The sequence below is a fragment of the Bifidobacterium sp. ESL1130 genome, assembly GCF_058507935.1.
This window is the reverse complement of record NZ_CP196379.1, coordinates 634,385-1,095,757: the sequence shown is the minus strand read 5'-3', so window position 1 is coordinate 1,095,757 and position 461,373 is coordinate 634,385. Positions and strand designations below refer to the sequence as shown.

General features: G+C 57.7%; 348 protein-coding genes, 7 tRNA genes, 9 pseudogenes, 1 CRISPR repeat array and 1 riboswitch (1 of these 366 running past the window's edge). Of the genes and pseudogenes, 100 read left to right on the top strand and 264 right to left on the bottom strand.

Features of this window, described 5'->3' with window-relative positions; all coding sequences use genetic code 11:
* From ACSYSO_RS04235 to uvrA, 6 genes and pseudogenes are all read right to left on the bottom strand, one after another.
* Positions 1-839, bottom strand: partial view of a phosphoglycerate kinase gene (locus tag ACSYSO_RS04235; RefSeq protein WP_489798318.1) — the 5' portion only. The gene continues 367 nt to the left of window position 1, outside the view; 839 of the gene's 1,206 nt are visible here — the first part of the coding sequence; its start codon is at positions 837-839; its stop codon lies beyond the left edge, outside the window.
* Between the two features lie 275 nt (positions 840-1,114).
* A complete protein-coding gene (gene whiA / locus ACSYSO_RS04230) occupies positions 1,115-2,065 on the bottom strand; it encodes a DNA-binding protein WhiA (protein ID WP_489798319.1) in 951 nt (316 codons plus the stop codon).
* Between the two features lie 151 nt (positions 2,066-2,216).
* Positions 2,217-3,080: pseudogene (gene rapZ, locus ACSYSO_RS04225) on the bottom strand (RNase adapter RapZ); the annotation flags it as partial.
* 146 nt (positions 3,081-3,226) lie between these two features.
* On the bottom strand, positions 3,227-4,261 hold the full coding sequence (locus tag ACSYSO_RS04220) for a shikimate dehydrogenase family protein (protein ID WP_491701548.1): 1,035 nt from the start codon (positions 4,259-4,261) through the stop codon (positions 3,227-3,229).
* Between the two features lie 42 nt (positions 4,262-4,303).
* The gene (uvrC, locus tag ACSYSO_RS04215; protein ID WP_491701547.1) at positions 4,304-6,628 is read right to left on the bottom strand and encodes an excinuclease ABC subunit UvrC; all 2,325 of its coding nucleotides are present in this window, start codon (positions 6,626-6,628) and stop codon (positions 4,304-4,306) included.
* Between the two features lie 35 nt (positions 6,629-6,663).
* Complete coding sequence (gene uvrA / locus ACSYSO_RS04210; protein WP_491702059.1) at positions 6,664-9,609, bottom strand: excinuclease ABC subunit UvrA; 2,946 nt, start codon at positions 9,607-9,609, stop codon at positions 6,664-6,666.
* A gap of 232 nt (positions 9,610-9,841) precedes the next feature.
* Between uvrA and ACSYSO_RS04205 the strand changes: the two genes are divergently transcribed.
* The 4 genes from ACSYSO_RS04205 to ACSYSO_RS04190 all read left to right on the top strand — a co-directional run bounded on the left by ACSYSO_RS04205 (position 9,842) and on the right by ACSYSO_RS04190 (position 15,158).
* On the top strand, positions 9,842-11,443 hold the full coding sequence (locus tag ACSYSO_RS04205) for an ABC-F family ATP-binding cassette domain-containing protein (RefSeq protein ID WP_491701546.1): 1,602 nt from the start codon (positions 9,842-9,844) through the stop codon (positions 11,441-11,443).
* Positions 11,444-11,533: 90 nt separating this feature from the next.
* Positions 11,534-13,423 (top strand): bifunctional ADP-dependent NAD(P)H-hydrate dehydratase/NAD(P)H-hydrate epimerase, encoded by a 1,890-nt coding sequence (locus ACSYSO_RS04200; RefSeq protein WP_491701545.1) that lies wholly within the window; start codon positions 11,534-11,536, stop codon positions 13,421-13,423.
* A 21-nt stretch (positions 13,424-13,444) separates the two neighbouring features.
* Positions 13,445-14,137 (top strand): HAD family hydrolase, encoded by a 693-nt coding sequence (locus ACSYSO_RS04195; protein WP_491701544.1) that lies wholly within the window; start codon positions 13,445-13,447, stop codon positions 14,135-14,137.
* A 97-nt stretch (positions 14,138-14,234) separates the two neighbouring features.
* A complete protein-coding gene (locus ACSYSO_RS04190; RefSeq protein WP_491701543.1) occupies positions 14,235-15,158 on the top strand; it encodes a LysR family transcriptional regulator in 924 nt (307 codons plus the stop codon).
* A 216-nt stretch (positions 15,159-15,374) separates the two neighbouring features.
* Here the strand turns inward: ACSYSO_RS04190 and pyrE are convergent, their stop codons facing one another.
* The 10 genes from pyrE to ACSYSO_RS04140 form a co-directional block, all read right to left on the bottom strand.
* Positions 15,375-16,100 carry an orotate phosphoribosyltransferase gene (pyrE, locus tag ACSYSO_RS04185; protein ID WP_491702058.1) on the bottom strand — a complete coding sequence of 242 codons (726 nt, stop codon included), beginning with the start codon at positions 16,098-16,100 and terminating at the stop codon, positions 15,375-15,377.
* Between the two features lie 204 nt (positions 16,101-16,304).
* Positions 16,305-17,240, bottom strand: coding sequence for a dihydroorotate dehydrogenase (locus tag ACSYSO_RS04180; protein WP_491701542.1), 936 nt, complete (start codon positions 17,238-17,240; stop codon positions 16,305-16,307).
* Positions 17,237-18,073: a dihydroorotate dehydrogenase electron transfer subunit gene (locus ACSYSO_RS04175; RefSeq protein WP_491702057.1), complete on the bottom strand. Its 837-nt coding sequence runs from the start codon at positions 18,071-18,073 to the stop codon at positions 17,237-17,239. The genes ACSYSO_RS04180 and ACSYSO_RS04175 overlap by 4 nt, the downstream gene beginning before the upstream one ends.
* A 163-nt stretch (positions 18,074-18,236) precedes the next feature.
* On the bottom strand, positions 18,237-19,304 hold the full coding sequence (gene pyrF / locus ACSYSO_RS04170; protein WP_489798335.1) for an orotidine-5'-phosphate decarboxylase: 1,068 nt from the start codon (positions 19,302-19,304) through the stop codon (positions 18,237-18,239).
* Positions 19,305-19,418: 114 nt separating this feature from the next.
* The gene (locus ACSYSO_RS04165; RefSeq protein WP_489798337.1) at positions 19,419-20,933 is read right to left on the bottom strand and encodes a dihydroorotase; all 1,515 of its coding nucleotides are present in this window, start codon (positions 20,931-20,933) and stop codon (positions 19,419-19,421) included.
* Entirely contained in the window at positions 20,927-22,087 is a 1,161-nt protein-coding gene (gene pyrB, locus ACSYSO_RS04160; protein WP_489798521.1) for an aspartate carbamoyltransferase, read from the bottom strand. Before pyrB ends, ACSYSO_RS04165 begins: the two co-directional genes overlap by 7 nt.
* 203 nt (positions 22,088-22,290) lie before the next feature.
* On the bottom strand, positions 22,291-25,407 hold the full coding sequence (locus ACSYSO_RS04155; RefSeq protein ID WP_489798339.1) for a bifunctional [glutamine synthetase] adenylyltransferase/[glutamine synthetase]-adenylyl-L-tyrosine phosphorylase: 3,117 nt from the start codon (positions 25,405-25,407) through the stop codon (positions 22,291-22,293).
* Positions 25,408-25,501: 94 nt separating this feature from the next.
* Positions 25,502-26,185, bottom strand: coding sequence for a trimeric intracellular cation channel family protein (locus ACSYSO_RS04150; protein ID WP_489798522.1), 684 nt, complete (start codon positions 26,183-26,185; stop codon positions 25,502-25,504).
* A 164-nt stretch (positions 26,186-26,349) separates the two neighbouring features.
* Entirely contained in the window at positions 26,350-27,477 is a 1,128-nt protein-coding gene (locus ACSYSO_RS04145; RefSeq protein ID WP_489798341.1) for a branched-chain amino acid aminotransferase, read from the bottom strand.
* 264 nt (positions 27,478-27,741) lie between these two features.
* Positions 27,742-28,371, bottom strand: coding sequence for a 50S ribosomal protein L25/general stress protein Ctc (locus ACSYSO_RS04140; RefSeq protein WP_489798342.1), 630 nt, complete (start codon positions 28,369-28,371; stop codon positions 27,742-27,744).
* A gap of 310 nt (positions 28,372-28,681) precedes the next feature.
* Between ACSYSO_RS04140 and ACSYSO_RS04135 the strand changes: the two genes are divergently transcribed.
* A complete protein-coding gene (locus ACSYSO_RS04135) occupies positions 28,682-30,694 on the top strand; it encodes an AMP-dependent synthetase/ligase (protein ID WP_491701541.1) in 2,013 nt (670 codons plus the stop codon).
* A gap of 128 nt (positions 30,695-30,822) precedes the next feature.
* Here ACSYSO_RS04135 and era read toward each other — a convergent pair whose 3' ends face one another.
* From era to ACSYSO_RS04105, 6 genes are all read right to left on the bottom strand, one after another.
* Positions 30,823-31,821: a GTPase Era gene (gene era / locus ACSYSO_RS04130; RefSeq protein ID WP_491701540.1), complete on the bottom strand. Its 999-nt coding sequence runs from the start codon at positions 31,819-31,821 to the stop codon at positions 30,823-30,825.
* A 76-nt stretch (positions 31,822-31,897) separates the two neighbouring features.
* Complete coding sequence (locus ACSYSO_RS04125) at positions 31,898-33,283, bottom strand: hemolysin family protein (RefSeq protein WP_489798348.1); 1,386 nt, start codon at positions 33,281-33,283, stop codon at positions 31,898-31,900.
* Complete coding sequence (gene ybeY, locus ACSYSO_RS04120) at positions 33,280-33,843, bottom strand: rRNA maturation RNase YbeY (protein ID WP_491701539.1); 564 nt, start codon at positions 33,841-33,843, stop codon at positions 33,280-33,282. The genes ACSYSO_RS04125 and ybeY overlap by 4 nt, the downstream gene beginning before the upstream one ends.
* Entirely contained in the window at positions 33,840-35,012 is a 1,173-nt protein-coding gene (locus ACSYSO_RS04115; RefSeq protein ID WP_491701538.1) for a PhoH family protein, read from the bottom strand. Before ACSYSO_RS04115 ends, ybeY begins: the two co-directional genes overlap by 4 nt.
* A 7-nt stretch (positions 35,013-35,019) precedes the next feature.
* Positions 35,020-35,352 carry a histidine triad nucleotide-binding protein gene (locus ACSYSO_RS04110; RefSeq protein ID WP_491701537.1) on the bottom strand — a complete coding sequence of 111 codons (333 nt, stop codon included), beginning with the start codon at positions 35,350-35,352 and terminating at the stop codon, positions 35,020-35,022.
* 102 nt (positions 35,353-35,454) lie between these two features.
* Positions 35,455-36,252, bottom strand: coding sequence for a 16S rRNA (uracil(1498)-N(3))-methyltransferase (locus ACSYSO_RS04105; RefSeq protein ID WP_489798355.1), 798 nt, complete (start codon positions 36,250-36,252; stop codon positions 35,455-35,457).
* A gap of 102 nt (positions 36,253-36,354) precedes the next feature.
* Between ACSYSO_RS04105 and ACSYSO_RS04100 the strand changes: the two genes are divergently transcribed.
* Positions 36,355-36,441, top strand: a tRNA-Leu gene (locus tag ACSYSO_RS04100).
* A 64-nt stretch (positions 36,442-36,505) separates the two neighbouring features.
* Entirely contained in the window at positions 36,506-37,399 is an 894-nt protein-coding gene (locus ACSYSO_RS04095) for a TrmH family RNA methyltransferase (RefSeq protein ID WP_491701536.1), read from the top strand.
* Positions 37,400-37,417: 18 nt separating this feature from the next.
* Here the strand turns inward: ACSYSO_RS04095 and ACSYSO_RS04090 are convergent, their stop codons facing one another.
* The 4 genes from ACSYSO_RS04090 to ACSYSO_RS04075 form a co-directional block, all read right to left on the bottom strand.
* The gene (locus tag ACSYSO_RS04090; protein WP_491701535.1) at positions 37,418-38,098 is read right to left on the bottom strand and encodes an ABC transporter ATP-binding protein; all 681 of its coding nucleotides are present in this window, start codon (positions 38,096-38,098) and stop codon (positions 37,418-37,420) included.
* Positions 38,099-38,253: 155 nt separating this feature from the next.
* Positions 38,254-38,913: a hypothetical protein gene (locus tag ACSYSO_RS04085; RefSeq protein WP_491701534.1), complete on the bottom strand. Its 660-nt coding sequence runs from the start codon at positions 38,911-38,913 to the stop codon at positions 38,254-38,256.
* Positions 38,910-39,575: a hypothetical protein gene (locus tag ACSYSO_RS04080; protein WP_491701533.1), complete on the bottom strand. Its 666-nt coding sequence runs from the start codon at positions 39,573-39,575 to the stop codon at positions 38,910-38,912. Before ACSYSO_RS04080 ends, ACSYSO_RS04085 begins: the two co-directional genes overlap by 4 nt.
* A 22-nt stretch (positions 39,576-39,597) precedes the next feature.
* On the bottom strand, positions 39,598-40,440 hold the full coding sequence (locus ACSYSO_RS04075) for a hypothetical protein (RefSeq protein WP_491701532.1): 843 nt from the start codon (positions 40,438-40,440) through the stop codon (positions 39,598-39,600).
* A 157-nt stretch (positions 40,441-40,597) separates the two neighbouring features.
* Between ACSYSO_RS04075 and ACSYSO_RS04070 the strand changes: the two genes are divergently transcribed.
* Complete coding sequence (locus ACSYSO_RS04070) at positions 40,598-41,011, top strand: DUF2712 domain-containing protein (protein ID WP_491701531.1); 414 nt, start codon at positions 40,598-40,600, stop codon at positions 41,009-41,011.
* Positions 41,012-41,212: 201 nt separating this feature from the next.
* Here ACSYSO_RS04070 and ACSYSO_RS04065 read toward each other — a convergent pair whose 3' ends face one another.
* From ACSYSO_RS04065 to aroC, 10 genes are all read right to left on the bottom strand, one after another.
* Positions 41,213-41,857 (bottom strand): metal-sulfur cluster assembly factor, encoded by a 645-nt coding sequence (locus ACSYSO_RS04065; protein WP_491701530.1) that lies wholly within the window; start codon positions 41,855-41,857, stop codon positions 41,213-41,215.
* A gap of 57 nt (positions 41,858-41,914) precedes the next feature.
* The gene (sufU, locus tag ACSYSO_RS04060) at positions 41,915-42,490 is read right to left on the bottom strand and encodes a Fe-S cluster assembly sulfur transfer protein SufU (protein WP_491701529.1); all 576 of its coding nucleotides are present in this window, start codon (positions 42,488-42,490) and stop codon (positions 41,915-41,917) included.
* 2 nt (positions 42,491-42,492) lie between these two features.
* Positions 42,493-43,764, bottom strand: coding sequence for a SufS family cysteine desulfurase (locus ACSYSO_RS04055; RefSeq protein WP_491701528.1), 1,272 nt, complete (start codon positions 43,762-43,764; stop codon positions 42,493-42,495).
* Between the two features lie 186 nt (positions 43,765-43,950).
* Entirely contained in the window at positions 43,951-44,730 is a 780-nt protein-coding gene (gene sufC / locus ACSYSO_RS04050) for a Fe-S cluster assembly ATPase SufC (protein WP_491701527.1), read from the bottom strand.
* 2 nt (positions 44,731-44,732) lie between these two features.
* Entirely contained in the window at positions 44,733-45,959 is a 1,227-nt protein-coding gene (gene sufD, locus ACSYSO_RS04045) for a Fe-S cluster assembly protein SufD (RefSeq protein ID WP_489798365.1), read from the bottom strand.
* A 4-nt stretch (positions 45,960-45,963) separates the two neighbouring features.
* Positions 45,964-47,481: a Fe-S cluster assembly protein SufB gene (sufB, locus tag ACSYSO_RS04040; RefSeq protein WP_489798367.1), complete on the bottom strand. Its 1,518-nt coding sequence runs from the start codon at positions 47,479-47,481 to the stop codon at positions 45,964-45,966.
* A gap of 133 nt (positions 47,482-47,614) precedes the next feature.
* Entirely contained in the window at positions 47,615-49,282 is a 1,668-nt protein-coding gene (gene pyrG / locus ACSYSO_RS04035) for a CTP synthase (RefSeq protein WP_489798369.1), read from the bottom strand.
* 22 nt (positions 49,283-49,304) lie between these two features.
* Complete coding sequence (locus ACSYSO_RS04030) at positions 49,305-49,775, bottom strand: type II 3-dehydroquinate dehydratase (RefSeq protein WP_489798371.1); 471 nt, start codon at positions 49,773-49,775, stop codon at positions 49,305-49,307.
* 11 nt (positions 49,776-49,786) lie between these two features.
* The gene (locus ACSYSO_RS04025; protein ID WP_491701526.1) at positions 49,787-51,403 is read right to left on the bottom strand and encodes a bifunctional shikimate kinase/3-dehydroquinate synthase; all 1,617 of its coding nucleotides are present in this window, start codon (positions 51,401-51,403) and stop codon (positions 49,787-49,789) included.
* Between the two features lie 37 nt (positions 51,404-51,440).
* Positions 51,441-52,628 (bottom strand): chorismate synthase, encoded by a 1,188-nt coding sequence (gene aroC / locus ACSYSO_RS04020; RefSeq protein ID WP_491701525.1) that lies wholly within the window; start codon positions 52,626-52,628, stop codon positions 51,441-51,443.
* A gap of 47 nt (positions 52,629-52,675) precedes the next feature.
* On the opposite strand from aroC, the gene ACSYSO_RS04015 reads away from it, so the two are divergent.
* Positions 52,676-53,191: a peptidase A24 gene (locus ACSYSO_RS04015; RefSeq protein ID WP_489760803.1), complete on the top strand. Its 516-nt coding sequence runs from the start codon at positions 52,676-52,678 to the stop codon at positions 53,189-53,191.
* A gap of 70 nt (positions 53,192-53,261) precedes the next feature.
* On the opposite strand, the gene mltG is transcribed toward ACSYSO_RS04015, so the two are convergent.
* The 6 genes from mltG to ACSYSO_RS03985 all read right to left on the bottom strand — a co-directional run bounded on the left by mltG (position 53,262) and on the right by ACSYSO_RS03985 (position 59,162).
* Positions 53,262-54,485, bottom strand: a complete 1,224-nt coding sequence (gene mltG, locus ACSYSO_RS04010; RefSeq protein ID WP_489760802.1) for an endolytic transglycosylase MltG — start codon at positions 54,483-54,485, stop codon at positions 53,262-53,264.
* Complete coding sequence (gene ruvX / locus ACSYSO_RS04005; protein WP_489760801.1) at positions 54,482-54,952, bottom strand: Holliday junction resolvase RuvX; 471 nt, start codon at positions 54,950-54,952, stop codon at positions 54,482-54,484. The genes mltG and ruvX overlap by 4 nt, the downstream gene beginning before the upstream one ends.
* A gap of 3 nt (positions 54,953-54,955) precedes the next feature.
* Complete coding sequence (gene alaS, locus ACSYSO_RS04000) at positions 54,956-57,628, bottom strand: alanine--tRNA ligase (RefSeq protein WP_489760800.1); 2,673 nt, start codon at positions 57,626-57,628, stop codon at positions 54,956-54,958.
* Positions 57,629-57,744: 116 nt separating this feature from the next.
* Complete coding sequence (locus ACSYSO_RS03995; protein WP_489760799.1) at positions 57,745-57,984, bottom strand: hypothetical protein; 240 nt, start codon at positions 57,982-57,984, stop codon at positions 57,745-57,747.
* Positions 57,985-58,389 carry a DUF948 domain-containing protein gene (locus ACSYSO_RS03990; protein WP_489760798.1) on the bottom strand — a complete coding sequence of 135 codons (405 nt, stop codon included), beginning with the start codon at positions 58,387-58,389 and terminating at the stop codon, positions 57,985-57,987.
* Positions 58,390-58,487: 98 nt separating this feature from the next.
* The gene (locus tag ACSYSO_RS03985; RefSeq protein WP_489760797.1) at positions 58,488-59,162 is read right to left on the bottom strand and encodes a histidine phosphatase family protein; all 675 of its coding nucleotides are present in this window, start codon (positions 59,160-59,162) and stop codon (positions 58,488-58,490) included.
* 80 nt (positions 59,163-59,242) lie between these two features.
* Here ACSYSO_RS03985 and ACSYSO_RS03980 point away from each other — a divergent pair, with 80 nt between their 5' ends.
* Positions 59,243-59,608 (top strand): phage holin family protein, encoded by a 366-nt coding sequence (locus tag ACSYSO_RS03980; protein WP_489760796.1) that lies wholly within the window; start codon positions 59,243-59,245, stop codon positions 59,606-59,608.
* Between the two features lie 210 nt (positions 59,609-59,818).
* Here ACSYSO_RS03980 and rpsD read toward each other — a convergent pair whose 3' ends face one another.
* The 6 genes from rpsD to gtfA form a co-directional block, all read right to left on the bottom strand.
* On the bottom strand, positions 59,819-60,445 hold the full coding sequence (gene rpsD / locus ACSYSO_RS03975) for a 30S ribosomal protein S4 (RefSeq protein WP_489760795.1): 627 nt from the start codon (positions 60,443-60,445) through the stop codon (positions 59,819-59,821).
* A 394-nt stretch (positions 60,446-60,839) separates the two neighbouring features.
* Positions 60,840-61,589, bottom strand: coding sequence for a class I SAM-dependent methyltransferase (locus ACSYSO_RS03970; RefSeq protein WP_489760794.1), 750 nt, complete (start codon positions 61,587-61,589; stop codon positions 60,840-60,842).
* 140 nt (positions 61,590-61,729) lie between these two features.
* Entirely contained in the window at positions 61,730-64,495 is a 2,766-nt protein-coding gene (locus ACSYSO_RS03965; RefSeq protein WP_491702056.1) for an ATP-dependent helicase, read from the bottom strand.
* A 285-nt stretch (positions 64,496-64,780) separates the two neighbouring features.
* Positions 64,781-65,824 (bottom strand): LacI family DNA-binding transcriptional regulator, encoded by a 1,044-nt coding sequence (locus tag ACSYSO_RS03960; protein WP_491701524.1) that lies wholly within the window; start codon positions 65,822-65,824, stop codon positions 64,781-64,783.
* Positions 65,825-65,940: 116 nt separating this feature from the next.
* Positions 65,941-67,716, bottom strand: coding sequence for a glycoside hydrolase family 13 protein (locus tag ACSYSO_RS03955; protein WP_489798386.1), 1,776 nt, complete (start codon positions 67,714-67,716; stop codon positions 65,941-65,943).
* A gap of 51 nt (positions 67,717-67,767) precedes the next feature.
* Positions 67,768-69,279, bottom strand: a complete 1,512-nt coding sequence (gtfA, locus tag ACSYSO_RS03950) for a sucrose phosphorylase (protein ID WP_489760792.1) — start codon at positions 69,277-69,279, stop codon at positions 67,768-67,770.
* 213 nt (positions 69,280-69,492) lie between these two features.
* On the opposite strand from gtfA, the gene ACSYSO_RS03945 reads away from it, so the two are divergent.
* From ACSYSO_RS03945 to ACSYSO_RS03930, 4 genes are all read left to right on the top strand, one after another.
* A complete protein-coding gene (locus tag ACSYSO_RS03945) occupies positions 69,493-70,821 on the top strand; it encodes an ABC transporter substrate-binding protein (protein ID WP_489760791.1) in 1,329 nt (442 codons plus the stop codon).
* Positions 70,822-70,965: 144 nt separating this feature from the next.
* Positions 70,966-71,817, top strand: coding sequence for a carbohydrate ABC transporter permease (locus tag ACSYSO_RS03940; RefSeq protein ID WP_489760808.1), 852 nt, complete (start codon positions 70,966-70,968; stop codon positions 71,815-71,817).
* Between the two features lie 5 nt (positions 71,818-71,822).
* The gene (locus tag ACSYSO_RS03935; RefSeq protein WP_489760807.1) at positions 71,823-72,647 is read left to right on the top strand and encodes a carbohydrate ABC transporter permease; all 825 of its coding nucleotides are present in this window, start codon (positions 71,823-71,825) and stop codon (positions 72,645-72,647) included.
* 120 nt (positions 72,648-72,767) lie between these two features.
* A complete protein-coding gene (locus tag ACSYSO_RS03930; protein ID WP_489760790.1) occupies positions 72,768-73,595 on the top strand; it encodes an alpha/beta hydrolase in 828 nt (275 codons plus the stop codon).
* Between the two features lie 16 nt (positions 73,596-73,611).
* On the opposite strand, the gene ACSYSO_RS03925 is transcribed toward ACSYSO_RS03930, so the two are convergent.
* From ACSYSO_RS03925 to ACSYSO_RS03880, 10 genes are all read right to left on the bottom strand, one after another.
* On the bottom strand, positions 73,612-74,757 hold the full coding sequence (locus ACSYSO_RS03925) for a LacI family DNA-binding transcriptional regulator (RefSeq protein WP_489760806.1): 1,146 nt from the start codon (positions 74,755-74,757) through the stop codon (positions 73,612-73,614).
* 176 nt (positions 74,758-74,933) lie between these two features.
* Complete coding sequence (locus ACSYSO_RS03920) at positions 74,934-75,617, bottom strand: isochorismatase family protein (protein ID WP_489760789.1); 684 nt, start codon at positions 75,615-75,617, stop codon at positions 74,934-74,936.
* Between the two features lie 71 nt (positions 75,618-75,688).
* Positions 75,689-77,314 carry a phosphoenolpyruvate--protein phosphotransferase gene (gene ptsP / locus ACSYSO_RS03915; protein ID WP_489760805.1) on the bottom strand — a complete coding sequence of 542 codons (1,626 nt, stop codon included), beginning with the start codon at positions 77,312-77,314 and terminating at the stop codon, positions 75,689-75,691.
* Positions 77,314-77,574, bottom strand: a complete 261-nt coding sequence (locus tag ACSYSO_RS03910; RefSeq protein WP_489760788.1) for an HPr family phosphocarrier protein — start codon at positions 77,572-77,574, stop codon at positions 77,314-77,316. Before ACSYSO_RS03910 ends, ptsP begins: the two co-directional genes overlap by 1 nt.
* Before the next feature lie 177 nt (positions 77,575-77,751).
* Positions 77,752-78,489 carry a D-allulose 6-phosphate 3-epimerase gene (gene alsE / locus ACSYSO_RS03905; protein WP_489760787.1) on the bottom strand — a complete coding sequence of 246 codons (738 nt, stop codon included), beginning with the start codon at positions 78,487-78,489 and terminating at the stop codon, positions 77,752-77,754.
* Positions 78,490-78,603: 114 nt separating this feature from the next.
* On the bottom strand, positions 78,604-79,722 hold the full coding sequence (locus tag ACSYSO_RS03900; protein WP_489760786.1) for a PTS fructose transporter subunit IIC: 1,119 nt from the start codon (positions 79,720-79,722) through the stop codon (positions 78,604-78,606).
* 45 nt (positions 79,723-79,767) lie between these two features.
* Entirely contained in the window at positions 79,768-80,079 is a 312-nt protein-coding gene (locus ACSYSO_RS03895; protein ID WP_489760785.1) for a PTS fructose transporter subunit IIB, read from the bottom strand.
* A 117-nt stretch (positions 80,080-80,196) separates the two neighbouring features.
* The gene (locus ACSYSO_RS03890) at positions 80,197-80,679 is read right to left on the bottom strand and encodes a PTS sugar transporter subunit IIA (protein WP_489760784.1); all 483 of its coding nucleotides are present in this window, start codon (positions 80,677-80,679) and stop codon (positions 80,197-80,199) included.
* Positions 80,676-81,113, bottom strand: coding sequence for a hypothetical protein (locus ACSYSO_RS03885; RefSeq protein ID WP_489760783.1), 438 nt, complete (start codon positions 81,111-81,113; stop codon positions 80,676-80,678). The genes ACSYSO_RS03890 and ACSYSO_RS03885 overlap by 4 nt, the downstream gene beginning before the upstream one ends.
* The gene (locus ACSYSO_RS03880; protein ID WP_489760782.1) at positions 81,110-82,762 is read right to left on the bottom strand and encodes a BglG family transcription antiterminator; all 1,653 of its coding nucleotides are present in this window, start codon (positions 82,760-82,762) and stop codon (positions 81,110-81,112) included. Before ACSYSO_RS03880 ends, ACSYSO_RS03885 begins: the two co-directional genes overlap by 4 nt.
* Before the next feature lie 432 nt (positions 82,763-83,194).
* On the opposite strand from ACSYSO_RS03880, the gene ACSYSO_RS03875 reads away from it, so the two are divergent.
* The 8 genes from ACSYSO_RS03875 (at position 83,195) to ACSYSO_RS03840 (ending at position 98,177) form a co-directional block, all read left to right on the top strand.
* On the top strand, positions 83,195-84,751 hold the full coding sequence (locus tag ACSYSO_RS03875; protein WP_489760781.1) for a DUF2130 domain-containing protein: 1,557 nt from the start codon (positions 83,195-83,197) through the stop codon (positions 84,749-84,751).
* A gap of 102 nt (positions 84,752-84,853) precedes the next feature.
* Complete coding sequence (locus ACSYSO_RS03870; protein ID WP_489760780.1) at positions 84,854-87,229, top strand: AAA family ATPase; 2,376 nt, start codon at positions 84,854-84,856, stop codon at positions 87,227-87,229.
* Positions 87,230-87,295: 66 nt separating this feature from the next.
* The gene (locus ACSYSO_RS03865) at positions 87,296-90,670 is read left to right on the top strand and encodes a helicase-related protein (RefSeq protein ID WP_489760779.1); all 3,375 of its coding nucleotides are present in this window, start codon (positions 87,296-87,298) and stop codon (positions 90,668-90,670) included.
* 50 nt (positions 90,671-90,720) lie between these two features.
* On the top strand, positions 90,721-91,386 hold the full coding sequence (locus ACSYSO_RS03860; RefSeq protein ID WP_491701523.1) for a DUF4391 domain-containing protein: 666 nt from the start codon (positions 90,721-90,723) through the stop codon (positions 91,384-91,386).
* A complete protein-coding gene (locus tag ACSYSO_RS03855) occupies positions 91,383-93,314 on the top strand; it encodes a site-specific DNA-methyltransferase (protein WP_489760777.1) in 1,932 nt (643 codons plus the stop codon). The genes ACSYSO_RS03860 and ACSYSO_RS03855 overlap by 4 nt, the downstream gene beginning before the upstream one ends.
* A gap of 13 nt (positions 93,315-93,327) precedes the next feature.
* Positions 93,328-96,540, top strand: coding sequence for a restriction endonuclease (locus tag ACSYSO_RS03850; protein WP_489760776.1), 3,213 nt, complete (start codon positions 93,328-93,330; stop codon positions 96,538-96,540).
* Positions 96,541-96,586: 46 nt separating this feature from the next.
* A complete protein-coding gene (locus ACSYSO_RS03845; protein WP_491701522.1) occupies positions 96,587-97,540 on the top strand; it encodes a 5'-nucleotidase in 954 nt (317 codons plus the stop codon).
* 280 nt (positions 97,541-97,820) lie between these two features.
* Positions 97,821-98,177 carry a hypothetical protein gene (locus tag ACSYSO_RS03840; RefSeq protein WP_491701521.1) on the top strand — a complete coding sequence of 119 codons (357 nt, stop codon included), beginning with the start codon at positions 97,821-97,823 and terminating at the stop codon, positions 98,175-98,177.
* Between the two features lie 78 nt (positions 98,178-98,255).
* Here the strand turns inward: ACSYSO_RS03840 and ACSYSO_RS03835 are convergent, their stop codons facing one another.
* The 21 genes and pseudogenes from ACSYSO_RS03835 to ACSYSO_RS03735 all read right to left on the bottom strand — a co-directional run bounded on the left by ACSYSO_RS03835 (position 98,256) and on the right by ACSYSO_RS03735 (position 119,598).
* Positions 98,256-98,531, bottom strand: a complete 276-nt coding sequence (locus tag ACSYSO_RS03835) for a hypothetical protein (RefSeq protein WP_491701520.1) — start codon at positions 98,529-98,531, stop codon at positions 98,256-98,258.
* A gap of 2 nt (positions 98,532-98,533) precedes the next feature.
* Complete coding sequence (locus ACSYSO_RS03830) at positions 98,534-98,803, bottom strand: hypothetical protein (RefSeq protein WP_489798416.1); 270 nt, start codon at positions 98,801-98,803, stop codon at positions 98,534-98,536.
* Between the two features lie 98 nt (positions 98,804-98,901).
* A complete protein-coding gene (locus tag ACSYSO_RS03825; protein ID WP_491701519.1) occupies positions 98,902-99,246 on the bottom strand; it encodes a nucleotide pyrophosphohydrolase in 345 nt (114 codons plus the stop codon).
* Positions 99,247-99,368: 122 nt separating this feature from the next.
* On the bottom strand, positions 99,369-100,784 hold the full coding sequence (locus ACSYSO_RS03820) for a hypothetical protein (RefSeq protein ID WP_491701518.1): 1,416 nt from the start codon (positions 100,782-100,784) through the stop codon (positions 99,369-99,371).
* 234 nt (positions 100,785-101,018) lie between these two features.
* Positions 101,019-101,966, bottom strand: a complete 948-nt coding sequence (locus ACSYSO_RS03815; RefSeq protein ID WP_491701517.1) for a hypothetical protein — start codon at positions 101,964-101,966, stop codon at positions 101,019-101,021.
* 69 nt (positions 101,967-102,035) lie between these two features.
* Positions 102,036-102,368 carry a branched-chain amino acid transporter permease gene (locus ACSYSO_RS03810; protein ID WP_491701516.1) on the bottom strand — a complete coding sequence of 111 codons (333 nt, stop codon included), beginning with the start codon at positions 102,366-102,368 and terminating at the stop codon, positions 102,036-102,038.
* 159 nt (positions 102,369-102,527) lie between these two features.
* Positions 102,528-103,241 (bottom strand): AzlC family ABC transporter permease, encoded by a 714-nt coding sequence (locus ACSYSO_RS03805; protein ID WP_491702034.1) that lies wholly within the window; start codon positions 103,239-103,241, stop codon positions 102,528-102,530.
* Positions 103,242-103,512: 271 nt separating this feature from the next.
* Positions 103,513-103,585, bottom strand: a tRNA-Asn gene (locus ACSYSO_RS03800).
* Positions 103,586-103,700: 115 nt separating this feature from the next.
* Positions 103,701-104,744, bottom strand: a complete 1,044-nt coding sequence (tsaD, locus tag ACSYSO_RS03795; protein ID WP_491702033.1) for a tRNA (adenosine(37)-N6)-threonylcarbamoyltransferase complex transferase subunit TsaD — start codon at positions 104,742-104,744, stop codon at positions 103,701-103,703.
* A 167-nt stretch (positions 104,745-104,911) separates the two neighbouring features.
* Positions 104,912-105,394, bottom strand: a pseudogene (gene rimI, locus ACSYSO_RS03790) (ribosomal protein S18-alanine N-acetyltransferase); the annotation flags it as partial.
* Entirely contained in the window at positions 105,391-106,293 is a 903-nt protein-coding gene (tsaB, locus tag ACSYSO_RS03785; protein WP_491702032.1) for a tRNA (adenosine(37)-N6)-threonylcarbamoyltransferase complex dimerization subunit type 1 TsaB, read from the bottom strand. The pseudogene rimI and the gene tsaB, both read right to left, overlap by 4 nt.
* A gap of 85 nt (positions 106,294-106,378) precedes the next feature.
* Positions 106,379-107,023, bottom strand: coding sequence for a tRNA (adenosine(37)-N6)-threonylcarbamoyltransferase complex ATPase subunit type 1 TsaE (gene tsaE, locus ACSYSO_RS03780; RefSeq protein ID WP_489798526.1), 645 nt, complete (start codon positions 107,021-107,023; stop codon positions 106,379-106,381).
* Between the two features lie 5 nt (positions 107,024-107,028).
* Complete coding sequence (holA, locus tag ACSYSO_RS03775) at positions 107,029-107,997, bottom strand: DNA polymerase III subunit delta (RefSeq protein WP_489798527.1); 969 nt, start codon at positions 107,995-107,997, stop codon at positions 107,029-107,031.
* A 29-nt stretch (positions 107,998-108,026) separates the two neighbouring features.
* Positions 108,027-110,048, bottom strand: coding sequence for a ComEC/Rec2 family competence protein (locus ACSYSO_RS03770; RefSeq protein WP_491702031.1), 2,022 nt, complete (start codon positions 110,046-110,048; stop codon positions 108,027-108,029).
* Positions 110,049-110,050: 2 nt separating this feature from the next.
* Positions 110,051-110,974: a ComEA family DNA-binding protein gene (locus ACSYSO_RS03765; protein WP_491702030.1), complete on the bottom strand. Its 924-nt coding sequence runs from the start codon at positions 110,972-110,974 to the stop codon at positions 110,051-110,053.
* Between the two features lie 167 nt (positions 110,975-111,141).
* The gene (gene leuS, locus ACSYSO_RS03760) at positions 111,142-114,108 is read right to left on the bottom strand and encodes a leucine--tRNA ligase (protein WP_491702029.1); all 2,967 of its coding nucleotides are present in this window, start codon (positions 114,106-114,108) and stop codon (positions 111,142-111,144) included.
* A 17-nt stretch (positions 114,109-114,125) separates the two neighbouring features.
* Entirely contained in the window at positions 114,126-115,007 is an 882-nt protein-coding gene (locus ACSYSO_RS03755) for a transporter substrate-binding domain-containing protein (RefSeq protein ID WP_491702028.1), read from the bottom strand.
* 131 nt (positions 115,008-115,138) lie between these two features.
* Positions 115,139-116,089, bottom strand: coding sequence for a magnesium transporter CorA family protein (locus tag ACSYSO_RS03750; protein ID WP_491702027.1), 951 nt, complete (start codon positions 116,087-116,089; stop codon positions 115,139-115,141).
* Positions 116,090-116,205: 116 nt separating this feature from the next.
* Entirely contained in the window at positions 116,206-117,030 is an 825-nt protein-coding gene (locus ACSYSO_RS03745) for a histidine phosphatase family protein (protein WP_491702026.1), read from the bottom strand.
* A 127-nt stretch (positions 117,031-117,157) separates the two neighbouring features.
* The gene (locus ACSYSO_RS03740) at positions 117,158-118,051 is read right to left on the bottom strand and encodes a YdcF family protein (protein WP_491702025.1); all 894 of its coding nucleotides are present in this window, start codon (positions 118,049-118,051) and stop codon (positions 117,158-117,160) included.
* 113 nt (positions 118,052-118,164) lie between these two features.
* Positions 118,165-119,598, bottom strand: a complete 1,434-nt coding sequence (locus tag ACSYSO_RS03735; RefSeq protein ID WP_491702024.1) for a class C sortase — start codon at positions 119,596-119,598, stop codon at positions 118,165-118,167.
* A 696-nt stretch (positions 119,599-120,294) separates the two neighbouring features.
* On the opposite strand from ACSYSO_RS03735, the gene ACSYSO_RS03730 reads away from it, so the two are divergent.
* Entirely contained in the window at positions 120,295-120,525 is a 231-nt protein-coding gene (locus ACSYSO_RS03730; RefSeq protein WP_489798444.1) for a hypothetical protein, read from the top strand.
* 591 nt (positions 120,526-121,116) lie between these two features.
* Positions 121,117-122,439: direct repeats of the CRISPR family, unit length 31 nt; unit sequence ATTTCAATCCACACCCCCGTGAGGGGGTGAC.
* Positions 122,440-122,714: 275 nt separating this feature from the next.
* Here the strand turns inward: ACSYSO_RS03730 and cas2 are convergent.
* The 10 genes from cas2 to ACSYSO_RS03680 all read right to left on the bottom strand — a co-directional run bounded on the left by cas2 (position 122,715) and on the right by ACSYSO_RS03680 (position 134,266).
* A complete protein-coding gene (gene cas2 / locus ACSYSO_RS03725; RefSeq protein ID WP_491702055.1) occupies positions 122,715-123,002 on the bottom strand; it encodes a CRISPR-associated endonuclease Cas2 in 288 nt (95 codons plus the stop codon).
* 127 nt (positions 123,003-123,129) lie between these two features.
* On the bottom strand, positions 123,130-124,161 hold the full coding sequence (gene cas1c / locus ACSYSO_RS03720; protein ID WP_491702023.1) for a type I-C CRISPR-associated endonuclease Cas1c: 1,032 nt from the start codon (positions 124,159-124,161) through the stop codon (positions 123,130-123,132).
* Positions 124,162-124,178: 17 nt separating this feature from the next.
* The gene (gene cas4 / locus ACSYSO_RS03715) at positions 124,179-124,886 is read right to left on the bottom strand and encodes a CRISPR-associated protein Cas4 (RefSeq protein ID WP_491702022.1); all 708 of its coding nucleotides are present in this window, start codon (positions 124,884-124,886) and stop codon (positions 124,179-124,181) included.
* Between the two features lie 52 nt (positions 124,887-124,938).
* Entirely contained in the window at positions 124,939-125,862 is a 924-nt protein-coding gene (cas7c, locus tag ACSYSO_RS03710; protein ID WP_489798449.1) for a type I-C CRISPR-associated protein Cas7/Csd2, read from the bottom strand.
* A 9-nt stretch (positions 125,863-125,871) separates the two neighbouring features.
* Positions 125,872-127,665 (bottom strand): type I-C CRISPR-associated protein Cas8c/Csd1, encoded by a 1,794-nt coding sequence (gene cas8c, locus ACSYSO_RS03705; RefSeq protein WP_489798451.1) that lies wholly within the window; start codon positions 127,663-127,665, stop codon positions 125,872-125,874.
* Positions 127,662-128,312 (bottom strand): type I-C CRISPR-associated protein Cas5c, encoded by a 651-nt coding sequence (gene cas5c / locus ACSYSO_RS03700; protein ID WP_489798453.1) that lies wholly within the window; start codon positions 128,310-128,312, stop codon positions 127,662-127,664. The genes cas8c and cas5c overlap by 4 nt, the downstream gene beginning before the upstream one ends.
* Before the next feature lie 188 nt (positions 128,313-128,500).
* Positions 128,501-130,834, bottom strand: a complete 2,334-nt coding sequence (gene cas3, locus ACSYSO_RS03695) for a CRISPR-associated helicase Cas3' (protein ID WP_489798454.1) — start codon at positions 130,832-130,834, stop codon at positions 128,501-128,503.
* A 267-nt stretch (positions 130,835-131,101) separates the two neighbouring features.
* Entirely contained in the window at positions 131,102-132,643 is a 1,542-nt protein-coding gene (locus ACSYSO_RS03690; protein WP_489798456.1) for an MDR family MFS transporter, read from the bottom strand.
* Positions 132,644-132,801: 158 nt separating this feature from the next.
* Positions 132,802-133,254, bottom strand: a complete 453-nt coding sequence (locus ACSYSO_RS03685; RefSeq protein ID WP_491702021.1) for a MarR family winged helix-turn-helix transcriptional regulator — start codon at positions 133,252-133,254, stop codon at positions 132,802-132,804.
* A gap of 211 nt (positions 133,255-133,465) precedes the next feature.
* The gene (locus ACSYSO_RS03680) at positions 133,466-134,266 is read right to left on the bottom strand and encodes a YaaA family protein (protein WP_491702020.1); all 801 of its coding nucleotides are present in this window, start codon (positions 134,264-134,266) and stop codon (positions 133,466-133,468) included.
* Between the two features lie 183 nt (positions 134,267-134,449).
* Here ACSYSO_RS03680 and ACSYSO_RS03675 point away from each other — a divergent pair, with 183 nt between their 5' ends.
* Together ACSYSO_RS03675 and ACSYSO_RS03670 are read left to right on the top strand one after the other, a co-directional pair.
* Positions 134,450-135,028 (top strand): xanthine phosphoribosyltransferase, encoded by a 579-nt coding sequence (locus ACSYSO_RS03675; protein WP_489798539.1) that lies wholly within the window; start codon positions 134,450-134,452, stop codon positions 135,026-135,028.
* Positions 135,029-135,253: 225 nt separating this feature from the next.
* Complete coding sequence (locus ACSYSO_RS03670) at positions 135,254-136,561, top strand: nucleobase:cation symporter-2 family protein (protein WP_491702054.1); 1,308 nt, start codon at positions 135,254-135,256, stop codon at positions 136,559-136,561.
* 91 nt (positions 136,562-136,652) lie between these two features.
* On the opposite strand, the gene ACSYSO_RS03665 is transcribed toward ACSYSO_RS03670, so the two are convergent.
* The 4 genes from ACSYSO_RS03665 to guaA all read right to left on the bottom strand — a co-directional run bounded on the left by ACSYSO_RS03665 (position 136,653) and on the right by guaA (position 142,367).
* A complete protein-coding gene (locus tag ACSYSO_RS03665) occupies positions 136,653-137,954 on the bottom strand; it encodes an MFS transporter (protein WP_491702019.1) in 1,302 nt (433 codons plus the stop codon).
* Positions 137,955-138,121: 167 nt separating this feature from the next.
* Complete coding sequence (locus ACSYSO_RS03660) at positions 138,122-139,306, bottom strand: ArgE/DapE family deacylase (RefSeq protein WP_489760342.1); 1,185 nt, start codon at positions 139,304-139,306, stop codon at positions 138,122-138,124.
* 85 nt (positions 139,307-139,391) lie between these two features.
* Complete coding sequence (locus ACSYSO_RS03655) at positions 139,392-140,675, bottom strand: MFS transporter (protein WP_489760343.1); 1,284 nt, start codon at positions 140,673-140,675, stop codon at positions 139,392-139,394.
* A gap of 129 nt (positions 140,676-140,804) precedes the next feature.
* Positions 140,805-142,367: a glutamine-hydrolyzing GMP synthase gene (guaA, locus tag ACSYSO_RS03650; protein WP_489760344.1), complete on the bottom strand. Its 1,563-nt coding sequence runs from the start codon at positions 142,365-142,367 to the stop codon at positions 140,805-140,807.
* Between the two features lie 27 nt (positions 142,368-142,394).
* Between guaA and ACSYSO_RS03645 the strand changes: the two genes are divergently transcribed.
* From ACSYSO_RS03645 to ACSYSO_RS03630, 4 genes are all read left to right on the top strand, one after another.
* Positions 142,395-142,667: a hypothetical protein gene (locus ACSYSO_RS03645; RefSeq protein ID WP_491702018.1), complete on the top strand. Its 273-nt coding sequence runs from the start codon at positions 142,395-142,397 to the stop codon at positions 142,665-142,667.
* A 147-nt stretch (positions 142,668-142,814) separates the two neighbouring features.
* Entirely contained in the window at positions 142,815-145,292 is a 2,478-nt protein-coding gene (locus ACSYSO_RS03640) for a phosphoketolase (protein ID WP_489760346.1), read from the top strand.
* Between the two features lie 317 nt (positions 145,293-145,609).
* Positions 145,610-147,289 carry a phosphate acetyltransferase gene (pta, locus tag ACSYSO_RS03635; RefSeq protein ID WP_491702017.1) on the top strand — a complete coding sequence of 560 codons (1,680 nt, stop codon included), beginning with the start codon at positions 145,610-145,612 and terminating at the stop codon, positions 147,287-147,289.
* A gap of 229 nt (positions 147,290-147,518) precedes the next feature.
* Positions 147,519-148,748, top strand: a complete 1,230-nt coding sequence (locus tag ACSYSO_RS03630) for an acetate/propionate family kinase (RefSeq protein ID WP_491702016.1) — start codon at positions 147,519-147,521, stop codon at positions 148,746-148,748.
* A 778-nt stretch (positions 148,749-149,526) separates the two neighbouring features.
* Here the strand turns inward: ACSYSO_RS03630 and ACSYSO_RS03625 are convergent.
* From ACSYSO_RS03625 to aroA, 3 genes are all read right to left on the bottom strand, one after another.
* Positions 149,527-151,116, bottom strand: coding sequence for an InlB B-repeat-containing protein (locus ACSYSO_RS03625; RefSeq protein ID WP_491702015.1), 1,590 nt, complete (start codon positions 151,114-151,116; stop codon positions 149,527-149,529).
* Between the two features lie 202 nt (positions 151,117-151,318).
* Positions 151,319-151,456 carry a hypothetical protein gene (locus tag ACSYSO_RS03620; protein WP_489798554.1) on the bottom strand — a complete coding sequence of 46 codons (138 nt, stop codon included), beginning with the start codon at positions 151,454-151,456 and terminating at the stop codon, positions 151,319-151,321.
* 194 nt (positions 151,457-151,650) lie between these two features.
* Positions 151,651-153,129 carry a 3-phosphoshikimate 1-carboxyvinyltransferase gene (gene aroA / locus ACSYSO_RS03615; protein ID WP_491702014.1) on the bottom strand — a complete coding sequence of 493 codons (1,479 nt, stop codon included), beginning with the start codon at positions 153,127-153,129 and terminating at the stop codon, positions 151,651-151,653.
* Positions 153,130-153,427: 298 nt separating this feature from the next.
* On the opposite strand from aroA, the gene ACSYSO_RS03610 reads away from it, so the two are divergent.
* Positions 153,428-154,171: an OmpH family outer membrane protein gene (locus ACSYSO_RS03610; RefSeq protein ID WP_491702013.1), complete on the top strand. Its 744-nt coding sequence runs from the start codon at positions 153,428-153,430 to the stop codon at positions 154,169-154,171.
* Positions 154,172-154,195: 24 nt separating this feature from the next.
* On the opposite strand, the gene ACSYSO_RS03605 is transcribed toward ACSYSO_RS03610, so the two are convergent.
* From ACSYSO_RS03605 to ACSYSO_RS03555, 11 genes are all read right to left on the bottom strand, one after another.
* Positions 154,196-154,272 (bottom strand) — tRNA-Pro (locus tag ACSYSO_RS03605).
* Between the two features lie 121 nt (positions 154,273-154,393).
* Complete coding sequence (locus ACSYSO_RS03600; RefSeq protein ID WP_491702012.1) at positions 154,394-155,320, bottom strand: Nif3-like dinuclear metal center hexameric protein; 927 nt, start codon at positions 155,318-155,320, stop codon at positions 154,394-154,396.
* 99 nt (positions 155,321-155,419) lie between these two features.
* Positions 155,420-158,254, bottom strand: a complete 2,835-nt coding sequence (gene polA, locus ACSYSO_RS03595; protein ID WP_491702053.1) for a DNA polymerase I — start codon at positions 158,252-158,254, stop codon at positions 155,420-155,422.
* 65 nt (positions 158,255-158,319) lie between these two features.
* Positions 158,320-159,105, bottom strand: a complete 786-nt coding sequence (locus ACSYSO_RS03590; RefSeq protein ID WP_491702011.1) for an ANTAR domain-containing response regulator — start codon at positions 159,103-159,105, stop codon at positions 158,320-158,322.
* A gap of 87 nt (positions 159,106-159,192) precedes the next feature.
* Positions 159,193-159,266 (bottom strand) — tRNA-Leu (locus ACSYSO_RS03585).
* Between the two features lie 236 nt (positions 159,267-159,502).
* On the bottom strand, positions 159,503-160,945 hold the full coding sequence (gene pyk / locus ACSYSO_RS03580; RefSeq protein WP_489798564.1) for a pyruvate kinase: 1,443 nt from the start codon (positions 160,943-160,945) through the stop codon (positions 159,503-159,505).
* Positions 160,946-161,065: 120 nt separating this feature from the next.
* Complete coding sequence (locus tag ACSYSO_RS03575; RefSeq protein WP_489798566.1) at positions 161,066-162,082, bottom strand: TerC family protein; 1,017 nt, start codon at positions 162,080-162,082, stop codon at positions 161,066-161,068.
* 47 nt (positions 162,083-162,129) lie between these two features.
* Positions 162,130-164,241 (bottom strand): excinuclease ABC subunit UvrB, encoded by a 2,112-nt coding sequence (gene uvrB / locus ACSYSO_RS03570; protein ID WP_489798568.1) that lies wholly within the window; start codon positions 164,239-164,241, stop codon positions 162,130-162,132.
* Positions 164,242-164,244: 3 nt separating this feature from the next.
* Positions 164,245-164,940 (bottom strand): dephospho-CoA kinase, encoded by a 696-nt coding sequence (coaE, locus tag ACSYSO_RS03565; RefSeq protein WP_489798569.1) that lies wholly within the window; start codon positions 164,938-164,940, stop codon positions 164,245-164,247.
* 201 nt (positions 164,941-165,141) lie between these two features.
* The gene (rpsA, locus tag ACSYSO_RS03560; protein WP_491702010.1) at positions 165,142-166,623 is read right to left on the bottom strand and encodes a 30S ribosomal protein S1; all 1,482 of its coding nucleotides are present in this window, start codon (positions 166,621-166,623) and stop codon (positions 165,142-165,144) included.
* 134 nt (positions 166,624-166,757) lie between these two features.
* Entirely contained in the window at positions 166,758-167,675 is a 918-nt protein-coding gene (locus ACSYSO_RS03555; protein WP_489798573.1) for a bifunctional methylenetetrahydrofolate dehydrogenase/methenyltetrahydrofolate cyclohydrolase, read from the bottom strand.
* A gap of 139 nt (positions 167,676-167,814) precedes the next feature.
* Here ACSYSO_RS03555 and ACSYSO_RS03550 point away from each other — a divergent pair, with 139 nt between their 5' ends.
* The 3 genes from ACSYSO_RS03550 to ACSYSO_RS03540 all read left to right on the top strand — a co-directional run bounded on the left by ACSYSO_RS03550 (position 167,815) and on the right by ACSYSO_RS03540 (position 170,800).
* A complete protein-coding gene (locus ACSYSO_RS03550) occupies positions 167,815-168,918 on the top strand; it encodes a metal ABC transporter solute-binding protein, Zn/Mn family (protein ID WP_489798575.1) in 1,104 nt (367 codons plus the stop codon).
* 206 nt (positions 168,919-169,124) lie between these two features.
* Complete coding sequence (locus ACSYSO_RS03545; protein WP_489798929.1) at positions 169,125-169,967, top strand: ATP-binding cassette domain-containing protein; 843 nt, start codon at positions 169,125-169,127, stop codon at positions 169,965-169,967.
* Positions 169,964-170,800 (top strand): metal ABC transporter permease, encoded by an 837-nt coding sequence (locus ACSYSO_RS03540; protein ID WP_489798577.1) that lies wholly within the window; start codon positions 169,964-169,966, stop codon positions 170,798-170,800. Before ACSYSO_RS03545 ends, ACSYSO_RS03540 begins: the two co-directional genes overlap by 4 nt.
* 185 nt (positions 170,801-170,985) lie before the next feature.
* Here ACSYSO_RS03540 and ACSYSO_RS03535 read toward each other — a convergent pair whose 3' ends face one another.
* Entirely contained in the window at positions 170,986-171,603 is a 618-nt protein-coding gene (locus ACSYSO_RS03535; RefSeq protein WP_489798579.1) for a CarD family transcriptional regulator, read from the bottom strand.
* A gap of 187 nt (positions 171,604-171,790) precedes the next feature.
* On the opposite strand from ACSYSO_RS03535, the pseudogene ACSYSO_RS03530 reads away from it, so the two are divergent.
* From ACSYSO_RS03530 to ACSYSO_RS03515, 4 genes and pseudogenes are all read left to right on the top strand, one after another.
* Positions 171,791-172,501, top strand: a pseudogene (locus tag ACSYSO_RS03530) (response regulator transcription factor); the annotation flags it as partial.
* 233 nt (positions 172,502-172,734) lie between these two features.
* Positions 172,735-173,724, top strand: coding sequence for a sensor histidine kinase (locus ACSYSO_RS03525; protein ID WP_491702052.1), 990 nt, complete (start codon positions 172,735-172,737; stop codon positions 173,722-173,724).
* A 73-nt stretch (positions 173,725-173,797) separates the two neighbouring features.
* Entirely contained in the window at positions 173,798-174,388 is a 591-nt protein-coding gene (locus ACSYSO_RS03520; protein WP_491702009.1) for a LexA family protein, read from the top strand.
* Positions 174,385-175,725: a Y-family DNA polymerase gene (locus ACSYSO_RS03515; RefSeq protein WP_491702008.1), complete on the top strand. Its 1,341-nt coding sequence runs from the start codon at positions 174,385-174,387 to the stop codon at positions 175,723-175,725. Before ACSYSO_RS03520 ends, ACSYSO_RS03515 begins: the two co-directional genes overlap by 4 nt.
* A gap of 72 nt (positions 175,726-175,797) precedes the next feature.
* Here the strand turns inward: ACSYSO_RS03515 and ACSYSO_RS03510 are convergent, their stop codons facing one another.
* Positions 175,798-176,304 (bottom strand): ComF family protein, encoded by a 507-nt coding sequence (locus tag ACSYSO_RS03510; RefSeq protein WP_491702007.1) that lies wholly within the window; start codon positions 176,302-176,304, stop codon positions 175,798-175,800.
* Positions 176,305-176,673: 369 nt separating this feature from the next.
* Positions 176,674-177,510, bottom strand: a complete 837-nt coding sequence (locus tag ACSYSO_RS03505; RefSeq protein ID WP_491702006.1) for an HAD-IIB family hydrolase — start codon at positions 177,508-177,510, stop codon at positions 176,674-176,676.
* 108 nt (positions 177,511-177,618) lie between these two features.
* Here ACSYSO_RS03505 and ACSYSO_RS03500 point away from each other — a divergent pair, with 108 nt between their 5' ends.
* A complete protein-coding gene (locus ACSYSO_RS03500; RefSeq protein ID WP_489798586.1) occupies positions 177,619-178,056 on the top strand; it encodes a metallopeptidase family protein in 438 nt (145 codons plus the stop codon).
* Positions 178,057-178,060: 4 nt separating this feature from the next.
* Here ACSYSO_RS03500 and ACSYSO_RS03495 read toward each other — a convergent pair whose 3' ends face one another.
* On the bottom strand, positions 178,061-179,770 hold the full coding sequence (locus ACSYSO_RS03495; RefSeq protein ID WP_491702005.1) for a DUF5719 family protein: 1,710 nt from the start codon (positions 179,768-179,770) through the stop codon (positions 178,061-178,063).
* Positions 179,767-182,922, bottom strand: coding sequence for a glycosyltransferase family 2 protein (locus ACSYSO_RS03490; protein WP_491702004.1), 3,156 nt, complete (start codon positions 182,920-182,922; stop codon positions 179,767-179,769). Before ACSYSO_RS03490 ends, ACSYSO_RS03495 begins: the two co-directional genes overlap by 4 nt.
* A gap of 158 nt (positions 182,923-183,080) precedes the next feature.
* On the opposite strand from ACSYSO_RS03490, the gene ACSYSO_RS03485 reads away from it, so the two are divergent.
* Positions 183,081-184,451 (top strand): LCP family protein, encoded by a 1,371-nt coding sequence (locus tag ACSYSO_RS03485; protein WP_491702003.1) that lies wholly within the window; start codon positions 183,081-183,083, stop codon positions 184,449-184,451.
* A 248-nt stretch (positions 184,452-184,699) separates the two neighbouring features.
* Here ACSYSO_RS03485 and ACSYSO_RS03480 read toward each other — a convergent pair whose 3' ends face one another.
* Entirely contained in the window at positions 184,700-184,837 is a 138-nt protein-coding gene (locus ACSYSO_RS03480) for a hypothetical protein (RefSeq protein ID WP_491702002.1), read from the bottom strand.
* A gap of 148 nt (positions 184,838-184,985) precedes the next feature.
* On the opposite strand from ACSYSO_RS03480, the gene ACSYSO_RS03475 reads away from it, so the two are divergent.
* Together ACSYSO_RS03475 and ACSYSO_RS03470 are read left to right on the top strand one after the other, a co-directional pair.
* Entirely contained in the window at positions 184,986-185,921 is a 936-nt protein-coding gene (locus ACSYSO_RS03475) for an LCP family protein (protein WP_491702001.1), read from the top strand.
* Positions 185,922-186,054: 133 nt separating this feature from the next.
* Positions 186,055-186,333 carry a WhiB family transcriptional regulator gene (locus tag ACSYSO_RS03470; protein ID WP_489798593.1) on the top strand — a complete coding sequence of 93 codons (279 nt, stop codon included), beginning with the start codon at positions 186,055-186,057 and terminating at the stop codon, positions 186,331-186,333.
* 319 nt (positions 186,334-186,652) lie between these two features.
* On the opposite strand, the gene ACSYSO_RS03465 is transcribed toward ACSYSO_RS03470, so the two are convergent.
* Positions 186,653-187,420: a Fic family protein gene (locus ACSYSO_RS03465; RefSeq protein WP_489798595.1), complete on the bottom strand. Its 768-nt coding sequence runs from the start codon at positions 187,418-187,420 to the stop codon at positions 186,653-186,655.
* Between the two features lie 30 nt (positions 187,421-187,450).
* Positions 187,451-188,539, bottom strand: a complete 1,089-nt coding sequence (gene ychF / locus ACSYSO_RS03460; RefSeq protein WP_489798597.1) for a redox-regulated ATPase YchF — start codon at positions 188,537-188,539, stop codon at positions 187,451-187,453.
* Between the two features lie 152 nt (positions 188,540-188,691).
* Between ychF and ACSYSO_RS03455 the strand changes: the two genes are divergently transcribed.
* Positions 188,692-188,901: a hypothetical protein gene (locus ACSYSO_RS03455; protein ID WP_489760641.1), complete on the top strand. Its 210-nt coding sequence runs from the start codon at positions 188,692-188,694 to the stop codon at positions 188,899-188,901.
* On the opposite strand, the gene ACSYSO_RS03450 is transcribed toward ACSYSO_RS03455, so the two are convergent.
* The gene (locus tag ACSYSO_RS03450) at positions 188,812-189,798 is read right to left on the bottom strand and encodes a GMP reductase (protein WP_489760619.1); all 987 of its coding nucleotides are present in this window, start codon (positions 189,796-189,798) and stop codon (positions 188,812-188,814) included. The genes ACSYSO_RS03455 and ACSYSO_RS03450 overlap by 90 nt on opposite strands.
* Before the next feature lie 225 nt (positions 189,799-190,023).
* Positions 190,024-190,210: riboswitch (Lysine riboswitch) on the top strand.
* A gap of 111 nt (positions 190,211-190,321) precedes the next feature.
* Here ACSYSO_RS03450 and ACSYSO_RS03445 point away from each other — a divergent pair.
* Entirely contained in the window at positions 190,322-191,848 is a 1,527-nt protein-coding gene (locus ACSYSO_RS03445) for an amino acid permease (RefSeq protein ID WP_489760620.1), read from the top strand.
* Positions 191,849-191,942: 94 nt separating this feature from the next.
* On the opposite strand, the gene ACSYSO_RS03440 is transcribed toward ACSYSO_RS03445, so the two are convergent.
* The 3 genes from ACSYSO_RS03440 to ACSYSO_RS03430 all read right to left on the bottom strand — a co-directional run bounded on the left by ACSYSO_RS03440 (position 191,943) and on the right by ACSYSO_RS03430 (position 194,869).
* Positions 191,943-192,521: a Type 1 glutamine amidotransferase-like domain-containing protein gene (locus ACSYSO_RS03440; RefSeq protein ID WP_489760621.1), complete on the bottom strand. Its 579-nt coding sequence runs from the start codon at positions 192,519-192,521 to the stop codon at positions 191,943-191,945.
* Between the two features lie 65 nt (positions 192,522-192,586).
* Positions 192,587-193,393 carry a pyrroline-5-carboxylate reductase gene (gene proC, locus ACSYSO_RS03435; protein ID WP_489760622.1) on the bottom strand — a complete coding sequence of 269 codons (807 nt, stop codon included), beginning with the start codon at positions 193,391-193,393 and terminating at the stop codon, positions 192,587-192,589.
* A gap of 117 nt (positions 193,394-193,510) precedes the next feature.
* A complete protein-coding gene (locus ACSYSO_RS03430; protein ID WP_489760623.1) occupies positions 193,511-194,869 on the bottom strand; it encodes an alpha/beta fold hydrolase in 1,359 nt (452 codons plus the stop codon).
* A 207-nt stretch (positions 194,870-195,076) separates the two neighbouring features.
* Between ACSYSO_RS03430 and ACSYSO_RS03425 the strand changes: the two genes are divergently transcribed.
* The gene (locus ACSYSO_RS03425; RefSeq protein WP_489760624.1) at positions 195,077-197,536 is read left to right on the top strand and encodes a sensor histidine kinase; all 2,460 of its coding nucleotides are present in this window, start codon (positions 195,077-195,079) and stop codon (positions 197,534-197,536) included.
* Positions 197,537-197,574: 38 nt separating this feature from the next.
* On the top strand, positions 197,575-198,390 hold the full coding sequence (locus tag ACSYSO_RS03420; RefSeq protein WP_489760625.1) for a response regulator: 816 nt from the start codon (positions 197,575-197,577) through the stop codon (positions 198,388-198,390).
* Positions 198,391-198,583: 193 nt separating this feature from the next.
* On the opposite strand, the gene ACSYSO_RS03415 is transcribed toward ACSYSO_RS03420, so the two are convergent.
* Positions 198,584-201,274: an ABC transporter permease gene (locus ACSYSO_RS03415; RefSeq protein ID WP_489760626.1), complete on the bottom strand. Its 2,691-nt coding sequence runs from the start codon at positions 201,272-201,274 to the stop codon at positions 198,584-198,586.
* 61 nt (positions 201,275-201,335) lie between these two features.
* The gene (locus tag ACSYSO_RS03410) at positions 201,336-202,202 is read right to left on the bottom strand and encodes an ABC transporter ATP-binding protein (RefSeq protein ID WP_489760642.1); all 867 of its coding nucleotides are present in this window, start codon (positions 202,200-202,202) and stop codon (positions 201,336-201,338) included.
* 59 nt (positions 202,203-202,261) lie between these two features.
* On the opposite strand from ACSYSO_RS03410, the gene ACSYSO_RS03405 reads away from it, so the two are divergent.
* The 5 genes from ACSYSO_RS03405 (at position 202,262) to ACSYSO_RS03385 (ending at position 207,279) form a co-directional block, all read left to right on the top strand.
* The gene (locus ACSYSO_RS03405; RefSeq protein WP_489760627.1) at positions 202,262-202,411 is read left to right on the top strand and encodes a hypothetical protein; all 150 of its coding nucleotides are present in this window, start codon (positions 202,262-202,264) and stop codon (positions 202,409-202,411) included.
* 42 nt (positions 202,412-202,453) lie between these two features.
* Entirely contained in the window at positions 202,454-203,323 is an 870-nt protein-coding gene (locus tag ACSYSO_RS03400; RefSeq protein WP_489760628.1) for a pyridoxamine kinase, read from the top strand.
* Between the two features lie 485 nt (positions 203,324-203,808).
* Positions 203,809-204,234, top strand: a complete 426-nt coding sequence (locus ACSYSO_RS03395; protein ID WP_489760629.1) for a YraN family protein — start codon at positions 203,809-203,811, stop codon at positions 204,232-204,234.
* Complete coding sequence (locus ACSYSO_RS03390; RefSeq protein WP_491702000.1) at positions 204,234-205,760, top strand: YifB family Mg chelatase-like AAA ATPase; 1,527 nt, start codon at positions 204,234-204,236, stop codon at positions 205,758-205,760. The genes ACSYSO_RS03395 and ACSYSO_RS03390 overlap by 1 nt, the downstream gene beginning before the upstream one ends.
* A gap of 1 nt (position 205,761) precedes the next feature.
* Positions 205,762-207,279 carry a DNA-processing protein DprA gene (locus tag ACSYSO_RS03385; RefSeq protein ID WP_489760630.1) on the top strand — a complete coding sequence of 506 codons (1,518 nt, stop codon included), beginning with the start codon at positions 205,762-205,764 and terminating at the stop codon, positions 207,277-207,279.
* On the opposite strand, the gene ACSYSO_RS03380 is transcribed toward ACSYSO_RS03385, so the two are convergent.
* Positions 207,197-207,541 (bottom strand): MGMT family protein, encoded by a 345-nt coding sequence (locus tag ACSYSO_RS03380; protein WP_489760631.1) that lies wholly within the window; start codon positions 207,539-207,541, stop codon positions 207,197-207,199. The genes ACSYSO_RS03385 and ACSYSO_RS03380 overlap by 83 nt on opposite strands.
* A 136-nt stretch (positions 207,542-207,677) precedes the next feature.
* Between ACSYSO_RS03380 and ACSYSO_RS03375 the strand changes: the two genes are divergently transcribed.
* The 5 genes from ACSYSO_RS03375 to ACSYSO_RS03355 all read left to right on the top strand — a co-directional run bounded on the left by ACSYSO_RS03375 (position 207,678) and on the right by ACSYSO_RS03355 (position 213,961).
* Positions 207,678-209,636 (top strand): FAD-binding protein, encoded by a 1,959-nt coding sequence (locus ACSYSO_RS03375; RefSeq protein ID WP_489760643.1) that lies wholly within the window; start codon positions 207,678-207,680, stop codon positions 209,634-209,636.
* A 212-nt stretch (positions 209,637-209,848) separates the two neighbouring features.
* Positions 209,849-210,826 (top strand): succinate dehydrogenase/fumarate reductase iron-sulfur subunit, encoded by a 978-nt coding sequence (locus ACSYSO_RS03370; RefSeq protein ID WP_489760632.1) that lies wholly within the window; start codon positions 209,849-209,851, stop codon positions 210,824-210,826.
* A gap of 35 nt (positions 210,827-210,861) precedes the next feature.
* Complete coding sequence (locus tag ACSYSO_RS03365; protein ID WP_489760633.1) at positions 210,862-211,641, top strand: O-methyltransferase; 780 nt, start codon at positions 210,862-210,864, stop codon at positions 211,639-211,641.
* Positions 211,642-211,968: 327 nt separating this feature from the next.
* Entirely contained in the window at positions 211,969-212,202 is a 234-nt protein-coding gene (locus tag ACSYSO_RS03360; protein WP_491701999.1) for a hypothetical protein, read from the top strand.
* A gap of 127 nt (positions 212,203-212,329) precedes the next feature.
* Complete coding sequence (locus ACSYSO_RS03355; protein ID WP_491701998.1) at positions 212,330-213,961, top strand: mucin-binding protein; 1,632 nt, start codon at positions 212,330-212,332, stop codon at positions 213,959-213,961.
* 298 nt (positions 213,962-214,259) lie between these two features.
* On the opposite strand, the gene ACSYSO_RS03350 is transcribed toward ACSYSO_RS03355, so the two are convergent.
* The 12 genes from ACSYSO_RS03350 to ACSYSO_RS03295 form a co-directional block, all read right to left on the bottom strand.
* Positions 214,260-214,421 carry a hypothetical protein gene (locus ACSYSO_RS03350; protein WP_489760635.1) on the bottom strand — a complete coding sequence of 54 codons (162 nt, stop codon included), beginning with the start codon at positions 214,419-214,421 and terminating at the stop codon, positions 214,260-214,262.
* Positions 214,422-215,014: 593 nt separating this feature from the next.
* Positions 215,015-215,088: transfer RNA gene (locus ACSYSO_RS03345), tRNA-Arg, on the bottom strand.
* A gap of 340 nt (positions 215,089-215,428) precedes the next feature.
* Complete coding sequence (gene clpX, locus ACSYSO_RS03340) at positions 215,429-216,952, bottom strand: ATP-dependent Clp protease ATP-binding subunit ClpX (RefSeq protein WP_489760636.1); 1,524 nt, start codon at positions 216,950-216,952, stop codon at positions 215,429-215,431.
* A 178-nt stretch (positions 216,953-217,130) separates the two neighbouring features.
* The gene (locus ACSYSO_RS03335; RefSeq protein ID WP_489760637.1) at positions 217,131-217,802 is read right to left on the bottom strand and encodes an ATP-dependent Clp protease proteolytic subunit; all 672 of its coding nucleotides are present in this window, start codon (positions 217,800-217,802) and stop codon (positions 217,131-217,133) included.
* 3 nt (positions 217,803-217,805) lie between these two features.
* Positions 217,806-218,411 (bottom strand): ATP-dependent Clp protease proteolytic subunit, encoded by a 606-nt coding sequence (locus ACSYSO_RS03330; RefSeq protein WP_489798939.1) that lies wholly within the window; start codon positions 218,409-218,411, stop codon positions 217,806-217,808.
* Between the two features lie 144 nt (positions 218,412-218,555).
* Positions 218,556-219,839 carry a chloride channel protein gene (locus ACSYSO_RS03325; protein WP_489798623.1) on the bottom strand — a complete coding sequence of 428 codons (1,284 nt, stop codon included), beginning with the start codon at positions 219,837-219,839 and terminating at the stop codon, positions 218,556-218,558.
* 279 nt (positions 219,840-220,118) lie between these two features.
* Positions 220,119-221,504, bottom strand: a complete 1,386-nt coding sequence (gene tig, locus ACSYSO_RS03320) for a trigger factor (protein WP_491701997.1) — start codon at positions 221,502-221,504, stop codon at positions 220,119-220,121.
* A 49-nt stretch (positions 221,505-221,553) separates the two neighbouring features.
* Entirely contained in the window at positions 221,554-222,852 is a 1,299-nt protein-coding gene (locus ACSYSO_RS03315; protein ID WP_491701996.1) for an HRDC domain-containing protein, read from the bottom strand.
* A 165-nt stretch (positions 222,853-223,017) separates the two neighbouring features.
* Entirely contained in the window at positions 223,018-223,935 is a 918-nt protein-coding gene (pflA, locus tag ACSYSO_RS03310) for a pyruvate formate-lyase-activating protein (RefSeq protein ID WP_489760644.1), read from the bottom strand.
* Between the two features lie 104 nt (positions 223,936-224,039).
* Positions 224,040-226,415 (bottom strand): formate C-acetyltransferase, encoded by a 2,376-nt coding sequence (gene pflB, locus ACSYSO_RS03305; RefSeq protein WP_489798627.1) that lies wholly within the window; start codon positions 226,413-226,415, stop codon positions 224,040-224,042.
* A gap of 272 nt (positions 226,416-226,687) precedes the next feature.
* Positions 226,688-227,719 (bottom strand): endonuclease/exonuclease/phosphatase family protein, encoded by a 1,032-nt coding sequence (locus tag ACSYSO_RS03300; protein WP_491701995.1) that lies wholly within the window; start codon positions 227,717-227,719, stop codon positions 226,688-226,690.
* Positions 227,720-227,903: 184 nt separating this feature from the next.
* Positions 227,904-229,550, bottom strand: coding sequence for a peptide ABC transporter substrate-binding protein (locus ACSYSO_RS03295; RefSeq protein ID WP_491701994.1), 1,647 nt, complete (start codon positions 229,548-229,550; stop codon positions 227,904-227,906).
* A gap of 416 nt (positions 229,551-229,966) precedes the next feature.
* Here ACSYSO_RS03295 and ACSYSO_RS03290 point away from each other — a divergent pair, with 416 nt between their 5' ends.
* The gene (locus ACSYSO_RS03290; protein ID WP_489798633.1) at positions 229,967-230,899 is read left to right on the top strand and encodes an isoaspartyl peptidase/L-asparaginase family protein; all 933 of its coding nucleotides are present in this window, start codon (positions 229,967-229,969) and stop codon (positions 230,897-230,899) included.
* Between the two features lie 200 nt (positions 230,900-231,099).
* Here the strand turns inward: ACSYSO_RS03290 and ACSYSO_RS03285 are convergent, their stop codons facing one another.
* Together ACSYSO_RS03285 and ACSYSO_RS03280 are read right to left on the bottom strand one after the other, a co-directional pair.
* On the bottom strand, positions 231,100-232,746 hold the full coding sequence (locus ACSYSO_RS03285) for a peptide ABC transporter substrate-binding protein (RefSeq protein WP_489798635.1): 1,647 nt from the start codon (positions 232,744-232,746) through the stop codon (positions 231,100-231,102).
* A gap of 252 nt (positions 232,747-232,998) precedes the next feature.
* Positions 232,999-233,071, bottom strand: a tRNA-Arg gene (locus ACSYSO_RS03280).
* 137 nt (positions 233,072-233,208) lie between these two features.
* On the opposite strand from ACSYSO_RS03280, the gene ACSYSO_RS03275 reads away from it, so the two are divergent.
* From ACSYSO_RS03275 to ACSYSO_RS03250, 6 genes are all read left to right on the top strand, one after another.
* Positions 233,209-233,649: a DUF6978 family protein gene (locus ACSYSO_RS03275; RefSeq protein WP_491701993.1), complete on the top strand. Its 441-nt coding sequence runs from the start codon at positions 233,209-233,211 to the stop codon at positions 233,647-233,649.
* On the top strand, positions 233,646-234,419 hold the full coding sequence (locus tag ACSYSO_RS03270) for a DUF1828 domain-containing protein (protein WP_491701992.1): 774 nt from the start codon (positions 233,646-233,648) through the stop codon (positions 234,417-234,419). The genes ACSYSO_RS03275 and ACSYSO_RS03270 overlap by 4 nt, the downstream gene beginning before the upstream one ends.
* Before the next feature lie 165 nt (positions 234,420-234,584).
* On the top strand, positions 234,585-234,800 hold the full coding sequence (locus ACSYSO_RS03265) for a hypothetical protein (RefSeq protein ID WP_489798641.1): 216 nt from the start codon (positions 234,585-234,587) through the stop codon (positions 234,798-234,800).
* A 412-nt stretch (positions 234,801-235,212) separates the two neighbouring features.
* Complete coding sequence (locus tag ACSYSO_RS03260) at positions 235,213-236,487, top strand: mucin-binding protein (protein WP_489798642.1); 1,275 nt, start codon at positions 235,213-235,215, stop codon at positions 236,485-236,487.
* 258 nt (positions 236,488-236,745) lie between these two features.
* Entirely contained in the window at positions 236,746-237,792 is a 1,047-nt protein-coding gene (locus tag ACSYSO_RS03255; RefSeq protein WP_489798644.1) for a bile acid:sodium symporter family protein, read from the top strand.
* A gap of 65 nt (positions 237,793-237,857) precedes the next feature.
* Positions 237,858-238,925: a Gfo/Idh/MocA family protein gene (locus tag ACSYSO_RS03250; protein WP_489798646.1), complete on the top strand. Its 1,068-nt coding sequence runs from the start codon at positions 237,858-237,860 to the stop codon at positions 238,923-238,925.
* Between the two features lie 119 nt (positions 238,926-239,044).
* Here ACSYSO_RS03250 and ACSYSO_RS03245 read toward each other — a convergent pair whose 3' ends face one another.
* Positions 239,045-239,701 (bottom strand): peptide deformylase, encoded by a 657-nt coding sequence (locus ACSYSO_RS03245; protein ID WP_489798648.1) that lies wholly within the window; start codon positions 239,699-239,701, stop codon positions 239,045-239,047.
* Between the two features lies 1 nt (position 239,702).
* The gene (gene glmM, locus ACSYSO_RS03240; protein WP_489798650.1) at positions 239,703-241,091 is read right to left on the bottom strand and encodes a phosphoglucosamine mutase; all 1,389 of its coding nucleotides are present in this window, start codon (positions 241,089-241,091) and stop codon (positions 239,703-239,705) included.
* A gap of 249 nt (positions 241,092-241,340) precedes the next feature.
* Here glmM and ACSYSO_RS03235 point away from each other — a divergent pair, with 249 nt between their 5' ends.
* The 7 genes from ACSYSO_RS03235 (at position 241,341) to ACSYSO_RS03205 (ending at position 247,853) form a co-directional block, all read left to right on the top strand.
* Complete coding sequence (locus ACSYSO_RS03235; protein WP_489798651.1) at positions 241,341-241,649, top strand: hypothetical protein; 309 nt, start codon at positions 241,341-241,343, stop codon at positions 241,647-241,649.
* Positions 241,650-241,673: 24 nt separating this feature from the next.
* Positions 241,674-242,420: a hypothetical protein gene (locus tag ACSYSO_RS03230; protein ID WP_489798653.1), complete on the top strand. Its 747-nt coding sequence runs from the start codon at positions 241,674-241,676 to the stop codon at positions 242,418-242,420.
* Between the two features lie 12 nt (positions 242,421-242,432).
* Positions 242,433-243,488 (top strand): hypothetical protein, encoded by a 1,056-nt coding sequence (locus tag ACSYSO_RS03225; protein ID WP_489798655.1) that lies wholly within the window; start codon positions 242,433-242,435, stop codon positions 243,486-243,488.
* Positions 243,479-244,186: an ABC transporter ATP-binding protein gene (locus ACSYSO_RS03220; RefSeq protein ID WP_489798657.1), complete on the top strand. Its 708-nt coding sequence runs from the start codon at positions 243,479-243,481 to the stop codon at positions 244,184-244,186. The genes ACSYSO_RS03225 and ACSYSO_RS03220 overlap by 10 nt, the downstream gene beginning before the upstream one ends.
* A 68-nt stretch (positions 244,187-244,254) precedes the next feature.
* Positions 244,255-245,337: a hypothetical protein gene (locus tag ACSYSO_RS03215; RefSeq protein ID WP_489798659.1), complete on the top strand. Its 1,083-nt coding sequence runs from the start codon at positions 244,255-244,257 to the stop codon at positions 245,335-245,337.
* Positions 245,338-245,709: 372 nt separating this feature from the next.
* Complete coding sequence (gene uhpT, locus ACSYSO_RS03210) at positions 245,710-247,122, top strand: hexose-6-phosphate:phosphate antiporter UhpT (protein WP_491701991.1); 1,413 nt, start codon at positions 245,710-245,712, stop codon at positions 247,120-247,122.
* Positions 247,119-247,853: a histidine phosphatase family protein gene (locus tag ACSYSO_RS03205; protein ID WP_491701990.1), complete on the top strand. Its 735-nt coding sequence runs from the start codon at positions 247,119-247,121 to the stop codon at positions 247,851-247,853. Before uhpT ends, ACSYSO_RS03205 begins: the two co-directional genes overlap by 4 nt.
* Positions 247,854-247,952: 99 nt before the next feature.
* On the opposite strand, the gene pepN is transcribed toward ACSYSO_RS03205, so the two are convergent.
* Entirely contained in the window at positions 247,953-250,556 is a 2,604-nt protein-coding gene (pepN, locus tag ACSYSO_RS03200; protein WP_491701989.1) for an aminopeptidase N, read from the bottom strand.
* Positions 250,557-250,935: 379 nt separating this feature from the next.
* On the opposite strand from pepN, the gene ACSYSO_RS03195 reads away from it, so the two are divergent.
* A complete protein-coding gene (locus tag ACSYSO_RS03195) occupies positions 250,936-252,177 on the top strand; it encodes a Fic family protein (RefSeq protein WP_489798665.1) in 1,242 nt (413 codons plus the stop codon).
* Between the two features lie 118 nt (positions 252,178-252,295).
* Here ACSYSO_RS03195 and ACSYSO_RS03190 read toward each other — a convergent pair whose 3' ends face one another.
* The 14 genes from ACSYSO_RS03190 to ACSYSO_RS03125 form a co-directional block, all read right to left on the bottom strand.
* Positions 252,296-254,305 (bottom strand): ribonuclease J, encoded by a 2,010-nt coding sequence (locus ACSYSO_RS03190; protein WP_489798667.1) that lies wholly within the window; start codon positions 254,303-254,305, stop codon positions 252,296-252,298.
* 75 nt (positions 254,306-254,380) lie between these two features.
* The gene (dapA, locus tag ACSYSO_RS03185; RefSeq protein WP_489798668.1) at positions 254,381-255,295 is read right to left on the bottom strand and encodes a 4-hydroxy-tetrahydrodipicolinate synthase; all 915 of its coding nucleotides are present in this window, start codon (positions 255,293-255,295) and stop codon (positions 254,381-254,383) included.
* A gap of 46 nt (positions 255,296-255,341) precedes the next feature.
* The gene (dapB, locus tag ACSYSO_RS03180) at positions 255,342-256,100 is read right to left on the bottom strand and encodes a 4-hydroxy-tetrahydrodipicolinate reductase (RefSeq protein ID WP_491701988.1); all 759 of its coding nucleotides are present in this window, start codon (positions 256,098-256,100) and stop codon (positions 255,342-255,344) included.
* A gap of 132 nt (positions 256,101-256,232) precedes the next feature.
* Positions 256,233-257,444: an MFS transporter gene (locus ACSYSO_RS03175; protein ID WP_489798942.1), complete on the bottom strand. Its 1,212-nt coding sequence runs from the start codon at positions 257,442-257,444 to the stop codon at positions 256,233-256,235.
* 304 nt (positions 257,445-257,748) lie between these two features.
* The gene (locus ACSYSO_RS03170) at positions 257,749-258,441 is read right to left on the bottom strand and encodes a GNAT family N-acetyltransferase (RefSeq protein ID WP_489798672.1); all 693 of its coding nucleotides are present in this window, start codon (positions 258,439-258,441) and stop codon (positions 257,749-257,751) included.
* Positions 258,442-258,507: 66 nt separating this feature from the next.
* Complete coding sequence (locus tag ACSYSO_RS03165) at positions 258,508-262,548, bottom strand: ATP-dependent DNA helicase (protein ID WP_491701987.1); 4,041 nt, start codon at positions 262,546-262,548, stop codon at positions 258,508-258,510.
* A complete protein-coding gene (locus ACSYSO_RS03160; RefSeq protein ID WP_491701986.1) occupies positions 262,491-266,951 on the bottom strand; it encodes a PD-(D/E)XK nuclease family protein in 4,461 nt (1,486 codons plus the stop codon). The genes ACSYSO_RS03165 and ACSYSO_RS03160 overlap by 58 nt, the downstream gene beginning before the upstream one ends.
* Before the next feature lie 116 nt (positions 266,952-267,067).
* Positions 267,068-271,210, bottom strand: coding sequence for a DNA-directed RNA polymerase subunit beta' (locus tag ACSYSO_RS03155; RefSeq protein WP_491701985.1), 4,143 nt, complete (start codon positions 271,208-271,210; stop codon positions 267,068-267,070).
* A gap of 90 nt (positions 271,211-271,300) precedes the next feature.
* On the bottom strand, positions 271,301-274,867 hold the full coding sequence (gene rpoB / locus ACSYSO_RS03150) for a DNA-directed RNA polymerase subunit beta (protein ID WP_489798678.1): 3,567 nt from the start codon (positions 274,865-274,867) through the stop codon (positions 271,301-271,303).
* Between the two features lie 219 nt (positions 274,868-275,086).
* The gene (locus ACSYSO_RS03145; RefSeq protein WP_489798680.1) at positions 275,087-275,833 is read right to left on the bottom strand and encodes a hypothetical protein; all 747 of its coding nucleotides are present in this window, start codon (positions 275,831-275,833) and stop codon (positions 275,087-275,089) included.
* A 39-nt stretch (positions 275,834-275,872) separates the two neighbouring features.
* Complete coding sequence (locus ACSYSO_RS03140; RefSeq protein WP_491701984.1) at positions 275,873-277,402, bottom strand: hypothetical protein; 1,530 nt, start codon at positions 277,400-277,402, stop codon at positions 275,873-275,875.
* A 50-nt stretch (positions 277,403-277,452) separates the two neighbouring features.
* Positions 277,453-278,211 (bottom strand): ABC transporter ATP-binding protein, encoded by a 759-nt coding sequence (locus tag ACSYSO_RS03135; protein WP_489798684.1) that lies wholly within the window; start codon positions 278,209-278,211, stop codon positions 277,453-277,455.
* A 285-nt stretch (positions 278,212-278,496) separates the two neighbouring features.
* A complete protein-coding gene (locus tag ACSYSO_RS03130; protein ID WP_489798686.1) occupies positions 278,497-279,246 on the bottom strand; it encodes a hypothetical protein in 750 nt (249 codons plus the stop codon).
* Between the two features lie 85 nt (positions 279,247-279,331).
* A complete protein-coding gene (locus tag ACSYSO_RS03125) occupies positions 279,332-280,441 on the bottom strand; it encodes an HhH-GPD family protein (protein ID WP_489798946.1) in 1,110 nt (369 codons plus the stop codon).
* Between the two features lie 1,232 nt (positions 280,442-281,673).
* Between ACSYSO_RS03125 and ACSYSO_RS03120 the strand changes: the two genes are divergently transcribed.
* Positions 281,674-282,273: a tRNA (cytidine(34)-2'-O)-methyltransferase gene (locus ACSYSO_RS03120; protein ID WP_489798948.1), complete on the top strand. Its 600-nt coding sequence runs from the start codon at positions 281,674-281,676 to the stop codon at positions 282,271-282,273.
* A gap of 464 nt (positions 282,274-282,737) precedes the next feature.
* Here ACSYSO_RS03120 and ACSYSO_RS03115 read toward each other — a convergent pair whose 3' ends face one another.
* From ACSYSO_RS03115 to mraZ, 12 genes and pseudogenes are all read right to left on the bottom strand, one after another.
* Positions 282,738-283,910, bottom strand: a complete 1,173-nt coding sequence (locus tag ACSYSO_RS03115; protein WP_491701983.1) for a cell division protein FtsQ/DivIB — start codon at positions 283,908-283,910, stop codon at positions 282,738-282,740.
* A gap of 116 nt (positions 283,911-284,026) precedes the next feature.
* Positions 284,027-285,760: pseudogene (gene murC / locus ACSYSO_RS03110) on the bottom strand (UDP-N-acetylmuramate--L-alanine ligase); the annotation flags it as partial.
* Positions 285,734-286,888 (bottom strand): annotated as a pseudogene (locus tag ACSYSO_RS03105) (UDP-N-acetylglucosamine--N-acetylmuramyl-(pentapeptide) pyrophosphoryl-undecaprenol N-acetylglucosamine transferase); the annotation flags it as partial. The pseudogenes murC and ACSYSO_RS03105, both read right to left, overlap by 27 nt.
* A 138-nt stretch (positions 286,889-287,026) precedes the next feature.
* Positions 287,027-288,319, bottom strand: coding sequence for a putative lipid II flippase FtsW (gene ftsW, locus ACSYSO_RS03100; protein WP_491701982.1), 1,293 nt, complete (start codon positions 288,317-288,319; stop codon positions 287,027-287,029).
* Positions 288,312-289,835 (bottom strand): UDP-N-acetylmuramoyl-L-alanine--D-glutamate ligase, encoded by a 1,524-nt coding sequence (gene murD, locus ACSYSO_RS03095; RefSeq protein ID WP_491701981.1) that lies wholly within the window; start codon positions 289,833-289,835, stop codon positions 288,312-288,314. The genes ftsW and murD overlap by 8 nt, the downstream gene beginning before the upstream one ends.
* 55 nt (positions 289,836-289,890) lie before the next feature.
* Entirely contained in the window at positions 289,891-290,997 is a 1,107-nt protein-coding gene (gene mraY, locus ACSYSO_RS03090; RefSeq protein ID WP_489798694.1) for a phospho-N-acetylmuramoyl-pentapeptide-transferase, read from the bottom strand.
* A gap of 19 nt (positions 290,998-291,016) precedes the next feature.
* Positions 291,017-292,642: a UDP-N-acetylmuramoyl-tripeptide--D-alanyl-D-alanine ligase gene (locus ACSYSO_RS03085; RefSeq protein WP_489798696.1), complete on the bottom strand. Its 1,626-nt coding sequence runs from the start codon at positions 292,640-292,642 to the stop codon at positions 291,017-291,019.
* Between the two features lie 26 nt (positions 292,643-292,668).
* Positions 292,669-293,556: a UDP-N-acetylmuramyl peptide synthase gene (locus tag ACSYSO_RS03080; protein WP_491701980.1), complete on the bottom strand. Its 888-nt coding sequence runs from the start codon at positions 293,554-293,556 to the stop codon at positions 292,669-292,671.
* A gap of 24 nt (positions 293,557-293,580) precedes the next feature.
* Positions 293,581-295,374 (bottom strand): peptidoglycan D,D-transpeptidase FtsI family protein, encoded by a 1,794-nt coding sequence (locus tag ACSYSO_RS03075; RefSeq protein WP_491701979.1) that lies wholly within the window; start codon positions 295,372-295,374, stop codon positions 293,581-293,583.
* Complete coding sequence (ftsL, locus tag ACSYSO_RS03070; protein WP_491701978.1) at positions 295,374-295,940, bottom strand: cell division protein FtsL; 567 nt, start codon at positions 295,938-295,940, stop codon at positions 295,374-295,376. The genes ACSYSO_RS03075 and ftsL overlap by 1 nt, the downstream gene beginning before the upstream one ends.
* Complete coding sequence (rsmH, locus tag ACSYSO_RS03065; protein WP_491701977.1) at positions 295,941-296,951, bottom strand: 16S rRNA (cytosine(1402)-N(4))-methyltransferase RsmH; 1,011 nt, start codon at positions 296,949-296,951, stop codon at positions 295,941-295,943. It lies immediately after the preceding gene.
* 4 nt (positions 296,952-296,955) lie between these two features.
* Positions 296,956-297,396, bottom strand: coding sequence for a division/cell wall cluster transcriptional repressor MraZ (gene mraZ, locus ACSYSO_RS03060; protein ID WP_489798950.1), 441 nt, complete (start codon positions 297,394-297,396; stop codon positions 296,956-296,958).
* 482 nt (positions 297,397-297,878) lie between these two features.
* Here mraZ and ACSYSO_RS03055 point away from each other — a divergent pair, with 482 nt between their 5' ends.
* Complete coding sequence (locus tag ACSYSO_RS03055; RefSeq protein ID WP_489798704.1) at positions 297,879-300,119, top strand: HelD family protein; 2,241 nt, start codon at positions 297,879-297,881, stop codon at positions 300,117-300,119.
* A 142-nt stretch (positions 300,120-300,261) separates the two neighbouring features.
* Here ACSYSO_RS03055 and nrdR read toward each other — a convergent pair whose 3' ends face one another.
* Both nrdR and ACSYSO_RS03045 read right to left on the bottom strand, forming a co-directional pair.
* Positions 300,262-300,705: a transcriptional regulator NrdR gene (gene nrdR, locus ACSYSO_RS03050; protein WP_489798706.1), complete on the bottom strand. Its 444-nt coding sequence runs from the start codon at positions 300,703-300,705 to the stop codon at positions 300,262-300,264.
* A gap of 262 nt (positions 300,706-300,967) precedes the next feature.
* Positions 300,968-301,297, bottom strand: coding sequence for a LysM peptidoglycan-binding domain-containing protein (locus ACSYSO_RS03045; RefSeq protein WP_489798707.1), 330 nt, complete (start codon positions 301,295-301,297; stop codon positions 300,968-300,970).
* Between the two features lie 258 nt (positions 301,298-301,555).
* Here ACSYSO_RS03045 and lexA point away from each other — a divergent pair, with 258 nt between their 5' ends.
* Complete coding sequence (lexA, locus tag ACSYSO_RS03040; RefSeq protein ID WP_491702051.1) at positions 301,556-302,437, top strand: transcriptional repressor LexA; 882 nt, start codon at positions 301,556-301,558, stop codon at positions 302,435-302,437.
* A gap of 209 nt (positions 302,438-302,646) precedes the next feature.
* Here lexA and ACSYSO_RS03035 read toward each other — a convergent pair whose 3' ends face one another.
* Positions 302,647-303,609: an L-lactate dehydrogenase gene (locus ACSYSO_RS03035; protein ID WP_489798708.1), complete on the bottom strand. Its 963-nt coding sequence runs from the start codon at positions 303,607-303,609 to the stop codon at positions 302,647-302,649.
* A gap of 211 nt (positions 303,610-303,820) precedes the next feature.
* A complete protein-coding gene (gene hflX / locus ACSYSO_RS03030) occupies positions 303,821-305,344 on the bottom strand; it encodes a GTPase HflX (protein ID WP_491702050.1) in 1,524 nt (507 codons plus the stop codon).
* 229 nt (positions 305,345-305,573) lie between these two features.
* On the opposite strand from hflX, the gene ACSYSO_RS03025 reads away from it, so the two are divergent.
* The 5 genes and pseudogenes from ACSYSO_RS03025 (at position 305,574) to ACSYSO_RS03005 (ending at position 313,494) form a co-directional block, all read left to right on the top strand.
* Complete coding sequence (locus ACSYSO_RS03025; RefSeq protein ID WP_491701976.1) at positions 305,574-306,275, top strand: class I SAM-dependent methyltransferase; 702 nt, start codon at positions 305,574-305,576, stop codon at positions 306,273-306,275.
* Positions 306,272-306,923: pseudogene (locus ACSYSO_RS03020) on the top strand (DEAD/DEAH box helicase); the annotation flags it as partial. The gene ACSYSO_RS03025 and the pseudogene ACSYSO_RS03020, both read left to right, overlap by 4 nt.
* Before the next feature lie 77 nt (positions 306,924-307,000).
* A pseudogene (locus ACSYSO_RS03015) lies at positions 307,001-310,489 on the top strand (DUF3418 domain-containing protein); the annotation flags it as partial.
* 198 nt (positions 310,490-310,687) lie between these two features.
* A complete protein-coding gene (locus ACSYSO_RS03010; protein WP_489798711.1) occupies positions 310,688-310,939 on the top strand; it encodes a hypothetical protein in 252 nt (83 codons plus the stop codon).
* A 557-nt stretch (positions 310,940-311,496) separates the two neighbouring features.
* On the top strand, positions 311,497-313,494 hold the full coding sequence (locus tag ACSYSO_RS03005; protein ID WP_491701975.1) for a mucin-binding protein: 1,998 nt from the start codon (positions 311,497-311,499) through the stop codon (positions 313,492-313,494).
* Between the two features lie 234 nt (positions 313,495-313,728).
* On the opposite strand, the gene ACSYSO_RS03000 is transcribed toward ACSYSO_RS03005, so the two are convergent.
* The 4 genes from ACSYSO_RS03000 to ACSYSO_RS02985 form a co-directional block, all read right to left on the bottom strand.
* Entirely contained in the window at positions 313,729-313,911 is a 183-nt protein-coding gene (locus ACSYSO_RS03000; RefSeq protein WP_489798715.1) for a hypothetical protein, read from the bottom strand.
* 3 nt (positions 313,912-313,914) lie between these two features.
* Complete coding sequence (locus tag ACSYSO_RS02995; RefSeq protein ID WP_491701974.1) at positions 313,915-316,488, bottom strand: DNA gyrase/topoisomerase IV subunit B; 2,574 nt, start codon at positions 316,486-316,488, stop codon at positions 313,915-313,917.
* A gap of 42 nt (positions 316,489-316,530) precedes the next feature.
* A complete protein-coding gene (locus ACSYSO_RS02990) occupies positions 316,531-317,937 on the bottom strand; it encodes an RNA polymerase sigma factor (protein WP_489798718.1) in 1,407 nt (468 codons plus the stop codon).
* Positions 317,938-318,096: 159 nt separating this feature from the next.
* Positions 318,097-318,645 (bottom strand): DUF4192 family protein, encoded by a 549-nt coding sequence (locus ACSYSO_RS02985; RefSeq protein WP_491701973.1) that lies wholly within the window; start codon positions 318,643-318,645, stop codon positions 318,097-318,099.
* Between the two features lie 398 nt (positions 318,646-319,043).
* Here ACSYSO_RS02985 and ACSYSO_RS02980 point away from each other — a divergent pair, with 398 nt between their 5' ends.
* Positions 319,044-320,225 (top strand): polyprenyl synthetase family protein, encoded by a 1,182-nt coding sequence (locus ACSYSO_RS02980; RefSeq protein ID WP_491701972.1) that lies wholly within the window; start codon positions 319,044-319,046, stop codon positions 320,223-320,225.
* A 96-nt stretch (positions 320,226-320,321) separates the two neighbouring features.
* Positions 320,322-322,388, top strand: a complete 2,067-nt coding sequence (locus ACSYSO_RS02975) for a Stk1 family PASTA domain-containing Ser/Thr kinase (RefSeq protein ID WP_489798723.1) — start codon at positions 320,322-320,324, stop codon at positions 322,386-322,388.
* A 151-nt stretch (positions 322,389-322,539) separates the two neighbouring features.
* On the opposite strand, the gene ACSYSO_RS02970 is transcribed toward ACSYSO_RS02975, so the two are convergent.
* Positions 322,540-323,253, bottom strand: coding sequence for a lysophospholipid acyltransferase family protein (locus tag ACSYSO_RS02970; protein ID WP_489798956.1), 714 nt, complete (start codon positions 323,251-323,253; stop codon positions 322,540-322,542).
* Positions 323,254-323,308: 55 nt separating this feature from the next.
* Here ACSYSO_RS02970 and ACSYSO_RS02965 point away from each other — a divergent pair, with 55 nt between their 5' ends.
* Positions 323,309-323,926 carry a hypothetical protein gene (locus tag ACSYSO_RS02965; protein ID WP_489798725.1) on the top strand — a complete coding sequence of 206 codons (618 nt, stop codon included), beginning with the start codon at positions 323,309-323,311 and terminating at the stop codon, positions 323,924-323,926.
* A 15-nt stretch (positions 323,927-323,941) separates the two neighbouring features.
* Here ACSYSO_RS02965 and trpD read toward each other — a convergent pair whose 3' ends face one another.
* The 6 genes from trpD to ACSYSO_RS02935 form a co-directional block, all read right to left on the bottom strand.
* Complete coding sequence (trpD, locus tag ACSYSO_RS02960) at positions 323,942-324,991, bottom strand: anthranilate phosphoribosyltransferase (RefSeq protein ID WP_489798727.1); 1,050 nt, start codon at positions 324,989-324,991, stop codon at positions 323,942-323,944.
* Positions 324,992-325,350: 359 nt separating this feature from the next.
* Positions 325,351-328,224 carry a preprotein translocase subunit SecA gene (gene secA / locus ACSYSO_RS02955; protein WP_491701971.1) on the bottom strand — a complete coding sequence of 958 codons (2,874 nt, stop codon included), beginning with the start codon at positions 328,222-328,224 and terminating at the stop codon, positions 325,351-325,353.
* Between the two features lie 204 nt (positions 328,225-328,428).
* Positions 328,429-329,106 carry a ribosome hibernation-promoting factor, HPF/YfiA family gene (hpf, locus tag ACSYSO_RS02950; protein WP_491701970.1) on the bottom strand — a complete coding sequence of 226 codons (678 nt, stop codon included), beginning with the start codon at positions 329,104-329,106 and terminating at the stop codon, positions 328,429-328,431.
* 133 nt (positions 329,107-329,239) lie between these two features.
* On the bottom strand, positions 329,240-329,632 hold the full coding sequence (locus ACSYSO_RS02945) for a fluoride efflux transporter FluC (RefSeq protein ID WP_491701969.1): 393 nt from the start codon (positions 329,630-329,632) through the stop codon (positions 329,240-329,242).
* Position 329,633: 1 nt separating this feature from the next.
* Positions 329,634-330,125, bottom strand: coding sequence for a fluoride efflux transporter FluC (locus ACSYSO_RS02940; RefSeq protein ID WP_491701968.1), 492 nt, complete (start codon positions 330,123-330,125; stop codon positions 329,634-329,636).
* Between the two features lie 39 nt (positions 330,126-330,164).
* A complete protein-coding gene (locus ACSYSO_RS02935) occupies positions 330,165-332,729 on the bottom strand; it encodes an ABC transporter ATP-binding protein/permease (protein ID WP_491701967.1) in 2,565 nt (854 codons plus the stop codon).
* Between the two features lie 365 nt (positions 332,730-333,094).
* On the opposite strand from ACSYSO_RS02935, the gene ACSYSO_RS02930 reads away from it, so the two are divergent.
* Together ACSYSO_RS02930 and ACSYSO_RS02925 are read left to right on the top strand one after the other, a co-directional pair.
* Complete coding sequence (locus tag ACSYSO_RS02930; RefSeq protein WP_489798736.1) at positions 333,095-333,718, top strand: NAD(P)-dependent oxidoreductase; 624 nt, start codon at positions 333,095-333,097, stop codon at positions 333,716-333,718.
* Between the two features lie 84 nt (positions 333,719-333,802).
* Positions 333,803-334,144 carry a metal-sensitive transcriptional regulator gene (locus ACSYSO_RS02925; RefSeq protein WP_489798959.1) on the top strand — a complete coding sequence of 114 codons (342 nt, stop codon included), beginning with the start codon at positions 333,803-333,805 and terminating at the stop codon, positions 334,142-334,144.
* Between the two features lie 5 nt (positions 334,145-334,149).
* Here ACSYSO_RS02925 and ACSYSO_RS02920 read toward each other — a convergent pair whose 3' ends face one another.
* Both ACSYSO_RS02920 and ACSYSO_RS02915 read right to left on the bottom strand, forming a co-directional pair.
* Positions 334,150-336,180, bottom strand: a complete 2,031-nt coding sequence (locus tag ACSYSO_RS02920) for an ABC transporter ATP-binding protein (RefSeq protein WP_491701966.1) — start codon at positions 336,178-336,180, stop codon at positions 334,150-334,152.
* Positions 336,173-337,936, bottom strand: a complete 1,764-nt coding sequence (locus ACSYSO_RS02915) for an ABC transporter ATP-binding protein (protein ID WP_489798963.1) — start codon at positions 337,934-337,936, stop codon at positions 336,173-336,175. The genes ACSYSO_RS02920 and ACSYSO_RS02915 overlap by 8 nt, the downstream gene beginning before the upstream one ends.
* A 327-nt stretch (positions 337,937-338,263) precedes the next feature.
* Here ACSYSO_RS02915 and ACSYSO_RS02910 point away from each other — a divergent pair, with 327 nt between their 5' ends.
* Positions 338,264-339,532, top strand: a complete 1,269-nt coding sequence (locus ACSYSO_RS02910) for an MFS transporter (RefSeq protein WP_489798738.1) — start codon at positions 338,264-338,266, stop codon at positions 339,530-339,532.
* A gap of 161 nt (positions 339,533-339,693) precedes the next feature.
* Entirely contained in the window at positions 339,694-340,293 is a 600-nt protein-coding gene (locus ACSYSO_RS02905) for a TetR/AcrR family transcriptional regulator (RefSeq protein ID WP_489798740.1), read from the top strand.
* A 146-nt stretch (positions 340,294-340,439) separates the two neighbouring features.
* Here ACSYSO_RS02905 and ACSYSO_RS02900 read toward each other — a convergent pair whose 3' ends face one another.
* The 3 genes from ACSYSO_RS02900 to nrdD all read right to left on the bottom strand — a co-directional run bounded on the left by ACSYSO_RS02900 (position 340,440) and on the right by nrdD (position 348,939).
* Positions 340,440-345,473 (bottom strand): acyl-CoA dehydratase activase-related protein, encoded by a 5,034-nt coding sequence (locus ACSYSO_RS02900; protein ID WP_489798742.1) that lies wholly within the window; start codon positions 345,471-345,473, stop codon positions 340,440-340,442.
* Between the two features lie 380 nt (positions 345,474-345,853).
* Entirely contained in the window at positions 345,854-346,546 is a 693-nt protein-coding gene (gene nrdG / locus ACSYSO_RS02895; protein WP_491701965.1) for an anaerobic ribonucleoside-triphosphate reductase activating protein, read from the bottom strand.
* Entirely contained in the window at positions 346,546-348,939 is a 2,394-nt protein-coding gene (nrdD, locus tag ACSYSO_RS02890) for an anaerobic ribonucleoside-triphosphate reductase (RefSeq protein ID WP_489798746.1), read from the bottom strand. Before nrdD ends, nrdG begins: the two co-directional genes overlap by 1 nt.
* Positions 348,940-349,253: 314 nt before the next feature.
* Between nrdD and xseA the strand changes: the two genes are divergently transcribed.
* From xseA to msrA, 3 genes are all read left to right on the top strand, one after another.
* Entirely contained in the window at positions 349,254-350,576 is a 1,323-nt protein-coding gene (gene xseA / locus ACSYSO_RS02885) for an exodeoxyribonuclease VII large subunit (RefSeq protein WP_491702049.1), read from the top strand.
* A gap of 243 nt (positions 350,577-350,819) precedes the next feature.
* Entirely contained in the window at positions 350,820-351,074 is a 255-nt protein-coding gene (locus ACSYSO_RS02880) for an exodeoxyribonuclease VII small subunit (protein WP_491702048.1), read from the top strand.
* Positions 351,075-351,184: 110 nt separating this feature from the next.
* A complete protein-coding gene (gene msrA / locus ACSYSO_RS02875) occupies positions 351,185-352,300 on the top strand; it encodes a peptide-methionine (S)-S-oxide reductase MsrA (protein WP_489798748.1) in 1,116 nt (371 codons plus the stop codon).
* Positions 352,301-352,459: 159 nt separating this feature from the next.
* Here msrA and ACSYSO_RS02870 read toward each other — a convergent pair whose 3' ends face one another.
* The 4 genes from ACSYSO_RS02870 to ACSYSO_RS02855 form a co-directional block, all read right to left on the bottom strand.
* Positions 352,460-354,427 (bottom strand): DEAD/DEAH box helicase, encoded by a 1,968-nt coding sequence (locus ACSYSO_RS02870; RefSeq protein WP_489798750.1) that lies wholly within the window; start codon positions 354,425-354,427, stop codon positions 352,460-352,462.
* A 104-nt stretch (positions 354,428-354,531) separates the two neighbouring features.
* Positions 354,532-355,344 (bottom strand): dioxygenase, encoded by an 813-nt coding sequence (locus ACSYSO_RS02865; protein WP_489798752.1) that lies wholly within the window; start codon positions 355,342-355,344, stop codon positions 354,532-354,534.
* A 154-nt stretch (positions 355,345-355,498) separates the two neighbouring features.
* Positions 355,499-356,062 (bottom strand): NAD(P)H-dependent oxidoreductase, encoded by a 564-nt coding sequence (locus tag ACSYSO_RS02860; protein WP_491701964.1) that lies wholly within the window; start codon positions 356,060-356,062, stop codon positions 355,499-355,501.
* Between the two features lie 260 nt (positions 356,063-356,322).
* Complete coding sequence (locus tag ACSYSO_RS02855) at positions 356,323-356,799, bottom strand: MarR family winged helix-turn-helix transcriptional regulator (protein ID WP_489798755.1); 477 nt, start codon at positions 356,797-356,799, stop codon at positions 356,323-356,325.
* A 179-nt stretch (positions 356,800-356,978) separates the two neighbouring features.
* On the opposite strand from ACSYSO_RS02855, the gene ettA reads away from it, so the two are divergent.
* Both ettA and ACSYSO_RS02845 read left to right on the top strand, forming a co-directional pair.
* Entirely contained in the window at positions 356,979-358,655 is a 1,677-nt protein-coding gene (ettA, locus tag ACSYSO_RS02850) for an energy-dependent translational throttle protein EttA (protein ID WP_489798757.1), read from the top strand.
* 203 nt (positions 358,656-358,858) lie between these two features.
* A complete protein-coding gene (locus tag ACSYSO_RS02845; RefSeq protein WP_489798759.1) occupies positions 358,859-359,770 on the top strand; it encodes an acyl-CoA thioesterase in 912 nt (303 codons plus the stop codon).
* A gap of 84 nt (positions 359,771-359,854) precedes the next feature.
* Here ACSYSO_RS02845 and ACSYSO_RS02840 read toward each other — a convergent pair whose 3' ends face one another.
* The 8 genes and pseudogenes from ACSYSO_RS02840 to ACSYSO_RS02805 form a co-directional block, all read right to left on the bottom strand.
* The gene (locus tag ACSYSO_RS02840; RefSeq protein WP_489798761.1) at positions 359,855-360,409 is read right to left on the bottom strand and encodes a DUF3180 domain-containing protein; all 555 of its coding nucleotides are present in this window, start codon (positions 360,407-360,409) and stop codon (positions 359,855-359,857) included.
* The gene (locus ACSYSO_RS02835) at positions 360,406-361,215 is read right to left on the bottom strand and encodes a hypothetical protein (RefSeq protein ID WP_489798762.1); all 810 of its coding nucleotides are present in this window, start codon (positions 361,213-361,215) and stop codon (positions 360,406-360,408) included. The genes ACSYSO_RS02840 and ACSYSO_RS02835 overlap by 4 nt, the downstream gene beginning before the upstream one ends.
* A 2-nt stretch (positions 361,216-361,217) precedes the next feature.
* Positions 361,218-363,098: pseudogene (gene ftsH / locus ACSYSO_RS02830) on the bottom strand (ATP-dependent zinc metalloprotease FtsH); the annotation flags it as partial.
* 605 nt (positions 363,099-363,703) lie between these two features.
* Entirely contained in the window at positions 363,704-364,267 is a 564-nt protein-coding gene (hpt, locus tag ACSYSO_RS02825; protein ID WP_489798766.1) for a hypoxanthine phosphoribosyltransferase, read from the bottom strand.
* The gene (tilS, locus tag ACSYSO_RS02820) at positions 364,254-365,351 is read right to left on the bottom strand and encodes a tRNA lysidine(34) synthetase TilS (RefSeq protein ID WP_491701963.1); all 1,098 of its coding nucleotides are present in this window, start codon (positions 365,349-365,351) and stop codon (positions 364,254-364,256) included. Before tilS ends, hpt begins: the two co-directional genes overlap by 14 nt.
* 137 nt (positions 365,352-365,488) lie before the next feature.
* Entirely contained in the window at positions 365,489-367,123 is a 1,635-nt protein-coding gene (locus ACSYSO_RS02815) for a D-alanyl-D-alanine carboxypeptidase (RefSeq protein ID WP_489798770.1), read from the bottom strand.
* The gene (locus ACSYSO_RS02810; protein ID WP_491701962.1) at positions 367,120-368,472 is read right to left on the bottom strand and encodes a glycosyltransferase family 2 protein; all 1,353 of its coding nucleotides are present in this window, start codon (positions 368,470-368,472) and stop codon (positions 367,120-367,122) included. The genes ACSYSO_RS02815 and ACSYSO_RS02810 overlap by 4 nt, the downstream gene beginning before the upstream one ends.
* Positions 368,473-370,110: an AI-2E family transporter gene (locus ACSYSO_RS02805; protein WP_491701961.1), complete on the bottom strand. Its 1,638-nt coding sequence runs from the start codon at positions 370,108-370,110 to the stop codon at positions 368,473-368,475.
* A 135-nt stretch (positions 370,111-370,245) separates the two neighbouring features.
* On the opposite strand from ACSYSO_RS02805, the gene ACSYSO_RS02800 reads away from it, so the two are divergent.
* From ACSYSO_RS02800 to ACSYSO_RS02780, 5 genes are all read left to right on the top strand, one after another.
* Positions 370,246-371,136 (top strand): glycosyltransferase family 2 protein, encoded by an 891-nt coding sequence (locus tag ACSYSO_RS02800; RefSeq protein ID WP_489760772.1) that lies wholly within the window; start codon positions 370,246-370,248, stop codon positions 371,134-371,136.
* 32 nt (positions 371,137-371,168) lie between these two features.
* Positions 371,169-371,897 (top strand): MgtC/SapB family protein, encoded by a 729-nt coding sequence (locus ACSYSO_RS02795; RefSeq protein WP_489760771.1) that lies wholly within the window; start codon positions 371,169-371,171, stop codon positions 371,895-371,897.
* 186 nt (positions 371,898-372,083) lie between these two features.
* Entirely contained in the window at positions 372,084-373,133 is a 1,050-nt protein-coding gene (locus tag ACSYSO_RS02790; RefSeq protein ID WP_491701960.1) for a polyprenyl synthetase family protein, read from the top strand.
* Positions 373,134-373,404: 271 nt separating this feature from the next.
* Complete coding sequence (locus ACSYSO_RS02785; RefSeq protein ID WP_489760769.1) at positions 373,405-373,623, top strand: hypothetical protein; 219 nt, start codon at positions 373,405-373,407, stop codon at positions 373,621-373,623.
* A 244-nt stretch (positions 373,624-373,867) separates the two neighbouring features.
* Complete coding sequence (locus tag ACSYSO_RS02780) at positions 373,868-375,310, top strand: mucin-binding protein (protein WP_491701959.1); 1,443 nt, start codon at positions 373,868-373,870, stop codon at positions 375,308-375,310.
* A 677-nt stretch (positions 375,311-375,987) separates the two neighbouring features.
* Here ACSYSO_RS02780 and ACSYSO_RS02775 read toward each other — a convergent pair.
* From ACSYSO_RS02775 to ACSYSO_RS02690, 18 genes are all read right to left on the bottom strand, one after another.
* Positions 375,988-376,061 (bottom strand) — tRNA-Arg (locus ACSYSO_RS02775).
* Between the two features lie 533 nt (positions 376,062-376,594).
* Positions 376,595-377,920 (bottom strand): serine hydroxymethyltransferase, encoded by a 1,326-nt coding sequence (gene glyA / locus ACSYSO_RS02770; protein ID WP_489760767.1) that lies wholly within the window; start codon positions 377,918-377,920, stop codon positions 376,595-376,597.
* 59 nt (positions 377,921-377,979) lie between these two features.
* Positions 377,980-378,297, bottom strand: coding sequence for a hypothetical protein (locus tag ACSYSO_RS02765; RefSeq protein WP_491701958.1), 318 nt, complete (start codon positions 378,295-378,297; stop codon positions 377,980-377,982).
* 120 nt (positions 378,298-378,417) lie between these two features.
* The gene (ileS, locus tag ACSYSO_RS02760; protein WP_489760765.1) at positions 378,418-381,777 is read right to left on the bottom strand and encodes an isoleucine--tRNA ligase; all 3,360 of its coding nucleotides are present in this window, start codon (positions 381,775-381,777) and stop codon (positions 378,418-378,420) included.
* Between the two features lie 317 nt (positions 381,778-382,094).
* A complete protein-coding gene (locus tag ACSYSO_RS02755; protein WP_489760764.1) occupies positions 382,095-382,244 on the bottom strand; it encodes a hypothetical protein in 150 nt (49 codons plus the stop codon).
* A 203-nt stretch (positions 382,245-382,447) separates the two neighbouring features.
* A complete protein-coding gene (locus ACSYSO_RS02750; RefSeq protein WP_489760763.1) occupies positions 382,448-383,347 on the bottom strand; it encodes an AAC(3) family N-acetyltransferase in 900 nt (299 codons plus the stop codon).
* A gap of 554 nt (positions 383,348-383,901) precedes the next feature.
* Positions 383,902-384,252, bottom strand: a complete 351-nt coding sequence (locus ACSYSO_RS02745) for a hypothetical protein (RefSeq protein WP_489760762.1) — start codon at positions 384,250-384,252, stop codon at positions 383,902-383,904.
* 45 nt (positions 384,253-384,297) lie between these two features.
* The gene (locus tag ACSYSO_RS02740; RefSeq protein WP_491701957.1) at positions 384,298-385,392 is read right to left on the bottom strand and encodes a hypothetical protein; all 1,095 of its coding nucleotides are present in this window, start codon (positions 385,390-385,392) and stop codon (positions 384,298-384,300) included.
* A gap of 10 nt (positions 385,393-385,402) precedes the next feature.
* Positions 385,403-386,044, bottom strand: coding sequence for an ATP-binding cassette domain-containing protein (locus tag ACSYSO_RS02735; protein WP_491701956.1), 642 nt, complete (start codon positions 386,042-386,044; stop codon positions 385,403-385,405).
* Positions 386,044-387,099 (bottom strand): peptidoglycan-binding domain-containing protein, encoded by a 1,056-nt coding sequence (locus ACSYSO_RS02730; RefSeq protein ID WP_491701955.1) that lies wholly within the window; start codon positions 387,097-387,099, stop codon positions 386,044-386,046. Before ACSYSO_RS02730 ends, ACSYSO_RS02735 begins: the two co-directional genes overlap by 1 nt.
* A 93-nt stretch (positions 387,100-387,192) precedes the next feature.
* The gene (locus ACSYSO_RS02725; protein WP_489760760.1) at positions 387,193-387,918 is read right to left on the bottom strand and encodes a hypothetical protein; all 726 of its coding nucleotides are present in this window, start codon (positions 387,916-387,918) and stop codon (positions 387,193-387,195) included.
* A 378-nt stretch (positions 387,919-388,296) separates the two neighbouring features.
* Positions 388,297-388,599: a hypothetical protein gene (locus ACSYSO_RS02720; RefSeq protein WP_489760759.1), complete on the bottom strand. Its 303-nt coding sequence runs from the start codon at positions 388,597-388,599 to the stop codon at positions 388,297-388,299.
* Positions 388,600-388,708: 109 nt separating this feature from the next.
* Positions 388,709-389,242: a TetR family transcriptional regulator gene (locus tag ACSYSO_RS02715; protein ID WP_489760758.1), complete on the bottom strand. Its 534-nt coding sequence runs from the start codon at positions 389,240-389,242 to the stop codon at positions 388,709-388,711.
* A gap of 96 nt (positions 389,243-389,338) precedes the next feature.
* The gene (locus tag ACSYSO_RS02710; RefSeq protein ID WP_491701954.1) at positions 389,339-390,916 is read right to left on the bottom strand and encodes a sensor histidine kinase; all 1,578 of its coding nucleotides are present in this window, start codon (positions 390,914-390,916) and stop codon (positions 389,339-389,341) included.
* On the bottom strand, positions 390,913-391,572 hold the full coding sequence (locus tag ACSYSO_RS02705) for a response regulator transcription factor (RefSeq protein ID WP_491701953.1): 660 nt from the start codon (positions 391,570-391,572) through the stop codon (positions 390,913-390,915). Before ACSYSO_RS02705 ends, ACSYSO_RS02710 begins: the two co-directional genes overlap by 4 nt.
* Before the next feature lie 181 nt (positions 391,573-391,753).
* Complete coding sequence (locus tag ACSYSO_RS02700; protein WP_491701952.1) at positions 391,754-393,025, bottom strand: MFS transporter; 1,272 nt, start codon at positions 393,023-393,025, stop codon at positions 391,754-391,756.
* 195 nt (positions 393,026-393,220) lie between these two features.
* Positions 393,221-395,743, bottom strand: coding sequence for a heavy metal translocating P-type ATPase (locus ACSYSO_RS02695; protein WP_491701951.1), 2,523 nt, complete (start codon positions 395,741-395,743; stop codon positions 393,221-393,223).
* A 99-nt stretch (positions 395,744-395,842) separates the two neighbouring features.
* The gene (locus ACSYSO_RS02690; RefSeq protein WP_491701950.1) at positions 395,843-396,232 is read right to left on the bottom strand and encodes a cupredoxin domain-containing protein; all 390 of its coding nucleotides are present in this window, start codon (positions 396,230-396,232) and stop codon (positions 395,843-395,845) included.
* A gap of 159 nt (positions 396,233-396,391) precedes the next feature.
* On the opposite strand from ACSYSO_RS02690, the gene ilvD reads away from it, so the two are divergent.
* The gene (ilvD, locus tag ACSYSO_RS02685; protein ID WP_489798802.1) at positions 396,392-398,251 is read left to right on the top strand and encodes a dihydroxy-acid dehydratase; all 1,860 of its coding nucleotides are present in this window, start codon (positions 396,392-396,394) and stop codon (positions 398,249-398,251) included.
* A 211-nt stretch (positions 398,252-398,462) separates the two neighbouring features.
* Here ilvD and gmk read toward each other — a convergent pair whose 3' ends face one another.
* On the bottom strand, positions 398,463-399,086 hold the full coding sequence (gene gmk / locus ACSYSO_RS02680; protein WP_491702047.1) for a guanylate kinase: 624 nt from the start codon (positions 399,084-399,086) through the stop codon (positions 398,463-398,465).
* Positions 399,087-399,332: 246 nt separating this feature from the next.
* Between gmk and ACSYSO_RS02675 the strand changes: the two genes are divergently transcribed.
* A complete protein-coding gene (locus tag ACSYSO_RS02675) occupies positions 399,333-399,968 on the top strand; it encodes an NAD(P)H-binding protein (RefSeq protein WP_491701949.1) in 636 nt (211 codons plus the stop codon).
* 390 nt (positions 399,969-400,358) lie between these two features.
* On the opposite strand, the gene carB is transcribed toward ACSYSO_RS02675, so the two are convergent.
* The 16 genes from carB to miaA all read right to left on the bottom strand — a co-directional run bounded on the left by carB (position 400,359) and on the right by miaA (position 419,891).
* Complete coding sequence (gene carB / locus ACSYSO_RS02670) at positions 400,359-403,730, bottom strand: carbamoyl-phosphate synthase large subunit (RefSeq protein WP_491701948.1); 3,372 nt, start codon at positions 403,728-403,730, stop codon at positions 400,359-400,361.
* 2 nt (positions 403,731-403,732) lie between these two features.
* Entirely contained in the window at positions 403,733-404,965 is a 1,233-nt protein-coding gene (gene carA, locus ACSYSO_RS02665) for a glutamine-hydrolyzing carbamoyl-phosphate synthase small subunit (RefSeq protein WP_489798807.1), read from the bottom strand.
* Positions 404,966-405,040: 75 nt separating this feature from the next.
* A complete protein-coding gene (gene nusB, locus ACSYSO_RS02660; protein ID WP_489798809.1) occupies positions 405,041-405,619 on the bottom strand; it encodes a transcription antitermination factor NusB in 579 nt (192 codons plus the stop codon).
* Positions 405,620-405,883: 264 nt separating this feature from the next.
* Entirely contained in the window at positions 405,884-406,450 is a 567-nt protein-coding gene (gene efp / locus ACSYSO_RS02655; RefSeq protein ID WP_489798811.1) for an elongation factor P, read from the bottom strand.
* Positions 406,451-406,619: 169 nt separating this feature from the next.
* Complete coding sequence (tuf, locus tag ACSYSO_RS02650; protein ID WP_489798813.1) at positions 406,620-407,819, bottom strand: elongation factor Tu; 1,200 nt, start codon at positions 407,817-407,819, stop codon at positions 406,620-406,622.
* Positions 407,820-407,983: 164 nt separating this feature from the next.
* Positions 407,984-410,113: an elongation factor G gene (fusA, locus tag ACSYSO_RS02645; protein WP_491701947.1), complete on the bottom strand. Its 2,130-nt coding sequence runs from the start codon at positions 410,111-410,113 to the stop codon at positions 407,984-407,986.
* Between the two features lie 29 nt (positions 410,114-410,142).
* Positions 410,143-410,613 (bottom strand): 30S ribosomal protein S7, encoded by a 471-nt coding sequence (rpsG, locus tag ACSYSO_RS02640; protein ID WP_489798817.1) that lies wholly within the window; start codon positions 410,611-410,613, stop codon positions 410,143-410,145.
* Positions 410,614-410,616: 3 nt separating this feature from the next.
* The gene (gene rpsL / locus ACSYSO_RS02635) at positions 410,617-410,988 is read right to left on the bottom strand and encodes a 30S ribosomal protein S12 (protein WP_489798818.1); all 372 of its coding nucleotides are present in this window, start codon (positions 410,986-410,988) and stop codon (positions 410,617-410,619) included.
* 317 nt (positions 410,989-411,305) lie between these two features.
* Entirely contained in the window at positions 411,306-412,094 is a 789-nt protein-coding gene (locus ACSYSO_RS02630) for a regulatory protein RecX (RefSeq protein WP_489798820.1), read from the bottom strand.
* Positions 412,091-413,245, bottom strand: a complete 1,155-nt coding sequence (gene recA / locus ACSYSO_RS02625; protein WP_489798821.1) for a recombinase RecA — start codon at positions 413,243-413,245, stop codon at positions 412,091-412,093. Before recA ends, ACSYSO_RS02630 begins: the two co-directional genes overlap by 4 nt.
* Positions 413,246-413,492: 247 nt before the next feature.
* Entirely contained in the window at positions 413,493-413,726 is a 234-nt protein-coding gene (locus ACSYSO_RS02620; protein ID WP_489798823.1) for a DUF3046 domain-containing protein, read from the bottom strand.
* Between the two features lie 206 nt (positions 413,727-413,932).
* The gene (locus ACSYSO_RS02615; protein WP_489798968.1) at positions 413,933-414,445 is read right to left on the bottom strand and encodes a helix-turn-helix domain-containing protein; all 513 of its coding nucleotides are present in this window, start codon (positions 414,443-414,445) and stop codon (positions 413,933-413,935) included.
* 84 nt (positions 414,446-414,529) lie between these two features.
* Positions 414,530-415,048, bottom strand: a complete 519-nt coding sequence (locus ACSYSO_RS02610) for a CinA family protein (RefSeq protein WP_489798824.1) — start codon at positions 415,046-415,048, stop codon at positions 414,530-414,532.
* Complete coding sequence (gene pgsA, locus ACSYSO_RS02605; protein ID WP_489798826.1) at positions 415,045-415,701, bottom strand: CDP-diacylglycerol--glycerol-3-phosphate 3-phosphatidyltransferase; 657 nt, start codon at positions 415,699-415,701, stop codon at positions 415,045-415,047. The genes ACSYSO_RS02610 and pgsA overlap by 4 nt, the downstream gene beginning before the upstream one ends.
* A 57-nt stretch (positions 415,702-415,758) precedes the next feature.
* A complete protein-coding gene (locus tag ACSYSO_RS02600; RefSeq protein ID WP_491701946.1) occupies positions 415,759-418,845 on the bottom strand; it encodes an FtsK/SpoIIIE family DNA translocase in 3,087 nt (1,028 codons plus the stop codon).
* 56 nt (positions 418,846-418,901) lie between these two features.
* Complete coding sequence (miaA, locus tag ACSYSO_RS02595) at positions 418,902-419,891, bottom strand: tRNA (adenosine(37)-N6)-dimethylallyltransferase MiaA (RefSeq protein WP_491701945.1); 990 nt, start codon at positions 419,889-419,891, stop codon at positions 418,902-418,904.
* Between the two features lie 93 nt (positions 419,892-419,984).
* Between miaA and ACSYSO_RS02590 the strand changes: the two genes are divergently transcribed.
* Positions 419,985-420,743, top strand: a complete 759-nt coding sequence (locus ACSYSO_RS02590; RefSeq protein ID WP_491701944.1) for a GTP pyrophosphokinase — start codon at positions 419,985-419,987, stop codon at positions 420,741-420,743.
* Between the two features lie 137 nt (positions 420,744-420,880).
* The gene (locus ACSYSO_RS02585) at positions 420,881-421,813 is read left to right on the top strand and encodes a Bax inhibitor-1/YccA family protein (protein ID WP_491701943.1); all 933 of its coding nucleotides are present in this window, start codon (positions 420,881-420,883) and stop codon (positions 421,811-421,813) included.
* 904 nt (positions 421,814-422,717) lie between these two features.
* Here ACSYSO_RS02585 and ACSYSO_RS02580 read toward each other — a convergent pair.
* The 16 genes from ACSYSO_RS02580 to ACSYSO_RS02505 all read right to left on the bottom strand — a co-directional run bounded on the left by ACSYSO_RS02580 (position 422,718) and on the right by ACSYSO_RS02505 (position 440,897).
* Entirely contained in the window at positions 422,718-425,267 is a 2,550-nt protein-coding gene (locus tag ACSYSO_RS02580; protein ID WP_491701942.1) for an HAD-IC family P-type ATPase, read from the bottom strand.
* 79 nt (positions 425,268-425,346) lie between these two features.
* On the bottom strand, positions 425,347-425,886 hold the full coding sequence (locus tag ACSYSO_RS02575; RefSeq protein WP_491701941.1) for a hypothetical protein: 540 nt from the start codon (positions 425,884-425,886) through the stop codon (positions 425,347-425,349).
* 215 nt (positions 425,887-426,101) lie between these two features.
* Positions 426,102-427,403, bottom strand: coding sequence for a class I SAM-dependent RNA methyltransferase (locus tag ACSYSO_RS02570; RefSeq protein ID WP_491702046.1), 1,302 nt, complete (start codon positions 427,401-427,403; stop codon positions 426,102-426,104).
* 111 nt (positions 427,404-427,514) lie between these two features.
* Positions 427,515-428,279, bottom strand: coding sequence for a DUF3159 domain-containing protein (locus tag ACSYSO_RS02565; RefSeq protein WP_491701940.1), 765 nt, complete (start codon positions 428,277-428,279; stop codon positions 427,515-427,517).
* 81 nt (positions 428,280-428,360) lie between these two features.
* Complete coding sequence (locus tag ACSYSO_RS02560; RefSeq protein ID WP_491701939.1) at positions 428,361-429,248, bottom strand: DUF3710 domain-containing protein; 888 nt, start codon at positions 429,246-429,248, stop codon at positions 428,361-428,363.
* Between the two features lie 108 nt (positions 429,249-429,356).
* Positions 429,357-430,220 (bottom strand): exodeoxyribonuclease III, encoded by an 864-nt coding sequence (locus ACSYSO_RS02555; protein ID WP_491701938.1) that lies wholly within the window; start codon positions 430,218-430,220, stop codon positions 429,357-429,359.
* Positions 430,221-430,340: 120 nt separating this feature from the next.
* Positions 430,341-430,751: a hypothetical protein gene (locus ACSYSO_RS02550; protein WP_491701937.1), complete on the bottom strand. Its 411-nt coding sequence runs from the start codon at positions 430,749-430,751 to the stop codon at positions 430,341-430,343.
* Between the two features lie 27 nt (positions 430,752-430,778).
* Positions 430,779-431,048 (bottom strand): amidase domain-containing protein, encoded by a 270-nt coding sequence (locus ACSYSO_RS02545; RefSeq protein WP_491701936.1) that lies wholly within the window; start codon positions 431,046-431,048, stop codon positions 430,779-430,781.
* 1,110 nt (positions 431,049-432,158) lie between these two features.
* Entirely contained in the window at positions 432,159-434,177 is a 2,019-nt protein-coding gene (locus ACSYSO_RS02540) for a dipeptide ABC transporter ATP-binding protein (protein WP_491701935.1), read from the bottom strand.
* Positions 434,178-434,192: 15 nt separating this feature from the next.
* Complete coding sequence (locus tag ACSYSO_RS02535) at positions 434,193-435,158, bottom strand: ABC transporter permease (RefSeq protein WP_489798851.1); 966 nt, start codon at positions 435,156-435,158, stop codon at positions 434,193-434,195.
* Positions 435,159-435,171: 13 nt separating this feature from the next.
* Complete coding sequence (locus ACSYSO_RS02530) at positions 435,172-436,098, bottom strand: ABC transporter permease (protein WP_489798853.1); 927 nt, start codon at positions 436,096-436,098, stop codon at positions 435,172-435,174.
* A 268-nt stretch (positions 436,099-436,366) separates the two neighbouring features.
* Entirely contained in the window at positions 436,367-438,013 is a 1,647-nt protein-coding gene (locus tag ACSYSO_RS02525) for a peptide ABC transporter substrate-binding protein (protein ID WP_491701934.1), read from the bottom strand.
* 427 nt (positions 438,014-438,440) lie between these two features.
* Positions 438,441-438,851, bottom strand: a complete 411-nt coding sequence (locus ACSYSO_RS02520; RefSeq protein WP_491701933.1) for a hypothetical protein — start codon at positions 438,849-438,851, stop codon at positions 438,441-438,443.
* Positions 438,844-439,245 (bottom strand): hypothetical protein, encoded by a 402-nt coding sequence (locus tag ACSYSO_RS02515; RefSeq protein ID WP_491701932.1) that lies wholly within the window; start codon positions 439,243-439,245, stop codon positions 438,844-438,846. Before ACSYSO_RS02515 ends, ACSYSO_RS02520 begins: the two co-directional genes overlap by 8 nt.
* Positions 439,246-439,277: 32 nt before the next feature.
* Positions 439,278-439,703 carry a hypothetical protein gene (locus ACSYSO_RS02510; RefSeq protein WP_491701931.1) on the bottom strand — a complete coding sequence of 142 codons (426 nt, stop codon included), beginning with the start codon at positions 439,701-439,703 and terminating at the stop codon, positions 439,278-439,280.
* A gap of 210 nt (positions 439,704-439,913) precedes the next feature.
* On the bottom strand, positions 439,914-440,897 hold the full coding sequence (locus ACSYSO_RS02505) for a tyrosine recombinase XerC (protein WP_489798857.1): 984 nt from the start codon (positions 440,895-440,897) through the stop codon (positions 439,914-439,916).
* Positions 440,898-440,967: 70 nt separating this feature from the next.
* Here ACSYSO_RS02505 and ACSYSO_RS02500 point away from each other — a divergent pair, with 70 nt between their 5' ends.
* Positions 440,968-441,246 carry a DUF6725 family protein gene (locus ACSYSO_RS02500; protein ID WP_489798859.1) on the top strand — a complete coding sequence of 93 codons (279 nt, stop codon included), beginning with the start codon at positions 440,968-440,970 and terminating at the stop codon, positions 441,244-441,246.
* A 63-nt stretch (positions 441,247-441,309) separates the two neighbouring features.
* On the opposite strand, the gene ACSYSO_RS02495 is transcribed toward ACSYSO_RS02500, so the two are convergent.
* From ACSYSO_RS02495 to infC, 16 genes and pseudogenes are all read right to left on the bottom strand, one after another.
* On the bottom strand, positions 441,310-442,323 hold the full coding sequence (locus ACSYSO_RS02495; protein WP_489798861.1) for a prephenate dehydrogenase: 1,014 nt from the start codon (positions 442,321-442,323) through the stop codon (positions 441,310-441,312).
* The gene (locus ACSYSO_RS02490; protein ID WP_491701930.1) at positions 442,317-443,498 is read right to left on the bottom strand and encodes a prephenate dehydratase; all 1,182 of its coding nucleotides are present in this window, start codon (positions 443,496-443,498) and stop codon (positions 442,317-442,319) included. The genes ACSYSO_RS02495 and ACSYSO_RS02490 overlap by 7 nt, the downstream gene beginning before the upstream one ends.
* A gap of 21 nt (positions 443,499-443,519) precedes the next feature.
* On the bottom strand, positions 443,520-443,993 hold the full coding sequence (locus tag ACSYSO_RS02485) for an alcohol dehydrogenase (RefSeq protein ID WP_491701929.1): 474 nt from the start codon (positions 443,991-443,993) through the stop codon (positions 443,520-443,522).
* Positions 443,994-444,116: 123 nt separating this feature from the next.
* On the bottom strand, positions 444,117-445,094 hold the full coding sequence (locus tag ACSYSO_RS02480; RefSeq protein WP_491701928.1) for a sortase: 978 nt from the start codon (positions 445,092-445,094) through the stop codon (positions 444,117-444,119).
* 20 nt (positions 445,095-445,114) lie between these two features.
* Complete coding sequence (locus tag ACSYSO_RS02475) at positions 445,115-446,797, bottom strand: hypothetical protein (RefSeq protein WP_491701927.1); 1,683 nt, start codon at positions 446,795-446,797, stop codon at positions 445,115-445,117.
* Between the two features lie 434 nt (positions 446,798-447,231).
* The gene (gene typA / locus ACSYSO_RS02470) at positions 447,232-449,160 is read right to left on the bottom strand and encodes a translational GTPase TypA (protein WP_489798869.1); all 1,929 of its coding nucleotides are present in this window, start codon (positions 449,158-449,160) and stop codon (positions 447,232-447,234) included.
* Between the two features lie 117 nt (positions 449,161-449,277).
* Positions 449,278-449,850, bottom strand: coding sequence for an SMC-Scp complex subunit ScpB (gene scpB / locus ACSYSO_RS02465; RefSeq protein ID WP_489798973.1), 573 nt, complete (start codon positions 449,848-449,850; stop codon positions 449,278-449,280).
* 224 nt (positions 449,851-450,074) lie between these two features.
* Positions 450,075-450,947: a segregation and condensation protein A gene (locus tag ACSYSO_RS02460; protein WP_489798871.1), complete on the bottom strand. Its 873-nt coding sequence runs from the start codon at positions 450,945-450,947 to the stop codon at positions 450,075-450,077.
* Positions 450,948-450,967: 20 nt separating this feature from the next.
* Positions 450,968-451,807: a ParA family protein gene (locus ACSYSO_RS02455; protein ID WP_489798873.1), complete on the bottom strand. Its 840-nt coding sequence runs from the start codon at positions 451,805-451,807 to the stop codon at positions 450,968-450,970.
* A 91-nt stretch (positions 451,808-451,898) separates the two neighbouring features.
* Complete coding sequence (gene xerD / locus ACSYSO_RS02450; protein WP_489798875.1) at positions 451,899-452,828, bottom strand: site-specific tyrosine recombinase XerD; 930 nt, start codon at positions 452,826-452,828, stop codon at positions 451,899-451,901.
* A 130-nt stretch (positions 452,829-452,958) separates the two neighbouring features.
* A complete protein-coding gene (locus ACSYSO_RS02445; RefSeq protein ID WP_489798876.1) occupies positions 452,959-454,842 on the bottom strand; it encodes an isopeptide-forming domain-containing fimbrial protein in 1,884 nt (627 codons plus the stop codon).
* Between the two features lie 125 nt (positions 454,843-454,967).
* Positions 454,968-457,664, bottom strand: coding sequence for a hypothetical protein (locus ACSYSO_RS02440; RefSeq protein WP_491701926.1), 2,697 nt, complete (start codon positions 457,662-457,664; stop codon positions 454,968-454,970).
* 476 nt (positions 457,665-458,140) lie between these two features.
* Positions 458,141-459,217 carry a class C sortase gene (locus tag ACSYSO_RS02435; protein ID WP_489798879.1) on the bottom strand — a complete coding sequence of 359 codons (1,077 nt, stop codon included), beginning with the start codon at positions 459,215-459,217 and terminating at the stop codon, positions 458,141-458,143.
* 101 nt (positions 459,218-459,318) lie between these two features.
* A complete protein-coding gene (gene rplT / locus ACSYSO_RS02430) occupies positions 459,319-459,702 on the bottom strand; it encodes a 50S ribosomal protein L20 (protein ID WP_489798881.1) in 384 nt (127 codons plus the stop codon).
* Between the two features lie 51 nt (positions 459,703-459,753).
* Positions 459,754-459,948, bottom strand: a complete 195-nt coding sequence (rpmI, locus tag ACSYSO_RS02425) for a 50S ribosomal protein L35 (protein WP_489798882.1) — start codon at positions 459,946-459,948, stop codon at positions 459,754-459,756.
* Positions 459,949-460,163: 215 nt separating this feature from the next.
* Positions 460,164-460,836 (bottom strand): annotated as a pseudogene (infC, locus tag ACSYSO_RS02420) (translation initiation factor IF-3); the annotation flags it as partial.
* Between the last annotated feature and the right edge of the window lie 537 nt (positions 460,837-461,373).

The following is a 461,373-nucleotide window of genomic DNA, read 5'->3' as shown; positions in this document are numbered from 1 at the left end:
GTGTCTCCTGCCGGGAACCCTGCGTTGACGACCACGTCGGTCGGCAGCACCAGCTCGACGCCATTGGCCTCGGCGGTCTTGATGTAGCCCTTGACCTTCTCGACCTGATCCTCTTCGAGCAGTGAAGTGCCGACCTCATAGCCTTGCGCCTTGAGGAAGGTGAACACCATGCCGCCGCCAATGACAAGACGGTCGGCCTTGTCGAGCAGGTTCTCGATGACACCAAGCTTGTCAGATACCTTGGAACCGCCGAGCACAACCGTGAAGGGGCGCTCAGGAGACTGAGTGGCGCGAGACAGTGCGTTCACTTCCTTCTCGATGAGTTTGCCGGCGGCGCTGGGCAGGAACGAAGCAACATCGTAATCGGAACCCTGTGCGCGGTGCACCACGCCGAATCCGTCGGAGACGAACACATCGCCCAGATCAGCGATCTTCTTGGCATATGCCGCACGCTCATCGGCATCCTTGCTGGTTTCTTCGGGGTTGAAGCGCACGTTCTGAAGCATGACCACGTCACCGTCGTTCATGGCAGCGACCTTGGCTTGGGCATCGGCACCGTAAGTGTCGTCGGCAAGGGTGACGTCCGCACCGAGCAGTTCACCGAGGCGCTTGGCCACAGGAGCGAGCGAGAGCTCGGGAACGACTGAACCCTTCGGGCGGCCGAGGTGCGCCATCAGGATGACCTTGGCACCTTGGTTACGCAGCTCTTCGATGGTCGGCAGAGCTGCCTTGATGCGGCCGTCATCGGTGATGGTAGTACCGTCGAGCGGCACGTTGAAGTCGGCGCGCACCAGCACCTTCTTGCCCGTCAGGTCTCCAAGATCATTCAGCGTTTTCATGAGTTTCCTTTCCCTAAGGCCTCGCCCAGCCACTACCGCCGAGCAGAGATAAAGAGTACTGCCGCAAAGCGCGCATTACCTTAGAGTGTACAAGGGCGAACGAACAAAAACTTCACCCGCGCTGCCTCTATAGGCAAGTACGGGTGAAGTGAACAGACAAGGCAATGCGCTTCGTCTAGTTAGAGCAACTGTAGCATGCATCTCTTATGCGTTGACGCTATGCCACCATCTATTGCAACAAATCTTCGCGATGAATCTACTCTTGCATCCCTCGATTACTCAGCATCCTGCTTACGCGCAGCTTCAACCTTGTCCGCCAACTGCAGCAACCGGCGTATGCGGCCTGCAATGGCATCCTTGGTGATTGGCGGATCGGCGAGCCGTCCCAATTCCTCCAAGCTGGCATCTGTATGGTTGAGGCGCAGCTCACCAGCGGCTTTCAGGTTGTCTGGAACTTCATCGCCCAAAATCTCGAAGGCATGATGAACCTTCTGCGTGGCCTCAGCTGCAGCCTTGGCACTGCGACGCATATTCGCATCATCGAAGTTCGCCAGACGATTCGCTTTACCTCTGGCCTCGCCATCGGAACGTTTACCGGTCCATTCCCTAGCCGAACGTGGTGCGCCCATCAGATTGAGCATGCGCTCAATGGCATCGGGATCACGCAGCGTCACCCTCTCCGAGCTGCGCAACCGGCGTGTCTGGGCAGTAATGCCAAGCCTCCTTGCAGCGCCTTGCAGCGCCTTGGCTGCTTCGGGAGTCGGGCACACGATTTCCAGATAACTGGCTTTGCCTGGATCGGAGATGGTGCCACGAGCCAGGAAAGCACCTCGCCATGCAGCTTTGATCTGAGCGATGTTGCCGCTCACCACTTCTGCTGGAAGACCCTTGACCAAATGCATGCGACGATCAAGCAGACCGGTCTGCAAAGCGAGAGCCGTGGCTCCACGTTCCACAATCAAATCGAAGCGCTGCACCACACCGTTAGGTGTTTGCCTGGAAATCCGGTTGAGGTTGGCCTCACGTCCAAAGGCACTGCTGATGACGGTTCTCAGCCATTCCGCCGCTTCCAATGAGTCAAACTGGGCTCTGATAACCGCTTGGTTGTTGACTGGACGCAACCCTCCGCCGAATCGCATCATCGCTGCGGCCTGCGCGATAGTCGCAGCCGGCAGTTCGGCTTGAATCGATGCCAGTTCAGTTTTGACGTCTGTGAGAAGAGCCAAAGCCCAACCTCCTACTTCCCAAATTGCTCACTTATTGACCGGCTACCGAATGAGTCCACTCATGTTCTGCCACGATTCTCTGTGATACAGAATGACTTGGACAAAATTACGCGTTCTGACCAAATTTGCAAAGCCTCGTACAAATTGCGCATTACCGATTGATCTTGTGCAGTTCACGTGCCGATACGGTAACGGAAAGCCCTCTTGCTCTCAACCGTTGCGCCAGAGCCTCGCTCATCGCCACAGAACGATGCTGTCCGCCCGTGCAACCTACAGCAATAGTAACAAAATGCTTGTCTTCACGTGCATAACCGTTAATGGCCACCATCATCGCTTGCTCGTACGCATCCAAGAACTTTTCGGCACTTTCGTCACCGAGAACATAATCACTCACGGGAGTATCAAGACCGGTCAATTCTCGCAAACTCGGCACCCAATACGGGTTAGGCAAAAACCTCACATCTGCCACAAAATCAGCATCCAGCGGAATCCCATATTTGAACCCGAAGCTGAAAATGTGAACGGCTACGGTGGATGGCCCCTCCCCCAGCAATGCTTCGTACAATTGGGTAGAAAGCTGGTGAATGCTGAGATTTGAGGTATCGATAACCGTGTCGGCACGCTTCTCCAGACTGGCCAACAAATCGCGTTCCTCTAAAATGCCATCGATAAGACGGTTCCCGTGCTGCAACGGGTGTGGTCGGCGCACTGATTCGTAACGTTTCACCAGCACCTCGTTACTGGCATCAAGGAACAGAATGCGCGTGCGCACGCCCAGGTCGTCAAGATGGCTGATCACTGCGGAAAGATCGTCGAAGTAGCTGCGGGACCGCACGTCTATGACCGCCGCCAGCTTATGCACTTTCGAACCCGATGAGGTCATCATGTCCACCAACGGCACCAGCAGCTTGGGCGGCAGATTGTCGACCACATACCAGCCCATGTCCTCTACACAATCGGCTGCATGAGAACGACCGGCACCACTCATACCGGTAATGAGCATCACCTCGAATTCGCTCGAAGACTGGTGATCTTCGCGATGAATCTGAGCTGCTGAAGGAAAATCCTCATGACCAGCCAAGCCATCGCCTTGCACTCTTACACCGCTATTGTCACCGTTATCGCCCGGTGCTTGGCGCACTGCCATCTGGTTCTGATCGTTCATATACTCTCCTCAAGTGCTCGGCGCATGGCTCGCTCCAACCTTGCCGTGTAAGACGAACCGCAAGCCGTCATCAGTGCCACCTGTTCCAGCGCCTGGTACAGTAGCATCTCTTGGCCGCCAATGCTATACCCATCCAGTTTACCCCATGATTGCAGCAGCAAACTTGGGTTCGGCTTATAAACTACGTCCAGCAACGCCGCAGGTACGTCTCTACCCCTTGCGCCAACAGGCCGATCAGCTTGTAGTAAATCCACAGCCAAGTCGTCTGCCGCATGGGCGGGCAGCGTGCTGATGACGATATCCGCACGCAGTAAAGCGGGAATCGCGTCGTTCAAGGGGATACACCGATAGCGCAGCTGATGCTCGGATTGGAGCGCCAGTTGTTCCAACGCATCACCGGTTTTAGGCCGGCGCGCGCAGACCGTGACTTGGTCAACCGGACCAATACCAGGAATCTGCAACTGAGTGCAGGCCGCCAGAGCCGAAAGCGCGGTGTTCCCGTTGCCCAGTATCACAGCATGGGCACCGTCTCTTCCCGGGGTGCGTGTCTCGTTGCCTTGTACGCATTCGTTGCCGGCAGAGTAGCTGAAGTCTGCCGAATTCGACGATTTCTCATCTTGCTGTTTGCAATGAGATGACCGTAGGACTGCACCGCACTCAGACCATGCGTGACGAAACGCCATTACAATGCCGTTGACATCAGTGTTATAGAGATCAACACTGGGCATTTTCGATTGCTGCGACCAGTTTAATATCGCTGTATTAGAAACCATAAGCTTTTTTGACCACTCGTCTTGTGGTGCGCCATATGGTTGAATCGTCCGTTTGAGCGGCATGGTGAGGCTGAGGCCGCGCCATGAAGAATCCAAGCCGTTCAAGAACCTTTCGAGATCGCGTTCATCAACCTCTTGACGCGTGTACTCCCAGTCGTCAAGGCCAAGCTCACGATATGCCGCCATGTGCAGCACCGGCGATAACGAATGCGAAATCGGCTTGCCCAATACCGCGCAATGATGATGTACGCCTGTCATTCTCACTCCATTCTCTACGGCCATACTAGCCGACGCGACGCATCACCCCTGTGGAGCAGCCTCGTCGCCGCTGTGCAGCGCTTCAAAAATAGCTTCGGCCTTGTGCTCTCCGACACCCTTCACCTGCTGGAGTTCCTCCACGCTCGCTGCTCGAATGGCTTTGAGGGAACCGAATTTGGACAGCAACCGTTTCTGGAATGCTTCACCCACGCCGGGAATGTCATCGAGTGCTGAACGCAATGCTCCCTTTCTTCTGGAATTACGATGATAGGTAATGGCGAAACGATGGGATTCGTCACGTACTCGTTGCAGTAAGTACATGCCTTCGGACTGCCGTTTGAGGATGATGGGATAGTCATCGTCCGGCACCCATACCTCCTCGAGACGTTTAGCCAGACCGCAGACCGCCACATCGTCCACGCCGCAGTCGTGCAGTGCGCGCGCTACCGCCTCAACCTGCGGTTTGCCGCCATCGACCACGATGAGGTTGGGCTTATAGGCAAAATGATGCGATGTGGTGTTCTGCTGCACGATCTGTGTCTCGTCGATTTCCGTTGACGACGCGACACGACTGTCGGCACTCGCGGTTTTTTCATGCCGCGCGTCCCCGCTGGGCTTGTCTTCGGCACTCGTCGATATCAAGGATGTTTGAGACTCCCGTGCTGCCTGAATACGCCGCTCGTTGTCGATGCTTTCTCCAGAGTCACCGGCGATGTTGCCGTGTTTGAAACGCCTGGTCAACGTCTCATACACCGCACTCAGATCGTCGAGCGCCCCCTTGCCGTCGTTGCCGCGGATGGCAAAACGTCGGTATTCTGACTTTTTGGCGATGCCGTCCTCGAATACAACCATGGATGCCACCTGGTAGATGCCTCCGATGGTGTTGGAGATGTCGTAACCTTCGATGCGCAGCGGCGCTTCGCTCAACCCCAGTGCCTTGGCGACATCGTTCATGGCCTGTGTGCGAGCCCCTATGTCGCTGATACGGCTCATTTTGCTACGTTGCAACGCCAGTTTGGCGTTGTTGTTCGCGCGCTCCTGCAAAGTCCGCTTCTCGCCGCGACTGGGGACGCGGATGGTGACGGCGGCACCGCGCAGACCTGACAACCACGTTTCAAGCTCGTTTTTGCGATCCGGTTCGATGGGAACCAGCACTTCGCGAGGTATCGGCGCAACAGGCGCCAGAAGGTCTCCACGGCCGGTCTGCACTTGTCGTTCACGACGTTCACGCGTGGCTTGGGCTCTTGAAACGCTGTCGGTGGCGGTCAGATGCTGCGTATGGGCGATGGCATCGCGTTTCTCTTCTATGGACACGGCATCGTCAAAGGAGTGTACGTCTTTTGCCTGTTCGTCGTGAGACTGATTCATCACATCCGAATACACTTGAACGATGAGGTCTGCGATGAGGCTGGCATCGTCGATATCTTCCACACGTTCCACGCTCCAGTTACGCTCTCCTCGGATGGAACCTGCACGCACGAAGAATGCATGTACGGACGCTTCGAGTTCGTCTGCCTCAAAGCCAAACACGTCAGCATCGGTATCTTGTTCCAAGACCACCGCGTTCTGTTCGGAGACCGTCTTGAGCATGGCTATCTGGTCGCGCAACCGAGCCGCCTTCTCGAACTCCATCTCATTGCTGGCCTGTTTCATCTCCCGTGTGAGACCGGCAATATAGGTTTTGCCGAGCCGCCCAGTGAGTACACCAACCAGCTGCTCGCACATGCGCCGATGCTCTTGCTCATCGATTCTGGCCACGCATGGCGCAGAACATTTGCCGATGGAAGCCAGCAGGCACGGCCTATTCGTCATCTGCGCCCGGTGAAAAGCATTTGGCGAACAGGTGCGTACAGGAAAGGTCTTGAGCAGCTTGTCAAGGCTGTGCCGCAAATCCCACACCTTTGCGTAGGGGCCGAAATACCTTGTGTCACGCCGTTTGCGGTTACGGGTGATCCATACGCGCGGCACCTTTTCTCCGAGTGACACCGCTAAGTAAGGATATGTTTTGTCATCTTTGAATACAACGTTGAATCGTGGGTCGAATTCCTTGATCCATGTGTATTCGAGCGTGAGCGCTTCGAGTTCAGTACCCACCACCGTCCATTCGAGACTGCGTGCGGTAAGTACCATGTTCTGCGTGCGCGGGTGAAGCTGGGACAGCGGCTGAAAATAGAATGTAAGCCTGTTGCGCAGGTTCTTAGCCTTACCTACATAAATGACGCGTCCGTTGCCATCACGCCATTTGTATACACCGGGATCGGTGGGAATGTCACTGGTTCGGGGACGGAACAGGTCGCGAGAGTCCCCCAGCTGGCGTTGTGTCTTGCGCCACTGCCCCGAGTCTCTTTCCTGTCCCGTCTCTACCATGTCTTACCGCTCTCCTGTCTCTGCCACCGTCACTGTCACCGTTGAGGTTCCAACAGTGGTTTCAAATATTTGCCGGTCCAGCTCGCCTCATTCTTGGACACCTTCTCCGGGGTACCTTGCGCCACAATAGTACCGCCGCCTTCACCGCCTTCGGGACCGAGGTCAATGATCCAATCAGCGGCTTTCACCACATCCAGATTGTGCTCGATAACAATGACCGTGTTCCCCTTGTCCACCAAGCTTTGCAGCACCTGCAACAGTTTGCGAACATCCTCGAAGTGTAGACCGGTGGTCGGCTCGTCGAGAATGTACACCGTTTTCCCGGTGGAGCGGCGTTGCAGTTCGGTGGCCAGTTTGACGCGCTGGGACTCACCGCCGGAGAGCGTGGTGGCAGGCTGCCCCAGGCGAATATAACCCAATCCGACATCGACCAAGGTGTTGAGGTACCGGGAGATGGAAGTGTAGGCCTTGAAGAACTCGGCTGCCTCTTCGATGGGCATGTTGAGCACGTCCGCCACGGTTTTCCCGTTGTACTTGACTTCCAGCGTCTCACGGTTGTAACGCTGACCATGGCATTCCTCGCACTGCACGTACACATCCGGCAGGAAGTTCATTTCGATTTTGATCGTGCCGTCACCATGGCATGCCTCACAACGCCCGCCTTTGACATTGAAGGAAAAGCGTCCGGGCCCATAGCCTCGCACTTGGGCTTCGGGAGTTTTGGCGAACAGTTGACGAATCTTGTCCCACACACCGGTGTAGGTGGCCGGATTGGAACGCGGGGTGCGGCCGATCGGATTCTGGTCGACGTGAATCACCTTGTCGCACTGGTCAATGCCTTCGATGCGGGTGTGCTTGCCGGGCACAATACGGGCGCCGTTAAGCTTGTCTGCCAACGATGGATACAGAATCTGATTGATCAGCGTTGACTTGCCGGAACCGGACACACCGGTAATGCAGGTCATCACACCAAGCGGTATAGACACGTTGAGGTTCTTGAGGTTGTTCTCCCTAGCGCCCACGATTTTCAGTTCACGCGTCTTATCGATGCTGCGTCGCTGCTCCGGAACGGCTATCTGGCGACGACCGGCTATGTAGTCTCCGGTAACCGAACGGGAAGCATCTACGATGTGCGCGGCCGGGCCGGAGTAGATGACCTCTCCGCCGCTTTCACCGGCGCCCGGACCAATATCAACCAGCCAGTCGGCTTTTTCGATGGTCTCCTGATCATGCTCGACTACGATAAGTGTATTGCCCAAGTCACGCAGGTGGTGAAGCGTCTTGATGAGACGTTCGTTGTCACGCTGATGCAAACCGATGGAAGGCTCGTCGAGTACATACATGACGCCCACCAGGCCGGAACCGATTTGCGTTGCCAGACGAATACGCTGCGCTTCACCGCCTGAAAGCGTTTTCGCAGCTCGCGAGAGTGTCAGATAGTTCAAACCGACATCGTTGAGGAAGCCAAGACGTGCACGAATCTCTTTGAGCACTTCTCCTGCAATCTGCGCGGCGGCACCTTCGAGATTGAGGTTCTTGACCCACTCCAGGCTCGTGTGCACCGACATGTCACACACGTCGGCGATGGACTTGTCGTTTACCGTGACGGCAAGCACTTCCGGCCGTAGACGCTTGCCCGCGCAGGCCTGACACGGCACCTCACGCATATAGGACTCGTAGTAGAGCTTCATCTGATCGGATTCGGTTTCGTCGTGGCGACGCTTGAGCGTACGTACCACCCCTTCGAACCCGGTGCTGTATTCGCGCATACGGCCCCATCGGTTACGATACGACACCTGCACTTCAAAATCATGACCGTACATCACGGCATGGCGTACGTCCTCGGACAAGTCTTTCCAAGGGGTGTCAAGGCTAAAGTCCATCTCTTTGGCCAGACCTTCGAGCACGTGCCGATAATAGTCACCGGTGCCTTTGGTCATACCCCACGGCTCGATGGCGTTGTCGTTGAGCGACTTGCTTGGGTCCGGAATCACGAGTTCGGGATCGATTTCCAAGCTGTAACCGATGCCGGTGCAGTCAGGGCAAGCACCATATGGAGCGTTGAAGGAGAATGTGCGAGGCTCGATCTCATCGAGTTCCAGCTGGTGCCCGTTGGGGCAGGAACGCTTCTCGGAGAACGGCTGTCGACGCTGTGGGTCTTTGTCGTCCTTATCTACGTAGTCGATGACCACAATGCCTTTGGCCAAGCGCAGTGCTGTCTCGATGGAATCGGTGAGACGCTGACGCATACCTTCCTTGACCGCCAGACGATCAACCACCACCTCTATGGTGTGCTTTTTCTGCTTGGTCAGCTTGATTTCGTCGGAAAGCTGCCTCATCTCACCGTCGATGAGGGCACGCGCATAGCCGTCGCCACGCAGCAGTTCCAGCAAGTCCTCGAATTCCCCCTTACGGCCACGAACAACTGGTGCCAACACCTGGAATCGCGTCTTTTCCGGATTCTTCATGAGCGCATCGACCATCTGCTGAGGCGTCTGAGCACTGACGCGTGCACCGCATTCAGGGCAGTGCGGCACACCGGTGCGAGCAAACAGCAGACGCAGGTAGTCATAAATCTCCGTGATGGTTCCCACCGTCGAACGCGGATTGCGATTCGTGGTCTTCTGGTCGATTGAGACCGCTGGGCTCAGACCTTCGATAAAGTCCACATCAGGCTTGTCCATCTGCCCCAGGAACTGACGGGCGTAGGCGCTCAATGACTCAACATAGCGCCGCTGCCCTTCGGCGAACAGCGTGTCGAACGCCAGTGACGATTTGCCGGAACCAGACAGACCGGTGAACACGACCATACGACTGCGCGGAACAGCGATGTTGACATTCTTCAGATTGTGCTCGCGAGCGCCTTGGATGGTGATTTTCAGGTCGCTGGGTATGTGGGAGATGTCCGCCACGAGCGAACCGTTCTGCGAGCGCAGGGGGGCTTTGGCGATTTCTTGTGACAGGAAGGTGTCGCCGTCCATGATTTTGCGCGCTGCAGCTTCGCTTGTGCCGCGTTCGGTGAGTTCCGTTGAATCCGTTGCCATGCCGTCCTCCGGACGTTTGAGTGTTCCGTTGAGGGTTTCAGTATAGCGAATGGGTTCGAACAATTGTTCGATTTCGGTACACGTGTCGCTATGATGGGGTGACAACCATAACCATTTCAACGCTGGGTGTATTGCCCGGCTTTTAGCGATATTGATGAGGGCGGAGCGCATGGCAATCGAGGGGCAGCAGTTGGAGATTCAGATCGGGGCGCGCACGCTGCTTAACCCCACTGACTTCCATGTGGCCAAGGGTGACAAGATTGGTTTGGTGGGACGTAACGGTGCCGGCAAAACCACGCTGACACGTGTCATTACCGGAGATTTGCTGCCTTCCGGCGGCAAGGTACGCATCACTGGCGGGTTGGGGTATTTGCCACAGGACACGCATGCGGCCGACCCCGAGCAGTCTGCGTTGGACCGCATGATGAGTGCGCGGGATATTGCCAGCATCATCAAACGTATGCGTAAGGCCGAGAAGGATATGACCAGTCCTGACGTGAAGGTCATGGAAAAGGCAATGGACAAGTATGACAAGGTCATGCAGGCGTTTGACAAGGCCGGCGGTTATGCGGCACAGTCCGAAGCCATCTCCATGGCGTCGAGCTTGGGGCTGCCACAGGAGGTGATGCAGCAGCCGCTGGGCACACTTTCTGGTGGGCAGCGCCGCCGTATCGAACTGGCTCGTATCCTGTTCTCCGATGCCGACACGTTGATTCTTGATGAGCCTACGAATCATTTGGATGCCGATTCCATTGAATGGCTGCGCAGCTATCTGAAGCGTTTCGAGGGTGGGTTCCTGGTGATCTCCCACTCCACGGAGCTGCTGGACGAAGTGGTGAACAAGGTGTGGCATTTGGACGCGCAGACCGGCCAGATAGACATGTATTCGTTGGGTTGGAAAGCATATCTGCACCAGCGTGTTGTGGATGAGGAACGTCGCCGCCGCGAACGCGAGGTTGCGCAGAAGAAAGCCGACCGCCTTATGAAGCAGGGCATTCGTTTGCACGCCAAGGCCACCAAGGCAGTGGCCGCTCAGAATATGATGCGCCGTGCGGAACGTTTGTTGGAGAACACGAGCGAGGCTCAGACACAGGAGAAGGTGGCCGATATTCGTTTCCCCGAGCCGGCCCCATGCGGACGCACTCCCATCATGGCCAAGGGCATTTCCAAGGCATATGGCTCGAACATCATTTTCTCGGGCATTGACTTGGCGATAGATAAAGGGTCACGTGTGGTTATCCTGGGCTATAACGGTGCCGGCAAGACCACCACACTGCGTATTCTCGCCGGTGAGGAGCAGGCCGATACCGGTGAGGTGGAGTACGGGCATGGCTGCAAGATCGGTTATTTTGCCCAGGAACACGATACGTTGGATCTCGAATCGAGCGTATTGGAGAATCTGCAGCATGTGGCCCCCGATTTGGACGATACGCACGCTCGTTCCATCTTGGGCAGTTTCCTCTTCTCCGGCGACGATGCGATGAAACCGGCAAAGGTGCTTTCCGGCGGCGAGAAGACGCGTCTGGCTTTGGCCACGCTGGTTACCTCACGTGCCAATGTGCTGCTGTTGGACGAACCGACAAACAACCTTGATCCGGCTTCGCGAGACGAGATTTTGAAGGCCATAGCCAAGTATGAGGGAGCTATCATCCTGGTTACTCACGATGAAGGCGCGGTGGAGGCGCTGAACCCGGAGCGTGTGCTGCTTATGCCTGACGGTGACGAGGATTTGTGGAACGACGAATATCTTGAATTGGTTGCTGAAGAGTAGACGCACACCCTGCTGCACAAGCGTCGACACTATAGGTGGCACTGCAGCAAGACGCTGATGCTCTCAGTATGACGGCAAAAGGAGGGGCATATGGATCTGCAATCGGTGCATGATCGCGCAGATGGGCAGCGCACGGATGCGCTGCGCCACCGCGCATACACCTCGCACACGGTGAGACGTATGGAACAGCCCCTACTGGAACGCGGCGTGCCGTTGATGCGCATGGCTGCATCGACGGTTGCCCGCGTAGCCGCACAGATGCTGTCCGAACGCAATGTGGTGCCCGAGCGCGCCAATATCGTGGTATTGGCCGGTGCTGGAGACAACGGGGGCGACGGCCTGTTCGCAGGCGCTCAATTGGCGCGGCAGGGCGCTGCTGTCACCACTATTGCCACAGGCCGCTCTTTGCATATGGCAGGCTTGCTGGCATTCACCCATGCCGGAGGCCAACTGCTGGTGCTAGACGCGCAATCCACGATTCCCGGAGCAGCAAGTGGATTCAGTGCCGGTGAAGCCGGCGAGCGCTTGGAAATGGCCTTGGACATGATGATGCATGCCGATATGGTGATCGATGCCATGACGGGAATCGGCGCTCGCGGTGCGTTGCGGGGAGTGGCGGCAACACTGTCCCGCGGCATGCTTCAGCACCTTGGCGAAGCACAGGGTGGCACGGATCAGCGGCATTCGCCATCCGTTCGCCCTGGCCGACGTTCACTTTCGTCAGTCAAGGGCTCCTCGCCGTTGATCTTGGCGGTCGATGTGCCTTCCGGCGTTGGCGTTGACGACGGTACGCTGCCGGGAGACTACATGCCTGCCGACGTGACGGTCATGTGCGGCGCCATGAAACCGTGTGCGGTGCTGCCACCCGCGTCTGGAGCATGCGGCACTTTGGTGCTGGCCGATTTTGGCTTTGATGTGGATGCCGTGCCGTGTGCCGTAACCGTGATGAACGATGATTTGCTGTCACAGGTGTTACGCCGGCCGTTTGCCTCGGACTCCAAATACAGCCGAGGTGCTGCTGGGATGATGACCGGTTCGCAACGTTACCCCGGTGCCGCCGTGCTGGGTTGCCGCGCAGCAGCGGCTTCCAACATAGGCATGGTGCGCTATGTGGGACCGTCTTCTGTGGCCGAACGCGTGTTGGACGCATTGCCCGAGGCAGTGGTCGGCAAAGGACATGTGCAGGCATGGGTGGCCGGTTCCGGTGTACCTGACGCCGAGCATGCGCAGGGCATGGAGCCTGAGCGTGTGACTCTTGCGGCATTGCTGAAGCATTACGATGTGTCCGCCGGCTCACCACACGTGCAGGAAGCATATGCCATGCCGGCTTTGGTGGTGGATGCCGGAGCGTTGGATTTGCTGCCCGACCGTGTACCGCCCCAAGTCGTGCTGACCCCGCATACCGGCGAACTGGCGCGATTGCTGTCTCTTCGCGGAGAATCGGCAGGCGTGGACGACATCATTGCCCGGCCATGGTATTGGGCACGTAAAGCTCAGGTGCTGACTGGTGCCACAGTACTTCTGAAGGGGGCGATTACCGTAGTCGTCGGGCCGACTACAGAGCGCAACGTCCCTTCAGACCTCAACGTCCAGTCTGACGCAGCTGGCGAGAATACGACTGATGATGCAGGCACGGTGACGCTTACTGCAGGCAACGGTCCGGCTTGGCTGGCAACGGCTGGTTCAGGCGATGTGCTGGCGGGTATCCTCGGCGCATTGCTGGCACAGCAGGATGAGGCAGCATGGCGTGACCATCCAGAGCATATCGCCCTTGTCACTGCTGCCGCCAGCCGACTCCACGGGCTGGCAGCCGGGCAGGCCAGCGGTGGCAATCAATGCGGCTGGCGGCCGCCGCTCGTCGTGAGCGCCCAATCTCCAGAGCCGCAGGATCTACACCACTCAGGACCGCTGGGACATCCCATCACAGCATCCGACCTGATTGCCCCCATCCCCCACATCATCGGCTCTCTGTTGCATTGAACGCTCGTTGAAAGGACCATCATGGCAACACCATCGTCACTACACTCGCTTCACAGCAATACCCCCACTCCACCGTCGCACACCGAACCGCACGCGCCGGTCAACGATGTGATTTTCGACTTCGGCGGCGTGCTCATACACATCGACTATCGGGCGTGCCTGGAGGGTCATTGCCCGCCCGAGGTGCTGGACCGTCTCGGCACCGAGCATAACGCGTACGGATTCTACGAGTATGAGGACCGCATGGACGCCGGCGAACTCATCGCCGATGTGCTCAAGGACTACCGTGCCGAGTTCGGTGCCGAGATGGCCGAGGTGTTCCGCTACTACGTCGAACATTACGATGACGCCATGGCAGGTATGGTGGACGGCATGGAACAACTGGTGCGCGATCTCAAAGCGGCCGGATACGGGGTGTGGGGCTTGACGAACTGGTCGAGCGAGACATTCCACTACGTGCATGAGAAGTTCCCGCAGATCGAGGAGCTGCTGGACGGAACAGTGGTTTCCGGCGTCGAGCATATGCACAAGCCAAACGCCGACATCTTCGAACTGGCACTGTCCCGGTACGGTCTCACGGCCGGCGGCACCGCGTTTCTCGACGACAACGCGAACAATGTCGGTGCCGCTTCGGCGCTCGGCATCCACGCCCGCCTCTTCACCTCGCAACCGCAGGCCAGGACGGCATTGCATGACATGGGTCTTGAGTTCTGACAGGATATAACTCATATCTATAGGGCAGACGGTGCAAAAGCGTTCATAAACGGCGGTTTGGCGCCCAAGGTTGCTTCTGATGCTATAGAATCCAGTTATGACTCTGCTGCAACTCAAATATATCGTCACCATCGCCGAATGCGGTTCCATGAACGAAGCGTCCCACGAGCTCTACATCTCCCAGCCGGCGTTGAGCTCGTCGGTGCGCGAACTCGAGCACGAGATGGGCATAGAGATCTTCACCCGTTCTTCTCAAGGCATCTCCCTTACCGACGACGGGGCCGAATTCCTCACCTACGCTCGCCAAGTGCTCGACCAGGCCGCTCTGATGGACGACAGGTATAAGCACGTCAAACCTCGCAAGCAGCTGTGCAGCGTCTCCACGCAGCATTACATGTTCGCTGTGGAAGCATTCGTGGCCATGATCGATTCCATTCAATCGCAGGAATACGAATTTACCTTGCGTGAGACAGGAACTCGAGACATCATTGAACGGGTATCCACGCTACGCTCGGAGATCGGCATCCTCTACCTGTCCGATTTCAACAAGGATGTGATCGGCAAATTCATGCGCGTCAAGCATGTGCAGTTCCACCCGCTCTTCCGCGCCCCGCTGCACGTTTTCATTTCACGCGACAACCCGCTGGCAAGCAAGGAGCGCGTGACCATGGACGATTTGCAGCCTTACCCGTTCCTGCAGTATGAACAGGGAAACAATGACAGTTTCTACTTTGCCGAAGAGGCGGTTCGTCCCGATTACTCCCCCAAACGCATTGACGTGACCGACCGCGCCACCATGCTCAATTTCATCATCGGGCTCAATGCCTATACGGTGTGCAGCGGCATCGACAATGGCGATTTGAACAACGAGAAGATTGTCACCGTGCCCTTGGAGAGCGACGAGACCATGCTGGTAGGGTGGATCACCAATGAGCGTGCCAGCCTTTCCCCAGCCGCTCAATCATATTTGGAAAAGCTGCGGCAAGTGTTGCAACAGCACGGATATGCAATCATTGAATAACGAATATAGATACTTCTTGAATACTAGATGAATATTTATTCACCACATATTCATCTAGTATTCAGAACTTATGCATGTATATACGCGCATATATGATATATGCGTCGCTTCCTCATCAGAGCAGCCACATCAACAATCCAGGTGCACCGTCAACCCCATGGTCAACCAGCAGAATACACGACCGATGGCATTCAACGCCATTTTCGGCACTAGGTATCAAGCGCCGTAGCGTTGCAGGTAGGAGCGGGCAGCTTCACTTGTCTTGTCCGTGAGCAGCGGGGTGCCATCCGCAGCGGTCATGCCACTTGCAGCGGCGAAAAGTTCGCGCACATTGGCAATGGCACGCACCGGGAAGCCGAACTCCTGTTCCACCGCGGCAACGGCGGATATATCCGAGTCCCCGGTTTTTTCCATGCGATCCACACTGAGTACCAGACCCACCACCTCAACGTCGGCCGCGGTCGCAATCTTCGCCATGACCTCGTGTACGGCGGTGCCAGCTGTCATCACATCGTCGACGAGCAACACCTTCATGCCGTCCTTCAGCGGCGTGCCAACGAAGAGGCCCCCGTCACCATGATCCTTGGCTTCCTTGCGGTCAAACGTGTAGCCGATGGGCATACCGTGCGCATCCATTGCCATTGCCGTGGACACAGCCAGAGGAATACCTTTATATGCAGGTCCAAATACGGTGTCGATGCCTCCGGGCAGCGTACCATCAGCAACGCACTGTGCGATTTTCTCAGCGTAGAATACGCCGAGAGTGGCGATTTTGCTGCCGTCGTCAAAGGCACCGGCATTGATGAAATACGGCGACTGGCGACCGGATTTCAGTGTGAAGTCACCAAATTTCAACGCACCGGAGCGCAGCAGAAACTCGGTGAACCGAGCGTCGATCGAAACCGGAGAGGAAGTTCCGGCACCGGGTGTGCTGTTGTACATCACATCATCATTCATCATATATCCTTTTCTTCTGTATATATTTCATATTTTGAGTACTGTTCCGGTCACAGGCTTCAGCCAACACTCCCGTCCAGCATTCACCGCCTGCCGCCATGCGCGTCGCTTTCCTGACACACAGATGCCGAGAACCAGCGCTCTGCGGCCAGTCCATGACGAATAACTGCATATGCCGCAGTCGAGCGATCACCGCCACGTTTTGCCGCTGGCCAACCGTTGCGCCAATTCCGGACGCTCATCGAGCAATGCCTCCAACTCTCGCGCCACACGCATGGGTGCCGCCGGATCCCACAACGCCGCAGCACCGACCTGCACTGCATTGGCACCGGCATACAGGTATTCGAGCGCCTTCTCCCCCGAGTCAATGCCACCGATGCCGATGATGGGAATCTGCGGCAATGCCTGGCGCACACGCCACACAAAGCTCAGCGCGATGGGAAATATCGCCGGGCCGGAAACCCCTCCGGTAACGTTGGCGAGAATCGGCTCTCCGGAACGTACATCAATGCGCATGCCCACCAACGTGTTGATGAGGCTCAGCGCATCGGCACCGGCGTCGACGGCCGCCTTCGCCACAGTGACAATGTCGGTGACGTTGGGCGACAACTTAACCACCATGGGTTTGTCGGTCAGCGCACGCAAATGGGCGATAAGCGCGGACAGCACCGCAGGGTCGGTGCCTACACTCATGCCACCGTGGCTCACATTCGGGCAGCTCACGTTGATTTCGAGCATGTCGGCATCACTGCCATCAAGCCGTTCCACTACCTGCGCATAATCGCCGTCGCTATGCCCGGCCACGTTGGCCACCACTGTGGCACCCAGCGATTTGAGAGCCGGCAGCTCGTCGGCAAGATAGTGGTCGACGCCCGGGTTCTGCAGTCCGACGGCGTTGATCATGCCGGCCGGGCTTTCGGCCGCACGCGGGCCGGGGTTGCCTTCCCAAGGCACCGGAGAGACGCCCTTGGTGCCCACGGAGCCAAGCTGGGACGGGTCGTAATAGTCACGGCAAGCCGCCAGCTGGAACGTGCCTGACGCCGTACCGACCGGGTTCTTCCAAGGCACTCCGGCGACTACGGTGGGATGTTGCCATCGCATCTCTGTGTTTTCCGCTGTGTTCATGCCGTCCACCCCAATTCTTCAGGACTAAATACCGGACCATCCGTACACACCTTGCGCCGGCCTTGTGCGGTTTCGACCACACACGCCACGCAGGCGCCAAACCCACATCCCATGCGAGCCTCCAAACTCAGCTGGGAGGGAATGTCACGTACACTCGCCCACTGCGCCACCGCTCGCATCATCGGGGTCGGCCCGCAGGAGAGGATGACAGGACGCAGCACGTTGCCATCGCCATCATTCACCTCGAGTTCGGGTTCCATGCGCTCCAGCAGATCAATCACATTGCCTTCATCATTGCTGATGGCATGCATACGTCCGACCGGTACGAACCGCTGCGTCAAACCGTCTGCGAAGTGCATGTCCCGGTAACCGAACGCAGTGGTCACCCGCACGTCGTTTCTGGCGCTGAGTTTCTGTGCGGCATACAGCAGTGGCGGCACACCGAGACCACCGCCGACAAGCACGTAGTTCGCGCTCGCATCCACATTGAACGGATTGCCGAGCGGCCCTAACACATCTACCGTATCGCCAGCGCTTAGCGTACTGAATTCGCGGGTGCCTTCGCCGACGATCTGATAGATGAGCGCCACATCGTCTCCGCTGACATACGCCACTCCAAACGGTCTGGGAAGCAGGGTCATGGCGTTGGACGGGTACAGATTCACAAATTGTGCCGGTTGGGCATGCTTGGCAGTGTAGGCGTCACGCACCACCAGCTCATAGACGCCTTGACGATCGTCCAGCACCCGCTGGGAGATAACCGGTACGGTTCGTCGTCCAGGTTTGTTGCCACCTTCGCCATTGCGAGCGCCAACACGTTCGCCGGGCACCATCGGAGCACCTCCAAAGCCGGCATCATTCGCCGCGCCTCCTGCAGGGGCACGATTGCCGGTGGTCATAAACGGTGAAACAGTCATTGCTCTCCTCGATCGTAGCTGAAATGATGAGCATCGAAACGTTCTACTGAACGAATACGGCTTTCGGATTGCGCTGCCATCAGCGGTCCTTTATGGCTTGGTTGAGGTCATCACGCATGGTGACGGCGGCCGTGGCCGCACTACTGGACACCAGGTCGAGCGCTTCTTGGACACTCATGTCATCGCTGTAGGCGCCAGCTGTGCGCCATGCACCGATGATGCCGCGCGAGGAGTTGACTATGGCACCGGAACCGTGGGCATCGAACATGCCGGCCACGTCGGCAGCCGTGCCGCCTTGTGCTCCGTAGCCTGGTACCAGGAAAAACGTGTGCGGCATCCGTTCGCGCAATGCGCGGCCTTGTTCGGGATGTGTGGCGCCTACCACCGCGCCCAATCGGGAGTAACCGTATTCACCGATGCTGTCGGCACCCCAGTGTTCCACCAAGTCGGCTACGTGTTCATAGAGGTGTTCGCCGCCGGTTAGTTCCAGTTCCTGAATTTCACGGCTGGACGGATTCGAGGTGCGTACCAAGGCGAATACGTCCTTGTCGGTGGCCGCTGCCGCATCGGTGAATGGTGTGACACCGTCGCTGCCGAGATAGGGATTGACGGTGACTGCATCTTCCATCCATGGCCGACCGTCGCAATTCCCCGGCTGAGTGGCATCTGGCCGAGCGGCAACGCCGGTGAGATGTCTGGCGTAGGCGGACGCGGTGGAACCGATGTCGCCGCGCTTGATGTCGCCAAGCACATACAGGCCCCGTTCGTGCGCATACGCGCAAGTACGATGGTAGACGTCGATTCCTGCTGCACCATACGCTTCATACATGGCAATCTGCGGTTTTACGGCCGGTACGATGCCGGCTACCGCGTCGATGATGGCACGGTTGAACAGGTAAAATGCCGACATCACACGGGACGTATGGTCCTCTCCAACCGTTTCCTCATTCGCCGGGTATACATCGCAAGCACTCTCATCTGAAGCCTGCTCTTGTGCCGGCACCTGTTGTGCGCCTTTGCCCAGATCACCGTTACTTGCCGAACACATGGACGTGATGATTTGCTTCGGTACGAGCGCTTCGGTCGGGTCAAGCCCGACGATGCTGGGATTGTGTGTGGCTGCTATGACTTCGATCAGACGATCCATATATTCCTCCCGATCCGCGGTTCTTGGGTTTCCGCTGAGTTGTGCATGGCGTTTCCTGCCATGCCAAACCGCATGTGCAGGGTGCTGTTCTTTACGTTCTGTATAGGGTTTCGTCTAGCTGTTTGTCTCGAGTCGAGCGTGAGGGATGCGGCTCATCACCAACCTCCCGTCCAGCACCGTGGCCAGTGGCAGACCGGTGAGTTCCCACCCGGCGAACGGGGTATTGCGCGCCTTGGAATGGAAGCGTTGAGGCTCCACCGTCCAGTGGCGTTTGGTGTCCAGCAGCACCAGGTTTGCCGGCGGCAGGCCACTGGTGTTGCGCAAATCCAAAACTCGTCGGGGCGCGCTCTGCGGCACCGCCGCTGGAGACGCGCCGTCAAGCATTGCGGTAATGTCTGTTGCCGTAACTCCCATGAGATTCATCGGGCGCACCGACATGAGTTCGATGAGCCGTTTTTCGTCGATGAGTTTGGAGTCCACAAGTGCGCGATGGCACACGCCGTATGCGGTTTCCAGACCGATGATGCCGTTGGGAGCAGCCTGCAGTCCGGCTTGCTTGTCACTGATGGTGTGCGGTGCATGGTCGGTGGCAATCATGTCTACCGTGCCGTCCGTCACTGCCTCAAGCGTGGCCTGCCGGTCGACGCGCGAGCGCAACGGCGGGTTCATTTTGGCCATGGCACCCAGCTCCCGCACATCCTCGTCGCACAATGCCAGATAGTGCGGGGCGGTTTCGCAGGTTACCGGCAGCCCCTCGGCCTTTGCCTGCCGGATGGCGTCGAAGGCTGTTGCCGTGCTGACGTGTTGGAAGTGGACGGCCACACCGGTGCGGCGTACCGCCTCGATGTCTCGGCTCACCACCGCCAGTTCGGTAGCGGCGGGAACTCCTGGCACGCCCAGTTCCCGACTGACGGCCCCCTCATTGATAACTCCCCGGTCATGGTGTTCGCAATGTTCAAGCACGGGCAGACCGGTGACTTGAGCGGTGTGCAGCACCTGGTCGAGGATGCCCGGCTCAATGGCCGATCCGTCGTCGCTGATGGCAGCCAAACGATGCTGTAAAGAGCTCAGGCGTGCGATGTCTTCCGCACTGGTGGCAAGAGCACCTTCTCGACGGCGTGAGGCACATATGGAGAGCATGTAGTGCACCGGCAAGGATGTGCCGTGCGTATGCTCGTACCGGTCAAGGTAATCCAGCACACTGGTGGCACCACACTGGCGCAACTCATCCGCTCCTGGCTCGCTCGCGCCGATATATTCCCCGCCGACATGCTCCTTGCTCATGCTGCCAGCGTCACCGTTCTCATCTGGAGAGAAGCTTCTTCCATCAGCGGCAGGAATCGTATTGGGCATGATGAGCACATCGGTATAACCGCCCGATGCGGCCGCCCGAGCACCGGACAGCATATCTTCCTTCTCGCGCTGCCCGGGGTCGCGGAAGTGAACATGCGGGTCGGCGAATCCCGGGGCGAGCGTGAGTCCTGAACCGTCCACCACGCCTTCGTTCACCACTCCGGGTTCGATAATCGCCTCTGGCGAGCGAGGCGTGTCTGCAGATGGTGCGGTACGTGCGATAACGTCGATGTGCTCGTCGGTGTCCCAAACCTGCACGTTTCGTATAGTCAGCATGTTGGCACCTGTACTTTCTCGTCGCAATACCTACACCTCGCTGCGCCGTCATCGGCCCGGTAGAACCGCGGAGCCGCGTATGGTTCGCATCCGCTCATGCATCGCGGGTTGCCACAGACCAGATTCGTCTGCTGTATCTCCACAACTTCTCGAGGACGCATTGCCTCGCCTTCTGCGCCGGCACCGTTTTCCATGCCGTCGCCCGTGTTCGAGGAGACATACCCCGGCAGGTCGTCACCCAGCACGGAGCTCAGCAGGGCCATGCGCATCAGCATACCGTACTTGGTTTGTTCGAAGTAAGCGGCTCTGGGGTCGCGGTCCACGTCGGCCGCAATCTCGTTGACCCTGGGCAACGGGTGAAGGATTGCCATATCGGTTTTGGCGGCGCACAGCTTGGCGGCATCCAGGATATAGGTGTCCCGCAGCCGCAGATAGTCGGCTTCGTTGTCAAAACGTTCCTGCTGGACTCGAGTCATGTACAGCGCGTCAAGCTCGCCGATGGCATCGGCAAGATCGGTCACTTGCGTGTAGGAGCAGGTGGGGTTCGCTTCGATGCAGTCGAGCACGTAGCGCGGCAGACGCAACTCGTCGGGGCTGATGAGCACGAAACGCACATGCCCGAAACGGCACAGGGTTTGGATGAGCGAGTGCACGGTACGCCCGAATTTCAGGTCGCCGCACAGACCGAGGGTGAAGTGTTCGAGTCGGCCAAGCCGGGCATGAAGCGTGGCTAGGTCGGCCAGTGTTTGGGTGGGATGCATATGACCGCCGTCACCCGCATTGATGACGGGTATGCTGGCCGCCTCGGCCGCCACCAGTGCGGCACCATCCTTGGGGTGCCGTATCGCGGCCACGTCGGCGTAATTTGACATTACGAAAAGTGTGTCAGCCACCGTCTCGCCTTTGCTGGCCGACGAGGAGCCGGCACCAGCAAAGCCGACTACCTGACCGCCAAGTCGCAACATGGCGGTTTCAAAGCTCAGGCGAGTGCGAGTGCTGGGCTCATAAAACAAAGTGGCCAACACTCTGCCGGAACAGGTGTCAGCCACTGCTGTGCGATGGGAATCGATGTAGCGCGCCTTGGCTATCAATTCACGTATCGACGAAACGGGTATATCGTCCAACGTCACCACGCTGGAACCCGTCAAAGAAATATCGAATCCGCCTAGGGCACTCTGCGCGGCTCCCGACGGCGATGCATGCGTTAGTGACATGACCCACCTCTATATCCAAGGTGGTCACCCTGTGTGACCGGATTCACCATACTCGCCCTCGGCGACAGGACACCTGCAAAACGTCCTGCGCCACTTCCCCACAGCACTGCGCAAACACGGATACGAGCCAGCCACGGCGCGTGTCATGCTTCGTAGAACAACCGTTGTACCACGTCACGGCAACGCCGCATCACTGATTTGACATCGTTGTTGAAATACTGCCCTTGGTTCGCGTCGTACCCCAAAAACACAGCCACACCTCCCAAGGATTCGCTGTCGCTGGGCAGCACATCCGCCTGCCCGACTCGACCCGACCACAGGTAGTTGCCGTTGCGCGCCCCGGTACACATCCACCAAGCCTGACGCAACACGGCGGCATCCTCTGCACTCACCACGCCCTCCTGCTCCAATGCCGACAACGCATCCATGGTCGAGGTGGTGCGCAGCATCGAGTTCGCGCCGGCATGTTGCAATTGCAGCAACTGGACCGTCCATTCCACATCCGACAGTCCCCCGGCACCAAGTTTGAGATGCTGCTCTCGGCTCACACCACGCGGCAGACGTTCGGCTTCCATACGCGATTTGAGCATGCGAATCTCACCGACCTGCTCCTCGCCGAGCGGTTGACTCGGATAGCGCAGCGGGTCGGCAAGATTGGCGAGGAAATCTTCCGCCAGCGCATGATCGCCGGCTGCAGGTCGAGCACGAAGCAGCGCCTGACGCTCCCATGTGCTGAACCACCGGGTGTAATACGTTTCGCAGGAATCATATGAACGTATCACCGGACCGTTCTTGCCTTCCGGCCGCAGCCCCAAATCCAAGTCGATTCCCGGTTCCGCACTTACCGGCCCGAGGAGCACCTGTCTCAACTGTTCGGCCACAGCCTGAGCGAACCGCGCCGCTTCCGCGCTGTCCGCCGCGTCGAGACAGGGACGGTAGACGAGGATCGCATCGGCGTCAGAGCAGAAGTTCACTTCCCTGCCGCCGTACCGTCCCATCGCGATCACCGCAATCGCCGCTGGAGCCCGGTCAAGTTCAAACGCATGCGTCTGCACGAGAACGGACCATTGCAACGCCGCCTCAATCGCAGCATCGACCACATCGGTCATGGACTGCAGGCACGTGCCCTGGTCCATGACCCCACTCATCCAAGCCAACCCGATGCGCTCGATTTCATGACGTCTCATGGCACGCAATGATGTCGCGAATTCAGTGATGCGCTCAGGTGAGGAGTAACGTCGAGCGGTAGCCGAGCATTGTGCGTCAAGACTTGCACGACTGCGCGCCTGCAGCTTGCTGTCATCGCCAAGCCAAGTCACCGACTCCACCGAACGGCGCAGCGCTTCGCCCAACAGTCTCGAATTGGAAAGCACATGGCACAGGCGTTGAGCCGCTTGCGTTGAATCGCGAAGAAAACCAAGATATCCGCTATTGTCCCCGAATTGTTCTTCGAGTCTGCGCCAGGCAAGCAATCCCATGTCGGGGTTCTGTCCTTCAGAAAGCCATTTGAGTACCGCCGGCAGCAGAATACGGTTGATTTTCGCCGCGCGCGAGACACCCGAAGTCAGTGCGGCGACATGGCGCATGGCTTGGTCAGGGTCGGCAAAACCGATGGATTGGAACCGATCGCGTGTGGCACGCTCGTCGAGCGTGACCTGGTCTTCACTCAACTGCGCGCTGATGGGCAGCATGGGTCGGTAGTAGATGTCGGCATGCAGCCGTCGCACTTCACGACGTACGCTGTCGTACCGATTCACCAGCTCGTCGCCTAGCAAGCCGAACGCTCTGGACAAACGAGAGAGTTCCGGATTGTCGTTCAGCGCCGCATCACTGACACGACCTGAGGCGGCTCCGCCCAGCTCCGCCATGCCGCAGTCCGGAAACAGATGCGTACGCCGCAGCTGCCACATCTGCTGGCGATGCTCGAGCACTCGCTCGAATCGATAATCCTGGGACATGCGTTGTGACTGGCCTCGGGAAACGTAGCCTCCTTGCGTGAGCGCCGTCAACGCGTCCAGAGTGGAACGTCGGCGCAACGTCTCGTCGTAGCGGCCATGCACCAGCTGGAGCATCTGCACGGTGAACTCCACGTCGCGCAGTCCTCCTTTGCCGAGTTTGATCTCGCGTCCGCGCAGTTCGGGGGCAATATGCTCTTCGACTCGGGTACGCATCTTCTGGCAGTCGTTGACGAAGTTGTCGCGCGTGGACGCGCGCCATACCAACGGTTGAACCATGCTGATATACGCGTCGCCCAGGGCTTCGTCGCCTGCCGCGGCACGAGCTTTGAGCAGGGCCTGAAATTCCCAGTTCTTGGCCCATTTGGCATAATATCCCTCGTGTGAGGCAAGGCGCCTCACCAGCGGCCCGTCCTTGCCTTCCGGACGCAGCGCCGTGTCGATGGGCCATAGCGCAGGCTCCTGGACACCCGGCATGGCCGACCCGCAGATACGTGGCAGCATCGAGGCGATGCGTGTGCCCACACGGGTAAGTTCCGCAACATCAGGAGCATTGTTCGCTTGTGCTGGTTCCACCACATAAATCAAATCAACGTCGGACACATAGTTGAGCTCTTGAGCACCGAGTTTGCCCATGGCGATGATGGCAAACCTGCAACGCTCACTGCCTTCCACCGCGGCTTTGGCGATGGCGAGCGCCCCTTCCAGCGTGGCGTCCGCCAAATCGGAGAGCGCACGGCTGACGACCGGCTGTATTTCCAGTGGATCGGCTGCAGTTACGTCCATGGACATGATGGCTGCCAGCTGGTGGTGGTAGGTGCGTCGCAATGCCGATACGGCCTGTGGTTGGGGCATCGCCGATACCGGTGCCCCATCATGGTCTTGCGCGTTCACCGCTTTGAGCATGTGGTTCACGCGCCGCTCTCGGCTCCAGCGCGCCGACCCGCACTCGTCCAGCGCAGCGGCGCGTACCAGCGAGGGGCGGGTGCGCATGAGCTTGCCCATCTCGTCCGAGGCACCCAGCACTCCCATCAGCGCGAAGGCAGCGTTTCTGTTGTCCCATAGCTCGGACAGCTCTGTTGACATCTTGCCTTCAACTGCTCCATGCTGTGCAATACCGACGAGATTGCGCAGCGCGGTGTCTGGGTCCGCGCAGCGTCTGAGTGCCTCCATCAGCATTTCCACGCCTTGACTGCCGACACCGAGCGCAGTGAGTTGTGCGAACTGTTCCTTGGCTTCATCCAGATTACGCAATCCGGAACGGATCAGTTCGCGTGCGGATACTCCTGCCGACCGTGTGTTCATGGCTCCACTCTACTCGGGCGACAAACCATACGGGACGGCCGACCCTTCTTGTAATGACAACACGCAATGCACAGCAATCTCGCCTCTCGGAACGCTATTCACCGTCGTCACTGCGTATACCGCGACCACGTTTGATGGCCCGTGGCATCTGCCAGTCAAATATCACCGAAGCCAGGCGCATCGCCACCACCAGAGCTACCACCAGCAGGTCGAGTATCACTTCAGTGGCGAAGTTGATGTGGTGCGCCTCGAACGCTTTGGTCACCAACACCGCTAATATGCTGCCCACCGCAGCAGGGAAAGCATACCAGTGCCGATCACGCACGATAGAAGGCACGATGTTGAGCAATACATCTCGAATCAGACCGCCCCCCAGTGCCGTAAACAGCCCCATGAAGCAGGCCGTCATGCCCGAAGTCCCCATCATCAGCGCCTTCTGTGTGCCGTTGACCGCATACAATCCCAGCGCCAACGCATCCAGACTCAGCATGGTCCACTTGAGCCTATCTGCTTCCGGATACAGCACCGCCACTGCAGCGCTGGAAGCAAGGCAGGTGAGCACCAAGCCTTTGTCGGAGACACCCACGGGCGGCAGCGCACCAAGCAGCACGTCCCTGATGATGCCTCCGCCCAGTCCCGTCAGCCAGGCGGTAAGCATGATGGCCACAACATCGTAGCCTTTCTTGACCGCACACAGTCCACCGAGCAGCGCACAACAGAAGGTGGCCATATATTCCACCGCCAGGAAGAACACATTGCTTTCCAACGCCAGTTGCATGTCCACAGCCTTTCCGCATGCCGCCAGTGATTTCAGCCTATATTGTCTCCGGCGTTTTGGACAGTTTGCGGCCACAACACGCGGAGTCCACCCGCGATAAGCGAATGGACCCCGAGAGTCGGCAGACCGTCGCATGCATGCGTCAGCATGCCGCCATGTCTAACTCAGCACACCTTCCACATCCAGTTGTGCGGATCGTCAATCTCACCGAGCTGAATGCCAAGCAGTTCGTCACGCAGCTCGCAGGTGAACTTGCCGGACTGCCCGCCGCCGACCTCGACGTCGAACCGGTCGGACTTGAACCGCCCTATGGGGGTCACAATGGCTGCGGTACCACAGGCGAAGACCTCCGTCACTTCGCCGGACTTGATGTCCGCAAGCAAGTCGTCGAGCTTGATCATGGTCTCCACCACGTCCAGGCCGCGGTCATGCACCAGTTGGATGATCGAACGCCGCGTCACTCCGGGCAGAATGGTGCCGGTGAGCGAGGGCGTCTCCAGATGACCGTCCTTGTGGACGACGAACATGTTCATGCCGCCCAGCTCCTCCAAGTAGGTCTTCGTGGCCGCGTCCACGAAGCACACCTGTTCGCAGCCGTTGTCCTTGCCACGATATTCGCCGATCATCGAGGCGGCGTAGTTGCCACCGCACTTCGCGAAACCGGTGCCGCCGGGGCCTGTGCGGAACCACTTGTCCTCCACCCAAATGCTCACCGGTTTTACGCCGCCCGGGAAGTAGGGGCCGGAAGGCGAGGCAATGACGCAATAATCCACCTGCGCAGGGGCTCGCACACCGAGGAACGCCTCGGAGGCGAACATGAAGGGACGCAGATACAGCGTGTATTCGCGACGGCTCGGCACCCAGTTCACATCGGCGTTCACCAACGCACCCAGCGAACCAAGGAAGTCATCGGTGGACACCTCGGGCAGTTTCATACGTTTTGCCGAGTTCTGGAAACGTTCCGCATTGGCGTCGGGTCGGAACATCCACGTACTGCCATCGGCATGACGATAGGCCTTCAGCCCTTCGAAACACTCCTGTGCATAGTGCAGCACGGAGGCGCCTGGGTTCATCGGGATGGGGCCGAAGGGTTCCACGCGGCGGTCGGACCAGCCCTCACCGGCATTCCACTGCATGCGTGCCATGGAGTCCGAGAACACCTGTCCGAACGCCGGCTTGTCAATCATCTGCGCCCGCGTCTCCTCGGGAATCAGATGGTCGTTGGGCTCAACCGAAAACGCCTGGGACAGCGCGTTCAATGCCGCTGGGTCATGGTGAGATTGCTCAGTCATATGTCTCTTCCTCGCTCCGCCGCCGCGCGGCATCTCGAACTTGTGGCGCATTCGCGTCGTGCCAGCAGTTGTATCATGCCAGCAGACCCAATGCATGATTTTGCTCACCATATGGGCAGATTCGCGAACGAACATACGTCGCGCACCCCAAAAAGCATCACCCACCGGGTTGCAGCGCGGCATAGATATGAAAAGGCGACCAGCCCGAAGACCGGTCGCCTCTGCACTACACAGCATTCATCCAATGATGCCGCGACGTGTGACTCACTCGCTCTTGGCGGCCTCGCCCTCAGCGGCGGCCTCACCCTCGCCAGCGGCTGCACCCTCACCCTCGGCGGTGGTAGCGGTGGCGTCAGCAGGCACCACGACGCTGACCACGGATTCTTCGGGGTCGGTGTTCACCAGCTCGGAGCCCTCGGGCAGTTCGATGTCCTTGGCGAACACCTTGTCGCCGTCAGACATGCCATCGACGTTCACGGTGACGCGCTCGGGCAGGTTGGAGACGTCGGCGCGCATGGCCAGGTTCTGGATGTCGACGAACGCCACAGCGGCACCCTTCGGCGTACCTTCCACGAAGACAGGCACCTCGACCTCGATCTTCTCGCCGGCCTTGACCTCGAGGAAGTCGATGTGCTCAACGATGCGCTTGACAGGGTTGCGCTGCACGTCCTTGACGACCGCCATCTTCGACTCGCCGCCGAAGTTGATGGTGAACAGGGCGTTGGCACGACGCAGAGCCAAGGTCGCGTCGCGCATCGGCAGCTTGACGAAGGCGGGATCGTTGCCGCCGGCATAGATGGTGGCGGGAATCTGCTCAGCCACGCGCATACGGCGCGCAGCGCCCTTGCCGAATTCGTCGCGGACTTCGCCATCGATGGTAATGGTGTTTGCCATAGTCATAACTCCTTGAGTTCTCTTTGATGCCACTCGGGCGCTCCGATGCGCCGAAAGCGGCCTGAAACCCAAGCCGAATCAGCCCAGTCGATTACGGGAACCTGTCCCCTCGCCAGAGCCGGCAAGCACGGCCGACGCATTGTGCGCCATTCCTCAGCTTGCCAAATCATGGGCATTATAGCATCACGACAGCGACAAGCACAGTGCATGCCTAGAGAACATTGACGTTCTTACGCTACCGTAAGGTGACGGAACGAGAAAAACGCTCTAGAATACTTACAGAGAACCGTCACAAATCGAGGAGTAGTCCGTGTCAGCTTTTGCGTCACTCAGTACATCAGCCCAGAAGATTCTGCATCCGTTTGGAAAAGACGACGGTGCCAAAACCTCTGGCCATGAAGGCTCCGGCACCGCCAACGTCGTCGCCCCTAGCCTCGACACCAGCCATCTGCCCACGAACCACGAATGGGGCCCCGGTTACCCGACCCGCACGTTCATCGACGAGCGCACCGGGCTGCTGACCACCACCACTGCCGGCAACGAACCCATCGACGAGGGTATGTCAATCTATGACCTGTACGTGGACCGTGCCAAGCGCATGGGCGACGATCCGCTCTATACCTATCGTTCCGGCGACTCGTGGGAGACGAAAAGCGCGAACGAGTTCCTTGCGGATGTGCGCGCCGTGGCCAAAGGCCTCATGCATTACGGTCTGGGCAAGGGAGATGCGGTGGCGTTCATGAGCCGCACATCCTACGACTGGGATGTGGTCGATGCCGCCGTCATGGCGTGCGGCGGCGTGCTTGCCACCATCTACGAAACCGACTCGGCCGAGCAGATTCGCAATATCGTCAACAACTCCGACGCCCGTCTGCTCATCGTTGAAACGCGTGCCATGCAAGAGTCCGCAGACGGCACCGTGGAGGACTGCCCGAGTTTGGAGAAGGTGTACTGCCTGGAGATGGGCGCACTCGATGAGCTCAAGGCTTATGGCACATCCATTGACGACACGACGCTCGACGAGCGCATCGATTCGATCAGGAAGACTGACCTGTGCTCCATCGTCTACACGTCAGGTTCCACAGCCGCTCCCAAGGGCGTGGAGATGACACACGAACACTACTGCACCACCGCTCTCAACCTGCGTGACTACATGCCACGCCTGTTGCATCAGCGAGACAAGTCCGTGCTGCTCTTCCTCCCCCAAGCGCATACATTCGCCAGAGCCGTCAACTACATCGTCGTGGCCAGCGATCTGCACATCTACATATCCCAGGGCACCAAAACGCTGTTGAATGACCTGCAGGTGGCACGCCCCAGCGTCACCATCCTGGTGCCACGCGTGCTGGAGAAGGTCTACAACGCCGCTTCTCAAAAGGCCGGCAACGGCTTGAAGGGGCGCACATTCGCCGCAGCGGTCTCTACAGCGCAGCGCTACATGGCCGAGCAGCAGACCGGCACCATCAGTTTCACCACCCGGGCGAAGCGCAAAACCTATGATCCGTTGGTCTACAAGTCACTGCGCGAAGTGCTGGGCGGTCGTGCCGAATGGTTCGTCACCGGTGGCGCCCCGCTCGACCCTGAGCTTATCGCCTTCTTCCGTGGCGCCGACATTCCGGCCTATGAGGGATATGGTCTGACGGAGACCACCGCACCATGCGCGTTCAACCCTAAGGGGACACCGTTCCATGCCGGTTCAGTCGGCATACCCTACCCCGGCTTCTCCATTCGTCTGGCCGCTGACGGCGAGGTGCAGATCAAAGGCACCTGCGTGTTCAACCGGTACCACAAGAACGATGAGGCCACCGAGTTGGCGTTCACGGACGACGGCTGGTACACCACCGGAGACCTGGGGCAAATAGATGAGAACGGGTTCCTGTACATCACCGGGCGCAAGAAGGATCTCATCATCACCGCAGGCGGCAAGAATATGGCCCCCGGCCCGGTCGAAGAGATTATCCAGCGATGCGATTTGGTCTCGCAGGCATTGGTGTTGGGAGACAAGCGTCCCTTTATCTCCGCTCTCATCACGCTGAACGAGGATGCCGTTCGCTCCTGGCTTGACGCGCAGCGTCTCGACCGCAATATGCCGATGGAGGAGGTCGCCACCAACGCGGTGGTGCGTGCCGAAATTCAAAAGTATGTGGATCAGGCCAACGAGGGGGTCTCCCGAGCCGAGTCGGTGCGTAAGTTCATCATCCTTCCCGAGGAGTTCAGCCAGGAGAACGGCCTGCTTACCGGATCGATGAAGGTCAAGCGTTCCGCAGTCATCGAGCGTTACACCAACGTGCTGAACACGCAGATGTACACCTCGCGCAAGTAGTCCCAGACAACGCACAGCGGAATCAATACAGGCGGTGCCCCGACTTACCTATGGTAACTTACCTATGGTCGTGGGCACCGCCTGTTGCGTATGTTTATGGTTTGTTCCCTTCACAAACCGATTCGTTCCTAGAACCCGAGTCGCTCAAGCTGCTTGGGGTCGGACTGCCAGCCTTTGGCCACTTTGACATGTAGGTCAAGCTTGGCTTTCTGCCCTACAATGCGGTTGATGGGAGTGCGCAGGCGCTTCTTGACCTGCACCAGGTGCTCGGCCTTGTGCCCGATGATGATGGGTTTTTGCGAGTCACGCTCAACGTACACCGAAACCAGTACGCGTGCTTTGCCGTCAGCGGTCTGCGGGTCATCGCTTTGCCCGGGGCGTTCGATGGAATCCACCACCACAGCCAAGGAATGAGGCAGCTCATCGTCCAGCTCCTCAAGGAACGCGCCACGAATCAACTCGGCGATGGTGTCTTCCGGAGCTTCCTCGCTCACCTGGTTTTCAGGGTACATTTGCGGACCTTCAGGCATGTTGTCGATGAGCACAGATTTGACTTCGTCCACATTGTCTTTCTCGAGCGCACTCACCGGCACGATGTCAGAGAAATCAGCGAACTGGGTGATCTCCATAAGCTTGGCCATCAGCTCTTTGTGGCTCAGTTCGTCGATTTTGGTCACCACTGCCACGAGCGGTACCTTCCACTCGAACGTTCCGTCGTCACGCTTACGGGCGAATGACTGGCGCAAACGGCTGAGGATGCGCTTGTCTCCCGGCCCGATCTCCTGATCTGCGGGGAGCAGGAACGCGATTTCGTCCACGTCGGAGAGCGATTCATCCACGATATCGTTGAGACGCTGACCAAGCAACGTACGTGGACGGTGAATGCCTGGAGTGTCCACCAACACCAGCTGAGCATCCTGCTGCGTCAGGATGCCGCGGATGGCCTTACGTGTGGTTTCCGGGCGCGAGGAGGCAATGGCGATCTGCGTGCCGATAAGCGCGTTGATGAGTGTGGACTTGCCTACGTTGGGGCGGCCTACCACGGCGACGAACCCGGAACGGTAGAGTCGCTCACCCTCCCGGCTTGGGGCAGTCGCGAAATGGTTTGATGGTGTTACGTCTTGCACGATGTTCCTTTACTTGGGGTACTGCTGATAAGAATGATTGCTGATGCTTTGACTGTAGATAGAGGTGCTGCTGCGCCTAGTCCTCATGCATACCGCTGTCATGCTCCGGCTCTTCGCCGCTGTCCGGCGGTTCAGCGCTTTGGTGTTCCGGCTCGACAACAATGGTGGATACTTTTTTGCGCCGTCCTGCCGAATCGACAGCGGTCAGCTTCAGTCCATGAGTGCATGCGCTCATGCCTACAATGGGCACGCGGCCAAGCAGTTTGGTGAGCAGCCCATAGACGGTGTCCACGTCATCCTCGTCAATGCTGACTTCAAAAATCGATTCCAGATCCGTAATGGGCGCTCGTGCCGGCATACGCCATGTGCGCGCACCTACCTGCTCTGGATTCTGCCGCTGGGTATGGTCGTGCTCGTCTTCCAGCTCGCCCACAATCTGCTCGATGGCATCCTCGATGGTCACCATGCCGGCGATGCCGCCGTACTCGTCAGCCACCACAGCCACATGCTGACGGGTGCGCTGCATCTCGTGGAACAAATCGTCCACAGGTTTGGATTCAGGCACCAGCGTGGGGTCGCGCACAATGGAGCTGACCGGCCGTTCCGTCGCCGAAGCGTTGAAAGCCACGGCCCTCACCGCATCCTTGAGATATGCCACGCCTTTGAGATCGTCGATGTCTTCTCCGATCACAGGAATGCGAGAATACCCGGAACGAGAGCACAGTTGGAGGAAGCCGCCCAAAGTTTCATCTTGGCCGGCACAGATCATATCGGTGCGCGGCACCATGATCTCACGGGTGAGTGTCTCACTCAACGTCAGCACATTGCCCAACATTTCCCCGACCTCAGGGTCGAAGTCTCCCGTCTCCACCAGTTGTTCGACCATCATGCGGCTCTGCTCACGCTGCAGACGCTCCAGCTGTTCGTCAGCAGAGAGTTCCGCACCGTGCCGTTCGCGCCCTTCTTTGCCTATTTCTCGGGCGAACGGAGTCAGTGCCGTGCATACCGTCAGCAGACGAGCCGAGGCGAGCATGGTATCGACCGGCCGCAACAGCCCGGGTGAATGCCGGCGAACCAGCACCGAAATCAGGGCCACAAGCACGGTGAAGACAAGGCCGACAATCAGAGTTGCCCATACCGGAGCGTCTAGCAAGGAGGCGATGACGGCAACAATGACGCCGCTCATCACGTTGCAGCATATGCGGAAGAACGCGCATGAGCTCGCGGTGCCTGAGCGGTCGGCGACCAGTCGCTGCACGCGGTGAATGCGATCGATCTTCTTGTGCTGCGCGAGTTTGCCCATCTCGCTGTCGGTCTGCACCTGCAGAATCCTGTTGTTCAGGCTCGATCGGGTCACACGGGTCACCGCAAACTCGTTCGACGCCATGCGTAGCGACAGCCATACCAGCAGTATCACCACGACGGACAGCACCGCCACCTCTATCATGGTCGTCACGCTCATGAGCGGTCCGCCCCCTTGTGCGAGGCATGGTCTCCGTCTGCATGTTCGTCATCCCACTGGCTCAGCAGATCTTTGGACCCAGCAGGAAGTGAGGCTACCTCCAGCGGTTCGCTGCGCACCGCAATGAACGTGAGCAGCAGTTGGCGCTGCAGACCGAACATCTGCCGTTCCTCCTCAGGTGTGGCATGATCGTATCCGAGTAAGTGGAGTACGCCGTGAATGGTAAGGAGCATCATCTCCTCCATGACGGTGTGACCTGCAGCCAAAGCCTGCTGTGCCGCCACCCACGGGCAGATCACGATGTCTCCAAGCACTCCTTCCATCACGTCGTTCCCATTGCCGGGGCGCAACTCGTCCATAGGGAAGCTCATCACGTCGGTAGGGCCTTCAAGCTGCATCCAGCGCATGTGCAGCTGGGCAATCGGATCCGGGTCGACAAACAGAACCGTCAGGTCGGACTCCACACTCACCCGCATTTGGCTCATCACCCACAACCCCAACTCGGAGAATATCTTGGGGTTGATGTCCCACACAGTTTCGTTGGTGACTTCCACACTCATTGACGCGCCTCCCGCGCTTTGCTATGACGCCCTGCAGCACGGTTGCGCTGAGCAGCACGCTCATCGTAGGCTTCGACGATACGGCCAACCAGTTCGTGACGCACCACATCCCCGGCACCCAAATGAGCAAAAGCGATGTCGTCTATGCCACCGAGGATATGTTCGATGGTGGCCAGGCCAGAATGAGGCACTTGCAAATCCACTTGGGTCACGTCTCCGGTAATCACCATTTTCGTGTTGAAACCCAAACGCGTGAGGAACATCTTCATCTGCTGTTCGGTGGTGTTCTGCGCCTCGTCAAGGATAACGAATGCGTCGTTGAGCGTACGTCCACGCATGTAGGCCAGCGGCGCGACCTCGATGGTGCCGTCAACCATGTAGCGGTGCAGTTGCGCTGCACCGAGCATGTCGGAGAGTGCGTCATACAGCGGTCGCAGGTACGGATCGACTTTGTCGTTGAGCGTGCCCGGCAAAAAGCCGAGACTCTCCCCCGCCTCCACTGCAGGCCGGGTGAGAATGATGCGACTGACCAGACCATCCTCGAATGCCCGCACTGCCTTGGCAACTGCCAAATAGGTTTTGCCGGTACCTGCCGGTCCGATGGCAAACGTAATGGTGTGTTCCTCTATGGCACCCACGTATACCACTTGACCGGCTGTTTTGGCACGCACCGGTTCACCGGCCGCGACTGTAATGACGCCGGGTACACGAGACCGCCGGCGCTCTGCTCTGGAGCGTGCAGGCTGCACATCCTCGTCTGTATTTTCATAAGGACCAGAGAACTGCCTGTGGCGTGCAGCAGACCGCGCACTATGTTGCGGTTGCCTGCCGGACAGCGATTCCCGACCAGTGGCATATTCGTGCTCGTCCGGCATCTCCCGCCCGGGGTGGCGTATTGCTTGGCGGTCCAGCGCCCGTCTGACGGAATCCGCTTCCACCGGTGCGCTGTGTGCGGCCTCGATGATGTCTTGGATTATGCCTGCAGCCTGACCGGCCTGCGCGTCATCGCGGGCTGAATACGCCTGCACCTCAATGCGATTGCCACGCACCAGAATGTCGACCTGTGGGAAGTTCTTCTCAACTTCAGCCAGCACACTATCCCCTGGTCCCAAGGCCGCTACAGGGTTAAGTTCTTCTGGAATGGTGATGACTCGTTTCGTTACCGCCACTGCTCTCCTACTCGTCCAACGTCTCGCCGGTCAACACGTGAACATGCACGTGGAATACGGTCTGGCCGGCGTCTTCACCAGTATTGAAGATCAACCGGTAGGCGCCGTGGAAATGCTCGTCGGCTATGTCCTGCGCCACTTCGACGATGTGTGCCAGAAGAGCGGGATCTGCCTTTGCCAATTCAGCGACGTTGGCGTAATGCTGTTTCGGCACCACCAGAGCATGCACTTTGGCTTTAGGATTCAGGTCGGCGAAGGCATAGGTGGTGTCATCCTCACGAATGCGCGTGCTAGGCACTTCTCCCGACACGATCTTGCAGAACAGGCAATCGTCACTCATAGTGCTCCTTAACGGCCTGCGCCAAGGCGCCGACACACAGTTTTCCCACAGTTTGCTATATGTCTCTATGGTATTGCGGCTCCCCGATAATCCTCGGGCAGCTCAAGCAAACCGTCCTAACGCCCGGGCCAACAGCGAGAGCGCCACCGGGCCTGCGGTGGAGGCACGCATGATATTGGATCCCAGCACGCAGACCATGGCACCTGCATCGGCGAACATCTCCGCCTCTTTCTCACTGACACCACCTTCCGGCCCCACCACCACACTCACGGTGCGCGGTTTGCCGTCAGACAGGCAACGCTGCTCCATCTGCTCAACCCGACTCTCCACCCCATTCCAGGTTGAGGTGGCATCTTGATGCAGCACGACCACTAGGTCCCCGTGCACACAAGCGCGGCGGCACATCGCCACAATCTCTTTGCTGGGCACGCACTCACCGAGTTCCGGCTCCCATGAACGGCGAGACTGCTCCGTCGCCGCAACAAGCGTCTGACGCCATTTCCTATCGGTACGCCCGGGCTTCCATTTGGCTATGGAACGGTCGGCCTGCCAAGGCACTACTTCGTCCACACCAATCTGTGTGGCCATATCGATGGCTTGTTCGTCGTGGCCGGTTTTGGCCAGCGCCTGAACCAGACGCAGACGCGTCATGGGACGCTCGTCGGTGGTAAAACCAACCACTTGCGCCAGCCCTTCCTGTGCATCCACGATGCTTGCCTCAATGCGCAACCCTTTGCCATCGCTGAGTTGCAGGGTATCGCCCTCGCTCAAACGCATGGCAGCGATGGCGTGACGTTTCACGTCCGCAGGAAGCTTCACCGTCCACCCCTCTCGCAACTCATCGCGAGTGATGGGAGTATCGTCATGGTCAGTGTCGATAACGAAGAGAGGTGCGGTCATAAGTCCTCAGCCTATCCGCTTCCCTTGTCCGCGCGACACACCGGTATGGTCAAAACGCAACCCATGGTGTATAGTTTCTTCTGTTGCTTTTCAACGACACCTGCCCAGGTGGCGGAATGGTAGACGCGCAAGCTTGAGGTGCTTGTGCCTAATTTTACGGGCGTACGGGTTCAACTCCCGTCCTGGGCACCGCATCACCCTTGAGATTTCTCAAGGGTTTTTGTTTATCCTGTCATTACCGAAGAAGGCCTGCATGCGTTTCATCACCATCGATTCCGTCAACGACGAACGCGTGGCAGCATACACCAGCCTTACCGAGCTGCAACTGCGTAACCGGCTGGAACCGGAAAAGGGCTTGTTCATCGCCGAGTCCCCCAAAGTAATAGAGCGGGCCATCGCTGCGGGGCGGGAACCGATATCACTGCTGGTGGAGCGCACTTGGATCGACGGCATGAGCGACATGTTCGCGCGCATCGAGGAACGTTGGGGCCAGGACGTGCCGATGTATGTCGCTTCCCCTGAACTGTTGCACAGTCTGACCGGATACCCGCTGCATCGTGGAGCGATGGCTGCGATGCGTCGTTGGCCGCTGCCGAGCGTGGAAGAGATATGCCGGGATGCGCGCCGAGTGGCGGTGATGGAGAACATCGTAGACCATACCAACGTTGGTGCACTCATGCGCTCGGCTGCGGCACTTGACGTGGATGCCGTGCTCGTCTCCCCCTCATGTGGCGACCCGCTGTATCGCCGTGCCGCACGCGTTTCCATGGGCACGGTATTCCAAGTGCCATGGACGCGGCTAGTGCCACCCAAGCCCTTCACCCATGAGGACGAGAACCGATGGTGGCCCAAAGAAGGACTGCGGCAACTGCACGACTTGGGCTTCACCACGGTGGCAATGGCGTTGCGCGACGACTCGGTAAGCCTGGACGAGCTCACCCGCAGACTCAACAACAATGAGAGCGAGCCTGACCATATTGCCAAACTCGCTCTCATTTTCGGCACCGAAGGCGATGGACTCAACCCTCGCACCATCGCCGGTGCCGATCTGACGGTGCGCATACCGATGAGCCACAATGTGGATAGCCTGAACGTAGCCGCATCCAGCGCGGTGGCTTTCTACGCCACGCGCATGCCGCAACAGTGATTATTCGCTGAACAGCAGTCATTCGCTTCCGTTGCCCAGCATGTCGCCGTTGCTCCGCACGCACACTTCCACATCGTCGACGCGGCCGTCAGCGATGCGTACGATGCAGTCCGATATACAGCTGATTTCATCATCGTGATGTGAAGCCACAAGGATAGTTTTGCCTTGTTCCCGCTGGTGTCGCATCTCCGTCAGGAATGTTTCAACGGATTTCTTGTCAAGACCATTCGTAGGTTCGTCAAGCAGAATCAAGTTCTGGTGTTCCATCAACGCCTGAACCACCGCAAGTTTCTGCCGCATGCCCAAGGAATATGATTTGACCTTCTCTTCTCGATGCTCATACAAGCCGAAGAGATGCAGCAGACGCACGGTTTCCTCCTCGTCATACTTCCCATCCAGCCCGCCAAGGTAGCGCAGATTATCCATAGCGGTCTTGCTATCTACAAATCCTGGCGTTTCAATAATGACACCGATGTTTTCGGGAAGAGCGTCATTGAATACCACCGGTTTACCGTCAATGGTCACTTCGCCGGAATCAAGTTTGATAAACCCGCAGATGGCGCGCAGCAGCATCGTTTTGCCGGAACCGTTGGGACCTACGATGCCGTATATCCTGCCCCGCTCAAAGTTTACGCTCACATCGCGCAAAACAGGCTTCTTCTTGATGGTCTTGGAAACATTCTTTACTTCAACATACATAATAAACTCCTTGATATTTATATTGTTTATAACGTGTGGCTCATCAATGATGGACGATAGATTGATGTCGTTAAGGCCTGTTTGTTAGCAAGACCTCTGCATTGGCGCAATTGTTTGAACTTGTATTCATGACCGTGTGACAGACTTTCTCAAGTTCATAACACTTCGGCTCGAATAAATAATCTGTAGTTAACCAAGAACAGCAAAGCTGTAATTACAGCGTTGATATATACCCAAGTCGGCAGTACAAACCAAGTCGCATTAAGCCATATCTGCACATCGCTAGAGGCTGCGCACAGGTATTCAAAAAGTACTACCACTGCATACCCTGCGTACCGATAGCCGATGAGATATCCAACGTTGGCAGTGCATAGGAACATAAGAAGAGTCAATACCGCATACACCGCACTTGCGAGCATCTTCCCTACGTCGGCGACATCTATAACCAACCAAGATACAACCAGCTGCGGCAGCGTAAACGCACTAGCGTAACCCAGCAAAATGCCTATGTATCTGACAAATTGACGCCATCCCCTGTGCTTGCGGATAAAGACCAGGGAATCCGGCCTCACCAAGTATTCAGAAGGCTGCTCCATAGCCAACAGCAGTCCAAATGCCATGAACGCGACTGAGGGTAAATTATAAGCGATGGTGGATTCCCCCGCATATTTTGGTGTTCGAAACATGCCTATAAACACAGAAGCATCTGGATTATCAGACAAGTAATATGCAAGTAAACTCACATATATAAGACCAAACGCCGCCCGATATGGCAGTTTATCTCGAACCCAACTGGGCAATGAATGAACATTCATCGCTCCCCCAATCGGTCCCTGCGTGAATATGCTAGCCAGTTCACCGCAAGCAGCACGATCAACGTCGAAATGAAGGGGAAGACCTTGTTCATTACGATTACTGGAACTTCAAATCCGACCGGATCTAAAAAGTAATATCCCACATCAAGCACCCATGTATTCCATGTGGCGAAAATGAAGTTGGACATAAACAGAATTCCGAGGAACGGAGGCAATGCATGCCCCCACCGTAAACCCATATTTACCAGTAGCGTTTGTATCAGGGAAAGAAAAACCGCTTCCATGAACACGTGCAACACGATGAGTAATACTGCGTGAACGGTAGCTCCAGGTCCTGTTTTCTTTAAGACCACGAACTCAAATATGCTATAAAATAAAGCAGTGACAGCCGTAACCAGGACTGCGCACATGAACAACCAGACCATATTCGAGCGAAACTCGCGACTCGCACTTGAACGAACACGTTCAAAATCAGTATGGCTGCTCCACCCGAAAGCCAAGGTGCATAATAAGAGAGGTGCCACCATCCAATCGAAGGAATTCGGTCCGAGCATATTCAATATCTCATCACCAGGATGTTCTGACCCCGAAACATAATATGCAGCAGAACCCAAAGAACTGGCCAAGCATATCATGAGAACAACTGCATTCCACAATTTCATTCGCTTAAGACGATCGTATAGATCAGAGAACATCACGGCGCCTTTCCATTCGATACATCAACAGAACCATAAGCACAAGAATCGGTAACGTAACTGCTGCGCCAAGTACTGAGTAAGCTCCTGCTGTAGCTCGTATATCCAAGAACGAGGGGATGGAGAACCCATACCACTGCAAAGATTCAGTTGCCATCCATGTCAAGAATTCAAGTAAAAATGGCATCAAAACCTCGATATACTTAACCTTCGTAAAGTACGAAACCGAAACAGCCACGTCCGCCATTAAACCCGACAAGATAAACACATAGGCAAGGGTCAATACAAGCAACAGCACCTGATTGCGTTCATACAACCCATATACCCAAGAACGTTCACCAATAAGTACGGAGTCCGTACCGCTGAGGACCAAGCCATCAGAGTTAACCACAGTACGAGCATTAATAAAGTGCATGTGCGGTTCCCTTATCAAGCCGACACCTAAACTGATCCACAATGGAAGAGAACCTGCAACTCCACCACCGAGAAAAGCCGAAAGCAAAGAACTTCCCATGACCTCTTTTCGAGAAATTCTTGTATACATCGGGAGTTCTCGTCGTGAGAGTTTTTCCGTAGAATATATGCTCCCTGCTGCTAAAGCAGCAAGGAAAGGAAGCAAGATAAGATACAACTGGCTTCCGAGACCGTACTGATTAAAGAGAAGAGCATAATTTAGAAAAGTATGCAACTCTGGAAGAACCCATACTGATCGAAATGCAGTTTTATATTGCACGACCAAAATAGCAATGCTCAATGCAATCACAGCTACGAAGCGAACATTACAAAATGTATCGCGTAATTGTCGTTTTACCAAAGGAATAGAGATGTGCATGTACCGAGCACCTCATTTCAAAGTGTACGTATATGTTCGTCCCTAGAGTAAATGAGATTGAAAATTATCACAACACGGCGTGTCGCGGTTGCAAATGAAATTCAAATGCCGTAGCATGCTAAATGCAGTCATCTGCCTAAAATTAAGGAATCACAATATGATTACTAAGAAGTTCAAGCACCTGACTGCAGTTGTAATATTGGCTGCATCATTATTCGGGTTTGCGACCCCCGCTATGGCGAACAACCACGGTGATACAGGTTGGGGGTTCACGCTCGAACCTTACAACAAAATCGGGAGAACATCTCCTCGCCAAAAACAAGATCGTAGCTCTAGCTATGTTCGTTTGTACAACAAGTCAGATGGAGGACGTATGTGGGCGTGGATTGAGCGCACATACGGTAACCCTGATGTCAGCTCTCGCATCGTCGGATTATATCCCTGGCAAGCTGCTTACATAAGCCAGTACGCGTATGAGAAATACGGTCGCGTTCAGGTTTCCGCATGCGTACAAAGTGAAGTAAACAGACGCGTCACTCTTAACGGTGTTTGGAGTCCTGACTCTGTCTGATGCATAACGCGTCACGTTACTACTTATAGGATATCGCAAGTGGTGGTCGATAGCAACACTGTTATCGACCACCACTTCATAAATAATGTCACTCCACCCAATCCATTATAGCTCTCGTAGAGTTACGAATCTCTTCATCTAGTGCATGGGCTTATGCAACGTGTTTATTGACATCACTGGGTACACGGTCAAATACTGTGCCTAGTACTTCGGCATGTTGTCGAAGTTGAAGCCGATGGCAGCCAGCTGTTCTCTACCTTCCGGGCGAATCTTATCGATGCTCCACTGCGGCTGCCACGTCCAATCGATGCGGAACTCCTCCACCAGACCAGCCAATACGCTGGCGCACTGATCTTCGATGAGCTCAGTAAGCGGACATGCCGGAGTAGTCAGTGTCATGGTGATGATGGCTCGATTCTGGCTGTCAATCTCAATGCCGTACACCAAGCCCAAATCAACCACGTCAATGCCCAGTTCAGGATCAATCACCTGATGCAGAGCCTCGCGCACATCGGCGGCAGTCGCCTGCCCGATGCTGTCCACTGCAATGAGAGGGATATCAGCCTGGCTTTCAGCATTATTATCCGTGGCCGTACCCGCATCTGCACGAACGGAAGTGCTGTCATCCAACAGTGCCGCGCCACCATCTTGAGCAGCGCGACCAGCCTCCTGCGACTCAGCGCGGTCTACCGACTCCGCTCGCTGTTCGGCTGCCTGCGCGATGGAATTGACCGATTGAGGCGAGGCCACTGCCTGACGCGCCGCATCCTCGTCCCCTAGCGCTGCGCTGGCGGACGCAAGAATTGACGACTGCGGTTCGGGTACCAGATTGCTTGTATCACTCATATTCCATCTTCCCTCTATATATTCCTTCATACTTTGCGATATATGCATATCAAAGCATTATTGTGCACGAGGTGCGCTGTCAGCGTCCGCAAGCGCCTTGGCCAGCGCATCCTTTAAACCGGCCCAACCCAACAGCGCGCACTTGATGCGCATCGGATACTTTGAAACACCTTGGAACACTACTGCATCTCCCAGAGCTTCCTCCTGTGCTTCATCGTCAAGGCCGGCGCCACGCGAGTTCATAAGCGTTTGGAACGCAGCTTCCAGCTCCATCGCCTCGTCCACGGTTTTACCGTCCACGAGATCGACCATCACCGAGAGGCTGGCTTGCGAGATGGAACATCCGCTGCCATCCCAAACCAGCCGCTCAATGCGCCGCGGCTCACTGCGAGACACCTCCACATGCACCGTGACCTGATCACCGCAAGTAGGGTTGAACTGGTGCGACTCCCCTGGCGTGCAATACTCGTGCGTGGCACGCACCGTGGTATCTGCTGCCGAAGTAGCACTGTCCGGCTCATGGGTCAAGTCCGCTGCAAAATGTTCACGACCATGAGGATGTTTCGACGCATCAAGAATGACTTCCTGATACATCTGCTCAAGCTCACTGCCGCTCATACCAAAGTCTTCCATACCTACACCTTAAAGAACGCGCGGACTTTGCCCACTGTCTCCACCAGGGCGCGCGCCTCGTCGAGCGTAGTGTACACGCCGGTCGAAGCACGGTTCGAAGCGTAGACACCGAAGTGACGATGCACCGGTTGGGCGCAATGATGCCCTACCCGAATCGCAATGCCTTGCGCATCCACAAACTGCCCCACATCATGCGGGTGCACTCCGTCCAAGTCGAACGCCACCGTACCGATACGGCGCTCATTGCATGTCGGTCCCAGCACACGAACCCCTTCGATGTCTGCAAGTTTCAACAATTCTGCGGTAATGGCGTGCTCGTGCTCCTCTACGTTGCTCATACCGATCTCACGCAGCCAGTCAGCCGCCACACCTGCAGCGACCACTTGAGCCACCGGCTGGGTTCCGGCTTCAAATTTGGCAGGAGGCGCCATATATTGCGCCGACTGATCCATCCAAGCCAGTTCTACCATCGAACCGCCAAAGCTGGCCGGAGGTAACGCCTCAAGAAGCTCGCGTTTGCCATAGAGGAAGCCGACACCAGTGGGACCATACATCTTGTGTGCACTCCACGCGGCGAAGTCAACATCTAGCTGATGGAAATCCACCGCCATGTGTGGCACAGATTGGCATGCATCGAGCACTACCAAAGCCCCTACTTCGTGGGCACGACGCACGATGGGTGCCAGATCGGTAATGGCACCGGTCACGTTGCTCACCTGCGTGACCGCCACCACTTTGGTGCGTTCAGTAATCACTTCATCGGCACTGCCGGCAAGAATGCGCCCGTCGTCGCTTAGCTCGAACCATTTCAACGTGGCACCAGTGCGCGCAGCCAGCTCTTGGAATGGCAGCAGTACCGAATGGTGCTCTGCCTTGGAGACTACAATCTCGTCTCCTGGCCCCAAAGCGAAACGCTGAGCGGCCGCTCCCCCGCGACCTTGCGATGCATTGCCGAAGGCGGTGGCCAAGAGGTTCAAACCGGCAGTAGCTCCGGCGGTAACCACGATTTCTTCTTCACCTTCGCGGCTTTGAGCTCCCACCAGTCGAGCCACTTTGCCACGCGCTTCCTCGAACGCTACCGTGCTCTGCGCGGCCAGTTCGTGGGCGCCGCGATGCACACCGGCGTTGATGGTCTCGTAGAATCGTGTTTCCGCATCGATCACACATTGTGGTTTCTGCGCTGTGGCTGCAGAGTCGAGGTAGACCAGAGGGTGGCCATGAATTTCTTGGTTCAGTATCGGAAACTGAGCGCGGATCGTTTCAGTATCAAGCATCCCAACGTCCCTTTCATCTGCCGTTTCCTGCCATTTGTGCCGCATATGTGTGGTCGGCATATAGCTACCACACTAGCAAACATCACCGATGCTAATGATATGCAAGAAAACGAATATCTACATGTATATCAGTATCGGTGATGTATTTGCCTGTTCTGTTACTCGCGTTCAATCACACGCTGAGCATCATGCCAAAGCGGATTCCGAGTCCGAACCTTCCGGCAGATACTGGTCATATCCGGATTCTTCCAGCTCATCGGCCAGCTCGGGGCCGCCGGTCTTCACAAACTTGCCACCGGCGAACACGTGCACGATATCAGGCTTGATGTACTTGAGAATGCGCGTATAGTGCGTCACCATCAAAATACCCAAACCGGTGTTCTCCTTGGCACGGTTCACGCCTTCGGAGACGATGCGCAACGCATCGACGTCAAGACCGGAATCAGTCTCATCCATGATGGCGAACTTGGGTTTGAGCAGCTCAAGCTGCAGCACTTCGGCGCGCTTCTTCTCACCGCCCGAGAAGCCCTCGTTCACGGAACGCGAGGCAAATTTGGGATCCATGCGCAGCTTCTTCATCGCTTCACTCAGCTCCTTGCCCCAAGTGCGCAACGCAGGAGCCTGCCCATCGACCTCAGTCTTGGCGGTACGCAGGAAGTTCGTCATCGAGACGCCCGGCACCTCGACGGGGTACTGCATAGCCAAGAAAAGACCCTTCTTGGCACGCTCGTCCACAGTCATCTTGAGCAAGTCCTCGCCGTCGAGGAGTACCTCGCCGGAATCCACGAAATACTTGGGGTGGCCTGCGATGGTGTACGCCAACGTGGACTTGCCGGAACCGTTGGGTCCCATGATGGCGTGAGTCTCATTCGAATTCACCGTCAAGTTGGCACCTTTGAGAATCTGCTTGCGCCCTTCTTTGGTTTCCACCGAGGCGTACAGGTCTTTGATCTCCAATGTCGACATAGTTACTTCTCCTCCAATACGGCCTGCATTTGCGCGGACTCACCACGGGCCAGACGACGGTCAATCACGTTCATAAGATGTTCGGAAATAGCTGGGATACCAATCTGCTCCACCAGTTCACCAAAGAAACCACGCACCACCAGTTTGCGCGCATCCACCTCGGATACGCCACGGGACTGCAGGTAGAACAGCTGTTCGTCGTCGAAACGACCGACCGAGCTGGCATGACCGGCACCGACGATATCACCGTTTTCAATCTCCAGATTCGGTTCGGAATCGGCGATGGCGCCGTGCGTGAGCACCAGATTGCGGTTGAGCTCGTAGGAGTCCGTGCCTGGCGCTGTCGGTTCGATGAGCGCGTTGCCCACCCAAGTGGAGTGCGCGCCCTCACCGTCGAGCGCACCCTTGTACACCACGCGGGACTTGCAGTCGGGATGGTTGTGCACCACCATGGTGCGGTGCTCGATATGCTCGCCCGGATCCACGAAGTAGATGCCGAGCATGTTCAGATCGCCCTGCTCTCCGCCGAAGTCCTGATCCATACGAATACGCACCACATCGCCGCCAAGTGTGACCACGGAGTGACGCAGTGTGGCGCCTGCACCCACATGGATGCGATGGTTGCCGACTTGTTTGGAACCTTTGTCCCATTCCTGAACGAAGGTGGTCGAGACCTTGGAGTTCTGCCCCGTCTCGATTTCCACACCTTCTGCCAGGCGAGCCTTGCCTTGATGCTCCACCACGATATCGGCGGTGCAGCCGTCGTCGACCTTAAGCACCAAGTGCAGAGAATCCAAATCGAGTCCTGCACCATTGACTTTGACCAGTACCGGCTGGGTCAGGTCAGCGGTAACGTGCACAAGTGTGGACTCAGTGCCGACGTTCCACTCCACAGCAGAGACGCGGTCGTTGGGTTTCATCACCGTTCCTGAAGGAGCGGTGGCGCGCGCAATACGTTCCACACGTACCACAGTCTCGTCAAGAGCGGTACCGTCGATGTTGGAGACACTCACCTCGGTTTCGGAACTTGGTTGGAACACGTCGAAGAATTCTTCGAGACGTTCCACAGGGGTGTAGCGCCAGTCTTCCTGACGACGAGTGGGAACCGCAAATGCGTCAACGCTGAACGAGCGTGGCGCGCGGTCAGCGCTGGACGGCATGGCCGCAGGCACCGCATACGGGTCGTTGGGGTCCGCCACTGGAATGTTGATTTCTGTTGTATCTGCCATCGAATCAGCCCACCGATCCTTCCATCTGTAGCTCGACAAGTCTATTGAGTTCCAAGGCGTATTCCATCGGCAGCTCGCGGCTAATGGGCTCCACAAACCCGCGCACAATCATGCCCATGGCCTCCTCCTGCGCCAGACCTCGGCTCATCAGGTAGAAGAGCTGGTCTTCGGAGACCTTGGAGACCGTGGCCTCGTGGGCCATGGAGACGTCGTCCTCGCGTACATCCACATGCGGATAGGTGTCGGAACGGGAATAGTCATCCACCAGCAGTGCGTCGCACACCACCGAGGAACTTGAATCGTAGGCACCATCAACCACCTTCACCAAGCCGCGGTAAGCCGCTCGCCCGCCTGCGCGAGAGATGGACTTCGACACGATGGTGGAGCTGGTGTGAGGGGCCAGGTGAATCATCTTGGCACCGGTGTCCTGGTATTGCCCTTCACCTGCAAAGCCCAAGGAGAGCGTTTCCGCTTTGGCATACGGCTCAGCCAAGATGCACGCCGGGTATTTCATGGTGGCCTTGGAACCGATGTTGCCGTCCACCCATTCCATGGTGCCGCCCTCCTTGACGTAGGAGCGCTGGGTGACTAGGTTGTAGACGTTGTTCGACCAATTCTGCACGGTAGTGTAGCGCACGCGGGCATGCTTTTCGACAACGATTTCCACGTTGGCCGCATGCAGCGAGTCAGTGGCGTAGATGGGTGCGGTGCAGCCTTCCACATAGTGCACGTACGAGCCTTCGTCAGCGATGATGAGCGTGCGCTCGAACTGCCCCATGTTGGGTGTGTTGATGCGGAAGTACGCCTGCAACGGAATCTCGACGTGTACTCCCTTGGGAACATACACGAACGAACCGCCTGACCATGCCGCTGTGTTCAGTGCGGCGAACTTGTTGTCGTCCGGCGGGATGACAGTCGCGAAGTATTTCTTGACCAATTCGGGATACTCGCGCACTGCGGTGTCGGTGTCCACAAAGATGACGCCTTGCTTGGCCAGATCATCCTGAATGGAATTGTAAATCACTTCGGACTCGTACTGTGCTGCCACGCCGGAAACGAGCCGGTTCTTCTCTGCGTCGGGGATGCCAAGCTTGTCGTAGGTGTTGCGGATGTCATCGGGCAGATCATCCCACGTGGCGGCCTGCTTGTCAACCGGCTTGACGTAATACTTGAAGTCGTCAGCGTTGAAATCGGTCAGATCCACACCCCACTGGGGCATCGGCTTCTCCAAGAAGGCACGGTAACCCTGCAACCGATAGTCGAGCATCCACTCCGGCTCGTTCTTATCGGCGGAAATGGCGCGAATCACATCCTCATCGATGCCCTTTTTTGCCGCCTCGCCTGCAGCATCGGAGTCATGCCAGCCGTAGTTGTAATCTCCGAACTGGTCGATGATCTCGTCATCCTGTTTGATTTTATCCTCGTTGACGCGTTCTCGATCGGCCACATACTGGCTCATCTCCGCATCGGACGCGGTACCTGGGGCTGTCTGTTGTGTCACCTCGCGGCGCCTCCCCTCCATTGATTGAACATAGAATTCACGCCCTAATCTATCAGAAGCAGAGGGGAAGCGCCAAAGTGGTGAGCGCCCTGTCAGCGAAAAGTAACATACATCACGTTTTGCATGTTACTTTTCACAAACACAACTCACTGCATCACGCGTTCTCGCGAGCTGCCTGATGGTCGAGCGCCGCCTTGACAAGACCCTTGAAGAGCGGATGCGGCTTGGTGGGACGGGACTTGAACTCGGGATGTGCTTGGGTACCCACATAGAAGGGATGCACGTCCTGAGGCAGCTCGACGAATTCGGTAAGCTCACCATCCGGGCTCTGTCCACTGATTACCAGACCGGCTTCGCGCAGACGATCCTTGTAAGCCACGTTCACCTCGTAGCGGTGGCGATGACGCTCGGTAACGTCGGTGCGTCCGTACAGCTGTGCAACCAGTGAGCCTTCCTCAAGCGTCGCCGGGTAGGAGCCCAAGCGCATGGTGTGCCCCATGTCGCCGTTGGCAAGGATGTCCTTCTGCTCTTCCATGGTGGCGATGACCGGATTCTTGCAGTCTGTTTCGAACTCAGAAGAACCAGCATCCTCAAGGTGCAGCACATCGCGCGCATATTCGATGACAATGGATTGCAATCCCAAGCACAGGCCAAGTGCCGGCAGCTTGTGCTCACGCGCATACCGCAGGGCGCCAATCTTGCCTTCGATGCCTCGAATACCGAAACCGCCGGGGATGACGATACCGTCCATCTCACGCAGTTCCGCTTCGGCGCCGGCTTCGCTCTCACACAGGTCGGCAGCCACCAGTTTGACATTAACCTTGGCCCAGTTGCCGAAACCGCCGGCCTTCACCGCCTCGATGACCGACAGGTAGGCATCAGGCAGATCGATGTACTTGCCCACCACAGCGATGTTCACCTCATGCTTGGGGTGGTGCACGCGCTCCAGCAAATCGTCCCATTCTGCCCAATCCACGTCGTGGAAGGCCAGCTTGAGTTTACGGACCACATATGTGTCGAGCCCTTCATTGAACAGGATCTTCGGCACGTCGTAGATGGAGTCCGCATCCACGCAGTTGACGACGCCCTCAGCGTCCACGTCGCACATCAGCGCGATTTTGTCTTTGATGGAATCCGCCAACGGCCTGTCGCTACGCAGCACCAGTGCGTCGGGTGTGATGCCGAGCTGGCGCAAGCTCATCACCGAATGCTGGGTGGGCTTGGTTTTCAGTTCGTGAGCCGCCGGCAGGTACGGCACCAGGGAGACATGCACGAACATGCAGTTCTCAGGCCCCAGTTCGCGGCGCACCTCACGTGCGGCTTCCATGAAGGGCTGTGATTCGATGTCTCCGACGGTACCGCCGATTTCGGTGATGATGACGTCGACGTCAGGGCCTGCCTGCGCACGCATGCGGCTCTTGATCTCGTTGGTGACGTGCGGAATCACCTGCACGCACTGGCCGAGATACTTGCCGGCACGCTCTTTTTCGAGCACCGACTGATAAATCTGACCGGTGGTGACATTGGCCTTCTGGGACAGGAACACATCGAGGAAACGCTCGTAGTGGCCGATGTCCAGATCGGTCTCAGCACCATCTTCGGTGACGTATACCTCACCATGTTGGAAGGGGTTCATGGTTCCCGGATCCACATTGATATAGGGATCGAGCTTTTGCTGCAGAACGTGGATGCCTCGGCTGCGCAGCAGGCGTCCGAGCGAGGAAGCCGTCAGACCTTTACCTAAGGATGAAACGACGCCACCAGTGACAAAAATGTGCTTGGTTACATGGGCTTTGGGATTATCGTGATTGCTACTTGCCATGGGACTCCAATTTATCATGTCTCTACGACTCGGCGTTTCGCTCTGAGCCGTCCGCCATGAGGTGCGCCACTGCCTCAAGAGCGAGATAGTACCCGAAGAAGCCCATACCGGTTATGGTTCCAGTGGCCACGGGGCTGATCACACTGTGCTTGCGGAACGTGTCACGGGCCGAAGGGTTGGAGATATGCACTTCCATCAGCGGCAGGCCTGCGTCGGTGACCATGTGCGCCGCGTCCGCCAAACCGTAGCTGTAATGGGTGAATGCCGCCGGGTTCATGACCACCGGCGTGCCCTCATCCACTGCCTGGTGCATCCACCCGATGACTTCAGCTTCGTCATCAGACTGGCGCACTTCCACGTCCAGACCGAACGTGCGCCCCCACTCCCCGCAGTCGCGGCGTAAGGTGTCCAGATTTTGATCGCCGTAAATATCCGGCTCGCGTACACCGAGACGACCTAGATTAGGGCCATTAACCACTATTACTCTTTGCATATATACACCTCTTATGGACGGATGCGACGGAATGCTTCTTCAAGAATGTCTTCGGGGGGACCTTCGACAACCATGGGATCGCCAAGACCCCGCAGCACCACAAACCGCAGCGTATTGCCCCGGGTTTTCTTATCGCGATGCATGAGCTTGAGCACACGGTTCCATGAACCGCCGCCCCACTGCACCGGCAGCCCCAAAGATTGCAGAAGGTTTCGGTGCAGCGCCACCTCATCCTCATCCAGATAGCCGAGCAGACCTGAGAGTTCGGCGGCGAATACGCAACCGACCGCCACAGCATTGCCATGACGCCAACGGAAGTGCTCGATTTGCTCGATGGCATGGCCCAACGTGTGCCCGTAGTTGAGGAATTCGCGCAGTCCCGCCTCTCGCAGATCGCTGGAGACATGATGTGCTTTCACTCTCACGGTGCGCTCGATCAGCTCACCGACCACGGGTTCAAGCGACGAGCCCAAGAACGACGCACCGTCAAAACCTCGCAGTTCAGCGGCATGGTCCTCGAGAATGTTAAGAATCTCACCATCGCGAATAAAGCCCGACTTGGCCACTTCCCCGAGTCCCTCAGTAAAAATATCCGCAGGCAGGGTCTGCAGTGTGCGAGTGTCCGCCAGCACAGCGGCGGGCGTATAGAACGAACCTACCAGGTTCTTGCCTTCCGCGGTGTTGATGCCGGTTTTACCGCCTGTTGACGCATCTACCATGGCCAGCAGCGACGTGGGACAGTTCACGTAACGGATGCCACGCATCCATGTGGCGGCGATGAATCCAGCAACATCGGTGGCCGCTCCCCCGCCAAGCCCCACGATGGCATCGGAACGAGTAAAGCCGGTGGCCCCCAGCCGCTGCCACACACTGGATGCCACATCTATGGTTTTGCCGTCCTCGGCATCGGGAATGACGATGTCACTCACCTCGTACCCGGCCCGGCGCAAGGCAGTACGCGCCAAATCGCTGTGCCGCCCCACACTTGCCGTATGAATCAATGCCACACGCAAGGCATGCTGCCCCACTGCGTCAGCCAGTGCGTTCATTGCACCCTCGCCAATGCTCACATCATATGGCTCAATGCCTGCACCGTCGACGTGTACCATTCGTGTCTCTATCATGTTCTTCAACTTTCTCGCAGCGCCTCTCGGCGTGGAACCGTGCGTGCGGACGGTACAATTAGCAATCGTGCGGAACACCGGGTCGCGTTGTTCAAACAGCCTCTCCCAGTTGGCTTGAGCATCACCGTTGAGCATGGGACGACCACCCGCTTTGGTGGCTCGGGTCATGGCCTCGGTTTTATCCGCCTCAAGGTAGATGAGTTTGCCGCCACGCCGCACATATCGTTCCAGCTCATCGCGCACGCCTGGGGTCATGGGCGCGCCACCACCCAATGCCACCACACCGCTTCTCTCAGCGAGCAGATCGGTCACGGTCTGCTCTTCGACCTCACGGAACCGGCGTTCACCATAACGCTTGAAATAAGCGGGAATGGGCATGCCTTCACGCCGTTCGATGGCATGGTCGGCATCGGTGAAATCCACACCGAGCATATGTGCGGCCTCGCGCCCCACACGCGTTTTCCCAGCTCCGGGCATCCCGATGATCACCGCTAACGGTTGCATGCCTGACTCCTCTACCACTGTCTGACCATCACGCGCATCAGCGCATGTGTTCGCTCCATGAATCGAGATAGGATTGAGCGTTACGGCGAATCTCGGCCACACTGTCTCCACCGAACTTGTCCAACGCGAACTGCGCCAACGTCAGACGCACCATCGCTTCTGCCACTACTGCGGCAGCCGGCACAGCGGTACTGTCGGAACGCTGGTTAATGGCTTTGGCAGCCTCACCGGTAGTGGTGTCCACTGTGCGCAAGGCCTTGGGGATCGAAGGAATCGGCTTCATGGCCACACGCACACGAATGGGCTGACCGTTCGACATGCCCCCTTCGATACCTCCGGCACGGTTGCTCAATCGCTCTATACGACCATCTTCCCCTGGCATCATCTCATCATGGGCTTGAGAGCCGGGGCGCGCCGCTTCGAGGAACCCGTCGCCTATCTCCACGCCCTTCATGGCCTGAATACCCATCAATGCCGATGCCAATGCCGCGTCCAGCCTGCGGTCCGATTCCACATAGGTGCCCAATCCGGCGGGCACTCCATACGCGATGACCTCCACCACGCCACCCAAAGTGTCGGCCTGCGCCTTGGCTTCATCAATACGCGCCACCATGCGCGCTTCGGCATCTTTGTCAAGCGTACGCACCGGGGAAGCATCGAGAGCCTCCAAGTCTTCCGGCACCGGCAACTTTGCTTCCGCAGAGACACTCTCGCCACCCAAGGCGACAACGTGAGCCACGGTGCGGACGCCAAGAGCCTGTTCAAGGAAGTGTGCCGCCACCTCGCCCAAAGCGACCCGAGAGGCGGTCTCCCTGGCGCTGGAACGTTCCAAGACATTGCGCGCCGCATCAAAGCCGTATTTGCGCATACCAGTCAAATCGGCATGCCCGGGGCGTGGCCGGGTCAACGGCTCATTGCGTCCGGTGGGCGGCAGCTCGTGGTCAAGCGGGTCGGCGCTCATGACCTCGGTCCACTTCGGCCACTCCGTGTTGCCGATCTCGATGGCGACCGGGGAACCCAACGTCAGGCCATGCCGCACGCCGGTGAGCAGACGCACCTGATCCTGCTCAAACTTCATTCTCGCCCCACGCCCATAGCCGAGCCGGCGACGAGCCAGCGCATCGACCACATCCTGCGTGGTTATCTCCACACCGGCCGGCAGGCCCTCAATCATGGCCACAAGCGCCTGTCCGTGCGATTCCCCCGCTGTCTGCCAACGCAACATACGTGTTCCCCCGTTCGATTCTCTGTATCTATGACTATCTTACTGGTATGTCATACCTACTCGCCTTGCCTGGCTTGCTCTGTGGACTTGCCCTGTGCGCGCACGACCTGAACCGCCGCACTGTGCCGCGCCTATGGGTATTGGCGGGCATCAGTCTGCAACTCCTGGCGCTCGCGATGCGCGCTACTGTGATCGGCGATTGGTCCCTGGTGTTGCTGCCCGCAGCATATGGTCTGGCGGCGGGAACGATTCAGTTCCTGCTTTCCTACGTCGCTCCCGGTTCGCTGGGGTTCGGGGATGTAACATGCTCCTGCATGATGGGCATCACCGTCGGGCTGTTTGGACTCGATACGTTCCTGCTGTGGTGGTTGGCCATGGGACTCGTAGGATGCCTATGGATTGCGGTGTGGCCGCGTCTTCAGCGACCACACCACCCATTACCGGCCGATTCCGATGACGGTGCCAACGAACCAATCCAAGAAGGCATGTCATCAGGCACCCGCAAAGTGCCGTTCGTACCGGTCATCGTCATCGCAGCGATGGCGGCAATCGCACTCTCATAAAGCCTTGTATACAGGTGGATACCTACGAAGACACCCCATACGTGCTGGCGCGGCGAGACCTGCGAACGGATTAGTTCGCGTTGGCGTTCGACCGCTTGTATTCGTCTCGCAGCTTCATGAACTCCGTGTCAGAGCTGGTGAACTTGGTCTCGCCGGTCTTCAGATTCGTCGTAACGAAATAGAGCCAATCCCCCTGCTCAGGGTTCATCGCCGCCTGAAGCGCGTTGTCTCCGGGGCTGCTGATGGGAGTCGGCGGCAAACCACGGTTGATGCGTGTGTTGTACCGGTTCGAACTGTCGGAGAGCATAGCGTCGGTCAGCGCGTTCGGTTTGACTCCGGCTCCATAGGCGACCGTGGAATCCATGCCCAACGGCATGTTGATGTTCAGCCGGTTGAGGATGACCCGAGACACCTTGCCGTAGTAAGCCTGTGAATTCACCTCAGATTCGGCGATTGAGGCAATAATCAGCATGCGTTCGCGTTCGGCTCCAGTCGGCGCCTTCATCTCGTCCAATTTGGCGATTCGCTTGTCCACCATGGGTTTGAGCACTTCGGCAGCGCTCTTCTTGCCTTTGACGATGTAGGAACCGGGCTCGAACCATCCTTCAAAACTGCCGTTGGCCTCAGGAGGAAGAATGCCATCTCCGCCTGCCTGGCTCAGCGCGCTGAATTGCGCCTGGTCAATGCCGGACACTGCGGATGCTTCGGCAAATACCTGACTGATGCGTTCCCCTGCACGCACCTGCACGATGCCGCCCGCCTTGGTGGGATCGGAAAGCACGTTGACGGCCTGCGCGCTCGACATACGCTTCTTGAGCGTATAGGAACCGGGATATAGCGTGCTGTTATTGGCTCCCACCGAACTGGCGAAAGCATCCGCCGATTTCACCACATCGAGCTTTTGCAGCCTTGAGGCGATGGAGGTGACGGATTCGCCGCTATCGATGTTGAATTGCACTTCTCCCGTACCGGGGCCTGGATAATCGATTTCGACTTTACTGTTCTCGTTGCGTTTGGCAATGGCTCCGGAGACGGCACGAGCACCGCAATACCCGCCGACAACCAACAATACCAATGCCAACACAAGGATGATGCCGATCACCATACGCCGTCGATTACGGCGTTGCTCCATCTCACGGCGTTGCCTTCTGCTTATACGAGGGGAGTAATCGTCATCATTGGGATAAAAATCACCGTTCGGAGGCATGGGTGGCTGAGAGAATCCGGCATCGTTCTCAGTCGAACCATCCCACGACGGTTGCTCGTCGAAGATGTCATAAAAGTCGTCACTCATTGTGCCTCGTTTCTGGGGCGCAGCCTATCCATTGCCGACTGCAAAATCAACACTGCGGACTGCCGATCGACTTTGGGGCGGTGATCACGATTGTTCACCCCGGTCTGGCTGAGTTGGCGGTGTGCGCTCACTGTGGTCAGGCGTTCGTCTTCCATAATGATTTGCGGCAGACTGGTTGACGCAATACGCCCATCCTCAGCAGCCATATGCAAACGTTTATCCAGATTGGCGGCCCAGCGTCGAGCTTTCTTGGCGCTTTTGCCTTCTTCACCGCTGAGCAGCAACGGCAATCCCACCACAACGCATTCGGCATGGTGTTCAATGACCATATCGACCACGTCGTCCAACACTCGGAACGTGTCCCCACCCGCATAGAGGTTATCCTCGGGGTGCGCCAAGGTGAGCTCGGGGTCAGACATCGCCATGCCGACCCGAGCCTCCCCCAGATCCACTCCGATCCATACCATGCGTCAGGCCTTCGTCACCGTGCTGCGCACAGCGTCAAGAGCCTCATTAATCTTTGCAGCATCCGCTCCGCCACCTTGGGCGAAGTCAGGCTTGCCGCCGCCACCACCGCCGAGGGTCTTGGCCGCCACTCGTACCAAGTCTCCGGCTTTGAGACCTGCCTGGCGTGCAGCCTCGTTGGTGGCTGCCGCCAGCATAGGCTTGTCCTCGCCGCTGACACCGGCCAGCACCACTACTGCGGGCTGGTCGTCACCGATGCGAGAACGGATGTCGAGCACCGTCTTGCGCAATGCTTCGAACGAGCCGAAGCTGCCCACATTGGCAGCCACCAGCATGGTTTGGCCTGCACGCTGTGCCCCATCGACAAGTGCGGGCACGGTCGCGGCCAATTGTGCCTCGTAGACTTGCGCCAGCTTGCGGTCGGCTTCACGTCCCTTGTCCATCAGAGCCTCAATGCGGGCACTGAGCTCATCAGGGCGAACGTTGAGCGCATCGGCAAGGCTGGAGAGCGTGGTGTGGGTGTTCGCATTGAACTCATAGGCCTTCTTGCCCATGTAGGCTTCGATACGACGCACGCCGGAGCCGACCGACGACTCGGAAGTGATGACGAACTCGCCAATCTTGCCAGTGGCGTTCAGATGGGTACCACCGCACAGTTCACGGCTCCAACCGTCTTCTCCAATCGATGCCACACGCACGCGGTCGGTATATTTCTCACCGAAGAGATGCATGGCGCCCATGTCGAGCGCATCCTGGTAGTCCATCTCCTCCATGGTGACCGGTAGATCGTCCTGCACTCGCTCAACCACGCGCGCTTCAATCTGCGCAATCTGTTCTTTGGTGGGAGCTGCGGACGTCTGGAAGTCGAAATGCAGGTAATCCGGTGCCACCAACGAGCCGCGCTGGGTGGCCTGATCCCCCATCACTTCGCGAATCACCTTGTGCAGCACATGCGTGGCGGTGTGGGAGCGTCCCAGCGCCTTGCGGCGTTCCACGTCGATGCTGGCATTGACCGTGTCACCGACATGCAGCGTGCCGTCGGTAATGCGGCAGCTGTGCACGATCAAGTCCTTGATCGGCTTCTGCACGTCGTCGACTTCCAGCACGGCTCCGTTGTCTGAGACGATCTCGCCTTCATCTGCCAACTGTCCACCTTGCTCCGCATAGAACGGTGTGCGGTCAAGGATGACCTCCACTTCCGCCGCGCCGCTGATGCTTTCCACCAAGCCTTGCTTGGCATCGACGATGCCCAACACAGTTGCTTTGCTGGAGTATTCCTTATATCCAAGGAACTCTATGGGATGCGCCAACGTCTTCTTGAAGTCGTCATAGACGCTCAGATCCACATTGTGACGCTTCTTGAGCGCATCGGCACGGGCACGAGACTTCTGCTCGGCCATCAAGGCTTTGAAGCCGTCCTCATCCACGCTCACACCTTGTTCGCCGGCCATTTCAAGCGTCAACTCAATGGGGAAACCATAGGTATCGTGCAGAGTGAAGGCATCGTCGCCGGAGACTGATTTGCCGTCAGCTTTGGCCTTGCTCACAGCCACGTCGAGAATGGTCGTGCCGTTTTCCAGCGTGCGGCGGAATGCATCTTCCTCACCATAGGCAGACTCGGACACGTCGTGGAACACATCGTTCAGCTCCGGGTAGCTCGCCACCATGGCATCTTTGGAAACCGGGAACAGCGTGGGCAGCACGGCGTCATTAACACCGAGCATCTTCATGGAGCGCACGGTGCGGCGCAGCAGGCGGCGCAGGACGTAGCCTCGGCCCACGTTGCTCGGACGTACACCATCGCTCATGATCATCAAAGCCGAGCGCACATGGTCTGCAACCACACGGAAGCGCACATCGTCCGACTCGTTCTCACCGTAACGATGCCCCGACAGCTTCTCGGCCGCCTCGATGACCGGGTACACCTCGTCGGTCTCGTAGATGTTCTGCTTGCCTTGCATGAGGTAAGCCAGACGCTCCAGGCCGGCACCGGTATCGATGTTCTTGTTCTGCAGCTCACCTACGATGTGCAGGTCGGTCTTGGATTTGACGTTGTCGACTTCATAGTTCTCGAACACCAAATCCCAGATTTCGATATACCTGTTCTCATCGGCGCTGGGGCCGCCTTCTTTGCCGTATTCAGGGCCGCGATCCACATAAATCTCGGAGCACGGGCCGCCGGGACCGGGGCCTCCAGTGGTCCAGAAGTTGTCCTCCATACCGAGAATTTCCATGTGCTCGGGGTTGAAACCCTCGTTCTTCCACAGGCTACGTGCCTCATCGTCATCGGTATAGGTGGTGACCCACAGGGTGTCTGGATCGAAGCCGTATCCGCCTTCGCTTTGCGGGCTGGTCAGCAGCTCCCAGGCATAGTGAATGGCTTCTTCCTTGAAGTAGTCGCCGAACGAGAAGTTGCCGAGCATTTGGAAGAACGTGCCGTGACGTGTGGTCTTACCGACCTCATCGATATCCAAGGTGCGCACGCACTTTTGATTCGATGTGACGCGCTTTGAGGGCGGGGTTTGCTCACCGAGCAGGTACGGGATGAAGGGCACCATGCCGGCTATGGTGAACAGCGTGGTCGGGTTGGGTGAAATCAGCGAGGCTGAAGGAAGCACCAGATGGCCCTTGCTTTCGAAATACCGTTGGAAGCGGTTGGCGATCTCCGAAGTGCGCATTCGCATTGCTCCTTATATTGCGTGCCTGACAGCACGTCCGTTATATGTCATGTCCACGTGCAGTACCTGCACGAATCGGTAAAATCAGAAAACGACGAGCGATACTCGGCGGCTCATCACTCGCCTGTGCGCTCCTCGTACTTGCGGTTGAGCTCATCCTCACGCATGGCTCGTGTGGCATTGAATTCGTCCAACAGACCCTTCAACGTTCGTGCCGACACGTTGTCTTGATCCGGCCCCAAGATGAACTGTCTGGCCCCATCAGGAGTGTTGGCGCGAACGTACGCCTGCGCCTTGGAGACTGCGACCACTCCCAAGCCCATGCCCAGAGCCACCCAGAAAATTCGTTTGAACATCTACTGCTCCTTTACCGACACGGTTGTGGTGGATCTGCTTGAAGCGTTGCCCTTGCCATTCATGAATGACTTGAAGGTTGACTTCAGCGCATACCCGGCAGAGGCGATTTTGATAATCGGCTTACCTAAGAAGGAGCTGTACAAGTCCGTCAACGCTCCGATGTTGTCTGCCGTTGTAGAGGCAGCCTCGGAAATGCGGTTGACGTCCTCAAGCGACTTGTTGACCTGCTTGACAGTGGACACGCCTTCATCAAGTGCTGGAATGGCATGCTCACCTGAATCCTTGACGGTTTGGGCAAGCTGGTCGAACAGTTTGCCCAAACGGATGAGTGGGTAGATCATGAACCCGACCAGCACGGTGAACGCGATGGCGGCGACCAGACCTGCAATGTCTCCGATACTCATCTTGAGCCTCTCTCTTCTCTCGGCATGAACCTCACAGTGCGCCTGCACTGAGCTGCGCACAATACTGTGCCTAAGGGTATCCAACGCCCCAGACGCGTTCAAAGGTTGTAACGGCGAACACTCACCGCTTGCGCGAAGGGCACCGACGTGTCGAAATCAAGCTCGGTGACGCTCCCATTCGCGGGCCGTTGAGACAGGTCGTACCCTGGACCCGCGAACCGGTGCATAAGACTGAGCAAGGTGTTGCCGTGCGAGATGAGGAGAACGTGATCATGATCATGCAACGATGGATTTGCTGCAATGAGTGCGAATCCGCCTTCTATTCGTTCCCAGTATTCATCGTCTGATTCAGCGTCGTGGAACGGGTCAGCCTCTTTGAGAAAGTCCCTGGTGGCCTTGAGCCCATACTGTTCCACGATGCTGTTATAGGTATTCGCGCCATGTGGTGCGCCGGCTGCCCACCATGCCGAATTCATGTCCTGACCCTCAAAATAGCCGTAGAACTGTTCGCGAAAGTGCATGTCGGCAATCAGTTGGGGGCGCTGGTGCCCTGCTTGTTCATTTGCATCGAGAATACGCAGGGCCGTCTGCTGAGCACGTGTGGTATCCGAGCAGAACGCCGCTGCAAACGTCCTATCTGAGAGTTTGGCGGCAGCTTTGTCGGCATCGGCCAGACCGTCTTCGGTCAGCGGAGAGTTTGACCACCCCTGCAGGCGGTTGTAACGGTTGAAATAGGTCTGCCCGTGGCGGACCAAGTGTACATGCAGCATCATACGCCTATTATCTCACGCTGCATTCGCCGCGCATAGCGTAAGCCTGCGAGAGTATGCGCGAATATGCAATAATGGCGAATATGACACGTTTTCTTTCACGCTGGTTCGTACTCACCATCGCTGCGGGAGTGATGGTGGCTCTCATCCCCGGCATGCGGCCGATCGGCCATCCCGCCATCGTCGGCGTGGCCGCGTTTGCCCTGTTCACGGCACTTATCAACGCGTCCATCAAGCCGGTCATGCAGTTGTTCTCGCTGCCGTTCTCTATCCTTACGTTCGGCTTCGGCTCGCTTGTCGTGAACTGGCTGTGCATGTGCCTGGCATCATGGCTGGCGCTTGCCCTGTTCGGCACCGGAGTGGTGATCAGCGGTTTCTGGGTGTCGGTGCTCGGCTCGTTCATCATGATGTTGGTCAGCTGGCTAGTCGAGTCCGTCATCGGGCTGTAGGCTTGCTAATCCTAGCACTGTCAAGACTATATGTCGTGTCTCGAGTCTTGACAGCGTGCAGCCGAAGAAACAGGCCGATTCCCCCACCGTCACTCCTTCTGCATTTGCATGACGTACGCGGTGCGCGAATAAGTTGAGACCCCGCGACTCATTCGAGCGCGGGGCCTCAACTTGTATGTATGTCCCTAAAACTTTAGGTGGATTCAGACCTTAGCGAGCGTAGTACTCGACCACGTACTGAATGTTGACCTCAACCGGAATCTCAGAAGTCTCCGGCTTGCGGGTAAGCGTTGCCTTGAGCGAAGCCAGGTTCACATCCAAGTAACCGGGAACTGCGGGGAGCACATCGCGGTGCACGCCCTCAGCAGCCATCTGGAAGGGAACGGTGGTCTGGCTCTTGGGCTTGACCTGAATGGTCTGGCCGGGCTTGACGCGGTAGGACGGACGGTCCACCACATTGCCGTCGACCATGATGTGACGGTGCACCACGAACTGACGTGCCTGAGCGGTAGTGCGGGCGATGCCTGCACGCAGCACCAGGGCGTCGAGACGGGTCTCAAGATCGGTGAGCATAGCGTCGCCGGTCTGACCCTTGGTGTGGGTACCCTTCTCATAAGCGGCGCGAAGCTGCTTCTCGGAGAGACCGTACTGGGCGCGCAGACGCTGCTTTTCGCGCAGACGAACCGCATAATCGGATTCGGTGCGGCGGCGGGTGCGGCCGTGCTCACCAGGAGCATACGGGCGCTTCTCGAAGATGCGCTGAGCCTTGGGGGTCAGTGCGATGCCGAGGGCGCGCGAAAGACGCACCTGACGGCGAGAACGCTGAACGTTAGTCATTCTGTATTCCTTTATTCTGTCGTTATCTGAACGGAACGTAGCAACCTTGCGGAAGCTACGCTGAGCCGGGCCTCTCCAGTGCTTCAATCGTGCCGAAGCACGAACGGTTCAAATACATCCGCTTGCACGTCTGACCTTCGAACCGCCGACCCACTGATGGGCTAAGACTCCAGATAGCACCTGTCATTGCGGCAGATACAGTCCTCCATGCTACACGCACGTTAGGATAGTGGCGTGCCTGTCGAGGTTGTCTCGTTTGCCGGCCCAACATCTCTCCGCACAGTAGTACCGGCCAATCCGTCCATAGTCGTCCGCCTGCGCAACTACCGCGGTAGCATATCGAATGGGTACAATTCGGACATCGCGAGCGAACTACGCTGCTTCCCGCATTACATCAGCGTTCGGGCTTGCGCGCCACGATGGAGAACATGAGCGGAATGCGCGGAGCACCTGCCGGCATATGCCACGAATCGCGCTCTTTGCTGTATTCGAGCAATGGTGTGGATTTCCAGTCGCTCTCCTCATGTTCGACAAGGGCGCGAATCTCGAGACCTGCGTCCAGCAGCACGCGCGTCATTTCAGAGAAGTCATGCGCCCAGTTATGGTTGCGGGTGTGCGTAATGTGCACCGATGCCTCGCGCGTCTTGCCGGAGCTGTCAGCAGACATGATGTACGTCTCGTTGCTCTCCCATGAATCCTCAGTGCCTGAGCAATAGTCGGTGCCGATAGCCAGACCGGAATCGTCAAGTGCAAACAGTAACGGATGCGTGTCACGAATCATGAACACACCGCCCGGCTTGAGCAGCATGGCGATGGAATGTGCCCAGTCCTCTAAATCCGGCAGCCACGTGACCGTGCCAACGCTCGTGACGATAACATCGAAATGTTTGCCAGGCATAACCGCTGCAGATTGACGCGCATCCCCCGACACATAGGTGATGTCGTGACCGGCTCGCGCCGCCAGACTTCTTGCGTGCTCCAATGACTGTTCGGAAAAGTCCAAACCATGCACGTCGAGCGCCCCGAGCCTAGCCCAGCTGAGCGTGTCGGTACCGATATGGCATTGCAGGTGGAGCAGGCTCAAGCCGTTGACAGACCCGTTCGGCACATGCGGCGCAAGCACTTCCATATCGCGACTGACCACACTGTGATGGCAGATTTATCGGCTGCGAAAGCCTCCAAATCACCGTATCCTCCCGCGGCGTGCACATCGGCTCTGTCGTTCCAGTTCTTCTGATTGTCGAGTACATCAGCAGTTACGTCGCCCATACCTAAGCCCTCTCGTTACAGCTTTTCAATCGGAGCGACTCGCAACATGAGGCGTTTGACGCCACCGGATCCAAAGTCGACTGTAATGATGGAGTTGCGGCCTTTGTCTTGCGTGTCGATCACCTTGCCCAAGCCGAACTGGTCGTGTGTCACCTTGTCGCCGACAGCGAAGTCCGCTATGGACAGGTTGTTGTCTTTGCTCAGGCTGGACGCCGGAACCGCTTTCGCCGCCGTGGGTTTGACACGACGAGTGGAGACTTTGCCGCCACGGGTGCCGGATGACGACCCAGAACGCGAACCGTAGCCGGACCCGGACCGGGAGCCGGAGGTCGAGCCGGAGCGCCCAGACCCGTACGACGAACCGCCATAAGACTTGCCCGAACCATACGAACCGCCGTACCCCGAGCCGGAGCCTGAACGCGAGCCATAGCTGGATCTGGAGCCATATGCGCCGGAAGAGCCGGATGAGCTGCCACGCCCTGAGCCATAAGCTGAGCGAGATCCGTAGGAAGATTGAGACCCATAAGACGAGCCTGAACCTCCGAACGTGCTGCCGGAAGAGAACCCGTCCTCATCATCCCAGCCGCCGAACTCATCGTCACCGAACTCATCACCGTCAGATCCGCCCCAGCCTGAACGCATACGCTCCACACCGGCTTCGCGTCTCTTCCACTCAAGCAGATCATCAGGGATTTCGTCGAGGAACTGGCTGGGCAGCATCTCAGCGGCCTGCCCCCACTGGGCACGAACCGCAGCACGTGTGACGTAAAGTCTCTGCTTGGCTCGGGTGATGCCCACGTAAGCCAGCCGACGCTCCTCGGACAGCTCCTTCTCATCCTCCAACGAACGCGAATGCGGGAACGTGCCCTGTTCCATACCGGTGAGGAACACAACCGGGTATTCCAAGCCTTTGGCGGTGTGCAGCGTCATCAGCGTGACCTTGCCGCTGTCTTCACCTTCGCTGGGCAGTTGGTCGGAATCCGCCACGAGAGCCGTGGTTTCCAAGAAGGCGGCGAGCGTGGCGTCCGGGGTTTTCTGTTCGAACTCGGCGGCCACTGACTGCAGCTGCGAGAGGTTCTCCACTCGCGACTCATCCTGTGGATCGTTGGAACGGCGCAGTTCCTCCAGCAGTCCCGATTCATTCAGCACCTCGGCCACTACTTGGGAGGGCTGCGCATCATGGTCTTGCGCGAACTGCGTGAGACCGGTCATGGTATCACGGAACTTGGTGAGCATGGTGCGCGTGCGGGTGGGCAGGTCAGGAATGTCCTCCAAGCGAGCGATGCCTTCCCAGAACGGCACATTGTGTTCGTCGGCATATTGAGCCACAATCGCCTCGGCCCGGGCACCCAAGCCGCGCTTGGGCACATTGAGGATACGACGCATGTTCACACTGTCCGCAGGGTTGGTGATGGCTTGCAGATAGGCCATGGCATCCTTGACTTCGCGCCGCTCATAGAACTTGGTCCCGCCTACCAGCTGGTACGGTATGCCGGCATTGATGAGAGCCTCCTCCAACGCTCTCGACTGGGCGTTGGCGCGGTACATAATGGCCATGTCGCTGTATGCAATGTCATGCTCAGCACGCAGGTTGGCGATTTCGTTGGCGATCCAGCCGGCCTCCTGCTGGGCATTGTCGGCAGCATACCCCACGATCGGTTCACCTTTGCCAAGTGCCGTCCAGAGCTTCTTGGGCTTACGCCCCTCGTTTTTGGCGATCACAGCGTTGGCCGCATCAAGGATGGTTTGTGTGGAGCGGTAGTTCTGCTCAAGCATGATGGTTTTGGCTCCAGGGAAATCCTTTTCGAAATCCTGGATGTTGCTGATATCAGCACCGCGGAACGCATAGATGGACTGGTCGGAGTCCCCCACCACCGTCACCCATGCCGGGCCTGTTTTGCCTGCAAAGCGCGCTGTGGGGCTGGGCTGCTCCCCCGCGTCTACACCTGCAAGCTCTCGGATAAGCACATATTGGGCGTGGTTGGTGTCCTGATACTCGTCCACCAGAATGTAGCGGAACTTGTGATGATAATACTCAGCCACTTGCGGCCGGTCACGCAGCAGCTCAACAGTACGCACGATGAGGTCGTCGAAGTCCACTGCGTTGGCGGCGGCCAAGCGGTATTCATACTCGGCGAAGACGACGGCGTACAGTTCCTCCACGTTGTCATATCGCCCCAGCTGGTAGCCACGCTGCCCAGGCTTATAGCCGGGAGCATACTGCTGTAGGAGGCTTTGCCAACTGGTCAGGCCATTCTTGTAGTCAGAGATCTTGGCGAGAATCGACTTGGGGGTATATCGCTTGACATCAATGTTGAGGTCGGCGCAGATGAGTTTGATGAGACGCTGGCAATCGGCCGTATCGTAGATGGAAAAGCCTGACTTGAGACCGATTTCCTTGCCGTCGCGGCGCAGAATACGCACACAGGCGGAGTGGAAGGTGGAAATCCACATGCGCCCTGCCACCGGGCCGATGAGTGTGCCGAGGCGTTCCCGCATCTCGGCGGCGGCCTTGTTGGTGAACGTGATTGCAAGAACCTGGCTGGGCCACGCGCCGAACTGGCTCAGAATCCAAGCCACGCGCCGTGTCAACACGCGGGTTTTACCTGATCCGGCGCCTGCTCCGATAAGTAGGGCCGGCGCAGTGGACTGCACCGCTTCGGACTGCTGCGGATTGAGGCCGCCGACCAGCTCTTCTGCAGTTCGGGCAATGACTTCCGGCTCCTCATAGCGTGCCTGCGGCTTTGTGAATGCTGGCTGGGCGGCTTGTTCCGCCGCCATTTGCCGGTTCAGCTCTTCCTGCTCCCACGCGGTGGGCCGCATGCCTTCCGGATCGGGTTCTGGTTCGCTTTCCATACCCAAATCCACCGGTTCCGCGCCAGGCTCCCACCCCGGCTCCTGCACGCCGTCCGACTGTTGGCCCCACATCGGCTCCTGTCCCCAGCCTGACCCTTGCTCCACGACTGTCCCCTTTTCTCGCTATCTCGACCACACTGACAACACCCACACAATCGCGAGCGCAACTTCTCCCATATCTACCACATTGACGGGTCAACGACAGGCGGTTCACGAGAGCGAATCAGGCAGCGCCGCGTCATTCCTTCCCGGCGCGCTCGTCTCGCCGGCACGCATGGTAACGGGGATGATGATTTGAGCATCCGACAATGGCTGTTGGTTGATCAGCTTCAATGCCATGCTGGCTGCCAACCGTCCCATGTCGCGAGCAGGCTGCGATACGGTGCTCAGTCCAATATCGCTGGCAACATCGGACCCGTCGAAACCGAAGACGGATATGTCCTGCGGCACTCGCACCCCGGCCAGCCTGAGTTCATGCAGGATGCGCAGCGCGTAATAGTCCGACCATACGCAGATGGCAGTTGGCGGTTCCGGCAAGGACAATATCGACGATACTGTCTTTCGTGCGGAATCTTCCACACTTGAGTCGACGAAAAACTTGCCGCAATTGGTCAGCCCCAGTTCGGCGATGGCATCTTGATACCCATGGGATCGCAGGTCATAACCCCATTGGGATCCGGTCAACGGGTCGGTTCTGCCGACGTAAGCGAAGCGTCGGTGCCCGATGGAAGCGAGATACCGTACGACCTCCGCTTCAGCCTTTTCATCATCAATGGCGATCAGCCCTTGAGCCGACTCAAAATTGGGTGAGTTGACGCACAGTATGGGAACCTCCATCTTGGCGAGGACTTCGCTTTCCTGGCGCGTTGTTGAAAATCCGGTGACGATGAGGGCATCGGCGTTCTTATTGGTCGGCAGCCGGTCGAAGAATGCCGAACGTTCCTGTTCATTGCCGGCCCGGTATACGGTGATGTCGTAGTCTTCGGGGCGGAGCACGTCATATAAGCCATCGAGCAGTTCACCGATGAACCAACCGGAAAGACTGTCTCGCGATAGCAGTGCTATACGTTTGGTCTTCCCGCTCGCCAGCGATGAAGCCGAGGTTGAAGGCACATAGTTGAGTTCCTGAGCTGCGGCAATGACTTTTCCTCTGGTCTTTGAGGCTACATGTTCCTTACCTCGCAATGCGCGCGATACGGTGAATGTAGAGACGCCGGCGGCTTTGGCCACATCGGCGATCGTAGCATTATGCATCTGTAGTCCCTTCCCCGGCGCAGGGTGCTCCAAATACGTTCCCGAATCATTACCTTCGCGCTTCACTGGCCAGCATAAATCAACTGTACAGGTAAGGGCTAAAGAACGCTACGCTCCTACTCCAAGACCACCCATGCCGTGGTATCCGAAGGCAGACGTGCATCGTCGATCGGACTTGATGACAGCATTATGGTGCCGCCTGGCAAGTCGATCGGCGTGCGTTTAAAATTGGTAATGCATGCCATGCGTTTTCCTTGATATGCTTGTTCTCTCTGCGACGTTGCACACACACGGGTGAACGCTATGACTGACTCGTCGTATCCATCAAGCCACTGCAGATCGTCGCTTACCGTCCGACTCAGCATTTCCTTACGTACACGCAGCACGTCTCGATAGAGGTTGAGCATGGAATCTGCATTCACCCGTTCACGGTCCACGCAATAGTCTTTGAACCAGAGCGGCTGCGGCAGATGCGGATCGGCGCTGGGCTTCCCGTCTGCACGCATGGCCGGCGAAAAACCAAAACTGGCGCCGGACCCGAAGTCCGGATTCCATGAGGCCGGTTCCGGGCAATCCTTGCTGTTCCACGGGAGAGGCACCCTGCATCCGTCGCGCCCTTTCTCCTTGAGCGCGTCGGCGGTGCCGAATGCTGTGGGATCTTCGAGTCTTGTCCAAGGAATATCGGCCACTTCAAACAATCCCAGCTCCTCACCTTGATACAAGTAGGTGGAACCCGGCAGAGCCAGTTCGAGCATGATGGCGGCACGGGCACGCCTCTGACCTAGGTCACGGTCTTCCCGGTAGCATGATCCGTCACGCAGCAGCCAGTCTTTGGCGAATTGGTTCATGGTGAGCGACGGCACTTGGGGCAGTGCGAATCTGCTGGCTTGACGAATCCGATCATGGTTGCCAAGAGTCCATGTGGTCGTAGAGCCTGAGGATTGCGCGGCTTCGAGACCAGCATGTATGGCGGCGCGCATCTCGTGAGCATCCCAATTGGCATCGGTGAAGGCAAAGTTGAAAACCTGCCCGAGTTCATTTGCGGATGCGTAGAGTTTCTGCTGTTCGGGAGGTGCCGACGCCTCCGCTACAGCGAAACGTGGCGGATCATATTCGTTGAACACCTCTCGCCATTCACGGTAGATGTCATGCACTGCCAAACGATCCCACACCGGGTTGCTGCCATCGGGCGAGGCGCCGTGTTGGATGCTGTCGACGGGGAATTCATCGAGAGGTCGGGAATCGAGATCTTTGGACAGCGCATTGGCGGCATCGACTCTGAATCCGTCCACACCATGGTCCGACCAGAAACGCAGGGTGGTTTTGAAGTCCTCGTGAACCTCTTCATTATGCCAGTTGAAGTCAGGCTGCTCTTTGGCAAACATGTGCAGATACCACTGCCCGTCTTCGACACGCGTCCACGCCGACCCGCCAAAACCACAGATCCAATCGTTGGGGGCAATCTCTCCGTGTTCGCCTCGCCCTTCTCTGAAGATGTAGCGCTCTCGGGCACGAGATCCTCGACCCTCACGCAGAGCTTCCTGGAACCAGGCATGCTGATTTGAGCTGTGGTTGGCAACGATATCGACGATGATTTTGATGCCCCGCCCATGCGCTGCGGCCACCATCGCATCGAACTCGCCCATGGTTCCGAGCTCGGGTGCCACATTGCGGTAATCGATCACGTCATAACCGCCATCGGCCAATTCGGACGGATAGAATGGCGAAAGCCATAGCGCGTCTACACCCAGGTCCTGCAGATATCCCATCTTCTCGGTGATGCCACCGATATCACCGAGCCCGTTGCCGTCGGTATCTTTGAAACTTCTGGGATACACTTGGTAAACGACCGCTTGTTTCCACCAATCTGCGGACATATTGTTGTCTGTCATCATTCCTCATTGCATTTCGTCGGTACTGTTGCTTGTCGCCTCGTAAAATTCTCACTCGACATATTTGGGCAGTTCCATCAAATCGTCGACAACATGTTCCCCACGTTCGTCGTTCCAAGACAGCGAGGCAATGGGCGTCTCGTCGTGAGCATCTGTGCTGAGACTCGGTGTGAAACGCAAAGCGGTATGGCTGGTCTTGCTCTGCCAATCGAATATTATGGTGCGGTTTTCAGTATGGGAGGAAAACTCACCGTCGAATGCGGGAAGACTGTTACGCAACGTGCACAACGCGTTGAGCGCACGTACCACAGGTCTGGCAAGATTCTCATCGATCTCTTTGGCGGAATAGTAATGACGGTTGATATCACGTCCATTGTTCGTGCGCCTGAGAAGATCCATGTCATTACGCCCGGCCAGTGCTCCCACGTAGTAGACCTGCGGCACTCCGGGGAGGAAGAACTGGACGGCACGAGCGGCAAGATAGTGCTGATCGTTGCAGCCCAAAGCCGAATAGTACGTGGAATTAACCTGGTACAGGTCGAGATTGCTTGAGGCCTCCCCTGTCGCCGCCCGTGATTCACCGTTGGTGTTGGCATGAATGGTCTCTACGATGCGGTCCACTTCAATGTCATCGATGAGACCTTTGAGCGAGCGATCGTCTTGGTCTGAGCCAATATCAATGACACCGATGCCATCATGCGTGTCGAGAACAGTGACCGCGTTCCGGGGACGCACGTCGACCCAATGCGCAAGAGCGTCGATATCCCCGGTAAACACACTGTGCAGGAGCAGCGGAGGCAGCGCAAAATCGTACACACGATCCACTTTTGAGGCAATGCTGATCTGCTTGGCATAATACGAATGCACCTCAATGAGGGTCTCAAGACCACGCTGCTGCGCAGCCTTCTTGATGCGTTCGATGAGTGCGAATGTCTTAGGCGTCATGAAGCTGCTGGTGTGCGCCTGCTTGGCTCCATACCCGACCGCGTCGAGGCGCACGGATGAAACGTGGCTCTGGGCAAGACGGTCCAAAATGGAGAGAATATAGTTCCATCCTTCATCCGAATCGGTATTGATATCAACCTGCTGTGGGGTGAAGGTGGTCCATACCAAGCGTGTTGTGCCATTCCACGAGTAGGGAGTGAACGGCAGACCTGGGCGCGGACGATAGATACCGGTCAGGTCGGCTTCGGTGGCACCGTCGGGAAATACGCTCGACATGGTGAGGAACAGTTCATAGTGCGGGCTCTGCTCGCCATGAGCTTGGACATCTTTGAACTGCGCCGATTGGCAGGACATATGGTTAACGATGGCATCGACCATGACGCTATGGCTGAGGCTCAGTTCAGTGACGTCTTCCCACGAGCCCAAGCGAGGATCGACGCTCGTATGGTCGATAGGGTCAAATCCAGCGTCCGCACCATCGAAGGGCGTGAAGAACGGCAAAATGTGCACGCCGGTGTAGACACCTGAGAATCGAGTGCGAAGAATATCGGTCAGTGATTGCAGCGTGCCATCGCCAAATCGGTCAGCATAGGCAATAAGTTGTACTTGGTTGTTCATGACGCTCTCCTTTGGCGGTGTCAATGGCCGTTACGCGGGTCGTCGTCGAAAGACGCGTAAATCGAACCGGTTTGATAATAACTCACGCTCTCGGCATCCGCAAATTGACAAACCGGTTCGACATGTCTTAGACTAGGTACTAAGCGCTTAGCTAAATTGGATTATCGAAGTTGATATCAGTTTCAGCTCTCTAAGCGCGAGAAAGGAAATACCATGTCATTCGCAACATACTTCAAACGAGGTCTGGCAGGGGTTGTCTCCCTGACGGCTTTGCTCTCCATGGCCGCTTGCGGCCCCGGATCGTCAAACGATGCGAGCGAAAACAACGAGCAAGTCAGCACCGACGTCAGCAAAGGTGATTATGAGTTGCGCCTTTGGGACGGATCGGGGTTGAAAGTCCTGGACGACTCACTGATTGCCGCGTTCCAAAAGAAATATCCGAACATCAAAATCAAAGCCACCTATGACCCCGACAATATGACGCGCACCAACGGACCGAAAATCATTTCCTCCTCCGATGTGCCGGACATCGCGCGAATCACCGACGTGGCCTCGGCGGTCAAAGGTGGGCACGTTACCGACCTGACCCCCTACTCCAAGGCGTACGGGTGGAAACTTCCCGACTTCCAGACTCGCTTCTACAGCGCGAACAAGAACGGCGAACTCGCCAAAGGCGACCTGTACAGCATGCCTGTAGGACTTTCCTTCACCGGCGTGTACTGGAACAAAGAGCTTGGTGCCAAAATCGGCATGACCCAGGCCCCCAAAACCATAGACGAGTTCTACTCAGACATGGATAAGGCCAAAGACGCCGGCATTCTGCCGGTCATGGTGAACGGCAAAGACGGAGGAACCTCGTTTATCTTCCAAAGTCTGATGATGAGCCGATACGGCAAAGACGAATTGGAGCAATGGGTGCTGCAGCGCGACGGCGCCACATTCGACACCGAACATGCTCGCAAAACCGCCGAAGAACTGCAGGCATGGCCCGGCAAGGGGTACTTGCCCAATGGAGTCAACGCCATCGACGGCACAACGGCTTTGGGCCGCTTCGCAAATGGCGAAGGACTCTTCTTCTTCCAAGGCGGCTGGTCGGTTTCGGACTTGGCCAAGACCGCGGATGACCACACAGGCTTCTTCGCCTTCCCCGGAGAGACAGAAACCTCACCCGTGGTGGGCGCTTTGAACGCCACCACACTAGGCATTCCCGCAAAAGCCAAGAACAAGAACGCCGCGGCTGCGTTCCTGAACTTCGTCGTCTCCAAAGAGGGACGCGAAGTCACGGCAAAGAGCAGCTATGTACCTTCCGGCACCGGCGACCTGCCAAGCGTACAAGGCGGCATCAAATCCGATCTGTTCACGGCATATGACGGCATTCTCAAGAACGGTGAGACCACGAACTTCATTTCGGACGCCACTGCCGGCATGCAGCAAAGCGGTTTGGAACCCAATGCCCAGCAGCTACTGGACGGCACCATGAAACCAGCGGATTTCACCAAGGCCGTGCAGAACGAGTATGAATCGGAATTGGGAAGGGACTGACGGATGAGAGCCGGAAGTCACAGTAGCGCCACGCTCGGCAACGGGCGTGGCGGTGCGCCCAGCGCGCAGCCGCAGTCAGGACCTGCCAACATCCGCAAACCCCTCTTTACACGACGTGCGAGAACGAAGGGAAACTCCTCGCTTATGGGGTTGCTGTTCTTGGCTCCCGGCTTGGTGTTTTATCTCGTCTTCGTCATTGTGCCGATTGTGGAGGCGGCATGGTACTCGATGTACGACTGGAACGGCATCGACCAAAGCAAGTGGGTGGGGCTGAACAATTACATCAAAGTCTTTACCGACCCACAGTTGTTGGGCAGTATCGGCCATTCGTTCTTCCTGATCATCTTTTTCTCGTTCATGCCCATTCTCATCGGTTTGATGATTGCCGCATTGATCAAGGATATGAAATCTCAGAAAATGCGGAGTTTCGCGCAAGTCTGCCTGTTCCTGCCCAGAATCATTCCCGGTGCCGCTGCCGCGGTGGCATGGAGCTGGATGCTTGCCGACAACGGCACAGTCAACCAGTTGCTGAAGTTCGCCGGCCTGGGCAGCCTGTCGCATGTGTGGCTCGGCGAACAGAAGACAGCACTGGCATCAGTTGGCCTCATCGGTTTCTGGCTGCAACTTGGATTCTGCATCATCCTGCTGCTTTCGGGTATGGGTGCCATCGACCAGGAATTATATGAGGCGGCCGCACTGGATGGAGCCGGCTGGTGGAAGCAACTGTTCTCAGTCACGCTTCCCGGACTGCGCGGACAGTTGAGCGTATGCCTGACCATGACCATCGTTGCCGCTTTGGCCAGCTTCGATGTGGTGTTCATGTCTACGCAAGGCGGACCAGGTACCTCGACCATGGTTCCCGGAGTGCAGGTGTACCGATTGGCATTCACCCAAAGCCGGGTAGGGCTGGCATCCGCTCTAGCGACGGTGCTCATGGTACTGGTGCTCTTGGTGGTCGGGCCGCTGCAAGCCTTGATTAAAGGAAAGGATGAGTGAGGACAGTGAAGCAATCACGCACCGTACGCGTCATGGGCAGCCTTATGCTGGCTTTGACGATTTTGTTCTCGATCATACCGTTCATCAGTATGTTTTCGGCAGCTTTGCAGCCGCAAGGCACGCTCCCCTCCGGCATCCAGTTCACCGCACACCCTCACTGGGAGAATTTTGCGGCGGCGTGGACGGCGGCCAATATCACTCCCCTGCTCAAGTCCAGTCTTATCTTAGTGATTGGCGTAGTGCCTGCTGTCGTACTGTTTTCCGCGATGGGAGGCTATGCCCTGGCTCAGCTGAGAGTTCCCTGCAAGGGGCTGTTGTACGGCCTGTTCATGGTGGGACTGACCGTCCCCTTTGAAGTGCTGGTGACGCCGTTGTACTACGAAATCAACGACATGGGGCTGCTGAACACGCGTTGGGCGGTTATCTTGCCTATGATCGGCCTGAATATGTCGTTTGGCATCGTATGGATGAGGTCCAATTTCGAGCAGATGCCCCGTGACCTGATTGAAGCGGCGAGCATAGATGGTGCCAGCCATTGGAGGATCTTCCGCTCGATTGAGCTGCCTTTGGCCATACCATCGCTCTCCTCGCTGGGCATCCTGACCTTCCTCTCCACGTGGAATCAGTTCCTGTTGCCGATTGTGTTGATCAACGATCCCGACAAACGCACCATGGCCGGAGCCCTGCAATCCTTCGTAGGACAGTATTCAACGGATGTGGTGCTCCTGAATGCCGGTTCAATCCTGATCATGGCGCCAACGGTAATCCTGTTCCTCTTCCTGCAACGCTACTTCATCAAAGCCATGCTTGCAGGTTCCGTCAAAGGCTGATCAGCCAATACCCCACCCATTGCGGTTCATGGCTTCATGAGAGTTCGACATTGAGCCTTGAACCGCAATGGAACCGTATCTGTCATGCCCAAGCGAGAGCATGTATATATAAGGAGTTTTATGCAGTACATCAACGAAGATATCGAAGGAATCGACGGCTCGACGGCACGGTTCAGTGGCTACGTCATAGACAACAGTCCAGAAATCGTAGAGCATCGCGTCCGCCCTGCGGTGCTCATTCTTCCGGGAGGCGGCTACGAAATGACCTCCGACCGTGAAGCTGAACCTGTGGCGCTCAACATGGTAGGCCGCGGATTCCATGCGTTCGTCCTGCGCTACGCAACCTGGCCTTCGCAGTACCCCGTGTCCCTGATCCAGGCAGCAGCGGCAATGAGCTTGATTCGTGCGCACGCCGACGAATGGCATGTCGATCCGAACTCCATCATCGTGATGGGCTTTTCCGCAGGAGGCCACTTGGCCGGCAATCTTGCCACGACCGCAAGCGACGAGGTGATTCGAGCCCACGGGTATGACCCCGACGCGGTCCGCCCCAACGGGATGATGCTTGGCTACCCGGTCATCAGCTCCGGACAATACGGCCACCGCGGCAGTTTCGAGCATTTGCTTGGAGACCGTTGCCACGACGAAGCAACGCTGGACGAAGTTTCCATCGAAAAGCACATAGACGGCAAGACTCCCCCGACGTTTTTATGGTGCACCTACACCGACGAGATTCTGCCCATACAAAATAGCCTGATGCTCACCGACACATACTCAAAAGCCGGGGTGAATATGGAAATCCACATATTCTCCAACGGCATTCACGGTCTTTCCCTCGGCACCGAAGAAACGGCCTGGCAAGGGGTCAAAGGTGTGGAGGATTGCGTCCAGACATGGCCCGATCTCTTCGCCGCATGGATGCGACGGACGTTCATGCACAACGCCTGAACCGCTCCTGCCACGGTCAACGCTTCGTGGTCTGGCCGCTCACCAAAGAGACCGGAACAACGACATCAAGGTCTTGGACGACGTTCGAAGGGTCGTCCAAGACCTTTCCGGAAGATACAGGTCCAGAACCTTTCACAGACGGCACCTCACGTCGCGGACTTCGCGGCAACGAATGAATCTGCTCGACGATCAACGAACCGATATGCCGGGCGATGGTCCGGCAATCCTGACTGATAGTTGTCATAACCTTCCCGGCGGCTTGCGTCAAGTAGGTTCCGTCGTAGGCAATGACCTGCACTTGCCCGGGAATGGACATCCGCCTCCGTCCAGCCTCACGCACGCAGTGTGCGGCAATCAGGTCAGAGCCGACGATGGCGTCAACGTCCGGGAACCGTTCGAAAATCATGCGTGCGACATCAGGATAATTCTTCCAGTCATACACCTCGCCGGCATCCACATAATCGTAACGTATGTTCGCAGCGGCAAGCTCACGCTCCAAAATCATGTGGTACCGTACCGTCGGAAAACTCGATTCCTTCCCTTGATCATTACAGTTGGCTTGATCAGTATCGCTCTGACTCGTCCCGCCATCTTCCAAATCATGGAATTGGTTGACCGGACCCCCTACACTGACCACGTGCTTGGCATGCGTTCGTATGAGCTGCTGTGCTATGAGTCTGCCGCCTTGAGGGTGATCCGATCTGACCGACGGTATACCAGCGCCCAGGTAACGGTCGAATGCCACAATGGGACGTTGTATGGAAGTCCAATAGTCGGCTGCGTGGGATGTGTGAGCCGCCATGACGATGCCGTCCATCATATGGCGGCGCAACATGTCCACATATTGCGCCTCACCGCCCTTGGCATCAACCGTCGAACACAGCAACGTGCTGAAGCCCAGACCGGCAAGCTCCTTCTGGAGGGAAGCGGTAAATGAGGCGAAGAACGGGTGGTTGATGGTCGGGACGATGATGCCGATGATGTTGGTACGGTCGCGGTAGAAGTTCCTGGCCAACTCATTGGGCACGTAACCCAACTCGTCCATTGCCTGCTGAACACGTTCACGCATGGCGTCTGAAATGTATCCCGTGTTGTTGACCACCAAGGAGACTGTGCTCAGTGAAACCCCGGCCGCTTTGGCGACATCCCGCATTCCTACCAAGTGCATTCCTCCTTCTCACCGGCGTAAGTGGCAATACATATGGCACCATTTTATCAAGTTGATAAACCGGTTCGCTGCGAGCGCCTGCACAGTCTTGGGTGAATGCTGGTGTGGCGCGCACGCAGATGACAACAGTGTTCCGTCAGGACAGCACAACCACCACCCGACACAATTAATCACACGAGTCGTACACCGGCTTTGCGCATTGCTGCACGAGCAGCCACACCTTGTTCCTCACTCACCGGTGCTGTCAGGTCTTCGACTACCGAGACGTCATAACCCAGGTTGCACGCGTCGATCGCCGTGTCTTTGACGCAGTGCGATTCAGCCAGTCCCACCACATCCACATGGGTGATGCCGGCCTGTCTCAATGCCTGAGCGAGCGTCTTGCCTTGCGCTTGAAGCTGTGCAAACTCTTCGTGGGTCTGCACACGCTCGGAATTGTCTTCGATGCCTTCAAAACCGGTGTACGAAGGCGCATACTGTCCTTTTTTGAAGTGATGCTCCACGTTCAGCGCTTTAAGCTGCGGCATCAGTGCCGCATTCGCAGTGCCGGCCAAGCCGTGTTTGGGCCAGGAATCCACAAAGTCCGGAGTGTCGGAGAAGTGGGAACCAGGCTCGATGTGCCAGTCCTGCGTGGTGGCGATGTAGGCGTATTCGCCGCGATGGGCGTTGACATAGCTCGCGATGCGATCCGCTACAGCAGTGCCGCCCTCCACGCCAAGCTCACCGCCCTCACAGAATGTGGGTTGCACGTCTACGATGATGAGCGCCTTGTGCGACTCACTAGCCGTTTCACCGTCTTTGTCCTGCGTCTCGCTGTTGTTCGTTGTGCAACCGTTTACCATGATATCTCCCATGCAATTGTGTACTACCGACTTACATGGTTTCAATTCTAGCCGCCTACATCACTAGAAGACAATCAAGACAACTACTGTTCACGCACCGCCGCTCGCACTGCTAACACACTCGATGGCGTGACCGATAGCTCATCGATCCCGTATTGCAGGAATGTGGCGGTCAGTTCGCGATCAGCTCCCAGCTCTCCGCAGATGCCGCACCAAATGCCGGCATCATGTGCAGCCTTGGCGGTCATTTCAATCATGCGAAGCACAGCCGGCGAGTGCGGATCGGCAAAACGTCCTAGATTGGGATTCTGCCGATCGCATGCCAACGTATACTGCGTCAAATCATTGGTACCGATCGAGAAGAAATCGACTTCTTGCGCCAATTCCGGCGCCATCACCACCGAAGCAGGCGTTTCCACCATAATGCCGACAGCGATGTGCTCGTCGAAGTCGACATGCTCGTCCATAAGTTCGCTTTTGGCTTGCTCAATGAGCGCCTTGGCCTGGCGCACTTCACTCACAGCGGTGATCATGGGCAGCATGATGGACACGTCGCCGAATGCCGAGGCACGCAGAATGGCGCGCAGCTGCACTTTGAATATGTCGGGTCGGGTCAGGCAGATGCGAATCGCGCGGTAGCCGAGCGCCGGGTTGGCCTCATGATCGAGATTGAAATAGTCGACCTGTTTATCGGCGCCGATGTCAAGCGTACGTATCACCACCGGTTTGCCGTTCATGCGTTGCGCCACCTCGCGATACGCTTCGAACTGAAACTCTTCCGTAGGGTAGTCGCTGCTGTCGAGGTAGAGGAACTCGCTGCGGAACAGGCCGATACCTTCCGCATCATTGGCAAGCACATCGTCCACGTCAGAGGGGCGCCCGATGTTGGCATACAATTTCACCTTCTGTCCTGTGGTGCTCTGGGTGGGTTTGCCCTTCAGCTCTTGCAGCAGGCGCTGGTGTTCCTCCCAGTCGCTGCGCTGCTTGCGGTATTGCTCAAGACTTGCCTGGTCCGGGTCAATAAGCACAGTGCCGCCGGTACCGTCCACGATGGCCTCATGACCATCATCGCGAACATCGAATGCATTACCTATGCCGATTACCGCAGGCAATCCCATCGTTCGGGCCAGAATTGCGGTATGCGCGTTGCTGGACCCTTTGGCTGTGACCAGAGCGAGAATTTTAGTACGGTCAAGCTGCGCTGTCTGGCTTGGCGTGAGATCGTCGGCGACAATGATGACTGGTTCATCGCCACCGGCAACAGCGCCACTATCTCCCGACTCCCCCGTCAGCACCGATATCAGGCGCTGTGAGACATCGTGCACATCTGCAGCGCGCGCACGCATATAGTCGTTGTCCATCGCCTTGAACATGTCTTCAAACGTCCTCGAGGCAGTTTCGACGGCGTACTCGGCATTAACCCCCTCGCCGCTGATGGATTGTTCGATGCAGCTGACATACTCCGGGTCCTGCAATATCAGCTTGTGCGCGTCGAACAGCTGTGCCTCGTTCTCGCTCAGGGATGCCGCTGTGCTGATGCGCAGTGCGTCCAACTGTTCTTCAGCACGGGTTTGCGCTGCGTGGAAACGTTCCAGTTCAGCATCGCGGTCCTGCACGTCGTGACGTTCAACGGCGTTCTTTTCTCTGAACACTGAGATATGCCCCAGAATGACACCTGCCGATACTCCAGTGCCTTGAATGTTCCTCATCACAGATTCTCCTTAAAGAACGTCTCCAATTGCGCTGCCGCAGCCTGCTCGTCGTCTCCGTCAACGCTTACGTTCAAGGTGTCACCGTTCCTGGCTCCAAGTCCCATCACCGCAAGGATGCTCTTGGCGTCAGCCTCATGCCCGGCAAGAGCCAAATGCACTGTTGATGAGAACGTCTGGCATTTCGCCACCAGCTCACTGGCCGGGCGCGCGTGGATGCCGTCGGGATCGGTAACCGTAAAAGTAAATGATTGTGCCATATTGTTCCTCTATCGTGCGTAAGTACCGGCATGATTGTCATCGATCAATGCCATGTGATTCATAGTGATTCGTATTCGTTGTGCGGCTGGCAGATATGCCCACCTGCCGCACAACGAATACGGTTGCAACACCCTCGCCATGATGGCAAGAATTGCAGCTCCTGATGCTCATGCGTTTCATTGCATACGACCGGTATCGAAGCGATACCCGGTGGTCTCCTCGTATTCGTCCACCATCTGGTTCCAGGAGTCCTGGATGTTGTCGGTGAGGCCGAAGAGACCGGAGCGGCCGATAACGTACACGTCGGGGTTCGCGTCCGAGATCATCTTCCAATGCTTACGGTTGGTGGACCCGTCCATCTCGATGCGATACGTGTAGCCGTGCCTTTCGCGCAGCTCGCGCAGCTCGGTGATCTTGTCGAGGCACACCTGAAGGAAGCGCTGACCGGCAAATCCGGGGTCGATCGTCATGACCATGACGCTGTCGAGCAGGTCGATGTAGGGCATGAGTGCGCTCACCGGGGTCTCGGGGTTCATCACCATGCCGGCCTTGAGCCCTGCGTCGTGAATCTGGTCGATGAGTCGGAACGCCACGCCGTTGGTCACTTCGGCGGGCATGCTGATCTCCTCGCACTTGATGTCGATGAGCTGCTGCACCCAGAAGGGAGCGTCGGTCACCATCAAGTGGGCACTCATGGGCACGTTCGAGATCTTGCGCGTCTGCTCGATGAACCAGGGAGAAAGCGTGATGTTCGGCACGAAATGGCCGTCCATGATGTCGATGTGGTACATGTTGACGCGCGGGTTGAGAAACTCGATCTGTTCCTTAAACTGGTCGAGATCCATCGTCATCAACGATGGGGCGAGCTGGATGGGACGACCAGCTTTAAGGTCTGCGGTGGAAGTTGTCGTCATTGTGGTCCTTTCGTTCGTACGCTCCTGCCGTGCCGTTGCGGCGTTGCGGCAGGAGCATCATGTGGACGGGGATGCCGCCGCGCGAGGATAGGCAATGTGCGGCGGCAAGTGTGGTTACATGACCTGGATGTCGTCCAGATCCAGATCGTCCTCATCCTCGGCGCTGGCGGCCTTGCCTTCCAGCTCCTCGGCGGGGATGTTCTTCTTGATGATGGCGTAGACGATGCCGGTCACCACGATGTTGGCAGCGATGGCCAGCAGGCCGACCCACCACAGCCCGCCCATGGTGGGCAGCATGAGGAAGCCGCCGAAGGGCACGGTCGCACCCTTGCCGCCTGTCAGGGACATGAGGATCGCGCCTTCGACCACGCCACCGCAGGCGGCAGCGATGACGCCACGCACGATGTCGTTCATGACAATCGGGATGGAGCCTTCGACGATGTTGACCACGCCCATCGGCACCGCGGACTTCAGGGTCTCCACCTCTTCGTTGGTGTAGATGCGCTTACGCAGCAGCTTGGCAACGAGGTAGGCGAAGCCGAAACCGATCGGGGTGGCGGTGTTCGTCAGCTGCAGCGCGGTGACGGGGCCGTTGATGCCCTGGGCCTGCAGGGTGAGGGCGAACGCGAAGACGGTCTTGTTGATCGGGCCGCCGAAATCGACGATGCTCAGCCCGCCGATGACGCCGCCGAGCACTAGGTTGGAGGTGCCGTTGAGGCTGGTGAGCAAGTTGGTGAGCCAGTTGGTGAACCACGAGACCGGCGTGCCGATGATATAGACCATGATCAGGCCGCTGACCAGCGAGGCGCAGAACGGGACGATCAACGTGGGCATGAGGCCTTTCGCCCAACTCGGCACCTTGAAATACTTGAGCACGGCGAAGGCGAGCCAGCCGGCGATATAGCCGCCCAAGATGCCGCCGATGAAGCCGGCGCTGATCGAAACGGCTGCCAGACCGGTCACGAAACCGGGAGCGATGCCGGGCTTGCCGGCAATCGAGAAGGCGATGCCGGTGGCAATGATGACCGGCAGCAGACCCAAGGCTTTGCCGCCGAGGGTGGCGAGCGCCTGCCAGAAGTCAAACTTGCCCATGACAAGCGAGTCCTGGCTCTTGCCGCCGAACGCCATGCCTATGGCGATGATGAAGCCGGCTCCGCACACAATCGGGATCATGTACGAGATGGCCGTGAGTAGATGGCCCTTAAAGTTTGCTTGCTTCCAGAAATTCTTCATTGAACTTCTCCTTTCCTTTCGTTATATGTGGTGTTGCCTTACGGTTTATTTCTCGGCGATTTCGTGAAGTTTGGCGATGAGTTTGTTCGGGGATTTGATGGCGGTGTCAGTGGAGACCTTGACCACTTTCTTGCCCTCGAACCTGCCCTCGTCGGCGATTTTGACGTCGACCGCCAAGATCACCACGTCTGCGGCGGCAATGTCTTCGGCGGTCAACGCGTTCTCGATGCCGATGGTGCCTTGGGTTTCGATCTTTATGTTGTCTCCGTTGGCTTTCGCGGCATCCTCGAGCTTTTGCTGCGCCAGATAGGTGTGCGCGATGCCGATGGTGCATGCGGTGATTCCTACGATGTTCATCTGGTTCTCCTTGTGTTTGGTTGGTATCTTGTTGTGTTGAGCTTTCGCCAGGCGCGCCCAAACGTGTTATGTCACTGCGACGCTATGACGCTGAGACCTGTACAGGTCACGCGCACGTCACTGCCCAAGCAGTGCGTGCCTGACGTCGCCCACACTGTCGGCCGCTGTCAGCGCGGCGACCACGTCGGCTTTGGCGAGTCTGCGCGCGAAGAGCGAAAGCAGTCGCAGGTGCCGTTTCGAATCCGCGTCGTCGGAGCCGACGGCGAAGAGCACGACCACTTTGGCACCGGTGTCGTCCAAGGATTCCCATGCCACTTCGTTGCGCAGAACGGCGATGGCGATGCCGTTACGCACGACGGTATCGCTGCGACCGTGCGGAATGGCCACATGGTCGCCGATGCCGGTGGCGCCTTGCCGTTCACGCTCGTGAACAGCTTCGATGAACGCATCGGCATCGCTGATGTACCCGGCGTCAAGAAGACGCTTGGTGAGGTCTTGGAACACCTCATCTTTGCCATACGCCTCCAGACCCGCTACGATCGTTCTCTCATCAAGCACCTCGGCCAGCGCCGACGTGTCAGTTTCGCTCGGTTCGGTCATGATTCCCCTTCCTCCAGTACCAGCGACCGGATTTCTTGTTCTGTTCCGTTGGCCAGATGCGCCAACATGGTCTCGTCAGCCAAAGCGCGATACCAGGCTTTCATCTCCTGCACGTCCTCGGCGTCGGGGCGTTCGGGCAGCAGCGTCACCATCATGCGGTTGAACCCACGGGTTCGCGGCCGCGCTTCACCACCGAAATTGATGTATATCAACGCGCTGTGTTTCACGCACGAACTCTTGGCGTGCGGATTGACCAGACCGGCGGCGAGCATCACGTCTCCCACGGACACGCGCTCGCGCAGTGCGGCGGCGAGCGCGGCCTGGTCGCCCGTCAACCCTTGACGCTGCGCATAGACGGCCACCGTTTCCAACGCATGCGGCATGTCTTGGCACCTTTGCATCTCGGTATCGTTCCAGTTCACGAGTCGCTTCATTGTTCACCCCCTGCGTCCCGGGCCAAGCGCTCGGAACGAATGGCGTCCGCCTGCCGTTCCAGACGCTGCTGGTCTTCGATGGTGAGCATGGCGCTCACCACCAGAACCGGCGCTTTGATGTCGTGCGGCAACGCCACTGTGGAGACCACGAGATCGACCTCTGGGTGTTGCGCCAACACATGGCGCAAATCTTTGGAGGCCACCGTGCTCACGATGTTGAATTCGGAGAACCTGCGCTCGATTTTGCCTTGCAGCAGCTGAGCGGTACCCATGCCGGTGGTGCACACCAGCAGCATATTGACCTTGGGGCGCACCGTGTCGAATGCATTGGCAAAATACACGGCAATGAATCCCACTTCTTCGTCGTCCACTTGAGGCAATCCGAACCGTTCCGCCGTGCGTGCCACCGCCTCTTTCACCGTTTGGAACAGGTCGGGATATTCGAGGATGATCTGACCGAGCAGGTTGTTGTTGACGCGAATCTTGTTCTGCAGCCGGTTGATGAGCGGTTTCATGTGTTTCGCCAGGCTCACGAACAACTCGTCGCCATCGATGTCACGGTATCGCGGTGCGGCAAGCACCTCGGCGATAAGACAGTGCGTCACTTCGCCCACCAGCTGCGGCATCTCCTGTGATTGGGATTGCGGCAGAGCGGTGTCAATGCGCGAGGATGAGAGGTACTGGTAGAGGTAGTACGTTTCGATTTCGGGCAGGGACGTGTCAAGATACGCGTTGACGTTGTGGATGATGGACCGGCATACCGCCAGCCAGCCGGGGTGACGCTCGAGGTCCGCGCGCGCTTCGGCGGGAATGTTCTCCGCGGGCAGCACCCCCACCTCACGGTAACGTTCGATGAGAATGTAGAGGTGCGTGAACAAGTTCACGCTGTATGGATAGGTGATGTTGGCGCCGGTGAGCTGTTCGATGTGCTCGAGCTGGCGCTGTACGAACGCAGCGTCACGGCGCTGCACCAGCTGATCGGTTTTGAGAAACCGTCCGGTTTTCACCACGTCAGAGCTGGAGAGCAGGTCGCAAATGGCCTTGCGAATGCCGGACTCCGGGCCGGCGGCCCACACCATGTCACCGCTGCGCTCCACGGTACAGTCGTAGCCGGCGAGCATGTCGCGCAACTTGCGCACATCCATGGCGATGGCGGAATCACTGATGAAATATCTGCCCCACAAGTCCGTGACCCGGTGATGCTGAGGCGCGGTCATGAGCAATGTTTTCAACACTTCGCTGCGGCGTTCCACGGACGTCAGGCCGCCCATGCGCTCTCTGCCGGCTGTGTCGCCGCTGGAACCGTTGGTGCTGTTGCTGGAGCGGCTGGAACTGTTTCCTCTGTTACTGCTGCCGTTGCCATTACTGTTACCGCTGCCACTGCCATCTCGCCACGATGATGCCACCACGGCGTCAACCGGCAAGGCGAACGGGTCGGCGCTCGGAGCCGCGTAGGAATCGGAAACACGGTATCCCCTGCCCCGGCGGGAAAGAATGGGGGCCGCTCCGGGGTTCGAAGCGTTGATATGCTTAACGGCTCGCTCCACCGTGCGTGCAGAAACATTAAGCGCCTCAGCCAAGTCGGCAGCCGGCACAAAATCACGCCTGTTCGACAGATAATCCATCACGGATTGCTCATGAAACGCCATCGTCAACCTCCTTGTCAATATTCAGAATATGGCGCAGCGGCAGGCGAAACGCCACATTCAGAACACGGTTACGGCGGTTGGCAACCGACATGAAGGGGTGGGGTTGTGGTGCGTTTGGGAAAATTTGCAAAAGCGAATAGTACATACGTCACGTGAGCGAATGCTTGTGCTGATGGACACTAATTACGTGACTTATGATTCGTATTCACACGTCATTGATGCACTTCAATCAAAGTAAATGTTCATACTTACACAATCCCGGCCTTGTATAAATCTCGAAAGCCACAGAATAGACAAAGCTGTCACATACCTCACGCTTACCCATCTTCACTGGGTTCGAATCATATTCATGCAACATAGTATATTATGTACAAAAGCTTGCGTGGGATACCTCAAATATCCGAAGCATGCAATGAAGCATCGGAGGACGCAATGCATGAAATCAAATGCCCGAAGTGCGGAGCGATGTTCACAGTGGACGAAGCGGGCTACGCCGACATCGTCAAGCAGGTGCGCGATAAGGAGTTCGACAAGCAGCTGCACGAGCGGCTGGAAGCGGCGGAAGACGCGAGGCAGAAAGAGCTGGAGCTCGCCAAGGCCGAGGCTGCAGGCGAACTGCAGAAGACGGCCGCCGGCAAGGATGCCGAAATTGCGGAGCTCCGGGCACAGCTGGATACCAAAGCCCAGGAACTCAAGGCACAGCTGGATGGCGAGGAGTCCGCGCGCAAGCTCGCGGTGAACGATGCACTCAAGCCGTTGGAAGAGCAGGTCAGCTCCCTAACGGCGCAGCTTGACCAGGCCGAGCATGAGCGGCAGGCGGCGCTTGACTTGGCGCAAAGCCAGGCCACCGGAAAATTCAACGAGGCAATCGCAAAGAAGGACGCAGAGATCAGCTCGCTTAAGAACGAACTGGACGGCGCGCAGAGCGCCAAACAGCATGAGATAACCGATGCCGTGAGCGCCGTAGAGAAGGAGCGCGACCAGCTCAAGAATGATTTGGAACGAGCGAATAGTGAGAAGGCAGCCGCAGCCAAACTCGCCGAAGCTGAGCGCAAGGCCGCACTACAGGAGGCGGCCGCAAAGAAGGACGGCACGATAGTTGAGCTGCAGCACAGCCTGGACGAAGCGAAACTCAAGAACAGTCTTGAGGCGAAGTCGCTCAAGGAAAAGTACGAGACGCAGATCCAGGATCGGGACGACCAGATAGAGCGGCTGCGCGACATGAAGTCGAAACTGAGCACAAAGGAGATCGGCGAGTCGCTCGAGCAGTATTGCCAGAGCGAATTCAACAAGATCCGCGCCGCCGCCTTCCCCACCGCCTATTTCGAGAAGGATAACGACACGAGCGTCGGCGGCACCAAGGGCGACTTCATCTTCCGGGAAAGCGACGAAGCTGGCACCGAGGTCATCTCAATCATGTTCGAGATGAAGAACCAGAACGACGAGGACACGCTTTCCAAGAAGCACCGCAATGAGGACTTCTTCAAGAAGCTTAACAAGGACCGGCGCGACAAGAGCTGCGAATACGCCGTGCTGGTGACGCTGCTGGAGCCGGAGAGCGAGCTGTACAACGCGGGCATTGTGGACGTCTCGTACAAGTATGAGAAGATGTACGTGGTGCGGCCGCAGTTCTTCATACCGATTATCACATTGCTGCGCAATGCCGCACTCGGGTCGATGCAATACAAGAAGGAGCTGGCCGCCGAGCGGGCGCAAAACGTCGACATCACGAACTTCGAGGAAAAGTTAAGTGAGTTCAAGGATGCGTTTGGACGCAACTACGAGCTTGCAGCACGCCGCTTCGGCACCGCTATCACGGAAATCGACAAGTCCATCGATCACCTCAACAAGATCAAAGATGCCCTCACCGGCTCCCAGCGCAACCTGCGCCTCGCCAATGACAAGGCTCAGGACGTAACCATCCGCAAGCTCACGCGGGGAAACGAAACCATGAAGAGAAAGTTTGAGGAGGCTCAAGACGGAAAATAGCCGATAACTGTTGCAATTTGCCAACAATTGAATCTGAACCACAATCATAAAACAGCAGAACTAAACAGACAGACCGCAGTAAGTACCCAAAGGAGACAGGACATGCTTACAGGCATCCCACAAATTGCAAATATTGGACTGCTTCAAAACGTTAAAACAGATGATGACTCTTTCGGTAAGTTCACGCGCGTCTACGCAGAAAACGGCCATGGCAAAACAACGCTATGCGCAATCTTTCGTAGCTTAAATAATAATGACCCAGATATTCTGAATCGCCGACAGACAGTCGATCAAAAAGGCAAGCCCCTCAAAGTCATCATGAGATTTAATAAAGGCGAAGCAACTTTTGAAAACGGGAAATGGGCAGGCGATGCACACGCCAATGCCTTTGAAATCTACGATTCTTATTTCATTAAAAATAATGTGTACACAGGATCAACTGTCATGTCTTCTCAGCGGCAAAATTTGCTCTCCTTCGCACTAGGAGAACAGTCCGTCAATGAAGCGGAAAAGCAGAACGCTTTAAAGCAACAACGTAAGCAAAAAAATGACGACCTCAAAGAGTGCGAATCACAAATACAGCAAATCTGCGGAAGTGGCTGCTCTATCAATGATTTCGAAAAGCTACAATCCCGCGAACGAGATAAACAATTTGAAGTAGAGCTGTCAACCTTGCAAAGAAAATTGTCAGACTCTCGTAATGCGGCTAAAATCCAGCGGAAGCCAGAAATAGCTACCCTGAAATCACCATTCCCTACCGTAAGCATCTCTAACCTAAAAGAGGTTCTTCACTCATCTATCGAATCATTAAGTGAAGAAGCTACCGCCAAGCTTGATGAACTGACACACGGTAAACCCCACTATGCAGAATGGCTCAAAAACGGTCTCGAGTACATGGACACTTCTCAATGCCCATTCTGCATGCAGGAAACTTCAAACGCAGAAATCATAGAAATCTACCGTGAATATTTCAGCAAAGCGTACAATAATTTGCTAGCACAGATACACAATCTCGTGCGCGATGCAGACGCATTCAGCAATAACTCAATCATAGAACAATTTGTAAGCGAGCTCGATACCATATCGGCAGGAATTGCGAACTGGAACGACTTGACAGAAGTGCAAGAAATACAATTCGACACAGCAAGCATTTTATCAGATATTAGCCTATTAGCAGCACAATTTCACGATGCCCTCCGCTCTAAAAGCTCCAACCCACTTACTCCCATAGAGACTGTTAACAGCAGCGACAAGCAGTATGCAGTAAGCCCCGTGGGCAAACTGGAATTTACGTGGAAAAAAGTATCAAGCCTAATTCAAGACCTCAACGCAAAAATCAAAGATGCGAACACAGCCATCACGCAATACAAAACAACTATTGCAGAGCAAAGCACAGAAAGCATCTCACAGCAAATACAGAAGCTTGAAATCGAAGCTAAGCGCGGCGAACAAACGACGATAAAGTTGTTTAGGAAGCGAGCAGAACTAGCAGCGCAAGAATCTTCATTAGCGCAGGCGCTCAAACAGTCAAATGACGATTATAAGAAACAGATGAACGATATTATATCAAATTATAAAGAGGCGATCAATCGAATCCTAAAAACGTTCGGAGTTTCCTTTCGTATTTCTGACATGCACAGCAATCTTCGAAGCAGCGACCCGCAAGCAGATTACACGATTGAAATGCGCAATTGCCCCGTCAGTCTTCAAGTCGGCAAAGCACCTTCGTTTGAGGAGGCACTCAGTGAAGGCGATAAAAGCACCCTCGCACTCGCGTTCTTTTTGGCAAAAGTGGAAAGCGACCCTAATCTATCGAGCAAAATAATTGTTGTGGATGATCCCATATCCAGCGTGGACCGCGGACGACGCGAAAACACAGAAATGCACCTAGCTCAAATATCGGCATCTGCAAATCAGATGATTCTGCTTAGTCATGATCCTTACTTCCTGGATGAGATGCAAACCTCAATCACAAAACGCTACGGAAATGCTTTCCAAGTTGAAGATTGGAAAACGCTTGAAATAACATCTCAAGAGAAAGATGAGGATGAACACGACACAGGGAGCAGCAATGATTCGTATTCGATAATTGAACCATGCAGCATTCAAGAAATCTGCACTTCAGAGTACTCAAGAATGGTCAAACAACTGGATGCCTACTTGCACCATACTCGTATCGGGCAAAAACGAGTTGATTTTCGTGATATCGCAAGAAATCTACGCATTATCGTTGAGACATATCTAAAAAGAAGGTATCCTCTATTCCTTGAGAACAACTGTGATATGCTTGGCGGCATCCAATCCACTCTTGCAAAGAAGTACCCCTCCTCTGAACCTATTTTGTCCCAGATTCGCGAGGCAAGAATATTTGGAAATTCACAAGAACACGCCGGAAACATCGAGATTGCCTCCCCGATTCTCACAGACGCAAGTGTGAGAGCACAAGCTACAGCCGTATGGGAACTGCTAAGGTCGTAATAATGATTCATGTAAGTAGATTCTGTTTGCCCAAAAGCATTCAGAAATCAAGCTATACTGGTACCTATGCCTTCAGGATTTATTGATAACCGGACCGAGCTGGTCAAGGACGATTTGGTGCGCACCATCAAGAGCGGCGACAAGGTGTCGATTGCCTCGTCGCTGTTCTCGATGTATGCGTACCGCGAGCTTAAGGATCAGCTGGAGCAGCTTGATGAGTTTCGGTTCATCTTCACTTCCAAGACATTTACTAAAGACACTCAGAAGAAGGAACAGCGGGAGTTCTACATTCCGCAGCTCAACCGCGAGCAGGGGCTATACGGCACCGAGCTGGAAATCAAGCTACGAAATGAACTGACACAGAAGGCCATCGCCTCTGAATGTGCCGACTGGATCCGGAGGTCTCACGCTCGATTCATGTCTCCGCAAGACGAGCAGTTCAACTTGCCTTCTTTTCTTAGCATAGAACACGCCAACACTGGCGACGGTCTCACACCAAATCAATCAGTCATTACCAATGCGGTTAACCGGGATGAAAATGACTCAGTTGCACCTGAGCAGACTGTCGGATACATGCCATTCGCAGAGTTCTCCACAGTTCAACTTGGTACCAGCCGCCATACCGCCTCCAACCCAATAGTCGCTAGGCTGGATATATCGCAAACTGAAGGGTTTTTGAATTCCTTCAATCAGGCTTGGGATTCGGGTCAGCTGCACGACGTGACTGACACCGTAATTAGCAACATCGAGCAGATGTACCAAGAGAACGCTCCCGAGCTTATCTACTACATGGCGCTCTACCGCATCTTCAACGATTTCCTTCTGGATACCAGCGAAGATGTACTGGTAAAAGAAGGCACCGGCTTCAAGAACAGCAAAATCTGGAATATGCTCTATGACTTCCAGCAAGACGCTGCAATCGCTATCATCAACAAACTCAATTCGTTCCACGGGTGCATTCTCGCGGACTCTGTAGGGTTGGGCAAAACATTCACGGCCTTGGCTGTTATCAAGTACTTCGAATCTTGCAATCGTAACGTTCTGGTGCTGTGCCCGAAAAAGCTCAGCGACAACTGGATGACATACAAGTCCAACGTCTTGAACAACCCCATCGCCGACGATCGCCTGCGCTATGACGTACTGTTCCACACAGATCTCAGCCGCGAGTACGGCCGCTCTGCCACCGGCATTCGTCTCGACCAAATCAACTGGGGTAACTACGACCTCGTGGTCATCGACGAATCCCATAATTTTCGCAATGGCAGCGACTCCGCAGCCAAGGCCGGCGGTAAGGAGAACCGTTACAACAAACTGCTCAACAAGGTTATCCGCAGCGGCGTTCCTACCAAAGTGTTAATGCTCTCTGCCACCCCGGTCAACAACCGGTTCCGTGATTTGCAAAGCCAACTTGCCCTGGCATACGAAGGCAATAACGATAACTGGCGGGAGAAGTTCGGGCTGCACGCTGACATCGACTCCGTCTTCCACAAAGCTCAGAAAGTCTACTCCGCTTGGATGAAACTTGACGTAGAGGAGAGAACAACCAAGCGCCTCATGGACATGTTGGACTATGACTTCTTCACCATTCTCGATCAAGTCACCGTGGCGCGAAGCCGCAAACATATCCAGAAATATTATGATATGAACGCCATCGGCGCGTTCCCAAAACGGAATGCGCCTATCAACAAGCGGCCGCCGCTTTCCACTGACCCTAACTCTGTGGATTACAACAAAATCTATGCCGAAATCGAGAAGCTTAAACTCGCTCTCTACACACCATCGGAATTTATATTAGACTCGCGAAAACCCAAGTATTTTGATGAGGAAGAGATTCAAGGCCTGGAACTGACAACAACTGGCCGCGAAAACGGCATCCGTAAGCTGATGGCCACCAACCTCCTCAAACGCTTCGAAAGCAGTGTGAACTCATTCCGCATGACACTCTCGCGAATCAGCGAAGCCATGACCGCTACAGTGAGCAAAATCAACGAGTATGAGCAATCAATAGCCCACGGACAAGCAGCTGACGAAACAGTATCGCAGCAGCTCGGCGAAGCCCTTGATCTGGATCAGGACGATGTTGAGATGACCGACGACCTTGACTTCACCACCAGCGGTAAAAGACAGTTTGCCATCGCCGATATGGATTGGAAGTCCTGGCGCGATCTCATCCAGGCTGACATTAAGATAATTGACAACCTTCTCAAGATGATTACCGATATCGACCCGGCCCATGATGCCAAGCTCCAAGAGCTCTTCAGCATCATCAAAGACAAGCAGGTCAACCCCATCAACGCCGGCAACAAGAAGATCCTCATCTTTACCGCATTTGCAGACACTGCCGACTACCTGTACGATAATGTCCGTCAATACGCTCAGAACCTTGGTCTTCAGGCTGCGGAGATAACCGGAACCAGAGCCGGGCAGTGCGCCATCAAGCGAGTCGGCGGCGACATGACGAACATTCTCACCTGCTTCTCCCCCGTCTCCAAGGAACGCAACGTAGTCGCCCCACACTTGGAGGATTGCAACATCGACATTCTCATCGCCACAGACTGCATCTCCGAGGGGCAGAACCTGCAGGACTGCGACATGATGGTCGACTACGACATCCACTGGAACCCTGTTCGTATCATTCAGCGGTTCGGTCGTATCGACCGTATCGGCTCAAAAAATGACCGCATCCAACTGGTCAATTTCTGGCCGAACATCAAGCTTGACAGCTATCTGAAACTCAAGGAGCGCGTAGAAGCCCGCATGCGCATCGCAGTCATGACAAGCACCGGCGATGACGACCTCATCAACAAAGACGAAAATGGCGACCTAGAGTATCGCGCTAAGCAGCTTCAGCAGATGCAGGACGAAGTGCCAGACCTTGAAGACGTGGATGGTGGTATCAGCATCACCGATCTGGGACTCAACGAGTTTCGCATGGACTTGGTTGAGTACCACAAAAACAATCCCAACATCGAACACACACCTACCGGCATCAATGCTGTTGTTCGCGGAGAAGAACCTGGAATCCTGTTCGTGCTCCGCAACATCAACAAAGAACTGAACCAGAAGAAATCGAAAGCGGACAAAAACCGCATCTACCCCTTCTATCTTGTCTATGTAAAAAGCAATGGCGAGATTCTACACACCTACCTTGAACCGAAAGCCTGCTTGGACCTCATGCGTTCGTTGTGCAAGGGGAAAACCGCGCCGGACAACGACCTTTGCAAGATATACAACCGCGAGACAAACAATGGCAAAGACATGCGCAAAGCCTCAAATCTACTCGACATGGCTATAAGCAGCATCATTGAGCAGGACGCTCAGTCGGCGCAAAACAGCTTCTTCTCCAGCGGTACCACAAGCTTCCTGGATGCCGGCGTGCAAGGTCTCGATGATTTCGAACTCATCTGCTTCCTTGTGGTGAAGCCGGAGGACGGCGAATGATGATATATAGCGCAGCTTCATGTGGGTCGGTAACGGCTCTGACTCTTGGCTTGCCAAGTACTACAACCGTGCCGAGCAACAGGGCGAATCTCACGAAGGAAGAGTTCTACAACAACACCCACGTCTCCAAACGTCTACGCAGGCATTTCGTTGACGACATCGACACCATCACCATGCTTGCCGTGATTCAAGAGGCAAAGACCGGAATCGCGAGCGGGAAAACGACACAAGAAATTGAAGTCATCGGCCTGCTTATGAAGACCGACTCTCTGCCGCTTGAAGTCATGGATCATATCGCCAGAACCCGCGACGACGTATCGAATCACACAAGCCATGTATTCTTCGTCTGCGTATTCGGCAACGAATGCACTCTTGCGGTATTTCGGAATGCGAACGTTGCTGAGGGTCTGGCATTCGCAGATTTATACACTGGAACAACCACCCCCGCTGCTGCAATTCGGCTGTCGCTTCAAGGAAACAATCTCGACGTTGCATGGGATTCGCTGTGTTCGCAGGTCATCTTCCACAACGCTCGACCGGAACACGTCGACCGCCGGATTGTGCGTCGCAAGCGGATAATGGAGCTTATAACAGAAAAAGAACGGCTAAGCAAGGCACACGCCAAAACGGATCAGATCGCCAAACGCAATGAGCTTTGGCCCAAGATTCAACAGGTCGAAGCAGAACTCAAGGAACTACAAGGAGCAGAGCAATGAGCGACATCAAGCATATCAGCGCTTCCACACCGAATCTCACCGATGAGAATATTCAGAAGCTCATCGAGCTCTTCCCTGATGTAGCCACCGAAGTTCAGGATCCGAAAACCGGCGAAACCAAACAGACCATCGATTTCGATGCGCTACGCGAAGACTTGGGCGACGTGGTCGAAGGCAAGCGCGAGCGCTATCAGTTCACTTGGCCCGGCAAGCAGGCAGCCAAAGCGGAAGCTCGCACGTCTATTGCCAAAACGCTGCGCCCAGTCAAAGAACGCAGCAAGGATTGGGACACCACCAAGAATCTCTACATCGAAGGCGACAACCTCGATGCCTTGAAGATTCTTCGCGAAACTTATGCCGGCAAAGTCAAACTCATTTACATCGATCCGCCATACAACACTGGCCATGACTTCATATACAACGACCACTTCTCCAAGAGCGCCGATGAAGACCGAGCCGAGAGCGGCGATTATGACGAAGAAGGCAGACAGCTAGTTCCTAACCCAGAGAGCAACGGACGGTTCCACTCTGACTGGTGTTCGATGATTTATCCCCGACTACTGCTCGCAAGAGATTTATTGACTCACGATGGCATCATCGCCGTAAGCATAGATGATAATGAGCTCGATAATCTTAAGAAAATACTTGACCTCACTTTTGGTGAAGATAATTTTGTCGGCCGCATCGCAATCTCAAAAGGCACTACTACCGGGCAAGATGCAAAAGATATTGGGAGCAGCATAGACTACCTCTTGCTATACGCAAACCATAAGACAGCTGTAATCTTGCATGGTCTACCGCTATCAGAGAAAGACATTGCCCGATTCAACATGTCTGACGAACACGGTCGCTATAGTATTTTGCAATTTCGCAAGACAGGTTCGAACGATAGGCGCGAGAATAGGCCGAATCTCTATTATTCCTTAACCGCGCCAGACGGCTCAACTGTTTATCCAATAGGTCCAGGCGGCTATGAAAGTCGCTGGAGGGGGTCACGAGAACAATTCACCAAATGGGACATGGAAGACTACGTTGTATGGAAACAGGACCCGGACGGAAATTACAAACCTTACATAAAATACTATCTGGAAAACCGCACAAAACAAGTATCTAATTATTGGAACGACATCGAGGGGAATAAGAAAGCCAGCAACACTCTGAAAGAATTACTCGGCAAAAGCATATTCGACAATCCCAAGCCTGTCGGGCTCGTGAAGAAAATTCTGCAAATAATCACTTCCGATGATGATTTAGTGCTCGACTTTTTCTCGGGCTCAGCGACAACAGCTCATGCTGTGATAAAAAAGAATGCCGAAGATGGTGGCTCTCGACCATTTATTCTTGTACAGCTTCCCGAGAAGACCAGCGGAGAATATACAAACATTTGTGAAATTGGCGAAGAACGCATTAGACGTGCCGGCGAGAAGATTAAAGCTGAGATTGAAAAGAAGAGTGCACAGCCATCGTTAGACGGCGAACCTCAGCAAGTACCAGATATCGGTTTTCGCGTGCTTCGTGTGGACTCTTCGAATTACGCGGAGCTGCATAAGGAACCGAACCAATACTCGCAGGATACGCTTGACCTAGATGTAGACAACACTAAAGGCGAGCGCTCGTCGCTTGACCTGCTCTTTGAAGCGTTGCCGACCTTCCAGCTCGGTTATGATTCCTCCATCGAAACATTGCAAAGCGAAGAGTTTGCTGGATACACTGTGTACAGCGTAAACGGTGGGCAGCTGCTGGCATGTTTCGACGCGGACATTCCCGAATCGCTCATTCGCGCGATGGCGAATCAAGAGCCTCGTCCTTCGTACGTAGTCGTGGCCGAAAAGAGCCTGCCCAACAGCGCCGCTCGCACGAACTTCGCGGAAATCTTCAAGCAGACCGCCAATGCCATTGACGGTCAGACCAAGATTCGCATCATCTGAAAGACACAGTGCTATGAAATTCCAGTTCTCTCAGTACCAATACCAGACCGACGCTGCCAACGCCGTATGTGATGCATTCGAGGGCCAGCCCAAGCAGGCGCCGGTCAGTTATATCCGAGACGTCGGCACGCAGAAAGCCGATGTTCTTCAAGATGCCGCAAACCGCGGAACTTCCCTCTTTACAGGTTCGGATTTGGATGACGACACCGGATACCACAATGCCGACGTGCAGCTGAATGCCGAACAGCTGTTACAGAACATTCAGGGGATACAACGTCATAGCAACTTGGTCGAATCGCAGCAACTCGGAGAAGAAAAGGCCGACCAGAATCTGGGTGCCGCGACACTCAAGGTCGAGATGGAGACCGGAACAGGCAAGACATTCGTCTACACGAAGACCATGTTCGAACTCAACCGCCGATACGGCTGGACGAAGTTCATCATCGTGGTCCCGTCCATTGCTATCCGCGAAGGCGTGGCCAAATCACTGGACACGACGCAAGATTACTTCTACACGTCCGGGCAAGACGGCACCGAGGGCTACGAGAAGAAACTCAACTGGTTCATCTACGATTCCAACAATCTCAATGAGCTTGACAAATATGCCCAGTCCCAAGATATCTCAGTCATGATTATCAACATGCAAGCGTTCAATACGTCCATGAAGGAAGATGCCCACAACAAGCAATCCCGCATCATCTTCTCCGAGCGCGATGAGTTCGGATCACGCAAGCCTATCGACGTCATCGCCGCAGTACGTCCCATCATCATTCGCGACGAACCTCAAAAACTCAGCGGTAGCGCGACCCTTAAAGGCCTCAAACGGTTCAAGCCTCTGTTCATGCTCGACTACTCCGCAACCCATGACAACCCGCACAATATCATCTATTCTCTCGACTCTCTTGATGCTTATAACCAACACTTGGTCAAACGCATCGAAGTCAAAGGCTTCGAGCTGAACAATATGCGCGGCACCGACGGATACCTCTACCTCCAAGACATCATCGTCAGCAAGAATAGGCCACCGCAAGCCCGTATCGAATACAAGAAGCTTTCCTCTTCAGGCTCTGTAACCACCGGCATCAGCACGTTCGATGAAAACGACAATCTCTACACCGCTTCAGGCGAATTGGAAGCATACCGCGATGGCTGGGTAATCGCCCCGGACGGCATCGTTCCAGATCAGGACGACCAGCTCGGATACGTACGCTTCATGAACGGGGAGACGCTCCAAAAAGGCCAAGTACTCAACGACGGGACGGAGGAAGACCTTCGCCGTATCCAGATACGCGAGACTATTCTCTCCCACCTCAACAAAGAAGAACAGCTGCGGGCACGAGGCATCAAATGCCTGAGCCTCTTCTTCATCGATCATGTCAACAAGTACCGCCAGTACGACGATAATGGCGAAGCAGTCAACGGCGAGTACGCGAACATCTTCGAGGAAGAATATGACAGGTGCGTTTCCAGGTTCCTCGACGGGCGCTTGGACGACGGACATGGATACCATGACTTCCTGCGCCACACTTGGGGCAAAGACGTGCATCAGGGGTACTTCAGCATCGACAAGAAAGGCCACTCCATCGACTCAAAAACTTCGCGGAACTCAGACGAAAGCGACGATACCAGCGCATATGACCTCATCCTCAAGAACAAGGAGCAGCTGCTCAGCCTCAACGAACCAACGCGATTCATCTTCAGCCACTCGGCGCTCCGTGAAGGTTGGGACAACCCCAACGTGTTTCAAATCTGCACCCTCAAGCACTCGGACAACGAAGTCGGCAAACGCCAGGAGGTAGGTCGCGGTCTGCGCCTGTGCGTGAACAAGGACGGCGTGCGCCAAGACGCGACAGTTCTCGGAGACGGATTGGTCCAGCAGGTTAATCTGCTCACCGTCATCGCCTCCGAAAGCTACGAGAAGTTTGCCCAAACTTTGCAGAAAGACATGACTTCTAAACTCCGCGAGCGCCCGGCCGTCATCGATAATGCTCTTCTGACACATGTATGTATCCCGGCCGAAAATCTTGGGCCCGAACATGCTGGAGAACCTGACATCACGTTCAATGAACACGAAGCATCAGATATCATCTATTCGCTGATATTCTGTGGCTTGCTCGGGCGCGACGGTAAGCCAACCGCTAAATACAAAGACGAAGGCTTCACGAAAGAGTCCATTGCTACGCTGCCTGACGAGCTGCAGGAAAAGGCACCTGCCATCAGTCTGGTTATGAACTCCGTATTGGAAGGCATCACGTCGATGTTCATCGGCAATGCTCTGAAAAGCCAAATCGAGCAGAATCCTTTGAACGACAACTGGGAGAAGAAAGAGTTCCAAGACCTGTGGAAGCGAATCAACCACAAATATGCCTATACTGTGGATTTTGACGATGCTGAACTGATTCGTAACGCAGTCCAAGCAATCAACTCAACGCTGACTGTATCCAAACTGTCGTATACCGTAACGAAGGGCACTCAAAGAGAAACAGGCTCTCGCATTGAACTAGCGGCTGGCACACATTTCGAACGAAGCGAGACACGAACTTCTAATCTGGAAGTCGATGCCGCAAACGGCGTCACTTATGACCTGCTCGGCGAAATCTCACAAGCTGCACTCATCACTCGCAAATGCGCAGCGCAGATTCTGAAGTCAATCAACCGCGGCAAGTTCCTCATGTTCCGTGACAATCCTGAACAATTCATCGCGAGAGTCGGTAAGATCATCATCGAGCAGAAGGCAGCGATGGTGGTGGACCACATCAGCTACGACCGCATCGAAGGCGAATACGAATCCGACATCTTCACTCGCAACAGCGGCGTTCACTACGAGACCGACGCCTACCGAGCCGACAAGTGCGTGCAGGACTGGGTCTTCCCTGACGGCAGCGCGCACGAAAGCGTGGAACGCCGTTTCGCAGAGAATCTCGATGCTGCAGAGGAAGTGGCGGTCTACGCCAAGCTCCCGCGCGGCTTCCAGATTCCCACACCAGTCGGCGGCTACGCGCCAGACTGGGCGGTGGCTTTCCGTGAAGGAAACGGCCTCAAGCACCTGTACTTCGTCGCCGAGACCAAAGGCTCGATGGACACTTTCCAGTTACGCGCCATCGAAGACAGCAAGATCAAGTGCGCCGACCAGCTCTTCAACAAGCTCCACCTCGCCGAAGATGTCCACTACGAGAAGGTGGATACCTACGCGCACCTGCTCGATAAGGTGAAGGAGTTGCAATGATAACATACGAATATCAGCTGGTAAATTCACGGAATAAGGAATGGCAATGGAGCAACAGACAGAAGAAAAACTGAAGCAAAAAGACCTGGTCATAGGAATCGCCTCCAGTGCTCTATTCGACCTTTCTGAGAGCGATAAGGTGTATAGAGAGCAAGGCGTTAAAGCTTACGCGGACTACCAAAATGAACACAGTGAAGAGCCCTTATCAGAAGGGCCTGCATTCCCCTTTATCTCGCGCCTGCTGGAATTCAACCAATTCTTCCAAGATAGCGATACTGGTGGCGTGGAGGTTATCGTGATGTCACGAAACAGTCCACAAACAGGGCTTCGTGTAATGAAGAGCATCGAGCATCACAATCTGGGAATTTCACGAGCCATATTCCGAAGTGGAAAGGCTTCCTCGGAGTTTATGAAAGTTCTCAACATGTCATTGTTCCTTTCTGGGAATGCCGATGATGTGGAAGCTGCAATGTCAAATGGAGACACTGCCGGATACGTTCTCCCGAAAGAAAATATCCCTCCTGCCGCTATTCATGATTTATGCGTGGCCTTCGATTTTGATGGCGTGCTTGCAGGCGACTCCGCGGACAGAAAGTTTGCCGAGATGCAGGAATCGAACCCCAATAGCGCACTTGCCGATTATCAACAATCCGAGAAGGAACTAGCCAAACAGCCTATAGAGCTCGGACCACTAGCCCCACTGCTTCGAGGTCTGAACAAGTTACAGAAAGCTGCGCGAAGCAACACCGGGATAGATCTTGACCTGAGAATATCACTAGTCACTGCACGAAATGGCTACGCGAGCGAAAGGGCCGTTCGCACGCTGGAACATTGGGGATTAACGGTAGATGACGCGTTCTTCCTCGGCGGACTCGACAAAACACCGATACTCAATCAGCTGAAGCCAGACATCTTCTTCGATAATGAGATGAAAAATCTCCAAAACGATAAATCACTCGTGCCGCTTGTCTATATACCTTTTGGGAATGGATTAGAATAGACTACACACCTAATCCGGAACCATCTGAAAATAGGCACGCTCTCAGGGTGCGGTGGAATACTTGGACACCTGGCAGGGGCTCTGGTTTATGGCGTATCCGTGGAGTTGCGTGATGCCGGAGTTTAGGAGCTGCACTTAGGTACAGTCTTAGCTGCGTAGCAGCGACTTTCATGCCAAAGAGCACTGGCTGGCTGGTTTGCTACACAGCGAAGACATTTTCGACTACATTCCGCCGCAGAGGACGAATCAAATCTTTACGCCTCGGGCCGTTGTCAATGACATGGTGGACCGGCTGGAACGGGAGAACCCGAGGTGTTTTGACAATCCGGACGCCACTTTTGCTGATCTGTACATGAAATCCGGCATGTATGTTGCTGAAATCGTGCGGCGCCTGTTCCGTAGCCGCCGCATGCGAGCGCTTTACCCGAACGACGCGGCGCGGCTGAACCATATCTTCGCCGAGCAGGTGTACGGCTGCGCGCCCACGGAAATCATCTACCAGATCTGCCGGCGCTATATCCTCGGGTTTAGCAGCGAAATACGCATCGAAACGGACAACATCAAACTCTGCGACACGCTCCAACCCGCGAAAACCGGCAGGCTGGAGCAGGCCCTAATAGAGGTTTTCGAGTTATAGCGAAATTCGACTCAAACGACCCTCAATCACCACGTTGACCTCCCTATGCCCGGGGTTGCTTCACGTATGAGAAATAGGTCACCGTGCGGCTACGGCGTTGGTGAGGGCTTGGCGGGTCCAGTCGCTGACGCTGGTGTGCTCCGCGGCCGCATCCTTCTTGATGAGGTTCCAGAGTGTGTCGCTCACGCGGATGGTTCGCGGTTTGAGCGGCTCCGTTTCGACTTCCCAGGCTCGCCCCTTGAACGGGGTTATGGTGGCACCCGGGAACCCCGCTTCGGCTTCCTGCGCCCATTGGTCAATCATTTCCTCGGTAACGACCGTGCCGTTGTCCGCAATAAATTGCTCCTTGTTCATGTTCATTTCCTTCCTGTTCGTATTTCGCCTGCAAACCCTTGCGTCAGATAATTCGCGTGGATGATGAGCACTGCGTTGTCGTTGCCTCTGATAAACACAAGTTCAATGGCCCGCCCCTGCGCGTCGAAGCCTACGGTCGCCCATCGCTGCGGCTCGCTGGCGCGGTCGCGGTAGCGTATAGTCGCCCCGTTCGAGCCGGTCTCAAATGCCTCTTGCACTTGCCCTGGCGTGAGACCGTGAGCAAGGGCGTGAGCGTGGATGATAATGCGCATACGCTCCAGCATACTACAGCGCATGCGGTGTGTCCAGCCACAATATGTGGCGGACTGTGTTTGGTTATTTGTTGGGCTTGAAAAGATAAGCTAACTGTCTATCGAGCATCCCCGTGCAACTCTCGGTACTGGCCGAAGCTGCCTTTGACGGCCTTTGCTGGGTACTTGACTTTGTTCTTGGCGAGTTTGCTGAGGATTACGTCGTCCAGGTCCCAGCCGTAGGCGTCGGCTAGGTCGATGCAGTAGATGAGGACGTCGGCGAGTTCCTCCTTGACGTGCTCCGTGTCGGGGTCTGCGGCATCCGGGGCCCACTGGAAGCACTCGAGCAGCTCGCCGGACTCGATGCTGATGGAGCGCGCCAAAGCGTCGGGAGTGTTGTACTTACCCCAGCCACGCTCTGCGACGAAATCACGTAGGTCTTGCAAAGTGGATTCGCTAATCATGTTTGTGAATATACGCTTCTACAATGGCATTCATGAGCAGCAACGCGGTCAACCCCATCGTCCTCGATCTTCCGTACGAGGAATACAGCACGGACATATTCGAAGAGGCATTGCAACTGCGACTAACCTATCTGTGTCACTTGGAGAGCAATGTCCCTAGGATTACCAACAGGAACAGCTTGAGCACCTATTGCGCTATATTTATGAACTCTCTTCCCAACTGAATCTGGACGAGTAATTACGATAGGCCCTTTCTGTTGCAGAATTCTATCGGCGCGTTCGACATCAAGCAACTCGTCGCTTTCATAATAACGCTCCTCACTATTCCCGTCATAAATACTGTCCCCAGGAGAGATTGCACTGATATTACCGGGATCGACGTAATCTCCTGGAACTAACTTTGAATCCTGAATCTTAAGGGTTTTAAACCGCGGGTAAGCAGATAATTGAGCATCGTGCGCCATCAACAGTACGCCGGAATAAGAATTCCCACTCAACAACTCCTTCAATGGTAAATTGCTTGCCAGTCTCTTCACACGTTCGTTAACGAAATGTTCAAAACACTTACGCCCACCATATTCACGCGTCTTTGATCGATTAATACCTGTAGCACGCCTCGCTCGTTTACTTAACGAGTCTTTATTGCCCTTAGTTGGATTTAAATCAACTGTGTTAAGCGACGCATTGGTCGGATCTACAGCGGATAGCAAATCCACCGTAACCGAATCTGTTTTCGGAAGAGAATACCCCATCAATGTAATCGATGAGGCATTTCTAATCGCATCATACGCATCCCTCCATAGGGAACGAGTTAGATATGGATGATAGTACTTAGATTTTTCGGAAACCGGAGGAATAAGAAACCTGTCTAGTCCTTGAACCGAATAATCTTCCGTTACACCCAAATTTCTGACAGGAACCCTTCTCAAAGAAGAACCCAATGCATCATCTGCAGCCCAGTACCAGTTTAATGAACCATGCAATTTCAGAATTTGCATAGATTCCAAAAAGGGAGCTTCAGTATCAAAACCAATGGCCGAGCCATCTCTTTCGGCATTCGGCCTAGGAAAAACCAACTGGTCAGCGCACATTGCAGTTACTTGGTTGCTCTCGACAATAAGAGGCCGAACTCTATTAATGGCCTGTTCGAGCAAAATATCATAATTGAACGTTATAACCTTCGCATGCTCCACATTCCACACATCTATAAGTTGACACAACCAAAGAGGAAGCTTAAAGGAATCTCCGTCGCCGATAACCTTATCGAGCTCCTCAGCTATCAAGGACACCAAAAACTCTGCATCCGCTGCACGCTGAAGATTCTCATAACTCTTCATAAACGGCATATCTACCGAAGCTAAAGAAAGCCACGCTTCAAAAGACTGCCCATGCTGATACCCGACTTCTCGACCCGTCTTTTCTCTGAATTTAGCGGCAACTGCCTCACCAAGCTCGTTCATTAAAGGCATAGAATCATTTATTGCCTTTGAAAAACCTGCACCGAGAATGTAGACCGGTGTGTCTTGTAAAGTATCCATAACACTATATTATCGTTATTCGGAATGCCTTAATCCCCAGGTTCAATGAAGATGATATAAATAATATGGAAACCGCAAATGGAGCTCACCTAACATAGCCCTCCAACGCGAAGAGTACAAATACGCTCTAGACTAATCAGGAAAGACACTAACGAGACAGGACGACATCCTCATCAGAAAACCAAGATGTTCACATCATCTTTCGAACTACATGCCATACCTATGCAACGTCTCCTAGTCCAATTCACGTTTCCGAGTTGCATACTGAATTAGGCAGATAACGTCAGCGAATAGTAGACTCATCACCCATGTTAATCTAAGAGTACCTGATATGAGTTGTATAAAAACTCGTGCTAAATCATCTGATTGAACAAATAACTTGATAAAAAGAGTACTAACTTCCCAAATATAAAATACTCCGACAAAACATACAGCAGCTATTCCTCCACGAACCCCCGCGTGCTGCCCTATTTTTGAACTATTCACTAGCATGCTAAAACTCTCGCGTAATTGGCAATAAGCTCCTGACACAAGTTCATAATTGCTTGATTGTTGCTGTACCCTGAGAAATTCAGGCTTAATATACTTATTGTAGCCAACCTTGATAAGCCTACTTCTCCAGATATATACATTCAGCATTCGAAAACTTGAACCTATTCCAATCAGCACAACAGGAAGTAAAAGCACCGATAGAGTCGATACAATTCTTTCCGACGAAAGTTCTCTCTCCAAATACTCCACCGGAAATTTTCCTGAAAATGTGAGCAGGATATACCCCAGAAGCATAAGAGACTTTACGAAGATAACAATCAAACTAGGAATTTCAAACAGCCATTGAAACAGCCGATCCCTAAATTGAAAGCCTCCTGTGAGCTTAAATCCTTCGCTTTCTTTCGAATTTTTAATAGAAACACGCTCCTTTACATATCGTGCAAAATGCTTACGCAACAATAAAAGCGCATATTCGTTCTCTGCATCCCGTTTCTCGCCCTCTACAATATTTGACACTTTCCCAGATGCACTGGGAATAACAGAGTTCAAGTCTGCAATCAGACTACGCTCCTGATTATGATTTTTGTACGCGATGCCGGCGCCAATCGCAGAAAGGACTGCGGTGATTGCAGTGACTACACCGGAAGCTGTCTGAATACACTGTAAAACAAGTCCCCACATCTCGTTCACGAAACCCCATCTCAAAATTGTGACACTACCCAGCACATATCCTATCAAGTATCATATTCTTTCCCCTCCTCACACCACCGCCAACAGCACCATGTACACTGCCGTACCGCCGGCGATTGAGACGAGCATGTTGCGCTTCCACAGGTGCAGCCCTGCGGTCACGGCGATGCCGATCAGCTCGGGCAGACCATGCGTACCGGAGAGGAAGTCGACGTTGCGCAGGCAGTAGACGACCAGCATCGCAAAAACAGCGGCAGGGAGGGCACGGCCTAGGTAGGTGACGTACGAGGGCACAGGTTTCTTGCCGCCGAACAGCAGGAACGGCAGGAAACGCGTTGCCATCGTGCCTAGTGCGCATAGGGCGATCGTAATGATTTGTTGTGCTACAGTCATGCCGAACATCCTTTCCAATGTTGCTCGATCTGATGTTGCTTAGTCCGATTCTGATCAATCCGGTGTTGCTCAATCCGATACTGTTTAATCCGGTGTTGCTCGATGCCGCTCAAGCCATCGCCCGTCTTCTTGCCGCCTTTATCATCCGCTCGCACTGCTTCTCCCCCATCAATCCAACCATCCCTTCTGCTCCATCGGAGCCCTCAGCACGGTGAAGACCACCAGCAGACCGACCAATATCGGCAGCATGAACGAGTCCGCGCCGAACGCCGCCAGGCATGCAATCGAGACAACCCCACCGATGAAGGCGCTGGCGTGATGTTTGTCGGTTTGCCATTGATTGATGAAAATCACGGTGAACAGAGCCGTCATAACGAACGAAAGCCCTCGAATCTGGACGTGCAGCATGCCGCCTACCAGACCGCCGATGGCGGCACCGGAAACCCAATACACTTGATTGAGCAGCGTGACGAAGAACATAAACCAACGGCGGTCTATGCCTTTGGGTGGGTCCGTGGTGTAGAGAATCGAGAAGGTTTCGTCGCACATGCCAAAGATAAGGTACGGTTTCATCCATCCGGTTCCGGAGAATTTCTTAAGCATGGAAATACCGTAGAACAGGTGCCGTGCCTGCACGATGAACGCCACGATAAGCGCGGTGAGCGGGTCAAATGCCAGAGGCAGCATGTCGGCCACCACAAATTCTAGGGAGCCTCCGAAAATAACAGCAGCCATCACTGTGGGATATACCCATGAAAATCCCAATGAATGCATATATACACCGTAGGTGATTCCCAAAAACCAGAACCCAGCAAAAATGGGTACGGTGTACGGGAACGCCGCCTTGAACGCCATCAGCACATGCTTGTCATCGTTTTTCATAGCCACCGCAGAATTCGTCCGTCTCGTTTACACCGTCTACTCTATTCGCCGGTTCAGAAGTATTGCAGGTTTGCCGCAAGCCGGAACGATATCGTCTATGAGAGCTAAAGCAACACGTTCAGTTCCTATAGATCTGGATTCTAAAACACCGCGTTCAGTTCCTATAGCTCCAAATCTAACTGAGATTGCACGATCGTGTCCAATCCTGTCTGGGATAAAGAAACGGCGGAAATCCGAAAGGCTTAAACCTTGGATTTCCGCCGTTTATCGGCTCCCGCAGCTGGGCTTGAACCAGCGACATTCTGATTAACAGTCAGACGCTCTGCCAACTGAGCTATGCGGGAATGTCCTGCTGTGCGTTGTTATCACCACCGCACAAGACATAGATACTACATGACTTCACTCCAAATGCCAACTCTGGCGTGTCGCACCAAGCCTAACGTTCATCGAACCATTCACTCAGACGCTCACTACGTTCATCGGCATCGCCGAATCAATGGAAAAATCAGGATTGGACGGCTTCACCCCGGCCTCCACCAGGTTCGAGCCGAGCATGGCCACCATCGCACCATTGTCGGTGCACAGCTTGAGTTCCGGAATACGCACCTGCACCCCATGCCGCTCCCCTTCTTCGAGCAGTTTTGCGCGCAGCTGCGAATTCGCCGAGAACCCTCCGCCAACAATCAGCGTGTTCGAACCGTACTCTTCGCACCCTTTCATCGCCTTGCTAGCCAGAACGCTGGCCACCGAGTCGGCAAGGGATGCGCACACGTCATCCACCGGCACATCCAGCCCCTGGTCTCGTCGTCCCTCAACCCAGCGAGCCACTGCGGTCTTGACGCCCGAGAAACTGAAATCATACGGGTGCTCCTTACCGGAACGCCCTTGGGTGAGCCCTTGCGGCACCTTGAGCGCGTGCGGGTCGCCAAGCCGGGCATGCCGGTCGATGTGAGGGCCGCCCGGGTAGGGGAAGCCCAGCAGGCGCGCCACTTTGTCGAAGCACTCCCCTGCGGCGTCGTCAAGCGTGGTGCCGACCACGTCCACGTGCCGAGCCACGTCCTGCACATGCAGCAGCGAGGTGTGACCGCCTGAAACGATGAGGGCTAACGTGTCCGGCGGGAAAGAACCGAACTGAAGCTGGGTGACTGCAATGTGCCCGATGACGTGGTTGACGCCGTAAATCGGCTTGTTGGCAGCCCAGGCGAGCGCCTTGGCGCCCGAAACTCCCACCGCCAGGCATCCAGCCAGCCCAGGGCCTGCGGAGACCGCTATGGCGTCGATATCGCTGAGTTCCATATTGGCGTCGGCGAGCGCTTTGGATACTACCGGCACGAAGGCTTCCGCGTGGGCTCGTGAGGCGATTTCCGGAATCACCCCGCCGTATCTGGCGTGTTCTTCCATGGATGAGGCGACTTGGTTGGAGAGCAGCGTGCGGCCTTGTACAACGGCGGCTGCGGTTTCATCGCAGGTGGATTCGATGCCCAGTACGATTGGTTCACTCATCGTGTTGTTCTGCTTTCTCGTTGTTTCGGTTCGGTGGTGTTGTCACCGTTAGCGGGCTCTGTCATGTCGGTGGCAGGAGTGCTTTCAGTAAGGCCGCCCGCGGTGTCTTGTATTGGTTTCGTATGATTGTCTGCCGATTGCCCCAGCGGTGTGGCGTGCGCGGGCTGTGCAGCCGTTGCTGAAGCGAAACCGGCGATGTGCGGCTGTAGATCGAGACTCATGGTGTAGGCGTCGATGCCTTGCGGCTGGTAGTACCGTTTGCGCAGGCCAAGCGTGCGGAATCCGAACTTTTGGTACAGGCCGATGGCGGAATTGTTGTCGACACGCACTTCGAGCAGCATGCGTCGCGCGCCTTGCCGCTGTGCGTCTTCTATGAGGTGACTCATCAGCCGGGATGCAACACCCTGCCGTTGCGCGGACTGTTTGACTCCTATGGTCATGATCTCCGCATCGTCGCCGTCATACCAGAAGCCGGCATATCCGCGCAGTTCGCTCCCGTCCACATCGAACAGATACGTTCGTGCAGGTGCGCTCAGCTCTTGTGCCACGGCGGTTTCGCTCCATGCTCCAATGCCGAACAGCTCACTCTCCAGCCGCGCCATTTCGCGTTCCACCCAGGTGCGTTCCAACGATTCGAGAGGAGTGATCATTGCTCACCTCTGGTGGCGCCGTCGTGGTGCAGTACGTGTTTGAGCGGGTTTGGTACGGAAACATCGGGACGGCGCAGATAGAGCGGTTCCACGGCTTGCGCATCGTCATTATCGTTGTTCTGTCCTCGGTCATGTTGTGCGCAGCGTGCGACGAGTTCCAGACCGTCCGCCCCCAGGTCAAACACCGAGTGGTCCACAACGGTTCCCAAAGCGTTCATGCCTTCCCAAGCAGAAGCGTAAGAGCCGGTGCCATGGCCGGCAATATCCACCACCACTGCTGTTCCCAACTGTTCGGAGAGTGCCTTCACACGTTCGTTGACCCGTTGAACGATGGCATCCGGGTAGTCGATGTCCATATCCATCAGTGTGACGGGAGCCGCAAGTGGCCGTGATTCGGACATCAGAGCGTGTTGGGTTTGGGCTGCATCTGCATCTGCATCACCGTAGAGGGCGAAGTACAGTTGCTTGCGTCTCGCATCGTTCACCGCCAACGTCACATGAACCGGTGCGTCAGGCAGGTTCCGCTCGTTGATTGCGCTGGCGTGCAGCTCCGTGAGTGCATTGTGCTTCGCAGCAAATTCGGCATCGATACATGCCAGTTGCAGCATCAGCGCTTGTGGCGCGAGCGCATCCTGCCCTATCAATGCCGCTCCTGTGGCATAGGCCAGTGCTTTGGCGGTGACCAGTCCGGCACGCAGACCGGTGAACGGGGCCGGGCCCACACCCACGATGATGGCATCGATGTCGGCCGATGTCAGGCCGGCCTGGCTGACTGCCATGCCGATGTTGGCTTGCAATCGTTCGACGTGCGTGCGCGAATCGGTTTGCACTACCGGCTCATACCCTACTATGCCCACTGTCGAGCCGTACGACGTATCGATCACGAGTGTGTGTGCCAATGTCTCCTCCATCCCCCATGCGCCATATCTCTTGAACGCATGCTCCTGTTACTGTATCGCCGTCTTCGAACCGTTATGCTTAAGGTTACGCCTGCAATGTATGCTGTTCTTCCATACGCCGCATCCAACGATCGCCGACCGGTCGCATCTCCACCACTCTGGTGCCGTCACTGGTCAGCGCTTCTTCAGAGGACTCTTGTGGACGCACCGTTGCGGGACGTTCGATATGCACCTCGAGGCGTTCGGGTGCGAGCGCCGAGACCATCTGCTCCCCCCATTCCATGAGGATGACGGTGTGTTCGTCCGGGTCTTCGAGCGTTTCATCCAATCCGAGAGATTCAAGCTCGTCGAGCAAGCGGTCGGCGGTGTCTTGCCCCGGAGCGTAATCGTTGCCGCCGAGACGGTAGGCGTCGACATGCACGAGATGTGCGGGATCGCCGTTGGGGAACGTTCCGTTTAGCTCCCTTGCAATAGTGAACGTGGGCGAGACGATTGGTTCTGCAATACCCAATCCTGCTCCGAACCCTTGCGCCAAGGTGGTTTTCCCTGCACCGAGCGGACCGGAGAGCAGGAGTACGTCACCGCCGCGTACCTGGTGTGCCAGACGTCTCCCTAACGCGTGCATGGATTCGCGTGTGGGCACTTGCACACGCACCTTCCCCTGTTCATATGCCGCTGATAGTGATTGTTCTGCCTCGTCGGCAGCGGTGCCTGCTGCTTCTATTTCCATGCCGTTCATGCTACGCGTCCTTTCCTGCCCATCAGGCCGATGGTGCGTTCCAAGGCAAATACCGGGTCTCCGCCGTTGGTTTTGCTGGCTTCGTCGGCTTGTGCCAGCGATTGGATGCAGGCCGACAATCCTGCCGAGGTCCACCCACTGAGCTGGCGTGAGGCATTGCGCAGCATCCATGGCGCCATGCCTGCCTGACCTTGTGAGATACTGCCGTTCTTTACCGCTGCGGCTTTTGCCAAGGTGCGCAGTTTCATGGCGAGCGCTCCCACGAGCGCCACCGGTTCGATGCCTTGCTCGATGGCTGCACGCATGGAGACGATGGCACCTGCTGTATTGCCGGCGATCGCCGCGTCAGCTACGGCAAATCCGGTGACTTCCGGATTGGCGTCAAGGTATTGGTTGACCCGGTCAATGCCGATGGGATCGTCGTCGAAATCAAAGCATAGCTGGTCGCACATGGCCGCAAGTTCGCCCGTACGTTCTCCCAGCACCGCCACGAGCTGCTGGGCGGCTGCCGGATCCACACGCCGGTTGCGCCTCTCGAACTGTGCGAGCACAAAGTTGAGTTTGGCATCGGCGCGTTTAAGATCGGGAATCTGCTCTTTCTTAGCTCCGGCTTTGACAAGGCGATCAATATGCTTGCGCCCTTTGGGCCCGCCGTCGTGACGCATGATGAGCACAGTGCCTTCATCGTCACCTGCAGTGCAGTAGGAGACCATGGCGTCGACGAGTTCGACGCTCGCTTCCTGCATATGCTGGACAATCACGATGGAGCTGGAACTCAACAGCGAGGGACTCACCGCCTCGTCGAAATCGTAGGGTCCGGCTTGGCTAGCATCCAATTCCATGACTTCCGCTTCGGGATGTGCACGGCATGCGGCATCCTGCAGGTCGCGCACGGCCTGGTGAGCCAAGTAGTCGTCACCGCCCACTATGAGGGTGCATCTCGTAAGGGTAAGTCGTTGAGCCATACTACTCAATCTCGCCGCATCGGTGGACATCATGACACCCATCCTCTCTGTTCAAGCATGACGCGCGTCTGCACGCACCAACCTCTCAGTTTTTCAACCGCTCCTATATGCAGCCGCTCACCGGTATCCCAAACTTCGTCGCTCAGTACAGATGTCGGAACCGTACCGTCCCTCGCCGTACTCATCACCGGTGTCCTGCCGCTGTCCGTTTTGATCATACCGGCAGGCGGGTCGAACGGTTCCCAAGCGGATTCGCCTACCAGCGGCAGGTTCGCAGTTTTCTTTCGCTGCATCACGGCACGGCACATAGCAGCACACTTGATGCACACGTTCCACCACAGCACCACCGCACATTCCAAAGCCAGCACCAGCAATGCTCCACGGCCTCCCTCCGGCCACGGGACGACCGCCATCTGTGAAGCCCCTACCGTATCCGCACACCATTGCATGACCGCCGTACCGCAGCTCGACACCCATGCCAGAGCGAACCCCAACGGCATGCAGCACCATGCACAAGCCAAGGAAGCCAACCCCGTCATTGTGGCGAAATCAACGAATGGGGCGACAATCAGGTTCGCCACTACCGAAAGCAACGGCACCTGAGGCGTCATCATGACCTGCACCGGCAAGGAAAAACATTGCGCCGCCACCGTGGTGGCGCTCGCTTCTGCCAGCACGGCAGGCATGATGTTCCCAAGATGACGCGCCAGCGGCTGCCCGAGCATCGAGATGCCCAATACCGACGCGCAGGAAAGCGCGAAACCGAAACTACGCGCCATGGGAGGGTCAGCGAAAAGCACCGCGATGACCGTCAATCCCAATGCGCTCACCGTTTGCGAACGTCGCCCCACCGCCGTGGCCAATGCTTCCACCAACCCCATGATCAAGGCTCGCCGTACAGAATCCGAGGGATACACCATCATTGCCAACATGCCGTACGCACATGCGCAGCACAACGCCACCAGCACCCGGGGCAACAACAGGCGCGCACACCAGCGGCGCACCAATCCCAGCACCAGAGCAAAATGACCTCCCGAAACAGCCATGAGATGCATGATGCCCGAACTTTTGAAATGCTCTTCCAGCATCGCCGCGAACGTAGCATTCACCGACTCACCATGTTTGTCGTCCGTCCGGCCGATGAAGTCCTGCCCCAGCACACCGATGGTGAGCCCCGGCACCAGCACCCGGCCTTGCGGGGAAAGCCCGGATGACGCTTCGCTGAAAGCCTGTTGCATCGCGTTGATTCCTCTGCGCCACAAGGGAGCTTCACGTATCACGTGCACTGCTGCAGTGTCGTCGGCACGTATCCATATGGGTTCGGCACCATATTGTGCCCGTTGCAGCGAACCGGAAACCGCCACACGTTCTCCCCAGCTCACTGTTGTGCACGCATCACCGCTCATATAGAGTGTGGCCGGCATAGCACTGTTGGACTGCACGCCGTCATCCACCTGCTCCAGCCTGGTCTTTGCCTGACAGTCCGCCTGCCGTGATTTGGAAGCGACCACAGGTGCTTCGACGCGCGCCACCACCCGCATGCTCCCACTGCCCGCGTCCTGCGCATCGGCTGCGATGATGGCAGGATCGCGCTCACGGACCGTGGTGTCAAGCGCCACCGCAAGCACACCGCTTCCATTGGAGAACATCAGGACCAAAACCCAGAGCGCAGCACGCAATCGGCCGTGCTGCATAAACGCCGCTGCTGGCCGCCGTTGCACGGTACGCATGACAGACCGGCAGTGGCGCCAAGGCCGAATATGACGTAGGAGCGCCTGCTTGCATGCGACTGACTGCCCACCCGCATACATGCAGTATGCCAATACCAAACCGGTCACCAGTGCGGCCAATATCACCGGTGCGAGCCATGTCGGTACTCCGTCTCCTGTTTGGCTGCCCACTGCCGCGCGTACACCGTCGTGTGGATGCAGCCGTTCATGCATCTCATATGCGGCGAGCATGGAACCCCATACGCTTCCGGCGACGATAAGCATGCGCCAGTCACGACTCCCCTGTTCCCTGGCGTTGTATCCATCTATGCTCACGCTCATGGCTAGACCGTCACTTGTGAGCGAAGCTTATCGAATATTTTTGGCCCGATCCCAGTCACTGATTTCAGCTGATCGACGCTAGAGAAGCGCCCGATGGTGGCTCGGTAGTCGATGATGCGCTGTGCCATGACCGGCCCTACGCCGTTGAGACGCTGCAATTGGCCGACATCTGCGTTGTTGAGGTTCACCAGCCCCGATGCCTCACGTGCAGCACCTGTCGGCGGTGCTCCGGTATGCGCGGATTCGGAGCCTGCTGCCGCAGGCGAGTTTGCGGCAGCCCCGGGTGCGGCGTCACCAGGTGCAGCATGTTCCCCAGCATTCCCGCCATGCGCACCACTGGTAGTTGATTGGTCAGCCGCATCCCTTCTTCCAGCAGAAGAGCCTGATGAGGTGCCGTGACGTTGTTGACCGGACGCTTCTCTCCCCACCGCGGCAGTGCCGGGAACCGACTGTTTGGCATAGTTAACCGTTTGTTGCACAAGCATGGTCAAACTGGCACATAACGCCACGGTAAGCAGTAGAACCGCCACCACGGCGTGCAACGGCGTCAGCGAAAGCCGAGGCAGAGAGCGCGCCGGCCCTTCCCTGTCCGATAAGGCCCGCGTCTGCTGACGCGTATCGGCATCACGCAGTCTGCACATCGTAGCGTCTTCGGAGCTGACTCCGGCAAGCTCACTGAGGCTCGCACCTGTGCGATGCCGGGAAACATCCTTCTTCTCTCCTACCGCAATCGCAATGCCAGACGCATGCCGTCGTTCGTGTGTACCTCCGGAGTGCACCTGCCGTGGGCGCACACCATTCGCATCGAGTCTGCGGTTCGGAGGGTTGAGTCGTCGTAGTCTTGGTTGCCGCACGCTTGCAGATGCAGTGCCTCGCAACGCACCCAGCCTGCTGTTTGCCTGTATTGTCCTGCTGTATTCTGTCATGCTCTCATCATGCACGTTCAACGCTGATAATCTGCATGCCAATGGGTGCATGTGGACGAATACTCAGCCGATAATACAAGAACGCGGCGTGTTGACCAATATAACAAGTCAACACACCGCGCTTTGTCTAGCACGCCGGCACACCGGCACGTACCGGCAGGTGTCCGCTATTCCGCGGGGACGATCGAGACGATCTTCGGTGCTTTTACAATAACCTTGCGTGGCTTCTTGCCACCCAGACGAGCCTCAACGGCATCGAGCGCCATGGCCTCGAGTTCGTCCGCACTGATGTCGGGGCTAACCTCCAGCTTGGCACGCACCTTGCCTTTGATCTGCACCACGGCCGTCACGGATTCTTGCCCCACATACCTGCTATCTGCCTGCGGCCAAGGCTCGTAGGTCAGGGACTCGTCGTGCCCCAAGCGGTTCCACAGTTCCTCGCAGATATGCGGGGCAATGGGAGCGAGCATGAGGATCAGCGGTTCCACCGCGGCACGCGGCACCGATGGAAGCGATGTCAGATGGTTGTTGAGCACGATGAGCTTGGCGATGGTGGTGTTGGGGCGCATGCCTTCCATCTCGACCGTCACGTCGGCGATGGTGTTGTTGAGCAGCTTGAGCGTCTTGATGTCAGGCGCTTCTTCGCTGACCACCGTTTCGCCGGTCGTCTCGTCTACCACATTGCGCCACAGCCTTTGCAGGAAGCGCATGCCGCCCACCACATTGCGGTCGTTCCACGGGCGTGATTCGTCGAGCGGCCCCATGCTCATCTCGTACAGGCGGAACGTGTCGGCTCCGTAGCTCTCGTACATGTCATCGGGGGTGATGATGTTCTTCAGGCTCTTGCCCATCTTGCCGAACTCGCGGTTCGCCTTCTCCCCGTTCCAGGTGAATGTCGGCTCTCCGGAAGCGTCTGCCGCGCCTTCTTCTACCTCTGCGGCCGGCACATACTGGCCACGCTCGTCGGTGTACGCATACGCTTGAATCATGCCTTGGTTGAAGAGCTTGTGGAACGGTTCCGGGCCGGAGACATAGCCCAGGTCGAACAGTACCTTGTGCCAGAACCGGGAGTACAGCAGGTGCAGCACCGCATGTTCCACACCGCCCACATACAGATCCACGCCGCCGGCCTTGCCTGCGGTGGCATTGTGTTCGGGGCCCATCCAGTAGTCGTATTCGGCGCTGTCTACCATGTGCTCTGTGTTGTTGGGATCCAGGTAGCGCATGTAGTACCAGCATGACCCGGCCCAGTTGGGCATGGTATTGGTGTCCCGGTAGTACGTCTTGGGGCCGTCACCCAAGTCAAGCGTCACCTTCACCCAGTCCTCGTTGCGACTCAGCGGTGCCTCGGGGTTCGACTCTGCGTCTTCGGGGTCGAAGGTCTTGGGGCTGTAGTCCGGTACGTCGGGCAGGTCGATGGGCAGCATGGAATCCGGCAGCAGGTGCGGTACACCGTCCTCATCGTAGACGATCGGGAACGGTTCGCCCCAGTAGCGTTGCCGGGAGAAGAGCCAGTCACGCAGCCGGTAGCTCACGGTGCCTTTGCCCACTCCGGACTGTTCCAGCCATGCGGTGACCCGATCGATGGCCTCGCTCACGTTCAGCCCGTTGAGGTCGAGCGGTTCGCCGCCCACGTGGGCTGATTCGGTCGCGGAATTGACAATCACACCGGTTTTGGAAACGTATGGAGCCTGACCCTCATAGTTTGACAGGTCGTCGTCACTGCCCGGCAGAGGGGCAACGGTGTACAGCACAGGAAGACCGAACTTGACCGCGAAATCGTAGTCGCGCTGATCCCCTCCCGGCACGGCCATGATGGCACCGGTGCCATAGTCCATAAGCACGTAGTCCGCAGTGAAAATCGGCAGCTTGGCGCCAGTAATCGGGTTGGTGGCATACAAGCCGGTAAAAAGGCCGGTCTTCTCCCCCGCCGCGTCCACGCGATCTTGGGCGGTCTTGGCTTCTGCGGCCAGACGGTAGGCATGCACCGCGTCGCGCGGGTTGGCATACCCTCCCTTCCAACTCTGTGGGACATCGTCCGGCCAAGCCTGCGGCACGTCCGCCAGCAATGCGTGTTCGGGGGAAACGACGGCAAACGTGGTGCCGAAGAGGGTGTCTGGACGGGTGGTGTACACCTCCAGGTCACGCTCTCCGTTCGCTGTGGCCACTTGGAAATGCACTGTGGCACCGTGCGATTCGCCGATCCAGTTGCGTTGCATCGTCTTGACCTTCTGCGGCCAGTCGATGATGTCAAGGTCTTCGACGAGCCGGTGGCCATAAGCGGTGATGCGCATGGACCACTGGCGCAGCTCACGCTGGAACACCGGGAAATTGCCGCGCTCAGAACGTCCCTCGGCGGTCACTTCCTCGTTGGCCAGCACTGTGCCCAATCCCGGGCACCAGTTCACCGGCGACTTGGATATGTAAGCCAACCTGAAGTCGTTGAGTACATCGGACTGTTCGGCGGCGCTCAGCGCACCCCATGCACGTCCCTCAAAGCCTGGGATTGCACGCTCTCCTGTCTCGAACTGGGCGATAAGATCCGAGATGGGACGCGCGGCACCGGTACCGCCGTCAGCACGTTGGTAATCAGGGTCATACCAAGCGTCGTATATACGGGAGAATATCCACTGCGTCCAGCGTACGTACTGCGGGTCGATGGTGGCAAAGGTGCGGCGGTCATCAAAGCTCAACCCCATACGGTGCAATTGGCGACGCATATTCTTGATGTTGGCCTCGGTGGTAACCCGAGGGTGCTGGCCGGTCTGCACCGCATACTGTTCTGCGGGCAAGCCAAAGGCGTCGTAGCCCATGGCGTGCAGCACGTTCTCACCCTTCATGCGGTGATAGCGGCTGACCACATCGGTGGCCAGGTAGCCGAGCGGATGGCCTACGTGAAGCCCCTTGCCGGAGGGGTATGGGAACATGTCCATGGCAAAATAGGGAGTGCGGCCTTCGGCGTTGCGCCCCTTGGCATCTTTCAGGTCACCTTCGGCGTTCGCCGCCCAGAATGTACCTTGCTCATCCCACGTTTTCTGCCACTTCAGCTCAATGTCCTGTGCCATGGAGGCATCGTAGCGAAATGCCGGCGCCGACGGCTCGGCCGTATGCTCATTCTTCTCGTTGTCGCTCATAACCGAATTATCGCCATTCAGCTGGACAGTGAGACGACCCCCGAAGCCTTCACCGGAACAACCGGCGGGTTGAGCTGTGCCTGTGCCCGATAGCCGATTTGCTGTTCCAATCGATCAACGGCACGCTTCCACGAGCCGTCCTTGACCATGTCGTTGAGAATGCTGTTGACTTTGTCCGAAAGCTGATCGGTGCCACTAGGAGTCCAGATGCCTCTGACGCTGGTACCGGCAGTCTCTTTGAGCATGGACGCATGCCCGTTGCTGGAGCTCGCCAACCCTTGCAGCACAGCCCCGTCTCCCGCCACCGCATCTGCATCACCAGACAGCAGAGCGGTGAGACACTGTCCATATCCTTGTCTGCGTTGCATCACAGGACCGTTCACGGCTTGGCTGACCGCTGTCTCAACGCCTCCGCCCAAGACCACGCAAATGCGTTTGCCGTCCAGACCGTGCTCGCCCCCCAGCGCCTGGCGCGCGGCGGAGTCCACCAGGAAACCTTGCTTGCTGGTGAACATGGATCCGGCGAACTTGGCTACATCGTTGCCGGAGCGGGGCACGACGTTCTCCTCGGGCAACTCTGAAATAAGCATATCCGCCTTCGCCTGCGCCAACGCGCTGACACGATTGGCCATATCGACCGAGGTGAAGATAATCTGACGGTTGGCATAGCCCAATTTTTGCGCGACATATCGTGCCACGTCGATATCAAACCCGTCGTATTCTCCCTCATGAATGCGTGAGAAACCGGGTTCGTCACGAGCTACGGCGATGGAGATAGTGGGGCCTCCCACCAACGGATCCGCACCAGAACCGGCATCGGCGCCACTGCATGCTCCAGCGGAACACACCAGCGTCAAACTGGCCAATAGCCCGGCTATCTTACGGACACTGTCACGCATATTTGCGACTCCTACCTCATACTCATTCGGTCGCTGGTCTCGTGCACCATGGCCACACAACCAACCCTATACTCTATATATTCACTTGTACATGCAGATATATGCAAACTGTGGCTCATCGCCACACACCGTCACTTAAACAGCCTGGAGCGCAGCAGCCACCAGAGCACAGCCACACACACCACTATGGAGAACACTACAACAATGAGGAAACCATAAGGCGAATCAGAGAACGGCATACCCAGCATGCCTTCCTGGAAGTTCATCCCATACATAGAGAAAATCAGCGTGGGCACCGACAGAGTAATCGAAATAATAGTGAATATACGCATCACATTATTTAAATTGTTCGACACAATCGATGCCGAAGCATCAGTCATGTTCGCCAACACGCCACTGTAGATGTTAGCCATCTCAATAGCCTGTTTGTTCTCGGTGATCACGTCCCCCAACAAATCCTCATCCTCTTGGTAGCGCTTGATATGCGGCAGAGCGTCGAGCTTCTCCATCACAATCTCATTCGACTTGAGACTCGTGGTGAAATACACCAACGTCTTGCTCAACTCAAGCAGCATAAGAATCTCACGATTCTGCATCGAGTGACGCAACTTGAGTTCCAAGTTGTCGGACTTGCGATCAATGATGCGCAAGTAACGCAAGTACATGGTGGCGTTACGGTAAAGAATCTGCAGAATGAAACGATACTTCATATACGTGTTGAACCCGCGAATCGTCCCCTCCATGAAGGGATGCAACACCGGCGTATCCTGCATGCACACCGTGATGATCAGGTCGCCGCTGACGATAATGGACAACGGGATGGTCTCATAATGGTCACGTCCATCACGTTCCTCAACCGTGGGGATATCGACGATAACCATGGTGTAGTTGTCTTCCGTATCCACACGGGAACGTTCCTCATCATCCAGAGGCGCCCGCAGATCAGCCAAATCCACGCCGGTCTGTTGGCTTACCGAGGTGAGTTCCACATCGCTCGGGTCACTCAGGCACAACCATGATCCGCTTTCAGGCTTGTCTAACTGCTCAACTTGGCCTTTGATCGTATTGAAAATTCTCAGCATGGTCACACCTACCCTTCACACTCAGCCGGCCGCACCGGCACACCTTCGACTCAACGCCTCACCTTAGCCCGCAGCTGCAACAACACGCGCGACACCGCACAATCGCTTTCGCATTTTCAGAACAGCAGCGGCGTGGCAGCGGGCATGTGCGGGTTGCGCAACTCGTCAGGCCCATTATCCCAATCCGTCAACGTCGCGATATTCGGCCCCAAGTTGAACTGGGACAAACGCCAAGAGAGGGCGCCAGAGACACGCCTCACCTCGAGACTGGACCAGAATGCATTCTTAATGGTTCCTAAAGCGTCCGCCTCGGGGTCAAGTCCCAGCAACGTCTCCACCGTAGCCGCGATGAATGATCCATGACTGACAGCCACCAGCGTGGTATGCGTCTCGCTGGATTCTTCAGCAGCGACCATGTCCTGCAAAGTCCTGGCACCGCGCTCGCCTACGTGAGAGCGTGATTCCACGCCATACGCCTGTTCTCCGCCTTGCCCCTGCTTCCATGAGGCATAGGCTTGAGCGTCCATCTCACGAATCTCATCGCGCGTTTTGCCTTCCCACTGCCCAAAATCGCGCTCGCGCAGCCTCGGATCAAGTTCAACAGGCAACCCTAGGATATCTGCGAATGCGTGCGCCGTCTGTGCTGCTCGGAACAAATCAGACGACACCACTTTGACGGCGCGCCTGGCCGCCGGCGCTTCATCGTATTCCTGGATGTCGCTGCGCTTGGCGGCGTTCGGACCAGGTTGAGGCAGCAAATCGGGGTGCCGGGCAATATTCGCCACTTTGGCACCGTAATACCTACGCGCCAATTCGAGGCCGCTCTGATCGGCCTGCCACTGACCTACAATATCCAACGGCACATCGACCTGACCTTGCAAACGATGCACGAGATTATACGACGTTCTGCCATGCCTGAGCAATACCACTTCATCAATCATCGTCGGTTGTTCTCCTTACCTGTTCTCTCACCGCGCCTGCGCAGCTCACATACCGTCAGCTGCACGCCGCCGTTTCTCTTGTACGAACATACATAACACATGCATATTTCATTATGACAGCCGACACCTACCAGGCGACAAGCAACAGCACCACAGCCCAGCACACCCACAATACGGCAATGGCAACATACGGCCAGAAATGCGCTTTGGTAATCGCCACGAACTCTCGAATAAAAGCCGTCGGCCAGTAATATCCCTTGGTGTGACTGCCCACACCGTCAGCGGTAAGGCCGATTTGCCGAGCATACTCACAAGCTCGAAACACGTGGTAGTCGCTGGTCACCAGCGCCGCACGATACCCCGATCCACGCTCATCCATGATTCGTTTGGAATTGCACAGATTCTCCATCGTCGTGGTGGACTGGTCTTCCATGAGGATATGGTCTTCGTCCACGCCGCGCTCATGATGCAGGTAACGTTTCATAGCCTCGGCCTCGCTGATCTCCTCGTCACTCCCCTGCCCGCCGGAAACCACAAACAGGGCTTTCCTTCCCTGCTTGTCCCATAGAGCGAAAGCCTTGTCTATGCGCCCTTTGAGCAGCGGGGTGGGCTGGGTACCGCTCAGACCTGCACCATGGATGACGATATAGTCATACCTTCGTTTGCGAGGCAACATACGGTACAGCGAGGAATACCCCAGCAGCGCGGCGAATGAAAAGAAGAACCATAGGCTTTCCGCCACCACCAGAAACGCGATGTTTTTCAACCATAAAGCCGAGCCGGAACGAATGGCATAAGGCACCAACACCAATTCAGCAGCTAGCAAGACCGCCAATAACGCGGGCAGCAACGTTGAGAGCGAGAACCCTTCACGCCGCACCACGACGACAGCGTTCAATGACAGGAAAACCACTACTGCCACAGGGACAAACACTATCAGCAACGCCAGGGGGACGATGGCTTGCACTGCACCGAACCGCAGCAACAGCGCGCTGGAGAGAGACAATACGAACATTGCCATCCAGATAGCGTTGCGGAAGCGCCGGGGCTCGCGCAAAGAGGATACGACGAAGAGCAGCGCAAATACGATACTGGGGCCGTAGAGTGCCGCCTCAAGCCACCAGTCAACCATCGCTACCGTGCCTGTCCCTGCGCCATCGAATCAAGCTGCGCCACTCCAGCCTGACTACGAGCCACTGTCTTCTTGGAATGACGAGGTGCCGCTCCCTGAGCGTGCGCACCCTCGACCGATCGAGGCTTGGCCGCACGCGACCCCCAGCCGCGCTTGGGCGGCGAGTGACGGCCACGTCCCTTACGGCGAATCGGATCGCGCACCGGAGCATCGACAAAGTCACGCCGGCCGAAGCGCAACGTCGGCACACCACTGGAGGAATGGCGGACCACCATCAACGCATAGCGCCGTATCTTGGCCCAAATCAGACCAGGGACCAGCAAGGCCGCCGCTGTGATCAACGATGCAATAGTGGGGTCGCCCTTAGCGGAATCCGGGTTGGGAATGGGATCGGGGATGGCCTGACGTGTGCCGGTAATAATCAGACGCTGCGTGTTCACACCGTACGGGGTACACGTCATCAACGTCACCAAATCTCGACCGGGCACCACTTTGTACAGATGCGTGTCTTCAGGATCGATGACATGGATGCTTTCCACACGGTAGCCCAAGGTTCGTCCCAAGGTTTGCACGTAGAAAATATCACCCTTTTTCAACTCATCGAGACGTGTGAACAGCATGGCGTTCGGCAGACCTCGGTGACCGCTCAACACCGCGTTCGTCGACGCACCGCCTACCGGCAAGCTCGTACCATACAAATGACCGGCACCTGATTCCAATACCTCGTCGGAGGTGCCATGGTAAATCGGCATGCGTACGGAAATCTTAGGGATACGGATGATGCCCATCACACCGTACCCGTCGTTGAGCAGCGACTGATACTCCTGGTCGCGCTCCGATTGCGGCTTCTTGCCGTCACCGCCACCGCCGAACGGGTCGGTGAACTCACCGAGCGTGGCCTGACCGGACTGAGCGATGCGCTGGTTATACGCCTGCGCACGCTGATACTCCTCGGCAATCTTGCCTTGCGGCCACTTGGCCATACGACTTTGCGCCGCGTCAACGGCCGCTTGTTCCTCGCGCGCATGAATGCTCTGCACGAGAGGAATCCACAGCAATGAGGCCGCAGCCGCCAGCAGACACAGCACGATGAGAATCTGAATGAAGATGCCCATGCGCTTACTGCGAATGGCCGCCATGTCACGACCTTGATAGATGAGACTATCGAAAGGCGCGTTGAGCAGCGGCAGATCGACTATTTCTTCACGTTTGCGCTTACGACGACGCTTGCGCTTCGTTTTGCTTGACACCGGAGCAGCAGCATTGACTCGTTCAGCGGGAAATTCTGAGGCATACAGTGCGTTTTGTGGCACTGCGGCGGATGACTGAACAGCCGGTTCTGCACTTGCGTTGGCTGCGGCATTGATGGTGGCGGTATTGCTATGCCGCTGAGACGAAACCCGTCTTTTGGCATGAGTACCGTGCTTATTCGCCAACTATCGCTCCTGCCTCCGGACGCGGGTACCACCAGCGTTCCTCTTCCGCTGTACTCACATCAGTGAGCGGCACTCAACACATACCGTTCCATCATACGACGAGGCATGAAAATTAACTTGCACGGTAGGTGCTGCGCCCTTGGGCAGCCGGAAACCTCCGGCCAGGAATGCATCTTGCAGTTCTCAGTAAGGCAGCATAATCAATGGGTTGCTCGCAGAGCCAGCATGGCGCGAACTTACGCGGTCTTTCGTCAACGATCGTTTTCTTCTGCTCCTGGAGCACTCTGATCAATACGCGCTTCGTCAACACGGCTACCAAATACAAGAAGATTTCTAAAGATTTCCTCATTTCGCATGCGATACTATAAGAACCAAGTTATTATAGTATTATTAACAAAAAGGAGGAAACAAGGATAACATTTGGAACGCAATCAGCGCCATCAGCCCGGCAATAGCTGCGATAACGGGAGTCATCGCACTGTTCAAAAAGCGGAAATAGCTGAAAACTAGTGGGGTTCCGGTTAGAACTAGGAACCGGAACCCCACCAGTTCCAAGTGTACTCATGGAAAACATTATGAACAACTTCGACATTTACGGATGGGTGGCAATCGCATGCGGTGCATGCAGTCTGGCATTATCGTTCCGGACTCCGATACCGGCAGGATTGTTCGGACTGGCAGCAGGTCGTAAGCATCATGACTGAGCAATACCTCTCCTACACGCAGGTCGCCCAACGTCTCGGCATCACCACAGGCGCATTGGGCGGCCTGCACTTACCCACCCCTGACGTGCTCGTTGGCAGCACTCGTGGTTGGAAAAGCGAGACCATCGACGAATGGAACGCCAACCGTCCCGGCCGAGGCGTCGGCGGCGGCAGACCACGCAAAACACCATCAGTCACCACGCAAAAGAAACCACACAAATAAATTCACCACTGCGAGCGTCTGCCGGAACGCGCAGGAGAAAGACTCAGTCGCTCGCAAAGTATACGAATGTCTTCGGTATCTATAAGCTCCGGGGATGATGCTCCCGGGGCTTACAATTAAGACGTTGGATGCTGTCACGGTTGAGAACCGGCGTGCAAATCGCTGCCATATTGAGTTACGCTGCGTGCAGCTGTTCAGCCGACCATCTATTGATCACAGCGTTTCTGCTGATGACGCTGGCAATGGGGTTATCTGCGCTGCTCAGGTATGCGTCTCTTCGTTACCCCGTGAGGGGCGCCCCTGATCGAGGTACGCGGACGGCGGGTGCCGGTATTTCAATCCACAACCCCCGCGAGGGGGTGACCAGCCGGCATTTGGTGGGCCCGGACTATCGGAGGATTTCAATCCACACCCGCGTGAGAGGATGACTGGAGCTGACGGTCGATGAGATAGGCCCGTCCCTATTTCAATCCACACCCCCGTAGGGGGGTGACCTGGGCTATACCGTCACTTACTACACGCAACAATATTTCAATCCACACCCCGTAAGGGGGTGACCATAGTAGGTTTCGCCCACATACGCGTTCAACTGATTTCAATCCACACCCCCGTGAGGGGGTGACTCCACCAGGCCGCCGTATCGTCCGGCCTGTATTTATTTCAATCCACACCCCCGTGAGGGGGTGACGGCAGCCGACCGCGTGACAGTGGATGACGGTTATGATTTCAATCCACACCCCCGTGAGGGGGGTGACAACTCGCTCCGGTCTGCCACCGGCTCATATCTCATTTCAATCCACACCCCCGTGAGGGGGTGACGGGTGGCTGAGGCTCGTGAGGTGTGCGATGGATATTTCAATCCACACCCCCGTGAGGGGGTGACTACGGACTCGAAATGTTCGAACCAAAACAACCGATTTCAATCCACACCCCCGTGAGGGGGTGACCATGGTTGGTTTCCTCGTCGATGATGTTCTGGAAATTTCAATCCACACCCCCGTGAGGGGGTGACATACCAGTCTGGAGGATAGAGCATGGCGCAGGTATTTCAATCCACACCCCCGTGAGGGGGTGACGACACTACTGAATCCGACAACCATAGAACCCTAATTTCAATCCACACCCCCGTGAGGGGGTGACCCGTGCGCCTCACGGGCACTCTTGACATGATTCATTTCAATCCACACCCCCGTGAGGGGGTGACAGCCACGAACTTGGACAACCCATCATCGGATGTATTTCAATCCACACCCCCGTGAGGGGGTGACTACTCCTGTCCCATAGTGCACTGCATTACTTTTATTTCAATCCACACCCCCGTGAGGGGGTGACTTCTATGTCCATGTGGTCGATGGTTAACTGCGAATTTCAATCCACACCCCCGTGAGGGGGTGACTCCATAACAACCCCTGACTTTCCATGTTCTAACCATTTCAATCCACACCCCCGTGAGGGGGTGACTTCGATGACATCCCCAAAACCAAAGGTTTGAGAATTTCAATCCACACCCCCGTGAGGGGGTGACGTCTCATACCTTCACCTTCGATTCATTCATGCCATTTCAATCCACACCCCCGTGAGGGGGTGACCGCTCACATAAGGCAGTTTGTTGTAGCGCTTTTCATTTCAATCCACACCCCCGTGAGGGGGTGACGATAGTGTTTTATGTGATTTGTACATCATTTACATATTTCAATCCACACCCCCGTGAGGGGGTGACGCCATGGAGAGGCAGGAGCAAAGCGGGTCAAGATTTCAATCCACACCCCCGTGAGGGGGTGACCGGGGTACATATCCACTCGCCTAGTGGTACCTGATATTTCAATCCACACCCCCGTGAGGGGGTGACGTTCGGCGACGTTGAGCGCTGAAAATACCGATTCATTTCAATCCACACCCCCGTGAGGGGGTGACTGCAAAAATGAGACATTACTTCTCACCATGCGAGATACAGTCTATCAGAATCCTTATTCATCCAACCCCATCCAGACAAATCTTGTCTCTCTATTCAATTATCAACGCATCCTGAGAAAGTCACCATGCTTCTCATGCCCAGTATATAGGAAAACCACGTCTCTACTTCCATCACAATAGCGGTTCCTCACACCAGCAAAGGTGCGAACCCACCACACTTTACTGAGCACTTCACCTTCACACAACACACAACACCATATGGACGAAATAAACAATCACAACATCATAATCCCGTCATCTGGCAGGTGCCTCTCGACACCTACGGCCTCAATCCGGTTCGAATACTTGGCGCCCAAATTGTAAAACCGAAGACTATCCAATCCGAGGTCCGCTATCCTCTCTAAACAGTCCTTGAGCACCGCATAATCAGCCGGAGTCACCACACACTCAAAAACACTGTTCTGAACCCGCTGACCATATCTCATGCATGTTTTCGCCACATTGCGTAAACGCCTCCGACCTGAAGACGTTTCCGTATTGACATCATAAACAACAACTACCATCATGTGCATCAACCTCGACCATCATGTGCCAAACAGGCAACGCTTCCCACAAGCAGGCAGACGACTCTCGTTATCCTCTATGCTGCGCAGAAAGTTCGCCCATTGATATTTCCCGATATATTCTGCCTTATTTCCACAACAGCGGCGGGTATCCATCCAAATCTCCGCGCAACGTCCTTGCCAAAAGCAACGCCTGCACGTACGGCACCAACCCCCACGGCAACTTTTCCTGCAGGTACGGGTGAGTAATCTCTTCCGATTTCCGTTTCTGCCACGCTGCAAGCACCGTCTTACGCCCCTTCTCGTTAAGCAGCACACCGCCATTCTCATGCTTCTCAAAATCAGTGGGTTTGACGACACCGTTATTAATCAGCGTCAGCACAAACCTATCTGCCAGAACCGGCCGGAACTCCTCCACCAAATCCAGCGCAAGCGATGCTCTTCCCAGTCTGTCCGTATGCATAAAACCAACATAAGGATCCAGCCCTACACCCTGCAACGCCGCAGCACAATCATTGGTCAGCAAAGTGTATACGAATGAAAGCAACGCATTAAGATTGTCCAACGGAGGTCTGCGGCTGCGCGCCTCATAGTAGAAATCATCCTTATGCTTCAGTATCAAATCATCAAAAGCGTAGAAATAATCTTTCGCCGCATTACCTTCAACACCTCTCAGTTCATCAATATTCTTCGCAGCGCCTATCGAGTCAACGGCACTATGCAGCAGCATGCTTTGTTTCGACAGCCTCTCAACATTCACACGCAAAGAATGATCACGTTTCGTACGTTCCAACACCCAGCGACAGTTAAAGACCTTGCCCAAAATGAAAGCCTTCGCTATGGGCAAGCTCCTGCTGCCATCATCGGCAATGCGGAACTGTTCCCTCCGCAACAGCACATTACGGTTTTGCTCACCAAGAACAGAACCGTAATACCGCCCTCGTGGAGAAAAGAACGAAAGTGCAACATTGAACTCCACACATTTTCCCATCAAAGAAGGGGAGGCACCTTTATAACTAAAACACAGAATCTGCTCTATCGAACGGAGTGGAACCGCAGCCAGCTTCTTGTCACCGACCTGCACTACAACATTGTCGTTCTTGGTCGAAAGATAAGCGTCCTCAGTGGTGACAAACAAGGTATTCAAAAATCGTCGCATTTTCCCTCTCTCCTATATCAAGCTTCATCCAATGCCTGCTCTATATAACTCTGCACCGACCGCGCCTTGGCTAATTCCGGCAGACACAGGTTCTTCAATGAACAGGCGTTGCATGCCTTTGTGCGTTTCGCTTTTGGAGTGTTCCCTCTCATATATACCTCATGCATCTGCGCAAACATCTGCACCACTTGATCACGCAAATCGTCACTTAATACAACCGTTTCTCTGCGTCGAGTCTCATGATAGTAGAGTGCGGCTTCCGGAATCCTGCATGCCAACATCTCTTCCAGACACATAGCTTCAGCACATAACTGCAGACGGTCCTCATCCTTGGCTTTCGAACGTCCATGCTTGTATTCCACAGGATATGCTGACCATGTACCGTCGCGCCCCTGCAATTCGACACCATCGTCATCACTATGAAACTCGACGACATCACAAATGCCAGTGACTCCCAGTCGGCGCGAAAAAATCCTGAGCGACCGCATCAGCAGTACGTCACCGCGCGACTCTGATTGTCGATAATCGTCAGCTCGCCGATGTTCCAACTGCCCCTTGGCCGTTCGCTCATTTTCTTCCCATTGCTGCTCAATGTGAATCAATGCCCACTGCCTTTTGCAGAACGCAAAGTGTTGAATGCCCGAAAGGGCCAACCAATCCTCTTCAGGATATTCGGTCGGCCCTTGGGACAATCCCTGTGCACATCTACTCTCAGCTACAGCCATAATAGAATCTCGCAAAATGTACTGAACTTCGGCACATTGCATAATTCAATATTCACAGCACGATGCCTTCGACTTTTTCGCTCACTTCAACGCAGTCAGGTATACCATTGCGACTAAAAGCGACATCGTAATCGTCAAAGCTCCGCGGTGCAGTCACATCTTGTTTATGCTTCGCTGTAACACTGTCAAACAGCTTATATGATGGAGCATCACCCAAATCGTTACTATGCTTGAACACATACAGCTTACGTACAGCCATGTTGCCACGCGCTGCTGAACGGTCGAACTCGAACATGTTCAAGATTGCCTGCCAGAGCAGTTCAAGATCCTCCTCGGAAAAACCGGTAGTCTTCTCTGCTAGCTTGGCAGAAATATATCCATTCACACGGTAAAGACCGTAAGGAATGATGTATTTGCGCCCCATCGTGTTGTTCTTCGTCTCAGCGTCCTTCTCAGTTGTCACCGAAACCCTAGTGATAGTGACCTCTTGCGGAACTACTGGATCGATCGACTTCGAAAATCCCAACTGAACTGGTCCACGAACTTGTCCACATGCCAAACTTCCTTTGACAAACGTCGTCATAACAGCACCGAAAGTTCTGATATCAAAGAAGTTGGAGCACATATAATCGCGAATTTTCATGTCGAGATCAGGGTCATCATTTTTGGCTTTTTTGATGTTCTTATCCACGGTTTTGGCATCAGCATCAATGCCAAACGTTTCCAAGGCACCTGCGTCGAGCCTGTTAAGCGGCACTCGCTCCTGAACATAAATCCTGTTAGGCGATTTATCGTCATCAATCATCTGCACATAATTGCGAATCTTACGCTTCAAACACACGTCGGTAATAATCCCCAACCCGGTCTCTGTGTCGATTCGCGGCATATTGCCCGCATCAGGGTCACCATTGGGGTTACCGTTCTCAACATCGAAAAACGCCGAAAAATCGTAACGATTCTTGATTACTTCACTCATGGTTTTCTCCTACTTGTTGTTTTCTGTAGTTTCGTTTTGCGTCTTCTTTTCATAGCGTTTCTGTGTCTGGAAATAATATCCGAGCTGGAATGCACCTTGTTCAGGCAAGGTGAGACGCTTTGGGTACTGCTCACCAATATTGCCAGCCAACTCTCTGAGCTGCTGGCCCAGATACACTTGCTGCCCTGGAGTCAGGTTACGCAGCTTACGCATATGTTTCTCCGCAAGATCTCCCAAAAGAGGGAAAATCATAGACGGTGTTTGCGAAGCAGCTGAGAAGTACTTGTCTTTAATGGTGGTTTTAATGTCTGGGTTCGCAGCTGACTGTATCTGCTCATAGAGTGAGAACATACGCCCCAACACATAAGGGATGTGATGACTCTCTTCATTAACTGTCATTTGCAATACCTCCTTGGGGCATCCTTGGTTTGGACTACGAAGATAATACGCTTTGATAATCGCAGCTTTATCAGCGTTGATGTCTTTTTCAACGCGTATGCGCAGCATAACGTTAGTGAGCAATGAAGCTGGATACGGAGTACCCATGAAAACTGCACGGAGTACGCTTCCCACTAAGACAGCAGGTACGCCGCTCTTGGCTTTCTTATTCTCAGTCTGGTTGAGCATGCGCCAGAGCGGCATCGTTGACGTTTTCTCATACTGTGGCCTGACGATAGCTGTGTCATCATAGTGCTTCTTGATGTTACTAAGGAAAGAACCAAAGGTATCTTTCAGATAGAACCTAACAGACAGCCTGGCAGCATTTGGAGCAAGACCAAGAATATAGAAATGTTCCCCTGGGTTAAGCTTGAATCCATCTAAGTCAGCCATTTCCCCTTGTGCCAGTAACTTTACTGCCTGCGCTATGTCCGCTTCATGGTCACCCCTGTGTGTCCCTTCAGCACTTTCTTCCAGACCCAGCGCTTCCATAAGCGTCTTAGGGTATTGAGGATTGGCTGATTCTGACCAAAAAACTATAGTTGTGTCCCCCTGCAGCGCCGTACGCTGACGATCAGCAAGCAACGTATTAAGCGCCGTCACATATTTGTTCGCCTGCTCGGCGCTCATTGGCGCATTGCCGTTTTGTTCTTTCCCGTAGGAATTAAATGCAGCGGCGTTAAACGAAACCAATGAGGCGCCTACCGATTGCGCACCTGCAACGTGCTTGATTTTGGGATGAATGTTTACCGGAACGACCAGCTTTCCGTCCACAAGGCTTTCTTCCGTCTTAATCTCGCCAGACACTTTCTCGGAATCATCAGAAGCACGCGAGAAGTTATCTTCCCAAACGTGTGCGATTACGGCGTCTTCCATGACCGGCTGACCCTCGTGATACAGCATAAGATTGGCTTGCTTAACGATTTTCAATTCGTCATCATCAACCAACTCTTGCATGGCGAGATACTGCGGTCCTTTATCAAAGAAGGCTAACACTGCTTGAGCCGTTGGACTCTCTACTCCGGAAAGCAAACCTTTATGCAAATCACCGGATGCTTCAAAACACTTGTATGCACGATCCGAGGCCTTTTTATTATCAGCATCACCACTGAATCCAAGCAAATACGCTGCGGTATCACAGAGAAAATTAGCTCGAATACCACTCGAACGAACTACTCTCGCCGGAACAGGCATTTCATTGCGACGCTTTTTCTTTGTTGTATCGCCCAACGGAAGTACACGAATCAATTCACCTGCATCATCGATCTCCAAACCGACTGGGACATTAACAATTTCCTGACCGTATGCCGGAACCTTCCCTTTCTGCGCCAAAGTATCGAAGAGACGAATCAAATCTTCAATCATGAGACCACCTCGACGTCCCTCACATCCAGTACTCCGTCGCTGAGCTTTGCTCTAAAGAAAAGAGGATGGATGTGCGCCATGTCTCTGAAATCCATGTCATAGAGCATATAGCCCAAGTCCCGCTCGCCTATCTCGAACCCTTTCGGTTCATCAGGCTCTTCCCACAATTTGAAATTGGCAGGAAATTCTCGGCAGCCAAAGTAAGGAGTCCTGTAGCACTGCCCTTTTTGCGCACGTCTATTGAATATGCTGATGAACTTAGCTGGGGTATCACTAGGCGCAGCATTCCGTGTCATATTAAAATGTGCTTCAATAACGTAATGAACATCACGCAGATATATAGAAGCACGCTGTTGAATTGAATTCGAAGTGTAAATAACACTTTCCGGTTTCCCCAACATCATGGAACGTACTTTTTGCCCGCTCACAATTTCAGAAACTTCATTACGCCGTATGTTATCAAAGCGTATCGGATTCATGACCGTAATCTTGTCAATCTTCCAAAGCAATCCGGGATGGAAATATATGCCGTCCAGAATTCCGCGCGCTGCCGACGGTGTCATCACATCATAGGAGACACGTTCTACTGACATCTCAGGGCGTGTGAAGAGCGCCCCATCTCCCCACACTTCAAGTTTGACCGACATAGACGTGCTCCCTTACATCTCCGCATCTTCCAGATTCGAGCATACCATGCATAAAACTATCCATGAAATCAATCAGACATGTCAGAATCTGAACGTCGCCGGTCTGGCGTGGATTGAAATATGGATTAGTTGATGTGCATTCCCTCCCGAACTTTCGCATTCGCGAAGTCTCGAGGAGACACTGCTGTTCACACTGAAATTCCTCTTCCGTACTGCTCTTCTACATTCAAACCAGTTTTCTGGTTATAGAATGATTCGACATCACGTAAGACATAGCATTCTTCTTCGCCGGCATCGCCATCTCGCGAATATCCGAGGATGGCGCCGGCTCCTTGCAGATTCTCCAATTGCCGAGGCCATACATTCACGGCATACTTTCCAAGTTTGCGGAACAGTTGACGACTGTAATGCCCACTGACAAGCTGCTCACACAGGCTTTTACTCTCATCGTTGATCTGCACATAAACAGGAACTGTCGGGGAGTCGATGAGCTTGAATTTTCTGCAAATTTGTACAAATGGCATTGTAGGAACAAAATCCATCTCATGCATACGTAAAATCTCATTGCTGTCTAAGGCTTTGTCACCTTTCAAAGACAATAATCCCTTAAAATAAGCATGAATCGCAGCCAACGACTGTATGTCTTCATATTTCTTCATCACTGCATCAAGAGCAGAACGATTCTGGCTGATCATGCTTAAATTACCTTCGCGCGTAGAAAACACTTTGACTACGCATTCATCAGGCTCGCCATTACCTTCACGGTTGCATCTTCCGGCTGTCTGGAGAATGGAGTCCAATCCCGTTTTCTCTCGATACGCCGCAGGAAAATCAAGGTCAACACCCGCTTCAATCAACGACGTTGAAACAACCTTGCATGGCATGTCATTACCCAATCGCTCTTTTATCTGCGCAAACTGCTGTACTCGATCAGACGCACACAGCAGAGTGGTCAAACAGAAATACCCCTCATCACTCCCCTCTCCAACCATCTGATTATAAATCTGCTGAGCCTCCGCTCTGGTATTCACCACGCAGAGCACCTGCTTATGTGAATCGAGCTGAACCGCCAAGTCCAATAGCTCGACATCGCCGATGTACTCAATTCGGTTACGCCTGAATCCTGAAAAGTCATCTTCGCTCATCGGTGCAATTTCACGAATCTTCCTGCTTTTATCATCGAAGGCGTCGGCAAACAAATCGTTGAGTGCTGGCTGAGTCGCTGTGCAGAGCAGCGAAGTCACGCCGTAATGCTTCGTTAATTCCGCAATGGCTTGTACACACGGTTTTAGATACGGTACCGGAAGCGTTTGCGCTTCATCAAAGATCACTACGGAATTTGCTATGTTATGCAGCTTCCTGCACTGCGATGTCTTGTTTGAATACAGACTTTCAAAGAACTGCACCGCAGTGGTGACGACTATTGGCGCATTCCAATTTTCGCTGGCCAAACTCTTGCGTAAATCGTCGCCTGACAAGTCATCTTCACCAATAAGCTGATATGATGCCTCACCATAGTGAGGAAGTACAACACCAGTGCCGAATTCCTCCTCAAACTTTCCCACAGTCTGGTCAATGATTGAGGTATACGGAATGACATAGATGATTCTGCTTTTGTTGTGAGCCACAGCATGTTCGAGCGCGAAGGTCAAAGATGCATTGGTTTTCCCGCTACCTGTTGGAGCAGTAAGCGTATAGATATCGCTTCCCCAATCTGGCGAACTACCGTGCTGAGTGCACTGCCGAAGTAAATCGCAACGTTTGTTATCCAGCGTACTTTTATTGTCAGCAGTAAAGAAAGACTCGTTTTTATCTCTGCAAACCGCTAACAAGCGACGAAGTGTTTTTTGCTGGCTTTCATGGACTTTATCAGATTCAATTTCACACTGTTTGTGCATCCGCTCATATTTCGGAGCACGTTCATCCGCTAGATTCTCGGTGCCATATGCATCGTGGAAACCTTCAATCATTTGTGTTTCTTGTCGATCGACATCGAGGTTGGTAAATGATTCCGCATCCAACCGGTCACCATCAATCAAACATGAGAACAGCATACGAATCAGCATCATCTCGGAATATGACTCTTTTGAGTTTGTATACCCATTGGAAAGGTTTATGCCGTCAACGTTCAATTGCTCCTTCCAAGCACTATAATCGGGAACAACTCGTTTCAACCGCCCCTGTAGCGCCGAACTTTCACTTGTGGTGGTGCTGGCACCCAAATCGGGAATACCTGCATGATGCCCAGCAATGGAGAAAGGCAACAACGAATTACGCAATTCCTTCAGAGCAACCTGCGCCCCAGCCGTTGAATGATCAACATGCCGGCGTGTATCTGTGTGACGTATCATCTCTTGGAAATCATCCGAATATTTGCCGATATCGTGCAGCAAACCACCTACTAGACCCTCATCGAGATATCCGAATTGATTAGCGAAGACGCCCGCGCAACTGCCTGCCATGACAAGGTGTTCTACACAACTTTCATACCCATGATCGCTCGTTCTTGCGTAATATTGCATAGGAAATCCTTCATTTTATCCAGTTCAGATATTTATTATGTCTCGTATTTTAGATTACCTGATTTCGACTATTGGAAGAATCATTGCGAGTTTTCCCAACATCTCATGCTCTATGCACCTGGCAGCAATGATCCGTAGATGCTGCGGCAAGTAATACCAGCCTCGGGAAAGTACTCCAATGCATTGTTAATAGCTAAAAGACACGAACGCTAGGGTCACCGCGCTCAGCACAGCAGCCCCCAGCGTTCTATTTCGAAGACTTGCCACTCACACTGCAGCGGAAATCTCGTTCTGCTTACCCTTCGCCCCCTTGGCACTCGGCAGCCAGAACGAACCGACGAAACCGATGATCGCAAAGATCAGCATGATGATGTAGCCCCACTGGTAGCCCGTGGCCTGAGCTGCGGCCTGCGCGGCCTTGCTGGCGCCGGTTCCAGCGCTCGCACCAGCCAAAGCAATGACAAGCATGGCGATGGCAGTGCCGAACGAACCGCCGATTTGGCGTACGGTGGACGATGCCGCGTTGGCGTGGGCGGTCAGTTCCGGTTCGATGGCGTTGATGCCTTCGGTAAAGGTGGTCATCATGGTGAATGAGATACCTACCATGCGCACCGCATAGAGCAGGCCGATCTCGAGGAGGCTGGTGGAGGCGTTGAACCAGAGCATGGGCAGCGAACCGATGATGAGCATGGCGTAGCCGAACAGCGAGAGCCTGCGAATGCCGAACTTGTCGTACATCGTGCCGGAGATCGGGTTGCACAGCATCATCACGATGGCGCCGGGCATCATCACAAGGCCTGCGGCCAGCGCGCTTTCGCCTCGAGTGGTCTGCAGGTAGAGCGGCAGCACGAGTTCTATGCCAACCATGGAAATGTTGCTGATGGTGCTCAGTGCAGTGCTCAGGCTGAAACGACCGTTGGCAAACACTCGTATGTTCATGAGCGGCTTGTCGAGGTGCAGCTGGCGCACACAGAACATGATGATCACCACGATGCCGACCACAAGCAGCACCGCCAGCAGCGGCGTGACCTTGCCCGTATTTCCGATGTCCGACAGGGCGTAGAGCAACAGACCGAAGCCTACGATCGACTCCACGAACGAGAGCACGTCAGTCTTCTCCATCTTCGGAGTGGTGATATTGTGCACCAAAACGCAGCCGAGCACAAACGTCAGACCGCTGGCTACGGCAAGCACGATGAAGAGCATCTGCCAGCCGGACCACTTCAAGATCAGACCGGAGATAGTCGGTCCGATGGCAGGTCCCACGCCGATGACCAGGCCGGTGATGCCCATGGCCATGCCGCGCTTCTCAGGTGGGAACATCATGAGGATCACGTTCTGGATGAACGGCATGAGACCTCCGGCGGCCACGGCTTCGATGAGGCGTCCTGCGAGCAGCACCCAGAAGTTCGGCGCGAAGATGCACACGATGGAGCCAACAAAAAACACGCCCATCATGACGAGGAAGTTGGGCTTCAACTTGAACGAGTTGAACAGCCAGGCCGACATCGGAATCATGAGGCCGACCACGAGCAGGTACGAGGTGGTGAGCCATTGCGCGGTGGACTGGCTCACGGCGAACGACTCCATGATAGTGGTCAGTGCGTTATTGAGGAACGTCTCGGCCAGCAGAGCCACAAATGACCCGAACAACAGCACTGCCATCATGGGACCGCGCTGCTTGGAACTGATAAGATCCGCAGGTTCGGGCCCCTTCGATACCTGAGATTCTCCGTTATTCCGGGATTGCGAGCGCTTACTGCCGCTACCCTGCTGCGGCATTTGCCGCTTGGTTGTCGCCTGAGTCACTACATGCCCTTTCTATAGCTAGCTACATTTAATAGATTGCAGCATGCTACAGACATAGGCTCCCAATTTCGCGCATTGCATCAGCACAAGGCATATGCCTGGCCCGCGCTTTACCCCTACACAGCGCCCAGAGGCAAGAAATCACACGATCGGCAGCGTCAGAAATTATTGATCACTCTCGTCAAACTGCGTTCCAGCGCACGCTGCTCCTCTTCATTCAGACCACTGACGATGCGCTTATTCACCTCATCCATCACGGTGCGAATATCGCCAATATGGCGGTCAATGACATCAAACCCATGAGATGAGAGCGACAACACCACTTGCCTGCGGTCACTCTGCAGATGCGATATGTCAATAAGCGTGGCAGCTTCAAGGCGCCGCACTATACCGCGCATAGTTGGATGGCTGAGTACAAAGCGGTCAGCGACTTCCTTCTGCGTCACCGTGCGCCCTTTGGAATCATAGAGATACACCAGTAACGTCACTTGGGGGCCGGTCAAGTCAAGACCCGGCACCAGTCCCGATACCCTGTTGTTGAGCTCGCGTTCGATAAGCGTGTTCGCAACTTTGATGCGCGGCCCAATAGTGCCCAAGGCGGTGTCTTCCATGGTCTACCCCTTTATGTAGCTGACTACGCTTGCCTTATTCTTTACATCGCGCAGACGTGCCTTTCTTTCCAGCTTATCGGTGGGTGTCGGACAGTAACAAACAGCAGCAGAAATCGCCCTGCCGAGAGCCACACACCAGCATTGTTCATAGCAAAAATTCGTAGCATGCCAAGTTCTTTACCTGCGTATTCTCATCCACCAGTTCTGCGTTCTACGCTCCATACGGCGCAAGCGTGAGCACTCGCCTATTGTCCGCCGCCTCAACACTCACCTCGCCTATTGTTCGTGCCACCTCGGCCACATCGACGTTTCTCCCCCTGCCGCCCGCAGGTTCACCACCGACGGCATCCTTCTGCGCATCAAGCAGTGCTCTCGTCAACCTGCCACGGTAACGCTTGGCCATGTGCGAGACGACTTTGCTATCACTGTTCAGCACTCGCACAGTCCACCATGGCACATCACGATATTGCGTGACTTGGTATGCCTCGGAACGCATATCGACAATATCCTGTCCATCATTGCCAACGCATTGCGCCATACCGCCACCCTGTTCTCCCGCCGCTTGCCTTTCCACCCTACGAGCTTCCTGCTGCGCAAACACACGCTTCCAGTATGCCTTCACGCTGCCCAGTTCAGGCAGTTTGGCGCCCATCGCAAGCCGGTAGGCCGGAATGAGATCCTCCCCACTCGTCACGCCGAACAATCCCGAGAATATGAACACGTCATCTCCGGCGTGCAACTGTGCCGCTTCATACAGCACCCCGGTGTATACCTCTCGCGCCGGAGCGCACGGCAGCTCGCACAACCGCCTCTGCGCCAACACTTCAGGCTCCACGCGCGCACCCACGCCAAGTACCCGTGCGCCATCCTCCCGACAGGAGACCTCAACCAGCTCCTTTACCACTCGCGCCCTGGCATCGCCAAGCTGCGGGCAGAGCAATGCTGCATAGTTGAGTTTCGGTCCGGCTGCCGGTGCAGTCTTACCTTCTGAAGGCGGAAGCAATATGTGCATGAGGCCATGGTAATCCAGCCCACACCGGCAAATATGCCTGCAGCTCACATCGGCACGCACCTGCCTCACTCGTCACCGCTCACAGCTAAGCTCGGAAGCCTAATCAACCATATAAATGTGGCTTCCGAGCAAGGCCGGAATCCATGTTTCCATCGAACCGGCCGAAGGCATGAGAGGGAAACCATGAAAGAACTGGAAGACAGGATTCGCCAAGACGGTACCGTCAAGCCTGGTGACGTGCTCAAAGTGGACGCCTTTCTGAACCATCAATGCGATGTGACCTTGTTCGACCACATGGGAGCAGAATGGGCACGCCTGTTCGCCGGGAAGCGTGTGGACAAAATCCTCACCATCGAGGCCTCCGGCATCGGCATCGCATGCTGTGTGGCCAGCCACTTCGGCAACGTACCTGTTGTGTTCGCCAAGAAGACCCAGTCCATCAATCTTGACGGAGACCAGTACCAAGCCAAGGTCTACTCCTACACCAAGCAAAAAGAGTTCCCCGTCATTGTTTCCAAGCGATTCCTCTCTGCCGGTGAACATGTGCTGCTCATTGACGATTTCCTGGCGAACGGCAAAGCCATGAGGGGCCTCATTGACATCTGCAAGGAAGCAGGTGTGGTGATTGAAGGCATCGGCATAGCCATCGAAAAAGGCTTCCAAAGCGGCGGCAAAGAGCTGCGGGACGCGGGATACGACGTGGAATCCCTCGCCGTGGTCAAGTCCATGGACGGCGATAAGGGCACCATCGAATTCGCCTGATTGTGAACCTTGCAGGCGCTTCCCCGCCTCCGTTCATTGCCGTTCCCATTCCGCCGTGAACACGGGTCTCCCCGAAGCGTAGAATGTTGCAGGTCAGCACTATCTCGTTTTCACTGAAAAGAGACCCTTTTGAGCACTGATCAGCAACGCGGGGATTCTTCCTCGCAATCGGCAGACACATCCACAACCTCTTCCGCCCAGCCAAAACTTACCACTGCACAAGCCCTGACCTCGCTTGACGGCAAGATCTCCTTCTGGAGAGGCGTCCCGTTCGGCCTCCAGCACGTCATGGCCATGTTCGTGGCCAACCTCGCGCCCATCTTCTTGGTCACCGCGGCCGCGAACCTGTCGAGCGAACAGTCCGCGATGATCATCCAGAACGGTCTTCTGGTGGCAGGCCTCGGCACCTGCTTGCAGCTCTACCCCCTCTGGCGGGTCGGCAGCCGCCTTCCCATGGTCACCGGTATCTCCTTCACCTATGTGGCCGCAGCCACGGCCATCGTCGGCAAGCTCGGCTTCGGCGGCCTCATGGGCGCCGTCATCGCCGGCGGTTTCGTGGAGCTCATTCTGGGCTTGACGGCCCAGTGGTGGAAGAAGTACGTGCCGCCGATCGTCTCGGCCATCGTGGTGACCACCATCGGCTTCTCGCTGCTCTCCACCGCAGCCTCCTCGTTTGGCGGCGGCAACGGCGCCAAGGACTTCGGCAGCTGGCAGAACCTGACGCTCGGCCTCATCTCACTGGTGGCCTGCCTGGCCTTCCAGCTGCTCGCGCGCGGCACGGCCAAGCAGCTTTCCGTGCTCTTCGGGTTGGTCGTAGGCTACGTCGTGGCCGTGTTCATGGGTAAGGTCGATTTCTCCGGTTTCTCGCACCTCCAAGTCGTAAGCCTCCCCCATTTCATGCCGTTTACTCCGAAGTTCGATATCGGCTCAATCATCTCGTTCGCTCTGCTGTATGTCGTCTCATCCGTCGAGGTGCTCGGCGACACCGCGGCCCTGACGAAGGTGGGCCTCGACCGTCTGCCCACCGACAAGGAAACCAGCGGCGCCATCGCCGGCGACGGCCTCATCTCCATCGTCTCCGGTTTCTTCGGCTGCCTGCCGCTCACCTCGTTCGCACAGAACATCGGCCTGGTCTCCCTCACCAAAGTGGTCAACCGCAAGGTCATTCTCTCCGGCGGTCTGCTGCTCATTGTCGCGAGCTTCGTGCCCGCCGTGGCCCAAGTGTTCAACTCTATGCCGCAGGCGGTGCTCGGCGGCTGCACCATCATGATGTTCGGCAACATTATCCTCTCGGGCTTCCAGATGATCGCCGAGGCGGGCTTCACCCAGCGCAACATCACCATCACCGCGCTCAGCCTGACCATCGGCCTGGGCTTCACGCAGGTGAGCGCCATCTTCAAGAACTTCCCCGCGCTCTTCCAGTCCATCTTCGCCACCAACCCGATCGCCATCTCGTTCGTGGTGGCGGTGGTCCTGTGTCTGGTCCTGCCGAGCGAAAAGCACTTCCTCGCCACCCCTCACCGCGAAGGGTAAGAGCAAAGTTCAAAGGAAACATACAAAAATGAGGCGATGCCAGCTTAGTGATGGCACTGCCTCATTTTATTTGCGGACTTGCGGAACGAAACTACTTGTCTTCCACCTTGACCAGCTGGACGGCAACAGCGCTTAATGCACACACCACTGCCAAGAACATGAACGCTGGGGTGAACAAGCCACCTGACATGTTCACAATCTGACCGGTCACCATAGGGGCGATGAAGCCGCCGAGCGTGCTGCCGGTGTTGATCACGCCGATGGCCGAGCCGATAGTGCGCTCCTCCAGGATGCGGTGAGGCCAGGCGAACGTGGCAGTGAAGGCAAACATGACCGCTAGGCTGGAGCACATCATCAGCAGCGCCGCCACCGTCAAGTCCCCCGCCGCCGCGAATGCCGCGGTGAACCCAGCACCGATGAGCGAGGAAACGGCGATGGCGGCCTTCTCATGACCGGCAAAGAAACGGGTCATCACACTGCCTGAGCACAACGAAGCCACGGCGCACACCACGGTGTTGAGTGAAAGAATCCACGTGCTCTGCACGGCAGTGATGTGGAATTTGGTGGTGATGAACGAGGCCTGCCACGACATGTCGCCGAAGAGCACCACGTTGAGCAGCAGCATGACTGCGAAGAGCACGATGACGTTGCGGTCCCTGATGACCTCACGCAGTCCGATCTTCTCACATGCGGACGCGGTATCATCATCCTGATCCTGCGCCGTTCCAGCGGCAACCTTTGCAGCGCCAGAACCGGCCTCAGCCGACTTTCGTCCAGGAACAAAAATCCAGACAGCCAGGAAGCCCACCACGTAAAATGCGCCGAGCACCGCGTAAGCCACGCGCCAATTGGCCGATACCAGCTGATTGCCGAGTGTGTAGGCCAACACGCCGCCGATGCCGGAGGTGGAGACGAGCATCGACTGGGCGAAGGTACGCTTGCCCAGGGCGAAGCAGTCGGCCACGGTACGGCTGCTGGCCGCCGGATAGCCTCCGTGCCCCATGCCGGAGACGATGCGGATGAGGATAAACAATGCGAACCCGCCCACGACGCCAAAGAGGAATGCCGCTATGCCGCACGCCGCCAGCGAGGCCATAAGCACCCGTTTGGAGCCGAACCGGTCGGCAAGCCAGCCCGCGGGAATCTGAGTGAGCGAGAACCCTAGGAAGAAGAGCGACATGATCAGGCCCGTTTGCCCGGTGTTGAGGCCGAATTGCTTTTCAAGCGGAATCACGGTCAGGGAGAACATGCTTTGATCCATATAAGCGACGGAATAGCCCGCCATCAGTGCCGCAATCAGCGAGGCACCTCCCCTGCCGGCCATTTTAGCAGGCGACGTTGCCGCTGCCGTCACTGCTTGCGTTGACGTTCGCTCACGATCGAGTTTATTCATTGAATTCATAATATGCACTTTCTGTCACGAATTGGCATATTCCAAAATACCGCTAGAAACCTCTGATCTCAATGAAAGAACATACAAAATTATAGCCCTACATTGTGGCAGGGCTATAATTCATGCAGCACTTAGTGCCATATATACGTTACTGGTTTCGTGTCCGGTCACTCCGCCCCAAGATAGCGAGCGGCAATCTGCTCATACATGCCGATGAACTCGAAATACATGGCCTTCGGCAGGCTTTCGTTGACGCAATGCATGGTGTCGTTGCCCGGCCCGAACATGGTGCACGGCTGCCCCAAAGGCTTGTCTACCAGCAGTTTGCTGGCATCCGTACCGCCGGACACTCCGACGAGCTCAATGGAGGCCGGCTTGCCCTGCTTGGCCAGGCTCGCCTCGCCCACCTCGCGGATGATGTCGTTGAGCCGCGCTTCCTTGGCTCCGATGACCGGCACGATGTCCATGCCGATCTCATAGCTCACCTGCGCCTTGTGCTCAGCGTTGAACTTTGCCACCTCTTCATCGACCGCCTCAAGAATGGCTTTGTTGGAGAACTCGGGGATGATGCGCATGTTGATTTCAGCGTGCGCGGTCTCGGGAATCGTGTTGACCTGGCTGCCGCCACGAATCACGTCGATGTTGAACAGCGTCTCGCCAAGGTCGGCGTTCTTCACGCCGGCGACCTCGCCACGGATGCGCGTCTTGAGCGTCTCCAGGAACTCGACCAAGCCCTCCACGGCGTTGGCCCCGAGCTCTGGCATGGAGCTGTGGGCGGCCTTGCCGTTCACTGTGACGTCAAGGTTGAGTTCACCCTTGGTGGCGTAGACCATCGTGTACCCGGAAGGCTCGCCAATGATCGTGGCCTCCACGTCCTTCATGTATCCGGCATCGTACAGACGCTCGGCACCCGGCATGCCGACTTCCTCGCCGGCGGTGGCCAGCAGGCGAACCGTGCCATGAAGCTCGTTTTCACGCTGCTTGAGATGCAGCATGGCAATAACCATCGCCGCAAGACCGGCCTTCATGTCGGTCACTCCGCGCCCGAACAGCAGGTCGCCGTCCTCCACCACCTCGAACGGGTCGGTGTTCCAGCCGTCCTGTTGCGCGGAAACCGTGTCCATATGGCCGGTGAGAACCAGAACCGGAGAGCCATGGCCCACCTCGGCCACCAGGTTGGCGCGTGTCGGGTCGTCATCGAACGGCAACACCTCGCTGTGCACTCCAGCACCTTCGAAGATGCGCTGTATTTCGTCGGCCACGACCTTCTCATTGCCGTTTTCAGTGTGGAAGCCTACGAACTTGCGCAGCAGTTCCATCTGAGACGTTTCATCAGTGAATAGTTCAGCCATTATTGCTCCTTGCATATCGATATTGATAGCCTTGTTAGACACTCTACCAATTATTTATCTGATACATTCTCGAATGGAGAACAAATTATATTGCGTGTGGAACCAGACGCCGCTCGTAGATATCGCGGTGCTTAATAATGACAACGCCCGCAACGAACAGCAACACCACCAAAACAAACACCATGACGATCACCGGTGTCCACGAATGCAGCGCCTCATCGACCCAGCCGAACGCCACCGGCCCGATGGCGGCAAGCACGTAGCCGCCGGACTGCGCCATGCCGGAGAGCCGGGCGGTATCGTCTGCGGAGGATGCACGCCGCTGGAAGAATACGATGCAGATGCTGAAGGCCGCTCCTTGGGCGAGTCCCATAAGCACAGCGCACACTACATTGAGCGTCATGTTGGCCCCAGGCATCAGCAGACCGGCAATCGCGAGCACATAGCAGCCGGCGATGATGGCGTTGACCCAGGCCATGCCGTGCTGATGTTTCGCGATGGTAGGCACGCTCAATGTCATAGGCATGCCGAGCAGTTGCAGGATGGTTGCCAACGTGCTTGCAGCGGCCGGGCTGAAGCCTTTGGCCTGCCAGACGCTCGGCATCCACGTGACCAGCGAATAGTAGATCACCGACTGCAGGCCGAAGAACGCCAGAATCACCCACGCCAATGGAGAGCGCCATGGCGAGCGCCTCGGCGAACTGGTTTCGACAGTATTGCCCGCAGCCTCCCCATGAGTCGAATTCGATGCTGCATTACGCGCGACATCGACTGCCTGCCCTTCAAGTCCGGCTCGATCCACCTTACGGTCACCGACCCATACCACAAACCAGACCGCCAGCGCCAACGGAGCCACCAACGAGAGCAACGCCATCGCCGACTGCAGGCCGACCTTGCCCGCAAGCACACCGGACGCCGCGGTGCCAACCGATGCCATCAGACCCATGACTGTGGTGTACAGCGTGGTCTTCGAAGCGGTGGAATTTACGAAACGTTCCTTGATGACCGCGGGCAGCAGCACATTGCCGCCGGCAATGCCGATGCCGACCACTGCCGTACCTACCATGAGTGCCAGCGAAGTGGGAACGATGCGCATGTAGCTGCCTATGGTGAGCAGCGCGAGCGTGCACATCAGCGTGAACTCGTTGCCGTGCCGTGACCCCAATCTGCCGATCAGCGGCGAGACGAGGGCGAACATGAGCAACGGTATGGTGGTAAGCAGCCCGGCCCACGAGGTAGGCAGCCCGATGGAGTCTTTGAGGTCTCCCAGTATCGGCGGCATCATGGTGATCGGCAACCGCAATACTGCCCCTGCCAGCACCAATCCGGTCACCGCCAACACCGTTCCTGACCGTTTGCCGACTTTCACCTATGCCCCCTATCCATAAAAAAATCCTGTGACGCAACCGGACTGGTATGCGTCACAGGACATCGAATCCATATATTCACCGTATCACGGCAAAAGCGTCGTGAAACGTCTGATATCCCACATCTGGGGTCACTCCCACTCGATGGTGGCCGGCGGCTTGGAGGTGCAGTCGAGCGTCACACGGTTGATGCTAGGACATTCGTTGGTGATGCGAGTGGAGATGGTGGCCAGCACGTCGTAGGGCATACGGTACCAGTCAGCGGTCATGGCGTCCTCCGAGGTGATCGGTCGCAGTACCACGGGAGAACCATACGTACGTTCGTCGCCTTGCACACCCACGGAATGGACGTCGGCAAGGAGCACCACCGGGCACTGCCATACATCGCGGTCAAGCCCGGCCTTCGTCATTTCCTCACGCGCGATGGCATCGGCCTCACGCAGCAGGTCAAGCCGCTCACGCGTAATCTCACCGATGATGCGAATACCCAAGCCCGGACCCGGGAACGGCTGGCGCCATACCATCGCCTCAGGTAGTCCCAACTCTGTGCCTATGGCACGAACCTCGTCCTTGAACAGCGCGCGCAGCGGTTCGATGAGTTCGAAGGTAATATCGTCGGGAAGACCGCCCACATTGTGATGCGACTTGATGTTGGCGGCACCGTCACCGCCACCGGACTCCACGACGTCCGGGTAGAGCGTGCCCTGTACCAGGAACTTGACTTCCTTACCCTGCGCTCCGGCCTCCTCGATGACGCGCAGCTGCGCTTTTTCGAAGGCTCGGATGAACTTCTCGCCAATGATCTTGCGCTTACGCTCAGGCTCGGTGACACCTTTCAAAGCGTCGAGGAAGTCTTCTGAAGCATCAACGGCGATGAGCTTGATGCCTGTGGCTTCGACAAAGTCGTGACGCACCTGCTCGGCCTCTCCCTTACGCAGCATGCCATGGTCGATAAAGACGCAGGTGAGCTGGTCGCCTATGGCCTTGTGCACGAGCGCCGCGGCAACGGCAGAGTCCACGCCGCCGGACAGACCGCAGATGACCTGTGCGTCACCTACCTGCTCACGGATCCTCGCCACCTGGTCGTCGATGATGTTTGAAGCATTCCAGTCGTCATCCAACCCGGCGCACCGGTGCAGGAACGTGGAGATAAGCTCTTGGCCGCGCGGTGTGTGCTTGACTTCCGGGTGCCACTGCACACCGTACAGTTTGCGCGATTCGTCCTGCATGGCAGCGACCGGCGCACCTTCGGTATGCGCCAGCACCTCAAAGCCTTCCGGCGCCTCTTCGACGGCTACACCGTGGCTCATCCATGTGTCTTGATCTGCTGGAGAATCAGCCAACACGCCCTTGGCATCGTCGATGACTGCCTCGGTCTTGCCGTACTCCCCCAGTGCCGCTTTATCAACTTTGCCGCCAAGCTCGTGAGCCATCACCTGGAAGCCGTAGCAAATGCCCAGCACGGGCACGCCTGCCTCAAAAACCTTCTTGTCAATGCTCGGCGCCCCAGGCGTGTACACCGAAGCCGGGCCACCGGAGAGAATGATGGCCTTGGGGTCTTTGGACAGCATCTCGTCCACAGGCATGGAGTGCGGCACCAGCTCGGAATAGACGTTTGCTTCGCGTACGCGACGAGCGATGAGCTGGGCGTACTGAGCGCCGAAATCAACGACGAGCACTGGACCGTTTGCCATGAGTTCTCCTTTAATACCATATGTCATGTGGAGTCGGACCGACTGTATATGCTGACCATTGTCTCGGTGCAAGCCGACAAAGAAGAGCAATATCGTGGCGAGCGAAGTACACAAAACAACACGTTTCGAACTACAACACACAGCATGTATTTGTTTGAAACGAACATGAACATTCGTCAAAATCGCCTCGCGCACCAAGTGGGACAAGGATTAAGTGACGGTTGTTTTCAAAAATCGAATGAACAAATCCGCTGGAATAGTACACAAATTCTACCAAAAACAACACAAAAACAAACTTAGCCGCAAAAAATCGTTCAAAAGTCCCCGAGACACCGTAAAATCTCTTGCGACAGGGGTTGAATATGACTGGCGCTTCGGCACCGGGAACTTCACCTCCAGCAGAAAACAAACAATCGCACAGACATGTGCAGAAGTACAGGAGTACACATGACAAGTCCTGTTATTGGCACCCCGTGGAAGAAGATGAGCTCCCCGGTCTCCGAGGAAGCTCTCGCGGGCGTTGACAAGTATTGGCGCGCCTCGAACTACCTTTCCATCGGCCAGATTTACCTTCGGAGCAACCCGCTGATGAAGGAGCCCTTCACCCGCGACGACGTCAAGCACCGTCTCGTTGGCCACTGGGGCACCACTCCGGGCCTGAACTTCCTGTTCGGCCACATCAACCGCCTCATCGCCGATCACCAGCAGAACACTGTGTTCATCATGGGCCCGGGCCACGGCGGCCCCGCAGGCACCTCGCAGTCCTACCTTGACGGCACCTACAGCGAGTACTACCCGAACATCACCAAGGACGAGTCCGGACTGCAGAAGTTCTTCCGTCAGTTCTCCTACCCGGGCGGCATCCCCTCCCACTTCGCTCCTGAGACCCCCGGCTCCATCCACGAAGGTGGCGAGCTCGGCTACGCTCTGAGCCACGCCTATGGCGCCGTCATGAACAACCCAAGCCTCTTCGTGCCCGCAGTCGTGGGCGACGGCGAAGCTGAGACCGGCCCTCTGGCCACCGGTTGGCAGTCCAACAAGCTCGTCAACCCCCGCACCGATGGCATTGTGCTGCCGATCCTGCACCTCAACGGCTACAAGATCGCCAACCCGACCATTCTCGCCCGTATCCCCGATGAGGAGCTCCACGAGTTCTTCGAGGGCATGGGTTACGAGCCTTACGAGTTCATCGCCGGCTTCGACGACGAGGACCACATGTCCATCCACCGTCGCTTCGCTGACCTGCTCGAGCAGGTCTTCGACGAGATCTGCGACATCAAGGCCGCGGCGCAGACCGACGACATGACTCGCCCCACCTACCCGATGATCATCTTCCGCACTCCTAAGGGCTGGACTTGCCCCAAGAGCATCGACGGCAAGAAGACCGAGGGCTCTTGGCGCGCCCACCAGGTGCCACTGGCTTCCGCTCGCGATACCCAGGAGCATTTCGAGGTCCTCAAGGGCTGGATGGAATCCTACAAGCCTGAAGAGCTGTTCGACGACAAGGGTGCTGTGCGCCCTGAAGTCACCGCCTTCATGCCTGAAGGTGAACTGCGTATCGGCCAGAACCCGAACGCCAACGGCGGCCGCATCCGCGAAGAGCTGGATCTCCCCGACATCGCCAACTACGAGGTCAAGGAAGTCCAGCAGTACGGTCACGGCTGGGGCCAGCTCGAAGCTACCCGTAAGCTCGGCGACTACACGCGCGACATCATCAAGAACAACCCGGATTCGTTCCGCATCTTCGGACCTGACGAGACCGCGTCCAACCGCCTGCAGGCCTCCTACGAGGTCACCAACAAGCAGTGGGACAACGGCTACCTCTCCGAGCAGACCGATGAGCACATGGCCGTCACCGGTCAGGTCACCGAGCAGCTCTCCGAGCACCAGATGGAAGGCTTCCTAGAAGCCTACCTGCTCACCGGCCGTCACGGCATCTGGAGCACCTACGAGTCCTTCGCTCACGTGATCGACTCCATGCTCAACCAGCACGCCAAGTGGCTCGAGGCTACCGTTCGCGAGATTCCGTGGCGCAAGCCCATCTCCTCGGTCAACATGCTGATCTCCTCGCACGTGTGGCGTCAGGATCACAACGGCTTCTCTCACCAGGATCCGGGCGTGAGCTCCGTCCTGCTGAACAAGACGTTCAACAACGATCACGTTGTGGCCGAGTACTTCCCCGCCGACGCCAACATGCTGCTGGCTGTCTCCGAGAAGGCCTTCAAGTCCACCAACAAGATCAACGCCATCTTCGCCGGCAAGCAGCCTGCAGCCACCTGGCAGACTCTCGACGAAGCTCGCGCCGAGCTCGACAAGGGTGCCGCTGAGTGGGAGTGGGCTTCCACTGCCAAGAACAACGATGAGACCCAGGTCGTGCTGGCTGGCGTCGGCGATGTGCCGACCCAGGAGATCATGGCTGCCTCGGACAAGCTGAAGGAATTCGGCATCAAGTTCAAGGTCGTCAACGTGGTGGACACCATCAAGCTGCAGTCCCCCAAGGACAACGACGAGGCTCTGAGCGACGCTGAGTTCACTGAGCTCTTCACCGCCGACAAGCCGGTACTGTTCGCGTACCACTCCTACGCCAACGACATCCACGCGCTGATCTTCAACCGCCCGAACCACGACAACTTCAACGTTCACGGTTACAAGGAGCAGGGTTCCACCACCACGCCGTTCGACATGGTTCGTGTCAACGACATGGATCGTTACGAGCTCGTGGCTGAGGCACTGCGCATGGTCGACGAGAGCAAGTACGCTTCCGAAATCGAGAAGCTGGAGCAGTTCCGTAAGGATGCCTTCCAGTTCGCCGTTGACGAGGGCTACGATCACCCGGATTACACCGACTGGGTCTACTCCGATGTCGACACCGACAAGAAGGGTGCGGTCTCCGCGACTGCAGCCACCGCAGGCGACAACGAGTAGTTGTTCTTTCAGGCCGCGCGCCGCGCAGCACTGACTGAACGCTGAATAAAAATGTGAGGGTAACGGATTTTTCCGTTGCCCTCACTTTTGTTCTCGCCGATTTTGCTACGTACTGGATATGACAGGGTGCGTCCTATTGTCCGATGCCACATGCCACATGCCACATGCCACATGCCACATGATCACACACAAGCCTCAACTACCAGTACCAAGCACAGTGAGATGTCGCACACATTATTCTTCGGCACGTTCTACAATAGTTCCGGTATCTATCGGGTACCGTAGGAACAAGGGTGTCCATACAAAGGAGTTCAGCAGTGCCGAACAAGGTCATTTACATCGCCAGCCCAGAGGGCGGCAACGGACGTAACATCGTAGCGTACGGAGTCACCAGAGCACTCAAAGCACAAGGAAAAACAGCTGTTTTCCGCCCAGTGGCTTGTAAGAAACATGATGAACTGACTCCACTGCTGCTACAAGCGGCGGGCGGCTGGCAGGTGCCTGACAGTGCGCGCGCTTTGTGCCCACGCGTGGCTCGTGAGAACAAAGCCGGTTCCAGAGGTGACATCGTCGCTGCCTTCCACGACGCATTGGACGCAGAAGATCCTGCCTACACTGTGGTGGTGGGTACTGACGGTTCCAAGGTGTTCGACCCGGAAAACTTCACTTTCAATGCCGATATAGCGGCCGATGTGGCAGCGCCTGTGTTCCTCGCCGTATGCACCATTCCGCGCGACGGGAAGCAGGTCAAAGCCACTGTAGAAGCTTGCACACGCAGCGTGCAGAACGCGGGCAGCATAGTCGCAGGAGTGTTCGTCACCGGTTGCACTGATGAGAAGGCAGCGGACGCAAAAGAGGCTCTCAAGGACTCTCCTGTCCCGGTCTGGACGATTCCGGCCGTCGATTTTCCCAGCAGTAACCCCAATGCAGAGACCGAAGCGGCACAAGCTTTTGACAGCAACGCTCCCAGCAGCCAAATCGTAGCTGCACTCAACACGCCGTTCAATGCACCTACCACTCCCTACGCATTCCAGAACAGCCTGTTGGCCCGAGCCAAGGCGAACAAGAAAACCATCGTGCTGCCGGAGGGTGAGGAAGACCGCGTCATCAAGGCCGCGGATTACCTGTTGGAACGAGATATCGCCAACCTCATCGTGGTGGGCGATAAAGATACCATTCTTGCCCGCGGTGAAGAGCTTGGGTTGCACTCATTGAGCCGAGCTGCGTTCCAGTCCATGGATGACGAATCCGTGCTCAAACCCATGAGTGAGAAACTGTGCGAGCTACGCGCCAAGAAGGGCATGACCGATGAGCAGGCACGCACCCAGCTGCGCGATCCAAGCTATTTCGGCACCATGCTCGTAGTGCTCGGCAAAGCAGACGGTCTGGTTTCCGGAGCCGTCAATTCCACCGCCAACACCGTACGCCCCGCCCTCCAAGTCATCAAAACAAAACCGGGTGCATCGCTCGTCTCCGGATCATTCCTCATGTGCTTCAAGGACCATGTGGCAATTTTCGCCGATTGCGCGATTAACCTCAACCCGAACGCCGAACAGCTGGCCGATATTGCCATCCAATCGGCAGACACAGCTCGTTCCTTCGGCATCGACCCGAAGGTGGGTATGCTGTGTTACTCCACGCTCGGCTCCGGACAAGGCCCGGACGTGGACTTGGTGGAAGAGGCAACTGAGATCGTCAAGGAGAAGGCGCCGAACCTTCCCGTCGTCGGCTCCATCCAATTCGATGCCGCGTGGAGCCCCACTGTCGCAGCAACCAAAGCCAAGGGCAACGACGTGGCCGGGCATGTCAACGTGTTCGTCTTCCCCTCGCTCGCGGCAGGCAACATCGCTTACAAGGCTGTGCAGCGTACTTCTGGGGCTCTTGCCATCGGTCCGGTGCTTCAAGGCCTTAATAAGCCCGTCAACGACCTCTCGCGCGGCGCTCTAGTGGAAGACATCATCAATACAGTGGCTCTGACCGCCGTTGAGGCCCAGTGATGCCATATACCTGGTGATAGTTAGATGACGGCTAGTCCGCCATGCAAACGCTGAATTATGCGAGTCTGTTTGTTCCTCTGTTTCAGATAATACAGACTCGCATATTTTTATCATCACTCATCACAGGCTTACACACACGCCGTATGTAACCTCTGGCGAGTAAACTGAAGCTTGGTAGCCGCACAAGTTCCGTGCGGATCAATTAATCCTATTTGGAGGACGGACAGCAATGGCGAAAACCGTACTTGTCATCAATTCAGGTTCCAGCTCAATCAAATATCAGCTGGTGGACCTCGAGTCAGGCGAAGGCCTGGCTTCCGGTCTCGTCGAGAAGATCGGCGAACCCATCGACGGCCACTACAAGCACGAATACAACGGTGAGAAGCATGAGCTCGAGGAGCCGATTCATGATCACGAGCAAGGTTTGAAGCGCGTTCTGGGCTTCTTCGAGGAGTTCGGTCCGAACCTCAACGAAGCCGGTATCGTTGCCGTGGGTCACCGCGTGGTGCAGGGCGGCTCCATCTTCCCCGACCCCGCTTTGGTCAACGACAAAACCATCGGCCAGGTCAAGGATCTCGCCGTGCTCGCTCCCCTGCACAACGGTCCCGAAGCTGCCGGCGCTGAAGTGATGACCTCCCTGCTTCCCGATGTGCCTCAGGTCTTTGTCTTCGATTCGTCCTTCTTCTTCCAGCTGCCCAAGGAAGCCAGCACCTACGCGCTCAACAAGGAAATCGCCGATCAGTACAAGATTCGTCGTTACGGCGCACACGGCACCAGCCACGAGTACGTAGGCTCTGTAGTGCCGGACTTCATCGGCAAGCCCGCCGAAGGTTTGAAGCAAATCGTGCTGCACATCGGTAACGGAGCCTCCGCTTCCGCACAGATCTCCGGTCGCCCGATGGATACCTCCATGGGTCTGACCCCGCTCGAAGGCCTGATGATGGGCGGCCGCACCGGTGACATCGACCCGGCTGTGGTCTTCCACCTGATTCGCAACGCCCACATGAGCGTGGACGAGCTTGACACGCTCTTCAACAAGCGTTCCGGCATGTTCGGCATGACCGGTTTCGCCGATATGCGCGAAATCGACCGCCTCATCAAAGAGGGCAACGAAGACGCCATCCTCGCCATGGATGTCTACATCCACCGCATCGTGGGCTACATCGGCAACTACACCGCACAGATGGGCGGCGTGGACGTCATCACCTTCACTGCCGGTGTGGGCGAGAACGACGACGAGGTGCGTCGCCGCGTATGCGAGAAACTTGCGCCCTTCGGCGTGAAGATCGACCTGGAAGAGAATGCGAAGCGTTCCAAGGAACCTCGCATCCTCTCCACACCTGACAGTTCTGTGATCATCGCCGTCGTGCCGACGAACGAAGAGCTGGCCATCGCCCGCAAGTCCGCAGCCATCGCAGCTGAGGGCAAGGACTCCTACGGTAACGAGTTCGCCAAGTAGTTAGGCTGCCTTGTAGTCGCAATGTCCAGTAGTCGCAATGCCCAAGTGGTTTGGTGGCCGCGACTTGTTAGCTAGGCCCCAGCCAATGAGCTGCAACAAGAGTGGTCGTAAGCTGCGCATCGTGAACGGCTTACACTCATCTGGGCGTTGCCGCCGATAAAGTGGCGTTGATTTGGGGTGGTATGCACAAGAACGTACATACCACCCTTTGTTATATTTTCAGACATACTTCGCCATGCCCTGGTCATCTCCGCAGCAAGCCGCAACTACTCAAACGGTGTTCTCATCCCCCCATACTCCACGAGACACTCCGTGCATTCCAAGCAATCGCCCAACGGCCAACGCCGCACGTTCAACGCTGCACGCCCCACCGTCGCCCCACGCAACAGAACCGTCGCTCACATCATCTCAGCGACGGTTTAGGCGCGTACACCACACCAAACGCAACGGAACCGACACTCACACCACCTCAGCGACGGTTATGTTGCATACCACTCGCCTTACGCAACCAAACCGACGCTCACTTCCAATCAGCGTCGGTTATGTTGCGTACACATCCAACACAACGCACCCGCACACTCAACAGTAGTCAAGCCAACACCGGCATTTACTCAGCGACGGTTCCGCTACTTCCCACACACCAAACGCAACCAAACCGACGCTCATATCACCTCAGCGACGGTTCAGACGCTTCAACCTCACGCAACGCAGCGGAACCGACGCTTACACTCGATAAGCGACGGTTCCGCTGCGTTAACGATTAGCCTTCTGCTATATCTCACCGAACCATGCGACGGGTACGCCACCAGCGAAACACAGATGTTGCAACCAGCAAAACAATGGTCACCAACATCGAAACAGCAATACCCTGACCGCCAGTAAACGGAATCACAGACTGATTCGCTACCCACTGAGCGTATAAGGTCACACCTCCGACCGGTAACCGCTCATATGACTGACTAGGCCAATACAAGTCACCGCTACCATCAGGCTTCGTGTTCCACCCGTTGAACTTAAACCCATGACGATTAAACCCGCTCGATGACACTACAGCGCTCCCATCAGTCACGCCAATGGTAGGATCAGTGGTTCCTGTCACCACACCGTCGCCAGGATTCGGATTGTACGTAATATTCGCCGATAATGGTTGCCACCCGGCATACACCGTCGTATCCGACAGCATCGGAGTCGAAAAATCATAGGCTGTATCCCCATCAAACGAACCGCCAATACCAGAGCCACCAACACCCGAACCTGTGCCAGAAGTCTTCCAACCAGTGAACTTATATCCTGGCACCCTACTCGTATCCCCTACCGTCCAACCAGACTGATCGGTCGCACCAAGGTTAAACCCGATCGTCTGCGCATTCGGAGCGACAGGAGCAGCATGCCCAGTAGGCGTGTTCACATCAAATGACAACGTCTTATCGCTACCCCACACCGCATACACGGTGATACCAGGAAAAACCATCGTCATCGTAGTTTTCATATGAGGTTGAGCATCAGACCATTTGGATGCATTATCAATAAACGGCTGGCGAGTATCAGACCAACCCAAGAATCGCGCACCCGGCTTAGCTAGCATCGAGCTATCCCAACAATCCGAATCCTTCGCACCAGTCGCTAACTCGAACGAGCCACCATCCACATAGCTCGCATAACAGCCCGTCGTGCCAACACCCTCAACCTGAACCGGCAACGAACCGGTACCACCGTTCGCATCATACGTCAACGGATAAGTCCCGATAAACCTGACATCATCCACATCATTGCCTGTACTGTACGAAAGTCCTTCCACACTTTTGAACGCGAAACGCGTCACCGTCTGTCCTTCTGGAATGGTATACGAACCCGTGTAGGTCTCCCACTGTTTGTCGTAGACGTTCGAGTTAAGGGACTTCGTAGCGATTACCGTGCCCACGGGGCCGAGCGCATCCCCGCCCCCGTTCACCGACACACGTACAGCCGGTTGCGCAGCGCCCTCCTGACCGGGAACACCAATAACCACGCTCATCTTATCCACATGCGAACTCTGCGTCGACGCATGCTTGAGACTCCACGTATACACCGTTCCCGGCACGGTCGCAATATCTTGGTAGATGCTTGTACCCGCCTGCGAACCGACAATCTCCGCATATGTATTGTTATTGCCGTATTGAGACTGCAACTCAACCTCGTTGGTGCGCAGCTGCGGGCCTGGACCGAGACTCGTGTTCGTACCGACCTCGGTGGAGTCCCAACCAAACTGATCCGGATCAAATTCGGTGCCGAAGCTGGACCACTTCCAATAATTCGCAGCTCCCGTATTGTTCGGATTGATGCATGCGTACACTTTTCCTCGCCGCTCAATAGCAGTGGCCGCCGCCACAGGGCAATTATACGGTTGAAAATACGACGGATATTCAAAGTCACCGTTCACCAGATGGTCAGGAATCGCCAACCGAACGCCAACATTCGTTGCAGCACCAGCCGCATCAGAATCACCCGCACCATCACCGCTGTCGGCACGCCCCTCGCCAGAAGCGCCGCCCGGCGCTCTATCAAATTCACTTCGCGAAGAGGCAGTTAGATTACTCCCCCCCCCCGCGAATCGCGGAATCACCATCAGCATCCGCCGAAGCAAATGCAGAAATCCCCAACACTGCTACCAACGCCACTGCCGTAGCCGACGCAGCCACCGCGCGACGCCTGACGCCCAAACGAGTCATCTCACACCTCTTCACCAGCAAGCGCGTATGCGCCGTACCGCAATCCTACACTGTCAGCATAACAGAATCCGTATATATTCACCAAACCTCATAGGATACCTTACAAAAAGGTTCCTGCATCTTGGCCATCAAGACGATCCACACCCCACACATCCAATCCCAGAAACCACCGAGGCATCGAAACTGGTGACAGTTTACTCAGCTGAACCGGTACCAGCCAGCATCGCACTCCACATACCGGTGAAATCAGGAATCGTTTTGCGCGTGGTCGCCACATTACGGACTTGCACCCCAGGAATTGCAAGGCCGATCATCGCAGCAAACGTCGCCATACGGTGATCAGCATACGTTTCCATCACCTCACCGTGCAGCTGAGCGCGCGGTACCGGGAGAATTCGGATACCGTCGTCAAGCTCGACTGCATCCGCACCAATGCGCTTAATTTCAGTCACCAGCGCCGCCAACCGGTTCGTCTCATGCCCACGCAGATGCCCGATGCCCACCAGCGAAGTCGGGCCGTCCGCGAGCGCTGCCAAGGCCGCGATGCTCGGCGCAATCTCCCCGGCTGCCGACAGGTCAAACTCCCCTAATCCGTGCAACTCGCCATCACCGGTAACTTGCAATGTGCCGTACGCCGCTGCTGTACCGGCTCCTGTAATATGGGCCGAACTGTCGCCGCGGTGCTCATCAAGCGCATACGGTTGGCCGTTCCATGTCACCTGTGCGCCCATCAGCTGCAGTACGGCGGGCAGCAGACCACCTGGCTGCGTAGTATTTGCCGGCCAATACGGCACCTGGACACTGCCACCGGCAATCAACGCAGCCCCTAAGAACGGCGCGGCGTTCGACAGGTCTGGCTCTACCACCACTTCCTGCGGCAACTGCAACGGTCGAGGTTTCACTTCCCATTCGCCAGGCTGCGGAGCTTCCACTTCGCCGCCGGCGAGCGACACGTCGGCCACGGTCATATTGATGTGCGGCATGCTGGGCAGTTTGCTACCAGTGTGACGCAGGTGAAGCCCGTTCTGTAGCCGTGACCCCATGAGCAGCAGTGCCGAGATGAACTGGGATGAGGAGGATGAGTCGATGGCAACGTCGTTCGGCTTGGATTGGGTGTCAGCGTGTTGCTCGGTGCACTCTGCAGACTCCGTGTGTGCAGGCGAAGTCAATACGAATGGCAGGCGCCCCGGCTCTCCTTGGTATTCTATGGTCGCACCCAACTGTTCCAATCCGTCTAATACCGGGCCCATGGGGCGTTTGTAGGCTTGCTTGTCACCATCGAAGCGCACCGGACCGTCAGCAAAGAACGCCACACCGGGTACGAACCGCATCACCGTTCCGGCAAGACCGCAGTCGACGGTCACGTTGCCGCGAAATCGGCCACCTGCAGGAGGGGTGACGAGCACCGCGGTGACGTCGTCTTGGCTCGTTTCGATAGTGACACCCAAGCTACGCAGCGCTTCCATCATCAGTTCGGTGTCTCGTGAGCGCAGCAGCCCTTGAATCTGAACCGGTGCTTTGCCCATTGCGGCAAGAATAAGGTAGCGGTTGGAAAGCGACTTGCTGCCGGGAATCGAAACAACAGCGCGCAATGGTCCGGATGCTGTCGGCGCCGGCCACGGGTCGGGTAAGCCCTGCGCGTTGGAAGTTTGGTGTGAAGCTACGTTGGTCATATCAAACTCGATTCTTACGTTTGTCAGCAGAGCGGATGCCCCAGGGTTATGCTCGTACCGTCGCAATCGCCGGCAATGCAGTGAGCTCACCACTTATTGAGTATCAATATCGTTGATATTAAGCCGTTCTACCGACTTCATACCGAACACCGCGAACGGTTTCAGTTGCACCCCTTCATTGATCGCTGACACATTGGTGTCGCACCTCTTGGTATCAAGATATCAGGGCAACATTAATGCTCCTCTCTTATATAATGTTGTATATACCTAATTCAATGACGTTTCAAGGAAAACAATCATGGCGAATTCAGCACCATCTCAACATGAGGATACTGAGACAACAAGCACCATCGCTTTCGAACCAGATTCGACACAACCACAACCACAACCACAACCACAACCACAACCAACAGTATCAATACCCACAGCGGCCGCTTCACCCACTGCCGTGCCACCAAATCCCAATAAGCGCAAGCTTGGTTGGAAATCCGTCGTCGCGGTTATCGTCGCTTTTCTTCTTGGTATCGTAGCCGGAGCCGGCAGTCAAGGCGATCCGAAAGATTCACGGGAATACCGGGAGCTTAAAGATAAATATTCTGCCATCGACGACGAACTGGATACCAGCCAGCACGACCTGAAGAAGGCTGAGAAGAAGCTCGACAAGACACAGTCAAAACTTGACGAGGCGCAGCTCAAGGCCAAACGCTGGGATGACGAGCAAGACGCGAAAGAACAGGCCGAGAAACAGCAGAAGGAGGCGGAAGAGCACCAGAGACGAGACGCAGAAGAACAGCGGCGTCACCAAGATGCAGCCACCCCCGCGCCGCAAGTGCAAATGCCTTCCGCAACACCAGCAGCGCCGTCAAGTGCTCCTGCTCCCTCTCCGGCACCCACCGCTCCAGCGCCGCAGAGCGGTACCGTCGGCACCGCGCACGGAGGCACATTCTGCTCATCAGAAGGTGCCACTGCACAGTCGGACAGAAGCAGCAACATTCTTACCTGTCGCGTAGCGTCAGATGGCAGACTCCGCTGGAAGAGGTAGAAGCTGGGCGGAATTTCAACGTTTTGGTCGGGACGGCGGGATTTGAACCCACGACATCCTGCACCCAAAGCAGGCGCGCTACCAAGCTGCGCTACGTCCCGATGTGCCACACACTATAAACAGAGCATCAGCACAGCTACTTACTGTAGCGCATCCTCTTCCCAAAATAGAAGGTTAACGCCACACCAGTGCGTGCCGTTAGCCCGCACCTGTATTTTGCGATTACTCCACCGTACCTGGAAGTACCAATTGCCATGGGTCAGTCACTGCGTCGATATGCAGCGTATGCGGCATGAAACCGGTATCTTGCCTTATCGCTGCCGAGACATCTTCCAATGCGTACCGGAACCACAACGATTCGATGGCAGAATGTGGGGTGTTGATCAACGCCGGTCTGGGCTGGCGCATACCCTGATATATCCCGTGCGATTCATCACCATGAGGCAGCACAGCCTCATAACGGGCCTGTTCCAACGCATCCGTAGCCGGGTGGTGGCGCAAATCACTGGTCACATACACGTCTGCGCCTGAGGCACGCACCTCATCGAAATTGGAGTCACCCGATCCCGGCAGCACCGCCACACGTCGTATTAGTGCGTCCAAGTCACCTCCTACCTGCACACCATATGGAGTTTGCGGCAACACCTTGGCCACCCGCTGCGCGAACTCCCGCAATGTCATCGGTTCGGCCAACTCACCAACCCGGCCAAGCCCGATATGATGGCCGTCATATGTTTCCTGGTTGTACAGCGGTTCTTGATCATTCAGTCCGAAGGCATCCGCTGCAGCTTGTGCCACACCACGATATGCCACGTCGGCGTTCGTATGCCCTACCCATAACGCGCAATGGTTACGGTACAGTTTGCTCACGATGGCTCCGTGCACGCTCATCGCGGACACCTCGTGCACGGAACGGAAGAAGAGCGGATGGTGGCATATGAGCATGTCAGCTCCGGCTGCGATGGCCTTATCAACCACATGCATGGTAGGGTCGACCGCGAAGGCGACGGTAGAGACTCTGTCGTGCGGGTCACCCACTATCAGTCCGGGATGGTCCCACGTTTCGGCGAATTGCAGCGGATACAAACGTTCGAGAGAACGTACTACCGATACGAGCTGTGGCGCGTGAAGGTCTGGATTCATACTCATGTCGTCTTCTCCTCTACCGATCTGATCGCTTGCGCCATGTAGGCGCATCCTGCACATTCAGCGCACTGCAGTCCAAACGTGCAACAGACCAATCTTATGTCAGTGCGCAGCCGCCTGCCAGTCGCCACCGACTCCGATAGACACATCCAACGGCACCGCCAAGTCAACCGCATGCTCCATGGCGTCGCGTACCAGTTCACTTACCTGCTCACGCTCCCCTGGTGCTACTTCAAGCACCAATTCGTCATGGATCTGCAGGATCACACGGCTCTTGACCCCTGCCTGCTGCAGTGCGTCATCGGTACGAATCATCGCGATCTTCATGATGTCTGCCGCCGTGCCTTGGATCGGCGCGTTCAATGCGGCCCGTTCAGCAGCGTCACGCGCTGTACGACGGGTGGATTTCAACCCGGGGAAGTAGCGGCGACGACCGAACATGGTCTCCGTATACCCGTTCACACGAGCGTTTTCGACCAGTGACTCCAAATATTCGTGAACCTTGCCGAAGGTGGCAAAATATTTTGTTTTGAGCACATCGGCTTCAGCTGGGCTGATTTTCAGCTGCTGAGCCAGGCCGAACGTACTCAGACCATAAGCCAGACCGTAGCTCATCGCTTTAACGTGGCTGCGCTGGTCACCGGAAATCTCATCTACAGGCAAATCGTATACCAAACTTGCCACGTAACGGTGGAAATCCGCGCCCGATTTGAATGCATCAATCAACGCCTCATCGCCTGACAGATCAGCCATAATGCGCAATTCGACCTGCGAATAATCGCAGCTCAGCAGTGACTCATACCCTTCTGCCGGCACAAATGCGGAACGAATCTCACGGCCTTCGGCGTTGCGGTTCGGAATGTTCTGCAGGTTCGGGTCCACTGAGCTCAAACGTCCCGTAGCTGCCACCGTCTGCTCGAAAGTGGTATGGATGCGCCCGTCCCGCTTATTGACACTGTCGATAAGCGTCTGCACAATCTGCTTGAGCTTGTTGGTCTCCCGGTGCTGCAACAGTGCCCCGAGGAAGTTACTGGCACGCTCATCATTGGCATATTTAACATACATATTCTGCAATGTTGCGGCATTGGTGGTATATGATCCACCTTTGGTACGCCGCGATGGAGTCAGTGCCATCTCGTCGAACAGCACCACCCGTAGCTGCTTCGGGCTTTGCAGGTTGACTTCGTGACCGGCTGCGTCCCAAGCGATGCGCTGGGCTTGCTCAGCCTGCGACGAGAACTGTTCGAACAGCTCGTTCAATCGTACCTGATCAACTTTGGCGCCTGCCCGTTCAAGCCCCATCAGCACACGTGAAGTCGGCATTTCTATGCTGCGCAGCAGCCCGAACTGGTGACGCGTGTCGATTTGCTGCTGCAAGGTCTGTGCCAAAGCTTGAACTTCGGCTGCATGCAAGGCGTAACGGGTCTCGTCTTCATCTTCTTGCCCGTCTCCGTCCAAATCCAGTTCACCTTGTGCCTCCGGCTCGGGCATGGCGTCGATTTGCAAGAAATGCTGCGCCGCCTTATCAAGGTTTTCGGGATGGAAATCAGGGTGTATCAAGTAGCCTGCAAGCTTGGTGTCGAACGCCGGCTGCGGCAGCGATACACCGATGCATTCCAGCAGGTGCAAGTGCTCTTTATATCCGTGCACCACCAGTGACGAACGGTAATCGTCAACCACTCGCTGCACCACATCGTGACATGCCTGTGCCGTCTTCTGGCCCACCATGGCCAGTTCGCCGGCGACCAAAATCATGATCATGTCCAACGCCGTGTCTCCTGGCTTTGCTTTGCCTTCAGCGTGCAACACCCAGCTATGCTCCAGCGCTTCGGCACAGGTCGCATCTGCATCTACTGAGACCGTGCCGTCCCCAGGCAGAGCAGATTGGTCGTTCTCACCTTGTGCCGCAACGACCTGGGATGCCAAATGCTGCGACACCCAAGCCTCAAGCTCATCTGCATTGCGTATCTGCGTCACGTGAGGAATTTCCAACGCCGGCATTTCCGGCTTGGCAGAGGCATCTGCCAGTTCGAGCTCCACGTGCGCTTCACTGCCCATAAACGCACGGAGCAGACGATTCTTAGAGTTCCTGCCGAACTCGAGCTTGGTGATGACGGCATTCACTGCCTCTAAATCCACGTTACCGAACGTCAAATCGTCGACCGCGACCCCTAAGTCCATGTCCCGCACCACAGCGTTGACTTTGCGGTTGAGCTTGACCTGCTCGATGTTATCTCTCAGAGCTTCGCCTTTTTTCCCGCCGATTTCATCAGCATGATCAAGCACCCCCTGCAAGGAGCCATACTGGTTAATCCATTTTGCGGCATACCCGTCCCCCACTCCGGGAACTCCTGGGATGTTATCGGCACCCTCACCACGCATGGCGGCCAGATCGGGGTATTGCTGGGGTGTCACTTTGTACTTCTCGACAATGACCTCGGGGGTCATATGCTTCAGGTCTTTAAAATGATGCCCGGGATAGAGCACTGTGATGTGCTCGTCAATGAGCTGGAACGCATCCCTGTCTCCGGAAAGCACAAGCGTGCTGTATCCGGCAGCCTCACCCATGCTGGCCAACGTGCCGATAATATCGTCACCTTCGTACCCCTGACGTTCAAGGTACGTCACTCCAAGCGCTTTGAGCAGCTGCTGGATGATGGGAAGCTGAGAGAGCAGCTCTTCGGGAGCGGCATCCCTGGTGCCTTTGTATTGCGGCAACATGTCGTTGCGGAACGTGCCGCCCGACATATCGAACGCGACAGCCAGATGGTCTGGATGCTCAGCGTTGATGACACGGGAGAGCATGTCGAAGAAGCCCCACACGGCGTTGGTGGGTTGCCCGGCTGAATTGGAAAAATTCTCCACCGGCAGAGCGTAGTAGGCACGAAAGGCAAGGGAATGCCCATCAATGACCAGCAGCGTCCCCTCACCGCTCATCGTGCCATTTGTCTCACCATTCTCGACCTGCTCGACTGCCACGCCACATCTCCTTATGTGTTGGGTTACTCGCCTTGCTCGGGAGACACCTTGGCATCACCGTACTTGGCGATGATGGCCATTGCCAAACGCTTCTTGGGGATGCGCTGATCCATCGATGTCTTCTGAATCCAACGGAAAGCACCTTGCTCGCTGAAGTCGGCCTTGTCCATGAGCAGACCCTTGGCACGATCCACGAGCTTACGCTCCTCGAGCGAATCTTCAGCAGCCTTGAGCTTTTCTTGAGCCGCTTTGAGGTCATCCTGAGCTTTTTTCAACTCGCTTTCGCCGCGTTCCACAGTGTCCAGCAAATCATTGATTTCAGCAAAACGGCCGATAGCTACTTCCAAGGCCGGAAGCAGTTTCGACTCCTCATAAGGCTTGGTGACATACGCCATCACACCGGCACCGGTTGCCTTGCGCACCAAATCGGTCTGAGAGTATGCGGTAAGAAGCACTACAGGAGCGATATTCTCATCGCAGATAGTCCCGGCCGCGGTAATGCCGTCCATGCCCGGCATCTGCACATCCATGCACACCACGTCCGGACGGTGCTTGCGGGTCAGTTCCACGGCTTCTTCACCATTCGCCGCTTCCCCGACCACCTCATAGTCGTTGTCCTCAAGCATGGCGACCAGATCCATACGGTTCACGGATTCATCTTCCGCCACCACTACAGTGTGCTTGCTTGGTTTCTTGGATTCCTGCGGATCAAACTCGGGAACTTCCTCTTCTACAGCATCCACCGCTGCAGCCGCTTTCAACTCTTCTTCAGTGAGAATCTCTTCCATAGTATCCGCCTCCGCATTCATATGTAATCAACGTCCTTACATCTCCAAATGTAAAGCAAAAAGTAAATACGACGAGTATTTTCAGCCATCGGCTTGCGTCGCTAAGCGTGCCCTTGGTGGGACTCGAACCCACACTGCACAGATTTTGAGGCTGTTTCCTCTACCAATTGGGATACAAGGGCTTGTATCTGTACCGCAGCCATACAACCGCAAGCACTTTGACTAATATAGCATGCTCGTTCGACTGTACACGCCAGAAGCGGTAAGTACATCAAGTAAATTTTGTTCGGTACTGCTCAGTATTGTTTTGCGAACGGAAAACGGAGCCACACCTTGCAGCATGACTCCGCATATTCCCAGTAAAGCGCCGTTACTTAGCAGCGTTCGGCAATGAAGCAATCATTGCGGTTTATGTGACTCAGTCGCAAGCACCCACGGTGTGGATGTAGATTGAATCGGTACGACCGGACTGACGCTCACCTTGTGCAGAGCTGAGCACCACAATCTTATCACCGTCCGAAACCTTGCCCGCGGCGCGCAGCAGCTGATCCGTGGAGATCATGAGGTCCTTGCGGCTCTTGTCGTGGTAGTTCTCCTCAGTGCAGAACGCTTCGGTGCCCCAGCTCAGAGCCAGCCAGTGGAAAGTGTGCTCGTTGTTGGTAATACCGTAGATCGGGGCCTGCGGACGCTCGCGGGAAACACGGTGCACCGTGCTGCCGGTCTGAGTATAAGCCACGATGGCCTTAGCGTTGATCTTGTCTGCCAGATCGACGGCGGCGGAAGACACCGCGCCGGTGCTCGACATGTCAAGGTTGTCGATCTCAGGGATACGGTCGTAGCCGTGCTCGGTGGCATAGCCAGAGATGCGGGACATGGTGTTCACCGTCTCAAACGGGTACTTGCCCACGGCGGTCTCATTGGAAGTCATGGTGGCATCGGCACCGTCAAGCACCGCGTTGGCGCAGTCAGAAGCCTCGGCGCGTGAAGGCACCGGGGAGTTGACCATGGAACCGAGCACCTCGGTGGCCACGATGACCGGCTTGGCATACTGGCGAGAAAGCTCGATGCAGCGCTTGGTGACCAGAGGCACCTCTTCGAACGGCATCTCCACCGCCATGTCGCCACGAGCCACCATGATGCCGTCAAAGGCCTTCACGATGTCCTCAAGGTTCTCGACAGCCTGCGGCTTCTCGATCTTGGCAACGACGGGAATGCGACGGCCTTCCTCGTCCATGATCTCGTGAGCACGGTCGATATCGGAGGCGAAGCGCACAAACGACATGGCGATGATGTCAGCACCGGTCTGCACAGCCCAGCGCAAATCGGACTCGTCCTTCTCGGTGAGCGCAGGCAGGCTCACGGCCACGCCCGGCAGATTGATGCCCTTGTGGCTTGACACCGGGCCGGCCACAATCACCTTGGTGTGCACGTTGTTACCCTCGACCTTGGTGACCTCGAGACGAACCTTGCCGTCGTCAATGAGAATCGGATCCCCTGGGTGGCAGTCGCCCGGCAGGCCCTTGAAAGTGGTGGAGGTGATGTGCTCGTCGCCTTCGATGTCGTCAGTGGTGATGACGAATTCCTGACCGGCCTCAAGCTGAACCTTGTCCTCGCCCTCGGCGTTCTTCTTGAACCAACCGCAACGAATCTTCGGTCCCTGCAAATCAACCAAGACGGCAACGTTACGGCCCGTGGCCTTCGATGCCTGACGAACGTTGTTGTAGACCTTCAAGTGATCTTCAGGGGTGCCGTGCGAGCGGTTGAGGCGCGCCACGTCCATGCCATTCTCCACCAGCTTGGTGAGATTCTCCAGCGATTCGGTCGCGGGTCCTATGGTATCTACAATCTTCGCCTTGCGCATCGATTACCTATCCTGTCTGTTGATGAATGTACCGACCCGTGCATGCCGGGTCTTCTTCCAGCATACTAGGAGGAGGGTCATTTCACTCGTGCGACACCCAAATTCATGTGAGCGCTCACATCACACCTCGCTCTTTGCTTCGATCTCATCTTGTGCACCAGCTCGTTCATCATGACGCATTTTCAGCAGACTCGCCACCGAGGCTGCCACCAGGGCCACAACGATCACAGCCAGCGATACCCAGGTAGGGATCTCCGGCACCTGTTCAATCGGCTTGCCACCATTCAAGAACGGCAACGTATTCCCGTGCAGCGCTTCCATGACCAGTTTCACGCCGATGAAACCCAGAACTACCGCCAACCCGTAGGGCAAATACTCAAGCTTGTCAAGCAGGCCGCCAAGCATGAAGTACAGCTGCTGCAATCCCAACAGGGCAAACACGTTGGACGTAAAGACAATGAATGGGTCTTTGGTGAGACCGAAGATTGCGGGGATCGAATCGAATGCAAACATGACATCGGTGGTACCGATTGCGAGGAAGACAATGAGCAGAGGCGTCCATACCTTTTTACCCGCACGTTCCACACGCAGATGAGTCTCATCGTAATCGTTAGTGATATTAACCACTTTACGCAATGCCCGAATCAGCGCGTTCTCATGGTATTCCTCTTCGTCATCACCGTTACCGCCGACTAGTTTGACTGCCGTGTAGATCAGGAACGCCCCAAAGATGAAAAACACCCATGTGAACTTGGCGATGACGGCCGAACCCACCAGGATAAAGATTCCTCGCAAAACCAAGGCCACTGCGATACCCACACTCAACACATAGCGTTGCAGTCGCTTGGGCACAGCGAAATTCGACATGATGATGACGAATACAAACAGGTTGTCAATGCTGAGCGAATACTCCGTCAACCAGCCTGAGTAGAACTCAATGGCAGGTTGAGAACCGGCCACCCACCATACCAGCACACCGAAAATCAGTGATGCGACTATGAAAAACGCGATATGACGAACGCACTCCTTCATAGAGGGAATGTGTGGTTTGAGGCCGATAACAAACAAGTCAACGACAAAGAAAACGGCAAGCACCACAAAAGTGACCACCATGAATGGCATTGGGGTTTCAGACATACGCCAAGCTTACGGAATGGCGCTGACTGCATCCACACTTGTGACAGCTATTTCTGCGCTTCGGTAATCTGCCTCAGCTCCTTCTTCAAATCACGAATCTCATCTCGCAAACGTGCAGCAAGTTCGAACTGCAGCTGTTCTGCCGCCGTATGCATCTGGTCACTCATTTGACGAATCAGATCGGCCAGATCTTGCGCAGGCAAGCCGGCCTTGATGATGTCGTCATGATGCTTTTGCAAATCAGCATCATCTAGGCCGGTCAGAGCCACAGGCTTGACGCCTGCGCGTTTCTCGTCACGATAACCGCCATCAAGCAGAGCTTGGGTATCAATATCCTCTTTGGCCAGCATGTCATTGACATCACTGATCTTTTTAATCAGTGGTTTGGGATTCACACCATGCTCTTTGTTGTATGCAATCTGCTTGGCGCGGCGGCGGCTGGTCTCATCGATTGCTTTGCCCATAGCCTCGGTGACTTCATCTGCATACATGAGCACTGTGCCCGAAACATTCCTTGCAGCGCGACCAATCGTCTGTATGAGCGAGCGGTAGGAACGCAGGAACCCTTCTTTGTCTGCATCAAGGATGGCAACCAAGGAGACCTCGGGCAAATCAAGGCCCTCACGCAGCAGGTTGATGCCGACAATGACGTCAATTTTGCCTTCGCGCAGTTCGCGCAGCAACTCAACTCGCCGCAGTGTGTCCACATCCGAATGCAGATACTCCACTTTGATGTCGCGTTCCAGCAGGTAATCGGTCAGATCCTCCGCCATCTTCTTGGTCAGCGTGGTGACCAGAACGCGCTCGTTTTTGGCCACACGATCCTTGATTTCGCCCAGCAAATCATCAATCTGCCCTTTGACCGGACGCACTTCGATCTCAGGATCGAGCAAACCTGTGGGACGGATAACCTGCTCCACTACTCCGTCGGAAAGCCCCATCTCATAATCGCCGGGCGTGGCGGAAAGATAGACGGTCTGCCCCACACGTTCCAGGAATTCAGGCCACTTGAGCGGACGGTTATCCATAGCCGAAGGAAGACGGAACCCATGCTCCACCAGTGTGCGCTTACGGCTGGCATCCCCCTCGAACATGGCTCCGATCTGCGGCACAGTGACATGCGATTCATCAATGACCAGCAGAAAATCGTCCGGGAAAAAGTCCAGCAAAGTATGCGGCGCCGACCCAGGCTCTCTGCCATCGAAGTGACGGGAATAATTCTCGATGCCAGCGCAGGAACCAACCTGCTCAATCATCTCCAGATCGTATGTGGTACGCATCGAAAGACGCTGCGCCTCGAGCTCCTTGCCTTGCTTCTTCAGTTCTGACACACGCTGAGCAGTCTCTTCCTTGATGGATTTCACGGCCCGTTCGGTGCGCTCAGGACCTGCGATGTAGTGTGATGCAGGGAAGATATGCACAGAAGGTTCATGAGCCACGACATCACCTGTCAGCGGGTGCAGTGTGGAAATACGGTCGATCTCATCACCGAAAAACTCGATGCGAATAGCCAGTTCCTCATAGACCGGAATGATCTCGACCGTGTCCCCACGCACTCGAAATGTGCCGCGGGTAAACGCAATGTCGTTGCGCTTGTACTGCATGGACACGAACGTACGCAACAGTTCGTCTCGATTGACCTCTTGCCCCTCATGCAGCATCAGCATACGGCCGGCGTACTCTTCGGGAGTACCCAGGCCATAGATACATGAGACTGTAGCCACTACCACACAATCGTTGCGGGTCAACAGGTTGGCCGTGGCCGCATGCCTCAGCCGCTCCACATCGTCGTTGATATTGGAGTCCTTCTCAATGTATGTATCAGTCTGAGGAATGTATGCCTCAGGCTGGTAGTAGTCGTAATACGATACGAAATAGCTCACGGCGTTATCCGGCATCAGCTCGCGAAACTCCGCACATAGCTGCGCAGCCAACGTCTTGTTTGGCTCCAAGATCAGCGTCGGCCGCTGCAGCCGCTCCACCAGCCACGCAGTCGTGGCGGTTTTACCGGTGCCTGTGGCACCCATCAGCACGACGTCGTTCTCGCCGTTTTCTATGCGCGTTGCCAATTCCTCAATGGCTTGAGGCTGATCACCAGACGGCTGGTACGGCGACTTGACCACAAACGGCTTACTGGTACGTTCGATGTTGAAACCCACGACTTACCTCCCCATGTCCCCTCGCTGCCACGATGAATACAGCATATCAACACACTCGAACATTTGTTCGAGTGGCTGTGTTGAGTCAATAATGACGTCGGCCAACGCTTTACGTTCTTGTTCACCCACTTGACTGCGCACCCGCCCTCTGGCTTGTTCCTCACTCGCCCCACGCAATACGACCATGCGCCTCATACGTTCCACTTCAGGCGCTTCCACACTCACTATGCAGTCAAACGTAAACGGCATCTCATTGACCACCTGCGCCAGTAGCGGAACATCATGCACCACCACCGTATAAGTGCCAGCTATCGCTTTTCTTTTAGTCTGCATCACGGCAGAGGAGCGCTGCGCATTGAGCATAATCCGCTCTTCGCGCTGAGCAAGCTGATAAATCAGCGGATGCTCAATGGCGTTCAGCATCTGCACGGCACCACGATCGGCGCCGGTCCCGAATACGCGTTCGGCCATCCACGCACGATTAAGGGAACCATCCGGCAAAGCTGCCTGCTCACCGAACGCCTCCACAATGCGCCGCATCGCTTCTCCCCCAGGCGCAACAACTTTTCTGGCAAGCACATCATAGTCAATCAGCAAAGCCCCAAGCTTGCCCAGTCGTGCGGCAACGGTGCTTTTCCCCGCGGCGATTCCCCCGGTAAGCCCGACCCTTACCATGCGCAAATCAGAATCAACCAGCATACCGGCTCCTCGCCAACTCGATACATATGGTGTTGTTACTGCTCACCATCACCACAACCCGCAACCTGCCATAGATGCAGTCATACCCTGCCATGCCCAGACACAAGTGCATATGCAAAGTGGGTGGCGCAACAATCTGCACCACCCACTCCATGACCGGCTTGCTCAATGCGAGCCGCATCAACGGACTACGCCGCTAGCTCACTTCTTCTCGTTCATGAGCTGCTCACGCAGAGCTGCGAGCTGATCGGAATCAGCAAGCGTGCCCTCGGTAGCCGCCTGAGAGGAGTAGTTCGTGGACTCTTCAGGAGCACTTTCGCTGCTGGAAGCCTGGTTGTCGGCGCTTGCCGAAGCCTCAGCCTTCTCGTTCTCCTTGATGGCGAACTCCTTGTGCTGCTCCCACAGATCGTGGGCCGCTGCGTACTGGCTCTCCCATTCCTTGCGCTGCTCCTCGTAGCCAGCGATCCACTCGTTGGTCTGCGGGTCGAAGCCTTCAGGATACTTGTAGTTGCCCTCGTCGTCGTAGTCGGCAGGCATGCCGTACAGCGCCGGATCGAAGTCCTCGGAGGAGGCGTCAACGGAATCGTTGGCCTGCTTCAGGGACAGCGAGATGCGGCGGCGGTCGAGATCAACGTCAATGACCTTGACGAAGATTTCCTCGCCCTGCTTGACGACGGTCTCCGGGTTGTCGACGTGACGGTTGGCCAGCTCGGAGATGTGCACCAAGCCTTCGATGCCATCTTCGACGGACACAAACACACCGAACTGCACGATCTTGGTGACCTTGCCCTTGACGATCTGCCCGGGCACATGAGTGCGGGCGAAGCGCTGCCAAGGATCTTCCTGGGTGGCCTTGAGAGACAGCGAGATACGCTCGCGATCCAAATCCACATCCAGCACCTCGACAGTGACCTTGTCGCCAACCTTGACGACCTCGGACGGGTGGTCGATGTGCTTCCAAGAAAGCTCGGAGACGTGGATGAGGCCGTCCACCCCGCCCAAATCGACGAATGCGCCGAAGTTGACGATGGAGGAGATGACACCCTCGCGAATCTGGCCCTTCTTAAGCTGAGCCAAGAAGGTCTCGCGAACTTCGGACTGCGTCTCTTCGAGGTACTGACGACGGGAGAGCACCACATTGTTGCGGTTCTTGTCGAGCTCGAGAATCTTGGCCTGAATCTTCTGACCGATGTAGGGAGAAAGATCGCGGACACGGCGCATCTCAACCAAGGAGGCGGGCAGGAAGCCACGCAGGCCGATATCGACGATCAGGCCGCCCTTGACAGCCTCAATGACAGTGCCTTCAACCACACCGTCATCGTTCTTGATCTTCTCGATGTCGCCCCAAGCGCGCTCGTACTGTGCACGCTTCTTGGAGAGGATCAGCCGACCTTCTTTGTCTTCCTTCGTGACGACGAGCGCCTCGATGGTGTCCCCGACTTCGACGACCTCATCAGGACTCACGTCCTTCTTGATAGAAAGCTCACGGGACGGGATGACACCTTCGGTCTTGTAACCGATGTCAAGCAGCACTTCATCATGGTCAATCTTGACGACCGTGCCCTCAACCAGGTCACCGTCATCGAAATTCTTGATGGTGGAATCAACCACCTTGATGAAGTCTTCTTCGGTGCCGATGTCATTGATCGCAACCTTGGCGACTTCGTTATTGTTTTCTGCCATTAACGTGGTTTCTGTTCATGTGTGGATGGATAATATCAGTGTTAAGTTGTAGAAACAGCGACAAACGCTGCAACAATCCCTAAGAATATAGGGAACCCTAGCCAAAATTATGCTGGCATTCCGGGCGTGTCGCATCACTGAGCCGCAGCATCCCTCTCCGCCATCTCCACGACGTTGGTCAGCAGCATGGCACGCGTCATCGGTCCGACTCCCCCAGGATTGGGTGTGTAGGCACTTGAGCGTTCGTAACATGCCTGGTCCACGTCACCGGCAATGCGGTACTTGCCGCTCTGCTCGTCGAACACACGAGAGATGCCCACATCAACCAGTACGGCTCCTTCTTTAACGTCTTGCGGTTTCACGAAGCCTGCCACACCAGTGGCGCTCACCACTACATCTGCACGCGACACCTGCTCCGCCACATTGCACGTACCAGAATGGCAGAGCGTTACCGTGGCATTGACATCCCTACCCGTGAGCAACATGCCGATGGTACGCCCCACAGTAATGCCTCGGCCTATCACGCACACGTTCTTACCATCCAACGACACCCCATACCGGTCAAGCAACGTGACGATGCCTCTGGGCGTGCACGGCAACGGGAACGCTGCACCCGATTGCTCCAGCACCCCGGTTCCCTGTGTGTGCAACGCCAGCTGGCCCAAGTTGTACGGGTGCATGCCGTCAGCATCCTTGGCAGGGTCGATATGCTCGATCACAGCCTGCTGGTCAATGCCCCGAGGGAGAGGCAACTGCACAATATATCCCGTACACGCACGATCGCGATTGAGTGCTTCGACCTCGCCAAGGACATCCTGCAAGGAAGCACTCGCCGGCATGTTCACCGCAATGGAGTGGATGCCCACCTGTGCACAATCGCGGTGTTTGCCAGCCACATACTTCTGCGAAGCGGGGTCATCCCCCACCAGTACCGTGCCCAGTCCCGGAGTGATGCCCCGACTGCGCAAAACATCCACGCGCCGATGCAGATCTTCCTTGATTGCCTTGGCCGCAGCCTTGCCATCCAACACCAACGGCTGATTGACTACCATTTCTTCACTCCTTCGGCGAACCGTGAAACCGCTTCCGCTGAAACGGGTATCGTTTTCTGTATTGTAGAGTGGAAACCATCGTTTTACAATCCGCGTACCGAAAGCAGGTACGGGACTGCGAACCTCGGGAAGGCGCAAGATGAAACATCGCATATTGCTCAAGGCCGTGACGCTTCTGGTGTCCGCCGGCATGCTCTCCTCATTGGCCGCCTGCGGCTCGAAGGGAAACAACGATCTTGACAACGACGAGAAGGCCGCTGCCCAAAGCAGTTCCAAAACCGTCGGCAAAATAGATGTCGTCGCCTCCATCGGTCAGTGGGGTTCCCTCGCCGAGCAAATCGGCGGCAAGCATGTGCAGGTACAGTCCATTGTCAACGGCACCTCCGGGGATGCCCACGATTTCGAGCCTCAGACCGCCGACATCGCCAAGATTCAAAAGGCACAGGTATTGCTCACCAACGGAGCCGGATACGACGACTGGGCCGGCAAAAGCATCGCCAAGAAGACCACCAGCGTCAGCGCCTCGGAGCTGACCGGCACCAGGACAGGCAGCAACCCGCACCTGTGGTTCTCCAAAATCGCACGCCAAGCGGTGGCCTTGTCTCTGAAGAATACGTTTATCGCCATTGAGCCAAGAAACGCGACGGATTTCAAAAACAATTACGAGAAGTGGCAGTCGCAGGAAAAAACCCTCGAAGACAAGATGCAGAGCTTCAAGGACGCACACAACGGCACTCCGTACGTCGCCACAGAATCAGTGGCCCATTACCTGATGGACGACTTGGGCTTGCAAGACGTGACACCAAAAGGTTATGCACGTTCTTCCTCCTCTGAAGGAGAGCCTTCGCCGTCGGACCTGCAGAAGTTCAAGACCATACTCTCCTCCCGTCAAGCCGCTCTTCTGATCAACAACACCCAGGAAGCCAATGACGCTACGAATATTCTGACCGGAACAGCCGGACGCAGCGAAGTACCCGTAGTGGATGTGAGCGAACAGATGCCGGAGAATGAGAAGAATCTCGTTACCTGGGTCACTCATCTGATGAACAACGTAACCCAAGCCCTGAAAAAGTTCGACGGTACCGCTGTTGATCATCCGGTTTCTCCCGACAACACCAGTGGCGCTGGAGATGCATCGAATTCGGCGGGAGACGGCACGGGCAGCACCACACCGCAGCCTTCCCCATCTCCAACGGCGCCGTCGGCACCTTCCAACGAGGGGCAAACCGATCCCGGCAAGTAAACGGACGGGGTGATGCCAGCCGCACTCCAACCGCAAGACGCCGTGTTGTCCAACTCACGTGTAGGCATAACGCTCAGATACCAACTCTGGTCAGCATCTGAGGCAATCATAGAATCAACAACCGCACTATCTCACAGGAGGCCAGTGTGAACGCAGCATGTACCGAAACATCAACCACCACTGCGCCCTCAAACGAGAATGAGGACATGGCCATCTCGTTTACGGATGCGAGCATCAAACGCGGCGACCGCACCATATGGAGTCATGGAAATTTTGGCATCCCCTATGGTTCCGTGACTGCGATTGTGGGCACCAATGGTGCCGGGAAAACCACAATGATGAGTGCGGAACTGGGTCTGCTGCCACTGTCCACCGGTTCGCTGCAAGTACTGGGAGGCAAGCCCGGAACCGTCAACGGACGCATCGGCTACGTGCCGCAGAACTACGCCGGCGACATCGAATCGAACCTAACTGCCGAGCAGTCGGTCTTTCTGGGAATCAACGGCACACAGTTCGGTCTGCACCCGTTGACTGCCGAACAAAAACAGCGTGCGTATGAGGCCATGACGTTCACCGGAGTGAGAGACAAAGCCAAGTATCGTCTCGCGGAGCTGTCGGGAGGTTTGCGCCAACGCGTAGCCATTGCCCAGGCCATCGTCGGTGAACCGGATTTGCTGATGCTCGATGAGCCGCTTGCCAATCTGGATTTGGCTGCCCAGCACGAGACCGTACACGTGCTGGCAAAACTCAACCAGGACTTGGGCATGACCATTCAGGTAGTGGCGCACGATCTGAACATGCTGCTGCCCATTCTCACAGGAGCCGTCTATCTGCTGGACGGACACCCCCATTACGCACGCATGAACGAAGTGCTCGACGCTGACCTGCTCACCCATTTGTATGGCACCACCGTACAAGTGGTAACGACTCCGCAGGGCGACATGTTCGTCACTCCAAGCCCCGATGAGCCGCAGGACATGACGCTTGACACGCACAACCCTGCCGAAGTCGCGCAATTCCATCACCACCATGCAAGGAGCAAGCAATGAGCGCTATCGATTTCCATTTTGAGCGCGACTGGATGGCGGTGCTCAACGAGCCGTTCATGACCAATGCGTTCATCGCCGGACTGTGCATTGCCATAGCAGCCGGAGTCATGGGCTATTTCACCATTGCGCGCAAGTCCACATTCGCAGCTCACTCTCTGGCGCACATCGGTTTGCCTGGTGCCACTGGAGCGGTATTGCTGGGACTCCCTGTCTCGCTGGGAATGGGAGTGTTTGCCTTAGGAGGCGCTCTCATCATCGGTGCTCTGGGCAAGCGTGCCTCACAACGAGAAATCGCCACCGGTACCGTACTGGCGTTCGCCACCGGATTGGGATTGTTCTTCGCCCGACTCTCCAGTTCGGCCTCACAGCAGATGCAATCCATCCTCTTCGGTTCCATTCTGACCATCAGCGACGATCAGATCATCGGCTTTGCAATATTCGATGTGGTGCTGCTCGTCGTGTTGGCGGTAATCTACCGTCCTCTGCTGTTCAGCTCCCTCGACGAACAGGTGGCGCAGGCCAAAGGCGTGCCCGTGGGGCTGATGAATGTGCTGTTCATGTCCATCATGGCAGGTGTCATCACTATTGCCGTGCCTGCGGTGGGCACACTGCTCATTTTCGCTCTGGTAGTCACCCCCGCAGCCACCGCCAACATGATCGTCGGCTCTCCCATCGCATCGATGGTAGTGGCGGGCGTGCTCTGCTTGGTTTCCATCTGGGGAGGACTGGCCATCTCCGCGATGTTCCCGGCGCCCCCAAGCTTTATTATCGTCACCATCTCCACCCTGCTGTGGCTCGTGGCAAAAGGTATACACACCCTGCGTAACCGGTGATGGAATTTGCCGGCACGATGCGCCGCACCCCGGCACTGCGCCCTACACAAAGAGCCGTGTCGAAAACTGCAACAATACAGGAAACTGCAACAATACAGCGAGTGGCGGTACCGTTATGAACACGATACCGCCACTCGTTTTATATTAAGCCGTCGTGTCTTTGGCAGCCCCAAAGACACAGGCCTCTACTTCTTCTTGGCTTTCGCTGACTTCTTCTCTGCCGCCTCTTCTTCAGCCACGCGTTCCAAGGTTCTGGCCGCAGGTTCATCGGGCTCTTTGCTGTGGTGCTTGGCATCGGCCTCTTCCATCGGCACATATCCCAAGTTGACATCCAGCAGATGCTGAGCCTCATCCTCTTCGATGCTTTCGGAAAGCGCAATCTCGGAAGTCAGAATGCTGCGCGCACGGGTAAGCATGCGCTTCTCCCCTGCGGAAAGACCATGCTCATCCACGTCGCGCTGCGCCAGATCACGCACCACTTCGGCGATTTTGTTGACATCACCGGTCGATATCTTCTCGACATTCAACTTGTATCGACGAGACCAGTTCATCTTCTCTTTGTCGACGATCGGGGTGCGCAGAATCTCGAAGACCTTGGATACCTCTTTGCCGTCGACGATATTACGCACGCCGACCTTCTTGACGCTGTCTACAGGCACATCGATGACGAGCCCGTCTGACGACAACACCGAGAGCTGCAAATAGTCGCGTTTGATGCCTTTGACCGTATGTTCCGTGAACGCCACAACCTTCGCAGCGCCATGACGTGGATAGACGACTACATCGCCAATCTCATACCCCATGAATCCTCCATGAGCTTACCATTGAATTCCTGCCATTATGCCACGCCGCTTGGACCAACGAATGGCTATCACTGGCTCTGACACCGCAGATACTGTGCCGCCCATGGGGAAACATACACATCCACAAAGCGCCAAAGGTGCACGGTACGGCTATTCTTGGAAACATTACGTAGGAGAAAGGCATCATATGGAGAGCAGCGTCATGCAGGATTCTGGAGCACCTGTCATCCTGGTGGTCGAAGACGAGCCGGATCTGGCCACGGCCATAGCCCAACGCATAGCCGCCCAAGGATGGCAGGCCCAAGTAGCCGGCGATGGGGCCAGCGCGGTGCAGGTGGCTCGCGACTTGAAGCCTGATCTGGTGATTATGGACGTGATGTTGCCGGTGCTGGACGGTATCAGCGCCACCAAACGCATCATCGAAGAACGACCGGTACCGGTGCTCATGCTTACCGCGCGAGATGCAGAATCCGACAAGGTCAATGGCCTACGCGCAGGAGCCGACGATTACATGACCAAACCTTTCTCCCCACGCGAGCTTATCGCCCGGTGCGAAGCATTGCTCAGACGTGTAAAAAAGGCCGGCATTATTGCTCAGCACCACGCCCAGGAGCAACAGTTGAACTTCGGATCCATCGTCATCAACCCCAAGGAGCGGGCAGTGACCTTGCGAGGTGAGCAAGTGCACCTGACCCCCACTGAGTTCGACCTGCTGGTAACCCTGGCACGCAAGCCCAAAACCGTTTTCCGCCGCGAAGAGCTGCTGAAGACCATCTGGAACTGGTATGATTCCTCAAGCACCCGCACTGTCGACTCGCATGTCAAGGCGCTACGCCATAAGTTGGGCACGGATTGCATTCGTACAGCCCACGGCGTGGGATATGCGTTCATTCCTCCGCAGGACTCCACGGTTGAGCATACCGATGCAGGTGCCGGCACCGCTGTTGCGGCGGCCATTGGCAACACCTCCTCTCTGCCGTCAAGAGGAGACAACGGCGGGTTGCCGAATCGCTCCATCCCCTCACAGAATTATCTGTCATAATGCACAAACCAAGCATCGACGCCGTGAAAAACGGTTCGGAAAAGATTCTTGAGACATCACGACCCATCGGACTGTTCTCCTCACTCAAAATGGAGTTGAGCGTCATCATCGTCTCCTCCACCGGTATCGCGTTCGTCATGGCGTGGTTTCTGCTCAAAGGAGGTCTGAGCGGCTGGATCGCCATGCCACTGACCTTGGCTGTGACGCTTGGCATCACGTATCTGTTCTCCCGCGGATTGACCGCCCCGTTGCGCCAGATGCGCGACGCCGCCGAAGCGATGGCCGAGGGTGACTACAGCGTGCGCGTGAAGACCGACGACACCAGCAAGGACGAGGTCGGTCAGTTGGCGCACTCATTCAACGATATGGCAGAGGAACTTGAGCACGCCGACCAGATGCGCCGAGACATGGTGGCGAATGTGAGCCATGAATTACGCACCCCCGTCTCGGCTTTGCAGGCCATGCTCGAGAACCTTGCAGATGGCGTGGTGGAACCGACGCCAGCCAATTTGGAAAGCATTCTGAACCAGACCCACCGACTGTCGGATCTTATTGCATTTCTGCTTGACCTGTCACGTATGGAGGCAGGCGCGGCAAGCCTGAACATCGAGCAGTTCAACCTTGCGGAGTTTTTGGACGAAACCATCGAGCCTTTGGAAATCGCCGATGCCGGACACAGCCATACGCTGGACATACGAGTGCCGCAATCGCTGAGTCTTGAAGGAGACCGTGACCGTCTGCGCCAGTTGTTCACCAATGTGATCTCAAACGCCTTCAAACATTCCGAGGATCACACCGAGATTCTGATACAGGCGCATGAGGACCGTATTCATGGCACCATTGTGACCAATGTAGTCAATTTCGGCCAGCAGATTCCCAAGTCAGAGCGCACGGACATTTTCCACCGGTTCGTCAAAGGACGAAACGGTATGGGCACTGAATCCGGCGGCACCGGCATCGGACTGTCGATCGCCCGCTGGGCGGCTCAGCTGCACGGCGGCAATGTGAGGGTCGTAGACGACAATCGTGGCGTCGATTTCGAGATCATCCTACCTAAGCATCATATCGCCGAGCGGTAGGCGTCAGTAGCGGTGTCTATGGGAGCACTCATACTGGTATTCGAACATATGTTCGAATACCAGGAGGTGAGATATGCATTCCGCAAACGTGGCGACAACATTTGAGCGAGACTGCTCGGTGACGTCCATATTCCGCTCGCGCCTGTCCCCCACGCCGGTACCGATGGCACTGGAATCGGTACACGCCGGGTTTCCATCGGTCGCACAAGACTACTTTGCAGGCGACTTCAGCTTTGACGAACAGATCATCACCCACCCTGATACCACATTCATCATCACTGTGGCAGGAGATTCCATGGAGGGGGCGGGCATCTGGGATGGCGACTTGCTGGTGGTAGACCGCTCCCTCTCACCCGAAGACGGAGATGTGGTTCTTGCCGTCCTGGATGACGAGCTGACAGTCAAACGCCTGTTGCTCAACAATCAACAGCCCATCCTGCATGCCGAAAACCCCAACTATCCAGATTTCACCTCATACGACGCCAGCGAACTACGCATTTGGGGTGTTGTGGTGGGCAACTTCCACCAGCAACGACGACATACCAAGCAGTTGTCCACCTTCCCCACGCACCGGCAACGAACCGCTGTTCCCGGCACGATGCGTCCGACCTCCAAGCCAAATCCAAACATTGAGCCTTCATCGGCGAAACGACAGAACAGATGACCATTTCACCGGATTACGAAACCTCATCAAGCCGATATGTGCTTGCCGATGCCGATTCCTTTTTCGCCTCGTGCGAGAGGGTGTTCGACCCATCACTGGAACACAAGCCGGTCGTCGTGCTCTCCAATAACGACGGATGCGTGGTGGCACGATCCAGCGAAGCCAAACAGTTGGGCATCACCAACGGCACACCGTGGTTCAGGCTGCGCACCCGCGCCCAAGAACTTGGCATCGTTGCTCGGAGCTCAAACTACGAACTCTACGCCAGTCTTTCGTCGCGCATGATGTCAGTGATGGATCGCTTCTTGCCTGGGCAGGAGATCTACTCCATCGACGAATGCTTTATGAGGCCCCAATGGGGAGTCGAACACACTATGTCCCAAGCAACGGCAATGCGACAAGCCGTACTCACCAGCGTCGGCATTCCACTCAGCATCGGCATCGCCCCTACCAAAACTCTGGCAAAAATCGCCAACCATTGGGCCAAGGACCACCCATCATCCCACGGGGTGACCATGTGGAGCGACATGGAACGCCGATACGGCGACCAGGCACTTGCCAGCATTCCCGTAGAACGGGTGTGGGGCGTAGGCCGACATATTACCCGTAAACTGCAGGCCATCGGCATCATAACCGCGTTGGATTTGCGCAACTGCGACCCCGCCGCCATCCGACGACGGTTTTCCGTCACCCTGGAACGTACCGTACTGGAACTCAACGGCGTGCCGTGCATCACTCAGGAAAGCGATGCCAACATGGGCATGAGATCCGGGGAGATACTATGCTCAAGGATGTTCTCACACCCCATCTCCGGTTTCGACGATATGAGTCAAGCACTCAGCGTTTACGCGCAGAAGGCCTGCCGTCGCCTGCGCAGGCAGCACAGCCTATGCTCGTACGTATCCGCATTCTGCTCCAGCAGCCCGTATGGAGAAGAGCGGGAACGCGTAAGCATCAGAGGCACAGCAACCCTGACCAATCCCAGCGACGACCCGTTGATCATCACCAAGGCCGCTTGCGACGCGCTGCGTAACCGGTTCGACCACCATGCCCGTTACGTACGTGCCGGGGTGATGCTGCTTGACCTCACCGACGCAGCACAATACACCACATTCGATGGGCTCGAGCCGCAACGAGACACCCATGAACTCGGTGCGGCGCTCGACCAGATAACGCATAAGTTCGGAGATTTTCATGTCGGAATCGGGTACGGTGGCATTCGCGGAACCGGCCGTGGCGATAACGACACCGGTGCCACATGGTCTATGAGAAGGGACATGCTCTCTGCGCGGTGCACCACACGCTGGGATGAAATGGCGGTAGCCCATGCACGATAATTATCGCTCCGAGCCAACTGGATTAACACCCTTAACCTCATAATATTTGCGCACAAGACTGAACATCAGCCTCTAGACAGTAGCGTCGCTGCTTGCAAGAGCCAGGCAACACACTTGGTACGCACCTGACAGACGCAGGACTTTGACACACTGGCGCATGGTGGCTCCCGTGGTGACGATGTCGTCGATCAACAGCACTTTCCGACCTCGGCAATCTGCGTGAGGAACCGGCACTATGTGCCCTTGAATGCGTTTGGCACGTCCGGCAGCACCTCCGGTCTCCACCGACTTTGCACTCACCCCATGTATCTGCAACACCGACTGCGCCTGCGCTTCGATACCCGCTCTCCGCAATTCGCGAGCCATGATCTTTGCCACACGCAACATATGATTACGCCCACGCCGCCGCATCGATCGGCTCGAGGACGGTGCGGGCACCACAAGGAACGTATGAGGCCCTCGCTCAACACTGTTCGCAACTCCTGACGTCACGGCAAGATGCGCCAGCGCAGCACCGAACACCCGGTCACATTCCTGATCGCCATGATCTTTCCACAGCAGGATGGCCCGCCTCGCCATCCCTCGGTACCGAGCGCAGCAGTAGCCTATCCCTCCGTCTCCTCCAACACCCAACTGCCGACGATGCACACCGTGGAACAGCACAGTACATGTCGGGCACAGCACTTCGTCCGGAGCATCACATCCAGCGCATCCACGCGGTGCGATTACATTCACCAGTGCGGCAATACACCGTCGAATACCATAGACTAGCCGCCCGCCATATTCTTCATCGGTACCACCGCTCAGGCGAGATGAAAATAGAGGCAATATTGCTGTCGCTCGTATCATGCTCCCAAAATCTATCAGCCCGATGCCAAAAGCGACGGCACACACACCTCATGTGGACGAAACCTCAAGGCCAACGGCGTGTCGCCCGTCAATACAACGTCACCCACCATTCGTTCCGCGCGCATTGTCATCTTCCAGTACGGAGATAATGCGATCGCACACGCGCAATGTGTCAGCGGGACCCGACACACGTATGGGTCTTGTACCAGCAAGCGCAGCCGCGTAATCGTTGCCGTCAGGATCCATGCGATCACCGACGAACACAACCTGGTCAATACCAATGCCCAACATGTCACACAGCTTGCCTACCGCATACGCTTTATCAATCCCTTTGGCCGAGATATCAATACTGGTGGACCCGCCAGAACGCACCACCAATTCCGGCACATCAACGGCCACTGCAGCTGCCAAACGGTCCTTCTTGGCGTTGGTGGGATCCCAACGCTCCTTGGCCTCGACGGGAGCCGACTGTCCCAGAGCCGAGAAGGTGATCTGGCTGCCACGATCTTCGATGCGGTCCCCCCACACATCCTGTTCCCAAACTCCTTGGGCTTTGGCATGCCGTTCAATGGACGCTTTAGCGGCACGCCGGGCCTCATCACTCAGGTCGAGCGAATACTGGCAGCGCCACTGCCCATCAGCCCAACGGTAGTAGCGTGTGCCGCTGGTCGGCATGATATGCACATGCTCACGGTTTGCACTCCCCCCAAGCATATCCAGCACCTGACTGCGTGCCAAGTCGAAACTGCCGCCGGTGATTACCGCCACCGGAACAAGCTTGGTGAGCTCGGTGATACGCGCCGCCATGTCCGGCAGCATCGGCTTCTTGGAACGAGCCAGCGTATTGTCAAGATCGAAGGCGATGGCTTTCATGCCCCGGGCCACGACCGTCATATCACCATCTAGCCACACCGGTATGTTGACTGGCTCCATCATCGCTCCCGTTCCGGTCAGGCACCGAGCCCGAACTCACTCACTGCACTCTAGCAGCACACAGACCCGTATGCTACAGCAGATGCCCGAGCCTCGTCATAGCATGAAAGCATGCTACAACCCCCTTGGCTCTCCCACACCTACCGCAACCCTCATGGACGAGGAGTGCGAACCCCGCCTTTTGGCGTGCGCCTGCCCCGCTATCGCACCAAGTCGGGCTCATTCGACGATATGGCGTCCTCGCAGATTCGCAGACTGAGCCTGGCCTGGCCCGAACTGACAACTCCAGTACAGTTCGCCGTGGAAGACGTGCCCCCTTCCGGCCCTGTGCCATGGGAAGGCCGGTCACATCTCACATCGCACTGTTTCCCTGCCGGGCGCGGCGTGCCCGCTCGCATCGTGCTGTACCGCATGCCCATGCAGATGCATCACCCTGACCGTCAGGAATTGCAGTGGGCCATTCGAGATGCGCTGGTCTCCGGACTGGCCGAACTGTACGGACGCCGTCCCGAAGATATTGACCCGGACTGGAGCGGTCTGGAATATTGACCGTTCAGCGCACCACCGTCTGACTGGGTTCGGCCCACACCTTCATGCTGTGCGGTTCCAGCGAGGATGGCCCCACAAAAGCCACGTCGGCAAGATTCGCCGCGTCAACGCTGTCGAACCGCAGACGTGCGCCCCACACAACATGGTCACTGCCCGTCATGGTGAACAGCACCGCACCGCCTACATCAGCGGGGTCAAGGCTCGACGCGGCATGACCTGCAAGACTGACATCTTTGGCTCCCACACGTTTGCCATCACCGTCGTAGCCGGTCACATGCACGGATTGCTTTTCGCCGGAAGCATTAACCACGGTCAAATTCCCCGACGCTCCGGACGGCAACGCCAACGCCGAATGACCAGTCTGCGCCAACGCCGGCAAGTAAGCGAAGTCAGCATGGGCACCGTTGGTACGGCTGACTTCCGCCTGCACATGCACTGGGGCCGAGGACTCGACGCGGATACCAAGCGCACCGTCAGGAGCCTGCCCCAAATCCGATATGCTTACCTTGCCACGGGAGACCTGCACATGCTGCTTGTCTTCCAGACCAGAGCCGGTCACCCATGATACATTCAAGTCAGCTGCCTGCTCAGCGGTAGCCAGCAACTTGACCTGATCCCCCGAATTTACGCCCGCGATCAAAGATTCGCGATTCGCTTCGTCTAACGGCACGGCATAATCGGAACCCTTGGATTGCAGCCCATCCATGGAAACACTACGTACCACTGCAGCCACCGGGGTTTCCTTGCTCGTCACCGAAACATACAGGCCTTCCTCATGAGGTGCACCAGCAGCCAAATCCACGCTGGCTTCACCGTGAGCACCCACAGTGAGTGTAGAGCCGGTGGACAGTGCTATCGGATTGCCGGATTTTGTTCCCCAAGCACGAATGACAAGCGACGTCGCCTTCGAAGAGGGATTCGCTGCGACCAGCTGATGCGTCGACCCTTCGTCGGTGGAGCCAATCAAAAAGTCCTGTTCGAGAGCGGGCACGACACAGGCTGCGGCTGACGCTCCGGCCAAGTCGCCTTGTGTGGCCCATGAAGCCACTGCAGATGCGGTACCGGTACCGGCTTTGGCGTCCAACAGTTTGGCGGTCAACACGCGAGAACCGTCGTTGACATCTCCGGCAAGCGCCTTGGCTGTGAGCCCGTCTCCCGAGGCCCTGCCCTTAAGGTCGGTGCTCTCGCTTTCCGTCCCGTCTTTGATCTTGCCGATGCTGGCACGGTAAGCTGAGCCAAAGGCGCCATATCGCGATGACGAAGTGATATCACCTTCAGTGGTCTGGAATTGCCCATCACCGTACTTGCCGTTGTCGGGCAGCGACATGCGGCCAGGGCAATAAGCGGTAAGTTCGGTCTGTCGCACTTCTTTCGCCTGTCCGGATTTACCTTGTGCCGTATCCACCGGGCCCAAGCCATTAGGCATGAACATGAGTGCGGCGAGCACCAGTACCACGATGATTATGGTGAGCACGGCCGCGACCCAGCTCAACGGTTTTGTCGGTGCGGAATTGCCATCGGCGGGTTCGAGAGGTGGTGCACCTGCCGGGGTGTCGACGTTCGTCGAGCCTATGGACTCACCAACCATGCCGGAGGATGCCGTGGACATTACATCGTTACCTTGCGGGGACACAGGTGCACCTTCACCGGCATCGTCCTGCCTGAAGTCGAGCATCATCTCGTCGTCTCCCATACCGTTCTTGTTCCTTTTCATGCCTGCTCCTGACCGTAGCGACGCACGCGGGGCAGCGCCAGCAGGAAATACACTACGACGAGCACGATGAGCGTCCACATCCATACATCGCGCCAGGGGTTTTCTTGAGCCTTCGCCTGCCCCGGATTGGAGACGGACTGGGCGCTGGAGCCGTCCGAGATGATTTGGTAATAGGTTCCTGCATCAGCACTCACCACCGACTGCACCCCGTCGCTTGCCCCCACGTTGCCTATAAGCGCCTGCGAGGCGTCTTCGGCACCAGTTGACGTGTCATTGACCACATACAAGCCGCCGAATCCGAGTGCGCCAATCTGTCGAATCGCATCGTCATCGCTGTTGGACAGCAGCTGCGCGGCCGCCTCGGCAAGCGTGGAATCGGCCTGATCGTTCACTCCCGAAACCTGCTGCGCATTCCAGCTCGGCGAGGTGTCCATGAGATCCCCCCTGCCGGTACGCATCACGGCATACTCCACTTTGTTGCCGGATTCAGCCCGCAGCGCGAGCACGCGGTGATCGCTGTTCTTTTCCAGGTAATCACGCGCCACCATCGGCAGACCGGAAGCGCTGGCATGCACGCCTCGTTCATGCGCCCACAATCCGAAGCACGACCAAATCACAGTGACGGCGAGCAGCACCACCACCAAGACCGCACGCCACATACGTACCGCCACCATCCTTGCGCCGCCAGATGCGGTTGCCGAGGAGCCCTCAATCTGAGCCGCAGCACTCAATGAACTCTGCGTATTGCCGGATGGATCTTCGGCAGAACGACGCAGCGGAATGTATTTGCGTACAGCGGCTCCCGAGGCCAGACAGATGGCAGACAGGCACGCCAATATCATGAACGTCACTCCGGGAAGTACCGAGCCAGACACCAAACCGGCACTCCCCCATGCCGTGGAGACGCGCGCCGCCACCAGAGACAACACCGCACCACATATGACCATAACCCACATCATGCGTGCCGCTCTGCACACTTTGGGTCTCAGCAACGCGATCATCGCCATCACCACTACAGCCGCCACCGCTGCCATAACGGCAAATGTCTCCGGGGAGAGGGCCGGTATGTCTTGTGCGGACTCGACATGCGGCAAACCGAACGCGCGTGTGAGCACACCGATAAAATTGATCGATGCGGGAGCAGCATCAGCTCCGCCCGGACCTGCCACATCGCCGAACAGTTCACGCCAGAATCCCAAGCCTGCATAGCGCACAGCGTGCACGAGAGTGGGAACGAGCGCAAATGCGGCAGGCAGAGGTGTGAGCAGCAGCATGGCGCGATGGCGTTTGACCATGATCACGAAGACCAGGAACATGATGATCAAGGGCAGCAACAGTTGCGGCTCAGCACATACGACAGGTATGAAGGACAGCGATGCGCAGGCAGCCATCTGTATGGAAGAGTGAGGGGTGACCGGATCTTCGGTACGGTACAGGCCCACGGCTCTGAAGGAGAATGCGAACGCTGCCGGCAAGAACATCATGACCGTGAGCATCGGCAGATTCAATGAGTCGAACAGCCCTGTGCCCCATGCCAAAGACACCCACAGCAGTGATACGGCGGCACGTACGAAATTGGAACGGGTGAAAATGCCCGCCAACGCCCACATGGAGAGCGCGGCCAATGGAGCCGAGGCAAAGAACAGTAAGGCAAGAGATGCCGTGGTATGTCCGAGCGTCAGCAGTGAAGCGGCGAACCAAACAAGATTCCAAGGCGAGGGCGGTGCCGCTGCACCGGTACCTACGCCAAATGCCCATGGCGTGGTGGCGGAAGAGAACAGTGCACCCATCGTCGCGGCGGAAGAAGCCACTGAGTCGGAGTACAGTGCCGCACCGGAAAGCACCGAACGGAATACATCCCAGTATGCAGCCACCACGGAAGTGAATGCCACCAAGGCCACAGCCAGAGCGCCACTCCAACGTTTTATCCGCCGCTCACGCAGATGGGATTTGGCCAGAGGACTCAACAGCACCACATGTTTCTGGCTCTCGAACATGTTGCGGCGTTGACGCCACTGCGACACTTGCCTCGAGTCGGCACGCAACATCGGCAGTTTGGATATGGCGACCTTGCTGCTGCGGCGCACCATGCCGCGTGCTCTGAGTGCCGGGAACAGCGCAGACAGCATGTACCAAGGCATGGAGATGGCGCTCCAAGCGCCAAGCGGGCGTTTGGAGAACAATTCTCGAATCGCACCCGCAACCGAAACAACAAGATGCACCAACCACGCAAGCGGCCACAGGGAACCTGTCATGTCGGTGTAGGCATAGCGTGTGATGGATTTGAAACGTTCGCGCGAGGTGTCCTGCGGATTGCTCTCATCGACCGGCTGACCGGATTTGGTGCGTATGCCCTCGGCACGAGCACGCCGGTGTGCGATTCTGGCCTGCGGCACCACGATCACACGGCCGCCTTCCAAGCATATACGACGGGAGAAGTCGCCGGCCTCCCCCATCGACCCGAACCAGGGGTTGATGCCCCTGAACTGTTTGAGGCTCTGCAACGGCACGAGCGCGCCGGCCAAGGATACGGCGAACACGTCCGTTCTTCCATCGTACTGTTCCTGATCCGGCTCCCCGTCCACCACCAGGCTTTCCAAGCGGTGGCGGCCTTCGTAATAGCCCACGTTGTGCACGTGTTCGCCGTTCCAGTCGAGCTGTTTGGCACCCAACAGCGAGGCCGTGGGAGTGTTGCGCTTGGTGTCGGTCAAGGCCGCAAGGCAGCGGTTGTCCGCCGGGCGCGAATCATCGTGGAGCATCCACAGGCTATGCACGCCACGAGCCAGGTTCGCGTACTGCAACGCCCGGTTCACCGCATCACAGAACGAACGGGCGCCGCTGACCCGCACCATCTGCATATCCACCTGCTCAATCAGCGCGTCCCGGCTGCCGCTCAGGTCTCTCACACGAACGCTGAAAGCGGAGTGCACCGGATGCTTGGTCTGACCGGTACAGTCCGCCACCACGATGGTTCCGGGCATCACATCTTGCTCCAGCACGGCTTTGAGCGTTTCCGGGAGGAAGCGTACGTCGTCTTCCACCACAACAACGGCAGCCACCTCACGGTCCACGCTTTCACGGTACGCGCGAGAACGACCCAGGATCAGGTCGGACACAATCTGTTGGACGTTTCCTTGTGGAGAAGAACTCATAAACCCCCAGTGTACGCGACCCCCACCTGCGCGCGTCGCAGTGAGCACATGAATCGGTTTCTCAGCCCAAAGCCGTACAATGAAAACCGACGCCGGCGCTAGGGTCGGTTCCGGATGCTGAGGGGTAGGCGCCGGGTTGGCAACAGGAAGGTTTTAGCGTGACATCACACCGCAAACAGAACGTGAAGCTTCCCAATGTCAGCGGGTGGAATCCGGACATGCCACGCCACAGCTTCGGGTTTACGGCAATGCATCGCGTGCGCACCACAGTCGCCATGACCATCACTGCAGTGTTGGTGTTCGTAGTCTCAGCGGTGGGCATCAGCGCCTATGCGCTCATCACAGCCCCCAATTCCGTCAAATCGATTGCGCAAGGCGGCAAACAAGAGGAAATCGTCGATCCCAATGCGGGCAAACCCATCGAATTCCTGCTCATGGGGCAGGACACGCGTGAGGGCGCCGGCAATACCGCCATCGGTGGCCGCAACAGCGACGAGATAGATCTGCACAATGCCGACACCACCATGGTGGTGCAGATCAGCGCCGACCGCTCCTACATCAATCTGGTTTCCATTCCGCGAGATTCCATCGTGGACGCTCCCAGCTGCGACACTTCGCAAGGCAAGGTTCCCGCACAATCGAACGTTATGTTCAATTCGATCTTCGCCAGCGGATGGAGCAAGGGCAAGGATCTGGCCTCGGCTGCAGGCTGCACGCTGCACGCCGTCAATTCGCTTACCGGTCTCAATCTGCAACATTTCATTGTGGTCGACTTCCAGGGCCTGAAGGACATGATTGATGCCATCGGCGGGGTCAACGTGTGTATCCCTGTAGATATGAAGGACAACTACACCAGTCTTGACCTCAAGCACGGCATGAATCATTTGGACGGCACACAGGCCACGCAATACGCGCGTATGCGCCACGGCACCGGCACTGACGGATCGGACATCATGCGTACCACCCGCCAGCAATACCTCATCAAAGAGCTCATGAACGAAGCACTGTCCAAGAACCTGCTCACCAACGGCACACAGCTCTACCGTCTGGCAAACTCCGCGCTGAAGTCGCTCAGCATCTCCGAAGGACTTTCCAATGCATCCACACTGGTGGGGCTGGGCATGAGCCTGAAGAACATCAAGCTCGACCACTTGTACATGCAGACGCTGCCCGTGGTCCCCTCCCCTAAGGACCCGAACCGTGTGGTATGGTCAAGCGCCGCCGATGACGTTTGGGCGAAGCTTCAGGAAAACAAGCCGCTCAACGCTCAAGAAGCAGCTCCCAGCAACGATTCCGACACCCCGGACAGCACGTCGGCGCCACAGGATTCCGACACACAGCCGGCCCCTCAGCCCGACCCCAAGACCGGCCTCATCACCGATCAGAACGGCAGACTCATCGACCCGGCCACCGGTGGCGTCGTTGATCCGAGCGACGGGTCGATCAGAGATCCCAACACAGGCCAGTACATCGGCATCGCCAATCAGTATCTTAACCAGACTATTTGTGCCGTACCTGCGGCACAGTAGCGGCAACAAACCGATCAAGAAGATGTGCACCGCGCCGCAAGACGCACATGGCACGACTGCTCGTACAGTAGAGACACCGAAACCGAGAGAACATAGGAGAGCAACATGGGCAACCGAGCAGGCGCATCCGGAAGCCAAGGCACACCGCCAAGCTTCACGCCCAACGGTCATGGGCACCGCACGCACTCCGACCAGAAGAACAGCGAAGGCTCACTGCCTGCCTTCTCCCCCAATGCCTCCCGTACTCGTCACACATCCCATCCAGCACGCAGCTCCGCATCCTCCAGAACATCATCTTCAGTGAATTCTCGCTCTTCGGCGGCATCGACTTCGTCTCCTGCCTCCCAACCGAGGCGTTCCTCCGGCTCCACCAGCTCAGCGTCCAAACGACGGCAGCCTGTGACACAACCTGCCCAACGCGGAACAAATGCCGGCAGAACAGCAGCCCCCTCTGCCTCCCGTACGCGCAGGGCAACGCCTGTTATGCCCAAGCAAACCGGACCCTCACGCACCGACGCACGCCGGCACAAACCTGTGCGAACACTGCTCGCGCTGCTACTTGCCGTCATCCTTATCGCGCTGATCACCGGTTGGGTATGGGTGAACGGCAAAATCAATAAGGACGACTGGCTCACCAGCGCAGCAAACTCCGATGGCACCGCCTGGCTCGTCCTGGGATCCGATGAACGCGACAATTCCGGCATCGGCGGCACTCCCGACGACACCCCCGGATTCCGCACCGACACCATTCTGGTACTCACCAAACCCACGCACGGCAACCCGTCGCTCATCTCCATCCCCCGCGACTCGTTAGTCAAAGAGGATAACACTTTGATGAAGCTCAACGCCGTTGCGCAAATCTACGGCAAAAAGAGTCTGGTGTCCCAAGTGGAGAACATCACCGGCAAAAAAATCCGACACGTGGCAGAGGTAAAGTTCGGTGGACTCAAGGACGTGGTCGATGCCATCGGCGGCGTGCATCTATGCTACGACAGCACCGTCAACGATCCGAACTCAGGCATGGATTGGCAAGCCGGATGCCACGATGTGGACGGCGGGCAAGCCCTCGCCTTCTCCCGCATGCGCTACTCCGATCCCCAAGGAGATTTCGGCAGAGCCGCACGCCAACGGCAAGTCATCGGCGCCATCATGACCAAAGCATTCTCTGCAAAAACGCTCAGCAACGTCGGCACCCTCAACAAACTCGCCAACACGGCGCTCGCCGCAGTGGAAACCGACAACAAAACCAACCCGGCCACACTCATCAGCATGGCGTCCGCGTTCAAGAACGCCACCGGGAAGAACGGGGTGAGCGGCAGTGTCTACTGGACCGATCCGGATTATCGAGTCAGCGGTGTGGGGTCGAGTGTGCTGCTCGACGACGCGAAAAACCATACTCTGTTCGACGAGCTGGCCAGTGGATCGCATGAACCTGGTTCAGTCGGCACACTTGCCGAAAGCAAACAGTGAATCTTCCCACATAAGCCTGTTATGTTCTGAAACTTTCACACTGATTTTTACAAAACTCTTGAAAAAACGAACGTTTCGTGGTTATCTAGAGTAAGACAGATTTTACAAACAGCCGCAACGAAAGGCAGTGGACATGAGTAGTGCTCTTGATTGGCGTGCGCAGGCAGCGTGCAGGGACAAGGACCCGGAGCTGTTCTTCCCGGTCGGCAACACCGGTTCGGCGTATCAGCAGGTCGAAGAGGCCAAGGCGATTTGCCGTACGTGCAAGGTGATTGATGCCTGCCTGAAGTGCGCGCTCGACACCAACCAGGACTACGGTGTGTGGGGCGGCATGAGTGAAGACGAGCGTCGCGCGTTGAAGCGTCGCGCCATGCGCGCTCGCCGCACGCAGAGCATGCAGATGCAGGTCTGAGCGTTCCACTTAGACACATTAAAAACTTCAAAGTGCGCCATCGCTCTCTTCAGAGCGATGGCGCACTTTCGTGCTGCGTGTAGCAGAGCCCGTTTACGACCATGCCGCCTTACAGCGGCGCAAACTTACGCAGTATGCACGCCTCAGCGCGAGGCTGCAGCAGATATGAAAGCCTAAACGCACTTCTTCGGGCAGTCCGGAGATCCAGCCGCGCCGCTCGCGGGGTTGGTTTCACCGTCCGGCCAACACAGGGCACGCTCCCCACGCTCTGCCCCAGCAACACAGAACTATAGGGAATGAACCACAAAATCGCGCAGCCTCACTCTTCGCCAGTCTGCGTATCATTCCAATCGGCCAGCCATTGGGCCACTTGCGCGTCGCCGTTCACGTACCACTGCGAAAGCAAGTCGTTGAACGTCGAGCGGTCCGGGTCTTCGGTGGGGACGCTGAGCTCGCTACCAGCTCTGCGTGAGACACGAAGGCCGTTGGCGGCAAGCAATGCCGTACGTTTGTTGCCATCACCGAAGGGCTGCATCTTCGCGACGTTGATGAACAGCTTTGCAGCATCAAGGAGGCTACCCTGCGAACCGGCAGCCTTCCCCATCACTTCAACGAGCTTGCGCTCATCAGGCACACCGGGTTTGTAGACCCCGAGCTTGGTTCGCACCTGTACGTCATCGCTGCTACGAATGAAGCCCGGCTGCATGGCCGCAGTGCGGGTCAGGTGTGCGTTGATTTCGCACAGAAAATCCAAATCGAACGGCTTGCCAGCATAGTCGTAGTGCAACACGAACGCCGACGCATCCTTCAAATCAAGCAGCAGCGCCAAATCGGCACGCGAATTGACCACTTCGGGATTGCCTGTGCGCAGGAACTCCTCGGTGGCCATGAAGCTGGACTGCAACCCGTCGAAGGTGCGCCCCATAGAATACAGCAGCCCTGCCAGCCGCTTCGTGCTCAACAAATCGTCTGCTCGCTTCTCAGCATGAACACCTTGCAGAAGCTGGTTGAAGTGCGACTCAATCTCTTCGGAAGTGCGCAGTACGGTTTCGTCGGGCGATTGCCACTCTCCTTGATTGTTATGCATGTCATCTTCCCCAAGCCCAATCAGTGGTTTTCACACGTTGAACTTGAACTCTACGATGTCACCGTCTTGCATGACGTAGTCGCGGCCTTCCTGGCGCAGCTTGCCAGCCTCCTTGATCTCAGCCATAGAACCGCCCGCAGACACGAAGTCATCGTATGAGACGATGTCGGCCTTGATGAACCCACGCTCAAAGTCGGAATGAATCACGCCAGCAGCCTGCGGAGCCGTCCAACCTTGGTGAATCTGCCAGGCGCGCACTTCCTTCTCCCCCGCTGTCAGATACGTCTGCAGACCGAGCACGTCGAACCCTACGCGGGCCAGCTGATCGAGGCCAGACTCCTCCAAGCCGGCATCAGAGAGCATTTCACGGGCATCCGCCTCGTCCAGCTCCGTCAAATCAGCCTCGAACTGGGCATTGAGGAAGATGGCCTGAGCCGGAGCCACAGAGGCGGCGAGGCGCTGCTTGAGCTCGTCGTTGGCCAGCTCGGAATCGTCCACATTGAACACATAGATGAACGGCTTGGCGGTCATCAAGTGCAGGTCGTAGATATCGGCCTTGTCAATCTTGCCGGCCGCAGCCGCGTGGTCGATGGTCTCGCCTTCGCCCAAGATCTTCTGTGCGAGTTTGACCGCGTCCACATATTCCTGTGAAACCTTCTTGCCGCGCAGGTCCTTTTCGAGGCGCGGCAGTGCGTTCTCGATGGTCTGCATGTCCGCCAGCATGAGCTCGGTGTTAATCGTCTCGATGTCGTCCGCCGGGTCGACCTTACCGTTGACATGCACGATGTCGTCGTCCTCGAAAGCACGCACCACCTCGCAGATGGCGTCCGCCTCGCGAATGTTGGCCAGGAACTTATTTCCCAGGCCCTCCCCCTCGCTCGCGCCCTTGACGATGCCCGCGATGTCCACGAACGTGACGGTGGCCGGCACGACCTTCTCGGTGTGCACCAGATCCGCAAGCACCGGCAAACGCTTGTCGGGTAGCGGGACAATGCCCTCGTTGGGCTCGATGGTGGCGAAGGGATAGTTCTCCGCGAGCACGTTGTTACGGGTCAGAGCATTGAACATGGTGGACTTGCCCACGTTGGGCAGCCCGACGATTCCGATAGTTAAAGACATAATCCCAAGTCTACGTGTAGGGGTGACTGCTCGGTGTCAAATCAAATCTCGCGGGTTGTGTTCTGATGAACGCTTACGCGCAACTCAGGTACCCACCCGATAGTGCCGATAGGTAGAACGACGGTGGCAGTTCGCACAAAACCTACGAAGAAATCAGCTCGAAGCGATTAATCCGAGACGCTGCAAGAGAACTGAGCCACTCCGGTATCGGCACCAAGGCACAGCAGGCACTCACACGTCCTATGGCAATGACTCGTTACCACAATGATTCTCTATATGGCATCGCCGTTGAAAATCGAGTTTCGGACAATAACGTAGTCCACGTTGCGCAGCGACGCCAGATCGCTGCCGCCGGCGTATGAGATTGCGGACTGGAGATCCTGCTGCATTTCACGATAGGTGTCGCGCAGAGAGCCTTTGGCTCGCACCCAGATCTTCTTGCCTTCCACGTTTTTGCGTTCACCCTTTTGGAACTCGGAGGCGGACCCGAAATACTCCTTGTAGGTGACGCCGTCCTCCACCTTCGTCTTTCCCGGGGACTCCTTGTGCCCGGCAAACAGTGAGCCGATCATCACCATCGAGGCACCAAACCGCACCGACTTGGCAATGTCACCATGGGTACGGATGCCGCCGTCGGCGATGAGGGGCTTGCGCGCGGCCTTGGAGCACCAGTTCAGCGCAGATAACTGCCAGCCGCCGGTACCGAAGCCTGTTTTGATCTTGGTGATGCACACCCTGCCGGGACCGATGCCGACCTTAGTGGCATCAGCTCCGGCGTTCTCAAGCTCGCGCACCGCCTCGGGAGTTCCGATATTACCGGCAATGACAAACGTGGAAGGCAGACGCTTCCTGATATGCTCAATCATCGAGATGACGCTGTTGGCAAAGCCATGGGCGACGTCAATCGTGATGAAATCAACGCTTAGTCCGGCACTGGCAAGTTCGTCGATGAATTCGAACTCATCTGGTTTAACCCCGACGCTGATTGAGGTGAGCAGGTGTTTGGCGTTCATGGATTCAACAAACGCCAACCGCGCAGCCGTATTGAATCGATGCATGATATAGAAATACCCGTCGGCAGCGAGTTGCTCGCATATACCCTCGTCGACGATGGTCTGCATATTGGCGGGCACAACCGGCATCTTGAACGTGAAGTCGCCTAGGCGCACGCTCGTATCGCACTGCGATCGGGAGTCCACGATGCACTTGTTGGGGATAAGTTGAACATCTTCGTAGTCAAACACCTGAATATTAGACATGGCTGGTACCTCTCACCTATCGTTGCGTTACATTTTCTCGTCAGTCCACGTTCTGGAATTGGAACAGCGACCCAAAAGTAGGAATTGAGACCCAAGACACATTATACCGGGGCATCAGACACACATCACGGCGTAGCCAAGACTGGACGAGCATCGGCCGGCATCCGCAATCCGCTCCTGAAATCCAGGATGTCTTGAAAATCCCATATCATGTTGCCTGTTATCAATCACAGAAGAGGTCGCTGAGTTCATCAGTACCCGAAGCAAGGCACGGCGATGCCGAGGAACTTCGGGAAAAGGGGACCCAGCCGAAATGCCCGTAGTTTGCCGGCCGCGGGTGTTGGGACCGAATCCAACAGGTTCGGGACTGTCGCGACAGGAGCAATCCATGCCGCGGAGCGCTATCGATGAATCAACGAACCTTTGTGCGATGATGCCAGAAGCAGTGTTACCTGCATACCGCATTCCTCCGCATCGGGCCGAATATCACGGTGACTCTTCCTCAGGAGAGAGGATACGGGGCATGCGGGCAGACACCACGCAACCACCGAGCGACACAGACAAATCAGCTGCTGTCCAGAATACAGAGACAACAAGCAACCAGACCGGGACCGCGCCACATCACGGCGGCGTACAACGCGGTCTCAAAACCCGTCATGTTTCCATGATTGCACTTGGCGGATGCATCGGCACCGGTTTGTTCATGACGTCCGGTTCCACTATCTCCACTGCGGGCCCCGGTGGTGCGCTTGTGGCTTATGCCGCCATGGGCATCATGGTCTACTTTCTGATGACCAGCCTCGGTGAATTGGCGACCAACCAGCCGGTCTCCGGATCCTTCGCCACGTATAATGCCAAATATGTCGACCCGGCACTCGGTTTTGCCATGGGGTGGGCTTATTGGTTCAACTGGGCCATCACCGTGGCCGTTGAAATCTCCACCGCATCGCTACTGATCAAATACTGGCTGCCGAACTCCCCTTCATGGATCTGGAGCGCCGTCATACTGACGGTTGTCTTCCTGATCAATGCGGTGAGCGTCTCCACATTCGGCGAGACCGAATATTGGCTTTCGATGATCAAAATCGTCACGGTGCTCGTCTTCCTGGTACTCGGCTTTGCCATGATCTTCGGCATCATGTTCCACCCTGCCGCAGGCCTTGCCAACTTCACCATCAAGGATGCGCCGTTCGTGGGCGGATTCCCCGCCATCCTCTCCGTGTTCCTCGTCGCAGGCTTCTCCTTCCAAGGCACGGAGATGATAGGAGTGACGGCAGGCGAGTCCGACGACCCGCATACCACCGTGCCCAAGGCAATCAACAGCGTGTTCTGGCGGATCCTGCTGTTCTATATCCTCGCCATCTTCGTCATCGCTGCGCTCGTTCCCTACACCAGCCCGAATCTGCTCGCAGCAGCAGACGGCGACGTGGCGATGTCACCATTCACCTTGGTATTCAAACGAGCCGGACTGGCATTCGCGGCCAGCCTGATGAACGCCATCGTGCTCACCGCTGTGATCAGCGCCGCCAACTCGGGCATGTATGTCTCCACGCGCATGCTCTACTCGTTGGCACAGGATGGGCAGGCTCCCAAGTTCTTCGCCAAGACCACCAGACGCGGCATTCCCCTGGCTTCTCTCGTTGCCACTACGATTGTGGCTCTCGCTGCGTTCGCCACCTCGATCTTCGGTGAGCAGATCTACATGTGGCTGGTGGCGGCCTCCGGACTGCTCGGGTTCATCGCTTGGGTGGGCATCGCCATCAGCCACTTACGTTTCCGACGTGCGTTCGTGCGTCAGGGGCACCAGCTTTCCGAGCTGAAATATCACGCCAAGCTGTTCCCGATCGGCCCCATTGTCGCGCTGATATTGTGCATCGTGGTGATATGCGGACAGAACATCGACGCGTTCGTACATTGGGATTGGCAGCAGATCGGCGTGACCTACATCGGCATTCCGCTGGTGCTGGTGCTCTATATCGGCTATAAAATCAAGTACCATACTCATATTATTCCGCTTGATGAGGTTGATGTGAGCCCGCATCAGCTTTAAATCACCACATCGCGCAACAAAGCCGCACAAACCGAAAAAGCCGTTCCCTGTCGCCGACAGAGGACGGCTTTTCTGCTTCCCGTGTCTCAGCTCGCTATACCGATAGCCGATACACCGCGTCCCCATCTACGGAGATGACTTCCTTGTTGGTGATCGGCCGCACGTCAAGGGTATCGCGGAATCGTGCGGTAATATCCTCTGCAGCCCTACCTTGCAGCACTCCTCCCCAGTGCGGCACTACACTTATTGAGGTCAGACCAAGTCCTTTTCTCTGACGGCACTCCTCCTGCTTGCATGGCATATCCATACGTGCAATATAGCTGATATCAGGGCTTGCCACCACAGCGCCGGCAGAGACACCGAGGTACAGAGCACCTTGAGCAGTGGCCTCAACGATGGCATCCGCCGCACCGCTGCGCCGCAGGAGGTCAAGCAAGTAAAACGTCATGCCCCCACCCACGCATATGGCCTCGGCACGGCGAATCGTTTCCTGAACCTCTTCCCTGCCGGCCCGCGCCACATCAAGCAGGTGCACACGGAAACCAGACGCTTTCAAGCGTTTCACAGCCATTGGCCGAAGTAGTGATTCGGCAACGATTCCACCGCGATCCGCGGAGGGAATGTACACCATGGTGTGAGACGGGGAACCCATCTTCCTCAGGTCACTGCTCATATAGGCGCTTAGTACCGCCGGTAGCGTTGAAGCAAGCAACATCCTCATATCACACCGCCAGTCGTTCAGCCGTTCTGAATGGCATCCACGCCAGAGATGACCGCACCTCGGAACCCGGACTTCTCCAATTGGGTGACACCTTTGATGGTGGTGCCTCCAGGAGAGCATACGGCGTCTTTCATTGCTCCTGGATTGACACCGGTCTGCAGATACAAGGCACCCACACCTTCCACCATCTTGGCTGCCAAGCGGTACGCTGCCTGACGTTGCAAACCGTATTTCACACCTGCGTCGGCCAGAGCCTCGATATACATGGCGGTAAACGCCGGAGCGCAGCCAGCCACCGAAGAACCGATGTCCATATGATCCGAGTCAAGGCGTTCGATAAGCGCAATGGGCGAAAACAGCGCTTCAAACAATTCCTGCTGCTTGTCGCTCAACGTGTTGTCGATCTCGGTAACCAGCACACCTTGCCCTGCTTCAATGGGAGTATTGGGAATCATGCACTGCACATGTGCCCCACTGCCCAACAGTCCTTTGAAATAGTCCAGGTTGCGCCCGGCCGCCACGGAGACAACGCACTTGTCTGGGTCTCGCAACTCGTCAATCACTTCGGCGAGCGCCGACTCGATCTGGTATGGCTTGACTGCCACGACAACCACGTCGGCAGCCGCTACGGTCTCTTGCGCATTGTGCATGGGCCGGGCGCCAATGGCTTGGCAGGAGCGCTGCACCGAATCGAAGTGTGCCGAGTTGGCTACGATTTGATCGCCGCGCAACACGTCGCCGTTGATCAGTCCTTTGGCGATGCCTTGAGCCATGTTGCCGAATCCGATGAATCCAATGGTAATGTTACTGAGGTCTACTGTCATTGCTGCTCCTTGTGCTGTAGATGTTCTTACTGTTGCTGGTGACCATAGTATCAAGAATCTGACGTGTGATTCACGACTGCGTATACCAGGGCAAAACCACCATACGAGGTGCTCCGACTACGCGAACAGCATCTCGAGATCCCCACGATTGAGTGCCTCGTTGTACAGGTGAGAGAACACCTGCCCTCCGTGTACACCGTCATGCTCGAATTCGTTGGTGACCCATGCGTGCGAGCGACCGACTTTGGAGAGAGTGTCGAGCTGAAGGCCGGAGTCCACATACATGTCGTCGAAGTACACGGCCGCTTGGAGCGGCACCTCGTTGCGTTGCAGCTGGTCGAGGTCGTAGAGTTTGCCGAAATGAGTGTCTTGCATAAGCAGTTCGACTGCACCACGATACGGTCTGAGCGCACGTTCCTGCTCGAACATCCAAGGGAATATGGATTCTCCGGTGAACAGTAGCGGCCTGCGGGCACCACCGAATTGAGGCATGGTATCGCGCACTTGCTGAGCTGCCCATCCGGTGGGTGCGTCCAGTTCTCCGTCGGCGTATATGGCTTCCTGCAATGGCCAGTACAGGGGCGTGGACGAGGTGGCTTGCATAACCGATTCAAGGAATTGGTCAGAAAGCGGGGACTCTCTGCTCGCTGACCCATCTGCGGCTTGGAAAGCCGAATCGAGGATCCAATGAAGGCGTTCAAAGCTGGGCTTCATACCAAAGTCACCACCCAGAGTCTGGAATCGTTCCACGCTGAGCGGGTCTCCGTTAGGCAATGTCACCGGGTTGGCTCGATCCGATAACCGCTCGGCCACCACTGCCACACGTTCCTCGTCCATAGGGTAGCGCTCGTAGAACTGTCGCGTTTTACGTTCCATACGTGGGAACGTATGCTCATATACTTCGCGCGCACTGGCAGGGACGTGCGGAATGCCGCCGGTGGTGAAGCTGACGGAAACGCCTTGCGGGAAGGCCGAAAGGTACGCCAAGGTGAGGAAACCGCCATAACTCTGACCTAACGTCGCCCAGCGCCGCCCGCCAAATTCGGTGAGACGTATGTGTTCGAAGTCTCGGATGATGGAATCGGCCAGGAAATGTTTGATATAGCTTTCCTGCTCCTTCGCCGAACCAATCGCGTTGATGACGTTGGAGTCGATTCGCGAGGAACGGCCGGTGCCACGCTGGTCCGGCAGCACCACCCGAAAATGCTTGACGGCTTGCGCTATCCATCCTTCGCTGGAGGGAGTGAGAGGCCGCGGCCCTGCTCCCCCGGGCCCTCCCTGAAGGAAGACCAACAGCGGCAGGTCGTCATGTACATGTTCCGGAGCCGTGACGACGCGGTAGAACAGGTGCAACGTCTCACCGGCACCGCCACCAAAGCCCGAACCTGGGATCGTACCGTTCCAGTCGAGCGGCACGACAGAAGAGTGGTCTTCGATGTGCAGACCGGGCACATAGTATTCGTTCAGCAATGTCATGGTCTCTCCCCTCATCCGGTTTGACTACCGGCTACAGATACGACCGGCGGTTATGGCTACCCTACACCACCGCGCAGGCACTGTTTGGGCGGACATCGCGTTCGCTTTGTACACCGCGCCATTACACGCGGTATCGGCATGTCGCCGTGTCCGCCCAACCGCAACATGGCCTTCTATTAGACTGGGTAGATACGGAAGGGAGCAAGCATGGTTCAACGTATGGTCACTTGGGTGCGCCGCCACACCAAGTTCAGCGACATACTGCTGGCCGTGGCGTTGTGCGCGTCTGCGACCATGACTTCCGACACGCAAGCCGGCATTCCCGGACTGCTGTTCCACAATTCCGGAAACGCTGTGTGGATGTGGACGGTGCTGTTGGCCATACCGCTCGTCTGGCGGCGCAGCAACCCCGAAGCCAGTGCACTGACCTTCGTCGGATTAGCCATCGCGCAGCTCCTGTTCGGCCCCATGCTGGTGATCACCGACCTCGCCGCGATGATCATACTGTACTCCGTGGTGGTATATGGCGAAGCCAAGCACGCCAAGCAGTTCATGGCTCTGTCCGTTGTAATGAGCCTGGCCGAGGCCATAGTCATCAACTCGACGCTCAGTCTCGGCCCCTTGCTGAGCACCTACGGCATCCCCACCATTGTCGGCGGAGGCGTCTGCGAGGCCGCAGCCAGCGATGCTTCAAAACCGGGATGCGCCGGTTTAGGGGTCGTCGGCTTGTTGGAGACCTTCGTCATCATCGTCATATTCATGCTGGCCGCCTGCATCACCGGTTATTGGCAGCGCGCCCGGCACCGAACCGTGACCATATTGCGCGAACGCAACGCGGCCATCACCGAACGCGACCTCGAAGAACAGCACATCGCCCGTCTGGCCGAGCGTGCCCGCATCGCCAGAGACATGCACGACGTGGTGGCGCACACCCTGTCCATCGTCATCGTCCAGTCGGATGGCGGCCGGTATGCGGGTGCCCATGATGTGCGCGTGGCACGCACCACGATGGAGACGATTCGCGAGGAATCAGACCGGGCTCTGCGCAGCATGGGCGGCTTATTCGGGGTGTTCGGCGAAGTGCAGCACCACGATTACGGGGACATCGACGCACTCGTGGAGGAGGCGCGCCGGTCATCGTCGGATTCCATCGAACGCACCACGACCGGTACACCGAACCCGGATCTGTTGAACGGGCCGGCCGGCACCGCGGCGTTCCGCGTCGTGCAGGAAGCCCTGACCAACATACGCAAATATGCAGGACCGAACGTGCACGTTACCATTGAGGAGCATTGGGACGAGGCACAGGTACAGTTCACGATTCACGATGACGGGCGCGGCGCCGCAGCTGCCCTTGACCGGCATAAACCGGGATATGGACTGTTGGGCATGCGCGAGCGCATCGAGGCATTGGGGGGCACGGTGACTTCCGGCCCATGCATCGGCGGAGGATTCTCGCTTATCGCCACCATCCCGTATGACTGCGCACGCAAGTCCTCCACCGATACGCAGCCTCGCCTCCGGCCGGTTATATTGTCACGCGACCAAAACACCCAGCGTACCTCGGCATCCCAATCCCAGATTCAGCCTGCCGCTGCCACGCCCGCCCCGGCAGGCTTCGCTGCAGTCGCGACTTCGCAGCGCATTCCGGAGCAGGAACACATCAATGTGGTGGAACGGTTCTCACATTGGGCCGAACGGCATTATCTGAGCGTCGACATCACCCTCACCGCAATACTCGTCACAGTGCTGACCGCATGGCCGGAAATCGGTTTCTCCATGACCATGAACTACGATTCGATGACCATCATCGACCGTCCTTCTTCGCATGCCACCGCTTTTCTGGCTGCGCTGTTCATGGGAATACCATTGGCGTTGCGGCGTCGGTTCCCGCAATCTGGCGCCGTCTTCGCCGCAACCGTCACCCTGGTGCATATCGTCTTCTTCCCTTCCGTCCCCTTTACCGACGTCGTGCTCTCCCTCGTGCTGCTGTATTCAGCTTGTTTGTACGGTCCAAGGCGTGCGGCCGTATGGTCGAACGTCATGGCATTGGCACTATGCGCGGCGTTCGCCGGCAAAGCCTGGACGATGACCATCGGATACACGACGACATGGCGCTGGCTCATGGCCGCCCCCTCCCTGCCGCACTCCGTTTACAGGGGAGCATGGATGTTCATACTGCCCATCGCGCTCACCGGGTATGCGATATGCATCATCGTCATCGCCGCGGCGCTGTGGGTGCGTCTGCGCGGCACCAACGCCATCGTGCTACGCAGCCATGCCGAAGCGTTGGAGGCTGAGCGGGACAAGCAGAATGTGCTGGCGGCCAACGTAGAACGCGAACGTATCAGCTCAGAGATACAGGCCGATGTCAGCCGGGCTTTGGGCGGGGTCATCGCCCAGACCGATGAGGGGCTGCGATTGCTCGACAGCATTGAGGCTCAGCGGACAGGTGCCCTTGAAGGAAGCGGTCTTTCTGTGGCACAGTCATCCCAGATCGCCGCAGCGTTCAAGGCAATCGGAGAGCAGGGACGGCAGGCGTTGGAACATATGCGGCATCTGCTCCAGGTACTCCGGCAGAACGAGGAAAGTCCCGATGGCGCCCAATCACGCGAGCCGAAGCTGCATCCGATACAACCTAATGCCACGCAATCGCTGGGTGTCTGAACCGAACCTTTGCCGAGCCGGGTTGTTAGAGTGAAGGCATGAACGAAACATCATCCATCCGAGTGCTCATAGCGGACGATCAGGAGCTGGTACGTGCCGGGTTCGCGATGGTGATCGATTCCCAGGATGACATGGCCGTGGTCAGTCAAGCCTCCAACGGCGACGAAGCGGTGGCTACCAGCGCCGAGCTGCAACCTGACGTAGTGCTCATGGATGTGCGTATGCCCGGCATGGACGGCATCGAAGCCACCAGGCGCATCACCGACACCGCCGAGGCGGCTGGGCGGACAGTGCGTGTCATCATTCTCACCACTTTTGATTTGGACGAGTATGTGATGAGCGCCATCAACGCCGGAGCATCCGGATTCCTGCTGAAGGACACCGAGCCGGAGACGCTGCTCAGTTCGATCCGAACCGTCTACCAAGGCAATGCCATCATCGCGCCGAGCGCCACGAAACGTCTTATTGAAAAGATGAGTGAAACCTCATCCGGTGCAGGCCACGTGTCAAGCCCCTCGCTCTCGCAGCGTGACTCCATAGAGCCAAGTAACAGCACTGTCACTTCCCCGCTCCACAGCTCGGAAGGTGATGCGCCCTCGGCCGCTGGCATGACTTCACCGGATGCGGCAGCCACACCCGTGTTCTTCACCGACCCCGAACTTGACGACCTGACCGACCGAGAGCGCGAAGTGCTCATCGAGGTGGCGCACGGCCTGTCAAATCAGGAGATTTCCGACAAGCTGTTCATCAGCATGCCTACCGTCAAAACCCATGTGGCTCATGTGCTGTCCAAGATTCACGCCCGCAACCGTGTGCAGGCCGTGGTGTTCGCCTACGACAACCACTTGGTGTAGGGCTCCACCAGATATAAGAAGTCTGCGGGCAACGAGGACCGAAGGCAACCAGCAACAGACAACAGACAACAGACAACCATAGCAGGCATCTTCGGTAACGAAATGAGGGTGTGCCCCTTCCCCACCGATTGGTAGGAAGGGGCACACCCTCATTCTTCCTTCGCATACTGTCGCTTCAGCGGCAATGCTAAGGTCAGGCTTCGGCGAGCGCCTCCACCGGTGGCGTCTTCACCGCACGCCGCGCCGGGAAAATACTGGCTCCCAGTGCAGCCACAACGGCGATGACCAGCAGCACGATGGTATACGACCAGTTGAAGGAATATATCACATTGCCGTAGAAGCTGAAGACCATGTAGGATCCCAACCAGCCAAACCCGGTGCCCAAGGCAATGCCCAGGATGCCGTTCACCACCGCGATCAGCAGGGCTTCTACTGCCAGCGAGCGTTTAAGCTGGCCGCGAGTCATACCCAGTGCACGCAGCGTGGCCGACTCGCGAGTGCGTTCAATGACCGAGAGGCTGAGCGTGTTGGCCACACCGATGAGGGCGATAAGCACCGCCACGGCAAGCAACCCCACCAAGACCGCCATGATTTGGTCAATGGCCTGATCCCACTGCTGCCGGGCTGCCGCCGGGCCGGTCAAGGTCACTCCTTCAAAGTTGGCGGCCTGTTCCTGCAGTCGTGTGAACACTTTCATGTTCTGTGAACCGCTGGCCACACTGCCGAGCAGAATATGCCCGTCCGTGTTCAGGTCTCCGTTGGTAAAGTGCGATATGTCCACGAATCCGGTGAATGATTCCTCGCCCACTTTACGGAAGTCAACCTGCTGAGTGTTGAGCGTCAGCTTACGTTCTTCGGGCTGCGAGGTCGCTTCCTGGCCTTGCTGGTCGGGCTGATTTCCACCGTTCTGCTGCAGCAATGTCACGCGGTTGCCGAAGTCGAGTTCTTTGCCGCTGACACCGTCGACTTTCGACAGCAGCACCGCATTGGAGTCCAAGGTCATGCCGTCAAGTTTGGCGTGCAGCACTTTATGCAGGCTTTGCATCGAGTCCACACCGATGACGGTCACCGACTTCTCGGCGCCGTCTGTGCCCTTAATGCTCGCCACTGCCGTGGGTGCATACAGCGTATCCTTCACGCCTTGCACTGCAGAGAGTTTGTCTGCAGTGGCCTTGTTCAGCCCGGATCCGGAAGCGGTCATGTCGACGCTGTAGTGCTCATCAAGCGTACTGTCCACGGTCGCTTTGCCGCTGGCTGCACCTGTGGCGATGGTGGAAACCAAGGTGACGCCAATGAGCAGAGCCACACCGGTGGCTGCCACGCGCTTCGGGTTCTTCTGAATGTTCGAGTTGGCGATGTTGGCGCTGGGGCCGATGTGAGACACCACCGCACCAATACCGCGCATGAGCACCGGCAACCAGAACGTGGCGGTGATTACCAGCCCCAGGAAGATAAGCGCACATCCGCCAATGGCTTGCAGCAGCGCTGTGTCATACCCATTGCCGCTGTTGGCATCATCGGATTTGAGCAGAGTGGTCATGCTATGAGCACCTAAGTAGCACAGCAGCGCTCCCAACGCCACCATGAGGGTGCCGGCAATGCCTCGTACTCGTCCTGCGGTTTTGGTTTCCATGGCTTCATATGGTCGCAGTGCTTCCAAAGGTGTGACATTGGTGGCGGAACGGGCCGAGGACAGGGAGGCAAGCACGGTAATGATCACGCCAAAGGCCAACGGCACCCAGATCACCGCAGGGGTGATGACCACATGTACGGGTGCTCCACCACCGGTGAGAATATTGGTTTTGGCCATCAATGCCATCAAGCCGATGCCTGCCCCTATGCCAAGCAGCGAGGAGATAACGCCCAGCAGCCCCGCTTCGGTGAGTACCGAACGGTACAGCTGTCCCTTTTGCGCGCCGATGGCTCGCAGCAGCGCCAGTGTGCGGCGTCGCTGAGCCACCATCACCTGGAAGGTATTGGCAATGACGAGCGCGGCCACGAACATGGCCAGGATTCCGAAGACAAGCAGGAAGGTGGTGATGATTTGCGTACCGCCCGAGCTCAGCGCCTTCATCTGATCGTCGCCGATCTTCTGACGAGTGTCAAGCTGGTAATGCTGCGGCATCATCTTGCGCAGGGCGGGAACTGCGGTATCTGCGGCCTGCTCGTCGATATGGAACAGCACCGTGCTACTGGATACCGAGACTTGGCTGTAGTCCTTGACACCATTCATCAGCGCGAAGACGTTCTTGGACAGCACGGATGCACCACCGTACGAAGCGTACGCGGACTGCGTGTCGTGCGTCAGTCCCACCACGTGCAGCGTAAGTTTCGCCGGCAGCTTCGCACTGGTAGGAGCCGTCATCACATTGCTGCTGTTGGATTGGGTGTTCAGGGAGATCGTACTGCCGACGCTTGCCTTCAACTCACTGGCCAGGGAGTCAGGCAATGCGATTTCGTTGTCCTTGCTGGGTTGGGTACCTTGAGCAATGTCGACCGGCAGCAGCGTGGCATCCGGTGACGTTGCCACGGCGTAGGTCATGGTCGTATGATCGCCGGTAATGGAGAACGGCGCGCTGACCGACGCTTCCGCTGCCTTCACGCCGTTCACCGAACGCATCTGGTCGAGGTGCAGTTCCCCGACTGTGGGCGAGGCGACCGAGCTGTCACCGGACATCTGAGCATCCTGGGTGTCGGAGTCGAGACCCATCACGTAGTTGGCTTTGCCGAATGACGCGGTGAGCTGGTCGGTCAGCGACCGTTCCATGGCGTTGCCGAAGAGGAAGGTGGAAGCGATGAACGCCGTGCCGATGAGAATGGCGATGCCTGCGGGAATAAGCATTTTCCCGCTTTTTTTCATAAGTTTGAGAGTGATTGACCACATATGCGTTTCCTTGAGAAGTTAAACCGTCACCTTGTTGACTGGGATGTGCGCGTCTGGCGCATCAGAATGACTGAGGCACGACCGGTTCGGATTCCTGCATGCGCCGTGTGGCCTGTTCGCGTTCCTGCATGAGCAGGTCGCTCATCTGCTCGGCGTTCGGCTGGTGCACGTCGGCCACAATCTGACCGTCGGCGAAAACGATGGCACGGTCGGCATAGGACGCGGCCACTGCGTCGTGTGTGACCATGACGATGGTCTGCCCCAGCTCGCTTACCGAGCGTTTGAGGAAGCTGAGCACCTCGGCGCTGGACACCGAATCGAGGTTGCCGGTAGGCTCGTCAGCGAACACCACCTGAGGCTTGGTGATAAGGGCACGCGCGATGGCCACGCGCTGTTGCTGGCCGCCGGACAGCTCGGTGGGACGGTGCTTGAGCCGCTCCCCCAGGCCAAGCGTTTTGACGAGCATGCGGTACCAGTTCTTGTCGGCTTTGGCTCCTGCCAAGGTCAATGGCATCATGATGTTCTGTTCCGCGGTGAACATGGGCAGCAGGTTGAAGCTTTGGAAGATGAAGCCGATTTCGGTGCGACGCAACTTGGTGAGGCCGTTGTCATCCATGCGGGTGATGTCGTGCCTGCCGAGCAGCACACGGCCGGACGTGGCTGAGTCTAGGCCGGCGAGGGTGTGCATGAGGGTGGATTTGCCGGAACCGGAGGGACCCATGATGGCGGTGAACTTGCCTTGCTCGAACCCGACGTTGACATGGCGCAACGCGTGCACCAGGTTCTCACCTTTGCCGTAATCCTTGACCAGGTCGATTGCCTGGACAGCGTAGGCGCGCTCGGTTCCTGCCGGACCATAGGCCGGAGGCTGCACCCCGGGTGCCGCGGCGGCGTCGACGACCGAGGCGCCGGTGAACTCGGACGGCATGGTGTTGTTGGAATCGTTCATCGTAGAGCTCCATCTCATTGGTTGCTTTCGTTTATGATATGAAATTCTACGTGTCCGGTGACGGCGGCGACATCATGCGTTGGAACGAAATTGCGCTGAAGCCCAAAACAGCCCCGTCATCCCAAAGGATGAGCATAGGCCAACAGTTGGCGCTACCGGGAACTAGAGTCGGCAGTACCGGCGTGTGAGTTATGCAATAAGCGGCGGCATTCCCTATGAAAGGCAAAAAGATGACCGACACCCTGTACGACCGAAACCCCGACTATATCCCGCGTGTAGCCGCAGTGCACGACATGTGCGGCTACGGCAAATGCTCCCTAACCGCCGCCATCCCGATTCTTTCCGCCGCCGGTTGCGACGTGTGCCCCGTCCCCACGGCACTGTTCTCCGCGCACACCAAATACTCGGTGTACACCTTCCACGACACCACCAGCATCCTCAACGACTATCTGGATGCCTGGCAGCAGGAGGATGTCGATCTGGACGGCGTGTACAGCGGGTTCCTAGGGTCGGCCGAGCAGGTGGATCTCATCAAACGCCTGTACCGGGAATACCCCAAGGCGCTGCGACTGGTGGATCCGGTGATGGGCGACGGCGGACAGATGTACCCGACCTATACGCAGGAGATGTGCGAAGCGACCGGCACACTGGCGGACGGCGCCGACGTGCTTATGCCCAACCTGACCGAGGCGGCGCTGCTGACCGGACGCGACTACCCGGGGCAGAATCTGGACGAAGCGCAAGTGGACGATTGGCTGGGCGCTTTGCTTGACCTCGGCGCCAAGAATGTGGTGCTCAAGGGCATCGACCGCGGTGACGGTACATTGCGCAACTATGTGGGACGCCGTGAGAGCGGACGTGTGGTCAAGCATGAATTGGTGCACAAAAAGCTGCCCTACATGATTCATGGCACCGGAGATGCGTTCGCATCCGCGGTATGCGGGGCCGTGCTCGCCGGCAAACCGCTTGAACAGGCGGCCCAAGTGGCCGGCGAGTTCGTGCGCCACGCCATGGAGCATACGCGCCAGCAGCCGCACTTTGAAGATCGTGGCGTGAGCTTCGAACTTGACTTGGGAGAGCTGACCGGCCTGGTCAAATAAGCACGGCACAGATAGTCGCGCCTATACGGACATACAAACACGGGCTGCAGTTGCGTACCGTTGTGTATCATCTGTGCAACATCTGCGCAGCGCCGCCAGCAGCACGTCGCTAGCACGAAGGTCCGCACTCAACAAAATGTATGTATTGGCTCCCGCCTTTGCATGCAGTTGAGCGCGGACCTTGTCAGCGCTGTGCCGCAATGAGGCGGGAGTCGGCAGCATGCAAGGGCGGTGATGCTTCCTCCACTGCCTTCTCCACATGTTCCGCCGTTGCCTCTCCGGTTATCCACAGACACGCCGGAAGGCTAAGGTTTCGTCCACATCGCTCTAAAATCCTTTGTTCGCAGTCGCCATTGTGGTTCTCTGGATGCATGACACATACCACAGCATCTACGACTCATCCATCGATACGGCCAGCAAGGCATGCTTTGCCTGGCAACCATCCCACGCGGTACACGCCACCGCCTCTCTACAGCGGAACATCCTTGCGGTTCCGCACTCCCCACCATCTCAGTGAAGCCGATTCTCTGGCATTACAGCTGCTTGACCCGACACTGTCCAGCCACCAGCTAGGAGCACTGGGCGAACAGTATGCTGCCGCGTGGCTCAAGCAACGCGATTGGCAGGTACTCACTCGCAACTGGCACACCCGGTTCGGTGAAATCGACATCGTCATGCTCAGCCCTGAGGACGTCATCGTCTTCGTGGAGGTGAAGACGCGGCGTTCCCTGCGCTTCGGCACACCACAAGAGGCCATCACCCGCAGCAAGCAGATCAATCTGCGACGAGCGGCCATGCTGTGGCTGAGTGAGGAAGGCAGACATGTGCGCCACACCAGCATCAGGTTCGACGCTCTGGCGCTGCTGGTCCAAGACGAGGTGACAGTACGTCACATTCAGGAGGCGTTCTGATGGTCATTGGCACCGCGATGTCAGTCGGGTTGGTCGGACTCAAGGCATTCACCATTCACATGCAGGCGTTCGTCTCCCCCGGACTGCCATATTTTTCCGTCATCGGTCTGCCCGACGCATCCTTGAGCGAAGCGAGGGAACGGGTCAAATCCGCCTGCCAGGCCAGCGGATTCTCATGGCCGCAGACTAGGGTCACCGTCAATCTCTCCCCCGCTTCGATGCCCAAGCGCGGTTCTTCCCACGACATGGCCATAGCAGTGAGCGTGCTGAGCGCATCCGGGGCGATTCCCGCCGACTGTTTGGCTCGGACAGTGGTGTTGGGCGAACTCAATCTGGACGGCACGGTGTTGCCGGTCACCGGAGTGCTGCCCATAGCGTTGTTCGCCAAGGAGCATGGTATCACCGATCTCATCGTGCCCAGTGGCAACGTGGATGAAGCTGCGCTGGTAGACGGACTTCGGGTACGGGGCGTGAGACATGTGGGAGAACTCATCGAGATGATGGGAGGCGATGCACGATACACCATTGCGGACGAGCGTCATACCGTCAACGATGTGGGGCCTGAAAGCGGACATATGCCCGATGCGGGAGACATGACCGATGTGGTGGGTCAAGAACATACCAAATGGGCATTAACCGTGGCGGCTGCCGGCGGCCATCATGTGCTGATGACCGGTCCGCCGGGATCCGGCAAGACGATGCTTGCCTCGCGCTTTCCGAGCATCATGTGCCCGTTGGACGAGCGGGAGCAGTTGGAGGTAGCGTCGATTCGTTCCCTGTGCGGCACGTTGGCCTCTCATGGTATCAGTGATATACCGCCGTTCGAAGCCCCGCACCACACTGCTTCGACGGCAGCACTCGCAGGTGGAGGGACTGGTGTGGCGTTGCCGGGAGCCATCACCCGGTCGCACTGCGGTGTGCTGTTCATGGACGAGGCACCGGAGTTCTCCCCCAGATCGCTGCAGACTTTGCGAGAACCTTTGGAATCCGGATATGTGGCACTTTCCCGATCGCGAGGCACAACGTACTATCCGGCCCGATTCCAGCTCATCATGGCCGCCAATCCATGCCCATGCGGTTACGGGTACGGCACCGGCGAGCGCTGCACCTGCCGAGAACGCGAACGGGTGCGGTACTTCGCCAGACTGTCCGGGCCCATCTTGGACCGCATCGACATCCAGATGGAGGTACCTCCAGTTGAACATATCGTCCAAGCAAACAAGGAGCAGGAATCAAGCGATTCCATACGAGCGAAAGTAACTCGCGCGAGAATGGCAGCCAAGGATCGTTTCAAAAAGCATCGTTGGGTATGCAACGCCCAAGCTTCGGGAACATGGCTGCGCGCCAATACTTCCGACAAGGCGATGGACATCATAGACCGGGCGTTGAGCGACAACCGCCTGACCTTGCGAGGTGCCGACCGCGCCATGCGTCTGGCATGGACGTTGTCGGATCTGGCCGGATTGTCCTCTCCCGGTCCGGACGAGGTGTGGCAGAGCATCACCTTACGCACCCAGGAGCAGTGACATGACCGATACACGCCAACACACCGAATCTGCAGCAGAGATAGCTACCGCCAGCCACGTACCCGATGAGGACACGCTGGCTCGCGCGACGCTCACCTTTTGCATCGACGGCGCCGACGCACTCATGTTCGCGACCATCAAGGGCGCACAGGGTGCCATTGCGGCCTTGCGGCTCATCCACGAAACCAAGAGCGACAGCGCCGGTTGCAAAGCCAGTCAAGCTAAACTTGACGAGGTATTTGCAACAGGTACAGCGCGTTGGGGACGCAAGGTTAACGCTCGTGGCATGCAAGCATTCCATCGAGCCCTGCAACGTTGGCATCTGCGCCTTAATGCTTTGCCCAGCAACGACGAGAGCACTCTGATCGATTACTTCACCAACGGGGGCGAGCAATGGATCATAGGCCCCACTTCCCCATGCTGGCCCTCACAGTTGGACGATCTTTCCACCCGCAAAGAGTGGGCTACTCCGTTGTGCTTATGGGGATTGGGAGACCCCTATGCTTTAGTCAGCTGTTCGCAACCGATCGCTGTGGTAGGTTCGCGCGGTACCAACGATTATGGTCGGTATGTAGCTCTCACCATCGCTGAGAACGCAGCCGAGAACGGACACCTCGTCGTTTCCGGCGGCGCGTACGGAGTTGACGCTGCCGCCCACTGGGGTGCGTTAGAGAGCATGTCCAGGCTCGGTCCCGAGCATTCCGGCCGCACGGTTGCGGTATTTGCGGGCGGATTGAAGCACATGGGTCCTGGGCGCAACACCGACTTGTTTCAACGCATGCGCGAACAACGGGGCGCACTCATCAGCGAACTATGCCCCGATACGATTCCTGAAGCCAGACGGTTCCTACTGCGCAACCGCATCATCGCGGCGCTGTCTTCCAGTGTGGTCGTGGCACAGGCACGCACCCGCTCCGGCGCACTCAACACAGCATTGTGGGCTGCCGACCTGGGGCGTGAAGTCTACGCTGCGCCTGGAAACATCAACACTCCGGAAAACACGGGGTGCAACCATCTCATCAGAGATAACCGTGCCATGCTGCTCGCCTCGGTCCACGAGACAGGTATCTGTCACGAAAGTCATGCGCCGTCCGGCCTCCCGCACATAAACGCAACACCACGCACCACAGTGCCAGATGGCGAGGTCTCAATGATTGCGTCATCCGCCGTCGTTCAACCTGCCACCACCGGCTCAGAAGCGCATGCTCCAATCGACCACGCTCCGCTCAGCGAACGCCATCAAGCGGTCATACATGCGTACCGGAGGTGCCGGAACACCCGGATCGCCGCCACTCCCGACAATTTGCTCAACGCGCTCAACGCGTCCACTGCCGGCGGGTCTGGTTCCCAAAGCGAACCATGGACCATAGCAAGGCTCGGTCAAACGCTGGGAGCGATGGAATTGGAAGGCCTGGTCACCATGACTTCAGGAGTGGTCAGCCTTGCCACTGGCACCGCTCAAGGTCAACCACCCAGCCGTCTTCCCCGGCGTTCTCCCGATCGGAAGGACTTGGCATGAATCGCACACCTTCCTCTTCCAAAAGAGCACGCTGCCGCATGGGACCGCCGAAAGCGAATCCCGGTGCCAGCGAACCGTCACGGAACACGACCCGATGGCAGGGAATGACACCTGGTTCGGGGTTGGCATGCAACGCGAACCCCACGAAACGCGCGTTGCGCGGATTGCCTGCGGCGGCCGCAACCTGGCCGTACGTGGCCACCCGACCGGCGGGTATGCTGCGCACCACGTCATACACTTTGGCATTAAACGATCCAGACATCGCTTCCATTGTCCACTCCGGCATCGTCAACACCACCACCCCAGTCACCAGCGGCAACACATTGCGTACCACACCCAACGCCGCACTCAACACCGCCGCATTGGCGGCACGGCAGGGCTTGTGCGACAATCAAACCATGAACGAGCACCACGTGTATCCCATGTACGACGCCGTCATCGTAGGAGCCGGAGCCGCAGGACTGTCGGCGGCGTTGGCCATGGTCCGCCGCACAACGACCGGCACGCAGCACACCAGCACCGACAACAACAGCGGCAACGACAACAACGGTGCCGGCAGCACTCCGCGCATTCTCGTTGTCTCCAAACTTCAGGCGCTGCGTTCGCATACCGGGGCAGCGGAAGGCGGCATCGCCGCAAGTCTGGGCAACTCAGAACATGATGACTGGCATTGGCACTATTACGACACCGTCAAAGGCGGCGACTGGCTGGTGGATCAGGATGCCGCGCAACTGTTGGCTCAGGAGGCACCCCGCACCGTCATCAGTCTTGAGCATGACGGGGTGGCATTCTCCCGAACCGAGGACGGACACATCGCCCAACGCAGGTTTGGCGGCCACACCGCCGAGTTCGGAGGCCGGCCTGTAAAGCGCGCAGCCTATGCCGCCGACCGTGTGGGACACCAGATCCTCTATTCTCTGTGGCAGCAGGCGCAAGGGCTCGGTGTGGAGTTCGCCGAAGAATGGTACGTCACCGACCTGGTGCTCAGCGAAGACAGCAATGCCGTAGAAGGCGTGGTCGCTCTCGACACACATACCGGGCAGACGCATGCGCTCAACGCGTACAACGTGGTGCTCGCCACCGGAGGAGCAGGCCGCCTGTTCCAGACCACGTCTAACTCTTGGGACTTGACTGGAGACGGCATGGCACTGGCGGTAAATGCCGGACTGCAGTTGGAAGACATCGAATTCATCCAATTCCACCCAACCGGGCTGGCACACACTGGGATACTGCTTTCCGAGGCGGTACGCGGCGAGGGCGGTGTGCTGCGCAACGCCGATGGTGAGGCGTTCATGGCACGATACGCGCCCGAACACCGAGACCTTGCCGCAAGAGACGTGGTAAGCAGGTCCATAATAGCCGAAGTCGATGCAGGTCGGGGCGTGCCGGACCCCAAGGAACCCGATGGCCCGAGCGACTGCGTATGGTTGGATCTTACGAGCATCGGCACTGAGCGCATGCATGAGGCACTGCCCCAAGTGCTCGATACCATCACCCGGTATGCAGGTCTGGACCCTACCCACGACTGGGTGCCCGTCAAACCCACCGCGCACTACACCATGGGCGGCATCCCCATCACCACCGACGGCGAGGTATACCGGTGGGAGCACGATGAACGCCGACTGATCACTGGGTTGTATGCGGCCGGGGAATGCTCTTGCGTCTCCGTGCATGGCGCCAACCGTCTGGGCGGCAATTCGCTGCTCGATGCCTGCCTGTTCGGCACACGCGCCGGTACGGCCATCGCCGAACGAATACTCACCGTACCAACCGTTTCCGAGCATCAAGACAGCAGCGGAACACTCAACCAAACCGGGTTGTGCGAACACACTGCCGAGGCGCGACGGCAGAGCATCGAAGCGATGTTCAAGCAAGACATCTCCGAAGTATCGGAAACATCAGCAGCAGCAACAGCAAGCGCACATGCAAGCCCGTCCGCACCAGAGTCACTCGACCGCAGCGATACCAACCCGTATGCGCTGCTCGCCCAACTCGGCTCCATCATGGAACGCGCGCTGGCCGTACGCTGCGATGAGAGCACCATTGCCGAAGCCATACACCTCGTGGAGCACGACATCATCCCCCAAGTCAGACAGCTGCACGCCCACAGCGACACTGCCGCATTCAACCAAGAGGTCACGGCCATCATGGAAGTCGAACATCTTAGTTCTCTGGCTCTCACCATGCTCCATGCGTCACGGGCGCGGCATGAATCACGTGGATCGTTCAGCCGCAACGACTTCCCGCAACGCAACGACGAAGCGTTCTTGTCACACTCCATGACGGACGCTTCTGGATCCGTGACTTGGCAACCGGTTCACATCATTGACATGCCTCCGCAACGGCGCTCATACTGACGGCAGAAACACACTAAACCTGACCTACAGCGCACTGCACGGCAACACCGTACGAAACATACAGGTGCAGTGTGCCCGAACGACGAACACCGCCGAAAGTGACACTTTGCACCGGTAAAATCGTGTAGTGCGTGATAATGGAGATACCGGGGTACATGTGAGCGTCAGCCACGGCGCGAACACGCGAATGAACTCAAAGGAGACGAGGAGCGATGACACAGACCAGCAGCGAACTTGCCACAGTGACCTTGCGCGTCAGCAGGTTCTCGCCACGTGCACAAACCGCGGCTCGCAAGTCCAGCAGCCCGTTCGGCGAGCGCAAGTCCAGCAACCCCTTTGGTTCTAGCAGGACTCCAAACCGCCCTCGCGGCAAACGGTGGAGCCAAGACTACGAGTTGCAGGTCAGTCCGGACACCACGCTGCTGGATTGTCTGCTCACCGTCAAACGTACGCTCGACCCGACCTTGGCTTTCCGTTATTCGTGCGGGCATGGCATCTGCGGTTCAGACGCGGTTGCAGTCAACGGCTCCCCAACACTGTTGTGCACAGCAACCGTGATGTCCTGCGCCAAACCTGAGCAACCCGCGTTCCGTCGCACCAACGCGGCTCCATCATCGCACACCGCTGCCGCATCCGGCACAGCTGACGATGCCGGCACTGCCAGTGCCACCAATGCTGAGAACGCCGCTCAATCATCACCCAATACCGACCTTGGCGTCATCGAGATCGCTCCACTCCCCGGGTTCACGGTGCAGCGCGACCTCATTGTGGACATCGACACCATGATGACGCAGATCGCCAGTCTCAAACCGTACCTTCAGGCTGCAGGAACGCTGAAAACCAAACCCAATGGCGACGTGGACATGTTCGAATACCTCCAGAATCCCGAACAGCTGGCCCGCTACGAGAAGCTGACCACGTGTATCTCCTGCGGTATCTGTGAGGGCAGCTGCCCGGTATATGCCGGTGGCGAAGCGTTTCTTGGCCCGGCGGCCCTCGTTTCAGCAGGACGGTTCATCAACGATTCCCGCGACGAGGCAAAGCAGGAGCGCATCGATGCCATCTCGTCTAGTGACGGAGTTGCAGCATGTGCTCAGGTGCGCTCGTGCAGCCGTGCCTGTCCGCAAGGCATCGACGTAGGCGAGGAGATGTGGAAACTCGTGTCGCTCACCAACAGCTGCCAGCAATAGCTTCCCTGCCAGGGCATGTACTACAGTGGGTTGATATGAAGAACTCGTTGCCCTCCACCGTAGCCACCGTGTGGCAAGCTGCCGAACAGCATGCCATCCACTGCAATCAAACTGTTGCCGACCAGCCAAATCAACCGCAGCACGGCCAACCCCAGCAAGATTCCGGTACAGGCAGCGAGACCAAGACAAACACCGGTATACAGCCGTCTACCAAGATCAGCAGCACCAGCTCCACCAGCAGCGCCTCGCCCTCAAAGTCAACAGGCGCACAGTCCCCTCTCCCCCAGCCCTCACCTGCCGAGCAGCTTGCGCACAGCGCCGCCCAGGCACAACTGCTTACCTTCATGACACGTGTGCTTCACGCTTCATCGGCAATCAGTGTGGGCACCGATTCCACGCCCGAAGCCATGGCGTTGGCTGCCGGGTTTAACCGCGAAGGTCAGCTGACCGTGGTCGATTCGTCGCCGCACGGTGCCGATGACGCACGTCTCAGCTTCGATGCGGCCGCATATCCCGGCGTAAGCCTGCGTGCGGTGGGCACGTCCCCTGCCGAGTTTCTGCCGCGCTTGAACCCCAACAATTATGACATCATCGTGGTGTCCGGAGACCCCGCGAACTACGAGCCGACCGTCAAACAAGCAGCGACACTGCTGCGAGACAACGGCTTCCTGCTGCTCACCGACATGCTCAACCCCAACGACCATGACAAGGCGCACATCACCACTGATCTGCTCAAACAGCTGGAGGATGACGATCGGTTCGATACCGCCCTCACCCCCACCGGTACCGGCCTGGCCATCGCCACGCTGCGCTAGTGCGGGCAGGCACTCAGCCGGCACTGGTCAACACTGGAACACTGACAGCAGCGGCGTGCCACAATACGCCGTGTTGACAAGAAGATGCTCAAAATTCGTAGGACTTGACTGGCCGGAATGCAAGTCAACCTTGCAATGTTGTCGCATCATGCATTCGTCATGACATATACTCCCAAACATAACGGTTGTTAGTTATGTCACAGTTATTATATACAATGTTTAGCAAGTATGCGTTGGCTTTGCCCTACCAGCAGTGCCGGCGTACGCGCAGAAAAGCACAGTTGGCGCCGAGCGGTTCGGGCGCACACACATGGAGGAATCGTTCGCATGACCTTGCCTACCACCACAGGCCGCCACGCCAGCAAGCCAACCCGCGGCAATGCCACCAGAATCATCATCGCGGCACTCGTATGCCTTGTCACTCTCATTCCTACCGGTCTCAGCGCCGTCGCAACGGAAGGCACCGCCACCGCAGCTGGCGACGCGGAGTCCAGCATTGCATCACTTTCCAGCGATACAGCCTCACAGGCATCAAATATTACCCCCCCCCCAGCAAAGTAAACTATTAGGTTCCAGCGCAGCAAAGTTCGATGCCGGTGCGTCTGCGCTTGCAGACATAGGTACCGCCAACGTAGACGCACAATCTGATGATGCAAGTAACCCTTTGACTCGAGGCACCGTCAATTGCGTGGAGGACAGCGGCTTCACCGTTTCCATGGGCAATGACCCTTCCCCCAGTACAGGCAGTCCTGGCCGCCCTGGCTTTCAACCCATTAAACCCGGCAGTTCAAGCTCGCTCGGCGGAAGTGTCAAAAGCCAAGTAAACCGATGGGGAACGTTCTGCGCTGTCACCGCCACCAACACCATTCAGTTCCGTTATTCCACCGGTGGGGCCACTCAAGGTGATTCGTCGCAAACCATCTTCTACGACGCCCACACAGACGGTCCCAATATTTCCTTCTCCGCCATCGACACTCAGGTCAATACCACGCAGCCCTACAAATGCTCATACAACGGCAGCGTCTACTACACCGGCAACGTCACGGTTCCCTCATGGAGTGGAACAATATGCAGCAACGGCCGTCCCTCAAACGATATCGCTTGCAACGGTGGGCATCAGTCGCTTGATCCCGATGACCCGACCCTTGGCACACCGCCCGACACTGAAGACCAGTCGCCCTCGACCCTCGATGTTCAATCACGTGCCACTGGTACCGCACAACTTCAACCCAATACATACTGCACAAGCAGTGGTAGACCGCGCAAATGCTATGACTACGAAGGCAATAGCGCTCATTTAATATTGCGAGCTCCTATTGTGAGCGTCCAGTGTCCTGCTGCAACAGCATTCGACCAGTATCGGCTGAACGGTGGTGGCGGTTCGGCCGGCATGCCCGCTTACAACCGCGTCTACGTACCAGACATCAACGGCTACGACGTATCAGTATCCAACGGCAGCTGGGATCCCAACAGCCGCACCGTCGCCATGCCGCAGCCAGTCAACAGCGCCGGCACCCCCGTGTACGGCACAAACCTGCAAACAGCCACCGATGCCGTCACCACCGTCATCTACACCAGACCCGCAGCATCACTGACCGTCCACTACACCAAAAACGGAGTCGAAGACACCAGCCTACAACAAGTGTTCAACGGATACCGAGGAGATGCCATCACCACCGCAAACAAAGCGTTGAACGTGCCCAACGGTTATTACATTGACTCGGGTACACCACCGCTAACATGTACCGACACATCGTGCACCCTACCCGCCAACACCGCGTATCCAGCAGGCCACACCGACTACTGGATCACCTGCTGGAAAACCGTTCCCAAACACGAATCCTGGAACGCCACCCTCATCGTCCACTACAAAGACGACCAAGGCAACACCCTGCACCCGGACCAAACCAAAACCGTCACCATCACCCGCGACTACACCACCAGACCAGACACCGGAACCTCCATCACCGACACCGGCTGGACCTACCCCGGCAACGACCCCACCGTCATCTGGGGCACCGTCGATGAAACCAGAAAAATCCTCATATTCACAATCGACAGCCCCACCATCCCCAACTACCACACCAACCAGCCAACCGTCACATGCCAAACCGGAGTCTGGCTCAACACCATCGCAGACGGCGGCAACGACACCAAAGAAGTCACCGTCACCTACCACCGCACCGTCACCGCGCTCCCGTTCACCGGCGGCACCGCCACCGCAGCCACAGTAGCGTTCATCGGTGCCATCATCGCCGCAGTGCTGCTCACCGTCACCCTAGTGTTGAAACACAAACAACACCACATCGCCACCAACTAACCCAACCCTATAACTCCGCAAATCGGTACATTTCGGTCACCATACCGCAACAAACTGACCGAAACGTACCCATCATCCCATCAACCAACCAGACTTCCGTCACCAGCCGCAACCTCTCTCAACCCAAGGCGATGACGGAACCATAAAGAGTGGTTGGGTGCAACAACACCACCGCACCCAACCACCCACACCCGCCAAGCACGTCAACAATCCATGAGAAAGCCCGTCCTACAAAGTGCAGGACGGGCGGAATACCTTGACTACGAGTGCACTACTCAATACTCGTGAGCCATCTCCCCTACTTCAACTCGCTGTCACCGCCTCTCATGGAGTACCAGCACAACGCCAATATCACCACATCAGCAACATCTGGGCGCACCTTGCCAGACAAGGTCACCACCAACACCACCATCAGCAGAACCAACGAACCCGAACCAGGCCCCTCATAGTTGTTACGCACGTTACGTGCCTTTCTTTTACAGTCACGCCGTTTCGGCGCGACCAATGTCGCGTCGACTGTTGCCGACCGGCCGATTGCCCTTTTGTTGAAAGGATGTTCGACAAGCTCAAGCGTATCATGTATAGTAAGCCTTGTCGGTTGGTAAAGCACTTGTTGACGTTCCCACTTTGAGGCGGGCTAAACACTTCTTCGGGGACGGGCTCCCAGCTGATAGGGCAGTTTGTTGTTCTGTCCTCTTTTGCCAGGGTTCCCAAGTTCGCTTGGGAACCCTGTGTCGTGCTAACCTTGTGATGCTCTTCAGTCATGTTTGGCATCCATGCACCTTTTAGGAAGTTTGAGTTATGCAACAAAATCCTACTTTCTGAAGACACGTTCGGTCTGTCATATACGGTCCGGGTACGGCCGTACCTTTCTAAGAACTACTATCAGGGTATGCAGCAAAATAACGAATTTACGCTCTTCAACACGGCTCTGCTTGCAAGACGTGCCATTGCACCGGCACGCGGTTCACGCGACTAACCAAATATAAAATAGACTAAACTAAACTTGAAAAGTTCAGTAAATTTGGAGACTTCAGCACTGAACATTCACTGTGCGCCAGACAGGATTCGAACCTGCGACCTGCTGATCCGTAGTCAGCTGCTCTAATCCACTGGGCTACTGGCGCGCACTGCCACATTGTGGCAACTCGACCATTCTACTGCGAAAGCAGACTCTGCGCAATACCGCGTGTTGCCAAATACATGTGATTCATCTCAATGTGCCTCGTCACAATGCATACGCAGCACCACAGCACTAAACCCAACGAAGCCGCCAGTCACCAGCCGAAACCAACAAAACCACCCGTCACCAGTCACCAGCCGAAACCTGAAGCCCTAAATCCACCAGCTGCAACCCTAAACCCAAAACCCGCAACCGGCAAACTACAGCCTAAAAGTCACAAACTGGAACCTGCAAGCCGCAACCCTAAACCCGCAAGCCACAACGAAAACAGTTCACACAGCGCCTTATGCCACGCGCAGTCTACTGACCTCAGGAATATCTTGGGTATTCGCCTCATCGCCGCCATCGCCAAGCCCGGCTTCGATGCCTTCTGCCACTGCTGCACCGTCAAAACCAGTCCCCGAAACCAGCTTCGGAACACCCTCACCGTTGACGGCAGCCTCATCCACCACCACTTGGCTGACATCACTCATCTCCGGAAGCCTGAACATCGTGTCTTCAAGCGTCTTCTCGATGATGCCACGCAGCCCTCTGGCACCGGTCCCCTCACTCATTGCGGCATGGGCAATGGCTTCCAGCGCCCCGTTCGTGAAGGTCAACTCCACACCATCGACCGCAAACAGCTTGCTGTACTGTTTGATCAGCGCATTCGCCGGCTTGACGAGAATATCGCGCAAATCGGCTTCACCAAGCTTTTCAAGCACGCTCACCACCGGCAGGCGCCCGATGAACTCTGGCAGCAGCCCGAACTGGGCCAAGTCATCGGCACACACATGAGTCAGAATCTCTTGCGCATCCAAATCACGCACATGCCAGGAAGCACCAAACCCGCTCTCACGCGCCCCCATGCGAGTCCTAATGATCTCGTCGAGCCCCACGAACGCACCCCCACAGATGAACAGGATACCGCGCGTGTCCATTTTGACCATGTTCTGTTCGCGATGCTTGCGGTTGCCCTCCGTCGGCACAGTGGCAACAGTGCCCTCCAGAATCTTCAGTAGGGCCTGCTGCACGCCCTCACCGCTCACATCGCGCGTGATGGACGTGTTTTCACCGCTTTTGCGCGCTATCTTGTCAATCTCATCGATGTAGATGATGCCGTGCTGTGCCCGTTCCACGTCACCGTCGGCGGCTTGCAACAAGCGTTGCAACACGGTTTCCACATCATCGCCAACATAGCCCGCCTCGGTGAGCGTGGTGGCATCGGTGATAACGAACGGCACGTTCATGACGCGCGCCAGAGTTTGCGCCAAATATGTTTTGCCAACACCGGTGGGGCCAAGCAGCAGGATATTCGATTTGGCTACCTGCACTTGAGAAAAATCATCGGCCGGCAGACCAGTCCCCAGCCCGGCTGCGCTACCATAGGCGACACTCCCAGCGCTACCTGTGGCAGCACCGGTTCCGTTTGCGGAGGTATCCGCGCGCATGCCGGACGTCCCCTTGCTATCAGGCTCAACACCACCGCGCTTCGGCATCGAAGCGGAAGCCGCGGCTTCCTCCTGCAGTTCCATGCCCACACGCTTGTAATGGTTGTAGACCGCCACTGACAGGGTACGCTTGGCCTGCGGCTGCCCCACCACATATTCGTCCAAATACCGGTAGATCTGCGTCGGTTTCGGCAGCGACAGCGTGCTGGCTTGAGCATCGTTCTGCCGCTCTTCAGAGATGATATCGACGCACAGAGCAATGCATTCGTCGCAAATCGCGGCCGCCTGACCGGTGACGAGCTTGCGCACCTGCCGTTCGGTCTTGCCGCAGAACGTGCAGCGGGGTACTTCCTCGTTGTAACTCACCACGCGTCCCATAGTGACCCCTTATCGTCGTCGTCCTCAAACCAACGATACCCCGAACACAGAACGTTGGGTGCTGGTCTCAGAAATGCAGCCAATTCGCTGCACCTAACATACAAGCGCGGCCGGCGTCCCCACATCGGGAGAGCACCGGCCGCAGCAGAACGAACCCTGCCTTTTGCGCCGAGCTGCACTACCTGCGGTGCGCCAGCACCTCGTCCACCATGCCGTATTCCTTGGCCTCGTCAGCAGTGAGGAAGGTATCCACCTCGATGTCTTTGGCGATGCGGTCTTTAGGCTGACCGGTGTGCTTGGAAAGCGTCTCCTCGAGCCAGGAACGCATGCGCAGCATCTCCCTGGCCTGAATCTCAATCTCCGTGGCCTTACCGAAACCTTGGTCGATGGCAGGCTGGTGGATGAGCACGCGCGCGTTGGGCAGCATAAGACGCTTGCCCTTGGCGCCGGCAGCCAGCAGAATGGCCGCTGCAGAAGCAGCCTGCCCCAAGCATACGGTCTGCACATCCGGCTGGATGTACTGCATCGTGTCGTAGATGGCCGTCATGGCGGTCATGGAACCACCGGGAGAGTTAATGTACATCATCACGTCACGGTTCGGATCCTGGCTTTCCAGCACCAGCAGCTGCGCCATGATGTCGTCGGCGGAAGTATCATCCACCTGTACGCCCATGAAGATGATGCGATCCTCAAACAGACGCGAGTAGGCGTCCTGCGTCTTCATGCCGTATGGCGTCTTCTCGCTGAACTGTGGCATGACGTAACGGTCGCTCGGCACGAATCCGGCCACACCACGTGGGCCTGCGAGACGCTCGGCACGGGAGACGAACTGCGCTTCTTCACTTGCCATATCTCATTCACCTTCCTTGCCGGCAACACCAGCCGTGCTCATTGAACCAGGCGTGGTCACGATCTTATCGAAGAACCCATAGTCCAACGCCTGCTGGGCGGTATACCAGTGGTCGTACTCGTTGTCGCGGTAAATCTCCTCCAGCGTGTGACCGGTCTGGTCGGCGGTGAGCTGCGAAAGGGTCTGCTTCATATCCATGATGAGCTCGGCGTTGATGCGCACGTCGGTCTGCGTGCCGCCGATACCGCCGGAAGGCTGATGCATGAGGATGCGTGCATGAGAAGTGGCAAACCGCTTGCCCTTCGCACCGCTGGACAGCAGGAACTGACCCATGGAAGCCGCCATACCCACAGCCACGGTGGCCACGTCCGGTTCGATGAGCTGCATGGTGTCGTAAATGGCCATGCCGGCGGTGATGGAGCCGCCGGGAGAGTTGATGTACAGCCAGATGTCTTTCTTGGGGTCCTCGGCTGCAAGCATCAGCATCTGCGCGCAAATCACGTTGGCATTGGCATCCTTGACCTCGTCACCGAGCCAGATAATGCGTTCCTTGAGCAGCCTGTTGAAAATCGGGTCCGTGATGGACGGAGCGGAATCCCCATCGTCCATCGCTGGCGTGGATGTCAGAAAACCTGCCACCATATCTCCTTCAACGAGTTATATGTTTGTGGGTCAATATTACCCCGACGGTTGCGACAGCCGTACACTTTGCGCTCATAGCCTCGAAGCCATCGAATTAGTCGTATAGTTCGGCTAATGCACCAGCTTCGCAGCACACCATGCGCACGCGGCTCCCAGCCCAAGCGGAACCATATACGACACTGGCACACCGGTTAATTCCATCACCAAAAACATGGCCATAAGCGGCGCCTGCTGAGATGCAGCAAGTAGGCTGGAAGCTCCCACTAGAGCGCATGCGCCTACTGTGAGACCGGCTGACAGACCAGGCATGAGCGACAAAGTCACCACTCCCAGCAGTGCCCCGCACACCGCTCCCAGCGCAATGCCTGGTTGCAGTACGCCACCCGAAGCGCCAGAGCGAATTGTCAGCACTGTCAACGCTGCTTTGGCCAGACCAACAGCCAGCAGTACGCCAACACCAGTCCACTGTGCACGCGCGGTCGGAGTCATGGTAGAGAAGGCAAGTTGAGCTGCAGCGCGACCGTTACCCATCACTTGTGGCAACCACAGGGCCACTACCCCGGTGAGCAGCGCGGCAAGCGGCATGCACCACAGTATCGGTGCACCAGCGGCACGATGCCGTTGCGCCCATCCGGAAGCTTTGCGGAACGCAGCTCCCAGCACTCCGCAGCACAATCCACACACCACGGCGAAGCCGATCATGGCCCATCCAGGATTGCCCATGCTTGGAAGCAGCACTTGATAGAAGGTCTCCTGCCCGCGCACCAGAGATGCCACGAATGCCGAAATGGCCGACAATCCCAGTGCCAAGGCGACCACGCGACCGGTCATCTCGGTCAGCAATATCTCTACCGCGAACATGGTACCGGCCATCGGCGCGTTGTACACTCCCGCCAAGCCTGCAGCCGCAGCGCATGCCACGATGACTTCGGTTCCGCGCTTATCCACGTGCAATGCTGCTGACACGCGTTGACCCAGCAGCGCACCAAACTCGCGAGGAGCCACCTCACGCCCCACCGACGACCCGGAACCTACGATGAGAATCTGCAGCAGCACATGCACCGTGGTCTGAACAAAGGGCATATGCTCCCCCGCCACTGCTTGTTTCACAGACGGCACTGCAGCAGTACGGTTGCGCAACCACCACCACACTGCTGCCGCGAATATTGCACCTAGAACCACGGCAAGAATGCGCCGTGACGGTGCTACCGATGAGGGACCTGGCGTCTGCGGGCTTTCAACGAACCCAAGCGTCAGCTGTTCCACCCATTTCAGCATGACCGACAGCAGACCGGACGAAAGACCAACGGCAACACCGAGCACCACTAGTCCAGACACGAGTGCGCTGCGTCGTTTCCAATCTGTGGCACTGCGCATCATATCTCTTTTCTCCATGCCGCTCTTGCTCTGTAATTTCCAGGGAACACACACATGTCGCGGGAACGGGGACTATACAACCTGCTCCCGGCGCTCAACCACGAGTTGCATTCCGCTAGCTTGTTGTATGTCACTCGCCCGGAACCTGTTGCAAGCCTGCAATATGCAAGAAGCCCGGGCGTACCCGGGCTCCCATAATCACTGCAATTCGAGCTGCACAACCGGCAACCGCCAAAGCGCAGCTGATCTGCAACAACGCTCATAGGCGCTGCACATCACAGCATCCGCAAACCTTGCCTACTCAGCGTCGTCCGCTTCGGACTCGTTGCTCAGTTCGTCCGCAACGGCGGCGGCTGCGGCTGCAGCCTGTTCGCTCTCGGACTCGTCAGTAGCCTCTTCGGAGCCGTCCTGCAGGAACTCGCTCAAATCAAGCTCAGCACCATCAGAGGTGAACTTCACTGCACGCATGCCGGCGATCAGACCCTTGGAACGGCCGACTTCCTGCACAGCGGAGCCCAGCTGCCCATTGTTGACAATGGCGTTGATGAACGCGGAGGGATCCATGCCGTACTGCTGAGCGATGGAAGCGAGGAAGTTGGTCACGTCCAGTTGAGAGACCTTGACTTCCATCTGCTCCGCCAGCGTATCGAGCACAATCTGGTCGAGCAGTTCCTTCTCGACAGTCTCGGTAGCTTCCTTCTTCTGTTCTTTGGTGGCCTTCGACGGGTCAGCGCTCACCTGCTTGAGCTGCTCGTTGACCATCTCTTCCTTTACACCCTTGGGCAGCGGAATATCCTGGCCTTCCTTGAGCTTGGCGAGGAACGCGTCACGCGCGTCGTTGGCCTGGCGGCCCTTGGTGTCGAGCTCGCTCTGCTTGCGCACATCGGCCTTGAGCTCTTCGAGCGTATCGAATTCGGAGGCTTCCTGAGCGAAATCATCGTCCAGCTCGGGCAGCTCTTCAGCCTTGACCGAGTTCACCTTCACCTTGATCTGAGCCTTTTCGCCTTCGTGCTCGCCGCTCTCGAGCGTACCTTCGAAGGTGGTCTCCTCACCTGCGGACAGACCTTCCAGAGCTTCGTCAATGCCATCAAGCAGAGTACCGCTGCCCAGTTCGTAGCTCACGCCTTCCTGGGAATCCACGGACTCGCCGTCAATCTGCGCATCCAGATCGATGTTGGCATAGTCGCCCTTGGCCGCAGGACGGTCCACGCCTACAAGGGTGCCGAAACGCTGGCGCAGAGCGTCAAGACGCTTGTTGACATCCTCGTCGCTCACCTCAACCTTGGCCACGTCGATCTCCATGCCGTCGAGCTTGGGCAGCTCGATGTCGGGGCGACGCTCCACGGTGGCAACGAACTTCAGCTTGGTGTCGTCCTTGGCGGATTCCGGCATCTCCTGCACATCCAGCTGGGGCTGTGCCATGGGGCGAATCTTCTTCTCTTCCAAAGCCTTGGAATACAGCTCGGGTACGCCATTGTTGGCGGCCTCGCCGGCCACGGTCTGATAGCCCACGCGCTGCTCTACAACCTTGCCGGGCACATGACCCTTGCGGAAGCCAGGAACGTTGATCTGCTTGGCAATCTCGGTGCGAGCCTGCTCCATGTAAGGGTCGAACTCTTCGGGGTCGACGGTGACGGTGAGCTTCACCTTGGTGGGCTCGAGATTCCTGACGCTGATTTTCACGCTAGTCTCCTGACGGTGTATACGACTACTTCTGCCCTAAAGGCAACCCTCATATGATAACTCGACTTACGGACTCTGCCACAAGGTCTACCTGCCAATGTCGGGCACCCTCCCCCAGCATGAACCCCGCCACATCGACATCGCTCACAGACTCACACCAACATAACGAACGAAGGATGCGAGGAGAGAGAATCATGTCCTGAGACGTGTGAGTGTCTTGAGCCACCTGCTCCACCACCGCACGTGCCAACTGAAGCCGTTCCAGGCGTTCTGGGTGCTTGACCCGCCACTGCTTGAGTGATCGGGGAGCTTTGCCGTGTGCATTGACCGGGTGCACACTGTATTGAGGCCACTGACTGCGCGGCAGATCAAGCGCATCTTGGATGGCCTGCTTCCATACCGATGGCTTCACTGAACGCTGAATGGGTGCATACCGTTCGAACATTTTGCGCTGGTCACGCCCCACCCCGTGCACGCGTACACGCTCGTTAAGTGAACGGATGGCGCGGAACTGACTGGCATTGTGCGGTTTTTTCAACGCGGCTTCTACGATGGCGGCGTCGGAAAGCAGCAACGTGGGTTCGATGTCGTACCGGCGAGCCAATCGGTCGCGCTCCTCCCACAGCGATTTGGCCACAGCCTGGGCACGCCGATCGTGACTGAGCGAGGTGAAGTGCGAGATGGAGGTCCACGGATCCACGCGCTTGGGCTTTGGAGCCATTCCCTGCTCCAGAACGTACGCGAATTCTTCCTCGGCCCACGTCGTTTTGCCCTGCTCCTGCAGGTCCAGCCGCATGCGCTCGGCAAGTTCGATAAGCACCTCGACGTCGAGGGCCGCATAGTTGCGCCAGTCGCGTGGCAGAGGACGAGTTGACCAGTCCGAGGCAGAATGCTCCTTGGCCAGCCGCAATCCAAGGTAGTGCTCGACCACTGATGCCAACCCGTATTTGCGCTGTCCAAGCAGTCTTGCCGCGACTTCGGTGTCGAACAGCGCAGACGGTTTCAGTCCCAGTTCCGCAAATCCCGGCAGATCCTGCCGTGCGTCATGCAATATCCACGTGACTCCATGGACGGCTTCGTTGAACACATTCCAGTCAACACCAGCCTCGGCCAAAGCAACAGGGTCGAACAAGAAAATGCCGGCACCTTCTCGCTTGCATTGAATCAACCAGTCCCGGTGCGAGTAGCGATAGCCGTACGCGCGTTCGGCATCGACAGCAAGAGGCCCCGTTGCTTCGGCTAGAGCGGCACAGGCGTGTGTATACCCTTCCAAGGTGTCGGTGACATCGGGCACGCCACCTGCCGGCTCGGACAGCAATATTGGCTCGTCACCTGGCTCATCGATCACGCCGAAGGCCTCCTAGCGTCATATGACCGTCGCAAACAATACGTGGTCATCGTACGCGCAGCCGTTGCCAACGAGCAGATGCGGAGGAATCTTTTCATGCAAATCAGAGGCGCAGTTCGTTCGGCTACCGTCTCGGTGTCCTAGCAGCAGATAGTGAGGTTCGCTTTAATACACGGTGAATCCATGGTCTCTGAACTGGTTCTGCACGCGCTGTTTCAGCTCCCGGCTGGGGCCTTCACAATGCTCCAACGGGTAGTCAATTCCCAGCTCATGCCACTTGGGACGCCCAAGCTGGTGGAAGCCGAGGACGTCGATGTGTTCCACTGCGTCGCCGAACTCCTCACAGATCTTCGCCACGTTCTCCACGTTCTCCACCGCGTCGGTGAGGCCTGGCACCAGCACGAACCGCACCCAGATCTTCTTGCCCAGACGGTTGACACGCTTGCCGAATTCGATGGTCGGCGCCAGCGAGGCACCGGTCACCTCATGATAGGTCGCCTCGTCGCCCGACTTGACATCGAGCAGGAACATGTCCACGCTTTCCAACATCTCGTCGGTCCATGTGGATCCTAGGAACCCTGCGGTGTCGAGGCACGTGTGCACGCCGAGCTTCTTCACCTCACGCACCGCGCGCGAGACGAACGCCGCCTGCATCATGGATTCGCCACCGGAGAACGTGACACCGCCGCCGGTTGACTTGAACACGTCCTGATAGCGCGCGATGCGTTCTATCATGTCCTCCACATACACCGGCTTGCCGTCGCGCATCTTCCAGGTGTCCGGGTTCTGGCAGAACTGGCAGCGCAGCGGGCAGCCGCTCATGAACACCGTCATGCGTGTTCCCGGGCCGTCCACCGAGGTGTTGATGTCCCACGAATGCACAAAGCCGATGTCGCCTGTCTTCAGCGCGGCCAAGCGGTCGCGGCGATCGAGACCTATGGGCGACTGGAAGCCGGAAAGGCCTCCCATAAGCGCATGCTTCGCATACACCTTTGATGTTTTGAGCATGTGCGGCGTGGTGGTGCGGAAACGAGTCGAATCGCCGTCGCGCACTGCTGCACCTTGCATCGTTGTATCTACCATCATGTCCTCCTGCCACGGTGCCATATACGGCAGTGGGTGGGGTGAAGCTTAGCCTCACCCCACCCACTGCATCTCAGCGGCGTTCACTGCCGCATGTAGTCATCTCAGTCGGTGACCGAACCTTGGTGGAAGGTGCGGGAGATCACGTCGAGCTGCTGCTCACGGGTGAGCTTGACGAAGTTGACCGCATACCCCGAGACGCGCACGGTGAGGTGCGGGTACTTTTCGGGGTGTGCCACGGCATCTTCGAGCTGCTCCTTGCGCAGCACGTTGATGTTCGCGTGGTACAGACCGTGGCCGTTGCCCGAGTCGAGGATGCCGACCAGGTTGGTGATACGCTCGTCCTCGTCACGGCCCAAGCCATCAGGAGTGATGGTGTTGGTCAGCGAGATGCCGTCCAGCGCGTCGTTGTAGTCGATCTTGCCGACCGAGAACATGGAGGGCAGCATGCCGTGGGTGTCCATGCCGTTCTCCGGGTTGGCGCCAGGAGCATACGGGGTGCCCTTCTTGTGACCCGACGGGAAGGAACCGGTGGCCTTGCCATACACCACGTTGGAGGTGATGGTGAGGATCGACTGGGTGGGTACCGCGTTGCGGTAGACAGGCAGCCTCTTGAGCTGTCCCATCACCGTACCGGCGATCCACTTGGCGATGTCGTCGGCGCGGTCGTCGTCGTTGCCGTAGACCGGGAAGTCGCCTTCGGTGCGGTAGCCGACCACAAGGTCGTCATCCGCTCCCTCGACGTACTCGTTCTCGTGTCCATCCATATCCTTGGCCTCGGCGTTGGTGATCGGGTACACCTTGGCGTACTTGAGCGCGGAGAGCGAGTCGGCGGCGATGGAGATGCCGGACATGCCGCAGGCCATGGTGCGGTAGATTTCCTTGTCATGCAGCGCCATCTCGATGGACTCGTATGCATACTTATCGTGCATGTAGTGGATGATGTTGAGGGCTTCCATGTAGACCTCGGAGAGCCACTCGAGAGCCTTGCCGTAGTTGGCCTTGACCTTCTCATAATCCAGCGTACCGTCGGCCTCGGGAGTAATCGGCTCGATTACGCCCTTGTCGATGACCTGCATACCGGTCATCTCGTCGCGGCCGCCGTTGATGGCGTAGAGCAGGGCCTTGGCGGAGTTCACACGGGCTCCGAAGAACTGCATCTGCTTGCCCACACGCATCGGGGAAACACAGCATGCGATGGCTGCGTCGTCGCCCCAGTGCCCGCGAATATCGGTATCGGACTCGTACTGAATGGCGGAGGTCTCGATGGAGATGCGAGCGCAGAAGCGCTTATAGCCTTCAGGCAGCTTGGAATTCCAGAAGATGGTGATGTTCGGCTCAGGCCCGGGACCCAAGTGGTCGAGGGTGAGGGTGGCAAGCAGACGGAACGAGGTCTTGGTGACCATGTGGCGGCCGTCGTCGCTGAAACCAGCGTCAGACCAGGTTGCCCAGTACGGATCGCCGGAGAAGATCTGATCGTAGTCCTCGGTACGCAGGAAGCGCACGATGCGCAGCTTCATGACGATCTGGTCGATGATCTCCTGGGCGTGCAGCTCGTCAAGCGTGCCATTCTTCAGGTCGCGCTCGAAGTAGCAGTCGAAGAAGGCGGAGTTGCGGCCGAAGCTCATGGCCGCGCCGTCCTGGCTCTTGACGGAGGCAAGGTAGCCCATGTAGGTCCACTGCACGGCTTCCTGAGCGGTCTGTGCCGGGCGGGAGAGGTCGAGGCCATAGCTGCGACCCAGCTCGATGAGCTCCTTGAGCGCCTTGATCTGGTCGGAGTGCTCCTCACGGAAGCGGATCCAATGCTCGATCTCAGCTTCGGTGAAATCGTTGCGGTATGGAATCGAATCCTTGTCGCGCTTCTTGCATTCGATGAGGAAGTTCACGCCGTACAGCGCCACACGACGGTAGTCGCCGATGATGCGGCCACGGCCGTAGGAATCAGGCAGGCCGGTGAGGATCTTGTTGTGGCGGGCCAGCTTGATCTGCTTGGTGTAGACGCCGAACACACCGTCGTTGTGGGTCTTGCGATACTTGGTGAAGATGGTCTTGACATCCTCGTCAGGCTCTTTGCCCGCTTCCTTGATGGCCTGCTCGACCATACGCCACCCACCGTTGGGCATCATGGCGCGCTTGCAGGGTTCGTCGGTCTGCAAACCGACGATGACGTTGTCGTGCTCCTTGTCCATGATGTAGCCGGCCTTGAAGTTGGCGATGCCGGCCGGGGTGTGCGTGTCTACATCATAGACGCGCTGCTTGCGCTCAACGGCAAGATAGTTGTCGTCAAGGTACTGCCACATTTCCTTGGTCTTATCGGTGGCGTCGGCGAGGAAGGACTCGTCACCATCGTACGGCGTGTAGTTCTTCTGAATGAAATCGCGAACATCAATGTCCTGTTCCCAGTTCCCGCCTGCGAAACCATCCCAGGCCTTGGCCTTGAGGTCTTCCGCGGAGAGCGTTTTCTCTTCAACTGCGGTCATGCTCATCTCCTTGAGTTGTGCGAACGACGCATCGTTACGCTGCGTTCCTCTTTATTTTATGGTTTCTTGGTCATGAACATGTAATCAAATGATGGTGACATGCATCACACTTTCGCACAACCCGACAGTTACTTAGTAAATGTCTAATATGTGATACATCTTATTGACGAAGCATACACTTCATACCCATTCACACCCGCTTATCACAGCTCCGTCTCTCAACCCTGCGATTCAAGGCTGCGCAGCCCCATTGCACGCCTTTTATAGTCCCGCTACAGAGCAATGGTGGCAAGAAGCGCGGCATGATCGGAACCCGGCAGAGGCTTGGACTCCACCTGCCCGGCCGTTATGCCACGATCCACCACCACATGGTCAATGCCAACGAACTTGGGCACATGCGCAATATCGCATGGCCATGTCAGCACCAACCCATGCCCTGCCTGCTGAGCCGCATCAGAAAAACGCCCGGAGATAACCCTGCGAAATGGCGCATGGTCTGTCGACGCGTTGAAATCCCCCATCATCACATACCTGTTCCCGGTCTTGCCCTCCAAACGAGACACATCGTCAATCGACTGCCTCCAACGATCCCATTGCCCGGGCTTGGGCGAGACGGTATGAACACTGACAAATCTCACCGCTCCCCCGCCATCGCCGAATGTGACCGTGCCGCCCGGCATGGGAGATGCCGTTGACCCCACCTCATCATCAACCGGCGAGCTCAGCGGCGTGGCCGACCACAACCCATTGCCATACCCTTGCGAGGAAGACACCTGAGAATACGGCAAGTAGTAGCCGATGCCCGCCTGACGAAGCGCACGAATAAAAGAGGTCGTGGTCTCTTGCAGCGCCAACACCTCCACCCGCTGCTCCTTTACCAGCTCCACAATAGCCTGAGGGTCGGCATGACCTTTATAGACATTGGCGGTCATCACCCGCGCATACCGGTCACGGATATTCGCACTGTTGCCGCCCACCGCTTGCCGCGCTTCCTGAGGAAAGTTCTCAGATGGGTTGAAATACGGCGCTTGCTGCGCGCCCAAAGCACACACGCACACCAGAGCCACCAGCGCAGACACCCAACGCCTGGACCACAGCGCCAAAGCAAGAGCCACCAGCGCAGCCAGAGCGAACCACGGTGTGAAGGAGACAAAGGCCGGCACGTAAGGCAACGCCTGAAGATCCTCCGGCAATGACCGGGCCGCAAGACCGGCGACAGCAAGCATGCACAGCAGTCGCGCCACCCACGCACATACCCATTTGGCAAAACCAGACATGGCATTTCCAGCCCCGCTCAACGCCATATACCCTCCATCCTGAACCATATCGCCAAGTTTGCCGCTCCCGCCACGCACACACCCGGCCACCACAGTTCACACCATTACCATCGGCTACCCACCGCCACATACAAACGGGGCGCCAACCATAAGTCAGCGCCCCGCAATTCATGCCTTACGGCACATGCACTTCAATGCTTAGTGGAACCTACTACTCCTTGGTAAAGGTATTGTAAGTCGGCACGTTGGCAAAGTCGAAGCCCACGTTGTTCAGCTTCAGAGAGGAAACCGCGGAAACATCACTGCACCACATGGGCACCACCGGCATGTCCTTGAGCAGAATCTCCTGCGCCGAATTGAAGTCTTCCGTGCGCTTGGAGGTGTCGGTCTCGCTCATGGCCTTGGCAAGGGCGGCGTCGAACTCCTGGCTCTTGTAATCACCCAAGTTGGTGCCGCGCCCGTCAGCCGAATAGGAGGCGAAGAGCGGGGTCATGTAATCCTCGGCCGAGGGGTAATCCAGCGACCACGTGAGCAGGAACGGGGTCTTGATGGTGCGGTCGGTCATATGGCTGACGATGTCGCTGAACGTGGGGTACGCGTCACCTTCCGCCTTGATGCCCAGATTGTTCTCCAGCTGGTGGCATGCGGCGTCCACCCAAGGCTTGTGACCACCGTCGGACGCATAACCGATACGGAAGGTATCCTCATACTTGGAAATCTGGTCGGCTTCCTTCCACAGCTCCTTGGCCTTCTTGGGATTGTACTTCAGATTCTCGGAGCCTTTGAGGTCCTTGGAATGCTCAGGCACTGCCGGAGACGTGAAGTCGGTGGCGGCGGTCTTGGTGCCGGAGAAGACCTTGTCGATGATCTGGTCACGGTTGATGGCCATGGAGATGGCCTGGCGGCGCAGCGTGCCTTCCTTGTCCTGCCCGAAGTGCGCGATGCGCTCGGGGATGGAGATGCTCATGAAGGCCGAACCCGGCTTGCTGTACGGCTTGAGGCTGGACTCGGAACGGAAGGTCTTGACGGCCGACTGAGGCACGTCCATGAGCAGGTCAAGGCTGCCGGACTGCACGTCGGAGTAAGCGGAGTCGGGACTGGTGTAGACACGGTACTCGATGCCGCCGTTGTGCACCTTGCGGCTGCCCTTATAGTCGGGGTTCTTCACCACTTCAATACTCTTGTTAGGAGTCCAGGACTTGAACTTGTACGGGCCGTCACCGATGGGCGCCTTGCCGAAAGCAGCCATATCCTTATAAGCCACGCTTGGCAGCGGATAGAACGCGGGGTGGGCCACCTGAGTGGCAAACACCGAATCGGGACTGTTGAGCGTCACCACGAGCGTGTAATCATCCTTTACATCCAAGCCTGAAAGCTGGGCATCAGGAGATACGTCAGACTTCTGCAGTTCGTCGTAGCCCTTGATGTTGGACATACGGCTGCCTTGCTTCTGCGCGCTTTTCACATTCGCTGCATAGCTCCAAGCCTTGGCGAACGACGTGGCGGTCACCTTCTCACCGTTGGTGAACTTCCAGTCGTCACGAAGCTTGATGGTATATTGTGTGGCATCATCGTTCGATTCGATGGACTGAGCAGCTTCCATGTGCTGCTTGCCCTTGGCATCGTAGCTTACCAAGCCTTCGAACAGGTAGCGCAGAACGCGCCCGCCACCCATCTCGTTCGTGTTGGCAGGCACAAGCGGGCTCTGCGGTTCGGTGTTATTGACCGAAATGATGGCGTTATTGTCGGACTGCTTTGCCTCGGACTTGTTGGAAGTCGAACCGCAAGCAGCCATGGAGATGAGTGAGGCGCCGGCCAGCACAGAGGCTGCGAGACGCTTTGCCCAGGTATGAGTCATATTTCCCTCTATCAGTGTCGCATTCATCGCCTCCGGATAGATACCGCATCAACCGGCCGCCAGCCGCAGCCGACGCGCAACGAACGGCAACATTATAGGGCTTTCCACAATGCGAAGCGGGTAATGACCAATACGTGAGACAAGTACGGCAAATATGGAGCAACGTAGTGACTTATGCTTGCACCCGCCGCAGCAAAGCAATGAGCAAGAAAGCCGCGAAACCCCAGGCACACCGAAAGTGGCTCATAGAAAACCGGCGGAACCTCGCAGCTGCGCAACGCGCCACGCCGTGAAGTACCGCGCGCGCTACGATACCAGTATGGAGTTGCTCACGAGCACGTCGTGCCGCCCGCCACGCAGACGACATGACACATGGATGCTACGGGGCAACACAACATGTTAAGGAAAGGAACACCATGGCGAACACCGCTGCACCACCAGTCAAGAGCATCACCGCAGGAGAGGATGACGGGCTGCTGCTCATCATCCACGGAGGCGCCGGCGGACTGGGCAAGCACCGCACCCCCGAACGCGAGGCACAGGCCAAGGAAGACCTGAACCGCGCGTTGGACGCAGGCTACGCCAAGCTGAAAGCCGGAGCGAGTGCCGAGGACGCGGTCGTTGCCGCCATCCACGTCATGGAAGATGCTCCCGAATTCAATGCAGGGCGTGGCGCTGCATTGACCAGCGATGGCATCGCGCAGATGGATGCCTGCCTGATGGGCGGCGACGGCGAGGTGGGAGCTGTGGCCGGCACTCATACCATCAAGAATCCGATTGACGGCGCGCGCGCAGTCAAGGAACAGACCAAGCATGTGCTGTTCGCAGACCCCCGAGCAGAGGAGCTTGAAGCCTGGGGCGTCGAAACCTGCGAGACGGACTATTTCATCACCAAGCAGCGCCAGGAATCACTCATCGAAGCGCAGAACGACGGCGATGAGTGGGAAAAGCACGGCACCATCGGCGCCGTGGCCCGCGATGCCCAGGGACATCTGGCGGCAGCCACCTCCACGGGCGGCATCACCAACCAGATGCACGGTCGCGTGGGCGACACACCCCTGCCGGGTTGCGGAACCTATGCCAACGACGAGACCGTGGCTGTTTCCGGCACCGGTATCGGCGAGGCTTTTGTGCGCACCGTAGCCTCCCACCAGGTCTCCGAGCGCGTGCGCTTCGGCGGTCAGAACGTCGAAGAAGCGGCAAGCGCCACGCTTGACGACATCGCAGCCCACCGTGGCGACGGTGGTCTCATCGTGCTTCCGGCCAAGGGCAAGGGCACGATCTGCTACAACAGCGAGATGATGAACTGCGGTTACCGCTGCGATTCCGATTCGTACGTGCAGGCCTGAGCCATACGGTATCCGTCTCGGGTGCTGTCTGAAGCGCTGCAATTCGGTTCAGACAGCACCAGAGACGGCCACAGACTGAACCGGCAGCACCGCTACCAGCGAAAACAACAAGGTCCCTCCTTCCAGTCGAAACCGGAAGGAGGGACCTTTCGTATGCCGTGCATCACCACGTCATCGGTACGCCCGAGCGCGCCAGACGACTACTTGGTGATGGTGTAGTAGGTGGGCATGCTGGTGTAGTCGAACTGCACGTTACTCACCTTGGTGGACGACACGGCGGCCACATTGTCGTTCCACAGCGGGATTGAGGGCATATCCTCAAGCAGGATCTCCTGCGCCTTCTCAAGGTCGTCCGTACGCTTGGAGACATCGGTCTGGCTGAGCGCCTGCTTGAGCGCGTCGTCGAACTTCGGGTTCTTGTAGTCACCGTCGTTCGAACCGTGTCCGTCTGCCGACGCGGAGGAATAGAGCGGGGTCATGTAGTCCTCGGCAGTGGGATAGTCGAGCGCCCAGCCGGAACGGAACGCAGACTTGAGGGAACGGTTGGTGATCTGCTCACGGAAGTTGGAGAACGTGGGGTACGCGTCGCCCTGCGCGTCGATGCCGAGCGTGTCCTTCAGACCGTTGCACACCGCGTCCACCCACGGCTTGTTGTCGTCGTCGGAGTTGTAGGAGAGCTTGAAGGTTCCCGTGAACTTCGAAATCTTGTCGGCTTCCTTCCACAGCTCCTTGGCCTTCTTAGGGTTGTAGGCCAGGTTGCCGGCGTTCTTCAGCTTGGACGAGTGCTCGGGCACCGCCGGGGACGTGAAGTCGGTGGAGGGGGTCTTCGTGTTGTTGTAGATCTTCTCGATGATCTGCTTGCGGTTGATGGCCATGGAGATGGCCTGGCGGCGCAGGTTGCCCTCCTTGTCCTGGCGGAAGTGCTCGAGGTTCTCGGGGATGATGAAGCCCTGATAGCGCGAACCGGGCTGCTCGTAGGCCTTCACCGAACTGTCGGAACGGAAGGTCTTCACGGCCGACTGCGGCACGGTGATGAGCACGTCGAGGTTGCCGGACTGCACATCGGAGTAGGCGGAATCCTTGCTGGTGTAGACGCGGAAGTCAACGCCGCCGTTCTGCACCTTGCGGCTGCCCTTGTAGTCGTCGTTGCGCACGATCTTGATGTCGGTGCTTGGGGTCCACGATTCGAACTTGTAAGGGCCGTTGCCGATGGGCGCCTTGCCGAAGGCGGCCATGTCCTTGTAAGCCACGCTGGGCAGCGGGAAGAAGGACTGGTGCGACACCTGGATGGGGAACACCGAGTCGGGGCTGTTGAGCGTGACCACGAAGGTGAGCGGATCCTTGACCTCAAGGCCGGAAAGCTTGGCGTGCGGGTCCACGTTGGGATCCTGCAGTTCGTCATAACCCTTGATGACGGACATGCGGCTGCTCTGCTTCTGCGCGTTCTTCACGTTGGCAGCGTAGCTCCAGGCATCGGTGAACGACGTGGCGGTCACCTTCTCACCGTTGGTGAACTTCCAGCCGTCGTTGAGCTTGATGGTGAACTGGGTGGCGTCGGCGTTGGGGGTGATGGACTTGGCCACTTCCATATGCTGCTTGCCCTTGGCGTCGTAGCTCACCAATCCTTCGAAGATGTTGCGGATGACGCGGCCGCCGCCCATCTCGTTCGTGTTGGCGGGAACCAACGGGCTCTGCGGCTCCGTGTTGTCCACCTTGATGATGGCGTTCTTGTCGACTTTGGCACCCTCGGCCTGATCCGACCCGCTGGTGCCACAAGCCGCCACCGAAAACAGCATGGCTCCAGCCATACCGGCGGCGAGCACTCGCCTACTCCATGTTTTTAGCATTTGAACTCCTGAATTCAAGAACCAATCCAATACTGCACAAGTTGCTGCGCGATAACCGTCGCAGGGCAAGAAAGCGCCAACTGACACAAACCCTCACCATCAAGCATGTACCTTTTTCAGTATATGGTCAGCCCTACGCCAAATCTGAAGACCGTCCCACTACGTGGACACCTAGTACACAGTATGAAACCTATTCGAAACATTAGCGCTGCCACAAACAACGCTGGGCACCGGCGACAGACCAGCGAATCGTGCCCGAGATCAGATTCGAACTGACGACACCCGCTTTAGGAGAGCGGTGCTCTATCCCCTGAGCTACCCGGGCAACAAGTTGACACTATAGCATGGCCACCTTCCACACGTGTTGCCGCGTCAATCGAGCAATGTCCGCCCAACAATCTCCGAAGTTCAGTTAGCGTGAAAACAACTTTCCATCCGCCCGGAACAAAGGTAAGGAACGGCATGACACATATGCTCACAAACGATGAAGCCAAGATACTGCTCAATGAGCTAAAAGACACTGCAATGACTGAATTCATCATGCCTGCCTGTCGAGAACAAGGCAAAGGCTTGGATGTAACCGGACGAGAAAGCAAGGCCGTATTCCGTATCAATATGTATCGTGGCACAATAGAGCGCGACAAACACTCCATCAACGCTCGGGTAAAGAGAGGCGGCGCACCACTCATGAGACTTTGTGTAGGTCTGGGGCACCCTCATACCAATCCCGACGGCACCGTAGTGAACGGATCGCACTTGCACATGTATCGTGAGGGCTACAACGACCGCTTCGCATGCCCAGTCAACATCGCATCTCCCGACTTCGTCAAAGATACGCTATTGTTGCTTCAACAGTTTCATGTAGCGAAGGCACCACAACTCATCGACAGGACGGCAGCATGACGCAGAGCAATACCAGCAAGACACTTGTTGAAGAATACGCACATTGGCTGCGGGAGCACTCCTCCACACGAGAAGTACACGGCTGGCAGGCAGTGTCCGTGCCGCTGCTTGACCATACCGGAGATCACCTCCATTTTTATATGCGTCACCATGATGAGTGTCTGGAATTCAGCGATGACGGATATATTGTATCTGGATTGATATCTTCCGGATTAACGTTGAATACCACGCGCAAAGCTCGCATAGAGCATATAGCCAATCAGTTCGGCGCATCGCTGCATGATGGCGCTCTGAACTTGGAGGCTCACCCAAGTCAGACAAGTGACGCCATGAATCGTTACATACAAGCGCTCATCCATGTAGATGCATTGTCACAGACAGTGAGATCGCAAAACCCTATCTGCTTTTCAGAAGATGTAGCATCCTCACTCACCGAACAGCATGTCCATTACACCTCTGATGTAAGCATTCAGGGCAAATCGTTGTATTCACATCATTTTGACTTCGTGTTCCAAGACAGCGACAGTCACCCCACACTATTCGCCAAAGCGCCAGCCGCACTCAATGCAACCGCGCTGGCGACGATACTGTTTGCATGGGAAGATGTCAGTGGCGCCAAGGAGAGAAAGCAGGCTCGGCTATTGGTATTTGTTGACGACCGAGATCAAGCAGTGAATGAGCAGGCACTTACCGGATTTGCTCGGTATGACGCGCAGATTATGCGGTACACAGAGATACCGAGCAAGGCACCGCTGTTACTGGCCTCTTGATCAGAATGAAGCCGAGTTTGTTACATATGTCACAGTGAGTGTATATTACGACGGACTACGACTGTATACTCGGCTTCACTTCCTGCAATACCGCCAAGTATGCACAGTGACAAGAGCAACTGTCGCCGAGCGGTTCGGGCGCGCACACACGGAGGAATCGTTCGCATGACCTTGCCTACCACCACAGGCCACCACACCAGCAAGCGGACTCGCAGCAGCGCCACCAGAATCGCCATCGCGCTGTTGATATGCTGCGTCATCCTCATCCCGACAGGTCTGAACGCCAGTGCGTCAGAAGGCAACGTTGTAACCAACGCAACGCAAACTTCCGTCACAGACGCAAAACAAGCATCAACCATCACCCCCCCCCAGCAATTCTGAATCGCTAGTACCAGCTGGCAACACCCCACTCCTCGACTCCGCCGCTGCCAGCCACAACAGCACCAACGTCAACGAAGACGAAGCACAACCAGTCGGCAACAGCGCAGCGTCCAACGATTCCGAATCTTCACAAGCCACGGCATCCTCCGACACAAACGGCAGCCTTCCCACGCAAGCCAGCACACCCACCGTACTCAACAAACCCGGCAGCCCACAACCTCAAACCGAAGACAGCAGCTCGCTGACACGCGGCAGCGGCGCCTGCGGTATCAACCTCACCGACTCCTTCAAAATGCGACTCGAATTCTATAGCGAATTCGATAGCTCGCTCAACCGAACTTACCTCGGTGGAAAACCTGCATATACTGAATCCTACGCATACCTTGCATGTGATTATACGTCAAGAAACACGATGCAGTTTCGTTACTCCAACGGCAGCGCAGCCCAAAGCGACGTCAACCAAAACATCATCTACGAAACCATCAGCAACGGTGTCGCCTCATTCGGCTTTAGCAGCGTAACGCAGGGACTAGCTCCCAAGGGGAGTCGATACAGAAGGATCGTGCTCGCACTCAGAGGCGTAGACCGGCATGACTCATGGGGCCGGTGCCCACTAGACGCTAGCACCGTAAACAGGGAAGACAGCAAAGATTATTTGATGCGGTGCGCTGGTCTTAGTGGAACGCTGCCTATTCCTGAGGGGCAGCTCAGCTCCTATCTGCTCAACGGTAACTACTACAGCGCCGGTGACACCCAACCCGCCTACTCCGGCGTGTACGTGCCAGACAAACCGGGCTACGACGTGCAAGTCACCAACGGAACATGGAACCCCAGCACACGCATCGCCACACCCAACAACCCCACCAACTGGGCAGGCACACCCGTCTACGGTAGCGACCTACAAAACGCCACCGACAGCATCACCACCATCACCTACATCAAACCAGCAGCATCCGCCACCGTTCATTTCACCAAAGACGGCATCGAAGATACCAGCCTGCAACAAACCTTCAACGGCCGGCAAGACGACCCCATCACCGGCGGCGCATGGACCTTCAACACACCCAGCGGCTACTACATCACCGGCGGCACACCGCCCCTAACCTGCAACGACACCACCTGTACCTTGCCAGCCAACACCACCTACCCGGCAGGCCACACCGACTACTGGATCACCTGCCAGCAAACCACCCCCAAACACGAAACCTGGAACGCCACACTCACCGTCCACTACCAAGATGACACCGGAACCACCCTACGCCCCGACCAAAGCAAAACCATCACCCTGACCCGCGACTACACCATACGCCCCGACACCGCAACCATCATCGTGCCGGGAGACTGGACCTACCCAGGTAGTGACCCGAACGTGACATGGCAGACCACCGGCGGCAACAGGAGAAACCTCACTTTTTCCACCGAAAGCCCCACCATTCCCGGCTACCACACCAACCAGCCAACTGCCACCTACACCAACAACATCGCCATCGACCACGACATCACGGCCGGCGGCAACAACATTCAAGAAATCACCGTCACCTACCACCGCATGATCACCGCACTCCCGTTCACCGGCGGCATTGCCACCGCTCTGGGTTATGCCATCATCGGACTGGTCGCCGCCATAATGCTCACCGCCCTCACCATGGCGTTGAAACGCAAACAACACCACATCACCACCAACTAACACGCATAGCCTGCTCGATGTCATATGACGCATACCCGTTGGCAGCAGCCGGTACCCCACACACCACATCCACCAGCACCGACCAATAACCACCGCACAAATCCGATACAGTCCATCCAGCATCCAACATCCAACAACCAACAACCAACAACCAACAACCAACATGGTCGCAGTGTGAGACAGGCGACGCATCGGCGCTTTGTCCTTCCTAAGATGTCCAGCATTCGAACAAACGCTGGAGAGGGAGGCATAACCGTTATGGAAACCGTGAAGAAAGTCGCCAGTTGGATCACCAAATGGTTCACCGTCATCGTCATCGTGTGGGCTGTGTTCAACTACGTTGTGCCGCAAACAAGCATGTGGGCCAAAGGCTACACCAGCATTCTGCTGGGCATTGTGCTCTTCGGCATGGGCTTGACGCTCTCCCTCGACGACTTCACCCGCATTTTCAAGCAGCCGCTCATGGTCATCGTCGGCACGCTGGCGCACTACATCATCATGCCGCTCTTGGCGGTGCTGCTGTGCTGGATCTTCCACCTCGACGGCCCGCTCGCCGTCGGCGTGATTCTCGTTGGCTGCTGCCCCTCGGGCACTTCATCCAACGTGATGAGCTTCCTGTCGCGAGGTGACGTGGCACTCGACGTGTCGATCGGACTGGTTTCCACACTGCTCGCGCCCTTCGCCATCCCGGCGCTGATGCAACTGCTCGCATCCCACTATGTGGCCATTCCCTGGCAGTCGCTGTTCCGAACCGCCGTGGAAGTCGTACTCATTCCCGTGGCGCTCGGCGTGCTGTGCCACACCATCTTCAAAGAGCACATCGCCAAAGTCACTGAAGTATTGCCCATCGTCTCGCAAACCGCCATCCTGCTCATCATCGGCATCGTGGTAGCCGCCAACCACGCAGGTCTGTTCAGCGCCTCCACCATGCTCGCCATCCCGGTCGTCATCCTGCACAACCTGTGCGGGTACGGCCTCGGTTACGGATTCTCCCGCCTGATGTACAAGGTCTACCCCAAGGGATTCGGCTACGCACAGCAGAAGGCCATCACCTTCGAAGTGGGTATGCAGGATTCCGGCCTAGGCGCGACTTTGGCCCTCACCTCCTTTGCCGCCACACCCATCACTGCCATTCCTTCCACCTTCTTCAGCGTTTGGCACAACATCTCCGGTTCGGTGCTCTCCTCATGGTGGCGCCGTCGCGATGACCGCAAGGCGCAGGAGGCGGGAGTGGAACTGCCTGACGACCCTGAGCAGGCCATCGCCGCTCTGGAACACATTTCCGGCATGCATGCCGGCGCCTAGACCGGCGCCTAGACCGGCGCCTACACTGGAAGAAAACCGTCAGGCATAGCGGACGAAGGATCACGATGAGCAGTATCAATGGCACACGAGCACAGTCACAAGCGCAGCGCGAAGGGACACCGGTGAACGTGGCTATTCTCGGCGCAGGCAGGATTGCCCACACCATGGCAACCACGCTCAGCGCCATGGCTCAAGATCCTCGATATTCCAACCTGATTCGCCCCTATGCCGTGGCTTCGCGAGAGCAAACGCGCGCCGAAGAGTTCGCCGCACAGCACAACATCCCCCACGCCTACGGGTCCTACGAGGCACTGCTGGACGACCCGAAAGTGGACTTGGTCTACGTGGCCACACCGGTAGCCCTCCATGAGGAGCAAGGCATACAATGCCTGCGCGCCGGCAAGAACGTGCTCATGGAAAAGTCGTTCACCGCCAACGCCGAACAGGCCGAACGCCTGCTGGCCTGCGCGAAAGAGACCGGGCTGTTGTGCACCGAAGCGATATGGACACGCTACATGCCCTCGCGCGCCATCATCTCCGACATCATCGCATCGGAGGCTATCGGCACGGTGCAGGCAGCGAACGCCAACCTGTGCTATCCGGTCTCCCATAAGCCGCGCATGACCGATCCGCAGCTGGCAGGCGGCGCACTGCTCGACGTGGGCGTATACCCGCTGAACTTCCTTGACATGGCTATTGGCGGCAATGCAGACCACAACCGCCACATCAATCACATTGAAACCTCCATGCAGCCTTGGCCTACCGGCGTGGACGCGCAGGAAAACATTACCCTGCATTATGACGACGGAGTGATGGCCACAGCACAGGCCTCGATGCTTGCAGCTTCCGACCGCACGGGAACCATCTGGGGCACCGACGGCTACCTGGTATGCCACAACATCAACAACCCCGAAGGCATCGACGTGTACGGCACCGACCACACGCTGCGCAAGCATTACGATGTGCCGGAGCAAATCAACGGCTACGAGTACGAGGTGGCAAGCGCCGCCAACACCATCTTGGATGGGCGTGACGAATGCCCTGAAATGCCTCATAAAGACACGCTGCGCATCATGCAGCTCATGGACTGCATACGCGGCATCTGGGGATTGCAATATCCCTTTGAACAGTAGCCTCTCATCAATGCAATATGCCGGTAGGTGACGTATGAACCGTCACCCACCGGCATATTTTGTTTGACATTTACTTGGCGTATCGCTTCGCTTGTGTTCGACTCGTCAGACGCCGACGGTCAGGCTACGCTGAATCCAAGCTGTCGCGCCGCCTCCACTGGAACCGGATCGTCCGCCCAATAGTCGGAGAGGTTATCGTCGGAGGAAAGCGAGCGAATCTCGGCGCGGTCAATGTATACCTCACCGCTCAGATGGTCGGTTTCGTGCTGGAAGATGCGAGCCGGCCAACCGTGCAGATGCTCCTCATGCGGATTGCCGTCCACATCCTGCCAACGTGCGATGATGTCGAGCCAGCGCTTGCGTACCGCCTGGTATCCCTCGAAACTCAGGCACCCCTCATAGAAGCTGCGCGACTGCGTGCCGATAGGAGTGTAGGTGGGGTTGACGATGACATGGAACGGGAATTCGGCTATTTCCCGCGGGTCTTCGGCATCGTCGCGCACGTGGTCCTCTACCACGGCGAATGCCAGACCGAGTCCTATCTGCGGGGCAGCTAAGCCTACGCCGGGCGCGTCGAGCATGGTGGTCCGCATGGTGGAGATGAGCTTGGCGAACGTCTCATCGGTAAGTTGACCGTCGTAAGGCATGGCGCGCTGACGCAGCACCGGCTCCCCCATCTGCACGATCGGCATGATTTTCTCCCTGCCGCCGCTGGAGATGAGCTGCTCCACGGCACGGTTGAGCGCCGGATTTACATTCGAATCGTTGGAAATCATACTACAGTGCCAACTCCTGTGCTACTACGGCTGCGAGACGCTCGCACACCTCGTCTGCCTGATCCTGTGTGGCTGCCTCGGTCATCACACGCACCAACGGCTCAGTGCCGCTGGGACGCAACAACACGCGACCCGTCTCCCCCAAGGTCCGCTCTTCTTGCTCAATGGCCGCTTGCACTGCGGCATTGGTTTTGGCGGCGTTCTTATCGACGTTGGGCACGTTGATAAGCCGCTGCGGCAGCTGCGGGAAATCGGAGGCCAACTCTTTGAGAGAGCGACCGGACTTGACGACCTCCAGGCACAGCGTCAACGCGGTGAGGGTACCGTCACCGGTGGTGGCGAACTCGCGGTTGATGACATGGCCGGACTGCTCCCCGCCCAGCGAATAGTCACCGCGCAGCATCTCTTCGAGCACATAGCGGTCTCCCACACCGGTCTCCACGGTGGCGATGCCCATCTCCTTGAGCGCCAGTTTGAGGCCCAGGTTGCTCATGACCGTAACCACAAGCGTGTTGTGGTTGAGCTTGCCGTCACGCTGCTTGCCTCGTGCCAGAATACCCATCACCTGGTCGCCGTTGACAAGATTGCCGTCCTCGTCCACTGCCAGGCAACGGTCGGCATCGCCGTCGAACGCCACACCCATCACAGCATCGGTGGCACGTACCATGGCCTGCAGCTGCTCGGGGTGGGTGGAGCCGGCTTTGTCGTTGATGTTGTAGCCATCTGGGCTGGCGTTGATGACCAGTACTTCAGCACCGGCGCGGCGCAACGCTTCGGGAGCTACGACCGATGCCGCACCGTTGGCGCAGTCGGCCACGATCTTCAGGCCCTTGAGCGGCTTTGGCTGAGTCTTGTCCGGCGCCACCGGTGCGATGGTGGAGACCAGATGGTTGATGTACATATTCGTGGCGGTGTCCGCATTGCGACTCACACGGCCCACGCCTGCTCCGGTGGGACGATCCCAGTCCTGGCCAAGCACGGCCTCGATCTCATCCTCTTTGGTATCGGGCAGCTTGTAGCCGCCGCGCGCGAAGAACTTGATGCCGTTGTCGGGCATGGGGTTGTGGGAGGCAGAGATGACCGCACTCATGTCCACGTTGAGCGCGCTGGTAAGGTACGCCACTCCGGGGGTGGGAATGATGCCGGCGTCGATCACGTCGAATCCACCGGCACTCATGCCCGCGGACAGCGCAGAGGCGAGGAAATCTCCGGAAACACGAGTGTCACGGCCCACCAAGGCGCGACGACGTCCCTCTTTGTGTTCGACTTCGGTGCCGGACGCATCGCCGAGCACGCGCACTGCCGCGTCTCCCAGATCCAACGCCAGCTTAGCTGTCAAATCACGGTTCGCCAATCCACGAACCCCATCCGTTCCGAACATCCTCGGCATAACACACCCTCCTGCCGCTTAAAATAAGGTATCTCTCATACTAGCGAGAAGCCTGCCTAGCACCGACTTGTGGAAGGTCGCATGCCCTTGTTTTCAATGCATATGCACGTTCCACAAACAAAGCGCCCAAAGTGTGAGACAAATCTCTATTCGATACTCACACTACGTCATACTGGCATAGTCTTAAATGCAGTTTCTTAAGACGACCATTGAGCAGTACCCAACTATTAATAGCTAAGGATAACTACTATGGCTAAAAAGAAAACAATCAGCGCACTGTGCACAACTGCACTTGCAGGTGCCCTATCTCTCGCTGTTGGTGTTCCAGCAGCATCCGCCACTAATGTTGACAATTCATTCATCAGCGGCTACTACAACTACACTTGGACCGAATCTACCGCAAGCGCATGGTCAAGAAGAAACGCCGGCGCAAATGCTCAAGCCTGTCAAGATGGTCTTTGTGCGACCATGCATTCAGCTCGGGCTCCTCATCAGTTCGCTAACGCCCATGCCAGAGGGTCAGCGACTAACCACAACGATAGCGCTTATGCTTGGTAAACCGCTATTACGTTAGGATCTTTCATGACGACGAAGAGACGAATACAGAACTCACTTATTACTGCGTTGGTAGGCATTACGTTATGCGCGATCAGCGCCTGCGGAGCCAACACTGACATGCAGCACAGTGACGCTGGATCATCTTCTTCCTCGAAGGACTCTGGAGAGGGGAATGTAGGGGAAGACAATGCTCCTACATTCCCCTCTGCGGGAAGCAACGCGAAGATGGCATCATCAATCCCAAGTTTTATAGATCAAATGCTCAATGAGGCACAAATGTCTGATTATCAGCGCGAAGTGCTGGTGCAAGCCAAGGACGCGGGCAAAGTATCCGTATCTCAGTACGAACAAGCATGGTCTAGCTATAAACAGTGCATGGCAGACAAAGGGTACCGATCCATCAAACTTAAGAAATTCCCCAACGGTTTGTATATGGAGGCTATGTATAAGCAGCCTTCGTCAAAGCAAAAAGAACACGATTTCCTCGATACACAGCAAGAATGTCGTGAATCTCGTATGGATGTTATCGACACTATCTACCGCATGCAAGTCGGTAATCCAAACCTGTACCAAGACCCAGCAACCGGTATTGTCGATTGCTTCCACCGCGAAAACCTGGTACCGCAAAGCTACAGTGCATCGGACTTCAGTAAAGAGCAAAACAAATCAGAGAAATCTTTCAATGAGCGAGACCCCAAAATCCGCGAATGCATGCTCGCCAACAACTCCGTTATCGGCTTCGCCGACGAAGGCGGATTCACCATCGAATAGGCAGGACAGCGTATGAAACGCAACAGCAACTCCCAGCGACGTACCGTTCCGCTCCCCTGGGTGGTTCTCATCGTCATCATGGCGGTGACGTTGACCGCTGGCGCAAGTGCGCTGATGTTGCGTGACTCCACACCCGGCATTCTTGCTCCCGCCAAAGCGGTGACCAGCGCACCGGCAAGCCAGGAACAGTATGACGGTACCACCCAAGTAACCTTGATTCCCACGCTTTCGGACAAACGGCAAATCATGATTAACACATCCGGTACGGTCACCAAGAACTATGCTCCGAACATCATGCAAACCGGCAAGCCGGCGCTGGGAGTCAACGGGCGAACCGTGGTCGCCATGCATACCGATATGCCGCTCTACCGTTCGCTCAATGTGGGCGACGAGGGAGGCGATGCCAAAGCGGTGAACAATGAGCTCTCCCGGCTCGGATACCGATCCTCCCCCGGTTCTGCTACCTACACTGCCACTACCGCCACCGGCTGGAAACAGCTCATGAGCGCATCCGGCAACAGCAGCGACGGCTCACTGAACATGGAAGAGGTGGTGTGGATTCCCGCTTCGAATGTCACAGTCACAGGCTGGCAAGCTGCCGAAGGGGCAGCCGTACAGGAAGGAAGCGCCATCGGCGAAATACCGGGAGGCATCAGCGCGCTGAACATCAAAGGCGGCAAAGCCAGCGGACAGCCGCGCACACTGAGCGCGTTCGGGCAGAGCGTGACGCTGCCGGCCGGAGCAACCGGCACCAATGACTCGGAATTCTGCCGCAGCATCAGCAATACCGACGAGTTCAAAAGCATCGCAGAAAGCGAGCTGCCCAACGGGTTTGATGCCACGGTCGCGCTCGACCAACCGGTCACGGCACTGCGCGTGCCCGCGGCCGCAGTGACGGGCATCAAAGACGGGCATGGCTGCATCGTTTCCAAAGGCAAGACCGTACCGGTCACCATACTCGGCTCTCAACTGGGTGCCAGCCTGTTGCAGGGGCGAGACGGCAAAGATATCACCGGTATCCGCGAAGTGGCGCTCGGCAGCACGGTCAGGAACACGCCATGCAAGTGACAGCCCATAATCTCGGGCATCGGTTCGAGAGCACCGACGTGCTCTTCGAACATCTCGACTTCACCCTCAAATCCGGGCAGACCACGGCAGTATGCGGTGCCAGCGGATGCGGCAAGTCCACGCTGCTCTCCCTGCTGGCCGACATGGAGACGCCTGCCGCAGGGTCGATCGAGCGCGATGAAGTGACGCAGGTCGGCTGGGTGTTTCAAAACCCGTACGGCGTGGCCGAGCGCAGTGCACTGGACCATGTGGTGCTGCCGTTGCTCACGCAAGGCATGACACGGCAGCAGGCAGAACCACAAGCGTTGGAAACCTTGGCTTTGTTCGGTCTTGCGCATGCGGCACACCGGCGATTCTGTGAACTTTCGGGAGGCGAGGCGCAGCGACTGATGCTTGCCAGGGCGGTGCACGCGCGGCCGGACATGCTGCTGGTGGACGAGCCGACCGCACAGCTAGACACTCGCACAGCGCACGGCGTGAATGAAGTACTGGGGAATCTGGCAGGACAAGGCATGATAGTGGTGGTCGCCACCCACGACCCTGATACGCGCGACGCTTGCCAGCAGATCATCGACTTGGCTCGTTACGCTCCCAAAACTGCTGGAATTTCAGCGAACGCCGAGACTGCTCATACGGCTGCCCAATCCTCCGCCATCCCCTCCACTGTTGCCACGAGTGAGATTGAGGCTCAATCATGATGCACCTAGGGTCAATATGGTCGGAAAGCTGGAGAAACCTGAACTCTGGCACAGCTCGAGCGCTAACGATGATGCTCATCGTGCTGATAACGGGAGGGGCACTCGGCGGATACGAAGCACTCTCCGTGGTGCAGCTGGAACGGGACGCCACCGCCAAAATCGCCATGCAAGCCGATGTGAGAACCATCGTCGGCGCCACCGTTGACGGCACGACATGCGACGCACTCACCACAGCCGGCAATGGCCCGAGCATGTCGGGAGCCTTGCGCGCCGGATCTCAAATCACTCCTTTGGCCACTGAAGGCAAGGACATCGCATCCTACGAGGTGACACCGGGATTCCTGCAGCTGATCGCCCAGCCCGACAACACCACAAACGCAACAAAGCGCACAAATTCTCAGCGTTCCGGCCCCTCCCCCACCCGCCGTTCATTGCCAACCAACAACCAAGCGGATGCTTCGGGCATATGGGTTTCACGCAATGTCGCCAAGGATTTCGGCTTGCGGCAAGGCGGCACCTTGGAAACGGATCACGGCACCATCGAGATAGCAGGAGTGTTCTCATGGCCCAATGACGGGCGCGACACCAGGCCCGCATACGCTCTGATAGTACCGGTTTCGACCAGCGACGGCAGCTTCGAGGAATGCTGGGCCAAACAGTGGCCGCTCACCGAGCAAACCGACGATTTGCTGTATTCCACCACTCACGTCAGCCAGACCAAGCAGTCGCACGCCGGTGTCACCTCGCTCAACAAAGGCATGGACCCGCATTACGACGCCACGGCCGCATACCGGTCGCGCATGACCGCATGGATGCCCTGGGCCGGTCTCATCATAGGCTTGGCTTTGGGAGCGGTATCGGTGCAACGCCGAAAACTCGAATATGCCGGAGCGCTGCACATCGGTCAGCGCAAACACGAGCAGGTGCTCGGCATCGCGTTCGAAACCGCTGTGTGGGCGGGATTGGGCACGATAAGCGCAATCAGCATCATCGCCCTTGTGGCGAGCATGGCGCCTTCCAGCAGGTTCACCGTTCTGCTGGGTGCTGCCCGCACTCCTGTCGCGCTGTTCGCTGGAATTGTGTTGGGAGCCATGATCACTGATATATTCATACGCGAGTCTCAACTTCAGCGCTATTTTAAGAGCCGATGAACTGCGCATGCATCGAGCCGGCAGCCAACCCAGACGCACTACAGCAGCCAGTTACGCAAACAACAACGAGACCCACAGAACCCTTCTCTTTATTGGCATTTCTGACATCTCCACAACGATGACCATCACTCGGTCACATACTTACCAGCCAAGTCGTTAGGGCTTGCCGGATCAGCGATTTGACATTGCCAGTGCAAGCGCTATTATTGAGAGCAATGTGCTGAAATATTTGGCTTGGATATGCAATGCTCGGGCACCGTAGCCCGCGCGTCAAAGCGCTACAACGCTGCCCCGCCATGGCTGTTTCAATCCAGTATGTGCAGCATATTGCCATCTCATCACCGCAGATAAGAGACACAAGGAGGACGTTCATTGTCTGGAAATGCATTCAATCTGGCGTTCGATAAGCACATCCCCAAAGCAGGAATACCTGTATCAGCACAGCGCAAAGCATGGTTCAAAGAGTTTATGAAGCCATTCATCATCGTGGTGATGCTCTACAGCGTCATGTACTTTGTGAGGGATAATCTCAAGGCCGCACAGCCACTGCTCAAGCAGCAGCTCGGTTTCACCACCGAACAGCTGGGTACCATAGGCTTCGTATTCTCTCTGGCCTATGGCATCGGCAAAATCATCGTCGGCTATATCGTCACCGACAAAGACAACAAGAAGGCCGCGTCCATCATGCTCATCGGCGCTTCGATCGTCGTGATGCTCTTCGGCTTCATGCTCACGATGAGCAACGTGCCGATGGGCTGGCTGATGGTGCTGTGGGCGCTCAACGGCGTCTTCCAGTGCGGTGCCGGCCCCTGCTGCTCCGGTGTGATCATGAACTGGACCACCAAGAAGAACTACGGGCGCTACTACGGCACCTGGAGCGCCTCACACAACATCGGTGGCGGCTTGGCCGGCATCTTCTCCCTGTGGTGCGCCAACACATTCTTCGGCGGCAACGTAGCAGGCATGTTCATCGTCCCGTCAATCGTGGCGCTGATCGCCGGCATCGTCTGCTTCTTCGTGGGCAGGAACCGCCCCGAAGACCTCGGCTGGGAATCCGCGGAAACCATCTTCGACGAACCAGCCAAGGTCGAGGATGTCTCGTCCACCGACGAATCGACCTGGCAGATCTTCAAGCGCTACCTGCTGAAGAACCCATGGGTATGGATTCTGTGCTTCTCCGACGTGTTCGCCTACGTGGTGCGCGTTGGCATCGACAACTGGTCCTCGTTGCGCGTCACCGAACAGCTGGGCTTCAGCACCCAGACCGGCGCCAACGCGATCTTCTACTTCGGCATGGGTTCCATGGTCGGATGCCTGATCTGGGGCGCCCTGTCTGACGCCTTGGGCGGCCGCCCTGGTCTCGTCTCGGTAATCTGCATCGCCGCCATGCCCATTCCGCTGGCCTTCTACCAGTTCGGCAAGACCCCCACGGCCATCCTCGTCTCCATCTTCTTCCTCGGCATGTTCGCGTTCGGCCCGCAGGTGCTCATCGGCATCTCGCTGCTCGCCCAGGTACCCAAGAAGGCCGCAGCCCTCGCCGGAGGCCTGTTGGGCGCCTTCGCCTACCTGCTGGGTGATTCGACCGCCAAGGTGCTGCTCTCCCGCATCGCCGACACCAAAGCCGCCGGTCTCAACCTCTTCGGCCATGTGCTGCACGGCTGGGGAGATACCTTCGGTGTGCTGTATGTGGCCATTGTCTGCGCGTTCATCTTGCAGTTGTGCGTTACCATCGCCGAAGAGAAGAAGATCCGCACCGGCCGCAAGAACGCCGAGGTGGAAGCATGAGCGAAACCAGCCAAAAACCGGTTACCATTTATTTGACCCGCCACAGCAAAACCACGTCCAATGCCATGCAGCTGATGCAAGGATGGTCGGATTTCCCACTCACACGGGAAGGTCGCGACATCGTCCGACAGTTCGGCGCAGGCCTGAAGGGCATCCGCTTCACTGCGGCATACTGCGGCAATCTGACCCGGCACTACAACACTGCTCGCATAGCCTTGGACACGTCCGGCAATGAGGATGTCGAGATTGGAATCGACCCTGACCTAAGAGAAGACAACTTCGGCAGCTTCGAGGGACGTTCCATTCCCGACACCTTGCAGGCCATCGCCGACCGTCTTGGATTCGCAAGCTTCGCCGAGGCTCTCGAGTCCAAAGGCGAGCGGCTCAATATCGATTTGCAGGACGTGCTCCACGATTTGGATCAGGAGAATGTGCTGCACACCGATTTGGACGATGAGGACCGTGCCGAAAGCGCCGAACAGGTGCAGCAGCGCATGCATGATGCCATCGTGCGCATCGCACGCAATGTGAGCGAGCAAGACGGAGGCAATGTGCTGGTGATCAGTTCAGGCACTAGCATACGTCAGTTCTTCGCCAGCATCGACCCATCAATCAGTTTGGCAGACATGGGCAACACAGCGGTCACGAAAATCATCTATCAGGACGGAGCGTTCAGTGTGGACGGGCCAGTGGCCTCGATGGAGTATTACGAGCGTGGAGCCTCGGCATAAACCATCATCCATGTGATATGACAAGCGGGGTGTCAACGGCAACCAGTCGTTGACACCCCGCTTTGTCATGTCACGGGTTCCGCACCCCAGTGCAGACCGCTAGGCGTTGGCCTCGTTCACCTTGAGCGCGCGACGCGACCCCTCAAGATTCTCGATGATGATGCCACGCAGAGCACGGTCGGCATCACCATGGGATTCCAGCCACTCCTCGCCTGCACGCACCAGCTCCTCGGCATCTGCGTAGACAGGATAAAGACTTTCGAGCAGCGTCTCAGCCATATGGAAGGTACGATGCTCCCAAATCCAGTCGGCAGTCTCGAAGTACTTGGCGATATAAGGTTCCGCCAGCTTGCCGGTGGCCGTGGCGCTAAAGCCAAGCACCGCAGACTTCAACTGGGCATTGGTCAGATCGGTGTTGTAGATAGACTCTTGCCACGCCCAATCCTTAGCCTCGACAGAAGGCTGCATGGCCTTGGCGCCATACGCAAACTCGCGGTTCGCAGTGGTGTCCCGATCCTTCAGCTCGGCTTCAATGCTGCCCTCATCTATGGCACCGACACCAGCCAATGCCTGGATGAGCAGCCAGCGCAGATCATTGTCGACCTCCAGACCCTTGAGCTTGAGTGAGCCGCCCAGCAGACCCTTAACGTTGGAGATGAACGGGGCATCGCCCTCTTCGCCATACTCGAGATAAGCACCTACAAGCTGGAACTGCTCATCACTGCCCGGCTCGGCAGCATTCGCCAAATCCCACAACCCTTGAGCCACATGCTCTCTCACCGCATCACGACGCGCCGCAGGCACATACCGTTTGACGGTGGTCTTCAGCGAGCGCAGTGCGTAGCGGAAGGTGGTGGACTCATGCTCGGTGGAGAGCATCTTCAAGCTCATGTCCACAAAACGCTCGGCGTTGAATTCGCCGTCGCGAGTCATGTCCCAGAACGCCAGCCAGATGACGGCGCGGGCCAGCGCATCGCTGAACTTGTAGAGGTTCTCTGCGGCGAACTCGCGCGAGGCGTCGTCGAAGCGCAGCTTGGCGTAGGTCAGGTCTTCATCGTTGAGCAGGATGAAGTCGGGGCGTGTTTTGCCGATGGCCTCGCTCACTTCGGTGGTCTCGCCGTCAACGTCGAGCTCGAAGTTTTCGGTGCGCACCACCTGACCGGTGGCGCTGTCGAGGTTGTAGAAGCCGATGCCCATACGCTGGCTGCGCAGGACGGGATGGTCGGACGGAGCGCTTTGCACGAGGGTGAAGGCCTCGATGGTACCGTCGTCAGCGCAATTCACCTTGGCTTCAATGGTGTTGATGCCCGCCTCTTCAAGCCACTGCTTGCTCCATGCCTTCAAATCGCGGCCGGAAGCCGCTTCGAGTTCTGCGAGCAGGTCCGCCAGAGTGGCATTGGAATACTGGTACTTGTTCAGGTAGCTGTTGATGCCCTTGAAGAATTTGTCTCGGCCCACGTAGGCTACGAGCTGCTTGAGGACAGAACCGCCCTTGGCGTAGGTGATGCCGTCGAAGTTCACTTCGGTGTCGTGCAGATCGTTGATCGGCGCGGTGATGGGATGTGTGGTGGGCAGCTGGTCTTGGTCGAGCGCCCAGCTCTTCTCGCCGGAGGTGAACGTGGCCCACGAATCTTTCCATTCAGTGGCTTCCGCAGTACTCAACGACGACATGAATTCGGCGAAGGACTCGTTGAGCCACAGGTCGTTCCACCACTTCATGGTGACGAGGTCGCCGAACCACATGTGGGCCAGCTCGTGCAGCACGGTCACCACGCGGCGCTCGGCGAGCGCGTCGGTGACCTTGGAGCCGAAGACGTATGAGTCGCGGATGGTGACCATGCCGATGTTCTCCATGGCGCCGGCGTTGTACTCGGGAACGTAGATCTGGTCGTACTTGGCGTACGGGTAGGGCACGCCCCAGGTCTTGGCGTAGAAGGCGAAGCCCTTCTTGGTGATGTCGAAGAGGTAGTCCACGTCTTTGGCAAAGTCATCTGCCAAGGACTGGCGGCAATACTGGGCCATGGTGACCGTGCGGCCGTCTTCATTGGCGTATTCGGTGTGCCACTCCGCGTACGGACCGGCGCAAATGGCCGTGAGGTAGGAGCTCATGGTGGGCGTGGTTTCGAAAACCCAGTGCTTGGTGGATTCGGCGGGATGGCTGCCCATCGTGCCTTCTGCGGTCATGTCATCAAGGTCTTCACAGGCCTTGACCGGCATGTTGGAAGTGACGATCCACGAGGCCGGTGCCTTGACGTCGAAGTCGAACGTAGCCTTGATATCCGGCTGGTCGAACACGGCGTAGACGCGGCGCGCATCCGGCACTTCGAACTGGGAATAAAGGTAGATGTTGCCGTCGGTGGGATCCACGGAACGGTGCAGGCCCTCGCCGGTAGTGGAATACTGGCATGAGGAGACTACGGTGAGTGTGTTGTGTTCCAGCAAAGCCGGCAGCTCGATGCGACGGTCACGGAAGCAGGCGGCCGGGTCCAGGCTCTCACCATTGAACTCGATGCTGCTCACTTCGTCGGCGATAAGATCCACAAACGTCGGCTTACCGGCCTGAGCGTCGAACTCGATGGTCGAGGTGGAAGCGAAATTCTTAGGTCCTTGCGTCAAATCAAGACTGACCCGGTACTTGACCTGACCGGTAACGACGGCTTTGCGCTCCTGTGCTTCTGTGCGGGTGAGATTCGAACCTGGCATGCATTCTCCTTGAACAGTATCGATCCATAACTACGGCGCTTCGCTTCATGACCTTACTTACCAATCTGCAAGGCAGCCTGACGTGCAACATCGTATCACTGGCAGCGCACGCCACGGCAGGATCCGGCGCAGACTCAGGCTGCGGCGGCTCCTCACGGCTTGCATTGCATCGCTGCCACAACGTTATGCCTGCAGCGATGCACCATCTTGACCAACATGACATCATAATAATGCCAAAACTGCCTTTAATGAACGATATCGTCACTGAAATAGAAATCTAAATACTATTTTTGCTATTTTTGACGTTTACACTTGGTACAAATGGTGTTTAACTGCTAATATTGACGATATTGACACTTAGAGACGCAAGGCAGGTGGGATGAACGGTTACAAAACGATACGTACAACACTCTATGCGTCACAAAGTCACGCTAAACCGGCAGACATTGCACAACAGGAATACGAACAGCGCATCAACAGTTGGGGCGCCATACGTTCCGGAGTCCAGCTCGGCAATTACGAAGTGTTCACCATGCTTCCCGCTCAGCTCGTGCAACGCATGGATCGCATCCGTTCCAACGATTCCGCCATCAATGAGCTGTGGAACCACCTCCCCGGCATCGCGCAACGTGCTTATCTGGTACAGCTGCTAGTCGATGAAATGCAGAATACCAACGAGATTGAAAGCGTGCGTTCCACACGCAAAGAGATTAGAGATGCCATGCAATCAGTCTCGGATCATGGCACGCCGCACAGCAACAAACGCTTCTCCGAGCTCGCCAGTCTCTACATCAACCTCACCAAAGCAAACGTGACGCTTCCCGAAAACCTACACGACATTCGCGATATATATGATCGCGTCACCGCAGGAGAGCTGAGCGAAGGCGACCAACCAGACGGACTGCTGTTTCGCCAAGGACCGGTGTATATCGCCAATGAGGCGTCAGGCAAGACCATACACCGCGGCATGTCAGGAGAAGCACCAATATCAGCACGCCTGACCGCACTGCTGGGTTTCATGCATCATAGCGATGTACCACCGCTCATCAAAGCCGCGATGAGCCACTTCATCTTCGAATACATCCACCCGTTCTATGACGGCAACGGCAGAACAGGACGTTTCCTCTTGGCTTTGCAACTCAGTCAGGAGCTCTCTCCCCTTACCTCGCTGTCGCTCAGCCCTATCATCAACGCGGAAAAGAGCAGCTACTATGCTGCTTTCGAACGCACGGAAGACCCGTTGAATTGCTTCGACGCTACAGTGTTCGTCAACCAGATGTTCGGCTTCATGCTCAACGCTCAAGACACGTTGAAACAAGACCTTGACGAGCGCAAACACGCTTTGGACTATGCGCAATGGGCGCTGGAAACTCAACGCTCCCAGCTCGAACTTGACCAACTGGAACTCGATATTCTCTATATGCTGCTGCAAACCGCACTGTTTGACACTCGTACGAATCGGGTGACCAGGGCTGAGATCCAAACACACCTTGCAAAAGGTCGCCACAAGATTGCGCAAGCCATGCAGCATTTGATGAGCAAGGCATTAGTACAGCAACAGGGACTAAGGCCCATCAGCTATGAGCTCAGCGAGCAGGGATTGCAACTTTTTACACGCTGAGCAATGAGGCGTCTGGCTGAGCGTAACATATCCGGTTCATGGCACGCGCAAAACAACAGGGTGTACAAGCGGTTTGCCTGTACACCCTGTTTGCTCTTATCGTGCTACGCGGTGAAGCTTAGCGGCTCACCGGAGTGGGGTCGACCACATCGTGAGCGATGTCGGCGACCACCGGCACCACCATGGGCTTGCGGTGCAGCTGACGGGTGACCCAGCTGGTGACCGTCTTGCGCATCACCTGCTGGAGCGTCTTGACATCGTGGGTGCCGGAAAGCATCGCATCTTCCAGATCTTGGGTGATCTGACTGCGCACCTTGTCGAAGTCGCGCTCATCCTCTGCCATGGCGTTCAAGTACACCTTCGGGCCCGAGACCACGTTCGCGGATTCGGTGTCGACCACGGCGAAGCAGGAGACAAAGCCCTCAGTGCCCAGGATGCGGCGTTTCTCAAGCTCATCATCGGTAATCTCACCGACTGAATCACCGTCTACATACACATAGCCGCACGGCACGGAACCGACCACGGCCGCCTGACCGTGATAGAGATCGACCACGTCGCCGTCCTCTGCCAGCACCACGTTGTTCGGATCCACACCGGTCTTTACGGCAATCAGGCCGTTGGCCACCAAGTGGCGGTTCTCGCCGTGAATCGGCATGGCGCAGCGCGGCTTGACGATGTTGTAGAAGTAGAGCAGCTCGCCCTCGTCACAGTGACCGGAGACGTGAATCTTGGCGTTGTCGCGGTTGATGACGCGCGCACCCTTCTGCACCAGCTTGTTGATGACCTTGTACACGCCATGCTCGTTGCCCGGGATGAGGGAGCTGGCCAACACCACCGTATCAAACTCGTTGATGGTGATGTCGCGGTGGCTGCCGTCGGCGATGCGGCCGAGCGCGGCCATGGGCTCGCCTTGGGAACCGGTGCACATGTAGACGATCTTGTCGTCCTGAATGTCTTTGGCTTTCTTCAGGTCCACCACCGTACCCTCAGGCAGGTGCAAATAGCCCAAGTCCGCTGCAATGGCCATATTGCGCACCATGGAACGGCCGACAAAGACGACCTTACGGCCGACCTTGTGCGCGGCGTCGACCACCTGCTGCACGCGGTGCACATGGCTGGAGAAGCTGGCGACGATAATCTTGCGCTTGGCCTCGCCGAACGCACGCTCCAGCTCGGGGCCGATAGTGGTCTCAGGACGCACGAATCCGGGAACCTCGGCGTTGGTGGAGTCTGCCATGAGCAGATCGACGCCCTGCTCGCCCAGGCGGCCGAACTCCACCAGATCGGTGATGCGGTGATCGATGGGCAGCTGGTCAAGCTTGAAATCACCGGTGTCGATGATGGTGCCAGCCGGAGTCTTGATGCACACGGCCAGAGCATCCGGGATGGAGTGCGTCACAGTGACGAACTCAAGGTTGAACGGGCCGACCTTAAGCTTGTCGCGCCCGGCAACCTCGACGGTGCGCGGGTTGAGGTGGTGCTCTTCGCACTTGGCTTTGACGAAGCCCAACGTCAGCTTCGAACCGATGAGCGGGATATCCGGACGCATCTTGAGCAGGTAGGGCACGCCTCCGATGTGGTCCTCATGACCGTGGGTGAGGATGAGCGCTTCCACATCGTCAAGACGATCCTTGATATAGCTGAAATCAGGCAGAATGAGGTCGACGCCGGGCTGCTCCTCCTCGGGGAAGAGAACACCGCAGTCGATGAGCAGCAGGTGACCGTTGTATTCGATCACATTCATGTTGCGGCCGATCTCACCCAGTCCGCCCAACGGCACGATGCGCATGGAGCCCTTGCGGTACTTCGGCGGGGCGATAAGACGCTCACCCTGAGGGGTGGTGCTACGCGGATCGCGACGGGTGGAGGTATTGCGGTTACCGCCACGCCCACCACGATTGCCACCGCGGCCGGCATTGCGGGAGTTGCCACGCGAGTCGGAGCGACGTGCGTTGGAACGCCCGGAATCTGAACGGCGAGAGCGAGAAGAGGTCTCTGCCTTGCCACCCTCGGTGCGTTCGGCACCCTGGGACTGCTCTACTGCATCGCTTTCAACGCGAGCCTTTGCTGACCGGCTGCCGCGACGGCGAGACACGGTTGATGCGGATTGATCTTGTGTTGTTGTCATAGTTGGTTAATTTTTCTTCTGGTTAATGTCCGCCCCTCGGGCAGACGACGGGTTGTGCAGCTTGTGTTGCGCAGGTTAACAGTCTGTGAGTGTCGCGGAGCGTTCCATACCGGCACGGGCACGGGCGAATTCAGAATCCCCGGGAGCCACGTTGGGCAGGCGCATCATGGGCTCATCAAGCCAGCCACGCTCATGCAGAGCGGCTTTGGCCATGACGCCTTGGAATCCGGTCCCGTTGACCGCTTCCACCAACGGCGCCAACCGCTGCGCCAATTCCTGGGCTTGACGTATATCTCCAGCGTCGAACGCTTGGGCAAGTTGAGCCATGGGGCCTGCCGCCACGTGAGCGGTGACCGAAATGACACCGACGGCGCCGATGGACAGGAACGGTAGGTAAAGGCCGTCATCTCCCGAATACCAGGTCAAACCGGTTTCTGCCCGCTTGCGCAACGCCCCTGCCACATCTCCGGTGGCATCCTTGACCGCTTCGACATGGTCCAGACCGGCCAGACGACGGTACGTATCGAGTTCGATGTGCACTCCTGTGCGGCTGGGAACATCGTAGACGATAACAGGTTTGCCGGCAGAAGCGTTGACCGCCTCATAGTGACGGAACAGTCCCTCCTGGCAGGGCCGCGAATAATACGGCGCCACGACCAGCAGGGCATCGGCTCCGGCATCCTGGGTCTGCTCGACCATGCGAACCGTGTGAGCCGTGTCGTTGGAACCGGCACCGGAGATGACGGGCACATCGACCACGTCTTTGACCGCGCGAACGATGTCGACCTTCTCATCCATGTGCGTGACCGGCGATTCCCCGGTGGTGCCGTTGACCAATAGACCGTCGGCTCCGCTGGATACCAGATGTTGCGCCAAAGCCTGCAGTTCGTCAAAGTCAACCGAGCTGTCACTCTTCATGGGGGTGACCATGGCGGGAATGACCCTTCCGAACGGAGCGGGATCGAGACGGTGTACAGACGATTCACTCATGGTTCAAAGGTACTTCGCAGGTGGGACGCAACGTAAAGCATGGCCGTCATAGATCCAGGAACATATCGAGACCGACATTCAGTCCCGGGGCTGCGCCGGCGTGCACCTTGCGCACGGCGAGCAGGACACCGGGCATGAAGGAGGCGCGGTCGAAACTGTCGGCGCGTATGGTGAGCTGCTCGCCGGTGTTGCCCAGCAGCACCTCTTCGTGAGCGTTGAGCCCCTGAAGACGAACAGCGTGCACATGCACGTCGTCCACCACCTGGCCTCGTGAAGCGCACTCCCCCTGTGTGCCGTCGGGCATAGGTTCGCTGCCTGCATCACGCCTGGCTTGAGCAATGGCACGAGCCGTATGCAACGCAGTGCCGGAGGGAGCGTCCACTTTGTCGGGATGATGCAGCTCAATCACCTCGGCCGAGGTGAAGTACGGGGCTGCCTTGGCTGCGAACAGATCCGCCAGCACCGCGGAAATAGCGAAGTTCGGGGCAATAAACACAGACTGGCCGGGTGTACCGGAAGATTGCAACGCCTGACGCACCTGTGCCAGCTTGCCCTCATCCCAGCCGGTGGTGCCCACCACCACATTCACACCCTGCGCCACCAAAGCCAGCACGTTGTCCATCGTGGCACTCGGCACGCTGAACTCAACGGTCACGTCGGTGTTGTCGGGGGTGATGGCGCTTATCGCATCCCCTTCCCCCAGCTCTAGACTCAAGTCCATGTCCGGCGCCGCCTGCACGGCCTGTACCACACTGGAACCCATACGCCCGCCGGCTCCCACCACGGAAACTCGAATATTGCTCATATGCCCTCCTTGGAAATGCTGTGTGACTTGGCTACCCCAAGCATAGTTGAAGGAACGAACCGCGTGACGGCCATACGGCTGCCACGCGCCACAGCCCGCCACACCGACTGCACAAGCGCCGCTTGGACTCCCCTAGCGCGTGCGGCGCCGTGCCAGCAACAAGCCGAGTATGGCGAGCAGCATAGCTCCCAGCGTGGTGACGATGGGCATCAGCAGACCGACGTGCGGGCTGTATGCGTCGAGCACCATACCGGCCAGGGTCGATCCGAACGAGCCTCCCACCGAGCCGGCGGTACTGACCCATGAGAGCCCTTCGGTAAGCGAAGAAGAAGGAACGATATCTTTGATGATGAGATTTCCGGTAGCGAATATGGGCGAGACGCACAGACCGGAAAGCACCGAGCACAAGCCGAGCAACAGCAGGTTGTCCATCGACAACCGGCACAGCACATACCCGAGCGAAAGCAGGGCGGTGAACACCACCATGCGTTTCCAGTTGGAGCCTTTGAGCTTGGCGGAACCGAACGCGAACGCGCCGATGCACGAGCCGAGCGCAAACATGGCCAGCTGCAGGCCGAGCAGTTGCTCGCGCCCCATGGCCTTCATCATGGCAGTGACGGAAACGTCGAATTCGTTGAAACTCATGTTGAAAATCACGAACACGGCAAGCAGCGGGATGACGCCGGCATAGCGCAGCACGCTCTTGGGTTTGGCGGTGCCGTGAAGCTGCTCGAGGCTCGGCGCGTCCGAAGTGTCGCTGCACCCCTTCTGGTTGCTGAACTCCGCAGCTCCCCCGGCTGTGCGAGCTTGCACCGATACCGATTCCAACACCGGCGGCTGGGTGTTTTTGAGTGAGAAGAACACCGTTCCCCCGATGGCGCAAGCCACTGCCGGGACGAACAGCTGAGACACCGGGTGCACCGAAGTGGCCAGGAATGCGGCGAGGATGGGGCCGAGAATGAACACCATCTCGTCGATGCCCGATTCCAACGCGTATGCCGCGTTCAACAGCGTTCCGTCCTTCTGCCCGCGTAACGCGTAAGCCCAACGGGTGCGCACCAGAGCGCCAAATGAGAACTGGGTGAATCCCATGAGTATAGCCAGCACGAACAGCACTGCGATCGGCACTTTGGCGAGCGCGGCGAACGAGAAGACCAGCATCATGATCACCGAACCCGCCAATGCCGGACCGCCGACCTTGCGCTGTCCAAACCGGTCAAACAGGCGTGCGTAGAAGGGTGTGACCGCGGCTACGGCAAGAATGTAGACGGCGCTCATGGTCCCTGCGATGGTCCAGTTGTTGTACATGTGGTTGAGCGCCAGTACAATGCCCAGGCTCATCATGGACATGGGCAGGCGTGCCAAGGCTCCGGAAAGGCTGAATGCCTTGACTCCGGGAATGGCGAACAGCCGGGCGTATGGGGACTGCGTTTTAGGCTGCGCAGAGAGGTCCCCGCCCTGCCGCGCGCCGCTGCCGGGTTGCGCGGATGCGCCGGTCTGTAAGGATGACGGTTGTTTGGTTGATGAGTGTGATGGATAATGCTTGCTCATGTGCTGCCTGGTTGTGGGTTGCCTTTCACCCGCTATGTTGACGTATTGTCATCGTCAATGTGATGGTCATTATGGTACCGAAAGCGTTGCCAAACAGTTACTGCTGTGTGGCTTTGGACGAGGGTTGAGAAGGTTGTGCGGCCCGTTGCGGCGTGCCTGCGTACAGGAACCTGCTTTCGACCGGTTTGGACACCTTCTGGGCTGCCGGATCTCCCAGATCCCGCTTGGACAGGCACTGCATGCCATGAACCCGGTAGAAGTCCACGTCGCAGCTGGAATCGGTGTGCAGATAGAATCGTTGCACGTTCGCGCTGTCCATGCCAGACATGGCGCGTCTCCACAAGGTGCCGCCCACACCCTTGCCGCGCGCGGCTTCTGCCACCAGGAACAGCGTGATCTCGGCGCCGGTGGTGTGTTCCGTGTCCGCTTGACGCTCCATGTCTCGCTCAATCTGAAATTCCCGTTCCGCCTCAGCGAGCGAGGCCGCGCCCAGCTTGGTGGCGTTGAGCTGGCTGTCGATCTGTTTCATGGCTTCGCCCACCTGAGGGAACCACGCTCGTCGGCCGCGCATCGCAGTCATCAGCACACCCATGAATTCACCATGCTGATAGGCCACTTCGGCCTGGGACGCATGTTCCAGATAGTGCAGGACGAAGTGAGCCGACAACAGACGCGAGACCTCCGGATCGTCGCCAGCCGCGCTGCACTCGCCCCACATGGCGTCGAACTCGTCGATCACCGCTTCCACGTCGCTCCACACCATGGGTTCGTACAGTATGTTCGTGCTCATCGCTACCTTCTCTTAACCCCTGTCTGACTGCGCTACAGCCAAACCAGTCATTACCGCCACCGGTCTTCAGTCGTTGTCTGAACCATGCACGGTGTCTGGATCCAGCTCGTCCATAATCTCTTGGATGCCCTTGGGCCGGGCATGTATCTCGCGCACCGTCTCGTCAGCTTCACTTACGTAATACAGCGTAGCGTCTATGGAGTCGAGAGACACACCTTCCATCGCGCTCAGCAGAAGACGATACATGTCGAGCTGGGCAAGCTTGCGCGCCGTGTCATCAGGGTCTACGGGTTTACGTCCGGTTTTCCAATCCACTACTGTGAAACGCTTGGACGGGTCATGTTCGTCGAGTCCACCGTAGAACACGGCATCGAGCTTGCCGTTGACGATGATGGGCTCGGTTTCATGCCCTTGATCCCCAGGCAACGCCACTACAATCTGCTGCTCGGCAGCGAAAGGACGACGATGCGCCCAGCGTGACTGTGCCAGACGGCGCTCCCACACAGCCAGATGCTGTTCCTTCCCATGGGTGAGCCGCTCGCCGTCAGCCTCACGCAATGCCAACTCAGCCAGCAATGAGGCACGGCTTTGTGCTGCTGCCCCTCCGGCCAAACCGGTGCCGTCAACTGATGCAAGAGCGTCGGCACCACCTGAGACATCGGCATCGTACGCATTGATAAACGCTTCAGCCCAAGCGTGGAACAAGGTGCCCGCCTCGGCCGCCGGAGAGGAAACCCGCGGAATGGGACGCACCAGGGCGCGCCAGTACTCCCGCGATTCATGCTCGCTCATATGACCGGTACGTGCCTGCAGCGACGTGACATTCTGACGCCGTCCTGCAAGCAGCCGCTCGCCGCGCGCCCGAACACCAGCATCGAAATCCTCCACTTCGTTTTCAGGCATGAGGTCGGGATCATCCAGCAGCATGCGCGCCCGTTCCAGCAACGAATCGGCGGACTGAGACACTGGGACCCCGATGCCGGCCGCTTCACGCACTTCGTCCGAAGCGTCCTGCAGCATGCGCGCCACCGGTTCGCTCATGGCAGCCGGCCACGGTAACGACGCTTGCTGCCGATGATCCTCGATCACACTGGTCCAGGCTTGCACCACCACCGCCTGGCAGTATTGCTCGGCGTGCTCGCCGACGAAAAGCCCATCGGGAGGAACGGCCCCCAACTCGAGCAACGTACGCTCCTCGGCAGGAATGACGCTGGCGTTGGAAGCATCACTGGAGGCAGACGGCCCAGCCTGTTCCACCATGTCTGCGGCGACGCATGCGTCGTCACGTCCCACCAGCGAGTCAAGCATCTCGTCCCAGAAGTTCGACGCCGCTGCCGCACCACGGCCGCTTGCACCCTCCTCAAGGTAGCGTTCTGGCGAGGAACGACGGCTGTAGGTCAGCAACACGTCGTGACGTGCCCGAGTAAGTGCCACATAGGCGAGACGCCGCTCGTCGTTATGCAACCGTCGACCGAATTCCTCAGCGGGAGTGAGCCCTTCCCCTTCTTCGGCCTCGCCTGCCACGTCGTGCACCACATCACGCCGTTGCACTTCGCTCAGCTCATCCACAGCCATATCCGGGATATGCGGCCAAAAAACCGGGAGAATATCAGCATCGACGCGCACCGGTACCGGCACGGCGGCAGGATTGTCCAACCACGTCTTGGATTGTTCGACGTACTGCGGCGGTTCCCACTCCCCCTCGCGCATACCGCCCATATGTTCTTCATCCACCGCAATGGACAAGGAATCCCCTTGGTTGCTGGGGAACCCGTTGCGTTTAAGGCCGACCACAGCCACCGCATCCCATTCCAATCCTTTGGACTGGTGGATGGTCATCAGCACCACATCCGCAGGTCCGCCGGCTGAAGCGGTTGATGCATCGGGAATGGCGCTGAGCGAATCCACCCACCCCACAAAACCGTGCAGGGACGGGGACTGCCCTTCGGCAATCTCGCTGGTGTAGGTATCCACCAGCGATGACAGCGCATCGAAAGCCACATGCGCTTGAGCCGGATCGACCGGACCTTGGGGTTCTCGTACCGTCTGCGCCACCACGGTATCGATGTCAAGCTGCAGGGATTCGATGGCCGTGCGCACGATGTGCGGCAGCGGATAGTTGACCACGTTCTGCACCGCTCTCAACACTCGGCCGGCAGCCGAGATGGACGCAATTCCGGATTGCGTGAACCCTGAGGCTTGAGCGAGTATGTCGTCCAAACGCTCCTCGGCCAGCACGTCAGCAAGGAACACCATGTTGGGCACATGGTCCCTGTGCTGTTTCAGTGCCTCTCTGCGCGCGCCGGCATCCATACTGCTCGAGGCGAGCCCCGCCTCCACCAGCGCGCGAAAACGCCGCTCGTCGTTGCGTTTGGAAGTCAGAGCGGCGAGCGCCTTCAAGTCTTGTGCACGCACGCCGAAGCGCGGGGTGGCGAGCAGTCTCATGAGCGCTGCGGAGTCGGTATGGTCGGCGGCGGCATGCAGCAATGCCAATACGTCACGCACATCAGGACGTTCCAGCATGGCGGAATATCCCACCATCGATACGCTCAGCCCGGCATGCTCGAGCCCTTCGGCAAAGGCCGGCATGGTGGTTTTGGATCGGAACAGGACAGCCACATGCGGTCGCTCGTCACACTCTGTGCCGTCAGCTTCGTCGGAGTCTGGCGTGTGTCTTGCGATGGCGGCCTTGGCAAATCTTGCCACGGCATCGATCTCCTGCCCCAACGTTTCAAAACCCAGCACACCAAGAGTGCCTTCAGGAGCGGTCTCCAGCGTGGACAACGGTGCCACCTGAACCTCGTTCATGGCAGCACTGCCGGGTTTGGAAGGCCGCAACCGCAAGGGTTTGGTCAGGTTGTTGGCGGCATCGAGCACGACGTGCGCATTACGCCTGGTTACGCTGAGCGGGTAGGGCTGGTAGGTCTCCCCCATGTCAAAATCGTGTATGAACAGCCGAAAGGCTCCGGGGCTGGCACCGCGCCATGCGTAGATGGATTGGAACGGATCGCCTACGGCATTGACCGCTGACTTGCCTGCGGCATAGTTGCGCTCGGCACTTTGGGGATGGAAGATGGCGGCGATGAGCTGCGCCTGAGTGGTGGAGGTGTCTTGGTATTCGTCGAGCAACACGTGGGTGTGCTGGCGGCGCAATCGCTCCCCGATGGAGGGGAACCTGGAGACGAGGGCGTAGGCTGCGACAGTGAAATCACCGAATTCAGCCATGTTGAGTTGCGTTTTTCGATCCTGATACGCCTGTACGAGGTTGAGCAGCGTCTCTCGTTTGGATGCCACACTGTTGCCTTGTGCCACGCGGTACCGGGTGCGCTCGTGGCAAAGTTGTTCCCAATCCTTGCAGCGGGACTCGTAGGCTTCGTCGCTCTCCTTTTTAGTACGTTTGCGCAGCTTGCCCGGTTTGGGCTCCTGGTCGGGAACGGGTTCATCACCCAGGAATCGGTCGATGACGTGCATGAACCCGCGGTCCCAGTCGCGAATGCGCCCGATGGCGTCGGCGACGCTCGTGCAGTCGCCGCCGATCATGGATCCGCTGATGGCCCGGGATAGTTCGAGCACTTGCCCCACCAACGCGCTGAAACTACCGAAGTCTTGCGGGTTGATCTCGCTCATGTGCTCATCCACGACCTGCACCGCCATCTGCCAGGCTCCGGCCTCGCTCAACGGCTGGGTGTTCTGGTCAAAGCCGACAAGCAGACCCCAACGGCGTACGATGGATTGGAAGAACGCGTCGTAGGTGAGCACCTCAGGTTTGAGGAATCGGTTCGCTCCAGCATCATGGTTACTCCCGGCGCCGCTGCTGGACACGGCAGCCGAAACTCGGCCGAGCAGTTCCGACGCCGCCTTTTTGGTGAAAGTCAGGCCCAGTATCTTCTCCTGCGGCACTCCCCGGGAGATGAGATTGATGATGCGCCGTGTCATGGTGTAGGTCTTGCCCGATCCCGCTCCGGCGACCACGAGCATATCCTGCTCGCAGGGGGCGTTGATGACGGCAGCCTGCTCGGGACTGTCGGTGAACGTTGGCTGTGCGTCGCTCACGATGCCCTCCTTGTCTCGAATACGGTGTCCACTTCGCCGGCGCAGGCCGGACATACCGTCAGCATGCGGCAGAATTGCACATGGTCGGCTTGCGGACGGGCTTCGATGGTGCTGGAACGCACCGCTGCAGCCGCGTAGAACACGCGCGCGATCATGGTGAGCGCCCACGGCGCCTGGGTGCCACGCAGATTGAGGAAGCCTCGCCATGCTTGCTCCGACACCCCTTGCGGCGGCTCGTCTTCCAGCATGGGTTCATCCAGCAGTTTGCTGGACTTGGGGTAATGGTCGCGCGGTGTGAACGGGCTGTCGTTCAAGTGTCCGTCACGCAGCAGCGGGGGTTGGAATGCGCCTTCCGGCGAATAGCTGTGTGCCGGAGCCCAGCTTTCCTGCACGTCGAACAGCATGGACTGTGCCACTCGTAGCACCATACTTTCCGCACCCGGCGCCAAGTGAGGAGTTTCCCCATTGCCGGAATCAGCAGCCTGCAGAACCACGCGTGTCGCAGAACCGTCACCCTGGTCAGCCTGCACCCCATGCTGTGGATCCTGGAATGCCAAACCCAGCTGGTAGCAGACCAGCTGCAAGTCGTTGCCCATCTGCCTCACGCTGTGCTTGTGCCCGGTTTTATAGTCGATGACGCGCACCGTCTGTTCACCGTTTGGCCTTGACCTCCATTCCACTCGGTCTATCGATCCGGCCAAGCGCACGCTCAGTTCTTCATGCATGCCTTCAGGCCAGCCTCCCACCAGTGCTCCCATGATGGCGGCAAGTTCGGTGCGGTTCAGCGTTTCCACATTGGGAACGCTGTTGTATAACGGCAGGATGTCGTCAAGCGATAGCGTGGCGGCGAACGGCATCTCGCAACGCGCACGGTTCAGCTTGCCCGCCTCGAAGCGTGCACCGTTGGCTCCCAAATATTCCGGTTCGTTCGACATGACGAAATAGGTGGCGATGTTGCGCAGGGTTTGTTCGGCTGCGTCATCCTTGACCATGGCCTGATATCGGCTTGCGGGATCGGCGATGAGCGAGGGGTCGGACCGCAGCGCGAGGTACATGCTCATCATGCGCTCATGTACTGTCTCCACACGCAGTTCGCAAGCACTTCCCTCCATAAAATCGGCGGCATCCAGCCCTTCATTGCTGGCTTGCTCGGCCACCGCGTGGATAATCGAGCCGAAGCTGGTGGCAGGATTGGACGACCGGGGGCCGACGAACTGGTTTTCAAGCAACCAGCACACCGGACACCCCCAGATACTGTCCACTTGAGAAGGCGACAGCTGTACCGGCACTTTGGTCGACTTCCCTCCATCGGCAGACTCGCTGCCTGCTGCGGCACTGCCGACATGGCGATTCAGATATGCCCACGACTGTGGGTCGGCTGCGGATATGCCTCGGCTGGAAAGCAACGCCAACGCGTATGCCGCGTCGGTGCCAGCAGCGGCACGCCCGGCAGGCTCCTGCTGCGCAATCGTGCCGGTGGCAGCAGCATCCACCGGCGTGGCGACCGGAACCACAGGCACCGATGCGCCGGCCGATGCCGTTGCCGTTGCCGGTGTCGAAGCGGTAAGCAATGCGGACAGGTTGGTATTGTTACGAGCCAATTCCACACGCCCGGCGGCCACCAACCCTCTCGGATCGGCATCAAGCCCGGCAAATCTGCCGGCATCGGCTGATGTGGTATACGCTCTGGTCTTGGCGTCGGCGTCACGATTGCGGTCAAAGCGTTCCGGCAGATAATCGTAGAGAAAATCAGAGGGAACCATCTCATCGTTGAGCACGGCACTGAGATTCACATCCGAGTTGGCTCTGCTCAGCGACACCAGCAGGCTTTTTTGTTCCGAAGCGAGCACACGCAGCAGCTCAGGGTCTCGTCCGGTCACCTGTTGCTGCCATGCGCTGCTCAGACTGCCATGCAGTACCATGTTGGCCAGTTCCTCGCCACCAAACAAGGTGTTTCGTGGAGCCAGATTCGGCCATATGCCTTGTTGCACCTGCACTATCCACACATGCGGCCAATGGCGGCCCGCCACACCGGCCGGCGTGGCAAGTGTCACCGCTTGGTCTACAGGAGCCACTTTGGCAAGCGAATCGGCCTCGATGCGCATGGCACGCACCGCAGCGATGAAGTCAGGCACGCTTTGATTGGCGCCGCTGCCCGAAGCATAGTCGAACAGCCTCATCACAGTGTCAAGGCGATCGTTGGCCACGCGCCCCGCGGCACGGCGCCCCAGTGCGATGCGCTGCCACCTGCCGGCCACACCGCACGCATCCCAGGCCACACCCAAGGCGTACTCAGGAGTGTTTTCCGGCAGGGCGGCGAGCTTGTGCGCCACCGTGCCCACCACACGCCACATGTGTTCGAACGCGCCGACATGCGTGTTTCCCGCTCCCACTGCATGAACAGCTTCCAGCACCTCGTCCTCATGCTGCCCCAAGGCAAGCATGACATACATGGCATCCGTACAGAACGCCATTCCTTCGTCCGTCTCGTTTACACCGGTGCCGTCCACCACAGTGCCATTCACCACACTGTCGTCTACGTGTATGGAGGTCGCCTCATCATGCTCCGTCACACTCTCGCGTATTCGTTCCCAATCCGTTATCAAACGCGGCAACGAAGCGTTGATATCCTCCCCATGTTCCGCATTTGCCTCCTGACCGGTTTCATCAACGTCCCGCGCCTTGGTGTCGCCGGAGCGCAAGACCTGCGCCAACGATTCCAGGGCGCGCATCGCCGATTCCACCGGTGCCAGCCGTGCGGGAAGGGAGGGAGTCGAGTCTGCGTGTTGCGTTCCGGCTCCTTCCATAAGCGGGCTTTCCAACAGCGTCTCCACTCGAGCACGCACCGAGCGCGCACCGCGCCGCAAGTCACGCATGGTACCTGCGCGACGCATGTCGGCAAGTTCCAGCAGCGCGAACAGCCCCTGCACCACCGCTTCGTCCTTCAACGGCTTGGTGACCGCAGAATAGCGAACCGGCACACCGTCTTGTCGCAGCCGTTCCCCGAACGCACGAACCGTGGCATTGTCATGGGCGATGACCACCATACTGTTCCATGATGAATCGGCACCGCCATCCATATGCCGCCGCTTGATGCGCCACACCACATCATCCATCTCTTCTCTGGCGGAACGGTAGAGAGCCGAGCCTACGCTGCTTGACGCACCGGCAGATGCCGCTTCCTCGTCGACCGGCGCAATGGGCAGACTGCCCTCAAGCCTTGGTAATTTACCGGGACGTTGCGGCAATGGTGTGGATTCGTCTTCGCTGCTGGAAATGGACAATGACACGCGAGAGGCCACCACATCGCGATAGGTGGACGACGTTCCCCTGTTCAGGCCGTCCAATATCAGCGGTTTCGCTCCAATTGGATCTTGCTGCGCCCGTGCAAACAAGTATTCAGGGTATGCGCCTCTGAACGTCTGCACCGCCTCGTCGGGATTGCCCACCAACACCAGCTTCACGCCGCTCGCAGCCAAGGTCTCCAGAAACGAGAACCCTGCAAGGGTCATATCTTGAGCGTCATCGACCACCAGCAGACCGGGCAGCAGCGCTGCGTCAGCGTGTTGTACCGCCTGCGCACCCTCCACGAGCAGCCGTGAGGCGTCCAGACGAAACTCCCCCTCATACTCTTGCACCACCATCTGCGCATATTCCTCGCGCAGTGCGAATGCCAAACGCCATTGCACATCGAGCCGTTCGGTGCGCACACTGTGTTCCTCAGCCTCTCCGAGCGCGGCAATCACCGAGGCTTCACGATCACGGTCCACTCCCAGTTCATCCACGCGAGCCAGCATATCGCGCAATTGCATGACGAACGCGTCATCAATGCCGCGTGCGAACAACGCATCGCTGGAACCCACCCCTTGGGAAACGGTCCGTGCAGGCGGCTCGGCGGCATCGGCCACTACCATGCCGGCCCAGTCAGACGTGGCAAAGTAGCTGCGCAGCAGCATGCAGGTGCTGCATAGCTCCCCCGCTTGCGCGTGCCTCACGTGCACTGCCACCACAGTTTTGAGCATGGCGTCCTGCTCGGCGCCGTTGAGCAGTTTTGGCAGCGGACGTTGATCTTGTGCACACACACCAGTGAGCACACGGAACGCCACCGCGGACAGTGTGGTTACCGGCCTGGCGGTAGATACGGCACCCCGCCGCACGATGACCTCGTCGGAGAGCTCATCGGCGATTTTCCTGTCCGACACCGTCATCACAGCATCGCCGAATGCTCCCCCAGACCGTTCTGCCGGCTCGTTGACATCCCATGCCGCCAGCAGTGCGTCCAAAGCGAATCGCGTTTTGCCTGCTCCCGGAGCCCCAACCACAAGCAACGCCGCTTCGTCACCGTTCAACAGCGCCCGCACCTCGTGCACCGCCTGAGCGGCATCAACATGCTCCGACTTGCTGTGCCGCCGCTCATGCGCATCGTCTGCCGTTTCCTGCCGTGTACTCGCTGCCATACGTTCAGTCTACGATTCACCATGCCCGCTCACTGCCGGCGCAAACGCGAGAAGGCCCCGACGAAACATTCCGTCGGGGCCTTCAACAACCGCTGTTACGGTTTCACGCGACTATCTCACGCGTTGGTATCGCCTTGAGCGTCCATACCTGGCATGTCGCCCAAGCCGTTCATCGGCATGGTGCCGAACGGCGAATCCGCGCCGAACTGGGAACCCAGTCCCATGCTGGTGTCACCCAAAGCATCTCCTGTGTTGAAGTCGTCCAGGTCGCCCTGTCCGCCTTGGTCATCGAGGAAATCGTCGGGGTTGAAGTCGTCGCCCAGGTTCAGGTCACCGAAGTCGATGGTGGAGAAGTCCACATCGCCGGAGCCGCCTTCTGCGAAGCCGCCGTCGCCGTCGCCGCCCAGACCGAAGTTCGGGTAGATGGTGTCGCGAATCGCCTTGTCGGGCTCCACCTTGGCGTTGCGGTAGCGCGCCAAACCAGTACCGGCAGGGATGAGCTTGCCGATGATGACGTTCTCCTTCAAGCCCTTGAGCTCGTCGGACTTCTGCTCCAGCGCCGCTTCGGTAAGCACGCGCGTGGTCTCCTGGAAGGACGCCGCAGAGAGCCAGGAGTCGGTAGCCAGCGAAGCCTTGGTGATGCCCAAAAGTTCGGGACGACCTGCCGCAGGCTTGCCACTGGACTGCACGGATGCCATGTTCGCTTCCTTGAAGCGCGCCTGATCCACCAGTTCACCGGGCAGCAGCGTGGTGTCGCCGGAATCGATGACAGTGACGCGGCGCAGCATCTGGTGCACGATGACCTCGATGTGCTTGTCGTGGATATCCACACCCTGGGAGCGGTACACGTCGTGCACGCCCTCCACGATGGCGACCTGTGCGGCACGGGGACCGAGAATGCGCAGGATCTTCTTGGGATCCACGGAGCCCTCGATGAGCTGCGTGCCGGGCTCGACATGCTGTCCGTCCTGCACCATCAGCGGAGCGCGACGAGTCACCGGGTAGGTGATCGGCTCCACGTTGGCGTCGTCGGGATTGAGCGTGACCTGACGGCCGTGATCGGTGTCCTCCACCTTCACGGTGCCGGCAAACTCGGAGATCGGAGCCTCACCCTTAGGTGTACGAGCCTCGAACAACTCGGTGACACGAGGCAGACCCTGGGTGATATCGGATGCCGAAGCCACACCGCCGGAGTGGAAGGAACGAAGCGTGAGCTGCGTACCAGGCTCGCCGATGGACTGGGCCGCCACAATGCCGACGGCCTCACCGACGTCCACCAAGTGGTTGGTGGCCAGCGACCAGCCGTAGCACTTGGCGCACACGCCGCGCTTGGACTCGCAGGTCAGCACGGAACGAGCCATGACCTCTTCGACTCCGTGAGCCACCATATCGTTCAGAGCGTCCATTGACAAGGCGTCGCCGCGCTGATAGAGCACGGTCTCGCCGTCGGCAGGATCGATGACGTCCTTGGCCAGCAGGCGGGAGTACGGACCACCATCGGCGGCCTTGATGAGCTGCAGGTTGCCCTCGTCATCGCGTTCCGCGATCTTGAGCGGCAGGCCATGCTTGGTGCCGCAATCCTCTTCGCGCACGATGACGTCCTGAGAGACATCCACCAGACGACGGGTGAGGTAGCCGGACTCTGCGGTACGCAGTGCCGTATCCGCCAGACCCTTGCGGGCGCCGTGCTGGGAGATGAAGTACTCCAGCACCGACAGACCCTCGCGGTAGTTGGACTTGACCGGTCGAGGAATGATCTCGCCCTTCGGGTTGGCCACCAGTCCTCGCATGCCGGAGATCTGGCGAATCTGCATCCAGTTGCCTCGAGCTCCGGACTGCACCATGATGTTCACGTTGTTGTTGTCCGTGAAGTTGTCGCGCATCTTGTCGGCGACCTTGTCGGTGCACTCGGTCCACAGGTTGATGAGCTCCTGACGGCGCTCCTCCTCCGTAAGCAGACCCATGTCGTACTGGTCGTTGACCTTGTCGGCCTGCGCCTCGTACTCGTCGATGATGTCCAAGCGTTCCTTGGGCTCCATGATGTCGGAGAACGACATGGTCACGCCCGACCAAGGTGCCCGGGTGAAGCCCAGATCCTTGAGCGCGTCGAGTGTGGCGGCAACCTGTGCGGTGGAATAGCGGGTGGCGATGTCGTCAACGATGTTGGACAGCTTGCCCTTGGCTACCTTTTCGGTGACGAACGGGTAGTCGGTGGGCAGGGTGCCGTTGAATTCCAGCTGACCGTACGAGGTGGCGAAGAGCACCGAACCGTCGGCGAAACGCTCTTCCTTCACCGTCTTGGCGGCACCCTCCTGCGGGTCGGCCACCTCAATCTCGCTCGGCTCCCAGTCGGTCGGCAGCACGAAGTCCTGCGGCAAGCGCACCAGCACCTTGGCCTGCACGTCCACGTCGTGACGATCCACAGCCATGCGCAGCTCCTCGACGGAACCGAGCACGCGGCCTTGACCCTTGGCACCGTCGATGACGGTGGACAAGTAGTACAGACCCAGAATCATATCCTGAGAAGGCATGGTGACGGTGTGACCGTCAGCAGGCTTCAAGATGTTGTCGGAAGCCATCATCAGCGAGCGTGCCTCGGCCTGCGCCTCGACGCTCAGCGGAAGGTGGACTGCCATCTGATCGCCATCGAAATCGGCGTTGAAGGCGGCGCACGCCAGCGGCGGCAGGTGGATGGCCTTGCCTTCCACCAGAATCGGCTCGAACGCCTGGATACCCAGACGGTGCAGCGTAGGTGCACGGTTGAGCAGCACCGGGTGCTCGGCGATGACGTCCTCGAGCACGTCCCACACCGAACCATCGGCGCGGTCCACGAGACGCTTGGCGCTCTTCATGTTCTGCGCATAGTTCTCGTCCACCAAACGCTTGATGACGAAGGGCTTGAACAGCTCCAGAGCCATGGGCTTGGGCAGGCCGCACTGGTGCATACGCAGTTCAGGACCGACCACGATCACGGAACGGCCGGAGTAATCCACGCGCTTACCGAGCAGGTTCTGACGGAAACGACCCTGCTTGCCCTTGAGCATGTCGGACAAGGACTTGAGCGGGCGGTTGGAGGCACCGGTGACGGGGCGACCACGACGACCGTTGTCGAAGAGCGAATCGACTGCCTCCTGGAGCATGCGCTTCTCGTTGTTGAGCATGATCTCGGGGGCACCGAGCTCAATGAGGCGCTTCAAACGGTTGTTACGGTTGATGACGCGACGATACAGGTCGTTGAGATCGGAGGTGGCGAAACGGCCGCCGTCCAACTGCACCATCGGGCGCAGATCCGGCGGAATGACCGGAATGGCGTCAAGCACCATGGCCTCGGGCTTGTTGCTCGTGGACAGGAAGGCGTTGACTACCTTCAGGCGCTTCAGGGCGCGCGCCTTGCGCTGGCCCGAACCATTGTCGATCTCTTCGCGAAGCTGCTTGGCTGCGGCCTCGAGGTCGAAGTCCTGCAGGCGCTTCTTGATGGCCTCGGCACCCATGGAACCGGTGAAGTAGTCGCCGTAGCGATCCTGCATCTCCTGCCAGAGATCCACATCGCCTTCCATATCGCCGGCCTTGAGCGTCTTGAAACGGTCGAATACGGCGTTCAGACGCTGCACCTGGTTGTCGTAGCGCTCGCGAATAGCCTTCATCTCGCGCTCGGCGGAGTTGCGCAGCTTGGCCTTGGCGCTGCCCTTGGCTTCACCTTCGGACTCAAGCTCGGCCATGTCGGACTCGACCTTCTTGGCGCGCTCTTCGATCTCGTTGTCACGACGACGCAGGATGTTGGCGATTTCGGTGTCGAACTCGTCCTGCAGGTCGGGCATGTCTTGGTGACGCTGCTCCTCGTTGACTCCGGTGACCATGTAGGCGGCGAAGTAGATGACCTTCTCCAAGTCCTTGGGAGCAATGTCGAGCAAGTAACCAAGACGGCTCGGCACACCCTTGAAGAACCAGATGTGGGTGACGGGGGCGGCCAGCTCGATGTGGCCCATACGCTCACGGCGTACGCGCGAGCGTGTGACTTCCACACCGCAGCGTTCGCACACGATGCCCTTGAAGCGCACGCGCTTGTACTTGCCGCAGGCGCACTCCCAGTCGCGGGTGGGTCCGAAGATCTGCTCGCCGAAAAGGCCGTCCTTCTCGGGTTTCAGGGTACGGTAATTAATGGTTTCCGGCTTCTTGACCTCGCCGAAGCTCCAGTTGTGAATGTCCTCGGTGGTGGCCAATCCGATTCTCAATTTGTCAAATGCGTTGACGTCCAGCACTCTTGTGTCCTGTCTATGAATTGATACGTGTTTCGTTGTCTATTCGAAAGTCCGCCGGCACCGCCCTAGCAGTGCCGGCCGGTAATCGGGTTACTGGTATTCCGGCTGAGGCGCAACCTGATCCTCCTTGGCGGAGGTGTCCGGGCGGGCGCCGATGTTGAAGCCGAGATCTTCGGAGGCCGACGAGGGGTCGTCGTCACTGTCCTTCATGTCGATGGCCACGCCTTCGGCGTTGAGCACCTCGACGTTCAGCGACAGCGACTGCATTTCCTTCAACAGCACCTTGAACGACTCAGGGATGCCTGCCGGCGGCAGGTTATCGCCCTTGACGATGGCGCCGTAAGCACGCACGCGACCGTCCACGTCGTCGGACTTGGTGGTCATCATCTCGTGCAGCGTGTAGGAGGCACCGTAGGCTTCAAGTGCCCACACCTCCATCTCGCCGAAGCGCTGGCCGCCGAACTGAGCCTTGCCGCCCAGCGGCTGCTGGGTGATCATGGAGTACGGACCGGTGGAACGAGCGTGAATCTTGTCGTCCACCAAGTGGTGCAGCTTGAGCATGTACATGTAGCCCACGGAAATCGGCTTGGGGAACGGCTCTCCGGTGCGGCCGTCGAAGAGCTGCGCCTTGCCGTCCTCGCCCACGAGCTTGTCGCCGTCGGCGTTGGGCAGCGTGGACTTGAGCAGTCCCTGAATCACGTCGGGACGCACACCGTCGAAGACGGGAGTGGCCACCGGAGTGCCCGGCTCGCCGGACTCGGCGCCTTGCGGTACGTGCTTCTTCCACTCGGCCTCAAGGTCTGGATCGAGCTGGATATTCCAGCCTGCGTGGGCGATCCAGCCCAAGTGCAGCTCGAGCACCTGTCCCAGGTTCATTCGGCTCGGCACGCCCAAGGGGTTGAGCATGATGTCGACCGGGGTGCCGTCCGCCATGAACGGCATATCCTCTTCGGGCAGGATGCGCGAGATGCAGCCCTTGTTGCCGTGACGGCCGGAAAGCTTGTCGCCCACCGTGATCTTACGGTGCTGGGCGATGTAGACGCGAATCATCTGGTTGACACCGCTGGGCAGCTCGTCGCCGTCCTCCTCGGCATCCTCACGAGTCACTTCCTTGATGGAGATGACCGTGCCGGACTCGCCGTGAGGCACACGCAGAGAGGTGTCGCGCACCTCGCGGCTCTTCTCGCCGAAGATGGCGCGCAGCAGGCGCTCCTCTGGGGTCAGCTCGGTCTCGCCCTTCGGGGTTACCTTGCCAACCAGAATGTCTCCGGCCTCTACCTCGGCGCCGATGCGGATGATGCCGCGATCGTCGAGGTTCGCCACCGCGTCCTCGCCCACGTTGGGCAGGTCGCGAGTGATCTCCTCAGGCCCGAGCTTGGTGTCACGGGAGTCAATCTCGTATTCCTCGATGTGGATCGAGGAGAGCGTATCGTCCTGCACGAGACGCTGGGAGATAATCACGGCGTCCTCGTAGTTGTAGCCATTCCAAGGCATGAAGGCGACCAGCGCATTCTTGCCCAAGGCGAGCTCACCCTTCTCGGTGGCCGGGCCATCAGCCAGCACCGTGCCGACCTCAACACGTTCGCCGTCCTTGATGAGCGGCACCTGGTTGTAGGAGGTGGTCTGGTTGGAACGCTGGAACTTCTCCAGCTTGTAGCTCGAGGTGGTGCCGTCGTCGTTCATCACACGGATGATGTCGGCGGAAACATAGGTGACCACGCCAGCCTTCTCGGCCAGAATCGTGTCGCCGGAATCCACTGCGGTACGCCATTCGGCACCGGTACCCACCAAGGGGCGCTCGGACTTGACGAGCGGCACGGCCTGACGCTGCATGTTGGTACCCATGAGCGCTCGGTGTCCCTCGTCGTGCTCAAGGAACGGAATGAGCGAAGCACCCACGGAAACCATCTGACGCGGGGAAACGTCCATGTAGTCCACGGAGCTGATCGGCACATCGACCGCTTCTTCGGTGGCGGAACGCACCAGGGCGGTCTTATCCACGAAGTTGCCGTTCTCGTCCAGCTCCTGGTTGGACTGAGCGATGACGTGCTCAGACTCACGGTCGGCGGTCATGTACTCAATCTCGTCGGTGACGTGGCCGTCAACGACCTTGCGGTACGGGGTCTCGATGAAGCCGAACGGGTTGACACGGCCGAACGTTGCCAGCGAGCCGATGAGGCCGATGTTCGGGCCTTCAGGAGACTCGATGGGGCACATACGTCCGAAGTGGGAGGGGTGCACGTCTCGCACTTCCATGGAGGCACGGTCACGCGACAGGCCGCCGGGGCCCAGAGCGGAGAGACGGCGCTTGTTGGTCACACCGGACAGCGGGTTGTTCTGATCCATGAACTGGCTGAGCTGAGAGGTGCCGAAGAACTCCTTGATGGTGGCGTTCACCGGGCGGATGTTAATCAGCGACTGCGGTGTGATGGCCTCGGCGTCCTGAGTGGTCATGCGCTCGCGCACCACACGCTCCATACGGCTCAGGCCGGTGCGCAGCTGGTTCTGCACCAGTTCGCCCACCTGGCGGATGCGGCGGTTGCCGAAGTGATCGATATCGTCCACTTCCACGCGCAAATCCACGTCTTCGCCATCGCGCTTGCCCGGGAAGGTCTTGTCGCCGGCGTGCAAAGCCACCAAGTACTTGATGGTGGCAACGATGTCGTCTTGGCTCAGGGAACGGTCAGCTCCCTCAGTTTCCAGACCCAACTTGCGGCTGATCTTGTAACGGCCCACGCGCGCCAAGTCATAACGCTTGGTGTTGAAGTAGAAGGAGTCGAGCAGCTGACGGCCGGCCTCTGCAGTCGGAGTGTCCGCAGGGCGAATCTTGCGGTACAGGTCAACAAGAGCCTCGTCCTGAGTTTCGATGGGCTCCTTCTCGAGCGCATCAAGCACCAGCGGGTAGTCCTTGAACGCCTTCTTGATCTCAGGCTTGGTCATGCCGATGGCCATGAGGAAGACAATGGCGGACTGCTTGCGCTTGCGATCCACGCGCACGCCGAGCACGTCGCGCTTGTCGATCTCGAACTCAAGCCAGGCACCACGGCTTGGGATAATCTTCGCGCCGAAGACTTCCTTGTCGGACGTACGGTCGGCCTCGCGGCTGAAGTAGACGCCCGGGGAACGCACGAGCTGCGAGACGATGACGCGCTCGGTGCCGCCGATGATGAAGGTTCCGTGAGGGGTTTGCAGAGGGAAGTCGCCCATGAAGACGGTCTGGCTCTTGATCTCGCCAGTCTCACCGTTCTCGAACTCAGCGTTGACATAGAGCGGAGCGGAGTAGGTGTAGTCCTTCTCCTTGCACTCCTGCACCGTGTGGCGCGGCTCCTCGAAGTACGGCTCCGAGAAGGTCAGGCTCATGGTCTGCGCAAAGTTCTCAATCGGGGAAATCTCCTCGAAGACCTCGTCGAGGCCGGAGGTGTGCGCCACCACGTTGGTGCCGTCCTTCAAATCCTTCTCCACGCGCTTCTTCCAGCGCTCGTTGCCGACGAGCCAGTCGAAGCTGTCGGTCTGAACCCCGAGGAGGTAGGGCGGGTCGATGGGCTCTTTGATGGAGCCGAAGTTCACACGGTCCGAGGCCAGGTGCGCGGCGATGTCCTTCTCGTCGGCGCGTGCGATGACTTGTGTGGTGTTCGTCTTGAGCTTCTGTTCAGCCAAAATGGACGTTCCTTATCGCTTGCTTGAATCAAATCAATTCTTGCGCGAAAGGCCTGCACAACCGCGAGATTCTGCGGGCCTTTCGCATGTGCAGCATGCCCGCAATATGACACACCCCATGTATCGCGACAGTTTACCCATCCGGCTTGACAAAGGCGCGAAGTTGGTATAAGCGCTAATCCATCCTGTACTCTTGCAAGGTAAAGAACCGTGTAAGCATTACTCTTGGATTCCCTGACCACGCCTCAACGACCACAACAACGAAGCAACTACGGCAAGCAGAAGCGCCACACAGAAGATGACACGAGCTGAAACGGTCCCAGCGGTATCGTGAGTGGTGTACAGGCGCAGCATAAAGCCGGTTTTCGCTTGCAGTTTCTGCGTCGCAATATTGACAATAACAAGCACGGTTCCTACAGCCAATCCGTAGAACCTGCCCGCTGCTGCCATCCCCAGTATCATGAGAGCCATGTCAATAATGATGTTGACGCATGCCACCGTCACAGCTTCCCGATGAGAAGATGTACTTGCCGCCCCGCCCAGCCACCATATGAACAGTACCGCGACCGCTTGCGCGGCAACAGCCGCAGCCATGTAATACAGCCACAACCTGCGCTGGGTAAACCTCTCCCAGATGGTCATTGAAGAGGACAGCAACACCAAACTCATCACCATGAACACCACTGCCAAAACCTCGGCCACAGGAACCACCAACGCCTGTTCGCGGGTTGCCGGAGGACATCCGACGTACGCGCTCGCCATATTCCCGCGCAATGCTTTATGCGCCGTGCCGAGGGCTGGCAGACAGACTTGATCAGCGAACGCCAGGAAACGATTGGCATCACGCTTACCCAGCAGAATGCTGAGTACCGGAACCAGTATTGCCATACCCAGCGCAAACAGCGCGGAAACAGCATGCCTCCCCTGCAACCATAGCGGTGCATTAGCGAAAGGAAATGTCGCCATTCGATCCTGCTGTCTACGATGTTTTGCCATGATTATAGATCAATCTTTCACTTCTTGAGCGATATTGTCATGCAGCACATCTTCAGCCGTCAAGGTGCGCTGTTGAATCTGCTGATGATGACGCTGGTAGAACGCTCGGAACCCGCTATCATCCACCTCGGCCAGAACGGTATGTACTTTGTCTTTGCCGCTATATCCCTCGATATAGGTTCGTGTGGACTCCCCGGTGGCCTCATATGCCGCCAAATCAGACATTCGCTGAGGTAGAACCGCATTGATGTAATCACATATACGATCCGCAGTGTCCAGAGTCTCCTTGTCTGTGCCTTGCTGCTCATGCGCCGATGGAGCGTCTTTGTCAGCAGCACCGGCATTCATGGCATCGGTATACTGCTTGGTGAACTCGCTGAAATTGGATGCTGGACCGTCAGCGTCCGAATCCAATCGGATTACGTTGGAGCCCAGTCGGCGAATCATGTCGTTTCCGCGGCCATCCACGTTCCATTGCCCGCCACGCGTCGCCGGCACGAACGCATTGCCCAACAACACAACAAAATCATCATGTACGTCACTTCCCATGCCCCATTGGGCAACGGAATCGACATACTTCATATACTGCTTGCGTTTGAGTGCATCGCTTGGATATGAGCAGACGGCAATCTTGGCTTTGGCACCGCTTTCGCATACCGGTGTAAATGGTTCCGCCCTGCGCCACACCTTCGGACCAAACGAGCTGACTCCTACAGACACCAGTGCTATAACCACTAAGAATGATGCCAATGCGACAGCTTTAACGGCAATTCCCTCACGCCATGATGCCTCATACCACACACACGCTGCAACGCAGACGGCAATAAGAACCACACGGAACAATATTTGCCACATCAGAGCAGCTGAAGACAACCTCATGCCAGGCTCCCCTGCCGTGCCGGGAAGAATCGGGAACACGAGCGCCTTGCTGTCACCCCAAGAAGATGCCTGTACTCCAGAGTCGGTAAAAGGGTATTGCAGTAGAAACACGCCAACCCAATCCACAACAACCACGATGACACCAACAATCACCGTCGACCACCGACTGCCGGTCAGTCTCCCGACCACGTATCCCATTGCCGCCATGCTCATCACTACAAGGCAACCGGACGCAATCAACGCCCAAGGAATGTCAGAGAAGGTGCCTATCTCCTCACACGTCATCACCATAGGCACGACAGAGACAGCAAAGAACACTCCCGCAAGGAACACTATCTTGAGCATCGGCACGGCATTACGACGCAGAGGGACACCGGCAATCCAAGGTGCACCGACCACACTGCCATTGCTTGAGATTCTAGAGCTGAACCATGCAGCGAACATGCCTGCGACAATATCGGGAACAATGTGCGCAAACGACAGTTGAAAGGTGAGATTCGACAGACTCGGCATGCTGCGATACGAAAGCCACAATGCCAATGGGTACACAAGCATTGCAGCGAACAACGTCATCACACTGACCGGAGTCAGCGTCCATATCATGGTTCGGACGGTTCCCATGCGCGAACCGCTATGCGCGTGTGCTGCCTTCGTTGCCATTCTCTTCCGTTTCTCAATACGGGCGGTGTCTCGGTACTGCGCCCCGTTATCTATATATGCGCCTGTGAGGATTCCATCAGGTTGCGATAGCCTGATTCCCAGACCGTCATCGTGGCATCGTCGTCGCTGCCGTACATCGCCAAATCGTCCACGGAACCTTCCATGAGCACGCGCCCATGATCGATCACCAGAACACGACCGGCGATTGCGGCAAGGTCCTCAACCAAGTGAGTGCTGATAATCACCGTATGTTCCTGTGCATAAGCGTCAAACAAATCTCTTACGGCAACTCGCTGTATCGGGTCAAGTCCCACCGTCGGCTCATCCAAAATCAACACGTCAGGTCGGTTCACCATTGCACATGCCATGCCCGCCCTCTGGCGCATACCACCAGAAAGCTGACGCACGTTCTTGTTGATTTCATCGTTCAATCCCACCTCGGCAATAACGCGGCGTGCGGCCCTATCAGACTGCGATACGCTCAAACCGCGGGTCCAGGCGGCATAACGCACATTATGCAGCAGTGTCGAACCGTTCATCATCTCAAAATGCTGCGGCAAATAGCCAACATGTGCTCTGGCTTCCGCCCTTGAGCGGCGCTCCCCTGTCGTATTGCCCACGATGGATACCACACCTGTTGAAGGCTGTGACAGTGTGGCAATCAGGTTCATCAACGTTGTTTTCCCCGCACCGTTCGACCCAAGCAGACCATATAAGCCGACACCGAAAGACAGATTCAAATCACGGTAGATCAGAGCATCCTTTTTATATCCAAAATCTACGTGTTCCAACTCCACCGTGTTGACCATGTACACCTCATCATCATTGGTTATCACAAGACAGAACAGCAGGCGCTACACCTTTGCGTTTTACTCATGTTTTCACTCCATGGGTATCGCTGTTGTTTATTCTTCTATGAACTCAACTACACAGTTCTCCAGCAGCAGAACATGGATGTGAAACGACACGCAATAAGCGTGTCGGCAATAACAATCAGTAATCAGCAATCAAGCACTGTAACGTCCTTTTGCCTAGCGCAGAGCACATATCCTGCGATAGGCCAATACCTACCCTGGTCCCCAACTCAAATCAACTCAAATGATGCTGACGGTAACCTTGTTGCTCACTATCTGCGGATGGTCCTTGAGACTGAGCTGCGCCACGTACGTGCCACGGTCCACTCGCGGCAGCACGCTGTCATCCTTGCATTGCGTGCCGGTGCGGTCGGCATTCCACACGATGGCCTGAGTATCGGTGCTCATATCTGACACGCTCGCCATGAGCAGCTTGCGCGGAGCTGACGGGCATACGTTCGACTGCCAAACGGTGTCGTCACCCGAGGTGATGGTCAGCACTCGCGAAGCATCGGACGCGTCAACCAGGCAACTGCCGGAACCCTTGTGACGCACGGTGGCATTAAATTTCACCGACCCGGCCAACGGTGCGCTCTGCACATCCGCCTGCAGCTCAAGCGTGACATGGTCGGCATTGCAATATTTCGGCGCCTTGGACGAGTTGACCTGAGCGGAAGTCTGCGCAGCCGAGCCACCACCATCCGGTGTGGGTACGGCGTCGCGTATCAGCGTCGAAGTCCTGCGCCCGTCAGCCACTGCCGAGGCAGCAACCACGCCACGCCCCAAGCTGTATACACTCCACGCCACCACTGCCAACACCGCCACAAGCGCTATCACAACCACAATGCGACGGCGCCAATACACGGCGTTCATGCTTCGCGTTGCCGTATCCGAGCGGTTCGCAGCACCGGACTGCTTCGCCGCGGGCGCCGTTCCCTTACGCTTCCCCTCTTGCCCGGTGCGTGCGGAGGAACCTGCCGATGAGGCCATTGAACTACCACGACCTTTGGAACGAGGACGGTGAGGATGTTGGGATTGCGAAACCATGTTGCCCAGTCTAGCGCTGCGTACGAATTCAGCGTGGCAGGCTGAGCGAACGGTCCGGATGAATCACGATAAGGCCGTCTTCGTCAAGCGAGGCGACACACTGGTCGAGCTGCACCCGGTCGTCCCACAGCGCTTCCACACTGGTGCGAGGCAATGTGCCGTTCGTCTGTTCCAAACCTCTCAGCGCATCGAGTATCTTCCCGCGCACCTGCCGATTAGTGCCTTGGAAACGCTGCCTCGGGCGGGTTCGTTTCTCCCCCAAGTGCGGTCTGCCAGCGGCCAGGAACGCACACGAGTCGGCGATAGGGCACTCTTGGCACATCGGGCTTTTCGCCGTGCACACCAGTGCGCCAAGTTCCATGATTGCCTGATTCCAGGTCACGCTCGCGGGGACGGCCGAACCGCACGCGGCGTCGTCCGTAATGTTAGCGATGCCTTCCGGCTCATTACCGGTACACAAACTCGGCCGGTGCTTCACTGCATATGAGGTATCTTCCGTAATGTCAACGGTACCTTCTGGCTTAGCGATGCCTTCCGGCTCATTGCTGGTACACGAACTCGGCCGGTGCTTCATGCCGTGTGAAGCACCTTTCACAACATCATCGTGCTCGGCTGCCTGCCTATCTCGAGGCAGCACTTCCTGTGCCAGTTTCCGTTCCCGCGGCGTGGCGGAACCACCCAAGGATTCCTCGCCCAGGAATACGCGAGAAAGCACGCGACGAATGTTGGTGTCTACCACAGCCGCTTTGCGGTGGAACGCGAAACTCAACACTGCGCTGGCTGTGTAATCGCCGATGCCTGGCAGTGAAACCAGTTCGTCATAGGTCTGCGGCAACTCCCCGCCATACTGGTCGCTCACCACGCGGGCGCACTCCTGCAATCGCAGCGCACGACGCGGATACCCAAGCTTGCCCCACGCGGTGATCACTTCGGCTGTGCTGGCCTTGGCGAGCGCCTGCGGTGTGGGCCATACTTCCATCCATGCCTGCCAGTAGGGCACCACACGGCTCATCTGGGTCTGCTGACTCATCACCTCCGAGACCAGCACGCCCCACGGTGTTGTGCGGCCGAAGCGCCATGGCAGGTCACGCGCATGCTCCTGCCACCAAGCGAACAGACCGGTGCGAATGTGGCGCAATGATGACGGTGGTACCGTTCGTTGAGGTTTGGTCACTGATTTGGCTGCCGGTTGGGGCTGGGCCACTGATTTAGTAGATAGCTGTGGCTCAGTCACTGATTGGGGCGTTCGTTGAGGTTTGGTCTGGGGCACACCCCTATTGTGCCGTAAGTCGTCACCAAACAACATCAAACAAGAGCCGGCATATTGTGCAATTGCTAACAGCGCTATCTGTCCAATAGCGCAGACTCCGCCATCTCGGTCGCGCACCCCCATCACCGCACTTACCAACGCATCAACTGCCACACCTCATCCACGCCTCACAACCCACAACCCAGCAACCTCACAACCCACCACACCTCACAACCCACTAACCGTCACACCAACAACGAAACAATCACGACGCCAACCACCACATCCCACGACCCACTAACTATTAACCGTCATATCTCACGATTCACCAATGATCACACCAGCCCCACAACATAGCAACCGCCACACCAATCTTCACTCCTCATGATGCAGCAGCGTTTCCGTCGCTGATACCCTCCTAGCGACGGAAACGCTGCGCCACCATCAACAAACGTAACCAAACCGTCACTCAGCAGCGCTCAACGACGGAAACGCTACAACCTCACCAACAAACGCAACAGAACCGACACTCAGCAGCACTCAGTGACGGAAACGTTGCGACACCACCAACAAACGTAACCAAACCGTCACCCAACAACACTCGTCTACACTCATCGACGTCCAACGACGGAAGCATCGCAGCAGCACCAACAACGCAACAGAAACGACGCTGAGACGATATCAGTGACGGAAACGTTGCGACACGACCTACAAACGCAACCAAACCGACGTTCAGTGGCACTTCAGCGACGGAAACGCTGCAACCTCACCAACAAACGCAACAGAAACGACGCTCAGTGGAGCTCAGCGACGGTTTGGTTGCGTTCGTTCGTAAATCCACCCGTTAGTCTGTCGGTTCACGGCGATATTTTGGGGATATGACACTTGAGCACATGAACGAACAGCACTCAAAACAAGACGGGCAGACGGACACCGCCATACAACCGAAATATGCCGAACAAGCCGGCACCTCCATGCAACCGACACACAGTGGACAAGCAGATTCCGCCGTACAACCGGCGCACAGCAAACAGGTCGATGCCACCGTGCATTCACAGACGGACTCTGCGGCAGGACCGCAAGCCGATCTGCAAACCGACCCGCAAGCCAAGGTAAGCGATATGTACGAATATGGCTATCGCAAGTCGAACTACGGGCCCGACGAGCTGGTCACCGACGCGCATGGCAACCCGATCAATGTGACCGACGCAATGATGAGCGCCCATGAGGCCGCCGCCACCCCCACAGTCACCCCTCACCTGTGCTACTACTCGCCGCGCATCCCCGGCAACACCGGTTCCGCCATTCGTCTGTGCGCCGTGACCGGCACAATCCTGCATCTGGTGGAGCCGCTCGGATTCAACCTGCGCGACACCAAACTGCGCCGAGCCGGACTGGATTACCACGACATGGCGCACGTGGTGCTGCACCCTGACTTTGACGACTTGGTGAACTCCATGCCGAACTCACGCATCATCGCATTCACCGCGCATGCCACCAAAAACTATACAGAGGTCGAATATAGGCCGGACGACATCCTGCTCTTCGGGCCGGAACCGGGAGACATTCCCGACCCGATGGACATCATGGCCGGTCCGCATGTGGCCGAGCAGGTGCGTCTGCCCATGCGCCCGAGCCTGCGCTCGCTCAATCTGACGAACTGTGCGTCGATCGCCATCTACGAGGCGTGGCGTCAGCTTGGTTTCAAAGGCGGAGAATAAAAGCGTTCGAGTTCTCTGGCACGCATCGCAGCATTATGAGACTGCCCTCGTATAAGCAGTCTCATAAGGGTAATTTCATATAGGCAGTCTCATAGGCCTTTCATATGGACCGCCTTATACGCGGGACGCTTGATAATCTGGCGCAACTGCAGCAGGGAGAAGGATTGCCATTACCGCACCTTACATACGGGACTCTTGATGATCGGCCACAACCGCAACTGGGAGACAAAACATCTACCGGCTGCACCTTGTATGCGAGTCAACTTGATAACCAGATGCAACGGCGGCTGGGAGACGGCGCCCACTAACCGCACTTTATACACGGTCTACCTGATAACCAGACATAGCCACAGCCGGGAGACGAGATCGCCCCAACTGCACCTTATACACGGGGTCTACTTGATCACCATGTGCAACGGCGGCTGGGAGGAGAGACTGCCACCAACCGCACTCATATGCATGTCCTACTTGATAATCGGACGCAACGGTGCCGACACATCAACCTGATGCTTGTCCCCTATTTTGGTCGGATCGTTCACGATTTTATCGACCACTGCCAGCTTGAGCTTGATCTGCGAGGCATCACCCCACACAATCACACGCCCACCGTTGTCGATTTCCGTAGTGACGGAATCCTGCGTTTGTGCCGTAACCTTTGAAACTCGCTGTCGCATCTGCTTGGGCATCTGGTTGAGAATCTTCAATGCCTGCTGCACTGCACGATTCTTCAATCCTTCATCCACACTGCCGGTTTCGATGACGGGAATACCTTCAACGGGTGTGTTGACGACCGAATTCAGTACACGCGCCTCTCCGTCCACAGCCGTGGACTTGCCATCAGGAGTTTTGAGCAGCGCCGCAGGCTCCTGGGCATGGACCTCCACACTCAGACTCTTCGGGTAATGCTTGTCCACTTGGGCTTTGGTTACTCCAGGAATACCATCGAGTTGCGCGGCGATATCATCCGTCGACACCAAAAACAGCGATTTTCCCGTCTGCTTGCTGGTGATGGCGGTAATCTGACGCTCGCTTACCCAAGCATTGTTGCCAGCGATACTGACTTCTTGAGGCTCAAGTATGAACACCGGTGAAAACAGGAGCAGCCACACCATGGCGGCAATTGCAGCCAGCACACCCAGTACGGCAAATACACGCACCATCACACGCCTACGGTTCGCCTGCTTGCGCTCCTTGAGACGAGCGTTGAAATCCACCACTTTGGGACGCGACACCACTCCCAAGGGACCTGAGGTCTGGCTGAGGGTCTTAGCCACCAAATCTTCGCCGTCAAGGGCACGAACGTCTGGGAACCCTTGGCTTTCACCGTAGTCGATGGTTCTGGAACGACCTTGTGCCGAAGCGCTCAACCGGGCTGGTGAACTGTTCGAAGACGAGGAATGCGAACGACTTGAGCGAGAACGACGGGACTGTGCAGGCTGAGAAGACCGTGACGAGGAATCCCCCACCACAAGTGCAACAGAATCCGAGTCGCGCGTACGAGAAGAACGCTCACCCTTGGATTTGCCGGTATCTTTCGCGGTTGCACTGCGGCGCTGATCTCGACCGACTCCGCTCTCCTGCAGGCGAGATTGTGCTACACGTGCCTGTGACGCCGTTCGCTGGTGCTTGCGCGCCATCAGCGCACTCCCTCATGCTCACTGGCATTGTGTATCTCTTCGCGACGTTCTGCCTGTTCGATACTTTTTGATTCTTGGCGACGCTCTGCCTCTTCGTGATGCCCTGCCTCTGCGGCAACGCCACCGCTATGTTCACGCGATTGGAGAACCGCCAGCATCACCGACCCCATGTCAGTAATATCCCCGGCTCCTACTGTCAGCAGCACATCTCCTGGCTGCGCCCGCAAGGCGAGCATTTTGGCACCTTCACGCATGTCGGCGACCATCGCGATATTCGTCTTGCCGGCAGTGCTTGCCGTTGTCTTGTCGCGTTCAGGTTCCGTACCGGCAACGTACGGACTTATAGCGTGCGAGCCTGCAGCAGATGCACTATAGTCGCCGTGCTGTTCGGATTGTTGCCGTTGCACCTCATCCACCAAGGTTTGAGCACTCACACCGGGGAAATCAGCCGATTGCTCGCGGGCAGGGAAAATCGAAGTGACGATGACATCGTCGGACAAACGCAGCGCACTGGCAAACTCGTGGGTGAAGAACGCGGTACGCGAGAACAGGTGTGGCTGGAACAGCACGCGAATGGCGGCGTGCGGGTACCTGCGGCGTGCTGCGGTGAGCAAGGCCTGGATCTCAGTGGGATGATGGGCGTAATCATCGACTACTTCTGCTCCATAAGCGCGCCCTTTGGATTCGAATCGTCGAGAAGCCCCCATGAAACCAGACAGCGACTGTGCCGCAGCGTCAACGTCCATGCCCAGCAACGCAGCGCAGATAATCGCCCCTGTGGCATTGCGCGCATTGTGTGCCCCGGGCACCTGCAGGTCAACCACGACGCGCCTCTCGTCATCACCGTCACAACCGGCAAAGCCTGCCGGAAGCTCCACGGTGAACTGTTCCCGGCCGGTGCCATCCTGCTCTTGGTCCAAGAGGATATGAACTACCGTCAAGCCTGCATCATTGTTCTCGTCGTTGCCCGTTGTGCCGCGCAGCAACGTCTGTGCGGTGGTTGCCGATTCGGTGGTGTAGGCGATGGTCTTCGAAATCACCTCGCGAGGAAGGGAGCGCAGCAATGCCTGCGCGCCTTCATCGTCCACCGACATCACCACATTGCGTTTGGCGTGACCGGCATATTCCACGAATGCTTTGCGATAGCGATCGGCATCACCGTAAAAATCCAGATGGTCAGCTTCCGCGTTGGTTATCAGGGCGATATCCGGACGGTACTTTTCGAAGCTGCCGTCCGACTCATCCGATTCAGCCACCATCACGTCGCCTGTGCCGGCATGACCGCCGTCAATGGCCTCGCCGTCCAAGGACTGGATTGAACCGCCGATCGCGTAACTCGGGTCGGACAGACTGCCCCGACCTGCATGGGTAAGCATGTGCGCCAGCATGGAGCTGGTTGTGGTCTTACCGTGGGCACCGGCCACGCTCACCGCACGTTTACCGTCCATCAGCAACGCCAGGATATCGCTGCGGTGCACGATGTGCGCCCCGGCTTGAGCCGCCGCCACAATCTCCGGATTGTCAGGTTTGATGGCGCTGGAATAGACGACGGTGCGAGCACCGGAGACATGCTCGGCCTGCTGGCCGAACTGCACTGTGATGCCGAGATCCTGTAGACGTTTGGTCTTTGCGTTAGATCCACGGTCGGAACCGCTTACCTCGACGCCACGCTCGTGCAGCATCTCGGCCAGCACGCTCATGCCAGAGCCGCCGATACCGATGAAATGGGTATGTCCCAAATCTTCCAATCGGGTTTTCTGGTCAAACCCTTGCTGGGCAGGGACCAGTGTGATGCGTTCAGGCGTTACGGCACCAGTCTCACCTGCCAAACGGAGCACCTCCTGTGCCATGACATCGGCAGCGTTGCGAATGCCGTATTCCCAAGCCTGACTACCCATGGCATGCAAAGCTTGCACATCCGCCAGCATGCCGGGAACATGTTGTTTCACCCAAGCGGCAGTGAATGCCTCATTAGACACCATCAGACCGCCACCGGCCTGCACCACCGGCTCAGCGTTGAACCGCTGTTCGCCATTGCCAATGGGCAGCGGCACATATACGGCGGGAAGCCCGAGCGCCGTCAGTTCACTGACCGATCCGGCTCCGGAACGGCATATCACCAAATCCGCACAGGCAAACGCCAAATCGATACGCTCAAGGTATGGTGCCACATGATAATCACCGAGCCCGGCATGAGCTGGGTCAAGATCGTTTACCGCGCCTTCCCCGAGAACGCCACTCACCGCAGCGCGCACCTCATCAGCCTTGCCGTTACCGGTCAAGTGGACCACCTGCGCTACATCCAACAGTTCGGGTGCCGCCGCAGCCACCGCACGGTTGACGCTCAACGCTCCCAGCGACCCTCCGGTCACCACAACCACCGGGCGGGTCGGGTCCAAGCCCAAAGCCTGTGCAGCTTCTACCCTTGCAGCCCGTCTATCGTGTTCGAACGATTCGCACAGCGCTGCGATGGCCGGACGCAGTGGCAAACCTACACGTTGCATCCGTGCACCCTGTGCCGGCTTCAGACCGGTGCCCACATATGCCGTACCGATAAAGGAAGCCCATCTGCTGCCCAGCTTGTTCGCCATGCCTGCTCTGGCATTCTGTTCATGCACCGCAATCGGCAGACCCATCTTATGGGCCACCGTGTAGGCAGGCGCAGACGCATAGCCGCCGAAGCCAACCACCACATCGGCCTGACGCCGTTCCAGAATGGCACGAACCTGCGCTTGCTCCCTGCGCCACAGCGAGGGGAAACGCAGTGCCGCCTTGTTGAGCCGACGAGGGAAAGGCAGCTTATCTACCGCGTCGAGCTCAAAGCCGGCAGCAGGCACAAGATCATGCTCCAGACCAACCGCAGTGCCAATCACACTGACCTGAGCCGACGGGTCAAGCTTGGCAATCGAGGCAGCCACACTCAACAGCGGGTTGACATGACCTGCCGTACCACCACCTGCGAGCACAATATGCTTCATCAATCTGCCTCCACTACCACGAACCTGCGGGAGAACCGCTGCCTGTGAACCTATACCAACTTCCATTATGGCCTATGCCCGCCACCGGCACGCTGGCGGCGCAAACACCATGTCCGCCCATACTCGAACAGCATTGTGCTACACGCTGCGTGCGGCAACGTTGGCCTTCACATGCTTTTGCTCACGCATCATGCTGACAGCCACACCGGCGGCAATCAGACACATCACCAGCGAGGAACCTCCTGCCGAGACGAAAGGCAACGGCACTCCCATCACCGGCAGCAAGCCGACCACGACCATGATGTTGACCATCGCTTGTCCCACAATCCACACCGCCTCGCAAATGAGCACCATGGCCGTGTAACGGTTGCTGCTCTGCAAAGCCAGAACGAACATGCACCATGCCAACGCCACGAACAGCAGCACCACAATCGTCGCACCGATGAACCCGGTTTCCTCCCCGATGATGGCGAAGATGAAGTCGTTGTGCGCTTCGGGCAGGTAATTCCACTTCTCACGCGAATTACCGATACCTACGCCGAACAACCCGCCCGAGGCCATTGCGTATTTGGAATGCACCGACTGGTAGCACACATCAAGCGCCGAATCCGAATTGCAATCCTGATAGGCGGCGAGGATACGCTGCTTGCGGTTGGGGCTGTTGAGCACGAACGCAGCCACGAACACGACGACGACCAGACTGGCACCGGCCAGCCACTTGCCCGGGAAACCGCCGATAAGGAACGCCACGGCACCAATGAAGATCAGAATCATCGCCGTACCGAGATCCTTACCCATCATGACGGCACCCAAACACACAACAAAAACGACCACCGGAAGCAGATAGGCGCGTATGCCAAGCTTTTTGCTGCGTCTGTTCGAGTCACGCATGGCTGCCGGCAGCCACATGCACAATGCCAGCTTCATCACCTCAGCCGGCTGCAAAGTCAACGGCCCCAATGCAATCCACCCGGTGTTGCCGTTGCGGCTCACACCCAAGGGAGACATGGTGAGCAACTGCAGGCCTATGGCAAACATCACGAACAACATGCCCCGACGACGGTAATTGCGCGCCTTGATACGCGCGGCCACCACGGCAAGCACCACTCCCAGCACGCAAAATACAAGCTGGTTGAGCGCCTGCTTCCACGGTGAGGCACCAACGGAAATCATGCGTACGGAGGAACTCGAGAACACCATGACCAGACCGAATACCGTCAGCGCGGCCACAATGAGCATGAATCCGTAATAACACCAGATAGGGTTGATCAGACTGCGCCAGCCGGTATATGCGGCGTACGCGTCATCGTCTGCCTTCTGCGTACTGTCTGCACCATCTACCGTATTTCTGGGCTCAGCATCCTCAGCTTTGGCTTTTCCCCCACGCACACTGGCGGAACGACGACCGAGCCCGGCAAAGCGTTCACTCATGCGTATACACCCAATGCTTCGCCGCAGCGCAGAAACGCTCTCCACGCTGCGCGTACGACGCGAACTGATCCATGGAGGCACACGCCGGCGCCATCAGCACAGTGGCACTCGCCGTCCCTGGACGTATGCCCAAACCAAGCGCATACTGTCCAGCAGCCTGCACGGCGTGATTCATGACGCTATCGCTGGGCTCGTCCGGACTGATATACGTGACCGGAAGCCTAGGCGCTTGAGCCTCCAACGCATCCCTCATGGGTTGCTGGTCGACACCGATCACCACAACCGCCTTGAGCCGGTCGGCAACCTCACGCACCAGGTCGCCGAACTCGCCTCCTTTAGGCAATCCACCGGCAATCCATACCACGGAATGTTCCGGATATGATTTGAGCGAAGCCGCAGCTGCGCTGGCGTTGGTGGCTTTGGAATCGTCGACGAAGCTGATGGTGGCTCCCAAGAGCGTATCCAGCTGCGCCACCGTCTCGATGCGGTGATCTCCCGGAGCGAATCGGCGCAGCGCTTCGAGACAGGCATCCACATTCGCGCCCGCGCCCAAGGCCAGCGCCAGTGCGGTCAATGCGTCGGCAAGCAGATGAGGATAGACCGTCCCATCCGGCTCGCACAGGCCAGGGAAATCCGTGACGGAAGCGATGGCGTAGTCCTCATCGTTGTCGTCGTTTCCGTACCGTTGCCCCAGTCGAGCGGCAAGACTCTCGGGAATATCATCCTTCACAGAATGCGGTTCACCTGACAAACCGCTGCGATCCACAATCTTTCCGCCACTCACGCCAATTTGCCCTTCAGCAGGGCGCCCTAATGTGAAGCCCACCTTTTTGCACCCGGGGGCTACCACGGCGGCTTGGGCGGCTTGGCTGACTCGTTCGTCATCCGCGTTGAACACCAGTACTCGCTTGACATGCTGGAACACTTTGGCTTTGTCTGCGGCGTACTGGCTCATCCCACCATGCCAATCGAGATGATCGGCGGCGATGTTCGTGATGGCGGCGCAGTCGAGTTCCAACGAGTCGGTGAAATGCATCTGGAACGAACTCAACTCCACGCACAGTGCGTCGACTCCCGGGTCTGCCGCAGACAGGCTCACCGCCTTGCCGATGTTGCCCACGGCTGGAGCCACAAGACCTTGGGCTTCCATCATGGACGACACCATCTGTGTGGTGGTGGTTTTGCCGTTGGTTCCGGTGATGCCGATCCACGGTGCCGGAACACCGGTCCTGGTGGTGTCCGCTCTGAGCAGCCACGCCAGTTCTACTTCGCTGATGACCGGTATTCCACGGCTCTGCGCATGCAGTATGAACGCCTCTCGCGGAGTGAATACCGGGGATACCACCACCAAGTCAATCGTATTCCAATCCACTTCGATGAACGAGTGCAGATTGGCTCGGCTGTTGCTCTCATCCACGGTGATCACTCGTTTGGCACGACCAAGCAGCACACTGCGCGCAGCGCGACCGGAGACGCCGAGACCGGCGATCAGTACCGTCATCGAAGAAAAATTCATGAGTTCGCCTCGTATCCGCTCTATGTGTTTACCTGTTATATATGAATTCCGACCGTTAGAAAATCAACGGGCCGGATTTTGACACCCAGTCCCCATAGAAGATAACCACAGCAATGAGCATGAAGATGAATTCCACCATCCAGAAGCGCACCACGACCTTCGACTCGTTCCACCCCTTGAGTTCGAAATGATGATGAATGGGTGCCATCTTGAACACACGCTTATGCGTGAGCTTGAAGCATCCCACCTGAATCACGTCGCTCATGGCTTCCACCACGTACAGACCGCCCATGATCACGGCCAGGAACTCAGTGTGTGTGGCGATGGAAAGAGCCGCAAACAGGCCGCCCAGGGCCAACGAACCGGTGTCTCCCATAAAGATGGTAGCCGGGTTGGAGTTGTACCACAGGAACCCGAAGCAGGCGGCGGCCGCACAGGCGGCGATGATGGTCAGGTCAAGCGGATCAGAGACGGCATACGCATAGCCGGGATGACCGGCTCCCTTCAAATGGTAGCTCTGCCAGAAGGCAATGAGTGCGTAGCCGAAGAGCGAAATCATTGAGGAACCGGCGGCAAGACCATCCAACCCATCGGTCAGGTTGACGGCGTTGGTCCAAGCGGTCATCAGGAAGTTCACCCAGATCACGAAGATGATGATGGCCACAGCCTTGCCGGCGAACTCGAAACTGAAGAACGGCTTCTCGATGAAGCTCATACCCGCCTGAGCGCTGGGGAACCCGGACTGGGTGGGCAGAATAAGCGCCAACACCGCGTAGATGGTGGCGAAGATGAACTGGCCGATGAACTTGGCTTTTACCGAAAGTCCGAGGTTCTGCTTTTTGCGCACCTTGGCAAAGTCGTCGATAAAGCCCAACAGACCCATGGAGACCATGGCGTAGAGCACCAGCACAGCGGACCAAGAAGGTGCTTGACCGCGGGCAAAGAAACGGTAGAGTGCGGAAGCCCCCCAACCGGCGAGGACCGCCAAGATGATGACAAGGCCGCCCATGGTGGGAGTGCCACGCTTGACCTGATGTGACTTGGGGCCGTCCTGGCGAATGTATTGGCCGTAGTTCATACGGTGCACCAAGCGTATGAGCAGCGGGGTGCCAACAATGACCACCAGCAGTGACACCGCGATGCCTAAGATGAGGGAAATCAACGCTCCAACTCCATTTTCTTCACACTCGTTCCGTTGCCGTGCCGCGGCGCTCCCACGGGGTGCCGTATGGCTGCCACTGTTCCGCCAGGGCGCTCAACCCAGAAAAATGCGAACCTTTGAGCAGCACCACAGTGCCCGGATGGGCTGCGGCCAATCGTGCTACCACCCGATCGGCCTGCTGTGCACTATGCACTAATTTCACCACAACGGGGGTACTCCGGCGTTCAGACGGTGCCGCAGCCAGCGCCGAGGCTCCATTCGCCAAGCTCGATGCCAAGGAATCAAAGTGCTCATCGCTCTGGCTTCCCACTGCCACCAAGGCGTCGACTCCCATCTGCACAGCGTCCCGCCCCACGCGCTCATGCAGGTCAATTTCATCCTCGCCCAGCTCGAGCATGGCTCCCAACACCGCGATACGGTAAGGGTTCTCGCACTCACCTCTCCAACGCATCAGACCGGTGAGACCGGCGTGTACCGAGTCAGGATTGGCATTGTACGAATCGTCAATCAACGTAAATGAAGCGCCCGGCAAATCTACATGAGACAGTGCCATACGGTGTGGGCTGATGTGTGCCAACGCATGCAGGCGTTGCGCTATGGCAGCAAACGGAACCTCGAAATACAGAGCCACCGCGGCTGCCGCAAGTGCGTTGGCAACGTTATGCGCCCCCGGTATGCCAAGCGATACGGGTACCTGTCCTTGCGCAGTATGCAGGGTAAAGCTAGCTCGGTCGAGTTCATCAGTAGCTACGTCTCTTGCCCAGACCGTACTTCCAGCGGCGCGAGTGCGTTCCGAATCCTTATCCGCACCGACCTCAAACCACAGCACATCACCCGGAGCAAGGGCACTCATAGCCGCCACGCGCTCATCTTCGGCGTTAAGCACCACCACCCCACCAGGGCGCAATCCCTGCACGATTTCACTTTTTGCCTGTGCGATGCGTTCCACAGAACCAAATTCGCCGACGTGCGCCACGCCGACCTTGAGCACCACCGAGACATCAGGAGGGGCAATGCTCACCAGATTCGCGATTTCACCAACATGGTTGGCTCCCATCTCGGCAATCAGGAACCGTGTGTCGCTTCCTACCTGCAACGCGGTGAGTGGCAGACCGATAGCGTTATTGAACGAGCCGACGGGCGCAACCGTGGGTCCTTCAGGCTCCAACAGAGCGTTGAGCATGTCTTTCGTGGTCGTCTTGCCGACCGATCCGGTGATGCCGATGATCGAGAACGCCCCCGGCAGCTCACGCCTGAGTTCAAGATTCGTTCGTGCCAAACGCCCGAGCGCACGCACGGTGGGTTCATGTTCAATCTCATACTCGGCGGTACGCGCGCGTACCGACTCCCCATCCACAGCCTGCTGCGGGGGTTCGCCACCCACCACAATCTGAGTCACGTCAGCTCCCGGCACTGCCCGGCTCACCAACGCCGCCACAGCACCTTTGGCCCCTGCGCCCGGCACATAGTCATGACCATCCACCCGTTCCCCGGCAATGGCCACAAATACCGTACCCGGAGCTATCTGCCGAGAGTCCGCGACCACCGTCGTGGCCACAGCTCCCGCAGGCACCTCGCCATGTTCAGGCGGCACCACCGTACCGTCAACGCTGCGAGCGATCTGCTCCACGCTCATCGCCATCATGGCCGAACCTCTTTCCCCGAAACTTCCTACCGCATCTCCTGCGCCACGCGCAACGCGCTGCGTATGTTGCCGCGCCTCACTCCAGCGCTCAACGCCATGGCGATCGCCAACGCAAGCCTGCGGCGACTACGCAGCGAATCCACGCCGCTCGACGTCGGTGCCTGGGAGGCCATCCAGCTCGCCTCCTCACCCACCTGCGTGAGTTTGAAGCCCTCACCGACGCTGAACCCATAACGGGCACACACCGCCGAAACCAGCTCCCGCGGCGTGACATCGACGAGTTTAAGACCCGTGCCAAGCACGTCGACACTCACACCTTGCAAGGCGTCGGCCGCCAAAGTCTGCGCATCCGCAGAGATCACCACCGCCGTTGCACTGTCTTCCAAGCACACCGACAACATGTGTTGTACTCCTAAGATACTCAACGGGTACTCCATGTTCAAGGTTCTCTCAAGGGACGAAGAACCGGCCGCGCTCAACACTCCTACCGGATTGCCCAAGTCATGGAGGAAGTCGGCCAGACGCACCACTTGGGCCTGTGTCTCATCGGGATCATCCCCACATATTGCGAACACGGCAAGGATGCTTGACGGCGAACCGGCGATGTCTGAGGCAATGTTTCCAATCTGCGCGGCACTTGGCTTGGCGCTGAGCCGGGGAACAGTGAGTTCGGTTCGATCCTCAGGAGGCAATAAGACACCATATGCGCCACGCTGCTCAGCCAAGACCAGGTCGGCTTCGCTGTAGCCGGTGCGCGGGATATAAAGCGCGCCCGGTTTGACGTCTCCGGGCTTATCCGCCAAAGAAGTAACCGTCACGTTCCCTGCCTGCGGCGGCACCAAATCAAAACCGCAATGGTTCGCCACCGCTCCCAATGTCAGGTGTTGGCCCATGGCCTCATTCACCGCACTCATGGCATGCGCTCCCTTCCATCAGGTTCACCATTCCGTGGGAATGGCGTCGGTGCGCGGCGTAGACGTCGGCACCTCGTACTTTTGCATCAAAAACTCAGCTATCTGCTTGAACAACGGGCCCGCAGTCATGCCGCCGTAAGCACCCTGCGGGTTCTTGAGCACCACAGTGACCACAAACCGCGGATTGTCTGCAGGAATGACGCCCGCCCAATCGCTGACGATTGAGCTGAGTTTGCCGTCGTTGCCACGCACCTCAGCGGTACCACTCTTTGCTGCGATGCGGTAGCCCTGTACCGAGGCGAACTTCTGATAGTGATCGGCTGCGGATTCCATCGCATTGAGCAACTGGTCACTGACCTGCTTGTCAATGACCCGCGTGCCTTCGTCCGTTGACGAGGACTCCACATGACCATCGGGATTGGTGACCGATTTGACCAGTTGCTGCTTGTGGAACACACCACCGTCGGCCACCGTGGTGATGGCATTCGTCAGCTGCAGGATATTGGTGGCGTATCCCTGTCCGAACAGCACCGTATCGCGCGTTCGCCCGTCCCAGCTCTGCGGGTTGGTGAGCGTGCCCCGCGATTCTCCGGGCAGGTTCAGCCCACTGGATTCACCGATGCCGAATTTGGTGAGGAAGTCGTAGCGGTCGGCGTCCGTATACTTGTCCGAGGCCATCACCATGCCGACGTTGGAGGATTCCTGGAGAATGCCGGCCAGTGTCCAATGTTCCAGACCATGGTCGGTAGAATCTTTGAAAACCTGACCCGTCTTGTCAATGTGGTCGGGCACGGTGAACTGATCCGTCAGCTGATGCAATCCCAGCTGCAGCATGCCGGCAAGAGAGAACACCTTGCCGATGGATCCGGGTTCGAACGTCTGGTTGACAGCGCGTGAGACATTGAGTTTGGCATCAGGGGAACCGGCCACGATCTGATCGGAATCGTCGAGGGCGATGATCTGATGCGTTTTGACATCCTCGACTGCGGCAATACCCCAATCAGCGTTGTACTGCTGCTTGCCGTCGGTCAGCACTTTCTTGACGTACCAGTCCACATCGGAATCGATCGTCAGATGCACGTCGCTGCCGTCTTTGGCGTCCTTGGACTTGGTCATGGTGCCGGGGATCTCTTCGCCACCATTGCCTTGCTGGTATTGCTTGTACCCGTCCGTACCGTCGAGCAGCTTGTTCTCCATCTGCTCGATACCCGAGGCGCCCTGCTCCTTGTCGTCCACACCGCCCAGCAGCGCTCCCATCATGGTGCCGTTGGTGTAGACCCTGTCTTCGCTGAGTTCTCCGTACACCGCACCGGCAAGGTTGAGTTTGTCGATGGAGCGTTTGACTTCGGGAGCCACATCCTTGGCCAGAATAAGGTAGCGGCTCTGCACACTGAGCTTGGCTCCCAAGTCCATTGCCGACATGCCCAGCACCGGGGCTATAAGTCTGGCGACCGCCGCCGCTCCGTCCACACCCACCGGTTTGCCGTCGATGGATTGGCAGTAGCTTTTCGTTGCCTTGGTGCAATCGGTGGGCTTGAACTCCTGCGAAGCCACAGGGTCGGCCACGATGGTATACCGTTCCAGACTTTGCGCCAACACCGCGCCGTTGGTATCGAGAATCTTGCCGCGACGGCTGTGGATGGGAACGGTAAGCGTTCTGCCCTTGGCGGCTGCCGCAGCCATGGATTTGCCGTTGATCAACTGGATGCTGACGAGTTCGCCCAAACAGAATGCCGCCAGCACCGCAAGCACCAGAGCGACAGACAGGCTTCGCTTGGCGAATTTCTTGGTTTTCAACGAGTTGAAGAAGGCGAACATTACCTCGCCTTCCCGGCCTGCTGCGCGTCCCCTTGACCCGACTGCCCGCCATTGCCCGCATCCTGAGCGGGTTGCGGTGCTTGTTGTGGCTGCTGGCCTTCGCCCTGGGTTCCGTCTGCCGGTGCTGCAGCTTGAGCAGCGCCGCTTAAGTCGACAGAAATCGAACCTTGCTGCGGCACCATGCCCATCTGCTGGGCCTTGTCCGGCAAACTGGCTTCCAGCCGGTCAAGCTGAGCCTGGTCGTCCTGCACATCTTGACTGAGTTTGCTGATGTTATCCCTGGCTTGGGATTGCGAGAACGAATTTTGTTCCATTTGCGTGCGCAGAACCAACGAGCCGAACAACGAGAAGCACAGGAACGCCACTGCAATCACCATGTTGACGACGCTCACGGTACGTCCCTTGGCCCACTGCAGCAAGCCTGTACCACGCTCATGCTCCTGGCGCGCCTTATCCGCGCCTCCACGCACAACATGCAGTTGTGGGCGTGTGGGGGCGGACTGCCCTCTGGTTGTGTGACGTGAGGGGGCCGCCGACGAACGCGCCGATCGTGCTGGTGCCGCCATTTACCGTTCCCCTTCCTGTGTTGCTTGCCTGAATGCGTCTTGCCATCGTCCGGGAATCGGTCTGACCAATTCCACTCCTCTCAACCTCACCGAGGCCGCTCGCGAGTTGCGCTGCAATTCTTCAGCGTCGGCTTTCACTGCCCCACGAGTGAGTTCGGCAAAGAACGGTTTGGCTTCTTGCGGCACCACCGGCAGGTCTGCCGGGGCGTCAACATTCAGCCCCTGCGCCATGAAACGCTTCACGGTTTTGTCTTCCAACGAGTGGTAGGACTCCACCACCAGCCGACCATGGGGCGCCAAGTGCAACGCAATCTGAGGCAAGGTGCGTTTAAGCTTGTCGAGCTCGCCGTTCACTTCGATGCGGAGCGCTTGGAACACTCGTTTGCCGGGATTGCCTTTGGCACGGTGGGCGCGCGGAATCACACGGTCTATGAGTTCGCTCAACTGCTTGGAGGATGTGAAGGGGTGTTCCTGACGGTCATGGACGATGGCTTTGGCAATGGGGCGGGAGAAACGTTCCTGGCCGTAGTCGCGGAAGATGCGCGTCAACGCGTCGGCATCGTACTGTTCGAGCACCGTCTGTGCGGTCAGTTCCTGACTGGTATCCATGCGCATGTCCAGCGGCGCGTCGTGCGAATAGGAGAATCCACGTTCCGTCTCATCGATTTGCAAGCTTGACAGCCCCAGATCCATGAACACCGCGTTCACGGTGCTCACACCGAGGTCCTGCAGCACGGCATCGAAGTCGTCGAACGGCGCGTGCACCGCAGTGAATCGGTCGGACAAACCCAACTGTTCCATACGTTCGCTTGCCAACGCCAGCGCTTCCGTATCACGGTCGATGCCGATAAGCCGCGCTTGCGGTGCGGCCTGCAGGAAGTGGGAGGCGTGTCCGGCCAGTCCGAGCGTGCAGTCCACCACCACACTGCCGGGTTCGTTCAGAGCCGGAGCTATGAGGTCAACACATGCTTCGAGGAGTACCGGAGCATGAATGGCTGAAGTATCTGTCATGCGTTCACCACCCCATGTCTGGTAGTACGTCGTCGGCGATGTCCGAATATCCCTGTTCCTTATCGGCCAGGTACTGCTCCCAGGACTGCCTGTTCCAGATTTCCGCACGGGTGCCCACACCAATCACCACGATGTCGTCTCCCAATGAGGCATAGTCACGCAGCATCGGCGGTACGAGCACGCGGCCCTGCTTGTCGGGGCTTTGATCGACGGCGCCGGAAAGGAACACACGCAGATAATCACGAGCGGCCTTGTTGCCCATCGAAGTTCGTTGAATGCGCATGGCGATGCGTCGGAACTCGGCTTGCGGCAGCAGATACACGCAGCGTTCCTGGCCTCGTGCCATCATCATGCCTTCACCGAGTTGGGCACGCAGTTTGGCAGGAAGAGCCATACGCCCTTTGGCGTCGATTTTTGGGGTGTAGGTACCAAGGAGCAACGGCATGAAATCAGATTCGACCGCGTTCGGCGTGTCGCCAGCCTGAAGCTGCTGCACGGACTCGGCATTCATCATGGCGCCGGTGGGGGCGGACTGAACTGAGCTCGCATAATCTTGCGAAGAATCGCCTGATTTCTGGCTGTTTCGCAGCTGATCCACCGTGCACCCCCTCACCCGCTGTGACAATAATCCGAACAACTTCTCACCACTTTACCCCACCTCTCCCCATTCTGTGCCATTTCATTACAATTTTTTGCCATTTCTCAGATTTTTGCCATTTCTCAATTTTTTGCCATATCTCAGAAAAATTCCCACACCCCTCTTAGCCCAGCGCAGACCCTCGCTCACACGTAGGGCGTAGGCGATATATTTGATTGCCCGGATTTTGCGCACGTCATCGCAAACAAATCTCCGTACGCAAGCCCACCGGAGCATCCTCTGCAACGCTCCGACACACCGGCAACCACAGGTACCGTAAAGGAACAGACATGTCGAATTACTCGTCACAAATGAACATCGAGCAGCAGGCCGTCACCCGAGCCTACGCACGACTCGACTCATTACGCGAGCAGACACGCACACGCCTCGATGCCGTACGCGCAGCCGGATCCCACGGGTCGCCCACCATGCGCACCGAACGGGACTCATTCGCGACCATGTACGAAGACCAGCTCACGGCCTTGCGCGCCGTGGAAGACCGACTGGTGTTCGGCCGCATTGACAACACCGATGGGCAGCAGCGCTACATCGGTCGCATCGGCCTGTCCAGCGAAACCCATGAGCCTCTGCTCACCGACTGGAGGGCCGAAGCCGCAAGGCCGTTCTACGAGGCCACGCCAGCCGCACACGGCAACACGGTGATGCGCCGCCATATCACATTGAAATTCCGCGACGTGGTCAGCATCGAAGACGAGGTGCTCGACGTGCACTCCACACAGGTCGGCGACGCCCAACGCTCCGGCACCCTGACCGGCGAAGGCGCACTACTTGCCTCACTCAACTCCAAACGTACCGGCAAGATGACCGACATCGTAGCCACCATTCAAGGCGAGCAGGACCGCATCATCCGCAGCCCATTAGAAGGCGCCGTGGTAGTGCAAGGCGGACCGGGAACCGGCAAAACCGCAGTAGCGCTCCACCGGGCCGCATACCTGCTGTACACCTACCGACGCAAACTGCAAAGCTCCGGCGTGCTCGTCGTCGGCCCCAGCAACGCATTCCTGCATTACATCGATCAGGTGCTGCCCTCACTGGGAGAAACCGGCGTGGTTTCACGCACGTTGAGCGACCTCATACCCGGCATTCAGACCACCGTTCGAGACAGTCCTGAAGTCGCCAGGATCAAGGGCCGCAAACACATGGCCTCCGCCATCGCCAACGCGGTAGCCGCGCGCGAACGCATTCCGGAACAACTCCCCAGCGTCACCGTCAACGGCTTTACAGTGCGCATGACTCGCGCCGACCTGGAACAGGCTCTAGGAGACGCCAAGCGCACCCGCAAGCCGCACAACCAAGCGCGAGAGACCTTTGTACGCAGCGCTTTGCATGCGCTGCGCCACCGGTATATCGAACAGCTTGACTACGAACCGGGGCACGACGAGATAGCGGACGTTGACGGCCAGATCAAACTCGACGACCGCGTACGCCGCACATTGAACCTGGCATGGTTGCCGATGACCGGAACCTGGCTCGTCGATCAGATGTTTGCCAAACCCGAACAGCTACGACGATTCGCCCCTTGGCTTTCCGAGCATGAGATACAGCTGCTCACCCGTCCCAAGGGCTCGCCATTCACCATCTCCGACATTCCCCTGCTTGATGAGGCAATGGAATTATTGGGTCCCGACCCCAAACAGGCCGCCGCCCAAGCTGCACGCGACGCAAAGCGACGCGAAGAGGAACAGTTCGCCAAGGATACGCTTGCCCAGTCCGGCATTGGGTCAGGCATTGTGACCTCAAGCATGCTGTTGGACAACATCAACGGTTTGGACGACGAGGAGCTGGCACAGAAGGCAGGCGCTGACCGGGAATGGACATATGGGCATGTGGTGGTGGACGAAGCCCAGGAACTCACTGCCATGGATTGGCGCATGCTGGTGCGCCGCTGCCCTTCTCGCTCGTTCACGATCGTAGGCGACGTTGCGCAGACTTCCGCACTCGGCGGCACCCGCCGGTGGGAGTCGAGCATGAACGCGATTTTCGGACAGGATGGCTGGGATCTCAACGAGCTGACCATCAACTACCGCAATCCACAGGAAATTTCCGAACAGGCCAGTACGTTCGCTCGCCGTGAGGGGCTGTATATCTCCACCACACAGGCGGTTCGGCACGTGCCCGATGCCGCCGAGCAGCACAACTACCGAGACGAAACGAGCCTCATTGCCGAACTGCCGGATGTGGTGGCGCAGCTGAGTGAGCAGTACATCGCCGATGACGGCACAGGGCGCGTGGCCGTTATTGCACCATCCGCTTTGCTGGAGACCATACATACGGCGCTCACAGAAGCCAGTGCCATCAACCAGCAGCAGCTGAAGAACGAACAGATTCATATATGCGATGCCCAAACCGTCAAGGGACTTGAATACGACGCAGTCGTGCTGGTACAGCCCGCCGGCATTGAAGAAGAAGCACCGTCACGTCTTTCGGCTGCAGCTGACTTGTATGTGGCCATGACCCGCCCCACACAGCGACTGGTGACCATGCAGACCGAAGAGAACTCTCGAGATTAGAACCCATGCACGCGACCCAAAATTAACTGCACAGACGACCCATGCTGCTTCGTCATGAGCACGCTACGCCCGGGACGTGCCTTGTTGTTGTTAATTTCCGATATGTCAGTCCTGATGCCGCGGTCCCAATGCCGCGACGCTGTCAGTCCTGACGCAGATCGTCGATGGCTTCTTGGAAGTCATCGAGACCGTCAAAGTTGCTGTACACACTGGCAAAGCGAAGATATGCCACAAGGTCCAATTCCCTCAATGGCTTGAGTATGGCTTTGCCTATCTCATCGGATTTAACTTGCGCCAATCCTTGCGAACGGAGGTCTTCCTCCACTTTTTGCCCCAGCTGTTTCAGGTCTTCCTCGGCTATGGGTCTGCCTTGGCATGCCTTACGAACTCCAGAGATCACCTTGGCTCTGTCGAACGGCTCCACGTTTCCGGAACGCTTGGTGACCAACAGCATCGTGGTCTCCACCGTCGTGAACCGTTTGCCACAGTGCGGGCATTCGCGACGACGGCGTATGGCATGACCATCCTCGCTGATACGAGTATCAACGACCTTGGTATCTGAGTTCTGGCAAAACGGGCAGTGCATGCATTCCACACTACCGGCACGGTGCGAGAAGCGCACAGCTCCACAACGACTCAAACCCAAGACATCCATTGATTCACTTGAGCCAATCAACTCAACAGCACGCGTGTCAATAGGACAGCAAACTCACACATGCCAATCTTCCCTCAGACACAAAGTGCCCATTGCCTGCCAAACCAGCCAGACCTCAGACATCGCGCGATTGCACGATTACACGAGCACACGAACACACAATCACGCAATCGCACAATCATATATCCGCGCTTCATCCCATTGACGGCACCAATAATCGCTGCCCAGGCTCAAGTGAAGGCGAGTCAAGCTGATTGATGTGCATCAGCTCACTCACTGTCTGGGTAACATCACCACCCTCAGGAGTGGCTCGCTCGGCGTATTTCCACAACGTATCGCCCTGAGAAACGGTGTAGCTCACTACAGCCGAAGTTTCGTCAGGAACCGAGGGGCGCATCTTCATGGCCTGACTCCAACCAAACACCGCAGCACACACCAACAGCACAGCCATGACCGCGAAGAGCAAACCGGTCCACGCATCCTCTTCTCGTTCCTCATGCTCAACCGTATAGACCGGTGCCATTTGACAATCTGCCGATCCTGCAGCGCTGCGAACAACATGTCCAGATCGCGAAGAGGCATGAGCAGCGGTTGAACCATGCGATGGACTTCCATAAGAGTGTGACATCATGCTACCTTTCGAACATATGCACTATCGAACATATGTTCTATAGTTGCACACATGTTCGATTATCGCAACTTCACATTCGAACATCTGTTTGATTTTTTACATCACCTACGCTATGCTCGAATAAGACAGGAAAGGACCATCGTGAGCACTATCCCCTTCACCCCGCGCCCAGAGGCGCGCGAGCACCATAGCGGCAAGCGCACCGATACGCTGACCGATCGTCAGCTCAAGGTTCTCCATGCCATTCGCCGGCACGTCAACAGGTATGGCTTCGCCCCCTCATTCAGAGAAATCGGCGATGAAGTCGGCCTAAAAAGCACCTCGTCCGTCAAGCATCAGTTGCAAGTGTTGCAAGACAAGGGCCTACTGCGTATGAATGCCAATAAGGGCCGTGCCATCGAGTTGGTGGACACTTCCTCTTCACGCTCGCAAAATAACAGCAGCGCACCAGAGGGCATCCCGGGAAGCGATATGCCCGAAAACGGCACCGCTGCAAGCGCAGACGGCAATGCCTCATCACATGACATCAACGGTCTTGAACAACGCACAGTACGAGCGGACATGTCTACCGATGCCGGCAATACACCGTCCGGCACCGCCCAGTCAGCCACCATCATCCCATTCCCTTCATTTGCAGACGAGCAGGAGTCCATCGCCGAGTCCCGGGACGTGCCATTGGTCGGCCGGATAGCCGCCGGCGTTCCCATCACCGCCGAGCAGCACATTGAAGATGTTATGAGGCTTCCGGAGCGCCTCACAGGCAACGGCAATCTGTTCATGCTCGAGGTGCATGGCGATTCGATGATTGACGCAGCCATATGCGACGGAGACTTCGTGGTAGTGAGAGAGCAGCCCAACGCTTCCAACGGAGACATCGTGGCCGCGCTGTTGGACGGCGAAGCGACGGTGAAAACCTTCCAGAAGGATCATGGCCATGTGTGGCTCATGCCGCACAATCCCGCGTACTCTCCGATCGACGGCACGTATGCGACCGTGATGGGCAAGGTCGTCACCGTACTGCGCAAAATTTAGCGGTCATCTCCTGCCCCCGCACCGAAAATCATACAGTTAGTGCCTTGCACCACCTTCTATCGATGGTGCAAGGCACTTACTGTTACCTTCTGCCATATTCAATCATGCTGCAATGCAATTGAGCAATACGCTTGCACTACGCCCTATTGCAACTACGCCCAGTTGCCATGCACGGCGAACCAGCAGATCCACCGTGCATGGCACAGAGGCTAGAAGCCGAACTTGGCAACCGTCTCCTTCAGCGTCTCTGCAGAACGCTTCAATGCTGCCAGCTCCTTATCGGAGACCGGAGTGTTGATCTGCGAATTGACGCCGGAACGATTCAGCAGCGTCGGCACGGACATACACACATCCGAAATGCCATGGAAATCGTTGAGCCAGGAGGATACCGGGAGAATACGGTTCGTATCGTTCATGATCGCATCGATGATGTCGACGCCAGACATGGCGATGGCATAGTTCGTAGCACCCTTGCCGTTGATGATGCGGTATGCTGCGTTCTTCACCTCTTGGTGGATCTCCTCGCGCTTGGCGTCACCGAGCGGCTCATGTCCCGGCAGTTCCTTCCAGTCGCACATCGGCACGCCACCGATGGTGGCCGAAGCCCACAGCGGCACTTCAGAATCACCGTGTTCACCGGCGATGTAGGCGTGCACGTTCTTCACGTTGACACCGGTCTGCTGGGCGATGAGGAAACGCAGACGAGCGGAATCGAGGTTGGTGCCCGAGCCGAACATCTGAGTGGCCGGCATACCGGAAAGCTTGAGCGAAACCTGGGTGACAATGTCAACAGGATTGGTGATGAGCATATAAATGGCATTCGGAGCCACTTTGGTCACCGCAGGAATAATCGACTTCATGATGCCGATCGTGGCCTCAGCCAAATCAAGGCGGGACTGACCTGGCTTCTGTCGTGCGCCGGCAGTGATGACCACCATATCCGCGTCACGGCAAATCTCCACGTCATCGGACCCGTCGATGGAAACCGCCGGGTAGAAGCTTGAGCCATGCTGCATGTCGAGCACCTCGGCCTCGACACGTTCCTTGTTGACATCCTCAAGCACGATCTGACGGGCAATGCCGCGCTGTGCAGCGGTGAACGCCAGAGTGGAACCAACAGCACCCGCACCGATAACAGCGAGCTTCGTAGGCTTAATGGTGGAATCAACCATAACAATGAACCTTCTATCTTCTTCAAACACGGGAGTGTCCAGTCTCCCAGACTTGTGGTGGACTATGCGACCACATGCCGCCAGGCGCAAAACCGGCCTGTGCGACGTTCCGTCCTAGATGATAGCAGTCTCACCTGTCATTAACATCACATGAACGACATGGGCGTTTCTCCTGTCAGCTTACGTATTACAGACCGGTTTATGCGCAGGCTCACGCCATATCCGCACCCGTACCTGCACGCGCAGCAGCACCATCTTCATCCAACGCCTCGCTCATGATCTTTGACGCCAGTCGGTCATCCACCTGAGCTTCCAGCCCAATGCCTTCGGCCAGATATTCCACGCGGTCCACAACTCCGAACCGTCGCACTTGGTCCAGCAGCGAGCCTCCAGAACCATACGGCAGCACCGCTTGAACATGCACTGCAGGCTTGGGCAGCAGCGTTTCGACCGCCTGCTTGAGTTCTTCCACACCTTCCCCGGTGCGTGCGGAAACCATGAATGACTCCGGCTCAAGGTTTGACAGTCGTTCCAGCACACCCGGCTGCGCCAAGTCACGCTTGTTGAAGGCCAGTACGCGAGGTATACGCTCGACACCGGCTATGCCGGCCAGCACCTCGCCCACGGCTCGGATCTGCGCCAACGGGTCTGGGTATGAGGCATCAACAACGTGCAGAATCACGTCAGCCTCTCCCACTTCTTCCAGCGTGGACTTGAACGCTTCCACCAGTTGAGTGGGTAGACGACGCACAAAGCCCACCGTGTCAACGTACGTGTATGAACGCCCGTCTTCAGCCTTTGCGCCGCGAACCGCAGTGTCAAGCGTGGCGAACAGAGCATTCTCCACCAGCTCGCGAGCGCCGGTAAGCCGGTTGGTGAGCGAAGATTTGCCGGCATTGGTGTACCCCACCACGGCTACGGTGGGCAGACCGGTGCGCCGCCTTGAACCGCGTTTGACTTCGCGCCCTGGAGCCATGGCGGCAATCTGGCGTTTGAGTCTGGATATTCTTGTGCGGATCACGCGTCGATCCATCTCGATTTTGGTTTCGCCCGGGCCTCTGGACCCGATGCCGCCGTTCACTCCCGCTGCCTGTCCGCCGGCTTGGCGTGAAAGTGAGGCGCCCCAGCCACGCAGTCTGGGCAGCATGTATTCGAGTTGCGCCAACTCCACCTGCGCTTTGCCTTCACGGCTGGTGGCGTGCTGGGCGAAGATATCGAGAATGACCGCGGTGCGATCCACCACTTTGACCTTTGCGACGTCTTCGAGCCCACGGCGCTGGCTCGGTGCCAAGTCGCCGTCCACCACGATGGTGTCAGCTTCTTCTCTGGCTACGATACCGGCTATTTCTTTGGCTTTTCCTGCACCCACGTAGGTGGCGGCATCTGGTTTGAGCCGGTGTTGCAGCACACCGTCACATACTTGGGCGCCGGCGGTTTGCGCGAGCGCGGCCAGTTCCCTGAGCGACTCCTCTGCTTTGGCGGCTGTGGTTTCGGCATTCGACCACACGCCTACGAGCACGACCCGTTCCAGTCGCACTTGACGCACTTCCACTTCGGTGATGTCTTGCAATTCACCCAAGCCAGCCACGTGTTTCAGCGCATTGCGAGATTCTCGTTCTTGCCAAGCCTGTTCGTCGGCCGTCTCGGCGCTCTGGCCGTCGATCAGTACATCGCTGTGCAGATCGAGCACATCATGGTAACCGCCGCGGCGCGCAGTCGTCTCCTGAAACGGCACAGCCGCGTTGCCGGTCTTGTGCTCCGTATGGCGCTCAGCTGTCTCTTGCTGTTCTGCGGAACCTCCTTGAACATGTGGTTCCGTCGCTTGCTGGTGTGACGACCGTCGGGTCGCTGCATGCTGTGTCAATAACACCTCGCCTATCGCTGTTCGACAATGGTTTTATTATGATTGTTTTGGCAGACAAGACAGGCTGTGTCGATCGGCCACAGGAGCAGAGGGAGGCGGCATGCACGAGCAGGCACACACGACGGAGCCGGGACATCAATCACAACAGTATTTCGCTTCTTCCCCGCAAACACCGCACAAGCGCCGCACACTCCAGGTCACGTTGCGAGGGCACGAGGTAACGGTGACGAGCGACGCAGGGGTGTTCTCCAACTCGCGTCTCGACCTTGGTACGTCGGTGTTGCTGCGCCACGCTCCCGAACCACCGGCGACCGGAACGATGCTTGACATTGGCTGTGGCTGGGGGCCGATCGCCTTAGCGCTGGGACTGGAGCGACCTCAGTGCGACGTGTGGGCGCTTGATGTCAACAATCGTGCGCTTGAGCTGACACAAGACAACGCGCAGGCCTTGTCGCTATCTCATATCCACGCGGTTCATGCCGACGAGATTCCAGCTGATGTGGGCTTCGATCTTATCTGGTCGAATCCGCCCATTCGCGTGGGCAAAGAGGCGTTGCGCGAACTGCTTATGGCTTGGCTGCCTCGTCTAAACCTAGGAGGGGCCGCCTATTTGGTGGTTCAACGCAATTTGGGGGCGGATTCGCTTATTCCCTGGCTGGCACAGGCGCTCGGCGATGAGTTCGGCGTGAGCAAATATGCCAGTTCCAAGGGGTTCAGAGTCATTGAGGTAACGCGCGCAGCATCATCGCAGAGCGCATCACCACAGACCTCTGCACCACAGACGAAGGCAATGCAGGCATGAAATACGAATACCCAACGGTTCTTCCAGTCAGCGCCGCACACGACCGCATTGTGCAGGCCGTGCGTGAGTCGCAAGTGGTCATCATCTCCGGGCAGACGGGATCGGGCAAAACCACGCAGATTCCCAAGATGCTCATGGAAATGGGACGAGGGACCCACGGCAGGCAGATCGTGCATACCCAACCCCGCCGTTTGGCGGCACGAACGGTGGCCGAGCGCCTGTGCGAGGAGACCGGGACGCGCTTGGGCGACGAGATCGGCTATCAGGTGCGGTTCACGGATGAGAGCTCGAAGGACACACGACTGCGCATCGTCACAGACGGCATTCTGCTGGCGCAGATTCAGCGCGACCCCAAGCTCAACCGTTACGACACCATCGTCATTGACGAGGCGCATGAGCGCAGTCTCAACATTGATTTTCTGCTCGGCTATCTCACTGCCCTGCTGCCCAAGCGGCGCGATTTGAAACTCATCATCACTTCGGCCACCATTGACTCGCAAAAGTTCCAGGAGCATTTCGAGCACGCACTGCACACCAGCGTACCGGTCATCGAAGTATCCGGGCGTACGTACCCGGTGCAGGTGGTGTATGAACCCATAGGCGGCGTTCCGGCACTGATGCGGCATGTGCCCGGATTCGTCGATGGGTCGCTCCCCCAGGCGGGACAGGAACGCGACGGAAGCGCAAAACCTGGCCGCAACTTTGAGCGTGAAGCCACCAACGCCGAGGATATGCCCCGAGCGGTGGCCCGCGCGTGCGCCGAACTGGTCATTCATTCCAGCCATGACCCGGGTGCCAGAGACATTCTGGTATTCGCCGCCGGCGAGCGCGACATTCACGAATACGAGCGGGCGCTCCAACACCACTTCGGCCCTCGTTCCAGCGATATGCGCCGCCCGGATGCCATCGAGATTGTGCCGCTCTACGCCCGTCTTTCCAACAAGGAACAACATCGCGTCTTCGAATCCCACAGTCACCAACGCATCGTCATCGCCACGAACGTGGCCGAAACCTCGCTTACCGTGCCGGGCATCCGCTATGTGGTGGATCCGGGTCAGGCGCGCATTTCGCGCTATTCGAAGACCGCCAAGGTGCAACGCCTGCCCGTCGAGGCCATCAGCCAAGCCAGTGCCAACCAGCGGTCTGGCCGTTGCGGGCGTATCGCTGACGGCATCGCCATCCGTCTCTACTCCCCCGAGGATTTCGAATCCCGACCCGAGTTCACCGAACCGGAGATCCTACGCACTTCCCTGGGGGCGGTGGTGCTGCACATGCTCTCGGTGGGTGTGGCGCACAACACTGACGATGTGACGCATTTCGGCTTCATCGACCCGCCGGACACCCGTTCGGTCTCAGACGGTTTCAACGAGCTCACTGAACTCAAGGCCATCAAACGCACCAAGGGCGAGGTGACGTTGACCCATACCGGCAGGCAGTTGGCACGAATTCCCATCGATGTGCGCTTGGGGCGCATGATTCTCGAAGCCGCCCAGCGCACGACCCCCAACACGTTGGCTGCAGTGCTGGTGGTCGTCGCCTTTTTGAGCTTGCAGGATCCTCGCGAGCGCCCGGACGAGGTGCGTGAGGAAGCCGACCGTATTCATAATCGCTACGCCGACCCCACCAGCGATTTCCTCACCGCGCTCAACCTGTGGGATCGTGTGTTCGGCCCGGACGGCAAGGCTTCGAATGCCGAGCTGCGCCGTATATGCAAGGCTGAATATCTCAGTTTCCTGCGTTTGCGGCAGTGGAAGGATCTTGTCGCACAGTTGCAGGACATGTGCCGCAGCATGCACTTCAAGGTCGGTACACCCGAACCACTGTCTCGTCCTGACGCCACAGTGTTGGCGTTGCCGATCAACCAGCAGGCTGCGCACAGTCTGTGCTGTTCGTGGGATGCACAGGGCATTCATACCTCGATGCTTGCCGGCCTGCTGTCCATGATCGGCATGCAGGTGGTGCGCGAACCGAAGGCTTCCGATTTCGCCGGTCTCAAAGGTGCTGCCAAAGCCAAGGCCATCAAGCGTGCCAAAAAGCAGTCGAAGAACGAATACCAAGGCGCGCGCGGCACGAGGTTCGCTCTGTTCCCCGCATCTGCGGTCGCCAAGACCACGCCGCCTTGGGTGATGAGCGCCGAATTGGTGGAGACATCGAGATTGTGGGCGCGCCAGTCCGCGCAGATCGACCCGGCTTGGGCTGAACCGCTCGCCGGCGGACTGACCCGTGTCACCTACGCCGAACCCCACTGGTCTGGGTCCAGAGGCAGTGCCGTGGCCAGCTCCAAGGTGTTGCTGTACGGGCTGCCGATTGTGCAGGACAGGCCGGTGCAGTGGGGTCGCATCAACCCGCTCGAGGCTCGTGATTTCCTCATCCGCCAAGGTTTGGTGGAGGGTGACATCGAGCAGCGGTTCGCGCATGACGGGTTCGTGGAGCGCAACCGCAGCGTCATCGACGAGGCACAGGAGGATTCCAGCCGTACGCGTCAGGCCGCCTGGTCGGCCAGCAGCGAGGATCTGTTTGATTTCTACAACGCGGTTGTTCCGCAGCATGTCACCTCGGTGGCGGATCTGGCCAAGTGGGTCAAGGGATTGTATGCCGACCGGCAGCGCACTGGCACCCCCTCGGTCGCTGCCGACTCGCGCAGCACCGACTCGCGCCGCACCTCCGGTAAGAGCAGCACAGCCACGGCGTCCAACGTCGATCCGGAGCAGCTGCTTACCTTTGACCCGAGCCAAGTGGATCGTTTGCAGGAGCAGAGCAGCGTAAGCCTCGAGGATTACCCCGACAGATGGCACACTGTGGGCACGGACGGCACGCCGATCGATCTGCGGCTCAGCTACGTGTATGACACGTCGGATCCCGCCGACGGTGTCACTGTCCACGTTCCCATCGGCATGCTTTCGCGTCTGCGGCCTGAGGAATTCACGTGGAATGTGCCCGGTCTGCTGGACGAGCTCATTGTGAGCACCATCAAATCGTTACCCAAGGCGCTGCGCGTTCAGTTCGTACCGGCACCGGACGCGGCACGAGCCATTCGTGCCGTGATCGATGAACAGTACCCCGCTTTGCCCGGCACCGGCGAAGACAGGAAACCGAACCTGCCTCCAGCCCAAGATACGGCAGACAGCAACGGCTGGCCTGACTTCACCCGCGCTTTCACCCAAGCTGCGGTAAGCCGTCTGCAGGCGCAGCTGCGCCCCGAATCATTGGGCGAGGCGGAGCGTGAGAAACTGCCGCCATACCTGCGCATGACGTTCAGCGTAGAGGCCGAGACACCGAAATCCCATTCGTCTCGACGCCGCAATGGCCATCGCTCTGCAAAACAGCAGGTCTCGGTATTGGGCCGTGGCAAATCCTTGGCGGAACTCCAACAGCGATTCGCCAAGCAAGCGCAGGATTCCGCGCGTCAGGGCATCGCCAAGCAGGCCGATCGCGCCGGCAGGCAAGGGCATGTGGTGGAGCAGGCCAACCTGTTGCACAAGGCAGGTGCCACCACCCGTTCTCGTTCCAGCATGCTTTGGGATTCAGCTCGTGAAGCACTGGCGCTGCCCAGTGAGCGCATCAGCTCACGCTGGCTCGGCGCCGAGGCGCTCATGCTGGCTTCATCCCCCTACTCTTCCACCAAAGAGCTTACCGACGACCTGCAGTTGGCGGCGGTCAAACGACTGTTGCCGAATGTTGGAGACTTGGGAAGCGATGCCGCTTTGGCAGAAGCCATTGATGGATGCCGAGACCGGTTTGAAGACACCGTGTATGCAGTCGGCCAGGATGTGGTCGCCGTGCTTAAGCGGTATGCCGAAGTCGATCAGGCTTCAGGGGGCAAGGCCGAGCTATCCATGCTGCCGGTGCTTCAGTCGGTGCGTGAGCATATCGCCACATTGGTGTTCCCCGGTTTCGTCGGCAAAACGCCTCCTCTTTCCCTGCCACGCGTCGAGCGGTATCTGCATGCCGACCTGCTGCGTCTGACTAAGGCAAAAGCCGACAAGAATCGAGATGTTCGATGGGCTTGGCAGGCTGACGAGGCAAAAACGGTGGTGGATGCAGCGCAGGAACGTGCGCACACCATGCCGGCAGGCCCTGCTCGGGATGAGGCAGAAAGTAAGGCGCAGACTGCCCGTTGGCTGTTGGAGGAGTTCTATATCTCCCTGTGGGCGCAGGAGTTGGGCACCAAGGAGTCGGCCAGTCTCAAGCGCATCAAGAAGGTTCTGTCATAGATGCAGCTCACCGGCGGTAATGGATATTACTATGCAAATAATATGCATATTGTCAAGCACAGTATGTAAAGTTCATTACATTATCTTGCAGCCATGCTCGAAGTAACATCCTCAGCACGGCCACAAGCATAGACGAATATTGAACAGTTGCAGAGTCCGCATGATCCGCAACGGCAGGCATCGAGACAGAGTCTGTGCATGAAACATATGCACGGCAGACCGGGGGCACCAATGACCATGCTTTCACCACAAATCAGCACCAACACCGCGGCAAAGTCCACGCGCACCCGTCTACTCGCGGGCATTGCCGCCGTAGCCACTCTGCTCACCGCCTTCGCCGCAGGCTCAGCCACCTACGCGGATACCGCCACCGCAGAGACACAAGCCCCAACAGAGTCTACCCAAAACGGCAATAACATTACCCCCCCCCCAGCAACGCTGGCACGTTAGGGACTGAACCCACCACATCCATCCAAACCAAAACCGGCACCACCGCCAACGCCATCAGTTCCGACATCACCCTCCTCAAAGGCGAAACCACCACAGTACAGCCCGCTAATCAGACACTCAGCACACAAGAATTCCAACGTCTCGGCGCTAAAGGCTCATTCAGCATCAACGCAAGCAATCTAGTACCCGGCAACTCCGTTACTCTAGCCACAATCAAACAAACCACCACCGCTCCATCCGGAGCCAAGGCAAGCTTCGCCAGTGCAGGCAGACCCATCACTCTTCAGGACAACAACGGCAACGAGGTCGGCACCATACAGTTCGACGATTCACTGCAAGCCCTCACGCTGCAGGTAACAAAAACCAGCACCGCAACCGGCACAACCAGCTTCTCTTTCTCAGCAATGCTTCTCATGGTAATCAACTATGAGACTACCACGACAGCAATGCGCGCTCTGCCGTTCGACAACACTCTGTCTGTCCAAAGTTGCGCGAATAGTGCAACGACAGGAACCTTACGATCTTATACATTCCACATCAACGCGCTCGCCAGTCTCATGGACGCAACACAACTGCAAGTTGACCAGCTCAACTACAACATCAGCTCAGAAGACTTCAATGTATACAACGTCAAATATCACGAACACATCCGTACCAACACAGACCTGCTGTACATGAACAGCAATGGAGGCCAACTCGGCACCCTACCAGAAAACGACGTCAAACAGAACTTCCAAATCAGCTCAAGCAACCAGCGCATCGCACCAAAATACTTCAAATACGAACTTGGCAGCTACTACGTGTCCGCTAGCAACAACAAGATTCAAGGCGTCCCTGGATGGGCCATCCCCTCCGTTTATGAGCCAGCGGCGCTACAATTCACTATCACCTGGACAAATGCTGGTGACAATATCAACCAAACGGCTTTGCGACAGCAAGCCAACGCGACAGGAAAGACCATAGCCATGTATTCGCGACAAGCCGACGGCAGCTACCGGTGCGCCACGACTCTTAAGTATGCCGACACCGTGCTCACCAACGCACAAATCGAAGACAGCACCCGCAAAAACATAGCCGCAGCAGCACCCAATGCGAACGTAGACGCCGACGTACAAGCCACCATCAAATATTACAACGGCATTCTGCACCGCGGAGCCATGTACGTCGCCTTGATACCGGGATTCTCACTCTCCGATCAATACACGCTTTCTACATTGACGTTCAAATCCTTCGACGACTCTGGAACCCCCATCAACACGCCAAGTAACACCACTGCCCTGACCGCCAACACTCAGCCCGTCAACATTGCAGCTTCAGGACAGACGATAGTGAAATCCCACTATCTTGGCCTCGACGGCAACCTCATGAGTCCCGTCACCGCCACCGCAGGAGACCCGACCGGCAAAGCCAATTCCATTACCGGAGTGAAAGGCACCGCCTCCGCTTCCACCACACCGACGGACATAGCCGGCTACCGGCCGTTGACCGTCGCCGATCTGAGCTCGTTGACCGCGGCACAACGATCCACCATCGCTACGACTTTGGGTAGCACGGACTCCAGCGTGGCAGGCCTGACCGCACTGGCCAACAAGAACAACGGCAAAACCGTCTGGGCCACCAGCAACCTCTCCGTCCCCTACCCCGGAGAAACCGGCAAAACCTACAACAGCAACGGCGACATCGTCACCGCGGGCACCGCCGGCTCCACCACCGGCTGGGGTGCCACCGACGTGTACTACTTCTACACGCTGGCCAACCGAACCATCACCATCCAATATTCGAAAGTCCCCGACACCTGCAACCCCGCCAACAATGACTGGGCCTCCTGCACCGGCAACCAACCCGTCACCGCCCACAATCAAACCTTCACCAACCAACCCGGCACCAACCTGCACGAAACCCTGAACTACACCGACAAACTCTTCGGAGCAGACCGCGCAGTCGGCGTACCCCCTGAAGTCACCGTCACCGAAAGCAGCAACACCACCAAAACACGCACGTTCACCATGAACACCAGCATCCCCAACAACGACACCACCCTCACCATCTACCTGAAAAACAACCAAATCAAAAAGGACGCCGGAGTGAAAACCATCACCCGCACCGTTCACCACAAGTACCCCGACGGCACCAGCGCAGCCCCCGACACCATTCAAACGAGTACGTGGAAGGAAGACTTGTTCTACGACGTCGTTTACCCCAATGAACCGCCTCAGCATTACAATAACTGGCACAACACCGACACCATCGGGTTCGATGCCGTCACACCGAACAAGGCCGGCTACCTGACCAACCCGCGCACGGTGAACGCGATCACCGGCATCACCAGCAACGGCACCACCAGCAACCCGAACATCACGTTCACCGCCACTGACCCGGCCAATCCGAACACATCCAACCGCACGCTGGACATCACGGTCACCTATCACCGTGCCATCACCCGCATGCCTTTCACCGGCGGCAGCGGAATACTCATCGGCGGCATCATCGCCCTGGCACTCCTCGCCGTAGCAACACTGCTCACCCGCCTGCGCAACAAGCGAACCAACCAGTAACCAGGAACAAATAACCATGAGGGTGAGCTCACACTACCAGTGCGAACTCACCCTCACCCATAGCCCCTCTTCATTCAGTAGGGACGAATCAAGCTAAAACTCTCTTCACTCGAAAACCAAAACGTTGGAATTTCAACAATCTGCAAAATCGATGTAACGCCATACCCTGCTTTTCGTCCTTACGGAACGAGCCAACACCATGAACAGCTCATTCCGTGAGTACTTTCACGCAGGCTACACAACCACCACCTCAACAAGAACGTTGAAATTCCACCAATCTCTAATATCGATATGCTGCAAGTCATCATGAAAGTACTCACGGAGCAAATACACCGATGAGTAATACAGGCAGCCAGTCGCCAGCGCAGCCGCAGCAGCACCGCTTTCGGCGTAGCAACGGCGGACGCGAAGCATCATCTATCAGGTGTCGATCTTGCTGCGGTCGAAATCGTCGGCGTTCTGGACGATGAACTGTTTGCGCGGAGGCACGTCGTCACCCATCAGCAGCGTGAAGATGGCACTGGCATCTTCGGCTTCCTGCATGGTGATGCGGCGCAGCATACGGGTGCGCGGGTCCATGGTGGTGTCGGCCAGCTGGTCGGCGTCCATCTCACCCAGACCCTTGTAGCGTTGCACATCCGGGTTGTAGGTCATGCCTTTGGTATCCAAGTCGCGCAGCTTGCCTTCCAGCTCATCGTCCGAATACGTATAGATGTATTCACCTTTGTGCTTGCCGGTCAGCGCAATGCGGTGCAACGGCGGCACGGCGGCATAGACGTGCCCATGCTCGATGAGCGGGCGCAGGAACCGGTAGAACAGCGTGAGCAACAGGATGCGAATATGCGCACCATCCACATCAGCATCGGTCATCATGATGACCTTGTCGTAACGTATCTGCGACACGTCGAATCCGGCGCCGGACCCCGCACCAATCACCTGGATGATGGCGGAACATTCCTTGTTGGCCAGAATCTGCGTCATGCTGGCCTTCTGCACGTTGAGGATCTTACCGCGAATGGGCAGCAATGCTTGGAATCCGGAGTTGCGCGCAGCCTTGGCGGTGCCCAATGCGGAATCACCCTCCACGATGAACAGTTCTGCCACATCGTCGTTACCCGGCTGGCAATCCGAAAGTTTGGCCGGCATAGAAGCGGACTCGAGCGCATTCTTGCGGCGCGTCACCTCTTTGGTTTTGCGCGCTTGGATGCGAGCGTGCATTTCGCCCACAATCTTCTCCAGCACGCGGCCCGACTGCTCTTTGAACCCGCGCTTGGATCCGGTGATCATCTCACCGAACTGCTGGTCGGTCATCTTCGAGACGATGGGGCGCACCGGAGCTGTGCCGAGCACGTCCTTGGTCTGGCCTTGGAACTGCGGCTCGGCGATGCGCACCGTGACCACGGCCACCAAGCCGGCCATAATGTCGTCGCGTTCCACCTTGGTTTTGGAGTCTTTCAAGTTGACTTTGAGCTTGCGCGCGTTCGCTTCCACCGCCTTGCGCACCTGCTTGGTGAGGCCTTGCAGGAAGCCGTCTACGTGCATACCGCCGCCAGGGGTTTCCACTACGTTGACGAAGCTGCGAATGGTGGTGTCGTAGTCATTGACCCAGCGCAACGCGATATTGACCGTGCAGCCGCGCTCTACTTCCTGAGCATGCAGGTCGCCATTGTCGTCCACGCTCTGCGTTTCTTCGGTGTAGGTGCTTTCTCCGCTGATGTGCCAGATGTCGGAGACTGGCTCGCCGGACGAGAGGAAGTCAACGAAGTCCTTGACGCCACCGGTGTGCAGGAACTCTTCCACCCTACGATGTGAAGCGCGAGGTTCGAGAACTTGGTCGCCTTCCTGGGCCTGCTGCGGCTGCGTATCACCGTCTTGGTCGCTGCCAGCGCTAAGTCCGTCGACCTCGTCGGCATCCTCTGTTGCAGCAACATTTTCGTCGACTGAACGGTCCGTTGCAGAGCTGTCACCCGCAGCTCTATCCGTTGCAGAGCCATCATTGGCCGAACCGTCACTTGCAGGCTCGCCAGCCACGGAACCGTTAACCGCAGCATCGTCAACCTCGTGCTCCTCTTCGGTCACACTGATCGACGGCGCTGGAGGCATCATCGCAGCTTGAACAGCGGAATGTTCCTCGCCACTCTGCTCATCAGACAGTTCCGGATCACGCTGGTAAGACGGCTCACCCGGCGTTCCCGCTTCGCTCTGATACGTTTGCGCTCGCACCGCTGATTGCGCGGTATCCACATCGTTCTCGATGAATTCATCGATCTGGGCATCGCCGGTTTCAGGAATGTTCTCGTCCACCACCACGATTTTCAGGCCAGGCACCAAGAAGCTGGTCTGCCGTACGCGTTCGATGAGCTGGTCGTAGCTGAACTTGGCCGTGCTGTTGAAAATTTCCGGGTCGGCCCAATAGCGCACACGCGTGCCGGTGGTCTTGGGAGAAACTTTGCCGATGATCTCCAACTCAGTAGGGCGCCCTTTGCGCGTCTTTTTGAACTTGTTGGACGGAGAACGGTGCTCGGCATCCACGTCTTCGTACACACCGGGATGCCCTTGGTGGAAAGCCATATGATAGGTGTTGCCGTTGCGGTCCACTTCCACGTCGAGCCGCGAACTCAACGCGTTGACCACCGAGGAACCAACACCGTGCAAACCACCGGCGGCGTTGTAGGAAGAGTTGCCGAACTTGGCGCCGGCATGCAGTTTGGTAAGCACTACTTCCACACCGGTGAGCTTGGTTTTCTTTTCCACATCAACGGGAATGCCTCGACCGTTGTCGGCCACTTCAATCGAACCGTCGGAGTGCAGCGTCACCACAATCTTGGTGCACGCGCCCGCCAAAGCCTCATCCACTGCGTTGTCGATGATTTCCCACAAGCAGTGCATAAGCCCTTGGCTATCGGTCGTGCCGATGTACATGCCGGGGCGCTTGCGCACCGCATCGAGCCCTTCGAGTACCGAAAGATCGTTTGCACTGTATGCTTCTACCATCGATTACTACCCAAATTCCTCACTGACGAGCGTGTGCGTATGTCACTGATCCAAGAAGTCCCGCAGGGTCTGCGAGCGCGAGGGGTGGCGCAGCTTGGACATGGTCTTCGACTCTATCTGACGGATGCGTTCACGCGTCACCCCATAGACCCGACCGATGTCATCAAGTGTCTTGGGCTGCCCGTCTTCCAAACCGTAGCGCATCTTGATGACGCCGGCTTCTCGGGGCGAGAGCGTTTCCAACACTTGTCTGAATTGCTCCTGCAGCAGGGAGAAGGCCACAGCCTCGGAAGGCGCGATGGCATCGGTATCTTCGATGAGATCACCGAATTCGGAGTCGCCGTCCTCACCGAGCGGAGTGTGCAGGGAGATTGGCTCACGGCCGTACTTCTGCACTTCCTGCACTTTCTCAACCGGCATATCCAGTTCGCGAGCCAGCTCATCGGGCGTGGGTTCACGGCCCAGATCCTGGAGCATCTGGCGCTGCACGCGGGAAAGCTTGTTGATGACCTCGACCATGTGCACCGGCACTCGGATGGTGCGCGCCTGGTCTGCCATGGCACGGGTGATGGCCTGACGAATCCACCATGTGGCGTATGTGGAGAACTTGAAGCCCTTCTTCCAGTCGAATTTCTCGACCGCTCGAATCAGACCCAAGTTTCCTTCCTGAATAAGATCGAGGAAGAGCATGCCTCTGCCGGTATATCGTTTGGCCAACGAGACCACGAGGCGCAGGTTGGCCTCCAGCAGGTGATCCTTGGCCTTCTTGCCATCATTCGCCGCCCATTTGAGTTCACGCTTACGCTTGAACTCCATGCCCTCGGATTCGGTGTCCAGCAGGTGCTGAGCATACAGACCGGCTTCGATGCGCTCCGAAAGATCCACCTCTTGCTCGGCGTTCAGCAGGCTTACTCGACCAATCTGCTTGAGATAGTCCTTGACTGGGTCGGCTGTGGCACCCGACGTGACGATGCGGCGCTTGGGGTTGCCCGAGGGCGTGAGATTGTCGTCGTCATCGTCATTCGAGACCACGAATGCACCCTTGGCCTTCGGCAGATCCACGTGGCGTGAACGGGGTTGCCGTTCGTTGTCATCGTCGTCCTCCGGCTCATCATCGCCAAGGTCGTCCTCATCATCCTGATCATCGACGTCATCATCTTCAAGAGCGTCGTCAAAATCGAGGTCGTCGTCCTCTAGATTCTGATCGTCGACCTGCTCGTCAACGATGTCTTCGTTGTCCTCGGACTCTACGGGAGTGTCTACCTCAGGGGCAATCGCTTCATCTTTGCTGCCTTCGCTCTTTGCACGAGTAGTACGCTTGGGAGCCGCCTTGGCGGTACCCGTCTTCTTGGTGGTCCGTTTCTTCGGTGCGGCCTTCGTGTTCGTCCCTCTTGACTCTTCCTGAGCCTGATCAGCTTCAGCAGTTACTGCCTCGTCCCGCTTCGTCAACCTTCTCCTCCTGCATGAACCGAATCTACCAAGTGCATGTGCGCACGCGAAGGTGCAGGCACGGTACTCGTGACCCAAAACCTCTATAGGAGTTAACCATCTTGTGCGGACGATTATTCCCTGTCGGTTCAAGATTTTACCAGTACGTCACGAGTGGATTCACAAACACCATGCCGGACGCAGACCTTTAACCTGCGCCAAGGCTACAATTCTGGCCAGTGTGCATTCTTCATCTATGGCGAGCGCCTTGCGCGCACACACCGCAGCCTCATCCAGGTTCATCCACCACATCACATAAGACATCACCGCCAGTGGCTGAACACCGAAACCGTTGGGCAAACGATGGGTCATTTCCTCAAGCATGGACATGCCTGCCATGCACCACGTGGTGTCAGGCTCTATTGTCCTGTCATTGAACGCTTCATCAAGAAGACGGTAGAGATAGCGCACGTTGGCAGGCTCATGCGGATGCATGGCGTATTCGAGTATGGTGGAACACCCAGTGCCGGAGCTGCCTTCCACCAGCGAGAGAATCAGGGCATCTCGTACCGCAAGGGTTTCCTTCATACCTACCACCAGGGCCGATACGCTGCGGTCGCTCAACGACTGACCTCCTGAGCCAAGGTTGGCATACCATTCCCTGAACGGCTGAGCAAGCAGCCGGTGACGGGCATCTTCCAAACCGCATTCGCGTTTCTGCCGTGCCAAGGTTTCCAAGAATCCGCTTATTTCGTTGTCATCGAATCTGTGCCGTTCGCTCTTACAGTCCGTGTCCGTCCTCATACCGGCGTAAGTGCTTGCCTCAGCAGCGTGCCGGTGTACGCATCGATGCCCTTCGGCCAATGCTTCGGACCGTTTGTTCGTGCGTTTGCATTTGCAGGCATCGCAGGTATTTCGTGTCTTATCGGTGTTGTTCCGTACTGGTGATGCGGTCATGTTGCGCTCCTTCTGCGACATTCCGTCGGCCGTGGTTCTTACAGGACCTTCATCTTGGCAGCTTTGCCGCAGGCTCGGAGACGAATTGGAGCATTGTGGACGAAAGGTCGGCAATAATCGTCGCATTGTGGATAACCGTGTCGCACGCTCCTTGGGCTAGGCTTGCGTATATGCCCAACACCGCATCACCCACAACGATCAATACACGCATCAACGCTCTCACCGAGCAGTTCATGAGCGAGAACCACACTCATATGGCCGCATCGTTGCAACCGGCATTGCGATCGATAACAGAACAAGCGTTTGCTTCAGCAGAAGGCGGCAAGCGACTGCGTGCCCTGCTGCTGCTCCAAGCCGCCGACAGTGCCGGCCTCACCCATACAGGAGCCATGTCCCCCCTGCCATCCAAAAAGCCAGAGGCGAACGGAACGACAGAGCACTCCATTGCAGTACAGGACAGCTGCGGTACGGCCGATAAGGGTGACACCGGGGCCAATGCCGATGCCAATCCCACGCTCGATTTGGCGTGTGCTGTGGAAATATATCAGACCAGCGCACTCATTCATGACGACATCATCGACGATTCCCCACTACGCCGCGGCAAGCCGAGCGCGCATCGCGCTTTGGGACTGGCGGCAGGAGATACGGAAAGCGGCATGGGACTGGCACTCATGCTGGGCAACATGCTCTCCACCTTGAGCGCCAGAATCGCCGCTGACGCGGCACACACCATGCACAAGAGCACCATCACCGACATTTTCCTCGACATGCAGCGAGCCGTGGAGATCGGACAGGTACTCGACCAAGCCGCCCAACGCTCCGACTTGAGCTCCCCCGAAACACTGGTGCAGTCCGCACTCAACGTCTATGCATGGAAAACCGCAAGCTACACAACCATTGCACCGCTACGCCTCGGTCTGCTGTGCGCCGGCATGGACGACGACACGGCACAGCGAGCGGCACAGAGTATCGGTTTGCCGTTGGGGTTGGCATTCCAGCTGTATGACGACCTTATCGACATCACCGGCGAGAGCGCGACCACAGGCAAACCCGTGGGGGGCGATGTGATTGAAGGCAAGCGCACCGTGCTCGTGGCCGATGCCCTCAACGCCGCACGCAACGCTCAGCATGACAGACTGCTCAGCATGTACCGAGCCCAGACGCGTACCGATGCCGACCGCCAGGACGCACTAGACATCTTCGAAGACACCGGTGCCATCGCCTCCTCCAGGCAGCGCATCGCCCGTTATATACAGCAAAGCGATGATGCGATACAGACTTTGGAATTACCGCAAAGCGCACGCCAATCCCTAACCGATATCTGCCACCGCTTCTGCCCCATCACCGACTGACTGCGTCTGTCATCCAAGCTGTGAGCGTGAGATACCAAGCCGCATGTACGATATAAGGAGACGTCGCACACCTACAAGGAGCACCATCGCTACATCATGACTGAAGCCGAAACCATCACGCCGGGCCAACTCATTGACGACCGGTACCGCATCGAGCAGTCCATCGCCGAGGGAGGCATGGCCACGGTCTACAAGGCCCACGACGAGCGGTTGGAACGCACCGTGGCGCTCAAGGTGATGCACACCCAGTTGGCGCAAGGCCCCCAACGAGACCAGTTTGTGGAACGATTCCACAGAGAGGCGCGTTCTGCGGCGGCCATCGCCAACCAACACATCGTGCAGGTGTACGACACCGGCGAATGGCATGGGCTGAGTTTCCTGGTGATGGAATACGTGCACGGAGTCAACCTGCGTCAGGAAATGAACTCGCGCGGCACCTTCGACGTGCGCGAAACCGTGCGCATCGTCTCCCAGACCCTCGACGGACTGGCCTCTGCACACCGCGTGGGTGTCATCCATAGGGACATCAAACCCGAAAACATCCTGCTCAACGACCGTGGCCGTGTGCAGATCACCGACTTCGGTCTGGCACGTGCCGTGTCCCAGGCCACCGTCTCCACCACCGGTATGCTCTTGGGCACTGCAGCCTACCTGCCGCCCGAAATCATCGAAAACAACGAAGCCACACCACAGGGCGACCTGTACTCCGTAGGCATCATGGCTTGGGAGATGATCTCCGGCTCGGTTCCCTTCCTCTCCGACAACTCAGTGACCATGGTCTTCAAACATGTGCATGAAGACGTGCCGCCGCTGAGCGAGACCTGCCCGGGCATCGACCAGAAAATCTCGGACTTCGTCTCCCATCTCACCGTACGCGACCTACACCAGCGCCCCAATGACGCCGATGCCGCCATGCAGGAGTTGCAGGCGCTTGCAGCCGAACTCGACGCCGATGCGTGGAACTTCCGCGTTCCCCCGGCGGTTCCCGCTCCCCCACAGCCTGCACAGGCACGCAGCGCAGCCAGCAACAGCGGCACAGAGTCGCTCACCCAATCGTTCACCGCGATGCAAACCGCCCAGATCACCTCGCAGATTCCCGGTAAAGGCAAAGGGAAACAAGCATCCCAATCGCCGGCGCAAGCCAACGATGCGCATGGCGCCGCACCGGCAACAGCCAAAAATAAAACCGGCAGCAAACGCCGTCGCACTATATGGATCAGCATTCTTGCCGCGCTCGCAGTGGTGGCGTTGGCCGGGGGTGGCACCGGATGGTGGTACTTCCTCGGCCCAGGTAGCTACTGGGCGATTCCCAAGCCAGACGATCTGCAGTGCGGAGAAGGGGTATGCCCCATCAAGAACGTGCAGTGGAGCCGATATGAGAGCACGCTCAAAGTCGCCGGGATTCCCTACAAAGTCACTCAGGACTTCAGCGATACCGTAGACAAGGGCAAGATCATCTCCACCTCGCCCGACTCGGTGAACTCCAAACTCAGCAAGCGCAACGGCGCCCAGCTCACCGTCACCGTCTCCAAAGGCGTGAGGCAGTCGACCATTCCGCAGGACATCACAGCAACTCAGACCAAAGATCCGATCAAGGCGCTGCGTGACGCCGGATTCACCAACATCGAGCATGACACGGCCAAAGATGCTTATTCGCAGACCTTGCCCGAAGGTGTCGTCTCCAGCATTGACCCTGCTCCCGGCACCACGCTCAAGCACAATGCCAAAATCACTGTAGTGCTCTCAAAAGGCCCTATGCCGGTAAGCATGCCGGACGTGACGGGACGCACCAAGGACGAAGCACAGTCCGCGTTCGACGATGCCAAGCTCAACGCCAACTACAGCGAGGAGTACAACGATACGGTTGCCGCCGGCACGGTGATTTCCGCATCGGTTCCCAAGGGCACACAGCTGCACTGGGGCGACTCGGTCAACGTCAAGGTCTCCAAGGGGCCGCAAATGGTTACCGTACCGGACGTGAAGGGCAAGAACGAGGACGAGGCATCGAAGATACTGCAGTCGATGGGACTGGGCGTGAAAATCTCCTCGCCCTTGGGCGACATCACGCACACCGTGCGTTTGCAGTCACCTGACCCCGGCCAGCAAGTGCCGGTGCACGACAAGGACGGCAACGCCACTGTCATCACACTTACCGTCGTGTGAGGCAACGCTGTGTGAGGCACGAGCCTTGTAATACACACGAGCCTTGTGAATACACAGACGCCGCAGCATTCTTCCCGTGCTGCGGCGTTTATTTCGTGTTGTGACCGTATCTGTCTGGTCGTGCTGCCTTCCAACACAGTCTAAGCAGCACCTACCGGTCCAAAGAGCGCCTGCTGCTGTGACTGGTGGCTTGATTCAGTCGAGCCTTGACGGTTTGCGCATACTCGTCCACATACTCCTGGCCGCTCAGTTTGGCGATGCGTCTCATGAGTTCGTCGGTCAAGCCTCGTAGGTCATCATGCGTAATCTCTTCAGGCTTGCGCTTGGCAACCTCAATAGGCTCACCATACACCACGCGGGTATAACCGCTGCTCGGAACAACCTGCCCGGGAGCCTGAATCTCACGGCTGCCGATCACAGCGGTCGGTATTATGGGGCATCCGGTCTCCAATGCCAGTTTCGCAGCTCCGGTATGCCCCCGGTACAGCTTGCCATCAGGACTTCTCGTCCCCTCAGCATGGATGCCGAACAGGTGACCGTCTTCGATGATCTCGCGCGCATGGTTCAACGCACCGAGCGATTTGGAACCGCCTGAACGGTCAACAGGAAACACCCCGACCGATTCGAACCACCACTTGATGAATTTGCCTTTAAGTCCCTTGCCTTCGAAATATTCGGCCTTGCCCATGAAATGAATCATGCGCGGACTGGTGAGCGGAATGAGCGCGTCGTCTATCACCGCCAAATGGTTCGAGGCAATGATGCCTCCGCCATTCTTGGGAATGTTCTCCACACCTTCACCGACAGGGTGCATCCGCCAACGTGCAATTGGCCCCAACCCCTTGACGAAAAACCAGTACAGCATGGATTTGTCTCCCATTTACCGCGGCCATGGCCGGCCGGCATACTACAGTAGCTTTATGACTAGCTTCAAGGATAGCAACGAGGGTGACGAGACGGCCACGCCGAAGGCGAACAATACGCCAAACCATGGCGGCACCGACTCGCGTTCCAGTTCAGACGATGCACTGTGGGCGCAGTTCGAGCGGGAGCATGCCGACGATTTGAATGATATCAGCAGCTCACGCAGCGCCAAGAGCTTTGAGCGGCACGCACGCAGACAGCAGAGGAAAGACGAGAAGATACGCAATAAAGCGGAGCCGCACAGTACAGGGCCGCGCAATAAAGCGGAGCCGCACAGTACAGGGCCGCGCAATACAGCACCACAGGGCGCAGGTCCGCGTGACTTCACCGGTTCGAGTTGGCTGGATGTGGATGACGTGATGGACAGTTTCGACGATTTCACTCCCCCGAATCCAACCATCGGCCCTGTCCCTGCGGCAAAACTCGTCTTCTGGACACTGCTGATCGTCGGTATTGCTGGCCTTATCGCCACTGTCTTCTTCCCCGCACATGCCGCAACACTCGGCACGGTATTCGGCCTATGCGCGCTTATCGGAGCGGTCGGGCTACTGATCCAACATCGTGGTTTCACCCAGACACGCTCCGGCGCGGACGATGACGGGGCACGCGTGTAGCGCAGGCAGCGCCGGTCAGTGTTGCATACCACCAGCTACCTGCACCCAGCGCTCCAGGAGCGACTTCGCCTTACCGCTGTCTACCGTCTGCTCGGCGATGGCATACGCTTGGCGGAACCGCTCTGCCAAGTTGCCCTCACCCACTTGATGCCCGTCTGCCACAATCGCCGAAGCAGCATTGAGCAACGCCGTCTGACGAGCAGGAATGTCTTTGCCGTCAAGGAACTCATGGAATATACCGGCATTCACTTCCGGCTTGCCACCGCGCAGCGCAGACACATCAATGCGTTCCAGTCCCAGTTCAGCGGCTGGATCGAACTGCGTTGCGTTCACTGAGCCATCGGCAATCTCCCAGACTGAAACAGGGCCGGTGGGAGCCATCTCGTCGAGGCCTTCAGCAGAGGTATAGACCATACCTGTCTGTCCACGCCCTGCATAGACCTGCGCCATCAATGGGCTCAATTGAGCGTCTGCGCAGCCGATGGCGACGTGTGCCGGGTTGGCTGGATTCGTCAACGGCCCCAGCACATTGAACACGCACGGAATACCAAGTGCAGAACGCACCGGCCCCACGAAACGCATGGCTGGGTGGAAGGTCTTGGCGAATGCGAACGTGATGCCGACTTCCTCGCCTACAGCCGCAACCTGGGCAGGCTCCAGGTCGAGCGGCACACCCAGCTGCTCAATGACATCAGCGGCACCGCACTGCGAGGAGGCGGCGCGGTTGCCGTGCTTCACGATTTTGACGCCGGAAGCCGCCGCAACCACCGATCCCATGGTGGATAGGTTGACAGTGGCAGCACCGTCTCCACCGGTACCCACAATGTCGGTGGTCTCTCCTGAGACATTCAGAGGCACCGCGTGCGCCACCATGGCCTTCGCTGCCCCGTCAATCTCCTGTTCGGTGAGACCAAGCTGCTGCTGCATGGACAACACCGCACCGACCGCAGCAGGATTGGCATTGCCTTTCATGAGTTCATCCACATACCATCGTGACTCCTCCGCGTCCAGGTGGTCGCCACCGACCAGCTTGGTGAGAATCGATTTCCATGTGATTCCAGCCATATCGCCCTCCTAGATGCGAATGCGCGGCGGGTGCCGCGAGCACATGTGCCCGTGCAGATGATGCACAAACACAATTACGCTCCATTATACTCTGAGCTAAACCTCACCGCGCAGTACATCTTATATGGCGACCTACCGCTATTCGCCTCATTCTTGCGATTGCCATATGGCGCCAGAAGATTTCCATGTATCCGCATTCCGGCAAAGTATCGGCCATGCCCCACCTATGCAAGACGGCGATGCTCCCGAAGGAACATCGCCGTCTTTATCTCAGCACCATTATCGATTGGTGCGCCATGCCATCCGCTGCCCGCAAGTCACTCGCACATTACACGAGGGACACCCAAGAGCTAGAGGCATTACTCCTCGTTCTGGCCGTGGCACATCTTGTACTTGCGTCCGGAACCGCATGGGCACGGAGCATTCTTGGCCGTACCCGGATAGGTCTTGCCATCCGACCATGGCGTGCCTGCCTCAGTGGACTTCGGGCGCTTGCTGCGCGCCACCTCTCCATCGGCGTGGCTCATCGGCTCCATACCGATGATTCCTTCCTCATGCTCGAACGTCCCCGGCTCATCGCCTTCGTTGGGATCAGCGGGAGCAGAAGTGAAGGTATCCTGTTCGCCGGCAGACGCGCTGTCAACACCAATCGCGGATTCGGCATCCTCGACCGCGTTGTCTGCTTCGGATTCACTCTCGCTCGTCTCGGAAGCCTCTTCTTCGCTGCGCGCCACCTGCTCGGCATCCACATGGAAGAGCAACTGCACGGTCTCTTCCTTGATGGCCTCCATCATGGCGTTGTACATCGAGAAGCCCTCACGCTGATACTCAACGAGCGGGTCACGCTGACCCATACCACGCAGACCGATGCCGTCCTTCAGGTAGTCCATCTCGTAGAGATGTTCGCGCCACTTGCGGTCGAGCACAGCAAGAACGACACGACGTTCCAGCTCGCGCGTGCCTTCAGCACCAACCTGCTCTTCGATGGCGTCATACTGCTGCTGTGCGTCGGAAAGAATCGTGTCCTGCAACGATTTCGCGGCCTTGTCTCCCTTAAGGGAAGCGACGCTTTCCTTGGTCTCGTCAACATCCAAAGTCACGGGATACATGGACTTCAGAGCGGTGAACAGACCGTCCCAATCCCAGTCAGCCGGCTTGTCCGAACCCTTGCGGGCTCCATCAACGTAGCTGGTAACAGTATCCTTCATGAAGCGTTCGATATCCTCGTGAATGTCGGCGCCGCTCAACACGGCCTGACGCTCGGCATAGATGACCTTGCGCTGCTTGTTCATCACATCGTCGTACTTGAGCACGTTCTTACGCATTTCGAAGTTGCGGGATTCCACAGACTTCTGCGCGGTACGCACGCCCTTGGAAACGCTCTTCGCCTCAATCGGCTCCCCCTCGGGCAGACCCTTGGCCATGACGCGCGCCACCAGCTGGGTGTTGAAGAGGCGCATGAGGTCGTCCTCAAGGCTTAAGTAGAAGCGGGACTCGCCCGGGTCACCCTGACGGCCGGAGCGGCCACGCAGCTGATTATCGATACGACGGGACTCGTGGCGCTCGGTGCCGAGCACGTACAGGCCGCCAAGCTCGGTAACCTCTTCATGCTCGTCCTTGGCCTGCTCCTTGGCCTGAGCCAACGTACCGGCCCAACGCTTCTCATACTCTTCCGGCGTATCATCAGGTGAATAGCCCTCGGCCTTGAGCTTCTGATCGGCCAGGAATTCGACGTTGCCGCCGAGCATGATGTCGGTGCCTCGGCCAGCCATGTTGGTAGCCACGGTGACGGCACCCTTGCGGCCGGCCACTGCCACCACGCCGGCCTCTGCCTCGTGGTGCTTGGCGTTGAGCACCTGGTGCGGAATCTTCGCCACGTCGAGCAGAGCGGAGACCACCTCGGAGGATTCCACCGAAGCAGTGCCGAGCAGAACCGGCTGGCCCTTCTTGTGCCGCCGCGCCACATCCTTGACAATGGCGGTCAGCTTTTCCTTCTTGGTGCGGTAGATCAGGTCGTCCTTGTCTTTACGCACCATCGGACGGTTGGTCGGAATCGGCAGCACACCCAGCTTGTAGGTGTTCATGAACTCGGCGGCCTCGGTTTCGGCGGTACCGGTCATGCCCGAAAGCTTGTCGTACATGCGGAAGTAGTTCTGCAGCGTGATGGTGGCGAAGGTCTGGTTCTCGGCCTTGACTTCCACGTGCTCCTTGGCCTCGATGGCCTGATGCAGACCCTCGTTGTAGCGACGACCCGAGAGGATGCGGCCGGTGTGCTCGTCCACGATAAGCACTTCGCCGTGCGTGACCACGTAGTCCTTGTCCCGCAGGAAGAGTTCCTTGGCCTTGATGGCGTTGTTCAGATAGCCGATGAGCGCGGTATTGTCGGGTTCATAGAGGTTGTCAATGCCCAGGAAGTCCTCCACCTTGGAGATACCCGAATCGAGAATGCCGACGACCTTCTTCTTCTCATCCACCTCGTAGTCTTCGTCGCGGGTGAGTCTGGTGACGAGCTTGGCGAACTGGTTGTACCAGCGCGTCACGTCTCCCTCGGCAGGACCGGAGATGATCAGAGGAGTACGCGCCTCATCGATAAGAATGGAGTCGACCTCATCGACGATGGCGAAGTGGTGGCCACGCTGCACCAGTTCGCTCTTCTCCCACGCCATGTTGTCGCGCAGATAGTCGAAGCCGAACTCGTTGTTGGTGCCGTAGGTGATGTCGGCGTTGTATTGCTTGCGGCGTTCGGCGGGCTTCTGATCGGTGATGATGCAGCCCACGTCCATCTTCAGGAAGCGGAAGATGCGTCCCATCAGTTCGCTCTGATAGCTGGCCAGGTAGTCGTTGACGGTGACGACGTGCACGCCTTCGCCACTCAACGCGTTGAGGTAAGACGGCAGCGTAGCCACCAACGTCTTGCCTTCACCGGTCTTCATCTCTGCGATGTTGCCCCAATGCAGAGCCGCGCCACCCATGAGCTGGACGTCGAAGTGACGCTGACCGAGTGTGCGCTTGGAAACCTCACGCACCGTGGCAAATGCCTCAGGCATAAGCTTGTCAAGCTTCTCACCATTGTCGATGCGCTGCTTGAATTTGGCCGTCTGCCCTTGCAGCTCCTCATCGTTGAGCGCGGAGATATCTTCCTCACACGCATTGACGGCCTTCGCCACGTTCTCAAGCTTCTTGATCTGGTGGCCTTCGCCCATGCGAAGGGCCTTATCAACGAGATCTACCACTATTACTCCCTTGGGTTCGTTTTCACAACGAGCAGACCGAGCCCTGCTGAGCCCGGCATAGTCTGCCTCATATATTACGCTGCGGCGCAGATTTTAAACATTTCGTTGCATATGCGCATAGAAAACGGGAGTCTGCCTTACGACAGGCTCCCGAACCGCGACCATGTGCACTGGTTGCTTACCTTGAATCAGGATCTTTGAAAGTCAGCGAGCGCCGGCTTTGCTCACACGCTCCTTGGTATCAATCTCAAAGACACCGTAGCTCCACCCGTGGCGACGATACACCACAGAAGGTCTGTCGGTCTCCTTGTTGACGAAGAGGAAGAAGTCATGCCCCAACAGTTCCATCTCATACAGCGCCTCGTCAATGCTCATCGGCTCGGCGATATGGAGCTTGCGACGGATGACAATGGGGGTGTCTCCCATCTGCACCTCAATGGACTCCCCTGGCTGCAAATCCACGTCCACCGTTTCTTCAGGGCTCTGCAACTCGTCGTCTGAATCCGAAGAAGACTGCGGCGCTTGAGGCTCCGGCACGACTCCCATGTCCACCGGAATCTGTTCGTTGTATCCGCGGCGATGGTCCTTGCGACGGTCACGCACACGGCGCAAACGCACGGTCAGTTTGTCAAGCGCCATGTCCAATGCACTGTATTCGTCGGCGCTCGAGGCTTCGGCACGCACCACTGTGCTACCTGCGGTCATGGTAATCTCCACACGCTTGGCGGTATCTGCCTGACGAGGGTTACCTTCGCGCGTTACCACAATCTGCACTCGCTGGGTATCAGGGGCGATGGCGCTCACGCGGTTCATCTTGCTCTCGGCCACGTCACGGAACTTCTGCGTTGCCTGCATATGACGACCTGTAATGACAATCTCCATGAGGACCTCCTCTGGTAGGGCCGGCTATTGCGCCGACTGAATGGGGGCTACACTGCTCGCCCGTTGCCTCCAGTATAAGCTAGCTCACACATGAACGGCAAATTTCGGGTGCGGCGAAATCGGAGCATAAGAGCTAAAACGCTCCAGTCAGCGCAAAACCTGCGGCGAGCGCCGCCATGCTCAGCACCAACATGCCACCGGCGTGAACCGTTGCCTGCCAGGGGTGGCCGGCAAGCAGCAGCTTCGCCCCTTCCACACTGGCTGTGCTGAATGTGGAATAGCCGCCCAGGAACCCGGATGCCAGCAGATAACGGGCTTCGCCGCTCAACAGGCCTGCCGACGCAAAACCGGTCACCGCACCGATGAGCAGGCACGCGGTGACATTGACAACGACGGTACCGAGCGGGAATCCCCCATACCGGCAGCGTAGACCAGCCACGAGCCGGTTGACCAGAGCGTCGACTTCCATACGCGCTACTGCACCCACACCGCCAAGCAGAGCGGCCGCAACCATGACACCGTTCATTTCAGCTCCTATTCCTGTCTCCGACCCCGAGGTCTCGTCGGCCATCGCTATCGTCTGAGCCCGGTGAGCGCCGCACTCCGGACCGAACCGCAAGCAGATGCCCGACCCATAGGCCGAAAGCAGCCGTCAACAGACCCGCCGCCACACTCAGCACCGCGTACCCAATCGAGAGAGCCGCCGCACCATCGACCAAGCGCGTCCAAGATTCCAGAGCGAAGGTGCTGTAAGTGGTGAACCCGCCGATAAGTCCGGTGCCCAAACCAAGCCGCGCCACACGTTTCCACCCATCTTCTCCCACACGCGCAAACCAGCCGGTCAGCATGCCCAACAACAAAGAACCCGCCAGATTGATGAGCAACGTCACCCACGGCCACGTTCCCGTAGCCGCAGGCAACGATTCAAGCGCCAGTCGTGCGAATGAGCCAAGGGTTCCGCCCGCAAACACCGCCACCACTTCGGATGCATGAGGGTGACGGCTCCACCAGCTGAACACCACTCTCCTCGCACTGCACCGCCTTACTCGCACAGCATCTCACTCGGTGCGCAGCGCGGTGGCGGGATCCTGTTTGGCCGCCTTGCGTGAGGGGATGATGCCACCGATGAGCGTGAGCACCACCGACAGCACGATCAATGCGATAGCACCTCCCAATGGCAGAGCGGCATTGACTTTCGCGGTACCCATGAAATAGTGCATGAGCGCGTTGGCGGGCACGATGAGCAGTAATGTCACCACAATGCCCAGCACGCCCGAAAGCAGACCGATAATGCCGGTCTCCGCGTTGAAGACCTGCGAGACGTTGCGTTTGGAAGCGCCCATGGCACGCAGTATGCCGATTTCCTTGGTGCGTTCAAGCACAGAGATGTAGGTGATGATGCCGATCATGATGGAGGAGACCACCAAGGACACACCCACGAAGGCAATAAGCACATAGGTGATGACGTTGATGATGGTGGTCACCGAGTCCATCATCAACCCCACGTAATCGGTGTAGACGATCTTGTCGGCTTTCTCTTTCACCCCGCTGTTGTAGTGGTCGATGGCATCCACAACCGAGTTCTTGTCTTCGAAACTGTCGACATAGATCTTGATGGAACTTGGCGCATCCTTACCTATCAGACCGAAGGCGGAAAGGTTGTCCTTGTAGGAGTCGGTTGGAGTAAACGCACCGCCGGTGAGCACGTTGCGGTCCGACTGGGACTGCTGAGCCTTGACGACAGGGCTGGATGCCGCCTGATCGATGAGCTCATTGGTAAGCATGCGCGTGTAGCCTACGCCCGGGGAAAGCGGCGTGGTCTTGGCGCCATCCACAGGACGCACCACGCCGACGATATCCAGCTGCTGAGCCTTGGCCGCCAATGCCGTCACCTGAGCTTCATCCCCACCCACGAACCGGTAGATGCCGTCGGGGCCTTCCACGTACTGACTGCTGGCCGGCACTACGGAAAGCCGATGTTTCATGGCTTTTCCGTAGTCGATCTTGCCGACGTTCGGATCGACTTTCTCGCCATTGTTGAGCTTCATCATCATGTCGTTGTAGTCGCTGCTCGGCAGCAGACCCAGCTCGTAGAGCGTGGACAGCGGAACCTTGTTGTTCTGGTCAAGCACCAGCACCACTTGGTCGGCTTTCTTTGGCCAAGAGCCAGAAAGCACCTGATAGTTGTCGGTAACCACCGGGCTGAGCGCATGGTCATCCTTGGCACCTGGCATGATCTCGTTGAACGAGCCGGGCTTGGCGTTGGTGTTCTGACTTTTGCCAGTGAGCATGGACATCTGCGTGGATTGCAACGAGTCCATGCCTCCCGAAGCCGAGAGTCCGGAGATCGCGGAAGCACCGGTAAGGGGGCCTTTATTGATATTCACGCCATCGGCACTCACCCACGCGCCGGTGGGATCTTGAGAATAGACGGAGAATTTTGCGTCATACGAGTATTGGATTCCGTTGGCACCCACATACTGCCGTATCTCGCTGTCAGGATTGTCCAAATACTTTTTGAACGCACTCAGGTTGTTCTCGGTGATGCTGTTGGTCAGGCTCGAAGCACCTTTGATGGCAGAGTCGTCGGCATACACTCCGTCATTGTGTGCGTCTGAGCTTCTCTTGCCGGATTCGGTATCGTCCAGTTCGCTCGCCGAATCCATGATGCTGTTCAGATCAAACGATTTGGCATCGATGGACAGCGGGTACGACGTCATGGTTTCACGCTGGATGTCGTCGATGTAGCGGTTGACGCCAGTGGAAACAGAAAGAATGAGCGCAATGCCGATGATACCGATGGAGCCCGCGAACGAGGTAAGGAACGTACGCCCTTTTTTGGTTTTGAGATTGTTGAAACTCAAAGCAATCGATGTGGCCAGAGACATGGAGGCACGCCCTAGATTGCGATGTACCGCAGGAACGTCTTCACCCCCATTGTCCAGTTCGTAAGGATCGGAGTCTCCACGAATCGTGCCGTCCTGGAGACGCACGATGCGCGTGGCGTACTGCTCGGCCAGCTCAGGGTTATGGGTAACCATCACCACCAAGCGTGTCTTGGCCACGCTCTTGAGCAGATCCATAATCTGCACGGAGGTTTCGGAATCAAGCGCACCCGTCGGTTCGTCGGCCAAAATGATGTCAGGATCGTTTACCAGCGCGCGGGCGATGGCCACACGCTGCATCTGACCGCCGGAAAGCTGGTTGGGTAGCTTGTTGACGTGATCGCCAAGCCCCACTTCTTCCAGCGCTTTACGCGCACGTTCCCGCCTGTTCTCGCGTCCCACCCCGGAGATGGTGAGCGCCAGCTCAACGTTGGAAAGGATGGACTGGTGCCCGATGAGATTGTAGCTTTGGAACACAAAACCCACAGTGTGGTTGCGGTAGGAGTCCCAGTCGCGGTCGTTGTATCTTTTGGTGGAGGTGCCGTTAATCACCAGGTCACCATCGTCGTAGCGATCGAGCCCTCCGATGATGTTGAGCAACGTGGTCTTGCCTGAACCTGACGGGCCCAGAATGGCTACGAACTCGCTGTCCCGCAGATTCAGGCTCACATCATCCAGAGCACGCTGGATGAAATCACCGGTTTTGTATTGTTTGCTGATGTGTTGGATTTGAAGCATAAGCCTCACCGTCTTCACGTGGGTGTGCGGGTTCTCTGTCCGCCTCATCGTAACGGACAGCATCGGCAGATGTGAATTGCAATACACACACCCTTACCCTGTTCAAACCTATCAATGCAAGGTTTTATAAGCCGTGACGTGACATTTTGCACCTTACCCGACCTGCTTTTTATGCTCAGTGCGCAACAGCTTACAGCGAGAATAGGGAAGTAACGACAAAAAAATAACGTTGTCTAAGACAGGCACGTACAACGTGCAACGCACAACCAGAACAACGCTTCGATTGACAACGGAACCGCCACCTCGAAACCAACAGGCAGGCGCACACCTCACGTTCAAACGAAGTCCTTATGAAAGGACCTACAATGGCTCGCATCGCAGTCATCGGCGCTAACGGCAAAGCCGGTCGCGCCATCGTCTCGGAAGCTGTCAGCCGTGGCCACGACGTCACTGCCATCGTACGTGGAGACAGTAAAACCAAAGCGCAGCACGTCATCAGCAAGGATCTCTTCAACCTGCACGTGGACGACCTCAACGGTTTCGATGCCGTCGTGGACGCGTTCGGCACTTCCGATCCGAGTAACTACGACCAACACCGCACCTCGCTGCACTATCTCAGCGAGCTGCTCGCAGACTCCCCCACCCGCTTGCTCGTCGTAGGAGGAGCAGGAAGCCTCTACACCAACCCGGAGCACACCGAACAGCTCTGCGACTCCTTCCCTGAGGACATCAAACCGATTCCGGAAGTGATGGGCAAGGCGCTCGAAGTGTTGCGCAGGCGCGACGACGTACGCTGGACTTACATCAGCCCTGCGGCGCAGTTCCTGGCCGACGGCGAGCGCACCGGAAGCTATGAGCTGACCGGAGAGGAATACACCACCGACGCTCGCGGTGAGAGCACCATCAGCTATGCCGACTACGCCATCGCCATGCTCGACGAGATTGAGCGAGGCGGCCACATCCATCAACGCATCTCCGTGCGCTGGTAGCCTGCTGCACAGCGCTTCCGCTTGGGTTGCCCGGATGGGCCAACCCAAGCGGAAGCGGGCAGGAGCCGAGTTACCATGAGACCCATGAACAAGCAGAGCCACACGTCCGCCGCCGAACAATCCGAAACCGAATCCGGCGACACCACCCACGGCTATGTGCAGGACAAACAGAAGCTTGTAACGCGCATGCGCCGTATCAAGGGTCAGGTTCAGGCCATCGAGTCGATGATCGAGAACGACACGTACTGCATCGATGTGCTTACTCAGATTTCCGCGGCCACTTCGGCGCTCAACTCCGTGTCCATGCTGCTGCTCGAAGACCATCTCAACAGTTGCGTCACCAAAGCCGCCCAGCAAGGAGGGCCGGTCGCCCAGGAGAAGATGGACGAAGCAATCACCGCCATATCCCGGCTGGTCAAAGCATAGGAACGCTATTCCAATTCAAGTTTCCCCGTATACAGCTGGTAGTACTCCCCTCCCTGTACGATGAGCTCATCGTGCGTGCCACGTTCGAGGATATTGCCGTAGTCGAGCACCATGATGACGTCTGAGTTACGCACCGTGGAAAGGCGGTGGGCGATGACGAAGACAGTGCGCCCTTTCATGAGCGCGTCCATGCCTTGCTGCACCACTTCTTCTGTGCGGGTGTCGATGGAGCTGGTGGCTTCGTCCAGGATCATTGCAGGCGGGTCGGCTACGGCAGCGCGCGCAATGGAGATGAGTTGGCGCTGACCTTGGGACAGACCGCTACCGTCCCCTTCAAGCATGGTTTGGTAGCCTTGGGGCAGCATGCGGATGAACGCGTCGGCATTGGTGAGTTTGGCAGCGGCCATGCATTCTTCGTCGGTCGCGTCAAGCCTGCCGTAGCGTATGTTGTCGAGCACCGTACCGGTGAAAAGATTCACATCTTGGAGCACAATGCCCAAGGAACGGCGTAGATCGGCTTTTTTGATGTGCTTGACATCAATACCGTCGTAGAGTATCTGCCCTTCCTGAATGTCATAGAAGCGGTTGATAAGGTTGGTGATAGTGGTTTTTCCGGCTCCGGTGGCACCGACCAACGCGACTTTCTGTCCGGGTTTGGCAAACCAGGTGATGTCGTGCAGCACGGTTTTGTCGGGAGTGTACCCAAAGGAAACGTTGGTGAATCGCACATCTCCGCGCAGCAGCGTGTACCGTCCGTCCGGCGAGGTGATGGCACGTTCGTGCGCTTTCATGGCCACGTCTCTGGCGGCACCGGTGAGTTTTTCTGCGGCCTGCATGGAACGTTTGCCGTCGTCGCCGGCTTCTCGCTCCCAAGCCCAGCTGCCGTTCTCGCCCTGCGAAGGAGTCATGGTCACGCCGTCTTCAGCCACGTTCACACGAGTGAGTCTCACGGTTCCCTCATCGCTTTCTTCCGGTTCGTCGATGAGCGCGAAGATACGTGAGGCACCGGCCAGCGCCATCATGATCATGTTGAACTGGGACGAGATTTGACTGACCGGATTGATGAGAGCTTTGGAGAGGGTCAGGAATGAAACGATGGCACCGAGCGTAAATGGCCCGGATCCCGACAAACCAAAGTTGAACCAGCCGGAGATACCTGCGATGCCGCCCACAATGGCAAGAAGCACATAGAGCAGATTGCCCATGTTCCCGATGACCGGCATGGTGACGTTGGCATAGATGTTTGCTTCTGATGAAGCCTGGAACAACTCTTCGTTCTTCTCGTCAAAGGTTTTTGCCGTGTCATGTTCGTGGTTGAAAACCTTGATGACCTTCTGCCCGTTGACGCTTTCCTCGACGAACGCATTCACGTCGCCTATGGTTTCCTGCTGGCGCACAAAGTACAGACCGGAACGACTGACCAAGACCCGCACCACAAGCAACAGCAACGCTATAAACACAAGCGTGAACACGGTGAGCGGCACGGAAAGCCACAGCATGGCCGCCAGGGCCGCCGCCGCGGAAGCGATGGAGATGAGAATCTCCGGCAAGGATTGGGAGATGGCCTGACGCAAGGTGTCCGTGTCGTTGGTGTAACGGCTCATCATATCGCCGTGCTCGTGGGTGTCGAAGTACCTGATGGGCAGGTGCTGTTGGTGGCCGAACATCTGGTCGCGAATCGTTTTGAGCACACCTTGCTCAACGTCAACCACCATGTAGTTCCAGATGAACGAGCAGATCATGCCGACGAAGTAGATGCCGCCCACCACCAGTGTCATGTCGATCAGCGGTTTCCAATCAGGGTTTTCGGACCCTACGAACGGCATGATGCAGTTGTCGATAAGCGGCTGCAGGACCAGGGACGGCAACGATTGGGTGCAGGCGCACACCAGGATGCACACTACGATGACCGCCACACGCCACCGGTAGTGCATGATGTAGCTCATGATGCGCTTCAACGTTCCTTTGGGCGCACGTTCCACTTTGGGCAGGCCGGCTGCGGCAACCGCGTTCTTGTTGCGTGCACGTTTACTCATTGCTCTGCCCTTCCTGCTCTTGGGATTTGGTTTGCGATTCGTACATGGAACGGTAGGACTCGCAAGTGTTCAGCAGTTCCTCATGCCGTCCCCTGTCCACGATGCGTCCAGCGTCCATGACCAGTATCTCGTCGGCATCCTGCACAGAGGCGAGACGCTGGGCGATGATGATGGTGGTGGTGTCGGGAATCTCGGTGTTGAACGCGCTGCGGATCAGCTGGTCGGTTTTGGTGTCGACCGCACTAGTGGAATCGTCGAGAATCAGTATCTTCGGCTTCTTCAGCAAGGCACGCGCGATGCACAGACGTTGGCGCTGTCCGCCCGAAACGTTCGAACCACCCTCTTCGATATAGGTGTCGTAGCCGAGGGGGAACTCATTGATAAAGCCGTCGGCCTGTGCCAGCTTGCATACACGACGCACGTCTTCGTCGCTGGCGTTCTTGTCACCCCAGCGTATGTTTTCGGCGATGGTTCCGGAGAACAGCACGTTTTTCTGCAGCACCATGGCCACTGCATCACGTAGCGCTTCGAGCCGATAGTCGCGCACGTCATGGCCTCCTACGCTCAGCTTGCCTTGACTTACGTCATACAGACGCGGTATAAGCTGCACCATGCTGGACTTCGCCGAACCGGTGCCACCTACGATGCCCACAGTAGATCCGGCGGGAATGGTGACGTTGATGTCGTCCAGCACCGGAGCACCGCTGCCGTCCGAGTAGCGGAACGTCACATCTTTGAACTCGACGTCCCCACTGGGAACCACGTCGAGAGGCTGTTGCGGGTCACGCACGTCGCTCACCTCAAGCAGCACCTGGCACACACGCTGTGCGGAGGCCATGGAGATGACGACCATCACCACAATCATGGATACCATGTTGAGCGCCATAAGAATCTGCATGGCATAGGTGACCAGCGCCGTCAGATCGCCAGTGGTCAGGCCCATCGCCGGATTGTTGCCGGAAGCCACTATCTGCTTGGCGCCCATCCAGGAGATGATCAGCATGGAACCGTAGATACAAGTGTTGAGTATGGGCCAATTGAAGGCCATCACATGCTCGGCCTTGCAGTAGTAGCGGTATATCGCCGAAGAGATACGTGTGAACTTGCCGGTCTCATGCGCCTCTCGGTTGTAGGACTTGACCACTCGGATCCCCTGAAGGTTCTCATCCACCACATTGTTGAGATGGTCGTAGGTACGGAACACCTTTTCGAACGTGGAGTTGACCGACAGCGCAAGGGCGGTGAGGCCGATACCCAGCAGCGGGATGATGACAAGGAATACCATGGAGATGGAATGACTGATGCGGAAGGCGAATATCCAGGCCACTACGACCATCATGGGAGCCCTCACACCGATGCGGATAATCACTTGGAAGGCGTTCTGCAAATTAGTGACGTCGGTGGTCAGACGGGTGATGATGGAGCCCGTGGAGAAACGGTCGATGTTGGTGAAGCCGAAGGACTGCACTTTGGCGAACAGGTCGTGACGCAGGTTTTTGGCGAATCCGGACGATGCTATGGCAGCGTAACGGCCCGACATGAAGCCGGCGAACAGGGAGACGAGCGAGCAGAGCACAAGCATCAGACCGAACTTCCACACTGCCGGCATGGAGCCACCGGAGACACCTTGGTCGATGAGTTGGGCCATGACGGTGGGGATGAGAATTTCAAGGATGCTTTCAACGATGACGAATGCAGGGGTCAGAATACTGCTTGTCCGGTATTCGCGCAGGCTGGCACCCAAAGTGCGCAGCATGTGTTTGGGTCGCGGCGCATGCTCCAGGACCCCGGTCGCTTCGTTGCCAGGGACGCTCAGTTCTTCTGCGGCGATATCCGTGCTACCGGCGGACTGGCATGCACGTTCCCCGTCACTGTTTGCACGATCCATATTATCCCCTCCATTGCAACGATATGCCGCGCTGTAGGCTCCTGCAGACCTAAAACACGGACAATTTTTACATACGTAAAAAACACTAATCTTTATTAATTTTATCAAATGCGATGCAAGGGCACACCGCACATGCTACAGTATTAACCGACCGTACGGTAACGATGCCGGACACATCATTGCAGGGAGGCCCGCATGGATGCAGTAACAACGATCGGCGAGAAAGATCTCGCCCCCGACACAGGTAAACCACTCACCAACAAAGCCCGCTTCGGCATAGGCTTTGCCATGGTCTCGATTCTGTGGGCACTGCCCTTCGCCATGGGTTCAGGCGTGCTTCTGCCCCAGGCTTTTTCAAACAACCCCAACATCGTGGCCGAGCAAGCCATCGGCTCGATGAACTCCATCAGCTCGATCTTCGCGCTGTTTGCCAACATCATTTTCGGCACGTTCTCCGATATTTCGAAGTTCCGTATCGGCAAGCGCACCCCGTGGATCGTCATCGGCGGCGTCATCGGCGCCGCGGGCTACTTCCTGACCGCCCACGCCAGCTCGCTCGCCCTCATCGTGACCGGCTGGTGCATCGTTCAGGTCGGCATCAACTGCCTCATCGCCCCCGCGGTGGCCGTGCTGTCCGACCGTATCCCCGAGGGTGTGCGCGGAACTTTCTCGGCCATCTACGGCGCGGGCCAGATCGTGGGCATGCAGCTGGGCTACTTCGTCGGCGGCTTCTTCCTGACCAGCCTCAACACCGGCCTGACCATCGGCACCCTCGTCTTCCTCTTCTCCGGACTGCTCACCGTCATCATCTGGCCTCGCGAGCAGTCCGCGGAGCACAACACGAAGGCGACTTCCGCAGGCGATATCCTGCGCTCCTTCATCCCGCCGACCAAGAACGCAGGCGACTTCTACCTGGCGCTCCTGGGCCGCCTCGCCTTCGTCATCGGCTGCTTCATGATTTCGGGCTATCAGCTGCTCATCCTTGAGAAGTACGTCGGTCTGTCCGTCAAGGCCGCCGGCACGGCCACACAGGTGATGTCCATCATCACGCTGGTCACCACCATCCTAGCCTCGGTGCTTTCCGGGCCGCTCTCCGACTTCCTGCAGCGCCGCAAGGTCATGGTGGCCGTCGGCTGCCTGCTGGTGGCGGTCGGCATCGCGATGCCGTGGTTCTTCCCCTCCACCACCGGCATGTACCTCTACGCCGCACTGGCGGGCCTGGGCAACGGCTGCTACATGTCCGTCGACCAGGCGCTGAACGTGGACGTGCTGCCGAGCCAGGCCGAGGCCGGCAAGGACCTGGGTATCCTCAACCTGGCCAACACCGTCGGCCAGGCGCTCGCCCCGTGGTTCACCACCACCATCATCGGCATCGCCGGCGGCTACAAGGCCGTCTTCCCGGCCGCCGTGGTGTTCCTGCTCATCGGCACGGTGGTCATCATGTTCATTCGCAAGGTGAAGTAAGGCAGACGGCCTTAACCTCACACCAGGTGGGTTGCTTCGGGTTCGCCGGGGCAACCCACCTTTTCATATCACCGTTTCGTCAGAAATTCGTCGAGATATCAGAAGATAATAAGTAACTGTAAGATCGGTTCCGCTCCAATGACCAAGGAATGCCAGCCATCATGTCGCCCAGCAACGTACGCCCATCGACACCCGCCACAAGCACCAGAACGGCCATTATCAACATCGCCGTCAACGAATTCGGCAAACGCGGCTATTACGGAGCATCCTTGCAGGCCATCGCCGACGGCGTGGGTATCACCAAAGCCGGTGTGCTGTACCATTTTGGCAGCAAAGAGAACCTTCTCACCGCGGCACTGTGCGAAGGGTATGACGACACCTCCATGGAGATCCTGCGAGCGCTGACTCACGTGAATGCCCCTTCGATAAGCCGCATGTTCAGATCGATCATCGACCTGAACGCCGAACGGCCTCACCATGTGCAGATGTTTTCCACGCTCAACGCCGAGGCCGTGGATCCCGATCACCCGGCACACGAATACTTCATGAACCGCGAGCAGCTCGGATTCAGCGTCATGCGAGACATATCCTGGAACGCTCCCGAGGGGGTGGACACAGACCGGCTGCTCATCGCCGGATTCAGTATGATGGACGGCCTGCAGTTGCGCTGGCTGCACACTCCGGGCAGCGACCTGAGACAGATGTGGGACACCTACGAACCCCAGCTCCTCCCCTCACCGATGTGGGACGGCTACCGCTGACGCACGTAGGAGAGGCCGGCGCGAGTTGACGCCGAATGACATCAACATCCGCCGACCCATTCGCTCACTGCCAAACGTTCAACGCTGAGCACTCAATACCAGACGTTCACCACCGAACACTCAACACCAAACCGGCTTTCACCAAATCAGTCGACGGCAGCCATCTGCTGCTCGTTCTTCTTGGCCGCAGCGATCATGAGCTTGATGCGGTTGAGCTGATTGGCCTCGGAAGCACCGGGGTCATAGTCGATGGAGACAATATTGGCCTCGGGGTGAAGTCGGCGAATCTTGCCGAACATGCCACGACCGGTCACATGGTTGGGCAGGCAGGCGAACGGTTGAGCGCACACCACGTTCGGGCAGCCGGACTTGATGAGCTCCAGAATCTCTCCCGTAAGCAGCCACCCCTCACCGGCCTGCACGCCGATGGATGTGACCTCGCTGGCCATCTGCACCAGCTCGGGCATAGGCGTATCTTGGCTGAATTTGCCGTGAGCGAGCGCAATGGCACGACGCACCGGAGCATTGATGCGGTCCAGAGCCCAGCGCATGGTCGCGTTGGCTTTCTGGTTGCCGCCCATACCCAAGTGGTGTTCCTTCCAGTCCGCGATGTACGGGCCGGTGGTCATGAATTCCATGATGCCAGGCACCACGGCCTCGCAGCCCTGCGCCTCGATCACATCAACCAGATGGTTGTTGGCATCGGGATGGTATTTGACGAGAATCTCTCCTACCACGCCCACGCGCGGCTTGCGCGGTATGTCGCGCAACGGCAACGCGTCGAAACTCCGGACAATCTCCTTGACGAGCTGTTGATAAGGCAGATACCCCTTGCCGATCTTTTGCGCCGCAAGCTTGGAGTACCCGTGATGCTCGATGGTCTGGCGAACGATCTTATCCCACATCTCATAGAGAGCGTTGGCACTGCCCGGTTCGACCTCATAGGGCCGCACACGGTAATGGCACTTCATCAGCAGGTCGCCGATCACCAGCGCCTTGACCGCACGCCACAGCAACTGTGGAGTGGCGGTAAAGCCGGGGTTGTCCTCGATGCCCTGCGTGGAAATGGCGATGACCGGTACTTGCGGGTACCCGGCGTCGATGAGCGCCTTGCGGATGAGACCGAAGTAGTTGGTGGCTCGGCACATGCCGCCGGTCTGTGTGATGGCCAGGCACACCTTGTCGGGATCGTACTTGCCCTTGACGATGGCGTCCACAAGTTGACCGACCACCATAATGGCCGGATAGCAGGCATCGTTGTTCACATACTTGAGCCCCAACTCCACATCGTCATGGTCGGCGGTCTTGAGCACATCGAACTTGTAGCCGCCGGAGCGAATCACAGCCTCCACCAGACTCATGTGCACCGGGCTCATCTGCGGGCAGACGATGGTGTAGTCGCGCCTCATGTTCTTTTCGAATTTGCGCTTCTCGGCATAGGCACTGATGGTGCCTTTTTCGGCCTTTCTTGGTGTGTTATCACTACGAGCACCATCTCCCTGGGCCGCCCCCTGCCCGACCTGGGCATTGCGGGAATTCTGGTCTGCCGTACCAGCCTGCGGCGACGCATCGCCTGCATTGGCGCGGCGTGACGCTTCCTTGACCGCTTCGGTGAGTTTGGGATTGGCTTTCATCACCGAGTCAAGCAGGGCCTGACGACCGGGCGTGGGGGCTTGGGAGCCTGTTTTACGGAACTCGCCGGAAGCCGGCTGTGCGGAAGCGGAAGCTTGCGGGGCATCAGCATCCGCTGTGTGGGTCTGCTGCACACCATCGGACTGTGACAGAGCCTGCGCCTGCTTGAGAGCCTCCTGAGCCTCCTGCAACTGCTGTTTGGCTTGTGCGAGGAGCTCTTCGGCCTCGCTCAACTGCACCTGACGGGCGGCCACATCGTCTTGACGCTCGTCTTGAACATTGTCGCCGGGCACCTGGTTCGGCTCCGAACCCACACGCTTTGCATCGCTATTCACGGCAGCCTCAGCCTCCTTTGCCAGTCTTGCCTTGTTCGCTTCACGCTCCTCCACTGCGGCCTTGAGCGAGCGCAGTCGAATCTTGGCAGCACCCAAATTGCTGACTTCATCGATTTTGAGCAGCGTGTACACGTCGGCCTTGTCCGCCAGAATCTCGCTGACCTGGTCGGTGGTGATGGCATCAAGGCCACAACCGAACGAGTTGAGTTGCACCAATTCCAATCCCGGGTATGAGGCTACGAAATTCGCCGCAGCATACAGTCGGGAATGATAGGCCCATTGATTGGTGACTCGCAACGGCATCTTGGTAACCTTGCGATCCCCGACCTTGCGGAAACCGCCCTCGGTCTTGGCCCGCGGGTCAGACTCGCCCTCGGCGAGGAACTCACTCAAGTGCAAATCCTCGCCGGGTTGCAATGCACTGATCGAATCCTCGGAAAGCACCACCATGCCCAGCGAACAAATCGTCTCGGGAATACCATGGTTGATCTCCGGATCAACGTGGTAGGGGCGGCCTGCCAGCACGATGCCACGGCAGTCGTGTTCCTTCATGTACGCCAGCGCGCGCAGACCCTCCTGCTGCACATCGTGCTTGAAAATCTTGTCTTCACCATAGGCTGCGGTGACGGCTTTCTGCGCTTCCTCACGGGTCACGTGAGCCCAGGCGAACTCTTCGACGATGCGATCCACCATCAGCTCATGATCGGCCAGATTGAAGTAGGGGCGCATGTAACGCACGCCCTCCTCGCGCAGCTCGGGCATGTTGGCACCCACCACCACCGGGTAGTTGGCGACCACCGGGCAGTTGTAATGGTTGTCAGCGTTCTCTACCAGGTCTTCCTCGTAGGAGACGCACGGATAGAAGATGGTGTTCACATTGTGGTCAAGCAGCCACTTGATGTGGCCGTGCACCATCTTCGCCGGATAGCAGATGTTCTCCGAGGCAATGGATTCGATGCCGGTCTGGAACATCTCGTGTGTGCTGCGTCCGGAGATGCGTACTTTGAACCCCAATGAGGTAAGCAGCGTGAACCAGAAGGGGTAGTTTTCGTAGATGTTGAGCACGCGCGGAATGCCGATTTCGCCGCGCGTGGCCTTCTTGTCCGTAAGCCGGCGGTAGGCAAAGGCGCGCTTGTATTTGTAGTCGTAGAGATTCGGCCGGTCGCTGCGCTGCTTGTTCGAGTCGCCGCCCCGCTCGCACCGGTTGCCGGTCACATAGCGCGAACCGTCCTGGAAGGTGGTGATGGTGAGTTTGCAGCGGTTCTGACACAGTTTGCACACGTCTCGCTCGGAGGTCATCGACAGGTTGTCGAGTTCCTCACCCGAGATGAGAGCGGAAACGGTGTGCGATTGAGACTCCCCGGAATCGTAGGCGTCAGCGTAGTGCATACGCGCGGTGAGGGCGGCACCGTAGGCTCCCATCAGTCCGGCGATGTTCGGCCGGGTCACCTCACGCTCGGTGAGCAGCTCGAACGCACGCAGCACCGCATCGTTGAGGAACGTACCGCCTTGCACTTCGATGGTATCCCCCAGCTGACCGGAGTCGCGCAGCTTGATGACCTTGTACAGGGCGTTGCGCACCACGGAATAGCACAGGCCGGCCGCAATGTTCTCCACACTGGCGCCTTCCTTCTGCGCCTGCTTGACCGAAGAGTTCATAAACACGGTACAGCGCGACCCCAGATCGACCGGATGGTCGGAATTAAGCGCGGCCTGCGTGAACTCCTGAATAGTCAGTCCCATGGATTGTGCAAAGGTTTGCAGGAACGAGCCGCAGCCCGACGAGCAGGCCTCATTGACCGAGATGGAGTCAATCACCCCATCGTTGATGGCCAAGTACTTCATATCCTGGCCGCCGATGTCGATGACGGAAGTGACGCCCGGACTCACGATTTCAGCACCGCGATAGTGCGCCATGGTTTCCACCACACCCTCGTCCAGGTGCAGACCAGTGGTGATCAGGCCTTCGCCATATCCGGTGGCACAACTACGGGCGATATAAGCTTCGGCAGGCAGTTCACGCTGTATTTTGCGCACGATTTCAATGGCCGCATCCAACGGGTTGCCTTCGTTGGTTGCGTAGGACGACCAGACAATCTCACGGTCATCGTTCACCAATGTCGCCTTGATGGTGGTGCTTCCCGCGTCGATACCCAGAAAATGAGGTCCACTGGCACCTTCGAGCGTTCCCACCTTCACCTGTTCACGATGATGGCGCTCATTGAAATTATTACGCTCCTCTTCGCTCTTGAACAATGGGGGCATGGTGGCGGTGTTGACCTGTCGGTTCTTGAGCGACTCCAAATCGCTAAGAATGTCAGCACAGGTGCGGTCGGCAAACGTCTTGCCCTCGTTCGAATCGTCTTCTTCCGGGTCGTCTCCGGCAATGAGAGCGGAACCATAGGCCACATACAGGTGGGCGTTCTCAGGATTGATGAAGTGGTCGACCTTACCTTCGAGCGCTCTGGCGAAGGCTTCGCGCAGCTCAGAGAGGAAGAACAGCGGACCGCCCAGGAATACCACATTGCCATGGATGGGACGCCCCGAAGCCAATCCGCCGATGGTCTGAGTGGCTACGGCAGTGAAGATGGACGCCGCCAAGTCAGGCTTTTTGGCACCGTCGTTGATGAGCGGCTGCAGGTCGGATTTGGCAAAGACGCCGCACCTTGAGGCGATGGGATACAACACCTGGTATTCCTTGGCCATATCGTTCAGACCAGAGGCATCAGTGTCAAGCAACGTGGACATCTGGTCGATGAAGGCACCGGTGCCGCCCGCGCACGAACCGTTCATACGCTGTTCCGGAGTGGGCTTCAAATAGGTGATCTTTGCGTCCTCGCCACCCAGCTCAATGATGACGTCGGCTTCGGGGTGCACCTCGTCGATCGCCCGGGTCTCGGCGATGACTTCCTGCACGAACGGCACGTTGAGGTCGTCGGCCAGTCCCAGTCCGCCAGAGCCGGTGATGGCCAGTCGCACCGGCCTGTCTCCTTCACCCTGGGCCTCAAGCTGCTCACGTACGTCTTGCAACAGACCGGTGACCGTAGCCCGCACATTGGCATTGTGCCTGCGGTAGTCCGAAAACAGGGATTGATTGAGGTCGTCGCTGCCGTCCAGCACGACAGCCTTCACCGTGGTCGAGCCTATGTCGAGCCCGACTCTGAGCGGGGCGTCGTTGCCGCCTGCTTCTGCCGCTTCTCTCGCTTCAGCCATTGGTGCACCTCTTGCTCAACGTGGGCTTACATTTCAGCGTATTGTCGCCGAAACGCGGAACCGAAACTTGTTACCATGTAGGTTAGCTCACAGACCTGCCCAAAAATGACATACTTCGAGTGATTAACATCACAGAATTGGATTGTGTGACACCCATCTCTTGACAGACAGGCGTTGACATGCATTGCTTTGATGCCGCAATCAAAATGTGACACATGCTACACTTTCGACACCTTCGATGCCACGCACCGCACTGCGGCATCACAACCAAGGCTGCCGCACCGCGTCCGGCACCGCGGCCAACGCCACAGCACCACATCTGACACCACTGCCCGTACCCATGCACTGCACCGCGGCACCGTTGCCGGCGGTACGGTGGTTCAGCTCGCAGACCCTTCGCCCGAGGCACGATCCTTGCCGTACACTTCAGGAATGAACCGCTCCTGATCATGGAGCCTGCTCCAAAGCACCGCATGGCCGCTCTGCAGCGACTGAGGCACATCGAGGATACGCTGGTTACGAGAGCCTCGGAACTGCAGCAGCGAGTCATGCTCGTCCTTCAAGTAGCGCCCATCGACCAGCACGTCCACTTCCTGCAGCAGTTCGAGCTTGTCTTCGCTCTCCCCGGGACGCATCAGTTCTTCCCACGTGTACCCCGTCCAGCACCAGATATCTTTGTCGTGTCCGAATTCGCGGCGTATGCGGCGCGCCAATTGCAACAACATGCCGGTGTTGAGCAGCGGCTCCCCACCGAGGAAAGTGATGCCTTGCACGAAATCGTTGCGCAAGTCGGCGATGATGCGCTCTTCCAAATCTTGCGTATAGGGATGGCCGGCTTGGAAGTTCCACAACGACTCGTTAAAACATTCCACACAGTGAAACGGGCAACCCGAAACATAAATCGAACAACGTATGCCTTCGCCGTCGGTCATCAGAAACCGTTTGTAGTCGGCGACCATCCCCCGACTCATCTGCTCACTGCGCCACTGCCCCGCTTTCGGGTTGTTGACCAGGGGGCTGGGAATCGAGGGCCCCCTGTGCTCGTCGGTCGCAGCAAAATCACGCAGCGCCACTACTTCGTTTCCTCATACCACTCACGGTTGCTGCCGTCGGCGAGCACCACGTGACCGGTCTCTCCACTCATATGTTTGACCCTGTGGGCGATTTCCTCGTGTCGCCCGTGCACCATCGGCCGCTGCACCGGGTTGCCCAAGTAACCGCAGGTGCGCTTGGTGACGTTGCACTGGTCAGGGTCGGTGTTGCCGCACTCGGGGCATTTGAAACCTTCTTCGGTCGGCGCGAAGTCGCCCTCGAACCCGCAGATGAAGCAGTGGTCGATGGGGGTGTTCGTGCCCAGATACCCGATACCGATGTTGTGGGCATAGTCCCACACTGATTCCAGCGCCTTGGGGTTGGATTGCATGGACGGGAACTCGCAATAGTTGATGAAGCCACCGGAGGCCAGGTAAGGGAAGTCCTTCTCATAGTCGAGCTTCTCCATGGGGGTGGGCTGCAGCCAGACGGGATAGTGGAAGGAGTTGGTGTAGAAGTCATGATCCGTCACACCGGCCACATTCCCGAACTTTTCACGATCCATGCGATTGAACCGGTCGGTAAGCGATTCGGCAGGTGTGGAATACACGGAATAGTGATAGCCTTCCTCACGCTCCCAATCCTTGCACAGCTCGTTCATGCGGCGCACGATGGAAAGCGCAAATTCCTTGCCATCCGGATCCCATGTGTGGTCGGTCATCCAGTCTTTGCCATAGAACACGGCAGTGGCTTCATACAGGCCAATATACCCCAGCGATACTGTGGAGCGCGAGTTCTTGAACAGCTCATCGACGTTGTCGTCCGGCCCCAACCGCCCAAAAGCACCATAGCGGAAGAGCGTGGGGGCATTGACCGGTGTAGCCTGCTTGCAGCGCATGATGCGGAATTGCAACGCTTCATGAGCCACCTTCATGCGTTCATCGAACAGTTTCCAGAACCGATTCTTGTCACCCCTTGATTCCAGCGCAATGCGCGGAACATTGACGGTGACGACGCCCAGGTTCATACGCCCGTCCTCTTCGTCTTCCCCGGTTTGAGGGTTAATCCAGCCCTGAAGGAAGGAACGGCAGCCCATCGGCGCCTTGAAGGAACCGGTGATCTTGACGATGTTCTCGTAGAAGACAATGTCGGGGTACATGCGCTTGGTGGAGCATTCCAACGCCAGCTGCTTCATGTCGTAGTTCGGGTCGCCGACGGCGGAGTTGAGCCCGCGCTTGACGGTGAACACCAACTTGGGGAAGATGGCGGTGTGGCGGTCTTTGCCCAGTCCGCGAATGCGGTTGAGGAAGATGGCACGCTGAATCTCGCGGGAGAACCACGAGGTGCCCAAGCCAAACCCAACGGTGACGAACGGCGTTTGCCCATTGGAGACGCGGTTGGAGTTAATCTGGTACTCCATGGTCTGCATGGCGTCATAGATGGCCTTGCGGGTCATGATCTTGGCATAGATCTCACGAATCTGCTCAAGCCTAGGAGCGTCCTTATGGAACGGCTCATCCTGTGGCAACGGCTCGCGGTTCTCGAAGTGCAGATTGGCGGCCTCCTGAGCCTTAAGCCCGTCCACCATGTCTTGCGCGACAGCTTGGGACATGGAATCGGGAATCAAGGCGTGCGCCATACGCAGGTGCTTGTCATAATCCTTCTGTGCGTAAGGCGCAAGCATCTCGTCAGCACGGTTCACCGTCTGCCCACCGTACTGGTCGCCGGCGATGTCCTTGATGATCTGGGTGATCTGAGTAGCAGCGGTACCGATGGATTTGGGGCTGTCCATCATGGCGTTGCCCAATTCAAAACCATTCTTGAGCATGTCACCGAAGTTGGGCAGCGAGCAGTTGCTCATCGCCGTAAAAGGCGAATAGTCAGCATCATGGAAGTGAATGTCGCCCTTCATATGAGCATTGGAAACCGCGTCCGGCAGCATGGAGAACGCCGAAGCTTTGGAAACCGCACCCGCAAGCAGGTCTCGCTGAGTGGCGTAGACGTTGGAATCCTTGTTCGCGTTCTCACGCACCAGCGTCTCGTCTTTGTTGACCAGACGATTGACCGCCTCGTTGATATCAGTGGCCTTGGCCCGGTCAATGTCTTTGTTCAAACGATAGTTGGTGTAGGCGCGAGCCACGTCGTAGAGGTGATCTTCCACCAGTCCGTGCTCCACAAGACCCTGAATATCCTCAATTTTGGCCGGGCCGGTATAACGCCCCTTGATTTCGCTGGAGACCTGGTATGCCAGGTCTCGAGTCAGCTGCTCCTCTTGCGGGCCGAACTCCTTATCCAAATCCTTGAAGGCCGACTTTACGGCAGCCATGATGTTGAGCGGGTCGAACTCCACAACTCGCCCATCACGCTTCTCCACCAGAACCGTCTTCGATGCGACTCGCGACGCCACCGGCGTTTCAAGAACCTGAGACTCCATGTCTACCCCACTCCATGCTCGTTGTTCGCCCTTTTCCGCAAGGATTTCAGGCGATATTGGTGTGTTACCTCCATCACTATAGTGCACCTCATCACCACGAGATATGGGTATTTTTGCTTACCAACCACCCAGATATAGTATTTTTGGCACTATGGCGCGGCTCACAGCCATGACAGAAATTTAGCTTACGGCATGTCGTGTGAAAGTGTCGAATTTCATGTGCAAAAACCGGTCACATGAGGCGTTCACCACACTGTTCACGCACCATATCAACCATGAGTCAACTTGTCCGTTGCACAGAGGATTGTGGAGGCATGACCTACGAGACGAATGTACCTCCGGCGGCCGGGACCGCCAACACCACGGCGCAGCCAAGCCTCGATTCAAACACCCCCAGAACCTTGGACCAGCTTCCCCGCTTGGCCAGAGACACCACAGCCGAAAACCCGTGGCCGGTGAGCGTGCTCAGCCAGAAATTCCATAATGCCGTCACCAAATGGCCCGGCGCCTGGATCGAAGGGCAAATCGTCGAAATCAACATGCGACGCCCCAGCTCCGGTTACATCACTTTGCGCGACAGCTTCGAAGAGATTTCCATATCGGTCATGGGATTCAGCAAATTCGTCGCCATGGCCAAGCAGTTCCACCAAGGTGACCGTGTGGTGATTCACGGAAGACCGGACATCTGGGTAAAAGCCACCCGATTGAGCTTCGTGGCCGACGACATACGCCGCATCGGTGCCGGCGACCTGAAGACACAGATTGACGAGCTGCGCAAAAAACTCAAAGGCGAAGGGTTGTTCGATGCCGAAAACAAGGTCCCCCTACCCGAGTTTCCCAAATGCATCGGCCTCATCTGCGCCCCCCAGGCCAGGGCGGAAGGTGACGTCATCACCAATGTGAACCTGCGCTGGCCGGCGGTTGAGTTCAACGTGGTGCACGCCCATGTGCAAGGTGCCCAGTGCCCGGCCGAGGTCAGTGCCGCCATCCGCAAGCTCGACAGCGATCCGAACGTGGATGTCATCATCGTGGCGAGAGGCGGCGGCAGCTTCGAGGATCTTATCGGTTTCTCGGACGAAACCGTGGTGCGCACTACCGCAACGTGCACCACACCCATCATCTCCGCTGTGGGACATGAAGACGACTGGACCCTCATCGACCTGGCCGCAGACCTGCGCGCATCCACTCCCACCGATGCCGCCAAGAAAGTGGTACCCGACGTGCGCGAACAGTGGCAACTGGTCTCAAGCGCCATCTCACAGATGCGGATGCGAGTCAATGCACGAGTAGAGAACGAAACCCGGCTCATCGAAGGGTACGCCAGCAGGCCAAGCCTGACCCGACCGCAAACCATGCTCGAACCGCATGAACGATTCGTTGAGCAAGCCGTCCAACGCATGCACATAGGACTGACTCGTATTGTTGACGACGGGGAGTTGACTGTCGAAAAACTCTACTCCAGCTTGAACGCTCTGAGCCCACAATCCACACTCAACCGTGGGTATGCCGTGGTGCAGAGCCAAGACGGCCATGTACTTGACAGCGCCGATCGCGTGAACCTCGGCGATTCGCTGACCTTAACGCTCAAACACGGCAACGTGGTGGCTCAGGCCACTGCCATCAACGAACACGACTGACCACACCAGCCAGCGAGCACGCACCGACCAGCTCATTCAACCAACCTGTTCAACCACATACTTAAAGGAGAAACCATGACCGACAACACCGCCGACAGCATCACCGACAACGAACTCTTCAGCGATACCGAAGCCGCAGCCACAACCGCCGACAGCGAACGCAAGCCCTCGAAATCCTCTAAGAAAACATCTGCAGCAAAGTCAACGAAAGCGAAGCAGGCCCCAGCTCAAGCCGCTTCTAGCCTGACGGATGATGAGAAGGATGAAATCGCGAATCTGCCCTACGAGGAGGCTCGTGATCGCCTCATCCAGGCCGTGCAGACATTGGAGGCCGGTGGATTGAGCCTCGACAAGTCGATGCGCCAGTGGGAAGTGGGCGAGGCACTGGCCAAGCGTGCCCAGTCGCTGCTCGCCGACGTCCGCGCCAAACTTGATCAAGCTCAAAGTGAGCAGGAATCAACCGCAGGCACGGCCGGCACTCAGTCCAACCTGGAGTAGCCAAAACGCCGCAGTCCATGGTTCGGCACCATTGCCTGGAAGAGAATCCCCCGGCCTCGGGCTGCGGCAAGTGACATACTTAAGGGCATAATCCAACAAAGGAGTGCCCTATGAGCAGTGAGAATACCCAGCAAGACGCGCAACAGAACGATACATCAACCCGCGATGCACCAATACAGTCCACACAGGCAGACGCCACACAAGTAAGCGACACACAAGTACGAACCACACAGACACCCAGTGCACCGGAAACCGGTTCGCCCTCCGATGGTTCCGCGCACCACGCGAATGACACCGAGACGGCCTACTTTGCCGGCGGATGCTTCTGGGGTCTGGAACGCTACCTGCAAGGCGTGGACGGGGTCACAGACACCCAGGTAGGGTACGCGCAGTCTCGTGTGGAATCACCCAGCTACGAGCAGGTGTGCGACGGCACCACCGACGCCGCGGAAACAGTCAAGGTAACTTTCGACCCCTCTCAGGTTACGCTGCATACCCTTGCTTTGCTGTTCCTTGATGTCATTGACCCATTCTCGATCGATCAGCAAGGCAACGACACCGGCCGCCAGTACCGCAGCGGCATGTTCTTCACCGACGACTCGCAGCAGTCCGTCTTCAACGAAGCAAAGCAACGCCTCGAATACCTCGAACAGAGAGATAGTGCAGTGCTGGTCGAGCCTCTGCGCAACTTCTACCCGGCCGAGGGGTACCATCAGGATTACCTGGATAAGAATCCCGGCGGATACTGTCATATCTCACTGCCGAAGATCATGAATGTACGCCGCCGCCAGCAGGACATCGATCAGGTGTTCGCCCTCGATTGCGAACAGTATGCCGTCACGCAGCATGCCGCCACCGAACGTCCATTCGACAACGAGTACGACCAGACGTTCGAGCCCGGCATCTATGTGGACGTGGTAAGCGGAGAGCCACTGTTCCTCTCCAACGACAAGTTCGACGCCGGCTGCGGTTGGCCCGCCTTCTCCAAGCCCATCGACGGTTCGTCACTCACCGAACACCACGACGACTCTATTGCCGGCAGGCCGCGCACGGAGATTCGCACCGCTGCCACGCAGATTCATTTGGGTCACGTGTTCAACGACGGACCGGCCGAGCGGGGCGGTTTGCGGTACTGCATGAATTCCGCCTCATTGCGGTTTGTGCCAGTGGAACAGATGGCCGCACAAGGATATGGCGACTATGTGGCCGAAGTATTGAAAAAGTAGATGTACCGGTGAACGGTGTGCTCTCCTGCCAGCTGCGGCATGCGGTTCCGGCATGACGACATCTGAACACCGGAGACTCAAGCAGATACAGTGAACTGAGGCATATATCGTTGCCAGATGGCGATATATGCCACAGCTCACTGCATTGCGCGCTAGCGATTAGCGGGCTCTGCGGAAGGGCGTGGAATTACGTTTGCCTTTACCCTTGCCCTTACGGAATCCATTGGCTTGACGAGAGCCATCGCCGTTGCTGCGGGAACGGCCAGACGACCTTCCACCATTATCGCGCCCGGAACGTTCACCATAACGCGGGTTGCCGCCATCTCGTCCGCCATCATAGCGACGGTCGCGGCCTGACTCACGTCCGCGACGCGAACCACCACGCTCTTCAAAACCTTCGCTCCTGCGACCACCATGACCACCGCGATCCTGATAACCGCTGCGTTCCCGGCGATCGCGCTGATCCTTGCGGTTGCTGCGACCTTCGAACGGCTGATTGTCGTCAAACCTGTCACGAGAACGCCGCTCACCACGGTACTCGTCCCGGTTCCTACCGTCACGCCCCTCACGTGATTCACGCATGGAACGACCATCGCGCCGCCCCTCGCCACGACGCCCGTTGGCACCGCGCGAAGCGTTGCGGTTCCTACCGCCACGTCCGGTACGACCGGCCTTCTTGTTGACTACCGGCACGGTAAGCGTCCAGCCTTCGACCAGCGGTGCGTGCTCCCCTACCAGCTTCTCAAGTTCAGCTGCCCCGGGAACAATCTCATGGCTCTTGGCTTTGATACCTGCACGGTGGAGCATCTGGCGGGCATCGCGGCGCTGCTGCGGCAGCACCAACGTGACCACATCTCCGGACTCACCGGCACGCGCGGTACGGCCGGAACGGTGCAGGAACGACTTCGGGTCCTCCGGCGGCTCGGTCTGCACCACCAATGTCACGTCGCTGACGTCGATACCGCGGGCCGCGACATCGGTGGCAACCAGCACACGCACTTCACCGGACGTGAAGGCCGCCAGGTGGCGATCGCGCTGGTTCTGGGAAAGGTTACCCTGCAAATCAACTGCGGGGATGCCTTCCTTGACAAGCTTGGCAGCCATGTTCTTGGCCTGATATTTGGTACGCGTGAAGAGAATGCGCTTGCCCAGACCGCTGGCCAGCTCGCGAATCACCTCGTATTTGTTGCCTTGGGAAACCTCGAAGACATGGTGGGTCATGGTATCCACCTGCGAAGTGGCGGAATCGACCTCGTGCACCTTTGCATGATGAAGGAATCGCTTGACGACCTTATCGACACCGTGGTCAAGCGTGGCGGAGAAGAGCATGCGCTGACCGTTGGGCCGCACCTGTTCAAGCAGACGGGAGACGGCCGGCAAGAAGCCCATGTCAGCCATTTCATCGGCCTCGTCAAGCACGGAGACTTCAACGCTGTCCAAGGTGAGCTCGCCTTGCTTGAGCAAATCCTCAAGACGACCCGGGCATGCCACGATAATGTCAGCCCCCGCACGCAGCTGCGCAATCTGCCGGCTGTATTTGACGCCACCGTAGATAGTGGCGGTGCTCATCCGGTAGGCGGCGGCCAGCGGTGTAATCACTTCGTCAATCTGGTTCACCAGTTCACGGGTGGGTGCCAGTACCATGGCGCGCGGAGCCGGAACCCGGCCATTGACACGACGCTGGTCGCGCGCTTGCGTGTGGGCGCTGCGATTGCCTCGCGCATCGCGCTCGACATCGAAGTCGTCTTCACGCCCATCTTCTGCGGCATCCAGCTCATCGAACGTGCCCATCTCACCGGAAAGCCGGGCCACGAGCGGAATGGTGAAGGCAAGGGTTTTACCGGAACCGGTCTCGCCTCGCCCAAGAATGTCGCGTCCAGCCAGCGAATCCTCCAACGTGTCGGCCTGAATGGGGAACGCTCGGGTCTTGCCATCGCGTGCCAAAACGCTCACCAGCGGCCCTGGCACACCGAGCTGGGCAAAGGTGGGGGGTTGCTGTTCGTCAACATCCTCATGGTGTCGGTTGACATCAGCGGCGCGTCCGGTGCTGCGCGACTGACGGGTATCTTCTACATCTTCCGGAAAAACGGCAGCGTTGTCTGCCTCGTTCGAGTAACGGTTCGGCACAATAGCCTTTCAAAAAATGAAGCCGTACTTGTCTATCTTCCCGGCTTCCTGTGGAAGTGCCATTGTAACAGCCAGCCCCCACAACCAACGGTGTGAATTCGCTCTTATTTCTCCTGTGGCACAACGCTTGGCTGAGTCTGCTGATGAGCCGTTTCCCCGTTGCGATACTGCGCCATCATTGACTTTTGCAGCTCCTGCGCGCTCGGCGGCGTCCACGACAGCGCGTTGGCCCCGGCTGCGATGGTCGCCCTGATGGATTCCTCCGACCCTCCGGAGCTTGCCACCAACGGCACTTCGGGGAACCGTTCCTTGATGCGCTCCACCACCTGCGGCGTGCGCCTGCCTGCCGCCACATTCAGTATCTTCGCTCCGGCCTCGACTTTGAGCACCACGTCATCGTCGCAGTCCAGCACGGTCGCCATCACCGGTATGTTCACCGACATGGCCACCTCGCGCACGGTCTCAGGAGGCGCCGGGGCGTTGAGCACCACGCCGGCCACGCCCTGCATCTCGGCAAATACGGCAAGCTCCACCACGCGAGACCCGGTGGTGGTGCCACCACCCACTCCGACGAACATCGGCGCCTGGGCCACAGTGAGCAACGCCTGGGCGATGACCGGCTGCCCGGTGAACGGGTAAACCGCCAGAATGGCATCGGCGTTGGTGTTGCGAATCACCGCAGCATCGGTGGTGTAGGCAAACGAACGCAGACGCCTTCCCTGCAGCACCACCCCAGAGGTCTTTTCCAACAGGGCCGGCACCCGCGCCATGGTCGAGCCGAGCGGATTCTCTATGGCGAGCGCCTCGCCTGGCACTCGCGTTTGAGAGTCTGCGATCCCCGGCGAACCGTCCACCGGGCTCGGCACGCAGTCAACCTTGGGCGACGCGCCGATATGCGGCGCTTCCCAATCTGCCATATCGCTGCAATTCCAAGCCATGCACACCTCTTCCGCCAAGCTCCGAACCGGTTCGGGACGCCGCCCGCCGAACTGTAAACGCACTGTCAATACGTTCAACATAGCACCGGCCGTCGTTGTTCCCGGGAGCGTGTCGCGCAGGAAGGGCCAAACCCTAACGCGCCGCCGGTACCGAGGCGCACACTTTGCTCTTGAAGGCCTCGCGGTATTGCGCGGTGTCCTTATCCGAGTCAAGCGAGCCCAGCACGTACGAGTCTTTAAGTTTGATGCCGCAGAACCCAAGAATGAGACGCTTCCACCGCGAGATCACGTTCAGCGGCAACCGGTAGAAGAACGCGGGGCCTTGGCAGCTGGTCACGATCGAGGCCGTACGACCGCCGAGCAGCCCTCCGGATCCTCGGCTATACGCAAATCGCGGCATGAAGACGCGATCCACCCAGCCTTTGAGCACCGCCGGTTCGGCGGCCCACCACACCGGGAAGAAGAACGACAGGTGGTCGGCGCGCCCGATCTGCTGCTGCCAACGATCGGGCAGCGTCTCGTCGTCCATGTGCCTGCGGTAGCCGAAGCGCAGCACCGGGTCGAAGTCCGGCTCCTGGCTCAGATCAATGGTTTCGACGCTGTGCCCCTGCTTCCGGGCCTGTTCCGTATACGCCTGAGCCAGTTCGCTGCTGAAGCTGCCGTGGTCCGGCGATCCTTGAATGACGAGTATGTTCATTGTTCCTTCTCCGTATATCGTGGTGACCGCGCGCGATGCCCATGAATGGTCGACGCGCGGCTGCGGCTGCAAGAACCGCCCTAAAATACATGACATGTCACGCAATACGCTAGCAACAATACATGACATGTCATCTTTCTGACAAGAATCCTCCCACCCGCATCTTCCCTCTTGCACACACGACGGAGCCCAGATCCGCATACTCTGCCCCGCCCAGTCAAACGCCGCCGAGCAGACAATGAGTACCTGGCGCAGTTCCGTCACCCGCGTTTCAAGTCGCGCCTCAGCTGCCGCACATGCTCCAGCCCCATCTCCATCTGCGCTGCGTCCACAGAGAGACAGGAGGCAATATCGTCCCTCACCGCGAACGCCTTCCTGGCCATGTCCTCACCCAACGGCGTCAAACTGATCTGCATGGTGCGCGCATCTTCTCGAGAACGTTCCACGTGCACCAATCCGCGTTCCTTCATCCGTGCCACCAGACGACTCGGATGCCCCGACTCAGCTATGCAATGCTCGGAAAGCTCCTTGAGGGCGCACGGCTGCAGCTGCGATATGGCCATCAACGCATCCCCCTGCACGCACGACAGTCCATACGGACGCAATCCGGCCTGAAGCCGCTCATCCAGCTCACGGGTGAACGCACGAATCTCTCGCACATAATCGAGTGCACTGTCGATCCCGGCTTCCAGAACGCTGGTGCGCTCAGCACCCTGTGTAGCATCCGCTTTCTCCACGACGCGCCTCCTCACACGTTCGGCATTCATACCGATCGCATAGACCATGGGTTCCACCCACGAGCGTACCGTTCTCAACCGACGTGAACATAAGTTTCACTGTCGCCTTGGCATGCGAGAATCGGCCTATACCATGAGGTGCGGTGAACAACCGAAACACAAGAATTTAAGGAACAGATTTGGCTGAATTCGTATACCAGATGATCAACGCCCGCAAGGCGTACGGCGATCGCGTCATTCTCGACAACGTCACCCTGAGCTTCCTGCCGGGAGCGAAAATCGGCGTGGTGGGTCCCAACGGCATGGGTAAGTCCACCCTGCTGAAGATCATGGCCGGCCAGGAGACCGTCTCCAACGGAGAGGCGAGCCTGACCCCGGGCTACACGGTGGGTATCCTCCAGCAGGAACCACCGCTGGACGAGAGCAAGACCGTGGGAGAGAACATCAAGATGGCCTTCGGCGACATCGCCGACAAGGTGACGCGCTTCAATCAGATCGGCGAAGAGATGGCCGATCCGGACGCGGACTACGATGCACTCATGGCCGAGATGGGCCAGCTGCAGGAAGACATCGATGCCGCCAACGGCTGGGATCTGGACTCACAGCTCGAACAGGCCATGGATGCCCTGCAGTGCCCCGACCCCGACACCCCGGTGAACGTGTGCTCCGGCGGCGAACGTCGCCGTGTGGCTCTGTGCCGCCTGCTCCTCGAAGCACCCGACCTACTGCTGCTCGACGAGCCCACCAACCACTTGGACGCCGAGTCGATTCTGTGGCTGGAGCAGTTCCTGCACAATTACCCCGGCGCCGTCATCGCCGTCACACACGACCGCTACTTCATGGACAACGTGGCGGAGTGGATCTGCGAGGTGGATCGAGGCCAGCTCTACCCGTACAAGGGCAACTACACCACCTACTTGGAAACCAAAGAGAAGCGCATGGAGATCCAAGGCGCCAAGGACGCCAAGATGGCCAAGCGGCTCAAGAACGAGTTGGAATGGGTGCGCAGCTCCCCCAAGGCGCGTCAGGCCAAGAACAAGGCACGTCTGGAACGCTACGACCAGATGGAGACCGAGGCGCAGAACAACAAGAAGCTTGACTTCTCCGAGATCGTGATTCCAGCCGGCCCGCGCTTGGGCTCGGACGTACTGGAAGCTGAACACATCCACAAGGCGTTCGGCGATCGCGTGCTCATCGACGACCTCTCCTTCACTCTGCCGCGCAACGGCATCGTAGGCATCATCGGTCCCAACGGCGTGGGCAAATCCACCCTGTTCAAGACCATTGTGGGACTTGAGCAGCTGACCAGCGGCTCCTTAAAAGTCGGCGAAACCGTCAAGATCTCGTACGTGGATCAGGGGCGCGAAGGCTTGGATCCGAACAAGAACCTGTGGGAGGCAGTCTCGGACGGCAACGACTTCATCGAGGTAGCCGGCGTGGAAGTACCCACCCGTGCGTACGTGGCAAGTTTCGGTTTCAAAGGTTCCGACCAGCAGAAGCTGACCGGCGTGCTCTCCGGCGGCGAACGTAACCGCCTGAATCTGGCGCTGACTCTCAAGCAGGGCGGCAACCTGCTGCTGCTTGATGAGCCCACCAACGATTTGGATGTGGAAACGTTGGAAAGCCTGGAAAACGCACTTATCGAGTTCCCCGGCTGCGCTGTGGTGATCAGCCACGACCGCTGGTTCCTTGACCGTATCGCCACGCATATCCTGGCGTGGGAGGGCGACGACGAGAACCCGGCTCACTGGCACTGGTTCGAAGGCAACTTCCAAGCCTATCAGGACGACAAGGTCAAGCGTCTGGGAGAAGAGGCCAACCACCCCCATCGCATCCACCGCAAGCTCACGCGTTGAGATCACACCTGCAGCACCCAGCGCATTGATATGCAAGCGGCACCATTGCTCACCAGTGGTGCCGCTTCTCATATCCTCTTCCGTCCCCATGGGCATGACACGTCACGTACTTGACTTGTCGTGCATGGAGCGCCCAGGCTGCAATCAACAGGGCGGCATCTGTTGCTAGAATTCATAACACGATATTTTGCAGAAGGAGCATGATGGCTGATCAAACCATGCAAGACGTAGTGCGCAGCACCGTCGAAGCACTCACGCTGGGTGAGCCCAGTCAGGACCGTACCCATTCATACATGACAGGATCCAGCCTCTACTACCCTACTGAGCGCATCTATGGCGGTCAACTGAGCGCACAGGCAGTGATGGCCGCAGCCAAAACCGTGGAAGACGGCAAGGTGCCGAACTCGATTCATGAGTATTTTCTCACCACCGGTCGCCTCGACCAAGACACCCTGTTTGACGTAGAGACGTTGCGTGACGGCAAGTCCTTCTCCACACGCCGCATCACAGCCACACAGCAGGACGCCACACTGTTCACCGCCATGGCCAGCTTCCAGCAGACCGGTCAACGCGGTGTTGAGTTCCACGATGCCATGCCCGAGCAATTGCCCGATCCCGAGAGCCTGACCAGTGCACAGGAACTCATGGCACCCTATGCGGCAAAAGTGCCGTTTGCCAGGTATTACGCAGAACAGTCACCGTTCGACATCCGTCACATCGGCAGCACAGTGATGCTGGCTCCAGACAAGCAGAGCCATGACGCCGACAGCGGCCAACAAATGGTATGGACCCGCCTCGCCTCTCCTATTGAGGCCTCGCAGACCATGCACCGGGCGCTGCTGGCATTTGAATGCGACCAAATCATGATGGAGCCGGATTTGCGCCGCGCGGGCCTGTCCATCTCCACACCGGGAATCTTCTATGCGTCCATCGACCACGCCATGTGGTGGTACGACGACATCAACATGAATGAGTGGCACCTCTACGTCCAGGATGCTCCGGTTGCTGGGCACGGACGCGCAATCGGCACCGCGAAAGTATATTCCCAAGACGGCCGACTGGTGGCCGCCATGAACCAGGAGGCCATGATTCGCCTGCCCCAGCACAAGGACTGACCGTTCTGGACTAACCGACCGTTCTGGATTGTGACCGTTCCGCTGCTCTGGAACACCGGCACACCTGCGCCCCAGAGCAACCGCCTACCGCTTGTCTTGCAATGACTTTGAGCAGTGGGCGGCAGGCTGGGCAATCGAACGGGAAGCACGCTTGGAGCGCATGGTCTTCGGGTGCTCGGGGCCATCGATAGGCGGCAGCTGGCAGAGCCATTCGCCGACGATGCCGATGGCCATGTCCGCCAGACAGACCACGGCGGTGACTGCGCACTGAATGACGATGGTACGGTACAACGGCGCTTCGGCGTGCACTGCCAGCAGCAGTATCTGTCCCAGATACCAACCGGCAAGCAGTGCCCCGGCGACCCCCAGAGACTTGCACAGCACAAGCGTAAACACTGCCTTGTCAGGGTCGATCCAGCTCTTTCGTTCTTCCGGCTTGGCGGTGACATACCGGTGCACCTGCAGCGCCAGCACTAGCGCGATGATGCCAAGAACCGCCATGGCCCCGGCGATAAACCAGGGTGCACCCACCAGTTGCACAGACGTCGATTCAGAAACTCTGGCAGCTCCTATACCGAGTACCAAGCCAGCCAGCATCGACACGGGGTAATACCACCATGGTGTACGTTGCGCTTTCATTGTGTCTCCCCCAATATCCAATTTTGCGACAGCATGCCCACCAATCCTGCATTCGGCGCCATGGCCAGCAGGTAAGAGACAGGGTCATCGTCTAGTCGCGCGTCCGGATCCATGTCGAACCAAGGCGCAAGCACCGCAGCGTCGGTCGCAGCGGCAGCATCGTGGTACGGTTCACTCCGCTGAACGACGGTGCCCTCCGCCTGTCCTTGCAGCTGCACCAAAGTCATCGCCACGGCGCCCTCATGGCTGCGTGCCAACGTATCCAGTAAACGCTGCATGGCCTGGGCGTCACAGTGGGTGCTCAACTGCACCACCGCGGCCATGCCGTCTGCTTCGTCCACGTTGATGACGTGGTAGAGCGGCGAGATGCCTTCGAGCTGGTTGCCTGGCACCGCGTCGAGCGAGACGGACAGAATCTGGAACAGTCGCTCCGCATTGGGCATCTGACTGCGCATCGACACCACCGCAGTGTATGAGGCTACGGACGTAGGCACGCGCTGCTCTTGCTCATGCTCGGACGAGTCCACGCTCAGCGGCACGTCTGTAAAGGTGAACGATGCGCCACTGTCGTCGCGCAACACGATATCGGCATGCGCAGTACCGTCCGACACCGATTGCATCAGTGTTTGCATCAGCGCCGCTGCATGTTGCTGCCGATCGGCGGTACGAGTCTTGCCCGCATCGGCCACGCTCCGGACGGCATCGGAATCATCAGCGCTGAGCACCACGCGCGCCAAAACGCCGAGAGGCGTGCCGGAGTCCGACATGCCTCTCTTTGATGCGACTGATTCATTGGAGTCAGTCATGGTCACTGATCGCCCATCGAGCGTTTGAGCTTCTCCGGAATCGGTACCGGCGGCAGATCGGAGTCGGGACGGGCAGGATCGGAGAGCCACAGATTACGCTCCGGCGCCTTGCGTAGGTTCTTAAAGACCTCAGCCAGTTCCTTCTCGTCCAGCGTCTCCTTCTCGAGTAGCTGGCGCACCAGCTCGTCGAGCACGTCACGGTTCTCGTTGATGATGTTCCATGCCTCGGTGTGAGCCGTCTCGATAAGGTCATGCACCTCGTCATCAATGACCTCTGCGGTCTTGTTGGAGTACTTGTGCGCAAAGCCTTCCGTGGATTCCTGATCCGGGTTGGCCGCCCCCCATTTCACCGAACCGAGCTTGGAGCTCAGACCAAATTCCATCACCATCTTGCGGGCGATTTCCGTGGCCTTCTCGATGTCGTTGGATGCACCGGTGGTGGGGTCGCGGAAGACGACCTCTTCTGCGGTACGACCGCCCATGGCGTAAGCCATCTGGTCAAGCAGCTCTTCACGGGATTCGGAGTACCGATCCTGAGTCGGCATGACGGCTGTGTAGCCGAGCGCCTGACCTCGCGGCAAAATCGTCACCTTGGTCACCGGGTCGGTGTGGTGCAGCGCCGCCGCCACCATGGCATGGCCGCCCTCGTGGTATGCGGTGTTGCGCATCTCCTCAAGCGCCATGCGGTGACTCTTGCGGTTCGGCCCCATCTGCACGCGGTCGATGGCCTCGTCGATGGCACGGTTGTCGATAAGCTGGGCTCCGGCACGGGCGCATAGCAGCGCAGCCTCGTTGAGCACGTTGGCCAAGTCGGCACCGGTGAATCCTGGGGTACGCACTGCCACGGTATGCAGGTCCACGTCAGGCACGAAGGGCTTGCCCTTGGCATGCACCTTGAGAATGGCTTCGCGCCCCTCAAGATCGGGAGCCTCCACAGCTACCTGGCGATCGAAGCGACCAGGGCGCATCAGTGCAGAGTCGAGCACGTCGGGACGGTTGGTGGCCGCGATGATGATGAGGTTCGTGTCGTTGTTGAACCCGTCCATCTCCACCAGCAGCTGGTTGAGCGTCTGCTCACGCTCATCATGACCACCGTTCATACCTGAGCCGCGCTTGCGACCGACGGCATCGATCTCATCGATGAAGATGATGGCCGGAGCGTTCTTCTTGGCCTCTTCGAAGAGGTCACGCACGCGGGAGGCACCCAAACCGACGAACATCTCCACGAAGTCGGAGCCCGCCATGGCGTAGAACGGCACGCCGGCCTCGCCTGCGATGGCGCGAGCCAGCAGCGTCTTGCCGGTTCCGGGAGGACCGTAGAGCAGCACGCCGCGCGGGATACGCGCACCCAAAGCGTTGTACTTGGACGGATCTTTGAGGAAGTCCTTGATCTCCTCCACTTCTTCGACCGCAGATTTCTCACCGGCCACGTCGGAGAACTTGGTGGTAGGCGTCTGCCCGGTAAGCAGCTTGCCATTGTTTTTTGAACCACCCATGCCCAGCATGCCTGCCGAGCCGGAATTGCCCATGCGGCTGAAGATCCACCAGAAGAGCACCAACACCAACACCATCGGCAGCAATGACACCAAAATGCTGGTCCAGATGCTGTCCTGCGCGATTTCAGCGTTCCAACCATTGGCGGGAGCCGCCTGACGGATGGCTTCCACCACCTGCGTCTCCTGTGCCTTGGCATAGTAGAACTGCACCTCGCGGCCATAGCGATGAGGCCGCTTGGTCTTGGGGTCGGTCTTGACATAGTCGTCACTCAGCTTGAGTTTGACCTGCTGGCCGTTGGCGATGATGGTGGCACGCTCAACCACGATATGCTTGCCGTCGTTGCTGCCTGAAGCAACGGTCTTGCCTGCTGCGGGGCTAGCCTTTCCGGGCTTGAACGCCGTAGGGGTGCTCGGGGTATCGCTCTTGGAACCATCTTGCTGGTCAGCGCCGGACTTGGCATCCGGATCGCTTTGCCCGTCACCCTGCTGACCGTCCTTCGGGGTGCTGCTGTCGCCATCTTCAGACTTCTTGGAGTCCTGCTTCTGGCTCTCATCCTTGTTCTTATCGGCATGCTTGCCCGTGGACGCATCCCCATTGGCTTCATCGGGATCGACGCCGTTATACGGCAGCAGGCTACGATTTGCCTTGGCTTTATCCACGGTGCCGTCCTTGTTGACCGCACCATAGATGAGATTCATACCGTCTTCGGTATCAACGGTCTGTGGGCCGGTACCAGCGAAAAGCTGCATGCCCAAGCCGAGCAGGACGACAAGGACGAGCGCCCAGAGCCACGGGGACTGCCAGAATGACTTGTTGCCGTCCCCTTTGCCGTCGTTACCGTTCTGGCCACCGTCCCCGCGTGAGAACGGATTGTTAAAGCGAGGGCCCTTATCGCCCGGAGCACCGTTGCCGGGGCGGCCACCGCCTTGTCCCGGATCACCTTGTGGGTTCGGGCTCATGTCGTTCATCTGGCCCTGTTGCCGAGGATCGCTCATGCCTGACCTCCTTCGTAGACTTCCGGTTTCAATACAGCTATCGAATCAAGATTGCGGAATCGTTCGGCATAGTCCAGACCGAAACCGACTACGAATTCATCCGGCACAGTGAACCCGGTATAGGCGATATCCACGTCCATTTCACGACGTTCTGGCTTTTCCAATAATGCAAAAACCTCCACCGAAGCCGCCCCGCGTTCAAGAAGCTCCTGCTTCAGCCATGTGAGTGTGCGGCCTGAGTCCACGATGTCCTCGACGATGAGCACATCCCTACCCTTCACATCGGTGGAAAGATCCTGGCGAACCTCGACGGTGCCTCGGCTTTCCGTTCCTGAGCCATAGCTTGACAGACTCATGAAATCCATCTCAACGTGAATACTCAACGCCTGGGAAAACGCAGCCATGGTATTTACGGCACCTTTGAGCACAGAGAGCAACAGTGGAGTGCGACCACGGTAGTCCTCGCTCACTTGGTCCGCCACTTCGTGGATTCTAGTCATGAGGCGCTCATGGGAGATCAGCTCATGGTCGATTTCTTCTTGTACATCAGCGATTCGCATGCGCTCCATTTTTGCACACGCGAATGACGTGTTTCTTGCGTTTTGCTGAATAACCTCTGGGAAGCGAAACTTGTCCTTGCCCATGCCAATGTGTGGCAAGCTGCTCTACCGCAGCCACATGGCGCGCAGAGAAGCGAACTCCTAGAGATTCCAGCGCAAGTTTCACTACGCGCGAACGCATGGCCGGCGGTTGGTTTGCCAGTCCTATGGCATCGAGCCTTACGCAGGTTTCGCCTTCTCGACATGCCAACTGCTCATACAGGTGCACGGCGCTGGCGTTGAGGAAATCTTCGTCCGCTTGAGCCATCGCGGTTCCATGAGCCAAGTGGGAAGCGGCACCGGAACCGAAAAGCTGTTCGATGACCGGCATAAGCGTATGCCTGACGCGCGAGCGCAACGGGAATGTCACAGGAAGATCTTCACTGGCAGGCACGTGCTCGCCGTTGGTGGGATCGTCCCACCAACTGAGATTGAGGAGTTCACAGATCGATGTGGTGTCAGCACGCGTGAGTTCCATGAGCGGTCGGGCAAAAAGAACCGTCTTATAACGTTCAATGACACGTCGCATGCCGGCAAGTGACGTTGTTCCCCCCGATCGCAGCAACCCCATGAGCACAGTTTCCGCTTGGTCATCAAGCGTGTGAGCCAACAGTACTGCGGCGGCATCAAACCATTGAGCCACGCTCGCCAATGCCTGGTAACGAACCTCGCGAGCGGCGGCTTCCTCGCCGTCGCCACGGCTTTCATCCACATGCACCTCATGAATCACGACTGGGGAAAGGCCGAGCTGCAAGCAGTCGCGAGCCGCCTGACGCGCCGCTTGCGCCGACTCGATTTGTATGTGGTGGTCGACGATGACGGCACCGCAGCGCAAGCCCAGCGACGCGCACACTTTCTGACTCACCGCAGCCAGCGCCATGGAGTCCCTGCCACCGGAGCATGCCACCAGCACCAACGGAGCATCGGCTGCAGGCCTGTGGTCACCATGTTGTGCAAAACGCTCGTCTTGCGCGCGCAGACCTAGCGAGGACAGGCAGGAACGTACAGCACCCACGGCATGTTTGAGCGCCGGAGCATAAACCATATGTACCTCCCCCAATGTGCCTTACCATATCAATTCACTTTCGGATACCGTCACGTATCCGAGGGCTGCTTTCTGCCACACCGCTCGATATCTTCTAAAGTGCCACCGTACCGGCCTGCAATACCGAGCCACACATGCTATAGGTCGGCAAGACTGGCCATGAGCCGATCGACAGCCTGTTTGGCACCGCCCAAATCAGCCGGCCGGTTCACAATGACCGCGAAGGCCAGTACACCACCGTGTTTGCGCGACACGTTGCCGGCCATGGAAGTCACATCTTGCAATGACCCGGTTTTGACACGCAACAGCCCCGCTGCGGAATCGTCGGCAAGTCGATTTCTCGCCGTGCCGGCAAGCCCGGGAACGGACAGCCCCTCCGAAGCTCCTACCGCCGCGCCAGGCAGCAGATAGTGGGTCTGCACTTGTGCCAAAGTGAGCGCGCTGAGCGAAGATCCGGGCGAAAGCCCTGAACAATCCGCCATCGTAACGCCGTTGACGTCCAAGCCGAGTGCGGTGAGAGCGGAACGCACCGCTTGGACCGCACCGGCCGGCGAGTTGTCGGCGTGCGCGTGCAACGCCACCAAACGCCCGAATTCTTCGGCCAGTGTGTTGTCTGAATGCCGCAGAGCGAATCCGAGTATCTCGCTCAACGTGGCCGAGCGCACGTATCCCACACGTTTGGCTCCCCCTGCCTGCGGCACGTCGCTGCCGTCTTCTCCTGCTCCGCTTTGCGTCAGTTGTTCGGCAGTGGACGCCACACCGCCGAGCTCCACATTGATGCCGCGATCTTGCAGCAGCGAGGCAAACGTCTTCTGCGTATCGGCTGCTGTGGTGGTGGAGAGCGCTGGATAGTCGTTGAAGTCGTCGGGGCTGTGGGCAGTGCCACCCCATAACCGGCCACCGTCCACCGCCAACGAGGAGACACCGGTGAAGTAGTTGCCTTGGTCGTTGTTCTGCGCAATATGCTCCGGCGAGCGAACCGCACCGAACAGCGAATCATCACATACCAGTCTGACGCGGTTCACCCTCCCCTCTTTCAACGATGAAGCGACCTGATCCGCCAGTGAGGCCAGACCGGCACGACCGTTGACATGATTCGGGTCGTTCTGCCCCGCCCCGAGCAGCATGTCGCCGTTGCCTTTCAGCGTGAGCACCGCTTCTGCACCCACCGGGTGATCGAGATAGACATCGGTTTCGAAACGCGACCCCATGTCGAGCGTGGTGGCCGCAGCCAAAGCAGTCAGGGTTTTCATAGTGGACGCGGGTTCTCTCTGCGCATCCGGATTCAGCGAAGCGGCAACCTTGCCTTTCGCATCCACGACCACGACCGAAGCCGAGTCCCCCACTCCCGCAGAGGCAGCGAACGCATCGACCAGTTGCCTGGCTTGATCGGCATCTATGGGTTTGTCCAAGTCCGCTTGTTTCACCAGCTGGGAAGCAGGACGCACACTGAGCGGAGGTTGTGCCGAGGTGCCGGTCTGTGCCGAGGAGAAGGAAAGCGGACCTGGCACCAAGTCGAGCACATCTCCAGTCACATACCCCAACGTGAGCACTCCTGCGATCACAGAGGCAAGACCTACACGCCATGCTCGGCGCACGCTCATCGCCCTCCAGGCATAGTTGGCAGCCACGCGCGCGTCCGTCTGCTCACGAACTCTGGCGTCAGAGTCCATCCAGGCTTCCACCCAGTCCCCCGAATCGGCATTGATTTCCGCTTCCAACGTGGAGTCCACTCCCCCGGTGAAACCGGTCATGTCCTGGTACCCGCTCACGCTGTGGCCCCCTCGAAGGCCGCATCTCGCTTATCGCAATCCGTACCCGGTTCATCAGAGTGCATTGAACTGCCTTGAGCATCTGCACTGGCGATCTGAGCAGCATCCCGTTGCGCGGCCTCAATCGTCGCCTTGTGTTCAATCGGTTTCCAGTCGGCCTTTGAGAAGATGGCCTGGAAGGCGATCGGCACGTAGCTGAACATGTAGATCGGGAAACTGAGCACGTAAGCGAACAGTTCCTTGTTGGACGCACCGATCTGGTCGCGTTCCGCGAAGATGGTGAGAGCGGCCAAGCCCATCAGACCGAACATGCCCAGCACGCCTCCGGCCACCCAACTGACCAGAGAGCCGAGCTGCGAGGACCATGAGACGAAACCAAGCATGGCGAAAAGCGCACCAAGCACCACACGAATACCACTGAGCACCGTGAACGGGCAGATGATCAGCGTCAGATCGACTGCTGAAAAATCGCGCTCCCGCACCGCTCGTTTGATGAGCTGCGGCCCATAATAACGGAAAATCTGCAGGAATCCCTTACTCCAGCGCAACCGCTGGCGCCAGCTCTGCGTGAAGGTAACCGGCTGCTCATCGTAGAGGATGGCAGTGCCGCAATAACCAATGCGGTCACCGTGCAGTACGGAGTCCATAGTGAATTCGAGGTCTTCGGTGAGCAGATGGAATTTCCATCCGCCGTTGCGTTTCATCACGTCGTGAGAGAACATGAAGCCGGTACCACCCACATGGCAGCTTGAACCGAACATCATGCGTGAATTGTTCAGGAAACGGGATTCACGGATGAACCAAAGCGCCGATCCGGAAGACACCCAGTTATCAGCGAGATTCACGGAGTTGCGGTAGCTGGTAAGGATGCGGAACCCGGAGCAGAATGCCTTGTTCATCTCCTCGATGTAGTGGCTGTCAAGCAGGTTGTCTGCATCAAAGACGAAGAACGCCTCATAATCGTCCGCCTCACCGGTTTCGATCATGTGGGACAGCAGATAAGACAGCGCGTAGCCTTTGCCGACCTGGCTCGTATCTTGCCGTTGCACGACATGGCAGCCCAATTCCCTGGCCACCTCGGCGGTGCGATCGGTGCAGTTGTCGGCTACGACCCAAATGTCCACAAGTTGCGCAGGGTACGTCTGCGCACGGATTGAAGCGATGAGATTGGGCACCACATGCTCCTCGTTGCGCGCGGAGATAAGCACCGCATATCGGTTGCTCATGGGCGCCACCGGGAAAACGATCTGATGATGGAACAGCGAGGCCAGAATGCACACGGCTTGGTAGATCAAGCTAACCGCACCCATGATGAACATGAGCACGTCAAGGATGGAGAGAAATACCATTTATCGCCACCTGTTCCTCGGGTTGTCCTCCGCATGTGGAGACGGAGTCGAATCGTCATCCTCGCCACTGCCGTCAGCGTCGACGCTCTCGCCTTGCTGGCCGGCACAGGCGTCGAGTTTATTGCCACCGTCAGCATCAGCATCAGCATCAGCATCAGCATCAGCATCAGCAGAGTCTGAACGACCCACAAGACCGTTCACAGCGAGGTGCATCGTCATAATGTTATCGGCAATATTGTTCTCCGCTGTCTCGACCTTGGCTCCGCCACGGGCCGACCCGTTGAGCATGCCTTTGGGAATGGCGACTGTGAGAGACTCATCCGCACTGGCACCACTATGCTCATCGCGTTCGGTGAGATTGTAGACCTCACGCTGCAGCGCACGCACCTCGTCGTTCACCGGCACTTTGGCACTCGACCCTTTCGCCGCTCTGGGCATGTGGTCCGCCACAGGTTTGATGACGTGCTCATTGAATGCTTCGGCGCCTTCCACCACCTTCGATTTGGAGACCGGAGCAGGGTCGCTCATCAGCGGAGACTCCACCAACTCATAACGCTTGGTATACACCTTGAACAACGCTTGCAGACTGGCGGTGATAGGCAAAGCCAAGAACGCGCCAAGCGCTCCGAATACGCCACCGAGCACCAGAACCGACAGGAAGGCGATGGCTGGATTCAGATCCATGGTGCGCTGGGAAATCTTGGGAGAGAGCACCAGGTTCTCAATCTGCTGGTAGATCACGATGAATACCACTACGGCAACCGCGTATCCCAATCCTCGCGACCCCCATGCAAACACCACCGGCAGCGCGCCGCCGATGTACGTGCCCACTGTAGGCACGAACTGAGCGGTGATACCGCAGAACAAAGCCAGAGGCAGCCAGTTCGGCACCTTTATGGCCATGAGGAAGATCGACGTGCAGAATGCGTTGACCAGAGCCAGAATGGTCCGGGAGAACAGGAATCCGGAAATCTGATCCTGCACCACCGTCCAGACGAGCAGGAAGCGACGCTGGGCATTGGGCGCAAACCACTGGCACATGCTACGGCGCATCTTCGGTCCTGCAGCGGAAATGTAATAGGTCACCATGAGCACCGTGAGCAAGTTGATGAGGAAACTGAAGACGCTCATCGTGGTGTTCACCGCTTGCCCGGCAAAATCAGTAACCCACGAAGTCTGAATATTGTGGAGAATCTCAGTGCCCAGGTTTTTGATCTCCGGCAGTTCGAAATCGGTATAGTGCTCGGTGAATTCACGCAGCTGGTCATACAGCGCAGGCAGATCCCTGACCATGGAAATGACCTGGTCCACAAACACTTTGCCGAACATGGACAACAGCACGACCACCACGACGACCAAGCTCACGAGCACCACACCGGCCGCCACGCCTCGCTTCCAGCCGTGCCTGACCAGACGCACCACCAACGGTTCCATGGCCAATGCCACGAACACGGAGATGACGATGTCGAGCACAATATAACTGACTTTGCTCCACGACTGCCAGACAAACACGGCAAGGAAGATTGCGATGGCCGCATACAGCAATGCCCGCCCCCACCAGTCCGGTGGGCGCCGGGAGTCACCCTTCGAAGGAAAAACCGCTCCGAAGTCAAATTTCCGAGTATCGTGTTCGCTCATACGCCCCATACTAGCAACGGGGTCTGGGCACGTGGACGGACACCGTACATGCAACGGAAAAACATCTCGTCTCCCGCCACGAACGCACACACCTCATGTTCGGCACTGTATGGTTCTTGCCTTACAGTAGAACACATGCTGAAGGTTTCGATCGTCATTCCCGCGTACAACGAGCACGAGCATATCGTCAACTGCTTGATGAACGCGACCTGCCAGAGCGTGGCACCTCACGAGGTCATCGTGGTGGACAACCGCTCCAGCGACGATACCCGAACCTTGGTGGAACAATTCATCGCCGAACACCCGCAAGCTCCGGTACGCTTGGAACAGCAAGACGAGGAACAGGGACTTATTCCCACGCGCAACTACGGCCTGTCCATAGCCACCGGCGACATCTACGGACGCATCGACGCCGATTGCATGCTCAAGCCCGACTGGGTGGAGGTGGTGACGAACATCTTCGAGTCCGACCCGCAGGCCATGGGTGCCACAGGCCCAGCGGTCTACTATGACATGCCCGCACACCGCGTGGCGTTCGAGGGCGACAACGTGGTACGCCAGACCACCTACCGCGCCGACAACAACCAAGTGCTGCTGTTCGGCTCGAACATGGCTCTGCGCGCCAGTGCATGGGAACAGATCAAAGACTCGGTATGCCGGGATAAGGCGGACGTGATGCACGAGGATATCGATATTTCCCTGCATATGATGGATCACAGCCTCAAAACCGTATATTCCAGTCGCATGATCTGCGGGGTCTCCGCAAGACGCATGGACACATCGTTCAACTCGTTCCGCGCCTACATGAAACGCTTCAAGAACACGTTCGACGCTCACCCCAACCACTCCAGAAAACACAGTACGGAGCGGGCACTCTTCGCGCTCTACCCGGCGCTGCGTCTCTTCTACCCTGTGTACCAGAAATATCTGGATGCCATGGACATCGACCCGGCGGAACGTATTTGGCTGAAAGAGCAAATCGAAATCGCAGAGCGCGCACAGGTACAACCTGAGCTACAGTCATAGGCACAGGTACCGCACAAGGAGCAGAGGAAGATATGCACGGTTTCCAGTTCGACATGTGGGATCAACAGGCAATCTATCTGCTGGCGGCGTTTGTGCTCTCCGTGGCCATCGGCATCGAACGCCAGGCGCGGCACAAGGACGCCGGTGCCAGAACCCACTCACTGGTCGGTGTGGGATCGGCATTGTTCGTCATCATCGGCAAGTACGGGTTCCTGGACATGCTCAGCATCGGCATGAAGGCAGACCCGTCACGTGTGGCCGCGCAAATTGTCTCGGGCATCGGTTTCATCGGCGCCGGCGTGGTGTTCACCCAGCGCAGCCACGTACGGGGCCTGACCACGGCCGCGTCCATTTGGATGACTGCGGCCATCGGTTCGGCCTGTGGCGCCGGTCTGCTCGTACCTGCGGCCATCGGCACCGTCATTTACTTCCTGACCGTGCTGCTGGTGCCTTTTGTCATCAAAAAAGTAGCCCCCTCGGCAGGATCCGACGACTTGCTGCGCCTACGCTATCTAGACGGACACGGCACGTTGCGCTCCATTCTTTCCGTATGTGCCTCGCATGGCGTGACGGTGGAAGGCTTTTCCACCCGCACCACCGAACATGGGACAGACCACGACCCCAGCGGCGACGCCGGCAGCGATAACGGTGTCGTCTCCGCCAATCTGGCCATTCGTGGGCGTGACTCGGCAGAACTCATCGCCGACCTTTGTGGGCTCGATGGTGTGATTTCCGCTACACGGATCAACGGCGGCGAATAGCATTTTCGTTGAATCAGCGAGGTTTAGCGCATATTCCCCAGTGTTTCCATAGGCGAACGCAGCAGCAGTTATCACGCCCGCACACGTACTATATACGCGTTGCTATATTAGGGAGCAACACTGAGCGGCAATACTGATACGAGCTACAACGGAAACGGCATGGAACACCACAGAATCGAGAGCGGCATGACACTTCGGCACGCAGCGCTACTGCAGCGGGACCTCAAGCGTGTGGTGGAGACCATGCACAACGAAGAGGATCATCTCACCCCATACCGAGACACCTACCGCACCCTGCTCGACAACCACGGCAAGATGATTCGGGCGTCGTTGGCATTGGTCTTCTCCTATGCTGCAGCGGCCGGCACCACTACAACCGATAAGCCGCAACCTGCACCACAACGTGTTATTCGCGCGGCAGCGGCCTTGGAAATGCTCCATTTGGCCACGCTGGTACATGACGACGTGCTCGATTCCGCCCCCATCCGTCGCGGCGAACCAACCGTGCAGGTGCTGCACGGCAACAAAGCCGCCATCTACTTGGGGGATCTGATCCTCGCCCGTTATATGGAAATCATGGCGGATGTGGCGCCCGATACCGCTTTCCTGGCCCACCAGGCACACACCGTGGGCGAAATCGTCTCGGGAGACCTGCTGCAGGAGTCCGCTCGTCACAATACATCCACCACCAAAACGCACTATGTGCGGGCCATCACCGGCAAGACGGCAGCTTTGTTCCGTTTGGCTTGCACCACCGGGCTGACACTCGGATCAGCCGATGGTGCTGCATGCAGCAAAACCGCGCAACAACAGGCGGCAAACTTCGGGGAAAACCTGGGCGTAGCATTCCAGATTGCCGACGACATCGAAGATTTCAACGTCGGTCACGACACCGGCAAGCCCAAACTTGAGGATATCCGCGACGGCATCTACACGCTGCCCGTGCTGCTCGCCCTGCAGTCAGACTGCAATTTCGAGTCGATTGTACGGCAGGACGACCCACAGGCTGTACTGGCCTATCTCGACGAGCATCCTCAGTTCATCGAGCAGAGCCGAGACGAGGCGAAATCGCGTTTGCAGGCCGCAAAGCAGGCAGTGAACGGCAGCATTGACGCACAAAGCACAACCGATGTTGATGCCGATACTGCCGGCATGAGCGATGCGGCAGTTTTCACCGACACCGGCATCGCCCCTTTGCTCAACAAGCTGGTCGATAAGTTCGCGGCCACACTGTAGGCGATATCTGTACAGATTCCGGCTTTCTGGGATTCTGACTTCGCAATTTCCTGCTTCCTGTTTCCCGATTCATCGCCTCCCGCTTCCCCGCTCCCGGCTCCCCAAGCCATCGCCTCCCGCTTCTCATCTCCACATGTAACGCATGTCACATGTGTAATATATGCTCAAAACAGATTGTTTTATGCACTCACAGTGCTGCCAATCAACAGACCTTACACACAGTGCCACCAGAGGTGTTTGCGCAGGCACACGGAAACGGAGCAGTCACGCCATGTCACTCTTCAGCACGTCACACCGCACAGGTACCGCGAACACACATCGTACTGCGGGAATATTGTCCATCATCCTCGCCGCGTCCACCATCGCCCTTACCGGAGGCATCACCGCTTATGCCGCAGGCAGCAGCGACAGCGCCAGCACTTTAGCAGCCGCTTCCAGCGACGCCAGCCCCTCGGCAGCATTGAATATCACCCCCCCCCCGCGAGACTGAAGGGCTAGATTCCAGCACACCGCTGCTTGCCACGGCCAACGAAGACCAGCCGCAATCAGCAGATGCCACCTCCACACGACCAGATGGCTCCTCGCAGCAACTTTCCGGCGACGGCCCCCTCGCCTCCGGTTCCGGTGCCGCCATTTACGGTGCCACACCGTCAACGCAGGGCGATAAGCCCAGCCTCTCCACCATGGGCACCGGCATATGCAACGTGGGCCTGACTAACCTGTTCGGCCTCAGGATGGATTACTACAGCGGTCCCGCATACAACGCAATTACGGCCATTACCACTACAGCCGACAAACTCACCGGTTACTTGGGCAGCCAGTCACCGACAGCACAGACCTTCACTGCCACAGGATGCGACTACACCGCCACCAACACCGTACAGTTCCGATATTCCAACGGCAGTTCGGCTGGAGGTGACGTCAACCAGAGCATCATGTACGAAGTCGTAAGCGCCGGCTCCGTCACCTTCCAATTCGGCTCCGGCGGAGGAGGAGCCATCTCTCAGCCAGGTTTGCCCGGTAAACCAAGGCCCACCCCTACCAATCCTGTGCCCGCCGGCAGCGAATGGGGAGAACTCGTCCTCACCCTCAGAGGAGCGGACCGCCTCTGGAACACCCCGGTCGCTTGCAACCATGGTGGCGCTTGCGGTTCGTTCAAAGGCACGTGGCCTGTCCTCGTGAACTCGTTCAACTCATACTCGTTGAACGGCACCTACTACAACGCCGGAAACGCACAACCCGGCTACAGCGGCGTCTACGTGCCTGTCAAGCCCGGCTACGACGTCTCCGTCACCAACGGCAGTTGGAATCCCAGCACCCGCATCGTAACACCCAACGCACCGGTCAACGCAGCCGGCGCACCCGTCTACGGCACCGACCTGATGAGCGCCACCAACGCGGTAACTACCATCACCTATGTCAAACCGGCCGCCAACGCCACCGTCCACTGGAACGTGAACGGAGTCGAAAACACCGGCATGCAGCAGTCATTCAACGGGCGCCAGGACGATCCGCTCAGCGCCGTTTTGACTGCACGCATCCCTGCCGGCTACTACGCCCAACCAGCAAGCCCCGGCCTGTCCTGTAACGACACCACCTGCTCAATCAACACCACCTACCCCGCAGGGCATTCGGACTACTGGATCAACTGCCAACCACTGCCCGCCAAAGTGCAAACCAAAACTCAGACGCGCACCATCCACTACCAGTACCAGCACGACCATACCCAAGCGGCTCCTGACCGGGTGGACACCGTGACCTGGACTCGCGAACAACGCACCAACCCCGTCACCGGCACCGTCTCCTACACCAGCTGGGTTACCGCCAACAGCAACGACGGCACCACCAAAACCACCGGCTACTACCCGCAGGCGGACAGCCCGCACCTCGACGGTTGGATCACCCACACCCCGACCACCCAAGCGCAAGCCACCACCCACACCGATGGCACCCCCGTAGCAGACCCGGCTAATCCCACCGCTCCTGTGAACCCCGAACTGGCCAACCGCACCAGCGAGATCACCATCACCTACTACCCCGCCGTCAAAGCGCTCCCCTTCACTGGAGGCGCCGCCACAGCGGCCATCATCGCGGTCGCGGGGCTCATCATCGCAGTCATATTCCTCGCCATCGCCTCAGCACTGAAGCACAAGCAACACCACACCACCGCTGATTGATCCCCACCACCTGCCCATACTGGCCGGTTGCATACCAGCTGCCCATACCGACCGCGCATACCAGTCGCGTACCGGCTGCCCGTACCGGCCGCGCACCCACCTCACCGAAACGTACCCATGTCCCACATATCTCAAGCGAATGGGTACGATTCGGTCAGATTACGCCGCAGTAATGAACGAAACGTACCCAATCACCACAGAACCCGAACACATGGGTACCTTTCATCCAAATACTCACAATGAAACAAACGAAACGTACCCATATCATCCCACCAGACTTCCGTCGTCTGCCACAATCTCTCTCATTTCCGGCAGACGACGGAACCCGGGGTGGATACCGCAACTCCACAGCTGCCACCATCCACCCCACACAACCCAACCCAACGCATCACCACGCAACCCAACGCAATCCAACGCGACGGAACCGTCACTAACCCTACTTCATCAACGGTTCCGTCGCACATCAGCACCGCCACGCAACAAAACCGACGCTGACCCCATTCCATCGACGGTTCCGCAGCGCGTTGGCATTACTGCAGCAGTACAACCATTACAATCGGACATCATCCCCGCCGAACCGCATCATCGCGGTCGGCATCGCAGATCACAAGCAACCGGCAATAACAAAACGGCGGAATACTCAACACGATACAGTCTCGAGTATTCCGCCGTAACGGTGCGCCAGACAGGATTCGAACCTGCGACCTGCTGATCCGTAGTCAGCTGCTCTAATCCACTGGGCTACTGGCGCGCATCGCCCAACAGCCAACGCCGAAAGGCAACTTGAATAGAATACCGCAACTCCTCAACTTTCGCCACTTCGGCGCGTCGAAATAGTGCGATACTCTTTCTCCTCCCTATCCCAGCGCAACAGTCAGCATGACTCCCGGCGCAACAGCCCGCACGATGTCACCCAAATAGCAGGCGCCGCCACACATGTTCACGCGCCTGCACTCAAGCATCCACTCTCACACATAGACACGCTAGCATCCCTCTGCGCCGCAATGCCGCGCCTCAAGCATCCACATCCGTACATACACGCAAACGTCCGAACACAAACGTCCGATTTTTGCATAGGCGACCGCAGTACAGCGCACAATCGCAACCATTCAGGCACAACCAAGCACTCACGCCCAGTCACACATAACTGGCTACACACGTCAAGCACACGCACCCAGTCACGCACAACCAAGCCACGCAACCGGTCACCCAATCGAATCAGTCGCACGCACCAGTCACGAGCATTAGTCACGCACAACCAAGCACGCGCCCAGCCGCACGCAATCAGTGCGTCTGGTCAAGCCCCGGGTAGAGCGGGAACTCGTGCGCAAGCTTCACCACTCGGGCACGCAGTGCGTCCACATCCGCGCTCTTGCCCTGAGCTAGCGCTGTACCAATCACGTCAGCGATTTCACGGTACTGTTCCTCACCAAACCCTCGGGAAGCCAATGCGGAGGTACCGATGCGCAAACCGGAAGCCACGGAGGCCGGGCGCGGGTCAAACGGCACCGTGTTGCGGTTAATGGTGATGCCGCACTGTGCCAGCAGATCCTCGCCCTGCTTACCGTCCATCTCACTGTTGCGCAGATCGACCATCACCAAGTGAACGTCGGTGCCGCCGGTAAGCAGTGTGATGCCTTGCGCTTTCACGTCATCGGCAAGCAGGCGCTCGGCCAGAATCTTGGCCCCGTCGAGCGTGCGCTGCATGCGATCCTTGAACTCGGGCGTCGCTGCTTGGCCGAAAGCCACAGCCTTGGCGGCAATGACGTGCATGAGCGGGCCACCCTGCTGACCGGGGAACACAGCTGAGTTGAGCTTCTTGGCGTACTCTTGCTTGGCCAGAATAAACCCGGATCGCGGACCGCCGAGCGTTTTGTGGGCCGTGGAAGAGACCACGTCGGCATAAGGCACGGGGCTGGGGTGCAAGCCGGTGGCCACGAGGCCGGAGAAGTGGGCCATGTCAACCCAGAATTTAGCGCCCACCTCGTCCGCAATCTCCTTCATCGCTTTGAAATCCTCGATGCGCGGGTATGCGCTCCAGCCGCCGATGATGAGCTGCGGGTGCACTTCCAACGCACGCTGACGGATGATCTCGGGGTCAATGCGGAAGGTCTCCGGGTTGACACCATAAGCCTCAGCATTATAGAAGCGCCCTGAAAAGTTGATTTTCATGCCATGCGTCAAATGCCCGCCATGGTCGAGTGCCAACCCGAGCACCGTGTCTCCCGGCTTGACGAGCGCCTGGTAGACGGCCGCGTTGGCCTGCGCGCCGGAATGCGGCTGCACGTTGGCATATTCCGCACTATACAGGCTCTTGGCTCGCTCTTGCGCGATGGTCTCCACTTGGTCAACAACCTCGCAACCACCGTAATAGCGCCTGCCCGGATAGCCTTCGGCATACTTGTTCGTCAGCACCGACCCTTGGGCTTGCAGCACTGCGCGAGGCACGAAGTTCTCGGAGGCGATCATCTCCAACCCCTCCTGCTGGCGGCGCAACTCCTCGTCCAGCAAGGCCGCGATCTGCGGATCGGCTTCGGCGATGGGGGCGTTGAATGCGTCCGAGGCACGCTGTGCCAGTGGCTCATCGTTATTGTTCGTAACTTCGGTCATATTGCCTCCTTGAGGAAAACTACCTGCCTAAAGAGCGCCGCAAATATCGGCACTAGCCTTTATCCGAGGCTAGCACATAAGGCACCGGCTACGCTCGGCAAGTCGCGCTTTCGCTCGCCGCCGTCATACATTTGCTTTATGACGCGCGTATCGTTCAAAGCCGTCATTGCCGAGCAAGAGGTGAAAATCAGAGCCGCCACACCGGCTGCCGCGCGTACGTCTCCTGAAATGAGTATGACCGTAACCATCGAATACCCTTGTTCAAGCAGCAGGCCGGAGCACCATGAACCCAGCGGTATGGCGGCATACGAGACCATTTCAGCAACGCGTCCCTCACCAACGTATTGCTGGTGAGGGACGCGTTGAGAAGATACCAAGGCTGAGAAGATGCCGGACCGAGCTGCTGACTTGGCCCGAGTCTCAGGCTCAGATCTCAGGCTGCGGTCTCGAGCTTCAGGTTTGAAAGCCCAAGGCTTGAAAGCATCAGAATTGAAGCATCAGGCCTTAGCGACACTGACGGCCAGCTCGGTAGCTGCAGCATCTGGGACCACACTGAACAAAGTCGCCAGTGTCTCCTCGGCGATGAGCGTGCGGAACTGCTCGACCTTCGCCTCATCGGCGGCAGGCACGGTGAGTTTCAGCGAGATGCGGTCGGCCACGTCAAGGCCGGCATCCTTGCGCGCGTCTTGCACAGCGCGGATGGCATCTCGAGCGTAGCCTTCGGCCAGCAGGTCATCGTTGAGCGCAGTGTTGAGAATGACGAAACCGCCGGAAGGCAATGCTGCGGAAACGTTGCTCTCGCGGTCGGCGTCGCTGGTCTCTTCAACCTGGTTGACCATCTCATACTCACCTGCCTCTAGCGCAATGTCGCCGTTCGGGGTGTGCACCACGGGAGCCCCGTCAGCGTTCACTTCCCAGTCCCCCGACTTGGAGGCACGAATGGCGAATTGCACTTGCTTGCCCAAACGCGGGCCGGCGGCGCGGGCGTTGACCTTCAGGTCGTGCACGATAGTCAACCCATGATCAGCAGCGTCGGCGAGCGCCGAGAATTCAACGGTTTTGACATTGAGCTCGGAGACCAGCAGCGACTCGTACGGCTCGAGCGCAGCAGGGTCGTCCACCAGCACAGTGAGCTTGGCGAGCGGCTGGCGCACACGAATCTGGCTGGCTTTGCGCAGGGAGAGCGTGCCTGAAACCACTTCGCGCACCTGCTCCATCGCGGCCACCAGAGCCGGGTCGTCTTGCAAGAGCTTCCCCAGTTCGGTGGGGCTGGCGCCAGCACTATCGGCCGCGCAACCGGCGCCTTGCTCATTGACAGCCAGGAACGGCCAGTCTGCCAGGTGCACAGACTCGCCGCCGGTCAGCCCGCGCCAAATGCTCTCGGCTTCCATCGGCGCGAGCGGTGCCATGACGCGCATGAGCACTTCGAGCACGGTGTACAGGGTGTTGAACGCCTGCTCGTCTTCGTTCCAGAAGCGGTCACGCGTGTTGCGAATGTACCAATTAGTGAGCACGTCGATGAAATCTTGGACTTCAGCGCACGCCTGCGAAATAGCGAAGTCGTCGAGCGAACGCTCCACATTGCTCACCAGGCGGCGCAGTCGAGCCAGCAGGTAGCGGTCCATGCGGGGCAAACCGGCCACCTCGTCGGCACGCAGCTGACGAGCCGCATAACCCTTGCCGTCGTTAGCCGCGTTGGCATAGAGCGTGAAGAAATAGTAGGAACTCCACAACGGCAGCATGACCTGACGCACCGTGTCGCGGATGCCGTCGGCGGTGACGATGAGATTGCCGCCGCGCAGGATGGGCGAGCTCATCAGGAACCAGCGCATGGCGTCAGATCCGTACTCGTTGAACACACCGTTCACATCCGGATAGTTGCGCAGATGCTTGCTCATCTTCTGTCCATCGTCGCCGAGCACGATGCCGTGGCAGATCACGTTCTTGAACGCCGGCCGGTCGAACAGGGCGGTGGCCATGACGTGCAGCACATAGAACCAGCCGCGGGTCTGGCCGATGTACTCCACGACGTAGTCCGCCGGGAAATGCTGCTCGAAGTACTCCTTGTTCTCGAACGGGTAATGGAACTGGGCGAAGGGCATGGAGCCGGACTCGAACCAGCAGTCCATTACGTCTGTGATGCGGTGCATGTGAGACTTGCCAGTGGGGTCGTCGGGATTGGGGCGCGTGAGATTGTCGATATAGGGGCGGTGCATGTTGACTTTGCCCTCACCGTCGCGCGGGTAGTCACCAAAGTCCGCCTTCAGCTCATCGAGCGAGCCGTAGACATCCACACGCGGGTATGCAGGGTCGTCGGAAACCCAGACCGGGATGGGCGAACCCCAGAAACGGTTGCGCGAAATCGACCAGTCACGTGCGTTGGCGAGCCACTTGCCGAACTGGCCGTCCTTGACGTTGCCGGGGATCCAGTTGATCTCCTGGTTGTTGGCCAGCAGACGATCCTTGATCTTGGTGACGCTGACGAACCAGGAGGAGACCGGCTTGTAGATCAGCGGGGTGCCGCAACGCCAGCAGTGCGGGTAGGAGTGCACGTAGCTCTTCTCCTCGAAGAGCAGAGCGCGGCGTTCTTCGGGAACTCGCGCCAGCGGGCCGTCACCGTTGCGCAGGTTGCGCACAATGGGCATGTTGGCGTCGAACACATACATGCCCTCGTAGTCGGGGCAAGCGGAAGTGAAGTTGCAGCCGGCGTCGAGCACATCAATGGAATTGATGCCGTTGGCGTTGAGCGTATTCATATCGTCTTCGCCGTAGGGCGCCTGGTGCACCAAGCCGGTGCCTTCCACCGTGTCCACATAGTCGGCGGTGAGAATCTGGTAGGCGTTCGGGCCAGGCACATGGCCTTGCGATTCCGCCTCATCCCCTGCAAAGAAGGGGAACACCGGCCAGTAGCGCCAGCCGGCCATGTCGGCGCCCTTGAGCTCACGCACCACCTCGTAGTTCTCACCGAGCACCTTCTCGTAGTTGCTCACCAGTGGCTTGGCCAAGTAGAATTTCTTGCCCGCGAACTCGCCTTCAGTGGGTTTCACTTCCACGTAGTCGATGTCAGCGCCCACCACGATGAGGAAGTTCGTAGGCGTGGTCCACGGCGTGGTGGTCCAGAACACGGCGTAGGCGTCGTCCTCGTCGCGCAGCTTGACCGCCACAGCGACCGTGGTGTCCTGCTTGTCCTGATAGACGTCGTCGTCCATACGCAGCTCGTGGGCGGAAAGCGGCGTACGATCCTTGGGGCAGTAAGGCAGCACACGGTAGCCCTTGTACGCCAAGTCCTTGTCGTACAGCTGCTTGAACGCCCACATGACGGACTCCATGTAGTTGGTGTCCAGCGTCTTATAACCGTGCTCAAAGTCCACCCAGCGAGCCTGACGGTGCACATAGGCCTGCCATTCGTTGGTATACTTCAAAACGGACGTGCGGCATGCATCGTTGAACTTTTCGATGCCCAATTCCTCGATCTGATCCACCGACTCGATGCCGAGTTCCTTCTGTGCCTCCAGCTCGGCGGGCAGGCCGTGGGTATCCCAACCGAAGACGCGCTTGACTTTGCGGCCCTTCATGGTCTGGTAGCGCGGGATGACGTCTTTGGCATAGCCGGTCAGCAAGTGGCCGTAATGCGGCAGGCCGTTGGCGAAGGGCGGGCCGTCGAAGAAGACGAATTCGTTGTCGCTGTGGTCGCCGGATGGGTTGCGCTCCACAGACTTGTTGAACGTATCGTCCTTGTCCCAATAGTCGAGCACAGATTCTTCAAGTTTGGGGAAACTTGGGTTAGGCGCGACGCTCCCTTGCTGCCCGGCTGCCGCCTTTGGATATAGTGTGGAAGAATTGCCGGTTTCACTCATGTTGTGACTCCTCAACAAGCAGGTTGACATTACCTGCGAGGACGACGCAACCCGTTGCCGGACTGACCGCGGTACCACCCCGCTTGTCGCGCCTATTGCTTGCAGCTCGAGACCGGTTACTAGCCACCGTCTCGCGCCTCGTCGCAGCGCGACCGCTTGACCGGGCTCACGGGCCCTCCCGCCGGTTCTAGTAAGACGCGCACCGGTTCAAGCCCTGCGACTCGAACCCGCCCACGCCCGTTCTTCCGGAAACTCCCCGCTGATAGACGGATCAACACTTTGCTATGTAGCCTACCACCTCAGCCGGAACTCGTCCCCTATCCTGCCGAACCGTACCCACTATCGGTAGCCCTGCGCCGACGAAGCTTCTGCGCCTGACGAGTTGTGGACGGCACCAGACAGCGAGCGAAGGAATGACCCATGCCTATGCCGTACTCCGGTGCCGTCTGGTTGTGTAAATAGTTCATATGCCGAATGCAACGGATATAAGCTTCGCAGGAACGCATCATCGAGCAATGTGACCGAAAGGTACAAGAATTCGACACGCGGTGGATAAGTGGGCAACAATAAATCTGCTGTGTATATATCAAGAAATGCGTGCAAAACATTCATACTGCTACTGGCATCCAACTATCACTCCATACCAACCTAGCAGCTTCCCAACAACCAACTATCTCACCGATTCGGGCTGGAGACGGCGAGCATCTTTCGCTTTCCAGTAGTCGCGCGCGGCATCAACCATCACCCGCATGGAAACCACGCGCACCATACCGCTCCCGAGCACGGCGACACTTACCGCTTCAGGATGTTCGCGTTCGAACTGTTCGCCGAACTCGTTGAAATCATCGTAGGGCTCAAGTTCAGGCTGGGCGAACCGCACCCACACAGCTCTCCCCTGCTTGTCACGAACCTTGGCCGACTCGCTACCCAGCGACCTGCCGATAGTGGATTCAGCTAGGTGCAAGGCGGTGCACTTGTCATAACCGGTGCCCAGCATGACCACCTTGGCATCCACGTCGTAAAGTTTGCGCAAAGGGCTGTTGCTGCCAAACGGCACATCGAAGCGGTGCTCGTCATCCGCCTCACCGTCGGCGCAAACCTCTTGGGCAACTGAACCCCATGCGGCGAACGAATACAACGGATGGCTGCTGCGCACAGTCGAATCAAGCGTGCGGAAATATTCCGGTACCGACCCCATACCCGAACATGGAGTCAGATCACGGTCAAATGGCGGTATTCCTTCACGAACTTTCTCCAGCAGTGCCGGTGCCACCGATGGGTAGCCCCAGTCCGCAGGGTCCGACCAGTCGGCGCTCTGCGTGGGCATGACGATCGTGCCATGCGATACTACCGACTTCAGCACGTTCACCACAGTCATGGCTGAGCCGGGAATAAAACCGAACGCACTCATTCTGGTGTGTATGATGCAGCTGTCGGTGGGCTCCAACATGGCGGCCAGGCACTCACGCAGCTCGTCGCCAGTAGTCACTTGCGTCACCTGTCGTTCGTACCACTGGTTCTCACTAGGCGCTGCAGCCTCTTCGCTTGTGCCGGCGCTGATATCGGACATACTATTCTCCAACTTCTTTGTTTCTCATGCCGCCGCATCACACGCCCCACCGGAGATAACGCCGCGGTATGCCACATTGCACTCCAGTGTACCGGTTGCCCACCTCCACCATGCAAATCGACGTGACGCTTTCCGACGTCCCCTGCACTTCAGCGCACCCGCCACCCACCAACATCATGCCTGCGCCGGCTGCGTCAGGTTCCATTTCGACGCTGAGAACAGAACCAGGCGCATCATCGCCAGCCCCACATATGCCCATATCCCACACACTTCCATTATGGGTACAGTTCGGTCAGTTCTCAGCGATAATTTGACCGAAATGTACCCACCACCCATACATGCCCCTAATATAGGTACATTTCGGTCACTTTGCCCCAAAAATCTGAACAAACGTACCTACTACCCGAGAACCCACGGCTTCACGCCCACGACGGCACCGTTGCTTTCTGCAACCAATTCGAGTGACCGACCCGTGCACAGAAATATGCGGCACCGCTTACACATGGAGCCAGTGCCGCATATCCGTTCATTGTTAAACAGTGACGGAGCGCTTGTTAGCGAATATTGAGATCCGGTTCGCGATAGCCTGGGACCTGCACTTTGCACGAATCGATGGCGCGCTGCATCTCAGCTCCCTCACCGTCGCTCGACATTCCCGCCGACATACCACCACCCGGAATCTCCTTGCCTTCAGACATGCCGCCTTCGAAAACCACGTTGTTGTCGTCCTGAATCACCGCTGGCAGGCCCTGCCCCCGCAAACAATCGCGATAGCGCTCAGCGTCGGCTTTGCTCGAGGTGTTGGGCTTCCCTTTTGCAATTTCTTGAGCGGCCGGCCCGGTGACCTCTTTGCCGTCTACGAGCACCTTATCATCAGCGACAGTGATTCCAGATGCGGACTGCACCCATTGACCGATATCGCTAGCCGAAACTTTGGTGGCCGCCGACTTCTAACGAGAACGGAAGTAACCAAAAAGACGCCGCCCGGAAATCGGCACCATCGCAGCGAATACCCCCAGTTGCACCGATAGCAGCGCTGCAAGCAACACCGGGATTTCAATCAGCAGCAATGTTTTCGCATTGCCACCATCGCTCATGCGCGCTGCGACGCAGTATGAGCAGGCAGCAGCCATCAGTGCGGCAGGCAGGCTCCACATCAGCGTTTCCAACGCATTCGTAATCCATATATCACGTTTGCGCAAGCCGCAATGAAGGTCGTCCGCAAACTCGACCCTGCGCAACCGCACCGAGACCACACCTATGAGCATGGCGACCACCGGCACCATCAGCAGCAGATACCGGCTTGACCTCGTCTGGAATTGCGTCCATCCGTCATAAGCGGGCCCGAATGAATTATTAAGCATTTTCACTTGCAACGGCGCACGAGAGTTTATATGCGCTTCAGCGGCCATCTTCACCAGATCGGCGGTATCAGCGTTGTCGGGAACGATGTTCGCCCAGCATTCGTCGTAGGTTTCCTGCGAGGAGGACGGCACGAGCACCGCATAGGCGATGCGTTGGTCCCGACTATCTTGCGGCCAGTCAAAAACCGCTGAAATGCGCATGGAGCCACGATCGGTTTCGAGCGTGCTCTTGGCAGAGACATTGAGCGTATCGGCGAGCTGCTTGGATATCCACACGCCCTCGTCATAGCGTTGGCTCCCAATGCCAAGCACCGCTCCGAGACTGGGCGTGACCCGGAAAGAATCCAAAGGAGCCGCTTTCATGGCACGAATCGTGAGAGTGTCGGCTCCACCTAAAGCACCCGAACCGGCAATAGGGGTGCCACCATTGCGCCCCACGGTACGGCTCAACTGGGCACAGCTATCGCCTGCAATATCGCCATGGTCCGCATGAAGCGCCTTTATCGAGGCGCCAGAAGCCTCCCAGCGTTGCTCTCCGCGCTGCAATTCCACTATTGCAGACACATCCGAGCCTGCGATAATCACCATGAACACGAACAACGCCAAGCACCATGTACCGGCGCGCGCCGTCCCGGTGGCCACATTGCGCCACGCTTCAGAGAAAATACTACGTATATTCACGGCTTCTCCCTCACCGTTCGGCGGCCGCGCCAAACGCAACCACATGCTGAGCCAAATCAATCACCCGAGTGCACGCGGCACGCGTATTCGCGTCATGCGTCGCCACCACCACTATGCAATCGCTTTGGGCAATGCCTTCCAGTGTCCGGTCAACGTCGGCGGCGGTGACCTGATCCAATTGCGCGGTCGGCTCATCAACCAACAGCAAATCGGGCGCACTGGCCACAGCTCGCGCCAGCATCAAACGCTGCGCTTCTCCGCCGGAGAGCTCCTTAAAATCCCGCGCGCACACGCCGGTCAAGTGAAACGTGTCCATAATCGCCAGAGCACGGCTCTCCGCTTCAACTCGATCGACGCCCCTGCCTAGCATCGGCTGCACAACATGGTCTATCGCCGTACGACGCGGCACTCCGTGAGGGTTTTGAAACACCCACCGCACCTGCTGTATGTTGCGCCGTTCCACCACCCCGGCACTCGGCTGCTCAAACCCGGCAACAATCGAGAGCAGCGTTGACTTCCCCGACCCGGAGGGGCCACACAGTCCCACCACTTCGGACGGGCGCAACGTAAAATCCAGCCCTTCAAACAGCCACGGACCATCACCGAACCGGTGACCTACACCGGTGGCACACACCTGAAGTTCGCCGTCCATTACTTTCCTCCATCAGCTGCCGGGCATGCAATATTGCGAACATCATCCCCTACATGCACTTCGGAGATTTTCTGCTTGCCACTCTGCGCCTCAATGAGCGTGGCGCCCAACGCCGAACCTAAGACCGTTACCGGCATCGCTTCCTTACCATCAAGTGAGACGCACGCGCGCTTCCCGCTCATGCCAAATACCGCAGAGGGCGGAACTTTGGTAACCTCAAACGGCGTTGCCAAGCTCAGAATCGCTTTCGGCCGTTTGCCGCCACCATCGTCTTTCCATCCCCTGAACTCGTCCGTCTTCTCAAGCGCATCTAAGAACGTACGATCAGTGATGGTTCCGTCAGAAGTGTCGAGAGGGATCGTTTGGCCGTAGAGCGCGAACATTCTTTTGCCGTCGCGCATTCCTTCAGGCACCACGTACGACACACTTGCCAAGCCTCCGCCAGCTTTCATCACTTCGACCCCTTCGCTGACAGTGGTGTTGAGCTTTGCAGCACACTCTGCTGCGACGACAGATGTTGCCGGCATCCACACCACGTCCGAAGGCTTGATGGTGCCCTCTGCATCGCTTCTGCCAACCTTTCGCATCAACGAATTGACACCGCGCGCTGTTGCTGCGCCATATTTTCCGTTGCCTTCCGCCGCATATCCAAGCCGCGACAGCTCACGTTGCAACGACAGCACGTCAGCGCCCTGATCCCCTTGATGAAGCTCGCGATAGAGGGGTGTTTCCGTATGCAGCGCAACGATAGGCACACCATCCACGTTCATAATGCGGCTGCCCGATTCTACGGCCGCACCCGGCTTGCAGAGGGTTTCCGTAACCGTTCCACTCGCGCGCGCAGTCAACGCTTCCTGCGGCTGCAACGTAAAGGTGGATTCAACCGTGTGCGGGTCGGCAAAGACTTGTTTACTTGCTTTCACTACCGCCGGGCTGCTGCTCTGCTCCAGCCCGCGCGGTGTGGGAGTGGGAATCCACAACACCGAGAACAAGATACCTGCCGCCAGTGCTGCACAGGCGGTCAACGCCAGAGGAATGATGATTTTTGATTTCATACTGTGTTCCTTGAATAGGTATTTGTATTGTCAATATGAGGCAGCCCTGCGCAGCGGTCGCCTAAAGCATCGTTTGAACAGCCTGAACTTTTCTCACTCCCCATCGCCCGCATCAAGAGCAAAGCCGGCACTGTAAAGACACAACTGCACTTCGTCATTGTGCATGTCAAACGGCACCCGAGATTGAACATTGTTGAGCTCGCCGAGCTGCTCTTGGAGTTTCTTACCGGTATAATTCGCATCAACAAGTTTGTTCTTTTTCAAGCACGCCACAGCACTCTCATGCGGATCCTCCAGCAAATCAGGATTACCTTGCTGGATGCCGTACAAACTCTCTATCGCCATGCTAACTCCTTCAGAGCATCGTTCCCCATCAGCTTTGTATCGATCAGCATCTTCATCAGTTTTAGGTTGTGGAGTCACCCCTGTTGTCTGGTACAGCCCATTGGGAAGTTTCTTAAACGTATGCGTCCACCCGGCTTGGGCCATGCAGGAATACTCCTGCTGTTTGGCATTCTCGTAATCCGCCGCGCTAATTTTGCCATTCTTTTTCGCCCGTTCCAACACCTCACGCTCAAAACTACTGAGTTTGTCGTTCGATAATTCTTGGGCGAACAACGCATCAAGACTCGGAGCAATCTTGGCACCAGAGTCCCCTTGCGACGTTTGGCTCGCAGGACCTGACTTATCGGCTTTCTGCAACGGCGCACACCCAGCAACCAAAAGCACCGACGCAATAACAGCAAGTACCATAGGTAACAGTCTGCGCTTCATCAGCATCGCATTGCTCGTATTGAACCGATTGAACCAATTGTTCATATTCCTCACCAACCTATTCTCCTCATCGTTGTCTTGTTATCATGCGCTGCAATCGCCGCTTTTCTGCGCAAGCCCTGCAACAATGAACTTCATGTACTTCTTCACGTGCTCATTGGATTCCTTTGCCAAAGCAATTTCGTTGAACGCTTCTCAGTAAAGAACCACATACGTGAGTGTTACGTGCATATCGCACTTACATAACGCTTACCCACACAACTTCTGACAATATCCACAGTGCACCAATGTGATACACGACATCTATCATGAACAGAGACTTTGCCTTAACCTTGTTTATGCCGTATCAATATGAATGGGGAAACAATTTTTCAATCATTTCCCCATCACACGTAGCTGCAGTACTGCAAAGCCACTAACTCATCACCAAGAAACCCTGGCACCGAAGTAATTCGACGTACCGGAATCGGCATATGCACTAGTAGCATAGTTTGACCAACGCGAGACAGCGCGGCGGTTCCCATGCCAAGCTTCCGAGCGAGCCCAAGTACCACCATTAGGCCACGCTTGGGCTGATGCATAGTCCGTACCAGCATGCAGCTGCCAACGAACCCCTGCGTTAGCCGCCGGAGCCATGAAGGTGAATGCCGCAGCAGTGGCAGCCACAGCGACAACGGCCGAAATTGGCTTTGCAATGCGGGACTTGATTGATGTTGAAATGCTCATGGTAAGCCTTTCTATAGGAAAGCACGATCTTGTGACCGCAATCACATCATAAACATTAACTGACTCGTAAGTCAAATTTATGGTCAAAAAACTTTCCTGCCTCACTACCCTACTCCACACGCACCGCTGCGTTATAAAAATTGACCGCCTCACGCAAGTCATGTTTGCTCTTCCATACGGCACCTCGCACAATCCCTGTGAACATCAGCACCGCAGCCCTCGCGGCACCCTTCGCTTCAGAAGGGCGATACATGTCCAAATAGAAATTGTTCAGCATCTTCTCAATACCAGCGAACCAGTAATCCTGCCGTCCCTCTTCCCCATTGCTTTCATCCAGCTGGATTCCGGCACGCAACCGCACATCGTCATAATACGCATCAGCAATCCTCATCAGCACGACAGCCACCGACTCCACTGACGCAGCATCCGTAAGCGCAGCAAGGGTACTGCGGCTGCACTCAACAAGCTGCTGCCGCAACTGGTCTTTGGATTGAAAATGGAACAATACCGTCCCCCTAGTAACCCCGACTTTGTCACCGATGGATTGCAACGTTGCTTGATCATATCCGCGAATCTCAAATTCCTGCGCCGCAGCAGTCAGCAGCGCCCCCTCAGTTCGACGTCGTTGTTCTGCCCTGTTCAATGGAACAATCCTTTACCTCACGTAAAAATGGTTGCCTTCCAGCGTACAGGGAACGCTGTAAAACAGCATCGTTGGCGGCATTATCCACGCATCCAATTACTCGCACTCGGACACGCGCACATCGGGAAAGCGAATCGTCGCGCAGAACGCAGTAGGGCTTGGATAAGAAAACACCACAGACACTCCCAGCGCTTGCGCGATTTGCTGCACGATAGAAAGCCCCAAACCATGCCCAGGACGGCCTGACATGCGGGTGAGGCTGCCGCGATAAAACGGCTGGGCGAGTTGGGTTTGCAGCTGCGGGGCCGAAGACGAATCCGGAACGATATCCGTCGTATTTTCTATCGTCAGCGACAGTGCGCCGGCATCAGCGTCATCTTGCCCGGATGCGTTTGCGCCATCGGTCGACACGCATATCCGCCCGTCGTCAACGTTATATGCCACGGCGTTGCGAATCAGATTGTCGAGCAGAATATCGAGATAGTCCGGGCTGGTGCTCACCTCCACGTCGGCAACACCGCTCATATCCACCACAATGTGCTTCTCGGCTATTTCCCCGCGGCAATTTTCCAGTATTGCGTTCAGACACTCGCGCAGCGAGACTCGGCTCGTGTCCAACTCTTCAGAAACGCTCCGCTCACTCACACGCGACAGCGTCAGCAGGCTTTCGATGAGATGCGCGCTCTTATGGTTGGCAGCGATGGCGCGCTGCACCGTCGGCTCCACGTCCTCGCTCAGACGGTGCTGGCTGACCAGCGATTCCAGGCTTGTGCCGATGGCGGCCACTGGGGTTTTCAGCTCGTGCGCGGCATTGCGCGCGAAGTTGCGCTGCCGGCTGGAGGCCTGGTCGATGCGCTCGAGCATGCCGTTGAGCGAATCGGCCAGATTGTCCACTTCGTCACCGCCCCGAGCGGAACCGCGCGCCACCTCAATTCTGGCGCCTGGGGACGCGCCGTCCAGCTGCGCGGCTTGGGCACTGACGGAACCCAACCGCGCCGTCATACGTCCGGAAAGCGACCACACGAGCGCGAGCGCCAGCACGGAGAACACGGCGAAGATGGCGAGCGACCAGTATTGCATGGTGCGTACGATGGAATCCTTGGCGTCGATGACCGCGCCTTTGACGACGCCGTCGCGACTATCCACCACGTACGAGCCGGCAGGGCCGCAATCACTGCCGCTGCACACCGTCGCGCTTTTGGGGTCGGCTGGCGCTCCCCTTGTGCCGTCGCCGGCTTTCCCCTCCCACATCGCATTGGAGTCGGCGTCGGAGTTGGTGACACTGTCTGCGTTGGAACCGGCGCCCGCGCTAGAACCAGTGTCAGCACTGCCCTCACTGCCGGTCTTGCCGTCTATGCCGCCGCCACCGCCGGAACTCCCCTTACTCTCTACCGAGATGCTCATCTGCGAGATTTCCTGATTGAACGCGTGGTCCAGCAGCACGTTCTGCACGACGACCACCAGCGCCATCATGACCAGAAACAGCGCGCCCATGCCCAGAGCAAGCTTGACGCGCAGGCTAATGCGGCGGCCGTGTTTCGGGGTTGCGGTGATACCGGAGGTTAGGTCAGAACCGGCGCTTGCGTCGGAACCAGAGGTTGCGCTAGAACCGGCGCCAGACGCACCGGAACTCACGCCCGGCCTGGGCATGCCGTCGGCTGCTTTCTGCGTCATGGTATGCGGTACCCCTGCCCTCGGCTCGAAACGATGATACCGGCATCCGGCAGTTTGCGGCGAAGCCCGTACACAGCCGTCTTCACCACTTCATATTGCGCACCGTCGCTCGGCTCCCACAACAGATCGAACAGTTCCGGCGTGCTGACAAAACCACCGTCGGCGTGCATCAGCTCTTCAAGCAGCGCATACTCTTTCGGCGTCACATACACCGGCTGCCCGTCGCAATAGACCAATCGTCTGGCGGTGTCTACGCTGAGCCTGCCACGCTCGAGCACCACGGCAGCACCCGAGGTCTCTCTTCTGCACAGCGCACGAATCCTAGCCAGCAGTTCCGGGTAGGCGAACGGTTTGGGAAGGTAATCATCCGCGCCCATATCCAGCCCTTGGACACGGTCGTCGATGCTGCCGGCTGCGGTCAGCATCAGTACTTTGGCGGGGATGCTCAGCCGTTTGAGCGTGTTGAGCACTTCGTCACCGCTCAAGACCGGCAGGTCGCGGTCGAGCAGGAGCAGATCCGGCTCATCCTGTGTCACCGCAGTGAGCGCTTCCACTCCCGTGGCTGCCACCCTGGTGCGGTAGCCTTCGTGGTTGAGCGCATCCTGCAGCACGGCCGCAAGGTCGGGGTCGTCTTCCACAATCAGAATTTTTGCCATGCTTCACCTTACCTGACGTGCACTTTATACACCATTGTGTCTCAGCAAGGTAACGGTTGGGTAAGCTTGGCGAACGTACTGATATTCCGCACCCGTTCGCCGGGCAGGCTCACGGAGCAAAACTTCAGTATGCGCGTGTTCCCACATTCGTTCAGCATTGCCTTGGGGTGGAGTCGAGACCCTAGCAAACCGCCTTTTCCTCGCGCTTGGGGCTCAGCATAGATGCCACCAGCACAATGAACGCGTTAATGACCAGCGCAATGAACATGTTGCGGAACGAACCCACCTTCAGAGCACCTCGCGCCGCACCGAACACCAACAGCCCCAAAGCCAGGCCGGCCGCTCCCACAGCCGTCATCATGCTCAGGGAGTGTGCGCGCCCCTGCAGGCCACCCGCCTGCGAAGCGACCGTCTGCAACGGGGCACCCAGCAGCGCACCGAGCCCCACGCCCAGCAGCACAAGGGTGAACTTGGCTATGGTCTTGTTCTCCACAGTCACCACCATGCACAACGTCGCTACAACGACGACAGCCGACGCCACTATCAGCGCAGTTCGCGCGCCACTCTTGTCGTTCATCACACCGCCGAGCCAGGCGCCCAGCAGCGCGCCAAGCCCCACATGCAACAACAGCAGGGCCGCAGCCTTGGGCTTCATAAGGAACACGGTCTGCGCGTAGGTGGGAACATAGGCCAGCACCGCCACCATCATGCCGCCCAAGAAAGCAATCGCCAGCAATACCACATAAAACTTGCTGCGGAACAAGTCGCGGAACGCAAAGGGCACATCGTGTCCAGCTCGGCCGTCATTGCCATCTCGCCCATCCTGGTTCCGGGCACTGCCAGTTCCACTGTCGAGACGCCACCATGCCAGGGCGAACACCACCAGCATCAGCAGCGGCACCGCTTTGTAGAACATCCGCCATGCGTCGGCCTTGACCAGCAGCGCACCGCAGACGAGCGGAGCGACCACGAGCGCAACGCCGGACACCATGCCGATCACTGACATCTTACGGCCTTGCTGATTGTCGCCGGCACGCTCAAACGCCACTTTCGCCGCAATAACAAGAACACCGCTCGCACCAATGCCCTGCAAGAGACGGCCCAGCAGCATGAGCACATAATTCGGCGAAATCGCCACGACTAGGCAGCCGATAATCCACATTGCCGCATCGATGAGCACGACGCGCTTGGCACCGTATTTGACGGACAATGGAGCCACTGCAAGAGCACTCACTGCCATGCCGAGCGCATACACACCGATAAACCACAGCACGTTCGAGAACGAAACGCCGAACGTGCGGTTCACTGCGGGAAACACAGCGAGCGCTGCGCCGAATTCCAGTTGCGTGACAAATACCATGAGAACGTATGGCCACATCGACGTGCGTTGTTCACTGCCGCTGGCTTGCACTCGGGGCTCTTGCGTCTCACTCACCGCTGAACTCTTACTCATATCACCCTCCGGGTGTTGTCCATCAATTCTCTCTGAGCGTAGAATAGATTGCTCCAAAAAGCAATGCTTTCTGCGCATTTTAGGAAATCATGCACATTGTTCGCTCTTCAACACCCGGATTCGGCAGGTCCAGTACGACGTTCGCCACCCCTGCCCGTTCAAGGCAAAGGTGGCGAACAGCGAACTCGGACGTGATCAGGCGGCGTATTTTGCCGGGTCGGCGGCAAAACTGTCGGCGCAGCCCTGAGCGCAGAAATAGTAGGTCTTGCCTTGGTATTCCTGGCTTGCGGCAGCGGTCTTGGGGTCGATCATCATGCCGCATACAGGGTCTTTGACAGTGCTTGTCTCAGTGTTCATGTTCATAGGAGTTCCTTTCTCGAACTGTTCTGATTGTTGGGATTGTTTGAGCGCCGATGCGTCGGATGACACGTCGGCACGTTGGAGCGAGGAGACCGGACCGGTGTCGCGAGCGCCACTGGCCACATTCCCATCATATTCGGAGCCTGCGGATTGCGATACACTCCGAGTACCGTCGGATTGCGCAGCGACCGCATGCCGCCCGCCGGTCGCCCCGGCTTGGCGTACATTCGCTTCGTCAAGCGTCCGCCGCCTGGCAAAAGCGAGGCGCCTGGGCGTTACGCTCGCTGGGTCGAAACGGTTGAGCCTGCTGGCGTTCAAGACCACTGACAGTGAAGAGAACGCCATGGCAGCACCTGCGATCATGGGACTGAGCGTCACATGGAAGAACGGGTACAGCACACCCGCCGCCACCGGTATGCCGATAGCGTTGTATCCGAATGCAAAGCCCAGGTTCTGCTTGATGTTGCGCATTGCGGCGCGAGAAAGGTCGACGCTGGTCACCACGCCCTGCAAGGAGCCGGAAACCAGCGTGATATCCGCGGCTTCAATGGCCACGTCGGTGCCGGTGCCGATGGCAAAACCAATGTCGGCCTGAGCCAATGCAGGCGCATCATTGATGCCGTCGCCAACCATGGCCACCATACGCCCCTGCCGCTGCAACCGTTCCACTTCAGCAGCCTTGCGTTCCGGCTTCACGCCAGCCACCACACTGGTGACACCGACTTGATCCGCCACGGCGTGCGCAGTGCGTTCGTTGTCTCCGGTCAACATGACCACGTCAATGCCGCGGTCCATCAGCGACCGTACCGCCTGAGCCGAATCCGTTTTGACGGTATCCGCCACGCTCAGCACGGCCACCGTCCGCCCGTCAAGGGACAGCAGCACCGGAGTCTCTCCACGTTCAGCGCTCTGCCGCATCACCTGTTCAACATGGCTGGAAACTCCCGCATCGGCTCCCTGTTCGATCAGTTCCGCGTTGCCAATCGTCACACGCCGTCCGTCAACCCGCGCAGCTACTCCACCACCGGGAATGGCTTCGAATGATTCCGCCTGCTGAATCTGCAGACCACGTTCCTGCGCGGCGACCAGCACAGCCTGGGCGAGCGGATGTTCAGAACGCTGCTCAGCAGATGCGGCAATACGCAACACTTCATCCTCGCTCAATCTTTCGCCATTCGCACCGTCGCCCAGTCCCCAGTCGCCGAGCACCTGCACACCCACCAATCGTGGTTTTCCTTGGGTGATGGTGCCGGTTTTGTCAAACACTATGGTGTCGATGCCGCGCACAGTCTCAAGAGCAGCAGCCGAACGGATAAGCACACCGAACCGTGCAGCCTTGCCCGTAGAGATAGTGACGGATAGCGGCGTGGCAAGACCGAGAGCGCAAGGGCAGGCGATGACCAGCACCGCCACCGCAGCCACCAACCCGTGCACCCCTTGCGGCGCAGGTCCCCATATCCACCAGACCACAAACGTCCAAATGGCAATGAGCATGACTCCCGGCACAAAATAGCCGGAAATGCGATCCGCCAACCGCTGGATGGGCGCTTTTGAGGTCTGAGCGGCACGCACCAAAACGATGATTTGCGCCAGCATCGTTTCCTCGCCCACCTTGGTAGCTCGGTACGTGAATGATCCCGTGCCGTTCATGGTGGCTCCGGTCACCTCGCTGCCAATTGTCTTCTCTACCGGCATGGGTTCTCCGGAAATCATCGATTCATCGACGCTGGACTCGCCTTCCAACACCACACCGTCCACCGGCAGCTGCTCGCCGGGGCGAATAAGGATGACGTCCCCCACTGCGACTTGATCAATAGGTACCTCGAGCGGTGCGTCATCGCGCAGCACACGAGCGCGTTTCGGCTTCAGCCCGATAAGCGCGCGAATGGAGTCCCCGGTGCCCAGCCTGGCATAAGCCTCCATCAACTGGCCGACAAGCATGAGGGTGATGATGGTTCCCACAGTTTCAAAATACGGTTCCCGAGCGTCAGCCGGCAGTATGCCCGGAGCAACCATTACCACCACGCTGTAACCGTAGGACGCAGCCGTGCCGAGCGCTACCAACGAGTTCATTTCGGGGGAACGATGCGCGAGCGCCAGCCAGCCGGTGCGGTGGATAGGCCAGCCGGAATAGAACATGACCGGGGTGACAAGCGCGAACTGCACCCATGGGTTGAGGAAGAAACGAATGATGACGTCCGATATCCAGCCGTGCATCCACATATGGAACATAGCGAAGACGAAAACGGGAAGCGTACATACGACAGCTACGAGGAGACGGCGTTTGAGTACCGCTATCTCGCGACGCCGTTCGCTGTCATCACCTGTGACCGATGGCTGAGAACCCTCTGATTTCATACTGCAACGCCCCATTTCCACATCTTAGACAATCCCAAGCACCCACCTGGAACCGTCACATCTTGATACATCCTGATACATCTGAACTCGCCTATGCCGTCACTGCTCAGGCAGGACCTTGACCATGCCGTGCAGCATGTTCATACCGCAGGCATAGGGCAGGTCGCCCTCGTGGGTCGGCGTAAATTCGACCACGGTCTTTTGGAACGCCGGCAGCGTCCGATCGATTCCCAGATCGGAGAACACGACGTGCGACGAACACTCGCCATCCTCCTGACGGTCGAATTCCAACCGAACCGGAGTTCCGGCATGCACTTCCACCGTCTGCGGCGTATAACCGCCTTTCACTACAATGCGGGCAGTCTGCACGCCGCCTTGACGTTGCGCCTGTTCAGAGCGGCGAGGCGCAAAGAAATACCACACTATGAACACTGTGAGCAGCAGCGCCGCCACAACCACCACCGTATTGCCAATCACTTGCACTGCCATAATCACCTCATTCCATCCGTCCCAATCAACAATACTATACCCCCCAGGGGTATTCAAGGGCAAGCGGTTCCCACCCTCTTTCCGCAACAACACGCCCCACACACGTCCACTATGCGGGCGCAGCCGGCGCGCAGCAACGATGTACGCTACATTGAAATCATGCAAATGCGCTCACATAACATCATGACCGGCCGTATGTTCGCCGGCGCCCGAGCACTCTATCGCGCCGCAGGCGTGGCAGGAGACGACTTGGGCCGCAAACCCATCGTCGCCATCGCCAACTCGTTCTCCGAGTTCGTTCCCGGGCACGTCCACCTCAACAAGGTAGGACGCTTGGTGTCCAAGGCTGTTAAAGAGGCCGGCGGCATTCCGCGCGAATTCAACACCATCGCCGTGGACGACGGCATCGCCATGGGCCACACCGGCATGCTGTACTCACTGCCAAGCCGCGACATCATCGCCGATGCCATCGAATATTCCGTCAACGCGCATTGCGCCGACGCACTCGTATGCATTTCCAACTGCGATAAAATCACTCCGGGCATGCTCATGGCTGCGCTTCGCCTCAACATCCCCACCATCTTCGTCTCCGGCGGCCCCATGGAAGCCGGAAGCACCGAACTGTCAGACGGCAGCGAACTGACCACCGATCTCATCGACGTGATGTACGCCTCCGCCGACGACAATGTCTCCGACGAGGACCTGCTCGCCTATGAGAAGACCGTGTGCCCCACCTGCGGGTCGTGCGCCGGCATGTTCACCGCCAACTCCATGAACTGCCTAACGGAAGCCTTGGGACTGGCACTGCCGGGAAATGGAACCACGCTGGCCTCACACGGCTACCGCAAGCAGCTCTTCGAGCGCGCCGGACACCAAATTGTCACTCTGGCCCACCGCTATTACGACGAAGATGACGACTCCGTTCTGCCGCGCAATATCGCCACGAAGCACGCCTTCGAGAACGCCATGACCATGGACGTGGCCATGGGCGGATCAACCAATACCGTGCTGCACATCCTAGCCGCCGCCCAGAGCGCCGACGTAGACTTCACACTCGACGACATCGAACGCATCAGCCACACTGTGCCCTGCATCTGCAAAGCCAGCCCTTCCGGTGATTGGGAAATCACCGACGTGCATCGGGCCGGAGGCATCTGCGGTATCCTTGGCGAACTGGATCGCGCCGGCAAACTCCACCAAGACGTGCATTCCGTAGACTATCCCAGTCTGCAAGCCAAGCTCGCCGATTGGGACATCATGCGCGAAACCTGCCTGCCGGAAGCCAAAGAGTTCTATCGCGCAGCTCCGGGTCATATCACCTCCCCCGAGCCGTTCACCCACGAGACGCTCGCGGACGGACTGGACACCGACCGCGTGCACGGTGCCATCAACGACATCGATCACCCAGCAGTCAAGGAGGGCGGTCTGGCGATTCTGCGCGGCAATCTCGCTCCGGACGGCTGTGTGGTCAAAACCGCCGGCGTGCCTGAGAACATTTGGAAGTTCCACGGTCCGGCGCGCATCGTCGAGTCTCAGGAGCAGGCCGTCGAGGTCATTCTGGGCGACAAACTCAAGAAGGGCGAGGCTCTGGTCATCCGCTATGAAGGCCCCAAGGGCGGCCCCGGTATGCAAGAGATGCTCTACCCCACCTCGTTCGTCAAAGGCAAAGGCATCGGCAAAGATGTGGCGCTCATTACCGACGGCCGCTATTCCGGTGGTTCCTCAGGACTGTCCATCGGCCACGTAGCACCGGAAGCCGCCAACAAGGGCCCCATCGCCCTGATTCGCGACGGCGATATGATTGACATCGACATTCCTGCTCGCACCATCAACGTGGAATTGAGCGACGAACAGTTCGCCGAGCGCCGCCGGGAACTGGAGGCCGGCGACGGCTACGTGGCTCACCGCGACCGCAAGGTCTCTCAAGCCCTCAAGGCTTACGCCGCATTTGCTCGGTCTGCCGACAAGGGCGCCACACGCGACCCCGAGCTCATCAATCAGCTCAGCGGTTTGGCATAAGCTGAGGCGCAGCATAACGCAAGAGGAGGGTTTCCATATGGTATGGATACCCTCCTACTCTATGTGGTAGCAGCTTCTACCTACCGGTATTGGGGAATGTAGGGCATCGCCAAATCGGCACCGTGGCCGGTTCACTAGGCCATCACCGGCAGGCATAACGGCCGCAGCTTAAGTAGACCGCAACTCACTATTCCTCAATCTATTTCCCAGTCTATTCCTCAATGCCATACTCTTGTGCGATAATGCTCCACAATTCGTCGGCCGCATGCTCAACGGTGTCGTTAGTGATGACGACATCGAATTCCGGTTCGGCCGCCATCTCAACTTTGGCAGTTTCCAGGCGCCGCGCCTGCTGCTCCTCACTCTCAGTTCCTCGACCAACCAAACGGCGTACCAACTCGTCATAGCTGGGTGGAGCCACAAACACGGAGACAATCTCGAGGTTCAACTCTGCAGCCCGCTGCCGCACTCGCCGCGCACCTTGCAAGTCAATCTCTAAAATCGTAGGAATGTTCTGCGCCAAATGGTCAAGCACCGGCTGCAACGGCGTGCCATAACGCGCCATGCCGTGCACAGTGGCAGTTTCCAAGAACCAGCCTTCGCGTTCTTTCTCGAGGAACTCCGGTTCGCTCATAAACCAGTAGGTTTTACCGTTCTCTTCCCCGGGGCGAGGCGCGCGCGTGGTTCCAGACACCGATACCCACACCTGCGGGTGCGACGCGCGCAGCTGAGCCTCGACCGTGCCTTTACCCACGGCGGTCGGCCCGCTCAGCACAATAAGCCTCCCCCGAGGCTGCGCACCCATCTGTCCGGCACCTTGCATCGGCTGTTCCATCTCACTCACCCGTTCCTGCTTTCCATACCAATTGTTGAACTCAAGTCTACAAATTACAAGGAATAAACGCCCCGCATGACACACCCATTGCAATGCCTGCTCCGGCAGACGCATTTATCCATCCTCGACGCGCATTCCCTTATGACACACTCCCTCCAATTCGCTCTCTTGACTTCGAGTGCGCTTAAAGAGTTAAAGTGGAATATCTGAACCATTCATCATGCATTCGCCATGGGAGGAAAGCATATGACCAATATCATCATCTTGGGCGCGTACGGGCAGATTGCCAGACTGGTACGCCAACGTCTGCTGCTCGAAACCGACGCCCACCTCACCTTGTACTTGCGCGATTCCACGCGCATTGACGATGCCGATCCGTCACGCGAAACCGTCGTCGAAGGCGACGTGAACGATTACGCTACGCTCGTTGCAGCCATGCAAGGCCAGGATGTGGTCTACGCCAATCTTGGAGGACAGTTCGAACCAATGGTGGCCAACATTGTCAAAGCCATGGACGAGACCGGCGTAAAACGACTCATTCATGTGACCGGCCTCGGCCTGTACTTTGAAGTTCCCGGTGAGTTTGGACGCTGGGTCGAGGAAAGCTGCGGCAAGGCAGTGATGGACGATACCCGACGTGCCGCAGCCATCATTGAAGACTCCGACCTGAACTACACCATCATTCGCGCCGCCTACATGGACAACGAAGACGACACAAACTATGAGCTGACGCAGAAGGGCGGGCCATTCCGCGGCACCACTATTTCACGTGCCTCGATTGCCGACTACATCATGCGTCTGGTAGCTGATCCGACGCTCGACAACCATGCCAGTGTAGGCATTGATCGCCCAGGCACCGACGGCGACCGACCCATGTGGTGAGCCTTACGCACGCCAACAACCACCATAACTGACAGCTGCAGCAGCGGTCACCGCAAGCCCTCCTACCCACTGAGTTCGTTCAGTAGGGACACATACGCACAAACGCGCAAACCTGAATAGTGAAAATGGCTTGATACCAACAGCGCATAATAAGCAATCATCCCAATATTGCTCAAAACGTCCCTATTGAATGACTCTGCACGATAAAAAGGACTTCAACAACCCTGTATGAAGGTTATTGAAGTCCTTTTTCGTTCCGTGAGTACTTTTCCACGAGTCTTGGCGATAGCCTGATATGAGCAACGTTGAAAACTCGCCATTCTCATATTCGCTAATACGCAATACTCCGGTCAAAGTACTCACGGAATGAAACACGGTGCATCACTGCGTCTACTGCTGCCCGGCAAAGAGGTGGGCGGCATGCTCCTGGATACTCATCACCTGGTAGTCATCGGCCTTCACTGCCTCAATGGCCAGCAGCACCGCAAGAAACTCGGTGACCGTGGTGAACTGAGGCACATCCGCAATCACCGCCGCAGCACGAATGGCATAACCGTCTGAGCGCGAGTCGCGACTGGACGGCGTGTTGAGCACCATATCGATCTTTCCGTCCTCAATCATCTGCACCGGGTTTTGCCCGATGGCATCTGCCCCGTACCGTTCGCGCAACGCACGCTCAGCCTCGATCGAAGAGGAAATCTTGCTCACCACCTTCGATTCGATGCCGTATCGTTGCAGCACGGAGGCGGTGCCTTCAGTGCAGCATAGCGTGAAACCGAGCTCCTGCAAACGCACCGCGATAAGAGGCAGCTGTCGTTTGTCAGCGTCCGCCACCGACAGGAACACATTGCCCGTGACCGGCAGACCACCCGGGTAGGCAGCCAGCTGACTCTTGGCAAAGGCATGAGGGAAGTCCCGGTCGAAGCCCATCACCTCGCCAGTGGAATGCATCTCCGGCCCCAGCAGCGTGTCGACAGAACGACCGGCCTGAGTACGGAACCGCTTGAACGGCAGTACAGATTGCTTGACCGCCACCTGCTGACCATCATGCATGGTGCCTCCGTCGCCTTGAGGCAACAGCAGACCACGCCGGCGCTGATCGGCGACAGACTCCCCCACCATGATGCGCGAAGCCGCCTTGGCGAGCGCCACACCGGTGGCCTTGGACGCAAAGGGAATGGTACGTGAAGCACGCGGATTGGCTTCGATCACATAGAGTGTATTGGCCATGTACGCGAACTGCACATTAAGCACACCTTGCACACCGCAGCCTTGGGCTATGGCGAGGGTGGCGGCACGCAGACGTTCGATTTGATCGTCGGAAAGCGTGCTCGGAGGTAGCGTGCAAGCGGCGTCTCCAGAGTGCACACCAGCCTCCTCCACGTGTTCCATGATGCCGCCGATGTAGAGTTCAGTGCCGTCGTAGAGCGCGTCCACGTCAATTTCGATGGCATCTTGGAGGAACTTGTCGATGAGCAACGGCGAAGGCAGCCTGCCTGAGACAACCGTATCCGACTGGGCTTGCGCCAGGGCACGATTCACATAGGTTTGCAGCTGGGCATCGTCGTAGACGATTTCCATACCACGTCCGCCCAGCACATAGCTGGGGCGCACCAAAACGGGATAGCCGATATCGTGGGCGGCCTTTCGCGCTTCGTCGAGGCTCAGTGCCGTGCCGTACCGCGGCGCATTGAGACCCTCCCTGCGCAGTACCTCACCGAACAGTTCACGGTTTTCCGCCAGGTCGATGGACTCCGGGCTGGTACCCAAAATCGGAACGCCAGCGGCCTTGAGTCGTGCCGCCAAAGAGAGCGGTGTTTGACCGCCGAGCTGCACGACAACACCTTTGACCGGCCCAAGCTGCAGCTCTGCCTCGTAGATTTCCATCACGTCTTCGAAGGTGAGCGGCTCGAAGTAGAGCCTGTCGGACATGTCGTAATCAGTGGAGACAGTTTCGGGATTGCAGTTGACCATGATGGTGTCAAAGTCTTGCCCCAGCTCCTGCACCGCATGCACGCACGTGTAGTCGAACTCGATGCCTTGTCCAATACGGTTGGGACCGGATCCCAAAATAATGACGGCTTCACGTTTGCGTTGTTCCAGCTCGCTCTCATCGGCGTAGCAGGAGTAGTAGTACGGTGTGGCCGCGTCGAATTCGGCGGCGCATGTGTCGACGGTCTTGTAGACCGGGCGCAACCCGTAGCGTTGACGCAACTGGCGAATCGTCTCCTCGCCTTCGTCGCCCAAGTAGCGCAGATGGGCGATCTGGAGGTCGGAGAGGCCGGCGCGTTTGGCTTGCCTCAGCAATGCCGGGGAAAGCGTTTCGGTGTAGCGCACTTCAATGGCGGTTCGGTTGATGAGCGCGAACTGGTTGAGGAACCATGGGTCGATCTTCGTGGCATCAAAGAGCTGTTCGACACTCGCCCCGCCCCATAGCGCGCGTTGGATCTGCAAGTACCGGTGCTCGGTGGGAGTACGCATCTGCTCGAGCAACTGCGCCACTTCCGCCTCGTCAGGTTTTGGCCCATCCCAGGAGAAGCCCATATGGCGTTTGTCTATGGACCGCATGGCTTTGCCCAATGCCTCCTGGAAGTTGCCGCCCAACGCCATCGCTTCTCCCACCGACTTCATGGAAGTGGTGAGCGTGGGATCAGCCTCCGGGAATTTCTCGAAGGTGAAGCGCGGCACTTTGGCCACCACATAGTCGATGACCGGTTCGAAGCTGGCCGGTGTGGAACGGGTGATGTCGTTGTCGATTTCGTCGAGCGTATAGCCCAAGGCCAGTTTGGCTGCGATCTTGGCGATGGGGAAACCGGTGGCTTTGGAGGCCAAAGCCGACGACCTGGAAACGCGCGGGTTCATTTCGATGACGATGATGCGGCCGTTGACAGGGTTGATGGCGAACTGAATGTTGCAGCCGCCCGTGTCGACCCCCACACCGCGGATGATGGCGATGCCGATGTCTCGCATGCGCTGATATTCCCGGTCCGTCAGAGTGAATGTAGGAGCCACAGTGATCGAATCGCCGGTATGCACGCCCACCGGATCAACGTTCTCGATGGGACATACGACCACTACGTTGTCGTTGCGGTCGCGCATCAGTTCAAGCTCGTACTCCTTCCAACCTTCGATGCCTTCTTCGATAAGCACTTCGTCAGTAGGTGAATCGTGCAGGCCGGCACCCGCGATGCGGTGCAGTTCGTCTTTGTCATGAGCGATGCCCGAGCCCAGGCCGCCCATGGTGAAGCTGGGGCGCACCACCACCGGGTATCCGCCCAGACGTTCCACCACGGCGTCCACTTCCTCCATGGTGTGCGCTACGTCGGAACGGGCAGATTCGGCTCCGGCCGCCTCGACGACCTGCTTAAACTGTTCGCGGTCTTCACCGCGGTCGATCGCCTCGAGCGAAGCCCCGATGAGTTCCACATGGTACTTGTCGAGAATGCCTTGCTCCCCCAACGCTTTAGCAGCGTTCAGCGCAGTTTGTCCGCCAAGAGTCGGCAGCAGCGCATCAGGCCGTTCCTTGGCTATGATGCGTTCAAGGATGGCCGTGTCAATGGGCTCGATGTAGGTGGCATCGGCCATCTCCGGATCGGTCATGATGGTGGCCGGGTTCGAGTTGACGAGGATGACCCTTACGCCTTCCTCGCGCAGCACCCGGCAAGCCTGAGTGCCGGAATAGTCGAATTCTGCCGCCTGCCCGATGACGATCGGACCGGAGCCGATCACCATGACCGACGAAATATCACTTCTCTTAGGCATCGTTACTCCCCTTGGTGTTCCGCACCGTTGGACTGGCCGTCCATAAGCGCGACGAATCGGTCGAACAGATATGAGGCATCGTGTGGACCTGCGGCAGCCTCAGGATGATACTGAACAGAAAGGGCCGGAATGTCTAAACATTCCAGCCCTTCCACGACATTGTCGTTCAAATCAACGTGGGAAACACGAACTCTGCCGTAACGCCCATCGGCGAACGGCGCATCCACATCCTCACCAATCGGTGCATCCACGGCGAACCCGTGATTATGCGCCGTAATTTCGACTTTGCCGGTACGCAGGTTCTTCACCGGCTGGTTCACACCGCGATGCCCGAATTTGAGCTTGTACGTGCCAAAGCCCAATGCGCGGCCCAACAGCTGGTTGCCGAAGCAAATACCAAAAAACGGCAAGCGCGCGTCAAGCACCTGGCGCAACAATGCCACTTCACGGTCGGCGGTGCTTGGATCTCCTGGGCCGTTCGAGAAGAACACACCATCGGGGTTGAGCCGTTCGATGTCTTCCATAGTGGAACTGGCAGGCAACACGTGCACACGGCAGCCACGCTCAGCCAGACGATGTGGCGTCATTGCTTTGATGCCCATATCCAAGGCAGCTACAGTGTGCAGGGGCTCTTTGCCCTCCCATTGCCCGGCAGGCTCGACCGTATATGGCTGCGAGCAGCTCACTTCGTCGCTCAGATTGGCGCCTGCCATGCCAGGCGACTGGCGCACCACCTCAACCAGCGATTCCACCGAACGCTCATTACCGTTGGAATCCAGGCGCACACGGCCAGAAAAAACGCCGGCCCGCATAACGCCTGCCTGCCGCAGATGTCGTGTGAGTCGGCGAGTGTCGATACCTGAAATACCAACAATTCCTTGTTTTGCCAATTGGTCTTCCAACGGGTCTTGCGCCCTCCAATTACTGACGCATGGGCTGGGTTCACGAACCACATACCCAGCCACCCATATGCTTGGCGACTCTTCGTCTTCCCTGTTCACACCGGTATTGCCGATGTGAGGAAACGTCTGTACCACAATCTGACGGTCATAGCTAGGATCGCTCAGAGTCTCCTGATAGCCGGTCATGCCGGTGTTGAAAACAATTTCTCCAGTTACTTGGCCTACCGCACCGTAAGCGTTCCCGGTGTACACTTCGCCATCTTCAAGTACGAGCAAAGCATCCATTGGGGAACGACTTCCAGCTGCAGTGGCGTTGGTGTCGTGATAACTCACCTATACCCCTTTTCACAGCGGACATTCTGGTCTAGTGTAGCGAGGTGCTGCGATTTCGCTCACAGTGACGGAGTTTCAGTCGCTATCCGACTGGCTCTCATCGTCGCTGCTCCAGTCCATCGGCTTGCCGTCTCCCCTACCGGAAACGCCGCCGGAGGTAAGGAACCCGGGAGCGGTCGGCGCGTGGAGCGCCGCTTCTTGGCGACGCTGTGCCTCACGTTCCTGCTCTGCCTTGGCTATACGTTCCAGTGCTGCATCCTTGTCGTTACTCAGCGCGCTGAGCAGACCGTGAATGAAGGCTGGAGATTCGTCGTCGCACAGCGACTTGGCCAAGCCAAGAGCCTCATCAATGGCCACACGGTCCGGAACTTCGGCATTGAACAGTATCTCCCAAGCGGCCACTCGCAAAATATTGCGATCAACCACCGCCATACGTTCCAGGCTCCACTTTGTCGAATGCTCGTCGAGCGCATCGTCGATGTCATCTTCATGCTCGGCAACACCGCGCACAATGTCAATGGCATACTGCGGCAGCGGGGTCTGCGCCCCTGGCTGAGCGATGCGTTCCTCGAGCAATGAGACGATGTCCTGATCTTTCTCATCCGCCTCGTACAGTGTGTTCAGCGCCCGCTTGCGCGCAGTGGAACGTGCCATGTCACCTCTACCTCTTAAAAATGCGTGTAAACAATGTTTCCCATGAGCCACCCGGCTCACGGGAAACGATATGCGCGAGTGCGTCGCGCGCAAATACTGTTGTGTGACAGTTGCACACCAACATTGCTCTACCGGCCGATCTCACGTTTGTACGTACGAGACGCAAAACGCATCAGCAACAGATAAGATTCGAAGTGCAGCCGTACAACGGCATTTCCTTCAGCAACCTGTTCCTGCACCGGCAGCAAGTGCGATATGCCTCAATCAGCTGTTTTCGCGGCCCAGGTATGAACCGTCGCGCGTATCAACCTTTACCTTCTCACCTTCGCCGACGAAGAGCGGCACCTGAATCTCAGCACCGGTCTCGACCGTTGCTGGCTTGGTACCTGCGTTGGAACGGTTGCCCTGCACGCCAGGCTCTGTAGCGGTGACCGTGAGCACCACTGAAGCCGGGAGTTCAACGCTCAGAGGGGTGCCGTCGTGGAAGCTGACGATGCAATCCGTGCCTTCCAGCAGGAACTTGGCCTGATCGGCGACGAGGGTCTTGGGGATGTTGACCTGATCGTAGGTCGTCATGTCCATGAAAACGAAGTTATCGCCTTCGTCGTACGAATACTGGAGCGTACGGTTGTCGACAGTCTCGAACTCCATCTTCATGCCGGCGTTGAAGGTCTTGTCCACAATCTTGCCCGTCAGCACGTTCTTGATGGTGGTACGCACGAAAGCCGGGCCTTTGCCAGGCTTGACGTGCTGGAACTTCGTGACGGTCCACAGCTGGCCGTCGAGATTCAGAACAGAACCGTTCTTGATGTCATTACTAGTCTGTGCCACGTTTATTCACCTTAACAATCTCGGGGGAACCGAAGAAGCCGTCCCCATACTGAAGCTCAGCCCATTATGCCATAACGTCTAGAGAATAAACGAAAAGGGCCGGTTCCGAAGAACCGGCCCTTTATGCCAGCAGCTACGCAATCAGCGTGCTGTCAGCTGTAGATGTTGACTACTCAACGATCTTGGTGACTCGACCTGAGCCGACCGTGTGGCCGCCTTCACGCACAGCGAAGGTCAGGCCTTCCTCCATTGCGATGGGCTGAATGAGCTCAACGGAGAAGGTGGCGTGATCGCCAGGCTGAACCATCTCGACGCCTTCCGGCAGGGTGATAACGCCGGTGACGTCGGTGGTGCGGAAGTAGAACTGAGGACGGTAGTTCGAGAAGAACGGCGAGTGACGGCCACCCTCGTCCTTGGTCAGAACGTAGACTTCGCCCTCGAACTTGGTGTGAGGAGTCACGGAGCCGGGGACAGCCAGAACCTGGCCGCGCTCGACGTCGTCACGGTTGATGCCGCGGAGCAGCAGACCGGTGTTGTCGCCGGCCTCGCACTCATCCATCTGCTTGTGGAAGGTCTCGATGGAGGTGACGGTGGTGGTCTGCGTATCGCGGATACCAACGATTTCGACGGTGGTGTTGATCGCAAGCTTGCCGCGCTCCACACGACCGGTGACCACGGTGCCGCGGCCGGAAATCGTGAAGACATCCTCGATAGGCATGAGGAAGGGCTTGTCCAGATCGTGGACCGGGGTGGGGATGTAATCATCCACAGCGTCCATAAGATCCTTGACGGTCTGTACCCACTTGTCGTGATCCGGAGCATCGTCGTGCAGTGCACCGTAAGCGGAGGTACGGATGACCGGGCAATCGCGGTCGAAGCCGTTCTCATCCAGCAGATCGCGGACTTCTTCTTCAACGAGCTCGATGAGCTCGTCGTCCTCGACCATATCGCACTTGTTCAGAGCGACGAGAATCTTCGGCACGCCTACCTGACGGGCGAGCAGCACGTGCTCGCGAGTCTGAGCCATGGGGCCATCGGTGGCCGCGACCACGAGGATAGCGCCATCCATCTGGGCAGCACCGGTGATCATGTTCTTCACGAAGTCGGCGTGGCCGGGGCAGTCCACGTGAGCATAGTGGCGGTTGGCCGTCTGATACTCGATGTGGGCGATGTTGATGGTGATGCCGCGGTCCTTCTCTTCAGGAGCAGCATCAATCTGATCGAAGTCGTATGCCGGGTTGAGATCCGGGAACTCCTCGTGCAGCACCTTGGAGATAGCTGCGGTCAGGGTCGTCTTACCGTGATCGACGTGGCCGATCGTACCGATGTTCACGTGCGGCTTAGTCCGCTCGTACTTTTCCTTTGCCATTAGTGTCCTCCTGGACGTTTTGAGCTTGCCCTCGCCACTCGGGGGCGAGACTCGCTGCAGTTTACTGGGTTTCTGGGTTACCTGCCACTTAGTGCCCTAACCCAGTCAGCGTTAAAAAATCTTAACGCTGACTGGAGACAGCGGAACACGCAGCAGGCGCGTGGTTATTCGCCGCGCTGGGCCTTGATGATGTCGTCCGCGATGTTCTTCGGAACCTCGGCATAGGAGTCCATCTGCATGGAGAACATACCGCGGCCCTGCGTCTTGGAACGCAGCTCGCCGATGTAACCGAACATCTCGCTCAGCGGCACCTTCGCGTCGATGACCTTGACACCAGAGGAATCCTTCATCTCCTGGATGTTGCCACGGCGAGAGTTGATGTCACCCATCACATCGCCCATGTACTCTTCCGGAGTATGAATCTCGACGGCCATGATCGGCTCGAGGATGACCGGCTTGGCCTTGGGGGCTGCGGTCTTGAACGCCATGGAACCGGCGATCTTGAACGCAAGCTCCGAGGAGTCGACGTCGTGGGTCTGGCCGTCGGTGACGGTCGCCTTGACGCCCACCACAGGGAAGCCTGCCAGCACACCGGACTCCATGGCCTCCTGCACACCCTGATCGATCGAAGGAATGAATTCCTTGCCGATGTGTCCGCCAGTGACCTCGTTGGAGAACTCGTAAGTCTCGCCGGCTTCGGTGTCCAGAGGCTCGAAGTTCATGAGCACCTTTGCGAACTGACCGGAACCACCGGTCTGCTTCTTGTGCGTGTACTCCTGGTTCATGACGGCCTTGCGGATGGTCTCACGGTAGGCGACCTGCGGGTTACCCACGTTGCACTCCACCTTGAACTCACGACGCATACGGTCGACGATGATGTCGAGCTGCAGCTCGCCCATGCCGGAGATCAGCGTCTGGCCGCTCTCCTCATCGGTCTTGACCTGGAAGGTCGGATCCTCGTCGGACAGCTTCGCCAACGCGATGCTCATCTTCTCCTGATCGGCCTTGGTCTTGGGCTCCACAGCCACCTCGATCACAGGATCAGGGAAGGTCATGGACTCCAAAGAAATCGGAGCCTTCTCATCGCAGAGCGTCTCACCGGTGGAGACGTTCTTCAGACCGACGAGCGTGTAGATGTTGCCAGCCTCTGCTGCATCTACAGGGTTCTCCTTATCGGCGTGCATCTGGAAGATCTTACCGATGCGCTCCTTCTTGCCCTTGGTGGAATCGAGCACGGAATCGCCGGGCTTGACCGAACCGGAGTAGACACGCACGAAGACGAGCTTGCCATAGAAGGGGTGCGTCGAGATCTTGAAGACCAACGCGGAGAACGGGTCGTCCATGGTGGGCTTGCGGGTGATTTCCTTGGACTCGTCCGAAGGATCGAAACCAGCGATGGCCGGCACGTCTTCGGGGCTGGGCAGGAAGTCGACCACGGCATCAAGCATGGGCTGAATGCCCTTGTCCTTGAACGCGGAACCGCAGAGCACCGGGTAGGCCTGGCGGGAGATGGTCAGCGTGCGGATGCCCTGACGGAGCTCCTCTTCGCTCATCTCGCCGGTCTCAAGGTACTTCTCCATGAGCTCGTCGCTGGACTCGGCCACCTGGTCGAGCAGAGCGGCGCGGTATTCCTCAGCCTTGGCCTGCAGGTCGGCGGGAATATCGGTGGTGTCGTAGTGGGCACCCATATCGCCGGAGACATCGTTCCAGACATAAGCCTTCATGCGGATCAGGTCGACAACGCCCAGGAAGTCGTTCTCAGCGCCGATAGGCAGCTGCACGACGAGCGGGTTGGCACCAAGCTTCTCCTTGATGGTGTCCACCGAGTAGTAGAAGTCAGCGCCGAGCTTATCCATCTTGTTGATGAAGCAGATGCGCGGCACGCCGTACTTGTCGGCCTGACGCCACACAGTCTCGGACTGAGGCTCCACGCCTTCCTTGCCGTCGAAGACAGCGACGGCACCATCGAGCACGCGCAGGGAGCGCTCCACCTCGGCCGTGAAGTCCACGTGGCCGGGGGTGTCGATGATGTTGATCTGGAACTTTTCTTTGTCGTCATGCGTCTGGCGGTTCCAGAAGCATGTCGTTGCCGCGGACTGAATGGTGATACCACGTTCCTGCTCCTGCGCCATGAAGTCCATGGTGGAGGCGCCGTCGTGGGTCTCGCCGATCTTGTAGTTCTTACCGGTGTAGTAGAGGATACGCTCCGTCACCGTGGTCTTGCCGGCATCGATGTGAGCCATGATGCCGATGTTGCGGACCTCATTGAGGTCATTGAGCACGTCAAGTGCCATAACAATTCCTTACGCTTGAGATTCCTGAATTACCAGCGGTAATGAGCGAAGGCCTTGTTGGCCTCTGCCATCTTGTGCGTATCCTCGCGGCGCTTCACGGAAGCACCCAGGCCGTTAGAGGCGTCGAGGATCTCGTTGGCCAGGCGCTCTGCCATGGTCTTCTCGCGACGCGCGCGAGAGAAGTCGGTGAGCCAGCGCAGGCTCAGGGCGTTGGCACGGTTCGGCTTAACCTCGACCGGCACCTGATAGGTGGCGCCGCCGACTCGGCGGGAACGCACCTCAAGGCTGGGACGGATGTTGTCGAGCGCACGCTTGAGCACGGCGACCGGCTCCTGCTCGGTCTTTTCCTTGACCATATCGAGCGCGGAGTAGACGATGTCCTCGGCGATGGACTTCTTACCGTCGAGCAGAATCTTGTTGATGAGCTGAGCTACGACGACCGAACCGTAGATGGGGTCCGGGAGCAGCTGATGCTTTTTTGCGGGTCCTTTACGTGACATATCTTACTTCGCCTTCTTTGCTCCGTACAGGGAACGACCCTGCTTGCGGTCCTTGACTCCCTGGGTATCGAGCGCGCCACGCACGATGTGGTAACGCACACCCGGGAGATCCTTGACACGGCCGCCGCGCACGAGCACGATGGAGTGCTCCTGCAGGTTATGGCCTTCGCCGGGGATGTAGGCGGTGACTTCAACGCCCGAGCTCAGGCGCACACGGGCGACCTTACGCAGAGCCGAGTTCGGCTTCTTCGGGGTGGTGGTGTACACACGGGTGCACACGCCGCGGCGCAGCGGGCTCCCCTTCATAGCCAAAGTCTTCGACTTCTTCGGCTTTACCTTGCGTCCCTTACGGACAAGCTGTTCTATAGTAGGCAACTTATATTCTCCGATTCGTTCATTCTTATTTCGGTGAAGCCGCCACCGTGCGGCTCCTCCCGACGAATCGGTTAAAGCAGCCCAGTCCACCGGCCCGATGGCCCTCTGCCCTCCTGCTGCGACATTACTGCCGCGCTATCTGCGGGTCAAGGGATATCCCAACGCGCACGCCTGTTACATAAGGCATGCCATTGGCACACACAATCCAAAGTCTATGCAACAACGCCGACAATCAATCCGCAGGCAGCAATCAGACTCGTACTCTCGCTTGCACCTGGTCACATTATCAATTGCGGATCAGATCGTTCTTCGGTCGATCAGCTCAGCAGCTCTTGCGCCACGCGTTGCAACACTTCGGGGTTATGACCTTTTCTCGCGCCAGCACTCCAGAAGCGACGACGCCGTACTTGAGAATCGAGTCCTTCGGTTTTTCTGGCCACTTTGCGCCCGAGTTCCCATGCCGCTTCCTCGAACGCACCCTGCTCCTGAGCGGCACGTACGGCCTCGCTGGCAGCACGAGGTTCTGCATCCTTGCGTCTCAGCTCTTGCAGCGTGCCACGCGCGCCGAATTGTCTGGCTACACAGGAACGTACAGCAGATGCGGCGTACTCGACATCATCGATAAGGCGCAATTCTACCAGGCGCACCACCACATCGTTCGCGACGACTTCGCCATACCCTTTTTCAATAAGTCGCTTGGTCATGCCCAGTGATGATTTGGGCGAGGCGTCCAGCAGGGTCAACGCCGCCTCACGGCATGCATCCATATCGTTCGGATCATCGGGCACTCGCCTGACAGCCGGTTGAGAACGATAGCGGTACGTGCTACGTTTGCGTTTTGCTCTGCGGCCACTCCCCGACTCGGACCAGCCAGCATCGCTGTCACTAAGCGACCCACCGAAAGCACTGCTGTAGGGACTGGAAACGGGAACCGTGTGCGTGCGTGACCGACTTGAATAAGTGCTGCTCTGCCGCTTGACAGAGCGCGCATTCTTAGCATCCACGACATCATCAATGCCGCCACCCGCGCCCGGAGCACCATATGAGACATGCTCATCGTCTCCGGGCACGGGGTGTTTGGCAAGGAAGTCTTCGACGTCAATCATGCTTCCGCTTTGTCGGCCTTTTCGGCTCCGCTCGTTGCCTCGTCATCGGCGGCATCTGCTTCACCTTCCGGCTCTTCGGCATTAGGATCTGGGATGAGGCCGAATTTCATCTTGACCTTTTCTTCGATCTCCTCCGCCACTGCGGGATTGTCTTTAAGGAAGGCACGCACGTTTTCACGCCCCTGCCCCAGCTGACTGCTCTCGTAAGTGAACCATGACCCAGATTTCTTCACGACCTCGCACTGCAAGGCCATATCGAGAATCGACCCTTCCTTTGATATGCCCTCACCGTACAGAATGTCGAACTCAGCGAGTTTGAACGGCGGAGCCATCTTGTTCTTCACCACTTTAACCTTGGTGCGGTTACCCACGGCATCCTCACCGTTCTTGATGGTCTGCACCCTGCGAATGTCAAGACGTATGGAAGAGTAAAACTTGAGCGCCTTTCCTCCGGTCGTGGTTTCTGGACTGCCGAACATCACGCCGATTTTCTCTCGCAGCTGGTTGATGAAAATGGCAGTGGTACCGGACTGAGAGAGCGCTCCTGTCATCTTGCGCAGCGCCTGACTCATGAGCCTGGCCTGCAAGCCAACATGGCTGTCTCCCATGTCCCCTTCTATTTCAGCCTTGGGTGTCAGCGCAGCCACAGAATCAATAACGATGATGTCAAGCGCACCGGAACGCACCAGCATGTCAGCGATTTCCAACGCTTGTTCACCGTTGTCTGGCTGAGAGATGATGAGCGAATCAGTATCGACTCCCAATTTCTTTGCATATACCGGATCAAGGGCGTGCTCGGCATCGATGTATGCCGCGACACCTCCGTTACGCTGAGCATTTGCTACCGAATGCAATGCCAACGTGGTCTTGCCGGACGATTCAGGACCATAGATCTCAATGATTCGACCACGCGGCAAGCCGCCAATGCCCAGTGCCATGTCCAAGGCCAAGGAGCCAGTGGGAATGACTTCCACATCCTCCACAGGCCTGTCTCCCAGCCGCATGGCCGAGCCTTTGCCAAAACTCTTTTCGACCTGTTTGAGCGCGGAATCCAGCGCCGCTTGACGACGCGGATCAATGCCGCTACCAGGTTCAGCGCCGGTCTTCAGATTTTCCACCGGCCCTTTCGAGCTTTTCGATTGATGCGCCATATCTCTCCTTGAGTTTGAGGGTGTTGTACCCTTCTACCGTACGGGACGGAAGCCACTCACGCAGCCTTGCCAGAGCAATGTGGACGAACACTCGGCATTTCGACACGCCGAGCGACTCAGCACCATTGTGCATCACCATCATTGCGATTGCTAAGTGTCATCATAAAGCATGATACGAACATTTGTTCGAATGCGTTCTATCGCAAATACTGCACCAATGCACGCGCCAAGTTCCGACAGTACAGCATTACCGCACCGGCAACGGAGGCGCATTATGATCGCTCCCCCAACGCCGTCCATCAGGAATCTGCAGATGATCGCACAGCACATTCCACACCACTCGGGGTTCCTCGCCACTCTCCAGCGCCTCGGTCACACATCTGTCCCCGAGTTCCGGCAACACCAAATCCCTCGCCACGCTTCTGCCGTACGACCGGCCGAGCACCTCCTCAAGCAGCGCCCAAAATTCGCGTTCGTCCATCACGAGCCTCCCATTCACCCATCACCACTCTACAATCCCACTGCCCCGCTCACCTCAGTGCGCCACACCACAGCGCCACACCGCACCACATCACTGCTGCAGATCACATCGCTGCGCCGCACCATGCACAACGCAAAGAACCCGCCACCACAGGGTAACGGGTTCTTGCAACAGCGTCGGAGAACAAAATCCGACACCCTATTGTTCTACATCTCGACCGAGTCGAGATAGTCGGCCACCATACGCAGCATCTGCGCAGTACTCAGCCCCAAGGATTCGGCGATGGAAGCCAGCAGTTCGGAACTGGCCTCCTTCTGCCCGCGCTCCACCTCGGAAAGATATCCAAGAGAAACACCGGCCTTCTCACTCACCTCACGTAACGTCTTGTGGTCACGAGTACGCAGATCACGCAACACATGGCCAATAGCCTCTCGCAACGATACCGTACGCACTTCGCCTCCTTCGTCACGATTGCCCACCGACACACGAGAACGGGACTGATCAACATCTTCTTGCTGCCACATCTTATTGAGTGCCGCCTGCCGATCATCCTTCGCTTTTTTTGCCGCACGGGCTTTCACCACCTGCTGCTGAGCAAATGCCACCGCCCGGCGTTGCGCCGGTGTTAAATTCCTGTTGCGTGCCGAGCCGGGACGTGCTGCACCTGGCATAACGCCCATCGCTTGGGTAGTTTCACGTGTTCTGGTCATCGTTTCCATTTGTGCCACCCCACTTACAAACGTTCTAAACTACTGTATTCACTTCCTTCAACAGCGAAAATTAGAAATTTATTCCGCTTTTGGCTATGTGATTTGGTTCACTTTTGCCAATAGCGCGATGACAGCACCTCGTCGCACCTGTTCACGGTCACCGGGAAGCTCAAGCTTAAATGCCGTGGTGGAACGCTCGCAATCCCTTGATTTTCCGGGCATTGAGATGCCTACATAGACCAGTCCCGCAGGCTTTCCTCCATCGCTACCCGGACCCGCGACACCAGTAGTAGATAGGCCGATGATTTTTTCGTCATATTGAGGCTGATTGTAGAGTTTTGCTGCACCTTGCGCCATTTGACACGCCACTTGCGGATTCACGGCACCCTGCTCACGCAGCAGACTCGCATCCACACCCAATACCGATGCCTTAGCCGCAATGTCATAGGTGACAGCTGACCCCAAAAACACTTGTGAAGCGCCCGGAATACGCACAAACGCATCAGCCAGCAGACCGCCTGTCAGCGACTCGGCTGCAGCGATTTTCAAGCCGCCCCTCTTCGCTTTGTCCAAAACTCGGGCAGCCAGCTCGTCACCGTCCAAATCGTTCACCGGCGCGACCTCACCACACCACGCACATAAGCGAACCCTGAATACAGGCACAGCACCAGCGCCACAAAGATGACAATGTAGGTCAACCAGTAATAAGCGGACAACCATCCCGGCATAGCTGCACCTAAATTCGGCAGTACACCGGGAGTCTGGCGCGCAGGAGCCGCAGCCCACAACGGGGACACCAGCATGCCCAATCCGATGGATTCGGCAAGCGTCTTGTATTTGCCGGCATTGGACGCGGCAATCACCTGACCGCCTGTGTCGATGACCATGAAACGCATCACGGTGATGCCGATTTCACGAATCAAGAACAATGCCGTAACCCACCAGCTCAACTCGCCAAACGCGGACGAGACCACCATCGTAGAGCAGATGAGGAGCTTGTCTGCAATGGGATCCATGAGCTTGCCCAGCTCGGTGACTTGGTCGAATTTGCGCGCCAGCCAGCCATCCAGCTTGTCTGTGGAAGCGGCGATCACAAAGAGCACCGCAGCCCACACACGCATTGCCACATTGCCTGAACCCCAAGGGCCGGCTGCAATATCGAGTCCCAAAAACACCAGCACCAAGACAATTCGGGTATACGTGACCAAGTTGGGCAGACTGTTCCAGCCGTCCAACAAGGAATGACGTTCATCGCGTTGTTGCATATGCCTCACCTTAGCGCGACTGCACTACTGCCAGCGTAAACCAAGTGTTGCACGCCCTCACGCTTCCGCACTCCCGGCCGAGCCGCCGCCCTTGCCGCTGATGAACGCAATCGCCTCATCCAAACCTTCGGGTTTGATCAGAACCTCACGCGCCTTGGAACCCTCCGAAGGCCCCACCACCCCATGGGACTCCAGCAGATCCATCATACGGCCTGCCTTGGCGAACCCAATGCGCAGTTTGCGTTGCAGCATGGAAGTGGAACCGAACTGCGAGGTAATCACAAGTTTGGCTGCTTCCAACAGCGTGTCCATATCGCCGCCGATTTCCTCGTCAGGGTGCGCTTCCTGCTCCTCGGCCTTCTTGGCCATCTCTTCGATGTCCTCACGGTATTTCGGCTTGCGCTGAGCACTGGCAAACTCGACGGCTTTGCGAATCTCGGACTCGCCCACCCAAGAACCTTGCACGCGCACCGGCTTGGCCGACCCCATAGGCAGGAACAGGGCATCACCCTGACCGATGAGCGCCTCGGCACCGGTCGAATCAAGAATCACTCGCGAGTCGGTGGCCGAGGAGGTGGCGAACGCCAGACGCGATGGAATGTTGGCCTTGATCAGACCGGTGATGACGTCCACGGAGGGGCGCTGGGTGGCAAGCACCAAGTGCACACCGGCGGCACGGGCCAACTGGGTGATGCGTTGAATGGAACTTTCCACATCGTTCTTGGCAAGCATCATCAAGTCAGCCATCTCGTCCACCACAACGAGAATGTAAGGATACGGCGCCACTTTTCGATTCGAGCCAAGCGGTGCGTGCACTTTTCCGGCACGTACAGCCTCGTTGAAGTCCTTGACATGGCGGAAGCCGAAATACTGGAGATCGTCGTAACGCGCATCCATCTCCTTGACCACCCATTCCAAGGCTTGTGCCGCCTTCTTGGGATCGGTGATGATGGGCGTGAGCAGATGCGGTATTCCGGCGTAGGCGGAAAGTTCCACACGTTTGGGATCAACCATAATCAGGCGCACCTGTTCGGGTGTGGCACGCATGATGATGGAGGTGAGCATCGAGTTGATGAAACTGGACTTGCCGGAACCTGTGGCGCCGGCCACCAGGAGGTGCGGCATCTTGGCAAGGTCGGCGGTCACGAAATGACCTTCTACGTCTTTGCCCACACCTGCAAGCATGGGGTTCGGATCGTTGCGAGCCTTGTCGGAACGCAGCACATCGCCCAAATGCACAATTTCACGGTCAACATTCGGAATCTCGATACCGATGGCCGACTTGCCTGGAATCGGAGAGAGAATGCGCACGTCAGAACTGGCCACAGCGTAGGCTATGTTGCGTTGAAGATTGGTGATCTTCTCTACCTTGACTCCCGGCCCAAGTTCCACCTCGTATTGCGTGACCGACGGGCCGCGCATGAATCCGACCACTTTGGCATCCACCTTGAACTGGGCGAATGTGGAGGTGAGTGCACGAATCACATTGTCGTTGGCCTGGGTGCGAGCAGCGTGAGGCTTGCCGTGAGCAAGCAGTTCGAGAGAAGGCAACTGGTATGGCGCTTCAACTACGACTTCTGCGCTCTCGGCGCCATCGGTACCATTCGCAGCTCCATCAGCGCCATTCTGTCCATCAGCGGTCGTACCGGCACCTGTCACACCGGGCGCAGGAGCAGACTGAGGCATAGCCGCACCCCCTGCAACTCCTGGAGTCGCAGACGTGTTGTTCACCGCCGGGAAGACCGTGGTCTGGCCGTTGCTGTTCGGGGTCTGGTCATCGTTGCCGATGACTGCCCACGGGTCAGAGGCCCCGCCGACGCCAGCAGGGGTCTCGCCGGAACGCGGTATGGCCGCCGTAACGGCGGGTGCTGCACCAGCCTGCTGCGCAGTCTCATCCCCACCAGAGTTGAAAGCTCCGTTGAGCACCGATGGCACCGGGTCTGCCGCACCTCCCGCCGGTGCTGTCGAAGCCGAGAAACCTGACGAAACCGGTACCCCTGCGGCTCCCGCGCCCAAGGCACTCGGCACATCAATCCCGCCCATCGGCGTTTCCGCAATGATGCCGGTGTCAGGGTCAACCATCATCTGCTCGGTGGCGAACAGCCCATCGTTCTGACCGGCCGAACCTTCACGTAAATCCACGGCCTTATCAAATGCGGCATCGCCTTCATACCGCTCGAGTGAATGATCTTCGCCACCTTTACCTTTACGCTTGAAACCACCAAACAATCTCGAGAACAATCCGGGCTTCTTAGTCTGCTGCGCTATGCCGCGTGTGGCTTCAGGTGCTTCTTCCGTGCCGTCATGCGTGGGCACGCCTTCGGCAAACGCCATGGTCTCCTCACCAAGTTGCACCTCGTTGGGGAACTGCTCGCGTTCTGCTTCCTGTACGCTGTCGTCATCACGCTCACCGGGTACTGCGCCACTCTTGGTTTCCTTGCCGAATACGGCAGAGCGGAACCAGTCCAAAATATCATTGATATGCAGTTGCGCAATCATGACGATTACAGCAAACAGCGCCACCAGCACGAAAATAGCAATGGCGAAGCCTCCGGACAGTCCCCAAGCCAGAGGGGAACCGACCACAAACCCAAGCAAACCACCGGCCTGCTGCACCTGCACCCAATCAAAACGACGCTCGGGAGCCGCCACCACAACGTCTATAATCGAGCAGACAGCCCACAACAGCAACACCCAACCGCCGATTACCTTCGGATTGCCCGAATCCTTACCGGAATTGCGGAACAGCCTGATGGTGAGCACCACCAGCAAAGCAGGCAGCACCACGCTGGACACTCCCAACGCACTGGAGGCCACAACATGCAGCCAACGGCCAAGGAATCCGTCGACCCGGAACCATTCCGAAGCGCAAAACAGCACGGCAAACACCATCAGAACAAAGGACCAGCCGTCATTGCGTGATTCTTCGTCGAACTCCCCCACACCGAACAGCAGACGCACCGCGGAACCGATGAGCCGAGGTACGAACAGCAGCGCCTTGACCCACCACGGTTCCATCTCAGGCATCACTGTGGTTGATGCCTCGGCCGAAGACGACCGCTTCGAAGCCGTGGAGGTACTACCGGTGCGCTTGCGAGCGCTGCTGGAATTCTTGCGTGAGGGTGATGCTGTTTTTCGTGCCATAACAGCACCGATTCTACTTCATGCCCGCCACCAGAGCACACACATAATCCAGTGCCTCAATTCGCTCCCAGATGATGGGTTGCATACTCATCAGCGTGTGCATCCCGCTCATCGAACTCGCCCGAATCGGCTTGTTGCACCAGTCCAAGCGCTTCTTCCAGCAGATTTGGCGAAAGCGCGGAAAGCCAGTGGATACGCGGATCTCGGCCAAACCATCCCATCTGTTTGCGCGCCAGGCGCTTCGTTTTCTGAGCGACACGGTCATGCGCCTCCTCGAGACTGATCGCGCCGTCCAAGTAATCGCACATGTCGCCGTATCCCAAGGCACGCGCCGCCGTTTTGCCCAAACTAGGCCGAAGCCGGCGTACTTCGCCAGCAAAATCTTGTGCGAACATGCGCCGTGTGCGTTCCTCAACGCGTTCATCGAGAGACTCTCGAGGCAAGTCAAGGCCGATTTGCACGGACGGAATCACGTACCGGTAGCGAGGCAGCGTGGCGGAATACGGATGGCCAGTCAGTTCGATCACTTCTAGGGCACGTATGGTACGACGCGGGTTACGCGGATCCATACGGGCCGCGGCTTGGGGGTCTTTGGCTTGCAGTTCTGCGTAAAGCGCTGCTGCACCTTCTGTTTTCTCTCGCTGCTCCAAGGCCTCTCGCACAGTGCTGTCAGTTCCGGGAAACGCGATATCGTCGATGGCGGCACGGGCGTAAAGCCCTGATCCACCGACCAGTATTGGCCTGATGCCCCGGCTAGTCGTGTCTGTGATTTCCTTGCGTGCCAAAGTCTGGAATTTCGCAGCACTCATGGTCTCGCTGGGGTCGATGATGTCGAGCAGATGGTGTTTGACTGCTTCCTGTTCTTCTGCTGTCGCTTTGGCAGTACCGATATCCATGCCTTTATACATCTGATACGCATCGGCGTTGATGATTTCGGCGCGCTCTCCCTTGGCCTGCAGCGCACGCGCAAGCGCTATGCCAAGCCCCGTCTTTCCCGAAGCCGTAGGCCCTACGATCGAAATCACTTTCTTCTCCATAGCCGCCATCCTAGCGGCTCTGTTCGCCAAGCCCAGCTTGTTTTCAGTCCATACACAGAAATGATACTGGTTTTTCAAGCGGGCAACAGGTAGAATGTGCGTGTGATACTTGACCGTCATGAACGCATAAACTCCGCCGAGATTCAAAACCGTCTGTCCCGGGTACAGGACGTCGCAGGCGGCGAACGGCCGCACCACTTCACCCCCGACGACATTGCCGAATTCGTCGACATGATGCAAGTCTATGAGGGGGCGATGTATGAGATCAGCACCAAGCTCGAGATTTTGGACAATGAATTCGATGTGCATTTCTCCCACGACCCGATTCATCATATGGAACGTCGCCTCAAATCCGTGGACTCGATTGTAGAGAAGGTTCAACGCCGTGGGTTGGAGCTGAGCATCACATCGATTCGCGACAATCTCTTCGACGTGGCAGGCATCCGAGTGGTCTGCAACTACCGAGACGATGTCTATTCCGTCGCCAACTACCTCTCCAGCCAGTCCGATATCCAGGTGCTAAGGGTCAAAGACTACATCAAGCACCCCAAGCAGAACGGGTATCGCAGCTTACACGTCATCTACGCGGTGCCGGTGTTTCTCTCCAACGGCGAGCATTACACACCGGTCGAAGTGCAGTTCCGCACCATCGCCATGGACTATTGGGCCAGCCTCGAACACGCGCTGAGATACAAGACGGATTTGCCGGATGCCAAACTTAGCGAACATTCGCAGACACTGCTGGACTGCGCCAAAAGCCTGCAGAACATTGAAGCGCAAATGCAGAATATTCACCGCGACATCAACGGGGCTCCGCGCGAGGAAGAAGCGCCGAAATCCGCGCCGCTCGTACGTCCTTGAACGTTTGAGGATCAGCCGCTTTATACCGTCTCGGAGACATTTTACCCGGCTGGCATAACCGAGCGAGGCTACCCAGCAAGAACTCAGCATCTACCTATAGACTTGACATCACAATCCTTGCACAAGGAGGGACAGCAATGACATACGGTAACGAACCGCAGAACAGCAGCCCGAACCAAGGCGCTCAGAATGGCTATGGTCAGCCCTATGCAGGCCAGCAGCAGCCTTACGGGCAGAACAACGGGCAGCCATACGCCCCCAACTATCAGCAGAACTACATGCCCAATGGGCAACAGCCTTACGGACAGCAGAGCGGGTATTACCAGCAGCAGAACAGCTATGGCCAGCCCGCGCCAACCACCACCATGAACGCGCAGGCCACGTACTCGTTCGAGAAAGCACGCAACACCTCCATCACCAAAGCTTACGGGCAAATGACGCTGGGGCTGTTGCTCACCGCCGTCGTGGCGGTACTGGCCGACATGACCGGCCTGTATGCCGCGTTTACCATGGCCACAGGTACACTGGGATGGCTCATTCTCTCGGTAGTGCAGATCGGTATCGCCATCTATATGGGCGCGCGTCTGGAACGCATGAGCACCGGCACGATGAAGGCGTTGTTCTACGGATACGCGGCACTCACCGGGTTTACGCTCGGCTCGATTTTCTACGCGTACGATTTAGGCTCCATTGGCATAGCATTGTTCATGACCGTAGGTCTGTTCTTCGTGCTTACCATGCTTTCACTGACCACCAAGAAGGACATGCTCAAGGCAGGCCCCATCCTATTTGCAGCACTGCTCGTACTGCTGATTGGCGAGGTCATCCTCATGTTCGTGGCACCGAACAACACCACACTCATGGTAACCGCCGCCATCGGTCTGTTCATTTTTGCCGGTCTGACCATGTACGACGCACAGCAGACTCGCGCGCTGTTCAACCAGATGAGCATGAGTTCGGACACCGCAATGTTTGAGAAGATCTCTACTATGTGCGCGATGAATTTGTATCTCGACTTCGTCAACATGTTCCTCTACCTGCTGCAGCTGTTTGGCAGCCGCGACGACTGACGGGTGACGGACGCGGCCTTCGGGTGCGCTGACTAGGCAAAGCCGACCCAGCAAAGCTGACCGGAAGAGATAGCCTGAAGAACTAATCAGGAAAGCCAGCCAGGCAAATCCAGCTTGCAGGCCGATCTGCAGGGCCGACCGGAAGAACTAAATCGTCAAAGCCAGCTAGACACAGAACCAACCTGAAGGAATGTCTGAAGTGATAGCCGGGCAGACCTAACCGGCAAAGCCAACTCTGATGAACCGACCTGAAGAGACGGCCAGCAGAGATATCTGAAGAGCTAGACGGCAAAGCTAACCGGCAGAACCAACTAGCAGAGACCACCCTGATGAGACACCCAACGAATAGGGGTTCGACTTCATGCAAGTCGAACCCCTTTCTTCATGCACAATATCTCTGTCCGATCATGCAATGCATTTGCCTGCCCCTGCACTAGTTCGATGGCATTGATGCCTTCGATACGTATCTAATCGTGCGGTAGTACCCCACCTACAGTCAGACGCATCTGACTGATATGGGGGTCTTGATGCGACCCCCTCCCCACCAGTGCAACCAAACCAAGCGCCACCAAACCGACGCTTATTTCATCTCAGCGACGGCTCCGTCGCACGGCTCACACCCAACGCGTCAAAACCGTCACTGAAACTCACCTAGCGACAGGTTGGTTGGCGCCACCCACGTCCAGCGCGACAGAACCGACGCTGACATCATCTCAGCGACGGTTGCGTCGCACCACGCACAACTAACGCAGCCAAACCGACGCTCACACTAGCTTAGCGACGGTTTGGCTGCTTTCCCACATTCAACGCGACGAAACCGACGCTTATATATTCACCAAACCACATACATCGTTCCATGGAAGCAATAGCATCTACGAGATTTCGACATCGGAAACGATAGCATCTAGGAGATGCTGCGATCGGAAGCACCGGCACGACGTGCATCGATGCGCTTGGTGATAACAGATTCCACCGCCATGACCAGTGCGAAAATAATCACGGCAGCTGCCAGACTGACGATGAGCGCGAACCACGTCTGAGCATCGCTCGGCAGATGCAGGGAGAAGAAATCAGCCACAAACGGCACCACTGTGCCCGCCACACCGACCAGAGCAAATGCTGCCACCAATACGCCGCGCCACGAGTTGAGTGGCCGAGCCACACGCGCCAAGACCAGCACACCAAGCACGAACAACACGCTGGCACAGATGTTGCGCACCGTCAACAGGTCGTCGGGACGACTCAAACTCCACCCCATCTGTCGCGGCAGGAACCACTCGGTAAGCAGCACTGGCAGAGCCACCGCACAACCGGCCGGCAGCGCAAAGCGCACCACACGTTTCAAAAACCCGGGAATGTAACGTCTGGTATTGGGAGCCAGAGCCAGAATGAAGGCAGGAATACCAATGGTGAGTGAACCGATATAGGTGATATGGCGCGGCAGATACGGGAACGGCACAAATGTGCAGACCACACCCAGCGAGATGAGCGCGGAATACACCGTTTTCACCAAGAACAAACTGGCCACACGTTCCATGTTCGCCATAACCTGGCGACCACGCGCCACCACATCAGGTAGGTGGGAGAACTTGGAATCGACCAGCACGACTTGAGCCACAGCTTTGGCAGCCGGTGCCGCGTTGCCCATGGCGATGCCCAAGTCCGCTTCCTTGAGCGCGAGCGCATCGTTCACACCGTCGCCGGTCATGGCAACCGTGCGATGCTGTGAGTGCAACGCCTGAACAATGGCCTTCTTCTGCTCGGGGAGCACCCGGCCCAACACGTCAACGCCTTCGAGAACCTCAGCCAGTTCATGCACATCATCAGGCAGCTGTCGCGCGTCCATGACAACCGGTTCCCGGTCGCCAGTGAGCTGCACGGTGCGTGCGATGGCGCCTACCGTGGCCGGATTGTCTCCGGAAATAATGCGGCAGCGCACACCTTGGTCGCGGAACCAGGCGAGTGTGCGCTGTGCGTCCTCGCGAATATGTTCAGAGCACAGTACCAGCGCCACCGGCTCAGCCTCACGTGACAGTCGCGGAGCATCGGCAAAGCCTGCGGCACCAGTGCCAAGAGCACGCATCACCATGAGTACGCGGTATCCCTGATTGGCGTAATCGTTGACACGCGCCAAAATTTCTCGTGTACTGGAGCGAGTCTGCTCGCTCTCTTCCAATGCGGACAGCAGCACTTCGGGAGCACCCATATACCAGATGCCTTCACCATGCGTGACGATCGCACTCCATTTGCGCGCCGAGGAGAACGGTACCCTTTCGCTCACTGTCCCCGCTTCCATGCCGCGCTCTGACAACGCTTCCAACACAGCTTTGCCGGTACCGTTCGGGTTCGCCTCATTGGACAGGTCATACAGTGCCTGCAGCGCTTCGATTTCCGCTTCGCCCCCAGCTGCCGAGGGATCGAGCATCTCCAGCCGGTCGAAGACAATACCGCCATCGGTGATGGTGCCGGTCTTATCGAGATTCAGGCAGTCCACACGTGCCAGCGTCTCCACCGACTCCAACTCCTGAACCAGTGTGTTCTGACGAGCCAGACGCATGGAGGCAAGCGCGAAATTGATGGAAGTGAGCAGCACAAGACCCTCGGGAATCATGCCTACCACACCGGCGACCGCGGAGACCATGGCAGGATGCCAAGCGCCGGTGGCGATGGCTTGGCTCCAGCCGCCCACACTGCGCATCTGCGAGAGAATGAGCAGGATGCATAGCGGGATGACGAGCATGGTCATCACTTTGAGAATGGTGTTGATGCCCTGACTTAAATCGGACACCGTCTTCTTGTAGACCTTCGCTTCAGCGGTGAGCTTGGCTGCATAACCGTGTTCGCCAACGGCGGTCACCTGAACCAGAGCCATGCCAGACACTGCAGTGGAACCGGAATATACGCTTTGTCCCTCGGTCTTGCGCACGGTGCGCGACTCGCCGGTGAGCATGGATTCATCCAGTTCCAGCCCCCAATTATGCAGCACCGTGGCATCTGCCGGAACCTGCTCGCCCGAACGCACCCACAGCAAGTCACCAAGCACAATGGCACTGTGGGCAATTTCCTGGTTGACACCATCGCGGCGAACGGCAGACGTGGACGATACCAAGATGGACAGCTTGTCGAGTGTGTGTTTGGCTTTGAGCTCGGTGAGCACACCAATGGCGGTGTTGACAATGATAATGAAGCCGAATACGGCATCTTTCCAGTCACCGGCGACGAGTACCAGCACCATGGCTGCGAAAATGATGCCATTGAACAGCGTAAAGACATTGGCACGGATAATCTGCCATACCGAACGTGACGTCTGCGCTTTCACCTCGTTGACCTGTCCGCGCTCCACACACTGCGCCACTTGCTCGGCACTCAAACCGCGCTCCTGCACGTCAGGCAGAGTTGCCGCGTGAACTCCGCGCACTGTATCTTGCTGTCTCTTCGCTTGTTCAGCGCTCATCTGTTTCCTTCCGATGCCAGTTCAAGCTTCAGACCCTACCGGATCGCTCTGCCCCATGCCAGTATGCTACCGCAGCTCACTACTGTTGCGGCGTATCGTATGGCTCCCAAGTGATGTTCATGACCTTGGGATGAGGGTTGTCGTTGACCACCAAGTCTAACGCATCGATGAAGTGCTTGGAATGATTTTCATCGCTCTTAGCTGAGCTGCCTGCCATATGGCTGGCGTTTGAGGGCGAGCGCAGTTCAGCCGCATATAACGTGGGTTCAGGTCTGGCACCTTGCGGGTCGAGCAGAACTACTGGAACGCCGCCTTTTCTGGCTTGTTCCAGTGCAGGGCTCCAGTCGGATATCCCGGCTTTGTCGGTGTGCAAACCGGCAATCACCATGACTTTTACATGACGCGAAACAAAACCACGAACACCGTTGTTCGCGCTATGAACTGGGCTTTCCTCTTCACCGGCAGGTGCGTAGACGGCATCGATCTTAGACTGGTGGCAGGCTGCGAGCACCTGCTGGTCAAGGCCAGCGTCCCCTGCGGCAACCACGCCGATGGTCATGCCGGGATGGTCGGCACTGTCGTGAACGGTGTTGGTCTCAACGCTCTGTGTGTCTCCCACCGCCGCATTGTTCGGGGTGCATGCGGCCAAAGACGGCACTAACAACAAGGCAAGAAGAGCAGCTACTGTCTTGCGCGCACGCACTTTCCTGCCACACGCACGAATGCTGTTACCGCACCGCAAACCGGAGCCCGGCCGTACATTGTGCCCTTTCGCGCACATAATCCCTTCGGCCGCGCTTGCGCTACGGTTTGTCCCCCAACGCGGCCGTCCGGTCATGCTGCCTGGCTTTTGACGAACAACGCCACTGTTTCCACATGGTGGGTCATCGGGTAGATATCGAAGGCGTGAATCTGGTTCAACTCGTAGCCCAGAGAGGTGAGAGTTGCCGTGTCACGGGCCAAACTCGTGGGGTCACAGGCGATATACACCACATGGGAGGCTCCGGAAGCTGCGATGGCATTGCACACGCCTGCTTTGGCCCCGGCGCGCGGCGGGTCGAGCACCACCACGTTCGGGTTGATGAATTCCTCAGGTACGTTCCGCAGCTTCCTGGCCACATCTCCGGCCAGCACCTGAGCATTGCCCACCTTGGACATATGCAGGTTGCGTTCTGCATTCTTCACCGCCACACGGCTGCCTTCGATACCCATCACACGAGCGTGTGAGAACGTTTTGGCAAGCGGCATGGTGAACAGACCCGAACCGCTGAACAAATCCCAGATGACCGCCGACTGCACGCCATTCAACGATTGGCTGACCAAGCGCATCACGTGCTTGAGCAGAGCGGGGGGCGCCTCGCGATGCACCTGCCAGAAGCCGCCGGCGTCAACGCCGAACTTGTACCGTTTACCATCCGCGTCCACGATCTCTTTGAGCCGTTTTGATCCGGCCCTCACCCGGCCGTCCACACTGATGGCAAAGTTGGAGCCCACCTCGTCGGCAAGAGCCTTTGCCGTCAGCCGAGATGTGTGCACGTCGCGCGGCTCGGGCACTGCCACGCGAATCTGCGCCCCCGGCTCGAACGATTCGTCCCACAGCCCTTGCCTGTCTGCCACAGCCAGCAGTGAACGGGAGGCCAACGGCATGGTGTCAATGCGTACCCGTTCGTGAGAGCCTCGCCTACGCATGGAGGCATGGCCACGCTCGTCGGCCACCAATTCGATGCGCGTACGCCAGTGCAAGCCGTTTTCATCACCGTCGGCTTGCAGTCGTGTTACTGCAACATCAGGAATATCAACGTGCCCCAGTCGTCGCATCTGTTCTGTTATCACGGCAGACTTCCACTTAATCTGCCCAGACCCTGAAACATGGATGAGATCGGCACCACCCACGCCTCCGCCTTGACTCAGCGGCCCCGCCAGCTTCCATGCCGGTTCCACACGATCCTCGCAGGCCTCAAGCACCTCGATCGCCTCACCGGTCCAGAAACGGTCCGAACGCTCGTGCGGCTCGTCGAGCTCAACCACAACGCGCTCCCCAGGCAGAGCGAAGCGCACGAAGACAACGCGCCCGTCGATGTGAGCCACGCACCGACCTTGGTCAGCGTACCGTTCAATTTCCACTTCTGCCTGCATGTGTACCTTACCCTTGTTTTCCTTGGCATTCATACGATTCTGACTTCCATAAGCCTACCGTTTGCGCACATTCTTCTCCAACATCCGCTCAAGCGGCATTGGTTTTCCATACTACCCTTGACCGCCGTCGCTGCCGCCAGTGGCATGTCCATCTTCTGATGTGTCCGCCGATTCCTTTTCCGCCCCCTGCTCACTGACAAATTTAGGGTGCCTGCTCAACGGATCTGCGATCATCAAGTATGATACCCAAATGGCCAACGCCCAGAACGGAAGCCCCATAAGCAGCCTCGCCGTACCCAAAGCGGTGACCTGATTCGTGGCGTACAGGGGAAGCTGAACAGCCAAACGCAACGCGAACACCGCAATCCACAGCCATGTGACACGTTTATACGCCCGGTACAGCGTAGCATCCTCACGCCAGTCGCGTAACCAGTCCTTAAGCCTCTCGGTAGGCAAAGATCGAATGAACTCGACGATGAACCCTACACCGGGAACACGGACAGCCAATGTGATGAGCAGCACCACCGCATAGACGATATTGGTAATGAACCCATATGCGTAGTAGTTACGAGCCTCGCCACTCTTCCACGCCCAAATCAGACAGATTCCGACGGCGATAAGGCCACCCAGCGCACCAAGCGCCGACTGACGCTGCACCAAACGCACCAGTACCTGTGCCACAGCCAACACCGCAGCGACGATGACGGTGAGCTTCAAGTCACTGGTCACCACAAACAGCACCACAAAAACAAAGCCAGGCAGCATGGACTCCACCACGCCTCGCACACCGCCTATGGCTTCGATAACCGAAAAGTCCTCATCCTGCCCGGCCCCAGCCAAGGCTGCGAAACCGGTACGCTGTCGATGCTGCTTCATAACGTCCTTGATCTGAACTGTTCCTGACGGAGCTGTTCGTGACTGAGCTGTTCATGGCCGCCGCCGGGAACGAATCCGCGCCTATCGCACTTCGGAGAACATGGGACCGCGCGAGATGGTGGTCTGCACTTCGGTCTGCTGATCCTGGTCGAACGGACCGTCCGGACGTGCAGGAATAGTGTTGCCATTCTCGTCGGTTTCGTCACCTTCACTGTCATCCTGGTTGATGACCGGCGGGTGCATGGGAATCAAATCCCGCGGGGCAAGGGGCTCTTCGCCACGGCTTACCACCACACTGGAGAACAGGCGGTTAAGCGTGAATGCCTCGTCGCTGTCCGGACTGCTGGCAGCGGGGCCGGAGAAGATGCCGCGCAGCATCCAACGAGGTCCGTCCACCCCTGCGATGCGGGTGGTCAGCGTTTTGCCGCCCTTGAGCGTGACGGGCAGCAGCACTTCCATGCCGAAGATGCCTGGCTCTTCGCTGGCCTGGCCCTTCGATTCGAGCAGGTCGGCACGCACATCGTCCCACAGCCCCATGCTTTTGGGGGCAGCCATTGCCTCGATCTGCAGGCTTGATGAGCCAAACGTGACCGTGCAACTCGTCACCTCGCCGGTGGCACGGCTGGCGCGAAGCTTGATTTCAACACCCGGGACGGCCGGCATGCAGTATGCGCCGAAATCAAGGTACTGATCGAAATCAGGTGCCTCATCATCGTTCACATCCCAAGGCCCGTACACATCACCGCGACCCTCATACTCGCGTACCGCCTCGCTGGGGAACTGCACTTCAGATTCGCTCTCCGACGGACTTTGCTGACCGGCAACATCGTTAATGCCCTCTTCGCCAATGCCCTCTTCACTTTGGGCTTCAGTTCGTTCTTCGGCAGCTGTCTCATCGAGTTCGGCGCTCTTCTGTTCTGCGGCTTCATCCTCGTGATGCTTTTTCTTGCCGAAACCAAACAATCCCATGTCCCCTCGTTTCTGCGTTTCCGCCGTTGCGACACCTGTTATGCTGCTAGCCAGCCTACACCAACGGTGCTATCAGCACTGAGATTCTCGGCTGGCATCAGGCAGCTGTCAGATGTCGTAGTCGACACTCAACGGTGCATGGTCGGACCAACGGGTCTCATAGCTGTCGGCCTTGTCGATCTCGAATCCGCTCGCAGTCGCTGCCAGAGCAGGCGTGGCCAGCTGGTAGTCAATTCTCCAACCCACGTTGTTGTCGAACGCCCGTCCACGCTGACTCCACCACGTGTACGGCCCCTGCACGTCTCCGGCCAGTTGGCGCAGCACATCCACATAGCCTCCCTCGCCCAGCCAGCGATCCACATAGGCGCGTTCCTCGGGCAGGAATCCCGCATGCTTTTCGTTCGCCTTGGCGTTCTTGATGTCGAGCGGGGTGTGGGCGATGTTGAGATCGCCGCACAACAGCGCCTGCCTGCCACCTTTCGCCTCCGACTCCTCTTTGAGTTCAGCCATGCGTACCAGCATCTTGTCCAGGAACCGGTATTTCTGAGTCATCTTCTCGGGGTCATCCGTATTGCCGGCGTGTACGTAGATGCTGGCTACGGTAAGTTTCATGCCGTCTGGTGCAGTGATATCCTGCTCGATCCACCGCCCGGAATCCACATCCTCACTCAAATCAAGCAGTCCGTGACGTTCTGCTTCCACCTTAAGAGCGGAAATCAGCCCTACCCCGGCACGCCCTTTGATGCGGCACACCTCATCCATCAGCGCCACATCGGCAGCGTGCGCCACCATGCCGGCGTCCTCGTACCCCTGTGCGATGGAACCAAAAATCGGATCGATCTCTTCCTGCGGGGCACGCACCTCCTGCATGCACCACACGTCAGGCGTGGTTTTGGCCGCCCAGTCGAGCAGCCCCTTGCGTTTGGCGGCACGAATGCCGTTGAGGTTCGAAGTGGTCACGGTAATACTCATGCCTCGAGCCTACACCAACGGCCGGCTGCAGGCGCTGAATTCGCCATCGAATAACATGCCGACACGGACCTTGACTGGCATGTCAAAGTCCGTTCAGCATTCCGCCCAGCAGCATAACAGCTAGGGAATCGGCGTGTAATCCGAAGAAACCTGTACAACGTATGTCATGTTGCGCACGGTATCCTCCTCGAGGATATCCACATCGCGCCGCGCCTGCCACGCGCCTTGCCATAAGACCCACACAAACGGTGAATAGCTCACTGGCTTGTGGCTGCGATCGATGGGCAGTCGGTCAGGCAACTTCCATTGCAAAGCGCGCTGATCGGAAGGTGATGCGACGCCTCGCGCTTTCACCATTTCTTCCACGCCTGACGCCGCACTGGCTGCCTCATCATGCACATACCAAGCATAGTCATATGCCTTCTGCGCCTGATAGGCAATCACCGCCGACACACCCCAGCACAACGCGTAGAGCACAATCACATACACTGCCGTGCGGAAGAGGCGATGCCGGCGGAACCAGTCACGCATCGGTAACGTACCTGTGAATCGTATGACTCAATCGACTTTCCATTGTAAACCTTTCCATACTGTCCTATTCCCATGCTGTTCTCGAGCTTTTTGCTGGGAAGTAGTGAAGGGATAATCATAACGATTTACTGTTTTCTGACAGATGACCGGAGTTGGATGTGCACCGTTGATATTGCCAACCACAACCATCGCATGTCCGATATTGCCGGTGCCTTCCCAATCCGCATAGATCAACCCTCCGGTCCCTATGTGGTAAGGATTATTTTCTACAGTGAACGCACCTGAATAGTTTCGCATATAAGTGTAAGTGTAAACGTTTTTCATCGGCGCTGTCCTTCATATCCGTAATCAAATATGGAGTGCGCACTGCCTGCTCCAACAACCATGGTGGCACAACATCCATTCGCTGCATGCAACTATCCCGCATGATGGGCATCGTTATTGAGCTTAAGCTTTCTCAGAATTATCATCACAAGACGGGCACCCATGAGACGAGACGACATTAACATGCAACTGTTAAAAATCTTCTGTAAGAAAATCAGGGTGCTGCAACAAAACCGACGCTAACCCCATCTCACCGACGGCTTTGCTACGCGTAAGCACCCCCCACGCACCAAAAGCGTCACTAACTCCATCTCACCGTCGGCTTTGCTGCGCGTTTGCACCTCTGCGCGCCAAAAACGACGCTAACCCCATCTCACCGACGGTTCCGCAGCGCGTTGCCACTTCTGCGCAACAAAACCGACACTGACTCCATCTCACCGACGGTTTTGATACGCGATAGCACCTCCACGCACCAAAAACGACGCTAACCACATCTCACCGACGGTTCCGCAGCGCGTTGCCACTTCTGCGCAACAAAACCGACGCCACTAACCTGCACAGCATGGTCTACCGTCCCGCACCACCACTACCCGCACCCACAGCAGCACTACCCGCACCCGGCAGCAGCACCACCATCGAATCCAACGGCGAGAACGGGCTCCATGTCCGGAAAGGATGGATCAGCAACCACAGAACACGACATCACACAACACAACACAACACAACACAACACACCAAACAGATCCCATTAGACCCGCATTGGCTACTTAACCCCACATTTTGCTATATAACCCGTATGTCCTGCGCATGAACGACGTAAGGGACCCGAGCCCATGTCCGGCAGCGGCACCGCCATTGGGCGTTATGGTGAGAATGGGCTATATGTCAGGAAAGGATGGGCCCGTAATCACTGAGCGCAACAAACGACACGCTGAACCAATCCGTAAACCCCACATTTTGGTACATAACCCGAAAATCACGTATGCCAAAGACCCTCATAAGCTTGCCACATACGCAGTAGGGCCGAACGCCACAGTGTGCGTTCGGCCCTACTGGTTTGCTCTCAATGAGAGTTATTTCGTATCAGACGTCGAGTCCCAACTCGAGCTTGCCGCCGGGGATAGCCTCGAGCAGGTCGCGGGTGTACTGCTGCTTGGGGTGGTCGAAGACCTCGTCAGTGGTGGCGTGCTCCACCAGACGACCCTTCTGCATGACCACTACCTCATCGGCGATCTGGCGCACCACGGCCAAATCATGGGTAATGAACAGGTAGCTCAAGCCACGCTCAGCCTGCAAATCGTTGAGCAGCTGCAGCACCTGATCCTGCACCAGCACGTCGAGCGCGGAGACCGCCTCGTCGCACACGATGACATCAGGGTTGAGCGCCATGGCGCGTGCGATGGCGATGCGCTGACGCTGGCCGCCCGAAAGCTCGTTCGGGTAGCGCTGCATCACCGAACGCGGCATCTTGACCAAGTCAAGCAACTCGGCCACACGCTTCTGCCGGCTCTTCTTGTCACCGATCTTGTGGATGCGCATCGGCTCCTCGATGGAACGATAAATCGAATACATCGGGTCGAGCGAACCGTAGGGGTTCTGGAACACCGGCTGCACGTGACGGCGGAAGTCCAGCAGTTCCTTGCCCTTGAAGCTCGAGATGTCGCGACCTTCGTAGGTCACGGTGCCGCTGGACGGTTCGAGCAGCTTGAGCACCATGTTCGCCACAGTGGACTTGCCCGAACCGGACTCGCCCACAATCGCGAGCGTGGTACCACGCTTTACGGAGAAGGAGACATCGTCTACGGCCTTGAACATCTCCTTCTTGCGCGGCAGCTTGAACTCACGGGTCAAGTGATCCACGGTGATGATGTGCTCACTACGCTCAATGTCGCTTTCGCTCTTGACGTGATGCTCCATGAGCTTCTCAGCATCCTGACCGTGCTCCTTGGCGGAGACGATGCGCTGCGAGGCCAGAGACGGTGCAGCGGCGACCAGACGCTTGGTGTAGGGATGCTGGGGATGCTGCAGCACCTCGAGCGAAGGACCAGACTCGACGACCTGCCCCTTGTACATCACCACAATGTGCTGGGCGCGCTCGGCAGCCAGACCAAGATCGTGGGTGATGAACAACACTGCGGTGCCAAGCTCGTCGGTAAGGTTATGCAGATGGTCGAGGATCTTCTTCTGCACGGTCACGTCGAGTGCGGAGGTAGGCTCATCGGCGATAAGCAGGTCAGGACGGCAAGCCAGACCGATGGCGATGAGCGCACGCTGGAGCATACCGCCCGAGAACTCGTGCGGGAACTGGCGTGCACGTGTGGCCGCGTCAGGAAGACCAGCCTCGTCGAGCAGACCTGCCACACGATCGTTCATGGTGCTGCCGGTCACATATTGCTTGGCGATAGCCCAAGCCTTGTCGTCGTTCACACCTGCCTTGATGAGTGCATCGGCGACGCGCCAACGGGTTTCTGAACCCGGAATCCAAGCCGCCTTGAAGCTTTCCATGGCATGCTCGGCTTTGTCGCCCTTCACGCCGGCCTCGGCAAGCGCTTCCTTGGCGGCGGCGAGCAGACCTTCCAGCTGCTCGGAGCCGAGGAAGGTCTCGTCGTCGTTGTTCTTGATGCTCACATCGTCGCCGGCCAGAGCCTTGGCCAACTTGGACCGCTTCTCGTGGGAGATGTCCATGTGGTTGGCCTTGAGCGCCTCCTCCACCTGGGTGCCTATGCGCCACACGGGGTTGAGGTTGCTCATGGGATCCTGGGGAACGAGTCCCATCTTGTCGCCGAGCAGCTGTTCGTACTGCTTGCGGGTGTATTGAGAAATCTCCTCACCCTCAAGCTTGATGGAGCCGCCTGCTACCTTGCCGGTGCCGGCGAGCAGACCGAGCACGGCCATGGCGGATGTGGACTTGCCCGAACCGGACTCGCCCACAATCGCCACCCATTGGCCAGGATAGACGCTGAAGGAGGCATCGCGCACGGCATGCACCACGTGCTTCTGGCCTGTGGTGAAATCGACCTTCAAGTCTTTTACTTCGAGAATCGGGCCTTGCTCAAGCTGCATGGCACGCAGGTTCTCTTGACTATTCACAGTTTCACTCATGAAAATTCCTTACCTTCACGCCGTACGGCTCTTCGGGTCGAGCGCGTCCTTCACCGCATCGCCCATCATGATGAACGCCAGCACGGTGATGGCCAGAGCGGCCGAGGGATAGAACAGCACCGAAGGATTGGTACGCAGCATGGCCTGCGCGTTGGAGATATCGCCGCCCCAGCTCACGGTCGTGGACGGCAAGCCCACACCCAGGAAACTCAACGTCGCCTCAGAGACGATGTAGGTGCCCAGTGAGGTGGTGGCCACCACGATGATGGACGCCAACGAATTGGGGAGAATATGACGCATCAGGTTGCGCATGGGCGTGGAGCCCAGAGCCGTGGAAGCCTTGTTGAACTCGAGGTTCTTGGTCTCCATCACTGCGCCTCGTGCAATGCGTGCGGTCTGCGTCCATCCGAAGAGGGTGAGCACCAGGACGATCTTCCAGATCGAGCCGGAGGTGCGGAACATCTGCAGCACCACGATGGCGCCCAGCAGCAGCGGGATGGCCATGAAGATGTCGGTGCAACGGCTCAGCACCGCGTCGACCCAGCCGCCGAAGAAACCACCGAGTGCGCCGATAAGCGAGCCGAGGATGACCACGAGGATGGTGGTGAGGATGCCGACGCTGATCGACGTGCGAGTGCCGTATATGGTACGGGTGTACACGTCGCAGCCCTGGGTGTCGAAACCGAAGGGGTGCCCAGCTGAGCTGGGGTTCAGCGAGTTGTCGAGCGTGCAGTAGTTCGGATCCTGATGGGTGAAGACGCCCGGGAAGAGCGCCACGAACAGCACGAAGATGATGAGCAGCCCGGAGATGATGAACATGGGGTTGCGCCGCAGCTTGCGCCAGGCGTCCGCCCACATGCTGGTGGCGGGTGCGGACTCGTCAATGGAGTCCACATCCTGAAGCGGGGTATCACTCTCTTTGGCCACGAATCGCTCTTGGCCAGGAAGTACGGAAATAGCTTTCTTGAGCATATCAGTCATGGTTCCTCTCCCCTCACGCGTACCGAATGCGGGGGTCAAGCGCCGCGTAGAGCATATCGACAAGCAGGTTGCAGACCACGAAGATGAGGGTCAGCAACGTGACGATGGAGACCACCAGGTTGCTTTCGCCCTTCAGAATGCTCTGATAGGTCAGGTAGCCGATGCCGTGGATGTTGAAGATGGTCTCGGAGATCATGGCGCCGCTCATCAGCGCGCCCAGATCCTGACCGAGGTAGGTGACGACGGGAATCAGCGAGTTACGCAGTACGTGCCGCACCATGACGGAGCGGTTACTCATGCCCTTGGCACGGGCGGTGCGCACATAGTCTTCAGCAACGTTGGAGGAGACCTCGGAACGGGTGAGACGGATAATGTAGGCCATAGAGACCGAGCCGAGCACCATGGCCGGCATGAGCAGGTCAAGGAAACCTGGGTCCGCGCCTGCGGTGACCGGCAGAATGCGCCATTTGACACCAAGGAAGTACTGAGCCACGAAACCGGTGACGAAGGTGGGCACGGAAATGAGCAGCAAGGAGACGATCAGGATGACCGAGTCGTACCACTTGCCCTTCTTCAGGCCGGAGACGATGCCGAAGATGACACCGAAGATGGCCTCGAAGACGAATGCCATAAGAGCAAGCTTGATGGTGACGGGGAACGCCCGTCCGATCTCGGCGATGACCGGCTGTCCGGCGAACGTGTTGCCGAAGTTGAGCGTCAATGCGTTCTTCAGGAACAACAGGTACTGCACGATGAACGGTTTGTCGAGATTGTATTCTGCACGGATCTGGGCTGCAACGGCCTCGTTCACGGGCTTGTCTCCGAACATCGCCTTGACGGGGTCGCCAGGCAGCGCGAACACAAGTGCGTACACGAGTAGTGTTGTACCGAGAACCACGGGGATCATCTGCAAAATACGACGCAGAAGATATTTACCCATCGATTTCTCCTTGATTAATCTTGCCGGTAGACCCGAATAACATTCAGACCGACTTGCACTTTCGGGTAGTTTAGCGCAATGCCATGCCAAAGTTATGTATTCCAGTGAGCCAGCACACTATACGGGAGGCTTCAAACAGCATCGCCGGGGCGCACGCCAAACGGCATGCACTCCGACGATGTGCTCAGGTTCCATGGCCCAGCGGCCACGCCACCCCTTATCTTTCAGTTATGCATATTCAGTTATATGGCGATACGTACGACCCGCATCACTTCTTGGTGATCTGCGAGTAGGTCGGGTAGGACTGCCAGTCGATGGCGAAGCCCTTGACGCCCTTGGCGGCCACACCGTCGTTGTTCTTGTAATACATAGGAACAGCAGGCAGGTCGTTGAGCAGAATCTCCTGGGACTGGCTGTACAGCTTGTTCGCGTCATCCACGCTCTTGGCCTGGTAGGCCTCGTCCATGAGCTTGTCGAACTCGGCGTTCTTGTAGTCACCGTCGTTCGAACCGTTGCCGTCAGCAGCAGCCGAGTCGAAGTTCTGGTAGAGATAGTTCTCAGCAGAGGGATAGTCAGGCATCCAGCCGGCACGGAAGCCGCCGGTCATCTGGCGCTTTGAGACAGCGTCGCGGAACTCCTGGAAGGTGGGAACCGCAGTGCTCACCACCACGTCCTTGCCGAGCGCGTTGTTGATCGAATTCGCCATGGCGTCATAGATCGGCTTGTTGCCGCCGTCCGCATTGTAGGAAAGCGAGAACTTGCCGTCAAACTTGGAGATGGCATCTGCCTTGTCCCACAGTTCCTTGGCCTTCTTGGGGTTGTATTTGACATTTTCGCTGCCCTTGAGACCGGAGACATAGCCGGGGGTGAGCGGGGAGGTGAAGTCGTCGGCGGGGGTACCCACGCCGTTGAGCACCTTGTCGACCAAGCCCTTGCGATCGATGCCCATGGAGATGGCCTGGCGGCGCAGCGTGCCTTCTTCGGTGCCTGCCTTGAAATGCTCAAGGTTCGACGGGATGGTGAACTGCTGAATGACCGAACCGGGCTTGTTGTAGGCCACCACGCTGGAATCCTTCTCAAAGGTCTTCGTATCGGCGGCGGGAACTGTGTCCATCACATCGAGGTTGCCGGCCTGCACATCGGCGTAGGCGGCGTCGTCCTTGGTGTAGATCTTGAAGGTCACACCGTCGTTCTTCACGGATTCGGGACCCTTGTAGTTCGGGTTCTTCACCACCTCAATGCTGGTGTTGTGATCCCACTTCTTGAACTTGTACGGGCCATTGCCCACCGGGTTCTGGCCGAAGGCCTTGGGGTCCTTGTAGAAGGAATCAGCCAACGGGGAGAAGGCGGAATAACCGACCTTGATCGGGAAGGTCGCGTCGGGCTTGTCGAGATCGACGGTGAACGTGGTGTCGTCGACGTCCTTGAGACCGGAAAGCTGCTCGTCGCCCTTGAGGTTCTTGTCCTGCAGATCCTTGTATCCCTTGATGGACGAGAAGAAGGATGAATTCTTCTGAGCGTTCTTTGCGTTGGCAATATAGCTCCACGCGCGGGTGTAGGACTTGGCGGTGATAGGTGAACCGTCGCTGAACTTCAGGCCCTTCTTGATCTTGATGGTGTATTGGGTGCCGTCGGCGTTGGCCTTGATGGAATCAGCCTGATCGTTGGAGGCCTCACCCTCGGGGTTGAACCACACGAGCTGGGAGTAGAGGAGACGGATGACTTTGCCGCCGCCGGACTCATTCGTGTTGCCCGGAATCAACGGGTTCTGCGGTTCAGAGGCGAACACCGAGATGATGTTGTTGCTACTGCTGTCCGACGCGCTCTTGTCGCCACCTGAGGCGCCGCAGCCGCTCAACAGCATGGCTGCGGCCGCAGCCACCGCCGTCACTGTGATTATTCTCTTCTTCTTCATACCAACTCCTGTTCGGTAGACTTCACACACCAGCTTAGAGAATGCGTGAAACAATAAAGCCGCCCGTACATAGGCAACTTCATCGTATTAGGCCATAATTGTGGCGCATCGCGCCGATTTTTACAACTTACTATCCAGCATTTGGTCACATTGACAAAAATCGCCCATCACATGCCTCCAGAACGGCATCTTGTGCCTGCTCTATATGCAACCATGCACATCATTGTGCAGCGCTTCTGTGCAGAGAATGCTCAATATCGACGCCGCACCATCATCGAGACGACAATCGTCGCAATCACATCGCCACCATATCCAACCAATATTCGCCAACAGCGTGACCGGTACCCGACGTCTCACGATACGGTGCCAGGCACGCCACCTCGAAAACCGAGTCTTTGGAAGTCCAACCGTAACGACGCCCGTCTCGCTATCTCGCCGCATCGATCTCAAGCGGCAACACCGCCAGCGCGCTGCGCACATCCAAAAGACCCGCTTGCGTGAGAGCAGAGGAACGCAGATAAGGCCAGACCTGCTTCACCAGAGCATCCATCTGCTCATCAGCCATACCATCCTCGAACGGCGCACACACCACATCGTAGGAAACACGGAACGACGCGGAGAACACATCACCCTCACACATGTGGTGCTCATCATCGCCCACCGACACCATATCGAGCACCAAACCAACTTGCGTGTGCACTTCTGAACTCCCGACACTTTCAGGAGTGGTGTATGAAAGATTGACTTTGACCTGAACTTGGTCAGGATTCCCCCGCATTTTCGTGATGGCGCCCTGGGATTCGAAGAGACGCAATCTGCGTATACTCACTTCAGACATCAATCTCCTCCGTTGCTCGTTGTGCATTTGAGATGCCTATATTCTCTATGGATACCCCCGGCTGAACCACTTCCCCAACCTGGGATGGCATGCTCCACTCTCCAAACACCACTTGGGGCGACGGGGTTTCATGTGGCTCACACGATATCTCAATGCGCGACATGACGGCCACTGCATAACGTTCTATCTGAGAGACGGTCGGGTCGCTGTCGTAGGCCTCAAACGCACGAATTTCATCAACACTGTCACCGGTAAAGGCCGCCATCTCCTCAAGGGTTCGAGTCATTCTGCGCCGTGCTACCAAGGCATGTTTCATCTTCAGAAAGCCCTGATAATTCACTGTCGCCACACTGTCGATGTCTTCACTGGCATAATCATCTTCGATGCTCATCATTCACCTCTCATTCCCACTCGGTTACTGTGCCGTTACCGAACGCAATGCACACATCGATCGCCGGTATGCCCCCATTGGCTGTCTTCGTACAGCCCATACCGTTCCTGCGCTAGTTCCATCTCAAGATTTTGCAGACGGTTGATTTCCTTGCTTTGCTCCGCAACGCTCATACCTGAATGTTCCAATTCTTCGATGGCCTTCTTGTGCACATGCAAAGCCACCATCTCAGGTGAACGATTCTCGTGTTCAGCGTAATACATTCTGTATCTGCCGTCATGCACGTTCACTCGCAGCTCCCAGATGTCAGGCTGACTCTTGCACGGTGAAATCGGTCCATTCCCTCCGTCTTTTCTTGTATCATCCAGCTGTCCAAATGCGGCCTGCGCCATCAGTACTCGCACACGCGACTTGAAAATATGTCTATCAACCGGAGCCAACTTCATACTGATGGCATCCACTTCCTCATCGAGGAAGCACCTGCTTGCAGACGTAGAACACTTGTGAAAGGAACGCGGCACCGAAACAGGCCGAAAACAAAGAGAATTTTCCACTGTACGCACTGACACCACCTCCACCCTTTGAACTCACAGTACTATGTTTGTCCGACCGATGCTCAAGTGCGCTGATAGCACGAAACCAATCAACGCGCAGAAACAAATTCGTCAAGCCTATGCCCGAGGAAAGGCTTGAGCGTAGCGGGCTTTGAGCTGCTCCATGGAGACGTGGGTGTATCGCTGCGTGGTGCGGATGGAGGAATGGCCGAGCAGCTCCTGCACCTCGCGCAGGTCGGCACCGCCGTCGAGCAGATGCGTCGCCGCGCTGTGACGCAGAGCGTGCGGGCTGATATCCGGCACTCCGGCTCGCGACGACTCACGGTGCACCACATCACGTACGGTACGCTGGTTGACGCGAGCGCCGCGGGCGCCCAGAAACATCGCCTGCTCATTCGCTTTGGCCGTTTGCCCCGACAGCAGCACCGCTCTCCCCTCCTCCATCCATGCCTGCAACGCCTTGGAGGCCGGCGCTCCGAACGGCACGACGCGCTGCTTGTTGCCTTTACCGGTCACTTTCACCGTGCGATTGGCGAAGGCGACATCGTTCACATCCATGCCGACCAGTTCTGCCACACGCATGCCGGTGGCGTAGAGCAGTTCGAGCATGGCGGCATCGCGCAGCGCTATGGCCTGCGCTTTGCCATCTCCCGCATGATCGCCCGTTGCCGAAATCGCCCCGTCATCGGTAGGCGTCTCGGTAGGCGTCGAAGCAGCTGCTCCGGCTTCGTCCTCGACGGTGTCCATAAGCAGACCGGCTTGTGATTCGTTGAGCACGCGCGGCAGCGCGTCCGGGATTTTGGGGGTCATGAGCGCGGCTGCCGGATCTGAGGTTATCAGGTCGCGTTCGAACGCCCAGGCAAAGAACCGGCGCACAGCCACGGTTTTGCGAGCCATGCTGGAGCGGGCATGTGATGGGGTTGCAGCGGCCATCCAAGCACGCAGGTCTTCGAGCGTCACCGAGTCCAGATCGTGCACCCCGCGCGATTCCAAAGTATCCAGGCATTGGGCGATGTCGGAGGCGTAGGCCTTCACCGTGTTGGCGCTCAGCCCTTTGTTGGACTGCAGGTACGTTACGAACGCGTCCAGTGCCTGGTCCATACCGCCCTCCGTTCATCGCCGTGGTTAGACTCCTATACTATCAATGTTCAAGTTGCCGTTAGGAGTTCACATGCCGTTGCCTGCCACACTGCCCGCCGGATTGCGCGTTATGGTGCGCACGTTCGACGGGCGCAATGAGGCCACAGGACGCCAGGAGTTCCGCGATTTTGTGGGGCATGTGCTGCGTTACGACGGCACAAGCCTGGTGATGGAACGAGATGCGGCGGCGAACGGGTCACGCCCGGCGGAACGGGTGGCAATCGACGCGAAGCGCATCGCCGTCATCAAGCCGGTTCCCGAACGGCACGCCGCCCCACGCCCCACTCACCCAGTACCGCCGGCATCTTGACCACACAGGCACGACGCCTTAGCCATATAACGTGCAACGCGGAAGCCATTGCAGAGCCGAACGTTACTGCAGTGCGGAACGTCGCTGTACCAGTAGACCACCGTCCTGATTGAAGCCCACAATATGTTCGCCGGCTCGAGCCAATTCCAGCAGTTGCTCTTGCCAATCGCACCGGTCCACCTCGACCGCTCGGACAGGACCGAACTCCCCCGCTGCCGATTGCGCGCGCTGCCGCGCTTTGAAGTCTCGGAACGGCTGGCCTTGAGCAAAGAATTCAGTAAGGGTCTGGCTCTCGCCGCTTTCCAACGCTTGCGCCACACCGGTAAGCCGGTCGGCCATGGCACGTGCAAGCTGCGCCACGTTTTCACTGTCCTCTTCGATCATGGCGCGGGTTCGATGGGGATCGGTGAGCGCCACACGTGTCATGTCCCGCCAACTGCCGGCAGCCAACGCCACGGCGATATTGCACTCTGAGCTGGAGACCAGAGTATTGACCATGGCAGTGGCCACGGCATGCGGCATGTGCGAGATCATGGCTGCGGCACGGTCGTGGGTGGCATCGTCAAGCACGATGATGCGGTTGCCCACGGATTGCACAACAAGCCGGGCGACCTGCTCGAACCGCCAATATTCGGTGTCCCGGTCAACCGTGAGCGCCCACAAGGCTTCATCGAACAGCGCGGGATCGGCCGCGGCGAACCCGGAATGTTCGTTGCCTGCCATGGGGTGCGCCCCCACATAACAGTCCGCAAGCCCTGCGTCTTCGACCTGCTCGCGCACCTGCCCTTTCACACTGCCTACATCGCTCAATGTGGTGGTCTGCGGGTTAAGCACCGGTTTGAGGGCATGCAACATGTCTGGCATGACGCTGAGCGGATTGCAGAGCATGAGCACGTCCGGCTCCGCCAACGCCACATTCTCGAGCCTGTCCATGCAGTCGATGCCTGCTTGGCGCGCCGCAGCATACGGTTCAGGACGATGATTCCATGCCACCACGCGCACGCCGCGAGCCACGAGCCGTTTGGCCAACGACCCGCCGATGAGTCCCAGCCCTGCAATGCCAACCGTCGTCACCATAACAGCTCCTCCTGCCACTCACTCATGCCCGCATCCGCAAGTCCGGCCACATCATCACCGTGTGCATGTGCAGTGCCGGTATGTTCAGAGCCCTCAGCACTGCCGCGCGCACCACCTTGCGGCAGCATCCACGCGCTCACCGGCGGATTCGGCCGCTCTCCGCGCGGATAGACGGCCAAGGTCTTGGCCCAGTCACCAGCGGAGACGATACGTTCAAGCACACTGCGGAACTGCGGTTGCCATGGCGCCGCGTCGAGGGTGACAATGAAGCTGTAGGTTCCTTCATGACCTTTGATAGGGCGCGAAATGAAGCTGGTCATGTTCAGCCCGGCATCGCGTATGGTATCCAGCAGGTTGGCAAGCACGCCGGGGCCGGTATGCAACGGCACCACGGTGACGACCGTCTCGAAACGTTCCGTGCCTTGAGCACGAACGGCATGCAACCTGGAGATGACCTGCCGACGGGGTGCCACCACCACAAAATCGGTGCGCGCGCCGTCATAGTCCTGCACGCCGGTTTCCAATGTTTCCAAGCCATACAAATCACCGCATATGGACGGTCCCAAAGCCACCTGACCGGGCTTGATGTCACGGCATGCCGCCGCGTTGGAAGCAGCGGGCACAGACGACAGACCTCGACGTTGGGCAAAGTTGGAGCATTGCGCCAACCCGTGCGGGTGGGCACTCACCTCATGCAGCACAGTGCCAGCCGGCGAGGCAGCATGCTGTGCCATGCGATTGTCCCGCAGCGCCCCCTCTTCGGGACGAACGAACGCATCGAAGGTGATATCGATGCCAAGGCGCAGCATGCCGGCAGTGCCTGCCGCGTCGATAAGCATGTCGAGATTGGGCATGACATAGCCTTCGACGTTGTTCTCCAACGCCAGCACACCCCAGCCCTCGCCGTGTTCCACATGTTCCATGATCTGCATGGCAGTGCCGCACGGTTCAGGTTTCAGGTCCTGCTTCCCCAACGCGCGGACGGCTTCGAGCGCCGCCTGATGTGTGAACGAACCTTCGGGCCCAAGGAAATACAACGGTGTGACGGCACGCGATGCGACGGTGCCCCGCACACCCGGTTCCGGCTGTGGCACGTGCGCGGTGTGTGCAGCGCGGTCCGCATGCGCGGAATCGGTCACGTCTGTCATATCTGCCACGTCTGTCATATCTGTCATACGTCTCATACGGTTCTCATCTCATCTTTCCCGCGCGCCCGCCGCACTACCGGAGACAAACCGGCGAGGCACCAGCAGCACCGCCACCTGCACAATGATGGCACCAAACGTCCAGAAATATCCGGCGTTCTGACTGAAGAACGGCACTTTTCCGCCGAAGCCGATGGGTGCGAGAATGTCTCCGGTCACACCGAACAGAAACAGCGCTGACACCACGGACGAGACAATAAGGTGCACCGCCAGGCCAACCGCACCGCTGCGCGCCCGGGCAGCCCATGCTGACATGCCCACTACCGTCAACGCCAACAGCAGGCCGTACGGCACGTTGGCCGAAGCTCCTGCCCGATGCACCAGCGTGCCCACAAACGCCACCGCAGCACCGGCCGCAGCACACACCAGCAGACGAGCCCACGCCGGAATCCTATGGCTCCACGGCGCTGGCTCCTCGTCTTGTGGTACCGCCATATGCCGCACCGTATCCTGAGAAGTTCCCATACGCCAAGTATGCCTCACCGGGTTGTCAGCCATAAATTCGGCACCGGAAAGGCCGCGACGGCGCGTATACGTTCAGCGGCGGCGAGCTCACTTGACCATACGGCATTGCTCGCTACGGTATAGCTAGCTGCGGTATGGGTCACCGGAATGGTAGGCGCGCATGGAGGGAGCACCGATTCGGTCGCATGCCAGAACGGCCAGCCACAGTCCCACAATGGCAAGCAACGCCCCGGAGCGCGTGTTGTCGCGCTGCGAAGACGGCACGCTTGCAGGGGCATTGACCCGATGCCCAGTGACGAGCAGACGAGCGGAGTTGACAAACAGCGGCGTGCAGGTTTCCAGCGTGAGCAGGTCCCGACCGGGCACCGGTTCGAGACTAGCGCCGTCGGTGTTGGCCCCGACTTGGCGCACACTCTCGACGCGATACCACAAATCGCCTGCCGCACCGCCTTTGATGCACAGCAGATCGCCCTTGACAAGCTCGCCCAAACGTATGAAATCACTGAATTCTCCGGCACCACGATGGCCGGAGATGATGGCACGAGTGCCTTTGCCGCCCACGGGCAGCGAACTGTTGTAGAGATGACCTGCGGAACCATTGGCCAAGGCCTCGTCGTCGGCGCCATGGCTGATGGGCATGTCCACACTGATTTTCGGGATGACGATGCGTCCCATCTGCTCGCCCGGCAGCAGATTCTGGTAGCGCGAATCGGAACGTCCTGCCAAATCCGCACCACAGGGAGAACTGGAGGAACGACCTGGAACGACGCCGTTCCCTGCCGCCAAAGTCACGTTGTATCTGTGGGCGTCAGCGACCAAAGCCCGGGCTTCAGGACTGCTGGGATGTGCACCTGCGTCATGTGAGGAGCCAGCGCCATTGAGAGCCGCGGGAGTAAGCCACACCACCAGTGCTGCCGCGCACGCACACACCACTGTGGCCACCCAAAGCAGCGTGTGAGTGCGCGCGGACGCATGCAGCCGTACGCTGCGACGAGCACCATGCGCATGGCGACCCGCTGCACTCGAACGCTTATGGCGCGGCGAGGCAGGCCGAGCGGCGACGCGATCTGCAGCGCCACCCGACCTATCATGCCGTGCCATAACTACCCATTCCTGATGGTTCAGAAGCCCAAGGACTGACCGGAATTCTGGCGCTTGTGGCGCGACAGCAGCGCGGCGAGCAGCACCAGCAGAATAGCGAGCACCACAACGGCCAGCGCCAAATCCTTGAGATACTTGGAACCGGTCTGCGGCAGCTCGGTCAGTGAGGAGATGTTGGCGATGGTGACGAGTGCGTATTTCTCGCCAACCGATGGATCGAGTCTCACAATCAAACTACTTGGGGTGCTGTTTGCCTTGTCTTCGGTGATATTGCCCCTCTGGTCAACATCGAATCCGAATTCGACCGGCACCGGAAGTATGTGATCGTTCCCGGGAACAAACTGAACCAGCTTGTATTTGCCGGTACCGAAGTTGTTGATTTCCGTTATGCCGTTGATTCCGGTGTTCACATACCCGGCATCCGCCTCATCCGTTTCGTCGTAGCCAGTGAACGGGTAAGTGCCATTCTCATCATTGGAGAACTGAGGGACGTACTTGATGTATTTGTTCGTCCCCAAATCCAGCATTTTGAATTGTGCACCAGCCACCGCTTGGTCCTGCTGCGCAAAATCCACAGCCTTGATATCGATGTCGGAAGTCCACAGATTATCGGTTGCCGTGTAATTGGTGCCGCCATTATTAGCACCATAGTATGCAATATTCAATGCACAGTTTATGGCGTCGGGGCTGGCAGCTCCAGCAGCGACAGTTCCGGCGAAGGGACGGTCCGTCAAATTCTTGTAGGTGACGGAAATGTCGATCTTGCGCGAAAGCAGGTTATCCAGCTGGGTTATCGTCGGCTTCCAAGTCACCGACGCACCGCTGTAATCCGCATTCCTTGTCTGATTGATGACCGGCTTGGCATCGTTAATGCTTACAAATTGGCCGGAGTCACCGCGATAATATGCCGTTGCATCCTTGATATCCACATATTTCGGGAACCTGATGGTGGCGGTGATACCGTTTGCCGTTCCTATCGCAGGCGTGGTAAACGTCACGTTCGCCGTATACCGCATACCGGTCGTCAAGGCCATATCGCCAGCCGGGTCGCCCTTCACGTACGTTTTGCGGGTCTGTCCGAAGGGGACATGGCTGATGGTGAGTTGCGAATCAGTGCTCTTCACGGTCACCTGGCCTAGAGGAGACGAGAAACCATTCTCCCAGTTCAGCTGCGTACCGTTATCGTCAACCGTGGTACCTTCTATCATCGGATGGCCTTGGGAGTCGGCGATGAGGTACACGCCTTGAGGCAAGGATACGCTGAGTTTGCTCTGATTGGTGGTCTGCTTGGACAGAGTGGCCGAAGGCGCACCGGACGCACCAAGCGCTTTGCCCAGTTTTGCCGAATCGACGGCACGATCGCTATCGCTTGCCTTCAGTAATTCGCCTACAAAACTGATGTCTTTCGAATGCTGGGAGATGCCGGCCTGCGAGCCGATCCACTGGTCTACAGAGTCGCTGACTTTGTCAACAAAGAGCGACCTCACGGTCTTGGGAGTTGCATCGGTCAGCTCGATGTTGGAGTATGAACCAATCTGGTAAAAGTCAAACGAGTGACCACTCAAGGATTCGCCACCCACGCCGCTGATGGTGAGATTTGGCGTCGCCGAACTGGGGGACGGGGCCGCGCTTGCCGTCACGCATCCTCCTGCAAGCGAGGCGGTAGCTATCAGTGCCGCTGCAGCAGCGCTGAGCCTTTTCATAAGTCGGGATTTCATTGTTCTCCTACTCTTCTCTTGTGCTGACGCCGATACGATCCGGGCCGGATACCGACTTGGCGGCGGAACGATGCGCAGCATGCAACGTGTACCTTACAGCACTACGCACAATAGTGTAGGAAGAAAGCGTTATTTAATTAGTCGCCAGTAAGCTATATGTGTAATTAGTAAGAAAAATCATAGTTCAGAAGTGGTTTTAAAGCAGCTTTCGTACAGTATTTGTCGCAATTCCATTGGTTATTCTATGCATATTTGCCTATTTACTGAGAAAGCCGTCTGCCAGCGTACAGGGGCAAACACAACAAACCGGACGTCATTCTCCACAGCGCACATAGAACCAGGAGTCGCCGTTCACCACAGACAAAAGCGCCGCCCACCTCTACAATAAGGTGGACGGCGCTCAAGCCCGGAGCTGCGGACTACTTGTTCTTAGCGGCGTTCTGGCGGCGCTGCTTGGCATGCCACTTGTACCACTCGTCACGGTTCAGAATCACCTTGCGCACACGCACGGATTCCGGCGTCACCTCAACACACTCATCCTCGTTGGCAAAGTCGAGCGACTCCTCCAAGCTCATCTGGATAGGCGGGGTGAGGGTCTCGAGCACGTCGGCGGTGGCGGAGCGCATGTTGGTCATGTGCTTGGCCAAGGTCACGTTCACATCAAGCTCCTCAGGCTTGTTGTTCACACCGACCACCTGGCCCTCATAGACCGTGGACTGCGGCTGGATGAAGAAGTTGCCGCGAGCCTGCAGGCGCTGCATGGCGTACGGGGTGGCGGTGCCCTGACGGTCGGCGACCATCGAACCGTTCTGGCGGGTGGAAATCTCGCCGGCCCACGGGGCATAGCCCGCGGAGATGGAGCTGGAGATGCCGGTGCCGCGGGTGGCGGTGAGCAGCGCGGTACGGAAGCCGATGAGGCCACGGGAAGGCACGGTGAACTCCATACGCACCCAGCCGGAGCCATGGTTGCTCATCGAGTCCATACGCCCCTTGCGGTCGGCCATGAGCTGCGTGACGGCGCCCATGTACTCTTCCGGCACGTCGATGGTGTCCGCTTCCATAGGTTCGTTGATCTTGCCGTCGATGGTCTTGGTGACCACCTGCGGGCGGCCGACGGTCAGCTCGTAGCCCTCGCGGCGCATCTGCTCGGCCAGGATGGCCAGCGCCAGCTCGCCGCGGCCTTGCACTTCCCAGGCATCGGGACGGTCTGTAGGCTCCACCTTGATGGAAACGTTGCCGATGAGCTCGCGGTCGAGGCGATCCTTGATCATGCGTGCGGTGAGCTTGTGATCCTTGCCCTCGGTGCCGGCGATCGGCGAATCGTTGATGCCGAAGGTCATGGAAATGGCCGGGTCGTCCACGTGAATGAGCGGCAGGGGCTTGGGATCGGACTGGTCAACGATGGTCTCGCCGATCATGATGTCGTTCACGCCTGCCACAGCCACGATGTCTCCGGGACCGGCCTGCTCTACAGGAGTACGCTCCAGACCCTGCGTGCGCAGAATCTCGGTGAGCTTGAAATGTTCGATGGAGCCGTCCACACGGGACAGACCGTACTGCTTGCCTTTCTCCAGCGTGCCGTTGTAGATGCGCACGAGACCCAGACGGCCCAGATAGTCGGAGGAGTCGATATTGGTGACGTGTGCCTGCAGCGCCGCACCTTCCTCATACTCGGGGGCGGGAATGTTGGAGATAATGGTGTCGAAGAGCGGTTCCAGGTCCTTGTTGTCCGGTTCGCCGCCGTCCTCGGGCTGATTGCGCGAAGCGAAGCCCGCCTTGGCCGCGCAGTAGATGACCGGCAGATCCAACAGGGAATCGAGGTCGAGATCCACGCCCTCTTCGATCACATCCTGCGCCAAGCCGAGCAGCAAGTCGGTGGTCTCGGAGACCACTTCGGAGATACGCGCATCGGGGCGATCCACCTTGTTGACGCACAGAATGACGGGCAGCTTGGCCTCAAGCGCCTTGCGCAGCACAAAGCGGGTCTGCGGCAGCGGGCCTTCGGAGGCGTCCACCAGCAGCACCACACCATCGACCATGGAGATGCCGCGCTCCACCTCGCCGCCGAAGTCGGCGTGGCCGGGGGTGTCGATGATGTTGAGGGTGATGCCATCGGGCTCGCCGTACTTCTCAGCCAACGGGCCGTGATATTCCACAGCCGTGTTCTTGGCGAGGATGGTGATGCCCTTCTCACGCTCCAAATCGTTGGAATCCATCACACGATCCGGCACCTCTTCGCGCTCGGAGAACACATGCGACTGCTGAAGCATGGCGTTGACCAGCGTGGTCTTGCCGTGATCGACGTGAGCCACGATCGCCACATTTCGAATATCACCACGTACCGCCATAAAAAGCCTCTCCTACTCACCTGTTCTGATGTTGTTCGGTAACAATCTGACATGCCCTCCAGATGGAAAGCATAAACCTTCACCATGGTAACGAGACATTGTGACAGTTCGCACCATCTACAAGCCCTGAGCGAGCGGATCAACCTCAACGCCGGCCTGATCGAGCACCTCGCCGGCCCGGGGCATGAACGGTGCCAACTGCGGCAGATCATCCAAGGATTCCAGACCCATATGGTCAAGGAACAACGCCGACGTGACCAGCAACGCCGCACGAGAGTCGGGGTCCACACCGGATTCAAGTACCAGCCCTCGCGCGGTCAAGGAGCGAATCACGCCATCGGAGTTGACTCCACGAATAGCGGCCACACGCGCTCTGGTGACCGGCTGCTGGTAAGCGATGATAGCCAAGGCTTCCAGTGCGGCCTGCGACAGTTTTGCGCTCTGCCCATCAGTGACGAAGGAAGAGACGACCGGCTGGAATACCGCCCGGCTGCCAAACTGCCATCCGCGAGCGGAATGCCGCAGCTCGAACCCGTGGAATCCACTGCCCGGTGCGGTGCCGTCGTAACTTGCAGCCAACGACTGAAGCGCCTGAGATACGCGAGCTACCCCCACACCGAGCACCCGTGCCAGATTCTCGTCGCTCTGCGGCTCATCGGCCGCCATGAGCACCGCTTCGAGGCATGCCATGAGACCTCCGGGGAAGTCATCCACGTCACATGCGCCCTCCCCCGCCGACACCCCTCGGTAGAGCACACCCTGCACGCCGACCGTGCCTTGGGCGGCATCACCATCCAAGACATCAGAACCCACGGCGGCAGTACCCATATCGTTGACGTCCGTGTTATCACCGCCGGTGGTATCGCCGTCCATGGCATCACCGTCTACAGTATCGCCCTGTGCATACTCGTCAATCATGAAAAGTCATCCTCACTGATGTCCATCTCAACACCGTTCGTGCCGTCGGTCGCCGAACCGTTCGCCGCACCGTCGCGCGACCAGCGCAGGTGCAGGTCCTCGAATGGACCGTCCTGCCGGTAGCGCAACAATCCCTGTTTGAAGAACAGGAGCAGCGACAGAAACCGAGCCACCACCTCGAGTCTGCTCGCCCCCTGCACCAGCTCGTCGAAGGTGAGCGACTCGCCCTGAGGCAATGCGCGCAGACGGGAACCTACTATGCGTAACTGGGCTTTCAAGTCCACTTTGGAGACGTGGAGCTGCCGTACCGAAACTTGGGGAGCAGGCGCGTTGCGCATCACCTGTGCGGCCAAACTCGCCAACTCTTGAGGGCTCATTGTCCATTCCAGTTCCGGCAATGCGTCCCGGCTTGCCGAATCGAGGGCGGCAGGATGGGCGTATCTGCCGGCATTGCCTTGCATACGCTCACGAAAGTCGCTGGCGGCACCCTTGAACGCGCGGTACTGCACCAGTCTGGCAAAGAGCATGTCGCGTTCACGCAGCGCCTCCAAGCTCTGCTCGTCGCGCTCCTCATCGAGCCCCCCAGGCAGCAGGGCCACGCTTTTGGCTTCCACCAATATGGACGCAACGTCGATGAAGGCACTGGCCTCATCCATATTGCGACTCAGGTCGAGCGAGCGCACGTAGTCAAGAAATTCCTCGGTGATGGCGAACAGGGATATCTGGGTCAGTTCCAGCTTGTTGTTGGCGATCATGGAAAGCAGCGCGTCGAACGGGCCGGCATAAGCTGGAAGATCGACCATGAAGCCGGTGGCATGCTCCTGCGTTCGCAGCGTGCCGTCCGAACCCTGCGAACCATCGCCGCGCATGCTGCCGCCTTCGCTCGAGGTCAGTCGATCACGCCACGGGCGATGAGTTCGCGAGCGGTCTCGCGGTATTCCTTCGCCGTCTTGTGTTCCGGGGCGTAGATGGTGATGGGGGCCGCGGCCACCGTGGAATCCGGCAGCTTGATGGAACGGGAGATAACCGAATGCAGCACTTCGTCGCCGAACGCCTCGTAGATGCGCTGCAACACCTCTTCACTGTGCAACGTGCGGGTATACATGGTGACCAGCACGCCGAAAATCTGCAAGTCAGGGTTGATGCGGCTGCGCACCTTCTCGATGGACTGCATGAGCAGCGCCACACCACGCAACGCGAAGAACTCGGCCGCCAGCGGGATGACCACGCCATCGGCAGCAGCGAGCGCGTTGACGGTGAGCAAGCCAAGGGAAGGCTGGCAGTCCACGATGATGACGTCGTACTCGTCCTTCACTTGGCGCAGCACGCCGGAAAGAATCTGCTCGCGCCCGACCTCGGAGACAAGCTGAACCTCGGCGGCGGACAGATCGATGTTGGCCGGGATGATGTCCAGGTTCTCGAAGCTGGTGTGCTGAACCACGTCGTGCACATCAACCGAAGCGTCGAACAAAGCAGTGTAGATGGTGTTCTCCACACTGTTGGCATTAAAGCCCAAGCCCACCGTTGCCGCGCCCTGCGGGTCGAAATCGACGATGAGCACGCGCCGGCCGTACTGGCTGAGCGCACCGCCGATGTTGATGGAGCTGGTGGTCTTGCCGACACCGCCCTTTTGGTTGCACATGGCAATCACTCGCGCCGGGCCGCGATGAGTCAGCGGCTCCGGCGCCGGGAAGGTCTCATATTCTCGTCCAAGCAAATCGGTAGGCATGCGCTTAGTCTAGCAAAGGGTGTGCTCACCGTCTGGTGCGGCTGGGCACAGCGCCGCACTGCACCCGCAAAACCTGTCGTTACGCACGGCTTCATGCGCGCGGATGCGAAGCAGCATACATCTCGATGAGGTTCTCCGGGCTGACATGCGTGTAAATCTGCGTGGTGGTCACCGAAGCATGCCCCAGCAACTCCTGCACCGTGCGCACGTCGGCGCCGCCTTGGATGAGATGCGTGGCGAACGAATGACGCAGGGTATGCGGGTGGAGAGGCCTGGACAGGTCTGCCCGCTTGCCTGCGGATTCCACCACCTCCCACACCGACTGGCGCGACATGCGCCTGCCCCGCTTGTTCAGGAACACCGCCTCACGCTCCACGGTGGCCTTGCCCCTCCCCTCCAGCACCGCCCGCGCCCGGGAAATATAGCGCTGCAATGCCGAAACGGCGTGGCCTCCCATCGGCACGAGACGTTGCTTCGAGCCTTTTCCGGTCAATCGCACCAACGCTTCGGTGAAGTCGATGTCGGCCAGGTTCGTCCCCACAGCCTCGGAGACACGGCAGCCGGTGGCATAGAGGAACTCCATCAACGCCTTGTCGCGCAGCTGCACCGGGTCGTCGCCCTCCCCGGGGTTCACCGCGTCCATGAGCGCGCTCACCTCGTCGACGGAAAGCACGTCAGGCAGCTTGCCGGCGGACTTGGGAGCCTTAATCTTTGCCGATACGTCGGCCTCTACAACGCCTTGGGAGAGCGCGAACTTGTGGAACTCGTGGATACTGGCCAGATGCCGAGCCCTGCTGTGCCCACCTTTGCCCTGCTCATCGAGTACGACCATGTAGTTTTCGATGTCGCGGGCGTCCACGTCACTCAGTTTGTCGATGCCGCGATCCGCCAGCCAACCGGTGTACCGCTGCAGGTCGGCGGTGTAGGCCTGCACGGTGGCGGCTGCAAGTCCTCGCTCCACACCGGTATGGGTGAGGAATTGCTCAAGCAGCCCGGCGTATGCGCCTGCTGTAACACTCATGGTTGTCATCGTAACATTGCCGATCGGTACACACGACGAGGCGGCGACACCGCATGTGCAGTGTCGCCGCCTCCGGAAGGGCTTGGGAAACGCCGCTTGCGCCACGTTCCCGTCAGCCCTCATATGCCGCTCAGGCCTCTTGACTCAACGCCTTTTCGCCACGACGGGTGAAGACGTAGATGGCGCCTGCGCCCATGAGCAGCACGGCAATTGTGAGACCTGCCACAATCACTCCGGCACCGCCGGTCATCGGCAGCTGGGAGAAGGATGTGACCTCACGAACCTGGATGACGTGGGTCGCGTTCTCGGCTGCTGTCCAAGTGCCCGCGGTGACCAAGCTCCAATCATCAGTGGTGTTGCTGTAGGCCGGAGCCTCGAGCGTGTTCGGCGCGTCGGTGCTGATGGTCACGTGGAAGGTGGACTTCCACGCGGCACCGAACCCGGCGGGAACCTCGGTCTGCACTACCTTGTAGGTACCGGCGGCAAGACCGTCGACGTGCAGCTGGCCCTTGGCGCGGGAGGCGCGGGTCACACCGTCGGAGGGGTGCAGGTCGGCAGTGGCGTTGGTGTTGGCCTGGTTGGCTGCCTTCTTGTAGTCTCCGGTGGCGCCGTCACGCAGGAACTTGACGGTGGTTCCGTTGGGATCGACCACTTGGAAGGTGCCTCCGACCAGCTTGTTGTTGGCATCGGACTTGGCCACGTTCTCGAGGGTGAAGCCGTAGAAGTGGATCTTCACCTGTCCGTCGGGGTCGTCCCTGTTGTCAACGGTGCCCACGGTGCCGCCGTTGCCGTCCACGTCCGTGGGCTGGTTGGCGGAATCGTTGGAGTACTCGAGCATGATGCCGTTGCCGAGGTTGGCCGGGTCGGCCTGGTCGGTGACCTGCATCTTGTAGTCCACGCGAATGGTCTGGCCGTAGTGGTCCGGGTTGAGCTTCACAATGCCGCGGGAGAGGTTGAAGACGATGTGGTCGCCTTCGGCCGCAGGAGCGGTGACGGTGTAGTCGGTGCCGGCAACCAGTGTGGTTTGCAGCGCATTGACGTCATACACACCCACCGTCACGGACTCCGGGTCGAACTGCAGGCCCTTGGTCGGGGTATCGGTGAGTTGGTACTTGTAATACGTGAAGCCAGTGGTCAGCGGGACGCTGCCGGTGATGCGGAAGTCGAGCATGTCGCCGATGGAGGCGGAGCTGTCCTTGGCGGCGGAACCGTTGGAAATCATCTCCTTCTTGACGATGGGGGTATCGCTCTTGAGCGATACCACGCCGAGGGAAGGCTCGCCGTTGCCGCCGAAGTCGTCGTACTCCGTGTTGTCGCCGAGCACCTTCGTGCCCACCAGCATGGGGATGGCAGCCGAGGTGTTGGTCGCTCCCACCGCCGTGTTGCCGGCGTCACCGGTGGTGTCGATCACCAGGTACATGCCCATCGGCAGTCCGGAGAAGACAGCCGTTCCTGCGGCGTCGTCGGCACCGGTAGCCGTGACGGTGGCCACCGGGGTGGTCGCCTTGTTCAGTTCCGCCTTGAACCCTGCGGTTCCCACCAGGTTGGTGACGAACTTACGCAGGTCGCCGTCCCAGGCCTTGTTGTGGTTGTTCGAGGTTTCGTCGGAGTTGCCTGCCACGGACTCGGAGTGGAAACCGAGCCACTTGTTGGCCACCGCACCGAGCGGGTTGCCTTGGAACTGCGAGGGCAGTGCCTCTCCACTGACCGTCGTATAGGCGTCGGTCATTTCGGTGAGCAATGCGGAACGGTTGGAGGACACGTTCACGGACTTCAGCGCAGGGCCTTCATGCGTCGCGCCACCGTAGGTGGACAGACGCACCGCCTTGAACTGGTGCTCGCGCAACGCCGAGTTCGTGCCGTTCACGGTGATGGTGGTCGAGTTGGCTGTACCATCGGCCAACACAACCTGTTCTTCGGCCGCCGAAGCCGCCGGTGCAAAGGCGAGCAGCGTAGCAGCTGCCGCCGCGATTCCTACGAGAGCCTTGGCTCCCTGGCTTACATACCTGTTCATTTTCTTATCTCCTTCTCATTAACGCATCATTGGGTTTCACATCTTGTTGGGTCACCCCGCCGGGCTTCTGCAGAATCTCCGCAGTCGCTTGAGACGGTCGAACCGCTGACTGGCTATCGCATTCATCAGGCCTCCACCGCCTTTCCGGATTTGGTGTATCTCGCTACAAGCGTCTGTGTCATGGATCCCGCGGAGAGCAGCGCCACCACCAAGCAGGCCACCAGGCCCATCAGGTTCTGCGGCCGGTCTCCGGTCATCGGCATCTGACGTATCGGGGTGATGAGATTGAGGTCGAAGTCCACGGTCACCGACTCGTTGGTTTCGGTGTCGTCCGACTTGAACTTGGTCAACCCCGAGGTCATGCCGTTCGGTACCGCGAACGACCAGCTGCCGTCTGCCGCCACCGTGGTGGTTCCCGTGCTGCCGTTGGGCCAGATGACCGTGATGACGGCACCTTGGTCACCTTCAGTGCCTTCCGGCAGGCGGTAGGCCTTTCCTCCCACCTTGGCGTTGGCACCAGTGCCTTCCAGCGCGACGTCCGCAAAGTGCGAAGGCGTCATATCGATCGTGCGCACCGTGGTATCGGTGGACCATGCGGACTGCATATTCTGCGGATTGGTGAGGATGGCACGAATCACGTACCGCTCCCCCACCTGCCGTTCGGCGGTGAATTCACTTGGCGTGGCCGAGCAGGTCCACGGCTGGTTCTCGCCGGCCGCTGCGAACGTATGGTCGCATTCGGCGAGCAGATCGCCCGGGGCGGGATCAGCCTGCGGCTGCACCGCGGTCCTCGCGCCCCTTACGGACTGGGCGTTCGCGGCAGCCTCATGCTGCGCGTAGACACTCAGCTTTTCGCCGGGCTGATAGGTGGTCGCCGTGCCATGAATCTTCACCATGGATCCTGCGGGCAGCTCTCCGTTGACGGTGCGCGGCACCTCCACGGAACTAACCACGGGAGCAGGGCTGACCGGAGCTGTACCCAGCCGGACCGGCTTGATGTTGGAGAACTTCGAAGCCAGCTCGTATCCGCTGTCGGGCTCGACTTGCCAGGCGTGGTAGCGCTGCGTGTATTCGCCGACGCCGCCAGGGTTGGGGTTGGTGTCAAGCATGTCCTGGAACTCCCAGTCACCGTTCGAGTTCACCAGTGCAGTGCCCACGAAGCGGCCTCGCGTGCCGACGTTGTCCGGATCGCTTTCACTGATGATGTGCCCGGGTTCTTCGGCGTAGAGATGCACGGTGTAGCCGGGAGTGCCCCTGCCTTTAAGCGTGGGGTGCTCGAGGATTTGCGCGTTGTCGTCCGGCTCGTCGATGGTCGGAGGCTCAGGAGCCGGCACCGAGAACTTGTAGAACGCGGTGTTCACGTCCCAGCCCTTGTCCATGATGGCTTGGGCCTCACTCTGAGGCATGCCTGCCGTCACACCCTTGGCAGCGGCGGCCTGATCATAGAGCGGGTTGTATGCATCTTTGTAGGGAGCAGCGGCACAGTTTCCGATGGAATCGTCTTTATTGGTGGTAACCGGCCACGTGACGAGTTTGAAGTAGCCGTCAAGGCTCTCTTGGTCATCCTTGGCTTTCTTGAAGTCGATAGAGCCATCTGCCTTCTGCGCCGGCATCAGGTTGCCATCGGCATCCGTGGCCATGAGGCTGTTGGAACTCGGGTGTTGGAAGTTAGGCCAGCTATTCGTCGGAGCAGGAGCGTTAAACGAGGAATCTTGCCCCAAAGTGCCGTTGCCGGTCACATCCTTCTGCCCGGTAACCAACTTGGCGGTAGGCGTCAGATCCCTGACCGGCACCCAGTCCTTGCCGTTTGCCAATCCCAACCACTGGAAGTAGTAAGATGTAGTCTTCTGACAAGGCGCATTCAACCAAGCAGGATTGTTCCAGTCCAAGAAGAAGGAATAGGGCGGGGCCGTGCCTTCGGGAGCGTTCTCGGCAGTGTAGGTTTGATTCCACTCGTTTTTTACACCCGCGAATCCATAATCTGTAACCAAGCCCCAATTGGACTGTCCATCACTCCAAAGCGTCGGCTTATCGTCATAGCCCACGAAAGAGCGCGGCCCATTGCCGTACTGGGTCGTTCCAGAGGGCGTTCCTAAGCCGGAGTAAGCTCGAACAGAATAGCCGGCAGCTATGTTGACTCTGGGAGCACCTGACGAGAAGTCCCCGCTTATGCTGGTTCTAGGTTTGCCGGTATCTACGAACACATACTCCGGTATGGCTGTGCCTCCGAGAGTGGCGCCGTTGTTCACATTCAGGAACGCTCTGTCACCAACGGCAGAGATTGACAGATAGTCGTAGTCTCCCGAAGCGAGGATGGAATGGATGGTGAAGACTTGAGAGGTATTCTCAGCCCATTTCACAGCGCCCGCCTGACCGTTGGCCGTGTTCAGATACGTCAATGACGTTCTATTGGGGTTGCTGGGGTTGAGGTTTGACGCATCAGGATAGAAGTTGTAGAACATCTGAATCCCACAGCTACGAGGCTGACTCACGTCAGCCCCGCTGGCGCACTGCGTAGGATTGTCGATGTTTACCTGGTCATGGGCCACTCGCACCATGAAATCCATGCGAAACTCGTCAAGGCGCGTATCCATGCGGTTGGTGTAGGCCAACATCTTGAAGAGCTTCGGCGTGTAGTCAATTGCCTGCGACCCGACGCCCTGCGCCGCGATCGACCCTTGTGCGCCTGCAGCCCCGCCGGCTTCGGGCTTGTCCGCCCAAGCGACAGCCGGCAGGCCTACCGCGCCGCAGAGCGCGATGACACTGGCCGCAGCAAGCGCGACCAGGCCCCTATGCACCCCGTGATTTCGGTTCCCTATCATAAGACCCACCTCCTAGTGTAGCCAGCCGAACGGCTTATTGACCAACACCATCGGGCTGATAGTTACATAGTAGACCTTGTGAACTGCATCACTAAACAAACCTGACCATTTTGCGCAGTTTGAACTGTATTTTCGTTTCCTGCACTACTTTTAGCTAGTAATAAATCAGTATTATTCCCACTGCTGCCTGATTTATCAGGTATTTCTCAGAAAACAGCAGAGCTACTCAAAAGTTATGTCCGCAGCTTAATATAGGCAACTTTTTGCATAGTATAAGCAACTTCACGCAAGAGCCACTTCGCCCGTGCACCAGCCGGTGCCCCCGTCAGCACCAGCCATCACACCACCGCATCCATCACGCCAGTAGCAGCACCAGCGGCACTGGCAGCACCCTTGCATAACCAGAACCGTCACATCTCATGCCCACACCGGCAGAGCCGCACGCACGCCCCCTGCTCAAGCTCAGGAATCACATCTCACCCTGCCTGCACCGGCAGAGCGTGGCGCACCGGCCAACGCCTGCGGTTGTGCACCGCCACCACCGTGACCCCCAGCAACGCCAACGCCACAAAGGTCACCGCCGACACCATAAGCGCGTCACCGTTCGCATCTCGCAGGTAGGGAATGTCCTCAGGAATCGGACGGCGCTCAGCAGTGAACACCAAACGGTGCGTGTTGACCCCGTAGGGGGTGCAGGTCATGAGCGTCACCAAGTCCTTTCCCGGCACCACCGTGTACAGGTGTGTGTCATCTGGATCCACCACGTTGATGGCGGCAATGCGGTAGCCCATGGTGCGGTCGAGCGTTTCGATATAAAACACATCGCCTACTTCCAGCTCGTCGAGCCTGGTGAACAACAGAGCATTCGGGCGTCCTCGGTGACCGGTGAGCACGCTGTTCGTGGACGCACCGCCCACCGGCAGACTGGTTCCATACAGATGCCCGGCACCCTTGTCGAGCACAGTATCGGAAGTGCCGTGATAAATCGGCAGTTTCAGCGAGATTTCAGGCGCTTCTACCACACCCATCACACCTGCGCCCTCGTTGAGCAGGCTCTGATACTCACGATCCGTATCGGCCTTGGTCGGAGTACGGTCGCTCTTGGATTTATGGCCGCTTTTGCCGTTGTCTTTTGCGGACAGGAACGGGTCGGGGAACTCTCCCATGAATTGCTGCCCCGAAGCGGCAATGGCCGCGTTGTAACGTTCCGCCCGGTTGAATTCATCGGCGATTTTGCCCTGAGGCCACTTCTGCACGCGGCTCATGGCCGCGATGGCTTCGGCCTCCTGTTTACGTGCGTTCAGGTATTGGCTGGTGGGCAGGTACAAAGCCAGCCCCAGTGCGGCGAGCAGCAGGAATACCATCACGCCTTTGGCTGCGGTAATGACCCTGCGCCGGCGCAGGACGGCAGCGAAATGGTCGAATCCATCCTGCATGACCTGTACGAACGAGGGCATCTCAATGCGGCCATCCGACGCATCACTTCGTCCGTTCGAAGGCCGAGGCAGTGGCTCAGCCACCGTCTCGCTTCGTTGCTGCCCCTTCGTGTTCATACTCACACCATAGCACTCCTCAGCCGTTCACCTATAGCAAAAGGACCCTGTGCATAAGCGCAGAGTCCTTTACTGAGGCGGAAACCGCCTTACAAGATGGTTCAGGCAGCCACCGGAGCGTTCACATCGGCGGGCAGCGCAGCCTTGGCCTGCTCGACGATCAGGTTGAACGTCGCCTCGTCGCTTACGGCCAGCTCGGCCAGAGCGCGACGGTCAAGCTCAATGCCAGCCAGCTTCACACCCTGCATGAAACGGTTGTAGGTCATGCCCTGAGCACGAGCTGCAGCGTTGATACGCTGAATCCACAGCTTGCGGAAATCTCCCTTGCGAGCCTTGCGGTCGCGGAAGTTGTAGTTGAATGAGTGCAGCAGCTGTTCCTTGGCCCTGCGGTAGGAGCGCGAACGCTGGCCGCGGTAGCCCGAAGCCCTCTCCAGAACGACGCGACGCTTCTTATGCGCATTTACCGAACGCTTGACACGTGCCATAACTTTTCCTCCAAATATAAAACGTTAAATATTACCTGCGGCAGGTCGCGTTCAGCGATTCAGCAGCTTCTTCATGGTCTTGCTCTGTGCGGTGGGCAGCACGGAGTCGCGGGACAGGTCGCGGCGCTTCTTGGAAGACTTGTGCTCCAGGTTGTGGCGCATGCCGCCGCCGGCGTGCATGATCTTGCCGGTTCCGGTAACGCGGACGCGCTTCTTGGCTGCCGAGTTGGATTTCATCTTTGGCATTGCTGCCCTCCTTGTCAATGGGTATCAACTGATGACGCCCTGTGCTTAGACATACCGCCGAAGCACAAAGTTCTGTGTTATTCCGCCTTGGTCTCAACACTTGCCGGTTTGGTGGACCCAGCAGGCTTGGCCGAAGCTTTCTTTGCGGCTGGTTTCGCCTTATCAGCAGAACCTGCCGGCTTCTTGGTATCGGAAGTCTTTGCGACGGGCTGAGCTTCGGCCTTCAGAGACGCACTCGCCTCTTGCGCCTGAACCGCTTGGGACTCCTGCTTGGCCTTAAGTCGTGCCGCCTGTCGAGCTTGGCGCTCAGCGCGCGACTCAGCACCGCGACGGCGCTGCTCGGACTGAGTGTGTACCTTCTTGCCCTTGGGCGCCAACGTCATCATGATGTTGCGACCCTCCTGCTTGGGGTAGGACTCGACAGTGCCCAAATCAGTCACTTCGTCAGCCAAGCGCTGCAGCAGTTCCACACCGCCGATGGGGCGTGACTGCTCGCGGCCGCGCAGCATGATGGTGACCTTGACCTTGTCGCCGCCTGAAAGGAAGCGGGACACATGGCCCTTCTTCACTTCGAAGTCATGCTCGTCGATCTTCAAGCGGAAACGAATCTCCTTGATTTCGGCCGAGCTCTGGTTACGACGCGCTTCGCGTGCCTTGATCTTCTCGTTGTACTTGTACTTGCCGTAGTCAATGAGTTTGGCGACCGGAGGCTTCGCGTTCGGAGCCACCTCAACCAAGTCGAGATTCGCTTCCTTCGCCAAGTTCAGCGCCACGGAGGTCGCGATGACCCCCACCTGCTCGCTGTTCGGGCCGATCAGGCGGACTTGGGAGACGCGTATCTCGTCGTTAATGCGTGGTTCTGTGCTGATGATGAACTCCAATCCTTATTCGCTCTCGCGAGCGCGCTGCTGCATACCGTAACGATGAGTTCAAACACAAACCAGTCTCAATCTATCCATGAGACATATTTGCCTGCGCCATAACGGCGCGACATATTGACACAACAGGCCATATGCCTTGAACCCGAAGCTACGACAAGCTCCCAGGTGGGGCGCACCCACTTTCTTGATTGCTCAAGCTACTTGCCATTATACCAACCGCCCGGACATAGCAAGAACGGCCGTTTCACGGCGGAACTATCCAGCCACGTAGCCACGCATACAAGCCACCACGCAACCACCCCAACCACTCCAACCACCAAATCACGCAACAAAACCGACACTGAATGCGAATAAGCGACGGTTCTGTTGCACAATCACTCAACAACGCAACCAAACCGACGCTAAACACACGTAAGCGACGGTCTAGTCGCGATTAGCATATGCCACGCTACAAAACCGACGCTGAACACGAGTAAGCGACCGTTCAGTTGCGCAACCACCAAGTCACGCAACACAACCGACACTGAGTATAAGTGAGCGACGG

Excerpts from the sequence above, each read along its gene's own strand:
- ACSYSO_RS04220 (WP_491701548.1), bottom strand. The coding sequence starts at position 4,261 with ATGACAGGCGTACATCATCATTGCGCGGTATTGGGCAAGCCGATTTCG.
- uvrC (WP_491701547.1), bottom strand. The coding sequence starts at position 6,628 with ATGGTAGAGACGGGACAGGAAAGAGACTCGGGGCAGTGGCGCAAGACA.
- uvrA (WP_491702059.1), bottom strand. The coding sequence starts at position 9,609 with ATGGACGGCGACACCTTCCTGTCACAAGAAATCGCCAAAGCCCCCCTG.
- ACSYSO_RS04205 (WP_491701546.1), top strand. The coding sequence starts at position 9,842 with ATGGCAATCGAGGGGCAGCAGTTGGAGATTCAGATCGGGGCGCGCACG.
- ACSYSO_RS04200 (WP_491701545.1), top strand. The coding sequence starts at position 11,534 with ATGGATCTGCAATCGGTGCATGATCGCGCAGATGGGCAGCGCACGGAT.
- ACSYSO_RS04195 (WP_491701544.1), top strand. The coding sequence starts at position 13,445 with ATGGCAACACCATCGTCACTACACTCGCTTCACAGCAATACCCCCACT.
- ACSYSO_RS04190 (WP_491701543.1), top strand. The coding sequence starts at position 14,235 with ATGACTCTGCTGCAACTCAAATATATCGTCACCATCGCCGAATGCGGT.
- pyrE (WP_491702058.1), bottom strand. The coding sequence starts at position 16,100 with ATGTACAACAGCACACCCGGTGCCGGAACTTCCTCTCCGGTTTCGATC.
- ACSYSO_RS04180 (WP_491701542.1), bottom strand. The coding sequence starts at position 17,240 with ATGAACACAGCGGAAAACACAGAGATGCGATGGCAACATCCCACCGTA.
- ACSYSO_RS04175 (WP_491702057.1), bottom strand. The coding sequence starts at position 18,073 with ATGGTGCCCGGCGAACGTGTTGGCGCTCGCAATGGCGAAGGTGGCAAC.
- pyrF (WP_489798335.1), bottom strand. The coding sequence starts at position 19,304 with ATGGATCGTCTGATCGAAGTCATAGCAGCCACACACAATCCCAGCATC.
- ACSYSO_RS04165 (WP_489798337.1), bottom strand. The coding sequence starts at position 20,933 with ATGCTGACTATACGAAACGTGCAGGTTTGGGACACCGACGAGCACATC.
- ACSYSO_RS04155 (WP_489798339.1), bottom strand. The coding sequence starts at position 25,407 with ATGAACACACGGTCGGCAGGAGTATCCGCACGCGAACTGATCCGTTCC.
- ACSYSO_RS04150 (WP_489798522.1), bottom strand. The coding sequence starts at position 26,185 with ATGCAACTGGCGTTGGAAAGCAATGTGTTCTTCCTGGCGGTGGAATAT.
- ACSYSO_RS04145 (WP_489798341.1), bottom strand. The coding sequence starts at position 27,477 with ATGACTGAGCAATCTCACCATGACCCAGCGGCATTGAACGCGCTGTCC.
- ACSYSO_RS04140 (WP_489798342.1), bottom strand. The coding sequence starts at position 28,371 with ATGGCAAACACCATTACCATCGATGGCGAAGTCCGCGACGAATTCGGC.
- ACSYSO_RS04125 (WP_489798348.1), bottom strand. The coding sequence starts at position 33,283 with ATGAGCGTGACGACCATGATAGAGGTGGCGGTGCTGTCCGTCGTGGTG.
- ybeY (WP_491701539.1), bottom strand. The coding sequence starts at position 33,843 with ATGAGTGTGGAAGTCACCAACGAAACTGTGTGGGACATCAACCCCAAG.
- ACSYSO_RS04110 (WP_491701537.1), bottom strand. The coding sequence starts at position 35,352 with ATGAGTGACGATTGCCTGTTCTGCAAGATCGTGTCGGGAGAAGTGCCT.
- ACSYSO_RS04105 (WP_489798355.1), bottom strand. The coding sequence starts at position 36,252 with ATGACCGCACCTCTCTTCGTTATCGACACTGACCATGACGATACTCCC.
- ACSYSO_RS04095 (WP_491701536.1), top strand. The coding sequence starts at position 36,506 with ATGCGTTTCATCACCATCGATTCCGTCAACGACGAACGCGTGGCAGCA.
- ACSYSO_RS04090 (WP_491701535.1), bottom strand. The coding sequence starts at position 38,098 with ATGTATGTTGAAGTAAAGAATGTTTCCAAGACCATCAAGAAGAAGCCT.
- ACSYSO_RS04085 (WP_491701534.1), bottom strand. The coding sequence starts at position 38,913 with ATGAATGTTCATTCATTGCCCAGTTGGGTTCGAGATAAACTGCCATAT.
- ACSYSO_RS04080 (WP_491701533.1), bottom strand. The coding sequence starts at position 39,575 with ATGAAATTGTGGAATGCAGTTGTTCTCATGATATGCTTGGCCAGTTCT.
- ACSYSO_RS04075 (WP_491701532.1), bottom strand. The coding sequence starts at position 40,440 with ATGCACATCTCTATTCCTTTGGTAAAACGACAATTACGCGATACATTT.
- ACSYSO_RS04070 (WP_491701531.1), top strand. The coding sequence starts at position 40,598 with ATGATTACTAAGAAGTTCAAGCACCTGACTGCAGTTGTAATATTGGCT.
- ACSYSO_RS04065 (WP_491701530.1), bottom strand. The coding sequence starts at position 41,857 with ATGAGTGATACAAGCAATCTGGTACCCGAACCGCAGTCGTCAATTCTT.
- sufU (WP_491701529.1), bottom strand. The coding sequence starts at position 42,490 with ATGGAAGACTTTGGTATGAGCGGCAGTGAGCTTGAGCAGATGTATCAG.
- ACSYSO_RS04055 (WP_491701528.1), bottom strand. The coding sequence starts at position 43,764 with ATGCTTGATACTGAAACGATCCGCGCTCAGTTTCCGATACTGAACCAA.
- sufC (WP_491701527.1), bottom strand. The coding sequence starts at position 44,730 with ATGTCGACATTGGAGATCAAAGACCTGTACGCCTCGGTGGAAACCAAA.
- sufD (WP_489798365.1), bottom strand. The coding sequence starts at position 45,959 with ATGGCAGATACAACAGAAATCAACATTCCAGTGGCGGACCCCAACGAC.
- sufB (WP_489798367.1), bottom strand. The coding sequence starts at position 47,481 with ATGGAGGGGAGGCGCCGCGAGGTGACACAACAGACAGCCCCAGGTACC.
- pyrG (WP_489798369.1), bottom strand. The coding sequence starts at position 49,282 with ATGGCAAGTAGCAATCACGATAATCCCAAAGCCCATGTAACCAAGCAC.
- ACSYSO_RS04030 (WP_489798371.1), bottom strand. The coding sequence starts at position 49,775 with ATGCAAAGAGTAATAGTGGTTAATGGCCCTAATCTAGGTCGTCTCGGT.
- ACSYSO_RS04025 (WP_491701526.1), bottom strand. The coding sequence starts at position 51,403 with ATGCAACCGTTAGCGGTGATCATCGGGATGCCCGGAGCTGGGAAAACG.
- aroC (WP_491701525.1), bottom strand. The coding sequence starts at position 52,628 with ATGTTGCGTTGGCAGACAGCGGGGGAATCGCACGGACAGGCGCTTGTG.
- ACSYSO_RS04015 (WP_489760803.1), top strand. The coding sequence starts at position 52,676 with ATGTCATACCTACTCGCCTTGCCTGGCTTGCTCTGTGGACTTGCCCTG.
- mltG (WP_489760802.1), bottom strand. The coding sequence starts at position 54,485 with ATGAGTGACGACTTTTATGACATCTTCGACGAGCAACCGTCGTGGGAT.
- ruvX (WP_489760801.1), bottom strand. The coding sequence starts at position 54,952 with ATGGTATGGATCGGAGTGGATCTGGGGGAGGCTCGGGTCGGCATGGCG.
- alaS (WP_489760800.1), bottom strand. The coding sequence starts at position 57,628 with ATGCGCACTTCGGAGATCGCCAACCGCTTCCAACGGTATTTCGAAAGC.
- ACSYSO_RS03995 (WP_489760799.1), bottom strand. The coding sequence starts at position 57,984 with ATGTTCAAACGAATTTTCTGGGTGGCTCTGGGCATGGGCTTGGGAGTG.
- ACSYSO_RS03990 (WP_489760798.1), bottom strand. The coding sequence starts at position 58,389 with ATGAGTATCGGAGACATTGCAGGTCTGGTCGCCGCCATCGCGTTCACC.
- ACSYSO_RS03985 (WP_489760797.1), bottom strand. The coding sequence starts at position 59,162 with ATGATGCTGCATGTACACTTGGTCCGCCACGGGCAGACCTATTTCAAC.
- ACSYSO_RS03980 (WP_489760796.1), top strand. The coding sequence starts at position 59,243 with ATGACACGTTTTCTTTCACGCTGGTTCGTACTCACCATCGCTGCGGGA.
- rpsD (WP_489760795.1), bottom strand. The coding sequence starts at position 60,445 with ATGACTAACGTTCAGCGTTCTCGCCGTCAGGTGCGTCTTTCGCGCGCC.
- ACSYSO_RS03965 (WP_491702056.1), bottom strand. The coding sequence starts at position 64,495 with ATGGCGGCGGAACAAGCCGCCCAGCCAGCATTCACAAAGCCGCAGGCA.
- ACSYSO_RS03960 (WP_491701524.1), bottom strand. The coding sequence starts at position 65,824 with ATGCATAATGCTACGATCGCCGATGTGGCCAAAGCCGCCGGCGTCTCT.
- ACSYSO_RS03955 (WP_489798386.1), bottom strand. The coding sequence starts at position 67,716 with ATGACAGACAACAATATGTCCGCAGATTGGTGGAAACAAGCGGTCGTT.
- gtfA (WP_489760792.1), bottom strand. The coding sequence starts at position 69,279 with ATGAACAACCAAGTACAACTTATTGCCTATGCTGACCGATTTGGCGAT.
- ACSYSO_RS03945 (WP_489760791.1), top strand. The coding sequence starts at position 69,493 with ATGTCATTCGCAACATACTTCAAACGAGGTCTGGCAGGGGTTGTCTCC.
- ACSYSO_RS03940 (WP_489760808.1), top strand. The coding sequence starts at position 70,966 with ATGGGGTTGCTGTTCTTGGCTCCCGGCTTGGTGTTTTATCTCGTCTTC.
- ACSYSO_RS03930 (WP_489760790.1), top strand. The coding sequence starts at position 72,768 with ATGCAGTACATCAACGAAGATATCGAAGGAATCGACGGCTCGACGGCA.
- ACSYSO_RS03920 (WP_489760789.1), bottom strand. The coding sequence starts at position 75,617 with ATGGGAGATATCATGGTAAACGGTTGCACAACGAACAACAGCGAGACG.
- ptsP (WP_489760805.1), bottom strand. The coding sequence starts at position 77,314 with ATGAGGAACATTCAAGGCACTGGAGTATCGGCAGGTGTCATTCTGGGG.
- ACSYSO_RS03910 (WP_489760788.1), bottom strand. The coding sequence starts at position 77,574 with ATGGCACAATCATTTACTTTTACGGTTACCGATCCCGACGGCATCCAC.
- alsE (WP_489760787.1), bottom strand. The coding sequence starts at position 78,489 with ATGACGACAACTTCCACCGCAGACCTTAAAGCTGGTCGTCCCATCCAG.
- ACSYSO_RS03900 (WP_489760786.1), bottom strand. The coding sequence starts at position 79,722 with ATGAAGAATTTCTGGAAGCAAGCAAACTTTAAGGGCCATCTACTCACG.
- ACSYSO_RS03895 (WP_489760785.1), bottom strand. The coding sequence starts at position 80,079 with ATGAACATCGTAGGAATCACCGCATGCACCATCGGCATCGCGCACACC.
- ACSYSO_RS03890 (WP_489760784.1), bottom strand. The coding sequence starts at position 80,679 with ATGACCGAACCGAGCGAAACTGACACGTCGGCGCTGGCCGAGGTGCTT.
- ACSYSO_RS03885 (WP_489760783.1), bottom strand. The coding sequence starts at position 81,113 with ATGAAGCGACTCGTGAACTGGAACGATACCGAGATGCAAAGGTGCCAA.
- ACSYSO_RS03880 (WP_489760782.1), bottom strand. The coding sequence starts at position 82,762 with ATGGCGTTTCATGAGCAATCCGTGATGGATTATCTGTCGAACAGGCGT.
- ACSYSO_RS03875 (WP_489760781.1), top strand. The coding sequence starts at position 83,195 with ATGCATGAAATCAAATGCCCGAAGTGCGGAGCGATGTTCACAGTGGAC.
- ACSYSO_RS03870 (WP_489760780.1), top strand. The coding sequence starts at position 84,854 with ATGCTTACAGGCATCCCACAAATTGCAAATATTGGACTGCTTCAAAAC.
- ACSYSO_RS03865 (WP_489760779.1), top strand. The coding sequence starts at position 87,296 with ATGCCTTCAGGATTTATTGATAACCGGACCGAGCTGGTCAAGGACGAT.
- ACSYSO_RS03855 (WP_489760777.1), top strand. The coding sequence starts at position 91,383 with ATGAGCGACATCAAGCATATCAGCGCTTCCACACCGAATCTCACCGAT.
- ACSYSO_RS03850 (WP_489760776.1), top strand. The coding sequence starts at position 93,328 with ATGAAATTCCAGTTCTCTCAGTACCAATACCAGACCGACGCTGCCAAC.
- ACSYSO_RS03845 (WP_491701522.1), top strand. The coding sequence starts at position 96,587 with ATGGAGCAACAGACAGAAGAAAAACTGAAGCAAAAAGACCTGGTCATA.
- ACSYSO_RS03840 (WP_491701521.1), top strand. The coding sequence starts at position 97,821 with ATGGTGGACCGGCTGGAACGGGAGAACCCGAGGTGTTTTGACAATCCG.
- ACSYSO_RS03835 (WP_491701520.1), bottom strand. The coding sequence starts at position 98,531 with ATGAACAAGGAGCAATTTATTGCGGACAACGGCACGGTCGTTACCGAG.
- ACSYSO_RS03830 (WP_489798416.1), bottom strand. The coding sequence starts at position 98,803 with ATGCGCATTATCATCCACGCTCACGCCCTTGCTCACGGTCTCACGCCA.
- ACSYSO_RS03825 (WP_491701519.1), bottom strand. The coding sequence starts at position 99,246 with ATGATTAGCGAATCCACTTTGCAAGACCTACGTGATTTCGTCGCAGAG.
- ACSYSO_RS03820 (WP_491701518.1), bottom strand. The coding sequence starts at position 100,784 with ATGGATACTTTACAAGACACACCGGTCTACATTCTCGGTGCAGGTTTT.
- ACSYSO_RS03810 (WP_491701516.1), bottom strand. The coding sequence starts at position 102,368 with ATGTTCGGCATGACTGTAGCACAACAAATCATTACGATCGCCCTATGC.
- ACSYSO_RS03805 (WP_491702034.1), bottom strand. The coding sequence starts at position 103,241 with ATGAAAAACGATGACAAGCATGTGCTGATGGCGTTCAAGGCGGCGTTC.
- tsaD (WP_491702033.1), bottom strand. The coding sequence starts at position 104,744 with ATGAGTGAACCAATCGTACTGGGCATCGAATCCACCTGCGATGAAACC.
- tsaE (WP_489798526.1), bottom strand. The coding sequence starts at position 107,023 with ATGGAAATAGAAGCAGCAGGCACCGCTGCCGACGAGGCAGAACAATCA.
- holA (WP_489798527.1), bottom strand. The coding sequence starts at position 107,997 with ATGGCTCAACGACTTACCCTTACGAGATGCACCCTCATAGTGGGCGGT.
- ACSYSO_RS03770 (WP_491702031.1), bottom strand. The coding sequence starts at position 110,048 with ATGAGCGTGAGCATAGATGGATACAACGCCAGGGAACAGGGGAGTCGT.
- ACSYSO_RS03765 (WP_491702030.1), bottom strand. The coding sequence starts at position 110,974 with ATGACAGAATACAGCAGGACAATACAGGCAAACAGCAGGCTGGGTGCG.
- leuS (WP_491702029.1), bottom strand. The coding sequence starts at position 114,108 with ATGAGCGACAACGAGAAGAATGAGCATACGGCCGAGCCGTCGGCGCCG.
- ACSYSO_RS03755 (WP_491702028.1), bottom strand. The coding sequence starts at position 115,007 with ATGCGTGACAGTGTCCGTAAGATAGCCGGGCTATTGGCCAGTTTGACG.
- ACSYSO_RS03750 (WP_491702027.1), bottom strand. The coding sequence starts at position 116,089 with ATGCTGAGAATTTTCAATACGATCAAAGGCCAAGTTGAGCAGTTAGAC.
- ACSYSO_RS03745 (WP_491702026.1), bottom strand. The coding sequence starts at position 117,030 with ATGATTGATGAAGTGGTATTGCTCAGGCATGGCAGAACGTCGTATAAT.
- ACSYSO_RS03740 (WP_491702025.1), bottom strand. The coding sequence starts at position 118,051 with ATGGCAATGTTCGTATTGTCTCTCTCCAGCGCGCTGTTGCTGCGGTTC.
- ACSYSO_RS03730 (WP_489798444.1), top strand. The coding sequence starts at position 120,295 with ATGACTGAGCAATACCTCTCCTACACGCAGGTCGCCCAACGTCTCGGC.
- cas2 (WP_491702055.1), bottom strand. The coding sequence starts at position 123,002 with ATGGTAGTTGTTGTTTATGATGTCAATACGGAAACGTCTTCAGGTCGG.
- cas1c (WP_491702023.1), bottom strand. The coding sequence starts at position 124,161 with ATGCGACGATTTTTGAATACCTTGTTTGTCACCACTGAGGACGCTTAT.
- cas4 (WP_491702022.1), bottom strand. The coding sequence starts at position 124,886 with ATGGCTGTAGCTGAGAGTAGATGTGCACAGGGATTGTCCCAAGGGCCG.
- cas7c (WP_489798449.1), bottom strand. The coding sequence starts at position 125,862 with ATGAGTGAAGTAATCAAGAATCGTTACGATTTTTCGGCGTTTTTCGAT.
- cas8c (WP_489798451.1), bottom strand. The coding sequence starts at position 127,665 with ATGATTGAAGATTTGATTCGTCTCTTCGATACTTTGGCGCAGAAAGGG.
- cas5c (WP_489798453.1), bottom strand. The coding sequence starts at position 128,312 with ATGTCGGTCAAACTTGAAGTGTGGGGAGATGGGGCGCTCTTCACACGC.
- cas3 (WP_489798454.1), bottom strand. The coding sequence starts at position 130,834 with ATGCAATATTACGCAAGAACGAGCGATCATGGGTATGAAAGTTGTGTA.
- ACSYSO_RS03685 (WP_491702021.1), bottom strand. The coding sequence starts at position 133,254 with ATGGAAGACACCGCCTTGGGCACTATTGGGCCGCGCATCAAAGTTGCG.
- ACSYSO_RS03680 (WP_491702020.1), bottom strand. The coding sequence starts at position 134,266 with ATGCACATATTGCTTCCGCCTTCAGAAGGTAAGACTGCACCGGCAGCC.
- ACSYSO_RS03675 (WP_489798539.1), top strand. The coding sequence starts at position 134,450 with ATGAAAGAACTGGAAGACAGGATTCGCCAAGACGGTACCGTCAAGCCT.
- ACSYSO_RS03665 (WP_491702019.1), bottom strand. The coding sequence starts at position 137,954 with ATGAATAAACTCGATCGTGAGCGAACGTCAACGCAAGCAGTGACGGCA.
- ACSYSO_RS03660 (WP_489760342.1), bottom strand. The coding sequence starts at position 139,306 with ATGGCTGAACTATTCACTGATGAAACGTCTCAGATGGAACTGCTGCGC.
- guaA (WP_489760344.1), bottom strand. The coding sequence starts at position 142,367 with ATGGCAAACGGTCCAGTGCTCGTCGTTGATTTCGGCGCTCAGTACGCC.
- ACSYSO_RS03640 (WP_489760346.1), top strand. The coding sequence starts at position 142,815 with ATGACAAGTCCTGTTATTGGCACCCCGTGGAAGAAGATGAGCTCCCCG.
- ACSYSO_RS03630 (WP_491702016.1), top strand. The coding sequence starts at position 147,519 with ATGGCGAAAACCGTACTTGTCATCAATTCAGGTTCCAGCTCAATCAAA.
- ACSYSO_RS03620 (WP_489798554.1), bottom strand. The coding sequence starts at position 151,456 with ATGACTCGTTTGGGCGTCAGGCGTCGCGCGGTGGCTGCGTCGGCTACG.
- aroA (WP_491702014.1), bottom strand. The coding sequence starts at position 153,129 with ATGACCAACGTAGCTTCACACCAAACTTCCAACGCGCAGGGCTTACCC.
- ACSYSO_RS03610 (WP_491702013.1), top strand. The coding sequence starts at position 153,428 with ATGGCGAATTCAGCACCATCTCAACATGAGGATACTGAGACAACAAGC.
- ACSYSO_RS03600 (WP_491702012.1), bottom strand. The coding sequence starts at position 155,320 with ATGAGTATGAATCCAGACCTTCACGCGCCACAGCTCGTATCGGTAGTA.
- polA (WP_491702053.1), bottom strand. The coding sequence starts at position 158,254 with ATGAGCGGTGAGGGGACGCTGCTGGTCATTGATGGGCATTCCCTTGCC.
- ACSYSO_RS03590 (WP_491702011.1), bottom strand. The coding sequence starts at position 159,105 with ATGAATGCGGAGGCGGATACTATGGAAGAGATTCTCACTGAAGAAGAG.
- pyk (WP_489798564.1), bottom strand. The coding sequence starts at position 160,945 with ATGCGCAAGGCGAAGATTGTAGATACCATAGGACCCGCGACCGAATCG.
- ACSYSO_RS03575 (WP_489798566.1), bottom strand. The coding sequence starts at position 162,082 with ATGTCTGAAACCCCAATGCCATTCATGGTGGTCACTTTTGTGGTGCTT.
- coaE (WP_489798569.1), bottom strand. The coding sequence starts at position 164,940 with ATGCTGGTTGATTCTGATTTGCGCATGGTAAGGGTCGGGCTTACCGGG.
- rpsA (WP_491702010.1), bottom strand. The coding sequence starts at position 166,623 with ATGGCAGAAAACAATAACGAAGTCGCCAAGGTTGCGATCAATGACATC.
- ACSYSO_RS03555 (WP_489798573.1), bottom strand. The coding sequence starts at position 167,675 with ATGGTAGTCAATCAGCCGTTGGTGTTGGATGGCAAGGCTGCGGCCAAG.
- ACSYSO_RS03550 (WP_489798575.1), top strand. The coding sequence starts at position 167,815 with ATGAAACATCGCATATTGCTCAAGGCCGTGACGCTTCTGGTGTCCGCC.
- ACSYSO_RS03545 (WP_489798929.1), top strand. The coding sequence starts at position 169,125 with ATGGCCATCTCGTTTACGGATGCGAGCATCAAACGCGGCGACCGCACC.
- ACSYSO_RS03540 (WP_489798577.1), top strand. The coding sequence starts at position 169,964 with ATGAGCGCTATCGATTTCCATTTTGAGCGCGACTGGATGGCGGTGCTC.
- ACSYSO_RS03535 (WP_489798579.1), bottom strand. The coding sequence starts at position 171,603 with ATGGGGTATGAGATTGGCGATGTAGTCGTCTATCCACGTCATGGCGCT.
- ACSYSO_RS03525 (WP_491702052.1), top strand. The coding sequence starts at position 172,735 with ATGGAGTTGAGCGTCATCATCGTCTCCTCCACCGGTATCGCGTTCGTC.
- ACSYSO_RS03520 (WP_491702009.1), top strand. The coding sequence starts at position 173,798 with ATGCATTCCGCAAACGTGGCGACAACATTTGAGCGAGACTGCTCGGTG.
- ACSYSO_RS03515 (WP_491702008.1), top strand. The coding sequence starts at position 174,385 with ATGACCATTTCACCGGATTACGAAACCTCATCAAGCCGATATGTGCTT.
- ACSYSO_RS03510 (WP_491702007.1), bottom strand. The coding sequence starts at position 176,304 with ATGGCGAGGCGGGCCATCCTGCTGTGGAAAGATCATGGCGATCAGGAA.
- ACSYSO_RS03505 (WP_491702006.1), bottom strand. The coding sequence starts at position 177,510 with ATGATGGAGCCAGTCAACATACCGGTGTGGCTAGATGGTGATATGACG.
- ACSYSO_RS03500 (WP_489798586.1), top strand. The coding sequence starts at position 177,619 with ATGCTACAACCCCCTTGGCTCTCCCACACCTACCGCAACCCTCATGGA.
- ACSYSO_RS03495 (WP_491702005.1), bottom strand. The coding sequence starts at position 179,770 with ATGAAAAGGAACAAGAACGGTATGGGAGACGACGAGATGATGCTCGAC.
- ACSYSO_RS03490 (WP_491702004.1), bottom strand. The coding sequence starts at position 182,922 with ATGAGTTCTTCTCCACAAGGAAACGTCCAACAGATTGTGTCCGACCTG.
- ACSYSO_RS03470 (WP_489798593.1), top strand. The coding sequence starts at position 186,055 with ATGAGTAGTGCTCTTGATTGGCGTGCGCAGGCAGCGTGCAGGGACAAG.
- ACSYSO_RS03465 (WP_489798595.1), bottom strand. The coding sequence starts at position 187,420 with ATGCATAACAATCAAGGAGAGTGGCAATCGCCCGACGAAACCGTACTG.
- ychF (WP_489798597.1), bottom strand. The coding sequence starts at position 188,539 with ATGTCTTTAACTATCGGAATCGTCGGGCTGCCCAACGTGGGCAAGTCC.
- ACSYSO_RS03450 (WP_489760619.1), bottom strand. The coding sequence starts at position 189,798 with ATGTCTAATATTCAGGTGTTTGACTACGAAGATGTTCAACTTATCCCC.
- ACSYSO_RS03445 (WP_489760620.1), top strand. The coding sequence starts at position 190,322 with ATGCGGGCAGACACCACGCAACCACCGAGCGACACAGACAAATCAGCT.
- ACSYSO_RS03440 (WP_489760621.1), bottom strand. The coding sequence starts at position 192,521 with ATGAGCAGTGACCTGAGGAAGATGGGTTCCCCGTCTCACACCATGGTG.
- proC (WP_489760622.1), bottom strand. The coding sequence starts at position 193,393 with ATGACAGTAGACCTCAGTAACATTACCATTGGATTCATCGGATTCGGC.
- ACSYSO_RS03430 (WP_489760623.1), bottom strand. The coding sequence starts at position 194,869 with ATGACATTGCTGAACGAATACTATGTGCCCGGTCTGCACATCGAAGAC.
- ACSYSO_RS03425 (WP_489760624.1), top strand. The coding sequence starts at position 195,077 with ATGGTTCAACGTATGGTCACTTGGGTGCGCCGCCACACCAAGTTCAGC.
- ACSYSO_RS03420 (WP_489760625.1), top strand. The coding sequence starts at position 197,575 with ATGAACGAAACATCATCCATCCGAGTGCTCATAGCGGACGATCAGGAG.
- ACSYSO_RS03415 (WP_489760626.1), bottom strand. The coding sequence starts at position 201,274 with ATGTGGTCAATCACTCTCAAACTTATGAAAAAAAGCGGGAAAATGCTT.
- ACSYSO_RS03410 (WP_489760642.1), bottom strand. The coding sequence starts at position 202,202 with ATGCCGTCCGAGTTCACCGGCGCCTCGGTCGTCGACGCCGCCGCGGCA.
- ACSYSO_RS03405 (WP_489760627.1), top strand. The coding sequence starts at position 202,262 with ATGAAATTCTACGTGTCCGGTGACGGCGGCGACATCATGCGTTGGAAC.
- ACSYSO_RS03400 (WP_489760628.1), top strand. The coding sequence starts at position 202,454 with ATGACCGACACCCTGTACGACCGAAACCCCGACTATATCCCGCGTGTA.
- ACSYSO_RS03390 (WP_491702000.1), top strand. The coding sequence starts at position 204,234 with ATGGTCATTGGCACCGCGATGTCAGTCGGGTTGGTCGGACTCAAGGCA.
- ACSYSO_RS03385 (WP_489760630.1), top strand. The coding sequence starts at position 205,762 with ATGACCGATACACGCCAACACACCGAATCTGCAGCAGAGATAGCTACC.
- ACSYSO_RS03380 (WP_489760631.1), bottom strand. The coding sequence starts at position 207,541 with ATGTCTGGATCGTTTAATGCCAAAGTGTATGACGTGGTGCGCAGCATA.
- ACSYSO_RS03375 (WP_489760643.1), top strand. The coding sequence starts at position 207,678 with ATGAACGAGCACCACGTGTATCCCATGTACGACGCCGTCATCGTAGGA.
- ACSYSO_RS03370 (WP_489760632.1), top strand. The coding sequence starts at position 209,849 with ATGACACAGACCAGCAGCGAACTTGCCACAGTGACCTTGCGCGTCAGC.
- ACSYSO_RS03365 (WP_489760633.1), top strand. The coding sequence starts at position 210,862 with ATGAAGAACTCGTTGCCCTCCACCGTAGCCACCGTGTGGCAAGCTGCC.
- ACSYSO_RS03360 (WP_491701999.1), top strand. The coding sequence starts at position 211,969 with ATGACCTTGCCTACCACCACAGGCCGCCACGCCAGCAAGCCAACCCGC.
- clpX (WP_489760636.1), bottom strand. The coding sequence starts at position 216,952 with ATGGGACGCGTGGTGAGTTACAACGAGGAAGTACCCCGCTGCACGTTC.
- ACSYSO_RS03335 (WP_489760637.1), bottom strand. The coding sequence starts at position 217,802 with ATGGCAAGTGAAGAAGCGCAGTTCGTCTCCCGTGCCGAGCGTCTCGCA.
- ACSYSO_RS03330 (WP_489798939.1), bottom strand. The coding sequence starts at position 218,411 with ATGGACGATGGGGATTCCGCTCCGTCCATCACGGACCCGATTTTCAAC.
- ACSYSO_RS03325 (WP_489798623.1), bottom strand. The coding sequence starts at position 219,839 with ATGGAGAAAAGAGATATGATGCGCAGTGCCACAGATTGGAAACGACGC.
- pflA (WP_489760644.1), bottom strand. The coding sequence starts at position 223,935 with ATGGTAGATACAACGATGCAAGGTGCAGCAGTGCGCGACGGCGATTCG.
- pflB (WP_489798627.1), bottom strand. The coding sequence starts at position 226,415 with ATGACCGCAGTTGAAGAGAAAACGCTCTCCGCGGAAGACCTCAAGGCC.
- ACSYSO_RS03300 (WP_491701995.1), bottom strand. The coding sequence starts at position 227,719 with ATGGCGTTGAGCGGGGCTGGAAATGCCATGTCTGGTTTTGCCAAATGG.
- ACSYSO_RS03295 (WP_491701994.1), bottom strand. The coding sequence starts at position 229,550 with ATGACTCATACCTGGGCAAAGCGTCTCGCAGCCTCTGTGCTGGCCGGC.
- ACSYSO_RS03290 (WP_489798633.1), top strand. The coding sequence starts at position 229,967 with ATGGCGAACACCGCTGCACCACCAGTCAAGAGCATCACCGCAGGAGAG.
- ACSYSO_RS03285 (WP_489798635.1), bottom strand. The coding sequence starts at position 232,746 with ATGCTAAAAACATGGAGTAGGCGAGTGCTCGCCGCCGGTATGGCTGGA.
- ACSYSO_RS03275 (WP_491701993.1), top strand. The coding sequence starts at position 233,209 with ATGACACATATGCTCACAAACGATGAAGCCAAGATACTGCTCAATGAG.
- ACSYSO_RS03270 (WP_491701992.1), top strand. The coding sequence starts at position 233,646 with ATGACGCAGAGCAATACCAGCAAGACACTTGTTGAAGAATACGCACAT.
- ACSYSO_RS03265 (WP_489798641.1), top strand. The coding sequence starts at position 234,585 with ATGACCTTGCCTACCACCACAGGCCACCACACCAGCAAGCGGACTCGC.
- ACSYSO_RS03260 (WP_489798642.1), top strand. The coding sequence starts at position 235,213 with ATGCAGTTTCGTTACTCCAACGGCAGCGCAGCCCAAAGCGACGTCAAC.
- ACSYSO_RS03255 (WP_489798644.1), top strand. The coding sequence starts at position 236,746 with ATGGAAACCGTGAAGAAAGTCGCCAGTTGGATCACCAAATGGTTCACC.
- ACSYSO_RS03250 (WP_489798646.1), top strand. The coding sequence starts at position 237,858 with ATGAGCAGTATCAATGGCACACGAGCACAGTCACAAGCGCAGCGCGAA.
- ACSYSO_RS03245 (WP_489798648.1), bottom strand. The coding sequence starts at position 239,701 with ATGATTTCCAACGATTCGAATGTAAATCCGGCGCTCAACCGTGCCGTG.
- glmM (WP_489798650.1), bottom strand. The coding sequence starts at position 241,091 with ATGCCGAGGATGTTCGGAACGGATGGGGTTCGTGGATTGGCGAACCGT.
- ACSYSO_RS03235 (WP_489798651.1), top strand. The coding sequence starts at position 241,341 with ATGGCTAAAAAGAAAACAATCAGCGCACTGTGCACAACTGCACTTGCA.
- ACSYSO_RS03230 (WP_489798653.1), top strand. The coding sequence starts at position 241,674 with ATGACGACGAAGAGACGAATACAGAACTCACTTATTACTGCGTTGGTA.
- ACSYSO_RS03225 (WP_489798655.1), top strand. The coding sequence starts at position 242,433 with ATGAAACGCAACAGCAACTCCCAGCGACGTACCGTTCCGCTCCCCTGG.
- ACSYSO_RS03220 (WP_489798657.1), top strand. The coding sequence starts at position 243,479 with ATGCAAGTGACAGCCCATAATCTCGGGCATCGGTTCGAGAGCACCGAC.
- ACSYSO_RS03215 (WP_489798659.1), top strand. The coding sequence starts at position 244,255 with ATGATGCTCATCGTGCTGATAACGGGAGGGGCACTCGGCGGATACGAA.
- ACSYSO_RS03205 (WP_491701990.1), top strand. The coding sequence starts at position 247,119 with ATGAGCGAAACCAGCCAAAAACCGGTTACCATTTATTTGACCCGCCAC.
- pepN (WP_491701989.1), bottom strand. The coding sequence starts at position 250,556 with ATGCCAGGTTCGAATCTCACCCGCACAGAAGCACAGGAGCGCAAAGCC.
- ACSYSO_RS03195 (WP_489798665.1), top strand. The coding sequence starts at position 250,936 with ATGAACGGTTACAAAACGATACGTACAACACTCTATGCGTCACAAAGT.
- ACSYSO_RS03190 (WP_489798667.1), bottom strand. The coding sequence starts at position 254,305 with ATGACAACAACACAAGATCAATCCGCATCAACCGTGTCTCGCCGTCGC.
- dapA (WP_489798668.1), bottom strand. The coding sequence starts at position 255,295 with ATGAGTGAATCGTCTGTACACCGTCTCGATCCCGCTCCGTTCGGAAGG.
- dapB (WP_491701988.1), bottom strand. The coding sequence starts at position 256,100 with ATGAGCAATATTCGAGTTTCCGTGGTGGGAGCCGGCGGGCGTATGGGT.
- ACSYSO_RS03175 (WP_489798942.1), bottom strand. The coding sequence starts at position 257,444 with ATGATGAGCCTGGGCATTGTACTGGCGCTCAACCACATGTACAACAAC.
- ACSYSO_RS03170 (WP_489798672.1), bottom strand. The coding sequence starts at position 258,441 with ATGAGCACGAACATACTGTACGAACCCATGGTGTGGAGCGACGTGGAA.
- ACSYSO_RS03165 (WP_491701987.1), bottom strand. The coding sequence starts at position 262,548 with ATGTCCGGCCTGCGCCGGCGAAGTGGACACCGTATTCGAGACAAGGAG.
- ACSYSO_RS03160 (WP_491701986.1), bottom strand. The coding sequence starts at position 266,951 with ATGGCAGCGAGTACACGGCAGGAAACGGCAGACGATGCGCATGAGCGG.
- ACSYSO_RS03145 (WP_489798680.1), bottom strand. The coding sequence starts at position 275,833 with ATGGCGACATTTCCTTTCGCTAATGCACCGCTATGGTTGCAGGGGAGG.
- ACSYSO_RS03140 (WP_491701984.1), bottom strand. The coding sequence starts at position 277,402 with ATGGCAACGAAGGCAGCACACGCGCATAGCGGTTCGCGCATGGGAACC.
- ACSYSO_RS03135 (WP_489798684.1), bottom strand. The coding sequence starts at position 278,211 with ATGGTCAACACGGTGGAGTTGGAACACGTAGATTTTGGATATAAAAAG.
- ACSYSO_RS03130 (WP_489798686.1), bottom strand. The coding sequence starts at position 279,246 with ATGGCCTCATCGGCAGGTTCCTCCGCACGCACCGGGCAAGAGGGGAAG.
- ACSYSO_RS03120 (WP_489798948.1), top strand. The coding sequence starts at position 281,674 with ATGTACGAATATGGCTATCGCAAGTCGAACTACGGGCCCGACGAGCTG.
- ACSYSO_RS03115 (WP_491701983.1), bottom strand. The coding sequence starts at position 283,910 with ATGGCGCGCAAGCACCAGCGAACGGCGTCACAGGCACGTGTAGCACAA.
- ftsW (WP_491701982.1), bottom strand. The coding sequence starts at position 288,319 with ATGAGTGAACGCTTTGCCGGGCTCGGTCGTCGTTCCGCCAGTGTGCGT.
- murD (WP_491701981.1), bottom strand. The coding sequence starts at position 289,835 with ATGAATTTTTCTTCGATGACGGTACTGATCGCCGGTCTCGGCGTCTCC.
- ACSYSO_RS03085 (WP_489798696.1), bottom strand. The coding sequence starts at position 292,642 with ATGATGGCGATGAGCGTGGAGCAGATCGCTCGCAGCGTTGACGGTACG.
- ACSYSO_RS03080 (WP_491701980.1), bottom strand. The coding sequence starts at position 293,556 with ATGAGTGCGGTGAATGAGGCCATGGGCCAACACCTGACATTGGGAGCG.
- ACSYSO_RS03075 (WP_491701979.1), bottom strand. The coding sequence starts at position 295,374 with ATGTTCGCCTTCTTCAACTCGTTGAAAACCAAGAAATTCGCCAAGCGA.
- ftsL (WP_491701978.1), bottom strand. The coding sequence starts at position 295,940 with ATGGCGGCACCAGCACGATCGGCGCGTTCGTCGGCGGCCCCCTCACGT.
- rsmH (WP_491701977.1), bottom strand. The coding sequence starts at position 296,951 with ATGACAGATACTTCAGCCATTCATGCTCCGGTACTCCTCGAAGCATGT.
- mraZ (WP_489798950.1), bottom strand. The coding sequence starts at position 297,396 with ATGCCGTTGCTCCTTGGTACCTACACCCCAAAAATCGACGCCAAAGGG.
- ACSYSO_RS03055 (WP_489798704.1), top strand. The coding sequence starts at position 297,879 with ATGTCGAATTACTCGTCACAAATGAACATCGAGCAGCAGGCCGTCACC.
- nrdR (WP_489798706.1), bottom strand. The coding sequence starts at position 300,705 with ATGCACTGCCCGTTTTGCCAGAACTCAGATACCAAGGTCGTTGATACT.
- ACSYSO_RS03045 (WP_489798707.1), bottom strand. The coding sequence starts at position 301,297 with ATGGCACCGGTCTATACGGTTGAGCATGAGGAACGAGAAGAGGATGCG.
- ACSYSO_RS03035 (WP_489798708.1), bottom strand. The coding sequence starts at position 303,609 with ATGGTTGATTCCACCATTAAGCCTACGAAGCTCGCTGTTATCGGTGCG.
- ACSYSO_RS03025 (WP_491701976.1), top strand. The coding sequence starts at position 305,574 with ATGCACGAGCAGGCACACACGACGGAGCCGGGACATCAATCACAACAG.
- ACSYSO_RS03010 (WP_489798711.1), top strand. The coding sequence starts at position 310,688 with ATGAAACATATGCACGGCAGACCGGGGGCACCAATGACCATGCTTTCA.
- ACSYSO_RS03005 (WP_491701975.1), top strand. The coding sequence starts at position 311,497 with ATGGACGCAACACAACTGCAAGTTGACCAGCTCAACTACAACATCAGC.
- ACSYSO_RS03000 (WP_489798715.1), bottom strand. The coding sequence starts at position 313,911 with ATGATGCTTCGCGTCCGCCGTTGCTACGCCGAAAGCGGTGCTGCTGCG.
- ACSYSO_RS02995 (WP_491701974.1), bottom strand. The coding sequence starts at position 316,488 with ATGGTAGAAGCATACAGTGCAAACGATCTTTCGGTACTCGAAGGGCTC.
- ACSYSO_RS02980 (WP_491701972.1), top strand. The coding sequence starts at position 319,044 with ATGCCCAACACCGCATCACCCACAACGATCAATACACGCATCAACGCT.
- ACSYSO_RS02975 (WP_489798723.1), top strand. The coding sequence starts at position 320,322 with ATGACTGAAGCCGAAACCATCACGCCGGGCCAACTCATTGACGACCGG.
- ACSYSO_RS02970 (WP_489798956.1), bottom strand. The coding sequence starts at position 323,253 with ATGCTGTACTGGTTTTTCGTCAAGGGGTTGGGGCCAATTGCACGTTGG.
- ACSYSO_RS02965 (WP_489798725.1), top strand. The coding sequence starts at position 323,309 with ATGACTAGCTTCAAGGATAGCAACGAGGGTGACGAGACGGCCACGCCG.
- trpD (WP_489798727.1), bottom strand. The coding sequence starts at position 324,991 with ATGGCTGGAATCACATGGAAATCGATTCTCACCAAGCTGGTCGGTGGC.
- hpf (WP_491701970.1), bottom strand. The coding sequence starts at position 329,106 with ATGGAGATTGTCATTACAGGTCGTCATATGCAGGCAACGCAGAAGTTC.
- ACSYSO_RS02945 (WP_491701969.1), bottom strand. The coding sequence starts at position 329,632 with ATGAACGGTGTCATGGTTGCGGCCGCTCTGCTTGGCGGTGTGGGTGCA.
- ACSYSO_RS02935 (WP_491701967.1), bottom strand. The coding sequence starts at position 332,729 with ATGCTTCAAATCCAACACATCAGCAAACAATACAAAACCGGTGATTTC.
- ACSYSO_RS02930 (WP_489798736.1), top strand. The coding sequence starts at position 333,095 with ATGGCTCGCATCGCAGTCATCGGCGCTAACGGCAAAGCCGGTCGCGCC.
- ACSYSO_RS02925 (WP_489798959.1), top strand. The coding sequence starts at position 333,803 with ATGAACAAGCAGAGCCACACGTCCGCCGCCGAACAATCCGAAACCGAA.
- ACSYSO_RS02920 (WP_491701966.1), bottom strand. The coding sequence starts at position 336,180 with ATGAGTAAACGTGCACGCAACAAGAACGCGGTTGCCGCAGCCGGCCTG.
- ACSYSO_RS02915 (WP_489798963.1), bottom strand. The coding sequence starts at position 337,936 with ATGCTGCGCACTTTGGGTGCCAGCCTGCGCGAATACCGGACAAGCAGT.
- ACSYSO_RS02910 (WP_489798738.1), top strand. The coding sequence starts at position 338,264 with ATGGATGCAGTAACAACGATCGGCGAGAAAGATCTCGCCCCCGACACA.
- ACSYSO_RS02905 (WP_489798740.1), top strand. The coding sequence starts at position 339,694 with ATGTCGCCCAGCAACGTACGCCCATCGACACCCGCCACAAGCACCAGA.
- ACSYSO_RS02900 (WP_489798742.1), bottom strand. The coding sequence starts at position 345,473 with ATGGCTGAAGCGAGAGAAGCGGCAGAAGCAGGCGGCAACGACGCCCCG.
- nrdD (WP_489798746.1), bottom strand. The coding sequence starts at position 348,939 with ATGGAGTCTCAGGTTCTTGAAACGCCGGTGGCGTCGCGAGTCGCATCG.
- xseA (WP_491702049.1), top strand. The coding sequence starts at position 349,254 with ATGACCTACGAGACGAATGTACCTCCGGCGGCCGGGACCGCCAACACC.
- msrA (WP_489798748.1), top strand. The coding sequence starts at position 351,185 with ATGAGCAGTGAGAATACCCAGCAAGACGCGCAACAGAACGATACATCA.
- ACSYSO_RS02865 (WP_489798752.1), bottom strand. The coding sequence starts at position 355,344 with ATGGCAGATTGGGAAGCGCCGCATATCGGCGCGTCGCCCAAGGTTGAC.
- ACSYSO_RS02860 (WP_491701964.1), bottom strand. The coding sequence starts at position 356,062 with ATGAACATACTCGTCATTCAAGGATCGCCGGACCACGGCAGCTTCAGC.
- ACSYSO_RS02845 (WP_489798759.1), top strand. The coding sequence starts at position 358,859 with ATGGCTGATCAAACCATGCAAGACGTAGTGCGCAGCACCGTCGAAGCA.
- ACSYSO_RS02840 (WP_489798761.1), bottom strand. The coding sequence starts at position 360,409 with ATGAAAGCGCAACGTACACCATGGTGGTATTACCCCGTGTCGATGCTG.
- ACSYSO_RS02835 (WP_489798762.1), bottom strand. The coding sequence starts at position 361,215 with ATGACTGACTCCAATGAATCAGTCGCATCAAAGAGAGGCATGTCGGAC.
- hpt (WP_489798766.1), bottom strand. The coding sequence starts at position 364,267 with ATGCGAATCGCTGATGTACAAGAAGAAATCGACCATGAGCTGATCTCC.
- tilS (WP_491701963.1), bottom strand. The coding sequence starts at position 365,351 with ATGGTTTATGCTCCGGCGCTCAAACATGCCGTGGGTGCTGTACGTTCC.
- ACSYSO_RS02810 (WP_491701962.1), bottom strand. The coding sequence starts at position 368,472 with ATGGTATTTCTCTCCATCCTTGACGTGCTCATGTTCATCATGGGTGCG.
- ACSYSO_RS02805 (WP_491701961.1), bottom strand. The coding sequence starts at position 370,110 with ATGAGCGAACACGATACTCGGAAATTTGACTTCGGAGCGGTTTTTCCT.
- ACSYSO_RS02800 (WP_489760772.1), top strand. The coding sequence starts at position 370,246 with ATGCTGAAGGTTTCGATCGTCATTCCCGCGTACAACGAGCACGAGCAT.
- ACSYSO_RS02795 (WP_489760771.1), top strand. The coding sequence starts at position 371,169 with ATGCACGGTTTCCAGTTCGACATGTGGGATCAACAGGCAATCTATCTG.
- ACSYSO_RS02790 (WP_491701960.1), top strand. The coding sequence starts at position 372,084 with ATGACACTTCGGCACGCAGCGCTACTGCAGCGGGACCTCAAGCGTGTG.
- ACSYSO_RS02785 (WP_489760769.1), top strand. The coding sequence starts at position 373,405 with ATGTCACTCTTCAGCACGTCACACCGCACAGGTACCGCGAACACACAT.
- ACSYSO_RS02780 (WP_491701959.1), top strand. The coding sequence starts at position 373,868 with ATGGATTACTACAGCGGTCCCGCATACAACGCAATTACGGCCATTACC.
- glyA (WP_489760767.1), bottom strand. The coding sequence starts at position 377,920 with ATGACCGAAGTTACGAACAATAACGATGAGCCACTGGCACAGCGTGCC.
- ileS (WP_489760765.1), bottom strand. The coding sequence starts at position 381,777 with ATGAGTGAAACCGGCAATTCTTCCACACTATATCCAAAGGCGGCAGCC.
- ACSYSO_RS02755 (WP_489760764.1), bottom strand. The coding sequence starts at position 382,244 with ATGAACTATTTACACAACCAGACGGCACCGGAGTACGGCATAGGCATG.
- ACSYSO_RS02750 (WP_489760763.1), bottom strand. The coding sequence starts at position 383,347 with ATGTCCGATATCAGCGCCGGCACAAGCGAAGAGGCTGCAGCGCCTAGT.
- ACSYSO_RS02735 (WP_491701956.1), bottom strand. The coding sequence starts at position 386,044 with ATGGACGGCGAACTTCAGGTGTGTGCCACCGGTGTAGGTCACCGGTTC.
- ACSYSO_RS02730 (WP_491701955.1), bottom strand. The coding sequence starts at position 387,099 with ATGAAATCAAAAATCATCATTCCTCTGGCGTTGACCGCCTGTGCAGCA.
- ACSYSO_RS02725 (WP_489760760.1), bottom strand. The coding sequence starts at position 387,918 with ATGAACAATTGGTTCAATCGGTTCAATACGAGCAATGCGATGCTGATG.
- ACSYSO_RS02720 (WP_489760759.1), bottom strand. The coding sequence starts at position 388,599 with ATGAGCATTTCAACATCAATCAAGTCCCGCATTGCAAAGCCAATTTCG.
- ACSYSO_RS02710 (WP_491701954.1), bottom strand. The coding sequence starts at position 390,916 with ATGACGCAGAAAGCAGCCGACGGCATGCCCAGGCCGGGCGTGAGTTCC.
- ACSYSO_RS02705 (WP_491701953.1), bottom strand. The coding sequence starts at position 391,572 with ATGGCAAAAATTCTGATTGTGGAAGACGACCCCGACCTTGCGGCCGTG.
- ACSYSO_RS02700 (WP_491701952.1), bottom strand. The coding sequence starts at position 393,025 with ATGAGTAAGAGTTCAGCGGTGAGTGAGACGCAAGAGCCCCGAGTGCAA.
- ACSYSO_RS02695 (WP_491701951.1), bottom strand. The coding sequence starts at position 395,743 with ATGAAATCAGAGGGTTCTCAGCCATCGGTCACAGGTGATGACAGCGAA.
- ACSYSO_RS02690 (WP_491701950.1), bottom strand. The coding sequence starts at position 396,232 with ATGGCAGTGCAAGTGATTGGCAATACGGTGGTGGTTGTGGCGGCGCTG.
- ilvD (WP_489798802.1), top strand. The coding sequence starts at position 396,392 with ATGCAAATGCGCTCACATAACATCATGACCGGCCGTATGTTCGCCGGC.
- gmk (WP_491702047.1), bottom strand. The coding sequence starts at position 399,086 with ATGGAACAGCCGATGCAAGGTGCCGGACAGATGGGTGCGCAGCCTCGG.
- ACSYSO_RS02675 (WP_491701949.1), top strand. The coding sequence starts at position 399,333 with ATGACCAATATCATCATCTTGGGCGCGTACGGGCAGATTGCCAGACTG.
- carB (WP_491701948.1), bottom strand. The coding sequence starts at position 403,730 with ATGCCTAAGAGAAGTGATATTTCGTCGGTCATGGTGATCGGCTCCGGT.
- nusB (WP_489798809.1), bottom strand. The coding sequence starts at position 405,619 with ATGGCACGTTCCACTGCGCGCAAGCGGGCGCTGAACACACTGTACGAG.
- tuf (WP_489798813.1), bottom strand. The coding sequence starts at position 407,819 with ATGGCAAAGGAAAAGTACGAGCGGACTAAGCCGCACGTGAACATCGGT.
- fusA (WP_491701947.1), bottom strand. The coding sequence starts at position 410,113 with ATGGCACTTGACGTGCTCAATGACCTCAATGAGGTCCGCAACATCGGC.
- rpsG (WP_489798817.1), bottom strand. The coding sequence starts at position 410,613 with ATGTCACGTAAAGGACCCGCAAAAAAGCATCAGCTGCTCCCGGACCCC.
- ACSYSO_RS02630 (WP_489798820.1), bottom strand. The coding sequence starts at position 412,094 with ATGATTGACGTCGAAGACTTCCTTGCCAAACACCCCGTGCCCGGAGAC.
- recA (WP_489798821.1), bottom strand. The coding sequence starts at position 413,245 with ATGGCGCATCAATCGAAAAGCTCGAAAGGGCCGGTGGAAAATCTGAAG.
- ACSYSO_RS02620 (WP_489798823.1), bottom strand. The coding sequence starts at position 413,726 with ATGGACGAACGCGAATTTTGGGCGCTGCTTGAGGAGGTGCTCGGCCGG.
- ACSYSO_RS02615 (WP_489798968.1), bottom strand. The coding sequence starts at position 414,445 with ATGGAAACGATGACCAGAACACGTGAAACTACCCAAGCGATGGGCGTT.
- pgsA (WP_489798826.1), bottom strand. The coding sequence starts at position 415,701 with ATGCAACAACGCGATGAACGTCATTCCTTGTTGGACGGCTGGAACAGT.
- ACSYSO_RS02600 (WP_491701946.1), bottom strand. The coding sequence starts at position 418,845 with ATGGCACGAAAAACAGCATCACCCTCACGCAAGAATTCCAGCAGCGCT.
- miaA (WP_491701945.1), bottom strand. The coding sequence starts at position 419,891 with ATGGCGGCTATGGAGAAGAAAGTGATTTCGATCGTAGGGCCTACGGCT.
- ACSYSO_RS02585 (WP_491701943.1), top strand. The coding sequence starts at position 420,881 with ATGACATACGGTAACGAACCGCAGAACAGCAGCCCGAACCAAGGCGCT.
- ACSYSO_RS02580 (WP_491701942.1), bottom strand. The coding sequence starts at position 425,267 with ATGAGCGCTGAACAAGCGAAGAGACAGCAAGATACAGTGCGCGGAGTT.
- ACSYSO_RS02570 (WP_491702046.1), bottom strand. The coding sequence starts at position 427,403 with ATGCAGGCAGAAGTGGAAATTGAACGGTACGCTGACCAAGGTCGGTGC.
- ACSYSO_RS02565 (WP_491701940.1), bottom strand. The coding sequence starts at position 428,279 with ATGAAGCAGCATCGACAGCGTACCGGTTTCGCAGCCTTGGCTGGGGCC.
- ACSYSO_RS02560 (WP_491701939.1), bottom strand. The coding sequence starts at position 429,248 with ATGGGATTGTTTGGTTTCGGCAAGAAAAAGCATCACGAGGATGAAGCC.
- ACSYSO_RS02555 (WP_491701938.1), bottom strand. The coding sequence starts at position 430,220 with ATGAGTATTACCGTGACCACTTCGAACCTCAACGGCATTCGTGCCGCC.
- ACSYSO_RS02550 (WP_491701937.1), bottom strand. The coding sequence starts at position 430,751 with ATGCGTGACTGGTTCCGCCGGCATCGCCTCTTCCGCACGGCAGTGTAT.
- ACSYSO_RS02545 (WP_491701936.1), bottom strand. The coding sequence starts at position 431,048 with ATGCGAAACTATTCAGGTGCGTTCACTGTAGAAAATAATCCTTACCAC.
- ACSYSO_RS02540 (WP_491701935.1), bottom strand. The coding sequence starts at position 434,177 with ATGAGTGAAACTGTGAATAGTCAAGAGAACCTGCGTGCCATGCAGCTT.
- ACSYSO_RS02535 (WP_489798851.1), bottom strand. The coding sequence starts at position 435,158 with ATGACTGATATGCTCAAGAAAGCTATTTCCGTACTTCCTGGCCAAGAG.
- ACSYSO_RS02530 (WP_489798853.1), bottom strand. The coding sequence starts at position 436,098 with ATGGGTAAATATCTTCTGCGTCGTATTTTGCAGATGATCCCCGTGGTT.
- ACSYSO_RS02525 (WP_491701934.1), bottom strand. The coding sequence starts at position 438,013 with ATGAAGAAGAAGAGAATAATCACAGTGACGGCGGTGGCTGCGGCCGCA.
- ACSYSO_RS02520 (WP_491701933.1), bottom strand. The coding sequence starts at position 438,851 with ATGTCTGAAGTGAGTATACGCAGATTGCGTCTCTTCGAATCCCAGGGC.
- ACSYSO_RS02515 (WP_491701932.1), bottom strand. The coding sequence starts at position 439,245 with ATGATGAGCATCGAAGATGATTATGCCAGTGAAGACATCGACAGTGTG.
- ACSYSO_RS02505 (WP_489798857.1), bottom strand. The coding sequence starts at position 440,897 with ATGGACCAGGCACTGGACGCGTTCGTAACGTACCTGCAGTCCAACAAA.
- ACSYSO_RS02500 (WP_489798859.1), top strand. The coding sequence starts at position 440,968 with ATGCCGTTGCCTGCCACACTGCCCGCCGGATTGCGCGTTATGGTGCGC.
- ACSYSO_RS02495 (WP_489798861.1), bottom strand. The coding sequence starts at position 442,323 with ATGGTGACGACGGTTGGCATTGCAGGGCTGGGACTCATCGGCGGGTCG.
- ACSYSO_RS02490 (WP_491701930.1), bottom strand. The coding sequence starts at position 443,498 with ATGACAGATATGACAGACGTGGCAGATATGACAGACGTGACCGATTCC.
- ACSYSO_RS02485 (WP_491701929.1), bottom strand. The coding sequence starts at position 443,993 with ATGGGAACTTCTCAGGATACGGTGCGGCATATGGCGGTACCACAAGAC.
- ACSYSO_RS02480 (WP_491701928.1), bottom strand. The coding sequence starts at position 445,094 with ATGGCACGGCATGATAGGTCGGGTGGCGCTGCAGATCGCGTCGCCGCT.
- ACSYSO_RS02475 (WP_491701927.1), bottom strand. The coding sequence starts at position 446,797 with ATGAAAAGGCTCAGCGCTGCTGCAGCGGCACTGATAGCTACCGCCTCG.
- typA (WP_489798869.1), bottom strand. The coding sequence starts at position 449,160 with ATGGCGGTACGTGGTGATATTCGAAATGTGGCGATCGTGGCTCACGTC.
- scpB (WP_489798973.1), bottom strand. The coding sequence starts at position 449,850 with ATGGCATGCCTCGAAGCGGTGCTCATGGCGGCCGATGAGCCGCAGAGC.
- ACSYSO_RS02460 (WP_489798871.1), bottom strand. The coding sequence starts at position 450,947 with ATGCGCGGCGATGGTTCGCAGGGTTCGGACGGCACGCTGCGAACGCAG.
- ACSYSO_RS02455 (WP_489798873.1), bottom strand. The coding sequence starts at position 451,807 with ATGCCTACCGATTTGCTTGGACGAGAATATGAGACCTTCCCGGCGCCG.
- xerD (WP_489798875.1), bottom strand. The coding sequence starts at position 452,828 with ATGAGTGTTACAGCAGGCGCATACGCCGGGCTGCTTGAGCAATTCCTC.
- ACSYSO_RS02445 (WP_489798876.1), bottom strand. The coding sequence starts at position 454,842 with ATGAACAGGTATGTAAGCCAGGGAGCCAAGGCTCTCGTAGGAATCGCG.
- ACSYSO_RS02440 (WP_491701926.1), bottom strand. The coding sequence starts at position 457,664 with ATGATAGGGAACCGAAATCACGGGGTGCATAGGGGCCTGGTCGCGCTT.
- ACSYSO_RS02435 (WP_489798879.1), bottom strand. The coding sequence starts at position 459,217 with ATGAACACGAAGGGGCAGCAACGAAGCGAGACGGTGGCTGAGCCACTG.
- rplT (WP_489798881.1), bottom strand. The coding sequence starts at position 459,702 with ATGGCACGTGTCAAGCGTTCGGTAAATGCGCATAAGAAGCGTCGCGTC.
- rpmI (WP_489798882.1), bottom strand. The coding sequence starts at position 459,948 with ATGCCAAAGATGAAATCCAACTCGGCAGCCAAGAAGCGCGTCCGCGTT.